This window comes from Thiopseudomonas alkaliphila, assembly GCF_001267175.1.
In the GTDB taxonomy this organism is placed as follows: domain Bacteria; phylum Pseudomonadota; class Gammaproteobacteria; order Pseudomonadales; family Pseudomonadaceae; genus Oblitimonas; species Oblitimonas alkaliphila.
The window spans coordinates 872,032-1,333,404 of sequence record NZ_CP012358.1; the positions used below are offsets into that span (position 1 = coordinate 872,032).

Here is a 461,373-nt window from a genome sequence, read left to right on the forward strand (position 1 = left end):
GAGCCTTGCCACTTGTTCAGTTTTTATCTGCCACACTGCTTAAATCCACGAAAATGTCACAAATAGATTAGACAAAATAATGATTTTTCAAACAATCGTATGATTTTATTTGACAGCCTAGCACCTTCCTCATACTCTTCTAGCCACGCTAAATTCAAGCTAACTTGTTGCTACTAATATCATTACTTACTAAAGGATTCTCATTATGTCCGCAGCAGATATTATTCAAAATCTAACCTCTAAATTTAACGCTGATGCCGCTCAGGGTTTAGATTTAATTTTTCAGTTCAATATTGAAGATGCCAGCAACTACTACCTCGTAGTAAAAGACGGTACCTGTGATGTACAAGCAGGTGATGCTGATGAGCCAAACGTAACCTTAATCATGGACAGCGAAACCTTTAAAGGCATCGCTACTGGCGAAACCGACGGCATGCAAGCCTTTATGAGCGGCAACTTGCGCGCTGAAGGCGATATGATGTTAGCAATGAAACTAAGCGAGCTGTTCCCAGTCTAGTTCAGCGGCTGCTATTAAAAACCAGTGCCCTATGCGCTGGTTTTTTTATGCCTGAGTTTTGTCGCCAACCTCTGCTAAACGCTACAATGGTGCGCTTGTTGCTTGATTGAGTCGCCTTTTAAATGGATTGTGCCTGTATGTTTGTTGAAACAGCTCTGCTTATTTACCCCAGCCCAACTCACCCGTTAGTTGCCAGCGCTGAAACCTTTGCCCGTGAACAGCAAATTAAACTGACGGGGATAGCTTTAGCGGATTTTTTAGCGGCTCCTGGCCGAGCGCTAGATCTTGCTGAGCATGTGGTGGTGCTTGCAGATGACGAAACCATGGCTGACCTTGTTAGCCTAGCAAAAACCCTTAATTTTAGTTTGGGCATTATTCCACTGGAAAACCAAGTCAGGCTGCATGAATGGTTTATGTTTCCCACTCAAACAGAAGACTGTTTACCTCTAGCTTTTCAACTGCCCAACAAATCAGTCGACGTGCTGCGCTGCAATAATGAAACGGCCTTAGGCTCAGTGATGCTCGGCGACACCCCCTTTCTTGATCAAAGCAGTAAAGCTTATCGAGCGCGCAATCAGTCGGCTTGGCGCCGTTTGGTATACACGGTGCTATTGATTATTAACAGTCTACGTAACCTATTTACTATCCACCCCTTTGGCATCACCTTAACCGTGGGCCAAAATAAGCCAGTGAAAACAGCTATTACTGGGATGATTTCCATCGAAAACAACGTCAATAATGCCGCCGCACGCATGTTGACCACCTCTATCTCGGTGCAAGATGGCAAAGTTTCCAGTATTTTAATCGCCCCTAAATCCATCATGGATTACTTGGCTTTTTTGTTAAAAGCCGTCTTTCATAAAGATAAAACCAGTGCCAAGCTGCCTAAAGCGATTAGCTATATTCGCAGCCAATACTTAAAAATTGAAAGCCAAAAACCGCTGACCTACTACCTAGATAGCCAACCACGGAGCGCCAACTGCATTGAAATGGAGCTTTATCCAGAAGCGGTTAAGCTCAATTTAAGTGATGAGTATTTTGCAGCCCAAGGTGGGCAACGGGGCGGCAAAGATACACTGAAACTAGAAAATCTGCCGCACAATGAAGAGCGCATCTCAATGATTCAACGGCGCTTGCCGCTATTTACCAATGCCGTAGAAGAAGACTTTCGAGAGCTTTTTTTACAACTACGCGACAACGCCAAAAGCCAAAGCAGCTTTATAGCCTTAATGATTCTAAGCTCACTGGTCGCCACCTTGGGTTTATTTCTTTCAAGCCCGGCGGTCATTATTGGCGCGATGGTTTTAGCCCCCTTAATGGCACCGATTATTTCTTTGGCAATGGGGGTATTGCGTAGTGAGCAACAACTGATCAAGCAATCCCTAACCACTATTGGCATTGGCGTTACCTTAGCCTTGCTGACCTCGGCCTTATTGGCACTGATTATTCCCATTTCTAAAGTCACAGGTGAAATCTCGGGGCGCTTGCATCCTAACCTGTTAGATTTAGGCGTAGCCGTTTTTTCCGGAGTGGCCGGCGCCTATGCCCACGCCCGCGAAAGCATTATGAAAAGCATGCCCGGCGTTGCAATTGCGGTCGCTTTAGTACCCCCACTGTGTGTCGTGGGTATTGGAATTGGCTGGTGGGAGTGGGAAGTAATGAGCGGTGCAGCGCTGTTGTTTCTAACTAACTTGGTCGGGATTGCCTTAGCCGCGGCAGTCACTTTTTTAGTACTCGGCTATGCCCCTTTAGTTAAAGCGCACCGTGGCTTGGTCTTGTCTTTAACCATTTTGGCGGTGATTACTGTGCCGCTCACCTTCTCTTTCCATAATATGTATCAGATCTGGCGGGTTGAGCAGGTGGTGCTTGATAAGACCTTACAAATCAACGGTAAAAACTTGCAGCTAGATAATGTGCAGGTCCAGTTTTCACGAGCTGATATTATTATCCAAGCCAATGTCAGCTCAGAGGTCAATGTTTTATATCAAGACTTAGTCGAGCTAAAACAACATCTCGAGCGTGAGCTACAGCACTCGGTCAAGCTCAAGGCAACTCCACGGATCACGCTGTAACTCAACCTATTAGCCTAGCCACTAAGCATACGTGGCTAGGCTAATGCTTTACTCATCCCAGCGTGAGGCGCAGCCTAATAAATCTTCCCCTGCCCAATGGAATGTGGCGGTAAATTCATAGTCACGCTCCACCATGGTGTCTTGACAAGGCTGGCTACGAATATCCAACCAAAACTCTTGGCCTTCATACAGCCCAGAATAAGTTACCCCTTTGGCATAGGCTAAACGCTCATCGACCTTTAGTTCGATACCATCTAGATGCTCTGGAGTGATAAAACGCATCTCATGTTCAGCCAGTTCCACAGTCCAAAATGGCTCATTGCCTTGGGCTCGAAACATCGTCACCACAGTATCCTCAGCTTCCGTGCTCTGCTTACCTGTGCCCTCTAGCGCCTTAATTGCTGCCTGTGGTACTTGGGCTGAGTCAGCTTGACTGGCCTCCTCACAGCCAATCAGCAAGCCGCTGCTTAATAGCAAAAACAGGCCGCTAACGAGCGCTTTCACTGTGCCTGTTGAACTCATCTGTTGCATCGATTGATCCTCTTTAGCTACGGCTTTAGATATTCAAGCATGCCCCATATTTAGGTTGATTACTTTTTCCTGCGCGCCTGAAAAAACTCTTTGAGCAAAGTACTGGAGGACTCTGCTAACAGACCCTGTTCAAACTGCACTTTATGATTATAGCTACTTTGCTCAAATAACTGCTGCTGACTTATGACAGCACCTGATCTTGGCTCAAGGGCAGCAAACACCACCCGTTGAATGCGGGTATGGATAATTAATCCCGCACACATGGTGCATGGCTCTAATGTCACATAGAGCGTGGCACCAGGCAAACGATAATTTTGCTTAAACTGCGCCGCCGCACGGATTGCCATAACTTCCGCATGGGCTGAGGGATCTGACTGGGCAATCGGCTGATTAAAGCCTTCACCAATAATCACGCCATTCTCCACCACCAACGCACCAACAGGCACCTCACCTAAGGCCGCTGCTTGCTTCGCAAGCGCTAAAGCGTGCTGCATAAATGCTAAGTCTTGGCTGCGATCAATATAACGCAGTGGCGTTTGCAACGCTGTTTTCGCCATTACCTAGAATCCTATTGCTGGCTCCCGCCACGGGGCAAGATATTGGGCTCAATTTCTAAACTTACGGAAAATTGTTGCTGGATATCTGCGGCAATTTGTCTTGCCAACTCCAACACCTCAACGCCTGTCGCTTGACCTTTATTAACCAACACCAAAGCTTGCTGCTGATGCACTGCGGCATCTCCTACTTGTTTACCTTTCCAGCCGGCCTGCTCAATTAACCAGCCAGCGGCAAGTTTCACTTGGCCATTAGCCAGTGGAAAACTCACCAAGCTCGGATAACGACCACGCAACTGCTCGGCGTGGGCTTGGCTAACTTCGGGGTTTTTAAAGAAACTACCGGTATTGGGTAATACTTGAGGATCGGGTAATTTACTGCGACGAATCTCACAGACCAAATCACTCACTATCAAAGGAGTTGGCTGTTCAATACCTTTCGCTGCCAGCAGCGCCTGGATATTTCCATAGTTCAGTACCAATTGCGGCTGCTTGGCTAACTTCAGGGTGACATCTAAAATCAGCCATTGATCAGGCTCGCGCTTAAATCGGCTATCGCGGTAGGCAAACTGACATTGAGCTTGAGAAAACACCTGTACTTGCTGAGTCTGTAAATTAACCGCGGTGAGTTCCAGCAAATAATCTTTCAGCTCTACGCCATAAGCGCCAATATTTTGTACGGGAGCAGCGCCTACTGTGCCAGGAATTAGACTCAAATTCTCTAAGCCTTGATAGCCCTGCTTAACTGTCCAGCGTACCAACTCATGCCAGTTTTCCCCCGCCTGCACTTTAAGGGTAATCCCTGTGTCGGTTTCCTCTAGCACCTCAATGCCTCGGGTCGCAACTTTAAGCACTAGGTAGGGTAAATCACCGGCTAAGACTAAATTGCTGCCACCGCCCAACACCCATAATGGTCGCTGCAACTGCTCGGCATAAGCAAAAACTGCCGGTAAATCACTTACTTGAGTGAGCTCTATCAAGTAATCTGCTTGGGCTGTAATCGCCAAAGTATTTAGCGCCTGTAAACTGACGTCCTGTTTTAGCTCAATGCTCACAAGCGCCCCTTTAATTCGGTCAGCAGCTTTTGACTGGCTTGCTCAAGTAAATTCAGGACCTGCTCAAATCCTTCCGCCCCTCCGTAATAGGGATCGGGTACTTCAGATAAGGGCAGCTGATAACGCTGTAAATACAAATCCAGCTCGGCTTTAGCGGCAGCTGGCTGAATTTGTTTAAGATGCTCCAGATTGCTTTGATCCATAGCTAAAATCAGATCAAAGCGATGAAAGTCCTCGGCACTGACCTGACGTGCTTGTAAGGCAGAAATATCTATACCGCGGGCTAAGGCCGCCGCTTGCGAGCGCGGATCTGGGGCTTTCCCGGTGTGCCAGTCAGCAGTACCTGCAGAGTCAACGGTGATTTGCTCCGTCAGCTGCGCTTGAGCTAGCTCGTGGCGGAACATACCTTCTGCCGTTGGCGAACGACAAATATTTCCCAAACAAACAAACAGTACTTTCATCTCAATTCTCCCACCTTTACTTAGCTAGCAGTGCCCGTACCCGTGCTAAATCTTGCTCAGTATCGACTCCTGCTGGCGGTGCCGCAAGAGCGTCGGCCACATGAATTTGCACCCCATTCCACAGTGCCCGCAGTTGCTCTAGACTTTCTACTTGTTCAAGCTCACAAGCTCCCCAACGTACAAAATCGGCTAAAAATCCGGCGCGATAGGCATAAATACCGATATGCCGTCTAAAGTGCACATTGTTTGGCAATTCTTGTGGTGCTGTGGCTAAAGCATCTCGCGCCCAAGGTAAAGGGGCACGGGAAAAAGTTAACGCCATGCCATGTTTATTTGTAGAAACCTTTACTACATTGGGATTAAACAACTGCTCATACTGTGTAATAGGCTCAGCTAAGGTGGCAATTTTAGCCGCACTATGTGTGGCTAAATTCATCGCCACTTGATCAATAATAGATGCAGGAATTAAAGGCTCATCGCCTTGTACATTCACCACAATAGCCTCTTCTGGCAGATTTAATTGCTCAGCCACTTCCGCTAAACGATCAGTCCCTGACTCATGATCTGCACGGGTCAAAACCACCTTAGCATTAAAATGCTCACAGGCCGCTGCAATTCGCTCATCATCGGTGGCAATCACGACATCTTGGGCGGCGCTTTTTTTAGCTTGCTCCCACACATGTTGCACCATAGGTTTGCCAGCAATATCTAACAGTGGTTTACCAGGTAAACGGGTAGAGGCATAGCGGGCAGGAATAACAACAATAAAAGGCTGACTCATGAATGACTATCCAAACGCTCATCGGTGGTGAGAGTGCGGGCTTCAGTTTCTAGCATCACCGGAATTTCATCACGAATTGGAAAAGCTAGCCCATCCTGCTTACACCATAATTCATTTTTTTCAGCATTATATTTAAGGCCGCTGTTACATAGGGGGCACGCTAAAATATCAAGAAGTTTTGGATCCATTGACCTGTTCCTCTTTAGGGAGTTGTAAAAGCTCAGTCAGCTTTTCTGCCCACCATGCCACAAAATTGGCGGTAGGTCGTGCGTCAACTGCTAAATACCACCAGTTATCCGCTGCAAAAGCCCTGCATTTTACCGCATCTTTCTCGGTCATGATAACGGGTAAATCATCGGCAAAGTTAAACTCTTCGCCGGTAAATACTGCATGATCGGCAAAAGCATGGGGTATTGCTTGGTAGCCAAGCGCCGTTAAGGTATTAAAAAAACGCTGGGGATTGCCAATCCCAGCCACTGCATGCACTGCCTGCCCTTGTGGGAAATGATCAAGGCTAAACCGCTCACCGGTTTTTAGGTGAATAAAGGCGGCCGGTTCAACCTGAAAAGCAAAACTGGCTGCTGAGTCGCAAGCGCCATTAAACAACACCGCATCAACACTACTCAGCCGCTCCGCTGGCTCACGCAAAGGACCGCAGGGTAAGCAATAGCCATTACCCAATTGCCGCTGCCCATCAATTAGTACCAGCTCGCAGTCACGGGCTAAACGATAATGCTGCAACCCATCATCGGATAAAATTAACTGTACGTCATAGTGTTCGGTTAAGTAGCGAGCCGCTTGCGCCCGATCTGGATCAATCACCACCGGCACTTGGCTACGCTGGCTAATTAGTAAAGGTTCATCCCCTGCAATTGCGGCGCTATCACTGGCCGAAACGGCCCACGGATAAGCCGGTGGCTTAGCCCCGTAGCCACGACTAATCACCCCAACCGATAGCTGTTGCTGTTTGCAATACTCGATTAACCATAAAATCATCGGGGTTTTGCCAGTCCCGCCAACCGTAATATTACCGACAATCACTACGGGTACCGTCGCCTGATAACTGAGCTCAGGCGATTGCTGAAAACGCTTAAACTTGCGCTTAACTACCCCGCGATAGAGCCACTCTAACGGCTTAAGTAAAGTGAGCCATGAATACGGCCGACTCCAAGCGCGATACAACCAGTTAACAAACTTCACAAATTCAACACGACCTCAAGTATTTGAGCTATTAAGTATAAAAAAATATATCAATGGTTAATCAAATGAGTATTTAGAGAGTAATCATAATAATTTACTAATTAACCTCCCTTGTACCCCAACTAATCAGTGGCTTTAAAACTCAAAAACTAGGCAGGTTACTTTCTAACTGCTACATCCCTCTGATAGCAGCTAAGTTTTTCTAATGCTAGGAAGTAACCTTAACCCTAGCTTCAGTGAACCTATTGCATATTTGGTAACGACACTAAAGAAGCTAGTCGCCTAGGCTTTACCGCTGCTTCTTTTGCCAAAGTAACTTCTATGGCACCATGGATTGCCGTATCATATACTTTCAAGGCCAGCTCATCTAAGCTTTTTAAAACTTCAGGGTGTGGATGGTTATACGAATTGTATTTCCCTCGACTAATTATCACATTCCTCACTTTTAGCTGCTTCAAAAAATCTTTGCCGCTTGATGTTTTGCTACCATGATGTCCTAACACTAACCAATCAATTGGTTGCTTAGGATGTGCCTGCAACCACAGTTGCTCCTCTTTAATACCTGCGTCCCCTAAAATTAGTAATGCTTGCTCTTGTGTTTTAACAAGCAGCACGCAAGACCGCTCATTACTATTGCTTGCTTGAGGCGCTTGCCAAACCGAAAAATATACTTGATCCCATTCCCACTGCTGTGCCTGACAAGCTTCTTCTCCTAGTTGGGGCTCACCATTAATTACTTGAGTAATAGGCAATCGTTCTTTTAATACCACTGCGCCGCCTGAGTGATCAAGATCTTGATGAGAAATCAACAATAGATCTAAACCACGTATCCCCCTAAGCTGCAGACTAGGCAGTACAATTGTTTCCCCTAAGTTGGTTCCACCCATCGCAGGCCCTGCGTCATATAGCATAGCCTTATGTTTAGTTTGCAATAAAATTGCTTGTCCTTGCCCAACATCCATAACGGTCATCTTTAGCATACCCACCGGAAGACTTGGCGGTTGGTTCACCAATACTGGCAAGACCACTAAACTCAAGCCAGACTTATAAAAAAGTCCTCTTGGTGACAGTAAAGCAATCGTAAGTAAAAGAGTAATACTTAGCAGCAACGGCCTGTGCTCAATCAATAACGGCGACCAAAGCAAGTTCCACTGGGCTAAAAAATCCAATCCTAGCAGTAAACTATCAAGACTAATTTGTGCCACTCTAAGTAATGGTTCAGCAATTACAGTAATTCCGAATACTAAAAAACCAGTTGCTAATAAAGCTATTGGTAATATCCATAAGCTGACTACTGGGATCGCCAGCAAGTTAGCTATAGGTGAAACTAGACTTTGCGGTAACCCTTGAGTAATTAACACTACAAACAAACCTAAACTCACAATCAACTGCGCTCTAATTAATCCTCTCCAAGAGCGGGTTAAACGCAGGCGATAACTAAAGCACCACGCCAATATAGCTACTGCTGAAAATGACAACCAAAACCCTGACTGGTAAATAACCAAGGGCTCCAGTCCAGTAATGACTGCTAAAGCCAGCAACAAAGGTAAGTAGACTGTTAACTGCTGGTATTGCCAACGCCATAACAGCACAGTTAAGCTCATAATACAGGCTCTTTGAACCGGCACACCAAAGCCTGCCAAGGCCGCATAAGCTAAAATAGCAATGGCTGTTAATAGGCAAGTTAAACTCAACCCCAAACGGCCGCTAAACCAATAGCCTAAACGACCTAAGGTAAATAATAAGCCATAAATCAGACCTGCGACTAAGCTAATATGTTGACCAGAAATCACCATCAAGTGAATAGTGCCAGTAGCACGTAAGGTACTCCACTGCTCGCGGTTTAACGCCGCACCATCACCCAAAATCAAAGCCAATACAGCATCTGAATAATTAGCAGATAAGTGCGACTTAAGCGCTTGCTGTATCTGCAAGCGCCAGCGATGGTAATTAGCTTGCTGGCTTAATAGCTGCCCCTGTTTAACTGTGCCAGTGGCTCCGATACCTTGGGCAAAAAGCCATTTTTCATAGTCGAATAACCCTGCATTTTTTAAGCCATAGGGTGCCTTTAAGCTTACAGCTAAACGCCAGCGCTGCCCTGGCTCTAATTCTGGCGCAGAGTACCAAGCTAAACGCAGCTTTTGAGGTAATGGCCCACGTCTTGACTGCGCCTGTAGCAACTCAAAGCGAGTCATCTGTTGCTTACCAGCGGGCACAGTACTAGGCAATCCGCTCACTACTCCCTCTAGCCAGAGCGTACGCCCATCAAATTCAGCGGACAATTGATCAGCTAGAGTCTGCTGAATGTTCAACTGTGCCCAATTTAAGCCCGCTACAGCTGTTACTAATAATAAGAAAACCAGCTTATTGCTCAGCCAATATCCGACACTACCTAGCACAACGATGCTAAACAGTAACCAATTATCCATTATTGGCCAATAAAGCGCGCTGATGATGCCAAGCACCCAAGCAAATAAAAAGTAGCCCATTTCAGTCGCCTCCTGTGACTTTTAGGACAACTAAGCGTAACCTGTTAGACTTTTACTCAGCCGATTCAGTTAGTCCCCTACTAAGTGTAGTTGCTACACGGTTTGTTACAGTAATTTGCTGGGCTGACAGAATATAGACAGTTGATTTCAGCTATGATTTAACTGTTTTTTATTTGGGCCTAGCACGCTGTGCTAGGTCGTTTAGAGAGTGTAAATGCCACGCCAATTTATTAAACGCTTGACTCCTGATCCTGAGCGCATCAAAAACAATAAGTCTTTACGTTTTCTCGGCACTTTATTGCAGGACGCAAACCTATGGCACCTTAATCGCCACTCTATTGCCCGTGCCGTAGCCGTGGGGTTATTTTGGGCCCTCATTCCAATGCCCATGCAAATGCTTGCTGCAGCACTCGTGGCTATTCCCTTACGTGCTAACCTTCCAGTTTCGATTGGTTTGGTCTGGCTAACCAACCCCATTACTATGCCGCCGATTTTTTATGGTTGCTACAAATTAGGTACTTGGCTGTTAGGCACACCGGCTATTCAGCTACCGGATAAAATCACCTTAGCTTGGACCTTTGAGGTTGCCGCCACCCACTGGCAACCGCTGTATTTAGGTTCATTTGTGGCCGCTGTCTTAGCCGCTATTATTGGCTACGTAGGTACTCTGATGTACTGGCGCTGGTGGGTCAGCCGTTCGTGGAATCGGCGTTTACGCAAGCAAAAAAGGGCTCGCGAATTACGCGAACAGCTGGCTAAACAAAGCAAACAAGAGCCATAAAAAAGCCCAAGCTATTATTTAGCCTGGGCTTAGCATCAGTCGTTATCAAACTTATGCTGCGTTACTGTTGTAATTCTTGCTGAGTAAATAAATCATCAAACAGCATGCTAGATAAATAACGCTCGCCTGAATCAGGAATAATCACTACTAAGGTTTTACCTTGCATTTCAGGCTGCTCAGCCAATTGCAATGCTGCAGCCATAGCCGCACCGCTAGAAATACCACATAAGATGCCTTCTTCTTGCATCAAACGTAGCGCCGTTTGCTTAGCGTCCTCTGCAGTGATGGTTTTCACTTGATCAACCAAGCTTAAATCAAGGTTCTTTGGAATAAATCCTGCGCCAATGCCTTGTAGTTTATGTGGTGCTGGCTCTAACTCTTCGCCCGCTAACGCTTGACTAATGATAGGTGACTCCACAGGCTCAACAGCCACACTCAAAATAGGCTTACCGCAAGTCTGTTTGATATAGCGAGAAATTCCGGTCAGGGTGCCACCTGTACCAACCCCACTTACCAACACATCAATTGCGCCATTGGTGTCCTGCCAAATTTCAGGGCCTGTTGTCGCTTCATGAATCGCGGGATTCGCTGGGTTATCAAACTGTTGCAATAATACATAATTGGCAGGGTCTTGTGCCACAATTTCGTTAGCTTTATCAATCGCCCCTTTCATTCCTTTTGCTGGCTCAGTTAACACCAGTTCAGCACCGAGCGCTTTGAGTACTTTACGCCGCTCGAGACTCATCGAAGCAGGCATAGTTAAAATTAATCGATAACCTTTAGCGGCTGCCACAAAAGCCAAACCAATTCCGGTATTACCTGAAGTTGGCTCAACTAAGGTCACACCAGGCTTTAGCAAGCCATCACGTTCAGCTTGAGCCACCATATTAGCTCCAACTCGACACTTTACCGAACCTGCAGGGTTACGTGATTCAATCTTCGCTAAAAGAGTAACGCCTTTAGGGCCTAGGCGATTAATTTGAACCAGCGGAGTGTGCCCGATTGATTGGGCATTATTAGCAAATACATGACCCATAGTGAGTGTCCTTATACAAATTAATTAAGCGCTTCAGCATATCACCCTACACTAAGAATGCAGTTATTTCTCTAACCGTTATAACTATAAACCATATAGATACTGTTTATTTAGTAGTTAGCGCGCAGCTAGTTCGCTAAAAACTTAATCGTTACCTGCGGCCCGGTTGTCAATGAGGTCAACACCACATAAGCTTTAGCAGTGACCTGACACCTATTTTTTGGCCGCCACTTCTGGTGTAGCTGCATTAATCACTGTTGATTGATTAGCACCACCTGCTAACAAGCTAAAAAACAGCCCAACTCCTACAATTAGTGCAATCATCTCCAACCTTCTTGATTAACCAATGAATGCTTTATCAATGAGTGAAGCCAAATCATCACTCAGTGTTATACTGACCACTTATTAACGGCAAGTAATTCGGTTTGTTTATGTCCCCTTTTCGCCTTTTGCTCCTAATGCTACTGAGTCTACAAATTGTCGGCTGCAGTGTTTATCCAACCGATATCAACGCACGCCTAGTTCAGGCTGAAAATGATGCCGCTGAAGCCAAAGCGATTGCTTTAGAAGCCAAACGTCTTGCCGAACTGGCTCATTCACAGCCATAAAAAAAGCCTTTAACCCAGTTAGGTTAAAGGCTTTTTGGCAAACTAAGGTTGTTTAGCCAACAAAGCTTAGCAGCACCCCCGCCGCGACCGCTGAGCCAATAACCCCTGCTACGTTGGGCCCCATGGCATGCATCAGCAAGAAGTTTTGTGGATTAGCTTCCAAGCCCACTTTATTCGCCACCCGCGCGGCCATAGGTACCGCCGAGACACCCGCCGAACCAATTAACGGGTTGACCTTGTGCTTACTGAACTTGTTCATGATTTTTGCCATGATCAAGCCGGAGGCAGTCCCCGCACTAAAGGCGACCATGCCTAGCACTAAAATACCCAAGGTTTTCATTTGCAAGAATGCATCGGCCGACAGCTTGGAACCTACGGTTAAGCCAAGAGCAATGGTTACAATATTGATCAACGCATTACGCGTGGTATCAACTAAGCGCTCAACAACTCCGCTTTCGCGCATTAAGTTACCAAAGGCAAACATCCCCACTAAAGGCGCCGCGTCTGGCAGCAATAAGCCCACTAACAAGCACAGCACAATCGGGAAAATGATTTTTTCCGCTTGGCTCACATGGCGTAATTGCGTCATCACGATGGAACGCTCTTCTTTGGTGGTCAGAGCGCGCATAATTGGTGGCTGAATTAAAGGCACTAACGCCATATAGGAGTAAGCAGCAACCGCAATTGGGCCGAGTAAATCAGGTGCTAGCCTTGAGGTAACAAAAATTGAGGTAGGGCCATCGGCTCCCCCAATAATCGCAATCGAAGCCGCTTCCTTGATGGTAAACTCTAACCCAGGAATGCCTAAAGTGGTCAGCGCTAGGGCGCCTAGCAAGGTACCAAAAATACCAAACTGGGCGGCCGCTCCTAATAATAGGGTTTTAGGGTTAGCCAGCATCGGACCAAAGTCCGTCATGGCGCCCACTCCCATAAAAATTAACAGCGGGAAGACGCTGGTCGGTAAGCCTACTTCATAAAGCATGCCCAGCAAGCCCGCAGCCCCGGCCATATCAGCCACTGGAATATTGGCTAAAATTCCACCAAAACCAATGGGGATTAGCAGTAACGGCTCAAAGCCTTTGCGAATCGCTAAAAAAATTAGCACCGCGCACACTGCAATCATTAATGCCTGGCCAGCCTGTAGCTGGTATAGCCCCGTGCTCTGCCAAAGTACTAACAGTTTTTCCATTATGAATAACCTCAGCTAATACTAAGCAAGCAGTCGCCAACGGCTACCGCATCGCCCACTTTGACATCGACACTGGCGATGGTCCCGCTACGGAAGGCGCGAATTTCAGTTTCCATTTTCATGGCTTCTAAAATGATTAACACTTCGCCTTCTTCAACCGCCTGACCTGGCTGCACCAATACTTTGAAAATATTTCCCGCCAAAGGCGCGCCTTGAGGATCACCACTACCAACCACCGGAGCAGCAGCTCCACTGGTTACCGCAGTAGCTCCACCAATGGGCTTAATGCCTTCCAAATCCCCCCCTTCAGAGACCTGAACCACATAGGACTGGCCATTGACCTCAACGGTGTAAGCTTCAGGGCCTGAGGTTTCTTGCAGGCGCTCGTTCCCCGTCGGTACCGGTTCAAAAGCGTTTGGATTGTTACGGTTTTCTAAGAACTTCAAACCAATCTGCGGGAATAGCGCATAGGTCAAGACATCATCAATTGCATCATCCGCTAAGCTAAAGTTATGGTCTTTAGCCAGCTGTTGCAGCTCTGCTGTTAACTTATCCATTTCTGGCTCAAGCAAATCAGCTGGACGGCAAGTAATGGCTTCTGCCCCCTCAAGCACACGCTGTTGCAGTTCTGCGTTGAACGGCGCTGGTGCGGCACCATACTCGCCTTTAAGTACCCCAGCAGTTTCTTTGGTAATCGACTTATAGCGCTCACCAGTCAACACGTTAATCACCGCCTGGGTACCGACAATTTGCGAGGTCGGAGTCACCAAGGGAATAAAGCCTAAATCTTCACGCACCCGTGGAATTTCAGCTAATACCTCATCAAACTTATCACTGGCACCCTGCTCTTTGAGCTGGTTTTCCATATTGGTTAACATACCGCCTGGAACTTGCGCAACTAGAATACGCGAGTCAACACCACGCAAGTTACCTTCAAACTTGGCATACTTTTTCCGCACTTCGCGGAAATACGCTGCAATTTCTTCTAAGAGGGTTAGGTTAAGCCCCGTATCATGTTCGGTGCCCTGGAACATCGCCACTACTGACTCAGTCGGCGAATGACCATAAGTCATAGAAAATGATGAAATCGAGGTATCTACGTTATCAATACCGGCTTCCACTGCTTTCATAATCGCCGCTGTTGACAATCCTGCCGTAGCATGACACTGCATATGAATTGGAATTGACAGCTGTTGCTTTAGCTGGCTGACCAAATCATAGGCCACATAAGGCGTTAAAATACCCGCCATATCTTTAATAGCAATCGAGTCAGCGCCCATATCCTCAATTTGCTTAGCCAGATCCACCCACATTTGTAGTGTATGAACCTCACTGGTGGTATAGGAAATTGTACCCTGTGCATGTTTGCCGTTAGCTTTAACCGCTTTAAGTGCTTGCTGTAAGTTGCGCGGGTCATTCATCGCATCAAATACGCGAAACACATCTACCCCATTATAGGCCGCACGCTCTACGAACTTATCCACCACATCATCTGCGTAGTGACGATAACCTAAAAGGTTTTGCCCGCGTAACAACATTTGCTGTGGTGTATTAGGCATGGCTTTTTTAAGCGCGCGAATGCGCTGCCATGGATCTTCACCCAGATAACGAATACAGGAGTCAAAGGTCGCCCCTCCCCAAGACTCAACTGACCAAAATCCAACCTGGTCAAGTTTCTCTGCAATGGGCAGCATATCCTCTAAACGAACACGGGTAGCCAGAATCGATTGATGCGCATCACGCAGCACCACATCTGTAATCCCAAGTGGTTTTTTTATAGTCATGAGTGAAGCTCCAGATTAACTGCGACGCGCGCGATGCTGTTTAATAGCCAGTTCAATCGCTTGTAACACAGCAGGTTCAAGTTGGTCAGATAGAATAATAGGTTTAGGGGTTGCCACAGGAGTGGGAGTTGCAGGAGGGGTAAAGCGCTCAAGTACTGCAGAAAGCACTTTAATACAGCCAATCAATAGTATTAAAAAAACAAACACAAAGCCCATGCCAAATAGCATGAGCTCAACACCTTCAAGCAACAGGTTATGGGGCGACATAAGCACTCCTTGGTTAGCAAAATTCTGGCTTACTTTAAGCAGTTAGCCCTATTTAATACTGCTTAACATCAATATTTGGTGCGAAACAGTAGCCTAAATAGGGTTAACTAAGCAAATATTATGTTTTCCTAGAGGAGGAAAATAGTCGCTAGCCCAAGGAAGATAAAGAACCCACCACTATCGGTCATCGCCGTAATCATGACACTCGACCCCATCGCCGGATCCTTTCCTAAACGAACTAAGGTCATAGGAATTAATACGCCCATTAAGGCAGCTAACAGCAAGTTAAGTGTCATGGCGCCTACCATAACCGCCCCTAAGGACCAGCTACCATAGAGTTGCCAAGCGACAATGCCAACCACACCTCCCCAAATCAGGCCATTAATGAGTGCTACCGTAAGCTCTTTACGTAATAAGCGTGTGGTATTGCCTGTACTAACCTGATCTAACGCCATCGCACGCACAATCATGGTAATGGTTTGGTTGCCTGAGTTTCCGCCAATTCCAGCCACAATTGGCATTAAAGCCGCTAGTGCTACTAACTTTTCGATTGATCCCTCAAATAAGCCAATCACCCGTGATGCGACAAATGCCGTCACCAAGTTAACGGCCAACCATGCCCAGCGGTTTCTGATCGAGCGCCATACCGAGGCAAAAATATCCTCCTCTTCACGCAACCCTGCCCGACTTAAAGCCTCACTTTCACTTTCCTCACGAATAAAGTCGACAATTTCATCGACAGTCAGGCGCCCAATTAAACGTCCTTCTTCAGTGACTACCGGCGCCGATACTAAGTCATAGCGCTCAAAAGCCTGGGCTGCTTCATTGCTATCCTCTTCCGGGCGAAATGACACAGGATCATCTGCCATTACCTCAGAAACCAGCTTGTCTGGATCATTTACCAGCAGCCGTTTAATCGGCAAAATACCTTGCAGCACCCCTTCTTTATCGACTACAAACAGCTTGTCGGTATGATCTGGCAGCTCCTGCAAATGACGCAGATAACGCAGCACTACCTCTAGCGCGACATTTTCTCGAATGGTGATCATCTCAAAGTCCATGATCGCACCAACCTGATCTTCTTCGTAGGACAAAGCTGCACGCACGCGATCACGTTGCTGATCATCTAAGGTCTCAAGCAACTCATGCACTACTTCTTTAGGCAGCTCAGGCGCTAAGTCAGCCAACTCATCGGCATCGAGCTCTTTGGCCGCAGCTAAAATCTCATGGTTATCCATGTCTGCCAGCAACGTTTCACGCACGGCATCGGACACTTCCAACAGAATATCGCCATCATTTTCCGTGCGTACTAGCTGCCATACCAACAACCGCTCTTCTAAGGGTAAACCTTCGAGAATATAGGCAATATCGGCTGGGTGTAACTCGCTGAGTTTTTTCTGTAACGATAAAATCGGCAGGGATTCTTCAAGAAAAGCATGTTTATGCTCAGGTGCTAACGACTCTTCTAAAAGTCGATGCTGTTTCAGTAATTCAATGACCTGGGAAAACCGTTCCTGTAAACGGTCTTGGGGTTTAATGATGACTTCTGCAGCACTGGCACTTGACATAAAGGCTCTCCCTCATTTTTAGCAATAACCCGATCATTCTACGGGGTTTAGCTTATTGCTAGTGAGTTTTATTTAGTGTAATGGTAATTTTACCTAAGTTATCCCTAAGACACGTCTGCTTGATGACAAACAAGAATTACAGGCAAAAAAAAAGCTTGCATAAAGCAAGCTTTTTTATATGGCGCACTCAGGAGGATTCGAACCTCCGACCGCTCGGTTCGTAGCCGAGTACTCTATCCAGCTGAGCTATGAGTGCGGATCGGTGTGATTTACAGTTCACTTCTGCTTGCCTCAGCACTAACGCTTGAAGCTAATATGGCGCACTCAGGAGGATTCGAACCTCCGACCGCTCGGTTCGTAGCCGAGTACTCTATCCAGCTGAGCTATGAGTGCGTATGTTGCTCATTATACTGCTAACTATTTGTTTTACAAGGACTTTTTTATTTATCCAAGCTTTTAATAGTAGCGCTATAAAATGGCGGAGAGGGAGGGATTCGAACCCTCGACACCCTTTTGAGGTGTACTCCCTTAGCAGGGGAGCGCCTTCGGCCTCTCGGCCACCTCTCCGTTCAACGGGGCGTATAATACCTAAACGCCCCGCTTTTGCAAAGCTTTTTTTTAAAAAATAGTTAAATTAATTATTTGCCTCTTCTTTTTCCTTTTGAATGCGCTGATAAATCTCTTCGCGATGGACTGCGATTTCTTTTGGTGCGTTCACACCAATGCGCACTTGGTTACCTTTAACACCCAGCACAGTGACAGTGACTTCATCACCCACCATTAACGTTTCACCTACACGACGAGTTAGGATTAACATGCTTTACTCCTTGATTTCATAATTTAAAGTTACAGTCTGCATCTGTAATATTTTTTAATGGGTACGATCCCTTGGTTTTACAAGGATCGCCAGATAAGCGGCGATCCTGGCACGCAAGACAGAAATCTGTCTTTACTCCGTTTTTTTAGTAGGTGCATCCAAATCAAAGGCGGTATGCAGCGCACGCACTGCCAGCTCTAAGTATTTTTCTTCAACTACTACGGACACTTTAATTTCAGAAGTGGAAATCATCTGAATATTAATATTTTCTTTGGCTAAAGCCTCAAACATGCAGCTTGCAACTCCGGCATGGGAACGCATGCCGACACCTACGATGGACACCTTAGCAATGTTAGTGGTTCCCGCCACTTCACGGGCACCGATAGACGCAGCGACACTATTGAGTACCTCTAACGCCTTGTCATAGTCCAAATGATTGACGGTAAAGGTAAAATCGGTGGTGTTATCTTTAGCCACATTTTGCACGATCATATCTATTTCAATATTGGCCGCACTCACCGGTCCTAAAATCTTAAACGCCACACCTGGAGTATCTGGCACGCCGCGGATAGTCAGCTTGGCTTCATCACGACTAAATGCAATACCTGAAATAACTGGCTGTTCCATGGAATCCTCATCATCTAAAGTAATTAGGGTGCCCGCCCCTTCTTGAAAACTGTGTAATACACGCAGTGGTACGTTATATTTTCCAGCAAACTCAACGGCGCGAATTTGCAAAATTTTTGAACCCAAACTGGCCATTTCGAGCATTTCCTCAAAAGTGATTTGCTCAAGGCGCTTCGCTTGCGGCACTACCCGTGGGTCGGTCGTGTAAACACCATCCACATCAGTATAAATTTGGCACTCGTCCGCTTTAAGCGCTGCTGCTAAGGCCACTGCAGTGGTGTCAGAACCGCCACGACCTAAGGTCGTAATATTTCCTTGCTCATCTACCCCCTGAAACCCAGCCACTACCACCACTTTGCCAGCTTGTAACTGTGCCCGGACCTTGCTTTCATCGATACTTAAAATTCGCGCCTTGCTAAATTCACTGTCTGTGACTAACGGAATCTGCGCGCCGGTAAAGGAGACTGCAGGCACTCCTTGCTTAATCAATGCCATCGACAATAAGGCAATTGTAACTTGCTCACCGGTTGAAACCATTACATCCATTTCACGCTTTGAGGGCTTTTCCGTAATTTGCTGAGCCAGCGCTAATAAACGGTTGGTCTCTCCACTCATTGCAGATACGACCACCACAATGTCATGCCCATCTGCACGAAACTGTTTAATTTTGGCAGCCACTTGCTCAATTCGCTCAGTTGAGCCGACAGAAGTTCCACCAAACTTTTGTACGATTAACGCCATTTAAACTGCCTCCCCTAATAAACCAAATGTCCAACTAAAATCGCCCAAGGGCTGCTTGGGCGATTTTTGCGTTATTTGCTACGTGCGGCCACAAACGGACTCACTAACGCCAATGCCTCTGCAACCTTACTGCTATCGGTACCGCCGCCTTGCGCCATATCCGGACGCCCACCACCCTTTCCACCTACTACGGCAGCGGCCTCACGCATTAAGTCACCGGCTTTAAGCGTCGCAGTCAGATCCTTAGTGACACCAGCCACCAGCACCACTTTATCCTCAACCACACTCGCCAAGAGCACCACTGCACTGCCGAGTTTATTTTTTAACTGATCAATCAGTGCTAATAAAGCTTTACCATCTAGCCCATCCAGCTGAGCTGCTAGCACTTTTACGCCGTTAATCTCAACCGCTTCACTTGCCAAGTCACTGCCTGCAGCACTGGCGGCTTTGGCTTTTAATTGCTCTAGCTGCTTTTCTAACTGGCGACTGTGCTCAACTAAGTGCTCCAGCTTTTCCAGTAAATTGTCACGATTACCTTTAACCAGTTGCGCTGCTTGCTTAACTTGCTCTTCTGCTTGGTTGAGCCAAGTTAACGCCGCCTCGCCAGTGATCGCCTCAATCCGGCGTACTCCCGCAGCAACGCCGCCCTCGCTAATAATTTTAAACAGGCCTAGATCACCAGTACGTTCTGCGTGAATTCCACCACACAGCTCAACTGAGAAATCACCACCCATGCTTAACACCCGTACACTGTCACCATACTTCTCACCAAATAAGGCCATCGCGCCCTTAGCTTTAGCGCTTTCGATATCGGTGATTTCAGTGGCCACGGCGGTATTGCGACGAATCTCATCATTTACCATCTGCTCTAAGGCCGCGATTTGTTCCGCCGTCACAGCTTCAAAATGACTAAAATCAAAACGCAAACGCTGACTATCAACCAAAGAGCCTTTCTGCTGCACATGCTCGCCTAGCACTTTGCGTAAAGCCGCATGTAATAAGTGCGTGGCTGAGTGATTAAGCGCAGTGGCTTGGCGTACGTCTGCTGCCACTTGGGCGCTTAAGGTATCACCCAGTTTGAGTGCCCCTTGAGCTAATACGCCCTGATGCAAATAGGCATCACTGGCTTTCGTCGTATCTTGCACATCAAAGCGCATATTATTGGCTAGCAAGTGTCCGCAATCACCAACCTGACCACCGGATTCAGCATAAAAAGGGGTTTGATTCAGCACCACTACTCCTTCATCGCCTTCCGCTAACTGGTCTACTGCAACCCCTTGCTTAATCAAGGCCACCACCACTGCATCGGCTTTGGTGTATTCGTAACCTAAGAATTCAGTAGCCGCATCCAACTTAATTAAGCTGTTGTAATCCAGGCCAAAGGAGCTAGCTGCACGGGCGCGCTCACGCTGAGCCTCCATCGCCGCAGTAAAACCGACCTCATCAATACTTAGTTCACGCTCGCGGGCAATATCTGCAGTTAAATCCATTGGAAATCCATAGGTGTCATAAAGCTTAAACACCACATCCCCAGGAATCACACTGCCGTCTAATGCCGCTAAGTCCTGCTCTAGAATTCGCAGGCCCTGCTCTAAAGTTTTAGCAAACTGCTCTTCTTCCAGCTTTAAAATACGCTCGATCTGCGCTTGCTGAGCCACTAACTCAGGGAAGGCCTGCCCCATTTCGGCAACCAGTGCCGCCACAATTTTATGGAAGAATGTGCCCTTAGCACCTAGCTTATTTCCATGGCGACAGGCGCGACGGATAATCCGGCGTAACACGTAACCCCGGCCATCATTGCTGGGTAGCACACCATCAGCAATTAAAAAACTGCACGAGCGAATATGGTCAGCCACTACCTTTAACGAAGGCGCCTCATCATTGGCGCACCCAATCGCTTGCGCGCACGCTGCTAACAGGTTTTGGAATAAATCAATTTCATAGTTGGAGTTCACATGCTGCAGTACTGCACTGATCCGCTCTAACCCCATCCCGGTATCTACGCTAGGCGCAGGTAAAGGATGCATAACGCCATCAGCGGTACGGTTGTACTGCATAAACACGTTATTCCAGATTTCAATATAACGGTCACCGTCTTCTTCTGGCGAACCTGGAGGGCCACCCCAAATGTGCTCGCCATGATCAAAGAAAATCTCCGTACATGGACCACAAGGCCCAGTGTCACCCATAGCCCAGAAGTTATCCGAAGCGTAACGCGCGCCGCCATTGTCACCAATGCGTACCATACGCGCCTCAGGTACGCCTATTTCTTGGGTCCAGATGTCATACGCTTCATCATCTTCGGCGTAAACGGTTACCCACAGCTTATCTTGCGGTAAATTCAACCACTTTTCAGAGGTTAAAAACTCCCAGGCGTAATGAATCGCATCACGCTTGAAATAGTCACCAAAGCTAAAGTTGCCTAGCATTTCAAAGAAGGTATGGTGACGAGCGGTATAGCCCACATTTTCTAAGTCATTATGTTTACCGCCAGCACGGACACACTTTTGGCTGGAAGTTGCGCGGGTGTAGGCGCGCTTTTCTAATCCAAGAAAACAGTCTTTAAACTGGTTCATTCCCGCGTTAGTAAAAAGTAGCGTGGGATCGTTATCAGGGATAAGAGAGCTTGAAGCTACACGGGTGTGCCCCTTTTCTTCAAAAAACTGAAGAAAAGCTTCACGAATTTCTGCGCTTTTCATAAATTCTTCCAGACTTGGTTGGCTCGGCTAATAAACCGTTTTTCTGTGACTATCGCCATTTGGCATATAATGGCGCGCATTATAGCGAATTAAGGCTATACCGTCAGCTACCGATCAATGGTTGCAGTCGGGGCCATGCACATGCTCTTCAGCGTCTGCAGGGTCCATCTCTAGCTGCAGGCTCATTAAGTTGGTCGCTAAAGGACGAATCACTAAGTTCGCGTACTCACTATCCTCTTCTTCCACTTCCACGCCCATCAGCAATTGACCGTCGCCGACGTGCTGCACCCAAATTTCTTTACCTTGCCACTTAATTGCAAAACGTCCGCACTCTACTTGGCTGAGCTCGCCGTCTGCATTTTCTAAAATTAATTCAAAACCTGATTTCATTACCAATACCTAACTAAAAAACGCCGCAGGCACTAAATCTGCGGCTAAAAACACTGATTAAATGATTACGCTTGAGCTAACAGCTGTTGCAAGGCTTTCTCTAAACGCGCAAGCCCTTCATCAATATCCGCGTACTCAATGACTAAGCTCGGAGCAAAACGCACAACATCAGGCCCTGCTTGCAAGAGCATCAGCCCTTGTTGCTCAGCGGCTTTCAGCACTTCACCTGCCTTGCCCTGCCAAGCCTCGCTTAAGACTGCACCAAGCAACAAGCCCATGCCACGCACTTGCTGAAATACGCCGTATTCTGTAGCAAGCTGATGTAAACGTTCAGTAAAATACTGACTCCGTGCTTGTACGCCAGCCATGGTGCTCTCGTTATTAACGATACTGAGCACCCGATCAGCCACAGCACAGGCTAATGGATTACCGCCAAAGGTGGTGCCATGGGTCCCTACGGCTAAATGCTGCGCCAGCTCTTCGGTGGTCAGCATCGCTGAGATCGGAAAACCGCCACCCAGCCCTTTCGCACTGGTTAAAATATCGGGTTGCACGCCGTAGTGCTGGTAAGCATAGAGCTGCCCTGTACGACCGACGCCAGTTTGCACCTCATCAAAAATCAGCAACGCATTGTGCTTATCGCATAAAGCCCGCACCCCTTCCAAATAGCTTTGGGTCGCCGGCAACACACCGCTTTCACCCTGAATCGGCTCCAAAATCACCGCACAGGTTTTATCAGAGATTTGCGCTTCTAAAGCCGCTAAATCGTTAAAGGGTACATGGGCAACACCAGCAGGTTTTGGTCCAAAACCATCCGAATACTTCGGCTGCCCAGCTACGCTGACAGTAAAGAAGGTGCGGCCATGAAAGCTATCAAGGGCCGAGATAATCTCGTATTTTTCTGCCCCATACTTATTAAAAGCTACCCGCCGCGCCAACTTTAACGCCGCCTCATTAGCTTCAGCGCCTGAGTTACTAAAAAACACTCGCTCGGCAAAGGTGGCGGCCACTAAGTGCTTAGCTAAGCGTAACGTCGGCTCATTGGTAAATACGTTAGAGATATGCCATAGCTGGTTAGCCTGTTGGGTTAACGCCTCGACTAATGCGGGATGACAGTGTCCTAAGCTATTCACTGCGATACCACCGGCAAAATCAATCAGCTCTCGACCACTTTGATCCCAGACTCGTGAGCCTTGTGCTCGAACCGGAACAAATCCCGCTGGCGCATAATTGGGAACCATTACCTGATCAAAGTCTTCCCGTTGAACAGGTGTCTCTAGAACTGACATGATTTTCTCCTAGGAACAATCACAGTGGAAGGTGCCACTGATCACCTGCGAACCACGTTCGCTAAAATGGGGATTACTCTACTGCTTTTTTCACAAAACTGCTGCAATAAAATGCGCTTAGCGCTGATCTTTATCGCTCCTGCTAATGAACTGTTCCAGTGCCTAGGCTTAGATAGCTCTCGGTCAACCCTAGATCTGCTGCAAATAGCCTAGCAGCCCTTGTAAAAGCACAGCTTTCAGCCGAGGTAATTACCTACCCCTATCCGCTGGCTATCAATAACAGGTAAAATGATCACTTTTACCGTTGTGGATGCAAAACAATCAAATGAGTACGCTTTCAGTCAAACATGCAAAACTTCAAAAACGCCTGCGCCGTCTCGCCGGTGAAGCGGTTACTGACTTCAATATGATTGAAGACGGCGACAAGATCATGGTTTGTTTGTCTGGCGGTAAAGACAGCTACACCTTGTTGGATGTATTACTGCATTTACAAAAGGTCGCACCTATTTCCTTTGAGTTAGTCGCAGTCAACATGGACCAAAAACAGCCCGGCTTTCCGGAGCATGTTTTACCGGCTTATCTTAAAGAGTTAGGCGTGCCTTACCATATTATTGAAAAAGACACCTACTCAGTGGTGAAAGAAAAAATTCCAGAGGGTAAAACCACCTGCTCGCTGTGCTCCCGTTTACGCCGTGGCACGCTCTATACCTTTGCCGATGAAATTGGCGCGACCAAAATGGCGCTTGGCCATCACCGTGATGACATTCTGGAAACCTTTTTCTTAAATATGTTCTACGGCGGCACCTTAAAAGCCATGCCACCCAAGCTACTCTCGGATGATGGTCGCAACGTGGTGATTCGCCCACTGGCTTACTGCAAAGAGACGGATATTGCCGAATACGCTGAGTTTAAAGAATTCCCGATTATTCCTTGTAATCTCTGTGGCTCCCAAGAAAACCTCCAGCGGCAAGTGGTTAAAGGCATGCTGCAAGATTGGGAACAGCGCACTCCAGGCCGTTTGGATATCATGTTCCGCTCATTGCAAAATGTTGCGCCCTCACAATTGGCTGACACCCAACTGTTTGACTTTAAGAGCCTACGGGTTGATCAGTCTGCCCCAATGCGCTACCTGGATGTAACCGAGCTCTAGCCCGCGTGCCCCAGATCCTTAGCAGAGGATTAGACAGTTATTTAATTAGCTTGCTAAGGTATTCACTGATATTTACTAGGCACAAGGTTAGGTTATGGCTGAATCCACCCAGCAAGTTTTTATTGAGCGCGGCACTGTCGCTTATCGCAAAGCTACCCTTGCGCTATTTTGTGCTGGCTTTGCCACCTTTGCCTTGCTGTATTGTGTGCAGCCTTTACTGCCGCAATTGGCCGAAGCGTTTCAAGTATCGGCAGCCACCAGTAGCCTGGCCTTATCTAGCACTACTTTGAGCTTGGCTTGTTGCTTACTGGTAGCGGGTGCCTTAAGTGAAAGCTGGGGACGTAAACCCATTATGGCTATTGGCTTACTGCTCGCCTGTGCCCTGGGTATTGCCTGCGCCCTCGTGCGTGACTGGCATAGCCTTTTAGTGTTACGCACCCTGCTTGGTATTGCTTTAAGCAGTTTACCTGCACTGGCCATGGCTTATGTGGGCGAGGAGTTTTCTCCCCGTTCACTGCCCGTAGCGATGGGACTGTATGTCGGCGGTACCGCACTCGGCGGCTTATTAGGCCGCTTACTGGCTGGTTGGCTCAGTGATCTAGGCGGCTGGAGTTTGGCGCTGGGAGGAATTTCTGCCCTAGGTGCATTGGCGTGTTTGCTCTTTATCTGGTTACTGCCGCCTGCCCAACACTTTCAGCCACAACCTTTTTCCATTGTAGGATTAAGCCGTAACTTTAAGACCCACTTGCTGAACCCGCAGTTACGCCGACTGTTTTTGCTGTCCTTTTTATTAATGGGCAGTTTTGTGGCGCTGTTTAATTACATTGGTTTTCATTTATTACAACAGCCGTTTGCCCTCTCTTCCACCGTCATTGGCCTGTTATTTTTGGTCTACTTGTTTGGTATGGTGAGTGCTAATTGGAGTGGACGCTTAGTTCAACGCTTTGGCGCTAAACCCGTACTCAATAGCAGCCTAGGATTGATGCTACTGGGCGTGCTCTTATGCCTCACGCAATGGCTGCCTAGTGTGATTCTCGGCTTAAGCTTATTTACAATTGGTTTTTTTGCCGCCCATGCAGTGGCTTCTGGTTTAGTTGGGCAAAAAGCCTGCAGCGCCAAAGCCCAAGCTTCAGCACTGTATCTGTGTACCTACTATTTAGGCTCCAGTGCACTGGGCTATAGCAGTGGCTGGATTTGGGATCATTTTAACTGGAACTGGCTCATTCTGTTTTTAGCTACCGTGCTGCTGGGGGCGCTGTATAGCACCCGCAAACTGTAACTGGTTTTAGCTTAATTTAAGCTCTGCAGAATTTGTTCAACCATCAGTGCCGGATCCGCCGCTTGAGTAATAGGTCGTCCGACCACTAGGTAATCAGCTCCTGCCTGTATTGCCTGTGCTGGCGTTAAAATCCGCTTTTGATCATTGGCCGCACTGCCGGCAGGACGAATGCCAGGGGTGACTAAGCTCAACTGCGGAAAGTTACTCTTTAGCTCAACGGCCTCTTGGGCTGAGCACACCAAACCATCTAGCTCAGCCTGGGCAGCTAATCCAGCTAAGCGCAACACTTGTTCTTGGGGCGCTAGATCAAGACCAATACCGGCTAAATCCGCCTGCTCCATACTGGTTAATACCGTCACACCAATTAATAATGGATTCATTCCGCTGCGCTTTTCCAGCTCCTCACGGCAAGCGGCCATCATTTTTAGCCCACCCGAGCAGTGCACATTCACCATCCACACACCTAACTCTGCCGCAGCTTTAACTGCCATTGCAGTGGTATTAGGGATGTCATGAAATTTTAAGTCTAAAAACACTTCAAAACCTTTGGCTTGTAAGGCCTCAACCACCGCCGGTCCGCAACGAGTAAATAACTCTTTACCTACTTTAACTCGGCACTGCGCGGGGTTTAAGCGAGCTGCCATGGCCAACGCAGCGTCATGGGTAGGGAAATCTAGCGCAACAATAATAGGTTTGGTCATAAGGTTCTCAATCATGCAAACAAGATATAGTGAGGCTATTGTACCGATTTAATCGACTGATTTGCGCAGCAACCCAGGCAATTATTTAATCTCGCAAGGGTCTGACTGCATAAGCACAACCTCAGCACAGGAGAAAACTATGCCTTGGTACCTATGGGGATTAATCATTGTCATTTTTGGCTCAGTAATTGGCAGCCTGCTCTGGCTGAAAAACTCAGCCAACAAAATGCCGATTGATCCTGACAAGCTAGAACGGATGAAAGAGCGTAACGCTGAACTTGAAGCCCAAGAACAAGCTAAAGAGCAGCAAGACTAACCGACCAGGAAATCACCATGAAGACACGTATTGAAACCGATAGCATGGGCGAAATTGATGTCCCGCAAGCAGCGTACTGGGGTGCCCAAACCCAACGTTCAAAGCAAAACTTTGTGATTGGCGAGCAACGCATGCCACTGGCAGTAATCCATGCCTTAGCGCAAATTAAAAAAGCCGCGGCTCGCGTTAACCATCGTCTGGGTGATCTCACCCCTGAATTAGCGCAGTGGATTGAGCAAGCGGCTGATGAGGTCATTGCCGGTCAGCTTGATGAGCATTTCCCGTTAGTGGTGTGGCAAACCGGCAGTGGCACCCAAAGCAATATGAACGTCAATGAAGTCATCGCTGGCCGTGCCAACGAATTAGCAGGCCAAGCACGGGGCGGCAAATCGCCCGTGCATCCAAACGATCATGTCAACCGCGCCCAAAGCTCCAATGATTGCTTTCCTACCGCGATGCATATTGCCGCGCTCAAGGCCGTGCTGAGCCAACTATTACCCGCAGTTAAACATTTGCGTAATGGGCTCGAACAGCAAGCTCATCAGCATATGAATCTGGTAAAAACTGGGCGCACTCATTTAATGGATGCCACGCCCATTAGTTTCGGTCAAGAGCTGTCGGCATTTGTGGCGCAACTAGACTTAGCCAAGCAAACCATTGAAGCCACCTTACCTCAAGTAGCACAGCTAGCCCAAGGCGGCACCGCGGTAGGCACTGGACTTAATGCACCCAAAGGCTTTGCTGAAGCCATCGCCCAAGAGCTGGCTGAAATTACCCAACTCCCACTTACTTCAGCCCCCAATAAGTTCGCCGCTCTCGCTGGACAAGAAGCGTTAGTCAGCCTCTCAGGTGCGTTAAAAACCCTAGCCACCACACTGATTAAACTGGCCAATGATTTACGCTTATTAGGCTCAGGACCACGGGCTGGTTTAGGTGAAGTGCTACTGCCTGAAAATGAGCCAGGCAGCTCAATCATGCCTGGCAAGGTCAACCCTACCCAATGTGAAGCGTTGTCCATGCTGTGCTGCCAAGTGATTGGTAATGATGTCAGTATTACCACTGCAGCCACCCACGGCCACTTACAGCTCAATGTGTTTAAGCCGGTAATTATTCACAATATTTTAGAGTCGATCCGCTTACTGGCCGATGGCTGCCAAAACTTCCAAGATCACTGCGTTGCCGATATGCAGCCTAATGCCAAAATGATGCAACAGCATTTAGAACAAGGATTAATGCTGGTAACCGCGCTTAACCGACACATCGGTTACGACAACGCAGCCAAAATTGCTAAAAAAGCCCACGCCGAACACCTTACCTTGCGCGAAGCAGCGATTGCGCTGAACTTAGTAACCGATGAGCAGTTTAGCCAGTGGGTTAATCCAGCCCTTATGCTTGCACCCAACTAATTCTCTGCTACTTAAATCCTACCAGCGCTTAGCACTTCATTAGGCGCTGGCTAGGTTTGATAAAATAATAAAATGGCGCTGAGCAATAAAAAACCACTAAATAATGCTTTCATCAGCCGCGCTGGCAACTGGTGGGCGATTTTCACCCCATAACTTACTCCAAGCAAACCGCCTACACAGAGTGACAAGCCAATGGGCCAGTGCACCTGCTGGTGCCACGCATAAGCGGACAAGGTGACTAACGTACTGGGCAAAGCTAAAGCTAACGACAATCCTTGAGCCACCACCTGGGATAAACCAAACCACAGGGTCAAAATTGGCGTAGCCACAACCGCCCCACCCACACCAAATAAGCCGCCCATAAATCCCGCAAAACCACCTAAACCAGCAAACCAACCCCAAGCACGCGCGGGCTGCTCAGCGCGTGGCACAAAAATGACTTGGGTGAGATTCCACAGCATCAGCACCAATAAAAAACCAACAAAGAAGTAGCGCATAACCTGTGCTTCTAAACCCACGGCAATCGATGCGCCTACCCACGATAAAACAAAAGAAAAACCTCCAAGCAAACTGGCGGTTTTTAAGTTAAATTTATTTTTCTGGTGATAGCGATACACACCTAGCAACACATTAGGCACGACCATCACTAAAGCTGTACCCTGCGCCAGCTGCTGATCAAAGCCGTATAAAATTCCCAATACAGGAATCGCAATTAAGCCACCGCCAATTCCAAGCAAGCCGCCCAGCACCCCTAACGCCACGCCAAGCCCGGTGTTTATGAGCCAATCTATCGCAGTCATTTTATTCTCAAGTGCTCTACAGTCTCTGAAGACTGCAACTCTAACATCATTAACTCCAATAGTTCTCTTTCAGACCATATCTTGGCTTTTGGCTGGCAACCAAATAAAACAACGAGCCTCCCTATAGTTATTTTGATACCTGCATCCTCTACAGCCTTATACCTACTTTTACCTAGACGTCATACACCCTCATGCTAAACTCTACTTCTGAGCATTTTTATTATTATCTGGTTATTGATTACAAGCTATGACTCTCTCGATTGGGCTAATTGCTGGCGTTTCTTTGGCATATATTGCCGCTCTCTTTGCCATTGCATTTTATGGCGACCGCCGCCAAACCCCGCTGCCTTCCAAATTTAGAGCCTGGGTTTATAGCATGTCGCTGGCAGTGTACTGCTCTAGCTGGACTTTTTTTGGTTCGGTAGGTCAGGCCGCAGAACAAGTCTGGTCATTTCTACCGATTTATATCGGGCCAATTTTGCTCCTGTTATTTGCCCCTTGGGTGCTAAAAAAAATGGTGATGATCAGCAAGCAAGAGAACATCACCTCGATTGCTGACTTTCTAGCCGCTCGCTACGGCAAATCCCAACGTTTAGCAGTAGTCATTACGCTGATCTGTATTGTCGGCGTCATGCCCTACCTGGCCTTACAACTTAAAGGCATTGTGCTGGGCTTTAATTTACTCACCGGTAATGCCGGCAACTCCACCGGCGTGCTGGCCCAAGATACCGCGTTAATTGTCTCCGTGGCCTTGGCTCTATTTGCCATCTTATTTGGCACCCGCAATGTGGATGTGACTGAACATCACCGTGGAATGATTTTAGCCATTGCCTTTGAGTCCTTAGTCAAACTACTCGCCTTTATTGCGGTTGGATTATATGTAGTATGGGGACTATTTGATGGCGTAGGTGATTTATGGGTACAAGCGGCTCAAGCCCCAGCCCTTGAGCAATACCGCAACGAAGCCGTGAACTGGCCGGCACTACTGGTGCAAACCTGTGTGGCAATGATGGCGATCTATACCTTGCCACGGCAGTTTCATGTCACTGTGGTGGAAAATATCCAGTCCCGTGATCTTCGCATGGCGCGCTGGTTATTTCCTGGCTACCTGATTCTTATCGCCCTGTTTGTCATTCCCATTGCGGTGGCTGGCAAGCTGTTATTGCCTAACACCATTCCCGATGCCTACGTGATTAGCCTGCCTTTAGCCGATGCTAATCCGGGACTGGCTTTACTGGCCTTTATTGGCGGTGCATCAGCAGCTACCGGCATGGCCATTGTGGCCTCGGTCACCCTGTCTATTATGATTTCTAATCACCTGCTGCTACCGCTGTTATTGCGCCGTCGCTCCAGTGAGCGCCCATTTGAGGCTTTTAGCTATTGGATGCTCACCGCACGGCGCTTAAGCATTATTTTATTGCTGCTATTGGCCTATGTCAGCTATCGCTTACTGGGCAGCTCCACCAGTTTAGCCACTATTGGTCAGGTGGCTTTTGCTGCCCTCACACAACTAGCACCGGCTATGATTGGCGCTTTGATCTGGAAATCAGCTAACCGTCAAGGTGTGTTTGCAGGCTTAGCTACCGGTTATAGCTTATGGCTCTACACTCTGGTTTTACCTTTGCTAGCCCAAAGTATGGGCTGGTCGCTCAGCGCCTTTCCCGGTCTAACCTTTTTAGCTAATCATCCATTTTCCCTGCCGATTGATCCGCTCACCCTTGGGGTATTGCTCTCACTCTCGGGTAACTTTTTAGTCTTTGTATTAGTCTCGCTAACCTCACGCACCCGAGTTTCTGAGCACTGGCAAGCCAATCGTTTTATTGGCCAACATGTAGGTTCGCGCAATACCTTATCGGTACAAATTAACGACCTACTCACTCTAGCCAGTCGTTTTGTAGGCGAAGAACGGGCGCGGCAAAGTTTTGTGCGCTTTTCTTACCGTAAAGGAAAAGAGTTTAATCCCCAAGATACTGCCAGCGGTGACTGGATTGCCCACACCGAACGTTTATTAACTGGGGTACTTGGTGCCTCCTCAACCCGTGTAGTGGTTAAGGCGGCGATTGAAGGCCGAGAAATGCATGTTGAGGATGTAGTGCGCATCGTCGGTGAAGCCTCTGAAGTCTTGCAATTTAACCGTACCTTACTGCAAGGTGCGATTGAAAACATCACCCAAGGCATCAGTGTTGTGGACCGCTCATTACGCTTAGTTGCGTGGAACAACCGCTACCTCAAACTGTTTAATTACCCTGAAGGCTTAGTTCAAGTAGGCCGGCCAATTGCTGACATTATTCGGCACAATGCCAAGGCCGGTTTGTGTGGCCCTGGGGATGTGGATGCCCACGTCACCAAGCGCTTGTACTGGATGCGCCAAGGTACCGCGCACACCTCTGAGCGGTTATTTCCCAATGGCCGAGTAATTGAGTTAATTGGTAACCCAATGCCAGGCGGCGGTTTTGTGATGAGCTTTACCGACATTACCGCTTTCCGCCAAGCCGAAAATGCTCTTAAAGAAGCCAACGAAAGCCTTGAACACCGCGTCTTAGAGCGCACCCATGAACTGTCTCAGCTGAACCTTGCATTAGAAGATGCCAAGCAATTTGCCGAGTCAGCCAATGAATCAAAATCGCGTTTTTTAGCGGCAGTTAGCCATGACCTAATGCAGCCCTTAAATGCGGCTCGTCTGTTCTCAGCGGCTTTAGCCCACCAAGAAGCGCTACCTAGCGAAGCCCAGACCCTAGTCAAGAATCTTGATAGCTCACTGCGCTCAGCCGAAGACTTGATCAGTGACCTGCTCGATATTTCACGCCTAGAAGGTGGGCGGATCAGCCATAGTATGCAAGCATTTGCGCTAAAACCTTGGCTTGAAGCCCTGGGTGAAGAATTTAAAGCCTTAGCCCAGCAACAAGGCGTAGACTTTAGACTAAAAACCCTTGATGTATCAGTGGAGAGTGACCCTCGTTTACTGCGCCGGATTGTGCAGAACTTTCTCACCAACTCGTTTCGCTATGCCAATGGTCGCGTACTACTAGGCGTTCGGGCTAACCAAGAACGCGTCAGAATTGAAGTATGGGATCAAGGTCAAGGCATTCCTGAAGACAAACTGGAGTTCATCTTTGAAGAGTTTAAGCGCCTAGATAGCCACCAAACCCGTGAAGAAAAAGGGCTCGGTCTGGGGCTAGCGATTGCCGATGGCTTAGCGCGAGTACTCAACCACCCGATTGATGTACGCTCGATTCAAGGCAAAGGTAGTGTGTTTAGTATCAGCGTGCCGCGGACCTTTGCCGCACCGCAAGCGCCAGTAGTTAAACCCACTGTAACCACCCAAAGTCAGGGGCTAAGCAATTTATCGGTACTGTGCATTGATAATGAAGAAAGTATTTTACTAGGGATGCAAAGCTTACTCACTCGCTGGGGCTGTGAAGTACGCTTGGCTAAAACCCAAGCCGACTGCCAAGCCATTTTAGCCGAAGGCTTTACGCCAGATATTGCACTAGTCGATTTTCACCTCGATCATGGCGAGACTGGGCTTAATCTGATGAGCTGGCTACGCAGCCAACTGGGCGAAGACTTTAAAGGCGTTATTATCAGCGCAGATGGTCGCGAGGAAACCTTGCACAGTGTGCAGCAACATAACCTCAGTTTCTTTACTAAGCCGGTGAAGCCTGCACCGTTACGCGCCTTACTGAACTCGATTAAATAATCGCAATAAAATAGCTTTGAAAAAACAGTGCTGGCACTAGCCAGCACTTAACTAAAGCTCCGCTTTTTTGTATACTCCCATGGGTAATAAATTTATTAACTAGGAGTAACCTATGGCCGTTAAGACCATTACTGCAACCGCCAACATGACAGCCGGCATGACTGTAGAAGTACAAGCTGGTGGACACACCATCTATATGGACCAGCCGAAAAATGCCGGCGGTGCCGACAAAGGGCCTACCCCTCCTGACTTTTTAATTGGTGCTCTGGCCGGTTGCTTAGGCACCATTGGCCGCATCGTTGCGCACCAACAAAAAATTGCCTTACGTGGTATGCAGTTTGAAATTGAAGCGGATTTTGATACTGATCGTTTAATGGGTAAAGCCACTGAAAACCGCGCTGGTTTTTCTGAAGTGCGCCTGAAAGTTGATATTGATGCTGATCTCAGCCCAGAACAAAAGCAAACCTTCCTTGAAGAAATTGAGCGTCGCTGCCCAATCGCCGACAACCTAATCAATGGCACCATGATTAAAGCCGTCGTCGCTTAATCAATTAGTCATTAAAATAAAAAATGCCGGTGCTTAATATAAGCACCGGCATTTTTACTGACTCGCGAAAAGCAAGTTATGGCATCTCGTCGACTTCTTCAGTAGGTGCTGGTGGGATCAAATCTTCTGGCACCAGTTTTAGCCAAATTAAGGCAATACAGGAAATAAAGATCGAAGAGTAAGTACCTGCAGTGACCCCGATAAACAACGCCAAAGCAAAGCCCCATAAGTTATCGCCAGCAAAGACCATTAAGGCCGACACCGCCAATAAAGTGGAGATCGAAGTAGCCAAGGTACGCAGCAAGGTTTGGGTAACAGAGATGTTAATGTTTTCTACCAAGCCAGTGTTACGCAGAATCCGGAAATTCTCCCGAATTCGGTCAAACACAACAATGGTATCGTTAAGCGAGTATCCAATAATCGCTAACACCGCTGCCAACACTGTGAGATCAAATTGTAACTGGAAGAAGGAAAACACCCCCAAGGTGACAATCACGTCGTGAAATAAGCCCACCAGTGCGCCAATGCCAAACTTCCATTGGAAGCGAAAGCCTAAGTACACCATGATCCCAGCCATCGCCAGCAACATGCCTAAACCACCTTGCTCTCGTAACTCCTCGCCCACTGCAGGCCCTACGAACTCAACGCGCTTAATGCTCAGTTGCTCACTGTCTTGCGTGAGTACCGCCGCGACTTTTTTCCCAAGGTCTGGGTCATCGCCTGGCATCCGTACCAACACATCCGTCACCGCGCCAAAGCTTTGCACTACCGCATCAGCATAACCACCTGAATGCAGCTGATCCCGAACTTTATTCAGGTCAGCTGCCTGCTCATACTGCAACTCAATCAAGGTACCGCCAGTAAAGTCCAAACCAAAGTTCAGGCCTTTCACTGCCAAACTGGCAAGGCTGGCCAAGGTGAGTAGCACTGTCAGTGCAAACGCCACATGGCGTACACCCATAAAGTTAATAATTCGTTTCATCTTGGCCTCTTAAATCCACAGTTTTTTAACCTGACGACCGCCATATACAATGTTAACCATGGCTCGTGTCACCATAATCGCCGTGAACATTGAGGTGACAATACCCAATGACATAGTCACCGCAAAGCCTTTAATTGGCCCGGTACCCATGGCAAATAGAATCGCTCCCACCAATAAAGTGGTGAGGTTGCCATCCACAATTGCTGAGTAAGCTTTATCAAAGCCTTCATGAATAGCGCGCTGAATCGGCATGCCATTTGCTATTTCCTCGCGAATACGTGAGAAAATCAGCACGTTGGCATCCACCGCCATCCCCATGGTCAGTACGATCCCGGCAATTCCCGGCAACGTTAAAGTGGCACCGAGAATCGACATCATTGCCACTAGGTTTACCATGTTTAAGCTCAGGGCAATGGTCGCCAATAGGCCAAACACCTTATAAATCAGCACAATAAAGATGGCGACAAATAAGAAGCCCCACAACGCTGCCTTCACCCCTAACTGAATATTTTCCGCTCCAAGGCTTGGGCCAATGGTGCGCTCTTCAGCAAAGTACATCGGTGCCGCTAAACCACCGGCGCGCAGCAATAGCGCCAGTTCAGAGGATTCGCCTTGGCCGTTTAATCCAGTAATACGGAACTGGCTACCTAAGGCCGACTGAATTGTGGCTAGGCTAATGATTTTCTTTTCTTCTTTAAAGCTCTGCACTTCAACTTCTTGCAGCTTACCCTCAACTTCTTGCTTAACATAAGTTGTCACTGGGCGCTGCTCAATGAAAATCACCGCCATACTGCGATTAATGCTGTTGCGGGTAGCGCGGTTCATTAAATCACCGCCGCGCCCATCTAAGCGAATATTCACTTGTGGGCGGCCATTTTCATCATAAGAAGCCTGAGCATCAGTGACTTGGTCACCGGTAATAATTACGCTGCGCTCTAAGGCAACCGCTGGACGCCCTTCTTCACGAAACTCAAACATTTCGGTCGTGGCGCGTGGTGCATCCATTTCAGCAGCTAAACGAAACTCCAAACTGGCCGTTTTACCTAAAATTCGCTTGGCTTCCGCAGTATCTTGTACGCCCGGTAATTCCACCACAATCCGGTTGGCACCCTGACGCTGAACTAAAGGTTCAGCCACACCTAGCTCGTTAACCCGATTACGCACAGTCGTTAAGTTTTGCTTAATCGAGTACTCACGAATTTCGGTCAGTTTGGCTTGGCTTAAGTGCAATTGCAGCACTGAAATACCATTACGCTCTACCACGCTCTGCTCAAGCTCTAGGTAATCTTTACGAATTAACGCGCGAGCTTTATTCAGTGAGTCGGCATCATTAAACCCAAGCTGTACACCATTTTCTAGTGCGCCTTGGGTGCGATAGCGAATACGTTCTTTACGCAGCAAGCTTTTAACTTCACTGTCGTATACTTTTAGCCGTGCATCGATGGCTTTTTCCATATCCACTTCTAAAAGAAAGTGCACACCACCGGATAAATCAAGGCCCAGTTTCATTGGGCTGGCGCCTAATGCACGCAACCAATCAGGCGTAGTTTGCGCTAGATTGAGCGCGACAACGTACTCATCACCTAAAGCACGACGCACGACTTCTTTTGCTGGAAGCTGATCATCTCGAGCAGTGAGCCGCAATAAACCACCACGCGCGCTAAGCTCGGTTGCCTTAACTGGAATATTGGCTGCTTGTAAGGCCGCTGCGGCGCGATCCAGATCAGCTTGCTCTAATACTAAGGCACTGCTGGAGCCAGTAATCTGAATAGAAGGATCATCCGGATAGAGGTTAGGCGCAGAGTAGATAAAACTGATAGTCAGTATGGCTAGAATCAGCACATACTTCCAAAGAGGGTATTTGTTGAGCATGGTTCCGCCCGTAAATGACACAGGGCGATAAACGCCCTGTGAATAAACTTAAATAGCTTTTAAGGTGCCTTTAGGTAAGGCTGCTACCACGGCACTTTTTTGAACTTTTAGCTCAACCGTGTCAGAAACAGCCAAGACTAAAAAGTCATCGCTTACTTTCACAACTTTTCCAACAATCCCGCCACCGGTCACTACTTCATCACCTTTTTGTAATCCTTGAACCAAGTTGCGATGCTCTTTTGCACGCTTGGCCTGTGGACGCCAGATCATTAAGTAAAAGATCACTAAAAAACCGGCGAGCAAAATAAATTGCATATATTCACCACCGGGAGGCGCGCCAGCTGCAGTATCAGCAAAGGCCGCAGGAATAAAAAAACTCATGGTTCAGCTCCTGTAACTCTAGATTTTAATTAATGTATTAATTTAATGGCGGCGTAGGTAAACCACGTCGCGCATAAAACTCATCGACAAAGGCGCTCAATGTACCCTGTTCAATGGCCTCTCGTAAACCCGCCATTAAACGCTGGTAATGTCGCAAATTGTGTATGGTGTTTAGCATACTACCGAGCATTTCTTTACATCTATCTAAGTGATGCAAGTAGGCTCGACTAAAGTGTTGGCAAGTATAGCAGTCGCAGCTTGGATCCAGCGGTGACTCATCATGCCGGTGTACCGCATTGCGAATTTTAATCACCCCTGTCTCAACAAACAAATGTCCATTACGGGCATTACGAGTGGGCATTACGCAGTCAAACATATCCACTCCACGGCGTACGCCTTCGACTAAATCCTCGGGCTTGCCCACTCCCATTAAATAACGAGGTTTATCAGCGGGCATTTGCTCAGGTAGATAATCCAACACTTTGATCATTTCTTCTTTCGGTTCGCCGACCGACAATCCGCCAATCGCCAGTCCATCAAAACCAATCTCACACAGCCCTTCTAACGAGCGCATACGCAAGTCTTGATACATACCGCCTTGAACAATCCCAAATAAAGCCGAAGGATTATCGCCATGGGCAATCTTCGAGCGTTTCGCCCAACGCAGCGATAATTCCATCGAGCGCTTAGCCACGTCATGCTCTGCGGGATACGGCGTGCATTCATCAAAAATCATCACCACATCCGAGCCTAGCGCACGCTGCACCTGCATCGACTCTTCTGGCCCCATAAATACTTTGCGCCCATCCACCGGTGAAGAGAAGTACACCCCCTCTTCCTTGATCTTACGCATAGCACCCAAGCTAAATACTTGGAAACCACCAGAGTCGGTTAAAATAGGGCCTTGCCACTGCATAAAGTTGTGCAGATCACCCTGCTGTTGAATCACTTCCGTGCCCGGACGCAGCCATAGGTGAAAGGTATTACCCAGGATCATATGAGCACCAATCGCCTCAATATCACGCGGCAACATGCCCTTAACGGTGCCGTATGTACCAACTGGCATAAAGGCAGGAGTTTCAACGACACCTCGGGGAAACGTCAGGCGTCCACGACGCGCCTTACCCTCGGTCGCTAATAACTCAAACTGCATAAAAGACATAAACAATTATTCCTCTGGAATACTAGGCTGCGGATGACGGGTTAAAAACATTGCGTCACCGTAACTAAAAAATCGATACTTATTCGCCACCGCCGCGTGATAGGCAGCCATGGTTTCGTGATAGCCGGCAAATGCACTGACCAACATCAACAAGGTTGATTCAGGTAAGTGAAAGTTAGTCACCAAGGCATCCACGACATTAAACGTTTTACCTGGGTAGATAAAAATATCCGTATCACCAGTAAAGGGCTGAATCTTACCAGATAACGCCGCAGTCTCTAAAGAGCGGACACTGGTAGTCCCTACTGCAATTACCCGCCCTCCACGCGCTTTACACGCCTCAACGGCTTCTACTACTTCAGGACTAACCTCAAGCCATTCACTGTGCATGTGATGCTGTTCAATGGTCTCAACTCGTACGGGCTGAAAGGTGCCCGCGCCTACGTGCAAGGTCACAAAGGCTTGCTCCACACCTTTAGCGGCTAGGGCATCTAGCATGGCTTGATCAAAGTGCAGGCCAGCGGTTGGCGCCGCCACTGCCCCTGCAGTTTGCGCATAAACGGTTTGATACCGTTCACGGTCAGCAAGCTCATCCGCTCGATCAATATAAGGCGGCAATGGCATATGGCCGATTTGCTGCAGCACCTGCAGTACCGGCTGAACAAAGGCTAACTCAAACAAGCTATCATGACGGGCGAGCATGCTGGCCTGAAATCCCGAAAACTCAAGCAAACCCCCTACTTTAGGCGCCTTACTGGCGCGGACATGCGCTAATACCCGATGCTCATCAAGCACACGCTCAACCAGCACCTCAAGTTTACCGCCGGTAGTTTTTTGGCCAAATAAACGTGCTGGAATCACCCGCGTGTTATTAAACACCATCAGATCGCCTGGCTGAATTTCAGCTAATAAGTCAGAGAACTGTTGATGCTGCAGTGCCTCACCTGCTTTTAGCATTAAAAGACGGCTGGCTCTGCGCTCCGCTAACGGATAACGGGCAATGAGCTCATCGGGTAAATCAAAATGAAACTGCTCAACGCGCATGACTTTTCTTCAATCTGCAAAACGCTAAAGCTTAGCGGAAACCGCCTAAAATAACCATGAAAAAACATTTGACCAATAGGCTGTGCATCTCTATACTTTCGCGCCATGCCTCGGTGGCGGAATTGGTAGACGCAGCGGATTCAAAATCCGCCGTTGGTAACAACGTGGGAGTTCGATTCTCCCCCGAGGCACCAAATATAGCCTGTAAGCCTTATCTCTAAAGGCCTACAAAAAAGATCTGAATACCCCCAAAAACATCCCAAAAAACTGCATCAGCCAGCAAGGCTAATCATTCCTAAAGAACTCAGCATCAAGTGCTATAGCCCTGCTAGGTAGTAACTTTTTTATTCTCTATACGTCACCCGCCACCTGTTATTCCAACTTCGCTGCATACTTAGCTCAAATCCTACTAAGCCAGCCTTTTTCGCCGAACCTTGCTGAACTTTAACTAATTTTCCACTCTCAATAGTCACTTCTTAGAATAAGCACTGTATTTGGAGTGTGCCATGCCTAATCCCAATCTGATTGTACAACGCTACTTAACTCAACCTAATCTACAGGCTGCTCTTAACCTAATTGCCCGCGCACTCTTGGCTTATATTTTTATTGTCTCGGGCTGGGGCAAGTTATTTGCTATGGAGCCTACTTTGCAATATATGGCGAGTCAGGGGGTACCCAGCTTTTTTTACCCCTTAGTGGTCTTGCTTGAGCTCGGTGGTGGACTGGCGATTTTATTCGGTTTTCAAACCCGCGGCGTAGCCTTGGTATTTGTCGTATTTAACCTAGCTTCTGCCTTTATCTTCCATGGCACGCCTGATCAGGCCACTGCCTTTATGAAAAACATCAGTATGGCTGGTGGTTTTTTAGTGCTAGCCCTACAGGGTGCGCAGCGCTTTAGCCTTGATCACGCCATAGAACACAAAAGCCGCAGCTAACCGCTGAACTTGCTAAAAGTTAGCAGTCATGACTTTTAGCAAGTAGCTTGTCCGCAGCTACGTTTGTTATTTGGCAGTACCCAACACCCACAATGAAGTAATTTCTTGTGAGCGCTCGTGGTAAAACGCATCCTGCTGATCGTGGCTACGACGGTGACTGGGCTGGGTATCCAAGCGCTTGATTACCCGTAATCCCGCTTGCTCGATCCAGTGCAATAGCTCAGTGCGCGTTCTTAGCTGTAAGTGCTCGGCAAGATCAGAAATAATAATCCAGAGTTGCCCGCCACTATTTAAACGCTGTGCACCACCCTGCAACACTTGCTTAAGCATCCGGCTTTTATGGTCATAGACTGCAAACTCTAACGCGCTAGATGCTTTACCTGGCAACCAAGGCGGATTACACACGATCAAGTCATAGCTCTGCAGCGTATCAGGAAACAAGTCAGCTTCAATAATTTGCACCTGCTGGCAATACCCCAGTTGTTGGATCGTTTCCTTTGCCGTAGCAATCGCCGCTGGATTAATATCGGTTGCCAGCACTTTAGGCACGCCTTGTTTAGCCAACATGGCCGCAATCACCCCAGTGCCGGTTCCTATATCCAGTGCCTGCTCTGCCTTAAGCTCAGCACAGGCCTGTTCAACCAAAGCTAAATATTCGCTACGCACTGGAGCAAATACACCATAGCGCGGATAAACCGAAGCCTGTAACTCTTTAACTTCAACCCCTTTAAGCCGCCACTGATAAGCCCCTAAAGCACCTTGCAATGCACGCAGCGGCAATAAATAACGATCTTCCTGCAAGCCAAATGCTGCCTGCAATGCCTCAGCAGTATCAGGTGCGCGCTTAAGCGCACAACTACCGTTAGCACTGAGCTGAATCAGCAGCTGATTTAAAATAGCGGCCCGCTGGGCTTGCTGTAAGCGATACTGATGAAACCTTTCAGCCGTAGTTAAAGCCCCTGCTTTTTTCTTTGACTTTGCTTTAAGACCGCGCTCAAAACGCCGGCCCATGGCCTGCAATAATTGCTTAGCATTTTGAAAGTCACCTTGCCATAACAAGCCATGGCCTTCACAAGCTAAACGGTAAGCAGTATCTGCGTTGACCTGATCATCGATCACCGTTAACTTGCTTGGAATTTTGGTAAAGTGCTCACTTAACCATAAGGCAGATTCGATAGATGATTGTTGCTGCCACTCAAGGTATTCTTGCGCCGACATAGGCACTCCAAATTCAGTGATACTGAGACTAATGACGCCTAACGGGCATTAGCTTTAAAATAGTGTCCCACTTTACCAAGAATTCAGCCATTCCCTTAATTCCGCCCTTTTATTGCTGGGATCTACCATGCTCAATTGTCACCTTCAGCTTAATTTGTCACCACTTCGCCGTTACGGATTGCTACTGGGAATAACCTTACTCAGCGGCTGTAACCACTTTATTGGCTCCCAAGAGCAATCACTGCCTATCACCCAAGGCGCGGTAGCGATTAAAGGGCTAGCACAACCGGTTCGAATTAAACGTAATGCCCTAGGCTCACCACTGATTCAGGCTGCCAATGCCCATGACTTATTATTTAGTCAGGGCTTTTTACATGCGGATCAGCGTTTAGAGCAAATGATGCTACAACGTGCCATGGCTTACGGTACCTTGGCTGAAATTCAAGGCCCTAAGGCCTTACCAAGCGATTATTTAATGCGCTCCCTCGACTTTAAAGGCCAAGCTCAGCAACTGTTGCAGCAACTACCTAAGGGGCTACGTACTTATCTAGAGGTTTATGCCCGCGGGGTCAATGCTCAGCTGTATCATCAGCGCCAGCAGTTAGCCGACTATGCCTTAACAGCAACAGGCAGCCCCGCTTACTGGCGAGCTGAAGACTCACTGGCCAGCTTACTGTTTCTGGGGTTTAGCTTGGCTGGTAACCTCAATGATGAGCTAACACTGACCTTACTGACGGATAATTTTAACCCAGCACAACTGGCTGCCTTAGTTAACAGCGATTCAGCCGAAAGCCTGACGCTACTGACACAACTAAAACAATACAAAAATCAATTACTTGAGCTCGAACCCGTACTAGCCGCTAGCCTGTACTTAAACCAACAGAACCGACTAGCGAGCCTGTCCAGCTCCCAGTGGGCGCAAAACCGTCGCCCACAAACAGGAAAAAGTTTATTAGTCAGTGACTGGCATGCCAATCCTCAGCTCGGAACAGCACTGTATTTAAGTCAATGGCAGTCGCCTGAGCTGGCAGTGGCTGGCTTTAGCTTGCCAGGCTTTCCTAGTGTTTTAGCCGGCAGCAATCAGCGGGTCGCCTATTCTTTTGCCAGTAGCAATGCCGATAATCAAGACCTCTTTATCGAGCGCCTAGCCTTGCGTAATGGCCGCTTAATGTACCTTGAGCAACAGCAGTGGCGGCCCGCCCAAGCAAAAATCGAGCGCTTTATAGTAAAAGGCCAAACCCAGCCCCTGACCCATACCTTTTATCGCACCCCACGCGGCCCGCTCTTGCATAACGGCTTAGTCAGCGCTGCGCAGTTAAACGGTAAATCCAGTGTTAGTCTCCAGCAGCCGCAACAGTTTACGCCGCAAGCCGTGGCAGCTTTATTTAAGTTTATGCAGCTCAATCAAGCCGAAACTGGTCTGGCACTGGCGAGCGACTTACACCTGCTAGGATTAGAAATGCTGTTCGCTGATGCCCAACAAATTAGCTGGCAAACCACCGGGAGCTACCCCAGCCGTGGCGCAGGCCGTGGTTTATTTCCAGTAGCCGGCTGGGAGATAGATAAGCAGTGGCTTGGGCTGCTAGAGCCTAGCTTATTGCCCTATGACATAAATCCAGCTTCTGGAGCGCTAGTGACTGCTAATAACCAGCCGGGGCAACAGTTTGGTTTAATTCTCAGCAATCAAGGCAATGGACGCTACCGCGCCCAACGGATTGAGCAACTGCTAACGGCCAGTCAGCCACCCGCCAAAGCAAACTTGGCACTATTTAACTCGCCACTAGATATCAGCGCCCAGCGTCTACAGCACAGCTTACAGTTACCCCATATTGCCCACCCGCTAAAGCAGGCTATAGAACAGCAAGCCCCAGCCGAGCAAGCAAAATCACGCTTTATTTTGCAGCAACTGCAAAACTTTGACGGCCTCTTAGCCTCTGACTCAATCGCTGCCGCCATTTACAGCCAATTATTGGCAACCAGCCAAGAGTTTTTACTGCAGTCAGCCCAGCGGCCACTCTCGCCTGCCGCCCTGCAAGGCTTTCAGCAACTCAGCAATAATTCTACTGCGCCTGCTCTAGCACACTTACTGCAACAAGATAACAGCCCTTTTTGGCCTCAATCTAAAGGCCAAGCACTGGCTGAGTTATTCCTCGCCACCCACCAACAGCTAAGCCAAAAACTCGGCAGCAATAGCACTCGTTGGCAACTGCATCGGTTACAAGGGCTACCTGCAGATTTACCAAGTGGCTCAATTCACACCCTCAACAGCCTACAGCTTGATGCCAATCTACCCTCAGGCATTGAGCGTCTTAGTAGCCAACGGCTACTGGTAGACTTTAGCCTGCGTGAACCACTATTAGTTGCCGAGCGCCCCATTAACAAACGGCGCCCAGAAGCATTTCGCTCTAGCTATTTACCCTTTAGCTCCAGTCATCAACACACTATGTACCGTTATGCGCCTTTACAATTACAGCCCAAGTAACTTGACCTAGATGCAAGCCGTACCTAGCTCGCGCTATACTCAGGCTCAAGCTGGCAAGGTTTTACTGGTCGGCTAAGGAATTATTTGCTGTATTTAAGCTCTATTGAGCGTTAAATACTATTGAGTTATAAGCTGAACAGGAGTAACACCAAATGAAAGGCTTAACTAAACTAATTGTTGCAGCCAGTGCCCTAGCGCTGATTGCCGGTTGCGCTAACAATAACCCGTACAACGAACCGACCGACCGTAACAAAACCGCGATGTATGGTGGTTTAGGTGCCCTAGCTGGCGCGGCAGTAGGTGCCGCAACGTCTAGCAAAAAAGACCGCGGTAAAGGCGCCTTAATTGGCGCGGCGGTAGCAGGTGCTGCAGGTGCCGGTTATGGCTACTATGCTGACAAACAAGAAGCCGAGCTTCGTCGCAGCATGCAAGGCACTGGCATTGAAGTTCAACGTGAAGGCGACAATCTGACCCTCGTAATGCCGGGTAACGTCACCTTTGCTACCAACTCAGCCAACATTACCAGCGAGTTCTACGCGCCGCTAAATGACTTAGCCCGCTCCTTCCAACAGTACGATCAAAACACTATTGAAATCGTTGGTCACACTGACAGCACAGGTTCACGCCAGCTTAACCTAAATCTGTCACAGCGTCGCGCGCAAAGCGTAGCCGATTACCTCAGCAGCCAAGGGGTTAATCGCGGCAGAATGAGTGTGCATGGTGCAGGTCCAGATCAGCCTATTGCTAGCAATAGTACCGCCCAAGGCCGCCAAGATAACCGCCGCGTAGAAATCAATTTACGCCCAATTCCTGGCGCTTATCAGTAATTTAGCTCTTCAGACAAGGCGCAGCTCACCCTGCGCCTTGCTGACTTTCCCCAATGCCTTCACTCCGCTTTTGCTCCATCACCTCAGTCGCCTTGCGCACTAGCTGCTCTTTCGCCGCCTTACCTAACTTCTTAATTGCTAATTCACGCTTAAGCGCCGTGGATTTATCAGCACAGGCTTCTAGATAGACCATGGCCACTGCCGGGCTTAACGCAAAAAATCGTGCGCCCTTGCCGGCTTGATGCTTAGCTAAGCGTGCCTGTGGATTATTACTGATACCACAATACAGCGCATTGTTTTCTGCCCTAATTAAGTACACCCACCAAGGCTGCTGAGCCGAAGCTGGCGCTGATGAGTTTGTGCTGGGGGCTGATTGTTTAATTTCCATAAAGCTCTAAACTACGACTTTGGCTGAATTCTATGACAGAATGCCTATTCTTCTTGATTTGAATGCAATAACTGATGGCTATACAGATTATTACTACCGGTGGCACCTTTGATAAGGTTTACTTTGATGCCTTATCTGAGTTTTCTATTGGCGAGCCACAAGCCGCCAACATCTTACAGCAAGCCAAGGTCAACTGCCGTTATCAGCTGACCAGCCTGCTCAAAAAAGACAGCTTAGAGCTTACCGAGGCGGATCGTGCCTTACTAAGTCAAACCATTGAACAGTCTAATGCCCAACAGATTGTGATTATCCACGGCACCGATACCATGGCCCTAAGCGCTGACTACCTTAATCAAGCCAGAACCGCTTACCCCGATAAAACCATCGTCTTGACCGGGGCGATGCAGCCTGCTCTGATGCAACACAGTGATGCCCCCTTTAATCTAGGCTTTGCCCTAGGGGCCGCACACTGCTTAGCCGCAGGTATTTATATCGCGATGAATGGACAAATTTTTGCTGCTGGCGCAGTACAGAAAAACCGCGCGGCGCAATGCTTTGAAGCTTTGGAGCACCCTACACCATGTTAGACGCATTGATTGTTGAACCCCTGCAAACAGCTGACTCGGCAGTAATTTGGCTCCATGGCCTAGGTGCTAGCCAAACCGACTTTGAGCCGGTAGCACAAATGCTGCAGCCTAAGCTGCGCAGCACGCGCTTTATTTTACCCCAAGCCCCAACCCGGCCAGTCACGGTCAATGGCGGCTATGCTATGCCGAGCTGGTACGACATTTTAGAAATGAGCGCCAATAAACGCGCGATTAATCAACAACAACTAGAGCAATCGGCCGAAGGCGTAATGCAGCTGATTGAGCAGCAACGCGATGCTGGCATTAACCCTAAACGAATTTTCTTAGCCGGTTTTTCCCAAGGTGGCGCGGTAGTCTTACACACTGCCTACTTACGCTGGTCAGGCTCCCTCGGTGGCGTACTGGCGCTGTCCACCTATGCACCTACCTTTAGCCCTGAGTTGCAGCCCATTTCCACGCAGCGCCCTGCCTTTGTTATGCACGGCTTATTCGATGGCGTCGTCCCCCCTGCCATGGGACAAGCTGCCTTTCAGCAGCTGCAAGCCTGGCAAGTTGAAAGCCGCTGGGCAGACTACCCTATGCAACATGAAGTGCACCCCCAGCAAATTAAAGATATTGAGTCTTGGCTCGAACAACACCTCAATTAAGCTACTTACTTTGGCATTAATTGATATTTCATCAACCTAGGGACTGACGTAAAATCCAGCTACCTTTCACACTATAATGAGAACGCCGTGCTCAAAGCACTTAAAAAACTATTTGGCATGCCCACCGATCCTGCCGCTAAGCAAGCGCCATCGACTGCTGCAAGCCATACCGAAACTAGCGCTGCTGCAAATAACAGCAAGCCGCGCTCGCGTCATGCTACGCAAAGCGAGCCAAACAAATCCACTCCCCCACGTAAAGCCCGTCCAGCTAAAGCTGCCCCGAAAAAAGCGGCTTGGTCACTCAGTGACTTTCAGGTTGAACCTGCAGCAGGCAAGACTCGCTTCCATGATTTCCCCTTGTCCGAGCCACTGATGCACGCCATCCATGACCTTGGCTTTCCTTACTGTACACCGATTCAAGCGGGTGTATTGGGGCACACAATCGCCGGCCGTGACGCCATTGGTCGCGCCCAAACTGGTACTGGTAAAACTGCGGCCTTTTTAATTTCAACCATTACCCAATTACAGCAAGTGCCTCCCCCCAAAGAACGCTACATGGGGGAGCCACGCGCCCTAATCATTGCGCCTACTCGCGAACTCGTAGCACAAATTGCCCAAGATGCGATTAACTTAACCCGCTACACTGAGCTCAACGTCATGAGTTTTGTCGGCGGCATGGACTTTGATAAACAACTCAAAGCACTAGAAAAAAATTACTGCGACATTTTGGTAGCAACCCCAGGACGCCTGCTAGATTTTCAACAACGTGGCGAAGTCCACTTGGATATGGTCGAAGTCTTGGTCCTTGATGAAGCAGACCGTATGTTAGATATGGGCTTTATTCCTCAAGTACGCCAAATTATTCGCCACACGCCACCCAAATCCGAGCGACAAACCCTGCTATTTTCAGCGACCTTCACCGACGACGTGATGCGCTTAGCAGAACAGTGGACGATTAACCCAGCCATTGTGGAAATTGAACCTGAACAAGTCGCTAGCGATCGCGTTGCGCAACAAGTCTATGCGGTGGCTAACAGTGACAAATACCGTCTATTGCGGAATTTGATTCAGCAAAATGACTGGTCGCGAGTCATGGTCTTTGCTAACCGTAAAGACGAAGTACGACGCATTGAAGAACGTTTACGTAAAGATGGTATTAAAGCTGCGCAAATGTCAGGCGATGTTCCACAAAACAAACGGATGCGCGTACTCGAAGACTTTAAGCAAGGCAAGCTACAAGTCTTGGTCGCCACTGATGTCGCTGGTCGCGGGATTCATATTGATGGCATCAGTCATGTGATTAACTACACTCTGCCAGAAACCCCAGATGATTACGTGCACCGGATTGGCCGCACCGGACGCGCTGGCACTGAAGGTGCCTCGATCAGTTTTGCAGGAGAAGATGATGCTTTTGCCCTGCCGCCGATTGAAGCTTTACTGGGCAAAAAAATTGACTGTGAGATTCCACCTGAGCATTTATTAAAACACTAACCCGTTAACTGGTGTTTGACATTCAATAACGCTATGTTCGACTGCGGCTCGGCATAGCGTTTTTTATTACCTATTTTTTGTCTATCAATTCTTCCCAGCCCCAAGCTTAACGCTCAAAATGGGATGACTGATTAGCTCGCACCTTACCCACACCTTAATTGAAAAAAAGCACGCTAAGCGTGGCTTAATCAGGGCTAGAAAAACAATCCACACATTCTGTGGATAACTCTGTTTATATCAGTTTAAGAAATTGCTACAACCCACTAAACATGCTGCCTCTCTACAAATTGTTGTTTTTTTCACCAGAAAATATTTCTTTAATTTTCAATAACTTACAACGAGTAGTGAGTCAACTCAATTCCACCCAAGGGCAAAAAAGGTTTTTTAGTTGTCAAGTCTTTATGTTAATAACTTAGAAAATAAACAGGTAAAAAATGCAATTTTTGACTTGCTTCTTTACCTGTTTTTGTTTAGCTAACAAATACAGCAAGCAACTTAGCAGTCACCGAATAAACGCAAGGCTGCTTCACGGTATTTTTCTGCGGTCTTAGTGATCACTTCCTGTGGAATAATCGGCGCAGGTGCTTGTTTGTTCCAGCCACTGGCTTCTAACCAATCACGCACAAACTGCTTATCAAAACTTGGCGGATTAGTGCCTTCTTGATAGCTCTCTTGCGGCCAAAAACGGCTCGAATCAGGCGTTAACACCTCATCCATCAAGGTTAAATTACCCGCTTCATCCAAACCAAATTCAAACTTGGTATCGGCAATAATAATGCCCCGACTGGCTGCATATTCAACCGCCGCCTTATACAGCTGAATAGACACATCACGCACTTGCTCGGCCAGTTGCTCACCAATAATGGCTTGGCACTGAGCAAAGGAAATGTTCTCGTCGTGATCACCTACTTCAGCCTTGGTTGAAGGAGTAAAAATGGGCTCAGGTAATTTAGCCGCCTCTTTTAAACCCGCTGGCAAAGCAATACCGCACACCGTGCCATGCTGCTGATACTCTTTCCAACCGGAACCGACTAAGTAACCACGAACAATAGCTTCAACCGCCACTGGTTTTAAGCGCTTAGCCACTACCGAGCGCCCTTCAACTAAAGGTAATTCTTCAGCGCTCACCACATCAGCTACCTGATCCCCAGTAAAATGATTAGGAATCAGGTCTTTTAGTTTTTCAAACCAGAAGTTAGAAATACTGGTTAAAATTTTGCCCTTGTCCGGGATCGGCTGTTCTAAAATCACATCGAAGGCCGAAAGACGATCACTGGCCACCATCAGCATGCGCTGCTGGTCAATCTCATACAGATCACGAACTTTTCCGGAATATAGTTTTTTTAAGCTTAAAGCGTTTGCATCAGTCATCGCTTGCTTAGCTCCACACTGGGTACAGAATAAAAATAAAACAGGCGAAACCGTGGTTTCGCCTGGATAAACAATCGGCCTAGTTTAACTTAAACTGGCTTTTAAACGCTGTAAGATCGACTTCGCTTTGACCTCTGTTGCAGGCTCTGCACCATCCATCACCCGCACTTCAACTTGACGCCCCATCGGCTGCAACTGAATTTGATACAGCTCGGGTTTTACTTTAGCGGGATCTTTCGTGAAGGTGCGCTTAAACCAGCCTCGTTTTTGCGTTTTAGGCGCAACGGCTAAATTAATCTCATACTGACTAGCGCTGCGATTAAGGTCTTCAATGGCAATATTGGCTTGCTCTAAAGCACGCCCAACACTCGACCAAGCTCGATCAAAGCTGGTATCTAAGACTAAAACTGGCAGACCATTGACCTCGCTCAAATTAACCTTATCTGGCGTATCAAACTGACGATTCGCTGCCAATAAGGAAACACTTTGCTGCTGATCTTGGTTCTGCACTAAATAGGTACGCAGTGCATCCAGCAATGTTTTCTCAAAAGAGCCATGGGTTGTTTCAACAGAGGCATTTCCCTCAAGTTGGCGCAGCTGCGGCTCTAGAAAAATCTCACTGGTGTTACGTTGCACACCTGGCTCAATCCGTACTAGCACCTGAGCTTGCATCTGCGCAGCGGCCTCGCCAAAGCGTGCAGCCAAAGGCGCTGAAGTATTCGCCAAGGTTTGCCACTCGGTAACAAACTGTCCAACCTGAGGCGACTCAGACTGAATCCTAAAGCCCTGGGCCATAAAATAACCCATCACGTTGGACCATACCTGCGCTGGAATTTGCTGAGCCACAATCCACTGCGACTGCCCACTCTGATGCAAGCTGTAGTCATCCACCATTTTTTTCTCAGTGGCGACGCCTGCCCGTGGGACAGCAAACTCTGTTTGCTCAATATTACTGACATGTGTGGGAATCGGCATCAAAGGATCTAAACGCTTGGTTTGTACCCCTTGTGGTAGCTGCATTGGCGAGCCCTGATCGGCCTGCAAATAATCACTGCCACGATCACGAAAATAACCTTTATCGCCACCAATCCAACTGCAGCCACTTAAGGCGGCAAGCGAAAGAGCAATCAGGGTAAAACTTGGCAACTGTTTCATGCTGTTAACCTTTAGTAAACGCATTACAAATTAGGCTATCAGTTTGCACTGACGCAAAGTGGCCACTAAAGGCGCACGTAAAGCTTCGCTCAGTGGCGTTAAAGGTAAACGAATACCGGTATTAATCAGCCCCATTTCATGTAAGGCCCACTTCACCGGAATGGGGTTAGCTTCAACAAACATCGCGTTATGCAGCGGCATTAAGGCATCATTTAAAGCCCGTGCTTCTTCAGCTTTACCCTCTAAAGCCAGACGGCACAGCTCTGCCATGGCTTTTGGCGCAACGTTAGCGGTAACTGAAATATTACCTTTACCACCGAGCAAAATTAGCTCCGCAGCCGTGGCATCATCGCCCGACAACACAATAAAATCAGCGTCCACTAAATCGAGTACTTGCTGGGCGCGCTCAAGGCAGCCAGTGGCTTCTTTGATTCCAATAATATTCGAAATTTTAGACAGCCGAGCTACTGTTTCCGGCAACATGTCGCACACCGTACGACCCGGTACGTTATACAGAATTTGTGGAATATCTACCGCTTCAGCAATGTGCTTGAAGTGCTGATACAGGCCTTCTTGGGTTGGCTTATTGTAATAAGGCGTCACTAATAAGCAGGCATCAGCCCCGACTTTTTTTGCATTCTGGGTCAGTGCCACCGCCTCACGGGTGCAGTTAGCACCGGTTCCGGCAATTACCGGAATACGGCCATTGACTTGCTCAACCACACGGCGAATAACTTCTACGTGCTCTTCAACATTGAGGGTTGCAGACTCACCAGAGGTACCTACAGCCACCAGTGCGTTAGTGCCTTCGGCCAAATGGAAGTCGACCAGCTTGGTCAGCGCCTGCCAATCCAAATTGCCCTGCTCGTCCATTGGTGTGACTAACGCCACCATACTGCCTGAAATCATGCAACTGCTCCTGCTAGGATAGAAAAACGAAATACCGCTAATGGTACTAATCAGCCTTATTTAGCACAAGCATTCTGCTATTAAAGCCTAAGTTTTGTGCAATTTAACTGGCTTTTTTCATTCTTTTAGATTTTATGCGTATATTAGGCTCTGACATTTAACGCGCACTGTTACTTTCGATTGTAGGAAGCCTGTATGAAAACCCCTTATTCTCCACGCAATCAGTATTTAGTGATTAGTGCCATTGGCCAAAATCCGATTGAGCTGACCAACGCGCTGTGCCGCGCCTGCTTAGAAAGCCGCTGCTCGGTTGTCAATAGTCGCCTAACCCGCCATGAACAACACAGCGCCTTAGTGGTGCAAGCAGGAGGCAGCTGGGATGCGTTAGCGCGGCTTGAAGTCAGCCTGCCTAATATTGCCAAACGGGAAAATATTCACCTAACGGTGGTGCGCACTGAGCAACAAGACAGCACCGAGCAAGCGTTACCCTACATTGTTTATGTGAACGCGCTGTATCGACCCGATATTTTGGCGGAGCTCTGTCAGTTTTTTAGCGATCAGCAAATCAATCTAGAAAATATCGCCTATGAGTCATATATCGCGCCGCAAACTCAAACCATGATGCTTAACGCAACCATTACCGTGACCTTGCCGATCACTGCGCAAATTAGTTGGATTCGTGACCAGTTTTTAGACTTTGCCGACTCGCTTAATTTGGATGCGCTGATTGAGCCTTGGCGCCCTCAGTTAATTTAATCATGCTTGAAAGGAGAATCGATATGAGCCTTGAATTGCAAAAAGCCGTACCTAATTTTATTGCCCAAGCGACCGCCGATACTCAGGTAGAACTTGCTCAACTACAAGGTAAACAGGTTGTGATTTACTTTTACCCAAAAGACAACACGCCAGGTTGTACCACCGAAGGCCAAGAGTTTCGAGATGCCTACCCTGAGTTTCAAGCGGCTAACACGGTGGTGTTTGGTGTTTCACGGGACAGCTTACGCACCCACGAAAACTTTAAAGCCAAACATGGTTTTCCATTTGAACTTATTAGCGATCCCGAAGAAACCCTTTGCCAGCAATTTGCGGTCATTAAGCTTAAAAAGCTCTATGGCAAAGAGTACCTTGGCATAGAGCGCAGCACCTTTTTAATCGATGCCAACGGCGTATTGCAACACGAGTGGCGTAAAGTCAAAGTAAAAGGCCACGTCGCTGAAGTTCTCGCCGCAGCCCAACAGCTTAATCAAGCCTCCTAATCCTTTGACTAAGCCTTAGCTAACCAGTAGCTGAATACGCCGTCCTGTTGCTGCTGGTTAACTAAGCGATGCCCTGCCAACTTAGCAAAACTCACCACATCGCGCTGTGAGCCGGCATCGGTGGCCAGTAATTGAATAACTTCACCGGAAGCCAACTGATTTAACCCCAGCTTTAATTTGAGTAGCGGTAACGGGCAAGCCAATCCCGTAGCATCCACTACCTGCACTGCATTAAATTGATTATTCATCTTGTTCTTCTGTCTATTGTTGTTCTGGTTAAAGTTGGGCATTTTTATAGCATACGCTGTTGAAGATACAAGCTTTATCGAACTAAGCAGGTGAGTTCAAGGTCTGGCTTAGCGCTTTCAGGGCAATGACTGAACCGCTACTAAACAAACCGAGTAATAACGCCAGGACTAGCTGCCAGTCTCAGCCAGTTAAGCTACACTCAATACCTCTTTGATTGACCATTAAGGACTGACTCCATGGGGCTACTTCGCGTCTCTTTACTGTCTTTATCACTGCTCTGGGCACTGCCAAGCACTGCCTACGAGCTGCCGGCTTTAGGTGATGCAAGCTCTGCGCTTATTTCACCCGAGCAAGAGCACCGCCTAGGCCGAGCTTGGTTAAGCATTCTGCGTGGACAAGTCAAACAGCTGTCAGATCCTTTAATTAAGCACTACGTTGAAACCAGCGTGGCGCGTCTAGCAGAAACCAGTCAGTTAAGAGATCGGCGCTTAGAGTTTATTTTATTAGCCAGCCCCGAACTAAATGCCTTTGCCGCTCCTGGCGGTATTATCGGAGTCAATGCCGGGTTAATTCTAAACGCCCAAACTGAAGCAGAATATATTTCAGTTATGGCCCACGAACTGGCGCACTTATCCCAACGCCATTTTGCCCGTGGTCTCGAAGCACAAAAGAAAATGCAAGTACCGATGATGGCTGCCATGTTAGCCGGTATTGTCGCCGCTGCAGCAGGCGGCGGCGCAGACTTAACCATGGCTGCAATTGCTGGCTCGCAAGCTGCTGCTTTTCAGGAGCGCCAGCGTTTCTCGCGGCAAAATGAGCAAGAAGCCGACCGCATTGGGCTAGCTAATATGGAAAAAGCTGGTTTTGATCCAAGAGCCATGCCACAAATGTTTGAGCGCCTGACTCGCCAGTATCGTTACGATAAGATGCCACCTGAGTTTTTACTGACTCACCCCATCACCGAGTCACGCATTGCCGATACTCGCAACCGCGCCGAACGCGCTGCACCACACGGCAAAGTCGATAGCCTAACCTATCAGTTATTACGGGCGCGCCTCCAGCTTACCTTTGAAGAGACCCCAGGAATTGCGCTCAAGCGTTTTCGGGCGCAATTACAAGAGCAACCCAATAATGACGTAGCGCGCTATGGCTTAGCGCTGGCGCAAATCCGCGCCCAAGCGCTCAAGGACGCGCAACAAAATCTCGACTTACTGATCAACAGCGCCCCGCAAAATAGCATTTATCAACTGGCTTATGTCGATTTAGAAATCAGCCTAAAACGCTACACAGCTGCAGAGCAGCGCTTGAAGCGCTTATTACAACAGCAGCCTGAATACTTTCCAGCCCAGCAAGTACTGGCCAACTTTTACTTACAGCAAGGCCGCGCTCAAGACGCCGAAAACCTACTGAATAAGTTGGTCCGCAAACGCCCTTATGATCCCGATATTTGGTTTCAGCTCGCTGAAGTTCAGGGACTAACCAATAATATTATTGGTTTGCACCAAGCTCGCGCTGAATACTTTGCTTTGGTTGGTGAGTATCAGCAGGCCTACGAGCAACTGATTTATGCCAAACAACGTGCGGCGAATAACTACCCCTTAGCCGCTAAAATTGATGCCAGACACCGCGCGCTACAAGAAGAAGAGCGCAGCATTAAAGAATTACTGAACTAGCCAGCGCACCTAGCAGCATCAGCTGCAAGGTTAAGGCGGCGGCTAGTAATAACGGTTTAATTCCGGCCTGCTTAAGGTCGCGCCAACGGGTTCCTAAACCTAAAGCGGCCATGGCAGTGGCAAGTAATAAATCATCCAGCCAATAGGCCCATTTAGCTTGCGCTAGCGACAATGGAAACCAGGTATTTAGCAGCATGCAGGCGATAAAGCCAAAGACAAAGACAGGCATGGGCACCTGTACTTTTTCGCTGCTAGTGACCCCAGCGCCTGCGTGACGGCGTAGCCACCACCAACCTAGCAATAAAATAAAGGGCGCCAGCAACAACACACGAATTAACTTACTCACCAAAGCAGCTTGGGCTGTGGCCTCTGGCAAAGCAGTGCCAATCGCTACTACCTGTGCCACCTCATGCACCGTTGCTCCAATAAAAATGCCAAAGGCGTGATCATCAGCAAAAAAGCCGAGCTGTAGCTGATACAACCACGGGTACAGCAGCATACTCAGGGTGCCAAAAATCACCACGCAAGCCACGGCAATCGCCACCTGATTATCTTTCGCTTTAACCATACCGCTGCAGGCCAACACCGCCGCAGCACCACACACTGCGTGACCACTGCCAATCAGCAAGGCATCAACCGTTGATAAACGCAGTAGTTTGGTCCCCAGCCAAATCGCTAACACAATGGTGCTCAGCATCATCAGCGCATCCACCACTAGCGCCCCAACGCCTACCTGCAGCACCTCGCTTAAGGATAAGCGCAAGCCAAATAAAGCCACGCCAATCCGTAATAAACGTTGCTTACTAAAGTTTAGTCCAGGGGCTAGCTGAGCATGCCAGTGATTAGGTAATGCATTACCCAGCAGCATCCCCAACATAACAGCTACCGTTAACACACCTAACCCATGCGCGGCTAACACTGGCCATTGACTCAGCAGTGATGCAGCGATGGCTAATGCCCCTGCGAATAGAATGCCGCTGAGCATTGACCCTTTTGCCCAAACTGCTGTCACTTTAACCCCCATTTCGTGCTTCTGTTATGCCATGTTGGCAGTATCTTATATCGATCCAAGCGGCATATTACCTGAGGAACTATCGAAGTGACATTTTGCTATCGATAAATAGCTAAACGGGTTAACCTAGCAACAATTAAGAATGATTCACATTTAAACCATCTGAGAGATTCAATGACCCACGTCAGACCCCCTATTCGCCTCAATTGGCAACTCATTATTTTATTGGCATCGCTCAGTGCCATTGTCGCTACCGCCATTGATATGTACTTACCGGCATTTCCTGCGGTTGGCGATAGCTTTAATATTTCTGCTGGCCAAGTACAACAAACACTGACGGTGTTTTTAATTGGCCTAGGTGTCGGTCAAGGCCTGTATGGCCCTTTACTGGATCGCTTTGGGCGTAAGCTGCCACTGCTTCTAGGCATTAGTATTTTTACCCTAAGCTCGGTATTTGCTGCGACCACCGATAGTTTTGAAGGTTTACTGCTAGCCCGTTTCTTTCAAGCCATCGGCGCTGCGGCTGGCGCGGTGACGCCCCGGGCAGTGGTAGCCGATACCTGTGATGTGCAAGACTCAGCACGAATTTTTTCGATGCTGATGCAAGTAATGATGATCGCTCCCATTACAGCCCCCTTAATTGGTGGCATGATTTTACGCTTTGGTGAGTGGCACAGTATTTTCTGGACCTTAGCCGCCGTTGGGGTAATTTGCTTAACCTTCAGCTGGCGCTTACTGCCGGAAACCTTGGCCCCGGAAAATCGTTTACCCTTAGCTTTCTCAAAGGTTTTGAAAAGTTATGGCGAGCTACTGGGCAATCCAAGATTTTTACTCTTTACCTTAGCCACTGGCGGCACCTTAGGTGCACTTTTTAGCTATATCAGTAATTCGCCTTTTGTTTTTATTAGCCACTTTAATTTCACTCCCGAGCAATTTAGTTACTTATTTGCTGCCAACGCTGGCGTGATGATTGTGATCAGCCAAATTAACCTGCGCTTACTTAAGGTCATGCAGGTGCATCGTATTTTTTACCTAGGCATTGGTTTATTTATCGCGCTTGCCATTAGCTTAACGGCCACTGCTCTTCTGAGCGAAATCTCAGCGCTAAGCTACGCCCTGCTGCTCGGCTTAGCTATGGCCATGCTGGGCTTAGTCACAGGTAACCTTACTGCTCTAACGATGGCCCAAGCCCAGCAACATGCCGGAATTGCTTCTTCTTTAATGGGTATGATGCAGTTTGTGATTGCAGGGATAGTCGGGCTGATTGTGAGCTTATTCCCCCAAACCTTAAGCACCCTGCCGATCGCCCTAACCGCCTGCGGCAGCGTGGCCTTAATGCTCAGTAAAGCAGCGCTTAGCTTTTCTTCTACCCGAGCAAATTAAAGCGATCGATCTTGGCTAAGGGCTCGAGTCAGTTGTGAGCCCTTAGCTAAGGGCTTATTTCTTATGGCTTTTTTAGCCTCAATCAGTAAAATACGGCGCGCACGGAAGCACTTAATGATTTTACCTCGAGGCTTTCGTGAACCAAATTTTCCAACTGTTAAAAGATTTAGTCACCGGCAGTGGCTTGCCACGTCCAATTAACTACCTGTATCAAGCGGCCTTGATCGGTCTTTTGACGCTTGCACTGCTGATTCAACCTAATTTTTCAAATTCGCAGTGGCTACAAACTGCGCTGCATTATGCACACTGGCTTGAGCCGTACTTTCCAGAACTGGCGGAATATTTACCACGGACAACAACAGCCCCCTCTAAGCCAACCCCAAGTATTCAACCAGGCAGTTACCCAGACTTTCCAGGGAATAAAGCGCCCCATCAACTGAGCAGTTTTGCCCAAGCCAAAAATCAAGCATGGAAAATCTACGCGGTTAACCCCTTCAATCCAGCACAACCGGTGAAAGACTTTTACTGTGGCTGCGATATCCATGGCAACCGTTTGGACTTAAAGTCCTGCGGTTACGTGCCACGCAAAAATGCCAACCGAGCGCAACGGGTTGAGTGGGAACATATCGTGCCGGCCTGGACCATCGGCCATCAACGGCAATGCTGGCAAGATGGGGGACGTAAAAACTGTGCCGCAAATGACCCAGTATTTCGCGTAGCTGAAGCGGATCTACATAACTTGGTACCGGTGGTGGGTGAGGTTAACGGTGATCGCAGTAATTTTGTCTTAACCGAGTGGCGGGAAGCCCCTAGTCAGTATGGTCGCTGTGAGTTCGTGGTGGATTTTAAACAGCGCAAAGCCATGCCACCTGAACATACCCGCGGCGCCATTGCCAGGTCTTATTTATATATGGCCGATACCTATCAGCTGCGTTTATCCAAGTCTGATCGGCGCATCTATGAAATCTGGCATAAAAAATACCCCGTTAACGCTTGGGAAAAGTGGCGAAATCAAGCCAATGCTTGTGTGCAAAAAAATGCCAACCCCTATGTTGGCCCTGTTGATTTACGCCGTTGCGAGTCCTAATCTAGGGCTTTCTTTACTTACCAACTAGGCCATTGTGATGCCGGCTCAGCCACCCAATCCACGTATTTCGTTAGCCATTAGCAGCTGCTTAACTGGCGCTAAGGTGCGCTATAACGCGGCGCATAAGTACAGTGCGCTGTGTATGGAACACTTGCAGCCATGGATTGAGTGGTTGCCTCTTTGCCCAGAAATGGCCATCGGGTTAGGCACGCCACGTCCACCGATTCAACAGCAACAACCCAGCGCCAAGGCCATTACCGCCTTAGATGTAGTCAACGTCCAGACACCCAGCATTAGCCATGGCGTAGCCATTCAGCACTATGCGCAGCAGGTGGCCCAACAGCTTCAACAGCACGCGGTGGCCGGCTATGTATTGATGCAAAAATCGCCTTCTTGCGCTCTCAGCTCTAGCACCATCTTTTATCCTCAAGGCCAACTGTCTGCGCAACCTGGATTTTTTATCCGTTGCCTACAACAACACCTGCCTTTACTGCCAATGATTGAGCAACAACAGCTAGCGCAGCCAGAATTGCGACTGCACTTTTTCTATCGGGTACAGTGTTATTACCAATGGCAGCAATTAATCCAACAACCACTGCAACCTGCAGCGCTCTATCACTTTCATAGCTGCTACAAATATCTGCTGATGGCGCGGGATCCTGCCTGTTATAAACGGCTTGGCCAACAACTGGCAATGGCCGCTAAACAACCACTGAGCGGGGAGTTTTTAGCACACTATATTCACCAGCTGCTACAAGCCTTGGCTTTACCCGCCCAACGGGGGCGTGAATATAACGCGCTGCTGCATATTAAAGGTTACTTAAAGCAACTCACAGCCAGCGAGACACAACAGCTTGATACAGCGCTGAGCGCCTTTCAGCAGCAACAGCAAACACTACCTCAGGTGCTGCTGTTGTTTCAGCAGCTATTGGCTCGCTACCCACAACCCTACCTCCAGCAACAGGTGCTGCTGTTTCCCTGGCTGCCGCTACTTAGTTAGCTACACAATAAAGCCACTAGAGCACATAAACAAAGATGCTAATAAACTGCATGATGCTGCCGGCTAAAACAAATAAGTGCCAAATGCCATGTCCATGCTGAATTTTTTCATCTAGAACAAAGAAAACCACCCCCAAACTATAGGTCACTCCGCCGGCCACTAGCCACGCTAAACCCGCCACGGGCATGGCTGCAACCAAAGGTTTTAAAGCAATCACAATTAACCAGCCCATTACTAAATAAATAATGAGCGATAGCACGCGGGTTCGCTTTCCTAACCAGAACTCTTGAATAATGCCGATCACAGCAAGGCTCCAGTTAATCCCAAACAAGGTCCAGCCCCAGGCTCCTTCTAAGGTAATCAAGGTAAAGGGGGTGTAACTACCCGCAATTAACAGATAAATCGCACAGTGATCCAGTTTTTGAAAAATCTGTTTCAGCCGCCCACTGACCGAGTGATACAGCGTTGAAGTGGTGTAGAGAGTCACTAAGCTGCCACCATAAACACTGGCACTGACTATTTCTTTCACTGCGCCCTGCCAGGCACTACTAATCACCAAACATACACAACCAATCAGCGCCAGCACCGCCCCGACACAATGACTGATGGCATTAAAGCGCTCACCGTAATACATGGTTAACCTCCGGTCTCTGTCGCCGCTTGCTGCGCTGCATAAGCGGTTGGATTTAAGCTCGGCTCAGCAATTTTATACAAGTGATTATGATCCGTATGGGCAAAAGGCTCGGCTTGTCCAGGAATAATCAAGGTCGTTTCTTGACGGTAAGACCAGCTGCCATCAGCATGGGTTTGTACTTCAATTACATAGCGCTCAGTCCGAAAGGCATGCTCTAAAAATGGATTAGAAGAAATTCCATTGGTTAACGAGCCGCGCACCGCCTCTAAACGAAACTCTCGCGCCTGCGCATGGGTTTGCCCTACCGCCATCGCGGTTTGCCCACGGGGAATGGTTAAGGTTTGAATAATACTGCCGCTAGCCGGCTCCCACAGCCAATAGCCCACCTGATCATGAAAGGTTTCGTTGTCATCGGGTTTAAAAATACGAGTGTGATAGCGCAGACCGTAATACAGTTGCGGGCCATTGGTTTGCCCATCAATTGGCTGTAACTCGATTTGCTCAATAAATGCTTGATGCTCGGCGCCTTGTGCTTTGGGATTTACATCCATCCCCAATTGGCCTTGCCAAATACCGGCCATAGCACGTAAAGGACCAAGGTTGGCTAAGGTGTCGCTGTCTGGCTGGGGTTCGGTATAGATATCTTTGGGAAATTTCTGCATACATCTCACCTGTTTTGATTCGCCTCTTCTGCAGTTACCACTCATGCAGTCACGCGTACCCTATTAGGGTATACCTATCGCCCACCACTGCTAAGCATTTTGCCAAAATAGCTGCGCTTATAACACCGGACCAATAGTGGCAATCACGTTATGCCATACCCGCCGCTTATAGCTCCAACTTAATACTTGCTCCAGCGCCACTGGCTCTGAATCTGCTATATAGGTTAACTGACGCTGTTCAATGGCTTGGGTGAGCGGTGCATCATAGAGCAAGATATTGTTCTCATAGTTCAAGTCAAAACTACGTAAATCCAAGTTAGACGAACCAATTAAACTGACCTTATCATCCACAGTTAATGTTTTGGCGTGCAATAACCCTGGCCCATGCTCGTAAATTAAACACCCTGCTTCCAGCAAGCGGTGGTAATAACTGCGACTGGCAGCAGCAACAATCCAGCTGTCATTTTGCTTGGGAAAAATTAGTTTAACCTTAACCCCGCGATGCGCTGCTGCACATAAGGCTTCAATCGTGGTGGTATCGGGCACAAAGTAGGGAGTGGATAAAATGATGCTGCGCTCGGCGCTGGCAAACAAATTAGTAAACAACTGTGGAGTGGCACCGCGCCGTTCGGTGGGGCCGCTGCCCATCACCTGCGCCGCAAAACCTGACGCGTAATGGGTAGCTTGCAAAGGAATCAACTCTAAGGGCTCTTGGGTGGCCTGCATCCAATCACTGGCAAATAACAACTGATTTTGCGCCACTATCGGCCCTTCAAAGCGGAACATAATATCCACCCACGGCCCGTATTGCTGTTTCACTAAAAATTCAGGGTCTGCCGCATTTTGGCTGCCACAATAGGTAATCTTGCAATCAATCACGGTAATTTTACGGTGGTTGCGCAGATCAATACGGCTGGCAAATAAAGTGCGCACTAAGTTGCTATAGGGCAACGCCACTACTGCTTGCACTCCTGCCTGTTGCATCTGCCACCATAAGCCTGAGCCAATCAACGCCCGTGACCCCATGCCATCAGCCAGTGCGCGGCACTTGACGCCGCGCCGCGCCGCGCGCATTAACGCTTCCGCAATTGCGGTGCCGGTATGATCATTTAGCCAGATGTAATACAACACATGCACGTGATCAGTGGCCGCATCAATATCGGCAATCATTTGCTGCAAGGTCGCAGCGCTATCACTAAATAAGTGCGCTCGGTTTCCGCCCTGGGTATGAAAACCATTAATTGAGCCGGCATAGTGAAAGGCTGGGCGATACACCCGCTCAACCAGTTGTTCTACCTGTTCTGGCTGGCCCATAAAAGCCGCAGCTTTACGCTGAATTTCGGCAAAAATTTGATCGTGACGCTTTTTTGCATGCTTACCAATATCCACCTCACCAAATAGAAAGTAAATCATACTCCCCAAGTACGGCAGCACGTTCAGCACAATAAACCAGGCCAGACGCCCCGAAGGCTGCAGATCATCACGTAATAAAATCCGCAAGGTAAACGACAGCACCAAGAGTGCATGCAGTATAAAAATAATCGACATCAACCCACCTAGTAACTGCCTTAAGCGTGAAATAATCGCAAATAGTAAAGCTCTGAGTAAAATTATCCAGTCACAATGCCCCTGCTTTTACTCGATGACTACAAAATGCCGACTAATTTAGGTACCTTGCCCTTAACCTATCGTCATTTCATTAAAAAGGAAACTAACCTATGTCCCATGACCTGTACCAAAAAGGCATCCGTAAGATTCAAGAGCTGACCAATTCACCAGATGATGACCCTACTGGCTTTATGGATATTGGTGAGGCCTTTAGTGATATTGCCCCCGATCTGAAAAATTATGTGGTCGAGTACGCCTTCGGTGGCATTTACTCGCGCCCTGGGCTAGATAATAAACAAAAGGTCTTAACCACTATTACCGCGCTTGTGGCACAAGGCAAACCACAAATTGCGATGCACATTAAAACCGGCTTAAGCGTTGGCTTAACTGGCGAAGAAATTGTGGGCTGCATTATGCACCTGATTCCTTACGTGGGTTTTCCCAGCGTAATTAATGCGCTAAGCGTCACCCAGCAAGTCTTTAACGAGCAAGGCATCAGTGTCGACACCTCTGCAGTCACTGCAGCCAAGTAAGTTTTTAACACTACACAAAAAAGCCCCAACAGCGGATCGCTATTGGGGCTTTATTTTAGCTAAGTGAAATCAGACTATTATTTTATCTTTAGCCATTACTGGCACGCTTTTGCGGCTTAGTTAGGGTCAGATTTAAAAAATGCTCTAGGGAGTCATCCAAAATCTCTAGCCACGGCTGTGGTAGCTCTGGGGCTAAGGTATTGGTTAACGTTGAGCGATAGGATTTTTCACGAAAGCCCATAATGTTGTGCTTTTTATCGTGCTGCCACTGCTTAAAAATCTCGGCCTGCTTTTCTACCGCAAATTCTGGATAATCAGTAGGTTGCGTCAGATCACGAATGTATTTAGCCTGAAAATCAATTTCTTGATCGGCATTTTGTAACTGCTCACACTCCGCCAGCCACTTTTGCTCGTCTGCTTCACGCTCAGCAAGCGCTGGTAAAGGCAACTTACCTAGCATTACATCGCGCGCATACCACGCTTGAGCGTCAAACATATTAAAGGTGAAGTATTGATCCTGCATCCCCAGATAAATTAGCTGGGGATTTGGCTGCCAGAAAATACCCTTATATAAGTTAGCAGGATACAAACAGTTATGGGTTTGTAAGCGTAACTCATCCGGTAAAAACGGGAAATGAAACATATACCCCGTACACATAATCACTGCATCAAAGCGCTGGCTGGTTCCATCTGCAAAGTAGGCAATATCATCTTCAAAGCGTGTAATGAGCGGTACTTCTTTAATTGATTCTGGCCACGCATAACCCAGTGGCTTGCTGCGATAACTAATGGTGATCGAGTTAGCGCCGTATTTATAGCACTGGGTACCAATATCTTCGGCAGAAAAACTGCCACCGACCAATAGAATATCTTGGTCTTTAAACTCTAAGGCATCACGAAAATCATGGGCATGCATTACCCGCCCAGTAAACTCTTCTAAACCTTCAAAGTACGGCATATTTGGGGTTGAAAAATGCCCAGTCGCTACCACCACATAATCAAACTCATCGGTTTCTTGCTCACCGGTTTTATGGTTCATCACGGTGACGGTAAACTTTTTTGTGTCCTCATCAAAGGTCACCCAGCGTACAGGACACTCAAAGCGGATGTACTTGCGGATCTCTTGTTGGTTAATCCGCCCCATGATGTAGTCTTTCAACACTTCCCGCGGTGGGTAGGAAGGAATTGGCTCGCCAAAGTGCTCTTCAAACGAATAGTCAGCAAACTCTAAACATTCTTTGGGACCATTTGACCACAGATAACGATACATACTGCCATGCACTGGCTCACCATTACGGTCTAACCCCGTACGCCAGGTGTAATTCCACATGCCACCAATATCGTTTTGCTTTTCATAGCAGATAATTTCTGGAAGATTTTTTACACCGGCTAAACGCGCCGCTTCAAAGGCACGTAACTGAGCTAATCCACTAGGGCCGGCACCTAAAATTGCAATTTTTTTATTAGTCAAAACTTTCTCCATCAGTTAATCAACTGATGATTATAGCATTTTTCGAAAATTGACGTTTTTACTGCAAATTAGCCGCTTCTTTACCACTTTTCGCTATTGTGTTTCACTGCAATTGACAGACCAAATACAGCTGATCAAAGTGCTGGATGCCCTGTTCAAACACAGGCTCTGCATAGTGCTCTAGAAAAAAGTTCTTTCTAATTTGTTCAACCCTAAATCCCTGACGCTGGTAAAAGCCAAGCTGATAACCAAAGCAACCGGTAGCCACTGCGAGCTGCTGTGCTCCTTGCTGGCGATAGTAATCCAGCAGCCAGCGCAATAATAAACTGCCATAACCTTGCTGCTGAGCCTCAGGCTGTACAGCAATCGCCATGATTTCATACTTACTGTCGCCCATGGGCTGAACTAAGGCTGCTCCCAGCAGTTGCTGTTCTAGCTGCAAACTAATGCCTTGGCAGGCGGGTAAATAACGCTGAATTTGCTTAGGCTCTGGGTCGGCCAGCAGCAATAACTCCAGCGGTAAATACTGGGCAGGACAAAGGCTAATCACTGGTAATGAGGACATAGCTGATGCTCGCTTGGCTAAAACCAAGCAGTGTACCTTAGCCGCACTTAGCGCTGCATGCTAAACAATTCATCACCCACCACCATCTTGTATTCACTGTGCAGGGTTTGATCATCTAGCTTTAGCTCTCGGCTCAAAATCACTGCTTGTGGTCGATAGGCATATAAATAACCATAGCTGCTGCAAGTGAGGCTCTGGCCATCTTCAAACAAGATGGTGCGGCCTTTTTTACAGCCTTTAAACGCACTGTCTTGGCTGCCATCGGTATCTACCCAGCCTTTAATTTGCTTACGCTCAACAATCTGGTAGCCGGTGAGTTCGCCTAAAGTATCCACTAACTCTGCTTGGGCCTGCAGACTGAATAAACCTAAGCCTATACCTAGCCCTACCATCCAACGCTTGTTCATTCACTACCCACCTAGTTTCTCTAAATCACCAGTTGTATGGAGGGACAAGCGCTGTATTAGTTCAAAGATACCCACTAACCATTTGATTTATAATAAAATTATTCAACCCAAAAGAAACCAACAGCAGTTAGGCACATGGGGATTTCGTATCTATTCAGCGCACAGCAGCCGAATCAGGTAGGATTTAGCTCTTTTACCACTGAGTGAACTAGGATAGTGGCCGCTGTGTTTGCGATTTTTCTCACCTGCGCTATAGCGCTGCTGCTGGATCTACTGTTAGGCGAGCCGAAAAAGTGGCACCCGCTGGTGGGTTTTGGCCGCCTTGCCCACGCCCTTGAATCGCGCCTTAATCTTGAGCGTTACTCTGCCAAGCAGCGTCTAGTACGCGGCGGTATAGCGCTACTCCTGCTCACATTACCGGTACTGGCCGGATTAATTTTTCTAAGTGCTCAGCTCAGTGGATTCTGGCTAATGGCACTCAACTCGCTGATCCTTTGGTTGGCTATTGCTTTACGCAGTTTGCGTGAGCATGGCCTTGCCGTTGCTGTGCCTTTACAAAATAATGATCTGGCCCAAGCCCAGCAGCAAGTTAGCCGTATTGTCAGTCGTCAAACCAGCGCGCTAGATCAACCGGCAGTGGCAGCCGCAGCCACCGAGTCAATCTTAGAAAATGGCGCCGATGCCGTCTTTGCTAGCTTGTTTTGGTTTATTGTCGCTGGGGCCCCCGGAGTGGTGCTGCACCGCCTGGTCAACACCCTAGATGCGATGTGGGGTTACCGTACGCCACGATTTTTATACTTTGGCCGCTGCGCAGCACGCCTTGATGATCTACTCGGTTGGCTCCCGGCTCGCCTAACGGCCCTCACCTATTGCCTGCTTGGTCAGCGACGCAGCGCCTGGCACTGCTGGCAACAACAAGCCAAACAGTGGGATAGTCCAAATGCTGGCCCCGTCATGGCCAGCGGTGCGGGAGCGCTGCAGGTTCGGCTGGGCGGTCCGGCCCCTTACTTCGGAGGCATCAAGCAGCGCCCATGGTTAGGTACCCAACAGCCAGCCAGCGCGGCCAGCATTTATGCGGCCATTACCTTGATCCGGCGCGGCACTTGGCTGTGGCTGGCAGTCCTAGCTGGCCTATGCCTGCTGAGTACACTGGGAGGGAGCTAAGATGTTGCTCAAACACGGTGGTAGCCTCAATGCTGCAGTTAAACGCTGGGGCATTGCCCGCGAACACTGGCTGGATCTTTCCACTGGAATTAATCCCCATGGCTGGCCGGTGCCGAAGATTCCTGCTGCAATCTGGCAGCGATTACCTGAAGCCGATGATGGACTCGCAGCGCTCGTTCGCCAGCAGCTGCAGCTACCGCAAGCAGCAGGCTGTGAACTCTTAGCGGGTAGTCAGGCAGCCATCATGAATTTACCTCGCCTACGGCCCCGCTGCCGAGTAGGCGTGCCGCGCATCGGCTATCAAGAACATGCCTGGCAATGGCAACAAGCCGGCCACACAATTGTGTGGCTAGATAATGCGCTGTTTAGCGCAGAGGCGGCAGAGGAGACGACCTGGCTTGAGCAGCTGGATGTCTTAATTTGGATTAATCCCAATAACCCAACCGGACAACGCGTACCCACCCAGCGTTTATTACAGTGGTTACAATGCTTACAACAACGCAATGGCTGGCTGATTGTCGACGAGGCGTTTATCGATGCCACGCCCGAACATAGCCTATGCCCACAGGCCGATGCTACGGGGCTGCTGATTTTACGCTCGCTGGGTAAATTTTATGGGCTTGCTGGCGTGCGCGCTGGTGCCATTGTCGGTGACCCAGCTATTTTAGCCGAACTGCCTTCACTGCTCGGCCCTTGGACCCTCAGCGGCCCCAGCCGCTATTTAATGGCGCGCGCCTTGTCTGATCAGCGCTGGCAACAGCAGATGCGCCAACTCCTTGCCAAAGACAGCCAACGCTTACGGCAGTTACTGCAACAACATGGCCATTCAGTACTCGGGGGGTGCGCGCTATTTCAAACCATTCACTGCCCACAACCACAGCACTTAGCCGATGCCTTGGCTGCCCAAGGGATTTTAGTGCGCCAGTTTGGTCAGCAGCAGTTAGTCCGCTTTGGCCTGCCTGCCAACAGCTCAGATTGGCAGCGCTTAGCCAAGGCGCTGGCCGACTACTCAGCAAATTAACGATTGACCCTCGCCAGTGCCCTTGTTAGCCTGCGCCAGGTTTTCAGGTGTTGCCTAAATTCGGTGTTGGGCAATGAAACTGGGAAGCTGGTGCAAGTCCAGCACTGCCCCCGCAACGGTAACTAAGCCTCGCTTTAGTAGTCCGGAGACCGACCTGTTAACACACCAAACGCTGCGGTGGGCAGTCGCGGTGGCACGACTGCGCTTAGCAGCCAGTTTGCTGCTGGCCAATCAGCCCTGCCGCCCGTCTTAACCTGCGCAGTGATGCAGCTACCTTGCTGCCCCATACTGCGGAGTTCCTATGCGCTGGCTGTCTTTACTGTTTAGCTGTTGTTTGCTGAGTCTGTTTGGCTCAAATTCGCTGCTGGTGATCGCGGCTGAGCGTTGCGTAACCGACGATGCCCAGCAAACGTTGTGTTTAACTGCTCCTGCCCAACGCATAGCTACCCTCTCTCCGGGCGCCACCGAGTTAATGTTTGCTGCGGGTGCAGGTGACTTGGTAATTGCTGGCGTTAATCACAGCGACTATCCGCCAGCCGCACAAAAACTGCCGTTGGTTGGCAATCATACGCGGATTGATCTTGAAGCCTTGCTAGCCCTACAGCCTGATTTAATTATCACCTGGGTAAGCGGTAACCCGCCGGCGCAAATCAGTCGCCTGCAAGCTCTGGGCCTACCTATTTTTAGTATTGAGCCGCGCACCTTTGAAGGGGTGTCCAGCGCCATTGAACGCCTGTCGGTATTAGCTGGGACCGAACCCGCAGGTTTTGCTGAAGCCGAGCGCTTTCGCCAAGCCATGCAGCAACTAGCAGAGCAGTATCAAGCAGCTACGCCGGTTAGTGTGTTTTATCAAGTCTGGGAAACGCCCTTAATGACCATCAATAATCAGCACCTAATTGGCAAGGTATTAAAGCTCTGTGGCGGTGAGAATCTATTTGCCGATCAGCCGCGCCTAGTGCCACGCATTAGCCCAGAAGCAGTGCTGGAGAAAAACCCACAGGTGATTATTACCGGCGCCGTTGAGCAACTGCCGGCCAACCAACTGAATCATTGGCAGCGCTACCCTAAACTACGCGCGGTTGCTGAGCATAATCTGTTATATACCCCGGCCTCGCCAATTTCTCGGCCTACGCCTCGATTAGTAGAGGCAGCGCGCGATATTTGTCAGCAATTAGATCAGGTGCGTAGCAAAACCCATGCTCCCACCCACTCAGCCACTGGACACTAACCGATGCTACGCACGCTTTTAGTACTAGGCTGCCTTGCCCTGCTTACCCTAGGTTTAGCCCTCGCCATTGGCAGCGTGACTATTAATCCAGATGCGTTATGGCTAGCGTTACAAGGGCAAGGTAATCCACTGCATCAGACCTTGCTCTGGGAGTTACGTCTGCCTCGTGCCCTCGCGGCGTTTGCCACCGGAGGCTTATTGGCCGTGGCCGGGGCGTTAATGCAAATTTTACTGCGTAACCCGTTAGCCGATCCTTATGTACTAGGCTTATCTGGTGGCGCTGCAGTTGGGGCATTATTGGCTATGCTGGCTGGACTAGGCGCGGTCTTAATTTCAGGCCTGGCTTTTACTGGTGCGATGCTAGCGATGTTATTGGTGTTTGGCCTCGCCCAAGGTAGCGGCAGTTGGACCGCCTCGCGCTTACTGCTGACCGGGGTGGTCGTGGCCGCCGGCTGGGGAGCAGTGATTACCCTGATCTTAGCCTTGACCCCCTCCTACAAATTACCCGGCATGCTGTATTGGTTAATGGGCGATATCTCTTATGCGCGCTCCCCTTGGCCGGCCTTAGCCGTACTGGCAGTGGCCAGCCTGCTGATTTTACCGCTAGCGCGCAATCTTAATGTGTTGGCACGCGGCCCCTTACAAGCCGCCGCCTTAGGCGTAGCCGTTCGCCCCTTGGAATGGAGTATTTATCTCATCGCCAGCCTACTCACTGCCACCGCCGTGACCACCGCTGGCAGCATTGGTTTTGTCGGACTGATCGTGCCGCATATGCTGCGTTTAGTGTTGGGCAATGACCAGCGCTTAATTTTACCGGCCAGCGCCCTTGCTGGCGGCAGTCTATTAGTCCTGGCCGATACCTTGGCGCGCACCGTGATTGCCCCCGAGCAATTACCGGTCGGCGTTATTACTGCTTTACTTGGCGTGCCGACTTTTTTGTATCTCTTGCATCGGAGTCGTTAATGAGTGCTTTAGCCTGCGTTGAGCTACAGCTAGATTTGCCACGCCCTGCTGGCACCGCCCTAAACCTAAACTTTGCTGCGGGTCAAAGCTGGGGCATTTTAGGTCCTAATGGCGTTGGCAAAACCACCTTGCTGCATACCTTAGCCGGTTTAAAGGCAGCCCACAGCGGCCAAATTCTGCTGCAACAGCAACCTCTTAAGCAGTTATCACGTAAGCAAATCGCACAACAATTAGGTTTGGTGTTTCAAGAGCGCCAAGACAGCTTTCCCGCCTCTGTCTTAGAAACAGCGCTGATGGGCCGGCACCCATGGTTGGCGCCTTGGCAACAAGAACAAGCACTTGATCTGCAACTGGCCCAGCAGGCATTAGCTGCCGTAGACTGTCAAGCATTAGCGCCTCGTTTACTCAGCAGTTTATCTGGCGGTGAGCGGCAACGGGTCGCAATTGCTACGTTAATGACGCAAAACCCTGCTATTTGGCTGCTCGATGAGCCAACGAATCACCTAGATTTACAGCATCAAATGCAGGTGATGCGCTTATTAACCGCACAAGCGCACTCCGGCAAAACGGTGATTATGTGTCTGCATGACCTTAACTTAGCCGCGCGTTGGTGCAGCCATGTGTTGTTGCTGTATCCCGATGGCAAAGCCCGTTGGGGCGAGAGCCAGCAGCTGTTGCAGGTCGACACCTTAACCGAACTCTATCAACAGCCTTTAACCTCAGCCTTGGTAGAAGGCCATCACGTATTTATTCCGCTGGCCTAACCACCAGGCCTGCGTGATCAAAAGGAGCAACCCATGTCTCGCAACAGCAACCCTGAACGCCATGCACAACGTATGGCGATTAAACAAAAAATTATGCAGCAACGGATTGCCCAAGCGCAAAAAGAACAAGGCATTCTCTTGGTCTTAACGGGGCCAGGCAAAGGCAAAAGTAGCTCGGGCTTTGGTATGGTCGCCAGAGCGCTGGGCCACGGCATGAAAGTAGGCATCGTACAATTTATTAAAGGGGCTTTTAGTACAGGCGAGCAGGCTTTTTTTAGTCAGTTAGCCAATGTCGATTACCATGTGATGGGCCAAGGCTATACCTGGGATACCCAAGATCGCGAACAAGATATGGCCGCCGCCAGCGCCGCGTGGGAGGTAGTAGCCAAGATGCTGCAAGACCCAAGTTACGATTTACTACTGCTTGATGAGCTAAATATCGCCCTGAAATATCAGTACCTGGATCTTGACCGCGTGCTGGATGATCTGCAAGCGCGCCCAGCTATGCAGCATGTGATTGTTACCGGTCGCAATGCACCACCCGAGCTGATCGAGTTAGCAGATACCGTGACCGATATGCGTGCCCTCAAGCATGCGTTTAAAGACCAAGGAATTAAGGCGCAAAAAGGGATTGAGCTGTAAATGACCACACTGATGGTGCAAGGCACCACCTCAGATGCGGGCAAAACCACAGTGGTCGCGGCCCTGTGCCGTTGGTTAGCTCGTCAAGGAGTTTCGGTAGCTCCGTTTAAGCCGCAAAATATGGCGCTCAATAGCGCCCCTACCTGTGATGGCGGTGAAATTGCGCGCTCGACGGCATTACAGGCGCTCGCCTGTGGAATCGAGCCGCACAGTGATATGAATCCAGTCTTGCTCAAGCCGCATACCGATTGTGGAGCTGAGGTGCTGATTCGCGGGCGACATTATGCCCAGCTGAATGCGGTGGATTATCACGCTTATAAAGCCCATGCCATGCAGTCGGTGATGGCGGCTTGGCAGGCATTAAGTGAGCGCTATCAGGTGATTATTGCCGAAGGTGCTGGCAGCCCCGCCGAAATTAATTTACGCCACCATGATATTGCCAATATGGGCTTTGCCGAAGCCGCCGACTGCCCAGTATTATTGGTCGGCGATATTGATCGGGGCGGCGTGTTGGCACAATTGGTTGGTACGTTAGCGCTACTTAGCCCCAGCGAACAAGCACGTACCCAAGGCTTACTGATTAACCGTTTTCGTGGTGATCTCGCTCTCTTACAGCCAGGCTTAGACTGGCTAAGCCAACATACTCATAAGCCGGTCATTGGCGTGCTGCCCTACTTAACCAATTTGTTATTGGATGCTGAAGACGGATTAGCCAGCAGCCAGCACTCTGCTAAGGCCACATTTAAGCTGCTGATTCCTTTAGTGCCACGCATGACGCAACACAATGAATTCGATCCCCTGCGCTTACACCCAGCGCTGGATGTATGCTTTAGCCATCACCCAGCCGAAATACCTGCTGCGGATTTAATCATTTTACCCGGCAGCCAAAACCCGATCGCTACCTTAGCTTGGCTTAAGCAGCACGGTTGGCTAACGGCCATTCAGCGGCATCTGCGCTATGGCGGCAAACTCTTGGCTTTGGGCAGCAGTTTTCCGCTCCTAGGCCAATCCCTTAGTTATGGCGCAGCAAGCCAACCACAGACCGAACAGGGCTTAGGCTTAGTTGCTTTGCATACGCAGCTTGCCCGTATCACCAGCCTAGAAAGCGTACAGGGCAATCTGTGCTTGCCCCAGCATGCAGGATTAGCCTGCAGCGGGTATCGCCTAGTGCAAGGCAGTCTGCAGGGTAGCGCATTGGACGCACCGCTGTTACAGCTGAATGGCCAAGCCGAGGGCGTTCTTAGTTTAGATCAGCAAGTAGCGGGCTGTGCAGTGCACGGTTTATTTGAACAGCCGCAGGTGGCAGAGGCTTTGTTAGACTGGGCCGGTTTAAGCCAACCGGGAGCCGCCGTGGATTATCAGCAACATCGTTTAAAGGAGTTAGATCGCTTAGCCGATCTGATTGATCAGCACTTAGATACCCAGTGGTTGTATCAAGTCTTAAAGCTTAATCCTAACCCGCAAGGACTCTTGCATGTCTGAGGTTAATCGCCCCTTTACTGCCGAGCAATTAGCTGGGGTCTATCGCGCCATCTATGAGCGCCGCGATGTGCGCTCGCAGTTTTTAGCCGATCCAATTCCTCCTTCAGTTTTAGCGCGTTTACTTAAGGCGGCGCACCACGCACCTTCGGTTGGTTTTATGCAGCCGTGGGATTTTGTGCTGATTGAAAGCCCTGCCATTCGCCAGCAAGTCTTGGCTAGCTTTAATCAAGAAAATGCTAAAGCAGCCGCTAATTATCAAGGCGAGCGTCGGCAACACTATCAAAGCTTAAAGCTGCAAGGGATTCTTGATAGCCCGATTAACCTTTGTATTACCTGCGATCGCAGCCGAGGCGGCCCCCATGTCTTAGGGCGCAACTCGGTGATGGAGATGGATCTGTTTAGCAGTTGCTTAGCGGTGCAAAATCTGTGGCTAGCGGCCCGTGCCGAGGGCATTGGCGTAGGTTGGGTTAGTATTTTAGATCCCCAGCAGCTAGCTACTATTTTACAACTGCCAGAATCGGTCTACCCTTTGGCTTACTTGTGTTTAGGCTATGTCAGTGAGTTTCTCGAGCAACCCGAGCTTGCTAGTAAAGGCTGGCGCTCGCGCCTGCCTTTAACCCAGTTAGTACATTCAGATACTTGGGGATCGGCCGTTAACAATCAGCAACTGCTAGATCAGTTAATGCTTAACCAGAGCGATGAGTAATTGCTCATCTAGAAGCTTTTTCGTCATTAAAATAGAAAATTAACTTTTAAAGCTTAATCTAGCTAAAACTTAGTGCCCCAATAAATTTAAATATATTTTTACTCATAGCCAACTATAAAACTACAAGTCTTTATATAATTAGCTTACGTAAAGAGCAGTAAATTGACTCTGCCATCAATCTAGTTCGCCTTGTTATCTCTTCATCAGTCCATAACTCACAATCAAGAAAAATTTGTCTCATTGGATAATTCTTATCCTTAAGTATCTTAAACTTTTTTTCAGGTGGCAAATTAGATAATTCTTCAGAGTTTGTTACCTTATCTAAAAGAATTAGATTGCCTATGCTAGCTACTTTTGCCTCACCACAAACCTTCAAGGTTGACTCAGAAAGTATATGTTCTATTGTCGAGCTCTCAAAATCTATTGGTAATCCACTACAGCTTGAGTTAAATAACTTAGACAGCGTATATTTAACGATCGCTTTATTTTTTGTTTTTGTAGATGTGTACTCTAGCTCTGAAAACTTTACAACAAATTCATCCATTTCAGGAAGCCTTGAGCATAAAAAAATCTTAAGATCATTAAGTACAACTTGAACTTCATCATTAGTTCTTGCTCTAGTTAATTCGATAGCAAGTCTGGAATAATTTGATGCTATAGTTCCAGAGGATCTCTGCGAAGTTATTGCATTAAAACAATAATGAAATGCTTCTATTTTTGATAGTGCACTTGTAAGATTTCTTAGAGAAATATAACCACTCCTATACGATCTAAGCAATGCTAAAGTCATCGCAGTTTGCTGTTTAACCTTAAACAAATTAAGAGCTTTCAATGACAATTTAACAGGTACCTCTTCTCTAGTCCAACTCGATTCTTCAGGATGCATCAGCGCTGCATAATATGGCGCAGTATTTGCTAGGTCTGATAACAGCTCTTCCGCAATCTCAGATGAATCAGATACATAAGTCTTAATTTCAGAGAACAGTCTCTTATCAGTGCAATAGCTAACTACCGAGCACCAGTAGTGAACTAAAAAACTATCAATAATACTCGTTTCACCAAAGTCATCAAACACTTTTACTAAGCTATTCCACAACTCCTTTGACTTATCTATAGAAGTACTTTTACTTTTTATATTTTTCAAAAAAAGATTCTTAACCAAATCTGAAGTCGCTAAGTCTCTACCTCTTGCATTTAAAGTCTCAAATATTAAGTAAGCATCATCTTCATTATCCAGCTGAATAAAAACAAGCTTTAGCGATAGAACTTTATCTCTAATTCCTTTAAGCTCTTTAACTATACTACTCTCATCAGGTAACAGTGAAATCTGTTTTGATTCATCTGAGTAGACCTCAGGTATTATTGAATATAGCTTTCCATTAATAAGCTCGAATGCAACTTCTAATTTTTTCTCTTCAACCCCTGCCTCACCTGGAACACTATACCCATCAAAACTTTGAATATGACTCTGAAGATAAGGGAATGATGTTTCAGACCTTAATATAAACTCATCTTCATTATCTATATTTGCCTTTTCAACATACTTATGCACACCTTTCGCTAAATTCTCCTCTCCTATTTTTATAAATGCATTTCTGATTGCTGATAGAATTAAAGTTATAGTTGTTAATCGTTGCTGCCCATCAACAATTCCAAAGTATGGTTTACGCTCCTGATAAACAACCATTGAACCTATAAAGTAATTCTCAGTCTTTTCAAGTATTATATCATCCCAAAAACTTTCTACTTCTTCTGCACTCCATGAATAAGGCCGTTGAAATCTTGGAATTTTGAAGTATCCCAGAGAGAATATATCTTGAATTTCCTTATCAGCAGCTTCAATCTTCATTTTCAATCTTCATTTTATAATTTATTCCCAGTGAATTATTCACTCTAAGATATACGAGCAGTGAGCCACATAAAAACAATAAAAAGTCAAAACAAATAATTCTAATCTATTTACTACAATAGTTTTCTCAATAGACCTATTCCACTTTAAAGCTTAAGGCCTATCCTTTCCCATAATACCAATATAGTCAAACTACCCATAATTAATCCTAGAAACATAAACATTAGGCTCGGCTTTATCTAGAACTTTTTCTATCTTATAAGTAAACGGGTAAGATTTAACATTATCTTTATACTGAAGTGTAATATTGGCCTTACATTTCTTCATATATTCATTTTCTTCTACAACAGACACTCTTTCAATTTTACTTTTAATTTTCAATGATTTTTTATAAATCTCTTCTAAACTCGAATACTTTCCACTGTGCAGAAGTCCTGGTGACTTGAGTATTTGTCTTAGATTCTTAGAGGACTCGGATTTAAGTATCAGCTCCTTTACATAATCAGAATTGCAATCGAAATGCTCAGCACCGCAAGCAGTTAACAATATACAAATAGTCGCAGAATATTAAACATAAAACCTCCAGTTCATAGCAAGAAAAAAACAACTAAAAAACAACTTAAAAACATTATAAAATAGAAGTATTCCTTATCTATCACAGATAAATAAAACACCTCTATTAGTCGTGTGACACCTCAGAAACCATCTCCAACAAATACAACTCATCAATATCCTTAATCTCGCTTAAGCGGATCAGCTGGGGGAAACTAAAGTTTGTCCAGGTATCCTTAAACACCGGCTCTAACTCTTCTTCATTTTGGTGAATGTTTTCTTTTTCCAGCATTTTTCTCGTGGAGAAATTAATGCTTATTTCAGAAAGCACGGTGGGTCCGCGCGTAGAGTAGACATCAAAGCCAATCAATTCAAAGTCGTTATTTTGATGACGAAAATTATAGGTCCAATTGCCATAGCGCCCATGGCTATAGGTGGCATAGAGATTACCGCGCTTTATCGCTAGCTCTAAATCAGGTGCAAAATATACGCCACCATCTTCATTTTCCGATGCAAAGACTTCGGGATTAGTTAAGGCTAGCTCATAGCCTTGGGCGCGATTAAATACAATCACTAGTCCGCGTCGGTTACGATCTAAGGTGCCACGATACTCATGCTCAATCACCCGCCGCGGATCAGTGCCCTTTACCATAAATACGTAATCTGGCCGCCCATCTTTATTTAAATCCCCTGTCAACTCTTCAACCAGCACATACCCTTGGGGAATAAAGGCTTTAGGATCAGTCGCCAACTGCGTCGCAGCCTGCACTCCCGTAGCTAGTGAGCAAGCAGCCAATGTTAAAGCTAATGCGAGTTTATGCATAACATCCTCTAAAAATTGTTACGACTGATAGTCCTTTTATTGATTAGATAACGGCACTGCAGCTAGAGCTTATTGGGTTAATTAAGGGTCGCTATTGAGCCAGATCACCGCTCTGATTTATCGCGAGACTATTTATCGCGAGCCTAAGGCTTTTTCAATTTTCTTATCTGTTTTGTATTGGCTTAAGGCATAAACCGACCAAATAGCGGCTGGAATCCAGCCAATTAACGTGATTTGCAGCAGTAAACAAATAATCCCTGCAAAGGGGCGACCAATAGTGAAAAACTGTAACCAAGGTAAAAAGATGGCAAGTAGTAAACGCATAATACTGTCCTTTAAATGGCTTAAGTAAGTGGCTAACTGATAACAGCTGAACTGTTTGAAACCCTAAAGTATTGCCCACCTGCTTGCAACTATCAGAAAGGTCTCATGCTTATAGGCTGATGGTTCCACTTAAATACTGCACCGCCCTACCAGAAATAATCACTCTATCCCCTATAACCGAACACTTAAGCACACCACCACGAGCTGAGGCCTGATAAGCCAGCAGTTCATTTTTGCCTAAGCGCTCAGCCCACAATGGCGCTAACCCAGTATGGATTGATCCCGTCACTGGGTCTTCATCGCCGCCATTAGCTGGCCAAAAGTATCTTGAGATAAAATCGTACTTTTCCGACTCAGAGCGGCAGGTAACCACCACATCCAGTGGCTTTAATTGCTTGAGCTGTGCATTGTCGCGCTCGACCGCTAACACCTCGGCCTCTGTAGGATAAATCACAAAGTAAGCTTGTGCATTGCAATGAACTTCTTGGGGCGCAATAGACAGCCCCGCGCTTAGTTGCTTAGGGATAACTTCTAATTTGCTAGGCTTGGTGTTAGGAAAATTCATCTTAATGTCGCCTGCAGCCGCCTGTTCAACCAGTAACTCTCCCACTGCCTGGGCAGAAAAAGTGAGTGCACTTAACTCAGGTTGCTGCTTAAACAAGACAAAGGCGGAAGCTAAGGTGGCATGCCCACAAAAATCAATTTCGGTTAACGGTGAAAACCAACGAATCTGGTAACACCCCACCCCCGTTGGCACCACAAACGCCGTTTCTGAAAGATTATTTTCTGCTGCAATGGATTGCATTAAATCATCAGCCAGCCACTGCTCGGTAATAATCACCGCCGCTGGATTGCCAGAAAATACTGCATCGGTAAACGCATCGACTATAGTGATGGCTAGTTGCATATCAATTGACCTGAATGTCTATGCCAAAATTAAGCGCCAGTCTGAAGCCGCTAAACGGCATAAAACCAATCGCTAAAAGTGGTTTGTTAGCTGTTAATAATTAATGTCAACGGCACATGGTCACTTATGGAAATCCATTCTTCATGAAAACCGACCTGTAAATTACAGCTTTCTGAAAAGTCAGATGAAGTAAAAATATAATCAATATGGTGAGCTTTCTCTCGGTTTCGATACAAGAAAAATGTTGGGTTTGTCTCTTCGCCCTGCTCTTCATTAAAGACACGATGATACTGACTTTCAAAACCAATCTCGCTTAGCTCATTGACTACATCAGAATGATTCCACCACCGATCTGGCTTATCCCAACGCGTACTGCTATTAAAGTCGCCAAGAATAATAGTTTTATTATGGCTAAGTTCTTGGCGATGAATTTGAAGATATTTCCAGAGTTGCCCTATATACCCAAATACTTCGTCATTTCGCCCTTTCATCCAGACAGCAAGCACCGTGAAATCTCTATTGATACTGAAAGGGAGAAACAATCGGAGTTCTTCAGTACGCCAGCTCAGTGCTTTACTTTTGCTGAACAATTTAGGGATAGAAAAACTGCCGCTCCAATCTAATCTTTCAACCCTATGACCATTTCTAGGAAAAATGCCAATACCACGATTTTTTGATTCTCCTACCCACAGATATGAACCAGCCCAGTCTCTATATTCAGGAGTCGATAACGCAGGATCTTCACATTCCTGAACCACCAAAACATCTGCTTGTAAGCTATCTGCATTTGTAAGCTTCCGTCTGAGAGCTCCATTACAGTTCCAAGTAACTATTTTCATATATATAAATATCTTGTAAATACCCCATTTATAACACAGCAATCTCGTAGAGAGCTTATGCCGCATTTAAATACTCTAACGGCGTCATGTCATTGAGTGAATCGTGCGGTCGTTCAGCGTTATATAACTCAGGTCGTATCACAGTCTAGTTTTAAATTCTATACGCATGGATATACACCAAAAATTTACGCAGCCACGCAAAACTTCTTTTATCCCCAAAATAAAGCTATTTTTGTTTCTTAGCGCATAATGAGGCAATCTAAACTCATTTCTTACCTTCATCAGTTTTCCTCACCTTGTTACCTAAGGGATGCTCATGCTCGAAATCCGTCATTTAAAAACGCTTCAAGCCTTAAAAGAAGCCGGCAGTTTGGTCGAGGCGGCTGAGCGTTTGCACCTCACCCAGTCGGCCCTTTCCCACCAATTTAAAGAATTAGAAGAACGCCTAGAAACCAGCTTATTTGTCCGTAAAACCAAACCGGTGCGCTTTACCAGTGCTGGTCTGCGTTTGCTTAAACTAGCTAACGAAGTATTGCCCTTAATGCGCGCGGCCGAGCGTGATCTGGCGCGTTTAATTGGTGGTACTGCGGGGCGTTTGCACATGGCGATTGAATGCCATAGCTGCTTTCAATGGTTAATGCCCACCATTGATCAGTTTCGTGATGCTTGGCCTGAAGTCGAGTTAGATTTAGCCTCGGGCTTTTCTTTTGCTCCCCTGCCTGCTTTAGCTCGCGGGGATCTGGATTTAGTGGTCACCTCAGATCCCATGGATATTAGCGGCTTAAGTTATATTCCGTTATTTACCTACGAGCCGTTATTAGCCGTGGCTAACCAACACCCACTGGCGCAAAAAAACTTTATTGAACCAAATGATTTAGCCGACCAAACCCTAATTACCTATCCGGTTGATCGGGATCGATTAGATATATTTACCCAGTTTTTAGATAAAGCTGACATTGAACCCCTAGCGATACGTACTTCAGAACTTACGGTAATGATGATGCAACTTGTTGCCAGTGGCCGTGGCGTGTGTTGCCTACCTAATTGGGCGCTGCATGAGTACAGCAGCAAAGGCTATGTAAAAGCGATTAAACTTGGGGCCAAAGGCTTAACCTCTACCCTGTATGCGGCCATTCGTAGCGATATGCTAGACACCCCTTTTATGCAGGATTTTTTACTCACCGCCAAAGACACCTCCTTTACCACTTTAGCGGGCGTTTGTGCAGCTAAGGATTAGCACGCAAAAAAAGAACCAGGGCAGCTTAGTTCACACACCGCGCTGCCCCAGTTCAAGGCTCAAGGACGCCAAAGTTATTTAAAGTTTTTACGGATCAGCTTACTCATCCAGCCCACTAAGCCTGCTCTGAACATCAGGACACAGACCACAAAGATCACCCCAAGAATCACGTGCACCCAATCACCTAAAGGCCCGCTACTTAGATAGGTTTGTAAGGTCACTACAATACTGGCGCCCACAAATGGCCCCAACACCGTGCCCACACCGCCTAGCAAGGTCATCAAAATCACCTCGCCGGACATATGCCAGTGCGCATCAGTTAACGATGCCAACTGGAACACCACGGTTTTAGTTGCCCCAGCTAAACCCGTTAGGGCCGCCGATAACACAAACGCCAGCAATTTATGGGCATCCACGTTATAGCCCAACGACACTGCCCGCGGTTCATTCTCACGAATGGCTTTTAACACCTGGCCATAGGGCGAATGAATGGTGCGCTGAATCAACAAGAAGCCGCCAATAAACACAGCCAGCACAAAATAGTACATATTCAGATTGTTCTTCAGATCAATCAGCCCGAACAACTGACCACGCGGAACCCCCTGCAGCCCGTTCTCACCACCGGTGAAGTTAGCTTGCATATACATAAAGAACACCAGCTGCGCCAAGGCTAAGGTGATCATGGCAAAGTAAATACCTTGCCGACGAATCGCCAACACGCCAAAGATCAAGCCCAGTCCAGCCGAGGCCGCAGTACCTGCTAAAATCCCCAGTTCGGTACTTAAGCCCGAGTACTCAGTCAAGACAAATCCGGTGATATAACCGCCAGTGGCTAAAAACGCGGCATGGCCAAAAGACAATAAACCGGCATAGCCCAACAGCAAGTTAAAGGCACAAGCAAACAGTGCAAAGCACAATAGCTTCATTAAAAACACCGGATAAATGCCAAAGGGAGCAATCAACGCCAGCAGCACAAAGGCGGCAAAAAACAGTTTATTACGCCGACTAGCAGCCCGCCGACGCTCGCGCTCGACACGAATCCGTTGCTGCTGTGCAGGCTGATTTAATACTTCAGACATACTATGCCTCCTTACCAAATAAGCCGGCTGGACGTATCAAGAGCACCAGCACCATCACTAAGAACACCACGGTATTAGCTGCTTCCGGATAAAACACCTTAGTTAAGCCTTCAATTAAGCCCATACCTAAACCGGTGATAATCGCCCCCATAATCGAGCCCATACCACCAATCACCACCACTGCAAACACCACAATCAGTAAGTTAGCGCCCATGCCAGGTGCCACAGGATAAATCGGTGCCGCTAATACCCCAGCAAAAGCCGCCAAAGCCGCGCCATAGCCGTAGGTTAAGGTGATTAATAACGGCACGTTAATACCAAAAGCTTGCATCAGTTTGGGATTTTCCGTACCTGCCCGCAGATAAGAGCCTAAGCGCGTTCGCTCGATCATGTACCAGGTCACTAAACACACCGCGATTGCCGCTACAATCACCCAAGCACGGTATTTAGGTAAGAACATAAAGCCTAAATTAAAGCCGCCTTTTAGTGCATCTGGCATCGGATAAGAACTGCCCGAAACACCAAATAACTTAACGAACAAACCTTCAATAATCAGCGCCAGACCAAAGGTCAGTAATAGCCCGTACAGATGGTCTTCGCCGGCAATTTTGCGCAGCAAGCCTCGCTCAATCGCCATGCCAATTAGCCCAACCATTAATGGGGCTAAAAACAGCGCCAGCCAGTAGTTCACACCGAGGTACTTTAAACTTAATAAGCTGGCAAAAGCGCCCAGCATATAGAGTGCGCCATGGGCAAAGTTAATAATTCGCAATAAGCCAAAAATAATGGCCAAGCCCAAACTCAACAGTGCATAAAAGGCACCATTAATTAACCCCAACAGCAGTTGCCCAAGCAATACACTGAGGGGAATGCCAAATATCATGGTCATGCTTTCACCCAATCCTTAAGGTCGCTGCCTAACTGACAGCGACCCAGTTGCGCCTTGATCAATCAAAAAAGTTGAATTACCGCTCGATTACTGTTTAACCAATTTGCACTGACTATCGGCTAACGGACGATAGGCTTGATCACCAGGAATGGTGCGCAGGATTTTATACAGATCCCACTCCGACTTAGACTCCGATGGCTTTTTCACCTGAGCTAAGTACATGTCGTGCACCATGCGTCCGTCTTCGCGTAACTGACCGTTTTTAGCAAACATATCGTTGATTGGGGTTTCAATCATTTTGGCCCGTACGGTTTGCGTATCATCGGATCCAGTGGCTTTCACCGCATTTAAATAATGCAAAGTGGACGAGTACATTCCGGCGTGGGTCATACTGGGCATACGGCCAACGCGGTCGTAATAGCGTTTCGCCCAGGCGCGGGTTTCATCGTTCATATCCCAATACCAACCGGTGGTTAGCATGAGATCTTGGGTCACTTCTAAGCCCATGGAATGCACATCATTTAAAAACACCACCATTCCCGCTAGCTTTTGTCCCGCTTGGGTTAAACCAAACTGACTGGCGGTTTGCAGGGCATTAACTAAGTCGGCGCCAGCGTTAGCTAAGGCCACCACCTCAGCACCTGAGCCTTGGGCTTGCAAGATATACGACGAGAAATCGTTACTCGGGAATGGATGACGTACTTTACCCACCACGGTGCCGCCCTCAGATTCCACTACCTTAGTGATATCTTGTTCAAGGGAATGGCCAAAAGCGTAGTCAGCGGCTAACACAAACCAGCTCTTGCCACCTTCTTCAAGGACTGCATGGGCGGTGCCGTTAGACAATGCATAGGTGTCATAAACCCAGTGAATATGGTTTGGTGAGCAGTACTCGTTGGTTAAGGATGAGGAAGCCGAGGCAGAAATCAGTGCCAACTTATCTTCTTGTTCAACGACTTTGTTGACCGCCATCACCACCGAGGTAGCCGCTAAGCCGGTAATCACATCGACATTTTTTTCATCAATCCACTGGCGCACGGTATTGGCACCTACATCGGGCTTGTTGAGGTCATCGGCGTTAAAGATCACAATTTTTTTGCCATCCACTTGACCGCCAAAATCTTCAATTGCCATTTTTACCGCTTCTAAGCCACCGGGGCCTGATAAATCGCGGTAGGTACCCGACATATCGGCTAGGTAACCAATACGGATCTCGTTATCGCTAATGGCTGCCTGGGCAGTGGTGGACAATAAACCGGCGGCAACAATACCGCTAATTGCTTTTGCTAAACCTTTCATAGAACACCTTCGTCTTTTATTGTTGTTGTCGCATTCAGTGATAATGATTTGGATCGGGCTTAAACCCCTAAGCTTTGACTTAAAAACTCCTGTTTACTGGGCAGCTCGGCTGCACTGATTTCATCGATAATTTTGCCGTGCTCCATTAAGTAATGGCGATCTGCCAAGGGGGCTGCAAATCTAAAGTTTTGCTCAACCAACACAATGGTTAGGCCTTTTTCTTTTAATTTAACCAATACCTCCCCTAGTTTTTGCACAATAACTGGCGCTAAGCCCTCGGTAATTTCATCCAGTAACAGTAAATTGGCTCCGGTGCGCAAAATGCGCGCCATAGCTAACATTTGCTGCTCTCCTCCCGACAGACGCGTACCCTGACTAAAGCGCCGCTCGTAGAGGTTCGGAAACATTTCATAGAGCTCATCCAATCCCATGCCACCACTGCGTACCGTAGGCGGTAACAATAAGTTCTCTTCAACATTCAAACTAGCAAAAATCCCCCGCTCTTCAGGACAAAAGCCAACGCCCAGTCGAGGAATTAAGTGGGCAGCAATGCCCATGGTTTCAGTGCCGTTAATCATGATCGAGCCACTGCGCTTACCGACCATATTCATAATTGCCCGTAAGGTGGTGCTGCGCCCTGCGCCATTGCGCCCTAACAGAGTGACTAATTCACCCCGGCGCACCACCATATTCACCCCATGCAAAATATGCGACTGACCGTAATAGGCATGCAGGTCTTCAATTTGTAATTGCTCACGGCGTGCAGGATGGCTCATGGGCTAACCTCCGAATTGTTTTCAGTGCCCGTGGTATCACTGCCTAGATAGGCCTCACGTACTTCTGGATTGGCTGAAACGGTGGCGTAGTCGCCTTCGGCAAGCACCGAGCCACGGGCCAACACTGTAATCTGATCACACAAACGGCTAACCACACTCAGGTTATGCTCAACCATTAATACGGTGCGCCCTACTGCGGCGCGGCGTACTAAATCTACCACCATGTCCACGTCCTCATGGCCCATGCCTTGAGTTGGCTCATCGAGTAATAGCATCACCGGATCTAATGCCATGGTGGTGGCCAGCTCTAAAGCACGCTTGCGGCCATAGGACAATTCATTGGTCACGGTATCGGCAAAGCCACCTAGATCCACTTCCTCAAGTAATTCCATGGCGCGATCATTAAGGCGATTTAGGCTGTGCTCTGACTTCCAGAAATGAAACGAATTACCCACCTTACTCTGTAAGGCGACGCGCACATTCTCCAGCACCGTCATCTCACCAAACACCGCAGAAATCTGAAACGAGCGGACCAATCCTAATTTAGCAATCTGATTCGCTTTCATGCCTGTAATGGCGCGGCCTTGGTAAATGATCTCACCACGGGTCGGCGGCAAAAAATGCGTCAATAGGTTAAAAAATGTGGTCTTACCCGCCCCATTGGGACCAATCAGTGCGTGGATGTGGCCCTGCTGAATACTGAGATCCACATTATTCACCGCGGTAAAGCCCCGAAACTCTTTGGTTAAGCCTCGGGTTTGTAAAATAATGTCTGATGACATGTGCAGCCCTCTAACCCTGATTATTGTTGTTGGTTATTAGCTTTAGGTCCTCGACCTTTACGTTAACGATAACAAGCGTTTTTAACGTTTTACAAGCACCTTAAGCACAAAGTCTTAGCCTGCATTGTTTAGCCTTTTGCAAACGGCAAAAAGCCCACGAACGTGCGTGTAATTATTTGATTTATAAGTATTAAGCCTAGTGCGAGCGAGCCCGCACTAGGCTATTAGCGCGCTTGCTTTACCACAAATTAACGGTGTAATTAACAATTACGCGGTTTTCATCGATATTGGTGGTGTGGCTACCGCGATACATCACGTTGCGCACCAACAGACTGACATCTTTTAATGGGCCGCTTTGAATGGTGTAGCCCAGATCAATATCGCGTTCCCACTCTTTCGCGTTGTTATTACCAATTTTGAAGTTATCGCCTCGTACATAACGCGCCATAAGGTTTAACCCAGGAATACCGACTTCAGCAAAGTTAAAGTCGTAACGAGCTTGCCATGAGTCTTCTTTAGCGCGTAGAAAGTGGTGATAGGTTAAGGTGTTCATGGTCCATGGATCAGTACCGCCGCCGATAAAGGGCGTTCCGGTTTTACCGCTGGCATCTTGGTAACCTAAACCAAACCAATGGCCTTTATAACCTAAGGAGAACATACCGCTGGCTAGACGGTTATCAACATCGGTCTTACCTTGATCACTGCTCTTAAAGTAACGCAAATCTGTTTTAAATTTCAGATCACTGGTTAAGTCGGTCAGGTACTGCACGTTGACATGATGCTGACGGTAATTATCTTTTAACTGAGCAAAGAAATAAGTCCCAGTTAAGCCAGGTACAAACTGATAGCTGGCTCCAGCATAATTAAAGCGATTGGACTCTACCCCACCCTTAGAGCCATCAGCAAACATCGTCATATCTTGGTTATTAGTAGAGTCGCGTAGATTGGTTTTACGAAACTGTCCGGCGGTCAAGGTGAGATTTTCAACTTCTTTAGAAACCAACTGCGCCCCTTGAAAGGTTTGCGGTAACAAACGGGTATCGTTACGAAAGGCAATCGGCAGTAAAGGCTCGTGGGTGCCGACAGTCAGCACTGTATCAGAGAGTTTGGCTTTTGCCGTTACCCCAAAGATGCCATGGCTATCGGCCGACTTACCGCTGTGACGGCTACGCACTAACGCGCCTGTGCCTCCCGTACCACCGCCTGAATCCAGTTTAATTCCCACTAACCCTAAAGCATCTAAGCCAAAACCAACTGTTCCCTCGGTAAAGCCCGACTGCAAACGAAACATAAAGCCTTGGCCCCAGTCTTCAGACTTAGACTGGGTTTTGCCTTTATGCAGAGGCCCGCCTGGCAAATTACTTTGCCGATAATCGCGATTCATATAAAAGTTACGCAGTTGCACTGAGGCCTTACTGTCCTCAACCAAGGCTGCTTGCGCCAGCATCGGCATCGCCATTACCGCGGCTAAGGTGCTGAGTAAAAATACTGGTTTTTTATTCTTTACTGCTTGCATAGATAGAGTCTCTCTTGTTGTTATTAACGACTACTTTTTTATTCACTAGTCAATGCGCTAGTTTAGGTCTTGCGTGGCATCCTACCCATTAGATAGAACTCAGGATTAGGTGGCGTACCAGCCATGGACACCAACCGATTCGATAGCCCAAAAAATGACGCTATTGCACCAATATCCCAAATATCGTCCATACTAAAGTTTTGCTCCTGCAGACTGACTAACCAGTCATCCGTGAGTACACCACACTCAATGGCTAAATGGTAGGCGAAATCCAACATCAGCCGTTGTCTTTTAGTAATAGGTGCAGTGCGAAAATTAATCGCTACCTGATCAGCAATCAGTGGATCTTTGGCATAAATTCTCAGTAAGGCGCCATGGGCTACAACGCAATATAAGCACTCATGCTGTGCACTCATGGCAACCACAATCATTTCACGCTCAGCCAAACTTAACGTCTCTGACTGACGCTCCATCAAAGCATCGTGGTACGCAAAAAACGCTCGAAACTCAGCGGGACGATGAGCCAACATTAAGAACACATTAGGAATAAATCCGGCTTTTTCTTGCACCGCCAAAATGCGCTGCTGCAAGTCATCGGGAAGCTCGGCGAGGGTTTCGGGAACAGGAAAACGGCTAATTACACTCATCAATCACCCTTTTATTTTTATTGTGCAGGGTTGAAAAGTTAAGGAGGCGTTAACGCCTCCTTAGATTGTGGCGTCTTGGTTAACGTCTTAAGTGATTCGCTTAAGGCGCTTCGATGCCGAGTTCTTCCATGCTAATTTCACGCATTCTGAACTTTTGGATCTTACCGCTGATGGTCATGGGGAACTCATCAACAAACTTGATGTAACGTGGCACCTTAAAGTGTGCAATTTTACCTTTGCAGTACTCTTTTAATTCGTCTTCAGTCACCGTATCACCTGGGTGCAACTGGACCCAAGCCACAATTTCTTCTCCGAACTTTTTGCACGGTACGCCAACCACTTGCACATCGGCCACACACTCATGGGTATATAAAAACTCTTCAATTTCGCGCGGGTAAATGTTTTCACCACCACGAATAATCATGTCTTTATTACGCCCAACGATTTTCACATAGCCCTCATCATCCATAGTGGCTAAGTCACCGGTGTGCATCCAACGCGCTTCATCAATCGCTTCTTTAGTCGCATCGGGGTTATTCCAATAACCCAACATGACGCTATAGCCGCGAGTGCATAACTCACCAATTTCGCCACGGGGTACAATTTGCCCCTCTTCGTTAACGATTTTGGTTTCAAGGTTAGGCTGAGTGCGACCTACAGTCGTAGTACGGCGCTCTAGATCATCGTCTTTCGCCGTTTGGGTGGATACGGGACTGGTTTCTGTCATACCGTAAGCAATCTGCACTTCTTTCATGTTCATTTCTGAAATCACGCGCTTCATCACTTCAATCGGGCAAATCGAACCGGCCATAATCCCCGTACGCAAGCTTGTTAGATCAAGGCTTGGACGCTCTTCACTGTCGAGCATCGCAATAAACATGGTCGGCACGCCATATAGAACCGTAGCTTTTTCTTCTGCCACCGTACGCAGCGTAGTCACTGGATCAAATGCAGCGCTTGGATAAATAATGGTACTGCCATGGGTCAGCGCCCCTAGGTTGCCCATTACCATTCCAAAGCAGTGATAGAGCGGAACTGGAATCACCATCCGGTCATGTTCAGTCAGACCTAAGCTTTCACCCACCATATACCCATTATTTAAAATATTGTAATGGCTGAGGGTCGCACCTTTAGGGAATCCAGTAGTGCCTGAGGTGTACTGAATATTAATTGGCTCATCAAACTGTAGCTTGCTGCTGACTTCTGCTAGCTGCTCATCAGTCACCGTACGCGCGCTAGATAACACGGTTTGCCAAGCAATCATGCCAGGGGCGGGATGATCACTTAAACTAATCACACCACGTAACTGTGGTAAACGCGGACTTTCTAGCTTGCCCGGCGCGGCTGGCGCTAATTCTGGCAATAGATCGCTAATCATTGCGTGGTAGTCCGATGACTTAAAGGACGCCGCACTGATTAACCAAGCACAGCCCGACTGCTTCAAGGCATATTCCAGCTCACTGGTGCGATAGGCTGGGTTGATGTTGACTAAAATAGCTCCGACTTTAGCCGTAGCAAACTGGGTAACTAACCATTGCACGCAGTTAGGCGACCAGATACCGACCCGATCACCCGGTTTAATATTTAACGCAAGTAAGGCACGGGCTGACTTATTAACTAGCTCCGACAGTTCAGTCCAGGTCATGCGCACATCTTGTTCACGTGCGACTAGGGCTTCACGCTCCGGGAATCTTGCTACCGTTTGGTCGAAGGCTTCACCAATGGTCATTGCTAGTAATGGTTTGTCCTGCGGTCCGCAGGTATAGCTCGGAAGACTCATGAAAGAATCCCTCTGTTTTATGTTTGTTATTGAGGTTGCTCTCTTAGTATTAGCTGCGCTTTAAAGTGTTGACAGCTAATCCAAGGTTGGTTTACGTTAACGTAAAGGTCATATCCATGGCAACAACATACAACGCAACCGAAGACGATGTAAACACCTACAAAGCCCTTCTACGACGTTGATATAACACACACAAAAATTTTGAAACTAGGCACTACGCCTCTAACAACAACTACAAAATCAGCTCAAGGGTACTTACACATGACATATACCAGCCTAAATTTTGCTCTTGGTGAAACCGCCGACATGCTGCGCGATCAGGTGCGTGGCTTTGTACAAACTGAAGTAGCGCCACGCGCTGAAGCCATTGATCAAGAAAACCTATTTCCAGCCGATATGTGGCGCAAATTTGGTGATATGGGGCTGCTAGGTATTACCGTACCTGAACAGTACGGCGGCGCTGAAATGGGCTACTTAGAGCACGTCATCGCGATTGAAGAAATCAGCCGCGGCTCAGCCTCAGTGGGTTTATCCTACGGAGCGCACTCGAACCTTTGCGTTAACCAAATTAACCGTAATGGTACCCACGAGCAAAAGCTCAAGTACTTACCCAAATTAATCTCCGGTGAGCACGTTGGTGCGTTGGCAATGAGTGAGCCAAACGCCGGCTCTGACGTGGTATCGATGCGTTTACGCGCTGAACGTAAAGGTGATCACTTCGTATTAAACGGTAGCAAAACCTGGATCACCAACGGCCCAGATGCTAATACCTATGTGATCTACGCGAAAACCGAACTCGACAAAGGTCCACACGGCATTACTGCGTTCATTGTTGAGCGTGACTGGAAAGGCTTTAGCCGTGGCAATAAGTTCGACAAACTCGGCATGCGTGGCTCCAATACCTGTGAGCTGTTCTTTGATGACGTTGAAGTGCCGGTTGAAAACGTACTGGGCGAAATCAATGGCGGCGTCAAAGTTCTGATGAGCGGCCTCGATTATGAGCGCGTAGTACTGGCTGGCGGCCCTATCGGCATTATGCAAGCCTGTATGGACGTGGTGGTGCCTTATATCCACGACCGTAAGCAATTTGGTCAAAGCATCGGTGAGTTCCAGTTTATCCAGGGCAAAATTGCCGATATGTACTCGCAAATGAATGCTAGCCGCGCGTACTTATATGCGGTGGCGCAAGCCTGTGACCGTGGTGAAACTACCCGTAAAGACGCAGCCGGGGTGATTCTGTATACCGCTGAAACAGCCACCAAGATGGCTCTCGAAGCGATTCAAATTCTCGGCGGTAACGGTTACATCAACGAATTCCCAACAGGTCGCCTATTACGTGACGCCAAACTCTATGAAATTGGCGCTGGCACCAGCGAAATTCGTCGCATGTTAATCGGTCGCGAGTTATTCCGCGAAACCAAATAATACGTCTCTAACTACGCCCCTTAGCCGCCACTGCTGCGGCTAAGGGTAGCTACAACAATAACAGTAGAGGACCAACCAATGGCCACCCTGCACACTAAAATTAATACCCGCTCTCCTGAATTTGCTGCCAATGCACAAGCGATGCAAGAGCAAGTCGATGATCTTCGCGCCTTGTTAAACACCGTCAGTCAAGGTGGTGGTCAAGCCGCTCAACAACGCCATGAGTCCCGCGGCAAACTATTAGTGCGCGATCGAATCAATGCCCTACTCGATCCAGGCTCGGCTTTTTTAGAGGTTTCGCCTCTCGCTGCTTACGAAGTCTATGAAGATAATATTGCTGCCGCTGGCGTAGTGGCCGGTATTGGTCGCGTAGAAGGCGTTGAGTGCATGATTATTGCCAACGATGCCACGGTAAAAGGCGGTACTTATTATCCGCTAACCGTTAAAAAACATATTCGCGCGCAAACCATTGCTCAGCAAAACCGTCTGCCATGCATTTACTTAGTGGACTCAGGCGGCGCTAACCTGCCCAACCAAGACGAAGTGTTCCCTGACCGCGAGCACTTTGGTCGAATTTTCTTTAACCAAGCCAATATGAGCGCCCAAGGTATTCCACAGATTGCCGTGGTGATGGGCTCTTGTACCGCAGGTGGTGCCTATGTTCCGGCCATGGCCGATGAAACCATTATGGTGCGCAACCAAGCGACTATTTTCTTAGCTGGCCCGCCATTAGTGAAAGCTGCAACCGGTGAAGTAGTAACCGCTGAAGAATTGGGCGGCGCTGATACTCACTGCCGTATTTCAGGCGTGGCAGACCACTATGCTGAAGATGATCACCATGCCTTAGCCTTGGCGCGGCGCTGTATTTCTAATCTTAACTGGAAAAAACTCGGTGAGATTCAAACCCGCGCCGTCCAAGCGCCGCTGTATGATGCCCAAGAGCTGTATGGCGTAATTCCAGCAGATGCTAAACAGCCTTTTGATGTGCGCGAAATCATTGCTCGTCTAGTTGATGGCAGCGAATTCGACGAGTTTAAAGCCTTATTTGGCACCACCTTGGTCTGCGGCTTTGCTCACTTACATGGTTATCCGGTAGCGATTCTTGCCAACAACGGCATCTTATTCGCTGAAGCGGCACAAAAAGGTGCACACTTTATTGAGTTAGCCTGTCAGCGCGGTATCCCCCTGATCTTCTTACAAAACATCACTGGCTTTATGGTCGGTAAAAAATACGAAGAAGGCGGAATTGCTAAACACGGCGCTAAATTAGTCACTGCGGTTGCTTGCGCCCAAGTACCTAAGTTCACCGTATTAGTGGGTGGCAGCTTTGGTGCCGGTAACTATGGTATGTGTGGTCGCGCCTACGACCCACGCTTTTTATGGATGTGGCCCAATGCACGCATTGGCGTAATGGGTGGCGAGCAAGCCGCTGGGGTATTGGCTCAGGTTAAGCGCGAGCAAACCGAGCGTGCCGGCGGTACGTTATCGGCTGAAGAAGAAGCAGCCATTAAACAACCGATTTTAGAGCAGTACGAGCGTCAAGGTCACCCTTACTACTCTAGCGCCCGCTTATGGGATGACGGTGTGATTGATCCCGCACAAACCCGTGAAGTGTTAGGCCTAGCCTTATCCGCCACCCTCAATGCACCGATTGAGCCGACCAAGTTCGGCGTCTTCCGCATGTAAGGAGCAGCAGTCATGGCTTATCAAGAAATACAATTAGAACGCGGTGAGCATGGGATTGCGACCCTATGGCTAAATCGTCCAGAAAAAAATAATGCTTTCAACGCCGGAGTCATCAGTGAACTGATTGCTGCACTGGCTGAAATCAAGCAAGACCCAAGCATTCGCTTAATGGTGTTGCGTGGCCGTGGTAAGCACTTCTCCGCAGGCGCGGATTTAGGCTGGATGAAAGCCTCCGCCCAGTTGGACTATGAGGCTAACCTTGCTGACTCCCACGAACTCGGCGAGCTGATGCATCAGCTCTATCACCTGCCCCAGCCAACCTTGGCAGTGGTGCAAGGCGCTGCCTTTGGTGGCGCGGTTGGCTTAATTGCCTGCTGTGATATGGCAATTGGCGCCGAGGATGCAGTGATTTGCCTCTCGGAAGTACGCATTGGTCTAGCGCCGGCAGTGATTAGCCCCTTTGTAGTGAAAGCCCTCGGCCAGCGTGCCGCGCGCCGCTATGCCCTAACCGCTGAGCGCTTTAGTGGCAGCCAAGCTGCAAAACTTGGCTTGCTAGCAGAAAGCTACCCAGCCGCTGAGTTAGAGCAAGCGCTAAACCAATGGCTCGATAATCTACGCCAAAATAGCCCCCAGGCGATGGCCGCCACCAAACAGCTATTGATCGAAGTCGCTGAAGGCAAAATTGATGCCGCAACCCGTGCTAAAACCGAACAAACCATTGCAGCTTTACGCGTCAGCCCTGAAGGGCAAGAAGGCTTAAATTCCTTCTTTGATAAACGCTCACCTTCTTGGCAGGAGACACGCTAATGAACCGTCACATTGATACTTTATTAATTGCCAACCGCGGTGAGATTGCTTGCCGCATCATGAAAACCGCTAATGCCCAAGGGTTAAAAACCGTGGCGGTTCACAGTGAAATTGACCGTGATGCCCGTCATGCGCGCATGGCTGATATTCGCTACAACCTAGGCGGCGCTAAACCTGCCGACAGCTACTTATTAATTGACAAAATCATTGAAGCGGCAAAAGCCACTGGCGCTCAAGCGATTCACCCAGGCTATGGCTTCTTAGCTGAGAACAGCGACTTTGCCCAAGCGATTGAAGATGCCGGCCTGATTTTTCTTGGCCCACCTGCCAGCGCGATTATCGCCATGGGCAGCAAATCTGCGGCGAAAAGCCTTATGGAAGAAGCCGGCGTGCCTTTGGTTCCAGGCTTCCATGGTGATGAGCAAGACTACGAAACCTTCCGCGCGGCTTCTGAGCGTATCGGCTACCCAGTGCTATTAAAAGCAACCGCTGGCGGTGGCGGTAAAGGCATGAAGGTGGTTGAGAAAGAATCTGAGCTCAAAGAAGCACTAGAATCCGCTCAACGTGAAGCTAAATCAGCTTTTGGCGATCCCAAAATGCTGGTCGAGAAATATGTGCTCAAGCCACGCCACGTAGAAATTCAAATTTTTGCCGATATGCACGGCAACTGCGTGTACCTCAATGAGCGTGACTGCTCGATTCAACGCCGCCACCAAAAAGTGGTAGAGGAAGCGCCAGCTCCAGGCTTAACCCCAGAACTACGCCAAGCTATGGGTGAGGCGGCAGTCAAAGCAGCACAAGCCATTGGTTACGTGGGTGCCGGTACCGTTGAGTTCCTATTGGATGCCCGTGGTGAATTCTTCTTTATGGAGATGAACACCCGCCTCCAGGTTGAGCACCCGATTACCGAACTGATCACTGGGCAAGATTTAGTTGCTTGGCAGATTCGTATCGCCCGCGGTGAAGCACTGCCGCTGACCCAAGCGCAAATTCCATTAAATGGTCATGCCATTGAAGTGCGTCTCTATGCTGAAGATCCAGACAATGATTTCTTACCTGCAACCGGTACCTTAAATCTCTACCGTGAGCCGGCCGCTGGTGAAGGTCGCCGTGTGGATAGTGGTATCGAAGAAGGTGACAGCATTTCACCCTTCTATGACCCAATGATTGGCAAGCTGATTGCTTGGGGCGAGAACCGTGAAGAAGCACGTCAACGTTTACTGTCGATGCTGGCTGAAACCCGTATTTCTGGAGTGCGTACTAACCTTGCGTTCCTCAGTCGTATTCTGGCGCACCCAGCGTTTGCCGCAGCTGAGCTGGATACCGACTTTATCCCGCGTCACGAACAAGACTTATTTATTACTCCAAGCGAGCTACCAAACGAGTTCTGGCAGTTAGCGGGTAAAGCTTGGGCACTCACGCAAGCAGACCGCGTACGTCACGATGACCCTACCTCGCCTTGGGCAACTGCTTCGGGCTGGCGCAGCGCGCAACCTCAGCGTTATGTACTTAACCTGCAAACTGGTGAACAACAGCAAAAGGTCGTGGTCACTGATGCCGAGCTAGCCAATGCCTCCATCACTGGCGATCAGCTGGTGCTTGAGCAAGCAGGTATTCGCCAGCGTTTCCCAGCACTACGCGTTAACCACACGCTCTATTTAGAGTGGCGTGGTGAACTGCACGCCATCACTGAAGTCGACTTTATTGCCCAAGCAGCTGCTGGCTCTCAGCAACAAGGTGGCCTCACGGCACCGATGAACGGCAGTATTGTGCGGGTCTTAGTTGAGCCGGGCCAAGCGGTAGAAGAAGGTGCCACCTTAGTGGTACTAGAAGCCATGAAGATGGAGCACAGTATTCGTGCCCCGCATGCTGGCACGGTACAAAATATCTTCTGTGCCGAAGGCGATATGGTCACCGATGGCATGGTACTCGTCGAGTTAGACGGAGGTGAGTAATGAGTTTCCCCTCGCATGTTCGTTTAGTTGAAGTCGGTCCACGGGATGGCCTACAAAACGAGAAGCAACCAATTAGCGTCGCCGATAAGGTGGCGCTAATTGATGCCCTAAGTGACAGTGGCTTAGCCTATATTGAAGCGGGCAGCTTTGTGTCACCCAAATGGGTGCCACAAATGGCCGGTAGCGCCGATGTGTTTGCACAAATCCAAAGCACCGACCGCGTAACCTATGCGGCACTCACACCCAATATGCAAGGGTTTGAGGCCGCAATGGCAGCAGGCGTGCGCGAAGTAGCGGTGTTTGCCGCGGCTTCCGAGTCATTTTCGCAAAAGAATATTAACTGCTCTATCAGTGACAGCCTCAAACGCTTTGAGCCGGTAATGGAAGCCGCTAAGCAACACGGCGTTCGAGTCCGCGGCTATGTTTCTTGTGTGCTCGGCTGCCCCTATGAGGGAGAGATTGCCCCAAACGAAGTGGTCTCAGTAGCCAATGCACTGTATCAAATGGGCTGCTATGAAATTTCTTTAGGTGACACCATTGGCGTAGGCACACCCCATAAAGCAGCGGCGCTGTTTAATGCGGTGGCTAAAGATATTCCGCGCTCAGCATTAGCCGGTCATTTCCATGACACCTATGGCCAAGCGCTGGCCAATATTTATGCCAGCTTGTACGAAGGTATTGCCGTATTTGATAGCTCAGTGGCTGGCTTAGGCGGCTGCCCATACGCCAAAGGTGCAAGCGGCAACGTGGCCACTGAAGATGTACTCTATATGCTCAATGGCTTAGGTATTAATACCGGTGTGGAGCTAGATAAAGTTATCGCCGCCGGCTTACAAATTAGTCAGGTGTTAGGTCGTGAAACCGGTTCGCGGGTCGCACGGGCTTGGCAACCAAAGGCACAATAATTCTTGAGGTCACAATGAACAAAGTATATGCATCTGCCGCCGAAGCCTTGGCGGGCGTAATTGAAGACGGTATGACCTTAGCCGTAGGTGGCTTTGGTTTATGTGGAATTCCCGAAGCGTTAATTGATGCGCTACGCGATACGGGTAAAAAAGAGCTCACCGCGATTAGTAACAACGCGGGCGTAGATGGTTTTGGTTTGGGTAAGTTACTGGAAACCCGTCAAATCAAAAAAATGATCTCTTCCTATGTTGGTGAAAACAAAGAGTTCGAGCGCCAGTTTTTAGCAGGCGAGCTCGAGCTCGAGTTCACTCCTCAAGGCACACTGGCAGAAAAATTGCGCGCCGGAGGTGCGGGTATTCCAGCGTTCTTTACGAAAACCGGTTACGGCACCTTAGTGGCTGAAGGTAAAGAAACTCGCGAGTTTGATGGCGAGTGGTATGTCATGGAGCGCTCATTAGTAGCGGATGTGGGCTTAGTCAAAGCCTGGAAAGCCGATAAGTCCGGCAACCTAATGTTTAATAAAACCGCCCGCAACTTTAACCCACTGGCAGCTATGGCCTCTAAGTTATGCATTGTTGAAGTGGAAGAAATTGTTGAAATTGGCGAATTAGATGCTGACCAAATCCATTTACCTGGTGTTTATGTGCAGCGCATTGTATTAAACGCCACCCCAGAAAAACGCATTGAACAACGTACGGTAAGGAGCTAATCATGGCTTGGACACGTGAACAAATGGCACAACGTGCCGCCCAAGAGTTGCAAGATGGTTTCTACGTGAATCTCGGCATTGGCTTACCTACCCTAGTAGCTAACTACATTCCAGATGGCATGAACGTTTGGCTGCAAAGTGAAAATGGTCTCCTCGGGATTGGGCCTTTCCCTACCGAAGACACCATTGATCCTGATCTTATCAATGCCGGTAAACAAACCATTACTGCACTGCCTGGTGGTAGTTTCTTTGATAGCGCCACCAGCTTTGGCATGATTCGCGGCGGTCATATTAACCTCTCGATTCTGGGCGCGATGCAGGTCTCGGAACAAGGTGACCTCGCCAACTGGATGATTCCCGGCAAAATGGTCAAAGGCATGGGCGGCGCGATGGACTTGGTCGCTGGTGTTAAGCGCGTGGTGGTGCTGATGGAGCACACCGCACGCAATGGCGATCAGAAAATTTTAAAAGTGTGCGATCTACCGTTAACCGGAGTGGCAGTGGTTGACCGGATTATCACGGACCTGGGCGTTTTAGATGTGACCCCTGAAGGGCTAAAACTAGTCGAGTTAGCCGATGGCGTTAGCTTTGAACAGCTCCAAACCGCCACTGGCTGTGAAATCCTGCGCTAAAGCCTTACCATTGCATTACGTCTTACCCCTTTTTACGCGGAACCTAGTTTCCGCGTTTTTTTGCCTAACGTATGGCTAGCCATGAGCTGAACGGATAGCCATACGCTAGGCAAGACCGCCTAAGGAAATTTGTATGAGTCAAAAACCACGTACCTTTAGCATTTCGGAGCTAGCCAGCGAATTAGATATCACCACCCGTGCCATTCGCTTTTATGAAGAGCAAGGCATGCTTAATCCTGCCCGTCGCGGACAAGAACGGGTTTACAGCCCGAAAGATCGGGTGGCCTTAAAATTGATTTTGCGTGGCAAACGGATTGGCTTTTCCCTGGCTGAATGCAAAACCCTAATTGAGCTGTATGATCCCCAAGCCGGCAATCAAAAACAGTTAAATATTATGCTCAGTATGATTAACGAGCGCCGTTTACAGCTTGAGCAACAAATTCTAGATATTAAACAAATGCAGCTTGAACTTGATACCGCTGAAGAGCGCTGCTTAACAGCCCTTGAGCAAACCAAACAAGCAGCCGCTAATTAAGGAGTGTTTCATGAGTCAGTCCCCCGTTGCAGCTAACACCGTCCGCCGTGAAGTTATGGGCGATGCCTTTGTTGATCGTGCTATGAACAACGCCACTGAGTTTACTCAACCCCTGCAAGACTTTATTAACCAACATGCCTGGGGCTCAGTCTGGGAGCGTGAAGGGCTCAGCCGTAAAGAGCGTAGTTTAATTACTATTGCTGCCTTGACTGCACTCAAAGCCTCGCAAGAACTTAAAGGTCATGTGCGTGGGGCGCTAAATAATGGCTGTACGGTTGAAGAAATTCGTGAAGCAATTTTACACTGCGCGGTGTATGCGGGTGTGCCTGCTGCTGGCGAAGCCTTTCGCGCGGCGCAAGAAGTGATTGAGCAAAATTAATCAGCGCACTGATTTAATAAAAAAAGCCCCCGCACGAGCATCGTGCGGGGGCTTTTTAATAACTAGCTTAACTTAGCTTTTTTTCGGTGCAGCAGGTGCTGCTGCTTTTGCCGCATTTTGCGTGGCTTGGTTAGCTGCTTGAGTAGCAGTGGCTAAGCTGCTTTCTGCAAAGTCAGCTACTTGCTGAGCTGCTTGCTGGGCATTTTCAAACAGCGTGTTAGCATTTTCAAAGGCTGTTTTCATCACCTGAACCACAGGCTCGCTGCCAGCAGGTGCATTCTTAGCAAGGCTTTCTACCGTTTCTTGAGCAGCTTTAACGCCCTCTGTGACTTGCTTACCGGCTAATTGCTTAATTTCAGTTTGTGCTTGGTTAATCACATCATAGGCTTGACGGTTTAATTCAGCTAAACGCTCAGCTTGGGTCGCCGGGTTAAATAAGCTGGTTTGTAACTCAACCAATGACTGCGCATCAGTAACAGCTAATAATTTACGTGCGTTAGTTAAGGTATCTTCAGTGGCTGCACGCATGGCCTTTAATTGCAGCTGGGTCAGCTGTTCTACGCTTGACAGCATCGTTTGGCTTAATTGCTGCAGTAATTCTAAGTTAGAGTTTTGTGCTTTTTTCAGTGCTTCATTATCAAAAAAGTTTTGCATGGCGCTTCTCCATCCCATTGGGGGGTTAATTTTTAAACTGCACTCATGATACCAAGCTAAAAATTAGATGCAACTATTATTTTGCACTGCACAAAAAATACTTTCATATTTCCCTACAGCCTGTAGAATGCTTGTAAACGCAGCATTGCCACTGCCTTTAACGATGAATTTCTTTATCCAACTCCAGGTAAACCAATGCAAAACTCTAATTTTATTGCAAAGCAACAAGCCTCTTTTGCTACTGCAAAAGCAGTTAACCAACACCTGAGTCAGCTATCAAATACCCAAACTCAGCATTTTTTAAGCGCCCAACAGCAGCGTCAGCAGCAATTACTTAAACCGCTTAAAGAGCACGCACTAAAAATCCCCACCCTAAATGACTGGGGCAACTATTTAGGCGATCTTAGTCAGCGCTGGGTTCTATTTCTTGATACCCTGCGCCAGCGCGGCGATAACACCCTCGCCCATGCGGCAGCTGGCTACCCAGTGCTATTAAAATTTGACTATGAAGTTATTTTAGATGGCCTAAGCTTTAACCGCCCGGTGAACTACTCACTACTCAAGATTACCCCACGCTCTGAGGATAAAATTGATCCAACCCTACCACCGGTAATCGTAATTGATCCCCGTGGCGGCCATGGCGCAGGCATTGGCGGCTTTAAAAAAGACTCTGAAATCGGCGAAAGCTTAAGAGCTGGCCACCCTACCTACTTTATTTCGTTTGGCCATAATCCAGCGCCAGGCCAAACCTTAGTCGATATCGCCAATGCTCAGGTGCAATTTATTCAGCAAGTCATGCAGCTGCACCCTGAGGCCGATAAACCAGTACTTATTGGCAACTGCCAAGCTGGCTGGGCGTTAATGGGCTTAGCCGCTACCCGCCCAGAATTACCTGGCGTGGTCATCATCAATGGTGCCCCGCTGTCCTACTGGGCGGGTGAGAATGGCAGTAATAACCCAATGCGTTACAGTGGTGGTCTCTTAGGCGGCGCTTGGATGACCCGCTTTGGCAGTGATCTTGGCAACGGCCGTTTTGATGGCGCTTGGTTAGTCAGCAACTTTGCTCACTTAAATCTGGCTAACACCTATTGGACCAAGTATTACAACCTGTTTAGTCAAATCGACACTGAGCCTCCGCGTTTTCTTGATTTTGAACGCTGGTGGGGAGCGCCTAGCCTACTCAATGGTGAAGAAATCGAAGCCATTGTTGACGAGTTATTTATTGGCAATCGCCTAGCCGGACTCAATGATGGACGCGGTAACCTCGTTGATTTACGCCAAATTAAAGCCCCCATTGTGGTCTTTAGTTCTTATGGCGATAACATCACCCCACCACAGCAGGCACTCAATTGGATTGCTGACCTCTACCCCGATGATCTGGCTTTGCGTGCTTCAGGGCAAACCATTGTTTACTTAAAACACGACACCATTGGCCACTTAGGCATTTTTGTCTCCGGCAAGGTGGCACGCCGCGAGCACCGGGAAATGATCGGGGCCATTGAATCAATTAAAGCACTACCGCCAGGTTTGTTTGAACTGATTATTGATGACGTGGAAAACCAAAAAACTCAAGAACTCAGCTATAAAGTGCACTTTGAACCGCGTTCCATTATCGATCTTCGTCCAACCGACTGCGTTAAATGCGATGACGAGCAAGAATTCATCCAGGTTGAACGCGTTTCAAGCATGACCAGTAACCTATATGACTGGACCCTGCGCCCAGTGATTCGCCAACTAATTAACGAACCCAGCGCTCAGCTGATTCGCGAACTGCATCCATTTCGCTTAGAGCAAACTTTTTTCAGCAGTTTAAATCCTCTGATGAGCTGGCTACCCGGCATGGCGCAGCTGGCCAAACAGCAGCGTCGTCCAGTTAATCCAGATAACCCATTACTGGCTTGGCAAAACTTTTACTCCACCTGGATTGAGTCTTCACTAGAGACAGTACAAGAAGTTCTTAACTCAACCCAAGAAATGGCTTTCCATGCCCTGTATGGCGCACTCGGTGCCCTTGATGATCGCAGTGCAACCCAAGCGGCGCTGCAGCAAATGAGCGAAGAGAAAGGCTTATCTTTGATGGAGCAACTCGAGCAGCAAATTGATCAAGGGGGCGCCTTAGAAGCCACCTTGCGTATTTTACTGTTATTTGCCCGTGCAGAAGGTCGGATCAATAAAGAGCGCTTAGAGTATTTGGAAAGCAGCTATCGTAAGTTACTTGCCGATAGCCCTGAGCTACCCAACCGCGAAACCATTAAGGCCGCGATGCATCAGCAAAACCTCATTGTGTTTGCTTACCCCGAAGAAAGCCTAAATGCGTTACCGAAGCTACTGGGTGATGAAAAAAATCGCCAAACAGTCCTCAATATTGCCCGCGAAGTAGAGCCTGTCTGGCAAAAAGACGATGGCGAGTTTGGTAAGCTCTGGGCCAAATTATATAAGGTGCTCAATCAGCCCAATCTATTATTTGGCCAAAATCTAGAAGCTCCAAAGCCAACTGCACCAGCTCCTGCTACTGCAGAAAAACAACCCGCAACCAAGCCTGCCTCTGCTGCAACGGCAACCCATACGGCTACTACCGGTAGTAAAACCACTGCCAGTCAACCGGCAGCTAAAGCAGCCCCGCGCACAACCCGTAGCCGTAGTACAACACGTACCGCACGCAAACCAGCGCCTAAAGCAACAACACCAACTGCTAAACCAAGCTCAACGACTACCGAGAGTGATAACTAAGCACGCTGTAAAAACTCTTACGCGCAAGAGTTAAACAAAAAGCCCCTCAACTGAGGGGCTTTTTCGTTAGTGTTTATTCAGTGGTCCAAATTACAAGGCAGCACCAGACTTATGGGATCCTAGTAAGCGCTCAGAGGCCACCAACACAAATAGCAGAATCACTACCGGCAATACCCAGCCCATGCCTTGCGCGGCGAAGGGCAACTGTTGCATTACCTCTGGTACCCACTGCCCTAAACCGGCCACCTTTAGCCCATCACAAATACCAAACACCAAGGTTAAGCCAAGACAACTGCTCATAATCAGTGACTCTGAACGCCAATAACGATTGGCTAGACTAATTAATACCAAGACAATCGCCAGTGGATACAACCCAACCAACGCTGGCTCGGAAAATTTTAATAACTGCGATAAACCTTGGTTCGCCACTCCCCAGCTAAACACAATAAAAACCAAAGCCACTGTTTTATAAGAAAAACCTGTTAAGCGACTAAAATACTCACCGCAGGCAATCAACAAACCCGTGGCAGTGGTTAAACAAGCCAAAGTAATTACAATCGCTAGCAACAAGTTACCAATAGGGCCAAAGGTGTGCTGTACATAAGCAGCTAAAATTTGTCCGCCATTATCAGTAACCTGAGCAATGCCATGACTGGTCGCCCCTAAGTAAATCAGCGCTAAATACACCAAACTCAAACCTACTGCAGCAATGATGCCGGCAATGATTGAGTAACGGGTAACTAAGTACTGATCAGTCACTCCTTGACTGCGAATCGCGGTCGCAATCACCACCCCAAAAACCAGCGCCCCCAAGGCATCCATAGTCAGATAGCCTTCTAAAAAACCTTTAACAATGGGATTGGCTTGATACGCCGTTTCAGGCGCTAATACCTGACCTGCTGGAGCAAAAATTGCGGCAGCACCTAACACCACTAACGCCAGCAATAAAATCGGGGTAATTATTTTTCCCACCTGATCTAATACCTGGCCTGGGGTTAAGACCAGATAGGTCACTAAAGCAAAATACAGCGTGGAATAAATCAGCAAGGCCCAAGGGCTATTGCCGCTAAAGGGTACTACTCCAATTTCAAATGACACCACTGCTGTACGTGGCGTGGCAAACAATGGGCCAATTGATAGATACACCGCAATTGCCAATAAGGTGCCGGCTACCTTACCCATTGGACCGGTTAGCTGCGCCATACCACCACCTACTCGTGCCAACGCCACCACCGTTAATAGCGGCAGCCCCACCCCGGTTAATAAAAAGCCAAGCGCAGCTAACCCTAGTTGATCGCCCGCGTTAATTCCGACTGCGGCAGGAACAATAATATTTCCGGCACCTAAAAACAGCGCAAAGGTCATAAAACCCAACGCCAATAACTCACCCTTGTTTAAACGTGACATGTAGAAACCGCTGTAATGTACCGTGCACTCATCCTAAGCACCGCAGTGATCATGGAGTATTAACTCATCCCAAGTTAACCAATGGATCAAGAAGGCGCTGGGTAAGCGCAAAGTAGACAGGTGGCAAAATTACTCGGGGTCTGAGTATTTGGCACCAAAAAGCCACCGGGTAGGTGGCTTTAAATTATAACAAAAGCAGGGGTTGAAACTTATGCGTTCTTCAGCTCCCAGCCCGTAACTTCTGCTAAGGCTTGGCCAATTCCCGCAAGAGATCGTACGGTTTTTACTCCGGCATCTTCAAGGGCGGCAAATTTCTCTTCAGCCGTACCTTTGCCTCCTGAAATAATGGCTCCGGCGTGGCCCATACGTTTACCTGCAGGCGCGGTGACACCTGCAATATAAGACACCACAGGCTTGGTCACATGCGCCTTAATAAAAGCCGCAGCCTCTTCTTCGGCGGTGCCACCAATTTCACCAATCATCACAATGGCTTCCGTTTGTGGATCAGCTTGAAATAAACGCAAAATATCAACAAAGCTACTGCCCGGAATAGGGTCACCGCCAATCCCCACACAGGTTGACTGACCAAAGCCGGCATCGGTGGTTTGCTTCACCGCTTCATAGGTTAAGGTACCAGAGCGTGAAACAATTCCAACCTTACCAGGCAAATGAATAGAGCCTGGTTGAATGCCTATTTTACACTGTCCTGGGGTAATCACCCCAGGACAGTTCGGACCAATTAAGCGTACACCTAACTCATCGCACTTAAGCTTAACCTCCAGCATATCCAACGTTGGAATACCTTCGGTAATACAAACAATTAGCTCTACTCCGGCAAAGGCAGCTTCTAAAATAGAGTCCTTACAAAATGCGGCCGGCACATAGATCACCGAAGCAGTAGCTCCAGTGGCTGCCACGGCTTCGGCCACCGTGTTAAACACCGGTAAACCTAAGTGCATCGTCCCGCCTTTACCTGGCGTGACGCCACCCACCATTTGCGTGCCATAAGCTATCGCTTGCTCAGAATGAAAAGTGCCTTGTGCGCCGGTAAAGCCCTGACAAATCACCTTAGTGTGTTGATCAATTAAAATGCTCATGCTTGCTCCTTAGTGGCTTTTACTGCTAATGCGGCTGCCTGGGATAAATCTTGGGCGGCAATAATATTTAAGCCGCTATCAGCTAATACCTTAAGCCCCGTCTCAGCATGATTACCTTCTAGCCGCACCACCACCGGCACCTTAACTCCCACTTCTTGCACCGCGCCAATAATCCCTTCAGCAATCATATCGCAGCGCACAATACCGCCGAAGATATTCACTAGCACTGCTTTTACTTGCTGATCCGATAAAATAATTTTAAACGCTTCACTGACTCGCTCCTTAGTCGCACCGCCGCCCACATCTAAGAAGTTTGCCGGAAAGCCACCGTGCAAACTGATCATATCCATGGTGCCCATGGCCAACCCTGCGCCATTGACCATGCAACCAATATCACCAGTGAGGGCTACGTAATTTAACTCATACTGCGCAGCATGCTGTTCCCGTGGGTCTTCTTGCGATGGATCTTGAAAGGCTCGCATTTTAGCTTGACGATACAGCGCGTTACTATCAATGCTCACTTTGGCATCTAAACACAGCAGATTGCCATCAGTTTTCAGCACCAGCGGATTAACCTCCAGTAGATCCATATCGTACTGTACAAATAAGGCCGCTAACTTAGTAAATAAATGAGTAAACTGCTTAACTTGATCACCCACTAAACCTAACTGATAGGCTAACGCTCGCCCTTGAAAAGGCTGCGCACCCAACAATGGATCAATCTCTGCTTTTAAGATTTTATCCGGCTGCTCTGCAGCAACTTTTTCAATTTCCACGCCCCCTTCAGTCGAGGCCATAAAGACAATTCGCTGCTTGGCTCGATCAATCACAGCCCCTAAATACAGTTCACGACTAAAATCACTGCACTGCTCAACCAACATTTTATTGACGGGCTGCCCTTCAGAGTCAGTTTGATAGGTCACTAAGCGTTTACCTAACCATTGACTGGCAAAACTTTCAGCATCTTGCGGGCTACTAACTAATTTCACGCCACCTGCTTTACCTCGCCCACCAGCATGCACTTGGGTTTTAATGACCCAACGCTCACCACCCAATTCATGGCAAGCCGCTGCTGCTTGTTCTGGGGTATCGACAGCAACCCCACGTGAGACCGGAATGCCAAACTCTCGAAATAGTTGCTTGGCTTGATACTCATGAAGATTCATTAACACCGTCCTATTGCTGATGGCTGAAATTGCCTTAGCTAGTTATTAGCAAAGCTTATACAAAAGCTACTAAGGTCTAATATAGATAACAAGTGTGACCGTTTATTGCTACCTGGGTTTTGCGGCATATCAAATTTATTCAGCTATTTTTTCCATAAAAAAACGGGCACCTCAGTGAGCTGCCCGTTTTTGCTGAACGCTGATGCGTCTAGCGTTTTTTACGATTAGCGACGTGGATCGCTTCGCCATTAACTGCTAAAGCCGCTTCATGTAAAGCTTCCGATAAGGTTGGGTGAGAGAACACCATTAACCCTAAATCTTCGGCACTGGTACCAAACTCCATGGCAATTGCTGCTTGCTGCACTAATTCAGCAGCACTTGGACCAATCACATGGGCACCTAGTACACGATCCGTACTGGCATCGGCAATGATTTTGACAAAACCACTGGTGTCATTGGCCGCCATCGCACGACCACTGGCCGCAAAGGGGAATACGCCCACATTAACCGCCACCCCTTCTGCTTTAAGCTGCTGCTCGGTCTTACCCACACCAGCAATTTCTGGGTGAGTATAGATAACGCTAGGGATTAAGTCATAATTCATCTGCGCTTTACGACCAGCAATACGCTCAGCGGCCATAATCCCTTCTTCCGAAGCCTTATGCGCCAACATTGGGCCACGTACCACATCACCAATGGCGTATACACCGGGCACGCTGGTAGCACAGGTTTCGTCTACATAGATAAAGCCGCGCTCATCTAAGGTAACTTCGCTGTCCTCAGCCAGTAGATTTTCTGTTACTGGGCGACGACCTACAGCGACAATCAACTTGTCAAAGGTCAGCTGCTGCTCGCCTTGGGCATCAGTAAAGTTAACGGTGACTTCACCATTAGCCACTTGACTGCCAGTTAAGCGCGCACCTAAACGAATCTCTAAACCTTGTTTGGTTAAGACTTTTTGAGCTTCTTTGGCAACTTGCTCGTCTACTGCAGGCAAGAATTTCTCTTGTGCTTCAATCACAGTGACTTTGGCTCCTAAGCGTGCCCAGACCGAGCCTAGCTCTAGTCCAATCACACCAGCGCCAATCACACCTAAGCGCTCAGGTACAGCTTGGAAATCCAAAGCGCCTGTTGAGTCAACAATCACCTCTTGATCAACCGGTGCCGGTGGAATATCAATTGGCTTAGAACCTGCGGCAATAATCACGTTATCGGCTTGATACACAGTGCTTGAGCCATCTTCTGCGGTGACTTGCACTTGCTTATTGGCCAGTAACTTACCGTGTCCGGCGATGGCAGTTACACCATTAGCTTTAAATAACGCAGCAATACCGCCGGTTAAATTTTTAACAATGGTGTCCTTGCGACCAATCATCGCGGGAACATCCATTTTTAAACCTTCAACCGCAATCCCATGCACATTAAAGCTCGACTGCGCCTCATGGTATTTCCATGAACTATCTAACAGTGCTTTCGAAGGAATGCAGCCTACGTTTAAGCAGGTGCCACCTAATGCCATCTTGCCATCACGGCCAATATATTTTTCTACGCAAGCGGTTTTTAAACCCAGTTGCGCAGCTTTAATCGCAGCCACATAACCACCAGGGCCGCCACCAATTACGATTACATCAAATTTATCTGACATGTTCTTACCTGTTAAGTGTAAGCAAAAGAACAACGCAGCTAGCAAGCTAGCTGCGTTTCAAAGTTTAGATATCCAGTAATAAACGCGCTGGATCTTCTAACAGGTCTTTCATTGTGACTAAGAATGTCACGGCTTCTTTACCATCGATTAAGCGGTGGTCATAAGACAGCGCTAAATACATCATTGGTAAAATAACCACTTCACCGTCTACCGCCATTGGGCGCTCTTGGATCTTGTGCATGCCTAAGATCGCAGTCTGCGGTGGGTTAACAATCGGCGTTGACAGTAGCGAACCAAACACACCACCGTTAGAAATGGTGAATGTACCCCCCGTCATTTCTTCGATAGTCAGCTTGCCATCACGGGCTTTTAAGCCGTACTCGCGGATGGTGCTTTCAATTTCAGCAAGGCTCATAAACTCGGCATTACGTAATACCGGAACCACTAAACCGCGATCGCTTGATACCGCAACCCCAATATCTTGGTAACCGTGGTAAACGATGTCTTTACCATCGATCGAGGCGTTAACTCCAGGCTGACGCTTGAGTGCTTCGGTTGCCGCCTTAACAAAGAACGACATAAAGCCTAAACGCGTACCATTATGGGTTTTCTCAAACAGATCTTTGTACTTATTACGCAGATCCATAATTGGCTTCATGTTCACCTCGTTAAAGGTGGTTAACATCGCCATGCTTGATTGTGCCTCAACTAAACGCTCCGCAACTTTCGCCCGCAGACGCGTCATAGGTACACGTTTTTCAACGCGATCACCTTGTGCCACCATCGCTGCTGGTACGCTAGTCGCCGCTGCTGGTGCTGCCGCTGGCTTCGCCGCTGCGGCACTCACTGCGTCTTCTTTGGTTACTCGACCATCTTTGCCCGTACCAGCAATAGAAGCTGGATCTAACGCATTTTCTGCAGCAATTTTACGTGCTGCTGGCGACAAAATGGCTTCTTGGCTAGCCGCTGGCGCTGCCGTTTCAGCCGGTGCGCTTGCTGCAGCAGCAGGAGCTGCCGCCGTAGCGTTTTCGTCTAATACACCGAGCTTTTCATTGCTTAATACGGTGTCGCCTTCGTTTTTAACAATTTCAACTAAAACGCCATCCGCTTCAGCTAAAACTTCCATCACTACTTTGTCAGTTTCAATATCAACAATCAGTTCGTCACGCTTAACAGCATCACCGGGTTGTTTGTGCCAAGTTGCTACCGTGCCATCGGCTACCGACTCTGGAAATGCGGGGGCTTTAATTTCAATCGCCATAATCAAATTCCTACTCAATTCAAATACGTAAAAGCGGCTGTCCTGTGACAGCCACTTACGTTAAATAGTTACGTTAAATGCTGCTTCTAATAGGGCTTGCTGCTCTTCAGCATGCTGTGATGGGTAACCACAAGCTGGCGAAGCAGAAGCATCACGACCGGCATAGGCCAGATCCAATCCTTGGCCATAGGCACGGGCTACATTACGCATGTGATGTTGGCTGCAATACCAAGCACCTTGGTTCATCGGCTCTTCTTGACACCACACAAACTGTTTTAAGTTCGGGTATTTATTCATTTCTTGCAGCAAATCATCCTCAGGGAATGGGTAAAGCTGCTCAATACGAATAATAGCAATGTCATTGCGCCCTTCTTCGCGGCGTTTTTCGAGTAAGTCGTAGTACACCTTACCGCTACAGATCACCACCCGCTCAACCTTATCTGCTTCTAGCTGATCAATCTCACCGATCACGGTTTGGAAAGAACCATTGGCTAAATCTTCTAAGGTTGAAGTGGCTAATTTATGACGCAGCAACGATTTTGGCGTTAAGGCAATTAACGGCTTACGCAGTGGGCGAATCACTTGACGGCGTAACATGTGATACACCTGAGCTGGCGTAGTAGGTACACACACCTGAATATTGTGCTCAGCACATAGCTGTAAGAAGCGCTCTAGACGTGCCGATGAGTGCTCAGGACCTTGACCTTCATAACCATGAGGTAACAGCATAGTGAGCCCTGATAGACGGCCCCACTTGGTTTCAGCACTGGTAATAAACTGGTCAATCACCACCTGCGCACCGTTGGCAAAGTCACCAAACTGCGCTTCCCACACCACTAAGGCATTAGGCATGGTACTGGCATAGCCGTACTCAAAAGCCAGCACTGCCTCTTCTGATAAAAACGAGTCATACAGATCAAAACGTGGCTGATCTTTAAACAGGTTTTTCAGTGGAGTATAGGTTTCACCATCTTTTTGGTTATGCAAGTTCGCATGGCGGTGTGAGAAGGTCCCACGGCCTACATCTTGTCCGGTCATACGTACCGGATGACCTTCAAACAATAAGGTGGCGTAGGCAACAGTTTCAGCAAAGCCCCAGTTTAAAGGCAGTGCTCCCTGCGCCATTTTACGACGGTCTTCTAAGATACGGGATACTTGACGCTGCACCACAAACCCTTCAGGCACTTCTTGCATCTTTAATGCTAGATCCTGCAAGGTTTTCAGGTCAAAGCTGGTATCGTGACGCGCCGTCCAGGCATGCCCTAAGTAGGGGCGCCAGTCTACAAATAGCTCTTTATTCGGCTCTTTCACTAAGCTCTTAACGACGTGTAAACCGTTATCTAATGCATCACGGTACTCGTTAATGTAGGTTTCCACCTGAGCCTCAGTTTGCACACCTTCAGCTACTAATTGCTGAGCATAGAGCTCGCGAGTAGTTGGCTGCTTAGTGATTTTTTGGTACATCAATGGCTGAGTACCGCTTGGCTCATCCGCCTCGTTGTGACCACGGCGACGATAGCAAACCAAGTCGATCACAATGTCACGCTTAAACTGCATGCGGTAATCAACTGCGAGCTGGGTCACAAATAACACCGCTTCTGGATCATCACCATTAACGTGCAGAATCGGTGCTTCAACCATTTTTGCAACATCCGTTGCATACTCGGTTGAACGGGTATCTTCTGGATTACTGGTAGTAAAGCCCACTTGGTTGTTAATCACGATACGGATCGTGCCGCCAGTTTTATAGGCGCGTGTTTGTGACATCTGGAAAGTTTCCATCACCACACCCTGACCAGCAAATGCAGAGTCACCGTGAATCGTAATCGGCACCACTTTATCGCCCAATGGATCATTGCGACGATCTTGACGAGCACGCACCGAACCTTCAACTACTGGCGAAACAATTTCTAAGTGTGATGGGTTAAACGCAAGCGCTAAGTGTACTTCACCACCTGGTGTCATTACGTTGGATGAGAAACCTTGGTGATATTTAACGTCACCCGAGCTTAAGCCTTCTACTCGCTTACCATCAAACTCATCAAACAGATCCCGTGGGTTTTTCCCGTAGGTGTTCACTAACACGTTTAAACGACCACGGTGGGCCATTCCGATCATGATTTCTTTAGCGCCGTACGAGCCAGAACGCTGAATAATCTCATCAATTAATGGGATTAAACTTTCGCCACCCTCAAGACCAAAACGTTTAGTACCTGGGTATTTAGTGCCTAAATATTTCTCTAAACCTTCAGCCGCAGTTAAACGCTCAAGTAAGTGCTCTTTAGCTTCTGGACTAAAAGTTGGACGGCTACGAACACTTTCTAAACGCTGCTGAAACCAGCGACGCTGTTCAGAATCTACAATATGGGTAAATTCTGCGCCAATGGTACCGCAGTAAGTTTTATAAAGTGCTTCTTGAATTTCACGTAAAGTGGCAGTTTCCTTGCCAATGTTTAAATCACCAGTTTGGAACGTGCTATCTAGATCGGCATCAGTTAAGCCATAGTGGCTAACCGTTAAATCGGGCTGCATTGGACGCACCCAAATATTTAACGGATCGAGCTTAGCAGCCTGATGGCCGCGCATACGATAGGCTTGAATTAAACGCAACACCTCTACTTGCTTTTTCTCATGGGCAGAACTAACTGCCGCACCAGAAACAGGCTGAGCGCGATGTTGATTTTTAGCCAATAAGATAAACTGATCACGCACTGTTGAGTGCGAGACATCTGTGCTACCACCTGTTGTGGCAGGCAGCTTATCAAAATAAGTGCGCCACTCTTCCGGCACAGAGTTTGGATCGTGCAGGTAGAGTTCGTATAGCTCTTCCACATAGGTAGCGTTCCCACCGGATAGATGTGCGCTACTCCACATGCGCTGCATTACGCTTTCTTGCATGCTAGGTCACCCTTGGATAAGGAGCCTCTACCGGTAAGGAAACTAGTGACTATAGAAGTCAATTGCAGCGACTTCGATAAAGCCACTACGAATCCCGCAGATAGTCTGAGTCTTTACCCAGAGGCTCCTGCTGGTCGTCATGTTCGTAAAAGCAGTGCTGGATAAGCACTGCTTTCATTATCCCTGCTAATACAGGTATATCAGCGTATTTAGCAGGGTTTATTTTTTTGGATCAAGTTCCGCTCTGCAACAACATGTTGCGGATATGGCCAATCGCACGCGTTGGGTTCAATCCTTTAGGGCATACGTTCACGCAGTTCATAATGTTATGGCAACGGAACACACTAAAGGGATCATCTAAACGTGCTAAACGCTCTTGGGTTTGCGTATCGCGGCTATCTGCTAAGAAACGATAGGCTTGCAGCAAGGCTGCAGGGCCTAAGAACTTATCAGGGTTCCACCAGAATGATGGACAGCTCGTTGAACAGCACGCACATAAGATGCACTCATACAGACCATCGAGCTTTTCACGTTGCTCAGGTGTCTGTAAGCGCTCAATACTAGGCGCAGGTGTGTTGTTCTGTAGGAATGGCTGCACTTTCTCATACTGCTGGTAGAAAATGCTCATATCTACTACGAGGTCACGAATAATTGGCAAACCCGGTAATGGACGAATGACTAACTCATCGCCCTTTACCACGGATGACAAAGGTGTGATACAAGCGAGGCCGTTTTTACCCGCCATGTTCATTCCATCAGAGCCACATACGCCCTCACGGCACGAACGACGATAAGCAAAGCCTTCGTCTTGTTCTTTGATTAGCGCTAAAACATCTAGCACCATCATATCTTTCCCATCAATCGTTACATCGAACGTTTGCATGGCCGGGGCTTTATCTTGCTCCGGATTATAGCGATAAACGCTAACTTTTAATGTCTTGGGCAGCGACATATCGATTACCCTTAATAAGTACGAGTTTTAGGCTCAAAGGCTGGAACGGTTTTTGGTGAGAAGTTTACTGCACGCTTACCCACACGCTTCTCTTGCGGGAAGTACATGGTATGGCATAACCAGTTCTCATCATCACGCTCTTCGTAGTCTTCACGAGCGTGGGCACCGCGCGATTCTTTACGTGCTTCTGCAGAAATTGCAGTCGCTTCAGCCACTTCAAATAAGTTTTGCAGCTCAAGAGCTTCAATACGTGCAGTGTTGAATGCGCCACTCTTATCGTTAATTTTAACGTTTTCGATGCGCTCACGCAGATCAGATAGTTCTTGAATACCTTTTTGCATGTATTCGCCGGTACGGAACACACCAAAGTAGTTCTGCATGCAGTTTTGCAACTCACGACGTAAAGGTGCAACCTCTTCACCCGTAGTGCGTTCATTGAGCTTAGCTAAACGCTCAAGTGACTGCTCAACATCTGACTGACTAGCAGAGCGTGCTTCAACGCCCTCACGTAAGGCGTTCTCTAAGTAGAGCCCCGCTGCACGACCAAACACTACTAAGTCGAGCAAGGAGTTACCGCCTAAGCGGTTCGCACCGTGAACCGATACTGAAGTCACCTCACCCACACCAAACAAGCCTTCAATAATTTGATCATTACCGTTGGCATCTTGCTGGATGGCTTGACCGTGAATATTGGTCGCAATACCGCCCATCATATAGTGACAGGTTGGTACTACCGGAATTGGCGCGTAAACAGGGTCAACGTGAGCAAAAGTTTTTGACAGCTCACAAATACCTGGCAACTTACTGTGTAAAGTAGCTTCACCTAAGTGATCCAGCTTCAGTAATACGTGGTCACCATTCGGGCCACAGCCGTTACCGGCCAAAATTTCTTTAACCATTGAGCGTGCAACAACGTCACGGCCAGCTAAGTCTTTAGCATTGGGCGCGTAGCGCTCCATGAAACGCTCACCGTGTTTGTTGATCAGGTAACCACCTTCACCACGGCACCCTTCAGTTACTAACACACCTGCGCCAGCAATACCGGTTGGGTGGAACTGCCACATTTCCATGTCTTGCATCGCATAACCAGCGCGCAGCGACATACCCACACCGTCTCCGGTGTTGATTAAGGCGTTAGTGGTTGAAGAGTAGATACGACCCGCACCACCCGTAGCTAATACCACAGCTTTAGCGCGGATAAATACGGTCTCACCGGTTTCAATGCAGATCGCAATGATACCCACTACCGCGTTATCTTGGTTTTTCACTAAATCAACTGCGTACCACTCGTTAAGGAACTCAGTTCCTGCACGCAGGTTACCTTGATAAAGCGTGTGTAACAGCGCATGTCCGGTACGGTCAGCAGCGGCACAGGTACGTGCGGCTTGACCACCGCGACCGAAGTCTTTGGACTGGCCACCGAATGGACGCTGATAAATACGGCCCTTCTCAGTACGTGAGAAAGGTAAACCCATATGCTCTAGCTCATATACTGCTTCAGGGCCTACAGAACACATATACTCGATAGCATCTTGGTCACCGATATAGTCGGAACCTTTGACAGTATCGTACATGTGCCAGCGCCAATCGTCGTTTGGATCATCCGAAGCAATTGCACAGGTGATACCACCTTGCGCCGATACGGTATGTGAGCGAGTTGGGAAAACTTTAGTTACTACTGCGGTCTTGTGACCACCTTGGGCAAGTTGCAGCGAAGCGCGCATACCTGCACCGCCGCCACCGACAATGATGGCGTCATAAGAAAGAGTACGAATACCAGCCATGAATTACATTCCCCACAGAATCTGTACGCCCCAGACGAACAGTACGAACATTAACATTCCGCACAGCACCTGAACTAAGAAGCGTACTCCTGTTGCCCATTTGCCTAGAGTCATTGGTGTTAAGTAGTCAGTAGTTACTGCCCACATGCCGATCCATGCGTGCGCGCCCAGTGATACTAAAGCGAGCAAGCTAAAAATGCGCATCGCAGAGTTAGCAAATAAACCTTGCCACTCAGCGTAGCCCATATTGGGATTAGCAATAATAAAGCCGAGCAAAAATACGGCATAGGCGGCTAGAACAACGGCTGATACTCGCTGCGCCATCCAGTCAAACAGACCAGAGCGCGAGAAGTTAGTTACATTAGTTACCATATCCAGACTCCTGCCAGAACAATTAAGATTGCAGCTACGATGAACACAATCTTGGCACCTAATTTACCGCCTTCCAGCGTATTACCGATGCCCATATCTTGAATCAAGTGACGGATACCAGCTGTCAAGTGATACAAGAGGCCAGAAAGAAGACCCCAAACGACAAACTTCGCCAGCGGCGATGCCAAACATTCTTTGACTTCAGCAAAACCTTGTTCTGAGGCTAAGGACTTTTGCAATCCGTACAGCAAAATTGCAATACCTAAAAACAAGATCACACCGGAAATACGGTGCAGAATGGATGAGTAAGCAGTGATTGGGAGTTTTATAGTCCTAAGATCTAGGTTTACAGGTCGTTGGCTATTCACGGCGTATTCACACTTAGAGAGCCCCAAACCACAGGGCATGTTGTTGGTTTAGTACGGTTTAAAACCGATTACCATTATGGATGTTTGAACCTATATACACAGCTCACGCTGATACAGGTCCGTCACGCAGTATAGGGTAAATCCACACCAAATGACAACGTGAATCCATACACCTAAAAGTTGATTGCATGCTTTTGACAATTAACGTAAATATCTATACCTGATATTATTTAAGCGACATACCTCTTTAGCAGTGTTTTATCGCTTCAAATTGACAATCGAGTCAATCACACTATTATGTTGCGGGCCCTGCGTGGGGGGCCGTGATGATACTAAAGCATAACTAGGAGGCCACATGGCTGACAAAACAGCGCAGCTAATCATCGAGGGCAATGCCCCCGTAGAACTGCCAATTATTAGCGGCACAATGGGTCCAGACGTCATTGACGTGCGTAATCTAATTGCAAGTGACCACTTCACTTACGACCCAGGATTTATGTCTACCGCTTCATGCGAGTCAAAAATCACCTACATTGATGGTGATAAAGGTATTTTGTTACACCGCGGCTATCCGATTGAGCAGCTCGCCAAACACTCAGACTACCTTGAGACCTGCTACTTATTGCTAAACGGCGAATTACCGACCGCTGAGCAAAAAGCCAAGTTTGACGACACCATCACCCGTCACACCATTGTGCACGAGCAAATCAAGTCATTCCTCAACGGCTTCCGTCGTGATGCTCACCCAATGGCTATTATGTGCGGCATCGTTGGTGCGCTCTCGGCTTTCTACCACGACTCTTTAGATATTAATGATCCAAAGCATCGCGAAATCTCTGCCCACCGCTTAATCGCCAAGTTACCGACGATTGCGGCAATGGTTTACAAGTACTCAATGGGCCAACCCATTATGTACCCACGGAATGACCTAAACTATGCAGAAAACTTCCTGCATATGATGTTTAACACCCCAGCAGAAATTAAGCCGATCAGCCCTGCCTTAGCGCGCGCAATGGATCGTATCTTTATTCTGCACGCTGACCACGAGCAAAACGCGTCCACTTCAACTGTACGCTTAGCTGGCTCTTCTGGTGCTAACCCATTTGCTTGTATTGCAGCCGGAATTGCCGCGCTGTGGGGACCTGCTCACGGCGGCGCTAACGAAGCAGTATTACGCATGCTCGACGAAATTGGCGATGTCTCTAACATCGACAAGTTCATCGCTAAAGCCAAAGACAAAAATGATCCATTTAAGCTAATGGGCTTTGGTCACCGCGTTTACAAAAACTTTGACCCTCGCGCCAAAGTTATGAAAGAAACCTGTGACGAAGTACTAGCAGAGCTGGGCATTAATGATCCACAGCTAGAGCTGGCAATGAAACTGGAAGAGTACGCACTCAACGATCCCTACTTCAAAGAGCGCAACCTCTATCCGAACGTTGACTTCTACTCTGGCATTATCCTGAAAGCTATTGGTATTCCAACCAGCATGTTTACAGTGATTTTCGCCATGTCACGCACTGTGGGCTGGATCTCCCACTGGACTGAAATGCTCTCAGGCCCTTATAAAATTGGTCGTCCTCGTCAGTTATACACTGGCTATACTCAGCGCGACTATGTGGATCTTGAAAAGCGCTAATTTAAACGCACTCCACGAAAAAACCCAGCCAAATGGCTGGGTTTTTTAATAGCACTAATTTGCTTAAGCCTTACTTTTGCGCAGCATTGCGCATGCCAACTAAGGTGTTAAAAGGCGCCTCAACCACAAACTTATTAGCTAACCACGCCGGCACACTACCACCTGGATCAGTATGCACCTCATAGGTCACCTGGGTTTGATTAGCCGATAACGGCTTAAACTTCCAATAACCATCAACCTTAGCTACCCGCACATAGCCTTTAGTTTCAGGCTGATAGCTAGGCAAGCCTTCGATTTTGCGCACTACCTCGTCGCCCTGCTTAGACTCAGTCACTTTCAATACCGAATCCCGCGGTGTAACTGGCCAAGGGGTAGAGAACTGGGTATAGGTCCAAACACTAGACCCTTCTTTTTTCAGCACCTTCAGCGAGCTGCACTCATGAATCCACTGACAGGAGTTAGCGGCATCTGCCTGCACCGCTAGCACTTTATCTAAACTGGCATTGATTACAGTGACGCCACGATAGGCTTTATATTTAGAACCCGCTTCTTGCTTTAAAAAAACCTGAACTCCATCAGCGTTTTTTTCTTCTTTCCACTCATTAGCTAACGCCGTACCAGCCACTAGCGTTAAAGCAGTCACAGCGATGACTTTCTTAAACATTGTTATTCTCCTGTTTTCAACCAATCACATTAGGTGATGAATAAATCATAGAGTTTAGTCACAAGAAAATACAAAGAGACTCAATAGTCACTCCTTAACTTTAGTCTTAAGCCGTTGCCAACTCTAAAGCACCAATCAGTTGCAGCGCTTGCGCAGCTGTTTCGCCGCACAACGCCAACTCGGCTTGATAACCTCCGCAAAAATCAGGGCGCTGACTGGTACCAAATAATTGGCACAAGTTATGTTCATCCAAATTCACACAACGCACCCCAGCTGGCTTACCTTGCGGCATACCTGGTAAGGGCTGGGTAATTGATGGGGCGATACAACACGCCCCACATCCTACTCGGCACTCCATCAGTCCGCCTTTTTATAGCGCAACATTAACGCCGAAGTGTCCATCCACCCACCGCCCAGCTGCTGGACTTCTGCATACAACTGATCCACACAGGCGGTAATTGGTAAGGACGCCCCATTACGCCGCGCCTCTTCCAGCACCATAGAGAAATCCTTGCGCATCCAGTCAACTGAAAAACCAAAATCAAACTGCCGCGCACTCATGGTTTGATGACGATTTTCCATTTGCCACGACTGCGCCGCCCCTTTACTAATCACCGCCATGGCTTTCTCAACATCTAAGCCTGCTTGCTCGGCAAAATGAATCGCTTCAGCTAAACTCTGCAACAAACCACCAATACAAATCTGATTGACCATTTTGGTCAGCTGCCCCTTGCCAATCTCGCCCATCAACTCAACTTTTTGCGCATAAGCTGCCAGCAGTGGCTGAGCCTTGGCTAAATCTGCTGCATCACCACCCACCATCACCGTTAAACAGCCTTTTTTTGCACCATCTTGCCCACCAGAAACGGGGGCATCTAAAAAGCGCGCCTGTTTTTCCGCCAGCAATTCTGCCAACTGTATAGCCGCGGCAGCAGAAGCTGTGGTGTGATCAACCACCAGTGTACCTGGCTGAATTCCAGCGAGCACACCCTGCTCAGCAGTAAACAATTCCACTAGCGAGGCGTCATCACCCAAACAAATAAATACCACTTCAGCTGCACGCACGGCTTCTGCTGGAGTTGCAGCAACCTGCCCTTGATATTCCGCCTGCCAAGCCTGCGCCTTACTTAAAGTGCGGTTATACACGGTCACTTGATGCCCTTGCCGCGCTAAATGCCCCGCCATGGGAAAACCCATAGCTCCCAAACCTAAAAAAGCCACCTGCTGCGCTACCATACTGTTTACCTCTCTTATTGTTTATTCGTCTTATTATTCTTTATACAGCGCTGAATAAATTCACTACTAACTGCTGCTGCACGCTGCAAGTGCTGTGCCTGAGTCAGACCACTGCGCTGCAAGGGTTTTAAATCATGATCGGCTGCAACTAACCAATCAATACTGACCTTGTCACCCAAGTCCATTGCCGCGATCAGCGTTTTTGCACCTAAGCGATCACGCTCACCTTGAATAACACACAATGGCTTAGTTAATCCTGGCAAATGCTCCGTTCGCAGCTTATCGGGTTTACCTATGGGATGAAAAGGATAACCATAAGCAATCGCCCCTAGCGCCTTAGACTGAGAGACCACTCTGCTCGCTACTCGTCCCCCCATCGACTTTCCTGCTAACAACCAAGGCTCAGAAAAATGCTGCATTTGCCTCGCCAGCTCATCTAGCATGTACTGCTGCAATTCTGGCATAGGATTAGGCGGTCTGCGCTGCCCTTGGTTTCTACGCGCCTGCATATAAGGAAACTCAAAGCGCAGTACACGTAAATCATGCTTTACTAGCTCGGCCACCAGCTGCTGCATAAAATCACTGTCCATCGGCGCTCCCGCTCCATGCGCTAACAATAGGTTAGCCTGTACGCTGCCAGTACTTGGCTGATTTAATAACACCAAAGACGACTGCGACATAGCCACCTCAAATAAAAAACAATTAAAAAACCTAGGCGACAAAAGGATATTTGTAACTACTCATGACGTCACCCGCTAGATAGGCTAATATAGCGCCCGCAAGTAATGGGTTTTAACCTCTGACCATAAATTAATCGTTAGGAATCGTTGCAGTCGGTCGTTTTTTGCCGGTGCCAGATGGCATTAGCTATTTAGCTGACCTACCGCAAGACTTTTTCTAGTCAGTTAGTTTAAATACAGCCCGCTAATTGTATTAGCACTGTTTTAGTTAGGGGCATAAAGGATGCTTAACCGCCCCATTACGAAACGTAACCCCAAAAACTCCATTAACCGTGGAATCTTTAGCATGAGTACAGCAATCGAACAGACTGCTTATAACTACAAGGTCGTACGCCAGTTCGCCATAATGACGGTGGTCTGGGGCATTGTAGGAATGAGCATGGGCGTTCTGATCGCCGCGCAATTAGTGTGGCCAGAACTTAACTTTGATCTTCCTTGGACAAGCTTTGGACGTTTACGTCCATTGCATACTAACGCCGTAATTTTCGCCTTTGGTGGATGTGCGCTCTTTGCTACCTCATATTATGTGGTACAACGCACTTCACAAACTCGCTTATTCAGCGACAAACTGGCGTCCTTTACGTTCTGGGGCTGGCAAGCGGTTATTGTGCTTGCAGCTATTACGCTCCCTTTAGGCTACACCACCACTAAAGAATACGCTGAATTAGAGTGGCCAATCGCTATTCTGCTAGCGATTGTTTGGGTGAGCTACGGCATTGTGTTCTTTGGCACTATCGTCAAGCGTAAAACTTCGCACATTTATGTGGGTAACTGGTTCTACGGCGCGTTCATTATTGTGACCGCAATGCTACATATCGTGAACCACATTTCGATCCCTGTTACCTTCTTTAAATCTTACTCCATGTACTCTGGCGCTACAGATGCCATGGTTCAGTGGTGGTATGGTCACAACGCTGTAGGCTTCTTCCTGACCACCGGCTTCTTAGGCATGATGTACTACTTCGTACCTAAGCAAGCTAATCGTCCGATTTATTCCTACCGCCTGTCGATCGTGCACTTCTGGGCACTGATCACCCTTTACATTTGGGCCGGTCCGCACCACTTGCACTACACCGCACTGCCAGACTGGGCACAATCCTTAGGTATGGTAATGTCCTTGATTCTACTAGCACCTTCATGGGGCGGTATGATCAACGGTATGATGACCCTCTCCGGTGCTTGGCATAAACTGCGCACGGATCCTATCTTACGTTTCTTAGTCGTTTCATTAGCTTTCTACGGTATGTCTACCTTCGAAGGCCCAATGATGGCTATCAAAACTGTAAACGCTCTGTCGCACTACACTGACTGGACCGTAGGTCACGTACACGCCGGTGCATTAGGTTGGGTAGCGATGATTTCAATCGGTTCGCTTTACCACTTAATCCCACGCGTTTTCGGTCGCACACAAATGCATAGCGTTGGCTTAATTAACCTACACTTCTGGTTAGCCACCATTGGTACCGTACTCTACATCGCCTCGATGTGGGTCAACGGTATTATGCAAGGTCTAATGTGGCGTGCCGTTAACGAAGATGGAACCCTGTCGTACTCATTCGTTCAAGCGCTTGAGTCCAGTCACTACGGTTTCATTGTTCGCATGATCGGTGGTGCCTTCTTCTTATTAGGTATGTTCTTCATGGCCTATAACACTTGGCGTACCGTGCGCTCAGCCTCACGTGAAGAAGCTGAAGCTGCTAGCCGTTTCACTGTAGAAGGAGCTCATTAATAATGTCTAAGCATGAACTTCTTGAAAAGAACATTGGTCTTCTGGCCTTTTTCATGGTGATCGCTGTCAGTATTGGTGGCCTCACCCAGATTGTTCCTTTGTTCTTCCAAGACGTAGTGAATGAGCCTGTGGAAGGTCTAAAGCCGTACACCGCACTACAACTTGAAGGCCGTGATATCTATATCCGTGAAGGTTGTGTTCAGTGCCACTCACAGATGATTCGTCCATTCCGCGCAGAAACTGAGCGTTATGGTCACTATTCTGTGGCTGGCGAAAGCGTGTATGAGCACCCATTCCTATGGGGTTCTAAGCGTACAGGTCCAGACTTAGCTCGTGTTGGTGGTCGTTACTCTGATGACTGGCACCGTGCGCACCTGTACAACCCACGTAACGTGGTACCTGAATCTAAAATGCCTGCTTACCCATGGCTTGTGGAAAACAAGTTAGATGGTAAAGACACAGTCGCCAAGATGAAAGCCATGCGCTGGTTAGGTGTTCCATACACCGATGAAGACATTGACGGCGCAGTAGCTAACGTAAAAGGCAAGACTGAGATGGAAGCCATTGTGGCTTACCTACAGGTACTTGGAACTTCAATTAAGAATAAACGGTAAGCATAAATGGAAATCGGAACTATTCGCGGCTTAGGCACGCTCATCGTCTTCATTGCGTTTGTCGGCCTTTTATACTGGGTTTTCGGTAAAAAGAAGTCGAGTTTTGAAGATGCGGCTAACTTACCCTTCGCTGACGAACAGTCCGATTCAGGTAAGCTAGACCAAGATACTTCCAGGAGCAAAAACCAATGACTTCTTTTTGGAGTGGTTATATTTCTGTATTAACCATCGGGACTTTGGTAGCCCTTATCTGGCTAATTTTTGCCACGCGTAAGGGACAAAGACCTGATGCTAACAACCATAAGCTCGGTCATGTGTATGACGGCATTGAAGAGTACGATAACCCTCTTCCACGCTGGTGGTTTATGTTGTTTGTGGCAACCTTCATCTTCGCTGCGGGTTACCTCGTACTTTACCCAGGTTTAGGTACTTGGAAAGGCGTGTTACCCGGTTACGAAGGTGGTTGGACTGCCGCCAAACAATGGGAAAAAGAAATGGCTAAGGCCGATGAGAAATACGGCCCTATCTTTGCTAAATATGCTGAGATGCCAATCACTGAAGTGGCAAAAGATGAGGAAGCGCTAAAAATGGGTGGTCGCCTATTTGCTTCTCACTGTGCGGTATGTCACGGCTCGGATGCGAAAGGTGCTTATGGTTTCCCTAACCTAACCGATAACGATTGGATCTGGGGTGGCCAACCTGAAGTGATTAAAACCACCATTCTCAAAGGCCGTAACGCAGTGATGCCTGGCTGGAAAGATGCAATTGGTGAAGATGGTGTGAAAAACGTAGCCGCTTATGTGCGCAGCTTTTCTGGCCTGAAGAACCCAGAAGGGGTTGACCTTGAAGCCGGTAAGCAAGTTTTCTCAACCACCTGTGTCGCTTGTCACGGTCCAGAAGGTAAAGGTATGCACGCTTTAGGCGCGCCTAACCTAACCGATGATATCTGGCTGTATGGCTCCAGCTTCGAGATGGTACAAAAAACCATCCGTGAGGGTCGTAACGGTCACATGCCTGCTCAAGAAGAGTTCTTAGGCAATGACAAAGTACACCTGTTAGCTGCTTACGTGTATAGCTTGTCTCAAGGTAATACTGAGAACTAAGTTACTGCGACATGCCGTCGCGCGCCGCACTCCAGTAGTCGGCGTATCATGTACAGGTAGTTACTTTTATTCTGGCCAGCGTTAAGCTGGCCAGATTGTTTTACAACACCGTGGTACTCCTGATGACTGATAAAATTCCCGTAAAAAACGTTACGCCAGAAGAGCATCAAGGCCCCGAGCTATATGCCAAGCGTAATGCTATCTACACCCGCTCCTTTACCGGTTTATTCCGCAACGTCCGCATCAGTGCTGGCGTCGTTTTATTTGTTTTATTTTTAGGCACCGTTTGGTTGCAATGGAATGGTCGCCAAGCCGTTTGGTGGAACCTTCCCGAGCGCAAATTTTATATTTTTGGCGCTACCTTCTGGCCACAAGACTTTGTGCTCTTGGCTTGGCTACTGATCATTTGTGCTTTTGGCCTATTTTTTATTACTGTGTTTGCCGGTCGTGTCTGGTGTGGCTATGCCTGCCCACAAAGCGTCTGGACCTGGATTTTTATGTGGGTGGAAAAGATCACTGAAGGTGATCGCAACCAACGCATGAAGCTCGATAAAGCGCCAATGTCGGCCAATAAATTCCTGCGCAAATTTGCCAAGCATAGCCTTTGGCTGTTAATTGGCTTAGGCACGGGCTTAACCTTTGTCGGTTACTTTACGCCGATCCGAGAACTGCCCAAAGATTTACTCACTGGACAAGCCAGTGGCTGGGCCTATTTCTGGGTTAGTTTTTTCACCTTCTTTACCTACTTATTTGCTGGCTGGTTACGCGAACAAGTATGTATTTATATGTGTCCCTACTCACGCTTCCAAAGCGTCATGTTTGACAAAGACACGCTGATTGTTTCCTATGATGAAGCCCGTGGTGAAAAACGTGGCCCGCGGAAAAAAGGGGCTGATTACCAAGCTCAAGGCTTAGGTGACTGTATCGACTGTAAGCTATGCGTACACGTCTGCCCTACAGGTATTGATATTCGAGATGGCCTGCAAATTGCCTGCATTGGTTGCGCCGCTTGTGTCGATGCCTGTGACAGCATCATGGAGAAAATGGGCTACGAGCCTGGTTTAGTCAGTTACACAACTGAACATAACCTGTCGGGCAAGAAGACTAAAGTGCTACGCCCACGTTTAATTGGGTATGCTCTCGCCCTCACCGCCATGGCGAGCTTGTTTACCTACACCGTAATCAACCGCCCACTGGTTGAGTTTAACGTAATTAAAGACCGCACCCAGTTCCGTGAAAATCGTCAGGGCCGGATCGAAAACGTTTATACTTTGGTGATTATTAACAAAGCCCAGACTGAACATTCATTTAAAATTACCGCAGAAGGCTTACCTGGCATTCAGTTAGAAGGTCGCAGTAGCGTAAAAGCTGCTGAAGGTGAACTCCTTTCAGTGCCGGTATCTATTTCGGTAGCTCCGGAAGATCTGCCTTCAAGCGCTAATGAAATTACATTCCACGTTGAAGCGGAAGACGACGCCACGATTAAGCGCAGCACTAGCAGTCGCTTTTTAGGACCAGCCGTTCTCCGTTAATTATAGAGGTAAGTATGCAACAGTCCGATCAGACAAAATCCACTTGGTACAAAGAACCTTGGGTGTGGTTTATCCTAGGATTACTCAGCACCTCCGTTGTCCTCGGACTGTCGCTGCTATTTATCTCGCTAAAAAACCCACCCAGCCTAGTAGTCGATAACTACTATGATGCGGGTAAAGGAATTAACCGCTCGCTCGAGCGTGAATCCTTAGCTACTAGTTTGAAGATTCAAGCGGAACTGACGTTAGATCAAGAGCGCGGCGAAGCCTTACTTACCCTTGAAGGGGAAAGCCAGCCGCCCTATTTAGAGCTAACCTTGATTTCCCCTACCCAGCCTGAACGTGATCGGCGCATCGTGTTGCAAGCATTACCTGATCAGCCCGGTCTGTATCGTGGCTTATTAGCAGACGATGATGTAACGGGGCGCCGTATGGTTGAAGTTTTGGGTAAAGAACAAGAAGCCACTTGGCGTCTATTTGAAGAAGAGAACGTTACCTTCTCGAGTAAAATTTTGTTAGGCGAAGAGTAACCGCGTGCGCCTACCCTTTGACTTAGTTGCATGACCACCACGCCATCCTGCTACCACTGTGGGCTGCCGATTCCAGCTCACAGTCATTTTCATTATCCCGTTCTGCAACAAGAGCGCCAATTCTGCTGCCTTGGCTGTCAAGGTGTGGCTACAGCCATTGTTGAAAATGGACTCGAAAGCTATTACCAGCATCGCAGTGAACCTTCAGCTAACCCCGAAACTTTGCCAGCCGTCATTCCTGATGAATTATTACTCCTTGATCGCGCTGATTTACAACAAAGTTTTGTGCAACACTCAGGCGACTTAAGTGAAGCCCAATTACTGATTGAAGGCATCAGCTGCGCAGCTTGTGGGTGGCTAATTGAAAAACATCTGCGCGAAGAATCGAGTGTGGCTGAAGCACGGCTCAATGTCTCAAATCACAGGCTACATATTCGCTGGAATCAACAGCAAGTCCCACTCTCGACGCTGCTGCAAAAGATTCATCAAATTGGTTATGTGGCCCATCCATGGCAAGCAGATACCGCAACTGAGCGCATGGCAGCGGAAAATAAACGCTCATTACGTAAAGTCGGTGTCGCAGGTTTACTGTGGATGCAGGTGATGATGGCCACTATGGCGACTTGGCCTGAGTTTAATATTGACCTGTCCGCAGGCTTTGACACTATTTTACGCTGGACCAGTTTAATTCTTACCACCCCTATTGTTTTTTATTGCAGTAGCGAGTTTTTCTTAGGCGCTTGGCGTGATATTAAAACCCGTCACCTCACCATGGATGTTTCGGTATCACTGGCGATTGGCGGCGCTTATCTTGCTGGTATTTGGTCCACCTTAACGGGGCAAGGCGAGCTATATTTTGATGCCTGCGGTATGTTTGCGCTATTTTTATTATCCGGCCGTTACTTAGAAAAACGGGCCCGCGAGCGCACCTCTGCCGCCACCGCACAGCTGGTTAATCTGCTGCCCACCTCGTGTTTACGACTCGATGAAAACCAACAAACCCAACGGATACTACTGAAAGAACTAGCCATTGATGACCATGTCATTATTCCTCCAGGACACCTAATTCCTGCCGATGGCATCATTATCGAAGGCCAGTCTAGTATTGATGAGTCGTTACTGACTGGCGAATATTTGCCCCTGCCTAAACAGGCTGGCGAAGCAGTCACTGCGGGCACTTTAAACGTAGAAGGCCCCCTCACCGTGGCGGTTAAAGCACTCGGTGATAACACTCGGCTGTCAGCGATTGTGCGCCTTCTAGAGCGCGCCCAAAGTGCTAAACCTAAAATTGCCGAACTGGCTGATCGCTTTGCCCAGTGGTTCTTAATTTGTGTACTTTTAATTGCGCTCAGTGTGGGTTTAATCTGGCTACAAATTGATAGTCAGCGGGCTTTTTGGGTGGTGTTGTCACTGCTGGTAGCGACCTGCCCCTGCGCCCTATCACTGGCCACGCCTACCGCCCTAACCACCGCTACTGGCACGCTACATAAGCTTGGTTTGTTATTAACCCGCGGCCATGTGCTAGAAGGGTTAAAGCATATTGATACGGTGATCTTTGATAAAACGGGCACCTTAACTGAGGGCAAACTTAAACTGGCGGAGATCCATCCTCTTGGTGAGTATTCACAGCAGCAAGTCATCGCCATAGCAGCAGCCCTTGAAAGTCAATCAGAACACCCTATTGCCCGCGCCTTTGGTCGCTCAGCGCTTAATGCAGAGCAGGTCACCAGTTTTCTAGGATTAGGCCTAGAAGGTCAGATTAATGGCCAAACCTATCGCATTGGCCGCGCTGATTTTGTCAGCGAATTAAGTCAGCAAACACCGCCATTGACCTTACACAGTGAAGGTCAATGGCTGCTATTAGGCGATGAACGTCAGGTCTTGGCATGGTTTGTATTAAATGATCAACTACGTGAAGACGCTCAACAACTAATTGATGCTTGCCATCAACAAGGTTGGAACACCTACTTACTATCGGGTGATAGCTCACCGATGGTGGCTAAAATTGCCGAACAATTAGGCATCAAGCATGCTCAAGCAGGTTTAACACCAGCACAAAAACTGGCGGTATTGGAACAGTTGCACAGTCAAGGGCAGCGTGTATTGATGCTCGGAGATGGAGTGAATGATGTGCCGGTACTTGCCGCTGCCGATATCAGTATCGCCATGGGTAGCGCCACTGACCTAGCCAAAACCAGTGCCGATGCCATTTTACTCTCCAACCGCCTTAGCACCTTAGTCGATGCCTTAGCGGTGGCGAAAAAAACCCGCCGCATAATTATTGAAAACCTCGGCTGGGCAACCCTGTACAATGGGCTGGTGATTCCTTTTGCTGCTGTGGGCTGGGTAACGCCTTTTTGGGCAGCCATCGGAATGTCTGTTAGCTCATTACTGGTTGTGTTAAATGCGCTACGTTTAACTCGCATTCAAACCACTTAGGAGACATTATGATTGCGCTCTATGTCATGGTCGCAGCCGCAGTAATTATTGTTGCAGTGGTGATTCGGCTGTTTTTTTGGGCGGTCGATAATGGCCAATACGAAGACTTAGATGGCCCCGCCCATAGCATTTTATTTGATGACGAAGACCCCAAACACACCCAAGCCAATGCCTCGCTCAATCACTCTAATGAGCAAGCGGTGAAGCATAAAACGGTAACGAAAGAGTAATTTTCATGCTGAGCCTACCGTTAATCGCTTCAGCTCTCATCATTGGTTTATTAGGTGCCGGCCACTGTATTGGCATGTGCGGTGGTTTAATGGGAGCATTAACCATGGCCATTCCTCCCGAGCACAAAGCTCAACGCTTTAAGCTGTTACTGGGTTATAACCTCGGTCGTGTGAGCAGCTACGGTATCGCTGGCGTGCTTTTTGGTCTAGGTGGCTGGGCACTACAAAATAGTCCTTTGGCTTTAGGGCTGCGTATCTTTGCCGCTTTATTACTCATTGCCATGGGCTTATATTTAGCCGGCTGGTGGTTTGGTTTAAATCGCCTTGAGCGCGCAGGACAACACCTTTGGCGCTATATTCAACCCCTAACCAAACGTTTATTACCTGTAACCAGCTTACCTAAAGCAATTCTCCTTGGCGCATTATGGGGCTGGCTGCCATGTGGCTTGGTGTATAGCACCTTAATTTGGTCAGCCAGCCAAGGTAATGCGCTACATAGTGGCTTATTAATGGTGCTATTTGGCTTAGGTACCTGGCCGGTATTAATTATTTCTGGACTTGCTGCTGAACAATTAAAGCAATTTTTACAACGCCAAGCGGTGCGTATTTTCAGTGGCTTACTGTTAATTCTATTTGGTCTTTGGACCCTGCCCGGCCCACATCAAATGTGGTTGATGGGCCATTAAAGCTGACACATATCAACAAATAATAGAACGCTAGCCCCAAGCAGCGGGCGGACTAATGACGCTTGATGCAAATCAACAAGGGCCGACCAAGGCTTGATTACTGTTGCCTGACTTCAAATAACAACAGCAGCAGAGTGTTGATCTATGCAGTCTTTATTTTCTTGGATGACGTCTAAGACTAAGCCACGCTTAGCCATTGCTAAAGCCTCTCATTCTCCCCACTCGTTGGCGCTCTACCGTGCACTGCGCAATACTCGTGATACCCAGCATCCGATTAGCTTACAAATTTATTTGCCTAGCTGCCAAACCCCGTGCTCCTGCTGTACGACTCGGCGCACAACTGCTGCTGTAGCTAGTTATGACTATCTGCAAGCACTCAAAAATGAACTGACCTTAATTGCCAGTCAGCTTAGCCAACATAATGTAATCAAACAGTTAGAAGTACATGGCTCCAGTCACTTTCTATCTCTAGCTCAACTCGGTGAGTTAATGAATTTTATCGAGCAGAAGCTGTGCCTACAGGCCGATTTTTTTAATGATTACCACATCACCTTAGATCCTGCCCGTTATGACTGGGGCGATATTTCTAAGTTGCACCAGATCGGCTTTAACCATGTCACCTTTGGTATTAATTTAAATGATCACTCTGGGTTAAACCCGCTACGCCATGTTCGACGCTTAATTGAAGCGGCACGTACTTTTCAGTTTCGTAGTATCGGCTGCCAGATTTTTTATCCCCAACACGCTAGTAAACTAGCAAACTGGCAACCCCTACTGGATGAGTTGTCTTGGTTAATGCCTGATCGTCTGCAGTTTATTGCCCACGCCTCAACTGCTAATCCTGCATTAACGGTCAGTCCTTATCTCTGCAGCGCACTTCGCACCTTTACCGCTGCCGACTATACCCACTTAGGCAATGGACAGTTCAGTTTAGGCGATGATGATTTAACCATTGCTTACGAAGAAGGCTTTTTAGCCCATGCTGAACAGGGCTATACCGCTCACCAGAAAAGTTATCAAATTGGAGTCGGGGTCGGAGCTGTTACCCGCATTCAACAGTTTGAAGGCGCTAACACTTCATCTATGGCCCATTATTTGGCTTTATCACTCACCCCACAGCTAAGTATTACTAGCACTCAGCCCCTAACTAGCGGCGAACAATACCATGCAGATTTACAGCAAGCCTGGCTTTGCCAGTATCAGCTAGCACTCACTGCATTACAGCACGCCTTTAACCCTGCACAAAGTACGGAGTTTTATCAGTTAATGCAGCATCTTACGCTGCTCAGCGAAGCACAACTGGTAAACCTAACTGACCAGCGTTGCACGCTAACGGTAACTGGGCGGCTGATTGCCCTACCGCTTTGGCAATCCATTGCCGCTTACTTACCTGTGAACACCCACTAGTCTAATCAAAGCTTAGGGAGCCACTAACTATCTGTTGCTCCCTAAAGTAATCCCCTACTCTTCATCATCTCCTCTTTTAACCCTGCTACGGAGCCGTTAAGCTAGCTGCATCTTTGTTCATTTATTAGGGTTTTATCATGCATAAAGCTGCCCTTTCGTTTTATACCCTGTGTTTAGCCGGTAGCTTAGTGCTCACTAGCCTGCCAGCTAGCGCGGCATCAATTAGCAGCCAGCGCAGTCTTTACACTCAAGCCAAAGCAGCCATGGATAAAAAAGATCCAGCGGTGTATTTGGCCAATCAGCGCCAACTAAAAAACTATCCACTAACCCCTTATTTGGCTTATGAAGAACTCAGCTTGCGCCTAGATAGCGCCAGCACGCAAGAAGTGGAGCGTTTCTTAAAGGCGCACGATGATTTACCCCAAAGTCGTTGGCTGAAACTACGCTGGCTGCGTAATTTAGCGAAAAATTACGACTGGAAAACCTTTGATCGCTACTACTCAGCAGAGCTTAACTTTACCGAGCTGGACTGCCTAAGTGGTCAGTCCCACCTCTATCAAGGCCGTAAACAACAAGCTTTTGCCTTAGCTGACCAACTTTGGCTGAGTGGCCAATCGCAGCCCAATGCTTGCGATCCGTTATTTGCAGCCTGGCAAGATGCTGGCTTACAAACCGAAGAGAAACGCTGGGAACGGTTAAAGTTAGCGGTTCAAGCACGTAACTATGGGCTGGCTAATTACTTAGTTAAGCAGCTAGCCTACAGCCACAATCAAGCCCAATTACTGATTGCGGTAAGTAAAAATCCCGAGCGCCTCAATGACCGTGCTCAATTTGCCAGTAATCACCCACTGATGGGAGAAATTGTCTTAGCTGGCCTCACTCGCTTAGCCAGACAAAGCCCTGAAACCACTATCCCCTTACTCGCCGACTACAGCCGACAATTTAGCTTCTCCCCTGAGCAGCAACTGAGTGTCGCCCGTACCGTGGCTTTGACCCTAGCCAAGCGCTTTGATGCCAAAGCCCTACCCATCATGGCCACCTATGACCCCGAGCTAAAAGATGACAGCTTAACCGAATGGCGCACCCGACTTTTACTTAGACTAGAGCGTTGGTCTGAGGCGCACCAATTAATTAAACGTTTTCCGCAACATCTGGCCGAGACCAATCGCTGGCGCTATTGGTTAGCCCGTACCGAACAGCTGGCCAATCCACGTAGCCAACAGATCACTACGCTATTTAATGCCATTCCTCAAGAGCGGGATTTTTATAGTTTTCTCGCGGCAGATTTTTTACATCAACCCTATGTACTAACTCATATTCCCGTTAAACCGAGTCAATCTACACTAAAAACGCTAGAGGCCTTACCTGGCACCCAGCGCGCGCAAGAATTTTATGCCAGAGGTGAAGTGATTGATGCCAGACGCGAGTGGTATCACGTTGGCTCACAATTGTCAGCCGAACAGCTCAAAGCACAAGCGCAACTAGCGTTTAATATGAATTGGTATTTTCCTGCCATTCGCGGACTAGGCCTCGCCAAACACTTAGACGACTTAGTGATTCGCTTCCCTACTCCCTACAAAAGCAGCTTGATTCAATACGCCAAGGCACAATCAATTAGCCCCAGCTGGGCAATGGCGATTACGCGCCAAGAAAGTGGTTTTATGGAAGATGCTCGCTCTCACGCCGGTGCTTTAGGCTTAATGCAATTAATGCCCGCTACTGCCCGTGAAACGGCGAAACGCTACCAAATCAATCTGCCATCCAATGCTCAAGTGCTCAATCCAACCACCAATATTCAGCTAGGTACCGCTTATTTAAATCAAGTGGCTAGCCAGTTTAATGGTAACCGAGTCTTAGCTTCTGCGGCCTATAACGCAGGTCCTGGACGAGTTCGCCAATGGCTACGTGGCGCTGAGCACTTACCCTATGATGTCTGGGCGGAAACCATTCCCTTTGATGAAACACGGCTGTACGTACATAACGTGCTGACCTATGCGGTCATTTACGGGAAAAAGCTCAATGTTCCTACCTCGGTGGTTGAACCCAGCGAGAAAATACTGCACCTATAATGGCTCAGCCCTGGGCCTGACTTATTTTGGTCGCGCCCAGAGCTTATATACCCAGCTAATAAGGCCTATCGCCCAAAATGGTTGCCCGATGCATTACTCGGCGATTGGGTAAATAATCCAAAACTGCATAATGCTGAGTAATGCGGTTATCCCAAAAAGCAATGTCATTCACGCGCCATTGCCAGCGAATGCTGTAGGCTGGCTGTGTACTGTGAGCAAAGAGAAAAGCTAGCAAGGCATCACTTTCTGCTGTTGAAAGCTCATTAATGCAGCGCGTAAAACCTTGGCTGACAAATAAGCCCTTCTCCCCGGTTTGTGGATGTATACGAATAACTGGATGGGACACCGGAGGATTATTCTGAGTGACCTGCTGATAATGCCTTTTTTGTTGGGGATCAATGGCAAAGCGCGCCTCAGGAAATGACAAACTAATATCATGGGTTGCGCTTAATCCTTCTAATAATCGCTGCATCGGCGCCGACAATCCTTGATAAGCCGCGCTACTGCTGGCCCATAACGTATCACCACCCACTGCTGGTAAAATTTTGGCAGACAAAATAGCTCCCATTGCTGGCTTAGCTAGAAAGGTAACATCCGTATGCCACAACGCATTATCGGTTAAGTCTGTCAGCTCAGTATCTAGCACAATAATCTCCGGCTGCTCAGCGACTTTTGGAAAAATAGGATGCACGTGTAGCATGCCAAACTGCTCAGCTAAGTGCTTTTGCTGCGCCGGCGTAATCGGCTGATCGCGAAAAAAGAGTACTTGGTACTGAAGCAGTGCTTGTTCCAGTTGTTGTTTAGTGGTCAAGGATAACGGCTGGCTGAGCTGTACCCCTTGCACTACTGCACCTAGTGCAGGGCTTAACGGTGTGATCTGTAATGGCATAATAACGCTCTACTCTTAATAGTTTTTTCCATACCAAGGCACCCAACGTTGCTGTAACCAACGCAGCACCAACTCTAAACTAATGGCAATCAGGCCAATCAAAACAATGCCTAGAATCACCACTTCGGTGACTAAAAACTGCGATGCCGACTGCACCATAAAGCCCAAACCTTCTGTTGCAGCAATCAGCTCTGCTGCGACCAAGGTTGACCAACCCACCCCCAAACCAATGCGGATACCGACTAAAATTTCTGGCAGTGCACTGGGCAAAACAATCCAGCGCGTTTGCTGCCAAGAGCTTGCTCCTAAACTAGCGGCAGCCCTGAGTCGACTAGGTGACACTGCTTTGACTGCATTGGCAGTAGCAATTAAGACTGGAGCAAAGATCGCAATAAAAATTAGCAAAACCTTAGACCCCTCACCAATCCCTGCCCAAATAACTATTAATGGCAAATAGGCTAAGGGCGGAATCGGCCGAAAAAATTCGATGATTGGATCGACTAAGCCCTTGAGCAACGGCCAACGCCCCATGGCAATACCTAAAGGAATAGCAGTGATTAATACCAACAGTAGCGCTTGAGTTATGCGCCACAGGCTCATGCCAATATGGGTCAGTAATCCAACACCCATATACCCTTGCTGCAAAATCATCCACAAGCGCTGTAAGATGCTGTGTGGACTAGGCAAAAACAGTGGATCCAGCCAACCCACGGCACTCACCCACCACCAGCAGCCCAATAAGCTAGTAATACTGATCAGGCCAAGAACAAGTGCTGTAGGTCGTTTCACCGCCTTAGCTGAGGCGTATTTTGATTTTGGTAAACTGCAGGCCAGCGCATAAGCAAAGTTCATGCTGCCTCCGATGAATAAGCGGCAAGAATCTGCCCTAAGAGTAATTCGCGCTTTGCAATAAATGCTGCCGAAGACTTCAGCTCTCGAATTGTTGCGCCTTGAACAAAAAGCTGCGAGAAATCCACACTGAGTTGCTGAGCAATCTGGCCTTGGTTCGTCAGCAGCAAAATATCTGTGGCTAAAAACAAGGCCTCTTCGACATCATGGGTAATTAATAGCATCGGGGTGCTAGTTAACTGCCAAACCTCAAGCAATAGCTGCTGCATTTGCTCCTTAGCTAACAGGTCTAAAGCAGCAAAGGGTTCATCTAGCAACAGTAACTTAGGTTCAGCAGCAAGCGCCCTTGCTAAGCTCACCCGCTGTTTTTGCCCACCAGAGAGCTGCCAAATCTGGCGCTCAGCTAAAGCCTGCAAACCCACTCGATGCAGCCAGTACTCAGCCTGCTGTTGGCACTGTATCGCCGGTAACTTAGCCAAACGCAATGGCAAAGCGATATTTTGCAATACATTCAACCAAGGCAATAACGTATCCGCTTGCGCCACCACGCCACGCTCTACACTCGGTCCAGTAATCGCAACCTGATTGAGTAATAGGTCTCCTGCTAAGGGGGACTCAAACCCCGCCAGCAAATTAAGTAACGTAGTCTTGCCACTTCCTGATGGCCCCAAAATGACCAACAGTTGCTGTGATTTAAGGCTAAAACTCAGATCCTGTAATACCCGCTGTGCCCCGTAACTGGCACTGAGCTGCTTTACTTGTAGCTCTGTCATCTTATTGCTCCTGCAGTTCAACGACAAAATCAGTGGTAATGTAAGCCGAATAATCCGCAAGCCGTTTAGTTAGCTGTCCCTGAGCGTGTAAAAAATCAGCGGTATCAGCCATTGCTTTTGGCAAGGTCTGAGTTAACAGCGCAGCCTGCTCGGCGCGTACAGGAAATTGATTACCTGCAAGTAACTGCGCTATATCGCTGCTCTTGGCACCAGAAACCCGACTGATCAACTGCAATTGCTGCGGATCATCCAGAAACTGAGCGGTATTTTCACGATAGTTGGCATAACTTTGCAGTACTGTGTCAGTAAAGTCTGTTACTGCTTGCGGGTAAGCTTGGGCAAACGCCTGGCGTACAACCCAAACATCTAACACTGGGGATTGGTTGGCGGCTAAGTCAGCCGCAGACAGCAACACTTGGCCTGTTTGTTTGGCTACGCCTAAGGCCGGATCCCAAACAAAAGCACCATCAATATCCCCGCGCTGCCAAGCTGCCACAATGGCTGGTGGATCCATATTCAGTAAACTAAGCGTGCGTGGCTCTACTCCCCATAACTCTAAAGCTTTAAGCAAACCGTAATGACTGGTAGAAACAAAGGGCACGGCAATCTTTTTGCCGACTAAATCTTCTGGCTGTTTGATGCCAGCTCGTACCACTAAGGCTTCAGCATCACCTAGCAGCTCAGCGACCAAAATTGCCTGTAACGGTACATCACGACTAATAGCCGCAGTAAAAGGACTAACGCCAAGATAGCCGATTTGAACTTGCCCAGAAGCTAAAGCTTTGACTAAATCAGCGCCGGTATTAAAGCGCTGCCAATGCAGCGTTGCTTGTGTGTTTTTTTCAAACTCTCCCTGAGCTTGAGCCAGAACACTGGGTTGCACTCCCGTTTGGTAACCAATAGTTAGCTCGGCCGCCAAAAGTGCCGTTGCAGAGAAACTTAAAGCGACGGCGATTAATCTGTAGCTTGAACGAGTAAAGCGCATAACTTATTACCTTTGGCTATATAATTTCAAATCTTCATAACCAAAGTTAAAGCAATCTAGTAAGCGCTCCAAATGATAAAATCATCTGTCGTTAGAGTTTTTTTCGTTTTACCCGTCAACTCCTGACTCACCACCTCTAGCTCTCAAATCACTCAGTAGATATTGCTGGTGGTAAAATCCGTCCTTCTTCATGTACCCAAAATAAGGTAGCGCCAGCCACAGCCGCTGGCATTGCCAGTAAGTTAAAAATGGGCACCATAATGGCCAAATAAGTAATGCCACCAAAACTTAAACTTTGTAAGCGCTTTGCCCGTAACCAATGCAGCATATCGCTCCAAGCAAGTTTGTTATTGTCCGCTGGGTAGTCAATGTACTGCACTGCCATCATCCAAATGTTAAACAGCAGCCATAGCGGTGCGGCTAAAATATTAACCCCAGGAATAAAAGATAAAATTAATAAGCCCAGAGCTCGTGGTAAAAAATACGCCAACTTACGCAGCTCCCGCGCCATGGTGCGTGGCACCATCGCCAGCAACTCAGCAGTATCAAAAGGCGGAAAATGATCTTCACCACGCTCGATTACTTCAACTTTTTCCGATAAAAAACTATTAAAAGGCGCGGCAATTAAATTGACCAAGGTGGTAAAGGTAAAAAAAATCACCAACATAATCAGTAATACAAAAATAGGCCACATCAGGTATTCAAGAAAGCTCAACCAACTAGGAATAGTCGCCATTAAGCGAGCAAGCCAGCTGTTAAAAAAATGCGCTGAGTAGTACACCATAGCAATGAAAAAGCTCAGGTTAATCAGCAGTGGAATCGCCACAAAGCGGCGCAAACCGGGTTGTTTAATGTAGCTAAAGCCCCGTTTGAAATACTCAGGGCCACTTAGTACCGGTGTACTCATGGGTTTATCCTTATGCGGTTATAGCCTGCGACAATCGGTATCAGCGCCTTTTTATCGATAGGCATTGGTGTAATCTAGAGGGCTAATTATGCCTGACTCCTGATTTTGTTAGAATAACTGCATGTACAGGCTTTAGCTGCGGTTTGTTACGGGAACCGGTTAATACTTGCTTAACCTAAACGTTTAAGTATCAAAGCAAAAAGTGGATCAGCGACACATCATTAGTTATTAGCTGCTCCCTCCCCTAACGGCTGCAGCACTAGAATTTATCTTTATTTTTGGAGTGTTTTAATGTCTACAACTCGTCATGCACGTGTCATTATTTTAGGTTCAGGCCCTGCTGGCTATAGCGCGGCGGTCTATGCAGCTAGAGCAAACCTCAAACCACTACTGATTACTGGCCTGCAAGCTGGCGGCCAACTAACCACTACCACTGAAGTAGATAACTGGCCAGGAGACTTTGAAGGACTGACAGGTCCGGCTTTAATGGAGCGCATGCAAAAACACGCCGAACGTTTTGAAACAGAAATAGTTTTTGATCATATTCATACGGCGCAGCTACAAGAAAAGCCTTTTACTTTAATTGGTGACAGTGGCAGTTACACCTGTGATGCACTGATTATTGCCACCGGTGCCAGTGCCCGCTATTTAGGGCTACCTTCAGAAGAGCAATTTATGGGTAAAGGTGTTTCAGCTTGCGCTACCTGCGATGGTTTTTTCTATCGTGGGCAACAGGTGGCAGTGGTGGGTGGCGGGAATACAGCTGTCGAAGAAGCGCTGTATTTAGCCAACATCGCCGAAAAGGTCACCTTAATCCATCGTCGCGATACCTTCCGCGCAGAAAAAATTCTGCAAGACAAACTGCAAGCCAAGGTTGCTGAAGGTAAAATTGAGTTAAAACTTAATGCTCAAGTAGAAGAAGTGCTGGGCGATAACCGTGGAGTTACCGGGGTGCGCTTACTAAATAATGATGGCAGTCATAGTGAGCTGAGCATTACTGGAATCTTTATTGCCATTGGCCACACCCCAAACACTGATATCTTCCAAGGCCAACTTGCAATGAAAGATAACTACTTGGTAGTCAAAAGCGGCCGCGAAGGTAACGCCACAGCAACCAGTATCGACGGTGTATTTGCCGCAGGCGATGTCGCAGATGATGTGTATCGTCAAGCCATCACCTCGGCCGGTGCTGGCTGTATGGCTGCGTTAGACGTAGAGCGCTACCTCGAAGGCAACTAATAACACAGAGTTTCAACCAGCGAACTAACTGCTCGCTGGTTGAAACTCTAGATTACTCGCCCTGCAGTTTGCGGTTATATTGAAAACGCCAGCGCGTATAGAGCATAGCACTCACAAATAACCCCACACTCAATAAGATCTCTATCATCCCTAGCCAAAAACGACTGGGATCTAGCGTCGCAACTACTCCTTTAATAAAGTACAGGTTAACAATAAAACACATCCAGGCATGGGCCCGTGCATTGCCCAGCAAAATTCCGGGCAAAACTATCGCCAGTGGCACTAATTCAATCAGCATAATGACCCAAGTACGGGCCCCATGCAGATTGGCATAAAACAAATTCCACACTGCCAATAAAACCACTAAACCTAGAACAAAGATAATGCTCAAGCGATGGCTTAGTTTAAGCCGTGGCTGCAGCCACTCTAGCGAAGGTAACGCTTTTTTAGCCTTAGCCATTTTATCGCTCCAACTGTCGGGCAAGATGCCCAACCCGCTCACCTAAGGTTTTACAGATGGCAATTTCATCTTGATCAAGCGCACGCTTAGAATCTGCTCCAGCTAAATGACTGGCGCCATAGGGTGTACCACCCGCTTGTGTATTGAGTAAGGCCGGTTCACTGTAGGGCACTCCGGTAATTAACATGCCATGGTGCAGCAAAGGCAACATCATACTCAGCAGCGTTGTTTCCTGCCCGCCATGTAAGCTTGAGGTCGAAGTAAACACTGCCGCGGGCTTATTCACTAAAGCCCCGGTCAGCCACAAACTACTGGTGCCGTCTAAAAAGTATTTAAGCGGCGCTGCCATATTACCGAACCGAGTCGGGCTGCCTAGCACCAAGCCTGCGCAATGCTGCAGATCTTCTAAGCTGGCATAAATATCGCCCTCTGCTGGAATACTCGGTGCCACCGCCTCACACTCTGTAGAAACAGCCGGCACTGTTCTAATTCGGGCTTCAATCCCTGCTTGTTCAATACCACGGGCAATGTATTTGGCCATTTCTGCGGTTGCCCCAAAGCGGCTGTAATACAACACTAAAACATAGGGCGTAGTCACGGCAAAATCTCCAAAAAGTTTTCAGTGGGACGACCTATCGCTGCGCGCTCACCAACCACTAAAATGGGGCGCTCAATGAGTTTAGGATGCTTTGCCATAGCTTGAATCAATTGCTGCTCCGATAACTCAAGATTGGCTAAATTAAGCTCTTGATAAATTGCTTCGCCTTTACGCATTAACTCTCGTGCACTCATGCCCAACTTACTTAATAGTTCAGTCAGCTGCAACTCGCTTAACGGCTGCTCAAGATATAGCACCACTTCTGGCGTGATCTGCCGTTCTGCAAGAAACTCAACGGCCGCCCGTGACTTACTGCAGCGTGGATTATGATACAAAATAATGTCGCTCATAGTGCCTCCTAAAGTGTGTTCTTAGCTTACGTAAAGGCTTAGTTAAATTGTTATAGCTATTCTACCGTTTAATCCGCTAAGGTGCCTCGCCCCTGAAGAAATTCGCCAATCGCTTTACACTATGCCTTTCCATCTAGCACTTATAGGATGACCTTTGGATGAAAAAGTTACTGCTCGGCTGCATAGCCTTACTATTATCGGCCTGCATGCAACCTCTTGATATGGGTAACGATCAAACGGGTGAGCCCATTTTGGTGACTGATTTAGCCGGGCGCTGGCTGGTCATTAATTACTGGGCAGAATGGTGTGCACCTTGCCGGCGAGAAATTCCTCAACTCAACCAACTGGCTGACTCCTTAGCGGCCAGTAACGTCAAAGTATTTGGGGTTAATTATGATCAACTCCAAGGTGATTTTTTAAAGCAAGCCAGTGAGCAAATGGGCATTCAGTTTAGGGTTTTTCAAGAGGACCCCGCTGCTCGTTTTCGCCTAGAAGCGACGGATCGCTTGCCAGTCACTTACCTGATTCATCCTGATGGTGAAACCATTGCTCGTTTATTGGGCGAGCAAACAGCCGAGCAAATTATCGAGGCCTTAGTTCGCATGGGCTGGAGCAGAAAACCGGAATAACGGCTATTTATGCTTTTCTCTAGCCCTACAGCGGGTGCTCGACTACAATCAGCATCTACATTCAATTTTCAAACCACTAGGTAGCATTACATGTCTTTTTCTGAGCAACTAAACCAACTGCAAGTTTTTCTAGACGCCGACGACCTGCATGATGAAGCGCTCGATTTTATGGCGTCTAATGGCTACTTAACCGCCTTGTGCATTTCTCCGGTAAAGATGCCGCAACGAGAATGGATTGATGAGCTATTTGCTGAAGAACCCGCTTATCAAGATGCCAATGAGAAAGCCCAAATTGAAGATGCGTTAGTTCAGCTAAAAAATCAGATTGCGCGTCAACTAGCCAGTGATGACGATATGGAGTTGCCATGCGAGCTGTACCTTGGCGACGACCCCGACCTCAGTGACCTGCGCAGCTGGTGCATTGGCTTTATGGAAGGCGTGTTTATGGAAGAACAAGCATGGTTTGCTAAATCAGAAGATGAAGTCAGTGAGCTCTTACTCCCAATTATGGTTGCCTCTGGTTTATTTGATGATGAACCAGAGTTTGCTGACTTCTTAAAAGATGATGAGTTGGTTGACAGTATGATTGAGCAAATCCCCGAGATTTTAACGGCGCTGTTTTTACTGTTTAATGCCCCCGACGAGAAGCCGGCCTTGCTTAAACGATAAGCAATGAATCACTAGATTCACCTCTAGATATCTAATTAAAAAGCGGTAATCACCGCTTTTTAATTGATCGAGTTTAGACTTAGCTTTTATTGCTTGGTTTCTTGTCCATCCTGCTGTTGACTGCGTAATAATGCAGCCGCTATACCTGGGGTATTTTGCTGTTTTTCATAATCTAGCATGCTTTGTAAACGTTGATTACGTGTCGCGATCGCTTGTTCTTGCATTTGCTGCTGTTGATCTAACATCAAGTAATCCCGCAGTTTTTCCACATTGGCGCGATACTCTGGATTAGTAAATAACTTAGCTAAACGTTGCATAGGAACTACGCGCTTACGCTTAATTACCTCACAAGACTCCGCATTGGGGTTGACTGCTGAGTATTCCCAACTCGGCTTATAATCACTCGGCGCTTGACAGTTCCAAGCGGAAAACCGCTTTAGCACAGCGTCATATTGATCAGGGTTAAACGATAAGGCCTGATCGATGCGTGCCGCACTATTCACTGCTAAAAAGTTCAGATAAGGCACAGGCGAGGCTTCACCCTTACCCGCTGGCGGATACTTATCAATATCAGCTTCAGTGCGTAAAATTGCCGCATAAAATAGTAACCCTGCATCCTCTAAACGCTCTAACTTAAAGGCGGTATTAGCGGCAATATAGAGTTTTTCTAACTCTAAACGCTGAGCATTTTGCAGCACATAATTCACTTGTTGCTGCTGCTCGGCTTGAGATGCATTAAAGCTCGCAAAGGGCTGAGTTTTATCCCAGGCTAGAGGCGTAACTTTACTAGCTGATACTTTCTGCTCAGGAGCATTCTGGCTGTTACTGTCCTTGGTGCCAAACCCTGCGTTACAACCAGCAACGGCTAATGCCACTGCTAGCGAAAGTCCAGCATAACGTAATTTCTTCATAGTCCTTCCCTATTGCATTCTGTTGTGTAATTCGTACAGATAAAGGCTGTTTATAAGCATAAAAGTTCAGTTAAAACTCTGTAACCAAGCGCAAATCAAAGGATTATTTATGGTTTTTCAACCACAATTAACTCTGCAGTCGTGGGCTGCACTAACTGCTTAGTTAAGGCATGATTTTGTTCAGTTAAAGTTTTTACTTCATTACGTAGTTTACGATTACTCAAACGCAAACGACTAAGCGGTAACCAAGTAAATATCGGGCTTAAAATCAAGCCCAAAATTAGAGAAAAAGTGATATACAAAGCAACTGGTAATTCTGGCGTGCTGTATTTAAAGAGATGCACACTGACTGGCGCCCGGTTCTCTAAAATAAATAAAATCACCACCGCTGCTAACAACAGTGCCACCACTAACAAAATAACTTGTTTAAACTTTTTCATCATCCGTCCTATCTGCTCATTCTGCGCTACAGGTTAGTTCACCACTGGCAGTATAGCAGCAGTGACTTTATGTTCGTCTGGCTTAGTCATTCACTCGCTCGCGTAATTCTTTGCCGGGCTTAAAGTGCGGCACGTACTTAGCCGCCAAAGGCACTCGCTCACCCGTTTTAGGGTTGCGCGCCATACGTGGGGCTCGATAATTTAATGAAAAACTACCAAACCCTCTCACTTCAATGCGCTCGCCTTGAGCTAACGTTTTTGACATCAACTCCAACAGTTCTTTAATCGCTTGATCCACATCACGCACCATTAAATGCGGATGCTGGTTAATAATCCGGTCAATTAATTCTGATTTAGTCATGACAGCCTCCATCTAGGATTGCACTAGGCCTTTGAGGTCAGCCTACTCTTGAGCACTCGGCACTGCTTGCTTAGCTTATAGCGATGCTTAGCCTCCTGAGTTAGTCATACAAAATACATTACAATTCAATTAGTTACTAGATTTAGTTAGCAGCTACAAAAACGCCCTGCATGGCAGGGCGCGGGTTATTCTAGTTAAGCTAAGGCACAGCCACTAGTAATAAGCGTTTTCACGATTAGAGTGATCGGTTACATCACGCACCCCTTTAAGCTCTGGTATACGCTCAAGCAAGGTTTTCTCAATACCTTCTTTAAGGGTAAAATCTGCCTGACCACAGCCCTGGCAACCGCCACCAAACTGTAAAATCACCACCCCATCCTCAATATCAATTAACTTTACCTGCCCGCCATGACTGGCTAAACCGGGATTAATCTCGGTTTGCAAATAGTAATTAACTCGTTCAGTTAAAGGGCTATCATCATTAATCATGGGCACCTTAGCATTGGGTGCTTTAATGGTTAGCTGACCACCCATACGATCGCTGGCATAGTCAACCACCGCATCTTCTAAAAAAGTTTCACTGACGCCATCAATCCACGCGGTAAACTCAGCAAAAGCCATGGGTTTATCTTCTGGTTTTTGCTCGCCAGGACGACAATAAGCTAAGCAGGTTTCAGCATAAGGTGTGCCCGGCTGGGTAATAAAAATACGCACACCAATACCTGGGGTATTTTGATCTTTCAGTAAGTTAGCTAAATATTCTTGAGCTGACTCAGTAATTGTAATTTCACTCATCAATAAACCCTCTTAAACAATGCAGTTAGTGTACGCACTCTGCGTGCAAGAATAAAGACCTAGTAAATTGCTCGGATTTAACTTAACTGGATCTGTGCAAAGCTGTCTACTGTTGGGTAATCGCCCAATACACCGCCCTCACGGGCTAAGCCGTAAACCTGCATTCCTGCGGCAGTTGCAGCATCTAACTCTTGTACTACATCGGATAAAAATAAAATTTGCTCAGGTGCTACTCCAACTTGCTGACTAATGGCCAGATAGGATTCCACCTCACGCTTATGCCCTACGGTAGTATCAAAGTAACCCGAAAATAATGGCGTTAGATCACCGGCCACAGAGCAACCAAAAATTAATTTTTGCGCTTGTACTGAGCCAGAAGAGTAAACATAAAGTGGGTACCCTTGAGTATGCCAAGCACGCAATTGCTGTACCGCATCGGGATACACATGGCCTTTAATTTCCCCTGATAAATACCCTTGCTGCCAGACCATGCCTTGCAATGCTTTTAACGCCGTGCTTTTAACGTCTTGCTCAATCCACTCCAGCAGTAGCTCGATCACCCTTGCTAAATCAGCTTCAGGCTCTTTGGCCTCGATTCGGACCGCTTGAATCTGTTGCGCCACTTCTACTGTTTGCTGATGACTCTGCAAAAAAACAGGTAAATGCTGTTTAGCGTAAGGAAATAACACCTCAAACACAAAGCTCACCGCACTGGTGGTGCCTTCAATATCGGTGACAATGGCTTTAATGGTCATAAAAAATCCTCAAGCCGCGGAAACTCATCGGCAATCGCATCACCGCTAAAGTTAGCCACCCAACCCTCTGGATTATTAAATAAGCGCACCGCCACAAAGTGCGGCCGCTCACCCATATCAAACCAATGCTTAACTCCAGCGGGCACTGAAATTAGATCACCACGACGACACAGCACTACATACACTAAATCTGCGATATGCAAACTAAATAAGCCTTGGCCAGCAACAAAAAACCGTACCTCATCTTCTGCATGCTGATGCTCACTTAAAAACTTTTGACGTAAGGTTTCACGCTCTGGATGCTTTTCATCCATGCTAATTACATCAACAGTTTGATAGCCTTGCTCTTGTTGCAAGCGCTGAATCGGTTCGGCATACGCGGCTAAGACAGCTGCTGGATCAGTCCCTGCCTGAATACTTGAAACGGTCTGCCACTGCTCAAAACGAACCCCCACCTTACCCAGCTCGGTTTGAATATCTTCTAAATGATTGAGCAGTTTAATTGGCTGAATAGGCTCATTCGATAAATAAATAGCTAAGCAACTCATACTAAATTCCTACTGTATAAATCATTAATTAACGCAAGCTACGCAGCTTTAACTCACAGGCAAATAAAAACTCAAACGCCTCTAAATGACGTAGCGTTTCTTGCATACTTGTACCCCACGTATATAAACCATGACCACGTATCAGGTAACCGGGGCAGATAGGATCAGTCGCCAACCAAACAGCTACTTGCTGCGCTAGCTCTGGAATCGTTTGATTATTTTCAAAAATTGGCAGGTAAAGGGTTGATTCATGGGTAGTGATCCCGTGGAAGGCTTTTTGCAACTCATAGCCCTGCAATACCAATTGCTCACCTTGCTCTAACCGAGAAAGCACCGTGGCATTCACCGAGTGGGTATGTAACACCGCCATTACTTCTGGTTTCCACTGATAAAGCTGGGTATGCAGTAAAGTTTCGGCCGAAGGTTTTTTGCCCGGCTCTAAACTTACGCCCTGCCAATTCACCGCCAGCAAATCATCGGCAGTTAATTGACCTTTATGCTTACCAGAAACCGTTAGCAGTGCTTGCTCTGAGTTAATCCGATGGGAGTAATTACTGCTAGTGGCCGGCGACCAGCCCTGCTGATACAAAAAGTGACCGGCCTCAATCAATGATTGAGCCATGGCTTCACGGGTTATTAATCGACTCACGAGTTGGTTCCTGTGGTAAAAAACGCAGCGCCAACCCAACGGCTAGCAACGCGATAATAGCGGCAATGTAATAGGTAACGGTAGGGCCTAAGCTGCTCCAACTATAGCCCGCATATAATGCACCTAAAGCCGCCCCTGCACCTGAAGCAGACACATAAAAAGCTTGGGCCTGCCCTTGAAATGCCGTGGGCATATTTTTTTGAATAAACTGCATCGCCGCGACATGAAAACTACCAAAGGTGGCAGCATGCATCAGTTGCGCAACTAATAGCCAAACCAGGTATTCAGCAGCAGTACCTAAAATTAGCCAGCGCACGGCAGCAATAACTAAACTAGCCATGAGCACCTGGGTTAGGCTAAAGCGGTTAAGTAAACGTGGCATCAACATAAAGATGCCAATTTCTGCCAACACCCCTAACGACCAAAACCATCCGGCCCAAGCTCTTGGATAGTTTAATTGCTCTAAATACAGAGTTAAGAACGTATAGTAGGGTCCGTGAGACAGCTGCATTAACCCAATTAAACCGTAAAACGCCAAGTATTTAGGCTGCTGTAACTCTCGTAAAAAGGCTTTAAATGAGCTTCTTGCTGGATGGCGTGCTTCATTGGACTGCATCTTTGGTGGCTCTGGCACCAATAAACTGCTGAGGAAAATACCCAGCATCACGCTAACCACCGTCAGCGGATAAATTCCAAGCCCTACCCCAGCAAACACATAACCAAAGACAATTACAAATAACAAAAAGCCTACCGAGCCCCACAGCCGCAGCGAGCTATAACGCGCGGTATCAGTTCCAAGGTGGCTAAAGGTAATAACTTCAAATTGCGGTAAAATCGCATGCCAAAAAAAAGCATGCCCCAGCATCACCAAGGCTAATCCATAATAATCTTGTCGAAAAAAAATCAAGCTAAAAAAGACCAAGGTACAGGCAGCCCCTACCCGTACAATTCTCAAACGCTGACCTGTTTTATCACCAAGCCAGCCCCATAGATTAGGCGCTAAACAGCGCATCAACATCGGGATAGCCACTAATTCTCCGATGCGCTCGGGACTAAACTCAAGGTAATCGAGGTACAGTGGCAGAAAAGGTGCAGTGGCGCCTAATAAAGCAAAATAAAAGAAATAAAAGCTTGATAGGCGCCAATACGGCAACTCAGGCTGGGCCATTGACTAATTATTGCTGAGTTAAAATGGGAGTACTCACCTGCACTTCGGCGTTTTGCCCGCGTTGACGCAGTAAGTGATCCATTAACGTAATTGCCATCATTGCCTCAGCAATAGGCGTCGCCCGGATCCCTACACAAGGATCATGCCGACCTTTAGTAATCATCTCGACTGGTTCACCGTCTTTGGTGATGGTGCGGCCTGGCGTAGTAATACTTGAGGTTGGCTTAAGGGCTAAATGTGCAACAATCAGTTGCCCTGAAGAAATGCCGCCTAAAATGCCACCGGCATGGTTGGTGACAAAGCCTGCAGGCGTCAGCTCATCGCGGTGCTCGGTGCCACGCTGGGCAACACTGGCAAACCCATCCCCAATTTCTACACCTTTTACCGCATTAATGCTCATCAAACTGTGTGCTAGCTCAGCATCTAAGCGATCAAATACTGGCTCACCAAGCCCAGGCTTGACCCCTTCAGCAACCACAGTAATCTTTGCTCCCACGGAGTCCTGATCACGGCGTAACTGCTCCATATAGCGCTCAAGCTCAGGCACTAATTGAGCATTGGGACTAAAAAATGGGTTTTGCTCAACAAACTCCCAGCTTTGAAAAGGAATTTCAATTGGCCCTAACTGACTCATAAATCCACGAATTTTAATCCCTTGGGTCGCTAGGTATTTTTTCGCAATCGCTCCTGCAGCCACACGCATCGCAGTTTCACGGGCACTACTGCGCCCACCACCACGATAATCACGCTCACCGTATTTATGATGATAGGTATAATCAGCATGGGCTGGACGAAATAAATCTTTAATCGCTGAGTAGTCTTTAGACTTTTGATCGGTATTGCGAATCAACAAGCCAATTGGACAACCGGTGGTTTTACCCTCAAATACTCCTGATAAAATTTCCACACTATCGGCTTCATTGCGCTGAGTGGTATAGCGACTAGTACCGGGACGACGACGGTCTAAATCCAACTGCAAATCTTCAGTAGATAAAGGCAAGCCAGGTGGGCAACCATCCACAATTGCCACCAAAGCAGGCCCATGACTTTCACCGGCGGTGGTGACTGTAAACAACCGCCCAATACTATTACCCGACATACTCGCCGCTCCCCAATAAAATAGCGCCAGTATAGGTAACCCGTAGCAAAATAACTATATAAAAGCACGGATTAAGCCCAGAACGGCTAATGCTGAATCATTTGAACAATTTAATTTACAACAGGCTTTCTTCACGCCCGTCCATCATGTTGCGCTTGAGCAACACATAGACTGCGCCAGCCCCGCCGTGCTTAGCTTGGCAGGAACAAAAGGCCAGTACCTGTGGATGCTGTCGTAGCCAGGTATTGACATGGCTTTTTAGCATGGGTTTAGAGCCATCAAGCTTAGCTGCTTTACCATGGGTAATGCGTACACAGCGTACTTCAAATTGCTTAGCTTCAGCTAAAAAATCCCACAACAGCGTACGGGCTTGCTCAACGCGCATCCCATGTAAATCAATTCCCCCTTCAAAGGGAATCAAACCCGCTTTTAAGCGCCGAATCTGAGCATCTTGCACCCCTTCGCGCTTCCAAAACAATTCTTCTTCTGGGGTAACATCTAAAATAAACTGATCCGACAAACCATCCACCACCGTTACTTCGGTGGCCGTAAGTGCCCGCTGGCGGTTTAACTGAATATTTTGCCGATCTTGTTTAGCTTTACCGGTATCGGCTTGATCCACCTTAATCCGGCGCACGCCCTGCATTTGCTCGGCAAACAGAGAAAAATCATCATCACTCATAACCACTACCTTTTATTTCAGTGACGGCTATCTGCCTAAGTTCTTCAATTACAAACGAAAACGCCCCAGACAAGCTAGGGCGTTTTTAACTCTAACGAGTGAGATTACATTTTAGCAATCATCGCATCGCCAAACTCAGAGCAGGATAATAAAGTCGCATCATCCATTAAACGCTCGAAGTCGTAAGTTACTGTTTTCTCACCGATTGCACCATTAATACCTTTGATCACTAGATCAGCAGCTTCGGTCCAACCCATGTGACGCAGCATCATTTCTGCTGACAGAATCAATGAACCTGGGTTCACCTTATCTTGGCCCGCATACTTAGGCGCTGTACCGTGCGTTGCTTCAAACATTGCAACGTTATCAGACAGGTTAGCACCTGGTGCAATACCGATACCGCCTACTTCTGCTGCCAGCGCATCAGATAGGTAATCACCGTTCAGGTTAAGGGTTGCAATCACATCATACTCTGCTGGGCGCAGCAGAATTTGTTGTAGCATCGCATCGGCAATGGCGTCTTTAACGATAACGTTTTTGCCAGTTTTTGGGTTCTTGAACTGCATCCAAGGACCGCCATCTAGCAATTCTGCACCAAACTCATCGCGCGCTACTTCGTAACCCCACTCTTTGAAGGCACCTTCGGTGAACTTCATGATGTTACCTTTGTGCACGATGGTTAATGAATCACGATCATTGTCCACTACGTATTGCAGGGCTTGACGCACTAAGCGCTTAGTTCCTTGCTCAGAAACAGGCTTAATACCAATACCACAGCCTTCAGTGAAGCGGATTTTGGTCACACCCATTTCTTCGGTTAAGAACTTGATTACTTTTTCTGCTTCAGGGGTACCTGCTTGCCACTCAACACCCGCGTAGATATCTTCTGAGTTTTCACGGAAGATCACCATATCTACATCTTGCGGACGCTTAACAGGGCTAGGCACACCGTCAAACCAGCGTACTGGACGCTGACAAACGTACAGGTCTAACTGCTGACGTAAAGCAACGTTTAATGAACGAATACCACCACCCACTGGCGTGGTTAATGGACCTTTGATTGATACAACGTAGTCACGTACTGCATCTAATGTTTCTTGTGGCAACCAAGTTTCTGAGTCGTACACCTGAGTTGCTTTCTCACCCGCGTAAACTTCCATCCAAGAAATTTTACGCTGACCGTCGTACGCTTTTTCTACTGCAGCGTCGACCACTTTAATCATTACAGGGCTAATATCTACACCAATTCCGTCACCTTCGATGTATGGAATAATTGGATTATTCGGTACATTTAAGGACATATCGGCATTTACAGTGATTTTGTCACCGGCTGGCACTTGGATCTTTTGGTATCCCATGCTGGACTCCGTCTTTACGTGGTCGTTTACTGTCACGCGTATAGCCTGACAGATGAAATCTTGATCATGCAGTGTTCAGCTTTGCGTTGGCTAAACGCTGCTCCCTTAGCGTGTTACTTCAGTCAAAGCCTGTGTTTAAAGGATACATGCTTTATCTGTAGGACAAATGTAGCGATAAATTCTAAGCACTACATTTTTTCTAGCTTTTAACAGCGACTCATTATGCCATAGAGTCCAAATAAACTCTAAGGCTTAATCGACTTAGCATTTAGTGTAAGCTCTTAGATTCGCTAAAGATTATTGCTTTTGTCGAGCAATTTTCTCCATTCTTCCATGTAATTGTGACGCTTTAACTACGCCTATGAAATTCACTCCCCATATCACCGTTGCCTGTGTGGTGCATCAAGCGAATCGCTTCTTATGTGTACGTGAAATCAGTCGCGGACAAGAGGTAATCAACCAACCGGCCGGCCACCTTGAGCAAGACGAAAGTCTAGTGCAAGCCGCCCTGCGTGAGACCTTAGAAGAAACCGGCTGGCAAGTTACCATTACCCACCTAATTGGGATCTATCTTTACCAAGCAGCTAATGGCGTCACTTATCAGCGAGTCTGTTTTGCGGCCACACCAATAAAACAAATTACCGATGCCGAATTATCAGCGGAAATTATTCAGCCTCAATGGCTAACCCGTGAAGAGTTACTGGCATTAAAGCCCTTATGGCGTAGCCCACTACTGCTAAAAAGCATTGATGATTTTCTGGCTGGCTCATTGTATTCGCTTGAGCTCTTAAAAGGCATCACACAACATACAGCACTCTGAATAAGCAGACTTGAGGATTAGCCATTTCCTTCTAAAATTAGTACAGACCTATACTAAGCTGATGCCAAACAACGTTTTGGCAAAAGCTCAGCCTTACAGAAGAGCAAGCTAAAAGGCGAGTTCTCATGAAATTAAACGTGCTTCGTATAGCCTTACTATACTTCACGCTTGGTTGGCCAGTTGCCCATGCCAGCGCGATTCAAAAGACCATGCATGCTGATGGTCGTGTCGAGTTTACCAATGCGCCCAAAAGTTCAGCACAAGCTAGCTCTGGTACCACCACAGTGTATAAATACCGCCACAATGGGGTGGTTGCCTTTAGCGATAACCGGCCGAAAAACACCCAATTTGAAGTCTTACGCTTTGACTGTTATGCCTGTAATGTGAATTCTAGCGTTAACTGGCGTACCACTGCCCTACACACCCAGCAATATGATCATCATATTCAGCGTTACGCTAAATACTATAATGTTGATCCTGCTTTGGTAAAGGCAGTCATCCATGCTGAGTCGGCTTTTAACCCCAATGCACGCTCACGGGTTGGCGCTCAGGGTTTAATGCAATTAATGCCAGCCACTGCCGCTGAGTTAGGTGTCATTGATGCCTATGATCCCGAGCAAAACATTAAAGGTGGGGGTTAAGTATTTAGCCCAAATGCTCAAGCACTTTAATAATGACACCCGCTTAGCCACGGCGGCCTATAACGCAGGGCCCGGCGCAGTCATGCGCTATAACGGAATTCCGGCTTACGCTGAGACCCAAGCCTATGTCAATCGGGTCGGAATTCTCATGGATCGCTACCGTTAACCCTGCGACTAATCCGCCTTAAGCTAAAGCGTCGGTGTTTTTTCGCTTGAGCTCTGTCAAAATAGCCCCATCTAGTTAACTAACATCTATTAGTAAAGGTTTTTTCATGCGTAAATATTCTTCATCTACTTTAAAGCTTTCTATTCTTGCCGCCTCACTGTCGATTTTGGCTGGTTGCGGCAATGACGATAACTTCGATCAGCAATACATCGCCGAACCCTTAGCCACCACCGAAGAGCAAGAAGAGCTCCGCGCCTACTTAGCCGAAGCGCAGGTTAAAGATCCTAGCATTGTTGATGCGTACTTCACCGAAGATGAAAATGGCAACCGTGTAGTTGAACTGATCCGTGAAAACCCAAATGCTACCAGTGACTCTGATCGCTTTATTAGCACCATGCTCGCTGCAGGTACCGGGGTGCTGTTAGGTAGTTTAATTGCCAACGCCATGAGCGGTATGGGCAAATCCAAAACCACCTCTGCCGCCGGTTATCAGCAAAGCCGCAGCCGCGCGCAATCCATGGCCAGCGGTGCTAATCGCGCCTCTTCAGTGTCTTCATCAAACCGTGCCACTGGCAGTAAAGCCAGTACCAACCAGCGGGCCTTTAATAAATCTAATTCTGGTCGCTCTACCTCACGCTCTGCGTTTGGGGGCTAAACCATGGGCGCCATTATTCGCAACATTGGCTCGGCACTCTCGGACTCAGATATTGAGCAAATACTTGCAGACTACTTTGAGCATGAGATTCCCTACACCATTGCGATGTGTACCGATGAGTCCTTACAAGAGTACCGCGCTGACTTAGTACGCTCACTGCAAAACACCCTAGAAGTCGACATAAACGCCGCCCAATCATTTGAGGCGCAAATGGAAGAAGTGTGCCAAGTATTTGAAACGGCCCTGACCAAGCTATTTAGCCTGCCCAATGAACAGATTAAGCAGTGGATGCTTGGTCCTACCCTCAGCAAGCATCCTTACTTTATCGACTATGCTCGCGCCACCTGGCAAGAGCGCCAGCCTGCGGTATCAGGGCGCTTTGATATGATGGTTAATGCTGAAGGTCAGCTGCAAGTCATCGAGTTTAATGGCGACACCCCTTCGATGTACGCCGACTCCCTGTACTTTACCAATGCCGTCGGTGAGCTGTTAGAGCGCGATACCTTTAATAGCCACTGGGAAGAGTCACAAGCGGTGGTAAATGAGGGCTTTCGCCAAGCCAGAACCGTTGCCGCATTAGGCGAGAATTTAGATATTGTTTCTGAAGATACCGCCACCATTGAATACATGGCCAGCCTGCTCTCAAAAGAGGGAGAGCGCAAAACCTTTATTTTAAATAAAGATCAGCTGGACTTTGAGTTGCTCGACAACAGTTTTAATATCATCGATGAGCATGGCACACGCTATAACCTAGATTTAATCTATGCGCTGATTCCTTGGGAAGAGTTACTCGAATCCGGCCATTCATCGATTTTTACTGGATGGGAATACTGGTATCAAAAAGTGCGCTTTGTCGAGCCTGCCTGGCGCTGGTTTATGTCAAATAAAGGCTTTCTGGCGTTTGTTACCGATCTTATTGAACACAATGAACTCAGTGTCAGCGACAACTTTGCCTTAGTACCGACGTACCTTGACCCTAGCCGCTTAGCAGGCAAGCGTTACATTGCTAAAGATGCGTTGGGACGTGGTGGCGATGGGATTCAGGTAATCGATGCAAATCAGCAGCTGCTTTATGATGAAACCGAATACTATGGCGGTGCGCCGGTGTATCAAGCGTATCTTGAGCACTATCCGCTAGATCAGTATTCAAATCTGATTGCCTGTATGTGGGTCAGTAGCTACAAAGAACAGAATAAGTTTCATATGAGCCCATCTACCTTGGCTTTTAGGATTATGCCTAAATCTGAGTTAGTCACCCGAACCGGCTATGAACTATTTGCCCCCCATGTGCTAAGCGAAGCTTAACATGCGCCATGGATGTTCAACTAAAGCCCACTTTGTGGGCTTTATGCTCTCTGGCGGCGTTTGGAGTTAACTGTGTCTGCTTTGTATCTGCGTCTTGCTTTACCTTCACCGTTGCGACGGCTCTTTGATTACTTACCGGGTAATGCCGTAGATCCCATGCAGTTACAACCGGGCATTAGAATCAAGGTTCCCTTTGCTAACCGCGAGCTGATTGGCATTTTGGTTGAAGTGGTTAGCCACAGCGAAGTGCCGCAAAATAAACTAAAACCGATTGTGGCTGTGCTCGATCAAACGCCGCTTATTCCCAAAAGCTTATTTAGCCTCTGCCAATGGAGCGCCAAGTATTATCACCACAGCCTCGGTGATACCTTTAACTGGGCGTTGCCGGTGTTACTGCGCCAAGGCGAAGCCGCCAGCAAAAAACCTAGTCTCTTCTGGCACGCCCTCCCCGATGCCCAGGTTACCGATCCTGCCATTGCTAAAGCGCCCAAACAGCAGTACGCCCTTGCCACCCTATTGCAGCACCCCCAAGGTCTTGCCCATACGCAACTGGGGCAATTTGGGTTAAGCAAAGACTTGCTCGATAAACTGGCCAGCAAACAGCTTGCCGTCTGCCGCGAGCAAGTATTTAACCTGGCGCAAAAGCCACGTCCAACGCTTGCCCAGCCAGAGTTAACGCTCAATGAGCAGCAACAAGCCGCTTTAGCGGCTATTTTAGATAAGTTGCAGCAGTTTCAGGTGTTTTTATTGGCCGGGGTGACCGGAAGCGGTAAAACCGAAGTTTATCTACAAGCAATTAAACATTGCTTGGCCCAAGGCCAGCAAGTGCTGGTGTTAATTCCAGAAATTAACTTAGGCCCACAAACCATTCAGCGTTTTAGCCAACGCTTTAAGGCCAAGATTGCTCTGCTTAATTCTGAAGTGAATGATCGCCAGCGTTTAGACGGTTGGATCGAAGCGAACAGCGGTGAGGCGGATATTGTCATTGGTACCCGCTCGGCGCTGTTTACTCCAATGCCCAACTTAGGCCTGATTATTATTGATGAAGAGCACGACAGCTCCTATAAGCAGCAAGAAGGCTTGCGCTATCACGCCCGTGATGTGGCGATTGTGCGGGCCATGCAAGCGAAGATTCCAATTGTTTTAGGCTCGGCGACCCCATCCCTAGAAAGCCTCTACAATGCCCAACAAGGCCGCTATACGTTACTCAAGCTAACGCAACGCGCTGGCCAAGCGGCTGAGCCTAGCTTTATTCGGTTAGATATTAAACACTTGCCACTGGATGCGGGTATTTCCCAAGCGCTGCAAAAAGAGATGCGCCAGACTTTAGCTGCAGACCAACAGGTGCTGGTGTTTTTAAACCGCCGTGGCTTTGCCCCAGTCTTGATGTGCCACGACTGCGGTTGGATTAGTCACTGCCATGCCTGCGATGCTCGCTTAACCTTACATCAACGCTATAACGAATTACGCTGCCACCACTGCGGCCATATCGAGCCACGTCCACACCATTGCCCTAAGTGCCAACATCTAGACTTACGCCCCATTGGCAGCGGCACTGAACGCACCGAAGAACGCCTAGCCATTATGTTTCCAGATACTCCGGTGTTACGCATTGATCGAGACAGCACCGCACGCAAAGGCGCTCTGCAAGGCATGCTTGAAATTATTAACCAAGGCCAACCCTGTATTTTGCTAGGCACGCAAATGCTGGCTAAAGGCCATCACTTTCCGAAAGTGACCTTGGTGGCAATTTTAAATGCCGATGGTGGATTATTTTCTGCCGATTTTCGCGCCAGTGAATACATGGCGCAACAGATTCTGCAAGTTGCAGGACGCGCCGGACGCGCGGCTGAACCGGGCCGGGTGATTATCCAAAGCCACCTTGCCGATCATCCGCTATTGGTGCAACTCACCGAGCAAGGTTACTTTGCCTTTGCTAAACAAGCCCTAGAAGAACGTCGCCACGCCCTGATGCCGCCATTTAGTCATCTGGTGTTACTGCGCGCAGAATCAGTCAAGCCAGAGCAAGGGCATTTATTTCTTGAGCAGGCCCATGCCTTGGCTGAACAGCTGCAGCTGAGCTTAGACTGTCCTGAAGTTGAACTGCTAGGCCCAGTACCTGCCCCCATGGAGCGGCGTCAAGGCCGCCATCGCGCACAGTTGCTACTGCTAAGTACCCAGCGCACCCAATTGCACTGTTTAGTGAACGCCTTAGTGCATAATTTAGAGCCTTTACCCAGTGCCCGAAGTGTACGCTGGTCTGTTGATGTTGACCCAATCGAGCTGTTTTAATTAATCCGACTTGAAGAGCAAGGGCAAAGCCACCGATAATAGCCCGTTTTTAGCATCGTGCGTCATCGACTATTTAGAGCCTATTTATGAAAAACCACATCCGTCATCTCGTTCAACACGCCCTTAATCAACTGACTGAGCAAGGAGTTTTACCGAAGGAGCTGACTCCCAATATTCAAGTAGAAAACACCCGCGATAAAGCGCACGGTGATTTTGCTTGTAATATTGCGATGATGTTGGCGAAGCCGGCGCAAATGAAGCCGCGCGATCTGGCCGAAAAAATTATTCAAGCTCTACCCCAAGATCCACAAATTAGCCAAGTGCAAATTGCCGGACCTGGCTTTTTAAACTTTTTTCAAAATAGCCAAGCCTTAGCCGAGCGCCTTGATGCCGCCTTAGCCGATGAGCACCTAGGCATTGCTAAAAAATCACCGGCGGAAACGGTGGTGATTGACCTTTCCTCACCCAACTTAGCCAAAGAAATGCACGTCGGCCACCTACGCTCAACCATTATTGGTGATGCAGTAGCCCGGGTTTTAGAGTTTTTAGGCGATCACGTCATTCGCCAAAACCACGTCGGCGACTGGGGCACTCAATTTGGAATGTTGCTGGCTTATATGCAAGAGCAAGGCGCTGATAGCCAAGCTGAGTTAGCTGACCTTGAAGAGTTTTACCGCGCAGCAAAACAACGCTTTGATGAGTCACCTGAGTTTGCCAACCGTGCCCGTCAACTTGTAGTTGCGCTGCAAGCTGGGGATGAGGATTGCCTGCGCCTATGGCAGCGCTTTAATGAGGTCTCACTCAATCACTGCCAAGCGGTTTATGATCGCTTAGACGTTAAACTGAGCATGGACGATGTAAAGGGTGAAAGCTTTTATAACCCTGATTTAGCCACTATTGTACAAGAGCTAAAAGATCAAGGCTTACTCACCGAAGATGCCGGTGCCCAGTGCGTGTTTATGGATGAGTTTAAAAACGCCGACAACGATCCCTTACCGATCATTGTGCAAAAAGCCGATGGTGGCTATCTGTATTCCACCACTGACCTTGCGGCAATGCGCTATCGCAACAATCAACTGCAGGCCGATCGAGTACTGTATTTTGTTGACCAACGCCAAGCACTGCACTTTCAAATGGTCTTTAGCCTAGCCCGCTTAGCAGGCTTTGTGCGCCCAGCGATGCAATTAGAGCACATGGGCTTTGGCACCATGAACGGGGCCGATGGCCGTCCGTTTAAAACCCGTGATGGCGGCACCGTTAAGCTGATTGATTTATTAGATGAAGCCGAACAGCGCGCCTATCAGCTAGTTAAACAAAAGAACCCTGAACTCAATGAGGATGAGCTGCAACAAGTGGCTCATTCTGTGGGAATTGGCGCAGTCAAATATGCTGACCTCAGCAAACACCGCAGCAGCGACTACAGCTTTAACTTTGAGCAAATGCTGAGCTTTGAAGGAAATACCGCGCCTTATTTACTCTACGCTTACACCCGGGTTGCCAGTGTGTTTCGTAAAGCCGGTTTAACTATGGATGCAGCCCTGCCTGGCAGCATGCAATTAGAAGCTGAGCAGGAGCTAAGTTTGGCCAGCAGTCTGGCGCGTTTTGCCGAGGTACTGCAGCAAGTTGCCGACAAAGGCACACCCCATACCTTATGCACCTACCTGTACGATTTAGCTGGACAATTCTCAAGTTTCTACGAAAATTGTCCCATCTTAACCGCCGAGCAAGAAAGTACTCAGCACAGTCGTCTACGACTAGCGGCCTTAACCGGACGTACTTTAAAACAAGGACTTGAATTACTCGGCTTAAATACTTTGGAGCGTATGTAAGCAATGGCTGCCCGTAAAAAAACTACCGCCCGCAGAGGAGCAAGCCGCTCTGCGGCCACTCCGGTGAAAAAACCTGTGTCGCCGATTATTTGGATTGCCTTAGGCGGCATGATTGTGTTTTTGATCAACTTGCTTAGCAATCTTAAGCCAGGTGATGAGTCAATTCAGCGCCCAACGGATGAAACCGCAGGCACAACTCAACCCTCTACGCCAAAAACAGACGCACCCACCCCAGACACAACTAAGCCTAAGTTTGAGTTTTATACGTTGCTGTCTGAGTCAGAAGTGATTGTGCCGGCCGAAGCCTTACCAGAAAAAGCACCTCCGGCGCCAACTAAAGCGGAAGAAGCAGCCAAGCAAGAGCAAGCCCGTGAAGAGGCACGCAAAGCCGATGCTGCAAGAGCCTTGGCGATTTTAGAGGGTAAAACTCCACCGCCACCACCGGCCAAACCTAAGCCAGAACCGACCACGCTGTACTACTTGCAAGCGGGTTCTTTCCCTACTCGCGATAAAGCCGATAGTGTGCGCGCGCAAATTCTAATGACCGGCCAAAGTGTGCGCATTGAACAAGGGGTCGTTGCCGATAAAACTTGGCACCGTGTGTTAGTTGGTCCTTACGCTAGCCAAGATCAAGTGAAAGCAGCACAAAAAACCTTATCTGCCAGTGGTTTTAATAGCTTACTGTTACAGCAGCGCAAAGGGGGCTAGCCCTCACCAAGCCCGCCTCACCGCGGGCTTTTTTATTTACCTGCCGCGCTCAACCCGCTGCCCCTAGTTGCTGGCGGCTTACTTAAGGATCTTTAGCATGGAAAAAGTGGTCATTTTGGTGGATGTGCAAAATATCTACTACACCACCCGCCAAGCCTATCAAGCCAGTTTTGATTACAACCAGTTTTGGCAACAGGTAACGGCTAATCGCCAAGTGGTTAAAGCCATTGCCTATGCCACCGAACGCGGCGATGAAAAACAGCGGCAGTTTCAAAATATTTTACGGGCCATTGGTTTTGAGGTAAAACTCAAACCCTTTGTTAAACGCGCCGATGGCAGCGCTAAAGCCGACTGGGATGTGGGCATCACCTTAGATGCGCTAGAGTACGCGCCCTTAGCTGACACTCTGGTATTGGCTTCCGGCGATGGCGATTTTGATTTACTGCTAGAAAAACTCAAACAACGCCATCAAACCCAGACGGTGGTTTATGGTGTGCCGCCGCTTACCGCATTATCTTTAGTGCGTGCTGCCGATAGTTTTATTGCAATTGATCAGTCGTTATTACTGCCCCGTTAATCCAGCTCGATAAATTCTAAGCATAAAAAATGGCAGCCCATAAGCTGCCATTTTTTACTTAGCTCGCTATTACAAGTTAGGTGTCCAGGTTAAGCCTAAGCGAATGGTAAAGGGATCTTCGCGGTAGCCATAGTTACTACCTTGATAGCTGTACTGAGCACGGGTATAACCTTTATCAAAGATATTGCCTAAACGCAGATCAAAACCCAGCTCATCATTGGCTTGCCAGCTGCCCCGTAAATCTAGCGTGCCGTAACCAGCGATAGTTTTAGTGTTCTTATCATCGTTATAACTGCTACTTGCTAGCTTCCAGGTAACGCCCATGCCAAAAGCACCGAGCTGCTTATCTAAGTCATAGCTTAAGGTGCGCTTAGCACGACGTGGTAATTGATGCCCTGATTTACGATCACGCGGGTCAATAATACTGATATTTAACAAGCCATCTAAATCATAAATTTTATGCAGCAAAGACGCTTCAAAGCCATTGATGCGGGCTTTATTAATATTTTGCATGAATTTTGAGTCACGATCATAAACAATCAAGTCTTTAACATTAAGCTGATAAAGCGACGCCTCTAAGCGCAAGTCCTCAGCTATCTGACTGCGTAACTGCAACTCATAACCTTTAGATTCTTCTGGTTTTAGCTCTTCATTTCCCATAAAGGGCCAATACAAATCATTAAAAGTAGGTGCTCTAAAACCTTCAGAGTAAGCTAAAGTTAAATCGTTACGATCACCAATAGGAAATGTGAGAGCTGCATTCCAAGTATTTTTATTCCCAAATTGTTGGTTTTTATCATGCCGCACACCTAATTCAGTACTCAACAACTCACTTTCATAGCTATGCTGGATGTAGGCCGCTTGATTCCAACGACTACTCTCTGCGTATTGAGTGGTACTGCGTAACTTATCCTTAAGATAGTCAGCCCCAAAACGCAAAGTTTGGCTATCTGTTAAAACAAGTGTGTTCGTCCAGTCAGCAGAATCACGATAAGTGTTAAAATCATCCACTGTTGAGTACAGCTTATCGTAGCTATTGCCTTTGTCCTCGCTATGACCTGCTGTAAGACGAGTATTCCACCGTTCTGTTGCTTGTACTTCAATATAAGCTGCTGTAGAGCTTACTTTAAACTTATCATACGGTTCTGCTGGAACACTTTTTTTACTAGCAATGTCATAACGACCACTAGGATTATCATACTCCGTCTTACCCCGCTGCTCTAAGAAGTTAACCCCTGCTTTAACTTGATCAGTAAAGGCATGGGCCAAGCTAAAGCTAAAGGCTTTGTTACGGTACGCATCATGATCAGCATCAGAATCAAATGACTTATGAGTACGATCAAAACCACTCATCTCATCTAAACTAGCGCTCAGGTTAAAGGTCGTTTGTTGGTCGCCGCCGGATAAGCCCAAGCTCCGCTCCCACAATCCTTTATTACCAGCTGCTACCCGCACCCGACCTTGCAGCCCTTCGCTACCGCGGCGAGTAAAGATTTGAATCACCCCACCAATCGCATCTGCGCCATACACTGCCGAGCGAGCACCACGCAGTACCTCGATGCGTTCAATTTGTTCAAGGTTAAGGTGCTGCAAACTCGCACCACCTGCTGAGGCTGAACCTACCCGCACCCCGTCCACTAACACTAAGCTTTGCTTGTTGCTGGTGCCTCGAATCATTACACTCGTTGCACTACCCCGACCACCGCTTTGCTGCACTTGCACCCCAGGCACTCGGCTTAGCAAATCTGCTACGTTAACCGGCTGTAGGCGTTCGATATCATCGCGGGTAAATACGGTGACGGCCGCTGTGGTTTCTTTACTGTCTTGGGCGGTGCGGCTAGCGGTAACCACAGTGTTGGGGAGTTTAAGCGCCTGCTCATAATCCACCGAAGATTCGGCAGCAGCGGCTAAAGGTAAGGCGGCAATGGCAAGTGCCAAGCGAGAGCGTTTCATGTAAAAGGTCCTCAAAAGTGACTTTTTGAGGAGGGCAAAAAAACACAAATAGCCAGGCCAGGCCCAGCTACTTATGACGATGTCGCCCTCCGCAACATCTATCAACGGCTACAAGGCAGGTCTCCGGGCTATAACAGGCGATGTCCTCCCTTCCCAGCTATGCATCAGCCAGTGGTTTTGAGGCGCCTTAGGGTTATTTACCGTTGCGGGGGCAGCGTGAGTTTGGGCTTCACTTCCCTTTTAAGAAGATCGCTACTAACTGATCTTCACCTTGTAAACAAAAATTCTGCGCGCACGATAAGCCGCGGCCGACTGAAGGTCAAGAATGCTGATGATTTTTCAGCCAATTTGGCCCTAATTTTGCTTAATTAATAACCCTTTATGCTAAAGGCCTAGCATCTTTAATATATGAAATCTATCATTTTTTGAATTAAAAATAGATTTTTGCTATAATAGCAACTTCATCTGAGTCTTCACTGGAGGGATCGTCATGAGCAACACTCGTGGAAATGCTAAAACGAAGTCTGAAGAAGTTGAAGTAAGTAGCGATGATTTAGCCAAGAAAATGGCAGCCTTTTTAAAGAAAGGCGGCAAAGTTGAAAAAGTACCTACCGGCAAAAGCGGCCAGCAAAATATCAGCTATTTTCGTCGTTCTACTGCAGCCAACCGCAAGCCACCAAGCAAACCCAGCAAATAGCCCACAACACTTTAAGTCAGTGTTTATCACTGCACACTAAGTATTTAAACCAAAACGCGTGCCCCCTTTTTTTAAAAGGCAGTGCACGCGTTTTTTTATTGCTGAGTATTAAATAGACTACATTACGCAGCTAATCACTAAAAAAAATAAAGCGGCCACTTCAGTAATTTCAATTTGCGCTCCTACCACATCTCCAGTAATGCCGCCCAACGCCTTTACCATCGCCGTTCGCCAGGCAAATAATACCGCTAATCCCACTAGGGTAATACCTAAGGTAGTAGGCCCTAAAAACCATGCCATCAGCAAAAACTGCAGGGCAAAAAACAGCACGCGTTTAATCGTTAGCTGAAAACTGGCCAGCGCTGCGCCTAATCCTTGGGGGCGAATATAATTGGTACTAACAAACAATAACGCCACCATTAAACGCGCAACCCAAGGCACCAAAATTAACCATTGATAGGCCTGACGCTCGAGCAAATAAATTAAGCAAACGTATTTTAGTAGCAACAATAAAAACACCCCAACCACTGCCATCGGGCCGCAGTTTGGGTCTTTCATTAATTCTAAAGTACGCTCACGTACCCCATAACCACCTACCCAAGCATCTACCGTGTCGGCAAAACCATCTAAGTGCAAGGCTCCGGTTAAGACAATCCACAGGGTCAACACTAAAGCGGCGGTAATATATCCCGGCAGTGCGGCTAACAAATAGCCAGTGATGGCCATTAAGCCGCCAATTAGCACGCCAATCACTGAGTACCAAACCAGCGAGTTAGCAATTTCTTGATCGGTTGGCATCCGCGATAACTGCACTGGAAAGCGGGTTAAAAACTGCAGCGCAATTTTAAATCTAAACATGTTCCGTTCCATCTAACGAATGCCTGTAATCAATCGTAAATAAGCTGCCATGGGGCACCTCAATTTGCAGCAAGTGGCTGAGTGGCAAGCCACGGGCTTTTAGTAATAAATAGCGCATCACGCCACCATGGCTAATCAACAACACATGTTTGCCCTTACAAGCTGCTTGTAATTGGGCTAAGGCAGCTTCTATACGCTGGATAAATGCAGTTAACGGCTCTGCATTAGGCGGCGTAAAGTGCAGTGGGTCCTGCCAAAACTGGGTCAAATCAGCTTCTGCTGTTTGTATTAACTCAGCTGCAGTTTTACCTTCCCAGTCACCAAAGTGCAGCTCTTGCCAGTTCGCATCTAGTGTTAAGGGCAGCTGCTGCTGGGAGGCTAGCTTTTCAGCAAATAAGCAACAGCGCTGTAACGGTGAGCTCACTAACTGCTCAACACCGCTCAATGCGTGTACTCCCTGCCACATTTGCTGCCAACCTTGAGTAGTCAGCGGATCATCTAAACTGCCGCGAAAGGCGCCACTTAGTTCGGTAGCACCATGTCTTAAAAGGCTGAGTTGCATACTGCACCATCGCTTGCGGGCAGCTGCTGATCAACCGCCGCTTGACTAAAAGTAGCCATCTCACCGTGGAGCAAGCAAGCAGTCCGTAATAAACCTAACGCCACAGCGGCGCCACTAGCCTCTCCCAAACGCATGCCTAGCTGCAGCAAAGGTTGAGCCTGTAATGCCTGCAAGACCAATTGATGCCCGGGCTCAGCACTCTGATGGCTAAAGAGCATCCACTCTCTAGCCGCCGGACTAATACGCACCGCGTACAGCGCGGCAACACTGCTGATAAACCCATCAACTAAAGCACTGATCCCCTGCTCAGCGCAGGCGAGATAAGCGCCAGTCATCGCAGCAATTTCAAAACCACCGACTTGGGTAAGCCAATATTCCGCCTGCTCTGCAGCGCTGCTGGGCTGCTGTGAAATCGCTCGCGCAATGGCTTGCTCAATAACCCCTTGTTTATGTTGTACGCCTGCGGCATCTAAGCCGGTGCCGGCTCCAACTAGTTGCACGGCTGGTAAATCTAAAGCCGCAACCGCTAAGGCCGCTGCACTGGTGGTATTACCAATTCCCATTTCTCCAGCAATCAATAAATCAGCCCCATTGGCTTGCGCCCGTAACACCGCTTGTCGACCAATCGTCAGTGCTTGCTGACACTGCGCTGAAGTCATCGCTGCTTGCTGTAATAAGTTGGCCGTACCCTGGGCAATTGGCTGATGCAGCACACCCGATAAAGCCGGCTCTGACTCCACCATACCGCAGTCAATCACTTCTAGCTGCGCTTGCTGCTGACGAGCTAAGACACTAATCGCCGCTCCGCCCTGTACAAAGTTAACTAACATCTGCCGCGTCACACTTTGTGGGTAGGCTGAAACACCTTCAGCCACCACCCCATGGTCGGCGGCAAAAATACTAATCCATGGCTGCTTGATTGCCGGCTTGGCCGTATTTTGTTGTTTAGCTAACGTCAGCACTATGGCTTCTAACTGACCTAGAGCACCTTGGGGTTTAGTTAACTGCTGATTATGTGCCTTAGCTGCCGCCTCAGCCGCCACTGATAGCGGTTGCGGACGATAACTGGCTAAAAATTCGTTGATAAAAAACTGCTGACTCACCACGCTGCTCCTTTTAAGACATGGGGCAGCCCTGCCACGGTAAAGATCACCCGCTGACTTAACTGAGCTAAGCGCTGATGCATCCAACCGGCTTGATCTACATAACGCCGTGATAACTCTCCTAGCGGTACTATTCCTAATCCTGTCTCGTTACTGACTAAAATTAATTGCCCCGGCAACTCGGCAATGCACTCGTACAATGCCGTTAATTGCTGCTCTAGCAACTGAGGCTCATCACTGAGTAATAAATTGGTTAACCACAGAGTTAAACAATCCACTAACAAACAGCGCTCATCCCTTGCCGCTTGCTGTAGCACTTGCGCCAGCTGAATGGGCTCTTCTATTAATAACCAGTGGGCTGGGCGCTGTTGTTGGTGCTGTAAAATTCTGGCCTGCATTTCTGCATCTTGGGCTTGAGCGGTAGCAATATAAACCACCTCAAGGTCAGTTTCTGTCGCCAGTTGCTCAGCTAAGCGACTTTTACCGGAGCGAGCGCCTCCTAAAATCAATTGACATTGGCTCATAGGTCCGCCGCAGTAAGGTACGCCCGAATACGATAATCCTGGCCGACGGGGGTGATTTCTTGAATAGCTAATGCCACCGCTTGGTCCATCTGTTCAAGTGGTAAATCAAGTAGGGGACGCGCTAAATTGCCCAGCAGTTTAGGCGCCATATAGACTACTAACTCATCAAGCAATCCTGCCTGTAAGAAAGCTCCCACTAACTTAGGCCCAGCTTCAACCAATACCTCATTGGCCTCTAATTGCCCCAACTTATCAATCAGGGCCACTAAATCTACCTGTTGCCCTAAAGTACCCAATTGCCAATAGCTCGCCTGAGCTGGACTACAAGGGATTTGCGTAGAAGCCACCACCGCATGTTCAGCGCTAAAAAATGCCGCATCTAATGGCACCCGCAAACGGCTATCCACCACAATACGTAACGGCGGTTTTAACAGTGCCGCCGCAGTAAGCTCGGACGATAAGCCCAGCTCTTGCTCACGTAACGTTAAGCGGGCTTGGTCGAGAATAACCGTATCGGCACCGGTCACCACCGCGCAGCTTCGAGCCCGTAACCGCTGAACATCGGCCCGTGCCGCGGGGCCAGTAATCCACTGACTTTCGCCGCTAGCCATCGCGGTGCGGCCATCTAAACTCATGGCCAGTTTTGCCCTGACCCAAGGCCGACCAGTCTGCATGCGCTTAATAAACCCTACATTTAACGCCGCAGCTTGCGCTTGCAAAACACCCACTTGCGTCTGAATTCCGGCGGCATTAAGCATGGCAATGCCACGCCCGGCGACCTTTGGATTAGGATCTTGCAAAGCAATGATTACTTGACTGACCCCTGCCTCGACCAAAGCTAAGGCGCAAGGTGGCGTGCGCCCGACATGGCTACACGGCTCTAAAGTGACATAAGCCGTCGCACCTTTTGCTGCAGCGCCAGCTTGGCGTAGCGCATGCACTTCGGCATGGGGCTCGCCTGCCTGTAGATGAAAACCCTCACCAATAATTTGCTGTTTTTTTACCAGAACGCAGCCCACCCGAGGATTGGGCGAGGCGCTATATAACCCCTGCGCGGCTAAATCTAATGCCCGCTGCATATAGTGTTGGTGCGTAGTCATGGCTATCACTCGGCTTTAGGCTCATTGGAAATACGTTCGATTTCAGCGCGAAACTCTTTGAGATCCTGAAAGCGGCGATAGACCGAGGCAAAGCGAATATAAGCTACCTCATCGAGATTATGCAGCTCATTCATCACCAGCTCTCCCACTTTCAGTGACGGCACTTCACGCTCGCCGGTAGCCCGTAGTTTGTGCTTAATCCGAGCAATCGCTTCTTCAAGCTTTTCCACACTCACCGGGCGTTTTTCAAGTGCACGCTGCATTCCAGCCCGCAGCTTGTCTTCATCAAAGGGTTGACGGTGGCCGTCTTGTTTAATTAAGCGTGGTAATACCAGCTCAGCGGTTTCAAAGGTGGTAAAGCGCTCTCCACATTTGACGCACTCACGGCGGCGGCGTACCTGATCACCGTTTGCAACTAAACGTGAATCAATGACTTTGGTATCATTGGCACTGCAAAATGGACAAAACATAGCACTCACTTTCGATGAAATAATCAATGCATGTTAGCTCATTCCAACAGTGAACAAAAAGTATCCGCACCGGCTTTATTTACCCCTTATGACTGAATACCTTAATGAACACACCAATTGCCTTAGAAGCCAAACTACAGCAACTAATTAGCCATGCAAGCCTCAACCTAACGCCGCTGCCACAAACCTCACTCCAGCTTTGGCTAATTAATCCTGATAACATGCAAGGCCAGTTTTCTCGTGAACAAACCCAACGGGTGCTAGAAGAACCGCCTTACTGGTGCTTTTGTTGGGCCAGCGGTCTAGCTCTTGCGCAATGGATTTTAGCTAACCCACAGCAGGTGGCTGGTAAAAGTGTGATTGATGTTGGCTGCGGCAGTGGTGTGGTGGCCTTAGCCGCCAAGCGTGCAGGAGCACAGCGCGTAGTCGCCTGTGATCTCGACCCTGTGGCGTTAGCCGCCACCCAAGCTAATGCCAAGGCCAACCAGCTTGAACTAGAGTACAGCTTTGATTTATTCAGCCAAACCGAGCGCTACGACTGCCTGTTTGCCGCTGATTTACTTTATGATCCTGATAACCTACCACTGCTTAATCAGTTTCCCCGCTTTGCGCGGCAGATTACGATTGCCGACTCACGGCAGCGCAACTTTAGCCATCCGCTGTATCAAACCAGCCAACGTTTAGTTGCAGAAACGCTGCCCGATCTAGCCGAGCCTGAAGAGTTTCGTCAGGTTACCCTGTATCAAAGCGTGGCTCGCTAAATGCTTAGATACAACCAATTAGCGCACTAAGGTTTGCGCTGGCATCCCAGCGCTTTATAATGCGCGCACTTTCATCTTTCTGTTAGGTATTGTGTTCCCATGGTTAAAAAACTTTATATCGAAACCCACGGCTGCCAAATGAATGAGTATGACAGCTCACGCATGGTTGACTTGCTGGGCGATCATCAAGCTATGGAGACCACTGATAACCCCGCAGAAGCGGATGTGATTCTGCTCAATACCTGCTCGATTCGTGAAAAAGCGCAAGAAAAAGTGTTTTCCCAATTAGGTCGCTGGCGCGAGCTAAAAGCAGAGAATCCTGATCTAGTGATTGGGGTTGGTGGCTGCGTTGCCAGCCAAGAAGGCGAAACCATTCGCAGCCGTGCGCCCTATGTCGATGTGGTATTTGGCCCACAGACCTTGCACCGTTTACCAGAAATGATTGATGCAGCGCGGGATACCGGCAAGCCGCAAGTTGATATCTCGTTTCCTGAAATTGAAAAGTTTGACCGCCTACCCGAGCCACGCGTCGATGGGCCTAGCGCTTATGTTTCGGTCATGGAAGGCTGCAGTAAATACTGCACCTTCTGTGTTGTACCCTATACCCGCGGAGAAGAAGTCAGCCGCCCCTTTAATGATGTCATGCTTGAAGTGATCCACCTCGCCGAAAATGGCGTACGTGAAATTACCCTACTGGGGCAAAACGTGAATGGTTACCGCGGCAGTACAGCCGATGGCCAACTGATGGACTTAGCTGACTTAATTCGTGCGGTGGCTGCAGTCGATGGGATTGATCGTATTCGCTACACCACATCCCACCCCTTAGAGTTTTCAGATTCGCTGATTCAAGCCCACGCTGAAGTACCTGAACTGGTTAAGTATCTGCACCTGCCAGTACAATCAGGTTCTGACCGCGTGCTCGCCAATATGAAGCGCAACCACACTGCTCTTGAATACAAATCACGGATTCGTAAACTTAAAGCAGCGGTGCCTGATATTTTAATCAGCTCTGATTTTATTGTCGGCTTCCCGGGTGAAACTGAAAAAGATTTTCAGCAAACCATGAAGCTGATTGAAGATATTGGCTTTGATTTTTCTTACTCCTTTGTTTACAGCGCACGCCCCGGTACCCCAGCAGCCGATTTGCCTGACGACACCCCAGAGCAAGAGAAAAAGCGCCGTCTCGCTTTACTGCAACATCGCATTCAGCAACAAGGTTTTGAAAATAGCCGCCGCATGGTTGGTACCGTGCAACGCATCTTAGTCACCGACTATTCGAAAAAAGACCCAGGCAAGCTGCAAGGCCGTACCGAGCACAACCGCGTGGTTAACTTCCAAAGTAACAACCCGCTCTTAATTGGCCAGTTCGTTGATGTTGAAATTCTCGAAGCTAAGCCGTTCTCCCTTGCTGGTAAGTTAGTAGATCCCGCTTAATTGCCCTCCTCACTAGCAGCTCATACCCGAGCTGCTAGTACTTTAGCCCTAAGTAATCGCTGCTATTGACCCATTGCTGACTAGTAATGCCCATGCCACAGTAAGTCCATCTGTGTTGAGCTATCTAGAGGTGCTGTGATGAATTCTACTCGTTATGCTGGCCAATGTTTTTGTGGCGCAGTGCAACTCACTGCTACCGGCGCTCCTGAAGCAATGGGCTATTGCCATTGCCAGTCCTGCCGGCACTGGTCTGCCGGACCTGTAAATGCCTTTACCCTCTGGCAGCCTACTGCAGTTGAAATTACCCAAGGCGCTGAACAGTTACTACGCTACCAAAAAACGCCACATAGCATTCGTCACTCCTGCGCTAAATGCGGTGGTCATCTATTAACTGAACACCCTGGTATGGGCTTAACTGATGTCTATGCCGCTATTTTGCCAGACCTTCAGTTTCAGCCAAGTGTGCATGTGCATTACCAAGAAAGCGTATTACCCATTAAAGACGGCCTACCCAAACTGCGTGATATGCCCGCCGAGATGGGCGGCTCAGGTGAGCTACTCGCCGAATAATCTCCCCCACCCTGGGTGGGCTTTATACAGTGAGCCCGTTTTTAGTGTTGGGCTCACTGTATTTTTTACGGGCTTAGTACTGCTGCGGATAACCGGTAACTTTGGCAATACTGCGATATAAAGGCTGTAAACGCCGATACATTTTTTTATACACCTGGTGATATAGCCGTTGATACAGCTGATGATTTTCAGCATTAGGATAAAATGTCTGCCCGGTCTGGGTCATCGCTGCGAGCGCTGCAGAAAAGCTGTTGTACCAACCGAGCCCGACCGCACAACAAATAGCGGCCCCCAAGCCCGAAGTTTCAATGGTCGCGGGGCGCTGCACCGGCAAACCAAACACATCGGCGGTAATCTGCATGGCCATATCACTTTGTGAACCACCACCTGACACTCTCACTTCAGTAATAGGTACTTTCGTTTTAGCCTCAATCTGCTCTTTTCCCTGACGCAAACCATAAGCTAAACCTTCAAGAATCGCGCGATAAATATGCCCACGCGTATGCACATCACCAAAACCGATAATTGCACCTTTCGCTTCAGCACCTGGCTCTTTCACTCCTGGTGTCCAATACGGTTGCAACATTAAACCCATCGAACCCGCAGGAATACGCTGCACTAGCTCATCAAATAATGACTCTACCGAAACTCCCAGTTGCTCAGCTCGCAGCGCCTCCTGCAAGCCAAACTCGCGTTTAAACCAACTCACCATCCAAAACCCCCGGTAAATCATCACTTCGGTAGTAAAGTGCCGAGGCAGTGCCGCTGGATAAGCGGGCAATAACCGCGTTACCTCAAGGTATCTAGCTTGGGTAGTATTGATCGTTGCTGTGGTGCCATAGGATAAACTCGCGACATGCGGCTCTACTGCATTAGAACCCAAAATCTCACAGGCTTTATCGGCTGCTGCGGCAATTACCGGAACTCCTGCGGGCAAGCCAATATGCGCTGCGGCGGCGGGCAATAACGCCCCAATCAGTTCAGCTGGCTGTACCAATTCCGGTAACTGTTCAGGTCTCAAGGGCAATGCCTGCCATTTCCAATCATTCGCTGAAGCCCAGCCCTGCTTTTTATAATCAAAAGGTAAGTAAGCCACACAACTTGCCACTGAGTCGGTAAATCGACCGGTCAGGTGGTAATGAAAATAGCCCGAGAGCAACAACACTTTATGGGTTTGTGCATGTATTTCAGGCTGCTCAATAGCCACCCAGTTCACCTCGGCTTGTGAACGAAAATAATCCACCAAAGTTGTCGCACCAGCCAGTTTAAATAACCAGCGCCATTTTCTAGATAAGCGCTTGCTGACTGTCGTACGCCGTTGATCTAACCACAGCATAACAGGACGTAACGCTTGCCCAGTTTGGTCGACATGCACTAAGCTGCCACGCTGAGTGGTGACACTCAGCCCCTTAATTTGCTCAGGGGTAATTGAGGTTTGCTGCCACAGTTGCTGGCAGGCTTGGCCTAAGGCTTGCCAATAATAATCAGCATCCTGCTCTGCCCAGCCAGGCTGCAAAGAGTAGTAAGGATCAAGTTCAATCCGACTGATACTTTGCACTTGCCCTTGCGCATCAAACAAGATCGCGCGAATACTTTGTGTGCCGCTATCAATGCTGAGCAGATAACTCATACCAACAACTCCTCAGGCAAACTATAGTAACGCTGCCAAATCTCCAAATAACGTTTAACCTGCTGCTGCCACTGCTGATCACTCCACTCTAATTCAGCTTGGCATAAGGTTTTAATTAGCGGCAATAGCGCTCGCCCTCCTTCAGCAAGCAATAAACCAATTCGTGTACGACGTAATAACAAGTCATCCAGCTGCAACACCTGCTCATAGCGACAAGCAAACACTAACTCCGCTTGATACAAAGGCAAGCCCGCCAGCTGCTCAGTTCCTAGCTGCTGAAACAGCGCCAGCAAGTCACCCACACCTTGCCCATAGTAGCCAAGTAAACGCTGGCGCTGCTGCCAACCAATTGCCGCTGGAAAATTCCAGTCAGGTATAGCTAACTGCCAACTTTGATCAATACTTTTGGATTTTAAGTGGCGCGTTAATTGCAAAGCACAGTGCTGCACAACCTCCGCTGCCAGTAACCGATACGTGGTGAGTTTACCGCCCGCCACTGACACTCTGCCCGGTTCTTGCCAGATATGGTGCTCACGACTCGCAGCCGACGGTGCTTGATCTTGGCGTTGTTTGGTTACAATCGGGCGTACTCCCGACCAGGTAGAGCGTACGTCATTAATTGTTAGCCGAGCCTCTGGAAATAGGTGATTAGCCGCTGCCAGCAGGTACAGACACTCAGCTGCCTCAATCCGCGCTTCTTGTTGTAAATCTTGCTGATGATCAAGATCGGTAGTGCCAATAATGGTGGCGCCTGCCCATGGAAATACAAATACTGAACGCTGATCCTGCGGATGCCTAAAACTAATCGCTTGGCTAACGGGTAGTCGCCAATAAGGTAATAACAAATGACTGCCGCGCAGTGGGCGTAATTGATAATTATCTGACTGCGGAAGATCAGTCCAGACACCTGCAGCTTGCGCTACTACCTGACTCGTTAATGAGTAAGCCTGCCCTGATAGCTGATCAACCACTTGCAAGCCAACAATCCTTTGCTGCTGATAAATAGGTGCTTGCACTTGCACTTGAGTTAATACTTCAGCACCGAGTGCCCGCGCTGCTTGCAAAACCCGCAGCACTAAACGCACGTCGTCGGTAATCGCATCTTGGAAGCAATTGATAGCCGTTAATTGTTGCTGCTTGAGCGCAGGTGCTAAGTAGTCTGCAGCGGTGTGAGAATATTGCCGATGCTGACGCTGCCCAGCCAAGGTATCGTAAACCTTTAAGGTTGCACTCATTATGCAAGGCCCAGGAAACTCACCTTTATAATGTGGATAGGCAAACGGCAGCGGCTCGATCAAGCCATGCATTGCCTGTAGTAAATATTGACGCTGCTGGGCGCTATCCCGAGTTAAGCGCCAGTGGCCTTGCGCTAAATAACGCAATCCGCCATGCACCATTTTTGATGAGCGGCTCGAGGTTCCCCAAGCAATGTCTTGCTGTTCAACTAGCAAACAACGCCAGCCTTGCTGAGCGGCAGCAAGCAAAATACCAGCACCAGTAATTCCGCCTCCCACCACAACTAAGTCCCACTGTTGGCTGAGCAAATCAGACAGCTGTTGCTTTCGCCACTGATGATTCCAAGGCGCTATATGCATGCTAGATCTCCGTCAATCTTGGAACAAAACTCCCGGCACCAATTGCTGTTGCGGGTCATAATACTGTGCTACCTGTCGAATCGCTTGTAAGCCAAGCTCGCCTTTTTCTTGCGCTAACCAAGGCGCATGATCACGCCCTACACCATGCTGGTGGCTAATGGTACCTTGCTGATCAACAATCACTTGGCTGGCTGCCATTTTTGCCGCCTGCCAACGCTGGTAAGTTGCGGCATAGCTATCTGCTACTGGCAGGATATAGGTGGTATAAATACTCGAGCCTTGGGCATAGACATGCGATAAATGACTAAACACGTGAGTAGGCGTATCAAGCTTGGCTAAACTGGCACTAATTGCTTGCTCCATTTGCTGCATTAAGTGGCTAGTATTGCTCCATGGAGTCGCGGTCTCTAAGGTGTCCACCAGATAACCTAGTTGCCATAAAGCCTCGCGTAAGTACGGGGACTTAAAGCGATTTTCTAACCACTTAGCACCTAATTTTTTGCTAATAAATGCGACGCCCGAACGCTTTAATAGGGCATGGGTTTGCGCCAGTGCCAGCTTATTCTTAGCTTTGCTGCCAGTAACAGCAAAGGTTAGTAAGCATTTTTGCGTCCCCATTCCGCGCCAGCCTAAATACTTATTCAGCCAATAAATTTGCTGCGGGCTAGCCGCTAAGGCAAGCTGAGTTTCGGTTTCAATCGGGTTTGAGAGACGCAACATAGAAAGCGCTACTTGCTCTTGTGCTAACTGACGCACCGCTGCTAGCGCTGTCTCCCAATCAGGTAAAAACACGCTAAAAAACTGCTCTTGCTCAGGTAGCTTAGAAACATTGACTTTAACTTGTGAAATAATCCCAAAGCGCCCCTCAGAACCCATCACCCATTCGCGCAAATCAGGGCCAGCTGCGGAGGCAGGAAAAGTAGGCAGCTCTAAAGGGCCGGCAAAGGTTTCCAAGATGCCACCAGCAAATAGTTGTTCGATTCGCCCGTAATTAAGCGATTGTTGGCCACTGGAGCGAGTCGCGACCCAGCCACCTAAAGTGGATAACTCCCAAGATTGCGGAAAATGCCCTAAGGTGTAGCCTTTGGCGCGTAACTGACTTTCAACTTCGGGGCCATTAGCACCCGGGCCAATTGTTGCCACGCAACTGAGCGGATCTAAGTCCAGCAACTGATTCATGCGCGCCAACGAAACCGTGATTATCGGGCGTTGATCAGGCAAAGGATTAATATGCCCAGCCACAGAAGTGCCGCCGCCATAAGGAATCAACACAATCTGTGCTTGTGCTGCCCAGGCCAATAACTCTCGAACTTCTGCTGGATTTTCAGGAAAGGCTACGCCATCGGGAAATAGGCCAAACTCGCCGGAGCGCATCGCTAACCAATCGGCAGCACTTTGTCCACGCGCATGGCGTACGCGTACTTCCGGATCCGTATTAACTAACCTATGATTCGGTGCTCGACTCGCTGGCACCTTAGCTAATACCTGCTCTAAGTTCGCATCTTGCAGCGGTGCTGCTTGACCGATGAGCTGCTGCAAAAAAGCAGCCCCATGCGTTGGTAAATCCAGATTTATTGCAGAACTGCCCCAGCCATTCCAGCGTCGCATTGCTACCACCTCCAAATCCCATCAGTCTGTCGATAATAACTACAGTTATTGACGGTTTGGCAGTCCATAATTCCCATAAAGTAGCCAATCGCGCCACTTTCTTCTAAAGTAAGGGAATCCAATAGTTCAAGTGACTACAATGCTCAAACACTCCTCTGTCGCAGTACTAGCGCGCTTCGTAAATTATGCGAAACAGCTCCAGATTAATCCTGAAGCTGCATTAATCGCTGCCGATATCTGCCCTAGCATCTTACAAGATAATAGTCAGCGCCTGCCGACACTCGCCTTAGAACAGGTGCTGCTAGAGTTGGCTGCACAAAGCCAAGACCCGTTATTTGGCTTGCATGCAGCACAGTCTATTCAGCCTGCCTCGTGGAGCATTTTGGGTTATATCACCATGAATTGCGCCACCCTTGGGCAAGCGATTGAGCGCATTATTCCTTACGAAGCATTGGTTGGTGATAGTGGCTATAGTGAAATTCACTCCCATCAAGATACGCTAGAGCTAATCTGGCACTGCCGGCATCAATCAGTCATTGCCAGTCGACATCTTGCGGAAAATGTCTTAGCTGCCTGGCTAAGTTACGCGCAACATTTAACCGGCACGCAGCATGCGCCACTACAGGTTAATTTTATCCATGCCGCTGCCAGTGACCTAGCTGCTTATCACGCGGTGTTTAATTGTGCACTTAACTTTAATCAACCGCGTAACAGCTTAGTCATTCCTTTGGATTACATGAACCTGCCATTGCAACAGGCGGATGCCCATTTACTGAATACGCTAGAACAGCATGCCAGTCAGTTACTAATAGCTAATGCGCTTAAGCAGAACTGTATTAGCCAACAAGTGCAAAACTATTTACAAACCCATTTAGCACAAGAGTCACTTAACAAACAACAAGTCGCCGAACACTTGCAACTGAGCGTGCGAACCTTAGATCGCCGTTTACAAAAAGCCGGCACTAGCTTTCAGCAGCTATTGGATCAAACCCGAATACAACAAGCTGAATATCTACTGCTGCATTCAGACCTAACCCTGCTAGAAATAGCCGATGCACTGGGCTTTAGCGAGTCACGCTCATTCTTCCGCCACTTCAAAAAGCACAAACAAACCACCCCGCTCGTTTTTAGACAGCAGCATTAATAGCCATTGTTTAAGCAGGAAACTCCACAACCGGGTCATCCTCTTGCCATGGCTGATATTTATGCATGACTTGCAAAAACAAAGGATGCTGCAGCCAGGCATTTAGCCAGCGCTGCAAGTTGGGATAAGGCAGCTCAGCAAATACCTGCCGATCGACATGGGCGAACTGGCGAATAAACGGCATGATACCGATATCGGCAAGACTGATTTTATCGCCTAAGAGAAAACTCTGATTTAGCAGCAACTGCTCCAACTGCTGCAAGAAAACCTCGCCTTGCAGCCGATATTCGAGCTGAGTCATTTCAGGATAGCGATCAGCGTATTTATAGCGATCTAACCAATGCTTAAACTGCCGATCATTCTGCTCAACTAATGCGTAGCCTTGAGTCAAGGTAGATTCATCAAGTAACTGCTGTGGATCCTGCTGCTGCAAAGCCCAGCGCATAATATCAAGACTTTCATCAATCACTTGCCCATCGGGCAGTTGCAAAACAGGTACTGTGCCTTTGGGACTAATTGCCAACATCTGCGCTGGCTTGTTGCGCAACACAATCTCCCGCAACTCAACCTGCAACCCTGCAAATAAAATCCCTAATCGCGCACGCATCGCATAGGGGCAACGGCGGAAGGAATAAAGAATAGGAAAATTAAAACCCATATAAAGTTACCGATTATTAATCGCCTACAAAAGCGATCTCAACGCAAGCTGTTCAACGCCTTAAGATGCAACTTAAAAAGATTAACCAATAACTGATAGCTAGGCTCTCTTTGCCTTGCCGCTAAACATGCCTGAGCCATCTTCTCGCCAGAAACAGCAGCCCATTCAAATGCATAACCATGCAAAGCCACTAGCTGATCAAAAAAGACTCTTTGCGTACGGCCGTTACCTTCACGAAAAGCATGAATAGCATTTATTCGGCCAAAGTAATAAGCAACTCTTTGAATAAGGGCTGGCTTAGCAAGATTTGCTAATAAGTTCTCAGCATGCAATTCAGAGAAGATTTCATTCGCTACTTTTTCAATTAATTGGTAGGGTAAAAAAAGCTGACCACCCTTAGAAATTTCAGTCAACCTGACCTGTCCAGCCCAAGGATAAATATCTGCAAATAACGCCTGATGAATGGCTGATAGATGCGCTAGATTAAAATCACCTGCAATAGGACTTTTTATTAACTCTGCAAGATTAATGGCAACACCTTCTTGCTCAGCCTCATTTAGCAACTTGGTATCTTGAATATTTAAGCAGTTAATTAAACAGGTGGAATTAGCTTGTAAATAGGGATCTTCTTCTTGAAGATCATAGTTCTCATAGCCTTCCATTTAGCTTTTTAGCTGAGAGTACTTAGCTAACCATTTTGCCCGCAACGAAGCAGCACTCACCTGCCCTTGAACAATCCGCAGCATTGCTTGCTGCTGCTTTGCTGTAAGGACGATACCCTCAATAGCCATAGACCCAATAGCTTGATTGACTTTAAATACTGCTTCTTGTTCTGATAGAACGCTCATCTAAACTCTCCTAAGCAAAACTACCCTTGCCTGCAGAATAGAGCAATGAGTCCGAACACTCAACTAGTTGCTGATAAATAGATTAGCTTATCAGCCTTCAATCACTGTAGAAAGTCGCTTACTGTTTAAGCAGCGCAGTTTCAAGAATTAAACGCTGTCGCCTTAGCTAAAACTAAAAATTATTATTTCAAACTATAAGTAGGCCATGCCAACTATGCCGTTACTTAGAGACACCTTTGAAGCAATAAAAACTGCAGACGAAAAAAAAGAGTCTTTCGACTCTTTTTTATAATTCAGCTTATCGCTAAATTTGGAGCGGGAAACGAGACTCGAACTCGCGACCCCAACCTTGGCAAGGTTGTGCTCTACCAACTGAGCTATTCCCGCAGAATGTGGCGTCCCCTAGGGGGTTCGAACCCCTGTTACCGCCGTGAAAGGGCGGTGTCCTAGGCCTCTAGACGAAGGGGACGCAGGTTGGAAACTTGGTTTCCTACTTCTTAAAACGACTAAGCTTTTGCTTGTTTGTCTCTGGAAGTGGCGCGTATATTAGAGTAGATTTCAGGATCCGTCAAGCACTTTTATTAAAATATTTTAAAATCACTGTTTGGCGGTTAATACGGGCATAAATAACAGCTCAACCTCGGTTGCCCAATCAAAGCTTTCGCCCTGCTCTAGCGCGGCAAAGCGACGATCTTCTAACTGTTGGAACAGCTCAATTTCAGCATCTGGCATATAGTGCAAACAATCACCGCCAAAAAACCAGAGTAAATCCCGTGGCACCAGATGAGCAATCTGCGGATAACGCTGAAAAATCTGGCAGATAATTTCTTGCCCTAAATACAAATCTGCTTGGCTTTGCTGCAACTCTGCAACCATTTCATCAAAGCGCTCAATAAACAGCTCGCTATTGCCCTCTGGCATCAGCTCGATCTCTTGCTCAGCCACCGCCTGCAACACGGTGCGCACGTGGGCTAATAAGCTGAGTTGATGCTGCAAATAACTATCGGACATGTCCTACCCTCCATAAAACTGCGGCGTAGAATAGCGCAGTTTGCTTGTTCTCGCTGAATTGATTGGCTTGACTGGTATTTCCAGTCAATAAAAAAAGCCCCCAAGTCCGAAGACTTGAGGGCTTTACCCTAAGACGACCAGCTATGCAGCTAGATAGGGTTACACACGCTCAAAAATGGTCGTGATGCCTTGGCCGAGACCAATACACATAGTCGCGATACCTAACTTACCATCATTTTGCTTCATCACGTTGAGTAAGGTTCCGGAGATACGTGCTCCCGAGCAACCAAATGGGTGACCTAAAGCGATCGCACCACCGTGCAAGTTAACCTTCTCTTCCATTACATTGAGTAATTTCAGATCTTTCAGTACTGGCAACGACTGCGCCGCAAAGGCTTCGTTGAGCTCCCAGAAATCAATGTCTTCAATGCTTAAGCCAGCACGCTTCAGCGCTTTCTTAGTTGAAGGCACTGGGCCGTAACCCATGATTGCTGGATCAACACCTGCTACCGCCATGCCACGCACCACCGCCATTGGCTCAATGCCTAGGTCTTTAGCACGTTGCCATGACATCACGATCATGCCTGAAGCACCGTCAGTGATCTGCGAAGAAGTACCTGCAGTTACTGTACCGTTCTTTGGATCAAACGCAGGGCGCAGTGCGGCTAAGCTCTCAAGCGTAGTTTCTGGACGAATAGTTTCATCGTAATCAAATACTTTTAAGAAACCGTTCTCGTCGTAGCCTTCCATTGGCAGAATTTCGTCTTTGAACTTACCTTCAACTGTCGCTTTTTGCGCTAAACGGTGTGAACGCTCACCAAAGGCATCTTGCTGCTCACGGGTAATGCCGTGCATTTTACCGAGCATTTCCGCGGTTAAGCCCATCATGCCTGAGGCTTTAGCGGCGTGCAGCGACATATGTGGGTTTGGGTCCACACCGTGCATCATGCCAACGTGGCCCATGTGCTCAACACCACCGATCACAAATACATCACCGTTACCGGTTTGAATTGCTTGAACTGCGGTGTGCAGTGCGCTCATGGACGATCCACATAAACGGCTAACGGTTTGTGCCGAGCTGGTGTGCGGGATTTGCGTCATTAACGACGCCATACGCGCAATGTTCCAGCCCTGCTCTAGGGTTTGGTTAACGCAGCCCCAGATTACATCTTCAACTTCTGCGGGGTTAATTTTTTCGTTGCGATTCAACAATTCACGAATTACGTGTGCTGATAAATCTTCAGCACGAGTGTTACGGTGCATGCCGCCTTTGGAACGACCCATTGGGGTACGGCCAAAGTCAACAATGACTGCATCTCTTGGATTTAAGCTCATTTCTATACTCTCGCTCTAATCTGTCCGCAATTAACCGAAGAACTTCTGGCCATTTTTAGCCATTTCACGAAGTTTTTCAGTTGGATGGTATAGCGGTCCTAAATCTGCATACTTGTCAGCTAAGGCCACAAATTCGGCTACACCGATGCTATCAATGTAACGTAACGCACCACCACGGAATGGAGGGAAACCAATACCGTAGATCAAGCCCATATCGGCTTCAGCTGCGGTTTCAACAATGCCATCTTCTAGGCAGCGTACGGTTTCTAAGCACAGAGGAATCATCATCCAGTTAATGATGTCTTCGTCGGTTAGCTCTAGGTTTTCGTAAACAATTGGGGCTAATACGTCTTTAATCGACTCATCCACCACCTTTTTCGGCTTGCCACGCTTATCCGTTTCGTAAGCGTAGAAACCTTTACCGTTTTTCTGACCTAAACGATCAGCTTCGTATAAGGCATCAACCGCTGAACGACGCTCGTCCTTCATACGATCTGGGAAACCTTCAGCCATTACGTCACGGCCATGGTGACCGGTATCAATTCCCACTACGTCCATCAGGTACGCAGGCCCCATAGGCCAGCCAAAACGCTCCATGATTTTATCGATGCGGACAAAATCTACACCAGCGCTGACTAACTTGGCGAAACCACCAAAGTAAGGGAAGAGTACGCGGTTAACTAAGAAGCCTGGGCAGTCATTAACCACGATTGGGTTTTTACCCATTTTCTTAGCGTAAGCTACTGTCGTTGCTACCGCTTCTTCTGAGGAGTGCTCACCACGAATCACTTCAACCAATGGCATCATGTGCACTGGGTTAAAGAAGTGCATACCGACAAAGTTTTCTGGGCGCTTCAGCGCTTTTGCCAGCAGGTTAATTGAGATTGTTGAGGTGTTAGAAGCCAGAATAGTGTTCTCGCTAACATTTTGCTCAACTTCTGCCAGCACTGCGTGCTTAACTTTCGGGTTTTCAACTACTGCTTCAACCACCAGATCCACAGTATTAAAGTCACCGTAGGATAAGGTTGGGCGAATACGATTTAATGCCTCAGCCATTTTCAGTGGAGTTAAGCGCTTACGCTCAACACGCTTAGCAAATAACTTAGCGGCTTCTTCTAGACCGGTTTCGATACCCGCTTCATTGATGTCTTTCATCAAAATTGGGGTACCTTTGAGGGCTGACTGGTAAGCAATACCGCCACCCATGATGCCAGCACCTAAAACTGCAGACATTTTTACGTCGGATGCTAGTTTGTCGTACTCTTTCGCTTTGTGCTTAAGTGCCTGATCATTAAGGAACAGACCCACTAAGCTAGCCGCTACTGAGGTTTTAGCTAATTTAGCAAAGCCTTTAGCTTCTACTTCTAATGCTTTATCACGGCCCATGTTGGCCGCTTTTTGCATGGTTTTAATCGCTTCAACTGGCGCTGGGTAGTTGGGGCCTGCTTTACCAGCCACAAAACCTTTAGCGGTTTCAAACGCCATCATTTGCTCAATGGCATTTAATTTTAGCTTTTCTAACTTCGGCTGACGCTTAGCTTTATAGTCTAGCTCGCCTGCAATAGCACGCTTAAGTAAGTCTAAAGCAGCTGGCTTTAACTGATCCTGGCTCACGACCACATCAACTAAACCAACTTTCAGCGCTTCTTCAGCACGGCCTTCTTTACCGGCTGCGATCCACTCAATGGCGTTATCAGCACCAATTAGGCGCGGCATACGCACAGTTCCACCGAAGCCTGGGTAGATACCTAACTTAACTTCTGGCAAGCCGACTTTGGCGCCATCAGCCAGTACGCGGTAATCAGCCGCCATACACATTTCTAGACCACCGCCTAAGGCAATACCATTAATGGCAACTGCGGTAGGTACAGCTAAGTCTTCAAAGGCATTAAAGATTTGGTTGGCTTCTAGAGTGAACTGAGCCAGCTCTTCTTCGCTGCGGTTAAAGTTATCGGCAAACTCGGTAATGTCAGCACCAACAATAAATACGTCTTTACCACTGCTAACTAATACACCTTTAACCGAACTATCAGCCGCGATGGCGCTAGTGGCTGCTTGTAATTCTTCTAAAGTTTGACGGTTAAACTTGTTTACGGACTCACCATTGAGGTCAAATTTTAACTCAACGATGCCATCTTCAAGTGCCTTAACCGTGATGGCTTTACCTTCGTAAATCATCAACTGATCTCCACGCTAGGGAAGCTGAACAAGAACATCGAGTCCAAAGCCCTTTGCTGCTTTAGTTCGATGCATGAGCGACAAAATAGTTTTCATACGCTCGTTTGATTTGGTGTACACACTTTCAAGAAAATAACCGCGCTTGTCAATCAAAGCGCCGAGTTTTTCTGTAATAAAACTTATAAACCTTTGTGATTACAGACTAAAGAATTAGTTTCCTTACTCCCAACCTCGCTTTTGCCGAACAGTTTTTACTCCACTTGCGGCAATGCGTGCAGTCCATTTATTTTTCCAGTAGTCTAGCCTTAAGATGTTAAAGCGCCTCTGCGTTAATCCCTTAAGGAGAGTCACCATGTGCTACACACATATTCTGGTTGCAACTGACCTTGCTGAAGACTGCCATCCCGTACTAGAGCGTGCCAATGCAATTGCCGAACGCTTTGATTGCATGTTGTCTTTTTTACATGTAGTTGAACCCATGTCCGTAGCCTTTGGCGCCGATGTACCGATGGACTTATCACTACTACAAGAGCAACAAACCGAGCAAGCACGGGAAAAGCTCGAAGCCTTTACAGCAGGTTTTCCACGGATCACCCCCGACCACTGCCATTTACGCGTAGGCCAGCCAAAACATGAAATTCATGAAATGGCCAGGGAACAAAAGGTTGATTTGATTGTAGTTGGCAGTCATGGACGCCATGGTCTAGCCCTGCTATTGGGCTCTACTACCAATGATGTGTTATCCAAGGCACCCTGTGATGTACTCGCGGTTGCCCTCAATAAGCAAGAAACAGAAGACACTGAGTAGTAAAAGCACCGCTCTCTTTTTCGCTAAAGCCAGCACAACTGCTGGCTTTTTTACGTCAAGCATTACTTATCGCTAACAGACAGTATTCAAGCATTCGTTTTAAATACCACGCTTAACTAGAATAAAGAGTCTTCGGTATGCAAAAAACGGCAAAAACATTCCTTTATAGCAGCCTATTCGTAGCGTTATTTAGCGCTTCAGTACAGGCCAAACAAGCTCCTGTCATTACGGTTGATGCAGCGCAACAAGCCGCTATGCGTTATGACGTGGAAATGGATATTTTTCATCCGGTCTACGCCAAGCAAGGCATGGTTGCTAGTGAGCAAATGCTTGCCACCGAAGTTGGCCTAGCCATTTTGCAACAAGGCGGTAATGCCATTGATGCTGCGGTTGCGGTAGGTTTTGCCTTAGCCGTAGTGCTGCCTAATGCCGGCAACATTGGTGGCGGTGGCTTTATGCTGTTGCATGATGCCAAAACTGGTAACAATACTGCGCTCGATTTTCGTGAAGTAGCCCCGGAAAAAGCCCACCGTGACATGTACCTAGATGCACAAAAAAATGTGATACAAGGTAAATCTATGTATAGCCACCAAGCCGTTGGAGTGCCAGGCACCGTAGCTGGCCTTGAGCTCGCGCTTAATAAATGGGGCAGCATGAACCTTGAGCAAGTGCTAGCGCCTGCAATTAAACTGGCTGAAGAGGGTTTTGTGGTTAGCGATACGCTGGCAAAAATTTTACAAGCCGAAGCAGATAATTTAAAAAAATGGCCCGCCTCTAAAGCAATCTTCTTTAATGGCGACGCCCCTCTAAAGTCGGGCGAGCGCTTAGTACAAAAAGATTTAGCACAATCACTTAATAAAATAGCTAAAGAAGGTAGCTCTGCTTTCTACAAAGGCGATATTGCTAAAGCCATTGTCGCCGAAATGCAAAAGCATGGTGGCATGATTCAGCTGCAAGACTTAGCCAGCTATAAAGCCATTGAGCGCGAAACTATTTCTGGTGAATACCGTGGTTATCAAGTGGTCAGCATGCCACCACCCAGCTCAGGTGGCATCCACTTGCTGCAAATTTTAAATATTCTGTCGCACTTTCCGCTGGCTGAGTTAGGGGCTAATAGCGCCGAAAGCATTCGCTTAATTGCCGAAGCCTCTAAATTGGCCTATGCCGACCGCTCAGAGTTTTTAGGTGATCCCGCTTTTGTGCAAATGCCCGTCCAAGGCCTCATCAGCAAAGGCTACGCCCAGCAATTAGCCAACAGCATTAAACCTAATCAAGTTCGTCCCGCTGCCGAGATCAAACCTGGCCAACCGCAACCCTTTGAAAGTGATCAAACCACCCATTATTCGGTGGTGGATCAGCAAGGCAACATGGTGGGCGTGACTTATACGTTAAATCTTAACTTTGGCAGTGGCATTGTCGCCGAAGGCACCGGGATTTTGCTGAACAACGAAATGGATGACTTTTCCGCCAAACCCGGCGTCGCTAACGCCTTTGGTTTAGTCGGTGGCGATGCTAACGCGATTGCGGCTGGCAAACGTCCGCTATCTTCCATGATGCCCACTTTTATCCTCAAGGATAATAAGCCGTGGATGGTAACAGGCAGCCCAGGTGGGGCGCGAATTATCACCACCGTTTTACAAACCGTCATTAACAGTATTGATTACGGTATGAACCCAGCAGAAGCGGCATCAGTACCACGTATTCACCACCAATGGCAGCCTGATGAGTTACGGGTTGAAAAAGGCCTAAGCCAAGATACGCTAAACCTGCTCAACAATTGGGGCTACGATGTGCAAACCAAAGCCTCAATGGGCCGCACCCAAACCATTCAGATTCGTGACGATGGTTTCTACGGTTATTCCGATCCACGCAACCCAGATGGCGGCACCTTAGGCTACTAAGCCACTAGCCATTAACAAAACACCCCGCTCAGTACAAACTGGCGGGGTGTTTGCTTAGCAAGCAGCTAGTTAGCGCTCAAGATGCAAGAACTGCATATGCCGCTCATAGTGATTCAGAATATCGTTAATAATTTGATCTTGGGTGTAACCCACAAGGTCGTAATCTAAACTGCCTTCACGTAAAAACACTTCAGCACGGAAATAAGCTTCTGGCTCATCGTTTTCACCTTCAGTAACAAAACTTGGTTTTTGTGACTCAACCAACCATACCTGATAGATAAAATCGACCTCTTCTTGGTGCATTACCTCAAATGTAATACCGCTTTTATCTTCCTCAATTTTAATTTGCGACTCAATTCCTTCAGTACTTAATGCTTCTTGCACACTTTCCATAGCTTCGTGCACTTTATGCATCATAAAGGTTTGTACTTTACGTCGCGTGGGGAAGTTTACAATACGGTTTAAACGTCCGCGCCAGTCCTGCATATTAGCCGCCGGCATAATATTGAGACGCCCGGCTTTCATGCGATTGCCTTCACGCACCAAACATTTCGCCATGGCGATCATATACACCAACAAGATCAACGAAAACGGTAAGCCTGCAATCACTGATACTGACTGTAACGCACCAAATTCACCGGTAAATAATAAACCCAAAGTCACCAAGCCAGTCGCTGCGGCCCAAAACAAACGCAACCACACTGGCGCATCTTCGCCGGTACCTAACGATTTACTGCTTAAATTGGCTAATACCAACGAACCTGAGTCAGCAGAGGTAATAAAAAAAGTCATCCCGATCAACATGGCAAAACCTGACCAGACAATCGGCATCGGGAAGTGCTCAAACAATTTATATAACCCCATCTGCGGGTTAGCTACGGCGACCTCGCCAAGCTCCACTGCCCCATTGTTCACCAAGTCAATAGCGGTATTACCAAAAATAGAAAACCACACAAAGACAAAGCCCAAGGGAATTAACATCACCCCAAATACAAAGTCACGCAAACGTCGACCACGGGAAATTCGTGCGATAAATAAGCCTACAAAAGGTGCCCAGGCAACCCACCATGCCCAAAAAAACACGGTCCAACTGGAACGCCACTTCGCCACTGCCTCACCTTCATAGGCATACATATCAAAGGTTTTAAGCACAATAGTTTGAAAGTAATCACCAATGTTTTGCACTAATGCATTTAGTAAAAACTTAGTGGGCCCCATAAACAGTAAGGCTAATACCAAGATTAAAGCGCCCAGCATATTGAGCTCGGATAAGCGCCGCACTCCTTTAGCCACACCGGTAGTGGCTGAAATGCCAGCAATGGCAATCACTGCAACAATAATGATCGCTTGTGTGGTTTGACTGGTAGGAATCCCAAATAAGTAATCCATACCAGCATTCACTTGCAAAACGCCGATCCCTAAACTCGTAGCAATTCCTAATAAGGTACAGACCACACCAAAGGTATCAACTGAATGCCCAAGCCAACCTCGAGTAAGCTTTTTACCAAACACTGGTATCAATGCTGAACGTAGTGCCAATGGATAGTTATAACGATAGGCAAAAAAAGCCAACACCATCCCCATCAAGGCATAGATACCCCAGCCATGTAAGCCCCAATGTAAAAAAGTTTGGGTAATAGCTAAATGTGCGGCTTCAGGCGTTCCCCCTTCCCCCATAGGTGGCGCTAGGTAATGCGCTAAGGGCTCAGAGGCACCAAAGAATAAAAAGCCAATCCCAACCCCTGCGGCAAATAACATGGAGGCCCAAGTTAAAAATGGGAAGTCTGGCGTTTCATGATCACGACCTAATTTAATATCCCCAAAGCGCGAAAACGCCACGGCTACTGAGAAAATACAATAAGCCGCTACCACCGCCATGTAATACCAACCAAACGAGTCGGAAATACCTTGCATCGCGGTACTAAGGATACTTTGGCTCGAAGTAGGAAAAGCAATCGTCCATACAATCAGCGCAATACATGTAATTGCAGAGGAGTAGAAAACCGTTTTATTGACTTGGCTAGCCGTCGCTTTTTTCCCCTGTACAACGGTTGTTTCTGACATACCTGTATACCTTTTTATGTAATTATGATTCCTATCAACCCCTTTTATGATAAGCGGCTCACCCCATTTGTTCCAATTTCGCCTTTGATTTGCCTTGGTTTAAGCAATAAAAAAGCGGCCAAAGCCGCTTTTAGTCGATCAATGATAAATCACTTAGCCTTCCATTTCCTCAAGCTCAGCCCACCGTTCAATCGCTGCATCAAGTGCCTGCTGGGTTTCCGTCAGTGCCGCTAAAGTAGGCTCGGTTGCCTCTGGTGCTTGGGTATAAAATGCCGGATCCGAAGTTTGCTCTTGCAGCTTTGTTAGCTGCTGCTCTAACTGATCAATCCGCTGCGGCATTTCATCAAGCTCACGCTGCAATTTATAGCTTAGTTTTTTCTTTGTAGCAGGTTTAACCACTGGCGTTGGCGCTGTAACTGGAGCAATAGGCTCAGTGACGGATGCCGTACTGTTTTTCTCAATCTGCTTTTCCGTCATGCCCAATTGGGTAATGCTACCGCCTTGGCGCAACCAATCATCAAAGCCGCCAATAAACTCACGCACATGCCCCGTCCCATCAAAGACTAAGGTGCTGGTTGCAACGTTGTCTAAGAACGAACGGTCGTGACTGACAATTAAGACAGTGCCTTTAAACTCAGACAATACCTCTTCCAAGAGCTCGAGAGTTTCAATATCTAAGTCGTTGGTTGGTTCATCCAGTACCAATAAATTGGCTGGCTTCGTAAACAACTTAGCCAACAATAAACGAGCACGCTCACCACCGGATAAGGCTTTTACCGGCGTGCGCGAGCGTTGCGGGCTAAATAAGAAATCACTGAGATAACTTAAAACGTGCTTGCTTTGTCCATTAATGGTTAAGGTATCGCTGCCTTCAGCAACGTTATCCATAACTGTTTTTTCAGGGTCCAACTGATGCCGCAACTGATCAAAGTAAGCCACTTCTAACTTAGTACCCACTTCGATAGTACCTTGGGTCGGTGTTAACTTACCTAGCAACAACTTAAGCAACGTGGTTTTACCGCTCCCGTTAGCACCTAATAAGCCAATACGGTCACCGCGCTGAATCACCATGGAAAAGTCTTTAACTAACTCACGACCACCCGGATGGGCAAAACTAATTTTATCCACCACCAGCACTTGCTTACCGGATTTCTCTGCAGCCGCTAAGCTCATATTCGCCGTGCCTTGACGCTCACGACGCTGGCTGCGCTCTAAACGCATTGCTTTTAGTTCACGCACTCGGCCTTCGTTACGGGTACGCCGTGCTTTAATGCCTTGGCGGATCCAGACTTCTTCTTGGGCAAGACGTTTATCAAACAGAGCATGTGCTGCTTCTTCGGCGGCTAACTGCTGTTCTTTATGCTCAAGAAAACTTTGATAATCGCCATTCCAGTCAATCAAGCCACCACGATCTAGCTCTAAGATGCGGGTGGCCATATTTTGTAAAAAGGTTCGGTCGTGGGTAATAAATAACACCGCCCCATTAAAATTTCTTAATGCTTCTTCTAACCAAGCAATGGCGCCAATATCTAAATGGTTGGTCGGCTCATCGAGCAGTAATAAATCTGGCTCTGCCACCAAGGCTTGAGCTAACAACACCCGACGCCGCCAGCCACCGGATAACTCGCTTAAAGTTTTTTCAGCAGGTAACTGCAATCGGCTTAAGGTACTATCAACTAGCTGCTGCAAGCGCCAGCCGTCTTTGGCTTCTAACTCTTGCTGTACCTGCATCAGCTGATTTAAATCTTCATCGGTGGTGATATTTTGGCTGAGCTGGTTGTAGCGAGTCAGTAGTTCACCAACCCCTTCTAAGCCTTCGGCCACTACTTCAAAAATTGTTCGCTCATCCGCTCGTGGCAACTCTTGCGGCAATTCACCAATTTTTAAACCAGGTGCCCGCCACACTTCACCGTCATCGGGTAGCTGCGTACCCCGCACAATGCTCAACATACTGGACTTTCCTGTCCCATTGCGACCAATGATACATACCCGTTCACCTTTATCGATCTGCCAAGAAACTCCTTCTAATAAAGGATTAGCACCATAGGCGAGGGAAATATTGGTTAGTTTGAGCAAAGCCATACAGATTCTCCTAAAAACAGGCAGCCATTGTACCTGTAGCCAAGCCTAAAGCGCAGTAGCAGCAGTAGAAAGAAATTTTCGTTAGTATGGTTTCTCGTTTTGACTAAGGACATTACATGCAACGCGGGATATTTTATGCCGGACTAGCCGGAGCACTGTGGGGCTTTGTGTTTGTAGTGCCCAGCTTGCTACCTGATTTTAATCCGCTGCTACTTAGCACCGGCCGCTACATTGTTTACGGGATACTATCCGCGCTAATTATCCTGCCAAAGCTAATCCCGTTAATACAACGTCTCACCCGACTGGATATTCAACAGCTAATCTGGCTCTCGCTCAGCGGTAATCTGGTGTATTACCTGTTACTGGCCTCAGCGGTACAACTTGCTGGGGTAGCCACTACCTCTTTGATTATTGGCACGCTACCGGTAACCATCACCCTAGCCGGACGCAAAGATCAAGGGGCCTTGTCACTTCGACAATTAGCTTGGCCCTTGCTGCTAATTATGCTGGGCATGCTGGCGGTCAATATCAGTGCTTTTCAGCAAGCGGCTAACCAACAGCAACCCTTACATAACACAGTACTTGGTATTTTATGCGCCTTTGGTGCGCTCTTTAGCTGGACCCGCTTTGCCGTCAACAATACTCGTTATCTCAAATTGAGCCAGTTTACTAGCAGCGAGTGGTCGAGCCTGTGGGGCATCACCACCGGCTTACTGAGTGTGTTACTGCTGCTCATCGCTGGAGGATTATTTCCAAGTCAGCTCCTGCCAGAACTGCCACAAAGTCGCTGGCTAAGCTTTTTTGCCATCAGCTTGGGGCTGGCGTTATTTAGCTCCTGGCTGGGTAATTTATTGTGGAATGCCGCCAGTCGGCGTCTACCCATTACCTTAGGCGGCCAGTTAATTATTTTTGAAACACTGTTTGCTCTGCTCTACGGTTTTGTCTATGCCGCCCGCTGGCCTAGCTTGACGGAGATCATTGCCATTGCTTTATTAATTAGCGGAGTACTCTGGACCGTAAGAAAACATCGTTGAATGGCAGCATCTTGTGGCGAAATAACGCATAATGCTGGGCAGAATGTTTTTATTAAATTGCACTTAAAATGAGATCACTCATGAATACAGATATTCGTCTTGAAGACTTTCCCCTACATTGCGTAGAAAAACTCCGCTTTCGTGACACGGACAGTCAAGGGCATGTTAATAACGCCGTATTCGTTACCTTATTAGAAGTCGGCCGCGTAGAAATGCTGTTTGATCCCAAGTATCAGCTGGTTACTGAAAATTCAGCCTTTGTCTTAGCCCATCTTTCCATGGACTATCTCGCCGAAATGACCTGGCCTGGCGAAGTGACCATCGGTACCTGTGTGGTCAACACTGGTCGCAGCTCACTGACTCTCGCCCAAGGACTCTTTCAAAACGGTAAATGTGTTGCCACCGCAAAAACCGTGATGGTGCTGATTGATACCGTAGAGCGCCGCCCAAAAGCGATTTCTGATGCCGCAATTGCTCAGTTGGCACAGCTAACCAGTATTGCTAACTAAGTTAGTTTGCCTAGGCTGTGCCCTTGCCGGTTACCCGCAAGGCACAACCTAGCCACTAGCCGCTGCTTCGCTTCATCAGTTAAAATCCTTCTCTTTTTAGGCTGCATGTTGCGCTATGTCCACTTCTGCTACTGTTCAACTCTTTGCTTTACCTTATTTACCCTCTACTGCCGAATACTTTTCACGCATTCATCAAGCGCCCCAAGCTATTTTTTTGGACTCAGGCCAACCTCAAGCTGAACGTGGCCGCTTTGATATTGTCAGCGCCTGGCCTTTGCAAGTCCTCAGCCCTCAGTCCACAGAAACTGGTGCCGCCTACTTACAACGTTGCCGACAAGCATTAGCCCGCCTTACGCCTTGTGATAGTGAGCAAGAGCTGCCCTTTACCGGCGGCTTACTGGGCTACCTAAACTACGAATTTCAACCCGACAGCTATCAGCAAGAGTCTACTGAACACAGTACAGACTACCCTGTTGCCCAACTTGGGCTCTATGACTGGGCACTTATCACCGATCATCAACAGCAACGTTGCTACCTGATGGGCCATGCCAGTGTTCCAGCCGAGCGTATGCACTCCTTGCTCACGTTATTTCAAAGCCCCCTTGCTGATACTACTGCAGCACCCACTTTCAAACTGACGCAACCCTTTCAAGCACGGCTTAGTGCCACCGACTATCAACAGCAGATAGCTCAAATTCACGAGTATATTCGTGCCGGTGACTGCTATCAGGTGAACTTCACACAGCGTTTTTCCGCGACCTATCAAGGTGATCCTTGGCCGGCATACTTGGCGTTACGCACCGCCTGCCCGACGCCTTTTTCTGGTTTTATTCGACTTAACTCCGAGCAGGCAATTTTAAGCCTATCACCCGAGCGTTTTTTGCAAGTACAGCAACAACAGGTTGAAGCACGCCCCATTAAAGGTACCCGCCCACGTGGCGCCAATGCGCTCAGTGATCAGGCCAATGCCGCAGAGTTGTTAGCTAGCACTAAAGATCAAGCAGAAAACCTGATGATCGTTGACTTATTACGTAATGATTTAGGTCGCTGCTGCCGCCCCGGAAGTATTCAGGTGCCCGAACTCTTTGCCTTAGAAAGCTATCCCAATGTGCACCATCTAGTTAGCCAAATTACCGGTCACCTACGCGACGATGTAGACGTATTTGACTTAATCCGCGCCAGTTTTCCAGGTGGCTCGATTACCGGAGCGCCAAAAATTCGAGCGATGCAAATTATTCAACAGCTAGAAAGCACGCCACGGCAGATTTACTGTGGCTCGCTGCTCTACCTCGATTGCCGTGGCCACTTTGATAGCTCCATTGCAATTCGTACCGTGCTTGCGCTACAGCAACAACTGCATTGCTGGGGCGGCGGCGGTATTGTCTTGGACTCTGAATGGCAAGCAGAATATCAAGAGTCAATCGAAAAGGTTGCGGTACTCATGCGCACCTTAGAACAGCAGTTTAGCTAAGTGGATCACCCTATTTAAGCCGCTCGGCAGCAAAGCGCTGGGTTTGCATAGCCTGTAGCCGACTTAAGGTGCGACGAAAAGGAAAGGTCAAATAGCCAGCAGTGTACAGCTCAGTTAGCGGCACCTCGGCACACAAATACAAAGGCACCTGCTGGTCGTAACATTCATCCACTAAGGCAATAAAGCGGCGCACACTGTCATCATGCGGCGAGAGTGCCGGCAACTGCCGATCGCCAGCCACCACCCGCTGGGCAGCATCTTCGGTGCCCCGAGCAATTTTACTGGGTCGCTGCTTAGCGGTTAAGGTTGGAACCTGCCCTACAAACAGTGCCTTAAAGCGCTGGCAGAGGGCAATAAACTCCAAACTTGATAGCGGTTGCTCACACAACTCAGCAAAGCTAAAACACGCTACCTCGCTAGTAAACCCTCGGCACTGTAAACGGCGATGCCCCACTACTAGCTCACCGCCCTGTACTGCTTGCCCTGCAGCTAACTGCTGAAAGCGCTGCTCAAACTCAGAGAACTCATTACTCAAAAAATAGCGCTGAATAGCGGCTGCTTGATGTAATCGGTGATCTTGTCCGCCATCTAAGGCAATTACCTGCATTGCTTGCTGAATGGCGGCAATCGCCGGCAAAAATCGCTCTCGATTAAACCCATCGTGATACAGCTGCTCGGGGGCTTGGTTGGAGGTGCAAATAATCACCAAGCCTTGGGCAAATAGCGCCTGAAACAAATTGCCTAAAATCACTGCATCAGCAATATCACTGACGAAAAACTCATCAAAGCACAGCAGTTTAATTTCTCCAGCTAAATCAACTGCAATTTGTTGCAAAGGTTCCGCTTGACCACTCAACTGAAACAGGCGCCGATGTACATCTCGCATAAAGTGATGAAAATGCTGACGTTGCTTGGGCACCTTTGATAATTGATAAAACTGATCCATCAACCAAGTCTTGCCACGCCCCACAGGACCATATAAATAAATCCCCGCCACTGGCAATTGAGCATTCAGTTTGCTTAAGGCTAAATCTAACTGAGTAATAGCTGCTTGTTGCGCCCTATCGCAAACAAAATCTAGTGTTTGTTGGGCTTGTTGATAACGCTGGGCGAGCAAGTTACTCATAGGCACTCTTAGGGAAAATAAAATTAATCTGGATACAGACTTAACTCTATCAAAGCTGGTTTTAGTTATCTAAATGAAAGGGTTATGATGCCAAGATCTGCGTTTAAGCCTGAGGATTTGATGATGCTTACTTTTACCGCTTTGCCTGCGTTTAATGATAACTATATCTGGCTAATCAAAAATGATGTCACTCGTGCTTGCGCCGTGGTGGACCCAGGTGATGCTCAACCGGTACTCAACTGGTTAGCCGACCACCCAAAATGGTCGTTAACCGATATTTTAATTACCCATCACCATGCGGATCACACCGGTGGTGTGATGCTCCTAAAGCAAGCCACCCAAGCCTTAGTGACCGGACCGGCCACTGAATCTATTCAAGGTATCGAGCGTGCCGCCACAGACAAACTGCAATTTAAGTTACTAGATGCCGCCGAAGTCACTGTCATTGCTGTACCTGGACACACCTTAGGTCACGTTGCCTATTACTCTCCTGCAACGGCTATGGCTAAACCTTGGTTATTAAGTGGTGATACCTTGTTTGCTGCTGGCTGTGGGCGCATCTTTGAAGGCACTGCCGAGCAAATGTTTAACTCGCTCAAGCGCCTAGCGGCGTTACCGGATAATACCCAAGTCTTTTGTACCCATGAATACACCCTCAGTAACTTGAAGTTTGCCGCAGCCGTTGAACCCAACAATCCTGAAATCAGCCAACGCTTACATCAAGTTACAAACTTACGCGCTGCAGAACAAATTACCCTGCCCAGCTCAATTGCCTTAGAAAAAGCCACCAATCCATTTTTACGGGCAACAATTCCTGAAGTTGCGCAAAAAATAGTACAACAAGGCTACTCGGCGACCCACCCAGTCGAAGTTTTTGCTGCGCTAAGGCAATGGAAGGATAACTTTTAAACCTCTGTCTACTCCCGGGTGCCTTGACCCTCAGAATAGTGGCTCATAGAATCGCGCCACTATTCATTTTTTTCGTTATTTTAATTATGTCTATTTTTCGCTCTTTACTGCATCCCTCACGCTCATTGATTGTATTCTCATCAGTGATTGCCAGTTTAATTTCTGGTTGTGCCAGTAAGCACAATACCAGCGATGAGTTTGCTGCTTTTCAACCAGTTACCACTCAATCTTCTGCCACTGCTGAATTAAATCGAGCAAAAAAACAGGCTGTAATGCGCAAGCAAGCTGAACAGGATGTTTGGCAAATTATTCGCCAAGGCTACCAGTTTGCAGATGATGTCCAAACCAATCCTCGCATTGAACAGCAGCGTTTATGGTTTGCCGCTCGCACCAACTCCATTGAAACCATGGCGCAACGTAGCACGCCCTATTTGCATTATATTGTCGATCACTTACAAAAACGCAAGATGCCGCTAGAGCTTGCTCTGCTGCCAATGATTGAAAGTGCTTATGACCCTACCGCTTATTCCCACTCCCATGCTTCAGGCTTGTGGCAATTTATCCCCTCCACCGGTAAATATTTCAACCTCAAACAAACCTCATGGTATGACGAGCGACGTGACCTAACAGCCTCCACCTTAGCGGCGCTGGATTATCTGGAATACCTAAGTAACATGTTTGAAGGCGATTGGCTCTTAGCTTTGGCCTCTTATAATGCGGGCGAAGGTACTGTTAGCCGAGCGATGAAACGTAATCGCGAGCTGGGGTTACCGACCGATTACTGGAACCTGTCACTGCCTAAAGAAACTCAATACTACGTGCCTAAGTTTCTCGCTGTCGCACAAATCGTATCTAGCCCACAAGCCTATAACGTTAAGCTAGCTCCTGTTGCCAATCAGCCCTACTTTGCCACCATTAAAATTGAGCACGCCTTGGATTTAGACCGAGTAGCAATGTTGGCAAATATTGATCGTACTGAACTGAGCCAACTGAATGCGGCACATATGCAGGGCGTGACTGTTGATGGCCCTAAAGTGATCCGGGTCCCTGCCACCAAAGTTAGCACCTTGCAAGAGCGCCTCGCCAAACTGCGAAGCCAAGACTTAATGCGCTGGCAGCAACACCGCGTCACCAGCGGCGAAACTCTACACAGCATTGCTCAACAGCACAAAGTTTCAAAAGAAGCACTCAAGTATCTGAACAAGCTAAACTCGGATCAGGTCACCGTTGGTCAGCAGTTAACCATTCCTTCCCAGCATCACTTTGCTTTAGCACAAAAAACTGAACAGCTCAGCCGCACCAACTTGCGCGCTAAAGCAGGAGCGACAACTGCTGCTGCCAACGTTCGTTATCAAGTCCGCCGCGGCGATACCCTGTCTAGCATCGCCCGCCGGCATGGCGTCAGCATTAATCAGCTAAAGCAATGGAACCGAATCGCTGGCAATAACATTCAAGTTGGCCAAACCCTTGCTTTACGTCAGGCTACCCGCAGCGCAGTGGCTAAAAAACCCACTTACTACCGTGTACGTAGCGGTGACTCCTTGTCACTGATCGCCAGACGACATAATGTTAGCCTTAAACAATTACAGGCTTGGAACCCGAAAAGCTCAAGTGCGATTCGCCCAGGCCAACAACTGGCTATTTATCGTTAAGCCTTGCGCTCAGTGAGCGCAACTTATCAGTGTTCTAGGAGGGAGCCATGTCTATATTGCTTCGCCGTCTCTGGCTTGGCTGCTTGTTATTACTCAGCCCAACCAGTTTCGCCACCATTGAGCACAGCCATGGCTATGCGCAATTTGCTGATCTTAAGTATCCTGCTGACTTTAGCCACTTCGACTGGGTAAATCCCAAGGCGCCTAAAGGGGGCCAAGTGCAGCTTATGGCGCTAGGCACCTTCGACACCTTAAATCCTTATACTTTAAAAGGCAGCAGTCCGATTAGTACCGGCGACTTTGCCAGTTACGGAGTAAGCGAACTTAATGCGCCACTCATGATCGGCAGCGGACTGTTTGACCCATCCGGCGATGAGCCAGCCAGTGCTTACGGCTTGGTCGCAGAAAGCCTTGAATACAGTCAAGATCGCAGCTGGGTAACTTTTTTTCTACGCCAGCACGCCACCTTCCATGATGGCCAGCCGATTACCGCAGCAGATGTGCTGTTTTCTTATCAGACTCTGCTTCACCAAGGCCATCCTCAATACCGAGCAGCACTACAAGAAGTCGACCGCGTTGAAGTGCTTAGCCCACACAAAGTGCGCTTTGTGTTTAAGCGGGCCAATAATCCATTACTGATTTTGCGGGTCGGTGAGTTACCGGTTTTACCTAAGCACTACTGGGCTAACCGAGATTTTAGTCAAACCACCTTTACCCCACCCTTAGGCAGTGGGCCTTACCAAATTACCCAGGTCTCCCCTGGTAAACGTTTAGTTTTTGAGCGCGTGAAAAACTGGTGGGGCGCTGAATTAGCGGTTAATCGCGGTAAATATAACTTTGATCGAGTTTCCGTCGACTTCTATCGCGATCGCCATGTGGCATTTGAAGCATTTAAGGCTGGGCAGTTTGATCTATTTATTGAGCATCAAGCCAAGAACTGGGCTCAAGGGTATAATTTTCCTGCGGTACGCCAAGGCAAAATAATTAAACAAGCTATCCCTCACCAAATTCCGGCACGCAGTCAAGCCATTTTCTTTAATACTCGGCGCCAAATATTCCAGCCGCTAGCGGTTCGACAAGCCTTATCACTTTTATTTGATTTTGAATGGCTGAATCGCTCTCTGTTTAATCAGGCCTATCAACGCGCCACCAGCTTTTATCCCAATAGTCCATTTAGCGCCAGCGGCTTACCTACTGAGGGCGAGCGAGTACTGCTGAATGCTGTGCGCCAACACCTACCTGCAGAACTCTTTACTCAGCCCTTTGCCCTCGCCCAAACCGAAGGCACTGGACTGCCTCGACAAACCATAGGCCAAGCCCTACAACTCCTAGCTGAAGCAGGCTGGCATAACGATGGGAATGGCTTAAAAAATGCCCAAGGCCAAACCCTAAGCGTGGAAATTTTATTAGTCAATCCACGGCTTGAGCGTATCTTGCAATCCTACATTAATAACTTACGTTTAATTGGCATCGATGCTCGTTTACGCACGGTTGATCGCGCGCAGTTTAAACAGCGCTTAGATCGCTATGACTTTGATTTAACCTTACTCACCCTGCCCCAAACCCTAAGTCCAGGACTTGAGCAATGGCTGTATTTTCATTCCAGCCAAGCAGCTGTAGTCGGCAGCAAAAATTATGCCGGCATTCAAGATCCTGCGGTTGATTACTTATTAGAAAGTCTATTAGCCGCCAAAACCCGTGAGCAGCAGATAAATGCCACCCGCGCTTTAGACCGTGTGTTACTGTGGAAGCACTACACGATTCCTAACTGGTATATCAGTGAGCACCGACTCGCTTATAAAAATCGTTTTGATTTTGTTACTACACCGCCCTACGCCTTAGGCTTAAATGCGTGGTGGCTCAAGCCCAATGAGATAAAACCATGAGTTTGCTGAAATACTGCTTAGCTGGAATTCTTAGTTTTGCTTTAGTCCAATCAGCCGTAGCTGAGGTTAAGCATGCATTAACCCTGTATGGCGAGCCGCCTAAATACTCGGCAAACTTTACTCACTTTAATTTCGTCAACCCTAAAGCGCCTAAAGGCGGGCAGTTAAAACTGGCCAGTTTTGGTGGCTTTGACAGTTTGAATCCTTATTTGGCTAAGGGTAATCCTGCGGATCGAGTGAGCTTAATTTACGATAGTTTAATGTACCAGTCGCCAGATGAGCCCTTTACCGTCTACGGCCTGATTGCCGAAGGCGTAGAGCTAGATGAGAATAATCAGTTCGTGCGCTTTATTCTCAATCCTAAGGCGCGCTTTCAAGATGGCACGCCCATTACCAGTGCCGATGTGGCTTTTACCTTTAACACTTTAATTGAAAAAGCCCACCCACTGTATCGCCATTATTACGCCGATGTCGCAGAAGTGGTCATTGAAGACCCGCTGCGAATTCGCTTTGATTTTAAGCACAATAAAAACCGCGAATTGCCGCTAATTTTAGGCCAGCTAGAAATTTTACCGAAACATTGGTGGGTGTCCCGCGACTTTAGCAAAACCAGTTTAGAGCCACCGCTTGGCAGTGGCCCTTACCGAATCAGTAAAGTAGACCCAGGACGCTCGATTGAATACCAGCGTGATGAAAACTGGTGGGCTAAAGATTTACCCGTCAGCCGTGGCCTATATAACTTTGATCAGATCCAGGTGGATTACTACCGTGATATGTCGGTTGCCTTAGAAGCTTTTAAAGCTGGACAATTTGATCTCAACCAAGAGTACTCGGCCAAAGACTGGGCCACAGGCTACGACTCTCCCGCCCTACGTAGCGGAAAAATTATTAAAGAAAGTTTTGCTAACCATAATCCGGTTGGCATGCAAGGCTTTACCTTCAACTTGCGCCGCCCTCTATTTCAAGACATTCGAGTGCGCGAAGCCATTAGTCTCCTGTTTGACTTTGAGTGGACCAATAAACAGTTGTTTTATGGCTCGTACTTACGCACTAACAGTTTTTTTGAAAACTCTGAGCTAGCAGCTGAAGGCTTACCCTCTGCGGCAGAATTAGAAATTTTAACTCCACTTAAAGAGCAATTACCTAAGTCAGTCTTTACCCAAGTATTCAAAAACCCAGTCAGTGACGGCTCTGGCATTATCCGCGATCAGCAGCGTAAAGCGTTTAAGTTACTGCAAGATGCTGGCTATCGGGTTGAAAATGATCGCATGGTAAATGCTGATGGTGAACCGCTCTCGTTTGAGTTTTTAATCACCCAAACCAATTTAGAGCGCGTCCTGCTGCCGTTTAAACGCAACTTAGAAGAACTCGGTATTGAGATGATTATTCGCCGAGCGGATATGTCGCAATACATTAATCGAATCCGCTCCCGAGACTTTGATATGACCTCAAGCATCTGGCCGCAATCAAACTCTCCTGGCAATGAACAGCGCGAATTTTGGCACTCGAGCAGCAAAGATAATCCCGGCAGTCGTAACTATATTGGCTTAGCCGATCCGGCAATTGATCAATTAGTTGAAGGTTTAATTAATGCCGACAGCCGCGAACATTTAATTACCCACACGCGCGCTTTAGATCGTGCTCTGTTGTGGGGGCATTACGTAGTGCCCAACTATTACATCAATACCTGGCGCGTCGCCTACTGGGATAAGTTCGCTCACCCAGAAGTAACGCCACTGTATGACTTTGGATTAATGACGTGGTGGAGCAAAACGTTATCGGCTGATCAAGCTACTGATTCCTCCACCGCTCCGTTAACACGAGACTAATCTATGCTGGCTTATATTTTTCGACGGCTATTGCTGATTATTCCCACTTTATTTGGCATTTTACTGCTTAACTTTATCATTATTCAGGCTGCCCCCGGTGGCCCAGTTGAGCAAATGATTGCCAAGCTCGAAGGCTTTGACGAAGCTGCAGGCGGCGCGACAGGACGAATTTCTGGCGGTGGCAGTGAAGTCAGCAGCAGTGGTTCTGCTAACTATCGTGGCGCCCAAGGCCTTGATCCCGACTTAATTGCTGAAATTGAGCGCATGTACGGCTTTGATAAGTCTGCCCCTGAGCGCTTTTGGATTATGCTAAAAAATTATGCCCAGTTTGATTTTGGCAATAGCTTCTTTCGTGATGCCAAGGTGGTCGACCTAATCAAAGAAAAGCTGCCAGTCTCCATCTCACTAGGCCTATGGAGCACCTTACTGATGTACTTGGTGTCTATTCCGCTCGGTATCAGTAAAGCAGTACGCCATGGCAGCCGTTTTGATGTGTGGACTAGCTCTGCGATCATCCTAGGCTATGCTGTGCCGGCATTTTTATTTGCTATTTTATTAGTCGTGATCTTTGCTGGCGGCAGCTATTTAAGCTGGTTTCCGCTACGTGGCCTGACTTCAAGCAACTTTGAAGAGTTAACTTTGCTTGGCAAAATTGGCGATTATTTTTGGCACTTAGCACTTCCGGTTACTGCGTTAGTGATTGGCAACTTTGCCACCTTAACCCTGCTCACTAAAAATAGTTTTTTAGATGAAATCAACAAACAATACGTCACCACGGCACGAGCCAAAGGCTTAGATCAACGACAAGTGCTGTATGGCCATGTATTTCGCAATGCCATGCTGATTATTATTGCGGGGTTTCCTGCCGCTTTCATTGGCATGTTCTTTACCGGCTCCTTACTCATTGAAGTCATTTTTTCACTGGACGGTTTAGGTCTGTTAAGTTTTGAAGCTGCCATTAATCGCGACTATCCGGTGGTTTTCGGTACCTTATTTTTATTCACCTTGCTGGGTTTACTGGTTAAATTAATCGGTGACTTAACCTATACGCTGGTTGATCCACGCATTGATTTTGCAAGTCGGGGGCAATGAAATGACGCTCTCTCCATTAAATCAACGTCGCTGGCAACACTTTAAAGCCCACAAACGCGGTTGGTATTCGCTGTGGCTGTTTTTGTTGCTATTCTTTTTTACTTTGGGCGCTGAACTGGTCGCCAACGATAAACCCTTAATCGTGAAATACGACAACCAACTGTATTTTCCAGTGGTTAAGCGCTACCCAGAAACCACTTTTGGCGGCGAATTTCCGCTCCAAGCCAACTATAAAAGTCCTTATATTCAGCAGTTAATTGAAGATAAAAATGGCTGGATGCTGTGGCCGCCTATCCCTTTTCACTACTCCAGTATTAATTACGATTTACAGGTACCAGCGCCTGCGCCTCCTTCGGCCCAAAATTGGCTAGGTACTGATGATCAAGGACGCGATGTATTAGCGAGGGTTATTTATGGCTTTCGAATTTCAGTGCTGTTCGCCCTTACCTTAACTACGATTAGTGCAGTGATCGGTATTATCGCCGGCGCTTTGCAGGGCTATTATGGCGGCTGGGTTGATTTAATCGGCCAGCGCTTTATGGAGATTTGGTCAGGCCTGCCAGTGCTCTACCTATTAATTATTATGGCGAGCTTTATTCAGCCTAATTTTTGGTGGCTACTGGGGATTATGCTGCTGTTTTCTTGGATGAGCTTGGTGGATTTAGTTCGTGCCGAGTTTTTACGTGGACGAAACCTAGAATATGTGCGCGCTGCTCGGGCGCTGGGCATGTCTGACACTAACATTATGTTTCGCCATATTCTGCCAAATGCGATGGTCTCCACCCTAACTTTTTTGCCATTTATTATTACCGGAGCAATTGGCACCTTAACCGCGCTCGACTTTTTAGGTTTTGGCTTACCACCAGGTGCACCCTCTCTAGGCGAGCTAGTTTCCCAAGCCAAATCTAACCTGCAAGCACCTTGGCTAGCGATCAGTGCCTTTAGTGTGTTGGCCTTAATGTTAAGTTTATTAGTCTTTATTGGTGAGGCAGCCCGCGATGCATTCGACCCCCGCAAGTAAGCCGCTACTCAGTATCGAACAGCTGAGTGTGAGTTTTACCCAAGGCCAACAGCTAAGTCCTGCGGTTAAACAGGTCAGCTTGCAACTGCAGCCAGGTGAAACCTTAGCCTTAGTCGGTGAAAGTGGCTCCGGCAAATCTGTCACGGCCAATGCGATTTTGCGTCTATTGCCCGCTAGCGCTCAAATGATGGGCAAAATTCTTTATCAGGGCGAAGACTTGCTGAGCCTGCCAGAAACAGCTATGCAACAAATTCGTGGCCAACAAATTGCGATGATTTTTCAAGAACCCATGAGCTCGTTAAACCCGTTGCAACGAATTGGCAAACAAATCAGCGAGATGATCTTACAGCATCAACGCCTGACAAAAGCCGAAGCTAGCGCTAAAGCTTTAGAGCTATTGCGCCTAGTTGAAATCCCCCAACCTGAGCAGCGGATTAAAGCTTATCCCCATGAGCTCTCAGGTGGTCAGCGACAACGGGTGATGATCGCCATGGCGCTGGCTAATGAACCCAAGCTACTGATTGCCGATGAGCCCACCACCGCATTGGATGTCACCGTACAAAAAACTATTTTAGAACTACTGCAACGCTTACAACAGAAAATGGGCATGGCGATTTTATTAATTAGCCATGATTTAAACTTGGTCAGACGCGTGGCTGACCGCGTGTGTGTTATGCAGCAAGGCTGTTTGGTTGAGCAAGCTGTCAGCGAACAGCTATTTACAGCACCACAACACCCTTACACCCAAGCGTTACTAGCCGCTGAACCCTCGGGCTTACCCGCTGCTACCGAAGTTGGTCCTACATTATTGAGTGTCGAGCAATTAAAGGTCTGGTTTCCACTTAAAAAAGGGTTGTTACAACGCACCTTTGATCATGTTAAAGCAGTAGATGACATTAGTTTTCAGCTAAAACGTGGGCAAAGTTTGGGCATTGTAGGTGAAAGTGGCTCGGGTAAATCTACCTTAGGCTTAGCTATTTTGCGCCTCATTCAAAGCCAAGGTTCGATTGTATTTGCACAGCAACCAATCAATACCTTAACGCAAAAACAAGTTCGCCCACTGCGCCGCAAGCTACAGGTGGTCTTTCAAGATCCTTTTGGCAGCTTGAGTCCACGAATGAGCATCGGTCAAATTATTGGCGAAGGTTTAGAGATTCATCAAATCGGTACACCCTCGGACCGAGAGCAAATGATCGTGCACGCCCTACAAGAAGTGGGGCTGGATCCAGCTACTCGGCACCGCTATCCCCATGAGTTTTCCGGCGGTCAACGCCAACGGGTAGCCATTGCCCGCGCCTTGGTGCTTAAACCTGATTTGATCTTATTAGACGAACCGACTTCAGCCTTAGATCGTAGCGTGCAACGACAAGTGATAGAATTGCTACGTGACTTACAAGTCAAATACAACCTCACATACTTATTCATCAGTCATGATTTGGCGGTGGTTAAAGCCTTGTGTCATCAATTAATGGTGATGCGTCAAGGCCAAGTAGTAGAACAAGGGACTGCGGCGACTATTTTTGCAGCGCCACAGCATCCTTATACGCAGCAATTGTTAGAAGCAGCATTTATGCTGCCAGCTGCAGCGAATTGATGTTATTCCCCATACATAAGAGGAAATCACATGGGTTTTTTAGCGGGTAAACGTATTTTAATTGTTGGTGTAGCCAGTAAGCTATCCATCGCCTCCGGAATTGCCGCGGCCATGCACCGTGAAGGCGCTGAACTCGCATTCACTTACCAAAATGAAAAGCTTAAAGGCCGAGTAGAAGGCTTTGCCGCTGACTGGGGTTCCAGCGCTGATTTATGCTTTCCGTGCGATGTGGCCAATGATGCCGATATCGAAAATGTCTTTACTGAGCTGGCCAAACAATGGGATAGCTTGGATGGTATTGTGCACTCGGTAGGTTTTGCCCCTGGCGACCAACTGGATGGTGATTTTACTGAAGTAACTACCCGTGATGGCTTTAAAATTGCCCACGATATTAGCGCCTATAGCTTTGTCGCCCTAGCCAAGGCGGGCCGTGAAATGATGAAAGGTCGTAATGGCAGCTTATTGACCCTGACCTATCTGGGCGCTGAACGCACCATGCCTAACTACAACGTTATGGGCATGGCTAAAGCTAGCCTAGAAGCAGGCGTACGTTATCTTGCCTCAAGCCTTGGCCCAGAAGGCACCCGTGTTAACGCAGTATCGGCAGGTCCGATTCGCACCTTAGCCGCTTCGGGCATTAAAGATTTCCGTAAAATGCTCGGCGCTAACGAAGCACAAACCCCACTGCGCCGCAACGTGACTATTGAAGAAGTTGGTAATGCGGGAGCTTTCTTATGCTCTGACCTAGCCTCAGGCATTAGTGGTGAAATTATGTACGTAGATGGTGGCTTTAACACTACCGCAATGGGTGCATTAGACAGTTAACTGCAAAGCGGTTATTGCAACCACAGCGACTGCCTTCGTGCAGTCGCTTTTTTGTGGGCTAGGTTTTATTCAGCTCATCAGGTAATTGGTTTTATAGCGAGGTAGCAAGAACTTTTAAAGCTAACTCTCGCCCGCAAAGCTTATAGACTTAGCAAGCGAGTTTGCTACAACTTATATTAGCCGAGCATGGATTGCGGGAGCCAGGTTACGATTACTGGAAAGAAGAACAGGATCAAGGTAGTGACCACTTCCATAACTACAAACCAAGTTGCGCCACGAAATATTTGTGCCAGTGGTGTAGTACGATCGATACCTGCAATTACATATACGTTTAATCCGACCGGTGGTGTGATCAAGCCAATCTCGCACATTTTAACCGCCAAGATACCAAACCAAATCGGGTCGAAACCTAGCGAAACAATCGTAGGAAACATAATCGGTAAGGTGATCACTAGCATCGAGAAGGCATCAAGAAACATACCCAGTGGAAAATAGATCAGCAGCAATAAGCCTACAATTAGTAACGGCGGTACATCCACTGTCACCATAAAGCTAGCAAGGCTCTGAGGTATTTGTGCAAGACTCAAAAAGTAGCTGAAGATACCCGCTCCCACCATTGTCATCAGAATCATCACTGTGGTGGTAATTGATGACCGGCAACTATCATAGATGTGCTCCTTCAGTTGCGGACGTGCCGAACGAGAAAACAGCAGCATGATAAAAGCAATAAACGCTCCGATTGCACCCGCTTCTGTCGGAGTAACAAAACCGAGATAAATGCCACCGAGAACCGCTACAAATAGCACCCCAACTTGCCAAGCTCTTCTGAGTGACAGAATGCGCTCTTTCCAGCTTGCTTTAACTGTGGGTTCTTGCTTGGTTTTCAGATTGATGCTGACGATCCAAATACCCGCCATAAACACCAGCGTTGATAGAAGCCCTGGAATAATACCGGCAACCAGCATTTGTCCAGCAGAGACCTCTGTTAAAGCTGCATAAAAAATCAACAGCACACTGGGTGGAATCAATACACCGAGTACTCCGCCTGCTGCAACTGCGCCGGCAGATAAACGCGGATCATAACCCGATTTTTTCATCTCTGGAATAGCCACAGAGCCAACTGTAGCAGCGGTTGCCACACTTGAACCCGAGGTAGCAGCAAAGCCTGCGCTGGTAAGAATACTAGCCATAGCTAGACCACCAGGCCAATGCCCTACCCACTTACGTGCGACGCCAAATAATCGTTGCCCAACCCCAGCATGATGCGCAAAAGCGCCCATCAGGATGAACAGCGGAATAACCGTCAACAAGTAAGATGCTGATTGATGGTAGGAAAACGACTTGAGCCTATTCAGCACAAAGTCGAGGTTTTCAATCATGAGAATTCCTGCAGTGCCGGCTAAACCCAGCGCCGCAAAAACAGGTGTCCCGATTGCCATCAGGGCAAAAATCAGGGCGGTGGCCAAAATGGCCGCTAGCATGTAATCCATTGTGAGTCCTTTATTTGACTATCAATCTCATTGCTGGTAGCTGGATAGCTCACTTTCCAAACCGTTATAGCTTGGCGGCTCGCCGGTGAGCGCTATATTCAATGCCTTGAGCATCATCTGTAAACAGCTGAACCAGAGCCCAGCTGCTAAGGTAATTTTTGCCCACCAGATCGGAAACTCAATATGCCCCCAACGAAACTCACGAATAGAAAACGAATGAATCGCATCCTGAGTAGATGCATACGCCAGAATCATTAGCATCAAAGCCGCCATACTCCAGGCAATGGCTTCAAAGAAGACTTGCTTGCGACGTGAGCACTTTTCCAAGAGCATGGTGACTCTGATATGAGCGTCGTCCAGTTTGGTCCAGCCCAGCCCCAAAAACACCAGCAACACCATGCTGGTTTCGGCCATTTCAAATACGCCTGATAAGGAACGTCCAGTGATCGCACGCACCGTCACATCAACCGTGGTTCCCAGCATCAGGAATAACAGACACAACAATGCCACGAGGCCAAAAAAGTTAGAAAGCTGCCGAGACAGCACATGTAGCTTGGCCATAATCAGACCCTCCGCTGTAGAGTCAGCGCGCCCGCCACTCGACAGAGCGCACTAACAAGACTGTGGCACTCTGTACCAGAGCAACCATTAAACACCTAGTGCAATCTCTTCAGGGCGAGCTAAATTGCCACTGCTGCCATGTTTATTAATCGCCGCCTCTATTAATCCCTGCATAGCCTCACCATCAATACGTGCTGGCTTTGCTACTCGGTCAATCCACTTGTTGGTCTGATTTGGCTGCACAATATCGCGTGCGGCCTGCTTTTGCTCATCAGTCCAAATATGAAACTTAGCACCCTCATCCAGTGCCCGCTTAACATACTCGCGATTCGCCGCATCCATAATAGTACGGTACTGACCGGCATAAATCTCCTCAACGATCTCATCACAAATACGCTGAAGATTCTCTGGCATTGAGTTCCAGAAATTTAAATTCATGATGGTGGCCGAAGGAGCATGAGGCCCGTCACCAATATCGGTCATATAGGGAGCAATTTCATGCAGCTTGTAAGAAACTGCAGTAATATAGTCAAAGCCATACACGCCATCTAGAACGCCACGCTCCAGTGAGGTGTAAACCTCAGGCGCTGCTACTGGCACTGCGGTCGCGCCTAGTCCCTCAATAACATCGGTTGAAACACCATAACCACGTATCCGCATTCCTTTAAGATCCTCAAGAGAGCGAATCGGCTTGCGGGTAATCAGTGGAGCATAGTTCCAGTTGGTCCAATACATAACTTTAGAGCGATGACGTCTTTCCCATTCTTCGCGCAAAGGAGCAAATTCTTGATAAACATCACGACACACCTGCTGCAATGCATCTGCTCGTTCTAAACGGTAGTACCATTCCAACCCACGGGTAACTGGAAGCTCTGACTGGTAATAGCCTGGAGAGATCAGTGACATTTCCGAAGTGTTGTCACGAACCGCCGCCAAGTGCTCGCCTACACGGTTTAGCGATGCTGACCAAAAACGGCGAATATTGACGTCTCCAGCCGCCCGTTTTTCTAACTCGGACAAAAACCAGCTATCCAGTCGTGAAGGCCCTGCAGTGTCAGATATATAGCTATCAAACTTAAAGCGTGTTGCACCCTTCGCTAAAGCACTCAGTGGCAAACTACCCAGCATACCCGCACCCGCTAAGGCACCTGTCATTTTAATAAAGTCACGTCTGTTCATAAGACTTTCCTCTCTTTCTTATTAAATTTAATTATTAGTATCCAAGGAAACATCTGTGGAAAACTTAATGTTATCCGGACGGGTTCTATTTGCTAGCCAAGGCTGACTAGCACCTATACGCATTCAAGCTAAGTACTACTCGAAGTCATTTTCTCCGCACCGATAACCAGAACCCTCTCCGACCTTTCCACCATTGATTACCTAGACATTGGCAAACAAGGTTCCTACGTAGAAGCACATGCATTTTCGTACCTAATCACAAGCACTTGATGCAACATCAGTGATACCCGATGAGATGGCTAATCAAACCAATCAGTTAGCTAGCAAACTTACAAAACTGGACACAAACGCTACTAGCTATAGATTTTTTTGCAGACGCCACCACTCCCACTTTAGTTATCTATATACTGAACAGTTGAATTACGTATATCTATACGTGCATCCACGTATAGACATTAGTAGACTAATCTTTAGTTCAGGTGTGCCATGAAGACAGCAGAAGAATATTTTTTACAACGTGACATCTGTGAGCACGATCTAGAAAAGTTGGCTTTTATCGAATCACCTTCCCCACAAGTGATTACTCAGCATCGTAAAATGTTGCGTTGTAACAAAGCGTTTGCCGAACTCTTTGGCTATGACACGACCGCTCTAGAAAATGAATTAATCCGTATGCTCTACCCCAATAACATGGATTACCAGAAAGTAGGTGAGCGCAGCCGTAAAGCTTTGGAAAAAAACAGCTACTACGAAGATGAACGCTTTATGCAGCATAGTAATCAGGAGATTTTTTGGGCCAGAGCTAAAGGTATTACCCTTATTCCCGAAGACCCTTTTGCCTTGATGGTCTGGAGCTTTGAGCGCGTCCGCCATAACGAAACTAAAGCCATTGAACTAACGCCGCGAGAGCGTGAAATTGCTGGCTATATAGTTAACGGATTAACTTGTAAGGAAACGGGGCAAGCGCTGGGAATTTCCCACCGCACAGTGGAAGTGCATCGCGGCCGACTGATGAAAAAACTGGATGCGAAAAATACTGCAGAATTGGTTTCAAAGATCGTTATGGTTGAACACAACCGCTAGCCATAATGACAGTCAGTTTTGCCGCTTAGGTGGCTAAACTGACTTCACTAAAATCTTTGCTTTATGCTATCTACTTGCCGTCTGCTTGCCCTGGAATTCCGTCCAGAAGATACAGATGAGCAGATGAGGATTTAAACCGAAAATCAATAATATCTTGGTATTCAGGTGAATAGTAAAATTCCTTGGCTCGCTCAAGCGAGCCAAACTCAAGAAAAATCACACGACGCACAACCCGCTCACCCTCAATCACTATTGGCGAATTGGTTGCCACTAAAAACCGGGCGCCAAACTGCTTAAGCACCGGCTCTACTCTAGCCATGTACTCCTTAACAAATACCTCAGAATCAGTAACTGACAACTCAGCAAAGAGATATCCTTTCGCGCTCATCACACACCTTCCTCAATAGATCAACTCTAGTAATAAAAAACAAAGCTGCATGGCTCAGCTTTTATAGTCGCAAAAAAGCTGTCGATTAAAAATCTGCTGGCAAATGGCTAGGACGCTCACAAGCAACCGTTTCCATTTTGGCCGGAACCGACATTTCAAATAGTTCTAAATCAGATGAAATCGCTGTTTCATTGTGCTTAAGACCCGGCGGTATAAATAGTGACTCACCAGTTTCCAAACGAATTGTGCTGCCATCTTCAAACTGTAGCTCAATCCAGCCGCGCAGTGCGTAGATAAAGTGCACATCGCAAATATGGTAATGCCAGCCTGTCTGCTCCATCACATCAGTAGCACAAGTAACCTGCGCTCTGGCAAGACCTTCAGTAACTTCCGTCAAACCTAATTCACGGTACTTAAAAAAGGAACGTCGACCAGAAATCAGTGGTGCACTTTCCTGAGTGGCATAGGTTAGTTTTTTAGCTAGCTCAGCAACATTTTCTGGAATTTCCAGCGGGGTTTCTAGTTGAAATCTCATTTCAAATCTCCTGACACTCATAAGCAACAACCGTATAAAACGCATTGTTTTAATTATAAAATTACAGCCGAGACACATGACTGTAAGCTCCACAAATCGCATGTTGGGCTATAAATAGTACGGGCCGTAAAAGCCTTAGTCAGATATCTACCACAAAGAATATAGCTAACCCCTTAGTGATCGTAGCGCCGAATACTTCCTTAGTAGCTCCCTCTCATCTCTAGCGCTTACTTGACTTTTTATTTCATATTAAGCAGACAAACTACGTATATCTATACGTGCAGATACGTATACACGGGTACTTTGTATTAAAAGTACTACTTCTCCTAGGCCTTATTTCTGCTAAAAATATGGATACTCCGTATAAAAAACACAACTGACATAATCATCCACAAGCTCGATTCGGACCTTAGCGGCTTCGGGCATTAAAGATTTCCGTAAAATGCTCGGTGCCAACGAAGCGCAAACCCCACTGCGCCGCAACGTGACTATTGAAGAAGTTGGCAATGCGGGAGCTTTCTTATGCTCTGACCTAGCCTCAGGCATTAGTGGTGAAATTATGTACGTTGACGGTGGCTTTAACACTACCGCAATGGGTGCATTAGACAGTTAACTGCAAAGCGGTTATTGCAACCACAGCGACTGCCTTCGTGCAGTCGCTTTTTTATGCCCTGATTTCCTTTACTCCAGCAAATGTTTTAGATTACCTCGGCTGCATTGTTAAGTGCAGCTGATTAAACAAGGAATACATGGAGTTTTATTATGTTGAAATCAATCACCACCCTCAGCTGCACCGCCCTCGCATTGGCTGCATTATCCAGCCCAGTAAGCGCTGAATTTTTTAAACTGTCGGCCCAAGAACAAAAGCTTATCGGTGACATGGAGGCTTGCATTGCCAATGGTCAGCCCACTTTTTTTGATAAGACCTTTGATAGTTTTTTAAAAAAATATGGTTTTTACCAAATGGATATCTACCCAGAAAAAGCTAAAAAACGCCTTCAAGTGATATCTGAAACAATCACCGAAAGTGAGCCTCCTGTTAACTTCTACCGCACTGAGTTTAAAGAGGGCGTTATCATGTCTCACTATAAAAATAGCGAGCATGGCAACCAAGGCGCCAGCCAAATTGAATTTATTGGAAAACAGCTAGAATTTGCAAAAAACGTCAAAATAGGCTCTTCTCGAAAAGCTGTATATGAAGCCTTCGGTAAGTCCAACTGCTTAATGTCGTCTGAAGAAAATCATTTAATGTACGACTACAAGCAAAATGACGCTGGCGACTACGTTTTCTTTGTCTTTGATAAAAACTATCGCTTAATAAGTGTCGATTACTTACCCTATTCAGGCTAGTGTCTCCAGCTTAAAAAGTTTTTTTAATTCAACCTGTTAGCTGCGAAATCAGCAGCTAACAGGCTATTTAGACTACAGTTTTCTTATACACGCTTAGAGCAAAACCACTGGTCAGCCCACCTGAACCTTCCTCCTCGTTAGCTGTTCTGAAATTTTACCGTGCTTAACATTACAGCGAAGAGGTAAAAGGAATGTCTAACGATAAAACAACAACTCAATGCCCTTTTCACCGTGGCAATGCTGATGAAATACATCAGCGAGCTGAAGATTACTCAGCGCCCGCCCTGACAACCAATCAAGGGCTAGAGATTTCAGATAATCAAAACTCGCTCCATATGTTGGGCAAAGGTCCAACGCTGTTAGAAGATTTTATCCTGCGCGAAAAAATCACCCACTTTGACCATGAGCGTATTCCCGAGCGTATCGTTCACGCCCGAGGGAGTGCAGCCCATGGTTACTTTGAGCTAACGGAATCCTTAGCTGAATACACCACCGCCAAAGTACTGACCGAAGTTGGCAAAAAAACGCCAATGTTTGCCCGTATTTCAACCGTCGCTGGTGGTGCAGGCTCTGTGGATACTCCGCGTGATATTCGTGGCTTTGCGTTAAAATTTTATACCGAGCAAGGTAACTGGGATATTGTCGGTAACAACGTTCCGGTCTTTTTTATTCAAGATGCGATTAAATTTCCTGACTTAATTCATGCGGTAAAAATGGAGCCTGATCGCGGTTTTCCTCAAGCTGCCAGTGCTCACGATACCTTTTGGGATTTTGTTTCCTTAATGCCTGAATCGATGCACACTGTAATGTGGGTTATGAGTGATCGCGCTATTCCTCGCAGTTTACGTATGATTGAAGGCTTTGGCGTGCACAGTTTTCGCTTGATTAATGCAGAAGGTAAATCCACCTTTGTTAAGTTTCACTGGAGACCCAAACTCGGCGTTCAGTCAACCTTGTGGGATGAAGCCGTAAAAATTGCCGGTGCGGATCCTGATTACCATCGCCGCGATTTATTTGAAGCAATTACCCAAGGGCATTACCCAGAATGGGAGTTTTCGGTTCAATTATTTACTGAAGAACAAGCCGCGCAGTTTCCGTTTGATCATCTAGATCCAACAAAGCTCATTCCCGAAGAATTAGTGCCGCTTAAAGTTATCGGCCGTTTTGTACTTAATAAGATGCCTGATAATTTTTTTGCCGAAACCGAGCAAGTGGCATTCTGTCCGGCCAATATCGTGCAGGGCATTGATTTTAGTAATGATCCACTACTGCAAGGCCGATTATTTTCTTACTTAGATACCCAGCTCTCGCGTTTAGGTGGCCCTAATTTTCAACAAATCCCCATTAATGCGCCTAAATGCCCGTTTGCCAATCAGCAACGCGATGGCCACATGCAAATGCAGATCCCTAAAGGCCGAGTGGCTTATGAGCCCAGCTCACTAGAGCCGCAATCACCTAAAGCAACCACAGCAGGCTTTGCTAGTTATACGCACGATGAAAACAATCAAGTTAAAGGTCGCGTGCGTCCTGAAAGTTTTGCTGATCATTATTCACAAGCGCGGCAGTTTTACTGCAGCCAAACGCCTGAAGAGCAACGGCATATTCAGTCAGCCTATGCCTTTGAGTTATCCAAAGTCGAAACGCTAGCAGTACGCGAGCGCATGATCAGTCACTTACTTAATATTGATCAAACACTAGCCAAGGCAGTAGCTGAGCAACTGAATATAAAGCCATTGCCTAAAGCCTTTAGCACCGCAACTCCCGCCACAGATCAACCTGTTTCACCTGCCCTACAAACCATTGGCAAAATGCAAAATACTCTGCAAGGTCGCACAGTGGGCATTTTGATCGCCAATAAAAGTAATGCTGAGCAAATTCACGGCATTCAGTCGGCCGCTGAACAAGCGGGTGCCATTGTCAAAATCATTGCGCTTAAAACAGGCGATATTACGCTGTCTGATGGCTCCACAATCACTGCAGATGGCAAGTTAGCAGGCATGCCCTCGGTAATCTTAGATGCAGTAGCACTGGTACTCATGCCCGATGAGGTGACTCAACTTAAAACCAATATCGCCGCCATTAGCTTTATTAACGATGCCTATTATCATTGTAAGGCAATTGCTCACTGTAAAGGCTCACAAGCCTTGCTGGATCATTGCCATATCACTAAAGATGCGGGGATTATTCCCATTGAGCACATTGCAGACTTTATCACTGCGGCTAAACAACGTTTCTATCAGCGTGAACCATAACTCCTAACACTTAACGCAAGTTAAGCCGCTAATCGCAGCTATCACCCAGCTGCGATTGGTTTTAACCTAGTCCTACTGAATTTTGCGTTGCTTTTGACTTCCAGAATTCACAATAACGGGTTAAGGTGAAAGCCAAAGAAATTGATCGGCTCACTGCAGCTACCGTTTTGCCCCCGCATGTATTGACCTGCCGCATAACCAGCTCTTGAATCAGCAATTATTCATCCATTATCCTGCTTGTTTGCGCCTAAAGCGGTTGTTTTAGCCTTTGCCAGCAAGATAGCTTCAAATTTTGCTATATTTGGCCGTTTATCGGTTTCTTTGAATGATGCTATGTATAATTCTTAGCTAGCCGCACTGGATCGCCGGCTTATGCGACCTCCGACCTGTGAGTAAATGAGTAACACCATGGCTGACTTACCAATTGATGACTTAAATATTGTGTCGAATGTGACCTTGATTACGCCAGAGCAACTCAAAGCTAAAATGCCGTTAACCGAAACGGCGCATAAAACTGTTGCTACTGCCCGCCAAGTGGTGCGAGATATTTTAGATGGTAAAGACCACCGTTTATTTATTGTGATCGGCCCTTGCTCGATTCACGATCTCAAAGCCGCCCACGAGTATGCTGACCGTTTAAAAGTGTTAGCAGAAGAAGTGTCAGATACTTTATATCTCATCATGCGGGTTTATTTTGAAAAGCCGCGTACCACAGTTGGTTGGAAAGGGTTAATTAACGACCCCTATTTGGATGACACCTTCCAAATTGAAGATGGCTTACACATTGGCCGTAAATTACTGCTTGATCTGGCCGAAAAAGGTTTACCCACAGCCACTGAAGCACTTGATCCTATTACCCCGCAATACTTGCAGGATTTAATTAGCTGGTCAGCCATTGGCGCCCGTACCACTGAATCCCAGACTCACCGTGAAATGGCCTCTGGCCTATCTTCTGCAGTGGGTTTTAAAAATGGTACCGACGGCGGCTTAACCGTGGCAATTAATGCCCTGCAGTCGGTGTCAAACTCGCACCACTTTTTAGGCATTAACCAACAAGGTAGCGTGTCACTGGTTAAAACCAAAGGTAACCCTTATGGGCACGTGGTATTACGTGGCGGTAATGGTAAACCCAACTATGACTCTGTCAGTGTGGCGCTGTGCGAGCAAGAGCTGGTCAAAGCAAAAATCACGCCCAACATTATGATTGACTGCAGCCACGCTAACTCAAACAAAGACCCTGCCCTGCAACCTTTAGTGCTGGAAAATATCACCAATCAAATTGTTGATGGTAATACCTCAATTAACAGCTTGATGGTGGAAAGCCACCTTGGCTGGGGTAATCAATCAGTGCCTGAAAACCTAGAAGACTTGCAATACGGCGTTTCCATTACCGACGCCTGCATTGACTGGGAAACCACTGAAAAATGCATTCGTGATATGCATGCCAAGCTCAAGGATGTACTACCTAAGCGTAAGCGTTAAGCTTAATCAGCTAGTTAGATTTACTCGTAACACAATCAAGCAGCCTAGAGCTGCTTGATTGCTTTAAGCACCAACAAAAAGCATAAGCAAATAGCTATATATTCTTTTATGGAATAATAAGCCTTAGCTATAGTGCCCCACATCATTCGTTAATATGTGCGGAGTCACTATGAAATCTTTACTGTCTTTTTCACTGTTGGCTGCTAGCATCGCTGTCAGCAGTGCACTACAAGCCGCGCCTTTGCTTAACGTCTCCTACGATGTCATGCGCGACTTTTATAAAGAGTACAACCCGGCTTTTCAAAAGCACTGGGTGGCTGAAGGGAATAAACCGATTCAGATTCAAATGTCTCACGGCGGTTCAACCAAACAAGCCCGCTCAGTAATTGATGGCTTACCAGCAGATGTCATCACCATGAATATGGCCACGGATATTAATGCACTGCATGAGTACGGCAATCTAATTCCTGCGGATTGGGCTAAAGCCTTGCCTAATAACAGTGCTCCCTTTACCTCGGCTACGGTATTTATCGTCCGCAAAGGTAACCCGAAAAATATTCAAGACTGGCCTGACTTAGTCAAAGAAGGCACAGAAATTATTGTGCCTAACCCTAAAACCTCAGGTAATGGTCGCTACACCTACCTCTCAGCCTGGGCATATACCTTAAACAATGGTGGCTCCGAACAAGATGCAAAAAACTTTGTCGGCAAGTTATTTAAACAAGCTCCAGTCTTAGATACTGGCGGCCGTGCAGCAACCAGCTCATTTATGCAAAACAAATTAGGCGATGTCCTAATCACCTTTGAAAACGAAGCAGAAATGATTGCCCGTGAGTTTGGCCGTGGTGGTTTTGAGGTGGTTTACCCAAGTGTAAGCGCTGAAGCTGAACCTCCCGTTGCGGTGGTCGATAAGGTGGTTGATCGCAAAGGTTCAAGACCGCAGGCCGAAGCCTATCTTAAGTACTTGTGGTCTGATGAGGCGCAAAAAATTGCTGCTGAGAACTACCTGCGTCCACGCAACCAAGAGATTCTTAAACAATACGCTGACCGCTTCCCAGAAGTTGAGTTTATGCCGGTAGAAAAAACCTTTGGCCCTTGGGATCAGATTCAAAAAGAGCACTTTAATGATGGCGGTATTTTTGATCAGGTCTACGCACAATAACCCACTTGCCTGCTTGACTCTTAGCCGCTGATTTTTTCAGCGGCTTTTTGCTTTTTAAGCAAGCTGCCACCTTAAGGCTTGCATCTGATAGAATTGACTTTATTTTTCTTAGATGTTGATGCCATGTATAACCCAGCTACTACCCGTGTCATCGTTGGTATGTCCGGCGGTGTTGATTCTTCTGTGTCGGCCCTCTTGCTCTTGCAGCAAGGCTATCAGGTGGAAGGCCTGTTTATGAAAAACTGGGAAGAAGACGACGGCACTGAATACTGCACCGCCAAAGAAGACCTCGCTGACGCCCAAGCCGTATGCGATAAACTGGGGATCAAGTTGCACACTGCTAACTTTGCCGCCGAGTACTGGGACGAGGTATTTGAACACTTTTTAGAAGAGTATCAAGCGGGCCGCACACCTAACCCAGATATTTTGTGTAACCGCGAAATTAAGTTTAAAGCCTTTCTAGACTATGCTCATCACTTAGGCGCTGATCTAATTGCCACCGGTCATTATGTTCGCCGCTTAGACATTGATGGTGAAAGCCGTCTATATAAAGGTCTTGATAACAACAAAGACCAAAGTTATTTCTTACATGCGGTTGGTGGCACAGAAATTGGCCAAAGCTTGTTTCCCGTGGGTGAACTAGAAAAACCAGCGGTTCGCGCTCTAGCCGAGCAACATGGCTTAATCACCGCAAAAAAGAAAGACTCTACTGGCATCTGCTTTATTGGCGAGCGACGCTTTACTGACTTTTTAAAACAGTATTTACCCGCTCAACCTGGTGAGATTCAAACCGTAGACGGCGAAGTCATTGGCCAGCACAGCGGTCTGATGTACCACACCATTGGTCAGCGCCAAGGCTTAGGTATTGGTGGCCTAAAAGATGCCAGCGAAGAGCCTTGGTACGTACTTGCTAAAGATCTAGCGCGTAACGTACTGATTGTCGGCCAAGGTAATGAGCATCCGTGGCTCTATTCGCGCAGTTTAACGGCCAGTGAAATCTTTTGGATTAATCCCATTGATTTAAGCCAACCATTGCAGCTGAGCGCTAAAGTTCGCTATCGCCAGCCTGATCAGCGCTGCGTCCTGAGCCGTACCGAGCAAGGCTATGTGGTGACCTTTGAGCAACCACAGCGTGCCGTAACGCCAGGCCAGTCGATTGTGTTTTATCAAGACGATCTGTGCTTAGGTGGCGGCGTCATTGAAACCACCCAACCTTGGGATGAGGAGATCCAACGACCATGAGTATTGAGCAAGAACGTTTAATTGCCTTAGCCGGTGTTTTTCAAGCTGCCGCAGCAGTCGATCGTTTAGCTCAAACTGGGCAAACGCCCAGCGGCACCTTAAGTTGCCTACTAAATAGTCTGTTAATTACCAACCCGCAAAACACCTTAGAAGTGTATGGTGGCGATGACTTAAATCTGCGCGATGGCTATAAAGCCTTAGAGGCAGCATTGCGCCGTGATCCAGGTAACTTGCCTCGCCAAACCTTGCGCTATGCGCTGAATTTAATCACCCTAGAAGCCCAGTTAGAGCGCAATGAGGAGCTGATTGATGTCATCAGCCAACGCTTGCCCTTGATTCAAACCAAGGTCGAGCAATTTGGCTTGACCCATGACAATGTGATTGCTTCCTTAGGCGCGCTCTACCAAGACACAGTCAGTACCTTTAAACAGCGTATTCAAGTACATGGTGATATGCGCTATCTGCAACAGGAGATGGTCGCCGCTAAAGTGCGTGCCCTCTTACTCGCCGGAATTCGCAGCGCCATGCTCTGGCGACAACTGGGTGGTCACCGCTGGCAGCTGGTATTTAGTCGCAAAAAAATGCTCAATCTACTGACCCAACGTCCTAGCTTCTGATGCAAGAGAGCCAACCACTACAAGGCGCTCTCTTGTTGGGAGTTTCTGCCTTACTCTTTGCTTTGATGGGGGTGGCTATCCGTTACGCCACCCAGTCTGGGATTAACAACGAAATCGTGGTGTTTTCAAGAAACCTCGTTGGCGTTATCTTTTTTTTACCGCTGCTACTACGTAAAGGCCTAGCGCCTCTTAAAACCACGCGCCTTAAATCGCACTTCTTACGTACCTTTTCGGGTCTTGCGGCGATGTATTGCTTTTTTTACGCAATCGCGCACTTACCCCTAGCTGACGCCATGCTGTTTACTTACTCAGCACCTATTTTTACCCCAATTATTGCCTACTTTTGGCTCAAAGAGCCGCTGACCCCAAGGGTATTAGTTTTTTCAGCCATTGGTTTACTCGGCGTAGCACTAGTAGCCAAGCCTTCTAATAGCTTGTTTAACAGCCTGTCCTTGATTGGTTTAGCTGCCAGCTTACTCGCTGCCATTGCCTATGTTTCAATTCGGCAAATGAGCGATACCGAGCCTGCCTATCGGATAGTGTTTTATTTTGCCTTCTTTAGTGCCTTAGTGTCCGCCGTGCCACTGACTTGGGCTTGGCAAACGCTAACCCACGCCCAACTGCTTTGGCTGGGACTCGCTGGACTACTGGCCGCCTTTGCTCAGATCACCATGTCAAGGGCCTACACTTTGGCACCGCCATCCATTATCTCGCCGGTAGCCTATAGTGCGATTATTTTTGCCGGCTTACTGGCTTGGTTTTTTTGGCAAGAAACCCCTGATCCACTCTCGATTGGTGGTGCAGTTTTAATCATTAGCGCCAGCCTAATGTCATTGTTCCTGCGTAAACGCTAAACCCTAGGGCCTGTTTGTAGTACACTGCCCGCCTGTTTTGGTCTGATTGCAAGAGAATATCCATGCTGCTTTCTTCACTTACTGCTGTATCACCTGTCGATGGCCGTTATGGCAGTCGCACCGCTGCACTTCGCCCTATTTTCAGTGAGTACGGACTGATCCGTAATCGCGTACTCGTTGAAGTACGCTGGTTACAACGTCTGGCTGCACATCAAGGCATTACTGAAGTTGCACCCTTTTCAGAACAAGCTAATGCCCTGCTTAATCAGTTAGCTGAAAACTTTGAACTCCAGCACGCCGAGCGGGTAAAAGAGTTTGAGCGCACCACTAACCACGACGTCAAGGCGGTGGAGTATCTGCTCAAAGAACAAGCGCAACAATTACCTGAGCTGGCTAAAATCAGTGAATTTATTCACTTTGCTTGCACCAGTGAAGACATTAACAACCTGTCCCACGCGCTGATGTTACGTGAAGGCCGCGATCAAGTGGTGCTGCCACTAATGCAGCAAGTAGCCGATAAGCTACGTGAGCTTGCCCATGAGTTTGCTGAAGTGCCAATGCTGTCACGCACCCATGGCCAGCCGGCCTCTCCCACTACTCTTGGTAAAGAGTTAGCCAACGTAGTGTACCGTCTAGAGCGCCAAATCGAGCAAATTAAAGCCATTCCATTACTTGGTAAAATTAATGGCGCCGTAGGTAACTACAACGCCCACTTATCTGCCTACGCTGATATTGACTGGGAAGCCAATGCCAAAGACTTTATTGAAAATGATTTAGGCCTTAGCTGGAACCCCTACACCACGCAAATCGAACCACACGATTACATCGCAGAGTTGTTTGATGCGGTAGCTCGTTTCAATACTATTTTAATTGACCTCGATCGCGACATTTGGGGCTACATTTCCATCGGTTATTTCAAGCAAAAAACCGTTGCGGGTGAAATTGGCTCATCCACCATGCCACACAAAGTTAACCCGATTGATTTTGAAAACTCTGAGGGTAACCTTGGTATCGCCAACGCTATTTTCCAGCATTTGGCCAGCAAATTACCTGTTTCACGCTGGCAGCGTGACCTCACCGACTCTACGGTACTACGTAACCTAGGCGTTGGTTTTGGCCACAGCATTATTGCCTACGAAGCCACACTAAAAGGTCTGGGTAAACTAGAGTTAAATGCGCCCCGTTTAGCTGAAGATTTAGACAACTGCTGGGAGGTCTTAGCCGAGCCGGTACAAACCGTCATGCGTCGCTACGGTATTGAAAATCCCTATGAAAAGCTCAAAGATTTAACCCGCGGTAAAGGCATTACTCCCGATGCGTTGCTGGCCTTTATTGACACCCTTGAATTGCCAGAACAGGCCAAGCAAGAGTTACGTCAATTAACCCCAAGCAATTACATTGGTAATGCCATCACGCAAGCTAAGCGCATCTAAGTTAGACACATTTTGTGTGCTTAACTCGCTCAAAGTGCCTGATAATGTCAGGCACTTTTTGTTTTAATATCGTCCTAAATTTAGCTGGCTGGAGTTTACCTTGCCCAATTCCCAGATGCCCCTTGAAGTCCTTGGCGGCCTAACCGCGGACGTTTTTTTACGCGATTACTGGCAAAAAAAGCCACTCATCATTCGCCAGGCCTTTCCCAACTTTATAACCCCGCTCGCCTCCGATGAGCTCGCCGGCTTATCCCTAGAGGAAGAACTAGAGTCACGCATTATTATTGAGCATGGCGAAACACCTTGGCAGCTCAAGCATGGGCCCTTTACCGAAACAACCTTTGCTGAACTTCCTGCCAGTCACTGGACGCTATTGGTTCAAGCGGTTGACCAGTTTATTCCTGAAGTGCAAGAAATTTTGCAGCACTTTAACTTTCTGCCCAGCTGGCGAATTGATGATGTCATGATTAGCTTTGCTACAGAAGGCGGCAGTGTGGGGCCACACTACGACAATTACGATGTATTTTTATTGCAAACCGAAGGCCATCGGCGCTGGAAAGTTGGGCAATTTTGTGATCATAGCAGCCCCTTATTAGCACACGACAGCCTACGTTTACTGGCACACTTTGAACAGTCGGAGGAATGGGTGTTAGCGCCCGGCGATATGCTGTATTTACCGCCCTGTTTAGCCCACTGGGGAATTGCCGAAGATAACTGCCAAACCTGGTCAGTGGGTTTTCGCGCACCCAGCGCTGCCGAAGTACTGACCCATTACACCGACTACCTCACACGCTTTATTCCTGATGAAGATCGCTTTAGCGATAGCAATCGCAGCCCCCTGACTGATAGCGCTGAAATTCGCGCCGAAGACTTAGCGCAAGTCAAACGTTTACTGACCGAACATCTCAGTGATGATCGTTTACTACTCAGCTGGTTTGGCCAGTTTATGACTGATCCCAAATACCCCGAGCGCGTGCAAGGCATCGAGATCGACTTAGACTCTTTGCTCGAAGCCCTCCAGCAAGGTGCGCTTTTAGTGCGCAACCCTTCAGCTCGCCTAGCCTGGAGCCAGGTCACACTCGAGGGTGAAACCGGCCTCTTGTTCTTTGTTAGTGGTAATAGCCGCTTATTGTCTGCCAAGTTAGCACAATTGCTGACTTTACTCTGCTCTGCAGATGCGCTTCACTTAGCCAATTTAGCTCCTTGGCTTGAATCCGAGGAAGCCACTACACTGATTGTTGAATTAGTTAAACAAGGCAGTCTGGAGTTTGCCGATGAATGATATCCACGTAAGAATTGCCGATTGGAATCATGACAATGCGGATTTACGCCGTATTCGTGAGAGTGTGTTTCAACAAGAACAAGGTGTACCTGCCGAACAAGAATGGGACAGCGAAGACGATACCGCGACCCACTTTTTAGCTTTTGAAGGCCAGTTTGCTGTGGGAACTGCGCGCTTATTACCAGATGCTAGTATTGGTCGCGTTGCGGTTTTGAAAGACTGGCGCGGTATGCATATTGGCGAGCTGATTATGCAAGCAGTGATTGCCGAAGCCGAGCGCCAAGGTATGCAAGAACAAATTCTCACTGCACAAACCCATGCTACTGCATTTTATGAGCGCTTAGGCTTTAAGGTCACCAGTGAAGAGTTTATTGAAGCGGGCATTCCCCATGTTGAAATGCTTCGTCGCAGTACTCCCTAAGCGCTTTCTGGGCAGCAACTATCGATACCCTTTGAGTGGGCTGCTACTGGGCAGCCTGCTCAGCAGCGCTAGCTTTGCCGCCACCGAACTGGCCCAAGTGCACTAACGCTGCGCGGATGACTTGCATCCCTCTTTGCAAAGCGTTCTTAGTGACCAAGAACGTATTGTTAGTCAGGGTAATCAATTAGAGATTAATAGTCCTACGCCACAATTCGTCAACTGGTGCAGCGACTTGATACGGAACCACAGATGCTGCTGATTAGCATTGATCGCACAGGTATGGCACACAGCGAACAAGACTCGATTAAGCTCGGCGGCAGTTTTTCGGTAGTAGATGGGCATCGGGTTATTATTGACCCTACTGACCAGCGTGAAATTACTCGCCAGAGACAGTACTCGCAACAACAAGGCATTGAGCTAGTGCGCACTCTAGAAGGCAGTGCTTATTAGCCAGCAACAACAGCACCCCACTACCAACACTTACCCAATGGGACTTTGCATCGCTATTCTGGCTACGAACAGAGTTGCTCCCAGCTGCAACTTAGAGTGCAACTGCAAGGACAGTGCACACTCATCAACTTAGACGATCAGCAAATTCAACCCGCAACTAACCATGCACCAAGGCAAACGCAACAGCTTAGCAGTCAGATCACTACAGAATTAGGTCAATGGATTGATTTAGGCAGTCTTTCTAGCATGAGCCAAGAGACTAACCGTGGCCTTACCGCACGCCAACAAGCCCATAGACAGCAGACTTCAGGCATAAAAATTAAAGTTGAGCAACTCAATTAAGTTTTTTGTAGTTTTTGTAGTGGCATAAAAAAAACACTACAAATCGTTTGACGAACGGTCGATTAAAGCGCATCATACCCCTGCTTCTGAGTAAAGAGCAGCTGCAGAGTGCACAGCAGCCTTGAGCTTAAGCTTGTGGCAGCAGGGTGATAACGAGCAACGATTGATTAGTAGATTACCTTAGTAATCGGCCCAGGTAGCGGATCTCAACAACTGTTGACGTAGCAGACCATAATCAGCGCCAACCTCTTCCACAGTCATGCCCTCTGAACCAGAACGCAACCGCGCCACCTAGCATCCACTTTCAAGTTCGGTTGTGCGTGGCAAGTTAACGCTGTACCCAATACTTTTTTTGAAGGATTGACCATGTCAACTTATCAGAACGAAATTAAGGCAATTGCCGCTCTTAAAGATAAAGCCGGTAGCGGCTGGAGTGCGATCAACCCTGAGTACGCTGCTCGTATGCGCATTCAGAACCGTTTCAAAACCGGTTTAGATATCGCCAAATACACTGCAGCCATCATGCGTAAAGATATGGCTGAGTACGATGCCGACTCTTCTGTATACACCCAGTCACTGGGCTGCTGGCACGGTTTCATTGGTCAGCAAAAACTGATCTCCATCAAGAAGCACTTACAAACCACTAACAAGCGCTACCTCTACCTCTCAGGTTGGATGGTTGCTGCTCTGCGTTCAGAGTTTGGTCCACTACCTGACCAATCCATGCACGAGAAAAACTCTGTTGCACACCTGATCGAAGAGCTCTACACCTTCTTACGTCAAGCTGATACCCGTGAACTAGATCTTCTGTTCACTGCGTTAGACAAAGCACGTAAAGCAGGCGACAAAGCTGAAGAAGCTGCGATCTTAAACCAGATCGAAAACTTCGAAACTCACGTAGTACCTATCATTGCTGACATTGATGCTGGTTTCGGTAACGAAGAAGCCACCTACTTAATGGCTAAGCAAATGATCGAAGCAGGTGCTGCAGCGATTCAGATCGAAAACCAAGTATCTGACGAGAAGCAGTGTGGTCACCAAGACGGTAAAGTAACCGTTCCACACGCTGACTTCCTAGCTAAAATCAACGCTGTACGTTACGCGTTCCTAGAATTAGGCGTTGACGACGGTGTAATCGTTGCCCGTACTGACTCCTTAGGCGCTGGCTTAACCAAGCAAATCGCAGTAACTAACGAGCCAGGCGACTTAGGCGACCAGTACAACAGCTTCCTAGATGGCGACTACATCAATGATGCTAGCGAAATCGAGAACGGCGACGTTGTAATCAAATCTAACGGTAAACTGCTGAAGCCTAAGCGCTTAGCCAGCGGCTTATTCCAGTTCCGCGAAGGCACCGGTTTTGACCGCGTTGTTCTAGACTGCGTAACTTCTCTACAAAACGGTGCAGACTTACTCTGGATCGAAACCGAGAAGCCACACGTTGGTCAGATCGCTGAAATGGTTAACGAAATCCGTAAGACTGTTCCAGACGCTAAGCTGGTGTACAACAACAGCCCATCGTTCAACTGGACACTGAACTTCCGTCAGCAAGTATTTGATGACTGGGCAGCAGAAGGTAAAGACGTATCAGCTTACGATCGTGACCGCTTAATGAGCGCTGACTACGACGGTACTGAGCTGTGCGACGAAGCCGATGCACGCATCCAGAGCTTCCAGAAAGATGCTTCACGTGAAGCAGGTATCTTCCACCACTTAATTACCCTGCCGACCTACCACACGGCAGCACTGTCCACTGACAACCTAGCTAAAGGTTACTTCGGTGAGCAAGGTATGCTGGCTTACGTTGAAGGCGTACAGCGTAAAGAAATCCGCCAAGGTATTGCGTGCGTACGTCACCAAAACATGGCTGGTTCTGACATCGGTGATACTCACAAAGAGTACTTCTCTGGTGACGCAGCGCTGAAAGCAAGCGGTGAAGACAACACCATGAATCAGTTCGATAACGTTTAATCGCTATCACTGATTAGTCAGGCTTACCACTGACACAAAAAACCCCAGCAACGTGCTGGGGTTTTTTATTGGCCTCAAAACGCTAAGCCTAAACTTTGCTGCGCTCGCTCGGCCTCCGTGCGCCGGCGACAATTTTTTCTACCGCTTTAGCCGCAGCAGCCATACCAAAAGTAGCTGTCACCATCATCACCGCACCAAACCCGCCGGCACAATCAAGCTTAACCCCTTCACCTACAAACTGCTTGCTCTGACACACTCCACCATCAGGTTTGGGGTATTTCAGCTGCTCTGTTGAAAACACACAAGGCACGGAGTAATGCCTGCCGGGCGTGCGCGAGAAATTATAATCACGGCGCAACAACCCTCGCACCTTGGCTGCCAATGGGTCATTAAAGGTTTTATTTAAATCAGTGACTTGAATCTGGGTTGGATCAATCTGTCCACCTGCCCCGCCAGTAGTGACTAATTGAATTTTTCGACGCTTGCACCAAGCAATCAATGCCGCTTTGGCAGCCACACTATCAATGGCATCAACCACAAAATCTAAATCTTCAGTGATGTACTCTGCCATGGTCTCGCGGGTTACAAAATCAGGCACCGCATGCACAATACAGGCCGGATTAATTTGCCAAATACGCTCAGCGACTACCTCAACTTTTAATTGCCCCACGGTGCTCTCTAAGGCGGGCATTTGCCGGTTAATGTTTGTCACACAGACATCATCCAAGTCAAATAACGACAACTCGCCCACGCCACTGCGCGCCAAAGCTTCTGCCACCCACGATCCTACGCCACCTATTCCAACCACTGCGACATGGGCTGCCTGCAAGCGTGCTAGACCCTGCTTACCGTATAAGCGCTCAATACCACCAAAGCGTTGCTCTATCATGCTCAATTCACCCAGTAATTTTTGGCTATTGTACCCAATTCAACTGACGCAGTAAGGGTAATGCCTGCCTAAAGCTGGCCGGTTAGCGCTTCAAGCTATGTTAAGATAGCGGCACTAATTGTTTGACTGGTCGAGATACAGCAATGAAATTTGTCCACCAACGTGAAGAGCTTAAAGAAGGTGATACCGTCGTTATTACCTGCTCCCAACCCTGCAATATTCGCTTAATGAATGATGCTAACTTTCGCAGCTTTAAAAACGGCGGTCGTCACAGCTACCATGGCGGCCTGTTTGATCGCTTTCCAGCTCGGATTAAGATCCCCAAGGACGGCGCTTGGAATATCACCTTAGATACTGCCAATCGCCGAGCGATCAGTGTCACACGCAAGATTAACTTTACCCACAGCATTAAGATTATTCGGCAAAAATAATGACTCAGCGCCTGCCTCCGCTTATTTGCCCTCTGTGCCGCACACCGCTTAAGCCTCATCTCAATAGCTTAAGGTGTGAGCAGCAGCACAACTTTGACCGCGCTAAACAGGGCTATTACCATCTACTGCCGGTCCAGCATAAAAAAAGCCGTGAGCCAGGCGACAATCAAGCGATGGTTGAAGCACGCCGCCGGTTTCTCGGGCAGCAGTTTTACCTACCGATTGCCGAGCAGCTTAGTCAGGCAGCGCAACAGATAGCCCCTAACCACTGGCTCGATATCGGTTGCGGCGAAGGTTTCTACACCCAACACTTAGGCCGGCAGCTAAGCCATAGCCAAGGCATAGGTTTGGATATCTCTAAAGAAGCAGTTAAGCACGCCAGCAGCAAGCATTCGCCAATCACTTGGCTGGTGTCTAGTATGAATAATCTTCCCGTTGCCGATCAGTCAATAGCGCTAATCACTAGCTTATTTAGCCCGCTCGACTGGCAAGAGTGTGCACGAGTACTCGCGCCCAACGGGCAAGTACTTAAAGTTAGTCCGGCTAGCCAGCATTTAATTGAGCTACGCCAACAACTCTATGCGCAAGTGCATGCATATGACGACAATAAGCATGCCCAAGAAGCGCCTAAGACATTTAACCTAAGTCGCAGCGAGTACCTCAGTTTCAGCCTTGAACTGCCCACTGCTCAAGATCGCGCAGACTTACTGGCCATGACGCCCCATGGCTGGCGAGCAGCTGAAGAAAAGCGCCAACACTTTATTAATCATCCACAAACGGTCACAGTTGCAGTACGCTTTGACTGGTTTTCACTTAGTTGAGGGACAGAGGATGCGCCAGCCAGATATCGAAATCTACCTTAAAGACTGCGACCTAGAGGCTGTTAGTCACTGGCTTAGCACAGCCTTGGCAGCTACCCCCCACTGGCTGACGAAAGGGCAAATCAGCCAAGCGCTGATCGCGCAACTGCCTGTTACTTGGTTTAAACATGCGGTAGGCAAATGGAACAGCCTATTAATTGAAAGCGCTGATAGCCCTTGGGCCACTGATTTAGACTGCGCTCAAGCCGCTTACGCCACACTTGGGGTTGAGGTTCGTTGCTCTTTAGGCGGCTGGCAAGAAAGCCAAGGCGAAGCTGATGCTGATCAGTGGCTGAAAGTGAATGCCGAGGGCGTGACCGAATTTACCTGGCGAATTTAAGAACAATTCACGACATAAAAGCTCTTGAGCTTTGATAGAAAAGAGTCAAAAAAGGCCATCATAATGATGGCCTTTAATTTGCTAAGTGAACCAGCTAAGGATTAATCAACCCAAACCCGCGCATTGCGGAACATCCGTAACCAAGCGCCATCCTCTTGCCACTCCTCAGGGTGCCAAGAGTTTTGCACCGCACGGAATACCCGCTCAGGGTGCGGCATCATAATGGTTGCACGTCCGTCACGGCTGGTTAAGCCAGTAATACCACGCGCCGAGCCGTTAGGGTTAGCAGGGAAAGCTTCCGTTACTTTGCCGTAGTTATCCACATAACGTAAGCCCACACAGCCTGATAAATCAGACTCAAGCAATGCTTCTTGGCTTGGGTATTCCACTTGCCCTTCACCATGGGCAACCACTACTGGTAAACGCGATCCGGCCATTCCTTGCAGGAAGATTGATGGCGACTCTTGCACTTCAACCATGGCTACCCGTGCTTCAAACTGCTCGGAGCGGTTACGCACAAAGCGTGGCCAGAATTCTGCCCCAGGAATCAGCTCTTGAAGGTTAGACAGCATTTGACAACCATTACATACGCCTAAGGTAAAGCTATCGGCCCGCTCAAAGAAAGCAGCAAAGTTATCGCGCGCTTTGTTATTAAACAGAATCGATTTAGACCAGCCACCGCCAGCCCCTAAAACGTCACCGTAAGAGAAGCCACCACAAGCAGCTAAGCCTTTAAAGCTCGCCAAATCAATGCGACCTGCCAGAATGTCGCTCATATGTACGTCAACAGCTGCAAAGCCTGCCTTATCAAAGGCAGCAGCCATTTCCACATGGCCATTCACACCCTGCTCACGCAACACAGCTACTTTAGGACGCACACCTTTATTGATGTATGGCGCAGCAATATTTTGGTTGATATCAAATGTTACTTTGGCCGACAAGCCAGGATCTTGCTCGTCTAATAGCGCATCAAACTCTTGCTCAGCACATTCTTCGTTGTCCCGTAAGCGCTGAATCTGGTAACTGGTTTCAGTCCAGATACGCTGTAAAATACGACGCTCACCAACAAATAAGTCATTGCCAGCAAAGCTAATGCGTACTTGGCCACCGGTTACCGGCTGCCCAATAGGCTTAACGCAATCAGCTAAACCATTTTGCTCAAACATAGCCAATACCGCTGCACGGTCAGCTTGAGCAATTTGAATCACTGCTCCTAACTCTTCGTTAAATAACGCTGCCATGGTATCGTCTGCAGAAGAGCACAACTCATCCAGCGTGAGCTGTAAACCACAATGACCGGCAAACGCCATTTCAATCGCAGCAGCGGCTAATCCACCATCTGAACGGTCATGGTAAGCCAGTAATTTGCCTTGTTGATTTAACGCTTGGATTGAGTCAAAGAATCCTTTGAGATCGGCAGCCCGATCAACGTCTGGTACGCTTTGACCTACTTGGCTATACACCTGCGCCAAAATAGAAGCCCCCATCCGATTTTGCCCGCGGCCCAAATCAATCAGTAGAAGTTCGCTAGCGCCTTTGTCTAAACGCAGCTCTGGAGTCAAGGTACGACGCACATCTTGAACCGGTGCAAAGCCTGTAATCACCAGCGATAACGGTGAAATTACTGCTTTGTCTTCGCCTTGCTCTTGCCAGTTGGTTTGCATCGACATCGAGTCTTTACCCACTGGAATGGTAATACCAAGCTCAGGGCAAAGCTCCATACCCACCGCTTTAACGGTTTCGTATAAACGTACATCTTCGCCCGGGTGCCCAGCTGCCGCCATCCAGTTCGCGGATAAACGAATATCAGACACCTTAGCGATAGCGGCTGCGGCTAAGTTAGTGACCGCTTCACCAACCGCCATACGACCAGATGCAGGCGCATCTAATACGGCCAATGGTGTACGCTCACCCATCGCCATGGCTTCACCAGTGTATACATCAAAACTGGTGGCAGTCACAGCACAATCTGCCACTGGTACTTGCCACGGTCCCACAAACTGATCACGGGCGACAAGTCCAGTCACAGAACGATCACCAATGGTGATTAAGAATTTTTTGCTAGCCACGGCTGGATGACGTAAAACACGTTCAATCGCCTCTTGCATAGGCGCTGCAGCGGCGGAGAAATCATCGCCGATCTCAGCTTCACGGGTAACCGAACGATGCATCCGTGGTGCTTTACCTAATAAGACCTCCAGCGGCATGTCCACTGGCTTATTATTAAAATGACTGTCTTCTACGGTGAGCTGGCGTTCTTCAGTGGCCTCACCTACTACGGCAAACGGGCAACGTTCACGCTCACAGATCTCAGTAAAGAGCGCCAAATCTTTGGCATCAACCGACAATACATAACGCTCTTGGGATTCGTTACACCAAATCTCAAGCGGGCTCATACCTGGCTCATCATTAGGAATATTGCGTAAGTTAAATACGCCACCGCGTCCCGCATCATTCACCAACTCAGGGAAAGCGTTAGATAAACCGCCGGCACCCACGTCGTGAATAAATTTAATCGGGTTGTTCTCCCCCATTTGCCAGCAGCGATCGATCACTTCTTGGCAGCGACGCTCCATTTCTGGGTTATCCCGTTGCACCGAAGCAAAATCTAAGTCAGCCGAGCTACTACCGGTTGCCATGGAGGAAGCAGCACCGCCACCTAAACCAATCAGCATCGCAGGACCACCCAGCACAATCAGCTTGCCACCAACGGAGATTTCGTCTTTCTGAACGTGATCTTCACGGATATTCCCCATACCACCAGCCAACATAATCGGCTTGTGGTAACCCCGCACTTCTTCACCGCGTGGGGTATTAATGCTTTGCTCAAAGGTACGGAAATAACCGGTTAACGCAGGACGACCAAACTCGTTGTTAAACGCCGCGCCACCTAAAGGACCTTCTAGCATGATATCCAGCGGCGTTACGATACGCTCTGGCTTACCGTAGGCTTTTTCCCACGGCTGCTCAAACCCTGGAATATTTAAGTTAGAAACAGTAAATCCGGTTAAACCCGCTTTCGGTTTAGCACCGCGACCGGTCGCTCCTTCGTCACGGATTTCACCACCAGAACCGGTTGATGCGCCAGGGAAAGGCGCAATCGCCGTGGGGTGGTTGTGGGTTTCCACCTTCATCAAAATATGCACGGGCTGTTCAATCGCCGCATATTCTTTAGTGGCAGGATTAGGATAGAAACGACCGGCAGTAAACCCTTCCATTACTGCCGCGTTATCTTTATACGCTGACAGCACACCTTCACTGTTCATTTGATAGGTGTTTTTAATCATTGCAAACAGGGATTTTTCTTGGGCTTCGCCATCAATATCCCAGCTGGCATTAAAGATTTTATGGCGGCAGTGCTCTGAGTTTGCTTGGGCAAACATCATGAGTTCAACATCATTAGGATTGCGGCCTAACTTAGTAAAGCTTTCGACTAAGTAATCAATTTCATCTTCAGCTAACGCAAGGCCTAAACTAATATTTGCCGCAACTAATGCCTCACGCCCTTCAGTCAATACCGGCACCGAACTCATTGGCTTCGGCTGTGCATGGTTAAATAGCGCCGAGGCTTCTTCCATCGCGCCGAGTACCAGCTCGGTCATCCGATCATGCAAGCTAGCGGCTAATTGTTGGGCGTCGGCATCGGATAACTCACCCGCCACGTAGTAGGCAATCCCGCGCTCAATTCGCTCAATCTTGGCCAAACCACAGTTTTGTGCGATATCTGTTGCCTTACTTGACCACGGAGAAATCGTGCCAAAACGTGGCACCACTAGAAATAAACGGCCTGCGGGCTCTTGCTGAGCAACGGTTGGACCGTACTGCAAAAGACGGCTAAGGGTTTGCCCTTCTTCACTGCTTAATGCCGAAGATACTTCTACAAAGTGAGCAAACTCGGCATACAAACCAGTAACAGCAGGAACTTTTTGGGTTAATTGCTCGAGCAATTTTCCGTGTCGAAACGGGGAAAGAGCGGGTGCGCCGCGCAAAATCAGCATCGTTGTGACAGCCTCTAACGAGTGAGTGCAAAATGACTGGCTATTCTAGTCAGCATCCACTGATTTAGCCATTCAAATTCAGGTATTGGTCAGAATGAAATCATGAAAAACCAGCCAAAGAGTGCAGTCAATTAAGCCACAAGACCTTGTGTTTTAATCTAAAGTACAACTTAACCGCGAATAATTACTCTTTGAATGTTCTTCTTAAGATTCAGTATACTGCGCCAATGTTACCACAAGCCTTGCGCCGCTACGCGCTCTTCTACGTAATTTTCCTAGGCTTACTGCTGTTAAGTCTGGCCAGCTGTTCACGCCCTGAGCCCACGTTACTTGAGCACGTTTTACGCTCTGGCGAATTGCATATTATTACCCGAAACAGTCCTGCCACCTATTTTCAAGACCGCAACGGTGAAACTGGCTTTGAATACGAACTGGCCAATCAGTTTGCCAAGCATCTTGGTGTGCGCTTAAAAGTTGAAACGGTAGACAACTTAGATGAGCTGTATCAACGCTTAGCCAGTGAACAGTCTGGCACCCCCATTCTCGCGGCCGCCGGATTGGTAAAAACCCAGCTCCGTAGCGATCAAGTGATGTATTCCAATGGTTATCTTGAAGTCAAACCTCAGATTATTTATCGTCAAGGCGCTGAGCGACCCAAAAATGTTGCACAGCTGATCGGTAAAAAAATCACTGTTTTACAAGGCGGCTACCATGCCGAAATTATGCGTGATCAACAGCACCAACATCCTGAGCTGACATTTAATCAATCGGATAAAGTGGAAATTGTTGATCTATTACGCTTAGTCAATGAGCGCAAAATTGATGCCACCCTAGTTAGTTCTAATGAGCTGGCCATTAACCAAGTGTATTTTTCAGAAGTACGGGTGGCCTTTACCCTAAAGCCGTTTCAGCAACAGGTGTGGGCTATGGCTAAGTCAGAAGATACTAGCCTGCTGGCTGCAGCGAACGAGTTTCTGAGCCTAGAGAGCACCAAGGAGCTGCTGCAGCAACTTGAAGAGCGTTACTACGGCCATTTAGATACGCTTGGCTATGTAGGCGCTTATACTTTTGCCCGTCATTTGAAACAGCGCTTGCCCAGTTTTGAGCGTTTCTTTAAGCAAGCAGCCAAAGAGCTAGAGCTGGATTGGCGCTTACTCGCAGCCATGGGTTATCAAGAGTCACACTGGCAGCCAGAAGCCACCTCAAAAACCGGCGTGCGCGGCCTAATGATGCTGACCTTGCCAACCGCTAAAGAAATGGGGGTCACCGACCGCCTTGACCCCAAACAGAGTATTTTTGGCGGTGCGCGCTACATCAAAAAAATCATTCAAGACTTGCCCGCAGGCATCCATGAAGACGATCGTATTTGGTTTGCCCTAGCTGCCTATAACGTAGGTATGGGGCACCTCTATGATGCGCGTGGATTAGCCCGCCAAGAAGGCCTCGACCCTGACCGCTGGTTAGATGTTAAGCAAATGCTCCCTCGTCTTGCGGAAAAAAAATGGTACAGCCAAACCCGTCATGGCTATGCCCGTGGCGGTGAGCCTGTTCATTTTGTAAATAACATCCGCCGTTATTACGACATCCTCACGTGGTCAACTCAACCTCAACCTGAAAACAGCACCCTAAATACTCAGCAACTGCATACGCCTGCAATTAAACAGTAATCTCAAGGCCCTTAGTTAACCTGGGCTCTTTGTTGGACGATTGCTCGGCTAATGGCTGATTGGCGGCTGCTTGTTTAATGAACATAGCCTGCTGCACAAATTGCAGCATACACAGTGCAATTAACTCGCCATCATGCCCTTTAGCATAAGACGCTAGCGCTGCAGCGAGCTGAGTCGGCGTATAACGCTCGCGGCGAGTTGCCAATAAGCCTTTAGCAAAGGCTGGAGTAAACTCAGGATGCCCTTGAAAACACAGAACCTGATGCCTGATATAAAACGCTGCATAGGGACAAAACTCGCTACTTAATAACAGCTCTGCTTGGCTAGGCAGTTGTTGCACCTGATCTTGATGGCTGACCAACAAGCGTACCTGTTGTAACTGGGGACTCCACCAACTAGGTCTGGCTTGCAATTGATAAGGGTGACTACCAATTCCCCAACCTTGGCTAGCGCGCGCACTGACACCACCTAACGCTAAAGCAATTAATTGGTGGCCAAAACAAATACCTAATAAGACTTTTGACTGCTGATAAGCCTGCTGTACATAGGCTCGTAGTTGTTGCACCCAAGCTTCATCAGAAAAAGAATCGGCTTTACTGCCAGTAATTAAATAGGCGTCAAATGCAGCTTCAGCCTCTGGGTACTGGCCCTGCGACACATCAAACACCTGAAAGGAAAGCGTTGTTGATGGAACCAACTGCTTAGCGGCCTTGGTTAAGAGGTGCTGAAACATATTTCCATAACTGAGATAGTCTGCTTGCAGATTGGGATGAATCGTATCTGCCTGCAAAATAGCAATGCGCATCTATTTTTCACTCATACAGGGTTCAGTAAAAACTACAAAGCCCGACTCTAGCATCTAGAATCAGGCTTTGTTAGTGCAGTAAAGCGTAGCTATCTGCTCAGGTTGGGTTTACTGCTGTTCTTCCGCTAAGAAGAACCAAGTATCCAACACCGAGTCAGGATTTAGCGAGACGCTGGCAATTCCCTGTTCCATCAACCAACGAGCTAAGTCGGGATGATCAGAAGGTCCTTGGCCGCAAATTCCGATGTACTTACCCGCCTTATTACAAGCTTGGATCGCCATCGATAATAGTTTTTTCACCGCTGGGTTACGCTCATCAAATAAGTGCGCAATGATTCCAGAGTCGCGATCTAAGCCTAACGCCAGCTGGGTCATATCGTTGGAACCAATGGAGAAACCATCGAAGAAGGCTAAAAACTCTTCCGCTAAGAGTGCGTTTGAAGGCAATTCGCACATCATAATCACTCGTAAACCATTCTCGCCGCGCTTTAAGCCATACTCGGCAAGCAAATCAATCACTTGTGAGGCTTCGCCTAGCGTACGCACGAATGGCACCATTAACTCAACGTTGGTTAAGCCCATTTCATCGCGCACACGCTTCATCGCTCGGCATTCCAGCTCAAAGCAATCACGGAAAGAGTCGCTGATATAGCGCGAAGCGCCACGAAAACCGAGCATCGGGTTTTCTTCTTCCGGCTCGTACAGTTTGCCACCAATTAAGTTGGCATACTCATTGGACTTAAAGTCTGACAGACGCACAATAACTTTCTTTGGCCAAAAAGCAGCGGCTAACGTACTGACACCTTCAACCAATTTGTCAACATAGAAATCAACGGGACTAGCATAGCCGGCGGTGCGTTTTTCAATACTGTCTTTAATGTCTGGCGCTAGCGTCTCAAAATTAAGCAAGGCTTTAGGGTGTACGCCAATCATGCGGTTAATAATAAACTCTAAACGCGCTAAGCCAACCCCCTCATTAGGCAGCTGGGCAAAATCAAATGCTCGATCAGGATTACCAACGTTCATCATAATATCGAACGGAATATCCGGCATGGCATCAACCGAATTAGTACGCACGTCAAAACCAAGCTGTCCCTCGAAGACAAAGCCGGTATCCCCCTCAGCGCAGGACACCGTCACTCCTTGGCCATCAACTAATAAGTCGGTGGCATTACCGCAACCAACCACCGCCGGAATACCTAGTTCACGGGCAATAATCGCCGCGTGACAAGTGCGCCCACCGCGGTTAGTTACAATCGCGCTGGCGCGCTTCATTACCGGCTCCCAATCAGGATCGGTCATATCAGAAACCAGCACATCACCTGGCTGAACTTTTTCCATTTCCGCAATATCACGGATCACACGTACCGGACCTGCGCCAATTCGCTGCCCAATGGCACGTCCTTCAACCAGAATTTTACCGGTTTCTTTAAGCAGGTAACGCTCCATCACATTGATATTGCTGCGACTTTTTACTGTTTCAGGACGCGCCTGAACAATATATAGCTGGCCATCATCACCATCTTTAGCCCACTCAATATCCATTGGGCAACCGTAGTGCTGCTCAATAATCATCGCCTGCTTAGCAAGGTTTTCAACTTCCGCATCAGATAAAGCAAAGCGTGCGCGCTCAGCGGCATCCACTTCAACGGTTTTCACTGACTTACCGGCGGCCGCTTCTTCGCCATAAATCATTTTGATCGCTTTACTGCCTAAATTACGGCGTAAGATAGCTGGACGGCCTGCTGTCAGGGTTGGTTTATGCACATAAAACTCATCTGGGTTTACTGCCCCCTGAACTACAGTTTCACCTAAACCATAAGCGCCGGTAATAAATACCACATCACGAAAGCCCGACTCAGTATCTAAGGTAAACATTACCCCAGCGGTGCCAGTTTCAGAGCGCACCATACGCTGCACGCCTGCTGAGAGTGCTACTTCTTTGTGATCAAAACCTTGGTGCACGCGATAGGAAATAGCGCGGTCATTAAATAGCGAGGCAAATACCTCTTTCGCTGCGCGAATTACGTTATCTACGCCACGAATATTTAAAAAAGTTTCTTGCTGCCCAGCAAAGGATGCATCGGGCAAATCTTCTGCAGTAGCTGAGGAGCGAACCGCCACCGCCATATTTTGATTGCCATTGGCCATTTTTTCAAAAGCCGCCCGAATATCCGCCTCTAACTGCGCGGGAAACTCGGCTTCCATAATCCACTGTCTTATCTGCTTACCCGCTTCAGCCAAAGCAGTGACATCATCTACATCCAGCTGATCTAGCAACTCATGGATCCGCTGATCTAATTGATTCTGCTCAATAAAGTCACGATACGCTTGTGCTGTCGTAGCAAAACCACCGGGAACAGATACACCTGCGCCAGCTAAATTACTGATCATTTCGCCAAGGGAAGCATTTTTACCCCCTACACGCTCAACGTCATGATTGCCGAGTTCTTCGAGGGGAATTACGTATTCAACCAAGGTGATGTCTCCACTTCTGTGTAAGTCAGACCAGACAAAATGGCGCAGCTACTGGTCTTGTTTAGGGAAAATAGGTCACAATACTGCCGACTACTGCCCGGCAAGCTGGGCCATAATAGCTGAGAAACGTTCCCAACTTAAGGCTAAAGCTCATGAAACGCACCGCTTTTTTTATTTCCGACGGCACAGGCATCACGGCTGAAACCCTTGGACAAAGCTTACTTGCACAGTTTGGCAATATTGAATTTCGCCGCCTGACTCGTCCCTATATCGATAGCGTCGAAAAAGCTCAGGCCATGGTACAGCAAATTAATGCGGTCGCAGAAGCAGAAAGTATGCGACCAATTGTCTTCGATACCATCGTTAATAACGAGATTCGCGACATTTTAGCCGGTGCCAATGCCTTTAAAGTGGATATTTTTTCATCCTTTTTATCCCCGTTAGAAGCCGAGCTTAATGCCAGCTCATCTTACTCAGTGGGCAAATCCCATGCGATTACCCACACCAATAACTACATGGAACGCATTGAAGCGGTTAACTTCGCCCTAGATAACGATGATGGCGCTAGAACCAGACACTACAACAGTGCTGATATCATTCTTCTTGGCGTATCACGTTGCGGTAAAACCCCTACCTGCTTATATATGGCGATGCAGTATGGAATTCGCGCAGCTAACTATCCGTTTACCGAAGAAGATATGGAGCGTTTAGTGTTGTCACCGGCGCTGCGGGATAATAAAGATAAGCTGTTTGGCCTAACCATTGATCCTGATCGCTTGGCGGCAATACGCCATGAGCGTAAACCCAATAGCCGCTATGCAAGCTATGCCCAGTGTGAGTTTGAAGTACGTGAGGTAGAAAAACTGTTTCAGCGCGAAGGGATTAACTTTATTAATACCACCCAGTTTTCGGTGGAAGAGATTTCAGCCAAAATCTTAGTCGAAAAAGGCATTGAACGGCGCTTTAAGTAATCTTTAAAGCCTAAGAGTGGTAAGTCGAACTTGGTTAAAGTCCGACTTACCCTACTCTCCAAACTTCACTGTACGAAGCTTCTATAACGGCTTATTGCCGCGGATCACCCGTAATAAAATGATAATGACAGCAATAACCAATAATATATGAATAAAGCCGCCAATCGTGTAGGAAGACACTAATCCTAAAACCCAGAGAACTAGCAATATCAACGCAATAGTATAAAGCATGATGCATATCCTTCTCTTGCTGTTAAGTCATCATTTGCCCTAAGCAAACTGTTAGTATTTTGATCTTGCACACTTATCTAGAGAAGCTGGCCACTTATTTAGTTCAGTAAAAAACCGCTCTGTACTACTTATCGTTAAATATTCAGCATAAAAAAAGCCGCTGCCAGTCAGCTGGCAACGGCTTAGGTTAAACTGCCATTACGCTAATCTTCCCATTGATCCTCAGCATAAGAAAATACCGGTAAAGACCACTGATACTTGATCGCGGCTAGACGCATACTTAAACCAAAGGCAAAAGAAACCAATAAATTGAGGTTTTCATTTACCCCATAGGCACGCATCACCAAGTACAAAATTGCCACTAAAAAGGACACACTAGCATACAGCTCGTGGCGCAAGACTTGAGGCGTGCGGTTACACATAATATCACGCAAAATCCCGCCAAAAATCCCCGTGGTGATTCCTGCCATGATCACCACTGGCGTTGGATAATCTAAGCGCAGCGCAACATCACAACCAATAATGGTAAAAGCCACCAGTCCCATGGCATCCACCAATAAAAACACCCGATTCAGCCGATGCATAAAACGAGCAATAAGCATGGTTAGCAAGCCTGCACCAATGGTGAGATAAATATAAATGGGGTGCTGGGTCCAGGTCACTGGAAAATTCCCCAGCAACATATCGCGCACTGTACCACCGCCTAAGGCGGTTAAGAACGCAATTAACGCCACACCGAATAAATCCATATTACGGCGACCCGCGGCTAAAGCTCCAGACATGGCTTCAGCAGTAATAGCAATCATAAAGATATAGCTAAGCACACAGACACTCCTGCGAGAAATGCGCCTCCCCCTCTGTCCTGTGTACCTGAGAGTTTATGCTGCTCGCCCATCACGGATAAGTCAGAGTCAGCTTGCCCCTTCGGTGGATGCTGCTTTGCCAAGCAAAGCCATCGCTCTCCAGTTGGCGATCATAAATTGTGTTGCAGTACATGGGCCTGAGCGTTTATGGGAGTTTGCGCCTTCGGCGGAGGATTAGCCTCTCTCTCCTGCAAGGCGCGCATTATACAAAAAAAATGCTCACTGCACAGCTCTAGCCTCTAGCAACTTAACTGATTGGATTAAGGGTAGTCGCTAACCACTGCTGTAAAATTCGCTGCTGTTGCGGCTCATAACTTTGCAAAGCCACTTCTAGCCCTTGCTTTTGTAAGGTTTGAACAAAAGGCGCCAACTCAAGGCCATCCACATGCCAAATACCTAAGGGTTGATCAGCTGTTACCACTACAGCACGCCCAACAATATAGTTATGCTCTAGCACCGGTTGCTCTCGCACTTGAATTTGTTCAAGCCTAACCTGCTGATGCATAACTTCAGTATCTGGCCATTGCCGACGCGCTTGCCAAAAGGGCTGCTCGAGCCAACGCTGCTCCATTTGATAAAAGTCTCGGCCTAAACGAGCAAAGCGCATAAACAAGTTCTCTACCCGGGTTTGATGAAACTGTTGTGCTAACTGCTGATTCTCTGGCCGTTGCAATAGGGTATGGATCACTGCCGGTGCTTGTAAGGCTGAAGATAATGACTGAAAAATGCCATTGCCTGACAAAGGATCCACCGCCATCGCTGCATCACCAATGCGGATCCAGCGCTCACCTACGGCAGCCTGACTTAAGGTTGAAGTACTACTGCGTGCATGTAAGTCAATTTGCTCAATACTTGGCTGATCGGCAAAAAACTGCTGTGAAACACTACAGGCTGCACGGCGCTGAGCACAATAGTCGATCAATTGCTGCTTGCTAGGTAAATTCGCACTGGCAACATCTAACGTCAGCTGCCAATAACAGCGGCCATCTGCTAGCTGCGCCATCCAGCTCCAACCATCAGCTAGGCTAGTGACTGTAGTTTTAGGCGGTGCGCTTTGTCCTTGCCAGCGATTTAATAAACTAATGGTTTCTGGTCCCCGCAGCCCTTTACCCGAAGCAGGCGCTTGGCGACCTCTGGCTTCTACTAAAAAATCTGCACTGAGCCTTTGTCCATCTTTAAGCTGGATCTGAAACCCCGCCTCATGTGCCACCACCTTAATTGCGCTTTGCTCAATGACCTTAATACCTGCCTGCCTGAGTTGGGCTATTAGTGTAGCATCAAATAACGGTCGATCGAGCAAAAATTCTTGATTCTGTGCACTACTATCACCATTCCAACTGACTTGACGCAAACAGGCTTGGTTAACACTGGCCAGTGCTAATTCCAAGCCTGCTTGTTTTAATCCATGCAACACACGCTCTGAGACACCTTCCACCGCAGCAAAACTACGGGCGCTTGTGACTACCGTGACCGTATAGCCTAAGCGCTGCAAGCCCAGTGCGCACACTGTGCCTGCTGGCCCTGCCCCTAAAACGACAATCTGTTGCATGCTAACCTCTATGCGTTGCTCTGAATTAACTTAGATTATCCTCTAAAACTGCGTCATAAATAGCAACTGGCTATACAGGTTGCGCTTGTTGTCTTTTAACTGAGCTCCGCCTTGACTAACATCTTTTTTCGGCTTGTATAACCCCATTACCGGAATAATCGATAAGTGTTGATTGACGTCCCACTGCGCATAAATATCAAACTCGCTACCTGATAAATCACCTTGTTTTTTATCGAGTGTATTAAATTTAAAAGCCAATGCGCCCAAGGTCAGATCCTCTCGTGGCTGAGCTGTTACCCCCACATGATGCACCTTGGTATTGCTATTAAATGGTCCAGCATAGTTAGCTGCTACTTCACCTTGGAACCAAGTACCAAAACCCGTACTTAAACCATAAAATAGTGGGTCAAACCCTTTGGAAAAACGACTATAACGATAGGTTGCCGTAGGCTGCCAAGGGGTATCGGCAAACGTCCAGCTAGCTTGGGTAAACCAAGCATTTTCTTTATCGCCGCTACGCTTTTTCTGCCGAGCATACTCGGCCGATAAATCAAGGTTATCAACGCCAAAGCTACTATTACCACGTAAGCTGTAGACCTTCATACCTTTCCGCTCGAGCTGAAACTCATCGGCGTACTCTTTATCGACATCCTTTCCTTTAATGTAGGTGGCGCCAATCGTCCCCATTGCCCCTACATGCTCAAGGTTAGCCACATGCAAAGCGGTTTTTGCCTGGGCCTTGTTTTCTGACTTTAAGTACATCAGATCGCCGCGCCAGCCTGTTTCACCGCCAAGGCGAATAATACCGGTGCGCGCAAAGTTATTGCGTGGTGCTAAATAATAGGCACCTCCACGATCTAAAACACCATCGGCAATTTGGTTCCCCATATTGACCGGGTCACCATGAATTAAAAATCCACTGCCAACTGAAGCAAACTGTCGTCCGGCAGAAATATCCAGCCCATTCTCGCCCAATGCTGAAATAAGCTGGCCCGATTTCCAGCGGGCCCAGCCCTCTTCGATCCGAGTGTGTCGCTCCGAACCATCGGTTAAACCAGCGGCATCGCCATTACCCCAAGTCCCCGAGCTGACCCAAGCCAAGCCTGCACTCAACTCAGAATCATCCACCAGTTTTTGCCCTGCACTAAAGCCATACTTAAGATAGCCTTCGCGCCAGCTCGTACTTTGCTCTTTAGTCTCGGGGTTGACTGCTGCATAACTACGCTGGCTGTGAAACAGCCCAAAAGCAGCCGACACATCTAGGTTTAAGTAACGTGCATCATCTTGATAAAGTTCATAGGCTTGCGCACTAGAAGTGGCAGCGATCGCTAATGTGATGGCGCAAGAAAGCACCGAGCGCTTAGTCATAAAGACACTCCTAAAAGATTATTGTTGTTGTTTAGGAAAGGTGTAGGTGCTGACTGATGTCAGCACCTACCGAGTCGCACTTAACGAATAAAGGTCTGTGCTGTCGTAATCGCCATATCACCACCTGGCAAGGTGATGCTGCCAATTTTCTCTAGCGTGTCTGGGTTATGGATACTGATGTCATTCAAGGTACCCACCAGATAAATTTTATCGGCTTTATCGTTAAAGGTAATGCAATAGTAAGTGTGATCTAGCTCTTGAGCTTTCAAAAGCTTCTCATTTTTGATGTCGTACTTAGTTAAACGGTTAAGTACCGCAAACATCGTATTATCATCTTTAGGATCACGGTAACCAGTGAAGTAAATTTCTTCGGCTACAGCAAAGTCTTTGGTTTCTGTTTTACCAGTCGCCAAGTTGACGTTGTAGAAGCCGTACTTCACATCAGCGGTTTCAGGATCTTGCTTCTCATCTTTAAACTTAGGTGCAGTATATAAAATACTGAAGTCGCGAGTTTTTTGCTGGTGTGGCCAGAAATATAAAACATCCGGTGCACCATAGTTTTCACGCTTCCAGTTACGCACTGGAATGGCCACTTCATATTTACCCGTTTGCACATCAACTTTATAGATATCAGGACCGGCTACATATAAAGAACCATCATCAGCGGCCTGCATGGTATAGAGCTGGCGCGGCATCGGGAACTGACGAATAGGCTTCGCTTTGGTTCCGCCATTAGCGTCATATACAAATAAACGCGACTGTTGCACTTCATAGTGATCGCTAAATTTCAGCACTGGGTTGTTGGCAACATACACCTCTTTGCCATCAACACTAACCGCAAACGAGAACATAGAACGCGCATCTTCGTTCGACTGCTGCGCAAACTTAGCGCGGAATTCAATCTCACAGTTATCCACGTTAAAGCCAAACACTTCACTGAACCCATTACCTAACACATAGGCGCGGGTTTTGTCTGGGCTCATTACTACGGTGCCTGGGCCAAACTTACCTGGGATCTTACAGGTTTTATAGAGCTTATCCTCTTTAGCATCAATGATATGCAAGTTATCTGGGTAGTTAGATACCGCTAAATACTCGCTACCCTTAGCTAAAGGTTTGCTTTCATTGAACGCAAAGGCACTTACGCTGCTTAAACATAGCGCGGTTAATGTTGCGCCTAACCACATTTTTTTATTATTCATAACCTTTCCTCATTGGCAGCAAACATTAAACATCTTCAGGGAAAATTGTCTGCAAGTTGCGCCAGTCAGTTGCAGAGTCAGCCGCGTCTTTGTTCCAGTTTGGGTGCGTGCTCATAATGTCGGGGAGCTGTGCTGGCCACCAGCAAGGATCCGCGCAACCGTATAGGTCAGCTTCCATTGGCTGACACAGAGAGCTAATGCCGCCAAAGGCATCGACTTCCCAACCTGGGTCAACGGTTGCTGTACAGCCAGCGACAATGCTCATCGCTAAAACTTCGTCTTGACGATTTTCAGCAACAGCTTCGGTAAGGTGTTGTGCTTTATTATTGATCGGCTTTAAGTGTTTCATAATTAATGCCCCTTGCGTGGAGTGATGTAGGTGTCAATAAAGGCAGGGTTTTTCGCCATAATGCGGCTATAAACCTCGATACCAAAATCCACCCAGTCACGCATTAGTTCGCAATAGTGATAGGTCGGGTGTGTTGGGTCGCCATAGCGAGCATAACTTTCGTGATAGCAGCCGCCTGAGCAAAGGTTACGAATCCGACAGGTTTGACAGCCAGTATTAGTACGATCTAAACGCGCTGACAAAAAGTCATTGAGCTCGACTTGTTTCACCCCTTGGTTCAAGACGTTGCCAAAAGTTGGCATTTCAGAACCAGTAAAGCGGTGACACAGGTTTAACTCGCCCTTATGATCAACAGCCAGCATTTTCAAACCAGCGCCGCAGGGCAATAGTTTTTTATGCCCTTCGTGAATGTCTGTAATCATCTGGTGCAGGTTGGAGAAGCCAATATTTTCATGACGCAAGGCCGCATCTAAATAGCGACGACCTAAAGCCTTCATATTGGCAAACACCTGCTCTACTTCTTCGCCTGATAAGTTAAAGCTGCTGATGTCTCCAGTAGTTACTGGAGCAAAGCCTACTTCAGCAAAGCCCACTTCATTAAATAAGTGGTCCCAGATGGTTTCTACATCCGTTATGCCTTTGGTTAAGGTTACACGAGCGCCCACCGGGCGACTGTTATAACGGGCCAATAGCATATCGGCTTTGCGACGCACCACATCGTAAGTACCCTGACCACCCACCGTGATCCGATTACGGTCATGCACCGTTTTAGGTCCATCAATACTGATCGATAAACCAAAGCGGTGAGCATTTAAGTAATCCACGATTTCTTCGGTAAGCAAGGTCGCGTTGGTCGTCATCACAAAGTCTACGCCTTTGCCGAGTGCGCCCAAACGCCGCTCACAGTAGTCAACCATGTGTTCGATTAACGGACGATTACTTAAGGGCTCACCACCAAAGAACACCACGGTATAACGCGGCTCATCCGGTGACTCCTTAAGCAACATCTCAACCGAAGCTTCTGCTGTTTCTGCACCCATTTTTTTGCCAGCCGAAGGCTTATCTAAGTCTTCTTTATAGCAATAAGTACAGCTCAGATTGCAGCCGGTATTGACGTTTAAAACCACAGTATTCAGTGCGGTTTTCTCAACCCGTTTATTTCGAATTTCAGGCGTTAGCGGCCTGCCATCGCTGACTACTTCTAAAGCAATTAACTCTTCTAATGTTTGTTTGACATCTTGCGAGTTAAAACGCCCAGCTAAGCGGGTTTGTAATTCTTGCTCAGAACACTCGCCCTGACGCAAGCTGGCAATCACTCCCGAAGTAATTTCATCGCTGGCAAACAATGAACTACTGGGAATATGAAACAGCATGCGCGTAGCGTCTACCTGCACTTCATGCAGGTTGTGCTCCACTAAGTTTAATCTCGCACCCATGACTTCACCCTTTTAGACTTATTATTGTGTTACGCATTATGGAATCGGAGGTAGATTCCAGCGCTGTACGGTGACCACCATATGGCTTTCAGCTTCATGGGTTTTACCGTCTTCAGTGACTTTAGCAATCACTTTTAAGTTACCCACGTTACTGGCCATCATCTTCCGCTCAGGGTTAGGTCCCGCGCCTGCTGGTGTAAAGACGCCTGTTTCAGCATCCATGGTTCCAGCAAAACGTAGATCCTCAGCTGCTACCGCTTTTTCATCCCAAGCATCAACTGACCAGGTGGCAGGCATTACGCCTAAACGATAAGGCTTACCTTCCGCGTTCACGGCCCAAGCTTCTGCATCAAAGCGACCTTCAACCTTTTCTACCGTGCCGCCATTACCACCTAAGCGCGCAATCGAGTAGTCAGGTAAGACTTTAATATTGTCAATCGCTTGATAAACTGCCAGCTCAGCACCTTTAGCTTTACCTACTTGCAAGCTATGGGAACCTAATTTGGCATCTGCAGCGACTTTAACCCGTACTTGCATTTGCTCAGCGCTGGCCTGCTCAACGGAAAGCACTTCAATGCCTTTACCAAAGTCAGGTTTACCACTTAAGCCAGCACCAACTAAAGTTAATACTGCTTCACTACCAGCTTTAACATAGCTTGGCTGTACTGCTAACAAACGTGTTTGGCCTTGTTGTGCGGCAACGAAGTCTAAACCACGCTCATCGTTTTTACGCTCAAACATTCGACCTTTCATTTCGCCATTAACAGCTGCAAACACCTGGCGCATCACTACGCCATCAATGGTGATATTAGCTCGCCATTCATAGCCGTTATATAAAATACCGGTACCTTCCCCAACAAATGGCTGACCGTCCGCATACTCACCTTTAACAGTGACTTTAAACTGATCATTGCCTGTTGGTTCGACAGTCATCGCACCACGCACTTCGCCTTTACCGGTGTAGTGGCCGCTAAAGCTCCACGAACCTTTCAAGCTTTCAGCCGCAGGCTTATCTTTCTGCCACTTATCCCAGTCTTTAGAATCAATTGGATAGCGCTCAGCTAACTCAGGCGCAGTTTTATTAATTGCAATATCAAACCAGTCACGATCACGCGACAGCGCTTGATATTCTAATGAAGCCCATTGACCTAAGTGGAAGTTAATCAGCTGCTGCCATTCTTTGGTTGGACGACGCTGTAAAGCCACTCGCGCTCCTGAGTGACAACGTGCGCACATTTCACCGAGTTCCTCCCCGCGGAATGACTCAACGGTATTTAAACGGCGCTCTAAAGCGTAACGTACACCCTCTGTTTCGCTAGGTGCCAAACCTTGAGTATCAGCTAAGTACTTAACCACACTACGGCGGTCTTCATTGCTAATCTCTAAGCCATGGGCAACTTGCATACGCACCACGGTCATCAACCAACCCTCAGGGGTTTTACGCTGATAACTGATGCGGCTAAGTTTTTCATCATCTTGCTTTTGATGGCAAACAGCACAGGTTTCTTGCAAGATTTGCTTCCCAGGACGCGCCTGCTCAGCAAAACTCGACGTTGAAGCTCCCATGACTGCTAATGCAAGCATAGTGGGCATCAGGCACTGCCGTAGTTGTGTCTTCATCAAGACCTCCACTTATTCTTATTCTCGTTTTAGAAATGGCAAACGCGTCACACGATTGCATCACTCCACACCTTTATTGGTAAGCGATTTTCATGCCAACTCAACACAAACCTTTTAAAATCAATTGCTTACCAAATCAAGCAATTGATTTTAAAGCACTAACTGAGTTTTTTACGATTTTTTTTAATCCAGCTGTAGCAAGTTAAAACACTTAATTCTTATTTGGAAACATGTTTTTGCTCAAGCTCTATTTAAATTACGCTAGATTCATAGAACAGCCCCTATGTGATGGGGTGCGTCAGGATCAACACTCGCTGTCTCACTTTGCGACACTGTCTTGAGCAAAGACTCACTCTGCATTAGCTCTACAACCTCAAACCGCTCGCAAGGCCATGGGTTAAGGCGGTTTAATTAGAATGGCACGCACTTTGCTTAATTCTAAGTATCACTAATAAAAAAGAGAGATTCTACTATGTCAGTACCTACACCCTCCGCTGCTACCCAAGCATTTATTAGCCAACCTATTGGCCTGTTCATCAATAATGAGTTTGTGTTTAGCGATAGCGGTAACACCCTAGAGCTCAATAACCCAGCAACTGGTGAGCATGTGGCCAGCGTAGCTCACGGTGGAATCAGTGATATGGAGCGCGCTGTCGCTAGCGCGCGTCAAGCATTTGATGATTCTGAATGGTCACGTATGCGTCCTCGTGAGCGCCAAAATTTGCTCTGGAAACTTGCTGATTTAATGGAGCGCGACGGCCAAGTATTAGCTGAACTGGAGTGTCTCAATAACGGTAAAAGCGCAGCAGTAGCCCGCGCGATGGACGTACAGCTGTGCATCGACTTTTTACGCTATATGGCCGGTTGGGCAACTAAATTAGGTGGCAGCACCGTTGAACCATCCTTACCTTTACTACCCGATGCCCACTTCCACGGCTTTACTCGTCGTGAGCCGATTGGCGTAGTCGGTGCTATTGTTGCTTGGAACTTTCCTCTTTTATTAGCTTGCTGGAAAATTGCCCCAGCCCTTGCTACTGGCTGTACCATTGTCATTAAACCAGCCGATGAAACGCCACTGAGCTTGCTCAAGCTAGCCGAATTAGTCAAAGAAGCCGGCTACCCAGCGGGTGTACTTAACGTAATCACTGGTCCTGGCTCTGTAGTTGGCGCAGCACTCAGCAGCCATCCACAGGTGAACAAGCTAACCTTCACTGGTTCAACCCAAGTGGGCCAAACCATCGGTAAAGCGGCCATGGATAACATGACCCGCGTTACCTTAGAATTGGGCGGTAAGTCTCCTGTACTGGTACTCGAAGATGCCAACTTAGAAGAAGCCATTGCTGGAGCAGCACAAGCAATTTTCTTTAACCACGGTCAAGTATGCAGCGCCGGTTCTCGCCTTTATGTACACCGCAAACATTATGAAACTGTGGTACAAGGCATTGCCGAAATTGCCAATAACATGAAGCTCGGTAACGCTATGGATCCATCCGTGGATATGGGTCCACTGATCTCTAAAAAGCAGCAAAATAGTGTGCAGCGCTTTATTGATCAAGGCCGCGCTGAAGGTGCACGTATTGTTTGTGGTGGCGAATCCTTTGGCCCAGGCTTCTTTGTTAAACCAACGGTTATTGCTGATGTAAAACAAGACAGCGAGTTGGTGCAAGAAGAAATTTTTGGCCCAGTACTGGTTTGTCAGCCGTTCGATACCTTAGAAGAAGCGGTGCAATTAGCCAATGACAACATTTATGGCTTAGGTGCTAGTATCTGGTCCAATGACCTTGCAGCCGTGCACCGTTTAATTCCACAAATTAAATCAGGCTCAGTATGGGTTAACTGCCACAGCGCTTTAGACCCAGTTCTGCCATTTGGTGGTTATAAACTTTCTGGTTTAGGTCGCGAAATGGGTGAGGAAGTCATCTCAGCTTACACTGAGCACAAATCTGTACTGATTAAAGTCTAACCCCTCAAGTAACAATAAACGAGCCAGCTATTGCTGGCTCGTTTGCGTTTAGCCAATTAACTTTCCAGTGTATTTTTCGCCCATAGGCCAGCAAAATGCGCGCAGGCCATACTGGATCCTACGTGCTGTTTCGGCCCATGCCCGTGGGCGCCAAATTGGGCATTGCCCACCTTCAAACGATAAAACTGGGCAGGTTCAGTACAACGCCCATCACTGGTGATGCTAATCACTTCAGGATAAGCCGCAGGATAAACCTTAGGCCCCATCGCAGGGCTAGAAGCCATCAATAACACCCCCAGCGCCTTTGCTCTTTGCAAGGCCGCATGCAAGCTAGGCTGCGGCTCCCTTAAACCAAGACTTAAGTTAATTAGCTCTACCTGCTGCTCTAACAACCAATCAATCCCTGCCACCACCTGCTCAACCGAGGTACGATGATCCTGATCAAATACCTGTGCTACCGCAAACTGCGTCCTGGGCTGATGCATGCGAATAATCTCGATGACTGCACTGCCATGGCCGGTAACATCAGGCTGCACAGGGGTTTGCTCTACTCCTTTAGCGGTCAGCATAAGACGTTGACTGGCAAATACATAAGACGCTTGCTCTAGGCTATAGCCACTATCGACGATGCCAATGCGCTTAAACATGACTCATCACCTTAGCTAAATTTTTCTGTGTCAATTGGCCATCACGCAAGAGCCAGCAAGCATCAGCTTGCTGCCAGGTATGACTGCGATGACTAATAACAATCCGTGTGCAGCGGGCAAATAAGCGATCGACTTCTTGCATGATACGCAGCTCTGTTGCTTCATCCACCGCTGAAGTGGCTTCGTCTAGAATCAGTAATATTGGTTGCTGTAATAATGCCCGCGCAATTGCAATACGCTGTTTCTGCCCACCTGACAACTGCTGCCCGCGCTCGGCAAGTGGAGTATCAATGCCTTGCGGTAGCTGATCAAGCAGTCCTTGCAACTGCACCTGCTGCAACACCGCTAAAATTTCTGCATCGGTCGCTGCAGGCGCCACATAGCGTAAGTTGTCCGCTAAGCTGCCACGAAACAATACAATGTCTTGGCTAACCACCGCGACTTTGCGCCGAAACGCGGCTAAATCAAACTGCTGAATATCCTGTCCATCCAGTAAAATAACCCCTTCTTGCGGCAAATAAAAGCGCTGCAATAAATCAATCAAGGTGCTTTTTCCAGCCCCTGAACCACCAACCAAGGAAATTTTTTGCCCCGCTTGAAATTGCGCGTTTACCTGAGACAAGGTCGGCTCAGCACGCCCTTGATGAGTAAAGCTCACGCCCTGCAATTCAATCCTGCCTGGTGACTCAATTGGCAACGGACGCGCTTGTTCACTCGTTACAGCAATTGGTGCTGCTTGTAACTCTTGCACCCTAGTCAGGCTGACACTCATTCGCTGAATGGAAACATATAACCCTAACAAGCTTTGTGCCGGTCCAATCACCATACCCAAATAGGTCGAAAAAGCGATTAAAGCTCCAAGCTGCCAAGTCCCTTGAATCACCCAATAGCCGCCAATAATAAAGGCCGTTGCCCGAGTAATGGAGGTCAAAAGATTGGGTACCGCCTGCGTAAAAAACTCAGTTAACTGTAAACGCAGCAATTGCTGCAAATAATTACCTGATAACTCACGCAAACGCCTAGCTTCACGCTCTTCTTGCACTGCGGCTTGAATAAATTTCATCGCTGGCAACGTTTCCACCATGAACGAAGAAATATCACTGGCCTTTTCACGTAGCGCTCGACTATTGCTTTCAACTTTACGTCGCATCCAACGCAGCCACAGCAACTCAAGCGGCACTAGCACTAAAACTAATAAAGCCAACTTCCAAGATAGGCTTACCAACAAAATAAGCGCGCCTAATAATCCTAATAGATTGGAAATTGCCGAAAATAACGCATCCACAGCAAAACGCTGAATCTCTGCCACATCGCCATCTAAGCGTGTAAACAAATCGCCCATTCGCCATTGACTATAAAAACTAGGCGACAGTTTTTGTAAGTGTTGATAGAGCGCATCACGCAACGAAAATAAAATCTGTCCAGATAATCGGGTATGCAGGTAACGACTTACACCTGATAGCACAGTGCCTAATATCCCTACACTAACCATCGCTAAAGCCACTGCCAACAAGGCATTAAAGTTGCCCGCTACCAGGCCATCATCAATCAGCATCTTAGTGAGCCACGGCTGCAACAAAGTAATGCCAGAGGCGATTAATGACAGCAGTAATAACCCATAAACAGCAGTTCGATGTGGTTTTACAAACTGGTACAGCCAGTGCAAGGCATCCGCTAATCGTGCCTGTTCTTGGCTACTAATCAGCTTTGCTAGCCAGCGCGTCATATGTTGTCCAACTGCTTTAATTTACGATATAAAGTGGCTCGGCTAATGCCTAGCTCACGCGCTGCCGCACTAACATTGCCTTCATGATTCATTAGAGCTTGGCGAATTAATTCGTTTTCATTACTACGAATGCAGGTACCAGCATCTTGCGGTAAGGCTTCTTGTAATTCTTCTAACAAAGTATCGGGTAAATCATCTAAATTAAAATACTGCTGTTCAGGCTCAGCTAGAGCAGCCAAAGTGCGCATCACCATTTCTAGCTGGCGAATATTTCCTGGCCAATGATAATCTGCAAATAAGCGCTGCAAATCAGCACTTAAGGTCACCTTAGTAAAACCTTCTCTGGCTAAAAACAACTCGCATAACTGAGATAAATCATTCCGCTGTCTGAGTGCTGGCAGCTGCATGCTCATGCCGTTAATTCGATAGTACAAATCTTCCCGAAACGATTTATCCGCAACATGTTGCCGCAAATCACGGTGAGTCGCACAGATTAAACCAATATTTAACGGCTGCTCTTGAGCCCCGCCTAAAGGAGTAAAATGACGCTCTTGCAGTACACGTAATAAACGCGCCTGTAGCTCAACAGGCATATCTCCGACCTCATCTAGGAATAATGTGCCACCCTGCGCCTGCTGCAGGCGACCAGCCATTCCGCCACGACGCGCACCAGTAAATGCCCCCTCTTTATAACCAAATAGCTCAGACTCGATTAAACCTTCAGGTATAGCTGCACAGTTAACCGCAACAAAAGGCTGCCCTGCACGACTACTTTGATTATGCAGATGACGGGCAATTACCTCTTTACCTGTACCGGTCTCACCTAATAATAAGATAGGTAAATCTTTGGCAAAACCACGCTGAGCTAGTCCTAGATTTTTTTCAAACTTTGGGTTGGCTGAAGTCAGATAGCTCGGCTGTTTTTTCACTTTAGCCGGCGCATAACTGGCTAAAGCATCGGTTTCTGGCATTTGCAAAATTTTATAAAACAACTTGCCACGTTTGGTTTTCAAGCTACCAGACAAACCTTTAGTAATCCGCTTCAGCGCGGGGACTCGTCCACCTAAAAATGTCTCGCAGGATTGCCCTAACAATAACTCCCTTGGCTGGCCTAAGAGCTCGCAGGCTGCATCATTCACGGCCATAATATGGCCATCTAAACTAACTGAGAGTAAACCCTGCCAGGGTGAATCCAAATAATTAGGACTGCAATGAAAAGCCAAACGTATATGCTCGCTTTGGCTACTGATAAACAAACGTCGGTCAATATAGCTAGCGGTTAAAGTCAGCATAAGTAAGCTGTCTTGAGTCTCAGGTAAAGCCCCTTTACGCGCCAAGCTCAAAACACCTGTTACTGCGCCGTCGGCATCATTGAGCAATACCGAAGAGCATGAATAACGCTCTAAACGCTCCAGAAAGTGTTCACCACAATTAATCAGCATAGGCTGCGCTTCGACTAGCGCAGTTCCTAAAGCATTAGTCCCACGGATACTTTCACTCCAACATACCCCTGGTGCTACATCACTGATTTCTTGCTGCTGCTCCGAACGCCCTTCCACACTTAAAATAGTCGCTTCGCGGTTCGCTAAAATAAATAACGCATCACTTTGAAAGCTAGCGAACTGCTCGGTAAGTCGCTCTAAAACAGGCTCTGCTGCATCTAATAATAATCCATTATTTTTTCTCAACTCAGCCAAGCTAATTTGCTGTTTTAGACACGAATCGGCACTGGCATTTACCCCATACGCCGTACTTCGTGCTCGCGCAGCTTTAATAATTTGTGGGTAACTTAAACGCGACCACATAGTGTTCATCATCGAGGCGGTATACCCCTGCCCAGCATCAATATCTTTTATTGTCATATTTTTAACCAGCTACTACTGAGTGCTTATGCCTTATCTTACCAACCTTAAAGAGAATCGGTTGCATAAATAGCTTAAACTTTAGATCAGCTTAAAGGGCAAAATGTTGAGTTATCGATAGTCAGGAAGGTGATCTAACTGCCAGAAAAGCAGATAGTGTAGAAAATGGCGTCCCCGAGAGGAATTGAACCTCCGACCTAGCGCTTAGGAGGCACTTGCTCTATCCGACTGAGCTACGGGGACAGGCTAAATATTTTAACAGTTAGAGGCAGTCTCTGCTGCTATAAATTTGCTTTTTAGCTCACTCAACCTAAGCTTTGATCAGGCTAAGGAAAGTAGGAGTAGCACAACGCAGGAGACGTATCACTCAAGCAAGGATGTGCGCTTAATCCATGAGAAAATGAAAAGTTAACCTTAAAAACTAATAAATCCTAAGCAAAAAAAATCCCCTGTCGCGATGTGCGTACAGGGGATTTTTTGTTTGGCGCTTGACGATGACCTACTCTCACATGGGGAAACCCCACACTACCATCGGCGATACATCGTTTCACTACTGAGTTCGGGAAGGGATCAGGTGGTTCCAACGCTCTATGGTCGTCAAGCAATTCTTTAGAAGGTCCGTTGTGGGCTGGGCAGGTGTGCCTCGGCTTTGTCGTGCCTTCGAATTAGGTATGTAATAGTAGTTGATTCGGTGTTTTGAGTTCAACTAAATTTTCGTTTGTTTGGTATCAACCAGACCCAAATTGTTTGGGTGTTATATGGTCAAGCCTCACGGGCAATTAGTATTGGTTAGCTCAACGCCTCACAGCGCTTACACACCCAACCTATCAACGTCGTAGTCTTCGACGGCCCTTTAGGGGATTCAAGATCCCAGTGAGATCTCATCTTGAGGCACGCTTCCCGCTTAGATGCTTTCAGCGGTTATCGTTTCCGAACATAGCTACCCGGCAATGCCACTGGCGTGACAACCGGAACACCAGAGGTTCGTCCACTCCGGTCCTCTCGTACTAGGAGCAGCCCCTCTCAAATCTCAAACGTCCACGGCAGATAGGGACCGAACTGTCTCACGACGTTCTAAACCCAGCTCGCGTACCACTTTAAATGGCGAACAGCCATACCCTTGGGACCGGCTTCAGCCCCAGGATGTGATGAGCCGACATCGAGGTGCCAAACACCGCCGTCGATATGAACTCTTGGGCGGTATCAGCCTGTTATCCCCGGAGTACCTTTTATCCGTTGAGCGATGGCCCTTCCATACAGAACCACCGGATCACTAAGACCTACTTTCGTACCTGCTCGACTTGTTGGTCTCGCAGTTAAGCGCGCTTTTGCCTTTATACTCTTAGACCGATTTCCGACCGGCCCGAGCGCACCTTCGTACTCCTCCGTTACTCTTTAGGAGGAGACCGCCCCAGTCAAACTACCCACCATACACTGTCTTCGATCCGGCTTACGGACCTGAGTTAGAACCTCAAAGTTGCCAGGGTGGTATTTCAAGGTTGGCTCCACTGCAACTGGCGTCACAGTTTCAAAGCCTCCCACCTATCCTACACAAACAACTTCAAAGTCCAGTGCAAAGCTATAGTAAAGGTTCACGGGGTCTTTCCGTCTTGCCGCGGATACACTGCATCTTCACAGCGATTTCAATTTCACTGAGTCTCGGGTGGAGACAGCGCCGCCATCGTTACGCCATTCGTGCAGGTCGGAACTTACCCGACAAGGAATTTCGCTACCTTAGGACCGTTATAGTTACGGCCGCCGTTTACCGGGGCTTCGATCAAGAGCTTCGCTTGCGCTAACCCCATCAATTAACCTTCCGGCACCGGGCAGGCGTCAGACCCTATACGTCCACTTTCGTGTTTGCAGAGTCCTGTGTTTTTAATAAACAGTCGCAGCGGCCTGGTATCTTCGACCAGCCAGAGCTTACGGAGCAAGTCCTTCACCCTAGCCGGCGCACCTTCTCCCGAAGTTACGGTGCCATTTTGCCTAGTTCCTTCACCCGAGTTCTCTCAAGCGCCTTGGTATTCTCTACCCGACCACCTGTGTCGGTTTGGGGTACGGTTCCTAACTATCTGAAGCTTAGAAGATTTTCTTGGAAGCATGGCATCAACCACTTCATCCTCATAAGAGGACTCGTCATCAGCTCTCGGCCTTAAGATCCCGGATTTGCCTAAGATCTCAGCCTACTGCCTTAAACACGGACAACCAACGCCGCGCTGGCCTAGCCTTCTCCGTCTCTCCATCGCAATAGTTAGAAGTACAGGAATATTAACCTGTTTCCCATCGATTACACTTCTCAGTCTCACCTTAGGGGCCGACTCACCCTGCGTCGATTAACGTGGCGCAGGAAACCTTGGTCTTTCGGCGTGGAAGTTTTTCACTCCCATTATCGTTACTCATGTCAGCATTCGCACTTCTGATACCTCCAGCAAGCTTCTCAACTCACCTTCACAGGCTTACAGAACGCTCCTCTACCGCACACTCAAAAGAGTGCACCCGTAGCTTCGGTGTATGGTTTGAGCCCCGTTACATCTTCCGCGCAGGCCGACTCGACTAGTGAGCTATTACGCTTTCTTTAAAGGGTGGCTGCTTCTAAGCCAACCTCCTAGCTGTCTAAGCCTTCCCACATCGTTTCCCACTTAACCATAACTTTGGGACCTTAGCTGACGGTCTGGGTTGTTTCCCTTTCCACGACGGACGTTAGCACCCGCCGTGTGTCTCCCATGCTCGCACTTGCTGGTATTCGGAGTTTGCATCGGGTTGGTAAGTCGAGATGACCCCCTAGCCGAAACAGTGCTCTACCCCCAGCAGTGATACATGAGGCGCTACCTAAATAGCTTTCGAGGAGAACCAGCTATCTCCGGACTTGATTAGCCTTTCACTCCGATCCACAGGTCATCCCCTAATTTTTCAACATTAGTGGGTTCGGTCCTCCAGTTAGTGTTACCCAACCTTCAACCTGCCCATGGATAGATCGTCCGGTTTCGGGTCTATACCCAGCGACTATTCGCCCTATTAAGACTCGCTTTCGCTACGCCTTCCCTATTCGGTTAAGCTTGCCACTGAATATAAGTCGCTGACCCATTATACAAAAGGTACGCAGTCACAGAACAAAGTCTGCTCCTACTGCTTGTACGCATACGGTTTCAGGTTCTATTTCACTCCCCTCTCCGGGGTTCTTTTCGCCTTTCCCTCACGGTACTGGTTCACTATCGGTCAGTCAGTAGTATTTAGCCTTGGAGGATGGTCCCCCCATATTCAGACAAAGTTTCTCGTGCTCCGTCCTACTCGATTTCACTTCTATAACGTTTTCGTATACAGGACTATCACCTACTATGGTCACGTTTCCCACCGTGTTTTACTAACGTTAAAGAAGCTTAAGGGCTGGTCCCCGTTCGCTCGCCACTACTAAGGGAATCTCAATTGATTTCTTTTCCTCCGGGTACTTAGATGTTTCAGTTCCCCGGGTTCGCCTCTTGCACCTATGTATTCAGTACAAGATACCTAACTTATGTTAGGTGGGTTTCCCCATTCAGAGATCTCCGGATCAAAGGTTATTTGCCACCTCCCCGAAGCTTATCGCAGGCTATCACGTCTTTCATCGCCTCTGACTGCCAAGGCATCCGCCGTATGCGCTTATTCACTTGACCATATAACCCCAAACAATCTGCTTCACAGCGATTATTCAAAGTCAGTCGTGAATGGTTTGATACTTTCGCCGAAAATTCGCTTGAACTCGCAAATTTTACCTTAGCCTAATCATTACCAGTGAAAGTAATGAATTAGTCTTTTTTACTTCTATCACATACCTAAATTTTTAAAGAACAGTTCTGATTAAAAAATCAGAAATCAATATTTCAATCAAGCAAAGAAATACTCATTTCTGATCTCTCGTCACAGTTACATGTAATGTATTGGTGGAGCCATGCGGGATCGAACCGCAGACCTCCTGCGTGCAAGGCAGGCGCTCTCCCAGCTGAGCTATGGCCCCAATACAACGTATTGAAGAACCGTTACCCCATCTGATAACTGACAGTGTTTATACACTGAATTTTATGTTAACCAAGGCATTTAAAGGCGAAGTTTAGTCAAACTAAACGAGGCTTTAAATAACGCAGGGTAAGATAAAATTGGTGGGTCTGGGCAGAGTTGAACTGCCGACCTCACCCTTATCAGGGGTGCGCTCTAACCAACTGAGCTACAGACCCAATTATCACTTGGGTGTAGACCCAATCGCATTACATATATAAATCAAGCAATTCGTGTGGATGCTCATGAAGACGCTGATGTCTTCGATTAAGGAGGTGATCCAGCCGCAGGTTCCCCTACGGCTACCTTGTTACGACTTCACCCCAGTCATGAATCACACCGTGGTAACCGTCCTCTCGAAAGTTAGACTAGCTACTTCTGGTGCAACCCACTCCCATGGTGTGACGGGCGGTGTGTACAAGGCCCGGGAACGTATTCACCGCGGCATTCTGATCCGCGATTACTAGCGATTCCGACTTCACGCAGTCGAGTTGCAGACTGCGATCCGGACTACGATCGGCTTTATGAGATTAGCTCCACCTCGCGGCTTGGCAACCCGTTGTACCGACCATTGTAGCACGTGTGTAGCCCTGGCCGTAAGGGCCATGATGACTTGACGTCATCCCCACCTTCCTCCGGTTTGTCACCGGCAGTCTCCTTAGAGTGCCCACCATAACGTGCTGGTAACTAAGGACAAGGGTTGCGCTCGTTACGGGACTTAACCCAACATCTCACGACACGAGCTGACGACAGCCATGCAGCACCTGTGTTAGCGTTCCCGAAGGCACCCATCTATCTCTAGAAAGTTCGCTACATGTCAAGGCCAGGTAAGGTTCTTCGCGTTGCTTCGAATTAAACCACATGCTCCACCGCTTGTGCGGGCCCCCGTCAATTCATTTGAGTTTTAACCTTGCGGCCGTACTCCCCAGGCGGTCAACTTAATGCGTTAGCTGCGTTACTAAGTTCTCAAGGAACCCAACAACTAGTTGACATCGTTTACGGCGTGGACTACCAGGGTATCTAATCCTGTTTGCTCCCCACGCTTTCGCACCTCAGTGTCAGTATCAGTCCAGGTAGTCGCCTTCGCCACTGATGTTCCTTCCTATATCTACGCATTTCACCGCTACACAGGAAATTCCACTACCCTCTACTGTACTCTAGCCTGCTAGTTTTGAAAGCAATTCCCAGGTTGAGCCCGGGGCTTTCACTTCCAACTTAACAAACCACCTACGCGCGCTTTACGCCCAGTAATTCCGATTAACGCTTGCACCCTTCGTATTACCGCGGCTGCTGGCACGAAGTTAGCCGGTGCTTATTCTGTTGGTAACGTCAAAACTTAGCGGGTATTAACCGTAAGCCCTTCCTCCCAACTTAAAGTGCTTTACAATCCGAAGACCTTCTTCACACACGCGGCATGGCTGGATCAGGGTTTCCCCCATTGTCCAATATTCCCCACTGCTGCCTCCCGTAGGAGTCTGGACCGTGTCTCAGTTCCAGTGTGACTGATCATCCTCTCAGACCAGTTACAGATCGTCGCCTTGGTGAGCCTTTACCTCACCAACTAGCTAATCTGACCTAGGCTCATCTAATAGCGCAAGGCTCCGAAGAGGCCCCTGCTTTCTCCCGTAGGACGTACGCGGTATTAGCTTACCTTTCGGCAAGTTATCCCCCACTACTAGGCAGATTCCTAGGCTTTACTCACCCGTCCGCCGCTCGTCAGCAGAGAAGCAAGCTTCTCTCTGTTACCGCTCGACTTGCATGTGTTAGGCCTGCCGCCAGCGTTCAATCTGAGCCATGATCAAACTCTTCAGTTATATTCTGATCGGGTTTTGAGAAAACCCTAAACTTGGCTCAGCAATCGCAAATATCTTTTATAAAAAAAGACAAAAATAACTCTATGAATTCACAGAGTAACTTGTGTTGCTGATAATCTTGGCGACTATCAGTCATTCATCACAAGCACCCACACGAATTGCTTGATTAACTATGTTAAAGAACGATTTGGGAGATCCAATAAAGCCGCCTAAGCAACTCAGCAATCTCAACCAAGGCCGCGCATTCTACGCTAAACCTGAACTGTGTCAAGCGTTATTTTAAATTCTTTTTCAACCGAAACTCAGAAGAAACCCAATCAAAACAACTCTTTACCACCTGCCGCTGAAGCGATGCCCCGTCGACAGGTGGCGTATATTACAGCAATTATTTCCCTTGTAAAGCCCTAAAATGAAAATAGTTTGAATTAGTTGCTGGCGGCAATTTTCTGCATAAAGGCGGCTTCTTCTACTAACAGTGCTTTAGCACTATCACGGCCTAGCACTCGTTCTTTATGTGCAACCAAGTTTGGCCAGCGCTCTGCATCGAGCTGCTCACCACCATAGGCAAAGTTAACCCAATGGGTCACCAGCGCCAAATCTGCCAAGGTTAATCGATTAGCTACTAAGTACTGTTTACCTTCCAACTGCTGCTCTAGATAATCCCAATGCTTAGGGAGTTTATTCAGAGCTGAGTCGATAGCTGCTTGGTTCACCTCCAAACCCATAGGTCTAGCTAAAACCCGATTAAAGAACACCGTAAAAGTTGCTAACGGCGCTATTTCATAATCGGCATACTTTTCAAACCAACTGATACGCGCTCGTTCCAAAGGTGTTTCACCACAGAGATTACTTTTAGAGGGATATTTATCCTCTAGGTAATGACAAATTACTGATGAGTCAGCAAAGCTCTGCTCGCCGTCTTTTAGGCCAGGAATACGACCTAAAGGACTAATCTTCCAATACCACTCGGGCACTTGACGAGGCAATACCTGCTCAAACTGATACTCAAAACCTTTTTCCAACATAAACAACCGCACTTTACGTACAAAGGGCGAAATAATCGCACCATATAAAGTCAGCTCCATAGCACTCGCTCCAGTTTTCATTTCTAAGTATGAGCTTCTTGCTCGTTCGCCCGCCTTTTTCTAACCATACTGTAGCGGAACTATTAAAAGTAAAACTAGCCTTATCGATAACGCTTTGCAATGAGTAAAGCTTCACAAAAAGAAGGAGAAATAACATGCCCAATGCCTCTTTATATAGGCTAACCACCTATTCTCGCTTTACCCAGCAGCCTTTTACTCGAGTAATCGCAGCAGGACTAACTGGCGCTTTGCTACTACAGCTAGCCGGCTGTGGCACCTTGCTTTACCCCGAACGTAAAGGTAAGTCAGGCGGACGAATTGATCCAGCCGTTGCAATCTTAGATGGTATAGGTTTGCTGTTTTGGGTAATCCCAGGCTTGGTGGCTTACGCCATCGATTTTGCCAATGGCACGATCTATCTTCCCTCCGGCAAATATGCCATTGCACCTGAGGAACTCAAGCCAGCAATTAAAGCCAACGGTGAAATTGATACCGTAACACTTGAACAAATTATTCACGCTCGCACCGGCCATAGCATTCCCTTTAATCACCCTAACTTAATTCAAGAGCAAGGCTCACCTGAAATGCTGGCTCTGCTCAATGTAAGCCCACAAGCCTAACTCTGCCCCCTAACTAATCCCAAGGAGCACTCAGTGCTCCTTTTTTCTGCCTAGATACATTAACCAGTATCAAAACCTTCATATCGACAAACAGATCACGCAAGAATACTTGCAAAAAGAGATAAAAAAGGACATATTTACGCAAAATATTTCTACTTTTACACTCTTAACGCAATTTATTTGCTTAGGCATCCTCAATATGGAAAATCTTGATCGCTTTGACTTACGCATTCTTGCCGAACTGCAAAAAGACTCGCGGATCTCCAACCAAGAACTCGCTGAGCGCATTGGCTTATCACCCTCCCCTTGCTCACGCCGCGTCAAACAACTAGAAGATGAAGGCTATATTACTAAACAAGTCGCTTTACTCGATCGTAAGCGCCTAGGCCTTACGCTAACAGCCTATATTTTGATTGGAATGGATCGTCATACCCCTGAACGCTTTGAAAACTTTCAAAATAATATTTTGCAGTGGTCAGAAGTCCAAGAATGCAGCTTAATTACTGGCATGGATGCAGACTATCAATTGAAGGTGGTAGTACCTGATATGGAACACTACCAGTTATTTTTGCTTAATAAACTAACGCGCATTGAAGGTGTCACCAGTGTACGCTCTAGCTTTGTGCTTAATCATGTCTCACTCAGCACAAGCTTACCTTTAGATCATTTACGTAAGTTTTAATGCCAGATAGAGTAGCCAGCTTTATCACTCACAACGCTAAACAATCAACGAGGGCACTATGGATCCAGAAATTTTCGAAGAACTCATGATGACCCTACTCGTGGGTGGACTAATTTTATTCATGGGCTTTATTGTTTGGGATCTAGCGAAAAAGTCTAAAGCAGGAAAATACGGCACTGGTATTTTATTTTTTGCTTTAGGACTAGGCGTGCTAGGTTTTCTCGTTAAAACCATCGTGATTGCAGTTAAAGGTCTCTAACCTCTATCTCTTCATTCAATAGCTAAGCAGGCCAACACAAAACAGCCTGCTTAGCCAGTTTGCACTATAAGTGAGCTTCTGCGTATTCAGCTAAATCTGAGCGCGGCACCCCTTGCAAGGTAATATGCACATTCCCCATGTAATTTTTTAACCGCTCCGTTAAATAAGTTAGCCCTGAACTAGTCGCCGACAAGTAAGGCGTATCTATCTGCGCCAAGTTACCCAAACACACCACCTTGGTGCCTTTTCCAGCACGAGTAATGATGGTTTTAACTTGATGTGGTGTTAAATTTTGGCACTCATCGATTAGCAAAAATGCCTGTTGAAAACTACGCCCACGAATATAGTTTAACGATTTAAAATGCAGTGGAATCCGCTCCAGAATATATTCCACACTACCCTTAGGACTTTCATCATCCATATGCAAAGCTTCTAGGTTATCGGTGATCGCGCCGAGCCAAGGCTCCATTTTCTCTGTTTCGGTACCAGGCAAAAAACCTATATCTTCATCTAAACCCTGCACACTGCGCGTGGCAATAATTCGCCGATAACGCTTTTCGGCCATCGTTTGCTCAATCGCTGCGGCTAACGCCAAGATGGTCTTACCCGATCCCGCCGCTCCAGTTAAATTAACCAAATCAATATCAGGCTCTAATAAGGCAAACAAGGCTAAGGCCTGATAAATATCTCGCGGTTTTAACCCCCAAGCTTGCTGCTCCATCAATGCTTGGCGCGGCAAATCTAATAAGCGCACGGTGTTAGTACCAATAATCTCTTTCACCCAACCAACAAACCCTTGCTGATCCAAAATAAACTGATTGAGGTGCAAAGCAGGAAACTCTGTCGGCAAAACCACTTCATGCCAAGTTGAGCCTAGCTGCTGCGTGGTTTCGACCTTAGTCACATTATCCCAAAATGACTGCTCTATCTCGATAAAGCCCTGCGGCAACAAACCAATATCATCGATCACCTTGCCACTTTCGTAGTCTTCAGCCGCAATGCCGCACGCTCGCGCCTTCAAGCGCATATTGATGTCTTTACTAACTAACACCACAGATAACTCAGGATGCTCAGTCTGCAGTACATCTAATAGGTTAATAATACGATTATCATTGATACTTTCTGGCAGATGGGTGCTGGAATCCTCAATAAAGCGCATAGCAATCGACAAGTAACCTTTGGCCACGCCATCTACTCGCATAATCGGCACCCCCTGCTCAACTTGCTCGGTAGTGGCCGCCCCCAGCAACTGATCAATTAAGCGAATCGCTTGCCGACACTCTACAGCCACCGCAGGCTTGCCTGACTTTAAATGATCTAGCTCCTCCAACACAGTCATGGGGATTACCACATGATGCTCCTGAAAGTTCAGCAGCGCTGTGGGATCATGAATGAGCACATTGGTGTCCAGTACATACAGTTTTAAGCCTGAAGCCATGGTTTTCTTAATCATAAGACACTCCTAGTGCAGCCAAGAACAGTTCAGCTTGATTACACCTTTTTGACATGACAACTTTAAGTCAGTTGCTTCTTATCTGTAGTGGCTTAAGCACCTACGTCCACCAACTGGCGGCCAGACGTATTACTGCGACAACAAGTCACTGAGCGAAATCAAGCTTTGATTCGACTAAAGTGCCATAATACGCTTACTTTACTTAGGGAGATTCTCTAGGAAAGCGCAGCAAAACAGCTCAAAAAAGACGGATTTTACTTGATCTGTCATTATTTTCTGTTTGATTAAAATAAGCAGCTGTCGAGTGCTTCATGAATATTTCATCTTGCCATGAAATATTTAGTAAACATCTGGGGCTTTATCTGGTATTGATAAGACTTCAACAGCTTGCTGCCTTTATCCACTAGCCGAGGAGAGCATTAAATGATCTCGGAAGAATTAGTTGATCTGTCCCGTCTGCAATTTGCAATGACGGCTATGTATCACTTTATATTCGTTCCACTTACGTTAGGTCTTGCCTTTTTACTTGCCATTATGGAGTCGGTCTATGTTATGACCGGCAAAGAAGTCTACAAAGACATGGTTAAGTTCTGGGGTAAGCTGTTTGGTATTAACTTTGCTCTAGGGGTAGCCACAGGGCTCACCATGGAGTTCCAGTTTGGTACCAACTGGGCCTACTACAGCCACTATGTAGGTGATATTTTTGGTGCACCACTGGCCATTGAAGGCCTGATGGCATTCTTCTTAGAATCCACCTTTATTGGTTTATTCTTCTTTGGCTGGGATCGTTTAAGTAAGCGCCAGCACTTAGCGGTCACTTGGCTGGTAGCACTGGGCTCTAACTTATCCGCACTGTGGATTCTGATTGCCAACGGCTGGATGCAAAACCCAGTAGGCGCAGAGTTCAACTATGAAACCATGCGCATGGAAGTCACCGACTTTGCAGCCCTGCTGTTTAACCCAGTCGCGCAGGTGAAGTTTGTACATACCGTTGCTGCAGGTTATGTCACTGGCGCAATGTTCGTTCTGGCTATTTCTAGCTGGTACCTCTTGAAAAAACGCGACATGGGTTTTGCCCGTCGCTCATTCGCCATTGCCTCAGCTTTTGGTTTGGCATCGATCCTATCAGTCATCGTATTAGGTGATGAGTCAGGCTATGAAGTAGGCGATGTGCAAAAAGTTAAACTCGCGGCGATTGAAGCGGAATGGGAAACAGAACCAGCGCCTGCTGCCTTTACCCTATTTGGTTTACCTAATATGGAAACCCATGAAACTGATTACGCGGTAAAAATCCCGTATGCCATGGGGATTATCGCTACTCGCTCGCTAGACACTGAAGTCAAAGGCATTAAAGACTTAATTGTTGAGCACGAAGAGCGTATTCGTAACGGTGCAGTAGCCTATGAGCGCTTACAAGTATTGCGTCAAGGTGATCGCAGTGCAGAAAATGTCGCCGCATTTGAAGAAGTTAAAGCCGACCTTGGTTATGGCTTGCTGCTGAAGAAATATGTGGATAACCCAGCAGAGGCAACAGAGTCGCAAATTAAACTAGCGGCACTCGATACCATTCCCCATGTTCCAAGCTTGTTCTGGGCTTTCCGAATCATGGTGGCGGCAGGCTTCTTTATGTTGCTAGTGTTTGGTCTAGCCTTCTGGGCCTCTACCCGTCGTAACCAAGAAAGTAAGCCTTGGTTATTGCGCATGGCCTTCTTCTCACTGCCACTGCCATGGATTGCTGCGCAAACAGGCTGGTATGTTGCCGAAGTGGGACGTCAACCTTGGTCAATCGGTGAAGTACTACCGACGCATTTCTCAGTCTCAAGTATCTCCAATGCCAGTGTGATGGGATCCTTCCTCACTTTGGTTGCGATCTACAGTGTGCTGATTATTATCGAAATGTACCTGATGATCCGCTTTGCTCGCTTAGGTCCAAGCAGCCTGCATACTGGGCGCTACCATTTCGAGCAAGCTGACAATCAAAAGAACGCTTAAGGAGTATCACAATGTTTGATTATGAAACACTCAAACTGATTTGGTGGGTGCTCGTCGGTGTCCTCTTAATTGGTTTTGCTTTAACCGATGGCTTTGACTTAGGCGCTGCCATTCTCATTCCTGTGGTTGGTAAAACAGATAATGAGCGCCGTGCAGTGATTAATACCATTGCCCCGCACTGGGACGGTAACCAAGTTTGGTTAATTACCGCAGCTGGTGCGCTATTTGCAGCATGGCCGGTGGTGTATGCCGCGTCGTTCTCGGGCTTTTACTGGGCGATGCTGCTGGTGCTGTTCTCGCTGTTTGTCCGCCCTGTCGGGTTTGATTACCGTAGTAAAGTGGAAAACCAACGCTGGCGTAGTAGCTGGGACTGGGGACTATGCATTGGCGGAATTATTCCATCAGTTATTTTTGGTGTGGCCTTTGGTAACTTGCTGCAAGGCGTGCCTTTCCACATGGATGACAGCATGCGAATCTTCTACACCGGTAGTTTCTGGGGCCTACTTAATCCTCTAGGGTTACTGGCTGGGATCGTGAGCTTAAGCATGCTGGTGATGCACGGTGCTACCTGGCTAACCATGCGTACCAGTGGCGCAATGCAGGATCGCTCAGTTAAAGCGGCTCGTTACACAGCGCTTGCTTACTTAGTCACCTTTATTGGTGCGGGTGTTTACCTCTGGTTAGGCATTAAAGGCTATACCGTTACCTCCGAGATCAACTTTAATGGTGCTATTGATCCACTGAGCAAAACAGTTGAGCGCACCAATGCCGGTTGGTTAGCAAACTACAGTCTGTACCCCATCACCATTGCAGCACCAGTTATTGCAATTGCCGGTGGCTTACTGGCCTTAGTTAGCGGTCGCAAAGGCGGCTTAGCCTTCCTGGGTTCTAGCTTAGCAATTACCGGTACGCTATGTACCGCAGGCTTTGCCATGTTCCCCTTCTTAATGCCATCAAGCACTGACTTTAGCTCTAGCTTGCTGATGTGGGACGCCGTATCTAGCCATAAAACTCTCGGGATTATGATGATTGCAGCGGGTATCTTCGTACCTATTATCTTGCTGTATACCCTGTGGAGCTACTACAAGATGTGGGGCAAGGTCACACCGGAACACATTGAAGAAAATCAACATAGCCTGTACTAAACCCAGCAACCCATTGCCTAGTGGTCAGCACTAGGCAATGCAAAGGAGAAAGATATGTGGTATTTCACGTGGATTCTAGGTGTACTACTGGCCTGCAGTATCGCGATTATTAATGCGATCTGGCTAGAAAGCATCCATGACTTTGATGCACCTAGCGAGCAAGACCAGTAATCACTGGCTCAATCGAAAACGCCCAGGATTAATCCTGGGCGTTTTATCATCTAACATACAAATCAGCTTTATCTCCCCATTAATAGCGCTTGCTGCTGCTCTGTTAATTCTCGTAAATAATCCCACAGTACCCGAATCCGCTTTAACTGGCGTAGCTCTTGACGGCAAGAAATCCAAAAACTATTAGTCACTACCACCTCTTGGGGTAACACCTCAATCAAGCGAGGGTCCTTCCCGGCAATAAAGCAAGGCAAAATAGCTAAATGATGGCCGGCCAGTGCCGAATAATACTGACCGAGCACACCAGTAAAACATAAAGGACTGCTCGGGCTAGATAAATAATGCTGTAAGTAATGCAGTTGATCGCTAAATACTAGATCTTCAACATAGGTAATAAATGCATGCTGGTGTAAGTCATTTACACAGCGAATCGGCCCATGTGCATTTAAATAATCTTGTGTGGCATACAGCTTTAATCGGTAATCACACAGACGACTACTCACATAAGGGCCACTGGTTGGGCGTTCAAGAGTAATGGCAAGATCAGCTTCACGCTTAGATAAACTCACAAAATGCGGCACCGCTAAGATATCAATTCCAATCATCGGATAGCGGGCCTGAAACTCGCTAAGCTTTGGAGCTAGAAAGAAGTTACCAAAGCCTTCAGTACAACCAATTCGAATTCGTCCCGATAGCTCAGTGGTTCCACCACTGACTTGCTCCTGCGCGCTGAGCATCATACTTTCGATAGCTTCGGCGTGACTCAGTAAGGTTTGCCCCTCTTCTGTTAAGACAAATCCCGCATGCTTAGATTTTTCAAACAGCAAGGTATTTAAGCTACGCTCAAGTGCCTGCACTCGCCTTGAAACCGTGGTGTAGTCTACCCCTAAGCGCTTAGCGGCTAAGGTCGCCTTACGCACCCGCGATACCTCTAAGAAAAACTTAACATCATTCCAGTTCAACTCTGACAGGCTTTTAGTGTTTTTTTGCATATCCATCCTGCTTTTTTATCTGTTCTTTTGGTAACTCTGCATACCTATACTCAAAAAGAACCTCTCTCACAAGCCATCAATAGGAGCCCTCATTTAGTTACACATTAGCCACGACTGACAACAACAAAAACGTGTTGAACACGACAAAGGAAGTGCTATGTCTAATCACTTATATGCGCATATTCGTAATAATCCAAAATTTCAACAGCTGGTTAAAACCAGAACTCGCTTCGCTCTCAGCTTAAGCCTAATCGTTTGGGCGATTTTCTACGGTTTTATTCTACTCGTTGCTTTTAAACCCGAAGTCATTGGTTTGCCCTTAGGCCGCGGCCATCTCACGTTAGGCATTGCCGCTGGATTATTTCAGTTTAGCTTTTTTTGGCTACTAATCTGGTGGTACGTCCGCCGCGCCAATGGCGAGTTTGATCGTTTAAATGAGCAAATTATTACCGAAGCTGAGCAGGAGTGCGGCCAATGAAACTCAATTCACAACTCGTGCAGCGTTTAACCCAAGGCCTACTAATCGCAGGGTTGACCCTAAGTGCCCCACTGGCCTTAGCCGCCGATAACTCAATGAATATGCCTGCTATTAGCATGTTTTTTGCCTTTGTCGTCATGACCTTAGGTATCACTTATTGGGCCGCTAAACGCACCCAGTCCACCTCGGATTTCTATACTGCGGGTGGCGGTATTACCGGCTGGCAAAATGGCTTAGCCATTGCCGGAGACTATATGTCAGCAGCCACCTTACTGGGACTCACGGCTATGCTCTACACCTCAGGAGTCGACGCCTATATTTATATGATTGCATTCTTTGTCGGTTGGCCAATTATTTTATTTCTAATGGCCGAACGCTTACGTAATCTAGGGCGCTTTACCTTTGTAGACATTACCTCTTACCGCTTAAATCAAAGCAAAATCAGAACCATGGCTGCAATCAGCTCGTTAATTGTGGTGTGCTTTTATTTAGTAGCACAAATGGTCGGTGCCGGTCAGTTGATTAAGCTACTGTTTGGCCTTGATTACAATATCGCCCTGTTTATTGTCGGTATTTTAATGATGGTCTACGTTACTTTTGGCGGTATGACTGCCACCACCTGGGTACAGATTATTAAGGCCTGCATGCTATTGGCTGGCGGCACCTTAGTCATGCTGCTATCCATGGCTTACTTTGACTTTAGCTTTGAACGTGTGATGGATGAAGCCATCAGCCTACACAGCTTAAAAGAGCGGTTGGTCTATCCTGGCAGTTTATTGGCTGATCCAGTGACCGCCATCTCACTTGGTTTAGGTCTTATGTTTGGTACCGCAGGCTTACCACACATTTTAATGCGCTTTTTCACCGTAGGTAATGCAAAAGAAGCACGTAAGTCGGTTCTTTGGGCATCAGCTTGTGTCGCTTACTTTTTTAACGTGATTGCGCTGATGGGCGTTGCTGCCATTGTGATTGTCGGTCAAAACCCTGACTTCTTTGAAGGCGGCGACATTGCTGGCAAAATTATCGGCGGTGGTAACATGGTGGCCATGCACCTAGCCCAAGCCGTTGGTGGCAATATGCTACTCGGCTTTTTATCTGCGGTCGCTTTTGCCACTATTTTGGCTGTAGTGGCAGGCTTAGCCTTAGCCGGCGCCTCAGCGATTGCCCACGACCTTTATGCCCAAGTGCTGAAAAAGGGCCAAGTCAGCGAACAGCAAGAATTAAAAATGACCCGCTTAGCTACCATTAGCCTAGGAGTGGTCGCCATTATTCTTGGCATCGCCTTTGAAAATATGAACGTGGCCTTTATGGCCGCCCTAGCTTTTGGCGTCGCTGCATCGGCTAACTTCCCAGTATTAATTTTATCTATGTACTGGAATAACTTAACCACCCGCGGCGCCATGGCCGGTGGTTATAGCGGCTTATTTAGCTCGGTGATTTTCGTCGTGCTATCTAAATCAGTGTGGGTCGATGTGTTTGGCTTTGCTGAAGCTGTTTTCCCTTACACCCAGCCAGCACTGTTCTCAATGCCGATAGCTTTTGCCATGGCGTACCTGGTATCGATCACCGATCACAGTAGCGCTGCACAACGCGAGCGTGCAGCCTTTGCTGATCAGTATGTACGCGCCCAAACCGGGGTAGGTGCCAGCGCCAACACGGCCCATTAATCTAAGGAACGCTCCATAGAGATTAATCGTCTCTATGGAGCTTCTTAAACTTGTACACCAGCGGCGGCTAAATAAGCAGCCAACTCTTTCGTTTTGTGTGAATTGATTACCTGCAATCCTGTCAGCTCTCGACGCTCGGCATAGTGCTTACGCAGCTGATCAAATGCCAGCTCGGGTTGCGCAGCCTGCAATGATAAACGGAAAGCTGCATCATCATTCCGAATGTCATATACCACACGACAAACCTGTTTAAACATCTGCCACGGATTATCCACAGCGCCCAAATTAAGCCCCGCAATCGGTTGCGGCGGATAAGTTAACTGTTGCGGCTGCAAAATCTTAAAATGCTGGCAAAACGCTTGATATACCATTTCAGTGCCACGTAACTTACCATCCAAACTGTAGCCAGCAATATGCGGGGTGGCTAAATTACATAACTGAACCAGCTCGGCATTTACCGCTGGCTCATGCTCCCATACATCAAAAGCTGTTAGTACATCCGGTCTTTGTAATAAAAACTTCGCTAATGCTTGGTTATCCACAACCCCGCCTCGGCTAGCATTAATTAACCAAGCACCTGGTTTTAATAAGGGTAAGTTATCTTGATTTAACAAATGCTGAGTAGAGAAATCGCCCTGCTCAGTAAGCGGTGTATGCAAGGTAATGACATCGCATTCGGCCAATAACTTTGTCAATGGTTCTGACTGAAAGTCTTTCTCTAATGCTGCCCGTGGCGGATCACACAGCCGCACGTTAATGCCTAATCCTTGCAGGAGATTAACTAAACGTTGCCCTACCTGCCCCACGCCAATCACCGCCACTGACAACTCTAATAACGAGCGTCCGCTACGCTCACTTAAACTCAGCAAGGCACTTAATACATAATCCACTACACCTCGTGCATTACAACCAGGTGCAGACGTCCACCGAATGCCTTGCTGCTGTAAATAAGCTGTATCTAAATGGTCAGTACCAATGGTACAGGTGCCCACAAAGCTCACGGCACTGCCTGCAAGTAACTCTGCTGAAACCTGAGTAACCGAACGCACAATCAAGGCATCGGCGTTTTGCACCAGAGCGGCCTGCATTCCCCGCCCAGGCACTTTTGTAATACGCCCATGGGCAGCAAATAACTCATCAAGTCCGGGAATATTTTCATCGGCAACAATCTGTAGCATGGAGCTTCCTCTGTAAACCAAAATATCTGATCGGCGAACATGCAATAACGCTGAATCAGAGTTTCTGCTATGGTAAGCAGCATCTTACCACTCAACCGAATTGACGTGCGTTTATGTATAGCAACCCCTTTCAGCGCCTTGGTTTAGAGCGCGATATTTTAAGTGTATCGCAACTCAATCAGCGCGCCCGCCACTTACTTGAAGATGTGTTTAATGCTGTCTGGGTCAGCGGTGAAATCTCCAATCTTGCCATGCCTGCTTCTGGGCATGTGTACTTCACCTTAAAAGATTCTAAGGCGCAAATTCGCTGCGCTTTTTTTAAACAACAAGCATTGCCCGTTCGCCACCTGCTGAAAGAAGGTGCTGCAGTGCGTGTGATGGCTAAGGTCTCTATTTACGAAGGCCGTGGCGATTACCAACTAATTGTGTCGACCCTTGAACCTGCTGGCGAAGGTGCATTACAACTAGCGTTTGAAGCGTTAAAAAAACGGCTATTTGAACAAGGCTTGTTTGCCAACGAAAATAAACAAGCCTTGCCGCGCCACGCCAAACGCATAGGCATTGTCACTTCGCCTACAGGGGCTGTCATCCGTGACATCATCAGTGTGTTTAAGCGCCGCGCCCCCCAGGTTGAGCTAATGCTGGTGCCCACTGCCGTACAAGGTAAAGAGGCCACCCAGCAAATAGTTACAGCCTTAGCCTTAGCCGATCAGCAGCAGTTCGATGCCATTATTTTAGCTCGTGGTGGTGGTTCCCTAGAAGATTTATGGTGCTTTAACGAAGAGGCGGTCGCCTTAGCGATCGCCGCCTGCCAAACGCCGATCGTCAGTGCCATTGGCCACGAAACAGATATTTCGATTAGTGACTTTGTCGCTGATGTGCGCGCTCCCACTCCCTCGGCAGCAGCTGAATTATTGGCGCCCGATACTTCGCACTTGTTGCAGCATTTGCAACAATTACAGCAACGTCTAAGCCAACAAATTCACAGCTATCTACAACGTCAACAACTACAACTTAACTTGCTGCGCGCCCGTCTACGCCACCCCAGCGAACGTATCCAACAACAACAGCAACGTATGGATGAGTTAGAGTGGCGTTTACAACGAGCATTCAATCAAAACTTAAGCGCCTATAAACAACAGCTGCGTAGCCTGCAGCAGCGCTTACATATGCAACATCCGCAGCGCCTCATCACTCAGCAAAAAACGCAACTAGATACCTTACAACAGCGTTTAACTTCAGTGATCCAACGCCAACTTAATCAAGGCCAGCAACGACTGAACTATCAAATGCAGGCCTTGCATGCCATTAGTCCCCTGAATACCTTAAAACGTGGCTACAGTATTTTGCGTGATCAACAGCAAGTGGTGAGCAGTATTGAGCAGGTGCAAAAGCACCGCCAACTGACGGCTCAAGTGACCGATGGTTACCTTGAACTAAAGGTTTTATCTACCCACAAAAATACGCCACTACTCTAGTCTAGCGGTCTCTTTACCATGAGGAATTTTTATGCGATTTGTGATTGCCCTTAGTGCCCTGCTCCTTAGCTTTAATAGCATGGCCGAAGGTTTTATAACGCGACTACTCAATAAGCCCGTACCTGGCGGTGTTGCTGTGTTACCGCTTGGTGCTAGTAACACAGCCCCTAAAGTCAGTTATCAAGGCAAACCCGTACTCACCCTGCAAGAGGATGGGCAATGGATTGCGATTATTGGCATTCCACTGACAGTTAAAGCAGGTCAACAAACAGCAGTGGTTAATGGCCAAAACACCCGTTTTAGGGTTAACCCCAAGCACTACACTGAGCAACGCATCACTTTAAAAAACCAGCAGCAAGTGAACCCTAATGCACAAAATCAACAACGCATTCAGCGGGAGCTTAAAGAGCAACTAGCCGCCTATGATCAATTTTCTGGGCGACAACCGAGTAATGTGTATTTTGATATGCCAGTTAATGCACGTCTTTCCAGCCCCTTCGGCCTACGCCGTTTTTTTAACGGTGAAGAACGCAACCCGCATTCAGGCTTAGACTTAGCAGCACCTGCAGGCACTCCCATTAAAGCGCCAGCTGCCGGCAAAGTAATTTTAACCGGTGACTATTTCTTTAATGGTAAAACCGTTTTTGTCGACCATGGTCAAGGTTTAATCAGTATGTTTTGCCACCTCTCGAGTATTGACGTCAAAGTCGGTGATGAGCTTGCACGCCAACAACCCTTGGGTAAAGTGGGTGCTACAGGACGTGCCACTGGACCGCATTTACACTGGAATGTCAGCCTGAATGCAGTACGGGTTGATCCAGCTATTTTTATTGGTAAATTCACCCCATAACTGATTTGACGACAGCAATAACTGAACTTATTGCTCTGTCACTGGTTCTGACTCAACTTTATTTATCTGATTTGTGTGGCTGATTGATAGGAGTAACTATGCAAGAGCATTTAGATATTTCACTGGGATGGCTTGAAACCTATCCCTACCTAGAAACAATTGTGTATTGCTTAGGTCTTGCACTATTGGCCTTTATCGCCAATTTTTTAGTTAAGCGCATTCTTGTCCGTGGCTTATATAAACTGCTAAAGCATGTTTCTGGCCCTAATCCTCAGGATTTTGGCATTGTACAGCGCCTCTCTAATATTGTTCCTGCTCTGATTATTAGCTCAGGGGTGCACCTTATCCCTGGCTTACCCAAAGCCGCTATTGCGGTTGTCGAAAATGTGGCGAATGGCTTTATTATCCTGACCATTGCCTTAGCCATCGGCGCGGCGCTGGAAATCGTCAACATGTTGTATAACCGCCGTAAGGATGCCCATCTAAAGCCAATTAAGGGCTACTTACAAGTAGTTAAAATTGTGGTGTATGCGATTGCCACCATTTTAATTATCGCTACTTTAATTGATCGCTCGCCGCTCATTCTGCTCTCAGGACTGGGAGCCATGGCCGCAGTCTTAATGTTAATTTTCCAAGACACGCTCTTATCGTTAGTAGCCAGTGTGCAGATTTCTAGCGGTGATATGATTCGAGTCGGTGACTGGATTGAAATGCCCCAGCAAAATGCTGATGGTGATGTGATTGATATTGCACTGCATACAGTCAAAATTCAGAATTTTGATAAAACCGTAACCACGGTACCCACTAAGCGTTTTATTAGTGATTCGTTTAAAAACTGGCGAGGTATGCAAGAAAGTGGTGGTCGCCGCATTAAGCGCAGCCTGTATCTTGACCAACAAAGCATTCACTTTTTATCTGAAGACGAGCGCACCCATTTAGAACGCTTTACCTTGCTGGAAAACTACCTAGGCGAAAAGAAACAAGAACTCACCCAGTGGAATAAGCAGCATGTAAAAACCGAAATTGACTCGCGCCGTCTAACCAATATTGGAACCTTCCGCGCCTATGTGCAGCGCTACTTAGAGAACCATCCGGGGATTCATCAGCATATGACCCTGTTGGTACGCCAACTTGATCCTACCCCTAATGGTTTGCCTTTAGAAATTTACTGTTTTACCAATACTACTGCATGGGCGGCCTATGAAAATATTCAATCGGATATTTTTGACCATCTCTACGCCATTGCTCCCGAGTTTGGCTTACGGGTATTCCAAAATCCTACGGGGTTAGATATGCGCAGCATGGCCAATGGCCTAGCTAAACACCCGAAAATTGAGCAGTTGCTCAATAGTTAAGCCCCTATAACTAAAGAAAGGTGAGTGTTTAAATCTATAGCCCGCGCTTCCTTGCACCTAGACTCAAACACCCACCTTTCACCCCAAAACGATGCCGCCTTAGCGGGGCTGCACCATCTTATTCTTGGCTTTAAAACTTCATATCCAGCCGCGTCCACCAGGTCCGCCCAGCTTCATTTACCCGTACCGGATGATCGGGGTAACCAAAGCCCGAGTTACCTTGCAAGTTAAGGTGTTCACTGTAGTTTTTATTCAGCACATTATCTAAGCCGGCACTGATCTTCCAATGCTCCGCTAATTGGTAGGCACCATTGAATGACAGCACAGCAAAGCCGGCGCTATCTCCATAATCACGCCCCACCACGTTGCCTCGGGTGGCATCGGTGCGCGTTTGTTTAGCTACTACTCGCCATAAACCACCTGCACTCCAACGCTCTTGCTCATAAGCTACGCCTAGCTTAGCTTCCAAGGGTGGAATTTGCGGCAAAGCACGACCATCGCTAGTGTTTTTACCGTAGGCATAAGCCAAACTAACGTCCCCCTTCCAGCCTGGTGCAAAGCGATGCGAGCCACCCACCTCACCGCCCCAAATACGGGCATTGACGTTACGTGACTTATCTTTTTTACCATTACTGCCGTAATCGAAAATAATATAGTCGTCTACATGTCCGAGATAACCTGCAGCCCATAATTCATAAGGTCCTTCAGCATACTGAATACCAAAATCTAGCTGAGTGGTTTTTTCAGGGTTTAACTCGCTGAACGCCTTATCACCACCGGAAAATAATTCCCAGTAATCAGGAAAACGCTGCACATGGCCTAAACCGATATAGCTGGTAGCCGGCACTGATACTAAATCATGCTCGTAGCGGGCAAAGGCACTAGGTAAAGTTTTAGTCCGCTTCTCTGTTTTAGCAGCACGAAAATCTTGCGCTTCAGAGCGATCAACACGAATACCACCAATAGTGCGTTGCTGATCATTCATGTACCAAGTTAGCTCTGAGAATACGCCATACTGATGGAAATCAGCATCTTTATTCCAACGCTGATTTTTATAAGAACTATTGAACCCCATCCCCATACGCTTCCGATGCTCGCTGCGCTGCGCATCTACTCCAGCAATAAGCTCAGTTTGCTCCCATTGCCAAGTACTTTTTACTCGCCCGCCTAAAGTACGACGATCCACATTACTCGACATCGGGTGTTTCATCATGCCCATCCCCATAGGCTTAAAGGGGCGTAATCTAAAGTTATCCATTAGGTGATCAGCATAGTTGTAATACACCTGAGCTTCGAGGGTTTGCCAGTTGTCGCTCAAATTGCTTTGCTTAAAACGTAGGCCTGCACTTTCTCGCTTAAACATGGTGCCATCCATGCCACGCCCGGCGTAACGTGACTCACCATCGCCTTTGCCCAGTGTTAACTCCAGTAAACTATCTGCAGTTGGCGTCCAACCTAGGGCTAAATCCGAGTTCCATTTATTCCACCGTGAAGGTACGCGGTCACCATTCCCGTCATTGTAATCATGGGCTTTGGATTTATTGCCGGTAAAACGTAAATAACCTGTTTGATTGCCCACGGCAGCATCTAAGTTACGGTCAAAACGGCGATGTGATCCCACTACTGCACTGGCATCTAAGCGATAATCGCCATCTAACTGCTCAGGGCCACGTTCAAATAAAATGGTTGCCGCCGAGTTACCCGGCCCCCACTGCACAGTTTGCGGGCCTTTAATAACCGTGAGCTGGTCATAGTTTTCAGGACTAATGTAAGAACTAGGAGAGTCCATTCGGCTTGGACAAGCACCAATCATCTCGCCGCCATTAGTTAACAGTTTAAGGCGTGAGCCAAACATACCGCGAAACACCGGATCACTATTCACACCACCGCTGCGAATAGCGGAAAACCCTGGAATAGTTTTTAGATAATCAGCTGCATCACTGGCGGGTACTGGCTGACGTGGTTGCTTAGGATCAGTCACTACAGTAATCGGTGAAGACTGTGCAACCCCAGTCACTACGCTAGGGGCAAAGGTTACAGTAGGACTTACTGTTTCAGCCCAAACGGATGAATTAAAGCACGCAAACACTAAGACCACGGCACTACTGGCCAACACCGGAGTTGGTGAAAACATTAAACGCATAACACGAAGCTCTCTTATTTTTAAGACAGATACTTAATTTACCTAGCGATTAACCTAGGCTTGATTGATTAAAAATTAAGCAAAGAGAACTGGCGGCGCCCGTGATAAACGAATGCCAGCATCCGGCATGGAGGGAATAAATAATGCTTGATAAGGAATCGGATTTTTTGCGCGAAAAGCGGTAGCCAACACAATACAGAGCGCTATGATCAGTAGAGGACTTAAGGTCAACAGCTCACAATAACCGCACAGCAATAGCAGTTCATCTAACCACTCTAAGCCCGTCTGTGCTGTGTTATGCCCCATTAGGGCGTGATAATCTACTTCACTGCTAAGACTACTACCGGTTCCTGGTACTACCTCGGTGCAATGTAAATCTTGCTCTAATGTTTGTACCAATTGTACGTAACTTAAGTTGGCAGACGTGACAGTACCTGCCAGGGCGCCTGAAATTACCGGGCCGACATGCATTAACACTACTGCAATTAAACCTAGCCAAAACGCTAGCCTGTGCAATCGGTTATTCATCTCACGCTATGCCTACTTGAGTTGGGCAGCATAATGTCATACCTGCTAAGAATTTCCGCTGCGACATGCTGTCACGCAAGCATCAAACACCAACAAACACAAAAAAATAAAATTAAATTGCACAAAAAAACAAAATAAAGACTTTTTATTTTATTTAAAAATAACTTGTTGCAATAAAAAACCAACCTTATTAAGTTAAGCGCTATCCGCCATGCAAATGTAGGGGTTTATGGTTTTTATCAAAAACTTAAACTTTTTGTGCTCATTTGCTTATGCGTTTTACCCAAATGCTTCTGTAAGGTCTAAGCCATGACAATGTTGAAAAACCCTAGCCAAAAATACCGCGCTTACCCAGCAATTGATTTACCTGATCGTACCTGGCCAAGCAAAACGCTAACCAAAGCACCCATCTGGTGCAGCTCAGACCTACGTGATGGCAATCAATCGCTGATTGAGCCAATGGATGCGGTAAAAAAGCTAAAGTTTTTCAAAACCTTGGTGGCCGTAGGCGTTAAAGAAATTGAGGTGTCTTTTCCCTCCGCTTCGCAAACTGATTTTGACTTTGTGCGCACCTTAATTGAAGACGGCCATATTCCAGATGACACCACCATTCAAGTATTGACCCAAGCCCGCGAAGACTTAATTGCCCGTACCTTTGAGTCCTTACGTGGAGCCAAAAAAGCCATTGTGCATATGTATAACGCGACCTCTCCAACCTTTAGACGGGTGGTGTTTAATCAAGACCAAGAGGGCGTAAAAGCTATTGCGGTAAAAGCTGCTGAATTGTTCAAAAAATATGCTGCCCAGCAGCCAGAAACCGAGTGGACTTTCCAATATTCCCCAGAAACCTTTAGCGCCACCGAGCTTCCTTTTGCCGTAGAAGTCTGTAATGCGGTATTAGAAGTATGGCAGCCAAGTGCCGATAACAAGGTCATTTTAAACTTACCGGCCACTGTTGAAGTTGCCATGCCTAACGTCTATGCCGATCAAATTGAATGGTTTGGCCGAATGATTAATCATCGCGAGCATGTGATTATTAGCCTCCATACCCACAATGATCGCGGCACGGGTGTGGCTGCCAGTGAGTTAGGCTTACTAGCTGGCGCAGACCGTGTTGAAGGCTGTTTGTTTGGCAATGGCGAGCGGACCGGTAACGTTGACTTAGTGACCCTGGCTTTGAATATGTACACCCATGGTATTGATCCAGAGTTAGATTTTTCCGATATTGATGCCGTCCGTAAAGTAGTGGAAGAGTGCAACCAAATTCCAGTACACCCACGTCACCCCTATGCCGGAGACTTAGTTCACACCGCATTTTCTGGCTCCCACCAAGATGCAATCCGTAAAGGTTTTGCCCAGCGTAAAGAGGGTGATATTTGGGAAGTGCCTTACTTACCGATTGACCCTGCCGATATTGGCCGCGACTATGAAGCAGTGATTCGAGTCAATAGCCAATCAGGCAAAGGTGGCGTGACTTATTTATTAGAACAAGAGTTCGGGATTAGCTTACCGCGGCGGATGCAAATTGAGTTTAGCCAAGTGGTTAAGCACGAAACTGATCGCCAAGGCTTAGAGATTACAGCACCACAAATCTACCAACTGTTAGAACAAGAATATTTAAATGCTGTCACTCCCTACAGCTTAAGTAGCCATCGTTTAAAAGAAGAGCAAGGGATCAGCTGCTTAGAGTTAGAGGTGAATCATCAAGGCAATAGCTTAACTTGGAAAGGCACTGGCAATGGCCCATTGGAAGCCTTAACTGCCTGCTTACCCGAGTCGGTGGAGATTATGGATTATAACGAACATGCCATCGGCGCCGGCAGTGACGCTAAAGCAGTCTCTTATATTGAACTTCGCTTAGGCGAGCAAAAAGCAGTGTTTGGCTGTGCGATTGACTCCAATATTACTACCGCCAGCATTAAAGCTTTATTTAGTGCTCTGAACCGTGCCATTGCCCAGCGTGATGCAGCCTAAGCTCTAATCGTTCCGCCTTTAAATAAAAACAGCAGCGTGTTAGCTGCTGTTTTTATTGTGACTGTATAAGTTCATTCTAGTAGTGCGGTGGCGGTGGTTCATTATCTGCTAATTCAAACGCCGGTTTCATTTCAGCCTGCCGCTGGGCCAATAACTGTACCTGACGCTGCATTTTTTCTAGTGCTATTTGCTGACTAGCAATCACATCATTTAAAGCCTGAATGGTATCGTCCTGAAATGCTTGACGGATTTCTAGTTCAGCTAGGCGTTGCTCAATACTCATTTAGCTACTCGATTCAAAAATAAAAAGCTATCAGTAAGCACCATGCGTAGTTTTTCACAGACTGAGGTAATTTGCTCAGCGTTATAAGGCACTGCGCTGCCCTGTCCCCACACCGGTGATGGCCAGGCTGCATCAGTTTTTTTACGCACAATAACGTGCACATGTAGCTGACTGACCACATTCCCTAAGCTTGCAATATTCACCTTATCGCCCTTGAAGGTGTCTTTAAGTACCTCAGCTAAGCGTGTGGCTTCCTGCCACATTAACAGCTGCTCTTGGTCACTTAGTTGAAATACTTCAGTGATATCTTCACGTTTAGGCACCAAGATAAACCACGGATAACGGCTGTCATTCATAAGTAATAAACGGCACAGCTCAAAGTCACCGACCAATAATGTATCGTTTTCTAAGCGTTGATCTAAGGCAAACATCGGGCACTCCTGATCTGAATAATAAGTCACACAGGATATATAGTTTCCACTAAGGCATTGCAATCTTTTAATCTCATTTAATGCTTTTAGCTCTCTGAACACTGGCTGAATAAAGCAGTTTATTTAGTAGTGCACCTCGCAATTCATCACAAGTTCGATTAAAGTAGCGATCGTTAATTTTTACTACATATAATTTATAACTATCTAATGCCAGCAAGCTACTTGCAGGCATAGCCGACTCTGACTAGTAGGAGCATACTATGCAAATCATGAAATGGAGCGCTATCGCGTTTGCAGTTGCTGCAGCAAGCACGCAAATGGCAGTAGCTAGCCAACAAGACAACGCACAAGGTTTTATCGAAGATAGCAAACTGCAGCTCGACAGCCGCATGTTCTACTTCAACCGTGACTTCCGTAACGGCGGCACTAATATTAGCCCTAAAGGTAAGAAAAACGGCTATGGCGAAGAGCTAGGCTTAGGCTTTAAAGCTCGTTACCAGTCAGGTTTCACTCAAGGCACTGTCGGTGTAGGTGTTGATGCTTTCGGTCTACAAAGCATTAAACTAGACAGTGGTGGTGGTCGTCACTTCGACGGTGCTGCTTTCTTTGGTGAGAAATCCAACGGTAAAGCACGCAACAACGCCAGCCAAGCCGGCGCGGCAGTTAAAGCGCGTATTTCTAGCACCACCTTAAAGTACGGTAACCAAACTGACGTAGATATGCCTGTATTCTCTATGGATGACAGCCGCCTACTACCAGAAACCACTACTGGTTTCTTAGTCACCAGCGAAGAATTTGATGGCCTACAGTTAAACGCTGGTCACTTCACTCAGTTAAGTGACTTAAACCAAGTGCGTGCTGACAGCTCACCATTAAAGAAAATTGATGTTGTCGGTGGTAACTACGCAATCAATGACGATCTAAACGTTGCTTACTACTATGCAGATGCTGACTTAGATGAAGATACATTTGGTTATAAGTCATCTAAAAAGCATTACTTAGGTGCTGATTACCACTACGATCTCTCTGCAGATCAAGCGTTAGATTTTGACTTCAACTTCTACCGCACTAAGCTTGGCAACCGCAACGAGTCGAACGACCGCAACAAGGCGTGGAGCTTGGCAGCTGCTTACACCATCGACGCACACAAATTCACCGTTGGCCACCAACGCATTAGTGGTGACACTGGCTACGAGTACGGCTACGATGGCGGTGGTTCAATCTACCTGCTGAACGACGTTCAAGTTAACAGCTTCATTGGTGAAGATGAAAACTCATGGCAAGCCCGTTACGACCTCGACATGGGTAAGTTCGGCGTTGAAGGCCTGAACTTAATGACCCGTTACGTACGTGGTAGCAACGTTAAAACTGCTGAAGGCAATCACAACGGTAAAAACTGGGAACGCAACGTTGAAGCTGGCTACACCTTCCAACAAGGTGCTGCTAAAGACTTAAATCTACGCGTTCGTCAAGCTACCTACCGTGCTAGCCACTTAGGCAATAAAGACATCGACGAAGTACGTGTAATCGTTAACTACCCTCTGAGCATTCTATAATCTCAGTCGCTAGTAGCGTAGCAACACCAAGAAACCCAGCTTCGGCTGGGTTTCTTTTTGCCTTTTTTCCGCTAAGCCATTCTATGGGGTACAATTAGCCGCGTTTATAGGCCCTGCCTTTTCCCATTCTTGTTGAAGACTTTCTACTATGCGTACGACCCAGTATTTAATTGCAACTCTGAAAGAAACACCGGCTGATGCAGTGGTCATTAGCCATCAACTGATGCTGCGCGCTGGTTTAATCCGCCGCCTAGCCTCTGGCCTTTACACTTGGCTGCCCTTAGGTCTACGGGTACTGCGTAAGGCCGAAGCCATTGTCCGTGAAGAAATGAACGCTGCAGGTGCCTTAGAGGTATTAATGCCAGCCATTCAGCCGGCTGAACTTTGGCAAGAATCAGGCCGCTGGGAAGAGTATGGCCCCGAGTTGCTACGTTTAAAAGATCGCCATCAACGTGAGTTCTGTGTGGGCCCTACGCATGAAGAGGTAATTACCGATTTAGCCCGTAATGAGCTAAGCAGCTATAAGCAATTACCGATTAATTTTTATCAGATCCAAACCAAGTTCCGCGATGAAATTCGCCCACGCTTTGGCTTAATGCGTGGCCGCGAATTTATTATGAAAGATGCCTACTCGTTCCACCTTGATCAAGCATCTCTCCAGCAAACCTATGATCGTATGCATCAAGCCTATACCAATATTTTTACCCGTCTAGGCTTACATTTCCGCCCAGTACAAGCTGATACCGGCTCAATTGGCGGCACCGGCTCCCATGAGTTTCATGTGCTGGCCGATTCAGGCGAAGATGATATCGCCTTTAGCGACACTTCAAACTACGCTGCTAACATTGAAAAGGCCGAAGCTATTCCTCGTGAAACTAAACGCCCAGCACCCAGCGAAGAATTACGCTTAGTCGATACGCCAGAGACTAAAACCATTGATGATTTAGTTCAGCAGTTTGGTCTAGCTATTGAAAAAACAGTAAAAACCTTAGTCGTTCACGCCGCCGAAGAAGGCCAATTGATTGCCTTAGTCGTCCGGGGCGACCATACCCTCAATGAAATTAAAGCCGAAAACCTGCCGCAAGTCGCCAGCCCGCTCACCTTTGCTAGCGATGCTGAAATTCACGCTGCAACCGGTGCTCACCCTGGCTCCTTAGGCCCAAAAGACTTGGCTATTCCTTGCTTAATTGATCGCTCAGTGGCCATGATCAGCGACTTTGCCGCAGGCGCTAACCAAGATGGTAAGCATTGGTTTGGCCTAAACTGGGAGCGTGACTTACCACTGGCTGAAGTGGCTGATCTGCGAAATGTGGTAGCTGGCGATCCAAGCCCAGACGGCCAAGGCTTACTAGAAATTAAACGTGGCATCGAAGTGGGACATATTTTCCAGCTCGGCACCAAATACAGCCAAGCCTTAAACTGCACCGTAATGGGCGAAAATGGTAAACCAACAGTTCTGACTATGGGCTGCTATGGCATTGGTGTATCCCGTGTAGTTGCAGCGGCTATTGAGCAAAATCACGATGCACGCGGTATTATTTGGCCAAAGGCACTGGCGCCATTCCAAATTGCACTGATTCCAATGAAATATGAAAAGCCAGAAATTCAAGCAGCAACTGATGCTCTCTATCAGCAATTAACTGCCGCCGGCTTTGAAGTATTACTGGATGATCGCGACAAAAAAACCAGTCCTGGAGTTAAGTTTGCCGATATGGAGCTCATGGGCATTCCCCACCGCTTAGTGATCAATGAAAAACTGCTCGCTGAACAACAAGTTGAGTATAAAGCGCGTACGGCCGAACAAGCTGAAGCACTTGAGCTAGCGGATATCATTGCGCAATTAAAGCAACGTATTTAAAACGCTTTAACTTCGCGAAAAACTAAAAACTGCGGTCTGATTCTGTTCAGGCCGCAGTTTTTTTTATGTTAACCTGCGCCCCTTTAAAAATTTGTGCAGCTAACGCACTCGTGTTAACTGCGAATGATTAATTGGAATCTGCTATGACTGAATCAACCCCTATGGTGCTAAACGGTTACTACACCTTAATTGCCGCCACCATTGTGCTACTGATCGGACGCAAAATTGTCCAGCGCATTCGTTTTCTGAATGAGTTTAATATTCCAGAACCAGTCGCAGGCGGGTTACTGGCCTCATTTTTGGTGCTAGTACTGCACTCATGGAATGGATTTTCCTTAGCGATTGATAAAAGCATGCAAGATGGCTTTATGCTGATGTTTTTTGCCTCAATCGGCCTCAGTGCTGACTTTTCTAGACTACGAGCAGGTGGTAAGCCGCTGGTTTTATTTACGCTGGTGGTCGGAGTCTTTATCGTCCTGCAAAATGTGGTGGGCATTAGTCTAGCTAGCCTCTTAGGGCTCAAACCCATTACTGGATTAATCACCGGCTCAGTCACCTTAGTCGGTGGCCATGGCACTGCCACTGGCTGGGGTGCCACCTTTGAAAAAGACTTTGCAGTGCAAGGCGCCATTGCCCTAGGTTTGGCCAGCGCCACCTTTGGCTTAGTCTGTGGTGGACTACTCGGTGGCCCAGTAGCTCACCGCTTAATGCGCAAAGTAAAAGCCCCTGAAGCGACCACCCTAACCAACCTGCACACCACCTTTGATCGCCCCAAACAAACCCGCCTGATTACTCCCAAATCAGCGATTGAAACCCTCGCCATGTTTGCGGTTTGTCTTTCAGCGGCTTCTTATCTGACCGATCTCATGGCCACTCATTTTCCAGACTCCAACTTTAAAATTCCGACCTTTGTCTGGGCACTAGCTAGCGGTGTGATTGTGCGCAACACCCTAGCTAAGGTGTTTCGTGTTAGCGTATTTGATCGCTGTGTCGATGTATACGGCAACGTCTCGCTGTCGCTATTTTTAGCTATGGCCTTACTCAGCTTAGAGTTATGGACTATTAAAGATTTAGCCGTTCCCTTAGTCATTATCTTAGCGGTACAAGCCCTAGTGATGGTGACCTATGCCTACTTTGTCACCTTTAAAGTAATGGGCTCAGATTACGATGCTGCGGTACTCGCTGGTGGGTTCTGTGGTTTTGGGATGGGCGCCACCCCCACCGCAGTAGCTAATATGCAAGCCATTACCCAGCGTTTTGGTCCGTCCTATAAAGCGTTTTTAATCGTGCCAATGGTCGGGGCTTTCTTTGTCGATCTATTAAATGCGGGGATTTTATCTATCATCACCTCCCTGCCTTTTCTGCAATAAGGAACTCGCCCTTGAGCACGCCAGCCTTTGTTGGTCTTTACTTAGTTAACTGCCTTTTCTTTAAGTGGATCATCAGCTGGGGTAGCGCTCAAGTTATTCAAGGCTGGCTAAGCCATGCTCTATTAGGCTGGTTTACTGCCCATTGGACGGCCGAACAATTACGTTTATATGGATTAATTATTTGGCTGTTCTCTACCTTGTTTTTTATTGTTGGCTTACTTAAACCTGAATATTGTTTTTAACCACCGCAAAACAACTCAGCCCATCAAATGATGGGCTGAGTTGTATGAACACTAGATAATTTAAGTGCTTAGCAATTTTTCCACTGCGCTTTACGCTTTTCTAAGAAAGCACTCACCCCTTCAGTAGTATCTGCAGCATCAAATAAGTCCACAAAGGCTTCACGCTCAGCCGGTAGCCAATAATCGGGGGCTTGAGTACGTGCGCCTTGAATTAGGGGTTTAATCGTACGCACTGAAACAGGGCTTTGATTGGCTACTTTTTCAGCTAACTCTAACGCTTTAGTCAGCGCCTGACCTTGAGCGACTACCTCTTCGACTAAACCAATACGCTCAGCAGTTTGTGCATTAATGCGCTCACCACATAGCATCATTCGTTTTGCCCAACCTTCGCCCACCAGCCAAGACAGCTTTTGCGTACCGCCAGCGCAAGGCAATAAACCAACAGTGGCCTCCGGCAAAGCCATTTGTGCTTGTTCTTCAGCAATTCGAATATCGCAAGCCAGAGCGCACTCTAATCCGCCCCCCATGGCATACCCATTAATTGCGGCAATGGTAACGCCACGGTAATTACTGAGTGCCTCAAATGCTTCACCAAAGCGCCGTGCCATCTTACGTGCCATAGCTTTATCGCCGCTGGCAAATAGATTAAGGTCAGCGCCAGCACTAAAGAACTTATCACCGGCTCCCGTCACTACGAGAGCATAAATTTCCGGATCATGATTTAGATGCTCTACCAGCTGCTTAACACCTAGCAACATATCGGCATTCCAGGTATTAGCCGAGGGGTTATTTAAGGTCAGTAACGCAATATGTCCGCGTTTTTCTACCACCAGCTTATCGGTTAACTCTAAGTGCTGAGCTTGATGATAGGTCTCTACTTGGTGCGACATGGATTGATCCTCTTTAAGCGAATAAAGATAAAGCTCATTGAGCTAATCACTAAATTAATTTAGCAACTCCACGGCAAGGGCGGTAGCTTCACCACCACCAATGCATAACGAAGCCACTCCATAACGTTTATTTTGTTGCTTCAGTGCCGATAACAAAGTGACAATAATTCGCGCGCCAGATGCACCTATTGGATGCCCTAAAGCACAAGCACCACCGCGTATATTCACTTTATCTGCCGCCAAATCTAGCTCACGCATAGCGATCATAGTGACCACCGCAAAGGCTTCGTTGATTTCAAACAAGTCCACTTGATCCAACGACCAGCCTGTGCGCTGCATCAGCTTGTTAATTGCTCCCACTGGCGCGGTGGTAAAAAGATGAGGTTCTGCGGCATAAGCGCTGTGCCCACGAATCGCTGCCATAGGCGTTAAACCACGCTGCTTGGCTTCACTTTCACGCATTAAAACTAACGCCGCGGCTCCATCAGAAATTGAACTGGAATTAGCCGCAGTGACGGTACCGTCCTTACTAAAGGCTGGACGCAACTGACGAATCTTGCTGACATCAGCCTTTGGCGGTTGCTCATCTTCGCTGATAGTGACTGTTTGTTTACGCTGCGCCACTTCTACCGCTACAATTTCATCACTAAACACACCCTGCTGCATCGCTTGCTGTGCGCGTTCTAATGACTGAATAGCAAAATCATCTTGTTCTTGACGAGAAAAACCATAGGCTTGGGCACTGTCTTCAGCAAAGGTGCCCATTAGGCGGCCTTTATCATACGCATCTTCCAAACCATCAAAGAACATATGATCAATCACTTTACCGTGCCCCATGCGATAGCCAGCACGTGCTTTGTCTAAAAGATATGGCGCATTCGACATGCTCTCCATTCCACCTGCGACAATCACCTTCACTGAACCCGCCAATAACGCATCATGGGCCATGATGACGGTTTGCATACCGGAACCACACATTTTATTTACCGTGGTACACACCGTATGTTTATTTAAACCTGCTCCTAGTGCGGCCTGACGTGCGGGTGCTTGACCTAAACCAGCGGGCAACACACAACCAAACATAACTTCCTCAATCGCATTCGGATCAAGTTGCGCCCGCTCGACTGCGCCCTTAATGGCTGCAGCTCCTAACTCGGGAGCTGTTTTATCTTTTAGTTCACCTTGAAAGCCACCCATAGGAGTACGGGCCATACTGACAATAACCACTGGATCATCATGCATCATGTTATTTTATTCCCATACGCAAAGCGCCATCTAACCGGATGACCTCACCATTTAGCATGGTGTTTTCAATAATGTGCTGGGCTAAAGCAGCATACTCTTTTGGCTTACCTAAACGGGGTGGAAAAGGGACATCCGCCGATAATGACGCTCGCACCTCTTCGGTCATTCCGGCCATCATCGGGGTTTCAAATATGCCAGGGGCAATAGTCATCACTCGAATACCACTGCTGGCTAATTCACGAGCAGCGGGCAACGTTAAGCTAGCAATCGCGCCCTTAGAAGCGGCGTAGGCTGCTTGCCCCAACTGGCCGTCATAGGCCGCAATCGAAGCCGTATTAATCACCACACCTCGCTCGCCTTGAGCATTGACTTCGTTTGCCGCCATCACCTCAGCGGTTAAGCGCAGCATGTTAAAACTACCTATTAGGTTTATCTCAATCACGCGGCTAAAAGCCTCTAGATCATGGGGGCCTTTACGCCCCAAAATCCGTTGTGCACCAACAATTCCCGCGCAGTTGATTAAGCCATGAATCTTGCCAAATGCTTGCTTAGCTTGAGCTAGGGCCGCTGTCACTTGCTCTGAACTACAGATATCACAACCAATACCCAGCGCGCGGGCACCTAACTGCTGAGCCTTGTCTTCTACCGCCGGCTGATTAATATCCAGTAAAACTACCTGGGCTCCGCCAGCAATTAATTGCTCGGCAGTGGCAGCGCCCAACCCTGAAGCGCCGCCAGTGATAATAAATGTATGGTCTGCTAGTTGCATAAAACTGCCCTTAATTAGCTTGCTGATGCCTGTTGTGCGGCTTGTTGTTCGTTATATTTAACCACTTCTTGGTGCCTTAAAATAAAGCGCTGCACCTTGCCACTTGGCGTTTTTGGCAATTCTTCAGGAAACTCTATTTCCCGTGGATACGCATGGGCGGCCAAGCGATTACGTACATGCACCCGTAATTCTTCAGCCAGCTCCGGCGTGCCTTTGTAGCCCTCTTGCAGCATCACAAAAGCCTTAATGATTTCTGTACGCTGTGCGTCAGGCTTACCTACTACTGCTGCTTCAACTACCGCCGGATGCTCAAGCAAGGCGCTTTCCACATCAAATGGGCCAACCCGATAGCCTGAAGTGGTAATCACATCATCCGAACGACCAACAAAACTAATACTGCCATCTTCATTGAGCTCGGTGGTATCCCCCGTTAGATAGTACTTACCTTGGAATGCTTTGGTTTCCATGTCTTTATAGCCTTGGAACCAGCACATGGGTGACTGTTCTAAATCCACCGCAAGTGTTCCCGGTACTCCGACCGGCAGCTCATTTAACTCATCATCCACCACCACCACACGATGTCCAGGCGAAGCGTAACCTGCCGCTCCCATATGTACTGGGTGATCTAAATTGTGGTGATTACACAGCACCATCCCCAATTCAGTTTGCCCATAGTGATCATTAATTTTTACGTTTAAATTATCTGCAAACCAACGGATCACTTCAGGGTTTAGCGGCTCGCCCGCACTACTGACAACCCGCAACTGACCTTGCCATTGGTGTGCTACTTTTTCACCGGCGGCAATCATCATCCGGAACACAGTAGGCGCACCAGCCAGATTATTCACTTTGTACTTTTTGGCGATGGCTAAACTGCGATCTAAATTAAAAATGCCATCAACCGATAAAATGGGTAACCCCATCGACATTGGACCGGTAATACCAAAATACAGACCATAGGCCCAACCTGGGTCGGCGACGTTCCAAAACGAGTCTTCAGGACGTAACCCGACGGCATCAATCATATAGCGCTGAAAAGCCACAATCGCCTTGAGTGGAACCTCCAATGGCTTAGCTAAGCCGGTCGTGCCTGAAGTAAACATTAATAAAAATGGATCTTTAGCGGTTAACAGTACAGGCTCAAACTCTGTACTTTGCTGCGTCACTTCGGCCCAAAAGCTTGCATCACCTTTTACCAAGCCAGTGCCCTTAGCCGCTGTAACCGTTAAAATTGGCGGACAATCCTCAACCTCGCTGAGCTTACTGCGGTTATTAGCATCACTGACTACCAATTTAGCTTGTGAGGTTTGCAAGCGGTGCTCAATGGCTTTAGGGCCAAAAGCAGTAAATAAGGGCTGATAAATTGCACCAATACGCCAGGTACCAAAGATGGTCACCAATAACTCATGACTACGAGGTAATAAACCCGCCACCACGTCACCTTGCTTAACGCCTTGGGCTTGAAGATAGTTAGCAAACTGCGCAGCTTGCTGTTTCAGCTCAGCATAGGTATGCACACTGGAGCTGCCATCGGCATTTTCCTGAAAGAGCGCAATGCGTCCTGGCAGAGCATGGCGATCACAGCACTCATAACAGGCATTCATTGCCTCAAAAGTACCACTCAATGCGTTTTGTACCGTTTGCGCAAAATCAAAATTTTTTACGGCGCTGGCGTAGTCCTGAGTCGACTGATTCATGGCTAACTCCTCACTTTTTATTATTGTTGACAATGTAAGAGATATGCCTTGATAGTCAGCCGGAGTTGCGCCAAGAGACAATAGCCAAAGCCATCATTTTATTTGGACTCTTTGGACAATCACTCCCCCTCACCCAGTAATAAATTGCGGTAATGACCAGGCTGCACGCCTGTCCACTTGCGAAAGGCCTTATAAAATGAGCTAACGTCAGCAAAGCCTAAAGCACCAGCAATCTCGACAAAGGTATAAGCCTCTTCTGCTAGAAACTGCAACGCTAATGATTTTCGCACGCTGTCTTTGAGCTGCTGATAGGTTTGCCCCTCATCTAATAAACGCCGACGTAATGTGGAAACTGACATGCAGAGTTGTTCTGCCAACTGCACCAGATCTGGCCAGTGTTTTGGCGTCTGCTGCAGCAAACGCTGACGTATTTGACTGGTCAAACTTAAAGGATCACGGTACTTAACCATGATGTTATTCGGCGCTTGCAGCAAAAAACGCTTAAGATCCTGCTCGGTTCGGCGAATTGGACTATCCAAGGCATCGGAGGCAAATAAAAGCCGAGATTGTCGACAATCAAAGCGTAAGTTCTCAGAAAACATTAAACGGTAATCATCTAAGTTATCTGGACGCGCGCTGCGAGAATCAATCGATAGAATTGGAATCCGCTGATTAGCCAACCAACAAGTTAAGCCATGCACATACATCCAAAAGGTAAAATAAGTAAAGGTGCGAGCGGGTGTGCTGGCTTCTTCACGTAAAATAATCACCGCCATATTCTGTTCACGCCGCAGTACTGCGCGCTTATCGGCAAAAATTAGCGCCAAAAACTGTAAGCCGACTTCAATGCCTGCAGCCACGGTGGGTTGCTGCGCGGCGATTTTACATAAAAATGCAAAACTACCAGGACGCATCTGCCGCTGATCCATGCCGCAAAATTCATCTTGCAGAAAACGACTCAGATGTCGCCAAAATTTAGCAAATACAGCCACCGGCACCCGTTGCTGGCTGTCTTGCTGCAGGATATCTAGTGGTAACTGGCAACTGCTCAGTAGCGGCTCTAGCACTCGCTGCTGCTTTACCGCAGTATGCAGTGCCTGCTGAATAAACTCATAACTTACGGTGCTGCTTTGTGCCTGACTCATCACTGACTCCAAAACGCGAGGCCTAAACTTTGCCCATTAATATCGACTGTTGCTCAGCCGCTTGCTCACGTAAGAAATTCCACGTAGCGCGCATGCGAGCAATATCTTTTAGCTCAATTGGCATCAGCATCCAGAAGGTTCGGGTAAAGGTCACTTCATCGGCGAGAACGCGTACTAAACGCGGGTCTTGATTGGCGGCAAAGGCTGGCAAAATCGCCAATCCCGCCCCCGCCGCCACCGCTTGCTGCTGAGCTAACACACTGGTACTGCGCAGGCTAGAAGTTAAGGGCTTCACTAACTCATCTAAAAACACTAACTCTTTACTAAATAACAAGTCGTCCACATAGGTCACAAACGCATGATTTTTTAACTGCTCACGCTGAGTGATCGGTGGGTGCTTAGCTAAATAGTCTTTGGCCGCATACAGATGTAATACATAGTCCGTTAGTCGAGTAATGATAAAAGGCCCTCGCTCGGGACGCTCCAACGTAATCACAATATCCGCTTCATTACGTGACAACTGCACAGCACGGGGAAGCGCCAGCAAATCTATTTTTAAGTGCGGATAGCGCTGACTAAATGCAGACAATTGTGCGGCTAGTAATACCGTACTATAGCCTTCAGTGGCACCAATTCTGACCTGACCGGAAAGCTGCTCGCCTAACAAGGGTAAGCCTTGGGAAATGCCAACAAAGGCACTCTCCATCGCCTCAACTTGCGGCAATAGCTCGCGCCCAGCTTCAGTTAATTTATAGCCATCGGGCTCTCGTAAAAATAAGCTCTGCCCTAAACTTTTTTCTAAGCTTTGTACCTTCCGTGACACCGTGGTGTGATCGACCCCCATGCGGCGCGCGGCAATCACTAAACGCCCAGCACGGGCGAGTTCTAAAAAATAACGCAGCTGATCCCAATCCATCTTGCCCCCAACCCTATGTGCATTTTTGCAGAGTGAATCTGCAGTCATAGGGGTTGCTGTTAATAAAATTGCACTGCTAGCATCAAACCACACCTAGTTGCTAAATCACAAAAATAATTTTATGCCGAGGTAGCGCATGAGCAATTCACAGATTCCAACGGTTAAACTATTAATTAATGGCGAGTTTATTGAGTCAAAAACTGACCAATGGCGCGATGTCGTTAACCCTGCCACCCAAGAAGTGTTAGCCAAAGTACCTTTTGCTACCGCCGATGAAATCAATGCTGCCGTGGCTAGCGCCAAACAAGCATTTAGCAGCTGGCGTAAAACCGCGATTGGTACCCGTGCTCGTATCTTTCTAAAATATCAGCAGCTGATTCGTGAAAATATGGCTGAACTGGCAGCGCTGCTAACCGCTGAACAAGGCAAAACCCTAGCCGATGCTGAAGGTGATGTTTTCCGTGGCCTAGAAGTGGTAGAGCATGCTGCTGGCATTGGTAATTTGCAGTTGGGCGAACTGGCCAATAACGTGGCTGGCGGCGTAGACACCTACACCCTACTGCAGCCTTTAGGCGTATGTGCAGGGATCACTCCATTTAACTTTCCCGCCATGATTCCGCTGTGGATGTTTCCCATGGCCATTGTTACCGGTAACACCTTTGTCCTCAAACCCTCTGAGCAAGACCCTATGGTGACTATGCGCTTAGTTGAAATGGCACTAGAAGCAGGAATTCCAAAAGGGGTATTAAACGTGATTCATGGTGGCCCTGATGCGGTAAATGGCATCTGTGACCATCCGGATATTAAAGCAGTGTCTTTTGTTGGCTCAACCCATGTTGGCACCCATGTATATAATCGTGCCTCACTCAATGGCAAACGCGTGCAGTGCATGATGGGGGCAAAAAACCATGCCATCGTGATGCCCGATGCCAATAAAGAGCAAACCTTAAACGCTATTGCTGGCGCAGCCTTTGGTGCAGCAGGTCAGCGCTGCATGGCCTTGCCAGTCATTGTTTTAGTCGGTGAGAGTAAAGAGTGGTTGCCAGAATTAGTGGCCAAAGCCAAAACCTTAAAAGTCAATGCAGGCTGCCAAGCTGGCACTGATGTGGGGCCGGTTATCTCTCCTGCCGCTTTAGCGCGAATTACCGATTTGGTTGAGAGCGGCGTTACAGAAGGCGCGACCCTTGATCTCGATGGCCGTAACCCAAGCGTCCCAGGCTTTGAGCAAGGTAACTTTATTGGTCCTACCATCTTCTCTGATGTGAGCACTAAGATGCGCATCTATAACGAAGAGATTTTCGGCCCAGTGCTATGCGTACTCAACGCTGACACCATGGATCAAGCAATCGAAATTATTAACCAAAACCCTAACGGTAATGGTACCGCTATCTTTACTCGCTCAGGCGCTGCTGCACGTCGCTTCCAAGAAGATATCGATGTCGGTCAAGTAGGGATTAACGTGCCTATCCCTGTTCCGGTGCCAATTTTCTCATTCACCGGTTCACGCGCATCCAAACTCGGTGACTTAGGCCCTTACGGCAAACAGGTGGTGCAGTTTTACACCCAGACCAAAACAGTAACGGCCCGCTGGTTTGATGAAGATGCAGAAGCCGGTGCACTCAATACCACCATTAGTCTTAAGTAATACCGCTTAACTCGCTCTGTTGTGTCTATCACTACCCAACAGAGCGACCGCTACTGAAGTTCGTTTACTGATTCAACAATAATAAATAACAGCGGAGCTCATCATGCATATTGGATTTTTAGGACTTGGCAACATGGGCGGCCCAATGGCGGCTAACCTAATTAAAGCCGGTCATCAATTATCTGTTTTCGATTTATCCCAAGCCGCGATTGATTCGGTGGTAGCGCTAGGCGCTACAGCCTTTACCTCACCTCAAGCCTTAGCCCAAGCGGCTCCTGAGGTATTGATCACAATGCTACCGGCGGCGGCCCATGTAAAGAGTGTGTACTTAGGTGACGATGGGCTATTGGCTCAACTGCCTAAAGCCACGCACCTAATTGACTGCTCAACCATTGATCCCCACAGCGCCCGTGAGGTAGCCAAAGCTGCGCAAGCGGCTGGTCACTCAATGATTGATGCACCTGTTTCCGGTGGAACTACTGGAGCTGCAGCTGGCACTCTGACTTTTATGGTCGGTGGCAGCCAAGCCGAGTTTGATTTCGTGCAGCCAATTCTAAACGCCATAGGCAAAAACATTGTGCACTGTGGTGACAGTGGTAACGGTCAGGTGGCTAAAGTCGCCAATAATATGCTGCTGGGTATTTCTATGATTGGCGTGGCAGAGGCCATGGCATTAGGAACTGCCCTAGGTATGGATGCTAAGGTTCTGGCTGGCATTATTAATACCTCTAGCGGTCGCTGCTGGAGCTCTGAAATTAACAACCCTTACCCAGACGTCTTAGAGAACGCCCCTGCCAGTCGCGGTTATAGTGGCGGCTTTGGCAGTGATCTCATGCTTAAAGACTTAGGCCTTGCCACTGAAGCCGCACGCTTAAGTAAGCAACCGGTCATGCTAGGTGCTGCAGCACAACAACTGTATCAAGCCTTCAGTTTACAAGGCCACGGTGGGCTCGATTTCTCTGCCATTATCAAGCTATATCTAAAGGAGTAAGGCTGTGAGTGATTTAAACGCATTAATTTTAGCGGAAGTACGTAATGGCGTTGGGCATTTAACTCTCAATCGTCCCCAAGCTTATAACGCACTGAATTTAGCCATGGTGCGTTTATTGCAACAGCAACTCAAGGCTTGGGCCAATGACTCGGCCGTACGCGCGGTAGTGTTACGCGCCACAGGTGAGAAAGCATTTTGCGCCGGCGGGGATATTCGCGAACTCTACGATAATCACTTATCTGACAGCCAACTGAATGAAACTTTTTTCAGTGAGGAATATGCCCTTGATTACTTTATCCACACCTATCCCAAGCCTTTTATTGCCTTGGTCGATGGCCTAGTGCTAGGTGGCGGTATGGGCTTGGTGCAAGGTGCTAAATACCGTTTAGTCACCGAAAAAGCCAAACTGGGTATGCCAGAAGTGGCGATTGGTTATTTTCCAGATGTCGGCGGTAGTTACTTCTTGTCTCGCCTACCCGATGAAACCGGTACTTATATGGGCGTCACCGGTAATAGTGTGTCAGCAGCTGATGCCTTAGCTCTAGGACTGGCTGACTGGTACCTTGCTCAAGAGCAAATCGCTGAATTTGATCGCTGCTTAGACACTATGCAATGGGGGCAATCAGCCAACGAGTCAATTCGTAGCCTGCTAGAGACCCTCGCCTCTAAACAACTCACTGGCTCGACCCTGCAACCTTTGCGCTCTTTGATTCAACAGCACTTCAGCTTTAATAGCTTGGCTGAAATTGTTGATTCACTGAGTAAAGAGCCAAATCCTGAGCACCAAGGCTGGGCCAACGCCACACTTGACACACTAAGATCTCGCTCACCGATGGCCATGGCCGGCACACTTGAATTATTACGTCGCGGTAGACAGCTCAGCTTAGCGGACTGCTTTCGCTTAGAGTTTCACCTTGATTGTCAATGGTTTGATAAAGGTGACTTTATGGAAGGGGTGCGCGCATTAATTATCGATAAAGATAAAAATCCACAGTGGAACCCAAGCTGCATCGAAGAATTACAACAAGAACAAACAGACGCTTTATTTGCCGGCTTTAGACCAAGCTCCGAGGAATAAAGCGCGTAGGAGTTAAACAATGCAAGACCTTGATCTCACAGAAGAACAACGCATGATTCGGGATATGGCACGTGATTTTGCCAAATCGGAACTGATTCCAAATGCAGAACAATGGGAAAAAGAAGGTTGGCTGGATCAGCAAGTCCTCAAGCAAATGGGAGAGCTAGGCTTTTTAGGCATGATGGTACCTGAAGAGTGGAGTGGTTCCTACATTGACTACACCTGCTACGCCCTAGCAGTTGAAGAAATCGCCCGCGGCTGCGCAGCTACGGGCGCTGTAATGAGTATTCATAACTCCGTAGGCTGCGCGCCTCTTTTGCGCTGGGGCACTGAAGAGCAAAAACAGCAATGGTTACCCAGTTTAGCCACAGGCGAAATTATCAGCTGCTTTTGTTTAACCGAACCACAAGCGGGCTCTGAAGCGAATAACTTACGCACCAAAGCCGTCGAAGAGGGTGATTATTGGGTAGTTAATGGCAGTAAGCAGTTTGTTAGTAACGCCAAACGCGCGGGACTGGCTATTGTGTTTGCCGTCACCGATCCTGATTTAGGCAAAAAAGGCTTATCGGCTTTTTTAGTGCCTACAGATACACCAGGTTTTGAAGTTGAGCGTATGGAGCACAAGATGGGCCTTAAAGCCTCAGACACCTGCGCCGTTAGCTTAATTAACTGCCGTATCCCTAAAGAGAATATGCTCGGACCACGGGGCAAAGGCTTAGCTTTGGCTTTATCAGGCTTAGAAGGTGGTCGTTTAGGCATTGCCGCACAAGCGCTGGGCATTGCCCGCGCAGCTTTTGAAGCAGCTTTAGTATATTCGCGCGATCGCGTGCAGTTTGGAAAACCGATTGCTGAGCACCAAAGCATTGCCAATATGCTGGCAGATATGCACACCCAAATTAATGCCGCCCGCCTCATGGTTTTACATGCCGCTAAATTACGTACTGCTGGCCTGCCCTGCTTAAGTGAAGCGTCACAGGCAAAATTATTTGCCTCTGAGATGGCCGAGCGCGTCTGCTCCATGGCCATTCAAGTCCATGGCGGCTATGGCTATTTAGAAGATTATGCTGTGGAGCGTCACTATCGCGATGCCCGCATCACCCAGATCTATGAAGGAACCAGCGAGGTGCAGCGCATGCTGATTGCCAGACAGCTGGCTGACTATCCTTTGTAGTAACTGCAACACCGTTACACTTTAGTATCATCCCACGAAAAAACCACCAAGCAATTGGTGGTTTTTTCGTTTCTTGCCTAAGCACTCGCCTTATCAGCAACTGACGCTGATTAATTCTCCTGCTCTTTAACTCGCATCTCTAAAATAAACTCACATGGATTTATTTAACCAATAAAAAAGGCCATCCGCATGGATGGCCTTTTCTAACGCTACGCGAGGTAGAAAGAATTACATCATTCCGCCCATACCACCCATGCCGCCCATATCAGGCATAGCTGGCATTGCGCCTTCTTCTTTAATGTCGGCAATCATAGCTTCAGTAGTGATCATTAAACCACCGATAGAAGCGGCTGCTTGCAGCGCAGAGCGAGTTACTTTAGCTGGGTCAAGGATACCCATAGCGATCATATCGCCGTACTCACCGCTGGCAGCGTTAAAGCCGAAGTTACCTTCGCCGTTTTTAACTTTATCAACTACCACGCTTGGCTCGTCACCGGCGTTAGAAACGATCTGACGTAACGGTGCTTCAACTGCACGGCGCAGTAAAGCAATTCCTACGTTCTGATCTTCGTTGTCGCCAGTTAGGCCTTCAATGGCTAACAGTGCGCGTACTAAAGCCACACCACCACCAGGCACTACACCTTCTTCAACCGCAGCGCGAGTAGCGTGTAACGCATCTTCAACGCGGGCTTTTTTCTCTTTCATTTCAACTTCAGTTGCTGCACCCACTTTGATCACTGCCACACCGCCGGCTAATTTAGCGAGACGCTCTTGCAGTTTCTCTTTGTCGTAGTCAGATGAAGTTTCATCGATTTGCTTACGAATCTGTGCCACACGGGCTTCGATATCCGCTTGTGCACCTGAGCCATCAATCACAGTGGTGTCGTCTTTGTTGATCACAACACGCTTAGCTTGACCTAAGTGCTCTAATGTTGTGGTGTCTAAGCTTAGACCCACTTCTTCAGAAACTACGGTACCGCCAGTTAAGATAGCAATGTCTTGCAGCATAGCTTTACGGCGATCACCGAAGCCAGGCGCTTTAACCGCTGCCACCTTAACAATGCCGCGCATGTTGTTCACTACTAAAGTCGCTAAGGCTTCACCTTCAACATCTTCAGCAATAATTAACAGTGGACGACCTGCTTTCGCTACAGCTTCAAGTACTGGCAGTAACTCACGGATGTTAGAGATCTTCTTATCCACTAATAACAGTAAAGGATCTTCTAACTCTGCCACCATGGTGTCAGGTTTGTTGATGAAGTAAGGCGACAGGTAGCCACGATCAAACTGCATACCTTCAACCACAGACAGTTCGTTCTCTAAACCGGAACCTTCTTCAACAGTAATAACACCTTCTTTGCCTACTTTTTCCATCGCTTCGGCAATAATGTCACCGATTGAGGAGTCAGAGTTTGCAGAGATAGTACCGACTTGAGCAATGGCTTTAGAGTCAGCGCAAGGCTTAGCTAAGCTTTTAATTTGCTCAACAATAGCAACGGTTGCTTTATCAATACCGCGCTTTAAGTCCATTGGGTTCATACCCGCTGCAACTGCTTTTAAGCCTTCGTTAACAATGGCTTGAGCCAGTACTGTAGCAGTAGTGGTACCGTCACCCGCTTCATCGTTCGCTTTAGAAGCAACGTCTTTAACCAGTTGCGCACCCATGTTTTCAAAGCGATCTTTCAGTTCGATTTCTTTCGCTACTGAAACACCATCTTTAGTGATTAACGGAGCACCAAAACTGCGCTCTAAAACCACGTTACGACCCTTAGGGCCAAGCGTTGCTTTAACGGCATCTGCCAGTACGTTAACACCTGCTAGCATTTTAATGCGGCCAGCGTCGCCAAATTTCACTTCTTTAGCAGCCATGAATCTATTTCCTCAAAAGTTTGCAAATAAACTAAACGTAGTGGTCTGTAAACTTAGGCTTCGATTACTGCGAGAATTTCGCTCTCGCTCATTACCAATAAGTCTTCACCGTCTACTTTTACGGTGTTGCTGCCTGAATAAGGGCCAAAGACTACCTTATCGCCTACTTTTACCGCTAACTCGCGAATATCGCCATTCTCCAGAACGCGACCGGTACCCACGGCTACGATTTCGCCTTGGTTGGGTTTTTCAGCCGCAGAACCTGGCAGCACGATACCACCAGCGGTTTTAGTTTCTTCTTCACTACGGCGGATTACCACACGGTCATGCAGAGGACGAAGCTTCATTGTCGATCTCTCCCAACAGATTTATTTACACACTAAATTGATGGTTATCATCAATTGGTTTAGTTAAAAATCTATCAGCACTTAGATGCTAATAGAGCGCTCGCTAAGCGAGCTGAAAACGGCGTTCTTCACTATTGTTTAGAACTTGGTCTATAAGATGGGGGCCACTTTTTTAATTTCAAGGGTTCAATTCATCTTTTTTTGTAAATGGCTCATCGGCTCGCTGAAACTCACCTTCTAGCACCGCTGGCTCTGTTTCTGCGGCTCTATGGGATTGTTGTCGTTGGCGATCATTGGCATCTTGTGCCCGCGCAAAACGTTGTTCATCAAGCTGCTGCTCGCTGCGCTGCACCACCCAGTCCATGACCAAGCCACGCATAAAGGGTAGCAAACACAGCACTCCCAAAAAATCACTGATAAAGCCAGGGATCAAGAGCAATACGCCACCGACAGCCATTAATAAGCCATTAAGCATTTCACGCTCAGGTGGCAACCCTTGCATTAACCGTTCACGGGCCCGTAATGCAGTCGCTACGCCAGCCACACGAATCAGAGTAATCCCTGCAATGGCTGATAAAATAATCAACAATATCGTCGCCAGCACGCCAATCTTGCTGCCCACTTGGATCAACACCACCAGCTCTAAAATCGGAAACAATACAAACAAAAAAGAAAACAAGCGCATTCAGTTACATCCTGCTTTAGCGTTAAGTCATAGTGGTTAATGGAGCCAAGCACAGGCTTATTCAAGCACCATCAACCATTTTTTTGTATCTGCCAATACCACAGAATCAAAATTAAGGTTGGCACGCCCAAACTGGCGCTGATCATAAAAAATTGCTGGTAGCCGAAATGCTCAACTAACACTCCTGAATAACCGCCGACTAAACGAGGTAAAAACAGCATCAGTGAACTTAGCAATGCATATTGGGTAGCCGAGAATTTAAGGTTAGTTAGGCTTGACAAGAAAGCAACAAAGGCTGAAGTAGCCAAGCCCATACTGAAGCTATCTAAACTGACAATTAACATCAGTAAATGTAAATTAGTGCCAGCGCTAACCAATGCGGCATAAAATAAATTGGTGATGGCTGAGGTAATTCCACCAATAAATAGAATCGGCATCACCCCAAAGCGAAAAATCAGCACGCCGCCCAAGCCTGCGCCGAGTAAAGTCATAATCAAGCCAAAAACTTTTGTTACGCCCGCGATCTGATCCTTACTAAAGCCTTGATCCAGATAAAATACGTTGGCCATCACCATGGTTACGGTATCTGACATCCGGTAAGTCGATACCAGCCCTATCAGCAACAGTGCTTGCCAACGGTAACGCAACACAAAATCAGTAATTGGAGTCAGCACTGGCTGCAAGCCTGTACGGCCCATTCTCGATAAGCACAACCCACTTAAGATCAGGTACAACAGTGCGCGGAGTAATGCGCGGTCTTCTTTGATCAAGCCCAGCCAACTTAGCTCACCATTAATCACTCGCATAAAATCAGTATTAAAGAGCTGGGTTGCTAGTGCCGGCAATGAAACCAGTAACACCACTAATACCAATACCGAAAGTAACTGATGCCCTAAGCCATACACCGATTGGGTGTAACCCAGCTCGGCACTTAATGCGGGTTCTTTCATCCACAGCGTGGTCAGCAATCCTGGCAGCATTAGCAAGGCAAAAATTAAATAGGTGCTCGCCCAAGCCGCATGACGATAATCTAGCCCCGTTGAACCAAACCATTCCGCCAAATACAAAGGTCCTGCAGTAGCTAGTAAAATCGCAATCCGATAACCCGCCATATAACTAGCCGCCATTGCCGCCTGACGTGATTCATCCGCAATTTCTAGTCGATAGGCATCTACCGCAATATCCTGGGTAGCGGAAGCAAAAGCCACTGCAACTGCCAACGCAATCAGTTCGGCCAAGTGAGTTTTGGGATCACTTAAGGCCATCCCGGCTAAACTAATGGCGATCACCAATTGAGAAAAGACCAACCACGATCGACGGCGTCCCAAGCGCCCAATAATCGGCAAACGCCACTGATCCAGCATCGGTGACCACACCCACTTAAAGGCGTAAGCCAAACCAATTAAGCTGGCATAACCAATGGTTTCACGCGCTACCCCCGCCTCACGTAACCACACCGACAGAGTGGAAAATACCAGCATATAAGGTAGGCCGGCGGAAAAGCCTAAAAATAATAAGGCCAGAGCCGCTGGGTTAGCATAAGCTTCTAGCGCTCCACGCCAGGCCTTACTCGACATTGATTTGCTTCATTAAACTTAGATCCATCATTGTATTGCCCTTACTCAAGGCGACCGGCGCACCACTCAACATGCGCTAAACATACGCGGTCTTGGGTTATTACTACACCTTCTTGCTGCAACCTTTGCCGCTGTATCCGCCCCGGCTCAGTTGCACTCGATAAGCTAAGCTTACCGCCTGCTGCCACTACCCGGTGCCAAGGTAAAGAGCTATCAGAGGGTAATTGACTTAAAGTAGTTCCCACCCAGCGCGCGGCACGCCCTAAGCCTGCCAACTGGGCTAACTTACCATAAGTCATCACTTTGCCAGGAGGGATAGCCTGTAAACTGGCAAATAGCATAAACTGCTTTTGCTCTGTCGTCAGTTTTTGTCGTGGCATTGAACCTCATTCGCCTCCATTACTCTTAGTCTTAAATTTATACCCTAAAACCACTCCCTTATGCTTAGTTATTACCCTTTGTCTTACCTTAAATATGGTTTGTTATTCTGCGCCACACTGCTTAGCCAGTTAAGTCATGCTGACACTGTCTGGTTAAAAAACGATGATCGCCTGACCGGTACTATTGTTGTGTTAGATCGTGGCAAGCTTTTACTTAAAACCGATTACGCTGGCACCATTACCTTAGATGTGGCCAAAATCTCAACTCTTGAAAGTGATCGTCCACTCTTGGTCAAACCATCAGTTAACGCCTCACAACAAGCTAAATCCCTTAAGCGCGGGCCAGAAGGTAGCGTACAGCTAGTTAACGGTGAACAACCCATCACCTTAGCTCTGGAAAACATCTATCAAATGATGCCACCTAAACCCTTAGTTGAAGATTTTTATCTCAAGGGCAATGTGCACCTGTCGGCTGACTATAAAAAGAAAGAAAGTGACGTAAAAGATTACAGTGTTGCGGTGAATAACGAGCTTCGTCATGGACGCTGGCGGCACCTTATGGCACTAGAATATGACCATGAAATTAAAAATGACAGTAAAAAGACTGATACGCTCGACTTACAATACGATCTTGACCGTTTTATAAGCGAGCAATGGTTCTGGAAAGGCAAGGCGAAATACGTCAACGACAAACTAGAGGATTTGCGCAAACAAGAAACCCTAGGTACCGGCCCTGGTTATCAGTTTTGGGATAATGAGCTGGGCGCCTTTTCTCTCACTACATTATTTAATCACCATCATTATAAATACGCCGATCGCACTCTGAAAAAATTTAACTCTGGCACCCTAAGCTGGAACTACAACCGTTATTTTTTAGCCAAAACCCTTGAGCTTTACAGCACTGGCGAAGTCGGTAAGCCCTTTATTAGTGAGGTGGATTACATTCTAGATCTTGAGGCAGGTGCCCGTTACAAGGTGAATAGCTGGGCTTCTCTGACCTTAAAAACCGAGTGGGATAAAATCGCTAGCAAACACGGCAACTTAAATGATCGCCGTTACCTGATCGGGGTTGGGGTTGGCTGGTAACCCCAGTCAACTTCTAGCCGTTGCTTATTTAGTGCGATAAAAAAACCCATAACTTTGCAGTTATGGGTTTTTTCTTAGACTGGCGTAATCCAGCAACAAAGCAACTTATAGCGCTGCTTCTAGCTCTGGGACCACGTCAAATAAGTCAGCCACTAAGCCGTAGTCTGCTACCTGGAAAATAGGCGCATCTTCGTCTTTGTTAATGGCGACGATAACTTTAGAGTCTTTCATACCTGCAAGGTGTTGAATCGCTCCAGAGATACCTACTGCGATGTATAGTTGTGGTGCAACGATTTTACCGGTTTGACCCACTTGCATATCGTTAGGTACAAAGCCTGCGTCAACTGCGGCACGTGAAGCACCCACAGCGGCACCGATTTTGTCAGCCAGCTTATACAGCATTTCGAAGTTTTCGCCGTTTTGTAAACCACGACCACCTGAAATAACTACTTTAGCTGAAGTGAGCTCTGGACGATCTGATTTAGCTAGCTCTTCACTTACAAAGCTAGAGATGCCTGCATCAGCAGCATTGGTCACTTCCTCAACAGCAGCAGAACCACCTTCAGCAGGCGCTGCATCAAAACCTGTTGCACGTACAGTGATCACTTTAATTGGTGCTGAAGATTGAACGGTAGCAATAGCGTTACCTGCATAGATAGGACGCTTGAACGTATCAGCGCTTTCTACTGCAATGATCTCAGAGATTTGATCAACGTCTAATAACGCAGCAACACGTGGCAGTACGTTTTTACCGGTGGTGGTTGCCGGAGCCAAGATGTGGCTGTAAGCCTTACCTAAGTCAGCAATCAGTGGCGCAACGTTTTCAGGTAACTGATGACCGAAAGCAGCGTTATCTGCTACCAGCACTTTGTTAACACCTTCAATTTTCGCAGCTGCAGCAGCTACCTCGGCACAACCTGCACCCGCTACTAAAACATCAACATCACCACCAATAGCTTTGGCTGCCGATACAGTGTTCAGGGTAGCGGCACCCAGAGCAGCGTTAGTGTGATCTGCAATAACCAAAATAGCCATTAGATTACTTTCGCCTCATTTTTTAATTTATCAACTAACTCAGCAACATCTTTCACTTTGATGCCCGCGCTACGCGCTGCTGGTGCTTCAACCTTTAAGGTTTTCACTGTTGATGCAGTAGAAACACCTAGGTCAGCTACGCTGAGGGTTTCTAACGGTTTTTTCTTCGCTTTCATAATGTTCGGCAAAGAAGCGTAACGTGGCTCATTTAGACGTAAGTCAGTGGTTACGATTGCTGGCAGATTTAGCGCAACAGTCTCTAAACCACCGTCGATCTCACGTGTAACATTCACTTTATCGCCAGCAACTTCTACTTTAGAAGCAAAAGTACCTTGCGCATAACCAGTTAATGCACCCAGCATTTGACCTGTTTGGTTGTTATCGCTATCAATCGCCTGCTTACCTAGCATGATGATTTGCGGCTGCTCTTTATCAACCACTGCTTTTAAGATTTTAGCCACTGCTAAAGAGCCTAGCTCTTCTTCAGTTTCAACTAAAATCGCGCGGTCAACACCTAAAGCTAATGCCGTGCGTAACTGCTCTTGGGCAGTACTTGGGCCAATAGAAACTGCAACAATCTCCGTAGCTACGCCCTGCTCTTTCAAGCGGACGGCTTCCTCTACGCCGATTTCACAGAATGGATTCATTGACATCTTGACGTTGGCTAGATCAACACCCGTATTGTCCGCTTTAACACGTACTTTAACGTTGTAATCTACCACTCGTTTGACAGCTACAAGAACCTTCATGGATTCCTCGTTATCTCCGGTGAGTAAAGAAATAGCCAAGCACACATGCTATTGGCCTGATATTCAGTGCAAGCTACTCCGAAATAGAGTAATACATGCAAAAATCTAAAAAATTTGAGTTATCTTGAACGTAACCGCTTACGGGGTCAACACAGAACACGCTAAAAGACCCTGTACAACGACTATTATTAATGAGTTTCTCACAAAAATTCAAACGATCGTTTATATTGGATACACTCTACAGCCTAGCTATAATGCAGAACAAGGCTTTGAAACCAGGTTTTTCTTTAGTTTACGTCAAAACTTATAGTATATTTACCTATTAGACTAAAGACTTTTACTAGATGCTGGCTACAGATTAAAATTACTTATAATTCTAAATCATTGTGACGAGGAGACGCTTGTGGAACGCGAATACATGGAATTCGACGTGGTTATTGTTGGTGCTGGCCCTGCTGGGCTTTCCGCAGCTTGCCGACTAAAACAGAAAGCCAACGAAGCTGGGCAAGAGCTTAGCGTCTGTGTGGTAGAGAAAGGCGCAGAAGTCGGTGGCCATATTTTATCAGGTGCCGTGTTTGAAACTCGCGCGTTAGATGAGCTCTTTCCTGACTGGAAAGAACTGGGCGCACCGTTAAACACTCCCGTCACCCGTGACGATATTTATCTACTGAAAAACGCTGAAAAAGCGCAAAAAGTGCCGAACATGTTTGTGCCAAAAACCATGCACAACGAAGGCAACTACATTATCTCAGCCGGTAACCTGTGCCGCTGGTTAGCGCAACAGGCTGAAAACCTTGGGGTTGAAGTATACCCAGGCTTCCCAGCTTACGAAGCCTTAATCGATGAAAATAACGTAGTACGCGGAATTCTCACCGGTGACATGGGGGTTGATCGCGACGGTAACCACAAAGCCGATTACGTACCCGGCATGGAATTACGTGCTAAATACACGTTCTTTGCTGAAGGTTGCCGTGGCCACATCGGTAAGCAGTTAATCAAGCATTATGGCTTAGATAGCGAATCTGATCCTCAGCATTACGGTATCGGAATCAAAGAAATTTGGGATATTGATCCAAGCAAACACGAGCCAGGTTTAGTGGTGCACACTGCTGGCTGGCCATTGGATGATGAAAACCCAGGTGGTTCTTTCCTCTATCACATTGAAAACAACCAAGTAGTAGTGGGTTTAATTGTTGACCTGTCTTACAGCAACCCACACTTATCGCCATTTGATGAGTTCCAACGCTACAAACATCACCCGGTGGTAAGTCAGTACTTAGAAGGCGGTAGCCGTGTTGCCTATGGTGCGCGTGCAATCACTAAAGGTGGCTTTAACTCCTTACCTAAAATGGTCTTCCCAGGTGGCGCACTCATTGGTTGTGATTTAGGTACGCTTAACTTTGCCAAAATTAAGGGTAACCACACCGCCATGAAGTCCGGCATGTTAGCTGCCGAAGCTGCAGCTGAAGCCTTACTTGGCGGCAGCGAAGGTGGTAACGAGTTAACGGGTTATGTAGAAGGCTACAAAAACAGCTGGTTATACGATGACCTGTACCGCAGCCGTAACTTTGGTGCAGCTATTCACAAGTTTGGTGCCTTTGTTGGTGGTGCCTTTAACTTTATCGATCAAAATATTTTTGGCGGTAAAATCCCTGTTACCCTGCGTGACACCAAGCCAGACTATGCTCAGCTGAAAAAAGCCTCTGAAGCGAAGAAGATTGACTATCCAAAACCAGATGGCAAGCTCAGCTTTGATAAGCTCAGCTCAGTGTTCTTGTCCAATACGAGCCATGAAGCCAACCAGCCCGTGCACTTAAAACTGGCTGACCCCAGCATTCCGTTAGACAAAAACCTACCTTTATATGATGAGCCAGCACAGCGTTACTGCCCGGCTGGCGTATATGAAGTGGTAACTAGCGATGATGGCGATAAGCGCTTCCAGATCAACGCTGAAAACTGCGTACACTGTAAAACCTGTGATATTAAAGACCCATCACAGAACATCACCTGGGTTACTCCAGAAGGTGGCGGCGGTCCTAACTATCCCAACATGTAATGGCCTAACGCCGTTACCGAAAAAGCCAACCCTAGGGTTGGCTTTTTTATTGAGCGATTAATCCGCTGAGAGTGTCAGTTCTCGCGTTGTTGCTGCTGCACAAAGGTTACAAACTCTGCTAAATACTCTTTTAAGCGCTGCCGTAATACGTCATTAATAAGGCGCCCATCCGCATCAAATTCTTGCTCTGCTAAAGAAACCAGCACTCGCTTGCCACACCAAGGGATTGCGCCTAAAAAACGTAAAACTGAAAGCCAAGCATCTTGCGCCAAGATGGTGCCAAAGCCACCAGTAGAAGCCCCAATAACGCCAAAAGGCTTGCCCGCAAATACCTGTGGCACATCCGCTGGCGGCCGCGAAGCCCAGTCAATCGCATTTTTAAATACACCCGGGATGCCGTTGTTATATTCAGGGGTTGCCAAAATAACCCCATCAGCCGTAGCAAAAGCCTGTTTTAAGCTAATCACCGCCTCAGGCAATCCCAACTCTGCTTCTAGATCAGCATTATATAAAGGAATATTTTCAATGGTTCTGAGCTCAAGGGTTGCTCCTTCCGGCATCAGTTCTAGCGCCGCTTGCAGCAAATGATGGTTATAAGACCCTTTGCGTAAACTTCCTACCACACCTACGATATGCACCATCTTCATTCTCCGTCATGGGTTAGACGGAGATTAGAGTGTGGTTTAGGGCAGAAGTTAGGATGGGGTTATTCTTTGTGGCTATTAAATATTAGAATTTGCAATATAAAAGCCCGCAATTAAGCGGGCTTTAGGATGTTTTAGCTATTTAATGCCTAGCCATGCAGACGTGGAATCACTCCCACTCTATTGTAAATGGTAGAAAAAACCCGTTAAATTACAACAAGTTACAAAGCAAAGCAGAAGCAATGCCATGAATAGTACCATTTTCAGTTTAAAAGAGAAAAATATGGTCAATCTACGTTAGGCACATTGCAGCACAGCCAACTCACTCGCCTCGGCTTATACTCGCCGCCCCTTCGTAGATAAATGGTGAAGGCAGTAGGTCACCCCTGATACAGCCTTGCCGTGCTCATGCTGCCTCAAAGGGCCTATGTTAAACCTACCAGCATATCAAACAAAGCATTATCTATACTCCTAGGTTTTGCCTCGGACTCTTATGCGAACCTGTCGGCACAAACAAAAAGGCGGTCACCGGACCGCCTTTATTCAAACTCAAAGCATCAGCCGCACGCTTGCCGCAGCATCCCGACCGCTGTCTTGAAATCCTCCTGCGTCGCTCGGCCGGTTTCCGCTTGGTAATACACAATTGTGAACATATTCATCACCGCTTCCGACAGTTGGCAAATCCGCTGTGCATCTGCCTGGTCTATGAACTCCAAGGAAGAAAGAATATCAGCTGCTTGCTGTACTGCTCGGCTCGCTTCGTTAAACTGTTGTACTGTCATGATTCACCTCATGGGGTGTTGATTGAAAGTGCCGGGCTGGGTGCCACCAGCCCGGTGCGTCATTACTGATTAAGACCAGCAGCTTCTGCGAAGGGTGATTGCTCAGTCTTAAAGTCCGGTTGTCGCTTGATAGATACAGGCCGCTCCGGGACTGGGTCTTCCCGATTCACAAAGGCCGCAACCTCCGCCTCATAATCGACCGTTTCTTCTCCTGGCGTTTCAACAAGGGCCGCAAGTGCGGCCAGGTCTTTAGCTTTCATCACTTAGTCCTTTTTGTTCACAAACGCTGCTACTTCATCTGAATACTCATCAGATACGCCGCTGATGCTGTTGCCGCTGAATTCATGACTGGTTTCGGCCTCTACTGGCTCGTCGATGCTTGCGCGAATTGATGCCGCTAGCTTGCCACCTGCTGTATCCGCTACACGCTCTTTGAAGCCTTCCGACACTTGGCCACCTATGCCTTTTGCCAGCTCGCTAGCAGTGCCAACAGCCATTTTTGCAGCATGACCGAAACCGCCGCCATCACCGCTGCCGCTTTTGCCGCTTTCTTTCATGGAATCAGAACTGCCAGCAGCTTGCTGTCCTTTCATTGTGTCTGCGCCTTGGTCTGGTTGAGTGCTGGCTGAGCCGCCACCTGAGCCACCGGAGTCACCACTTGAACCATTAAAGCCAGCTGCTTCAGCAAAGGGCGATACGTTTTCACTAGCACCGCTGCCCGCTCCGACAGTTTCAATGCTGACCATTGCGCCTGAACCACTTGAACCACTACCACTTTCAGCAGCTGCAGCACCGGCTTTTTCGAAAGCAGCTTTAATTGCTGAAGCACCGCCTGCACTTGATGTTACCACTCCCATTGCAGCCTTCCCTGCCATGGCAACACCACCCATAGCCATGCCTGCTGCTGCCATACCTGCACCCATCACCGCCCCAGCCCCAAATGAACTACCCGCCGAAGCCGCCGCGCCACCGCCAGGAATCAAGCCCGCCATGACATTCGGAATCGTATTGACAAGAATCACCAAGACAAGCGAAACAACAAAAATCACCAGCAGCTCATCCATTGAAGCTTTAGCAGCAAGACTTGTGTGATAACCGTCAATAATGGATACAGCGATACCGACTAGCAGCGTCATTGTCATTAGCTTCAATGCAATACCTGCCACGCTTCTAAAGTAGTTCAGCGCAATATCCGAAGTCCACCGCGCACCACCGAAGCCCAGGACAAACACACCGGCATAGGCAAGCACCCAGGCTGTTACAAGGGCTAGGAGCACGTTAGCAGCGACCACTGCCATGCAAGCAAGAATTGCCAGGGTAGTCAGAAATATCGACAAGTTATCAATTGGACTTGTTACGCTGTACGACTTCGCCGCTTTTCCAATAATGTCAAACGCAATATCAATGGGCGTTGACGGGTTCAGTCCACGGCCCAGCCCGGACGCTTCCGAGCCTATCGTTCTCAACGAATTGATAATATCCATAGCGAAGCTTGGTCCGTTCATCAGCAGCCACCAGAAGAATCCAGTGAACACCGTAAACCTCACAAACTCCGCAAAGAACTCGCCAATGTCGGCCTTGCGCAAGGCCATCATGCCGAACGTCCAAACCATAGAAATCACAACCAACGTCCAAAACAACCAGGTAGCATGCCCGGAAATCGTTCCCGACCAACTTGAACTTGCATTAAGAAATCTATCTGATACCTCATTCAAAACCCCGCCTCTTTCAATCGCTGCAGCTGCAGACTGAGAAAGGAATACCAGCACCGACCCAAAAACCAAACGTAATACAGTTTTCATATCAGTACTCCTTGCTCTTAGAGCGATCAACAGGCGTTTCTAACCCCTTATAAATATCGGGAATACCTTCTTTCGGCTGCTCTGGTTCAGGCTTCCCACACCCTGCTAGGGTTGAAGAAAAAACAAGGACGAATATGCACATGATTTTTTTCATATCAGTACTCCTTACTTTTCGAGCGATTCACTGGCTCTTGCAACCCTTTGTACAGATGCTCATGCGCTGCTCGCTCGATTGCCTCACGGTCTGCATCCGCCTGCATTTTTGCGCCCACGGCTGTTTGCTGGGCAAGTAAAATGCCGCGAATTTGCAGGAGCTGGTTTGCCTGCTGGCTGGCAAGCTGATTAGCGAAGCCAAGGGCTTGCATCTGTCCTTCTGCACTCTGCGCTGCACCCTGCAAACGCTGAAGCTGCCCGGCATCTTTCTGCAATGCTTCTTGCTGATTACGAACGGTTTTCAGCAAATCATCATTTGCCTTTTTTCTGCTCTCGCTCGCCAGCTGCCGATTTTCATTCATGGCGTTCCATTCTGCTTCTGTACAGCCGCCGCTGCCGTTGAAACACGGGCTGCTGCGGTAGTAAGCAACGTCCTGGAACTTGGCTAGATAGTTGTCAAGGCTGCCCAGTCGATTCTGGTAAAACGCTAAAGTGTTTTGAGCCTCGATCAGCTTGTTCATGGTCGCTTGCGCCTGGTCCCAGATATATGCAGCCGGGGCCATAGTGTTTTGCAGCATGTTTTCATACTGCTGCAGCTGCGTAGCGTATTGCTCAATCTGCTTTTGATACTGCTCAACTTGCTTCAACGTCTGTGCAACAGACTCAAAAGCAGTCACTGTTGTTTGAATAATGTTTGCAGCATCAATAGTTGGAATACCCGCATAAATTGGGGTAGTGATGCCAGTTGCGAGCGCAACGGCAAGTGCGGTTTTAGCCGCTAAAATACGAACACGATTCATACCGAGTACCTACAGTAAAGTAATTAGACTTGTTGGCTAATCTGCCCCACATCTGCTGTGGGTTGGGTCTTTACTGTGACAGTTCGCCTTTGACTGTCATGGCACCCTGACCTTAGCGACACCGTTACGCCCGGCCTTATTTATTTAGCTTCGGTGTATGTACTGCTAGTTGTTACTCGCTCTCACTCCAAGGGTTAATCACTTTCAATCCCGCTGCTTCAAACGGGCTTGTATCTCTTGTTGCAACAATAAAACCGCCTTCGTGCGCTGTTGCTGCTATTACTGCATCTGCAGCTGCAATGCCGCTACCGGACTTTTTAGCAGTTGCAAGCACCTCTGCATAAGCTCTTGTGCATGACATATCAAACGACAACACACGCCCTGCAAACAACGGCAACAGCCTTTCTTCAATCCTTGAACTAAGCAGTTTTTTACGCTTGCCATCCGGCATCAGCGCAGCACCTGCGCGAATCTCCGCAACGGTCATTGCAGACAAATACAGCGTCTCAAGTGGCTGGTCATTCAGCCAGGCCAAAACACGCTCATCAGCCTTTGCCCGGAACTGTTCAGATAGAACATTTGTATCAAGCAAAATCATTAAAAACTCACAGCCCGTGCCGGTGAGTGGTCGCGTTCAAAACCTGCTGCTTCTTCATCAGTCAGTTTTACTTCACGCCCGATTTCGCCCAACAAATTGCCCAACTTGACGCGCCCTTCAGGTTTTACTGCCTGCTCAAAAATGGCCAGCATTTCCGCCTGGAGTGATCTGCCGTGTTGTGCTGCTCGGACTCGAATCGCTCTGTGTACCTCTTCGGGAACGTCCCGAACTGTTACTGCTCGCACTCCCATAATCAAACCCTCCTAATGTAGTCTATGCTTTCAATTATATGAAACGCTTTCAAAGGTAGCAAGCGCCTTTGTATTTTTGCCAGGCGGTAGCCGATAGCCTCGCAGAGCAGGATTCACGTTGAGCGCCGAAGGTGCGAATAAGTGTAAGTGAAGAGACCACCATGCTTGCATGGTGGGCCTACTTCACACATCCTGCCCGCTGCTCAGCTGTTGTTTCCTCGCAACCCCATTATTCAATCTCTCACTACCTTTGCACTTTTACCTTTCATTTGCCGTTGCCAAGGCTATAACAGCGTTATAACGCGCTCCAATGAGCACTAGCAGCGCTGTAGTAGTGGCCCAATAGCGCTGAAATAGCGCACTTATAGCGTTCTCGAGCTGATCAGAAAAATATGAAAAGAACGAGAAAAGCAAGGTTATACGCCAAGAAAAAATCCGTCATGGCCTGTCGCCTATCTGCTGGTGATTATCTGCATGCCACCTCCCGCTCAGCCCAATTGCATTTTTCATACAGGCAGCCTATTGACACTTGAGGGGCATGGATCAGGCGCACTATTGACACTTGAGGGGCACAGCACTGCAGGCGACCTTGCGTCCCTTCTCTTGGCGTTCAACCATCGGCCTATGGCCGATTGATAAAGCCCAAACGGGCTTTATCCATAAAAGGAGTGGTCACTCGCATCCAGCGAGGGATAACTCCTTCTGGATACCCTGAAGTATCCTGAATATACTGCTAAACCCTCAAAAAATCGGGCCGCTGTGACACGCCTTCGGGCCCCTGTGACACGCTATCGGGCCCCTGTGACACGCTTTACCCTGTTCTCAACGTCTACTTCGATACCGACCTCAGCCAAACCGTTAGCATCCTCTCTTATCCGCCGCCGATAATTACGCAGGGTCATGCTATCGATTTTTTTACCACCTACAGCGCAAAGCAGTGTGTCCAGATGCCATCCACCAACTGGAACGCTTCTATGCGTAAATACATGGCGAGCAACCGCTTGGCTGATTCCATGCTGCAGTCTGGCAATAGGCCCCGGCGAGTAATACAGAGACAAGTCCCTTTCCAGCAAGATGACCAAGGCTACGCCCAGCCGCACACGCCATAAATTACGCTCACCACCGGTAAGAGGATCATGGCGAGACATGGGTGACGGAATAACGTGGTCTATCAATCCTCCAATGATGCTGCTGCCAGACCGTTCCAGCTCCGGTGTTACAATTTCTACCGTAGCAGCCCGCAGATCAGCCAGTAGTTTCTGGATACGACCATGGCTGTACTGGTGATCAGATAGTGTTCGACGCAGTTTCGCTGGGTCAACTAGCAGCTCGATACCACCATCTGATATTTCTCGACGCCGTTCAGCTACATACAACATGGACTCCACAACATCTGCGTGACGCTGGCCTAGCCTGCCAGTTACGCGGCATCTTCCAAATCCAGTCTCCATCCACTGGCCTGCTCGCTCTCGCGGGCGTTGGCTGGGCTGATAGATCATCAATCGGGCCTGCAATGCGGTACTGGTTGGAACAACCTGGTTACCAGTTGTCATTGCCGCTCCTCGCGACAGACTTTAGTTTCGCAGACGGTTGGTATCTCTGACGCTCAAGCACAGCTGGCTTGAGCACACCGCCTTCGTGGCGTCTAAGCCAGCATTCCTTAAAAGGTGCACCGTAATTTGCTTTGCTGACACCGTATCGGACGAAATACCCTCTCTGGCTATCTTCAACACCCCATGTCTCGGCTTCTGACTGGGTCATACCTGACAGATATGACTGCCAGCGGATGTTATCTACCAGAACCGACGATCCCCGACTGGCCTGTTGCTGGTCGCCAGAGCCCGAGGCGGATGCACTTTTGTTGGCATGATGTAAAAACACAATAGCGCAGCCGGTCTCAGCGGCTATCGCCTCCATGCGTCCAACGACCTGGGACATCGCTCCACTGGCGTTTTCCTCTTCGATATGGAAACGCCTAAGGGTATCGAGGATCATCAAGCGACGACCCCTTGCAGAGCGTTTTAGAGCATCAAACCAGTTCGCAGCCAAGATATTGGGGCATTTTCCAATTAACGGCTCAATCAACAAGCCATCGGCCACGATCTGCCTTTGCTCGGTTGTTAGGTATGCACCAAGAGCATGCAGGCGATGGTGGATGGCTGTGGGCGGATCTTCGGCGGGCAAGTAAATCACCAAACCAGTAGGCAGTTCGCCTATACCCAATAGATCGGGGCCACCGGCAATCTGGGCTGCCAACTGCAAGGCAAGCATGGATTTACCCGCACCTCCTGGCGATACAATCGCACCTACAGTACCAGCCACCATATTTGGCAAAACGTAATCCAGGGGTGGCGGCTGCTCAGTAAAAGCAGCCATAAGGTCAAGTGCCATATCAGCCCCTCGCATCGCCAGGGCGGGCTGCCTGGATACCTGACGACTTACGTGCATCAATCCACTCTTCGACTTCCGACAAATCCCATGCAACGTTTCTGGAAGTGAGCGCGATACGGCGTGGAAACTCTCCACGCTGCTCCAAGTTGTAGATGGTCCTCGACGAGAGCGGAATGATCTCTAGGAGCTTTTTTCTGTTGATGAGTGTTTTGCTAGTTATAGATTGCATGATCCGACCTCCTGTTGCTTACGGATGCCCTATCCTGCCTAGCAATTCATATAGAGACAGCCTTATACTTACCCAAAAAGGTTGACACTATGAAAAAAGAACAAACTATTACTATTTGTGAAGGATGCGACCCCAACATCTCAAAAGCCATCAAACGCTTTCAGGGGCGTTGGCGCCCCTACTCCATCGCTTCCCGACGCTACCACATCAGACGGTTAATAAAAGAAATCATTGATCCTGCTGTAGCCAGCTACATGAAAACTCTGCCAGCGCACTACTCAGGCTTCGTAGCTGGTGCCGGGACAGGAATAGCCTTCAGTGAGATTATCCGATTAGTCGGATTTGATTCGATGGTTCAACTGCAGCGACAGTTGCTACGCCAATTCATCAAGACAGAAGACAGGCAGGACTCAAGGGATCAACGCTTTGTTGCAACCATAGAAACACTAACCGGCCTGGTTTGGGACTGCGCATGCAAACGTCCTAAAAAATCTACTGTCAAAACAGGTGTCAATTTAAACGCGCAACGTCAGCATGGCTTTTGTGATCTATGTGGAGAACTGACCGAGTTCGCCAGCTTCATGGCAACGGCCGCTGATGATCAAATCAATGACGTAGAGCTGCAAGAACGCAAGAAACTCGAACTCAGCCATCAATACTGTGCCGAGCACAAACCTATCCTGTCTGACGGCAGTCGGAACCCTGCCTATCGGCAAGCAAAGCGATCTCTCAAGCAATTCAACCTCGAGCTTGATCGGCTTAGTCGTCAGTGCGTAAAGCGCACCACCCCGCAAGCAGCCTCAGGCGACCCTCTGGTGGATCGTTATTTCCATCAGTACATCTTGGCTCAGACCTTACAACCAGCCGACAAAGGAGAACTGCGCAACCAGGCGCGGCTAATGGTGGACCTGAAGCTATCAGATCGCAAAAAACAAATTCTGATACTTCAATGGGATGGGCTCAATCAGTCGGAGATCGCTCGACAACTGGGCATCGAACGACAGACGGTGTCAAAGGCGCTGAAGTCGTTGGCCTCGATACCCTTGCTACTCCAACTGAAAAGGTAAAACACCAAGGGAAATTTTAGCGGCTAAAATTTCCTGACTCGGATTTAGCCCAAACTCTATCAGACAGAAAACAACCAAGGCAGATGTTCGATTTACTCATATACATTGAGTCGCAGCCACTCGGTTGATACTGAAAGGGCACGACCCAATGCAAAGTAACGATGCACGAAGAAATCCTTATCGATTCTACTCAGCTTGTATACCTGGAAGCTTCTTGAGAACGACTGTATTAACGTTTTCATCGATACCGATTTTGAAAGGAAAAGAATCACGTTTAAAGAGAGAGCTGTGGATTTCAACCTCGATTCGAAGACTCCTGCTATCACTGCAATTACTTAGATGAAACACCCCCGCATACGAGCCAACGGTCGTTCTTGCAATCGCGTTCAGCTGGTCATCAGTCGACGTATTTTCCATCGAGAGAAAAACTGCGGTTAAAGCAGCCCCAAGCTTAGGCCGAAGTAAAAGATCCTCATCGACACGATGATTCGGAGCAATTTGCTTCAGTGCTGAAATAACATCAGCGTAGTTGCTTTCTATACTACTTACGCATGACTGGCTGAACGTTGCCGCAACAGCTGCAGCTAGCTCAGGTTTGCTCTTGTCTTTTGACTTATCATCAAAATAATTTTCGATTGCTCCACGCCGCAAAAAAAAACATCCAAGTTGAGCAAGCGCGTCAATTAACACTTGGAAACGGGTAGCAAGACCTGAAGCAGCTTCACCCGCTGATGCATCGAAAGTTTCTGGTTCAGTTAGCAGACGCGCAAGAGTTACACGCTGAAGGCTTTTCGATTTAGAATCACCACTTGACCAGTCTTCATACGTCTCCGCAGCCGCTGATACAGCAACATTGTGATTCTTGATGAACTCCGACAGATCGGTACGCAAGTTCCTATCTAAGTCTATGATAGACCTCTGCCCGATGCTCTCAGCAACTGATGATGCTGCAGGCTGGTTACTGAAGTCTCGAACCAGCGTATTATCATCCGCTAAAGCATCCAAATCTGCGAGTACAGCAACATGCTTACCCATCAAGCGAAACAGTTTTGCCGCCTCCACGAACTCGCCTTTACCTGTCACCGGTAAAATCTGAGCGTTGCGAGCCAACAGACGTTGATCCAATCGACTAGCGAGCTGGGTAGCAATGATTTCGTCGCTAGGCCCTTCTACCAATAGCACGCGCTCAGCAAACATCGCCATACGATGAGTAGCACTGAGTCGAGCTATCAATGCCGAAAGCTTGGTGCGCTTTAGAATATCGTCATTTGTTTTGACTTGTGCAGGAGCTCTAAACGCAGAGCTGAAGAATGCGATCGACGGCAACTCGCGCAATGACTGCAGAGACACCATAGTCGTCGAATGAGTTGCAATAACAATAAGCTTCTTGTTCGTGTCGCAAGGATCTCCAGCAACGCTCCGCATCTCCTCAAGAATGAAGGCCTGATGCTGAGGATGCAATGAGATTTCAGGCTCGTCTATCAATAGCGCACCAATTTCATCATTATGGATGGCTGCTAGCAGGGCAATTAATTGGATGATACCACTAGCCTCATGGTTTGCCGCATACGTACTGCCACCTAGCAATGAAGCAATTTCAACAGTTAATCCTGACTGCGACCAACTCAACTCAACACTTCGATCAAACAGCTGTTGTAGTCGTGCCTCAACCTTCAGGCGTAGATCTGCTCTTTGATTTAGTGCTAGCAAAACTCCCGTAATCGACTCTAGATCCCACCACTGACTTTGAAAGTAAGTTTGGCCCACAGCGGCATTCTCTGATTCTATCGAGTTTGGATGGTCGACCGCTGACCGGTATCGCTCCATCGGGCTAGTTCGCCCTGCCGAGAGAAAATGCACTTTGCGCGTCGCCCCAAGAATCCCTGATGATGCCACAGCATTTTTGATCGCACGCAATGCACGTGTTTTGCCTGTTCCGTTCGGGCCTACCAGTATCGTCAAGCCAGGTTGAACCTCAATAACACCCTGACTAGGCGCTTGTCCTACCAAATCGATATTAACCACCAAGGGCCAATTTTGATCATCTGACATATGTTATCTCTCGCTATTTTTCGATATGGAGCCCCTAAATGGGCGATTATGTTTGTACTCACTCATCTGCTCACATTGTTCCCACTCAGCCTAAAGTGCTCGAACAAAAAACGTATCGACAGACGACTGGCCGCATACAGTAGTTGTGAGTTCGGCTCTATCTCACCCGACAAGATTTACCGATTCCCTTCGTATTCAGTGGCAATCTCAACGAACACTTCCGCTAGTCCACTCATCAATCATATCTGCCCAATCCTGCAACATAGCCGCTCGCTGCTCCCGGTACTCGGCCTTGTTGTAAACAGCTCTCACGCCCTTTTGTTCATGCGCCAGACACTTCTCAATCCAGTCAGTGTTGTAACCAGCCTCATGCAACAAGGTACTGGCAGTACGACGCAGATCATGCGGTCCGAACTTGGCAAGCGATTTACCATCTTTTTGCGCTGCTTTGTAAGTCCAGTCGAGCACCCTGTTGATGGTGCTGGAAGCCGTCGGCTGCTCAGTGTTGTACCTAGATGGCAACACAAAATCAGAACCACCAGCAAAAGTTTTTAGAGCAATAAAAATATCCAGTGCCTGCCGTGAGAGAAACACTAAATGTGGCTTGCGGCGTTTCATCCTTTCCTTTGGGATCGTCCAAAGCGCTTCAGTAAAATTGACTTCATCCCAGGTTGCGTTATTCAACTCGCCCTTGCGCACCATAGTCAGCAACAGCAGCTTGGCGGCGGCGCGATTTGTTGGGCTTGTACCCACCCGCTCCAGGTAGTGGTACATCAAACCAATTTCTTCTGGCGTCAACGCTCGGTCACGCGGCTCAAAACGGGCAATACTGCTTGGTCGCACCAATTCAGCCGGGTTTTCAATCTTCTGTCCGCGCTCGATTGCCCAGCGGAAAACATGAAGCACTACTTCACGCGCATGAACTGCTGTCGCAGGTGCACCTCGCTCGACTATGCTGTCAGTCAATGCCCGCAAGTCTTCATGAGTAATTTCGCTCAGCTTTTGATTGGAGAATTTCGGCTTCAGCTCACGCTCATAAACTCCTCGACGCATATCGCGAGTCGAGTCTGCCATCTGGTATCCCCTTAGCCATTTTTCAGCCCAGGCACCAAATGTTTCCGCATCCTTGACTCGTGCCTTGTCTCGAGCTTTTTCTCTGGCCGGAGACTTTCCTTCAGCGATCATCTTTTTGGCGTCGCCTAGCTTTTCACGAGCTTCAGCCAAAGTAATGCCACCAGAGCCATAGCGACCGAAGGTGATGGTTTCCTGCCTGCCATTGATCGAGTAGTTATAACGAAACGAAACAGTTCCTGCGGGTGTAACGGCTGCATAGAGCCCATCCCGGTCATTCACTTTGTAGAGTTTGTCTTTAGGTTTTAGATTTCGCAGCTTGGTATCGGTCAGCATATGCCTTGTCCTTCTTCCGTTATCGATACCATGCTGAAAACTTGAAAGTTATTGCATATTTTATCTATATAAAACAGTAACTTATAGAAATCCAATACCATGCTCATACAAGAAAGTGCTGCATGGTACTAAAACTGCTCATGGCATCGTTCGGCGATAGTACCAGTTTTAATACCATGCTAAAACAGTGCTTACCGCTTCCCTCTATTGCCAGATAGTGCCAAACAAAATCAAAAAAAGCCCGTAAAATCACGGGCTTAGAGTCGCTTAATGCTTTTAGATGCCTGGTCATGCCAGACGTGTAATCATTCCCACTCGATAGTCGCTGGTGGTTTACTTGACACATCATAAACCACGCGGGAAATACCCTCGATTTCATTAATGATTCTGCCAGAGACTTTCTCCAATAAATCATAGGGTAAGTGCGCCCAACGGGCGGTCATAAAGTCGATGGTCTCTACTGCACGTAGCGAAACCACCCACGCATAACGGCGCGCATCGCCTACTACACCCACAGATTTAACCGGCACAAAGACCACAAAAGCTTGACTGGTTTTATCGTACCAACCGGCATTGCGTAACTCTTCAATAAAAATATGGTCTGCTTGGCGTAGCAAGTCGGCGTATTCTTTCTTAATCTCACCTAAAATCCGCACGCCTAGGCCAGGCCCTGGGAATGGGTGGCGATACACCATGCTTTCAGGGAGGCCAAGCTCTACACCCAGTTTGCGCACTTCATCTTTGAACAATTCGCGTAGTGGCTCAACCAGTTCAAACTTCATATCTTCAGGTAAACCGCCGACGTTGTGGTGCGATTTAATTACCTTAGCTTTACCGTGCTTAACCGCCGCCGATTCAATCACATCCGGATAAATCGTACCCTGCGCTAAGAAGTCGATGCCTTCAAGTTTGCTCGCTTCTTCATCAAAAACCTCAATAAAGGTGCGACCAATAATTTTGCGTTTTTCTTCAGGATCAGTAACACCTGCAAGCAGCCCTAAAAAGCGCTCTTCAGCATCTACTCGGATTACCTTTACGCCCATATTCTCGGCAAACATCTGCATCACCTGATCGCCCTCGCCTAAGCGCAGCAAACCATGATCCACAAACACACAGGTTAATTGATCGCCAATCGCACGGTGTAATAACGCCGCTACTACGGATGAATCTACCCCGCCCGATAAACCTAACAACACCTGCTTATCACCGACCTGAGAGCGGACGGTAGCAATGGCATCATCAATAATATTGCTTGGCGTCCATAACGCCTCACAACCACAAATGCGCTGCACAAAGCGAGCTAAAATTTCATTGCCTTGGGTGGTGTGAGTGACTTCTGGATGGAATTGCACGGCGTAGAATTGACGCTCTTCGTTAGCCATGGCCGCAATCGGGCAGCTAGGCGTGCTGGCTAAGGTGACAAAACCTTCTGGCAACACCGTAACCTTATCGCCATGACTCATCCACACGTCCAAGTTAGCACCGTCATCGCGAATGCCGTCTAACAACGGACTATTGGCGGTAACTGTTACTTGCGCCGAACCAAACTCACTGGCAGCAGAGCTTTCTACCTTGCCACCTAACTGCTCAGCCATGGTTTGCATACCGTAGCACACGCCCAATAGCGGTAAGCCTAGCTCAAACACATACTCAGGCGCTCGCGGGCTGCCCATTTGGTGCACTGACTCAGGGCCACCGGACAGAATAATACCGCGTGGATCAAACTCACGGATTACCTGCTCTTCGATATCAAACGGATGAATTTCGCAAAACACGCCTAAGCTGCGAATGCGACGAGCAATCAATTGAGTGTATTGGGAACCAAAGTCCAGCACGAGGATGCGATGGGCGTGGATATCTTGAGCAGTCATCGGAGTTATCTCAAAAATAAATAAAAGTCTAAAAGACAAACCGCCTAAAATTGGCGGTTTGTCGGGGTGTTACTCACACTTAACTAACGCGGTAGTTAGGTGCTTCTTTGGTAATTTGTACATCATGCACGTGAGACTCAGCCATACCCGCACCGGTGATACGTACAAACTGTGGCTTAGTACGCATATCCTCAATGGTGGCAGATCCGGTATAACCCATGGAGGCACGTAAGCCACCCATTAACTGGTGCACAATGGCTGACATCGCGCCTTTATAAGGTACGCGGCCTTCAATACCTTCTGGTACCAGTTTTTCAGCGCCGGCGTTACTGTCTTGGAAGTAACGGTCAGATGAGCCTTGAGACTGAGCCATAGCACCCAGTGAGCCCATACCACGGTAGGACTTATACGAGCGACCTTGGAACAGCTCAATTTCACCCGGTGACTCTTCAGTACCAGCAAACATCGAACCCAGCATCACTGTATCGGCACCGGCCACAATCGCTTTAGCTAAGTCGCCTGAGAAGCGAATACCGCCATCGGCAATCATTGGCACACCGGTATCTTTCAGCGCTGCTGATACGTTAGCAATCGCCGAAATTTGTGGCACGCCCACCCCTGCAACAATACGGGTAGTACAGATTGAGCCTGGACCAATCCCCACTTTTACCGCATCGGCACCAGCTTCAACTAATGCTAACGCAGCTTCAGCAGTAGCAATGTTACCGCCAATTACCTGTACCTGTGGGAAATGCTCTTTCACCCAGCGTACACGCTCAATGACTCCGCGCGAGTGACCATGGGCCGTGTCTACCACTACCACGTCCACTCCAGCTGCCACTAACGCTTCGATCCGCTCACCGGTATCAGCACCGGTACCTACCGCAGCGCCTACACGTAAACGGCCCTGCTCATCTTTAGAGGCTAACGGATAGCTTTTAGCTTTTTCGATATCACGGAAAGTCACCATGCCGCGCAGTTGAAACTGCTCGTTTACCACCAGCATTTTTTCAATGCGGTGCTCATACAGCTTAGCTTTAATCTCTTCAAGACCGGTGCCTTCTAAGACAGTCACTAACTGATCTTTAGGCGTCATGATGGCTTCAACGGTTTCGCCCGCTTTCGGGGTAAACCGTAAGTCACGACCCGTCACAATACCGACTAACTCTTTGCTATCAGACAATACTGGAAAACCAGAAAAACCTAGTTCTTCAGCTTGTGCCAAGACTTCAGTAATTTTGGTGTAAGGTGAGACGGTCACCGGATCGTGCACAATCGCCGTTTCATAGCGCTTTACTTTACGCACCTGAACGGCTTGTTGCTCAATCGTCATGTTCTTGTGAATAATACCGATACCGCCCTCTTGCGCCATGGCAATGGCTAAACGGGCTTCAGTAACAGTATCCATAGCTGCAGACAGCAGCGGAATATTCAGCTCAATGCCACGCGTCAGTCGAGTTTTCAAACTAACGTCTTTTGGCAGAACTTCGGAATAACCTGGAATTAATAAAACATCATCAAAAGTCAGTGCTTCTTGACTAATACGCAGCATAGCGAATGCTCCCCGACGGGAAAATGGAAGCGCGACATTATACCTTTTGCAGCGCTTCTTCTCAACCTTTTGAGTGACCTTTCCTAAGCCTTAAGCCCCTAGTATTTTTCATACCAGCTGCGATCACTCATCCTCTTGTTTGTCTTTAATGGGTGGTTACTTAACCACGGTTAGCGTAGGTCGCCCTTTAGCCGGTTTGACAGCGGAAGCTTCGCTAGTCTCTGGTGGCATATCATCTGCAGCACTATCAACCACAGCTAAGGTCGGCTCTGCTTCATCGCTTGCGGGCAGCGCTAATTCTTCTGGCTCAAAGAACATGCCTTGCCCATTCTCTCTGGCATAAATGGCTAAGACGGCAGCAATAGGGATATACACTTGAAATGGCACGCCACCAAAGCGCGCTTCAAAACTAACGGCCTCATTATCCATCTGCAAGTAACGCACTGCTGCAGGTGAAACATTGAGCACGATCTGTCCATCTTGGGCAAATCCTTCGGGCAAGTTTGCCCCTGGATATTCACTGATTACCAACAAGTGCGGAGTGCACTGGTTATCCACCAACCACTCATGTAACGCACGAATCAGATATGGACGACTGGAGTTCATAGGCTCTCCTAATTAAGGACGCATCAATAGCTCAGCTTCGGTTAAACTTTCCCGAAAAGCTTCACGCTCAAAATTGCGCTCCATATATTCAATTAAGGGTGCGGCAGCTTTCGGCAGCTCAATGCCTAAAGCTGGCAAACGCCACAACAATGGCAACAAACAGCAATCAACCAAGCTGTACTCTTCACTCATAAAGTAAGGCATGCTGGCAAATACTGGAGCCACCCCTATTAAGCTTTCTCGCAGCTCTTTACGGGCTTTGTTGCGCGGCGTTTCTTTGGTGTTTTTATCTAAAATAAGTTCAGCTAACTGGCACCAGTCACGCTCGATGCGATGCATCAGCATACGACTATTAGCCCGAGCTACAGGATACACAGGTAATAAAGGAGGATGAGGATAACGCTCATCGAGGTATTCCATAATCACCGTAGACTCATATAACGCAAGATCACGATCGACTAAAGTTGGAACAGTCCCATAAGGATTAACATCAGTTAGAGAAGCAGGACACTCACCCGCCACCACATCAAACATCTCCGCTGTTACTGCCTTCTCTGCCAGCACCAGACGCACACGATGTGAATACTGATCAACTGGATCCGAGTAGCAGCCCAATTTATTTGGAACGGCCATGGCTTTCCTCCTTAAAAAATAATTACGCTTATCGCATAAAAACACACGCGCCTCGAGGGGCGCGTGTGTGGTTTTTACTTATACTGCTGAACTGCTCTTAATGAACATCTTTCCAGTACTCACGCTTCAAGAAGTAAGCGAAGACAAAGAAAAATGCTAAGAATAACAGCACATAAGTACCAATACGCTGACTCTGAAGCTTCACTGGGTTAGCAGAATAAGCTAAGAACGTGACAAGGTTTTGAATTTTCTGGTCAAATTCAGCTTCAGTTAGAGTACCAGTTTTCGGCAGCACTGTAAGTTCGTTGTCAGACTCTTTAGTTAAAGGTGTGCCAGTTAAGGGGTCAAACACCTTTTTACCTTTTTCATCGACGGCTTGAACTTGAGCAGTACCCACTGTTTGTACACCTTGTAGGTGTACTAAAACGTTAGGCATACCAACGTTCGGGAATACTACGTTGTTCACCCCAAATGGACGGCTTTCGTCCACATAGAATGAGCGCATATAGTTATATACCCAATCATTACCACGCACGCGGGCAACTAAGGTTAAATCAGGTGGCGCAACACCAAACCATTTTTTGGCTTGATCTGGCGTCATACTGGCTTTCATGTGATCGCCATATTTAGCGTCACTTGGAAACACCAAGTTTTCCATCATTAACTCTTCGCTAATTCCTAAGTCATCAGCTACACGCTCATAACGCTGGAATTTAGCCCCGTGACAGCCCATGCAGTAGTTAGCAAAAGTGCGCGCACCATCTTGCAAGGCTGCTTTATCGGTTAGGTCTACCTTAATTGATTGCCATTCGTAGTTTGGCACCTCTGCAAAGCCTAATGTCGGCAATGCAGCAAATAGTAATGCAATAATTCGCTTTTTCATTAGCCAGTCACCCTTTCTGGAACCGGTTTGGTTTTTTCCATGCTGGTATAGAACGGCATGAGGATAAAGTACAGGAAGTACAGCACTGTACAAATCTGTGAGATCAAGGTGAAAGTAGGCGTTGGCTGTTGTACACCCATGTAACCTAAAATCACGAATGAAATACAGAAAATCCATAACCAAAGTTTGCTCATCCAGCCTTTGTAACGCATAGAGCGCACTGGGCTACGATCTAACCATGGCAACACAAACAGCAGCGCAATAGAGGCGCCCATGGCAACCACACCCATTAACTTGTCAGGAACTGCACGCAAAATCGCATAGAACGGGGTGAAGTACCAAACTGGGGCAATGTGCTCTGGGGTTTTAAAGGCGTTAGCTTGTTCAAAGTTCGGTTTTTCTAAGAAGAAACCACCCATTTCTGGGAAGAAGAACACAACAAAGCAGAACACAAATAAGAACACCACCACACCCACGATATCTTTAACCGTGTAGTACGGGTGGAATGGAATACCATCTAAAGGTACGCCGTTCTCGTCTTTGTGTTTTTTGATATCGATACCGTCTGGGTTGTTCGAACCCACCTCGTGCAGCGCAATAATATGCACCACCACTAGACCTAACAATACGATCGGCACTGCAATGACATGCAATGCAAAGAAGCGGTTTAGGGTAATACCTGAAATCAGGTAGTCACCACGAATCCACTCAGTTAAGTCAGCACCAATAACTGGAATCGCACCAAATAGGGAGATAATTACCTGGGCACCCCAGTAGGACATTTGTCCCCAAGGCAGCAGATAACCCATGAACGCCTCAGCCATTAAGGCTAAGTAAATTAACATCCCGAAGATCCACACCAGCTCCCGCGGCTTCTGGTAAGAGCCATACAACAATCCACGGAACATGTGCAAATACACCACCACGAAGAACGCTGAAGCGCCTGTGGAGTGCAGATAGCGCAGAATCCAACCATACTCAACATCACGCATGATGTATTCAACGGAAGCAAACGCACCTTCAGCAGAGGGCTCATAGCTCATGGTTAGCCAAATACCGGTGAGGATCTGGTTAACTAACACTAAGAGGGCTAAGGAACCAAAGAAGTAGTAAAAGTTAAAGTTCTTTGGTGCGTAGTATTTAGAGAGATGATCTTCCCACATTTTAGTTGCGGGAAAACGGGCGTCGACCCACTCCATGAACTTACTCATTACGCGGTCTCCTGATCTATACCGATGATCACAATTTCATCAGTTTCGTAAGAATGCGGAGGTACTGGCAAGTTTAAAGGTGCAGGCTGCCCCTTGAATACGCGGCCAGCGAGGTCATATTTAGAACCGTGGCATGCACAAAAATAACCGCCAACCCAGTCTGGCCCTAAATCTGCAGGAGCAACTTCAGGACGGTAGGTAGGAGCACAACCTAAGTGAGTGCATAAACCTTCAACAATTAGCAGGTTAGGCTTAATTGCACGGTTTTTTGGATCCACATAAGTCGGTTGCTCAGAGTGCTCAGAGCTTGGGTCTGATACTACGCTATCGAGCTTAGCCAGATTACTCATCACCTCATCGGTACGGTTTACAATAAAGACCGGCTTACCACGCCACTCAGCAACTACCTGCTGGCCTGGTTCCACCTTACTAATGTTAACGCGCACCGGTGCTCCCGCGGCCTTAGCCTTCGCACTGGGTTGCCAAGAACCCAGAAACGGGATAGCAGCACCAACCGCTCCAGCAGCACCTACTACCGAAGTAGCGGCCACCAGAAAGCGACGTCGGCCTGCATTCACGCCGTCTTTGCTCATCAAGTCGTCTCCCATCAACAGTTTTGCCTGTGTTACAGGCTTTCTTTTCTATTAAAAGCTAGCAGCATTATCAAAGTGCACAGATGTTAAAGAAAAGACACACTTAAGACAAGGGAATGAGGCATGCCCCCGCCACTAAAGTGCGATTCGTTGACCTAACAACGAAGCATTTTCTAAACCTAGCTTTTGCACTAATTTTATATAAAAAACGCCCAGAATCCTCTCGGAAACGGGCGTTTTGATATACGGTAGAGCGTATCAGCGCTTGGAGAACTGAGGACGCTTACGTGCTTTACGCAGACCGATTTTCTTACGCTCCACTTCACGCGCATCACGGGTAACAAAGCCCGCCTTACGTAAAGCACCACGTAGGGTTTCGTCGTATTCGATCAGCGCACGGGTAATACCGTGACGGATCGCACCCGCTTGACCACTCGCACCACCACCAGCAACAGTCACGTATACATCAAACTTCTCTAGAGTCTCAGTTAACTCTAAAGGCTGACGTACCATCATACGCGAGGTTTCACGGCCGAAGAAAACTTCTAAGCTGCGATTGTTAATAGAAATGCTGCCTGTACCTGGACGTAAGAATACGCGTGCAGTTGCAGCCTTGCGACGGCCTGTGCCGTAATTTTGATTCGCCGACATAGTCTACTATTCCCGTTAAATCTTAAGTTCTTGGGGCTGCTGTGCAGTGTGCGGATGCTCAGCACCTGCATACACTTTCAGCTTGCGATACATCGCACGACCCAGTGGATTGTTAGGCAACATACCCTTAACTGCGTTTTCAATCACGCGCTCAGGTGCCTTAGCAATTAACTTCTCGAAGCTGATTTCTTTGATACCGCCTGGGAAACCAGTGTGAGAGTAGTAGATTTTGTCTGATGTTTTCTTGCCGGTAACACGCACTTGTTCTGCGTTGATAACTACGATGTAGTCACCCGCGTCAACGTGTGGAGTGTATTCAGGCTTGTGCTTACCACGTAAACGGCTAGCGATTTCTGTAGCCAGACGACCCAGGGTCTGACCTGCAGCGTCGACAACATACCAGTCGCGCTTAACTGTTTCCGGTTTTGCTGTAAATGTTTTCATTAGCAATTGGCCTCAAGGCCGTCTCATCAATTAAAAGACGGCGAATCCTACTGAATAGTGCTTACTTTGACAAGTCAAAGGTGCCGAATAATCGACGCTATTTACGGGGGCTCGGGTCTTAGCGTGGTCATATTTGCGGCAGTTATGTATATGTTCGGCAGGTCTGCATCTCCCGCCTTCCCTTCTCAATTGATTAGGCTTTATCAAGAAAAGAGCCGCGCTATTATGCCAAACGAGTGAAAAATTGCAACTCAATACCTAAGAAAGTTGCCATTTTCCGCAGAAGTACACTTTTTTCGAGCAGAGGCGTAGTATCAAGCAGCTGCCTGCACACTAAGTCAGCGCTTGATTGCTTTGCATGTTAGGAGTACGCATGTATTTTCCCCCACTGTTTTCGGCTTGGAAACACACCTTAAGCGCGGGCTATAACGCGCAACGCTTACGCAGCGATATTATCGCTGGAATTACTGTCGGGATTATTGCCATCCCTTTGGCCATGGCTCTCTCAATTGCCATTGGCTTGCCACCACAACATGGCTTATACACCGTACTGGTTGCAGGTTTTTTAATTGCCTTACTGGGCGGCTCACGACTCAACGTATCAGGGCCAACCGCTGCCTTTGTAGTCATTTTGCTACCCATTACCCAGCAATTTGGCTTAGCAGGGCTATTAATTTGCACCCTGATGGCAGGCGCTATTTTAATCGGCATGGCACTACTGCGTGCTGGCTCGTTACTGCAATTTATTCCCTACCCGGTCACCTTGGGCTTTACCGCTGGAATCGGCATTGTACTGGCCACCTTACAAATGAAAGATGCCCTAGGCCTGAGCAATATTGGCCCGAGCAGTAATTTTTTAGAACAGGTACAGCAACTAGTTCTAGCCCTACCAAGTATCCAACTGGGAGACAGCTTAATCGCAGCGATCACCTTAACTATTTTGATTGCTTGGCCGCGCTTCTTCCCTCGTGTTCCAGGGCATTTACCTGCCTTAGTCATAGGCACTTTATTGGCCATCACTTTTAAGCATTTTGATTGGCCAGTTGCCACCTTGGGCGAGCGCTTTAGTTACTTTGTTGAGGGCGTTGAGTACCCCGGTATTCCACCTTTCTTACCCTCCTTTGCCTGGCCATGGACACTGCCTGGACCCAGTGGCGAACCGCTGGTGCTCTCTTTTGAGCTATTTAGACAACTACTGGCTCCCGCATTTGCCATTGCCATGCTAGGCGCCATTGAGTCATTGCTCTGTGCGGTCGTCGCTGATGGCATGGCAGGCACTAAGCATGACTCCAACGGCGAACTCTTTGCCCAGGGCATAGGCAACCTCGTCGCCCCCTTGTTTGGCGGCATTACCGCCACCGCTGCGATAGCCCGCAGCGCTGCTAACGTGCGAGCAGGCGCTTACTCACCAATGGCTGCGATGACTCATGCGTTAGTCGTATTACTGGCAATGCTGTTTCTAGCACCGCTCTTTAGCCTATTGCCAATGTCCGCTTTGGCAGCGCTACTATTGATGGTGGCCTGGAATATGAGCGAGCCCAAGCATGTGATCCATACCTTAAAGATAGCTCCACGTAATGATATTTTAGTGCTACTTACCTGCTTAATTTTGACTGTGCTGTTCGACATGGTCTTAGCCGTTGGCGTCGGTTTAATCCTAGCGGCTGGTTTATTTATTAAGCACATCAGTGAAACGACTGACACTCGCCCTAGTCATGCGCCACATATCAAAGCTTTACAAGATCTTCCCGATAGTATTTGCAGCTACAGTATCCGCGGCCCCTTATTTTTTGGCGCAGCAGAGAAAGCGCTCAGCGTACTACGCCAAGTCCAACCAAGCATTAAGGTCGTGATCATTGATATGAGTGCAGTTCCGGTGTTGGATATGACAGCAATTGCAGGGCTAACTAAGGTACTCGAGGATTATCGTCAGCGAGATATTGGTGTGATTTTAGTAGGGACTACCAGTCGTTTACGTTTAAAGATGCGCCGCGCCAATATTCGACTCAGCCCTAAACAATTGTCTTATGTGCGTGATTTTGAGCAAGCTCGAGCTCGGGCTGAAAGCTGGCTAACAGCTTAAGTCTAGCGCCAGCGACCACTTACCTGTGGTCGCTCCGGCGGATGACTTACAACCCTTTTACCGCAAAAATGCCCGGCGCATTACGCCAGTAACCAATGTAATCCATGCCATAACCAAAAATATAACGGTCAACACAGCTCAGTCCAGTAAAGTCAGCCTTGAGCCCGGGGCGCGCTTTACGATCGTGATCTTTATCAATTAACACCGCGGTATAGACATTGGCAGCCTCTTCCTTACGGCAAAACTCAGCGATCGCTGACAAAGTGTGTCCTTCATCTAAGATATCATCGACAATAATCACATTGCGCCCACGCAGTGAAATTTCAGGCTTAGCCTTCCAAAACAGCTCACCACCACTGATCTCATTGCGGTAACGGCTAGCATGCAAATAGGAATACTCCAGCGGAAAATTCAGCTGCGACAAGAGCTTGCCTGCAAAAATTAAACCGCCATTCATTACGCAAAAAACAATCGGGTTAGCGTCAGCTAGTTGCGCAGTAATTTCTGCTGCCACCTTGCTAATCGACGCCTCAACCTGCTGTTCGGTGTAAAGCACATCCGCCTCAGCCATTACCTGTTTAATTTGCTCAATATCAGTAGACACAACCGTACTCCAAAAAATAAAGCGGAAAAGGTACTGCTTAGATTGATGAAGCGCAAGATTAAAACTTAGAGTTAGCGCAATTTTAGTTTAATCTTAGCCCGTCCATCTGTTTTATGAGAGCTGTCAGCATGCCTGTGTACGAAATCCAACACCCTTTAGTGCGCCACAAACTCGGTCTAATGCGCCGCGCCGACATTAGCACTAAAAACTTCCGTGAGTTATCCCAAGAATTAGGCGCCCTACTCACCTACGAAGCCACCAAAGATCTCCCCCTCGAGCTGCATGAAATTGAAGGCTGGAATGGCCCCGTTGCGGTTGAGCGGATTGTTGGCAAAAAAATCACCGTCGTGCCTATTTTACGTGCAGGAATTGGCATGCTAGATGGCGTGCTCACTTTAATTCCTAGCGCCAAAGTCAGTGCCGTGGGCGTTGCCCGCAACGAGGACACCCTTGAGGCACACACTTATCTAGAAAAACTCGCTCCAGAAATTAACGAGCGAATGTCGCTGATTATTGATCCTATGCTTGCCACTGGGAACTCCATGGTTGCTACCATTGACCTGCTAAAGCGCGCCGGCTGTAAGGAGATTCGCGCCATGGTTCTTGTGGCCGCTCCCGAGGGCATTAAAACCGTCAACGATGCACATCCCGATGTAAAAATCTTTACGGCATCAATTGATCAAGGGCTCAATGAAAAGAGCTATATCATTCCCGGCCTTGGCGATGCTGGCGATAAAATTTTTGGTACTAAGCAAAAGGATAGCTAAGCCATGCAGTCCCCTGTCGTTACTGAGCCTCTCTGGAAACAAGCGCTAGCTGGCGCCCAGATGCTGTTTGTGGCCTTTGGTGCCTTGGTGCTAATGCCCTTAATTACTGGGATGGACCCTAACGTAGCACTTTTCACCGCTGGCCTTGGCACTTTACTATTTCAATTAGTCACTGGCCGCCAAGTACCGGTTTTTTTAGCCTCCAGCTTTGCTTTTATCGCCCCCATTCTGGCTGCTAAAAGTAGCTTTGGCATGCCAGCTGTCTTAGGCGGAATCGTAGCAGCTGGCGTGGTGTATATGCTGCTCAGCGCCGCTGTGCATCTAAAAGGCAGTGGTTTTATTGACCGCCTGCTACCGCCTGTAGTGATTGCTCCAGTGATTATCTGTATCGGTTTAGCCCTATCACCCACTGCGGTGAATATGGCCATGGGCAAAGCCGGCGATGCCAGCGCGCAACTGGTGCCTTATAACACCGCCATGATCATCTCGATGAGCGCCCTAGTCAGCACCGTGTTAGTGGCTGCTTTAGGTAAAGGCCTGTTTCGCTTAGTACCCATTCTGGTCGGAATCATCGTCGGTTATGGGCTATCGCTCGGCTTTGGCATTGTCGATACTGCCGCAATTAATGCAGCACCTTGGGTCGCTCTACCGCAATTTATGGCGCCCGAGTTTCACTGGGGAGCGATTCTTTATATGTTGCCGGTTGCACTAGCGCCAGCCATTGAACACATTGGCGGCGTTGTCGCAGTAGGTAACGTGACAGGGCAAAACTACATTAAACGCCCGGGTTTACACCGCACTTTACTGGGTGATGGCATAGCCACTTCTGCTGCGGGCATGCTGGGCGGGCCGCCAAATACCACCTATTCTGAAGTGACTGGTGCAGTGATGCTCACCCGTAACTTCAATCCTAAAGTGATGACCTGGGCAGCAGTTTTTGCTGTGGTGCTGGCCTTTATTGGTAAGTTTGGTGCAGCCTTGCAGAGTATTCCGGTTCCAGTGATGGGCGGCATTTTATGCCTACTTTTTGGCTCCATTGCAGTGGTTGGCCTCAATACCTTGATTCGCAATCAAGTGGACTTATCTGAAGCCCGCAGCTTAATCATTGTGTCCGTTACCTTAGTGTTTGGCATTGGCGGCATGGTGCTTGGCAATGGTGAGTTTGCGCTATCTGGCATCTCGTTATGTGCCTTAGTGGCCATGCTGCTCAATTTAGTTTTACCGGGCGGCAATGCGTGGCGTAAGTCACCACCTAGCTTAGATATTTAAGTTGCCACCTACAAAAACGCGCCGCTGAGATAATGAACTCAGCGGCGCGTTTTTTATCGCTTACATTAAACCTGCGTCAATGTTACACCTGCTTGTAGATGATGGAGCCCTCTTCACGGAAACGATTGGACTGCTCTTTAAAGCCTGCCTCAATCGCTTTTTGCTCATCGGTTAAGCCATTTTCTTTGGCGTACTCTCGCACCTCTTGGGTGATTTTCATCGAACAGAACTTAGGGCCACACATGGAGCAGAAATGCGCCACCTTTGCAGACTCTTTCGGCAGCGTCTCATCATGGAAAGAACGCGCCGTATCTGGATCCAACCCTAAGTTAAACTGATCTTCCCAACGGAACTCAAAACGCGCTTTACTCAACGCATCATCACGCACTTGCGCGCCCGGATGGCCTTTAGCCAAGTCTGCAGCATGGGCAGCAATTTTGTAGGTAATAATTCCGGTTTTTACGTCATCTTTATTGGGTAAACCAAGGTGCTCTTTAGGCGTGACGTAGCACAACATCGCGCAACCATACCAACCAATCATCGCTGCACCAATACCTGAGGTAATATGATCGTAACCCGGCGCAATATCGGTGGTTAAAGGGCCAAGCGTATAGAATGGCGCTTCGTCACAGCACTCGAGTTGCTTGTCCATGTTTTCTTTAATCATATGCATCGGCACGTGACCAGGGCCTTCAATAAAGCACTGCACATCATGCTTCCAAGCAATTTTGGTCAGTTCGCCCAGTGTTTCTAACTCAGCAAACTGCGCTGCATCGTTCGCATCAGCTACCGAGCCAGGACGCAAACCATCACCAAGCGAGAAACTCACATCATAAGCCTTCATGATTTCGCAAATTTCTTCAAAGTGCGTGTACAAGAAGTTTTCTTTGTGGTGCGCTAAGCACCATTTGGCCATAATCGAGCCGCCACGGGACACAATTCCTGTGACACGCTTAGCGGTTAGCGGCACATAGCGTAACAACACCCCAGCGTGAATCGTAAAGTAGTCAACGCCCTGCTCGGCTTGCTCAATCAGGGTGTCACGGAACAACTCCCAGGTTAAGTCTTCGGCAATACCATTCACTTTTTCCAGCGCTTGGTAAATTGGCACCGTACCTACGGGTACCGGTGAGTTGCGGATAATCCACTCACGGGTTTCGTGAATATTTTTACCGGTAGACAGATCCATAATGGTGTCTGAACCCCAGCGAATACCCCAGGTCAGTTTAGCCACTTCTTCTTCAATAGAAGAGCCCAGCGCACTGTTACCAATATTGCCGTTAATCTTCACTAAGAAGTTGCGGCCCAAAATCATTGGTTCAAGTTCAGTATGGTTGATGTTCGCCGGAATAATCGCCCGACCACGAGCAATTTCAGAACGTACAAACTCTGGGGTAATTTCTTTTGGAATGCTCGCACCAAAGCTATGTCCTGGATGCTGGCTATCTAACAAACCGGCTTCCCGCGCTTTTTCCAGCTTCATGTTTTCACGAATCGCTACGAACTCCATTTCCGGCGTAATAATGCCTTGGCGTGCATAGTGCATTTGTGTCACGTTTTTACCCGGCTTGGCGCGACGCGGATTACGAATGGCAGCAAAACGCATTTTGCTCAACTCAGCATCATTGAGCCGCTCACGACCGTACTCAGAGCTTAGACCAGGTAGAATTTCGGTATCACCTCGCTCTTCGATCCACGCGCTACGTACATCAGCTAATCCCTTACGCACGTCAATGGTGACGTTAGGATCGGTATAAGGACCTGAAGTATCGTAGACAAAAACTGGGGCGTTTTCTTCAACCCCCTCATCGGTCACGGTAGGCGTTAGGCTAATTTCGCGCATCGGCACTAAAATATCTGGACGCGAACCCTGCACATAAATTTTACGTGAGTTAGGAAAGGGCTGCACAGACTGCTCGTCAACCTGAGCGGTTTGGCTCAAATGCTGGGACAGGTTTTGACTCATCTTCACGGTTCTCCACTAGTACACTTTTTATTAGAAATGGGCGAACCTGAGGGCAAGGGCTAGCCTACCTAAATGAAGGTAAGCATGTCTTGTTCCCTACGCGGGGATTACCCCGATCAGGTTCAACGGGATCTGGCAAATACCAATCTCAGCCTCAAGGGCCCCCCGACAAGAACAAGGGCCAGTCTACGCACTCTGTACCTCAATGAGCAAGCCTGTTTTGTTCTTCACTTCTGTAGACTTAAGTCAAGCGACTGCTTAGTCACTACCAGTTAGCCTTATATTTCTTATAAATCAGCATAGACTCCAAGTGATTGATGATTGACCAAACGTGCACGCCCCTTTAGCCTTAACGCATTGATCTGTACTTTCAAGGAAGCGATTTATGTTATTGCCACGCCTGTCACTTGCGTTAGCCGTTAGCTTTACCATTAGCAGTTTCGCCTATGCCAACCCCGCGTTAAGCAAGCCCTCGGTCATGGATATTTACCAACAAGCGCTGACCAATAATCCTGATTTAGCCGCGGCCCATGCAGATTTAAAAGCTAAACAAGAGCTCACACCACAAGCCAAGGCTGGCTTACTGCCTCAGCTCTCAGCTGCTGCAGGTACTAGCCATAATCGCACCTCGGTCGATACCACCTTAGGCACTATCCGTAAAAATCGTAGTGGCCACTCCTACCAAGCCTCACTCTCTCAACCTTTATTTCGCTTAGATCGCTGGTACCAGCTAAAATCAGCCGAGTCAGCCAGTGAGCAAGCCACCTTAGAGTATTCTGCGGTTGAGCAAGGCCTAATTTTACAATCTGCTGAAGTGTATTTTGCAGTGTTACGTGCCCAAGATAACCTCGCTGCTACCCGAGCTGAAGAAGCAGCTTTTAATCGCCAATTTGAACTCGCCAATGAGCGCTTTGATGTAGGGCTGTCGGATAAAACCGACGTTCTTCAAGCACAAGCAGCCTTTGATGCGGCGCGAGCTAACCGCATAGTGGCCCAGCGCATGGTCGATGAGGCCTACCAAGCCTTAACCACCCTAACCAACCAACACTACACTGGGCTTAAAGGGGTTAAGCATAACTTACCGATTGTTGCCCCCAGCCCTAACGATGCTACTTCCTGGGTTAATACAGCCGCGGAGCAAAACTTACAACTGCAAGCCATTCACCATGCCGTTAACGCCGCTGAACAAGGGGTTAAGCAACGCAAATCAGCGTTTGCCCCTTCAGTCGATGCAGTTGCCCAATACCAACGGGGCGATAACGATGCGCTCGGCATGGTCAACAGCCTGCCTGATTTACCCGACTTAGCTGGTGTAGTTCCGCGTTATAACGGCAATGCCAGCCAGCGCAGTATTGGCATTCAGCTCACTATTCCGCTCTATACCGGTGGCATGCTCAGCTCGCAAGTGCGTGAAGGGGTCTACCGTTTAGATCAAGCCGAACAAATGCGCGAAAGTTTACGACGCCAGGTGGTGCAAGATACCCGTAACTATCACCGCGCGGTGAATACCGATGTAGACACTGTGCAAGCACGCCGCCAAGCCATTATTTCTGGCTTAAGTGCAGTGGAAGCCACACAAATTGGTTACGACGTAGGCACCCGCAATATTATTGATGTGCTAGATGCCCAGCGCCAGCTCTATGCCGCAGTGCGCAACTACAATAATGCTCGCTATGACTACATCTTAAATAATCTACGCTTACAACAAGCAGTAGGGACTTTAAGCCCTGCTGCACTGCAAGATTTAGGCCTGTATTTAAACCCTAACTATGATCCCGATGCTGACTTTCTACCGCCTAACTTAGAGGCAGAAATTGAGGCCAATTTACGCCGTCGCTAATCGATTACTGCCTAGCTACTTTTCATCGACCGCCAAGCAATAAACCTTTGCCATTTTTTGTGGCAAAGGTATGCTAGACCTGCCTGTGATTACGAGCTTAATCACAGCAAACTTTCTTTGATTAATAAAGGCTAACTGAAAAACTCTTGAACGCATCAATCAAACCTCTTCGCTTCTCGCTAGACTCTTTTGAAGCCGCGCGCTTCGCTAATCTTTGTGGCCAATACGATGAACACCTGCGCTTAATTGAACAACGCACAGGGATTGAGATTCGTAATCGTGCCGAACACTTTGAGTTAATCGGCAGCAGTGAAAAAACCCAAGCCGTTGAGCGCTTATTGCGCCGCCTGTACCGTGAAACTAAAACCTCTGAACTCACCCCAGATATGGTCCATCTGTTCCTACAAGAATCAGCCATGGACGACTTAGTGGCGAATCCAGTCAGTAACATTGCCCTAAAAACTCGTAAAGGCTTTATTAAGCCACGCGGCGCTAATCAGCAAGGGTATGTGCAATCGATTTTAGAGCATGATATTAACTTTGGCATTGGTCCTGCTGGCACCGGAAAAACCTATCTGGCGGTTGCCTGTGCGGTTGATGCCCTAGAAAAAGAGCAGATTCAGCGCATTTTATTAGTTCGTCCTGCGGTAGAGGCGGGTGAAAAGCTGGGTTTTTTACCCGGTGACTTATCGCAAAAAATCGACCCTTACCTGCGTCCTTTATATGACGCACTCTACGAAATGCTTGGTTTTGAACATGTCAATCGCCTGATTGAACGGCAAGTCATTGAAGTGGCGCCCTTAGCCTATATGCGCGGTCGTACTCTCAACAATAGCTTTATTATTTTAGATGAGAGCCAAAACACCACTGTTGAACAAATGAAAATGTTCTTAACCCGTATTGGTTTTGGTTCAACAGCAGTTATTACCGGTGACATTACCCAAGTCGACTTGCCGCGCGGTACACGCTCTGGTTTACGCCATGTCACGGAAGTCTTAAAAGATGTGCCTGGCATCGGCTTTACTCACTTTAAATCCAGTGATGTAGTGCGCCATCCGTTGGTGCAACGAATTGTGGAAGCCTACGCTAAATTTGAACAGCGCCACGAGGCACAAAATGGTCACGCTTGATTTACAAATTGCCAGCACGGCTCCGCACTTACCTAGCTATGAGCAGCTTTTAACTTGGTGCCAAACCGCACTCCAACAGCGCACTGCGGCCTCTGAGCTGACTATTCGAATTGTTGACTTAGCTGAAGGTTTAGCTCTAAATTCGCAGTGGCGCGGAAAAGACTATGCCACCAATGTCTTGTCTTTTCCGGCTGACATTCCAGAGGGTTTATTAGATATTCCTTTACTGGGAGATTTAGTGATTTGTGCACCGGTAGTGGCCCAAGAAGCCAACGAGCAGCATAAATCCCTAGAAGCCCACTGGGCACATTTAGTGCTCCATGGCTGCTTGCACTTACTGGGCTTTGATCATATTGAAGATGATGAAGCTGAAGAAATGGAAAGTTTAGAGCAACAGATGATGGCAGAACTGGGTCACCCCGACCCCTATCGTGACGACGAACTAACGGATTACACACACTCATGAGCGACGAACACTCGAGTAACGGGCATAAGTCTTGGCTAGATCGTATCGCCCAAGCTTTTGCCCAAGAACCCAAAACCCGCCAAGAACTCTTTGATTTACTGCGGGAAGCAAATCGCAACAAACTACTCGACAACGATGCCCTCGCCATTATCGAGGGAGCAATAGAAGTGGCTGACCAGCAAGTGCGAGACATTATGATTCCGCGCTCAAAAATGGTCAGCATTAAGGCAACCCAAACTCCTGAAGAGTTTTTGCCTGCCATTATGGAAGCGGCACATTCTCGTTACCCTGTAACGGGTGAAACAACCGATGAAGTACTGGGAATTTTGCTGGCCAAGGATTTGCTCCCCTTAATTCTTAACCAAGAACTCCGGGAAAACTTTGATCTCAAGATTCTTATGCGGCCGTGTAATTTTGTGCCTGAATCCAAACGCCTAAACGTATTACTCAAAGAGTTTCGGGCCAACCATAACCATATGGCCGTGGTCATTGATGAATATGGCGGCGTGGCTGGATTGGTCACCATTGAGGACGTGCTAGAGCAAATCGTAGGCGACATTGAAGATGAGCATGACGTTGAAGAAGATATGCACATTCAGCGGGTGCCAGGTGGCGACTATATTGTCAAAGCGCTCACCCACATCGATGACTTTAATGAGTTCTTTGCCAGCGGCTTTTCTGAAGATGAGTTTGATACCATCGGTGGAGTTGTGATGAGCGCCTTTGGTCACCTGCCTAAACGCAATGAAACCATTGAAATTGACGGCCTGCGCTTTCGTGTGATTAATGCCGATAGTCGCCGTTTACACCTACTACGGGTGACACGCACCAATACACCTTAATCTCAAGCTAATAAGGGCTAGCTAAGCTAGCCCTACTCTTGAATCCAGTGATAGGGATACAACACGCCATGCAGCGGATACTTCAACCAGGCTGGAGCGGCCACTTTATCAGTCTGTTGATGGGTGGACTCATTACTCTATCGCTCGCTCCTTTTAACTTCTGGCCACTGGCACTGGTTGCTGTGGCTTGGTTGTATCTTGCAGTTAATGAGCTTTCGCCCAAGCAAAGCTTTGCCCGTGGCTGGTGGTTTGGTTTTGGTGCATTCTTAAGTGGCACCAGTTGGGTGTATGTCAGCATCCACAACTTTGGTAATGCGCCGTCTTGGCTAGCAGGCTTACTCACCTTAGGTTTTGTCGGCGGACTAGGCTTGCTGCATGCCATCCAAGCGTGGGCCTGGAGCCGCTGGTTCAAACCAGCCTCCAGCAGCTTTAGCGCACCCTTTGCCTTTGCTGCGCTTTGGGTAGCCTTTGAAGCCTTTCGCGGCTGGTTTTTAACGGGCTTTCCTTGGCTCTATTTAGGCTACAGCCAAGTCGAAGGTCCATTTTCTGGTTTAGTACCCGTCGGCGGCGTGTGGCTTGCAAGCTTTGCCTTAGCCTTATGTGGCGCACTACTCGGTTACGCTTTACTCCAACGCCACCGTGCATCGGCCATCTGGCAAAGTCTGGTCAGTTTAAGCGCCCTACTCTTAGGTGCTTTAGCGCTACATAATAATTTATGGACTCAGCCTAAATCCAACAAACCGCTGTCAGTGATTGCTATTCAGGCCAATGTCGAGCAAAACCTCAAGTGGGACCCCGCTGCTCTCAATCAACAGCTGCAACTCTACCGACAAATGACCCTAGCTGCCGGTGGCGCTGATTTAGTGATCTGGCCTGAAACGGCGGTGCCCTATATGAAAGATCTGGCGTTTGATTATTTAGCCCTAATGGATGACTGGGCACGCGCTAACCACAGTAGTTTTATCACTGGCATTCCCATTCGCCAACACAATGAACACGGAGAGCTGCGCTACTACAATGGGATGACCACAGGTGGCCAAGCCCAAGGTGATTACCTTAAGCAAAAATTAGTCCCTTTTGGTGAGTACGTCCCCCTTCAAGAAACCTTGCGCGGCCTCATTGAGTTTTTTGATTTGCCCATGTCTGATTTTGCCAAAGGTCCAACTCAGCAAAGCCCAATTCAGGCTGGGGAATATCAAATTGCCCCCTACATTTGCTATGAGGTAGTGTACCCAGAATTTGCTGCCGAGTTAGCAGCGCAAAGCGATGTGTTACTGACGATCAGTAATGATACCTGGTTTGGCCGTTCACTCGGCCCGCTCCAGCACCTGCAAATGGCGCAAATGCGTGCCCTTGAAGCAGGCCGCTGGATGGTACGTGCCACCAATAATGGGGTTTCGGTGATTATTGATCCTAAAGGTAAAATCACCGAGCGCATTCCACAATTCGAGCAAGCGGTTCTCAGCGGTGAAGTGCTACCGATGCAAGGCCTGACGCCTTATCTGCAATGGCGCTCTTGGCCATTAATCATGCTCAGTAGCCTGTTTTTATTTTTAGGCTTTTGGAAGCGCCGTTCTTTATTTGAGGATCAATAGCTAGAGTTAGGTGAATCATGGGGATGAATATCACCGTACACCTCTTCAGGATCAACATCATTTAGCAGTAAAACTTCTTTTACCGCTTCAATATGCGCTAGCACCTGCTGATAGTTGTCACCGTACTCATACTGGGTCACCTCAATCGCGTTGGGCATATAGCTAAAAGCAATTTTTAAGGCGGTTAATGCCTGTTCATTCAACTTGTCACTCATGGCGTTGCTCCTGTTGATTAAGTTCTAAATACGTAAAGCGCCCAGCCTGCCCATAGCAGTAAGTGCAAGCTGACAATACCCCAAAATACCCACAGAAAAGCCGTCTTTTGGGTTTTATGACGCAGCCATTGCTGAGCTAAGTAAGCGCCTGGCCAGCCTCCTAACAACTCTAGCCAGTGCAAGTTTTTTTCAGCGATACGTGGTCGCTGCTGAACTGCACGCTGCTTATCCACAAAGTACTGAATAAAACTCACCACACTAAACAGCAAATAAATAACAACTGGATAAATAGTTGCATGACGCCAATAAAATAAAGCGAATCCCGCTATTAACAGCAGCATTGCTAATCCATAACAACGCCGTGACCAAACCGCGGTAGTGGTTTTTTGCATAACGATCCCTTTATCCTTCAATGATATACAACAGATATAAACCTAAATTGATAGTCACAATCGACAATAAGGTGCTCAGTACAATAATCCGCGCCGCTAATTGCTCATCCGCCCCTACCGCTTTAGCCATGACGTAGCTGGCAGCCGCTGCAGGACTGGCAAAATATAAAAATAAAATACCTAAGTCTTGACCACTAAAGCCTACGCCAGCCGCGCCTAAGGTTGCCAATAAAGGCAAACTAAACACTTTCAAGACACTGGCAGTCAGTGCCCCCGCTGCCGGCTTAGTGGTGCGATGCAGTGCTAAGGTGGCACCAATACAAAGTAGCGCGAGCGGCAACGAGAGTGAACCAAAGGTTTTGATTGATCCTAATAACCATGCTGGCAAAGCCAGCTGCCAATAAGCAATCGGCAGCGCCAGCAACACACTAATAATCAATGGATTTTTAATGATACTTAACATTACCTGGCGCCAGCTATGTTGACTGTGTGGGCTATACACCTCTAGCACAATCACTGCTAACACGTTATACAACAGGATCACCAAGCCAGCCAGCACGCCTCCCACTGACAAGCCATAATCCCCATATAAGCTGCCGGCTAGAGCTAAACCAACAATCCCATTATTGCCACGAAACGCCCCTTGCACCAAAACTCCACGCAACGGCCGTGGATAACGCAAACACACAAGCCAAGCTAAGGCAAAGGTCACTAAGGTGGCGAGGGTAAAATAGCCCATCAGCTTTGGCTGCCAGGCATAAGCAAAATCTGCTTGCACAATCGCTGCAAATAATAACGCCGGTAACGCCGCCTTAAATACTAGATTGGAGGCCACCGCCATAAAATGATCATCAATCCAAGCCACGCGGCGCAACAACCAACCCAACAACAGCAAGGAAAAAACCGGTGCGGTAACGCTTAGGGTGTTAAAAAATAGCGCAAGCATGGGCTGCTCTGATAAGGGCCGGAGATTTAAAATATATCAAGTAATTGTGCCAAACGCTGAATTTGATAAGTTGGCTCAATTGCATGCTGCCAAGGCACTTGGGTAGGGTTAAACCATACCGTGCGAATTCCCATTTGCTGCGCACCTAAAATATCATCCTGCGGATTATCACCAATATGCACCAACTGTGCTGGCGTAATATCGGCTACCGCTAATAGCCGCTGATAAGCTTGAGGATCAGGCTTGCCTACACCTATTTGCTCTGCATTCAAGGCATGTTGAAAATAATCACTCAGCCCTACTTGCTGAATATCCGCGTTGCCATTGGTTAAGGCCAACAAGGGATAGCGCTCAGCCAACTGTTGTAAAGTACTCAAGGTATCGTGGAAAAAAGTCACTTGCTGCCTAGCCTGTAAGTAAGCGGCAAAAGCCTGCTGACTTAACACTTCAGCCTGTTTCAGGCTATAGCCCGCCTGCTGCAAAGCTTGCTGAATCATTAACCGCCGCACGCGGCTCACTTGAAAGTGCCAATCGGGATTTTGCTCAATAATCTTTGCCCGTAATGGCACCCGCAGCTGTGCAAAATCTGCGCCTAAGCGTGGAGCATATTGCACCAGCCAGTCCACCAACACTTGCTCGGCATGGACCATAGTTGGTGCAATCGGCCAGAGGGTATCATCAAGATCAAAGCTTAAATATAAAGGCGGCTTGTGCATAACTAGTCTTCCCCTTTACGTTTTGCCCGTGGATGTGCCTGATCATAGACTTGGGCTAGATGCTGAAAATCCAAGTGGGTATAGATTTGCGTGGTACTAATATCGGCGTGGCCCAACAATTCTTGAACCGCCCGTAAATCTTGCGAGGACTCTAATAAATGGCTAGCAAAAGAATGACGTAACATGTGTGGATGCAAATGCTGACCTAGCTCCCGCGCTCCGGCTAAACGCACGCGCTCACGGACAGTGGAAGCAGCAATCCGCTTACCTCGCACCCCTAAAAATAAAGCGTCATCCTGCGCTGCTACCTGGCCACGAACTGTTAACCACTGCCTAATGGCCTCACAGGCTTGCGGCCCCACTGGTAAAAATCGCTCTTTTCGGCCCTTACCTAAAACCCGCACCTGCCCTGCGACTAAATCAATATCGGGCAAATTCAGTCCGGTTAATTCAGATAAACGCAGCCCTGAAGAGTAAAATAATTCCAACATCGCATGATCACGCCGCTGTACAAAATCATTCCCTTGGGGCGCATCTAAGAGTTGCGTTGCCCGATCAACATCGAGTAAGCGCGGTAGCTTTTTCGCTTGTTTAGGTGGCCGAATACCCTTCGCCGGATCATGTCGACAGTGCCCTTCACGCAATAAATAGCCATATAAGCTGCGCACCGCCGACAGCAAACGGGCAATGCTGCGGCTAGCTAAGTTTTGCTTATGCAACTCACCCACTAGCCAACGGATATGACTAGGCTCAACCTGCTGCCAGTCAGTTAAGTGCTGCTTGCACAGTAGCCGAGCTGCCTTAGATAAATCATTACGGTAGGCAATTAAAGTATGCACAGATAGCTGCTTAACCGTTTGCAAGTGGGCTAAATACTGCTCAATTGCTGCGGTAAAGCCAAGCATTAAACTATCTCCCAGGTGCTCAGCAAGCGTGCCAAGACATCTGCCAAATAGCGTAAAAACAGGGTATCCATCTGGCTATCATAATAATGCAAGCTTGGATGACCAATGGCTAACAAGCCTTTAGTTTCTTGGTAATACAACTCAGCAACCGCACACGAGCCTACCCGCGATAAGGGCTGCTCAGTAAAGATATAAGCCAAGTCAGCAGCGGCTAAACGACCACTGATAGGTTGCGGCACATTGAGTAAATGGCCCAAGCGCTGTCGGGCTTCGCTAGGTTGGATGACCCTGCCTGCCATCAATGGCTGTTCACTAAACAATAGTAGGCTATAAAACGGCACCTGAAACACATGCCGCAGGTGCTCGTCTAAACTACTCAAGGCTTCATCTAAACTGCCTGCCTCAAGCAGGGCCAAGGTCAGCAAGCGAGTTTTTTCAAACAGCTGACTATTATCTCGGGCAATAGCCATTAACTCATGGTTGGCCTTGGTTTGCTCTGCCAACTTAGCTCTAAGTAGCTGCAGCTGTTTTTCCACCAGCGAAATAGTACCCGGATGATGATGCGGGATCCGTAGCTGCAGCAATAACTCCGTATGTTCTTGAAAAAAATCCGGATGCAGAGCGAGGTACTCCGCCACTTGCTCTGCCGTCATACTGTGTTTCATACCCTGATTTTTCCTTCATACACCCGCTCAGCACTGGCGCAAATCACTGCTGGTGCGTTGGCATCAGGCCAACTAACAAGCAATGGCCCATGCGCGGTGCTAATGGTCGCCGGTGATCCGAGCCGAGCTTGACTCATGGCAAATAACGCCGCTGCACTTGCAGCCTCAATCTGATCGCACAGATGCAGCCGTTGTAAACACCAGCGGCTATGACTGGCGCTACTATGGCTGGTCAAGGTTAATAGGCTTACTCTCAGCGCGTGCTCACGGAATACGTCAGTCCACTGACGATGCAATTGCTCAACCGTTAACTGCTGCTCGCTAAGCCAAATGGCATGATTCTGCTGTAACAGCATAATCCGCTGCTGCTGTGCATTGGAGCTAATGTGGATAGCAGCCACCTCCACTTCAATCAAGCCATCATTGCGCAACTGCGCAGTAAATCGATCCTGGGATGTCTCTAACTGCAGCCGCTGCTTTAAAGTTAAGCGTTTATCAATTGCAAAGCGCACCACGCAGCGCAAATCAGCTACCGCTGGCAATACTTCATCACCTGCCGAATTAAATACCCGACAGCGAAAATCCACATCAGGCCGAGTCGGTACTTCCACCGTAATCAAGCGCTCAAAGCCAATTCCTGTCTTGCGCTGGCTCCACTCTTTAATTAAGCGCGGCTGCACATAGGCATGCTGACCAACAAGGTCAATCACCATGAAGTCAACTCCAAGGCTGTGCATCTTAGTAAAACGCAACAGCATGTGACTTACTCCGTGGGGATTTGCTCGTGGGCAAGTAACTCGGCAATGGTTTCTCGGCGACGGGCTAAATGCACTCGATCACCATCCACTAATACTTCAGCAGCACGGCCACGACTATTGTAATTCGAGCTCATAACAAAGCCATAAGCTCCTGCAGAACAAACCGCCAGCAAATCACCCTCGGCTAAGGCTAAGCGCCGTTCTTTACCTAAAAAGTCTCCGGTTTCGCAGACAGGACCAACCACATCGTATTCATACTCCGCAGTGTCGCGCGGCTTAACTGGCACAATATCCATCCAAGCCTCATACAATGCCGGGCGAATCAGATCATTCATTGCCGCATCAACCACCGCAAAGTTTTTATGCTCGGTGTGTTTTAGATACTCCACTTGAGTCAATAAAACACCTGCATTAGCAGCAATATAACGGCCTGGCTCAAAAATCAGCTTAAGCGCGCGACCGGCAATTTTTTGCCGAACGGCAGCCATATACTCACCTGCACAAGGTGGTTGCTCATCGCGATACTTAACTCCTAACCCACCGCCTAAGTCTAAGTGTTCAATGACAATGCCTTGCTCGGCTAAGCGATCAACCAGCACTAACACTCGATCTAAGGCATCTAAAAAAGGCGCCAGCGTCGTCAATTGTGAGCCAATATGGCAATCAACACCCACCACTTTAAGATGACTCAAGGCTGCCGCGCGGGTGTATACGGCTTCGGCTAGATTAATATCAATCCCAAACTTATTATCTTTTAAGCCGGTAGAGATATAGGGGTGAGTCCCCGCATCCACATCTGGATTCACTCGCAGTGAAACCGGAGCAATCACATTCATACTGGCAGCCACTTGCTGTAAGCGCTCAAGCTCTTCTGTAGACTCCACGTTAAAGCAGTACACGCCTACTTCTAACGCGCGGCGCATTTCCGCAGCGGTTTTACCGACGCCAGAAAACACCACCCGCTCAGGCTTTCCACCTGCAGCTAAAACCCGCTCTAACTCGCCGACTGAGACAATATCAAAGCCGGCGCCCAACTTAGCTAAAACATTCAATACCGCTAAGTTAGAGTTAGCTTTTACTGCAAAACAGACCATCGACGGCTGCCCGTCTAAGGCATCAGCATAAGAGCGATACTGCGCCTCTAAATGGGCTTTAGAATACACATAGGTCGGTGTGCCATACTGCTCAGCAATAGCTGTGAGCGCAGTGTTTTCAGCAAACAGCTGACCATTACGATAGGTAAAAACATTACTCATTGATCACTCCACACTTACAGTTCATAGCGATCTTTACGATGCTCTTGCGCCGCTTTTTCATCATCAGGGTGATATAACGCCCCTTTTTGTCCGCAGCCCACAGCGCCAGCTAAGAGTAGAGAAACCATCAACAACGGAAGCCAAGTACGCTTCATTAGACATTTCCTTTCAAAATTCAATAATGCTCCGAGTATACCGACCCAGCCTAAACTTGCCTATGCACAGAGACAAAGCCTAGGTAGGATTAGTGTAATTATTTTGTGACCTAAGCTTTCTAAGAGCTTGATTTTTTTACTGACTACGAGGCCAATCCCCGATGAGTATCAGCGAAGCGACGTTCCATGAGTTAGTCGATCAAACCCAGCGCCAAATTGAAGACTTACTTGAAGCCACCGATCTAGACTTTGACTTAGAAAATAGTGGCGGTATTTTGACTATTATCTGCGAGAACCAAAGCCAAGTAATTATTAGCCGCCAAGCGCCTCTTAAACAGTTATGGGTCGCGGCACGCAGCGGCGGCTTTCATTTTGACTATGACAACGAGCAACAGCAATGGCTCGACAGCAGCAGCGCACAACCACTGGCAGAGCGCTTACAAGCGGTGTTTAGCGAGCAAGCCGGTGAAAGCCTAGACTTTAGCAGCCTCTAAATTTATTTGTGCTGGGCAATCTTGCATATTTAAAGCGCTGTGGTAGCTTATTGCTTTCCTTTCTAGCTTATTTTTTATAGCTACAAATCGTTTAAATTCTCATTTTTATATTTTTAAACCCCGCTGATAACTTAGCGGGGTTTTTCATTCTATTGCGCTCTAAAAGGAGGCAACTCTATGTCAACTAAACCAGCGATCACTCTCACGCGTTTAGATATGCAGCGTTTAGAACGCTTATTAGACTCCCTTGATGACTTTACGCCAGCGGCTGAAGCTTTAGAGCAAGAGATTGCCCGTGCTCAGGTAATTGGTCACTTAGAAATCGCCCATGACATCGTCACCATGAACTCCAAAGTGCACTGCATTGAAGAGAACAGTCAAAAAGAATATGTGGTGACACTGGTCTATCCACAGGATGCAGGTAATCCTGGCACTGTATCCGTGCTGGCGCCAATTGGGTCAGCACTACTCGGTCTGAGCTGCGGCCAATCAATTAACTGGCCCACCAGTGCCACTAAAAGCTTGCAGCTGAAAGTGCAACAAATCGAGTATCAACCCGAAGCAGCCGGTGACTTCACGCTCTAGCCTAGAGCTAGGCTAAGCCAAGGCATGTATCACCGCGCTTGGCTTAGCCTTCATTGAGCAATAGTTAACTTATAAACTGATTCCTTGAGCTTGCAGCCACTGTTCTAATTGAGCTGCCGACAACGCCCCACTCATACGAGCAATCTCTTGCCCAGCCTGATACAAAATTAACGTTGGAATTGAACGAATGCCAAGCTCACCGGCTAACGACTGCTGCTCTTCACTGTTTAATGAGGCAAACCGACATTTGGCGAAAAAGTCTTCTGCTGCGGCCTCAAAAGTTGGAGCAAACTGACGACAAGGACCACACCAACTGGCCCACACATCAATCAGTAATGGCAAGTCTCCCTTAATTTGTTGGGCAAAGTTTTGCTGAGTGAGGGTTAACGGGCTATCTACTAGCACCTCAGCTTTACATTGCCCACAATGCGGATTATCGACTAAACGCTGTTTAGGTACACGATTTAAAGCGCCACATGCCGCGCAAGGAGTCACTAACATAACCACCTCTATCGATTAAAAACGAAGTTCTAGTCAGCATAGCCCTATTGCACAAAAATTCAATTTTCAATCAGTGATACCGTCTGCCAAGCCACTCAGTTGCTAACCGCCTGAAGACCGCTATACCTAGCACACAGTATAGGAGGTCAGCTATGGCGCTTAATTACCACACCCAGCAGGGAATTACATTATTTGAACTGATGATTACTCTGGCATTGGTTGCGATCCTAGCCAGCTTAGCGCTGCCAGCATTCGAGCCGTTGATCAAACGTAATCAAGTCCAGGTACTCACACTGCAACTAACGCGCAGCTTGGCGTATGCGCGTAGCCAAGCCATTACCCAACATGCCCCAATTAGCCTGTGTGGTTCCAGCAATGGCAGCGACTGCAGTGCTAGCTGGCAGTCGGGCTGGCGAATTTATCAGCCCAATAATCAGCAAACATTACGCTTTGTTCGCCTCGAATCAACTCAGCTACAACTGCAATGGCGCGGCTTTCGCCCGCAGATTCACTACTTGGCCGATGGCACAACACCAACTAGTAACGGCCGTTTACTGCTGTGCGCGCAAGACCAATTACAGCAATTACTGATTCTTAATCGTCAAGGCCGTTTGCGTACTGCTAACCTAAGTGAACGTCAAGAAAACCAAGCCTTTTGCCAATAGCTTACAGATTCACATTCACCATCGACTAAGACAGTGGTAGAATCCGACCCATCTTTTGCGTCTCATGGGTTTTATCTGCTGTCAGTATTCACAGCAGAGCGCTAATTTTCCGGCAAAGGCTTCAGCATTTAACCCGATGAGCGTTCATGCACTGGTATTCAATCCATCTTGTCACTAGATGCAGTGCACTTATTAATCTACTCGTGTGAAATTTAGCCCTGAATCCATGCAAATTATTGCTGCAAAACACCATCAATTAACCAACCAAAACTTCTCTCACAATGCGGTTCAGGTTGCTTTAACCATTCAACAGGCTGGCTTTGAGGCTTATTTAGTCGGCGGCTGTGTACGTGATTCGTTACTCGGCATGCGCCCTAAAGACTTCGATGTAGCGACCAACGCCACACCTGAGCAAGTCAAAGCCATTTTTAATCGTAACGCGCGAATTATTGGCCGACGCTTTAAATTAGTGCATGTTTATTTCGGCCGCGAACTCATTGAAATCGCCACCTTTCGGAGTGATCACGCCGAACAGCCTAGCCATAACACGGATCGCTCGGCGCATAACGAAAAAGGCCGCATTCTGCGAGATAACGTCTACGGTACCCGCGATGATGATGCAGTGCGCCGCGACTTTACCATTAATGCCTTGTACTTTGATCCAAACTCGCAACAGATCTATGACTACGCCCACGGCGTACGAGATATCCAACAGCGTTTAATTCAGTTAATCGGCGATCCACGCCAACGCTATTTAGAAGACCCCGTTCGGATGCTGCGTGCTATTCGCTTTGCGGCCAAACTTAACTTTGCGATTGAAGAAAAAACCGCCGCACCGATTCCTGAGTTAGCGCCGCTCTTGCGTGATATTCCCGCCGCGCGTTTATATGATGAAAGCCTGAAGTTATTTTTATCTGGCTATGCCCTGAAAACCTTTCATGCCTTACAACAATTTGGTTTATTTGGTCAGTTATTTCCGGCCACCCAGTTACTGATAGAACAAGGCTCGCAGCATGCGCAGTTATTGGTTGAAAATGCGCTACGCAATACCGATGAGCGGATTCATGCAGGTAAACCTGTCACCCCCGCCTTTTTATTTGCCGCGCTAATTTGGCCCGATGTGCTGGCCCGTAGCCAGAACCTTGAAGCCCAAGGCATGCATTCCATTGAGGCCTTACAAGAAGCGGCACACTGGGCGATGCACAATCAGGTGCAGCGAGTTGCTATCCCGAAACGCTTTACCCTGCCCGCCCGTGAAATATGGGCCTTACAGCAGCGCTTAGGCCGTCGCCAAGGTAAACGTGCAGAAGCCTTATTGGCCCATCCACGCTTTCGTGCAGCCTACGATTTTTTACTGCTGCGGGAAAGCGCAGGCGAAGCCACCGATGATTTAGGTGATTGGTGGACCCACTATCAAGTGGCTGAGCCTGAACAGCGCCAGCAGATGCAAGCAGCCCTAGGCCGAGCAAAGAATGGTGCCAATAAAGCCAAGCGGCGCTACCGCAAACGTACTAACTGAATCTACTTCGCCCGCCATGAGAGTTAAAGTTAAGCCGTGACTTCTTCTATTGTTTATCTGGGTTTAGGCAGTAACCTCAAGCAACCCGAACTGCAACTACAACACGCATTAAGCGCACTGGCGCAATTGCCTAATAGCCAGTTATTGGATTATTCATCCCTTTATTCCAGCACCCCGATTGGGGTGCCTGGCCAACCGCGTTACGTTAATGCAGTGGCAAAACTTAAAACCGACTTAGCACCTTTAGCCTTGCTTGACCAACTGCAAGCGATCGAACTCAATCAAGGGCGCATCCGTGACGGCGAACGTTGGGGACCGCGCACCCTAGATCTGGATATTTTACTGATTGATCAGCGCAGTATTTGCTCAGAAAGACTCACCGTGCCCCATTATCAAATGCATTTGCGGGCTTTTGTATTACAGCCTTTACTGGAAATTAGTACACCAGCACTGTGCCTGCCCAGCGGTCAGCAACTTGCACAACTGATTCAAGAATGTCCGCCAGACCCCGATTTACATATCATTAAGTCGCGTACTGCCCTTGAGCTGCCTATACTTTAGTATTAATCAAGAAGCGCTTGGCATGTTGACTTAAGCCACTGAGAACAAGAATATAACAGCCCTATTGCGTGCCTTGCCGGCACCTAAGAGGAATAACAATGAAGCCAAACATTACACTGACAACACTTAATAAACTGAAACAACAGGGTGAAAAAATCACTATGTTGACCAGTTACGATGCCACATTTTCCCATGTAGCAAGTAGCCATGGCGTTGAAGTCATTCTGGTTGGCGATTCGTTAGGCATGGTACTCCAAGGTCACGACAGCACCTTACCGGTTTCCATTGCTGATATGGCTTACCACACTGCTGCAGTTAAACGCGGCAATCAGGGCGCATTAATTGTTAGCGATCTACCATTTATGGCAGCCGCGACTCTTGAGCAAACCTATGCCAGTTGCGCCCAGCTGATGCAAGCAGGTGCCCACGTAGTTAAATTAGAAGGCGGCGCTTGGTTAGCAGACACCGTACAACGCCTTAATGAGCGCGGCATTCCAAGCTGTATTCACCTTGGACTCACCCCACAATCGGTCAATGTTTTTGGTGGCTATAAAGTACAAGGTCGTGGTGATGCTGCCCAAAAACTATTTGATGACTGCTGCGAATTAGCCGCAGCAGGCGCTGCTATGCTACTTCTGGAGTGTGTGCCTAGCGAACTAGCCAGCCGTATCAGCCAAGCGGTTGAAATTCCAGTGATAGGCATTGGTGCAGGACCAGGGGCTGACGGACAAGTCTTAGTGCTACACGATATGCTGGGACTCTCTTTAACCGGCCGCGTCCCTAAGTTCGTAAAAAACTTTATGCAAGACCAACCTTCCATTAGCTCTGCTATCGCTGCCTATGTTAAGGCAGTTAAAGATGGCTCTTTCCCTGCTCAGGAACACGAATTTTCCGCATGAACACCTTAACCACTGTTGCCCAAGTTCGCGAAGCAGTAAAAAACTGCCGTGAGCAGGGTTTACGTATTGCTTTAGTTCCTACAATGGGCAATCTACACTCAGGCCATATTGCCCTAGTTAAACACGCACTAGCACACGCCGATGTCGTCATTGCCAGTATCTTTGTTAATCCCATTCAGTTTGGCCCCAACGAAGACCTAGCGACCTATCCACGCACCTTACAGCAAGACCAAGAAAAGTTGGCCGCTGCAGGCTGCCACTTGCTGTTTACCCCAAGCGTTGAAGAAATGTACCCCGCTGGCTTAAACGCACAAAGTACAATCCGTGTGCCTTTAGTCTCTGAGGGCTTGTGCGGTGGTAGTCGCCCTGGGCATTTCGATGGTGTTGCCACAGTAGTGAGCAAGTTATTTAATATCGTCCAACCCGATATGGCGGTCTTTGGTGAAAAAGACTTCCAGCAGTTGGCTGTTATCCGTAAATTAGTGGCTGACTTTAACTTGCCCATTGAAATTCTTGGTGCTCCAATTGTACGCGATGCTGACGGTCTTGCACTGTCTTCACGTAATGGCTACCTCAGTGATGAAGAGCGCCAACAAGCTCCGGCTTTATTCCACTGCTTAAAGGCGCTGGTTGAGAAAATTGTGCAAAATCCGCTCGAAATGGCTTCGGCTATGGAGCACACTAAGGCCCAATTAAGCGCCACGGGCTTCACCCCGGACTATCTTGAAGTGCGTGATGCAGACACCCTGGCCCCTTGGTCTGAGGAATCGCGCGCGGGGGTTGTCTTAGTGGCTGCCACCATCGGCACTACCCGTTTAATCGATAACCTAAGCTTTACTCTTTAATTTTGTCTGCAAGCCATTTGAGGTGGCTTGCATTTAGCCTGGCACTACTTTTAAGCGTCTGTTGAGGAAAATACTATGCAAAGCATCATGTTGAAAGCTAAGCTGCATCGCGCCGTGACCACTCACGCAGTGATTGATTACGAAGGCTCTTGCGCGATTGATAGTGACTGGCTCGATATGAGCGGCATTCGCGATAACGAACAAATTCAAATTTATAACGTAGATAATGGTGAACGTTTCACTACCTATGCAATTCGTGGTGAAGCTGGGAGCAAAATCATTTCGGTCAATGGCGCAGCGGCCCATAAAGCAGCCGTAGGCGATCGCCTAATTATTTGTGCCTACGCAATCTACGATGAAAGCGAATTAGATGCGCACCAACCACGTATTTTATACATGGACGCCAACGGTGATTTAAGCCATAGCAGCCACGCTATTCCTGTACAGCTGGCTTAATCGTTGTTACTTACCCTGCCCTTAATTAAGGGCAGTTTTGGATCTGCCTTATGACCACGCTAAATCATACTGATGCCAGTTTACTGCCTGCTTGGAAAGCGTTAGAGACGCACCAGTTGGCGATGCAGGCCTACTCGATGCGCGACGCTTTCGCCGAAGACCCGCAGCGCTTTGCTAAGTATTCCTTGCAGCATGAAGGTTTACTGCTGGATTTTTCTAAAAACCTCATCACCGAGCAAACCCTTGAGCTCTTGCAAGACCTAGCCCAGCAAACTGGCGTGAAAACAGCGATTCAACAAATGTTTAGTGGCGAGGCGATTAATGGTTCAGAGCAGCGCCCTGCTTTACATACGGCGCTGCGACGCCCGATAGGCGATCGGCTAGAAGTTAACGGCCAAGACATCATTCCCGAGATTCATCAAGTATTGCAGCGTATTACTGAGCTGGTAGGTAAAATCCACAATGGCTTATGGCGAGGCTATACAGAAAAAGCCATTACCGATGTGGTTAATATTGGCATTGGCGGCTCTTTTTTAGGTCCACAGTTAGTTTCTGAAGCTTTATTACCCTATGCCCAACAAGGGGTACGCTGTCATTTTTTAGCCAATATTGATGGCAGTGAATTCCACGAACTGAGCCAGCAGCTCCAAGCCGAAACTACGCTGTTTGTTATTTCTAGCAAATCATTTAGCACTCTAGAAACCTTAAAAAACGCTGAAACTGCCCGTAGCTGGTACTTTGCTCAGGGTGGCTGCCCAGATAAGCTGGATCGTCACTTTATTGCCGTCTCAAGTAATACCCAAGCCGCTGAACAGTTTGGCATCGCCTCAGCTAACGTATTTCCTGTATGGGACTGGGTGGGCGGACGTTACTCTTTATGGTCAGCGATTGGCTTACCTATTGCGCTGTCGATTGGCATTGCCAATTTTAAAGAGCTACTGGCTGGCGCTTGGGATATGGACCAACATTTTCAAAGCGCGCCATTTAAGCAAAATATGCCAATGCTAATGGCACTTTTAGGGATTTGGTACGGTAATTTTTGGGGCGCGCAAAGCCAGGCGATTTTGCCCTATGATCATTACCTGAGAAACTTCACCCAGCATTTACAACAGCTGGATATGGAGTCTAATGGTAAACAAGTACGTCAAGATGGCGCGCAACTGAATTATCAAAGCGGTCCAGTAATTTGGGGAGGCGTAGGCTGTAATGGTCAGCACGCCTATCACCAATTACTGCACCAAGGCACACTGCTCATCCCTGCCGACTTTATTGTACCCATTGTGAGCTACAATCCTATTGGTGATCATCATCAATGGCTGTACGCCAACTGTTTATCGCAAAGTCAGGCACTAATGCAAGGCAAAACTCTAGAAGAGGCTACTGCTGAACTACAAGCTGCAGGCTATAGCACAGCAGCCGTCACGGCTATTGCTCCACACAAAGTTATTCCAGGTAACCGCCCCAGCAATACCCTAGTTCTTGAGCGGGTTAGCCCGCGTAATCTAGGTGCATTAATTGCACTCTATGAGCACAAAGTATTTGTCCAAAGTGTTATCTGGGGTACCAATGCCTTTGACCAATGGGGTGTTGAGCTTGGGAAAGTCCTAGGCCATGAAGTGTATCAGCAACTCATAGGAAGCCATGCAGCAGCCGAACTTGATCCTTCTACCCAAGGCTTAATTCAGTTTTTCCGCCAGCGACACCGCGGTTAGCATCTGCCGATCATACAAGCCGGCAGCCCATTTTTTGGAGTATGGAAGATCTGCAACTCCCTATCAGCTAAACGAATAACAATTAAAATCATTCATTTGGCTTATTAAACTTGCAGGACATTTGATATAGGATTCATCTAGAGTAATCTAGTATTTTATCTAGCTAAATCTAAGTAAATCTTACCAGCAAAGGTGTAATTATGCGTGAAGTCGTAATTGTTGCAGCAAAACGTACTGCTATTGGTGCCTTCCAAGGCAGCCTAGCCAATGTCTCAGCGCCTGACTTAGGCGCTGCAGTTATCCGTGATTTACTAGCAGAAACCAAAGTAGCCGCAGAACAGGTTGATGAAGTCATTCTCGGCCAAGTATTAACTGCAGCCAGCGGACAAAACCCAGCGCGTCAGTCAGTTATTAAAGCCGGTATGCCCGTTCAAGTGCCTGCTTTTACCTTAAACAAGGTGTGTGGTTCAGGTCTTAAAGCTCTGCACTTAGCAACCCAAGCAATTCGTTGTGGCGACGCCGAGATTATTATTGCTGGTGGCCAAGAAAATATGAGCCTATCTCCCTATGTGCTGCCAAAAGCACGGACTGGCTTACGCATGGGTCATGCACAAATGGTTGATAGCATGATCGAAGACGGCCTGTGGGATGCATTCAACAATTACCACATGGGCATTACAGCGGAAAATCTAGTAGAAAAGTACGGCCTAACCCGTGAAGAGCAAGATGCCTTTGCTGCTGCTTCCCAGCAAAAAGCAGCTGCTGCTGTAGAAGCTGGCGTATTTGCCGATGAAATCACTCCAGTTGAAATTCCACAACGTAAAGGCGATCCGATCGTCTTTGCAAAAGATGAGCAGCCACGTGCAGGCACCACCGCTGAATCATTAGCTAAGTTACGCCCTGCCTTTAAAAAAGACGGTAGCGTCACTGCAGGTAACGCCTCAACCCTAAACGACGGCGCTGCTGCGGTCATGCTAATGAGCAAAGAAAAAGCTCAAGAATTAGGCTTACCAGTACTGGCAACCATCAAAGCCTATGCCAACGCAGGTGTTGATCCAGCAATCATGGGAATTGGTCCTGTTGATGCCACCAAACGCTGCTTAGCAAAAGCCGGCTGGGCGCTCAATGACCTAGACTTAGTCGAAGCTAACGAAGCCTTCGCTGCTCAAGCCCTATCAGTCAATAAAGAACTCGGCTGGGATACCAGTAAAGTGAACGTCAATGGCGGCGCCATTGCTTTAGGACACCCAATTGGTGCCTCAGGCTGCCGCGTACTGGTTTCTTTAGTTCACGAAATGGTACGCCGAGATGCGAAAAAAGGTCTGGCTACACTGTGCATTGGTGGTGGACAAGGTGTTGCGCTGGCTATCGAACGTTAAGCAAGCCTTGTGCTAGTCCTTTCACCTACGAACTTAACTAGCACAACCATATAACCCCCAAACAGTAATCATTGTTTGGGGGTTATAGTTATTTCGACATACTTAACATCTAGTATTTAATCAACACTTAAGCTTATTACAGAAGCGCCTAACCCACACAATAAACAGTGCCAAAAGCTAATCGCCAACAGCTATTAACTCAATTTTACACTAGGCTTGCGTCACGTAACGTAAAATCTCCACCACTTGCTCGCAGGTAGTGGCCCATGCCATAGCTGCTGCATCCACCTCTTTTAATGGATGAATAATATCTTCTCCATGCAAGGTAATATAGGGCTTACCTAACGCTGCGCAATACCCTGCGTCAAAAGCAGCATTCCACTGCTTATACTTATCCCCAAAACGCACCACCACTAAGTCACTTTGCTCAATCAAGGTTTTAGTACGAATCGCATTCACCTTAGACGACTGATGGTCACGCCAAAACGCCTCGGTTTGCGCTCCTAAATGATCCCCCGCAGCATCACTTGCAGCATGATCTGTTACTGGCGCAGTAAAGATAACATCTAATCCTAACTGCTTAGCTCCTTGAGCAATTTCTTCACGCCAATCGCTATGGATCTCACCCGACAAGTAAACAGTAAAGCTCATGTTTTTTATCTCCTCATCAACTCACAAAAGAGTGCATGCTAGCCTAGAGAGCTTAGTTTGCAAAATAAACCGCGTCACAAGTATCTCTTTTTAAAAAAAGGAGGCAGAATATAAACACACTATCTTTTTAAATTAGCTGGAATCTGATTGTGGGTATATTTCGTACTATTTTAGTATTTGCAATTGCTTTTGCTATATTCATAGCTTGGAAAAAAGTCACAACTAACCGAAAGCCTAACTACTCTGTACGTAATATTCAAACAGTACGCTGCGCACACTGCGGTATGCATTTAGCAAAGTCTAGTGCATTAGCTTATCAAGCTGAATGGTTTTGCAACAGAAACCATAAAGACGCTCATTACTCACACTAATTTAAACTCTCAAGTTTGATGATGCTTAAATAGCTAAAACAATTATGCTATTTAAGCAACCTCTGCAGCCAAATATGAGTTTTGCGATTCTGGTAACCTCCGTCACGACAACCTTGTATACATGCCCACTAGCATGATTATTTATAAGTACTCAAAAAAATCTGTACAATTCTTTTTCATTCTTCAAGAGACTAAGCTTCCTTCACTAACAGTCTTACCACTGAACGAAACTTGACATCGACTAATCACTCTATAGTGGACGTACTTAATACGTAATCTCTTATTTAAAGCTCAAGGAATTACTATGTTTAAAAAAATTATGATTATAGCTGGTATCGGTTTGATCGCAGGTTGCGCCTCTAACACCAAAGATCAACAACCGCTGAGCCTTGAACAAACCTATCAAGTGGAGTGGATTGGCGAGCAACCGTTGATTGATCGCAGCATGCTCACTATTCATTTTGGTAATGACCAACGAGCTAATGGTTTAGCGGGCTGTAATAACTGGTCCAGCAATTTTGAGGTTGATGGTGATAAGATTCGCTTCAATGCGCCCCTTACTACCCGTAAAATGTGTGCGCCGGCCCTCATGGAACAAGAACAAAAGTTCCTTAAAGCCTTAGAAGATGTACGCACCTGGCGTTTCAACCAACAACAGCAGCTTGAGTTATGGCCAAGTAGCGGTCAGCCCATCAAGCTGTGGCTACAGAATTAATTTATTAGTGCGCTAATAAATCTATTTGGAGTTTCTATGAAGCTTTCTTTAAGTCAGGGACTGATTGATTTCCTGCACCTGTCTCCTACTCCTTTTCATGCCACAGAAACTATGGCCAGCAACTTGGAAGCGGCCGGTTTTCAAGCGCTCGATGAAAAGCAACCATGGGATTTAGTGCCGGGCGGTCAGTATTACATTACTCGTAATAACTCATCGATCATTGCACTTAAGCTAGGCTTAAATGCCTTGGAAGACAGTGGTTTTCGAGTGGTCGGCGCTCATACCGACAGTCCCTGCTTAAAGGTTAAGCCCAATGCTGATCTAACCCAACATGGCTACTGGCAGTTGGGTGTGGAGGTATATGGCGGTGCTTTACTCTCGCCTTGGTTTGACCGTGATTTATCGCTGGCTGGACGAGTCACTTTTTCAGTGCATGGCAAGCTACACAGCAAGCTGATTAACTTTCAAACCCCGATTGCCGTGATCCCCAGTTTAGCCATTCACCTTAACCGTGAAGCCAACCGCGGCTGGGAGCTGAATCCACAAAAAGAGCTACCCCCGATTGTGGCCCAGCTCAACAGTGGCGAACAGGCTGATTTACATGCCATGTTGAGCCTGCAAATTGAACGTGAGCACGGTATCGAACATGCTGATATTTTAGACTTTGAGTTGTATTTTTACGATACACAACCAGCCGCTATGATTGGCTTTGAAGAAGACTTTATTGCTGGTGCACGACTTGATAATTTATTGTCTTGTTATGCCGGATTACATGCTCTGCTAGAAAGTGATGACAGCCAAACTTCAATTTTAGTTTGTACTGACCACGAAGAAGTTGGTTCTAGCTCTGCTTGCGGTGCTGATGGCCCGTTTTTAGAGCAGGTAATTCAGCGCTTATTACCTAACGCTGAACAACGCTTTATTGCCATTCAGCAATCGCTATTAATTTCTGCCGATAATGCCCACGGTATTCATCCTAACTATCCAGAAAAACACGATGCCAATCATGGGCCTCTGCTTAATCATGGCCCGGTGATTAAAATTAACGCCAACCAGCGTTACGCCACCAATAGCCATACCGCTGGTTTTTTTCGACTGCTCTGCCAGCAGGAAATGATTCCAGTACAAAGCTTTGTCACCCGTAGTGATATGAGCTGCGGCTCTACCATTGGCCCGATTACGGCCAGTAAACTAGGCATTAACACCCTAGATATTGGTGTGCCAACCTTTGCCATGCACTCAATCCGTGAGTTAGCAGGCACTGATGACTTAGCACATCTGGTCAAGGCTCTAACCGCTTTTTACAACAGTGAAAGTTGCGAGTAACCACTGCCAATGATCGTTTGGATTGATGCTGATGCCTGCCCTCGCCTAGCGCGGGATCAGGTAATTAAGTTTGCCTTAAAACGCAAGTTTACCGTGATCTTGGTAGCAGGGCAGCCCCAGGCTCGACCAAATTTTGCTTGCGTTCAGCTGGTGGTAGTACCCAGCGGCCCTGACGCTGCCGATGACTATATTGTCGAGCAGGCGCAACCAGGTGATTTAGTCATTTGCAGTGATATTCCGTTGGCCGATCGATTAATCAAAAAGCAGGTGGCGGCTCTTGATCCACGGGGCAATGAGTTCGATGAACGTAATATGGGCGATCGCCTAGCGCTACGTAATTTATTTACTGACCTGCGCGAGCAAGGGCAAATGACCAGCGGTCAGCGCCCTTACAATGAAAAAGATAAACAAGCATTTGCTAACGGCCTAGATCGTCTCTTAACGCGCTTGATGAACTAACACTCATCAAGCACTTGCACCGCTTTGGTTACCTTGATTGACTGCGTGTTGATATCGCAAGCATAGGCTAAGACTTCAACGCCTGCCTGCTTGGCCTCTTGCAGGGCAGTGGCATAAGCAGGGTCAATCTCACTGGCTACCCGCACTGCGGTTATTTCAGTCAGATTGACGCAATAAATTAAGACCGCACGCTGGCCTTGCTCAGCTAAGCTTTTCAACTCACGTAAATGCTTAGCTCCACGCGCGGTCACCGCATCAGGAAACGCAGCAATGGGCGTATCAGTAAAACCCAAGGTAACGCTTTTAACTTCTACAAACACTGCTTGTTGACCAAAGCTTAAGCAAAAATCTGCCCGGCTATTTTCTTCGCCGTAGCGCACTTCGCGCTGTAACTGATCAAAGCCTTGTAACTCAGTAATGATGCCAGCCTGTAGCGCTTCTTCAATCAAGCGATTGGCACGCCCCGTATTAATGCAAGCAATGCGTCCCTGTGGCGTTTGTGCTAACTCCCAGGTGCCTTTCAGCTTACGTTTAGGGTCATCGGTACGACTAAACCAAACCTTCCCCCCCTCTTGCATGCAGTTTTTCATCGAACCCGTATTAGGGCAATGGATTGTCAGTGTACTGCCATCAGCACATTCAACATCCGCAAAAAACCGTTTGTAGCGCTTTATTAAGCGTCCTTCTTCTAGTACTGGATCAAATTGCATGGTGCGCCTTCCAACTGGCTAAACCGCGCTCAATACGTTGCACCGCCTCTTGAAGCTGCTCCATACTTTGCGCATAGGCAAAGCGCACATGCTGATTCGCACGGTAACTGCCAAAATCAATGCCTGGGGTGAAGGCCACTTTTTCAGTTTCTAAAAAGTGGTAGCAAAAGGCTTGGGCATCTTCAGTAAACTCCGACACATCGGCGTATAAATAAAATGCCCCTTCAGGTTCAACCTCAATTTTAAAGCCCAGCTTACGTAACGCAGGCAACAGAAAATCTCGACGCTGAGCAAACTCAGATCGACGTTGCTCAAAAATTTCGATACTTTGTGGCTCAAAACAAGTAAGAGCGGCGTACTGGGACAAAGTCGGCGCACTGATATAAATATTCTGCGCCAGCTTTTCTAACTCAGGTACAGCCTGCTCAGGGGCAACCAACCAGCCTAGGCGCCAGCCCGTCATGCCAAAATACTTAGAAAAACTGTTTAACACAAAAGCGTCATTATCCACTTCCAAGACACTGCTAGCATCCATGCCATACGTCAGTCCATGATAAATTTCATCAACCACTAAATGCCCGCCTTTAGCAGTCACCGCGACAGACAATGCAGCAAGCTCGGCTTTACTAAGCACAGTTCCGGTCGGATTCGCCGGCGATGCTACCAGCACCCCAACGGTGTTTTCGTTCCAGTACTGTTCAACCAGCTCTGGTGTTAACTGATAATTATGCTCAGGACCGACTGGGACTAACTGCGCACCGGCTTCCACTAAGCGTAAAAAATGGCGATTACACGGATACCCCGGATCAGCTAGCAACCAGTGCTTGCCGGCTTCCACCAATAACGAGCTGGCCATCAATAATGCCCCTGAACCGCCAGGGGTGATCAAAATTCGCCGGGGATCAATCGTCAACTGATAACGGCTTTGGTAAAACTCAGCCAAGGCTTGGCGTAACTCAGGAATCCCTAACGCCGCGGTATAGCGCGTGCGACCATCGATTAAAGCTTGTTGTGCGGCGGCAATAATAGGTTCTGCTGTATCAAAGTCAGGTTCACCGACTTCTAAATGGATAACATCTTCCCCGGCAGCCTCCAGCTCTTTGGCACGCTGCAATAATTGCATGACATGAAAAGGTTCAATTTCTTGGCTGCGGGCGCTATACATAACAGGCTATCCAACTCAATAAAAATAAAAGGCTTAAGATAAATTAATCATTAGGCCTTATCTTATAACCAAAGCGCTTATAACCAAAGCACTCAGGCCCGAATCCATTACCATAGCTGTCGTGGTACTCGATACAACCACAGCAAAGCACAGCTCTCTAGTACCAATAAACCACTAGGAATTGCCTCTAAACCCACTAACCATGCTGGAACTGCCAACCATGCTGGCACCAGTGATAGCCACAATGCCTGCCGGCGCACTTGAATAAAATGCTGCCAGCGCGCGGCTACCAGCTTCTGCTGGCCAGTAGCAATCACCGCATGTTTAAAGCGATTAAACATCTTTAGATGTAAAAACACGCTGGACAGCCCTAAAAAAAAGGCTGCCATTGACCAACCGCTGGCTACCTCAAGCGGCTGCAGATAACGCATGACTAAGGCTAAAGGTAAACAACCCAGCAGCACACTCAACCACCACTGACTGGCAGTAATAATGACTGACTTATTAATCACCTGCTCAGTCGTCGGCATGCTGCTCATCTTGATGTAACTGACCAAGCATGTGTCCGAGCTTATTGGCTTTAGTGGCTAAGTACTTTTCATTAAAAGGATTAAGTCCCGCTTGGTGTGGCACCCTAGAGTCAATCCGTACTCCAAAGCCCTCAACGGCTTTTAGTTTGCGCGGGTTATTAGTCATTAACTTCAAAGAATGCACCCCAAGGTGCTCCAACATGGGTTGGCAAATACTGTAATCGCGCTGATCAGCAGCAAAGCCTAACCGCTCGTTAGCCTCCACAGTGTCTGCGCCCTGATCTTGCAAGTCATAGGCGCGAATCTTATTAAGCAAACCAATGCCACGCCCTTCTTGCCGAAGATACAATAAAATCCCCCGTCCTTCTTGGGCAATCGCCTGCAAGGCAGCGGCTAATTGTGGACCACAGTCGCAGCGCAGACTAAATAAGGCATCACCCGTCAAACACTCTGAGTGCAAACGCCCTAATACTGGGCGGCCATCGGCCACATCGCCTAGCGTCAACGCCACATGCTCTTTTCCCGTTTCCTCATCAAGAAAACCATGCATGGTAAATTCCGCATAAGCGGTTGGCAGTTTGCAAGATGAAACGTAAACAACTGACACCAGAGTGACTCCTCAAAGGCTGTAATCAGGGATCGCGATATGCAACACAGGCAGGCATTTTACACCCCTAATCGGCTTTAGCTAGCGTAAAATCAAAGCCTGTTACAATATAACAATTTAATTGATCGACCAAGCGTTTTAACCAGGACTTATTGATCAAATAATGCATCTAATGCTTGCTCCAATCGAGTGACTGCAATGACCTGCAAACCCTTCGGCATTTCACGGGGCGCATTGCCTTTAGGCACTATGGCGCGCTTAAAACCATGTTTAGCTGCCTCTTTTAAACGCTCTTGACCGCTGGGCACTGGGCGAATCTCACCTGATAAGCCAATCTCACCAAAGACCAACAAATCATGGGGTAACGGCCGGTTGCGTAAACTCGACATCACAGCGGCCATTAATGCGAGATCTGAGGCTGTTTCCAGCACCTTAACGCCACCCACCACATTTAAAAATACGTCTTGATCATGGGTTGGAATCCCACCGTGTCGATGCAGTACGGCTAACAACATAGATAAGCGGTTATGATCCAAGCCGACACTCACCCGCCGTGGATTACCTAGGTGACTACTATCCACTAAAGCCTGCACCTCAACTAGCATCGGCCTTGAGCCTTCCCAAGTTGCCATGACTACGCTACCAGAGACTTCTTCTTGGGCGCGCGTAAGGAAAATAGCCGAAGGATTAGAGACTTCTTTTAATCCTTTATCAGTCATGCCAAACACGCCAAGCTCATTCACTGCGCCAAAGCGATTTTTAACCGCCCGCAACATACGCAAGCGTCCATCAGACTCACCCTCAAAGTACAGCACCGTATCCACCATATGCTCTAGCACTCGCGGGCCTGCAAGCGAGCCTTCTTTAGTGACATGACCAACTAAAAAAATCGCAGTATTATTTTGCTTGGCATAACGTACCAATAAAGCTGCACTTTCTCGCACCTGAGAAACCCCACCTGGGGCCGATTGCAGGTTTTCGGTAAAAATTGTTTGAATCGAGTCAATCACCATCACCCGTGGCTGCTCGCGGCGCGCCACCTCGATGATGCTCTCAATACACGTTTCGGTCATCACTTTCAACCTATCTAAAGGTAAGTCTAAACGCCGACCGCGCATGGCCACTTGCTGCTGCGATTCTTCCCCAGTGACATACAATGCTGAAACCTGTTGCGCCATTTTACAAAGGGTTTGCAATAGGATTGTTGATTTACCAATGCCAGGGTCACCGCCAATAAGAACCACTGAACCATCAACTAGGCCACCGCCAAGCACGCGATCTAGCTCACTGGAACAGGTACTAAAACGTGGGATTTCCTCAATACTGACCTCAGCTAAGGTCTTCAGTTGTGCCTGCTGCCCAGCCCACCCCCCACTACGGCCAGTGGCTGTGGCGCGACTACTCTCGATGACCGTTTCAATTAAGGTATTCCACTGACCGCATTCACCACACTGACCTGCCCACTTAGGAAAGGTTGCCCCACACTCAGTACAACCATAGATGCGTTTTGCTTTAGCCATTACTAACCTCCCATTACTTCAGTACTGATCCTACCTCTTCGCTCGCTAGTAAGCCTAGGCGAAATTATACTTGACATCACACTAAATGATAATCATTCTTACTTACATAAATAACCGGAGGATCGCTATGACATTTTTTATTGATGCTTGGCTAGATCGCAGCAACCCTTACTTGCGTATTATTGATAAACAGTCGGGGAATGTCTGCGTGGAACTTGATGAACAACAACTGCAACTGCTACAACAACGCGGGGAAGTTGACTTTCATGCTCTAGAAACCAATGAATCAAGCCAACTGAAAGAACTGTTACATGGACTCTTTTTGTTTTGTTTTGCTCAGCAGCACTGCTCATGACTAGGCAGCCCTACCTAAATCTGCCAGCACCTATCACTCACTAGGTGCTGGCGGCAGCACTTAGCTCAATACTTCAAGCAGCTCAACATCAAAAATCAACGTGCTGTGAGCGGGGATACTGCCAATCGACTGACCACCATAGGCCAACTCGCTGGGCACATATAAACGCCACTTACTACCCGTATTCATCAGTTGTAAGGCTTCAGTCCAACCAGCGATAACGCCACGTACTGGAAACTCTGCAGGCTGACCACGATCGTAAGAGCTATCAAAGGTCGTGCCATCAATCAGCGTTCCGTGGTAATGGGTGCGTACGGTACTGTCAGCAGTTGGCTGCTCGCCTTCACCTTGGGTTAACACCTCATACTGCAAACCAGACGCTAGCGTAACTACGCCTTCTTTATTAGCATTTTGCGCTAAAAACTCACGACCAGCAGCGGCAGCTTGCTCGGCTGCTGCATTAGCTTTAGCTTGCAAAATCTCATTAATCGCCTCAAAGCTTGCACGCATTACTTCATCGCTCACAGGGCTAGCTACGCCTTGAAACGCATCGCTTAAGCCTTTGAGCACGGCATCTAGCTGCATATCTGGAATAGGATTTTGACGCAGCTGATCACCCATCTGACGCCCTACGCCATAACTCACACGTGCGCCGTCAGTAATTAAACTTACTTCTGTCATGAATTTAACCTTTTTTGTTTATGAAATAATTTCCTCGGCTATTCTAGCATTAAGCCTTAATTTCAAGTTGAGTATTACTTGGGGTAAATTAACGCAAAATATAACCCACTATCCACAGCACTGTTGAACCAAGGATCCTGCATGAATTACTGGCAATTTATTTTAATGTTAATGGCGCTAGTCTCTGGCGCGCTGATGCCGCTACAAGCAGGAATTAATGGTTTATTAGCCAAGCAAGTTCATGGCGTGCTGCCGGCAGCCACTATTTCTTTTATTGTGGGCACCTGCGCTTTAATCATTATCGTGTTGTTGCAAAAACAGGTTCCAAGCATCACAACGCTCAAAAGTTTGCACTGGTGGCACTGGGCTGGGGGACTAATGGGCGCCTTTTTTGTTACCACGGCCGCCTTAGCTGGCCCCAAATTAGGGGCACTGTTGTTTATGACTTTAGTACTAGCCGGTCAGTTAATGAGCGCGATGACCCTCGATCATTTTGCTTTAGTCGGTTACAAGGAAGCCGCACTGTCCCTGAGTAAAATCGCAGGGTTACTGCTGATTGTGGCTGGAATCTGGCTGATTCAACGCGCTTAAAGCAACTTAAACGATCGTTTTATTTTCTATATTTTAGCTGACAATCACTGCAGAACGAGGCATATTTACCCACTTATCTTGAATAACTGGAAATGTAATGGCATCAATTCTTGTTTTGCACGGCCCTAATTTAAACTTACTTGGCACCCGTGAGCCTGAGATTTACGGAGCCACTACCCTCTCTGATATTAATCAGGCGCTGGTAGTGCAAGCTAAGAAAGCAGGACACACCCTAGAGTGCCTGCAAAGTAACGCCGAATATCAATTGATTGAGCGCATTCATCAAGCACGGAGCGACCAAACTGACTTTATAGTCATTAACCCTGCTGCCTTTACTCACACCAGCGTAGCAATACGTGACGCATTGCTTGCAGTGAGCATCCCATTTATTGAAGTACATTTGTCGAACGTTTATAAACGTGAACCATTTCGTAGTCACTCCTACTTTTCTGATATTGCAGTAGGCGTGATTTGTGGCTTAGGTGCTATGGGCTATAACCATGCCCTGACCTCAGCCATTCATTACTTAGAACAACATTCCTGACCCTTGGAGTCACTGCTTATGGATATTCGTAAGGTTAAAAAACTCATCGAATTATTAGAAGAATCCGGTATTGATGAGCTCGAGATACATGAAGGTGAAGAGTCCGTACGGATCAGCCGTCATAGCAATTTAGCCGCACAACAACCCATTACTTACGCTGCAGCGCCTGCACCGGTAGCTGCGCCAGTTGCTGCCCCCACAGCTGCCCCCCTTGCAGAAGCGGCAGCGCCTGCAGCGCCACAGTTAAATGGCACAGTAGCTCGCTCACCCATGGTAGGTACCTTCTACCGTGCCGCTTCACCTACTTCAGCTAATTTTGTTGAGGTTGGTCAAACAGTGAAAAAAGGCGATGTTTTATGCATCGTTGAAGCCATGAAAATGATGAACCACATTGAAGCAGAAGCCAGCGGTGTGATTGAGTCAATCTTGGTGGAGAATGGTCAAGCGGTTGAGTACGATCAGCCTCTGTTCACTATCGTTTAAGCAACTCGGAGTCCACAATGCTGGAAAAAGTCCTTATTGCCAACCGTGGTGAAATTGCGCTGCGTATTTTGCGCGCCTGTAAAGAGCTAGGCATCAAAACGGTAGCTGTCTACTCAACCGCAGACCGCGAGTTGATGCACCTTTCCCTAGCCGATGAAACCGTGTGTATTGGCCCTGCGCCTGGCGCCCAATCCTACTTACAGATTCCGGCAATCATTGCGGCGGCTGAAGTCACTGGGGCGACAGCCATTCATCCTGGCTACGGCTTCTTAGCAGAAAACCCCGATTTTGCAGAGCAAGTTGAAAATTCCGGGTTTGCCTTTGTAGGTCCTAGTGCTCAGGTTATTCGCACCATGGGCGACAAGGTCGCAGCCAAAGAAGCCATGCAAAAAGCTGGCGTTCCGGTGGTGCCTGGTTCGGATGGCCCTCTACCTGATGATCCACAAGCTGCCATTGCGATTGCCCGTGAAGTGGGTTATCCCGTGATCATTAAAGCTGCCGGTGGTGGTGGTGGTCGCGGAATGCGCGTTGTTTACAAAGAGGAAGAACTGGTCCGTGCAGCTGAGCTAACCCGCAACGAAGCCGCGGCGGCTTTTGGTAACCCCGTGGTGTACCTAGAAAAATACCTCGGCAATCCACGCCACGTAGAAATTCAAGTACTGGCTGATGGTCAAGGCAATGCCATTCACTTAGGTGACCGTGACTGCTCACTACAACGCCGTCACCAAAAGGTTATCGAAGAAGCGCCTGCACCTTTCATTGACGAAAAAGCCCGTCAAGAAGTATACAAACGCTGCGTAGATGCCTGTATTGATATTGGCTATCGCGGTGCCGGTACATTCGAGTTCCTCTATGAAGATGGTCGTTTTTACTTCATAGAAATGAACACTCGGGTACAGGTAGAACACCCTATCACTGAAATGATCACTGGCGTTGATATTGTCAAAGAGATGCTCAATATTGCCGCAGGCAATAAGCTCTCGATTAAGCAAGAAGACGTAAAATTCAGTGGCCATGCCCTTGAGTGTCGAATTAACGCAGAAGATCCCGATAACTTTATGCCAAGCCCTGGCAAGGTTAAGTTATTCCACGCTCCTGGCGGTAATGGTGTGCGAGTTGACTCACACCTTTACAGTGGTTATAGCGTACCGCCGCACTACGACTCATTGATTGGTAAAATCATTACCTGGGGTGCTGATCGTGATGAAGCGATGGCGCGGATGCGTAATGCCTTAGATGAAATTATCATTGATGGCATTAAGAGTAACGTGCCTTTGCACAAAGACTTACTAAATGATCCAGGCTTTCGTAAGGGTGGTGTAAATATTCACCATCTAGAAGAAATGCTTGGTATTCATAAAAAGTAACCTCTCCGCGCGCCATAAAAAAGGTCAGCACTGCTGACCTTTTTTGTTGGTAATCCGCGCGCTTAACGTCCCCGCAAAAAGAGCTTATCTAGCTCATCCATGGTCATCTGAGTCCACGTCGGACGCCCATGATTACATTGCCCGCTACGCTCAGTGCGCTCCATATCGCGTAGTAAGGCATTCATCTCTGGCAAGGTTAAGCGCCGATTAGCCCGCACAGCACCATGACAAGCCATAGTCCCTAGCAGCTCATTTAAGTGCGCTTGAATTCGATCACTCGTGCCAAATTCTAATAGGTCGGCCAATACATCCCGCAATAAATCTTGGGCATCGGCCTGCTTAAGCAAGGCTGGAATTTGGCGAATCGCTAGGGACTCTGCACCTAGACGCTGCACTTCAAAACCTAGCTTGGCAAACCACAGATGATGTTCTTCTGCACAATCCACCTCACGTTCACTCAGTGCCACCACCTCTGGCACTAATAGCGGCTGTGCACGTAAGCCTTCGCTTGCCATTGCCTGCTTCAGGCGCTCATACATAATCCGCTCATGGGCAGCGTGCATATCTACCACCACCATACCGTGGGCATTTTCCGCCAAGATAAACACCCCTTTTAGCTGCGCAATGGCATAGCCTAGCGGTGGTATATCAGCGCTAGCATCATCTTCTTGCACCTCACCTTCAAAGGGAGCAACAAAGGCTTGGTAAGCTTTTGCAAAGGCTTCAGGCGATTGCCCTCTAGCCGGCTCACGACTCTGCCAACTGCTTTGGGGATTAAAACTAGGCTGCAAATTGCTCTGGTTAGCCAGCCCCATTTCAGTTTGTGCGCCGTAGGTCTTGGCTAAGGGCTCCACCTCAACCGCTGGCGGCTCACTTGCGGAGCTGGCCTCTTGGGGCTGCTCTGGCAACTGATCAGCCGGACGCACATCACCTAAACTCCGGTATAAGGTGCTATACAGAAAATCATGTACGCTACGATTTTCGCGAAAACGCACTTCATGCTTGGTTGGATGCACGTTCACATCAACGGTGGTCGGATCAAGCTCAAGGAACAACACAAAAGCCGGATGTCGGTTACCGTACATAACATCGCGATAGGCTTGGCGTACTGCGTGCCCAACTAAGCGATCTTTAACAATCCGCTGATTGACATAAAAATGCTGCAAATCTGCTTGGCTACGTGAAAATGTTGGCAAGCCCACCCAGCCCCACAAACGCAAGCCATTACGCTCTTGATTAATCGGTAACGCTTGCTCTAAAAACTCGCTACCACACACCAGGGCAACGCGTCTGGCCTGCTCGGCCTCAGTCGCGGCCGGTTGCAACTGAAATACGGTTTTACCGTTATGCCGCAAACTAAAGCCCACATCAAAACGGGCTAGCGCCATGCGCTTCACCACATCTTGTAAGTGATCAAACTCAGTTTTTTCAGTGCGCAAAAACTTACGCCGAGCCGGAGTATTAAAAAAAAGATCGCAGACCTCTACCGTAGTCCCCACTGGGTGCGCAGCAGGCTGCACCCGAGGCTGCATATCCCGCCCTTCCACTTCCACTTGCCACGCTTGTTCTGCCTCAGCAGTCCGCGAGGTTAAGGTTAGGCGTGACACCGAACTAATCGAGGCTAACGCTTCCCCCCGAAAGCCTAAACTGACCACACCTTCAAGATCAGCTAGCTCTGCAATTTTACTAGTAGCATGGCGCTCAAGGGCTAACGGCAACTGATCCTCTGTAATGCCACTGCCATTATCGCGAATTCGCAGTAACTTAACCCCGCCCTGCTCAACTTCAATTTCAATTCGCGTAGCGCCCGCATCTAAGCAGTTTTCAAGCAACTCTTTGGCCACCGATGAAGGGCGCTCGACCACCTCACCGGCAGCAATTTGGTTGGCTAAACGTGGACTTAATCGCTGAATTTGAGTACTCATTTAGCGCCTAATGTTGTCGCTGGAATTTTTAATACCTGCCCCACTTTTAACGCATCGCTAGACAGCTTGTTTAAACGACGCAGCTCATTAATTGAGACTTGATAACGCAATGCAATCAAGGATACGCTCTCCCCTGGTTTAACCACATGATCGCGCTGGCCAATTTTTACTTTACCTGAATCACGTAACCAGGCCATATAGGTACCTGGCGGTGGATGCAATTGGAAGTACTGACGCACTCCAGTATGAATGGCCCGAGCTAGCGCCTGCTGATGCGCACGCGTAGCTAGTTTTTGCGACTCATTGGGGTTAGAGATAAAACCTGTTTCGACTAACACTGACGGAATATCTGGTGACTTCAATACCATAAAGCCCGCTTGCTCCACCCGCTTTTTATGTAACGGCGTAATTTGTCCCATACTGTTTAGGATTTTTTGCCCCACATCCAAACTGGCTGACATCGAAGCGGTCATGGATAAATCTAACAACACTCCAGCTAGCACCTTATCCTTATCATTCAAGCTAACGTTACCGGTACCACCAATTAAGTCCGACTGGTTTTCACTGTCAGCTAACCAACGGGCAGTTTCCGAAGTAGCCCCACGATCGGATAACGCATACACCGAGGCACCAAAAGCAGAAGCGCGGGGCGCAGCGTCCGCATGAATTGAGACAAATAGATCTGCACCTTTTTTCCGAGCAATTTCTGTTCGCTTACGCAGAGGAATAAAGTAGTCACCGGTGCGCACTAACTCAGCACGAAAACCTTTTTCACTGTTAATCTGCCGCTGCAGTTCTTGGGCAATACTTAATACTACGGTTTTTTCACGCAAGCCTTTAGGACCAATCGCCCCGGGGTCTTCACCTCCATGGCCCGCATCAATCGCCACCACAATATCGCGCTTACCCTGAATACTTTGTCCTTGGCGTGGAATAATCGGCGCCACCGTACCACTGCTTTTAGGTGGCGCACTGACTACCGGATTATGCACCACCGGTGGCTGAGTCGCTGGCGTGTGTTTTTGCCCTGGAATCCGATCAAATAAATCCAATACTAAGCGATGCCCATACTGCTGATTGGGCGCTAAGGTGAAGCTTTTTGGGTCTACCTTGGCACTTACATCCAAAACCACACGAAGCTCACCGCTTGGTTTATAAGCCGCGCGCATACCTTTAATTGGGCTCTTCAACAGGTTCACCTGACTGAGCGGGTACTGTAATTTAGCGCCGGTGACATCAATCACCACACGCTCAGGATTACTCAAAGTAAAGACCTCATGACGCACCGGGCCAGTCATATCGAATACTAGCCGTGTGTTATCGGGGGCACGCCATAACCGCACACTATTAATTTGTGTATTAGCGTAAGCCTGTAATGAGCTGCCAAGTAACAGCATTAAACCTAAAACAACTAACCATACAGCCTGTAACCTTTGGCGCATCATCACTTACTGCACTCCTCTTGCGCGTATTTTGCTAACTGCTCACACCAACGCTGGGCTCGTGCGCTATGCGCCTGACCAACTATCTGGCGCCCTGCCCCAGCATGACTAATTTCGATATCTAGATCAGGCACAGGCAATACACCCTGACCACGTTCTGGCCACTCAATTAAACATAACTCATCATTGGCAAAGTAGTCGCGAATCCCTAAAAACTCTAACTCATCAGGATCGGCTAAACGGTACAGATCAAAATGCCAAACCGCACCACCTTCTAACTGATAGGGCTCAACCAAGGTGAAGGTCGGGCTTTTCACTGCGCCCTGATGACCTAAGCCCTGAATAATACCTCGCGATAAAGTGGTTTTACCGGCTCCTAAGTCGCCGCGTAAAAAAATCACACCGTGGCCAGCACAGCAGGCAGCAAGCTGCTTGCCAAACCTCACCATAGCTTCATCATTGGCCATATATACGCTGAGTTCTGTCACAGGTGGCGCCTCATTAACGCTAAATGATGGTTAAAGAATCCCTGATCAGCCTGCCAGACAGGGATAAAAACTCAAGGGTAGGAGAATAAACAACTAAAGCCCCTAGGAGTTCCGTCACGCGCGGTGCACCCACTAGTCGCTAGCGATTTATTCGTGAACACTTGCTGTAAATAACGTACAGTATGCCCGAAATCAACTGACGCAAAAACACGGTCTATCATAACGCTTTTTTTGAGCTTTTGCCGCTTCATGAGCCTATCCCCTGAGCAATTAACTGCACTAGCCTTACAGATTAAACACTGGGCGCTTGACCTTGGCTTTCAGCAAGTGGGCATCACTGATACTGACTTAAGCCATACTGAGGAACAGTATCAACAATGGATTGATGCAGGTTACGCTGGCGAGATGGAGTATATGTGGAGTCACGGCACTAAGCGCCTGCGCCCTGCTGAACTGGTACCTGGCACCTTGCGCGTAATTTCAGTGCGTATGGATTACTTACCCGCTGACACCCAGCTTACCGAGCAATTGAGAAATCCTGAAGCAGCCTACATTTCGCGCTATGCCCTAGGCCGGGATTATCATAAGGTGCTGCGCAAACGCCTACAGCAACTTGCCAGCAAAATTAGCGAAGCCATCGGTCCTTTTGGTTATCGCGCCTTTGTCGATAGCGCCCCGGTCATGGAACGACAACTAGCAGAAAAAGCTGGGTTAGGTTGGACCGGAAAAAACACCTTAATTTTAAACCGCCAAGCCGGCAGCTTCTTTTTCCTCGGCGAATTATTGATTGATCTTCCTTTACCGATTGATGCCCCTAACGAGAAAAACCACTGTGGCAAGTGTTCATCTTGCTTAGACCAGTGCCCAACCAATGCCTTTGTCGCACCGGGCGTATTGGATGCGCGCCGGTGCATTTCCTATCTAACCATTGAGCTAAAAGGCAGCATTCCTGAAGAGTTACGTCCTCTGCTTGGTAACCGCGTGTACGGCTGCGATGACTGTCAACTGGTCTGTCCATGGAACCGTTTTGCCAAGGTGTCTACTGAGCCTGATTTTACTCCCCGCCACCAGTTAGCTACAGCGGACTTAGTCACTCTTTTCTTATGGGACGAAGCCACTTTTTTGCGTAAAACCGAAGGCTCTCCCATTCGGCGCATTGGTTTTGAGCGCTGGCTACGCAATCTTGCAGTGGGTCTAGGTAATGCGCCGAGCACCATTCCAGTCCTAGAAGCGCTAAAACAACGCCTCCACTATCCCTCAGAATTGGTGCAAGAACACGTCAACTGGGCGCTGCAGCAGCATAAGCAACGTTAGTAACGAATAAAGTGCTCTCGGTAATAACGCAGCTCAGCAATTGACTCACGAATATCTGCTAAAGCTAAGTGGGTATCACCTTTTTTAAAGCCGGCTTGTAATTCAGGCGCCCAACGTGCCACCAACTCTTTTAAAGTCGAGACATCTAGGTTGCGGTAATGAAAGTAGGCTTCTAACTCTGGCATGTATTTATGTAAAAACCGACGATCCTGACCAATACTATTGCCACAAATCGGCGAAGCTTTAGCCGGCACCCACTGTGCTAAAAACGCTAAGGTTGCTGCTTCTGCTTCAGCTAGGGTAATTTTACTTTCACGCACTCGCTGAGTTAAACCACTGCCGCCATGTTGCCGAGTATTCCATTCATCCATCTGCGCGAGCACCTCATCTGGCTGATGAATTGCTAGTACGGGGCCTTCAGCCAACACATTTAATTGCGCATCGGTCACAATGGTGGCCATTTCAATAATCACGTCAGTTGCTGGATTTAGCCCGGTCATTTCCAGGTCAATCCAAATTAAGTTTTGGCTGTCCATTTTCTTTTCCACTCGGTTAGATCAATAAATTGCTGTTTAGTGTACTGCATTATGGTAGGTAGTTGAGCTTGCTTAGCGTAGTATGCTCAGCATACTTCTTAAATGATTGGGTTAATCCTAGGATGGCAAAACGTCAATTAAATCGCCGCCAAAGCTGGCGCATTGAAAAGATTCAAGAAGAGCGCACCGCGCGCGCGCTCAAACGTGAAGAACGCTTAACCGCAGAGCTTGAGGGCGGTGACCTTGGTCCCGAACAACGAGGATTAGTGATTGCGCACTTTGGCGTACAAGTGGCCATTGAGGCCTGCGAAGGCGAGCTGAAGGGTCAAACCTTTCGCTGCTATCTACGGGCTAACCTGCCCGCTTTAGTGACCGGGGATCAGGTTATTTGGCGTCCGGGCAATCAAGGCATTGGCGTGATTGTGGCGCAGCTTCCACGCCACAGCGAGTTATCACGTCCCGATAGCCGAGGTTTTCTCAAAGCCGTGGCAGCAAACGTTGATCAAATTATTATCGTTTTTGCTCCCTTACCTGAACCCCACGCTAATTTAATTGATCGTTATTTAATTGCCGCTAAGCATGCCAATATCGAACCTTTACTGCTATTAAACAAATCAGACTTACTGGCTACCCATAATGATGAAGGCCACGCGCAAAGCCTGATTGATACCTACCGACAACTGGGCTACAACATTTTAGCGGTTTCCACCTATGACTCAGCGGGCATGGAGCAACTGACTGAGCAACTCAAAGATCGGATCAGTGTATTTGTCGGCCAGTCGGGAGTCGGTAAATCCTCTTTAGTTAACAAGTTGTTACCTGATCTCAACACCCGTGTTGGCGCCCTCTCGGAGGTCACCGGTAAAGGTACCCATACCACTACAACGGCGCATCTATTTCACTTTCCCCTCGGTGGCGACCTGATTGACTCGCCAGGAATTCGTGATTTTGGCTTAACCCACGTCACCCAACAAGATGTAGAAGCAGGCTTTTTAGAGTTTGCCGATTACCTTGGCCGTTGCCGTTTTAGAAATTGTAGCCACGAGCATGAACCTGATTGCGCATTATTAGCTGCAGTAGCTCAAGGGGCCATTCACCCCGCACGTCTCGCTAGCTTTAAACATATCTTGAACAGTATTAGCGATGACTGAGCAGCAGCATTAATCCTAGAGTTAACGTAAGATACCGCGCTTAAAGTACTTAACCTTAACAACGCGTTTTATCTCAGATAAAACGCCCGCATAACGGACAGACACATGACTTTGCAACAACGTTTTTTTATTTTGCTGCAATATTTATTACCCCACCATACCCTTTCGCGCCTTGCTGGTTGCATTGCTGAATGCGAAAAGCCTTGGTTCAAACACCGCTTCATTAACTGGTTCATCAAAAAATATAACGTAGACATGAGCCAAGCGTTGAATGAAGATCCCAATAGTTATCAACATTTCAATGATTTTTTCACTCGTGCGCTAAAACCCGATGCACGCCCACTCGACACCACGGAAGGAGCCATTCTCTGCCCTGCCGATGGCGCTATTAGCCAACTGGGCAGCATTGAATATGGTCGCATTTTCCAAGCCAAAGGCCATAGTTTTGGCCTACAAGAGTTACTAGGTGGCGATAAAGACTTAGCCGCTGAGTTTATGGGCGGTGAGTTTGCCACCGTATACTTATCTCCACGTGACTATCACCGCGTGCATATGCCATTAACCGGCACCTTACGGCAGATGATTTATGTGCCAGGGCGACTATTTTCAGTGAACCAAACTACCGCTGAACATGTGCCCGAGCTGTTTGCCCGCAATGAGCGCGCTGTCTGTATCTTTGATACTGAGCGTGGGCCAATGGCCGTGGTGCTAGTCGGTGCGATGATTGTTGCCAGTATTGAAACGGTGTGGGCTGGTTTAGTTACTCCACCCAAACGCACGCTAAAAACCTTTGATTACCAAGCGGCGAGTTTTCAGCCTATCACTCTAGAAAAAGGGGCTGAGATGGGCCGTTTTAAACTCGGCTCAACGGCCATTGTGCTATTTGGCCCAGAGCAGATTAAGTGGAGTACCGAGCTAAATGAAGGTACCGCAGTTGAAATGGGACAATTACTGGCGACTTCTCTTAAAAATAGCTAAGTGACTCTCTTGATATCCCCGCCATGAACTACCCTGCCTAAGCCGCTTCGCGGTTAGACAGGGTTTCGCGGGGCCGCAGCCCCGCTTCTAGTAGCAGGTCAATGTGTTTGACTGCTACGGGCGTGCCCATAGCGCCCTTACCTGCTTCGTTCTGAGGATATTGGCTGCACCGTTCACGTCACTGTTGAGCAGCACACCACTTCCAGTCTTGTACAAGCCTCGCTTGACGCGGCGACCACTGAACAGTGGCACAACCTTGTCCTCTTTAAAGGCTGTAGTGGTCAAATAATTCCAGACACTTTGTTAAGAATTTCTTCCGCTGCTAGCGGAGTCAAGCCACGATTAAATGTATGTGGTCGTTGCTGATTATAATATTTCATCAGGTAACCACTGATATCTTTTTGAGCAGCCATAAAACTGTTATACCCAAACATTGGTACCCACTCTGTTTTTAAGCTACGAAATAGTCGCTCCACCGGTGCATTATCCCAGCAGTTACCTCGGCGACTCATACTTTGAACCATGCGATATTGCCATAGACGCTGACGAAACTGATAGCTAGCGTACTGTGAGCCTTGATCTGAGTGAAATAACACACCTTGCGGACGACCGCGCTGCTCCCATGCATGCTCTAACGATTTTACGATTAAGCTGGCATCAGCTGTTTCAGACATAGACCAACCAACTACCCGTCGAGCATAAAGATCCAAAACAACTGCTAGGTAACTCCAGCGCTGACCTGTCCAGATGTAAGTAATATCCCCGCACCAAACTTGATTAGGTCGTGTTACAGCAAACTTCCTGTCTAAACGGTTCGGTATATCAAGTCGTTCAAGCGTGGCTTGTTTGTACACGTGCGAGCCTGGCTGCTTACATGATAGACCGAGTTCGTTCATCATCTTACGCACCTTAAAACGACCTATAGTGACACCTTGTTTACTCAGCATACATTGCAAAGTGCGACTGCCCGCTGAGTAGCGACTCTTGTTAAATAATTGACTTACCAGCGCTCTTAGCTTGATGTGCTCGACATCTACTCGTCGCGATCTTTTTCGATACTCATAGTAACAAGAGCGATTAACCTCAAAGGTCGCACACACGATTTCAACAGGGGCATACTCTCTTAACTTCTCAATTAGCGTGTATGTTTCCAATCGTCCGACATTAAGAGAGCTGTAGCCTTTTTTAATATGGATTTCTCCATCTCAAGCCGTCTGCAGCGCTCTTCAAGCTCTTGAATGCGCTGTTGTTCTTGGGTTATTGCTTTACCTTTTGGAGTGATACCTTGACGCTCTTCTGAGAGCTGTTTAACCCATCGGTGCAAGGCCGACTTACTCACACCTAATGATGTGCAGGCTTGGGCAAGACTGTAGCCTTGATCAAGCACCAAGCTAGCGGCTTCTTGTTTGAATTCTGGAGTAAAAGTACGTTGTTTGTTTATCATAGAGCACCTCTTTATGGCGAACATTATCGCCTAAGTAGATGTCTGGTTTCATTAGACCACTACAGGCCTGATAATCAGGTATCGAGTCCAGGCCCAAACAACTTGCTTTGGAGGTGTAGCTTTCCTCACGGATCACCAGCTCTCTTAGGTCTCATCCTCATTGTGTTTTAATATCAAGGCTCATTTAGTTTTAGCCTATCGACGCAAGGCCATCACCAAAGAGACCATGGAAGACCTCGAACAACACGTCCGACGAGTATGTGAGTTGTCAGATGTGAGTGTCCTGGAGTTCTCTGGGGAGCCTGACCACACCCATATCTTGTTGGAACTGCACCCGAATATCATGCTCTCCAAACGGGTGAATTCTATCAAGACAGTGAGTAGCCGTATGATCCGCAAGGATCATTGGGAACACATCAAGAAAATGCTATGGAAAGATCACTTCTGGTCACGCAGTTACTGCCTACTTTCAGTTGGTGACGGTGCGAGCGCCGAAGTAATTAAGCAGTACATCCAAAATCAGGCAAAGCCGTCCTAGCAGACGGCTCGCTATCCACCTCCAAACGTCCAAAGCTGCGCAATGGCTGCTTGGAAGTGGAATTCCGCGAAAAGAGGTTAAAGACTTGGCTTTTTCGAATACCATGCTTACTTGATCGTTGCTACTAAATGCCGAGTACTGTGTTCAGTAATCAACACCTAAAATTGCTTGAAAATATTTTTAGCCATTGGCGCGTGAGATCTGAGTCAACTTTCCTCCATGGCTTCTTTAGCGCACTTAGTATTAGTAAATAAAGGCGCATTAAGCCGCCGACTTAAACACATGCACCCTAAGTTGGTTAAGCCTGCACACATGATAACGGAGCGGCTATTGCAGTGACTCGACAATATACTGAGCATATGCAAGTTTTTAACTTGAAGTGCATAGCTACACTTTATTTATCTAAGCATGTAAAACGGTACATTACCTAGCTTTCATTACTCAGCATTTTAATCGGCAGCTATATAAAATTAGCCGCTACCTATTGTGTTTTTAAAAAACGCCCCCATCTATCAGGTTAATTAGGGCAATCCCGCCCAGCCAAAATGTGGAGATATCCCTTGACCACAATCGTTTCAGTCCGTCGTAACGGAAAAGTCGTCATGGGCGGCGACGGCCAAGTATCGCTTGGTAATACCGTAATGAAAGGTAACGCAAAAAAAGTACGCCGCTTATACCGTGGCGAAGTCATTGCTGGCTTTGCCGGTGCCACCGCCGATGCCTTTACTTTATTTGAGCGTTTTGAAGGCCAACTTGAAAAACACCAAGGCCATTTAGTCAGAGCTGCTGTTGAGTTAGCTAAAGATTGGCGAACCGATCGCTCTCTCAGTCGGCTAGAGGCCATGTTAGCTGTAGCCAACAAAGATGCTTCACTCATTATTACTGGCAACGGCGATGTAGTGGAGCCTGAGCATGGGCTGATTGCCATGGGTTCAGGCGGTGCTTATGCCCAGTCAGCGGCCTTAGCCCTGTTAGAAAATACCGAACTTTCAGCCCGCGAGATCGCCGAAAAATCCTTGACCATCGCCGGCTCTATTTGTGTGTTTACCAACCAGAATTTAACCATCGAAGAGCTAGATAGCGCTGTTTAACGCTGCTCTGGAGACTGTTTTTTATGTCCATGACTCCCCGCGAAATTGTTCACGAGCTGAACCGCCATATCATTGGCCAAGATGAGGCCAAGCGCGCGGTGGCAATTGCGCTGCGTAACCGCTGGCGCCGGATGCAGTTACCTGCTGAACTACGCCCTGAAGTTACACCCAAAAACATTTTAATGATCGGCCCAACCGGGGTTGGTAAAACTGAGATTGCCCGCCGCTTAGCTCGCTTAGCCAACGCGCCCTTTATTAAAGTGGAAGCCACTAAATTTACCGAAGTGGGTTATGTTGGCCGTGATGTCGAATCAATTATTCGTGATCTAGCCGATGCCGCAGTAAAAATGCTGCGTGAGCAAGAAATGCAAAAAATGCAGCACCGCGCTGAAGATGCGGCCGAAGATCGTATTTTAGATGCACTGCTCACACCTGCTCGCGGCAGCTCGCCAAGCGAAGAAGAAATGGCTGCTGCACGTACCGATTCCAGCACGCGCCAACTGTTCCGTAAGCGCTTACGCGAAGGTCAGCTGGACGACAAAGAAATCGAGATTGAAGTGGCAGATAGCCCTGTTGGCGTAGAAATCATGACGCCACCTGGTATGGAAGAAATGACCAGCCAACTGCAAAATTTGTTTGCAGGCATGAACAAGGGCAAAACTAAAACGCGCAAACTAAAAATCGCCGATGCCTACAAAATGGTGCGCGATGAAGAAGCGGCACGTCTGGTCAATGAAGATAAAATCAAAGCCAGCGCCCTTGAAGCAGTTGAGCAACATGGCATCGTGTTTATCGATGAAATCGACAAGATTGCTAAACGCGGTAACACCAGTGGTGCCGATGTCTCCCGTGAAGGAGTGCAACGCGACTTACTGCCATTAATCGAAGGCTGTACGGTCAATACCAAACTCGGCATGGTGAAAACTGACCATATTCTGTTTATTGCCTCAGGCGCCTTCCACCTCAGCAAGCCCAGCGATCTGGTGCCAGAGTTACAAGGACGCTTACCCATTCGGGTTGAGCTTAAAGCCCTCACCCCTGAAGACTTTAAGCGGATTTTAACCGAGCCCCACGCTTCGCTCACCGAGCAATACGTTGAGCTGCTAAAAACGGAAGGATTAAAGATCGAGTTCACCAGCGATGGTATTGAGCGCTTGGCAGAAATTGCTTGGCAGGTAAACGAAAAAACCGAAAATATCGGTGCTCGCCGTTTACATACTTTGCTAGAGCGACTACTTGAAGAAGTCTCTTTCTCTGCATCAGATCTAGCGGCCCAACATCAGGCTGAGCCACTGCAAATTGATGCCGCGTATGTGGCTAAGCATCTGGGTGAGCTGGCCGAAGACGAAGACTTATCGCGCTACATCTTGTAGTTTTAGTCTTATCGTTCTGGGTCCCACAAGAGCCTGCTGCGGTCACGTAGTGGGCTCTTGTCACTTAAGTACAAAGGTAACCTTATGACTCCTACCGCTGTCAAACTAGACTTAACCGCTAATACGCTCAATCTTAGCTATGCTTCAGGCGAGCAGTTTATCCTACCCGCTGAGTTTTTACGGGTGCACTCTCCATCTGCCGAGGTGCAAAACCATGGCAACCCGATTTTGCAGTTTGGTAAGCAGCAGGTAAAGCTGCAACATGCTGAGGCGGCCGGCACCTATGCACTGAAACTAAGCTTTGATGACGGCCATGACTCAGGGCTCTTTACTTGGCAGTACCTCTATCAATTAGGCAGCCAACAACAGACGCTTTGGCAAACCTATTTAGCCGAATTAAATCGTGCCGGCAAATCACGCGACCCCAATGAATCGGTCGTTAAGTTGTTTGGCTAAAGCCAACCATTATCTCCGCTCATTCTCAGGTTCTATCGACTAACCTGACAAAGCCTGCTCACGCTCAAGACAAATCGGCACAAGGGTATTAGAATGGAGCGGAATCTGATTTAGGTGAACGACCATGAATGATCCACAACAGCCCAACAAACCAGAAGCCATTACGCATTTTGGCTATCAAGATGTTCCCGAAAGCCAAAAAGCCAAGAAAGTTGCCGAAGTCTTTCATTCGGTAGCCGCACGCTACGATCTAATGAATGACGTCTTGTCGGGCGGGATGCACCGTTTATGGAAACGCTTCACCATTGAGTTATCAGGTGTGCGTCCAGGTAATAGGGTCTTAGATATTGCCGGTGGGACCGGTGACCTTACCCGTAAATTCTCCAGCCTAGTCGGAAGTACTGGTGAAGTGGTACTGGCCGATATTAACGACTCGATGCTAAAAGTGGGTCGCGACCGTTTACTCGATAAAGGCGTCTCAAGTAATGTGCGTTTTGTTCAAGCCGATGCGGAACAACTGCCCTTTCCTGACAACCACTTTGATGTGGTGACCATTGCCTTTGGCCTACGTAACGTCACCCATAAAGAGGCAGCGATTCGCTCAATGCTGCGAGTACTCAAACCTGGCGGTCGCTTGCTGATTCTGGAGTTTTCCAAACCGAAAAACCCCTTACTTTCGAAACTATACGATACCTACTCCTTCAATTTTATGCCGCTAGCTGGCAAGTTAATTACTAACGATGCCGACAGCTACCGCTATCTGGCCGAATCAATCCGCATGCACCCTGACCAAGAAACCCTTAAAGGCATGATGCAAGACGCCGGCTTTGAGCGCATTACCTACCATAATATGACCGGTGGCATTGTTGCTTTACACCGTGGAATTAAACCCTAATGTTCAGTCAAGCACTCCTAGCTAGCCTTGAGTTAAGTATCAATCAGCTGCTGCACTTAGATCCAGTGGCGCAGCAGCAGCTCGCGCAGCTGGCAGGACAAGTGCTTGAAGTAGAAATCAGTACGCCCTTACAGCTACGCTGCTACCTCGTGTTGCATAGCGATGGGCTGCAATTAGCCAATCAGTGGTTAGGCGCCGTTGACTGTCTCCTACGCGCGCCCTTAGCTCAGCTGGCCTTACTGGCAACCGCCAGGGATAAAACGCCGTTACTGCACCACCCTAAACTAGATCTGAGCGGTAATACCGGACTATTGATGCAACTAGCAGAAATTTTGCAGCAATTAGACTTAGACTGGGAATACCTGCTGCAACAATTACTCGGCCCAGTGCCCAGCGCCTTACTCAGCTCCTCAATTAAACGCCAATGGCGCTGGTTACAGCACAGCCAGCACAGCCTTGAGCAAAGCGCCATTGACTATGCCACCGAAGAAGCACGTTTCTTGGTCGGCACGGCCGAAGCGGAAGTACGCTTCAATGAAATTGATCAACTAACGCAATCCTTAGATCGCCTGAGCGCACGCGTTGCCCAACTGACCGCCAAGGACCCCTCAGCATGAGACTGCTTGCCATTCGCCGCTTGTTTCGCATCCTGCAAGTGATTATTCGTTATCGCTTAGATGATTTGCTGTATGACCTACCCTTGCCTTGGTACGCTGCTAGCACACGTTATTTACTGCCTTGGCGTTGGCTGCCGCGTAAACAACATAACTTAACCCGGGGCGCAGCTTTACGCTTGGCGCTAGAAGATCTTGGGCCCATTTTTATTAAGTTTGGACAAATTCTCTCAACCCGCCGCGACCTACTACCAGCCGACATTATTGATGAGCTAAGTCGCTTACAAGACCAAGTACCGCCCTTTGATTCAAGCACCGCTACCCGCCTGATTGAACAACAACTTGGCATGCCAGTCAGCAGTGCATTTAAAGAGTTTAATCCCCAGCCATTAGCCTCAGCCTCAATTGCCCAAGTACATACCGCACAGCTACACAGTGGTGAGCAGGTGGTGGTTAAAGTCATTCGTCCGGGACTGGCGAAGGTTATAGCCCAAGATATTGCGTGGCTGCACTTACTGGCTCGGATTGCCGAAAAAGCTTCTCCAGAGGCTCGCCGCCTGCATCCCTGTGAAGTGGTAGAAGATTACGAGAAAACCATTTACGACGAGCTAGACTTATTACGTGAAGCCGCTAATACCAGTCAACTGCGCCGTAACTTTACTGGCTCAGATTTACTCTATGTGCCACAGGTTTACTGGGAGTACTGCCGCCCACAAGTTTTAGTGATGGAACGCATCTATGGCATACCCGTTACTGATATGGCGGCTTTACAGGCCCAAGGCACTGACTTTAAACGACTGGCGGAACGCGGAGTAGAAATCTTTTTCACCCAAGTCTTTCGCGACAGTTTCTTCCATGCCGATATGCACCCTGGCAATATTTTTGTTAGCACCAATAATCCATCTGAGCCGCAATACATTGCTATCGACTGCGGCATTATTGGTACACTCACCCCAGAAGATCAAGACTATTTGGCGCGTAATTTATTGGCGTTTTTTAAGCGGGATTATCACCGCGTCGCTCAGCTCCACATAGACTCCGGCTGGGTACCTGCAGATACCCGAGTCAATGAACTAGAAGCTGCAATTCGCACGGTGTGCGAGCCTATTTTTGAGCGGCCACTAAAAGATATTTCCTTTGGTCAGTTGCTAATGCGGCTCTTTCAAACCGCGCGCCGTTTTAATATGGAAGTTCAACCACAATTAGTATTACTACAAAAAACCTTACTCAATATTGAAGGTTTAGGTCGACAACTCTATCCAGACTTAGATTTATGGGCGACCGCAAAACCCTACTTAGAGCGCTGGATGCGTAAACGCATTAGCCCTAAACGGGTGCTCAATGATGTCCGTCAACAGGTTGAACAAATTCCTCACTTAGCCCGTATGGCGCGTACCAGTTTAGAGCGCATCAATCAGGCCAACCAACCACCACCGCTGCAACAAAAAATGCTGCGCAACATCAATATTGTGCTGGGTGTTGGTTTAATCGTAGGCAGCCTGCTGTCGGGCTTAAGTTTGCAATGGGCTGCTTGGCCACTATGGCTGATGCTACTCAGTGGCGTCTGGCTGATTGTGCGGGCCTAACTTTTTTAATCGCTAAATACCAACAGGAAAAATCCATGAGCCAATGGCTTGATGCAATTAAGTGGACTGACGATGGCTTAGTACCCGCCATCGCCCAAGATTACCAAAGCGGTCGAATTCTAATGATGGCTTGGATGAACAAAGAATCATTGGCACTAACCGTACAAGAGCAACGCGCCATTTACTGGTCGCGCTCGCGTGGTAAGTTATGGCGTAAAGGTGAAGAGTCAGGACACGTTCAAAAACTGCACGAGCTGCGCTTAGACTGTGATGCCGATGTGATCATTTTAATGGTCGAGCAGCTCGGTGGCATTGCCTGTCATACCGGACGCCACAGCTGCTTTTATCGGGTTCTGGATCAACAGCAACAATGGCAAGTTGTCGAACCCGTAATTAAAGCACCAGAACATATTTACTCTAATCAACCTTCAGTGGGTGAAAGCAATGACAACTGATACCCTAAGCCGCGTAGCTCAAGTCATCGAAGCACGCAAAACCGCAGATCCAACCGAATCCTATGTGGCCAGTTTGTTTCATAAAGGCCTTAATAAAATTTTAGAAAAAGTCGGCGAAGAGTCAGTTGAAACCATTCTTGCGGCCAAAGACTGCGCTAATGGCGCAAGTAAAGATGAGCTAATTTATGAAACTGCAGATCTTTGGTTTCACAGCTTAGTGATGCTGGCTGCTCTAGGTGAAAAGCCTGAGTCTGTTCTACAAGAGTTGGAGCGGCGTTTTGGCTTATCTGGTTTAGAAGAAAAAGCAGCGCGCGGTAACAATTAATTTCATTTCATCGGGTCGTAACATACATGACCGATGATAGATCTTTTATACTAGTCAGCAATCTATCTTGTTCTGGCAATCGATTTTACTGGAGTACTTCCTATGTTAGGTGGCATCAGCATTTGGCAACTCTTGATCGTTTTGGCGATCGTGATTTTACTATTTGGCACTAAGCGCTTAAAAAGCGTAGGTTCTGACCTAGGCTCAGCAATCAAAGGTTTTCGCAAAGCCGTCGGTGAAGATGAAAAAACCGCGGTAGATAACCAAAGCACCATGCATAACACCACCATTGATGGCACGGCGAAAAAAGTAGAAGAGCCTGCAACCAAGGAATAATACGGCATGTTTGATGTTGGCTTTTCTGAATTATTGCTGATTGGCTTAGTTGCGCTACTGGTATTAGGCCCTGAACGCCTGCCAGGCGCAGCGCGTACCGCAGGTTTATGGATTGGCCGTTTAAAATCTGGTTTTCAAGCCATTAAAGCCGACGTCGAGCGTGAAATTGGCGCCGATGAAATTCGCCGTGAATTGCATAATGAAAGCATTCTAAAAAAAGAGCGCGAACAATTACAGCAGGCAGCTAAAGACGCCACTGACTTACTCAATGATCCCTTAGGCTTAAAATCCGCCGTGCCGAGCGTTGAGCCTGAACAATTTGAGCCCCAGGCCCAAATACCTGCCGAGCCCCTGCCTGATTCTTCAACGGTGCCACCTGCAGTCACCACGGCCGAGCCAGCAATTGAGCCTAAACGTCCTACGAGTACCGCTGATTCATGAGTCAAGCTAACGATCAAGCCATGCCATTAGTGGCTCATCTGACGGAATTACGTTCCCGCTTATTACGCTGTGTGATTGCGGTATTATTAATTTTTGCCTGCTTATTCTATTTTGCGCAGGATATTTACGCTCTCGTTTCAGCACCACTGCGCGCGTACTTACCAGCCGGCGCCAGCATGATTGCCACCGGTGTCGCTTCTCCTTTTTTAACGCCATTTAAGCTGACCATGGTGGTCTCGCTGTTTTTAGCGATGCCGATCATTTTGCAACAAATATGGGGTTTTATCGCCCCAGGCTTATATCAGCACGAAAAACGTATTGCAGTACCTTTATTAAGCGCCAGCATTGCTCTGTTTTATGCCGGTATGGCCTTTGCCTACTTTGTCGTATTTCCGATTATGTTTGGCTTTTTTGCCAGCATGACCCCAACTGGGGTGCAAATGATGACCGACATTGGCCAATATTTAGACTTTGTCTTGACACTATTTTTTGCCTTTGGCGTAGCTTTTCAAATTCCTATTGCCACTATCTTGTTATTATGGATTGGCATTGTTGATCTGGAAAAACTCCGTAAAAGTCGCCCCTACGTCATTCTCGGCTGCTTTGTGGTCGGGATGTTACTGACCCCGCCTGATGTATTTTCCCAAACCCTACTCGCCATTCCGATGTGGTTGTTATTTGAAATGGGTATCGTATTTGGCAGCATTTTAGTCATTAAGCCTCGCTCAGCCAAACAAGCAACAGAAAACTCTGAACCAAGCACTACTGAGTCTAGTTCTTCCAGCAGTGATGACAGCGCTTCAGCGGCTAAAAAAGAACCTGTACAACGCCTATGAATCTTATTTTGCTGGAGCCCAGTGATTTTATTGGTCCACACCAGGTGCGCTTAACTGATCGCCGCTGGCAGCACATTCAGCAAGTGCATCAAGCTAAACTAGGGGAGTCTTTGCGAGTAGGCTTGATTAACGGACTGATGGGGCTGGGCACTGTGACTGCACTAGATACCACCGGCGTAACACTCCAGATCGCCCTCAGCGAACCGCCACCAACAGCCTTGCCGCTCACTTTAGTCTTGGCATTACCCCGACCAAAAATGCTCAAACGCACCTTACAAACCATTGCTAGCATGGGGGTTAAGCGGCTGATTTTAGTTAACAGCTATCGGGTTGAAAAAAGTTTTTGGCAGAGTCCTTTTTTGCAAGCAGCAGCCATTCGGGAACAATTACTCTTAGGTTTAGAGCAAGCCAGAGATACTGTGCTACCTGAAGTTATCCTAGAAAAACGCTTTAAACCCTTTGTCGAAGATCGCTTACCGGCACTTACAGCCGATAGCTTGGCGCTAGTGGCCCACCCTGGCGCGTATCCTGCTTGTCCTAGGCAGCTAGAGCAGCAGGTCACCTTGGCGATTGGTCCAGAAGGTGGCTGGATTCCCTACGAAGTGGAATTACTCACCCAAGCAGGTTTTAGCCCGGTGCAATTGGGTGAGCGTATTTTGCGGGTTGAAACCGCAGTGCCGGTGTTATTGGCCCGCTTATTTTAAGTGTGTCTCGCGACTAAGCTCCGCTTTATCTTGAGCGCTTACTGGCTGCGACAGCTCTTGTAAAATACCGCAACGTGCAGCAGCTTGTGCCGTTTGGCACTGTCCCCGGATATGCTGTAACTTCTCGGCTAAGCCCTGTAGTTCTTGTATTCGCTGTTGGACATGATGAATATGCTCATCCACTACCTGATTCACCGCATCACAACTCGCCGCTGGCGTATCTTTTACCTCAAGTAATTGGCGAATTTCCTCTAAGGATAAATCCAATAAACGGCACTGGCGAATAAAGTTTAAACGCTCAACATGCTGCGCTTGGTACACCCTAAAGTTTGCCGTATCCCGCTGCGGTTCAGGCAACAATCCTTGCTTTTCATAATAACGAATAGTTTCAATGTGGGTATCGGTTTGCTGAGCTAGCAGGCCAATGCGCATCGACTTCATCAGTTAACTCCTTGCTTTAACCCTGGCGATTAATCTTTACTTGACTCTGTAGCTACTACAGGGTTTTTAATGCAGGCTATCAAAGTTTAACCCGAAGGAGAATCCCATGAGCCAACCTCAAGCATGCTGCACGCCAGTGCTAGCTGCCCCAGCGGCTAACCGCCAAGGTGCACCTGATCCACAACATGTGAAAAGCATCTTGTTGATTGAAGCCATGGATTGCCCAACAGAAGAGCGCTTAATTCGTGAGCAACTTGAAAATCATCCACAGGTGAGTGCACTCTATTTCAATCTGCTCGAACGCCAATTACAAATCCACCACCAAGCCGAGGCGCTTCCAGCAATTATTCAAATTATTCAGCGCTTGGGGATGCAAGCCAAGCCCTTAACCGAGCACGCAGCCGCAAGCAGTACCGCCACTCCCAGTCCAACGCCGACTAAAACATTAATTGCTGCAGGCGGCTTAGCTTTATTTGCCGAGTTGCTGGAATGGTTTGCAGTTGATGCCAATTGGCTAGTTTTTGCCAGCGCCCTAGCCAGTATTTTATTGATTGGCTTGCCAATTGTGAAAAAAGGCTGGATTGCCCTATTAAACCGTCATTTAAATATCAATGCCTTGATGTCGATTGCCGTTACTGGTGCCTTGTTAATCGGCCACTGGCCAGAAGCGGCAATGGTCACCTTTTTATTTGCTCTGGCCGAAATGATCGAAGCTCGCTCCTTAGGTCGTGCCCGCGATGCAGTAAAAAGCTTATTAGTCATGACTCCAGAGTTAGCCGTTAGCCAACAGGCCGATGGTCAGTGGCAAGCCACCCCGGTGGCGCAAATTGCCGTAGGTAGCTTAGTTCGCCTTAAACCGGGCGAGCGCGTCGCCCTAGACGGGATAATTACCCAAGGGCAATCGGCCTTTGACCAGTCGGCAATCACCGGTGAAAGCCTGCCAGTGGAGAAAAAACCACACGACACCATCTTTGCCGGCAGCTTAAATACGAGTCAAGAAGTGATTTATCAAACCAGCGCTGGCAGTGATGATTCTCTGTTGGCGAAAATTATGCATCGTGTGCAAGAAGCGCAAAGCAGCCAAGCACCCATGCAGCGCTTTGTGGATAAGTTCTCCCAAGTTTACACCCCAAGTGTGGTGCTCATTGCTCTGTTGGTAGCGATTTTACCGCCGCTATTAGGTGCTGGTCTGTGGCTCGATTGGGTCTACAATGCCTTGGTCTTACTGGTGATTGCCTGCCCTTGTGCACTGGTTATTTCTACCCCTGTGGCGGTAGTTAGTGCCCTAACCCGTGCGGCGCGTTTAGGTATTTTAATCAAAGGAGGTGTCTATTTAGAACAAGCCAAAGACTTAACTCATATCGCCTTTGATAAAACCGGCACCCTAACCCAAGGACAGCCGAGCTTAGTCGGCGCTGAGTATTTTGCTGACACAGCCCATAGTCAAGCACTCGCTTTAGCACTCACCGAACGCTCTGACCACCCCGTATCCCAAGCTATTTTTACTGGGCTCAGTTCACAGTCAGCCACAGTCGAAAAACCAACGGTGGATAACTTTACCGCCCTGTTAGGTTTAGGCACCCAAGCCCGCATTGAGCAACAAACGTTGTATCTAGGTAATGTGCGCTTAATACAGCAACTAAAACTACTCACTCCAGAGCTTGAACAACAGGTCTTAAGCTATGAGCAGCAAGGCTGCAGCTTAAGTTTGCTGGCTACTGAGCAGCAAGTACTGGCGTTATTTGCCGTACGTGATCAGCTACGCGCAGAAACCACTGCCAGTATCAAAGCACTCAAACAACTAGGCATTCATAGCCTTATGCTAAGTGGTGATAATCAACTCACCGCACAAGTGATTGCTGAGCAGGCCGGTATCGAACAAGCCTTAGCCCCTTTACTGCCCGAAGATAAGTTAACTGAAATTGAACGCTTACAGGCACAAGGTTATCAGGTAGCCATGGTGGGCGATGGGATTAATGATGCACCAGCCTTAGCCAAAGCCAATATGGGCATCGCTATGGCGGCTGCAGGTACCGATACCGCCATTGAAACCGCAGATATTGCCCTGCTGGATGATGATTTACAGAAAATTCCCCAGCTGATTAAGCTCTCACAGGCTACTTCTGCCATTTTATGGCAAAACATTAGCCTAGCATTAGGTTTAAAGCTAATTTTTTTGCTGTTGGCGTTAACCGGGCATGCCACCATGTGGATGGCGGTATTTGCTGATATGGGTGCCAGCTTATTGGTCACCTTTAATAGCTTACGTTTGTTACGCCACAATAACTAACAAGGATGAGCTATTAGCTAGCTAATAGCTCATCCTTGTTGCTTTAGTTGGCTAGAGCAGCTGGAGTAGCCACTGGACTATCAGCGCTGCCACTATGAGTTGCGTTGTCTGACTCAAGCGCCTCGGCTTGCTCCTTTTCGTCTTCTTTTTCTTCGTCCTCGCGCTCAGCTTCAGCAATCGCTTGCAAGCGCGCAATCACCTTGCCATGGACAGAGTCAAGGGGATACTCGCCCTGCTCATCGGCCACTCCCACCGTTTGCGTGGTCAGTAATGTCAGCGCTTGATCCACTGTTTCTACCGCATAAATTGCAAACTTCTGCTCAGCTACTGCCTGAATTACTTCAGGCGCTAAAATTAAATTCACTTGATTACAGGCAGGAATAATCACCCCTTGAGTACCGGTTAGACCACGCGCTTGACAGAGCTTAAAAAAGCCCTCAATTTTTTCATTTAAACCGCCCACCGCCTGCACCTGGCCTAACTGATTAATTGATCCCGTAATAGCTAAATCTTGACGCAAAGGAACACGAGCCAAACCTGAGATTAACGCACAAGTTTCACCAAGTGAGGCACTGTCACCATCGATATAGCCATAGGATTGCTCCATGGCGACACTGGCAGAAATATCTAATGGATACTTTTGTGCATAACGATTACCTAAAAAACCATTTAAAATCAGCACGCCTTTGGAGTGGATCGATTGTCCTAAATTCACTTCTCGCTCAATATCAACCACTCCACCGCTACCGGTATAAACTGCAGCAGAAATCCGCGCCGGAATGCCAAACTCAAAGTCGCCGACATCCATCACGGTTAATCCATTACATTGCCCAATCGCCGTCCCCTCTGTTTCGATCAAGATCACGCCATCGAGCATATCCTGCAAAATATGCTCGGCTACCTTGCCGTTACGTTGCTGCTTAGCACCAATTGCTTGCTCAATATGCTGCGCGCTGATTTCGCTAACTCCCTGTTGCGCACGCCAGTAATCAGCTTCACTGACCACCTGAAATACTTCGCTAATAGCTGCCGATAAACGCTGCTGATGCTCAGCCAAACGCACACTGTGTAAAGCCAAGCGCTGCATACCACAGGCAGTTAAAGGCGCTAATTGCTCTTCAGCCACCCGTTTATTTAATAAGTTAATAAAAGCCAACAGGTGTTGATCGAGTAAAGGCACATCTTGCTCAAAGTCCGCCAACACACGAAATAACTCGGCAAACTCTTCATCGTAGTCTTGCAAGTTGTAATACCACTCTGCAGTGCCAATTAAAATCACCTTAACCTGAAGCCCAAACTGCTGTGCATCCAAAGTAATAGCGGCAAATCGACCGGTATCCAGTAAAGGTGACTCAATTTTTAACTGCTCAGTGGTTAGTGCTCGTTTTAGCGCTTCCCAGACAAAAGGCTCCATCAACACTTTGTCTGCTTGCAATAATAAATAACCACCATTCGCCCGATGCAAAGCACCGGCTTTGATTTGCTGATAGTCGGTGGTTAACCCTGCAGGTTCTTGAATATATTCTGTGCGTCCAAACAGGTTTTCATAGCTAGGATTAGCCTCATAAATCACCGGCGCTCCTTGAGTGCTGGCATGGCTCACTAACAGATTCGGTGCGTAGTGCCGCGCCAACCACTGACGCCGTAACGAGTCACTGGTTTCCTCAACAACTAATTGCTCAACAGCGTGGCGCAACAAATGCTGCTGGATGCCCTGAACATACTGAAGAACCGCAGGATAATTGGCATAGGTCTGCAGTAATGGCTCAAGTAATGGTATCAATGCAGTCTGTATCGTCTGCTCATTTAAACCACGTAGCTGATTATTCGATTCGCGCTTCCACTGTGGCAAGTTGGCTAACTGATCATTCAATTGCTCTTCTAACTGGCTAATGGTTTGCTGGTACTGGCTACGCACTTCATCATCTAGCTGAGCAAACTCATTATCTTCCAGTACTTTGCCGTCGCGCATCGGGGCAAAACCTAGATTGCCTGGCTCACGAAACAGCGCAATACTAACCTTCAGTGCCTGTTTCTCTAACTCATCAACAATGGCGTCATAGCGCTGATTAAAGTTACGCTCAATCGCAGTTTTTTGCTGTTGCCATAGGGGTGTTTCAAAGACGGCTGGGAAAGTGGCTACTAACTGATCGAGTAACTGCGCAAAATCATCTGCTAGCTGTTTACCAACACCTGCGGGCAATTGCACCGCAATCGGCGCCCGAGCATCATCAAAGTTAGGTAAATACAGGCTATCGCAAGGCGCTGCTTGATGACGTGCCTGTGCTTGCAAATAGCGTTTGGTGTAAGAAAAGCGTCCTGTACCTAGCTCGCCCTTAACAAACACGTTGTAACCTCTTTGCCGCATCCCTACGCCAAAGGCTAAGGCATCAATTGCCCGTTGCTGGCCTAGCACCCCTGACTGATTCATGCCAAGGCTATGCGCCTGAGCAAACAGCTCGGGCGAAAACTGGCGTGTTAATTGTTCAGCAGGTAGCCGGAGCGCGGCAACAGAATCAGGCATACAAAGAATTTCCTAGCAAAATTTTAATCAATAAAACCGCGCATTTTGGACGTGCGCCCGCTAGGTTGCAAGGTTAGTCGGTAGCCTAATTTAGTCACTGGGTTCAGTATAACGCTGATAATTCACTAGTTGCAGCTGGTAACCTGCGGTAATTTCAGCAGTTTCCAAAGCGGCTACCTGTAATTGCCCCTCCACCCAAAAGGGCTCCCATAACTCATCTAATGGCAGCCCTTGCTCTGCATCAACATAGATAATTTGATTGCTCGGTGGCGGTGGCACATGAATGCAGGCCCCAAGATAAGGCACGAGTAAAAAATCAATCACCCGACTGTTGGCATCAATCGTCAGCGGCACCACATAGCCTGCCAGCCTCACCTGCTGCTGATCAAAGGTGGTCACCACTGGCGCATTGGGCTCTTGCTGAGCAAATGCAGAACCCGTTGCTCGATCCATTTCCGCCTTAAAGATCGATGCTAAATCGCTGTAGTCATGGATCGGTAACGGTGGTTTTAACTCATAATCCTCCGGCACCAAATCATCCCAACTTAAGGTTTGCACTGTGCTAGCTGCTCCTAGGTTGGCCGCGCTGCAAGCTAAAACCAGTAGCAGCCACAAACAGCTAGAGCTAGTTTTTTTAACTTGCTCAAGTAGCCGACTGAACCTTAGTGGCTCGACCTTAAACATGCATCACCAAACCATCATTTAACGATAACCGATAAGCTCGCCCTGCTGGTAATAACGCCATCAGCAGGGCCGCTAGCATAATTCCCGCTAATAACAGCCATTCGCGTAGCGACAAACCAGACAATGGCAAATAAATTCCGTAATGAGTTTGAATCGGCTGTTGCAACACTAAAATCCCAATGATTAATAACGCAACGCCAAGTATTACTCCAGCGCCGGCTAACAGCAGCGCCTCTAGCATCAAGAGACTAGCAATATGCCACGGCCGCGCGCCCACTGAACGTAACACCGCCATCTCTCTTCGGCGTTCATTTAAACTGGCCAAAATTGCCGTTAACATACCAATTAAGCCGGTCAGGACCACCAGTAAGCTAATAATAAACAGCGCCTGCTCAGCACTACTCATCAACCCCCAAAGCTCCTGCAAGGCAACTCCTGGAATAATCGCTTGCAAGGGTTCATCGGGCCACTGATTAATAGCTCGCTGCACACTAAAGCTGGCCACCTTACTGTTTAGTCCAAGTAACGCTGCAGTAATTGAGCGTGGCGTTAAATCCATTTGCTGTACTTGCTCTGCGGTTAAGCGCGCTGCTCCACGAGCTGGCATGCCATGCTGCCAATCCAAGTGAATCGCTTCCATTCCAGCAAGGGAAATATGCAAAGTACGATCCACCGGTGTCCCGGTGCGCTGCAAAATGCCGGTAACGGTAAAGGGTTTATCATCGTGCTGAACTAAACTGACTCGAGAAATGCCATGGGCTAATACCACTGAATCGCCCAATTGGTAACCTAACCGCTCGGCTACCTCAGCCCCAAGCACCAGCTGAAAGGGTTGTTGATCGCTAAAGAAGTCGCCGGCTTGTAAAGCTAAATGTTGTTTGCGCCCATATTGATAATGAGTGAAATAGTCTTCACTGGTGCCCAACACTCGATAGCCCTTGTGCGAATCCCCCAAAGATAATGGAATTGCCCACTTAACCTGTGGATGCTGTTGCCACTGGGTAAAGCTTGACCAGCGAATATTGTTAGTGGCATTGCCCAAACGAAACACAGAGTACAGTAATAAATTAATCGAGCCTGAACGTGCGCCGACGACTAAATCTGTGCCACTGATGGTATTAGCAAAACTCACCCGAGTCTCAGTACGAACGCGTTCCACCGCCAGTAGCAAACAAACCGACACAGCAATCGCAAATACCGTTAACCCTGCAGTAAAACGGCGACTTTTTAAACTGCGCCATGCTAAATGCAATAAATTCATCACACGACCTCTGCCTGTTGCTGAATCCAAGGCACTTGATTGAGCTCTAATAAATCCAGTTGCCGATCAAACTGCAGAGCTAAGCTTTGATCATGGCTTACAAACAGCACACTGGTTTGACTGGCCTGGCTTTCATTAAATAGCAATTCTAAAAATCGGCCACGGGTATCGGCATCGAGGGCTGAAGTGGGCTCATCTGCAATTAATAACTCCGGTGCACCAATTAAACCTCGCGCGACCGCCACCCGCTGCTGCTGACCAATCGATAAACTACTGGCTGGCTGCTCATATAAGGCTTTAGCCAATCCCAACTGGTTTAACAAGTGCTCGGCAGCAGCCAACACATTGCCAAAACGTTGTCGCGCTTTTTGTTGGCGTGTTTTAGAAAACTGGCAGCCCAACAGAACATTTTGCAGCACTGTTAAAAAGGGTAATAAGTTAAACTGCTGAAAAATAAAACCACAGTGATCCGCCCGAAACTGATCACGCTGTGCTGCAGACAACTGAGTTAAATCTTGCCCTAATAGCTTAATCTGCCCGCAGCTGGGCAAGTTAACTCCGCCTAACAGACCAAGCAAAGTACTCTTACCACTGCCCGATGGGCCCTTTAAAAACACTCGCTCACTGGCTGCTATCGTCAGCTGCGGAATCTTCAATAAAGGCGCTTGCTTCGGCCAAGCAAACGCTAAGTCTTGTACTTCAATCATTGCTTCTCTCTTCATCTCAGTGCTTACCTTAAGGCATTAGCTGTAACTGGCTCTGTTTTGCCGTTAGGGTTGCTGCCTGTTGCTCAGTACTGGTTAATAACTGTACCTGCACCTGCTGCATACTGGGAAAGTGAGCAAACAAAGGGGCGAAGGATAACTGCGTGAGCTGTTTAGGCGCGGCACAACTTAATTGTGCTTGCCAGCTAATCTCTGCGTGGTCGTGGTCGTGGTCGTGCAGAGTGTGTGCGCTTAGTTGCGCTCCCTGCAACTCTACCTGTTGCAAAGTACACTGTGCCCCTGCAGGTAAGGTAACGAGATTGTCTAGCTGCTGTAAGGTCTGTTTGAGTTGCTGAACCTGTTGCTGCTCAGCCGTGGTTTTTGCCAAGTACTCAAAGCCCAAAACATCCATCGCCGGCGTTTGCCAAGCAAGATGCAACTGTTCTTGTTCCAGCACAATATTTAACTGGCTCACACCATGTTGATGAGCGGCTAAAGCGCTTTGCGGCTGAGCAGCAGTTAGACTGCTATAAGCACTAAAGCAAACAACCAATGAGTAAAAAGACACTGCACCCAAACGCGGCAAACTGAACACGCTGTTATCCCCCTATAAATCACTCAGTAAATGACACTCAATTACATTCAGCTATATAGTTACACTATAACAAAACATTTTCAAACAACTTCAGCCTTTTTTTAAATTGTCTAGGCAACTTTATACCTTGGTTAATTTCTTAGATTCTGTAGCCAGTGCAATGACTTTCAACGGGTTACGCGCTATGTTGCTAAAAAAAATGTTTCTGCTATGCATTTTTTTCTACCGTTATTACTCAACCGCTGCTAAAGTCGAAACGTATTGAATTGCGGTCATCCTCTTGGCCTTCGAGGTTCTTAAAAATGTCTTTATCGCTTGAATCCTTCCTCTCTCACATTAAACAACGTGATCCTGATCAACCCGAATTTCATCAAGCTGTAGAAGAGGTCTTACGTACGTTATGGCCTTTTCTTGAAGACAACCCCAAATACATGCAAGCCGGCATTTTAGAACGCATTGTTGAGCCTGAACGAGTGATTATGTTCCGTGTACCTTGGGTTGATGATGCGGGCAAAGTCCACGTTAACCGCGGCTTTCGGATTCAGATGAATAGCGCGATTGGGCCTTATAAAGGCGGGATTCGTTTTCACCCCTCGGTCAACTTAGGGGTATTAAAATTCTTAGCCTTTGAGCAGGTGTTTAAAAACTCACTCACTTCTCTACCGATGGGCGGTGGTAAAGGTGGCTCAGATTTTGACCCTAAAGGCAAAACTGATAACGAAGTGATGCGCTTTTGCCAATCTTTCATGACCGAACTGCATCGCCATATTGGTCATAATTTAGACGTGCCTGCCGGTGATATCGGTGTGGGAGCGCGGGAAATCGGTTACTTCTTTGGTCAATACAAGCGCTTAGCTAATGAGTTCACTTCAGTGCTGACCGGTAAAGGCATGACCTACGGCGGCAGCCTCATTCGCCCTGAAGCCACCGGTTATGGCTGCGTGTACTTTGCCGAAGAAATGCTTAAACGCATTCGTCGCCGTTTTCAAGATCAGCGGGTCGCTATTTCCGGCTCAGGTAATGTCGCCCAGTACGCTGCACAAAAAGTGATTGAGTTAGGTGGTAAAGTGATTTCACTGTCTGACTCTGGTGGTACTATTCATTTTCCTGAGGGCATGGATGGCGAGCACTGGAAATACCTGATGGATCTTAAAACCGTGCGTCGCGGACGGATTCAAGAAATGGCCGAACACTTCAATGTGCCTTTCTTAGCCGATCAGCGTCCGTGGAGCCTCGCGTGTGATATTGCCCTGCCTTGCGCCACGCAAAACGAGCTGAATGCAGAAGATGCTCGTACGCTGATTGATAATGGCTGCGTCTGTGTGGCTGAAGGCGCCAACATGCCTTCCACCCTAGAGGCAATTGATCTGTTTTTAGCCGAAAACATTCTGTACGCACCAGGCAAAGCTTCCAACGCGGGTGGGGTTGCGGTGAGTGGTTTAGAGATGAGTCAAAACGCCATGCGTTTACTCTGGACCGATGGTGAGGTAGATGCCAAGCTGCACAGCATTATGCAAAGCATTCACCAAGCCTGCGTGCTTTATGGTGAGGAAGATGGCCGGATTAACTATGTGAAAGGCGCCAATATTGCCGGCTTTGTCAAAGTTGCCGATGCGATGCTAGCCCAAGGCATTGTCTAACGGCTGCTTAGTCCAAGCTGCGCCTATAACCACAAAAGCTCAGCCATCACTGGCTGAGCTTTTTTATGCTTACGGATTAAAGCCTTTAAATGAGGGTAAAAATCTCTTCTTCAGCTAAGCGGGCTTTAGTCAATTTGGCGTTAAAATCACTGTCGGCGTGATAGCCCAAAGCCACCGCTGCCACTGCAGTTAAATCTTTGGCATTAAGATCAAACTCTTGATCCAACACTGCTTGATCAATACCTTCTAATGGCACCGCATCTAAACCTAAAACAGCAGCGCTGTACAACAAAGTGCCTAAGTTTAAATAAACCTGCTTTTCTAGCCAGTGCGGCACATCTTTTTTGTCGTATTTATGAAAATTTAAATACAGCAGACGCGTATTATGGGAGGCGGCTTTAGCTTCTGGTGCGGCATCGAAACGACCGGCGGCGGCCTCTGCTGCTAATACCTTTTGTAAGTGCGCATCATCAATCTGAGTGCGTGCGCAAAACAGCACTACATGCGAAGCATTTAAAATTTTAGCTTCGTTATAGCTATAATTGCCCTGCGCGCCCTTTGCTAAGCGTGCTTTTCCTTCTGCAGTACTTGCCACAATAAAATGCCACGGCTGAATATTAGTGCTTGAGGCACTGTAACGTAAGGAAGCCATTAACTCTTTAACCAAAGGCTCAGGGATCACTTTATTGGGATCAAAGGCTTTGGTGGCATAACGACGGGTTAAGTAATCGGTTACTTGCATCATTTACACTCCTTACACATTCAATAGGTAATACTGAGCTCTTTGCCATTAAATAGTTTTAGCTAGCGTGGCTTGCTCACAAATTTGGGTTAAGGCTGCAGCCCAGTCTGCCTGACTGTTTAAGCAGGGCAATAAGACTAATTCTTCCCCTCCGGCCTCAACAAACTGCTCACGCCCACGCAACCCCAACTCTTCTAAGGTTTCAATACAATCGGCGACAAATGCTGGCGACATGACCAATAACTTTTTAACCCCTTGCTGTGCTAACTCGGCAAAGCGCTCTTCAGTGTATGGCTCCACCCATTTAGCACGTCCTAAGCGGGACTGAAATGAAACAGACCACTGCTCAGGCGACAAACCGGCTGCCTCAGCAAAGGCTTGAGCAGTTCGATAGCACTGCGCGCGATAGCATTGTTCCAGCACAGCGTCACTAGCGGTTTGACAGCAATTAGGATTGCTTAAACAATGCCCACTGTGATCAAGCTTAGTCAAATGCCGCTCTGGTAAACCATGGAAGCTAAGCAGCAAATGATCAAACGGCTGCTCCAGCGCAGATTTCACACTATTAGCCAGTGCCTGGATATACAGTGGATGCTGATAAAACGCAGGCACAATGTGAGTAGTTAATGGCTGCTTCAGTTTGGCTACACTGTCCTCAAAAGCTTTAATTGCAGTGGTGGTAGTGCTATCAGCAAACTGTGGATAAAGTGGCGCCAAGGTAATTTCGTTCACCCCTTGTTGCTGTAACTGCCGTACTTGTTGCTCAATCGATAACTCAGAGGCACCATAACGCATCGCCAAAGCCACAGGGCCATGCTTCCACAGTGGGCGCACGGCTTCAGTGAGTTGCTGGCTAATCACTACTAGCGGCGAGCCTTCATCCCACCAAATTTCTTGATAAGCCGCTGCCGACTGTTTGGGGCGTGCAATTAAAATTAAGGACACCAGCAAACGACGTACCGCCCACGGCAGATCAATCACGTAGGGATCCATTAAAAACTGATTTAAGTAACGACGTACATCAGTCACCGAAGTTGATTCGGGCGAACCTAAGTTAACGAGCAATAAAGCGTGCTGAGACATTGACCTGTAATCCTAAAAATAATTGACCCATTCACCAAGCGCGAGTCAGTCTGAAATACGTCTAAATAACTGCTGTGCAGGCGCAACCAAATACACCGAGCGCAATAACATAAACAATAAAAAAGCTAGCCACAGCCCATGATTTTCAAAGCGCTGCAATAACCAAGCGACCGGCAAGCAGGTTAAAACTGCCAACAACATCGCATTACGCATTGCTCGGGCTTGGGTGGCGCCAATAAACAAGCCATCTAATACATAACTCCAAACGGCCACCAACGGTAACACGGCTAAATAGATTAGATAAGGCTGAGCCGCAGCTTGTACCGCCGTTTGATCGGTTTGTAAGGCAATAAAGTAATGCCCAAACAGGCTAAATAACACGGCAAAGATCAAACTCGCTGCCAACGAATACAACAGCACTAATAACAGAGCACGGCGCAAGGCAATGCGATCTTTCGCACCCAATGCATGCCCTGTTAAGGCTTCTAGTGCATGGGCTAATCCATCCAGCGCGTAGGAGCAAATCATTAAGCCATTGAGTAATAACGCATTGGCTGCCACTGTCGCGTCGCCCAAGCGGGTTCCTTGCACAGTGACCATAAAAAACACGCCTTGCAAGGCTAAGCTACGAATTAAAATATCGCGATTTACACTGAGTAGCGCCTGCCAACTCTGCCAAACTTTTAGCCGTGGAAGAATCTGTTGCCACTTGATCTTTCCTGCAACGCGCGCGGCTAGAAATAAGCCTAAGCCCACACCGCTCCACTCAGCGATAACCGAAGCCCTTGCCGCGCCAGCAACTTGCCAGTGCAAGCCAAACACAAACCAAACATCCAAGACGATATTGAGCAGGTTACAGATCACCAGCATCCAAAACGCTGCCCGTGCGTTCTGTGCGCCTAAAAACCAGCCAGCCAACGCATGGGTCGCTAATGCTGCAGGTAATCCCCATAAACGGATAAAGAAATACTGCTGCGCGACCTGATGCAATTCTTCCGAAGGCTGCATCAAGGTGAGTGCTAGGGCAAAAATAGGCTCGGCTAAAGCAATCAACAGCACGGCCAGTAATCCTGCCAATAGCAAGCCTTGAATCAGTACCTGCTGTAATCCGCACTGATCTTTACGCCCTGCAGCTTGGGCAGCAAAGCCAGTGCTGCCCATGCGCAAGAAACCAAACACCCACACCAACAAAGTATAAATAGTGCCACCAACGGCCACCGCGCCCAATTGATAAGCATGGGGCAAGCGTCCAACCACCGCACTATCTACCAGCGCTACTAAAGGCACTGATAGATTGCTAAGAATCATCGGTATCGCCAGCGCCCAAATCTTTTGCTTGGTGTCGGCATGTTGCCATGCATCCTGCAGCCAAGCGCGCCATCGCTTAATCATTGGCAGCGCAACCGATTAATACAGCGCCTGATAGAGTTTGCGGCGGTACTGCACTACTAACGGATGATCAGCTCCCAATAGATCAAACACTTGCAGTAAGGTTTTATGAGCCACTCCTTCACTAAAGCTGCGATTACGTACAAAAAGCTGCAGTAGTGCGGCCAATGCTGGCTCATATTGCTGACGGGCAAGCTGCTGAATACTGAGCTGATAAACCGCCTCATCATCCGCTGGATTCTGCGCTAGGCGTGCTTTCAAATCAGCCGTTTCTGGCAGGTCCGCCGCCTGTTTTAAAAAAGTAATTTGCGCTTTAGCGGCGGCCAATGCCTGCTTATGCTCATCACCTGGTACTGCATTCAACACCTGTTCTGCTTCGGTTAAAGCATTACGCTCGGCTAAGCAGCGAGCATATAAAATCAGTGCCTCAGCATTACTGTTATCGGTACTTAGCAGCTGTTGCAATAAGGTTTCAGCCGCACCAAATTCAGCGGCCTCAAACAGTGCTTGCGCTTGCAACCAAGGATCATCGTCCTGTGGCGCTGGCTCAGTAACATATTTTGCTAGCAACTCACGAATCGCTGACTCTGGCTGAGCTCCTTGAAAACCATCGACTGGCTTACCATCTTTGAAAAGCACTACTGTAGGCAGACTACGAATCCCAAAGCGGGCTACGATTTCTTGCTCTAGGTCACAATTCACTTTGGCCAGCAATAACTCGCCTTGATAATCGGTAGTGATTTTTTCTAACACCGGCATTAGTGCCTTACAAGGCGCACACCACTCAGCCCAAAAGTCGACCAGCACTGGCTTATGAAAAGAATTTTCAAGCACCAACTGATCAAAACTATCTGCACCTGATACATCAAAACTAAAACTTGTTGCCATCTTTATCTCCTACTGACGCTGGCTGCGCTGCCCAGCCACCGCACGATATACGCTGAACCCCTGAGCCTCAGCCAATACCTGGCAAGGTCCAAGATGCTGATTAATTAACGGGGGATACTTTAAAAAACTATTCGCCACAATCCGTAGCTCACCTTGGGCGCGTAAATGACCCTTACCCTGTGTCAGCATTTGCTCGCTGGCCGCATAATCCGTGTGTACCCCTTGATGAAACGGCGGATTGCTAATGATCGCAGCTAAGTGCTGCGGCGCCTCATTAATTCCCGTGCCCGCAATTACCTCGGCCTGCACTTGGTTAGCCTGCAAGGTTAGCTGGGTACTAAAAAGAGCAAACGCATCAACATCCAACAAGCTCACCTGACTGTTGGGATACTGCTTAGCTAAATAACAGCCAATCACGCCCGCGCCACAACCAAAATCCAAATAGTGGCCTTGGGATAAACCTTCTAGATGCGCCAGCAGCAACTCAGTTCCACGATCTAAACGGCCATGACTAAATACCCCTGGCACCGTTTTAATGGTCAACTGCTGCTGCCCGACAGTTACTTCAAAACTGTTGGCTAGTGCGGCAAGGTCAGGCACCGCAACAGGTGCTTTACGCGAGGTTAAACGCCATAGCTGACAATGCCGCGCGCTATCGAGTTTGCTCACTTCGCCATATTGCGCTAGTTGTTTAGCCGCACGCTCAATTCCAGCACGCTTCTCACCGACTAAGAAAATCTCCGCGGCTGGGTATTTAGCGCAAATTTCTTGCAGCAAATACTCGGTTAACTCGCGGGATTTTGGCAAATACAGCACCACAGCATCATATGATTGATCAGGCGCTGTCACTGAAAAGTAAGCACGGGACTGAAGTGCAGCTAATGCTTGGTAGTCCGCATAATTCCAACACCATAACTCACTGCTAGGTAATTGCTGCAACAACCCATCAGCCGGAGCACCTGCTAATAATAATTGACCACTAAAGTAATGGCCTTGGCGTAATAAAACTTGGCTTCTTGGATCCATTATTGGCTTCTTGATTAGTTACACTCACAGAGTTAAACGCATGGATAAATCCACCGCAGTTACATCTTTGGTTAATGTGCCAAGGGAAATATAATCCACCCCCGTTTCGGCCACTGCCCGCAAGCTTTGCTCGTTAATTCCGCCCGAAGCTTCTAACTTGGCGCGCCCAGCGGTCAAACTCACTGCTGTACGCATATCGTCTAGACTTAACTCATCCAGCATCACAATATCCGCCCCTGCAGCTAAGGCTTGCTGCAACTCGTCTAGGTTTTCAACCTCTACTTCAACTGGTTTACCTGGCGCTATCTGTTGAGCCGTCGCCACCGCTTGGGCAATTCCACCACACGCCATGATGTGGTTTTCTTTGATTAGGAAGGCATCATATAAACCTATCCGATGGTTGTAGCAGCCACCGCAGGTCACCGCATATTTTTGCGCTAAACGTAAGCCTGGCAGAGTTTTACGCGTATCCAATAGCTTAACGCCCGTACCTTCAACCAACTGAGCAAAATAAGCCGCCCGCGTCGCCACTGCCGATAAGGTTTGTAAAAAGTTTAACGCAGCTCGCTCACCACTTAATAACGCCCGTGCATTACCGGCCAGTTCAAATAAGGTTTGATTCGGCTGCACCGCTTCACCATCGGCAACTAGCCAGGTCACACGAACAGTGGGATCAATTTGTGCAAACACTTCATTCACCCAAGCCACACCACTGATCACCGCTGCATCGCGGGTAATTACTCGTGCGGTGGCTTGTTTATCGGTCTGAATTAATTGAGCGGTAATGTCACCGCTGCCTATATCTTCAATTAATGCAGTGCGAACATTATGGGTTATTTCTTGTTTAAGCTCAGTTAATACGATATTTGCCATAGTGTTTACACCTTTAAAATAAGTCCTGCTGCTCTATTATGGGATCGCTAAAGAAATCGCTGATCGCTTGTTGTTTATATTCTAAGCGCGCTTTTTCGATACGCTCTTTGCGCGCCTGACACAATCGCAGCACGTCTCGCTTTTGCTGATCCGAAAAGCGCAGCCAATACAATCGCTCATCCCGTGAACGCAGGCAGCCACGACAGTAGCCTTTATTGTTTGCTGCACAAACCCCAATACAGGGGCTAGGAATCTCAAAAATTTCAATCTGCTGCATTGCCATCAGACCGCCTAAAAAAGACTGCCGCGATTATACGCCAGCTGCAAAAAAATCGGGACGCAGAATAGCTGCTCATTTTTTGAGCACTGTTACATCGACAATTTCGCTCTAAGAAAATTACCTTTGTCGCTTGACAAGCGTTAAGCCACAGCTGACCTAGGTTACACAAAAGTCAAGTAAAGACCGCGCTTTTTAGGCGTTGATAGCCTGACTAATATCCCTTATATTGCGTGCCATTCAGCAGTAAGACACATCATCTTGTGTTTCCCTCTTCTGGTAAACACAAGTCCGTGTTAACACCTACAGCCAGCATTTTATCGAAGTAGATACCCTAATTACGCATTGAGGCAGCCCGTCATGAATTCCATTTTGGTTACTAAGCGAGACGGTCGCAAAGAAGCGATCGATCTAGACAAAATCCACCGCGTACTCGACTGGGCCGCTTTAGGTCTAGACCATGTCTCTGTATCGCAGGTGGAACTTAAGTCACATATCCAATTTTATGACGGGATTCGCACCAAGGATATTCATGAAACCATCATCAAGGCAGCCGCCGACTTAATCAGTGAAGAATCACCTGACTACCAATATATGGCTGCGCGCCTTGCAATTTTCCACTTGCGCAAAATCGCCTACGGCCGCTTTACGCCGCCACATTTATTTGATCATGTAACTAAACTCACCGCTGATGGTAAATACGATAAACACATATTAGAAGATTACTCTAAGGCCGAGTTTGATCAATTAAACGCTTATATTAAGCATGACCGCGACATGAACTTTTCTTATGCCGCGGTTAAACAATTAGAAGGTAAATACTTAGTTCAAGATCGCGTTTCTAAGCGTGTTTTTGAAAGTCCGCAAATGCTTTATATCTTAATTGGGATGTGCTTATTCGCGGACTACCCAGAGGCTACGCGCCTGGATTACATCCAGCGCTTTTATGATGCGATCTCCACCTTCAAAATCTCACTGCCAACCCCGATTATGGCTGGCGTGCGTACCCCTAGCCGTCAATTCAGCTCATGCGTATTGATTGAATGCGGCGACTCACTGGACAGTATTAACGCCACGACTTCAGCGATTGTGAAATATGTATCACAACGTGCCGGGATTGGAATTAACGCGGGCCGCATCCGTGCGCTTGGTAGCCCAATTCGCGGTGGTGAAGCAGAGCACACCGGGATGATTCCATTTTTTAAATTATTCCAAGCTGCAGTTAAATCCTGCTCCCAAGGCGGTGTGCGCGGCGGTGCTGCCACCTTGTTCTATCCGATGTGGCACTTAGAGGTTGAGTCGCTATTGGTTCTGAAAAACAACCGCGGCGTCGAAGAAAACCGCGTGCGCCACATGGATTATGGTGTGCAAATTAACAAAACCATGTATCAGCGCTTAATCAAAGGGCAGCACATTACGCTGTTCTCGCCGCATGATGTGCCTGGCCTATACGATGCGTTCTTTGCTGACCAAGACGAGTTTGAGCGCCTATACGAGCAATACGAGGCCGATGAGTCGATCCGTAAGCGCTCCATTGCCGCCACTGAGCTATTTAGCTTAATGATGCAAGAGCGCGCCAGCACGGGTCGAATTTATATTCAGAACGTAGACCACTGCAACACCCATAGCCCATTTGATCCAGCGGTTGCGCCAATTCGTCAGTCGAATTTATGCCTCGAAATCGCACTGCCAACCAGTCCGTTAGATAACATTAACGATGACGATAAAGAAATTGCGCTCTGCACCTTGTCAGCGTTTAACTTGGGCGCGATTGATTCGCTTGATGAATTAGAAGAGCTTGCCGATCTTGCGGTACGTGCGCTTGACAGCCTGCTGAGCTATCAAGACTACCCAATTGAGGCCGCGCGCAATGCCACTATGAAGCGCCGTACCTTAGGCGTAGGCGTGATTAACTTTGCCTACTACTTGGCTAAGCATGGACTGAAATACTCCGACGGTTCGGCCAATGCTTTAACCCACCGTACCTTTGAGGCCATTCAGTACTACTTATTAAAAGCATCTAATCAGCTGGCTAAAGAGTTCGGCACTTGCACCGCGTTTAACGAAACCACTTACAGCAAGGGCATTCTGCCGATTGATACCTACAAGAAAGACTTGGACGCAATCTGTGCTGAGCCTCTGCACCTTGATTGGGAAGGACTGCGTAAAGAGATCGTTGAGCATGGCCTGCGTAACTCCACTTTAACCGCGCTGATGCCGTCTGAGACCTCGAGCCAAATCAGTAACGCCACCAACGGCATTGAGCCACCGCGTGGATTGGTAACAATCAAGCAATCAAAAGACGGCATCCTAAAGCAAGTGGTGCCTGAGTATGAAACCCTGAAAAACAGCTACGAAACCCTCTGGGCTATGCCTAATAACACCGGCTATCTGCAATTGGTGGGGATCATGCAAAAGTTTGTCGACCAAGCCATTTCAGCGAACACCAACTACGACCCTAAGCGCTTTGATGGTGGTCGCGTGCCCATGAATCAGCTGCTTAAAGACTTACTACTCGCCTACAAGTACGGCCTCAAAACGCTTTACTACCAAAACACCCGAGATGGTGCCGAAGATAACCAAAGCGATTTAGACGATAACTGCGCAGGCGGTGCGTGCAAGATTTAAGGAGTCTGGGCAGGCAAATAACCTGCCCTCATAAACTATGCCCTACAGTACTTTTTGCCAAAAAGACTCTAATCCCTTAGAGCAACCGATGTTTTTCGGTGACAACGTCAACGTGGCGCGTTATGACCAGCAGCGCTACCCAATTTTTGAGGCGCTGATTGAAAAGCAGCTGTCGTTTTTCTGGCGCCCAGAAGAAGTTGACGTGTCTCAAGACCGCTCGGACTATCGCAACCTACCCGAGCACGAAAAGCACATTTTTATCAGTAACCTAAAATACCAAACGCTGCTGGACTCAATTCAAGGTCGCAGCCCAAACGTAGCGTTCTTGCCGCTGGTGTCTATTCCTGAGCTAGAGACCTGGATTGAAACCTGGTCCTTCAGTGAAACGATTCATTCACGCAGCTATACCCACATTATCCGCAATATTGTCAATGATCCGGCGGAGATTTTTGACAACATCGTTAATAATGAAAATATCATTGAGCGCGCTGGCGATATTTCTAAATACTATGATGACTTAATTCAAAGTAGTCTGAACTATATTCGTGGCGACCGCTCAGGGCTGCGCGAAATTAAAAAGAAACTGTACCTGTGCATGATGAGCGTAAATATCTTAGAAGCGATTCGCTTTTATGTTTCCTTTGCTTGCTCATTCGCCTTTGCCGAACGCCGCCTGATGGAAGGCAATGCCAAGATTATTCGTTTAATTGCCCGTGACGAAGCTCTGCATTTAACCGGAACGCAACATATCCTTAATATTATGCAGTCAGGGCAAGACGATCCGGAATTTGCCGAGATCGCCAAAGAATGCGAAGCAGAATGCATTGAGATGTTTCGTCATGCCGCTGAGCAAGAAAAGAATTGGGCTAAATACTTATTCAAAGACGGCTCAATGATTGGCTTGAACTACGATATTTTGAGTCAGTACGTTGAATACATCACCAACCTGCGCATGAACGCGGTCGGCCTTAAACCAATTTTTGATGGCAAGTCGCAAAACCCCATCCCTTGGATTAATGCCTGGCTTGTGTCAGACAACGTACAGGTAGCACCGCAAGAGGTTGAAGTGTCATCCTATCTTGTGGGGCAGATTGACTCTGAAGTATCGGTCGAAGATCTCGGCGATTTTGAGTTATAAGCGCTAGCCAAGCGTTGAGCATAGATCCTAACTTATGCAGTATGCGTTAAGCGCATACTGCTCAGACGCACAGGATAAGCATGCAAATTATTACCCAAGACATGATCTTAGAGTTAGATCAAACTGAAGAAAGCCTCCTTGAAGCCCTTGAGCGCACCGGCCACCAAGTAGAATATCAATGCCGTAGTGGCTACTGCGGTGCCTGCCGGGTCGAACTAATGGCCGGCAGTGTGGCCTATGAAAAACCTCCTTTAGCCTTTGTTAAAGCGGATGAGATTTTACCTTGCTGTTGCCGTGTGTTAGAACCTTTAAAAATTAACGTTAACTTACGAAGTAAGAAAGCCGGCTAATCCCCTTTGCTCTCCTACTTCTTAGGAGTGCCCTATGAACCCTGCTGCACAAGCTGTGTTATCTTTTTGGCTAGATCCTGCTCACCAGCCATTTTGGTTTGCCAAATCAGAAACCTTCGATCAAACCATCGCCCAACACTTTTCCGCCACGTTAAAGCAAGCCGCTAGCGGTGAGCTGGCTCATTGGCGCAATACCGCTGAAGGTCGCGTGGCAGAAATTATTGTACTGGATCAGTTTTCCCGTAACTTACATCGCAACAGTCCACAAGCCTTTAGCCAAGACGCGATGGCTCTTGCCTTAGCCCAAGAGTTACTCATTCAGCCAGAGTTTAACTCTCTACCGCAAGTGCTAAGACGCTTTGCGCTCATGCCTTTTATGCATTCAGAGTCAGCACTGATTCACCAACAAGCAGTGCAACTATTTACCGAACTAGGTGATCCGCACACGCTCGATTTCGAGCTTCGTCATAAAGAAATCATTGATCGATTTGGCCGCTACCCACATCGCAATGAAACCTTAGGTCGCTTATCCACCGATGAGGAACTCGCCTTCTTAACCGAAGAGGGATCATCCTTTTAAAGTAATCCTGTTAGTTAATGTAGTGGGCGGCGCGCAAAAGCTGCTAACATCTGCCGTTTTGCGCTGAGCATTTTAGCCTTCTTATGTTTAACATTATTTTATTTGAGCCTGAAATTCCGCCCAACACTGGCAATATTATTCGTCTAGCCGCTAACAGTGGCTGCCAACTGCACTTGATTGAACCCTTGGGCTTTAACTTTGACGACAAACAATTAAGACGTGCAGGCATGGATTACAGTGAAGTGGCAGCAGTACAAATTCACCCTAACTTAGCGGCTTGTCTAGCGAGCTTAGGCGAAACCCGGGTGTTTGCCTTTAGCACTAAGGCTAACCATTCTTATGCTGAGGTCAGCTATCGTGCAGGTGATAGTTTTATCTTTGGCCCTGAAACCCGTGGACTCCCCCAAGAGGTGCGCGATAGCCTGCCGCCCGAGCAATTAGTGCGTCTACCCATGCTGGCTAATTCGCGCAGTTTAAATCTCTCAAACAGTGTAGCCATTGCCGTCTATGAGGCTTGGCGCCAGCTAGACTTCGCCCAGTAACGACTAAACGCTAGAGCCTACTACTCAGCAACGAGTAGCAGGCTCACTGCGAATTAATCAAACACCAAAACTAACTTACCATTCACCTGATTACCGGCTAATTCGGCAAATGCCTGTTTCGCATCACAGATTGAATACTGCCGACTCAGCTGTGGATTTAACTGCTGCTGAGCAAATAAAGGCCAGACTTGCTGCTCTAACTCTGCCAACAGTTTAGCTTTAAATGCATCATCCCGGGTTCTTAAGGTTGAGCCAATTAATTGAATGCGCTTACCCAATAACTGCGCCAAATCCAATTCAACCCGACGTCCCCCCATTAAACCAATATTGACCCAGCGCCCATCAAGCGCTAACCACTTCAGATTTTGCTGAGCATAGCTGGCGCCTACTGGATCTAAAATCACATCAAAGGGTGCAAACTCAGCTAAGCCCTCGACGCCATCATGGCGCACCACGCCGTCTACCGCGCCTAAATCTTTACAGTAAGCTAAACGTTCCGCCGAGCCTACACTCACATAGACCTGTAAGCCAAAGGCACGGCACAGCTGAATGGCTGCTGAGCCTACACCACTGGCACCAGCATGCAAGAGCACCTTCTCTCCCGCGCGGGCTTGCCCCAGTTGAAACACATTTAACCAAGCCGTGCTGTATACCTCTGGCACTGCTGCGGCCTCAATTAAACTCAGCCCTTGTGGCACCGGCAATACCAGTCGCTCATCTACTGCAACATACTCCGCCATGCCGCCACCAGTTAAGAGCGCACACACTTCATCACCCAGCTGCCAGCGGCTGCTATCACCGGCATCCACAATAACTCCAGCACACTCTAAGCCCAGCACTTCGCTAGCCCCGGGCGGTGGTGGATATAAGCCGGCGACCTGGAGCAAATCGGCACGATTTAAGCCGGCAGCCGCTACTTTGATTAATACCTGCCCTGTTTGCAGTACTGGTTTTTCACAGTTAACAAGACAAGGATGGCCATCAGTTGCTTGCAATGCTTTCATTCTAACTCCATATTGTCTGTATTCTTTTTAATGATCGGTATGATGTTGTACCTGAGATTTATCGACAAAGGAACTGTACGCAGTTCAGGTAACCTAACAATGCTACATTTGGCAAAGAAAAATATAAGTATGAAATATACGCTTGCACGAACGTCACTCGCCTTGCTGTTAAGCCTTAGCCTGCTGCCCAGCGCCTATGCCTTAAATAACAGTAAAAGCTGGGATTATTTAGCACCCGATCGCACTCAGCGTATTGCTAGTTTAAATATTACTGAACTGCTCAAACGCCATCACTACAGTAAAGACGTCGGCAATCAAGATCGCTCCAGCAAGATGTATGAAGGCTATCTAAAAATGCTGGATCCAGCGCGCATGTACTTTACCCAAGAAGACCTGAGCGAGTTTAAGCCTTGGAAAAAGAACTTTGCCAATAAACTTCGCGAGGGAGATTTAGAGCCTGGCTATTTTATGTATAAACGCCAGCTAACTCGCTTAGATCAATACTTAACTTTTGCTTTAGCTAAATTAGCCAAAGGGGTTGATAGTATCGACTTCACGCTAGATGAGTCCTTAGAAACGGATCGGGAAAAAGCGCCTTGGGCAAAAAATGAAGCCGAGCTTCAAGAGCTATGGCGTAAGCGCTTAAAAGATGAAGTGCTCCGCTTAAAACTCGCTTCAAAAGAGCCAAAAGCAATTGAAGAGCTGTTAACTAAACGCTTTAAAAACCAACAAAAACGCCTACAGCAAACCCGTAGCGAAGATGTGTTTCAAGCCTATGTTAACTCTTTCTCACAGACCTACGACCCCCATACCAACTACCTCTCACCCGATAATGCAGAAAACTTCGACATCAATATGAGCCTCTCGTTAGAAGGCATTGGAGCCGTACTGCAAGGTGATAACGAGCACGTTAAAATTGTCCGCCTAGTACCCTCAGGACCAGCCGATAAGAGCAAGCAGTTAGCACCTGCAGACAAGATTGTTGGCGTTGCCCAAGGCAATAAAGAAATGGTTGACGTGATCGGCTGGCGCCTAGATGAGGTGGTGAAGTTAATTCGTGGCAAAAAAGGCTCAACCGTACGTTTAGAGGTGATTCCTGCCAGTAATGCGCCAAACGATCTTTCCTCAAAAACGGTGACCATTGTCCGTGAGTCAGTCAAACTTGAAGAGCAAGCAGCACAAAAATCGATTTTAAATCTGGAACACGAAGGCAAACCCTTCAAGCTTGGGATTATTGAAATTCCAGCCTTTTACATTGACTTTAAAGCCTACCGCGCCGGTGACCCTAATTACAAAAGCACCACCCGTGATGTACGTAAGTTACTGGCAGAGCTGCAACAAGAACAAGTGGATGGCTTAGTGATTGATCTACGCAATAATGGCGGTGGCTCTTTACAAGAAGCCACTGAACTTAGCAGCCTTTTCATTCCACAAGGTCCTTCAGTGCTAGTGCGCAATAACGATGGTCGCGTTGATGTGCTTGAGGATGATAATAAAGGCGTGTTTTATCAAGGCCCTATGGCGGTCTTAGTTAACCGTTTATCTGCTTCAGCTTCAGAAATTTTCGCTGGGGCTATCCAAGACTACCATCGCGGACTGATTATTGGCGGCCAAACCTTTGGTAAGGGCACGGTGCAAACCATTCAGCCGCTCAATCATGGTGAGTTGAAATTTACCATCGCTAAGTTTTACCGTGTCTCGGGACAAAGTACTCAACACCAAGGAGTACTGCCCGATATTAGCTACCCAGCCGAGTACAACACCAAAGAAATTGGTGAAAGTGCGCTGCCTGAAGCCATGCCTTGGGACAGTATTAAACCTGCAATTAACCCGGGCCCAGATCCGTTTAAACCATACCTTAAGACATTAGAAAAGCGCCATGCTCAGCGCACCAAGCATAATCCTGACTTTGTCTTTAGTCATGAACGCTTAGCCCTCAGCAAAGCGCTAATGAAAGACACGGTAGTCAGCTTAAATGAGGAAAAACGCCGCGCTGAACAAGACAAAATTGATCAGCAACAACTGGCTATGGAAAATAAGCGCCGCTTAGCCAAGGGCGAAAAAGCCATGCAACTGAAAGAGCTGAAAAAAGAAGATGAAGACTTAGCGGCAGAACTTGAAAAAGAAAAGGAAAATAAGCAAAAGCCGGAAAAAGATGCGTTCTTAGTCGAGACAGGACATATCTTGCTCGACTGGCTAAGCCTGCATCAACAACAAGTCGCCAAACACTCGGCGAAGTAATAGCTAGCAAAAACCCGCCGTTTGATGGCAAGCGGCGGGTTTTTTATTACACGTAATTAAGCGTCAATTAATTGCTGCATCAGCTGCTGATAAAACAAACAAGCATCCTGATCGGCTGCAATGTCGCCTTGGCCTGTCGCATAAATATCCGCTAGTTTTTGGGCAGCCAAATAATGCCCAGCTTTAGCTGCTATTTTCCACCAATACACCGCAGTATTAAGGTCTGGAGCATTCTGCACAGTCCCTTGGGCAGCATTCTGTGCAACTTGATAAGCGGCCTTAGCATCGCCAGCCTCAGCTGCTATCTTTAGCAATCGCAAGCCTTCTTCCTTAGCTCCTAAGCCCTGCCCTTTAAACAGTAATAAGTGCCCATAAAAAGCAGTCGCTGCAGGGTGACCTAGCTGACTTTGTCGAGCAAACTGCATTTGCATCCACTGCCATAATTTAGGCTGTTTTACTGCCCATGTGTATTTAAATAAATGTCGTGCTACAAAATAGCCAACACTCGCCTTAACTTTTAGCCACATCGTAGAATTCGCCTCATGCTTTAGAAAATGCTGCATAGACCTGCTGCAACTGCGTCTGATGCCAAGCAGCTTGCTCAACAGAGTCAACGAAGGTTAACTCGGCATCGAGTTGCTGTAGGAAACTAAACCAACCCTGCTTAGGCAAGTAAGGTGGACGCTGACTAACCACCAACGCGCTGCGCAGTGGCTGTTGCTGTAACCAGTCGCGCTGCGTTAAATGCTCTAACAAGTAAGTCAATCGCTGCATAGCAGGCACTGGCAATGCCAGCTCAGTGATTAGCTGGCGATAGGTGAGGGTACGCTTTTGCTGCGCTGCCTGCGCCAATAATGCAAGCAATTCAGACATTTGCTGCACGAAAAGATTATTCGATAGTGACATTAGCTAAGCGCCGCAAATTACGCAGCACCACTTCACTGGCTTGACGCTCACCGGCTTCAATCATTTGCCAATAACTAGGACTAATACCTAATGCTTGAGCGAGTAACTCTGGCGTCAGCCCGGTTTTGTGGCGCAACTGAGCAAGGGTTAATGATTCTTGTGGCGCTGTTGCTTGACTAGGTGCTGGTGTAGCCATGGCAGCTGGCGCAACCGTGCTCTGACGCTGCCCTGCCGCTTTTAATAGCGCTTGATATTCGTCCCAAGGCAAAACCGCGTACTGTGGCTGCCCCTCTTGCATAATCACTTGAATATTATTCATCATTACCTCCCACTATTCAGGCTGAGTGCCTAACTAACCATCGGTGTAGATGGGCACACAACACTGACTAGATGCTAACTATTCAGCTGCCGGTGCTTGCTCTTTGGCAGCGGCTGATTTTTGTGAGGGAATATCTAATAACTCCACTTCAAAAATCAAAGTAGAGTTTGCTGGAATCGCCGGGGTTGGACTGCTAGCACCGTAGGCTAAATCGGCAGGAATAAAGAACTGATAACGCTCACCCACCTTCATTAACTGCAAGCCTTCAGTCCAACCTGGAATAACTTGGCGCAAAAAGAAAGTCGCTGGCGTGCCGCGCTCTACAGAGCTATCAAATACACTGCCATCAAGTAATTTGCCCGTGTAATGTACCGTTACACTGTCAGTTGCTTTCGGGCTCGCACCGCTGTCTTTAGCGGTTAGCACTTCATACTGCAAGCCACTGTCGGTGGTTTTAACCGAATCTTTTTTTGCATTTTCAGCTAAGAATTCTTGGCCTTTTTTCGCTGCTGCATCATTGAGAGCATTTTGCTTTTCTGCAGCGCGGTCCAAGGCAAATTGTAGCGCCTCATCTAATTGTTCTTGCGATAAACGGGACTCTTTACCAGCTAAGGCATCATCAATCCCCAAAGCAATAGCTTCTACACTCAAGCCATCAATCGGTGTAGCTAATAGGTTGCTACCAATTTGTAAGCCTAAGCCATAAGAAGCCTGCTGGGCTTTGCTATCTAATTTAGTGCTGGTGCTGGTCGTTGCTGACTGTTTCTGATCACAACCGACTAAAGCCACTGCACACAAACCAACGGCCACCGCTAGGCGAGAAAACTTCATAAATATTCCTTAACTCCAATTTAGGCATTAACTAAAAATCACAGGATAGAAAGCGATCTTAGCAGGAAAGTTCACTGAGGTTTACTGAAGCAAACGAATAGTTTAGGCGATGGCAGGCTAATGCGCAGGAAATTTACTGACTTAAAAACAAAAAAATCTGCACAAGGCAGATAGATTAAGTGTACTTAATTGATATTGAAATTGGTGGGTGATGACGGGATCGAACCGCCGACCCTCTGCTTGTAAGGCAGATGCTCTCCCGGCTGAGCTAATCACCCAATTTCAATTTATTCAACACTAGCAGTATTGAATTAAAATGGCGCAGTGGACGGGACTCGAACCCGCGACCCCCGGCGTGACAGGCCGGTATTCTAACCAGCTGAACTACCACTGCGCTGCTGGTACTCAAGAGTGGTGGGTGATGACGGGATCGAACCGCCGACCCTCTGCTTGTAAGGCAGATGCTCTCCCGGCTGAGCTAATCACCCTTGTCTCTCGAAGTGGTGCGTATACTAGTCTGCTAAATCCTTTTTGGCAAGCCCTAAATTCATTTTAATTGGTTTTTTATGTTTTTTACTCACTTAAAAGCATTTTTTCGCTTTTAGTTGGTGATTCGAGCCGAGGTTATAGATAATAGCTACTGGTTATTTTGGAGTTATCTTATGTGGTTTCGTAACTTGCTGGTGTATCGCTTCACCCAATCAGTTAACTTTGATCTGGAGCAGTGGGAGCAGGCCCTGGCAAAAAAACCCGCCCTCGCCTGTGGCAGCCAAGTGCTGACTACTTACGGTTTTACTGCCCCTTTCGGCAAAGCTGCAGATGCCCCACTGATTTATGCTAGCCAGCATTTTTTCTTGCTAGCAGCACAAAAAGAAGAGCGCTTACTACCCGCTAGCGTAGTTAAAGATGCAGTTAATGAAAAAGTGGAAGAAATTGAAAATGCTCAAGGCCGCAAGGTCTATAAAAAAGAACGCGATCAAATCAAAGATGAGGTCACCCTCAACTTCCTTCCGCGCGCCTTTATTCGTCGAAGCCGCACTTTAGCGGCGATTGATACCCAAGCCGGCTTAATTTATGTAGATGCTAGTAGTGCTAAAAAAGCCGAAGAGCTATTGTCCACTTTGCGTGAAGCTATAGGCAGCCTACCCATTCAACCCCTTGAGGCACAGCAAGCCACTACTGCTAGCTTTACTCAGTGGCTACAGAACATGCAGATTGGGCATGGTTTTAGCCTAAAAGACGAGTGTGAGCTGCGTGATACCGCAGAAGACGGTGGCGTTATTCGCATTAAACGCGAAGACCTGGGCAGTGAAGAAATTCAGAATCTACTGGCCGCCGGTAAAATTGTGACTCAGCTAGCACTCAACTGGGAAGAGAAACTGAGTTTTGTGCTAGACGACAAACTGGCAATTAAACGCTTAAAATTTGAAGACCTATTGCAAGAGCAGGCTGAACAAGATGGCGGCGATGAAGCCGCTGGACAGTTTGATGCTAGCTTTAACTTAATGATGCTGACCTTAGCAGAGTTTTTACCCCAGCTAATGCAAAGCTTAGGCGGTGAAGCGATTCATCAGCGCATCTAATCAGTGCCTATAAGCAATCAAAAAACCGAGCACAAGGCTCGGTTTTTTGATCAGCGTTTAATTTAACTATTAAACGTCGTAAGGATGGCGCAGCACGATCGTTTCGTTACGATCAGGGCCAGTTGAAACAATATCAATCGGTGTACCGATCAACTCTTCAACACGCTTGATATAAGCACGAGCGTTTTCTGGCAGCTCTTCCATGCAGGTAGCACCAATAGTCGACTCGCTCCATCCTGGCAACTCCTCATATACCGGAGTTAAGCCTTCGTAACTGTCAGCATCGGTAGGCGCTTCAATTTCATTACCTTGAGCATCTTTATAAGCCACGCAAATCTTAACAGTCTCTAGACCATCCAGTACGTCTAGCTTAGTTAAGCAAATACCAGAAATACTGTTGATCTCAGCTGTACGACGTAAAATAACCGCATCAAACCAACCGCAACGACGCGCACGTCCTGTAGTAGAACCAAACTCGTGGCCTTTAGTGGCTAAACGATGGCCGGTTTCACAAAATAGCTCGGTAGGGAAAGGACCAGAACCTACTCGGGTGGTATAAGCCTTGGTAATTCCTAGAATGTAATCTAAGTACAGCGGGCCAAAACCTGAACCTGTAGCGGTACCACCAGCCGTAGTACTCGAACTGGTTACATAAGGATAAGTACCATGGTCAATATCTAGCAATGAACCTTGAGCACCTTCAAACATGATGCGTGCACCTTGCTTGCGCAATTGATGCAAGCGCGCCGCAATATCAGCCATCATCGGCTTAAGGATATCGGCATAGGCTAAGGCTTCATCCAAAGTGGTTTGATAGTCAACCGGCTCAACCTTATAGTAATTTTCTAGCGTAAAGTTGTGCAGATCCATCACTTCTTTAAGCTTTAGCGCAAAGCGCTCAGGATTAAAGAGGTCACCAATCCGTAAGCCACGACGCGCTACTTTATCTTCGTAGGCTGGGCCAATACCGCGTCCGGTCGTTCCTATCTTACCCTCAACCCGCGCAGCTTCACGTGCCTGGTCAAGTGCCACGTGGTACGGCAAAATTAAGGTGCACGATGGGCTAATCCGTAACCGCTCACGAACCGGCACGCCCTTCTCTTCTAGTTTAGTGATTTCACGCATTAGTGCATCTGGCGCAACCACTACACCATTACCAATCATGCACTCTACGTTATCTCGCAAAATACCTGATGGAATTAAGTGCAGAACCGTTTTTTCGCCATCAATGACGAGCGTATGACCTGCGTTGTGGCCACCCTGAAAGCGTACAACGGCTTCGGCTTGATCGGTGAGTAAATCAACGATTTTACCTTTACCTTCATCACCCCATTGAGTGCCTAAAATAACAACATTCTTGCCCATTAATTTGCCTCTTTGCGCAAATAAACTGTCGTCGAAACGACACAGTCAGTCTGTCTCGACAGACCTCATTAATTAATCGGTTGAACCGTCCAGTCGCTGCCTTGCTTTACTAGCTGCTGCTTGCAATGTGCAGCTGCAGCATCGGCAACCGTCTGTCCAGATAAGGCTTGCACTACACGCACGCCCTCTCGGCGCAAGCGTAAAATGGTTTGCCAAAGCGCCGGATCAGCTTCCAATGGTGCCCAAACGCCTTCTAGCGCACTTGGTTGCACACCATTACCTAGGCTCACCAAGGTTTTTAAGTCGGTTGAAAATCCAGTGGCCGGGCGGGCACGTCCAAACACCGCGCCAATATCATCGTAGCGTCCACCTTGGGCGATTGATTGCCCAACGCTCGGTACAAAGGCGGCAAATACCACGCCGGTATGATAGTGATAACCCCGTAACTCACTGAGATCAAAATACAGTGGTAACTCAGGAAAACGTTCGGTTAAAGCATCAGCCACCGCAATTAACTCGCGTAACGCTTGCTGCACTTCCGCAGAAGCCGATTGCAGGATAGTTTGCGCAGCATTCAAAACTTCACGGCCACCGCAGAGCTGACCTAAGGCATTAAACATTGCCGCTAATTCAGGCGCTAAGTCAGCGGTTAAGGCCCGCACTTCACTTACGGCTTTACGCTGCAAGGCATCAAATAATTGCTCTTCAGTTATCGCTGAGAGCTGTGCAGCCTGCACTAATCCACGATAAATACCGACATGCCCTAAATCCATATGGACATCGGCCACTTTGACCGAGTCTAAGGTTTCTAGCATCAGGCTAATCACTTCAATATCCGCCGCTACGCTAGCATCGCCATAGAGCTCGGCACCAATTTGAATGGGGCTACGTGAAGTAGTCATGGCCCGTGGTTTAGCATGCACTACACTGCCAGCGTAGCAAAAGCGGGCAGGTCCTGCTTGACGCAGACTATGCGCATCAAGACGCGCTACCTGTGGAGTAATATCGGCGCGAAAACCCATTTGTCGGCCAGAGTGAGGATCTGTCACTTTAAAGGTACGCAGCGCAAGATCTTGACCTGCACCAGTTAATAAGGACTCCAGAAACTCAATATGCGGAGTCACAATAAACTCATACCCCCAAGCCCGAAACAGGTCTAAGACTTGACGCCTTGCTGTTTCTACTAAGCTTGCTTCTGTAGGCAGTACCTCTTCAATGCCATCTGGCAAGAGCCAACGCTCAACGGTTGCCATTCCACCTTCCTCTCTTGTTTGACTAACAATTTAGCCTATCGAATTCAGGATTTTTCACGCTGCATTTAATCAACAATTTCTGCTCTGGCTAACTTAAGTTAACTCGTCACACGCAAAAAAGCCGGGGTTTTCCCCGGCTGCTGCATCATAGCATGTTTTTTCTAGGTTTTTAGTGCTGTTCGATGACTGTCAAAAAATATTCAACGCCAACTCAGCCCATAACCTTGTAGCGCTTAGTGCTTAGCCTTATCTAAATACTGAAAAAACTCGCTATCAGGACTTAACACCAAGATATCGCTCTTGTCGCCAAAGCTCTCGCGATAGGCTTGCAAGCTACGAATGAAGCCATAAAACTCAGGATCTTGATTAAACGACTGGGCATAAATCGAAGTCGCTTTTGCATCACCAGCACCGCGCACCTCTTCGGCTTCACGATACGCTTCAGCCAAGATAACGCGGCGTTGACGGTCTGCGTCAGCGCGGATACCTTCAGCCAATTCACGACCTTTCGCACGGTGCTCACGGGCCTCACGCTCGCGCTCAGTGCTCATCCGCTCGAATACACTCAGGTTAACTTCTTTCGGCAAGTCAATTGCTTTGACTCGCACATCAATGACTTCAATGCCGAGCTCTTTACGCGCCATGCGATCTAAGGATGCAGTGATATCTGCCATCAATTCATCCCGCTGTCCTGAAACCACCTCATGCAGCGTACGTTTACCAAACTGGTCACGCAAACCGGCTTCTAATCGGCGTGATAAACGCTCATCAGCTACCTGTTTCGAACCTGAAGTACCGGTATAGAACCGCTCTGCATCTGCCACTCGCCATTTAGCAAAGGCATCCACCATGACCGCTTTTTTCTCTAAGGTTAAAAAGCGTTGAGTCGTAGAATCCAGTGTCAGTAAACGCCCATCAAACTTACGGACTTGGTTCATAATCGGAATTTTTACATGCAAACCCGGTTTCAGATCCGGCTCTACAACCCGTCCAAATTGCAGTAATACACCGCGCTCAGTTTGCGAGATGATATAAAAACTATTCATCCCAACGATCAGTAAAATAGCGGCTACTACTAAGCCCGCAATGCTCTTATTGCTCATTAGCGACGCTCCCTAACGCGTGTATTAATCGTAGAAGATGGCACCTCAACTGGAGCTCTTACATTGGAGCTAGAGGTACGCGGCGCTGACTCACTTGAATAACTATCACGTGGTGCGGCTTTTTGTTCCTGTAACATCTTATCCAGCGGTAAGTACAGCAAGCTGTTTTTACCCTGATCACCTGACATCAGTACTTTACTGGTGTTACCTAACACGTCTTGCATGGTTTCAATATACAAACGCTGACGGGTAACTTCAGGTGCTTTACGGTACTCAGCAACCAACTGATTAAAACGCTGCGCCTCACCTTCTGCACGGGCAATCACTTCATCGCGGTAACCATTGGCATCTTCTAGGATACGCTGCGCTTGACCACGGGCTTCTGGCACCACGCCATTGGCATAGGTTTCCGCTTGGTTTTTCTCCCGCTGTTCATCTTCTCGGGCACGAATCACATCGTCAAAGGCTTCCTGCACTTCACGCGGTGCCTGAGCATTCTGCACGTTAACCTGGGTAACCGTAATACCCGTCTGATATTGATCTAAGAAACGCTGTAAGCGCACCTTAGTTTCCTCTGCCAGCACCTCACGCCCTTCAGTTAGCACTTGATCCATCGCGGTAGAACCCACCACATGGCGCAATGCACTATCGGTAGCGTGCTGTAAACTAATCTCTGGCTGATCCACCCGCAATACGAAATCTTCTAGATTAGAAATCTTGTACTGTACGGTCAGTGGCACTTCAATAATGTTTTCGTCCTCCGTTAGCATCTGCCCTTGCTTACTGTAGGCACGCTCACGGGTTACGTTAGTTTGGTACTTACGATCAATCGGTGGGAAATAAATATGCAAGCCCGCACCGACAGTTTCATGGTATTTACCAAGACGCAAAATCACTGCTTGTTCTTGCTCATCGACCGAGTACACCGCTTGAGTTAACCAAAAGCCGACCAGTAATAAACCACCTAGCAGAAATACCGTTTTGCTGCTGCCGGGGCCTTTACGACCACCGCCACCACCGTTGCCGGTTTTTTTCTTACCAAAAATACTGGTGACATTATCTTGCAGCTTACGGAAAGCCTCATCTAAGTCTGGCGGTCCTTGACGATCCTTGTTTTTATCTTTATCAGATCTTGGTTTACCCCAAGGATCTTGGTCGTTTTTGTTCGAGTTACCACCCGGCTCATTCCAGGCCATAGCCTTCTCCACCTAACAAAAGTAATTTCAGTGCAGGGTTAACCCACACCCAGAAAATTTTCTAAATGATACAGAGACTTATCTCGCTACACACCCGTTTTCAGTGACTCTTTGTATATTCTTGTAAAAAAGTCTCGGCCGCTAGCCCTTCATGGCTTAATAAGCGATTCAGCTCCACTCGTGCAATTCGTATATCAACTACGCTTTGGCCCTGCTCGTCATAATGCTCCTGCACAATGGCTTGCAGATCAAACAGCTTAGCGCGCAAACGACTTAACTGTTGGGGCAAGACTAAGGTTGTAACCACCAAGTCATCGACCAACAACTCTTGCATAGCCTGAATCAGTAGCTCTATTCCCTGCCCACTTTGCGCCGACAACCATACCCGCTCAGGCTTCCCCTCGGCATTGCGCTGGATATGGGGTTCGATCTGCGTCAAGGTGTCAATTTTGTTATACACCTCCAGCAGAGTTACCTGATCAGCGTCAATCTCATGCAGCACCTCTAGCACCTGTTCGATTTGTTCTTGCCGCTCTTCAGCACCAGCGTCAATTACATGCAACAATAAGTCAGCGGCAGCCGACTCTTCAAGGGTGGCACGAAATGATTCGACTAGCTTGTGCGGTAAATGGCGAATAAAACCGACGGTGTCAGCTAAAGTAATCGCTCCTACATCAGCCAACTCAACACGCCTTACCGTAGGATCAAGGGTGGCAAATAACTGATCGGCAGCATAGACCCCAGACTCGGTCAGACGATTGAATAACGTTGACTTACCGGCGTTGGTATAGCCCACCAAGGATACAGCGGGCATTTCTGCTCGTTTACGCGCCCGCCGAGCCAAATCACGCTGATTACGCACCTTTTCTAAACGGGCTTTAATTTGTCGAACCCGTATCCGTAACAGACGACGATCCGTTTCCAGCTGGGTTTCCCCAGGACCACGCAACCCAATTCCCCCTTGCTGCCGACTCAGATCTGTACGGCTACGCACTAAACGGGTGCTGATATGCTCTAGCTGAGCCAATTCAACTTGCAACTTACCCTCATGGGTGTAAGCGCGCTGGGCAAAAATATCTAAAATTAAGCCAATGCGATCGATGACGCGGCAGCCCAGTGCCTGCTCTAGGTTACGCTCTTGGCTGGGCGTTAGGGCATGGTTAAAAATGACTAAGTCAGCCTCATACAGCTGCACTAACTGCGCGATCTCATCAACCTTACCCGCACCAATTAAAAAGCGCGCGGTAAATTGCGGGCGATGCACAGTAACAAAATGTGCTATGTGCGCGCCCGCTGATCTCACTAAGTCTTGAAACTCATCTGGATCTTCACGCGCTGCTGGATCGTAATTATCTAAATGAACTAATAATGCGGCTTCACGAACAGCAGCGTCAGCGTTACTCAATGAGACACCTCGGTAAAATTATTCAGCAACTTGCTCTTCATCAGCAGATGGCAAGCGAACTGGGCGGCTCGGTACCACCGTAGAAATAGCATGCTTGTAAACCATTTGGCTCACAGTATTTTTTAACAAAATAACAAACTGATCAAAGGATTCAATTTGGCCCTGTAGCTTAATTCCGTTTACCAAGTAAATAGAAACAGGTACACGCTCTTTACGCAGCGTATTTAAGTAAGGGTCTTGTAAGGTGTGCCCTTTTGACATGAGGCGTTACTCCTAAGGATGATTTATATAAGTGGCAAATAAACTATTGTATCCAAGCCTGCAGCTTACATGGTGGAAGCTTGGATGATTTTCAAGGCTGCAGATAAATTGTCTTTAGCTAAACTGTCTAACCAGTTCACTTCAGGCCAGCTTCTAAGCCAAGTAAATTGACGCTTTGCTAACTGCCGAGTGGCAATTATGCCGCGCTCTACCATTTCAGAATAATCATACTCGCCCTCTAAATACTTCCAAACCTGTCGATACCCCACAGATCGCATAGAAGGTAGCTCTAAATGTAAATCTGAACGCTGCCTGAGCGCTTCGACCTCTTCAATAAAGCCTTGTTCCAACATCAACTGAAAGCGTAAGGCAATTCGTTGATGTAACACAGCTCGTTCTTGAGGCGCTAATGCAATACAGGACACAGTATACGGTAATTGGCGCTGGCTGTGTGCTTGTTGCTGATGATGCTCGGTTAAGGTTTTTCCGCTGACTCGCCATACCTCTAGAGCCCGCATAATACGCTGTTTATCGTTCGCATCAATTCTTGCGGCCGCTGCCGGATCAATGCTTAACAATTGCTGATATAACTTAGCGAGCCCATCCTGCTCAATTTCTTGCTCTAATTGCTGACGCGTTGGCTCATCGGCTGGGGGCATATTGGCTAAGCCCTCTTGTAAAGCCTTAAAGTAAAGCATGGTCCCACCCACCAAGACCGGCAAGCGCCCCTGCTCGGTTGCTTGCTGCATCAAAGGCAGCGCATCCTGACAAAACTGAGCCGCCGAGTAACTTTCTAGCGGATCAAGAATATCAACCAGCTGATGGGGGTAACGTGCCAACAGCTTAGGCTCAGGCTTAGCTGTACCAATATCCATGCCTCGATAAATCAGTGCCGAATCGACACTAATCAATTCAACTGGCAAATACTCGGCCAAAGCAATCGCCAAGTCAGTTTTACCAGAGGCCGTGGGGCCGGCAATAAATACTGCCGGCGGTAAGGAGTGCGGCATGCTTAACTCTACTCGGCCAGCAAGCGGCTAACCGCTTGATCTTTAAACACACGCTGCAGCGCATCACTTAGCACTTCACTGAGCAGTTTTTCATTGGCAGCTGCACTAGGTGCGGTAGCAAATCCTTGACTCATGCTAGCAGCATAGCGTCCGCTGTAACGACGCCCACGGTTTTCTACGTCCACTTGGAAGGTTGCACTCACATTCGCCTTACTGCCAACGCCACTGCTAGCAGGAACCTTATAGGACAACTCTTTAAGGGTCAGCAATAACTGCGCGCCTTGATGTACTTGCACGCCTGGATTAAAGCCTTGGGCGCGTAACGCAACATCCGTTTCAGCTTGTAAACGAGGTAATAGTCGCTGGCCATCAACACGAATCAAGCTGGTATTTGGATACGCACCACCGCGTGAGCCAACCACATCAGTTGAGCGTCCATCCACCACCCGCACCTGTACCGCTTGGCCTTGGGCTACTCGTGCAAAATCAGCCTGAATCCGTGGCGCTGGAGTAATCTGCTGCGGACTTAGACCACAGCCCACTAACGCAAACGACAGCATTACCGCCAAAATTACTTGTTTTTTCATCGCGTACTCCATCCGATTAGTGACAGTCTTAGACGCACGTCAAACCGCGCGGCCAATCAGGCCAATCAATTAAAAATAACCTGTGCAAAGTATACCTAACTCCCGTGGCCACTGACAAAAAAGCACAAGCCGACCCTAGGTTTTATGCTAAGAAAGCGGCATTTACTACTTTCGACTAAACTTTTTTCCCAGACAATGATCGTTTTTTATATTTTCATCGCTATAATTGCTTCTATATTTTTAAAATATGACTTACCAGCCAAAATAGCGTGATGAGCCTCCACCAATGCTATTTTTCTAATGTAAGCCCTTGAAAACACACTGAATGATTGGGTGTTTTTAGTAGAATATCCTTACCTTAAGTTTCAACCTCATGACGAGTTACTAGGTATCTACACTATAGGTCCGCTATTCCATAAGATTGCGGGATACAGTTTCACAACTTCAAAAGAGTGTGGCAAACCATGAAAAGTTTGGCAGCAAGTTGTTCCACCAGCCCTCCAAGGCGTTGTTACTGAACAACCTAACAACCCCCTTTTTTTGTACAGTTATCTAACTGCTTTTCGGAGACAGGCTAATGGCGCAACACAATCAAACCTCTCTAGATGTACTTCTTATCGGTGCCGGCATTATGAGCTCAACCCTCGCCGTGCTATTAAAAGAATTGGATCCCAGCTTACGCTTAGAAATCGTTGAGCAGATGCAAGATGGCGCTTTAGAAAGCTCTAATCCATGGAACAACGCAGGTACCGGACATGCTGCACTGTGCGAACTTAACTACACACCACAAGCAGCTGATGGCAGCATTAACATTAGTAAAGCATTAGATATTAACGCCAAATTTGAAGAGTCTAAGCAGTTCTGGGCACACCTAGTGGAAACCGGCACCTTCGGTAATCCACAAACCTTTATCACGCCTGTACCGCACCTTAGCTTTGTTAACAACCCCAAAGATATCGACTTTCTACAAAAGCGCGCCGAGCTATTAAAACAGCATCACGCCTTTGAGCATATGGAGTTCACCACCGATCACTCCCAATTGCGCCAATGGATTCCATTAATGATGGAAGGTCGTAACGCTGATGAAACCTTAGCTGCGACTCGCGTAAAAGGCGGCTCAGATGTCAACTTTGGTGGGCTAACCAAGCAACTCTTAGCCTACTTAACCCAGCAACCTGAAGCGGCCCTTAGCTGTAATGAGCGCGTGATTAAAATTGAGCGTCAAGGCGAGCAATGGAAAGTCACCACTAAAAATTTGCAGTCAGGCACTAAGCGCACCCTATTAGCTAAGTTCGTCTTTTTAGGTGCGGGCGGTGGCGCACTGCCCTTGCTGCAAATGTCTGGCATCCCTGAAAGTAAAGGCTACGGCGGTTTCCCAGTGAGTGGCCAATGGCTACGCTGCGACAACCCTGAAGTTGTCGAAAAACATCGCGCTAAAGTCTATAGCCAAGCTTCGGTGGGTGCCCCCCCCATGTCGGTCCCTCACTTAGATACCCGAGTAGTGGATGGTAATACTTCATTACTATTTGGCCCCTATGCTGGCTTCACCACTAAGTTCTTAAAATTTGGCTCCTTTACTGACCTGCCACTTTCCATCCGTCTAGGCAATATTGGGCCGATGCTCTCTGTCGCCAAAGACAATATGGATCTGACTCGCTATCTAATCAGCGAAGTTATGCAGTCGATGGATCAGCGTTTAGAATCGTTGAAAAAATTCTATCCAACCCTCAATAAAGCCGACTGGCGTTTAGAAGTGGCAGGCCAACGCGTCCAAATCATTAAGAAAGACCCTAAAAAAGGTGGCGTATTACAGTTTGGTACCGAGCTGGTTGCCTCACAAGATGGCTCCTTAGCCGCACTGCTAGGTGCTTCACCTGGTGCCTCAGTGACGGTTTCGATCATGCTTGAGCTGCTCGAACGCTGCTTCCCAGAGCAACTACAAAGCGCAGAGTGGCAAGCGAAGCTTGCGACGATCTTCCCCGCGCGCTTAGAAGCACTAAAAACCGATGCCGATCTTTATCGCAGCACCCAAGCACGCTCTAATCAGCTGCTCGGCCTAGACGCATAATCACGCGTTACAGCTGCTTAGTAACATAAAAAAGCCCAAATTCATTACTGAATTTGGGCTTTTTATTAACTAGCAATCGCTGCTAAATAAGCGATCACTAGAGTTTAGGCGATTACAGACGTAAACCACCATCTACTTCCAGCACACGACCGGTGAAGTAGTTGTTTTCAAAGATATAAGCGACTGAGTGAGCGATATCCTCCGGCTTACCCATACGACGTAATGGAATACCTGAAGTCATCTTATCTAGCGCTTCCGGTTTCATACCTAAGGTCATTTCGGTTTCGATAAAGCCTGGTGCTACCGCACCCACACGAATTCCATAACGTGCTAATTCTTTAGCCCACACTACAGTGTCAGCCGCTACTGCTGCTTTAGCCGCAGAGTAGTTAGCTTGACCCATGTTACCTGCACGTGAAATTGAAGAAATATTAACGATGGTGCCTTCCGCTTTAATTTCGATCATTTTCGCTGCTACTTCACGGGTACATAAGAATACGCCAGTTAAGTTAACATCGATCACCGCCTGCCAGTTAGCGAGTGACATCTTAGTCATTTCGCCATCACGCACACGAATAGTTAAACCATCACGCAAGATACCAGCGTTGTTCACTAAACCATTTAACGTGCCAAAATCCGCTACCACCTGATTAACCATTTTGGTTACATCTTCTTCGTTAGCGACGTTACAGATATAAGCGCGCGCCTGGCTACCTGCAGCTTCACAGGCTGCTACAGACTCGTCTAAACGCTCTTGGTTTAAGTCAACTAATGCTAACTTGGCGCCCTTACCTGCAAGGTAAGCACCCATCGCGCGGCCAAGGCCTTGACCACCACCAGTAACAATAATGACCTTATCTTTAAGTTCCATTGCGATTCCTTAAGTTAATGTTGTGAATAATAGCGTCAGTAGGCAATTACCTTTGATACTGCACATGCCTTGACTACTGAATGTATATGGCGCTGTATTTTGCTTAGCACAAGCCTTATGCCCGCAGCAGCCGGAAAAATTATCAAGTATCATAGCACTGTTTATTTGACTCAGTTAATCATTAATACCTAAGAATTACTGTTTTCACTATATAAAGCTAGGATAAGTACTATGCCTAATCTGTTGCGGATTGCCCAAGCGCAAATCAAATGTCGAGTCGGTGATATTGAAGCTAATGTGGAAAAAATCCTGCACTACGCTGAACAAGCCGCGCAACAACAGGCGGATCTAGTGCTATTTCCCGAACTTACCCTGTGCGGTTATCCGGCCCAAGACTTACTACTGCGACCGAGTATGCAGCTTCGTATCGAAGCGGCCTTAAACAGACTACTGGCACAGTTACCCAAAGCTCTCTACTGCGTGATTGGTTTACCTTGGCTAGAAAACACACAGCGCTTCAATAGTGCTGTGGTGATTTATCAAGGTCAGATTGTGCATTGGTACCATAAGCAACAGCTACCAGGCGCTCCCGTGTTTGCTGAGCCTAATTACTTTAGTGCCGGCAATAGCAGTAGCACCTTTAAAGTTAAAGGCGTTGATTGCGCACTGCTTATCTGTGAAGACCTGTGGCACCCTGCGCCCGTGAAACAAGCCAAAGCTGCGGGAACTGAAATTATTTTAACCCTCAATGCCTCGCCCTTTGAGCTAGACAAACAATCTCAGCGCGAGCAACTCTTAAGCTTATTGGCCACCCAGCATCAGCTCTCGATTTACTACACCAATCTAGTCGGCGGGCAGGATGACTTTATCTTTGACGGCCAAAGCATTGCGCTAAACCCTCAAGGACAGCTCACACTACGGGCACCGGCTTTCACTGAAGGCTTATATCTTTCTGAATTTAACCACCAGGCGCTACCCTCACAAACAATCACGCCCTTATTACCCATGCTCGCCAGTGCCTATCAAGCCTTGGTTTTAGCCTTGCAAGATTACGTGCAACATAATGGCTTTAAAGGCGTTTTGCTTGGACTATCAGGGGGCATTGATTCCGCCATGGTCTTGGCTATTGCCGCCGATGCCTTAGGTGCTGATAAGGTAGAGGCAGTAATGATGCCCTACCACTACACCGCACAAATTAGTCAGGATGACGCAGCTGAACAAGCCAAGCTTATGGGTGTAGCCTATCGCTCCCTAGCCATCGCGCCGATGGTGGAAAGCTTTCTAGCGACCTTAGAGCCCGTCTTTGCAGGTTTACCTAAAGACACTACCGAAGAAAACCTGCAAGCAAGGTGTCGTGGCACTCTATTAATGGCGCTATCCAATAAAAGTGGCTATCTAGTCCTGACTACCAGTAATAAAAGTGAAACTGCGGTAGGTTACTCCACGCTCTATGGCGATATGGCCGGCGGTTTTGCGCTGTTAAAGGATGTGCCTAAAACCCTAGTCTATGAACTGGCACGTTATCGCAACAGCTTAGGGTATGTTATTCCTGAGCGAGTGATTGAGCGCGCACCCTCAGCAGAATTATCGCCAGATCAAAAAGATGAAGATTCACTGCCGCCCTATCCGCTGCTCGATGAAATCTTGCGCCTTTATGTTGAAGAAGATCAGTCGGCACAAGCCATTATTCAACAAGGTTTTGCCGAAGAAGTCGTGCTACGTATTTTGCGCCTAGTCGATCTTAATGAATATAAGCGCCAGCAAGCCGCCGTAGGACCACGCATCACTAAACGTAGCTTTGGTGCAGATCGTCATTACCCGATCACGAATGCTTGGCCGCGGGGCAATTAACTGTTACCCAGTACGTGAGGAGCACAGCATGCAGCAATCAACCCTTACTCTACTTAATTGGCTCAAACAGGCTAAACATACCTTAGTGTTTAGCGGAGCTGGCATGTCAACCGAAAGTGGCCTGCCAGACTTTCGCTCAGCCGAGCGTGGGCTGTGGAAGAAGTTTAATCCATCTGAGTTAGCCCATGTGCGCGCTCTTGAGCATAACCGCGACGAATTTACCGCCTTTTATCAGGCCCGCTTAGCTGACATTAATCAGTATCAGCCCCATAGCGGACATTACATTTTGGCCCGCTGGGAACAACACGGCTTGCTGCAAGGAATTATCACCCAAAACGTTGATGGCTTTCATGATGATGCAGGCAGCCAACAAGTACTGGAATTACACGGCAGCTTCCGTGACTTACATTGCCACTCCTGTGGCGCAGCGATGGCGCGACACACCTATTTAACCGGCTCAGCTTATTGCCCTTGTGGCGGTACTGTTCGCCCAGGAATTGTGTTATTTGGCGAGATGTTACCGCAAGACACTTTTCAAAGGGCCGAGCAACTGACCCGAGCATGCGATTTATTTATTGTCTTGGGCTCATCGCTAAGCGTTTCACCGGCCAATGGCTTTCCACATCTGGCTAAACAAATGGGGGCAAAGTTAGTGATCATTAACTACGAACCAACGGACATGGACTATTTAGCTGATTTAGTCATTAATCAGCAGTCAATTAAAGGCTTATTAGAAGCCCTGAATCAGCAGTTAACAGCAGCATAAAATAAAGGGAGCTAAAACTAGCTCCCTTTATTACTCAGATGTACTATTAATAACGTGCGTCTTTAGGCTTTTTACCACTTGGCCAGTCATTGACCTTGGCTGGGAAGTCGGGACGCTGCATCTGGGTAAAGTAGCCAGCCACATCCACTGCATCCTGATCACTCAGTACATTACCTTGGCCCCAGGGTTTAGTTTTACTCACTCCCATCGGCATATTGTACTTAACAAACTGCGCCGCTTTATATAAACGAGCCAAACCTGCCCCAATATTAAAGGACTCTTCACCCCATAAGGGTGGAAACATTACGTTACCAGCACCATCCATCATGCCTTCGCCATTTACTCCATGACAGGTTGCGCACTGCTTAGCATAGATGGCTTGGCCTCGCACTGGATCAGGCGTCAAGCTCATATCAATCGGTCCCGAGTTAACCAGCTCCACTGCTTTACCACCATGGGGAACATCTTGGGCCAACCACTGCATATAGGCGACAATTGCCTGCATTTCTTTGCTGTCGATAGCCAATGGCTTACCATTCATCGAGCGCATAAAGCAGCCATTGACCCGCTCTTCAAGGGTCATCACTCGCTCTGCCCGTGGGTTAAACTGCGGGAATGAATTCACTGTATTTAGATAAGGTGCGCCAAAGTGCATCTTACCCTGAGCCACATGACAGCTATTGCAGTTCATATTAGCGCCGACATTTTCTGGTAATAAACGCTTAGTTTCATTCAATAAGCGCTTACCCAGCATAATTTGCTCAGCATTATCATGGCGCAGAATATCAGCGTCTTTGGGCACAATATAGGTTGGCAACGGCTTACCGTCTTTATCTACCGCAGACAGGCTAATCGGTAACTTCGAGCTACCAACTTCGGCTACAGCCAATGGAGCGCCTAAGATTAAAGCTAAGGCTGCGGATGCAGCAATCCACTTACTCATGTTGGTCTCCTGCAGATTCAGCGGAACGATCATTGTCAGCCACATAGCCTTCAGCTAAGTAACCCTCAGGTACATAGTGGGCAGGCTTATTAACTACCAGTTTGCGCATACGAGCTACGTCTTTAACATCAATAGCGCTGGCTTGGTTAGTCCAACCTTGACGAATGAAGGTCAGTACATCTGCCACCTCAGTATCAGTTAAATGCTCAAAGCCAGGCATAGCAAAGGTCATCACATCATGTCGCGTGGCTGGCATATAGCCACCCTCTAGCGTCACCTGAATCAGTGAACTCGGATCTTCAGCAAATACAATTGAGTTACCGGCTAGAGCAGGGAAAATACGTGGTGCCCCTTTACCATCTAAGCGGTGACACGCCGCGCAGTGCTCTACATAGACCAACGCGCCCTTAGCTGAATAATCACCATCTAACAAGGCACCAGTAGTGGTATCCGCTTGCTGCTGCCGCTCAACCGCATAGCCTTTTTTCGCTGGTAACTGCTTAATGTACTTCGCAATACTACGCACATCAGCATCTGTCATATGTTGCAAGCTATGGGAGACCACATCCGCCATACTGCCAAAAGCCGCCGTTTTTTCAGTTCGACCTGAGCGTAAAAAGTCATACAACTCATCTTCCGTCCAGGTAGCAAGTCCGGTGCCCTCACCGCGCAAGCTCTTGGCATACCAGCCTTCAAGTACTGCACCGCCTAAGAAATAATCACCATCTTTGGCATGTAAGGACTTCTCCTGAAAGGCGATGCCGCGTGGGGTGTGACAAGCACCACAGTGCGCCAGTCCTTCCACCAAATAAGCGCCCCGTTGTACTTCAGGCGTTGCCGCAGGGTCAGCCACGAATTCACGCGGCTGAGCAAACATCACCTGCCATAACGCTAGCGGCCAGCGCATATTAAATGGCCAAGGAATACTTGAGGCATGATTGTCTTGACGTACGGCTTCAACGCTACTCATAAAGTAGGCATACATCGCTTTAATTTCATCATCACTGACAATCTGATAAGAAGGCGATGGCATCGCAGGATACATCGACACATTATCTGGACGAATACCCCGACGTACTGCACGCTCAAAATCAGCATAGGAGTAATTACCAATTCCCGTTTCAGGGTCTGGGGTAATATTGGTGGAATAAATCGCGCCCAGTGGTGTGTGCATAGCTAAACCACCGGCAAATGGCTTGCCTCCTGGCGCGGTATGGCAGGCCACACAGTCTCCGGCAATGGCCGCGTATTCACCCTTTTTGATCAACTCTGGATCATGGATATTTACTTCAGCCTCTTGTTTGGGTGCATACCAATGGGGCACTGAATAGGCGAAGCCCAGTACTGCAGCAAAGCCTACTACACCCACGACGCCCATGCGTTTTACGAGTCCCATACCGCCTCCTAGCAACGGTTTGATATTCAATTTTCTACAGCTGCTTATACAACTTTAGAATAACTGTCTGATACTCGTAATATATATATTTAGATAGCGAAGCTAATGGCTATTTTCTAGCAAAAACCCTTACCAATGATCTGCATCAAGCAAAGTCTAACTGACTTCTAAGTCAGCTAAACTTTCTTCACTGCTAGCCTACTGCAGGCAACTTACCCAGCACAATTCCCAGCTGAATCAGAATAATCACTAGCCCTAAACTAAAGACCACAACTAAGGCCAGCGAACCACCAGCAACTCGATACAATTTGGTATTTTGCGTATGTTTACGCAGCTGCCAGACCATCATTGCCGGCAACAACAAGGACAAGACTGATAAAGCAATGGCTGCAAAACCCAAGGCAAAAATAAACCCTTTGGGATAAAACAAGGCAAAGCATAAGGGCGGAATAAAGGTAAGCAAACCAGTTTGCAAGCGTCCACTGGCTGTTGGCTGGCGCTGAAAAACATCCGCTAAGAAATCAAACAATCCAAGTGCTACACCCAAAAATGAAGTAGCCAAAGCCAGCGCTGCAAAAGAGCGTACTGCCACTTCAACTTTAGGTACTTCCACCACATCTTTAACTGCTGTTAGTAACCCATTCAGTCCACTTTCTTCAGCCATAATGCCGACAAACTCAGTAGAGGGAATCGCCCCTAAGGTCGCCAACTGCCACAGAATATAAATCACTAACGGTATCGCACTACCAATAATAAATACCCAACGTAGCTTCTGAGTGTCGCCGCCTAAATAGCTAACGATACTGGGGACACTGCCATGGAAGCCAAAGGAGGTAAACACCACAGGAATCGCCGATAGGATTAATGCCTGCTCAACCGGCATAGTAAGTAAGTTGACTTGCTCAACATGGGGTAGCAAGAGCATTAACATGGCTAATAAAAACAAGATCTTTACCGCAAATAGCCAACGATTCACAAGATCGACCGAACGAGTGCCTAAAGAAACGATCGCCCCTCCGGTCAGGGTAAACAGTAAAATCGCTTCAGTGCTGGTCAGCTGCCAGCCTAGCCAGTTCGCCAGCGATACCTGAACTAATTCGCCACCCCCACTAATATAAGCAGCCACCAAAGCATACATCAAAAATGGCATCGCTAAGGTCGCCAACCAATAACCCACTGGTCCCAAATAATGAGCAGCTAATGAAGCTAAACCAAGGCATGGCGCGTGCTGCTGATAGGCTTCAACCAGTAATAGCGCGGTATAGCACATCACCGCCCATAACCCACCGAGCATTAATAAAGCTGGGAAAAACCCCACACCTGCAGTGGCTAACGGCATAGCCAACATACCGGCACCTAAAGCGGTGCCTGCAACAATAAACGTACTGCCTAGGGCGCTACTTTTCATAGAAAACTCTGCGCCAAGGCGCAACCTCTGTAGTCAGTCGCCGAACAACCAACCTTTTTACGATAAAAAAAATGCCGCACCCAGTAACCTCGGTGCGGCATGACTTACGCTAACTTAGTGATGCTCTGGACGCATGTGCGGGAATAAAATCACATCACGAATCGACGGCGAGTCGGTGAGCAACATTACTAAACGGTCAATCCCAATACCTTCACCGGCTGTCGGTGGCATACCGTACTCTAATGCTCGTACAAAGTCGGCATCGTAGTGCATCGCCTCATCATCACCGGCATCTTTATCGGCCACTTGCGCCATAAAACGCTCGGCCTGATCTTCTGCATCGTTTAACTCAGAATAAGCATTGGCGATTTCACGGCCACCAATAAACAGCTCAAAACGGTCGGTTACATTTGGATCATCATCCGAACGCCGTGCTAAAGGCGAAACTTCAAACGGATAACGAGTAATGAAGGTCGGTTGCTCAAGCTTATGCTCAACGGTTTCTTCGAAAATCATGGTTTGTAACTTACCCAGACCTTCAAAACCTAACACATCAGCCCCATGCTTTTTCGCCAAGGCACGCGCTTTATCGAGATCCTGCAAGTCCTCGGCAGTAATCTCTGGGTTATATTTGAGAATCGAGTCAAACAATGATAAGCGCACAAACGGCTCACCAAAGTGGAATACCTTACCTTGGTAAGGCACATCCGTCGTGCCTAAAACTTCTAACGCTAGCTCACGGAATAACTCTTCGGTTAAGTCCATATTATCTTCGTAGTCAGCGTAAGCTTGGTAGAACTCCAACATCGTAAATTCTGGATTATGGCGCGTAGAAACCCCTTCATTACGGAAGTTACGGTTAATTTCAAAGACCTTTTCAAATCCACCAACTACTAACCGCTTTAAATACAATTCAGGAGCAATGCGCAGATACATTTCTAAATCCAGCGCATTGTGATGGGTTTCAAAAGGCTTAGCTGACGCACCACCTGGAATGGTTTGCAGCATCGGCGTTTCAACTTCTAAAAAACCACGCTGAGTTAAGAAGTTACGAATATAGCTGATCACTTTAGAACGCGTGACGAAGGTATCGCGCACTTCATCATTGACGATTAAGTCAACGTAGCGCTGACGATAGCGCTGCTCAGTGTCGGTTAAGCCATGGTGCTTATCAGGCAGCGGACGTAATGATTTAGTCAGCAACTGCACTGCTGTCATATGTACGTACAGGTCACCCTTACCCGAACGGGCCAAAGTTCCCTCCGCTGCAATAATATCGCCTAAATCCCAGGTTTTAATTTCAGCAAGTTTTTCTTTATCTAAGCCTTTGCGGTCCACATACACCTGTAAACGGCCGCTGCTGTCTTGTATAACCATAAATGCACCACGGTTTAACATGATGCGGCCCGCTACTTTCACTGGAATTGCTTGGGCTTCGAGGTCTTCTTTACTGACATCTGCGTATTGCTTCTGTAAATCAGCGCAGTAATGTTCACGACGAAAATCATTGGGAAAGGCATTACCCTTGGCCCGCGCTGCTGCAAGTTTTTCTTTACGTAGCGCAATTAACTGATTTTCTTCCTCTTGCAATTCACTTGTATTTAGCGGTTGTTCGCTCATGATGAGTGCATCCAATAATTTAGTCAGTGCAGCTAAGCTGCTAAAAAATATTTGTTAAATCCCACACCCGGTGGTTATAACCCTTGCTTTAAGCTGGCTTCTAAGAAGTCATTAATATCGCCATCCAACACTGCATCACAGTTACTGTTTTCAATGTTGGTGCGTAAGTCTTTGATTCGTGACTGATCCAGTACGTATGAGCGGATTTGATGCCCCCAACCAATATCTGATTTGGCATCTTCTAAGGCTTGAGAAGCTGCCGAGCGCTTCTGCATTTCTTGCTCATACAGTTTAGCCCGCAGCATTTTCATTGCGGTGTCGCGGTTGGCATGTTGCGAGCGCTCATTCTGACAGGCGACTACAGTATTGGTTGGCACGTGGGTGATACGCACCGCCGAGTCAGTAGTGTTAACGTGTTGACCACCAGCACCAGATGAACGATAGGTATCAACCCGTAAATCTGCCGGATTAATATCAATTTCAATATTGTCATCAATTTCTGGCGAGACAAACACTGCAGTAAACGAAGTATGACGGCGATTACCCGAGTCAAACGGGCTTTTACGGACTAAGCGATGCACGCCACTTTCAGTGCGTAACCAGCCATAGGCGTACTCACCTTTAATATGTAAGCTGGCGCCTTTGACCCCAGCCACGTCACCGTCAGATAATTCCATAATGGTTGCTTCAAAACCATTATGGTCAGCCCAGCGCAAATACATGCGCAGCAACATGCTGGCCCAGTCTTGCGCCTCGGTACCACCTGAGCCGGCTTGAATATCAAGGTAAGCGTTATTTTCATCCATCTCGCCGCTAAACATCCGACGAAACTCAAGCTTTTCTAGCTCTTCACCTAAACGTGCCACTTCTGCTTCGATTTCTGCAACCGCGTCGGCGTCATCCTCTTCAACCGCCATCTCTAGCAGTTCGCTGGCATCCACTAAGCCATCACCTAACTCTTCTAGGGTGTCAACGATTTTAGCCAGTGTTGAACGTTCGCGGCCTAAGTTTTGAGCGTACTCAGGATCATTCCAAACATTAGGATCTTCGAGCTCACGCTCGACTTCAACTAAGCGATCTTTTTTATTCGCGTAGTCAAAGATACCCCCGAATCGTTTCAGTACGTTCGGAATAGTCTTTAATACGGGTTACCAGCGGATTGATTTCCATAACAGCACACTCAAACTCTGTAGTTTTACATAAAGCGGGGATTATACCTGAAGCGCCCTTTGCCTGCAGGCCTGTTGCTGAATAATCTGCAGGCAAAGGTTAGCTGAAACTGATTAGGGCAAAGGCCAGCAACCCGCGGTAGCTGGTTTTTTCTCACCTTTAGCATTAATTGACAAGGTACCACACAGCTCATCATCAAATAATGGCGTAGCTTGCATGGTATAACCGCCATCATTAGCCAATTTAGCCAAACTCACCTGATACTTATTACTAACACTGCGAGCCGGCATCTTAAGTTCGGCCAACTTACTATTTTCAAGTATATACTGCTGATACTGAAAATAATGTTGCTCTTGCTTGATCGCCAAATCCATCAAGTACGCTTTGCCTTCTGCCCGATAGCCCTTATGCACACTTAATTTATGACTGGAGTAAACAATCGAGGCTAGCAGCCCAACGATTGCCACGGTAATGATCAGTTCGAACAAGGTAAAACCTCGTATGCGCTGCCTATCCATAGGCACCTCCTTTATCGAATGACTCGCCAAGACTGGCGTCCACTGAGTCGCGGTTCAAGCCCCAACGCAAAACACTGAGACAAGCTGCAAAGGGATAAATGTTGCTGATTCTTGCGTTTCACACTTAACTCTGGTGCTTCCTCCAAGGTAATGAGATGCCCTTGAATAGGCTCCTCTGGCGCCAAAAAAACGGCTTTATTAAAGACCTGCTGCTCGCTCACCTCCAGTCCGTATAACCAATGCTGAGCACTGGTTAAACACTGCTCGGTATCCAACGCTCTGGCGACTAGAAATAACTTTTTATCTAGCACTAGCAACGGCTCAACTACGAAGTGTCTCTCTAATAAAGCCAAGCGCCAGCCGGCATAACGCTGCCAATCTAACTCACCATTAATTAACTGGTTCATCTGATTGAGCACATTGAACTCAAACTGTTCCACGGCAATGTGCTGCTGTAGTAACTGCTCGGAGGTAACCACTGCTGTGCCAGCATGCTCGCTCAACCAACCATCACGCACACCGAGCACATAGGAGCGATTCTGCTGACGATGCTCTGCAGTAAAGACCACCAGTAACTGTGGCTCGTGATGACTGCTAGCTAATGGCAAAGCCAAGGGGGCTAGCACGATCGATTGTTGCGGCTCTCCTTGAAAAATAAGTCTGGCACTCGTTGCGGCACCCGCTAATACCTGCGCTAAATTAACTCGCCATAATCGCCCACTGGCCCCACCCACATAAGCCATGGTGGCAATTTCTGCGCTGTGCCACGCAAACAAACCCAAAGCTGAAAGCGGCTCTGATTCTTCGCTAAGCACTGTTCGAGCATTTAACTCTCCAGTCGCTAAGCTGTAAAACAACAACTCACCCGCCACTCCCCACAACACATACCACTGGTTCGGCGCTAACTCGGCTATCTGCATCGAGGGTGAATAACCAAGCGATGGACTAGTAGCAACTGTCTCTACCACCTGACTCCAACGGAGTTGTGGTAATTGATGACTACCTAATTGCAATACCAGTAGTCCCTCAATACTGCCAGTCATCGCGATTACTAGTGCAGCCGTTGCACTTTGGCGACTCGAAGACTGTGGCAAGGCTTGCATCTTAGTCTGCACCAAGACTGGTGGTAGTAGATTATTAAGTTGTTCTGGCTGCCAAGCAAACAGCACAGCACCTGTTTGCAGATTTAACCCCAGCAACGAACCATTACGCTGTGTGACATATAACTGCTGATCTTGACCTACTTGAACTAATAACAACTCTTGAAGACTGGATTCTGCCTCTAACTGCAACAGGTGATTACGCAATAAAACAGTCGGGTTATGTTGAGTAATAAAACGAACTAAAGGTGGGCTTGCTCGCTGACTGAGATGCTGAATGACCGACAAATGGGCAGGATCGCAGGCAACCTCTGCTACTACCTCAGCAGGCTGTAAAATATAAAGCGCTAACAACCAAAGTGCTTTTTGGCTAAATAGTCTCCACATGTGTTAACTCCCTTAAGCGCTGATTACTCCGCCAGCCAAAAATCCGCCAGCACGGTTTGTAACTGCACGTGCTGCCCTGCTTCCGTTTGACTTAATACATTGACAATAAAATACTGCGCACCGGCAGGTAATGCTGTAGGGGAGTAATGCGCTACTGTCGCCTTCAATAGCACAGGACTCACCCAACCAATCAACCAGCGCACCTGCAACTGTTCATCACCTGCTAATCGCTGACTTTGGGCGTCATAGCGCTGAAACAGCGATAGCTCCGCCTGATAAAACTCCTGTAGCTGCTCTTGGGTAAGCAAAGGTTTGATACAGCCCGCACTCCCACACTCATTAAGCAACAGCCAAGGATGCTGCTGCGCCTGACTTAATGCATACACCTGCTGCTCTGCTTGTTTTAAACCATATTCAGCTGCCTGCTCTAAGCTATGTTGCTGAGTAATCACCCCAGTAATACGAGTCTCTAAAATAACGCCATCCACCACACTAATCACTAACAAGCTCATTAGCATTAACAACACCAAGCTCACTAATAATGCAGCTCCCTGCTGCTGATCTGCACGCATTAACCTTTTCATAAGCCTTGCTGCCGCGTCGTGAAATGAGCCCGCGCCTCTTGATACAGATGCCCTGCAAAATGTTGCTGCAAGCGAGACTGTAAACCGCCACGCCAGCCATCTAAGTCCTTTGAAGAAACCTGCTCAAATTTTTGCTCACTGATTATTAGCCACTGCACATCCAATCCAACCAATTGCTCTTGCTGTGCACTGTGTCGATGCAGCGGTTGCAAACGCACATCAGCTATACCCGAGAGCAACTCCACAGCAGCTGGCACTTTCGCCACTAGATTTTTACAGTAAAGCGCTCCTAAATAGGGCTGCTGTGGATTTAAGCGAAACTCAAACAACAACACCGCAGTCCCTTCTATTGGCTGCCCTGTACAATCTAACTGTGCGTTAGTGGCTGCTTCATAACGCACACAAAAGCGATTTAATTGCGTATCTACCACTAAAACCTGCGCCGCCTTAAACGAGCACTCTGCATAAGTCGTCAATGTCGGAAATACCTGTGACCGCTCCTGATCAAAGTGCTGGCGAAAACCTGCCTTAGCTACATATTCCAGTAATAAACTGTGCAGTAATCGGCTATTAACTTGCGTGCTCAATACTGACTCCTGTAGCAAATAGTGCTTCTTAACTGCTAAATACAAGGTACTGACGGTAAGTATCAAGGCACTGCTTAACACCAAGCCGATCAATAACTCAATCAGACTTAACCCTTGCATATACCGCCTGACCGACTTATTCATAGCTCAATACGCGCGCGATAAAAACACAGTTGCTGCCCGCTATCCAGCGGAGATACTACCGAGCACAAGCTATTAGTCGCAGTCCAAGCCAACTGAATCTCTAAAGCATCACCGGTAGCGCTGCACCGACCTGGCTCGGCGCTCTGACAAATATAGGCATACTCAGCAAACACTTGCTCAGCACTAGGTAATTGCCTAAACATGCGTTCTTGCCAACAGCTCAGCTGCACCTCAATTGAGCCTATGTCAGCTGCACAGGTCGCTATGGGCAAATTTCCACCCAAGGTTTTCGTTGGTAACAACAGATCATTAGCAGTAGCGCCCTCATTCGCTTGCTTTAGTAGCTGATACTGATAAATTCCGCGCAAATCCAAAGCCAACAAGTGCGCAGCTTGCGCATATTTGGCCTGCCCAGCGTAAGTACTTGCCTTAACCTGCAGTTCTAGCACACTGAGCATTCCCAAAGAGAACACGCTTAATGCCACTAACACTTCGATTAGGCTAAAACCTGCTACTGACTTTCTCATCACCTAGCCCTCGTCTTACCGACCGCGACCTGTTCTATGCTCAAGACTAGGTGCTTAGCCTAAAAATGCGCTCCTGCTAGGATAGTTAAAAACAAAAAAGCCGCGTTCAGTAATGAACACGGCTTCTAGCAACAACCCATTAATTATGCGCTTAACTCAATACTAAGTTATCCCGATGCACCAACTCAGCCTCAGCGACATAACCTAGTACCTTCTCGATTTCTTCCGAGCAGTGACCAAGAATTTTTTCTGCCTCAGCTACGCTATAATTAGCCAAACCACGGGCGATTTCTTTACCGTCCTGATCCACGCAGACCACCATTTCCCCGCGGCGAAACTTACCCTCGACCGCAGTAACACCAACTGGCAATAAGCTTTTATGATCGTCAACCAAGGCTTTAACTGCACCGGCATCTAAAGTTAGGGTGCCACGGGTTTGTAAGTGCCCGGCTAACCATTGTTTACGTGCACCATGGCGGCATTGCTCCGGTGACAACAAAGTACCTAAGCGCTCACCACTATGTAAGCGATCCAATACCCTTTCAATACGACCACCAACAATCACCGAGTAAGCGCCCGAACGCGCTGCTAAACGTGCAGCACGCAACTTAGTTTGCATCCCGCCGCGTCCTAAGGCTCCGCCAGTGCCACCAGCCACTGCATCTAACTCTGGATCATCAGCCCTAGCCTCATAAATCAGCTGCGCCTCTGGATTATTCCGTGGATCAGCATCAAACATACCCTGCTGATCCGTTAAGATAACCAGCAAGTCAGCCTCCACTAAGTTAGCCACCAACGCAGCTAAGGTATCGTTATCACCAAAACGGATCTCGTCGGTAGCCACCGTATCATTTTCATTGATCACTGGAATGACGCCCAACTCAAGTAAAGTTCGCAGGGTGCTACGCGCATTCAAGTAACGCTTACGATCCGACAGATCATCATGGGTTAAAAGAATTTGCGCGGTACGCTCATTGTGCTCAGCAAAGCTGGTTTGCCAGGCTTTTACTAAACTCATTTGCCCAACTGCAGCGGCTGCTTGTAACTCGTGAATCGCGCTGGGGCGCTCCAACCAGCCCAAGCGGCTCATACCTGCAGCCACTGCACCAGAAGAAACTAGAACCAAATCAATTCCTGCTCGGCGCAACGCGACCATTTGCCTGACCCAGATCGCCATTGCTTCACGATCAAGCCCTCGACCATCAGCAGTTAACAGCGCACTGCCAATCTTTACCACCCAACGTTGGGCACTGGTTACCTTCTCACGCATAGTTCACACCTTAGAGCGAGGCACCCCAGTGCCACTCGCCAATAATCATCTGATTTTAACGAACGTAAATAATCTCTGGACCGTCTTCAGGATCTTCCTCATCCTCAAAGTCTTCTTCCTCGTCTAGTAGCTCGTCCACCGGTTTTACTCCGGCACGGCGTAAGGCTCGGCGATCATCTAACGACTGCAAGTAAGCCCGTGCTTCATCTTCAATTAGCTGGTCTAAGGCGGCTAACTGTTCAGCAAACTCAGGTTCTTCTTGTATTCGCGCCGCACGCTGATCTAAGAAACGCATAATTTCTTTACACAGCGCCTCAGTCCCTTCACGCTCAATGGCCGAGATCACAAAAACCGGCCCTTCCCACGCTAATTGCTCAATCACATGTTGCACACGCTCGTTGCGCTCATCATCAAACAGCTGATCAGCTTTATTGAGCACCAGCCAACGCTCACGTTGCATCAATGCTGGGCTAAATTGCTCAACTTCATTCAGAATAATCTGTGCTGCTTCTGCTGGATCACTTTCATCAAGCGGTGCAAGATCAACAATATGTAGCAGTAAGCGAGTACGAGTTAGGTGCTTTAAGAAGCGTATACCTAATCCTGTACCCTCTGCCGCGCCTTCAATTAAGCCGGGAATATCGGCGATCACAAAGTTTTGAAAGCGCCCAACGCCGACCACACCAAGATTTGGAGTTAACGTTGTAAACGGATAATCCGCTACTTTCGGCTTTGCCGCTGAAACTGCGCGAATAAAGGTACTTTTTCCGGCATTCGGTAAACCCAACAACCCAACATCGGCCAGCACTTTCAACTCTAACTTAAGGTCACGCGACTCACCTGGTTTACCCGGCGTAGTCTGCCGCGGTGCACGGTTCGTACTGGACTTAAAACGGGTATTACCCAGTCCATGCCAACCACCCTGGGCCACCATAATCCGCTGCCCATGCTCAACTAAATCACCAATAATTTCTTGGGTATTAGCATCAATAATGGTGGTACCTACTGGCACTTTTAATATTAGGTCTTCACCCTTAGCCCCAGTTTTTTCACTGCCCATTCCATTTTGACCGCGCTGCGCATCAAAGCGACGGGTGTAACGGTAGTCGAGCAAGGTATTGAGGTTTTCATCGGCTTCCATCAAAACCGACCCGCCATCACCGCCATCGCCACCGTTAGGGCCACCAAACTCAATAAATTTTTCACGGCGAAAACTCATGCAGCCATTGCCGCCGTCGCCTGCTTTTACAAAGATGGATACTTCATCAACGAATTTCATGCTTTGTTCCTCCCGCTTTGCCTACGGGCATAATAATAGTCTCGCAGGATACAACAAGCACGGTCATCCGTCTTTACTGCCTGCACAAACAAAAAAGCCCCGTCATAAGACAGGGCTTTTCTGAAAAAGATACTTATGCGTTTTCGATACTAACGTAACGACGACCAAAAGCACCCTTTACTTGGAACTTAACCACGCCTTCTTCTTTAGCGAAGAGAGTATGGTCTTTGCCCATACCAACACCGTTACCTGGGTGGAATTCGGTGCCACGCTGACGCACAATGATGTTGCCAGCTTTAACTGTTTGGCCGCCGAAGATCTTGACGCCAAGGCGTTTCGATTCCGAATCGCGACCGTTGCGGGTAGAACCGCCAGCTTTTTTCGTTGCCATGAGTTCAGTACTCCAGTTGGGGGTTCAAGCTTACGCTTGGATACCAGTGATTTTAACTTCAGTGTACCACTGACGGTGGCCCTGACGCTTCATGCTGTGCTTACGACGGCGGAACTTGATGATACGCACTTTATCGTGACGACCTTGCTCAACCACTTCAGCAGTCACTTTAGCACCCTCAACAACAGGCGCACCGATAGTAACATCATCACCATTACCCACTAAAAGTACGCGGTCGAAAGTTACTGCTTCGCCGGTAGCTACTTCTAGCTTTTCAATTTTAAGGTATTCACCTTCAGCGACTTTATATTGTTTGCCGCCGGTTACAATTACTGCGTACATTCGCATTCTCCGTTATACCTGCTCACCCAACGCTTTATAGAAATAAGTAATGGTTGGCATGGCTGCATTAGCTGGATTAGGGCCTCTGCAATTGCGTAAGTCAGGGTTGTTACCCAAATAAAATGGTTTAGGGGTGCGAATTGTACGCAACTATTTGCCGCTAAGCAAGTAGTTACGCGCATTACCTTGACAGTCTTCGACGGCAGACCTAGCATGCATACAAACTCACTTAAAAGCCTAACAACTATGCAACCACAAGCCTTTTATCAAGTCGTAGCGGATGAATTTACTGCCGTCGATCAACTAATCAAACAACAACTTAATTCTGATGTTCCGCTGGTTGAAAAAATAGGCGATTACATTATCTCAGCTGGCGGCAAACGCTTACGCCCTTTATTAGTACTGCTAGCTGGCAATGCCGTCAATAAACAAGATGATGAATTGCTGCTACTGGCAGCCATTATTGAGTTTCTTCACACCTCAACACTGCTGCATGATGATGTTGTGGACAAGTCTGATTTACGCCGTAACCGTGCGACTGCTAATGCTAAATGGGGCAATGCGCCCAGCGTGCTAGTCGGCGATTTTCTCTATGCCCGCTCGTTTGAAATGATGGTTAAATTGGCCTCGTTACCAGTGATGCAGATAATTTCCCATGCTACCCGTGTGATTGCTGAAGGCGAAGTATTGCAGCTAACCAAGGTGCGTGATGCTAGCACTACCGAAGAAACCTATATGCAAGTAATTCGCGGTAAAACAGCCATGCTATTTGAAGCCTCAACCCATAGCGCCGCAGTGTTAGCCAACGCCCCCGCCGAACACTGCGAGGCTTTGCGCCTGTTCGGTGATGCTCTAGGTATTGCTTTCCAGTTGGTTGACGATCTATTGGATTACCAAGGCGATGCTGAAACTCTAGGCAAAAATGTTGGCGATGATTTAGCCGAAGGCAAACCGACTCTGCCTTTAATTGTGACGATGCGCGAAGGCACAACCGAACAAGCAGCTCTAGTACGCAGTGCGATTCAAAAAGGTGGCCTTGAAAACCTAGAGGCGATCAGCCAAGCGGTTAATGACTCCGGCGCACTTGCCTACACCGCACAACGCGCACGCCATTACGCCGATCAAGCGATCGCTTATCTATCCCCATTACCTGAGTCAAAATATAAAGCAGCACTCACTGAACTTGCACAGTTCGCCGTTGCCAGAACTCACTAATTCAACCGAAGCAATCAACGACTCTAGCTCACTGAACCTAGGGTCGTTATTTTTTAACTATTATAAGATAAGGGTTCTTCAACAGCCATTTTAACGCTAAAATAACCCGCTTATAGCTTGCGTCATCATTTCTAAGAAATAGGAACTTCAGAATGAGTTTTATCAAAGAATTCAAAGCCTTTGCCGTAAAAGGTAACGTTGTCGATATGGCAGTTGGTATCATTATTGGTGCTGCATTCGGTAAAATTGTCTCCTCCTTTGTTGGCGATGTGATCATGCCACCTATTGGCTTATTGCTAGGCGGTGTTGATTTCTCAGATCTAGCCATCGTGCTCAAAGAAGCCCAAGGCGATACCCCGGCGGTATTACTGGCTTACGGTCAATTTTTACAGACAGTGATTGATTTTCTAATTATCGCATTTGCCGTATTTATGGGAATTAAGGCCATTAACCGCCTAAAGCGTGAAGAAGAAGTGGTAGAAGAAGCGCCCGCAGATCCAACGCCTAGCAATGAAGAGTTATTACTTGGCGAAATTCGCGACCTGCTAAAACAGCAAAATACCAAGCAATAGTTAGCCCACTATCCAGTGTTAAAGTAGGCTGGAACTATTGCAACTTAAAATGCCCGATATTGATATCGGGCATTTTTTATTCAGTCTTAATTAAATAAGGCTTAACAATGTCTAATAGCTTACTCATTAGCCTGCGTATTTTTTCAACGCCCTCACTCTTGATTGATTCTGTCTCCTTCTCTCTCATCTAATAAGACAGCCTAAATTGATTAGTTACAGATACTCAATTTGTTGTTAGCCACTACTTATTAACTTTTAAATGTCAGCCAACTAGAGGCTAGGAAAATATTTTTCTACATTGATACTTCTTAGTATTTATCCAGCACAAATCACACAGACACAAAAAAGCCGAGCTTTAAGCTCGGCTTTTTATTGATCGGCAAACCGTGATTAAGCGTTACCTGTCACTGTTAGCTGTGCTTGCTGGGTAAAGTCCAGCATACGCTGCAGTGGCTTCACCGCCTTAGGAATCAGCGCAGGATCCACCTGGATCTCGTTAGAACCCGTTTGTAGACTCTCTAGCAGCGCCTCTAACGTATTCATCGCCATCCAAGGGCAAAGTGCACAACTACGGCAAGATGCACCCTCGCCCGCTGTAGGCGCTTCGATAAAGCTCTTGTTAGGACTTAACTGCTGCATTTTATAGAAAATGCCTTTATCAGTAGCCACAATAAACTGAGTTTCAGGGCGCTCTTGGCTAGCTTTAATCAATTGCGAAGTAGAACCTACCACATCAGCCAGTTCCAGCACTGCAGTAGGCGACTCGGGGTGAGCCAATACTAACGCCTCAGGATATAACTGCTTCATATCCGCTAGCTGCTTAGATTTAAACTCTTCATGGACAATACAAGCCCCATCCCACAGCAACATATCAGCGCCAGTTTCCCGCTGAATATAACGGCCTAAGTGCTGATCTGGACCCCAGATAATTTTCTCACCATTATCCATTAGGCTTTCAACAATCTCTAAAGCACAACTTGAGGTTACCACCCAATCGGCGCGCGCTTTAACTGCAGCCGAAGTATTGGCATAAACCACTACTGTGCGTTCAGGATGCTGATCACAAAAATCTGAAAAAGCTTTTACCGGACAACCTAAATCCAACGAACAGGTTGCCTCTAAAGTTGGCATCAGTACTCGTTTTTCTGGACTTAAAATTTTTGCTGTTTCGCCCATAAACCGCACACCAGCAACCACCAAAGTGTCGGCTGCATGCTGCGTGCCAAAGCGTGCCATTTCTAGAGAGTCTGCCACGCAGCCCCCCGTCTCTTCGGCTAACGCCTGCAACACAGGATCACAATAATAGTGTGCCACTAGAACAGCGTTTTGAGCGTTTAACTCATGGACGATTTTCTCACGTAACTCTTGCTCTCGCTCAGCCGTTAGCGGCTTAATTTGCTTTGCGGCAAGATGTGCCTGCACAAGAATACGTTCAGAAATATGACTCATGTTCGCCAGCCCTCAAGCGTTTTTAAACGCATCAAAAAAATACGCGCACAATGTAGCTGCTGTATTTAGGAATGTCGACATTAATAGTGATTTGGAAAAGTGGTGGGTCGTGTAGGGGTCGAACCTACGACCAATTGGTTAAAAGCCAACTGCTCTACCACTGAGCTAACGACCCGAGGGGCAGGCATAATACTCTTTTTTTGAATTGATGCAAAGAATATTTTTATCTGCCCTTAAAACTACTCATCCTACCCAATACAAGCGAGCACGATAAAATAGAGTTTAGTAGTTACGCAGCTCTCGCTCGGCCAGCTTCGCCGCAGAGCTATCGGCATACTTAGAAACCACTCGTTGCCACAGCAATTTAGCTTCTTCACGGTTACCCATTTGCCGCTGCACATCACCTAACTTATATAAAGAATCAGGCGTCTTACTGTGCTCTGGCCAATCAAGCGTAACCTTTTCAAATGAGCTAGCGGCTTGCTCCAGATTACCTTGGCTTAAGTTAACCTCACCCAACCAGTACTGCGCATTTGCAGCATACTGACTGCGTGGATACTTTCTTAAAAAGGCAGAAAATGCTTGCTGTGCTTTAGCAAAGTCGCGCTGCTTTACTAAATCATAAGCCGCATCATAAAATAACTTTTCTTTGGCTGGATCTGCAGGCTCAGATGATGCGGAGTCAGCAGCTGCCTCACGCACAGGTGCTGCAGTTTCCATAGAATTAAAGCGTTGATCTAACTCTTGATAGCGCTCTAAGCCTTGCTGCTTGAGCTGCTTAATCTCATACGCTTGCTCTTCAACTAGACCACGTAGCGTACTAATTTCTTGCTGCATTTGTTGCAGCTGCATAAACAGCTGACCTTGTGCAGAGAGCGGTGCTTGCGCACCGCCCTGAGCTGAAGCTCCGTTAGCATCTCGGTAGCCTTGGTTACTGTTATAAGATCCCGATTGAGATCCCTCATAGACAGGTACTGCGGCGTGCACCAAGCCTGAGCTCAGTGCAATCACCATAGAAAGGTATCGAAGCTTCATCATAGTCATTACTTACGTAATTCTACGCGACGGTTTTGTGCCCAAGAGCTTTCGTTGCTACCAACCGCTACTGGACGCTCTTCACCGTAAGAAACGAGTTCTAACTGTGCAGGAGAAACGCCCTGTAATACTAAGTAACGCTGAACAGCTTTAGCACGACGCTCGCCGAGTGCCATGTTGTATTCACGAGTACCACGCTCATCGGTGTGGCCTTCTAATACTACACGCGCACCACTTTGTTGCAGGTCACGGCCGTGTACGTCAAGCGCGCGCATTGCTTCTGGTTTTAGGTCAGAGCTGTCGAACTCGAAGTAGAACGTAGTGATCGCACGTAATGCTGCTTCTTCAGCATTCATGCTGCCATCAACGGAACCCGCATCAGCGCCGTAGCCAGCGTTTGGATCGTAACCGTCCGTGCCCTGACCTTGACCGCTTGCGTCACCGCCTTTGGAAGAACAACCAACCGCTACCGCTAAAGCTAATGATAGCGCAGCAAATTTACCTAATTTTAGCATTTCCATTTTAAAGCTCCTGAGTGAACTTTTATGTTTACATTATGATTGTGTACATCATTTTATTTGAGGTAAGGAGACCATGATGGTTCGCGAACCTCTCCTTGCGCAGTTGGTAGAGATACTCGCACGCGTCCATTAATGGATGCAAGCATTAGTACTCCACGTCCTTGCTGGCGGGTTGCATAGATTACCATGCCACCATTCGGTGCAACAGTAGGCGACTCATCTAAACTCGTTTCAGACAAAATACGTAAATCACCACGAGTCAAGTCTTGTGCCGCCACCTTGAATACTTTATACCCTTCTTGACGATGAATCATGACCAAGGTCTTCTCATCCGCAGAAAGTTTAGGGTTAGCATTGTAATTTCCTACGAAAGTCACACGCTCTACCGCACCTGAACCCAAGTTCATTTTGTAAATCTGTGGTCGTCCTGCACGATCTGAAGTGAAGTAAATCGTTTGATTATCCTTACCCCAAAATGGTTCAGTATCAATGGCTGGGTGATTAGTTGCCCGTGTTAACTGGCGACTGGACATATTCATCACATAAATTTCGGGGTTACCGTCTTTTGATAATACAAAAGCAAGGCGGCTACCATCTGGTGACCAGGCCGGCGCGCCATTTAACCCTTCAAAATCAGTCACCTGTTCCCGGCGACCAGAATCAATATGCTGGACAAAAATACGTGGGCGTTTCTGCTCAAAAGAAACATAGGCAATACGGCTACCGTCTGGCGAAAATCTTGGTGACAGAATAGGCTCCCGTGATTGCAGCAAGGTTACAGCGCGCGCGCCATCGTAGTCAGAACGCTGCAGCGTGTAACGGGTATTGGTCTCAGAGAAGCGCTCTGCAGTTACATACAGTAAGCGAGTAGAGAAAGCTCCTTTTTGCCCGGTCAACTTTTCATAAGCACTATCCGAAATATGGTGCGCCATATCACGCAACTGCTCAATACTGCCACCCACGGTGCCTTGCGCCATCTGCTCTTGGCTGCTCACATTGAGCAAAGAGAACTGGGCCTGGTAACGCGAGCCATTCACTGCCACATTCCCCACCAGTACATACTGCGCACCAATAGCCTGCCAGTCACGAAACACAACTTCACCTGCAGTAGCTGGGCGACTAATCATATTCTGCGGAGCAATGGGTTCAAATAAGCCCGAGTTACGTAAGTCATTGGCGATAATACTCGCTAAATCCTCTGGCAAGCTGCTCGCACTACCACCAAAAGGCACCACAGCAATTGGTACTGCGCGATCATTACCACTGGAAATAACCAATGGATCAGCCGCATAGAGCACACTGCTGAGCAGCAGCAAAGTAGCTGAGATCAGATATTTTAAGGTTTTCACAATCCTAAATCCTCCGGTTTAAATACGGCACGACGTTTTCTATATAACTGATTAAAGGTAGCACGATCCAGTTTCTGCACTTCGGCTACGCGGCCCACCTTTCTGACCGCAGCCACTGCTGAGGCATCAAATGATGAGTCACCACTCGAACGCGTCACGGAAGCATTGGTGATGGTGCCATCAGGCATCATCTCAATGGTTACCTCAACTGACATTCCTTTACGCGCCGAAGGCGGACGAATCCACTGCTGACTGACTAACCGTACAATCAGATCATCAATTCCGCCTGCTACTTGGCTACCCGTAGTTGCTGCTTTAGTTTGTTGATAGCCCACCTCATCAGCTAGCAATTCAGCTAAAGCTGCAGCTTTTTTATCTTCTAAAGCTTTGGCTGCAGCTGCCTTTTTCTTTGCTTCTTCCGCTGCCTTCTTTTTCGCTGCTTCAGCATCGGCTTTCTTCTTTGCCTCTTCGGCGGCTTTTTTCTTGGCCGCTTCAGCCTCAGCTTTCTTCTTGGCTTCTTCTGCCGCCTTTTTCTTCGCAGCCTCAGCATCGGCTTTCTTTTTAGCCTCTTCTGCGGCTTTTTTCTTCGCTGCTTCAGCCTCAGCTTTTTTCGCCGCTTCTTCAGCCGCTTTTAATTTAGCGGCTTCAGCTTGTTTTAGCTGCTCTTGTTTTAACTTAGCCTCGGCTTTTTTTGCTTCTTCTGCTTTTTTCTGCTCAGCTGCTTTTTGCTCAGCTGCCTGTTTTGCTGCTTGCTGCTTAGCTTGCTCGGCTTTTTGTGCTGCTTCTGCCGCGGCTTTAGCCTCGGCTTGCTTTTGTCTTTCCGCCTCTTCAGCCTTTTTCTTTGCCGCCACTACCGCTTGCTGCTCAGCTTTACGCTGCTCCAGCTGCTCTGTTTCGTACTGCGGTGCTTGTGTTTTTTGCGTTTCACCCGCAATTTTCTGATTGGTTTGGGTAGTGGCTTGGCTTTGTGAATGCAACTGATACAACGTTGCTTTGATAATCGGTTGACTAGGCGGCAACTCCGGAGTTTTCGCAAAGCTGACAAACAAAAAAGCAAATAACAACGCATGCATCGTCACTGCTAGCAGCACCGGCCAAAATAATTTTTCTGACGGAGAACGCAACTCGTGCATTAGGGTGCCTCAGTAATTAGCCCAACATCTGTCACACCGGCTTGTTGTAAGCCACCCATCGCTGCCATCACGCTACCATAATCCACTGCTTTATCCGCGCGAACAAACACCTGCACCTTCTTACCTTGGGCGCTATTAGCAGCAATAATCGCCTGCGCAGCGGTGATCATCTGCTCCAGCGAAACGGCCTCATCTTGTACTGTATCGACATCTACTTCAGCACCGGTATTCCAGTAATAGGTTTTATCTGCTTTGATCGAGATAGTAAGCACTAGCGCATCGTTATCTTGGGGTAACACCTCACTGCTCACTTGCGGCAAATCAACTTTTACCCCTTGATTGAGCATTGGCGCAGTCACCATGAAAATAACCAACAGCACCAGCATCACGTCGATGTAAGGCACTACGTTCATTTCAGCAACGGGCTTACGTCTATTTCTAATTCTAGCCATTAAACTTACTCATCAACTGAAGAGTGTACTTTGCGATGCAAAATAGCCTGGAACTCATCGGCAAAAGTGTAATAACGAGCAATCAAGGTCTCAGCTTGCGCAGAGAATCGGTTATAAGCGACGACTGCTGGAATCGCGGCAAATAAACCAATCGCGGTAGCAATCAAGGCTTCGGCAATTCCAGGAGCAACAGTGGCTAAGGTGGCCTGCTGTACCTGCGCTAAACCACGGAACGAGTTCATAATTCCCCATACCGTACCAAACAAACCCACATAAGGACTGGTCGAGCCAACCGTTGCCAAAAACGGCAAACCACGCTCAAGCTTTTCTTCCTCACGGGAAATAGCCACTCGCATGGCTCGAGCGACACCTTCCATTACTGCATCAGGGTCTGTACCCGATTGCTGACGTAGACGCGAAAACTCTTTAAAACCGGCACGGAAAATTTGCTCAGCTCCTGAGTCAACATCAGGCTCGGCACTGGTTTGGCGATAGAGTTTCGCCAAATCAATTCCTGACCAAAAACGATCTTCAAAGGCAGTAAAGCTACTGCGCATAGCGCGCAATAAGTTAACCCGTTGAAAAATAAGCACCCAAGACACAATAGAGGCCAGCACCAAAATCAACATTACCAGCTGTACTAACAAGCTAGCATTGCTGATTAAGCTCCACATCGACATATGATCTACAGTATTTACACTAGCGTTCACGCTCTTTCTCCTGCACTTGAACGTCTATCGTACGCTTCAAAAGCATCGACTAAGGTTTTCGGGATAGCCCGCGGTTTAAAAGTATCAGCCTGCACACAAGCAACGATAAACTCACCTGCGCACAATAGCTGTTGGGTTGTCTGGCAAATAACTTGCTGCTTAAACACTAAGCTTGCGCGCTTGATCGCACTTACTGTAGCAGTGATTAAGAGTAAATCATCTAAACGTGCTGGCGCATGATAACGAGCGTTAGCGCTATGCACGACAAACAAACAGTTTTCTTTCGCTAATTGCGACTGCTTAAAGCCTAGGTCACGTAAAAACTCAGTCCGTGCCCGCTCCATAAACTTCAAGTAATTAACGTAGAAAACCACTCCGCCCGCATCTGTATCTTCGTAATAAACACGACTTTGCAGAGCAAAGGTGCCGGGCGCTGTTTGAAGTTGCATACTGTAAGAGTTCTCCTAGTGCTTGCCAATATGGTAGAGCAAATATATTTACGCTAAATCATCAACTGGGGTATCGGACAACTTGGAGGGCAGATTAATTCCAAAATGTTGATAAGCATGACGCGTTACCATCCGCCCACGCGGTGTACGCATAATATAGCCCTGCTGAATTAAGTAGGGTTCTAGCACATCTTCAATGGTGTGTCGCTCTTCACTAATCGCAGCGGCCAAGTTATCTAACCCGACCGGGCCACCATCAAAGCGTTCAATAATAGCTAACATTAAACGGCGGTCCTGATGATCAAAGCCCAACCGATCTACATCCAAAAGACTCAAAGCCTGATCAGCAGCAGCTTGGGTAATGCTACCAGTGCCACGCACTTCGGCAAAGTCACGCACTCGGCGCAATAAACGGTTAGCAATACGCGGCGTACCCCGTGCTCGGCGGGCAATTTCCAAGGCGCCCTCAGACTCAATCGGCAAGCCTAAAATACCGGCTGCACGAGTAACAATCTGTGTTAGATCAGCATGATTATAAAACTCTAAGCGCTGCACAATCCCAAATCTATCTCGCAGCGGATTGGTCAACATTCCCGCTCGAGTGGTTGCGCCGACCAAAGTAAAAGGCGGCAAATCAAGCTTAATCGAGCGTGCAGCAGGCCCTTCGCCAATCATAATATCCAGCTGAAAGTCTTCCATAGCGGGATACAGCACTTCTTCCACTACCGGTGGCAAACGATGAATCTCATCAATAAACAGCACGTCGCCTTCTTCTAAATTTGTTAGCAAAGCGGCCAAGTCTCCGGCACGCTCTAGCACCGGCCCTGACGTACTGGTTAAGGAAACGCCCATTTCTTGAGCAATAATATTGGCTAAGGTAGTTTTACCTAAACCGGGCGGACCAAAGATTAATGTATGATCAAGCGCTTCTTGCCGCTGCCGCGCAGCCTGGATAAATAACTCCATTTGCTCACGCACCACCGGCTGCCCGATATAATCAGCTAAGGAGTGAGGGCGAATCGCGCGATCAATCTGCTCCTCACGCTCTTTAGGAGTCGCTGCGATTAAACGATCAGCTTCTATCATGCATCACCTATGTATTACGCCATGCCTTTTAAGGCTAATCGAATTAATTGCTCACTGCTGAGCTCTGAATCTTTAATTGCAGCAACGGCTTTACTGGCTTCTTGCTCTTTAAAACCTAAGCTCACCAGCGCACTGATCGCATCTTGTTTTGCATCGGGCGCAAAGTCGATCGCAACATCACTCACCAGCGCGCCCATACGGGAACTAGTCTGCCAGGCCTTAAAGCGATCTTTGAGTTCGACCAATAAACGCTCAGCCGTTTTTTTACCCACCCCAGGCACCTTCATTAAGCGCTTAATATCTTCGGCTTGCACACAGGCAATCATCTCGTCCACTTCTAGACTCGACATTAACGCCAAGGCCAGTTTAGGCCCAACCCCATTGAGGCGAATGAGTTCACGAAAAAAATCTCGGGACTGCAGATCAATAAAACCATACAGCAACTGCGCATCTTCTCGTACCACTAGGTGCGTATGCAGGGTGGTATTGTCACCTAGCGCTGGCAACTGATACAGGGTGGTCATCGGCACTTCTAGCTCATAACCCACCCCATTAACGTCTAATAAAATATGCGGCGGCTGTTTTTCCGCCAGTACTCCACGTAATCGACCCAGCATCTGGACTCCTGACTAATAACGTAAACGGCCAGCCCGGCGCTTAGCGCTGGCTAACCCATGGGGGGTTAAAGTTTGACGGTGATGGGCATGACACAGGGCCACAGCCAAAGCATCAGAAGCATCAATTTGCGGCTTTTTGGTTAACTTAAGCAAATGCATCACCATCATCAACACCTGCTCTTTGGCCGCTCGGCCACTGCCAGCTACGGCGGATTTAACTTGGGTGGCACTGTACTCACTGACCGGCAACCCTGACTGCGCAGCGGCCACAATCGCCACGCCACGCGCTTGCCCAAGCTTGAGCGCAGAGTCGGGATTTTTTGCCATAAACACTTGCTCAATCCCCACCAACTCGGGCTGATACAACTCAATCACTTGGCTAATACCAAGATAAACCGCTTTCAGTCGTTCAGACAGTTCGCCACTGCCGGTTCGAATACAACCTGAAGCAATGTACTCGCAGGTTTTACCCGTATCACGAATTACCCCATAACCGGTAATGCGTGAACCTGGATCGATCCCTAAAATTAATGTCATTGCTTTACTCAAAAACAAAACCTCCAGTCTATGCCAAGATAGCGCTGGAGGTTAGGTATTTACTGCTGATGACCCTTTAGTAAAGACTTATAACTGCGCCATCACTTCATCGGGAATTTCAGCATTGGAATACACGTTTTGCACATCATCTAAGTCTTCTAGGGCGTCAATTAAGCGCATAATTTGCTGCGCGCCCTCTAAGTCTAACTCAGCCTGAGTGCTTGGAATCATAGTAACTTCAGCTTCTTCAGCCACATAACCTGCGGCCTTTAGCGCTTCATTAACCGCAATAAAGTCTGCAAAAGCAGTGAGTACATCAACCGAACCATCATCATTGATCAGCACATCATCAGCGCCAGCCTCAAGTGCGGCGTCCATAATGGCTTCTTCATCAATGCCGGGAGCAAAGCAGATCTGGCCCTTACGCTCAAATAAGTAAGCCACTGATCCATCAGTACCTAAATTGCCACCATTTTTGTTAAACGCATGGCGCACTTCAGCTGCGGTGCGGTTACGGTTATCGGTCATCGCCTCAAGCATAATTGCGACGCCATTAGGACCGTAACCCTCGTAAATTAACTCTTCAACGTTTTCCCCATCATTGGCACCTACCCCACGGGCAATCGCACGATCGATGGTGTCACGCGACATATTGGCACCTAAGGCTTTATCTACGGCTAAACGTAATCGCGGGTTATCGTCAGGTACTCCGCCACCTTGCTTAGCCGCAACTGTGAGTTCGCGGATAAGTTTGGTAAAAATCTTACCGCGCTTAGCATCTTGGCGTTCCTTGCGATGCTTAATATTCGCCCATTTGGAATGACCTGCCATATAAAATCCTGTGTTATTGATCTGCGATTACAAAACATAGCCCAGTGCCACCCGCCATCAGGCAGCACTGGGTATTACCTCTTACTCTACTTTAGCTTGCTCACGTAAACGAATATGCAATTCACGCAAGGCTTTGCTATCTACTTCACCAGGCGCCTGAGTCATTACACAAGCCGCGCTTTGGGTTTTCGGGAAAGCAATCACTTCACGGATTGAGTTAGCGCCTGTCATCAGCATAACTAAACGATCCAAACCGAAAGCTAAGCCACCGTGCGGTGGGGCACCGTATTTAAGTGCATCCAGCAAGAAGCCGAACTTCTCGCGCTGCTCTTCTTCACTGATACCCAAAATCTCAAATACTGTCTGCTGCATTTTACGGTCATGGATACGAATTGAACCACCACCCAACTCAGTGCCATTGAGCACCATGTCATAAGCACGAGATAATGCAGTTTGCGGAGCAGCTTTTAGCTCCTCTGGGCTGCATTTAGGAGAAGTGAATGGGTGGTGAATCGCGGTCAGCGAACCATCGTCACTCTCTTCAAACATCGGGAAGTCAACCACCCACATCGGCGCCCACTGACAGGTAAGCAGCTCAAGATCATGGCCTAGACGAATCCGTAAAGCACCCAGCGCGTCGTTAACTACGCTAGCCTTATCCGCACCAAAGAACACGATATCCCCATCAACAGCACCCACTCGATCAAGAATGGTATTGAGGTTAGCTTCCGGAATAAATTTCACAATCGGTGATTGCAAGCCTTCAACGCCCAATGCTCGCTCATTAACCTTAATGTAAGCCAAGCCTTTTGCACCATAGTTGCCGACAAATTTGGTGTAGTCATCAATTTGCTTGCGCGGCATGCTGCCAGCACCAGGCACGCGCAGCGCAGCTACTCGTCCTTTAACATCATTTGCTGGACCACTGAACACTTTAAAGTCAACATCGGTTAGCTGATCAGCAACATCAACCAGTTCTAACGGAATTCGTAAATCTGGCTTATCCGAACCAAAGCGGCGCATTGCTTCTGAGTAAGGCATATGAGGGAACTCGCCAAACTCTACATTCAATACTTCTTTGAATAAATTACGCACCATGGTCTCAGTAATCGCCATGATGTCATCTTCATCCATAAAGCTGGTTTCCATATCAATCTGGGTAAACTCAGGCTGACGGTCGGCACGCAAGTCTTCATCGCGGAAACATTTGGCAATTTGATAGTAGCGATCAAAACCTGCCACCATTAACAACTGCTTAAATAGCTGCGGTGACTGCGGTAGGGCAAAGAAACTTCCGGCATGGGTGCGGCTAGGCACTAGATAGTCACGGGCACCTTCAGGGGTGGCACGGGTCAAAATTGGGGTTTCAACATCTAAAAAGCCATTATCATCTAAGTAGCGACGAATACTGCTGGTGATCCGTGAGCGCAACTTCAATTTCTCGGCCATTTCTGGACGACGCAAATCAATAAAACGGTAGCGCAAGCGAGTTTCCTCACCTACCTCTGAGTGCTCATCCAATGGAAAAGGCGGGGTATCTGCTTGATTGAGTACTTCTAACGCACTGGCATCTACTTCAATTTCACCGCTGGCCATGTTCGGGTTAACCGCACCCTCTGGACGCAAACGCACAGTACCTGTGACCTTAACCACATATTCACTACGTACGCGGTCAGCTTTGTTGAATACGTCTTCGTGTTCAGGCGCAAACACCACTTGGGCAATTCCTTCACGGTCACGAATATCTAAGAAAATGACACCACCGTGGTCACGGCGACGATGTACCCAACCGCATAAGGTAACTTCCTGACCATCCAAACTTGCATTTAACTGGCCGCAATAGTGACTGCGCATCATGATGTTGTGTATCCCGATTCAATTCGATAAATGTAAATAGCTGTTCAAGCAGCCATTAAGAAATGCGGCTAATTATATCCATTAGCCATTGCTACGACTAGCGCTGTTAAGTAAACCTTGCCCAGCAAGCCACAATCGCCTTTGGGTTTAGCATTAATCCTGAAAAGTGATTTATTGATCTAAACCAGCGTCTATTGACTGCAAGCAACAGCTAACCTAGTAATGAAATGCACTTATCCTACCTTGAATACGTAGTTTTTGCTTAGTTTCGCTGCGTCATTACTAAAGTGCTAAGCAACTGCTATTTGAGTAGCAGGCGTGTTTGCTGTTAAATACGGGCAGGCTGATTGATTCAGGTGGCACAGCCTTCTAAATCGCGATAAATAAGCTTCACCTAGCTCACTTTTTAATCTTTAACTCACGTAACTTAAATTATTATTTTAAAGAGTCTTCCTATGCTTAAACTCCTTCACTTAATTACAGGTGCACTGGCCTTAGTTTTGGCGCTTTGTGGCGTACAGTTCCTGTCTAACCATAGCCATACCGCACTGTTACTGGCGACCTTTGGCCTTATCCACTTAATCCTTGCTCCCATTGTGCCGAACTGGGCACGGGGTAAACGTCGCTCGGGGCAATTGCTCACCTCGGCCCTTATGGTGGCTGCTACTGCACTCTTAGCCTTTGCAATGTTTACCAAGCCCGATGCTACTTCTGCCCAAGCTCTAGCCTCCACTAGCTTTAGCTTATTGCTCTTAGCTACGGTGCTGCACTTAATGTTAAACCTGCGCAAAGTAGTGCGTAAAGCCAGCCCTCTATCACAAGACTTAACGGATCGTGAAACCGGTACGGTTAAATGGTTTAACACCTCTAAAGGTTTTGGGTTTATCTCCCGCGATCAAGGAGATGACATTTTTGTCCATTTCCGAGCAATTCGTGGTGAAGGACACCGCGTTTTAGTTGAAGGTCAGCGTGTCGAATATACCGTGATGGAACGCGAAAAAGGTCTACAAGCCGAAGACGTGATCGCCGCACTACCTGAGGATGGGCGCTAATTGCTCGCCTAATTTCTACTTCAAAGCAGCGTGCGACAGAATGTCGCACGCTGCTTTGAAGCCCTGCTAAAATTCAATAAAACAACAATAAAAACAATTGCTTAGAGCATCCCTTAAGCCCTACTTACGCACTTTAGCAGTACTCCACTGCAGCCTGTCTAGTAATTTTTTTTGCGCATTATTTTCATTTTAGGATAGTTTACTTGCGCTAAATCTGGCGAATAACAAAGAAAAACAATGTAAAAACGCGCCAGTCACAAAAGTTTGCGCTAAAGTATTCTGCTTTTGCACGGTATTTACCCAAGTCAGTGAGTAAAGATTCTATTTGCTGTAAATTTTTAATTAATGCTTAAGGTTCAACCATGTCACAACAATCAACGCAGCACCTGCCCTCCTACCTTGATGAAAATAATCCGGGTCCTTGGGGCATTTTTTTAGAACAAGTTGATCGCGTAACGCCTTACTTGGGCGAGCTTTCCAAGTGGGTTGACACCCTCAAGCGTCCTGAGCGCATTTTAATGGTGGATATTCCCGTCCGTCGCGATGATGGTAGCGTGGTTCATATTGAAGGCTACCGGGTCCAGCACAACTTAATTTTAGGTCCAGGTAAAGGTGGCGTGCGCTACCACCAAGACGTCACCCTCTCTGAGGTGATGGCGCTTTCTGCCTGGATGTCAGTCAAAAACGCGGTGGTTGGCTTACCCTATGGCGGCGCTAAAGGCGGTTTGCGTTTTGATCCCCGCAACTTCTCACAAACTGAGATTGAGCGAATTACTCGCCGCTACATTAGCGAAATCAGCCCAATTATTGGCACTGATAAAGATATCCCAGGTCCTGACGTCAACACCAATGCCAAAACCATGGCATGGATGATGGATACCTATGCCATGAAAAACGGTGCCACCGCACCAGGCATCGTCACCGGCAAGCCTATCTCTTTAGGTGGTAGTTTAGGCCGAGTTGAAGCAACCGGTCGCGGTGTATTTATTACCGGTATGGCAGCCGCCAAAGATGCCGGTATTGCTATTGAAGACGCCCGTATCAGCATCCAAGGCTTTGGTAACGTCGGCGGTACTGCTGGTCGTTTGTTTGCTGAAGTAGGGGCTAAAGTGGTCGCGGTACAAGACCACACTGGCAACATTCACAATAGCCAAGGTATCGATACCGCAGCGCTCACTGACTACGTGCAAAAGCATGGCGGTGTTGGTGGTTTCCCAGGCGCAGAAGCTATTAGTGCAGACGCCTTCTGGGCGGTAGAAAATGAAATTCTGATTCCTGCCGCTTTAGAAGGTCAGATTCATAAAGGCAACGCGCCAAGCATCAACAGTAAAATTATTGTAGAAGGTGCTAACGGCCCAACCACCCCTGAAGCTGACGATATTTTAAGCCAAAAAGGCATCATTATCGTACCTGACGTCCTAGCTAATGCTGGCGGTGTGACAGTGAGTTACTTTGAGTGGGTACAAAACTCATCGAGCTTCTACTGGACCGTTGAAGAGGTCAATGCGCGCCTAGAGAAAATCATGAGCACCGCTTATGAAACCGTCTCGAACACAGCCAAACAGCACCAAGTCACGCTACGTACTGCGGCCTTCATTACCGCCTGTACCCGTATTTTAGAGGCCCGTGAATTACGCGGCTTATTCCCTTAAGCCAAGCTGTATAACTTAGCAGCCCCGTCAGCAGTGCACTGTTGTCGGGGCTTTTTAATCGAGTCTGTATGTACGAATCTAAATTTCAGCCTTTACTGCCACGCTGGCATTTTGTGCAGCGATTACTACAGCACCTGCTCATCGCCCTGTTGATTATTGCCCTGACTCTATTACTGGGCACCTTAGGTCATTATTATTTTGAGGACATGAGCTGGCATGATGCGTTTTTTAACGCCGCCTATGTATTTAGTGGTTTAAGTTACCTCACGCCACCCAACAGCTTAAGTGGCAAGCTATTTTTAGTCGTTTACTCAATCTATGTACAGCTGATTATTTTGGCTCTACTGGGGGTTTTAAGTGCCCCTGTGATTCATCGGGTACTGCATCGCCTACACCTTGACAGCGACTAAGCGAGCAGCAGACACTCACAAATAATTATAGTTCGCCTAGATTTCAGGCTATACTCACACGTTTTTCTATTCGCCGATTTTATTTAGGGGTCCCGCCGCTATTATGGATAAGACCTATCAGCCGCACGCTATTGAAAGCCACTGGTACCAAATTTGGGAGCAAAACAATTATTTTGCTCCCCAAGGTTCAGGTAAGCCTTACACCATTATGATTCCGCCGCCGAACGTAACAGGCAGCTTACACATGGGTCATGGGTTTAATAACGCGATCATGGATGCGCTTATTCGTTTCCGTCGTATGCAGGGCCGCAATACCCTCTGGCAACCTGGCACCGACCACGCCGGAATTGCCACACAAATGGTGGTTGAGCGCCAACTGGCAGCGCAGGGCCAAGATCGCCATGACTTAGGCCGTGAAGCCTTCCTTGACAAAGTATGGGAGTGGAAAGAGCAGTCAGGTGGCACTATCACTCGACAAATTCGCCGCTTAGGTAGCTCTGTCGACTGGTCCCGTGAGCGCTTTACTATGGATGACGGCTTATCAACTGCGGTTAAAGAGGCCTTTGTTCGTCTGCATGAAGATGGTCTGATCTACCGCGGTAAGCGTTTAGTCAACTGGGACCCTAAATTCCATACGGCAATTTCTGACCTAGAAGTAGAAAATCATGACGAAAAAGGACACCTATGGAATTTGCGCTACCCCTTAGCCGATGGTGAAAAAACCGCTGAAGGGAAAGATTACTTAGTGGTTGCTACCACTCGTCCCGAAACCTTATTAGGCGACAGTGCAGTAGCCGTTCACCCAGAAGATGAACGCTATAAAGCATTAATTGGTAAGTATGTTGAACTGCCTTTAGTTGGCCGACGCATTCCAATTGTTGGCGATGATTACTGTGACCCTGAGTTTGGTACCGGTTGCGTTAAAATCACGCCAGCCCACGACTTCAATGACTATGAAGTGGGCAAGCGTCATCAGTTACCGCTGATCAACGTACTAGATAAAAATGCGGCTATTTTAGCCACAGCGCAGATTTTCAATACTGACGGCAGCGTCAATGAACAGCTAGATAATCAACTGCCTGCAGAATTTGCAGGGCTAGATCGCTTTGAAGCACGCAAGAAAATCGTGGCCGCAATGGATGCTGCTGGGCTACTGCAAAGTATTGACGAACATGCACTTAAAACGCCCCGTGGTGACCGCTCCGGTGATGTGATTGAGCCTTGGTTAACCGACCAGTGGTATGTCTCAACCAAACCTTTAGCCGAGCCTGCAATTGCTGCGGTTGAAGACGGTCGTGTGCAGTTTGTCCCAAAACAGTACGAAAATATGTATTTCAGCTGGATGCGTGACATTCAAGACTGGTGCATCAGCCGTCAGCTGTGGTGGGGCCACCGAATTCCGGCGTGGTATGACGAGGCAGGCAATGTCTACGTTGGCCGAGATGAAGCAGAAGTACGAGCCAAACATAACCTAGGCGATATTACCTTACGCCAAGACGAAGACGTGCTGGATACTTGGTTCAGCTCAGGCTTATGGACATTCTCCACCCTTGGTTGGCCTGAACCAACAGAATTTTTGAAAACTTTCCACCCGACCGATGTGTTGGTGACTGGATTTGACATCATCTTCTTCTGGGTTGCACGCATGATGATGCTCACCATGCATCTGATTAAAAACGAAGATGGCAGCCCACAAATTCCGTTCAAAACGGTCTATGTACATGGTTTAGTACGGGATGGCCAAGGCCATAAAATGTCCAAATCCAAAGGTAACGTATTGGATCCGCTGGACATTATTGACGGCATTGATCTTGAAACCCTGGTTGAAAAACGCACCAGCGGGATGATGCAGCCCAAACTAGCCCAGCAAATTGAAAAACAAACCCGTGCCGAGTTTGCTGACGGCATTGCCAGTTACGGCACTGATGCCCTGCGCTTTACCTTCTGCTCGCTTGCCTCCACTGGCCGTGACGTGAAGTTTGATATGGGCCGGGTCGAAGGCTACCGTAACTTCTGCAACAAAATCTGGAATGCTGCCCGCTATGTGATGATGCAGTGCGAGGATCAAGATTGTGGCGTGCAAGGTGAAGCCGTCGAGCTAACCACTGCCGATCGCTGGATTCTCTCTGAGCTGCAAAAAACCAGCACCGAGGTAACGCGCCAGCTTGAGCAGTTCCGCTTTGACCTTGCAACCCAAGCGGTATACGAATTTGTTTGGAACCAGTACTGTGACTGGTACTTAGAGCTATCCAAACCAGTACTCTGGGACAAAACTGCGCCATTAGAGCGTACCCGTGGCACCCGCCGCACACTGGTACAAGTGCTAGAAAGTATTTTGCGTTTAGCGCACCCCTTTATGCCTTTTATCACTGAAGAGATCTGGCAGCGTATTGCGCCGATGGCTGGTAAACAAGGCGCCACCATTATGCTGCAACCATTTCCTGAGGCTGAACCTGCCTTAATTGATGAAGCAGCTAGCGCCAGTATTGAGTGGCTTAAAGCCGTGATGCTGGGTCTGCGCAATATTCGCGCTGAAATGAATATTGGTCCAGGCAAGCCGCTACCAGTACTGCTAGCTAAAGCATCAGCTGCTGATTTAGCACACTTAGAGCAAAACCGTACCACACTGATTAAGTTAGCTAAGCTCGACAGTATTACCCTCCTTGTGGATGAGCAAGAAGCCCCGATGGCAGCCACCGCACTGGTGGGTGATCTGCAAGTATTGGTGCCAATGGCAGGCTTAATTGACACCCAAGCTGAACTGGCCCGCTTAGATAAAGAAATTCAGCGGCTTGAAGGCGAAATTAAACGCGTCTCAGGCAAACTGTCTAACCAAGGATTCGTCGCTAAGGCACCAGCCGAAGTGATTGAAAAAGAGCGAGCTAAGCAAACAGAGTTTGAGCATGCGTTAGCGCAGCTAGCCGAGCAACGTCAACGGATTGCTAGCCTGTAACGGTAGCACCTGGAATAAGGATCAGGCCACGGCCTGTTAGGAGATTACACGTGATTACATTTTCTAAAAAAGCGTTACTGTCACTCAGCGCGTTAACCTTAGCCATGAGCGCCTCATTTAGCAGTGTCGCCGCTGATGTTAAATCAGTAGCCACCACCGCTATTGTAGAGCACCCAGCACTTGACTCAGTGCGTGACGGTGTACTGGATGCCCTTAAAGAAGCCGGTTACAGCGAAGGTAAAAATCTTAAGTGGCAATACCAAAGCGCCCAAGGCAATACTGGTACTGCAGCACAAATTGCTCGTAAATTTATCGGCGATAAGCCAGATGCTATCGTGGCGATTGGTACCCCTTCAGCGCAAGCTGCAGTTGCTGGCACTAAGAATATTCCAATTGTATTTTCTGCCGTGACTGATCCCGTACAAGGTCAGCTGACCCCCAGTTGGGAAGCCTCAGGTACTAACGTCACTGGCGCCTCAGACGTATTAGAGCTGGATAAGCAAGTTGATCTAATTTTACAAGTTGTACCTCACGCGAAAAAAGTGGGCATTGTGTATAACCCAGGTGAGGCCAACTCAGTGGTGGTTGTGGATAAACTCCGTGACTTACTGCCCAAGCGCGATATGCAACTGGTAGAAGCTGCAGCACCCCGCTCAGTGGATGTGAGCTCAGCCGCCCGCAGTTTAGTTGGCAAGGTTGATGTGATCTACAGCAGCACCGACAATAACGTCGTGTCTGCCTATGAAGCGCTAGCTAAAGTTGGTAACGACACCAAAACGCCAATTATCGCCTCAGATACTGATAGCGTGAAGCGTGGTGCCATTGCAGCCCTAGGCGTTGACTACCGCGAACTCGGCCAACAAACTGGTCGCATCGTGGTACGCATTCTTAATGGCGAAAAACCAGGTGATATTAAGCCTGAAACCAGCGAGAATTTACTGCTCTTACTCAACCCAGCGGCAGCTAAGAAGCAAGGTGTAACCCTATCCCAAGAGTTACTCGATAGCGCCAGCGAAATCGTACAGTAAGCGTTACTCAACCGCGCCAGTTAGCCCCGGCTAATTGGCGCATTCTTTTATCACCCTGGTCCACACGTTCATGTCTTTGTTTTCAATGTTTGGCGCGCTAGAAATCGGCCTGATTTTTAGCTTGGTCGCACTAGGTGTCTTTATTTCTTTCCGTTTACTACGGTTTCCTGATTTAACCGTTGACGGTAGTTTTCCCTTAGGTGGCGCAGTAGGGGCCGTGGCTATTGCCAGTGGCATGGATCCTTTTTTAGCCACACTGTTAGCGGCTTTAGCAGGTGCAGGAGCCGGTGTGATTACCGCACTGCTTAACGTGCACCTTAAAATTATGGACTTGCTGGCCAGTATTTTAATGATGATTGCGCTGTACTCAATTAACTTGCGCATCATGGGTCGCCCTAACGTTCCACTGATTATGGAACCAACGGTCTTTAGTATTTTACAGCCCGAGTGGCTGGCCGATTACATCGCCCGTCCATTAATTCTGATTGTGATTGTGGTACTGGCCAAACTCGGCCTAGATGCCTACTTTTCCACCAAGCAAGGCTTAGCCATTCGTGCTACCGGTGCTAACCCGCGGATGGCCCGCGCCCAGGGAGTCAATACCGGCGCTATGGTAATTCTAGGGATGGCGGTATCGAATGCTTTAGTTGCTCTGGCCGGCGCGTTGTTTGCGCAAACTCAAGGTGGGGCTGATATCTCGATGGGGATTGGTACTATTGTGATTGGTCTGGCCGCAGTAATTGTCGGTGAAAGCATTTTGCCCTCGCGCCGCTTGTTCTATACCACACTGGCTGTGGTGCTAGGTGCTATTGTGTATCGCTTCTTTATCGCGCTAGCACTCAACAGCGACTTTATTGGCTTACAAGCCCAAGACCTAAACCTAGTCACCGCGCTATTAGTGACGGTAGCTTTAGTGATTCCGCTATTAAAGCAGCGTTTATCGAGACCCAAAGGCTAATCCCATGTTAAGTGCACAGAATCTAAAAGTGACCTTTAACCCAGGCACCCCGATTGAAACCAAAGCCTTGCAAGGATTATCCCTTGATATCCCGACTGGGCAATTTGTCACGGTCATCGGTACCAATGGTGCAGGGAAATCCACTTTCTTAAATGCCGTCTCCGGTGATTTAAGTGTCGATACCGGCACCATCTTGATTGATGATAAAGACGTCACTAAGCAATCGGTCTGGACCCGAGCCAAACAAGTGGCGCGGGTCTTCCAAGACCCTATGGCCGGTACCTGCGAAGACCTAACCATCGAAGAAAATATGGCCCTTGCCCAACAACGTGGTAAATGCCGTGGACTTAGCTGGGCGGTTAAGCGCTCTATGCGCGAAGGCTTTCGTGAGCATCTGGCTAAATTAGGTCTGGGATTAGAAAATCGCTTAACCGACCGCATCGGCCTGCTCTCAGGTGGCCAGCGTCAAGCTGTCAGCCTATTAATGGCCGCACTGCAACCTTCACGTATTTTGTTACTCGATGAGCATACGGCGGCCCTTGATCCACGCACCGCAGAGTTTGTTCTGGAGCTAACCCAACGCATTGTCGAAGAAAAACAGCTAACCACCATGATGGTGACTCACAGTATGCGCCAAGCCTTAGATGTGGGAGATCGCACGGTGATGTTGCACCAAGGTCAGGTGGTGTTAGATGTATCAGGTGAAGAGCGCAAAGGCTTAGATGTGCCTGATCTGCTGCAGATGTTTGAAAAGGTGCGCGGTGAAAAAGTCTCTGACGACGCTTTACTGCTTAGTTAAGCAGCGCTTTACCTCTTCTCAACAACAGCGCTTTTTTAGCGCTGTTGTCGTTTTAGCCCTGCCATGAGATAGCCTTCAATGAATCCTCAACTCTTGATCGTATTAGCCTTACTGGCTTTGGCCATTGTGTTGTTTATCCGCAATAAGCCTGCAATGGATGTGGTCGCGCTGTTAATGCTGGTGGCCTTACCTCTGACCGGCATATTGAGCCTTGAGGAAGCCTTGGCCGGCTTTAGCGATCCTAGCGTGATTGTCATTGCTGCACTCTTTGTTATTGGTGCCGGTTTAGTGCGCACCGGGGTTGCCTATCAGCTAGGTGAATGGCTGATGCGCCATGCAGGAGAGAGCGAAACCCGATTAATTATTTTATTAATGCTCGCCGTGGCGGCATTGGGCTCGATTATGAGTTCAACTGGGGTCGTGGCTATCTTTATCCCTATTGTGTTAAGCATCGCGGCCAAACTTAAGATTTCCACCAGTCGTTTAATGATGCCGCTAAGCTTTGCCGGCTTGATCAGCGGCATGCTGACCTTAGTAGCAACGCCACCGAACATGGTAGTCCACAGTGAGTTAGTCCGTAGTGGCTTAACAGGTTTTAGTTTTTTTGCTTTTGCTCCCATTGGCTTAACCGTATTACTGGTCGGCATTGGTTATATGTTAGTAGTGCGCGGCTGGTTAACTCCACGCTCGGCAACCATCGATAACAGCGAATCACGGCATGGCTTGGCCGATTTAATTAAAGAGTATCGCCTACCTGAACGTGAACGACGACTTAAAGTCCTTCCCCACTCACCACTTACAGGGCAGCTACTCAATGAGTTACAGCTGCGTAAACAATACGGGATTAATGTGATTGGCGTTGAGCGTCAACAACGCTTTCGTAGCGTTCTCCTTGGCGCTACTGGCAGCACAGAAATCCGCGCCGATGATATTCTCTTAGTTGACCTGGCCAGTCCCACCATTGGCTTACAGGGTATTTATTACGAGCTGGGATTAGAGCCTCAAGCCAGGGTCAAAAGTTATTTTGTTACTCACCAGCGTGAACTAGGGTTAGCAGAGGTCATGCTACCGCCTGGCACTTCCTTGGCAGGCAAAACGATTCAGCAATTGGCGTTTCGCAGCACGAAAAAACTTAATGTGATTGGTCTGCGACGTAACCAACAAGCACTCAGCGGCTTACTGGTAGATGAACAATTAAAAGCGGGGGATATTTTATTGGTGGCAGGTAAATGGGTTGATATCCGCCGCTTGCAAAACCAGCAGCGTGATCTATTAGTCCTCACGTTACCGGCGGAAGTCGATGATGTGGCACCGGCTATCAGTCAGGCCCCTTATGCTCTGCTGAGTTTAGCAGTGATGATTGGCTTAATGGTCAGCGGTCTTGTACCCAATGTGCTCGCCGCGCTAATAGGCTGCTTGCTAATGGGCTTATTTCGTTGCATTGATTTAGCCAGCGCCTATAAAAGCATTCATTGGCCAAGTTTGGTATTGATTGTTGGCATGTTGCCCTTTGCCGCGGCCCTACAAAAAACCGGCGGAGTTGATTTAGCCGTGCACGCTTTGCTCAGTATTATGGGCGAAGCGGCGCCGCGGGTGATTTTAGCCAGTTTGTTTTTAGCCACCGCGGTCATTGGCTTGTTTATTTCTAATACCGCCACCGCGGTACTCATGGCGCCAATTGCCATTGCTAGCGCCCAAGCCTTAGGTGCATCACCCTACCCCTTTGCCATGACAGTAGCGGTGGCCGCTTCCGCAGCCTTTATGACGCCGATTTCCTCACCCGTGAATACCTTAGTCCTAGGGCCAGGTAATTATCGGTTTGCGGACTTTGTCCGCGTTGGAGTCCCTTTTACCTTACTGGTGATGCTGGTCAGCGTGATTTTAATTCCTTGGCTGTTTCCACTCTAAGCCTGTGCTAGGGGGGACTTAAGAAACATTCGCCGCTGCACAGTTGGCTGAAAACTCCAGGCAATAAAACGACTAATTTTTTGCCCTTGGCTCATATTAAGCACTTTAATTTCCACTACACCGGATAGTTTTTCTAACTCGCGTTTGGCTTGGCGCACATTATCTTGCTTGGATAATAAGCTAGTAAACCAAGCTACTTGTTGCCCATAACGCTGGCTTTCTCGCACCATGCGCCGAATAAAAGCCACTTCACCACCAGGACACCACAACTCATTACTTTGTCCACCAAAGTTAAGGGTGGGTAATTGCCGCTCTGGCGCTTGCTTGCCTAAGTTCTTCCACTTCCGCCGACTGCCACTGGCCGCCTCTGCCGCTGAGCTATGAAAGGGTGGATTACACAGCGTCAACGCAAAACGCTCATCCGCTTGAATCACCCCAGTAAATAACTGTTTGGGATCCGTTTGTAAGCGTAGCTCAATGGCTGCCTGCAGCTGATTTTGCTGCACAATGTACTGCGCCGAAGCCAAGGCTTGACGATCAATATCCGCCCCCACCATGCGCCAGCCATAATCCAAGTGCCCAAGTAAGGGATAAATACAATTTGCTCCGGTCCCAATATCCAGCACTTTACAGCCTTGTTGAGCCGTGAGTGCAATGCCATCTTCGACCATTAAATCAGCCAAGTTATGCACATAATCACCGCGCCCAGGCACCGGTGGGCACAGATAATTAGGCGGAATATCCCAATAGGTTAATCCGTATAACTGCTTAAGTAACGCGCGATTGAACACCCGCACGGCTTGTGGATCAGCAAAATTAATGCTGGGTTTGCCATAGGGGTTAGTCAACATAAACTGGGCTAATGCCGGCTCGGCCTGAATCAGCTGTGGAAAATTATAACGCCCTTGTTGCCGATTACGCGGATGTAGCTGACTCATAATGCCTTGCTTTCCTTAGCCACTAATCTAGCTGTCCACTAAACACATCATCGAGCTCTGGCTCGCCCGGAATACTGTGCTCTTCATTGGCCCACGCGCCAAAATCGATCAGCTTGCAACGCTCGCTACAAAAAGGGCGATAGATGTTTTCAGCAGTCCAAGCGACGCTTTCACCACAATGAGGACACTCTACTTGGGTCACCTTAGTCATACGGTTTCTCCACTACTTAACGCTAAATACTGTTGATG

At 47.8% G+C, this 461,373-nt stretch carries 440 protein-coding genes, 13 tRNA genes, 3 rRNA genes, 1 pseudogene and 5 riboswitches (1 of these 462 only partly in view); of the genes and pseudogenes, 194 read left to right on the top strand and 263 right to left on the bottom strand.

The features are described 5' to 3' along the window. Positions 1-202 precede the first annotated feature (202 nt). Complete coding sequence (locus AKN87_RS04205; protein WP_053099795.1) at positions 203-517, top strand: SCP2 sterol-binding domain-containing protein; 315 nt, start codon at positions 203-205, stop codon at positions 515-517. Between the two features lie 137 nt (positions 518-654). Next, complete coding sequence (locus AKN87_RS04210) at positions 655-2,589, top strand: DUF389 domain-containing protein (RefSeq protein WP_053102579.1); 1,935 nt, start codon at positions 655-657, stop codon at positions 2,587-2,589. A 48-nt stretch (positions 2,590-2,637) separates the two neighbouring features. Here the strand turns inward: AKN87_RS04210 and AKN87_RS04215 are convergent, their stop codons facing one another. The 8 genes from AKN87_RS04215 to AKN87_RS04250 all read right to left on the bottom strand — a co-directional run bounded on the left by AKN87_RS04215 (position 2,638) and on the right by AKN87_RS04250 (position 9,660). After that, positions 2,638-3,120, bottom strand: coding sequence for a COG3650 family protein (locus tag AKN87_RS04215; protein WP_053102580.1), 483 nt, complete (start codon positions 3,118-3,120; stop codon positions 2,638-2,640). A 59-nt stretch (positions 3,121-3,179) separates the two neighbouring features. Further along, positions 3,180-3,677, bottom strand: a complete 498-nt coding sequence (tadA, locus tag AKN87_RS04220) for a tRNA adenosine(34) deaminase TadA (RefSeq protein WP_064496069.1) — start codon at positions 3,675-3,677, stop codon at positions 3,180-3,182. Between the two features lie 11 nt (positions 3,678-3,688). Continuing rightward, on the bottom strand, positions 3,689-4,729 hold the full coding sequence (gene murB / locus AKN87_RS04225; protein WP_053099798.1) for a UDP-N-acetylmuramate dehydrogenase: 1,041 nt from the start codon (positions 4,727-4,729) through the stop codon (positions 3,689-3,691). After that, positions 4,726-5,190, bottom strand: a complete 465-nt coding sequence (locus AKN87_RS04230) for a low molecular weight protein-tyrosine-phosphatase (protein WP_053102581.1) — start codon at positions 5,188-5,190, stop codon at positions 4,726-4,728. Before AKN87_RS04230 ends, murB begins: the two co-directional genes overlap by 4 nt. Positions 5,191-5,206: 16 nt before the next feature. Continuing rightward, entirely contained in the window at positions 5,207-5,971 is a 765-nt protein-coding gene (gene kdsB / locus AKN87_RS04235) for a 3-deoxy-manno-octulosonate cytidylyltransferase (RefSeq protein WP_053102582.1), read from the bottom strand. Continuing rightward, complete coding sequence (locus AKN87_RS04240) at positions 5,968-6,159, bottom strand: Trm112 family protein (protein ID WP_053099801.1); 192 nt, start codon at positions 6,157-6,159, stop codon at positions 5,968-5,970. Before AKN87_RS04240 ends, kdsB begins: the two co-directional genes overlap by 4 nt. Then, entirely contained in the window at positions 6,140-7,171 is a 1,032-nt protein-coding gene (lpxK, locus tag AKN87_RS04245) for a tetraacyldisaccharide 4'-kinase (RefSeq protein WP_053102583.1), read from the bottom strand. Before lpxK ends, AKN87_RS04240 begins: the two co-directional genes overlap by 20 nt. Before the next feature lie 242 nt (positions 7,172-7,413). After that, the gene (locus AKN87_RS04250) at positions 7,414-9,660 is read right to left on the bottom strand and encodes a DNA internalization-related competence protein ComEC/Rec2 (RefSeq protein ID WP_053102584.1); all 2,247 of its coding nucleotides are present in this window, start codon (positions 9,658-9,660) and stop codon (positions 7,414-7,416) included. A gap of 214 nt (positions 9,661-9,874) precedes the next feature. Between AKN87_RS04250 and AKN87_RS04255 the strand changes: the two genes are divergently transcribed. Further along, the gene (locus tag AKN87_RS04255; protein WP_053099804.1) at positions 9,875-10,441 is read left to right on the top strand and encodes a DUF2062 domain-containing protein; all 567 of its coding nucleotides are present in this window, start codon (positions 9,875-9,877) and stop codon (positions 10,439-10,441) included. Positions 10,442-10,502: 61 nt separating this feature from the next. On the opposite strand, the gene cysK is transcribed toward AKN87_RS04255, so the two are convergent. Further along, complete coding sequence (cysK, locus tag AKN87_RS04260) at positions 10,503-11,477, bottom strand: cysteine synthase A (protein WP_053102585.1); 975 nt, start codon at positions 11,475-11,477, stop codon at positions 10,503-10,505. Between the two features lie 431 nt (positions 11,478-11,908). Between cysK and AKN87_RS12295 the strand changes: the two genes are divergently transcribed. After that, on the top strand, positions 11,909-12,085 hold the full coding sequence (locus tag AKN87_RS12295) for a hypothetical protein (RefSeq protein ID WP_158487661.1): 177 nt from the start codon (positions 11,909-11,911) through the stop codon (positions 12,083-12,085). A 52-nt stretch (positions 12,086-12,137) separates the two neighbouring features. On the opposite strand, the gene AKN87_RS04265 is transcribed toward AKN87_RS12295, so the two are convergent. The 12 genes from AKN87_RS04265 to AKN87_RS04320 all read right to left on the bottom strand — a co-directional run bounded on the left by AKN87_RS04265 (position 12,138) and on the right by AKN87_RS04320 (position 23,456). Next, positions 12,138-13,274, bottom strand: coding sequence for a sodium ion-translocating decarboxylase subunit beta (locus tag AKN87_RS04265; RefSeq protein WP_053099806.1), 1,137 nt, complete (start codon positions 13,272-13,274; stop codon positions 12,138-12,140). Between the two features lie 11 nt (positions 13,275-13,285). Next, positions 13,286-15,058, bottom strand: coding sequence for a sodium-extruding oxaloacetate decarboxylase subunit alpha (gene oadA, locus AKN87_RS04270; protein ID WP_053102586.1), 1,773 nt, complete (start codon positions 15,056-15,058; stop codon positions 13,286-13,288). A gap of 15 nt (positions 15,059-15,073) precedes the next feature. Beyond that, entirely contained in the window at positions 15,074-15,325 is a 252-nt protein-coding gene (locus AKN87_RS04275) for an OadG family protein (RefSeq protein ID WP_053102587.1), read from the bottom strand. Between the two features lie 128 nt (positions 15,326-15,453). Further along, on the bottom strand, positions 15,454-16,893 hold the full coding sequence (gene mgtE / locus AKN87_RS04280; RefSeq protein ID WP_053099809.1) for a magnesium transporter: 1,440 nt from the start codon (positions 16,891-16,893) through the stop codon (positions 15,454-15,456). A gap of 179 nt (positions 16,894-17,072) precedes the next feature. After that, positions 17,073-17,149, bottom strand: a tRNA-Arg gene (locus AKN87_RS04285). A gap of 60 nt (positions 17,150-17,209) precedes the next feature. After that, positions 17,210-17,286 (bottom strand) — tRNA-Arg (locus tag AKN87_RS04290). An 83-nt stretch (positions 17,287-17,369) separates the two neighbouring features. After that, positions 17,370-17,460 (bottom strand) — tRNA-Ser (locus AKN87_RS04295). A 67-nt stretch (positions 17,461-17,527) separates the two neighbouring features. Then, positions 17,528-17,710, bottom strand: coding sequence for a carbon storage regulator CsrA (gene csrA / locus AKN87_RS04300; protein WP_053099810.1), 183 nt, complete (start codon positions 17,708-17,710; stop codon positions 17,528-17,530). A gap of 132 nt (positions 17,711-17,842) precedes the next feature. Continuing rightward, on the bottom strand, positions 17,843-19,078 hold the full coding sequence (locus AKN87_RS04305; RefSeq protein ID WP_053102588.1) for an aspartate kinase: 1,236 nt from the start codon (positions 19,076-19,078) through the stop codon (positions 17,843-17,845). A gap of 71 nt (positions 19,079-19,149) precedes the next feature. After that, a complete protein-coding gene (gene alaS, locus AKN87_RS04310) occupies positions 19,150-21,777 on the bottom strand; it encodes an alanine--tRNA ligase (RefSeq protein WP_053102589.1) in 2,628 nt (875 codons plus the stop codon). A 114-nt stretch (positions 21,778-21,891) separates the two neighbouring features. Beyond that, on the bottom strand, positions 21,892-22,167 hold the full coding sequence (locus AKN87_RS04315) for a hypothetical protein (protein ID WP_053102590.1): 276 nt from the start codon (positions 22,165-22,167) through the stop codon (positions 21,892-21,894). Between the two features lie 65 nt (positions 22,168-22,232). Beyond that, positions 22,233-23,456, bottom strand: coding sequence for an aspartate aminotransferase family protein (locus AKN87_RS04320; RefSeq protein WP_053102591.1), 1,224 nt, complete (start codon positions 23,454-23,456; stop codon positions 22,233-22,235). Between the two features lie 325 nt (positions 23,457-23,781). On the opposite strand from AKN87_RS04320, the gene ttcA reads away from it, so the two are divergent. Further along, the gene (gene ttcA / locus AKN87_RS04330) at positions 23,782-24,606 is read left to right on the top strand and encodes a tRNA 2-thiocytidine(32) synthetase TtcA (protein WP_053101880.1); all 825 of its coding nucleotides are present in this window, start codon (positions 23,782-23,784) and stop codon (positions 24,604-24,606) included. A 94-nt stretch (positions 24,607-24,700) separates the two neighbouring features. Next, on the top strand, positions 24,701-25,885 hold the full coding sequence (locus tag AKN87_RS04335; protein ID WP_053099816.1) for an MFS transporter: 1,185 nt from the start codon (positions 24,701-24,703) through the stop codon (positions 25,883-25,885). 11 nt (positions 25,886-25,896) lie between these two features. On the opposite strand, the gene pyrF is transcribed toward AKN87_RS04335, so the two are convergent. Next, positions 25,897-26,586 (bottom strand): orotidine-5'-phosphate decarboxylase, encoded by a 690-nt coding sequence (pyrF, locus tag AKN87_RS04340; RefSeq protein ID WP_053099817.1) that lies wholly within the window; start codon positions 26,584-26,586, stop codon positions 25,897-25,899. A 139-nt stretch (positions 26,587-26,725) separates the two neighbouring features. Here pyrF and AKN87_RS12095 point away from each other — a divergent pair, with 139 nt between their 5' ends. Beyond that, complete coding sequence (locus AKN87_RS12095) at positions 26,726-26,902, top strand: DUF2897 family protein (RefSeq protein ID WP_064496070.1); 177 nt, start codon at positions 26,726-26,728, stop codon at positions 26,900-26,902. Positions 26,903-26,919: 17 nt separating this feature from the next. After that, positions 26,920-28,308 (top strand): class II fumarate hydratase, encoded by a 1,389-nt coding sequence (locus tag AKN87_RS04345; protein ID WP_053102593.1) that lies wholly within the window; start codon positions 26,920-26,922, stop codon positions 28,306-28,308. A 50-nt stretch (positions 28,309-28,358) separates the two neighbouring features. On the opposite strand, the gene AKN87_RS04350 is transcribed toward AKN87_RS04345, so the two are convergent. Then, on the bottom strand, positions 28,359-29,108 hold the full coding sequence (locus AKN87_RS04350; RefSeq protein ID WP_053102594.1) for a sulfite exporter TauE/SafE family protein: 750 nt from the start codon (positions 29,106-29,108) through the stop codon (positions 28,359-28,361). 247 nt (positions 29,109-29,355) lie between these two features. On the opposite strand from AKN87_RS04350, the gene AKN87_RS04355 reads away from it, so the two are divergent. Then, complete coding sequence (locus AKN87_RS04355) at positions 29,356-32,808, top strand: hybrid sensor histidine kinase/response regulator (RefSeq protein WP_053102595.1); 3,453 nt, start codon at positions 29,356-29,358, stop codon at positions 32,806-32,808. Between the two features lie 112 nt (positions 32,809-32,920). Further along, the gene (locus AKN87_RS04360; protein ID WP_053102596.1) at positions 32,921-33,355 is read left to right on the top strand and encodes an OsmC family protein; all 435 of its coding nucleotides are present in this window, start codon (positions 32,921-32,923) and stop codon (positions 33,353-33,355) included. 76 nt (positions 33,356-33,431) lie between these two features. Here AKN87_RS04360 and secF read toward each other — a convergent pair whose 3' ends face one another. The 5 genes from secF to queA are packed head-to-tail and all read right to left on the bottom strand — an operon-like array spanning position 33,432 to position 38,796. Continuing rightward, on the bottom strand, positions 33,432-34,337 hold the full coding sequence (gene secF, locus AKN87_RS04365) for a protein translocase subunit SecF (protein WP_053099822.1): 906 nt from the start codon (positions 34,335-34,337) through the stop codon (positions 33,432-33,434). 9 nt (positions 34,338-34,346) lie between these two features. Then, on the bottom strand, positions 34,347-36,209 hold the full coding sequence (gene secD, locus AKN87_RS04370) for a protein translocase subunit SecD (protein ID WP_053099823.1): 1,863 nt from the start codon (positions 36,207-36,209) through the stop codon (positions 34,347-34,349). Between the two features lie 48 nt (positions 36,210-36,257). Next, complete coding sequence (gene yajC, locus AKN87_RS04375; protein ID WP_053099824.1) at positions 36,258-36,590, bottom strand: preprotein translocase subunit YajC; 333 nt, start codon at positions 36,588-36,590, stop codon at positions 36,258-36,260. A gap of 37 nt (positions 36,591-36,627) precedes the next feature. Beyond that, entirely contained in the window at positions 36,628-37,743 is a 1,116-nt protein-coding gene (gene tgt, locus AKN87_RS04380) for a tRNA guanosine(34) transglycosylase Tgt (protein WP_096334893.1), read from the bottom strand. Positions 37,744-37,758: 15 nt separating this feature from the next. Further along, positions 37,759-38,796: a tRNA preQ1(34) S-adenosylmethionine ribosyltransferase-isomerase QueA gene (gene queA / locus AKN87_RS04385; RefSeq protein WP_053102597.1), complete on the bottom strand. Its 1,038-nt coding sequence runs from the start codon at positions 38,794-38,796 to the stop codon at positions 37,759-37,761. Between the two features lie 107 nt (positions 38,797-38,903). Here queA and AKN87_RS04390 point away from each other — a divergent pair. Both AKN87_RS04390 and AKN87_RS04395 read left to right on the top strand, forming a co-directional pair. Beyond that, positions 38,904-38,990, top strand: a tRNA-Leu gene (locus AKN87_RS04390). A 312-nt stretch (positions 38,991-39,302) separates the two neighbouring features. Further along, positions 39,303-39,731, top strand: coding sequence for a DoxX family protein (locus AKN87_RS04395; RefSeq protein ID WP_053102598.1), 429 nt, complete (start codon positions 39,303-39,305; stop codon positions 39,729-39,731). A gap of 66 nt (positions 39,732-39,797) precedes the next feature. Here AKN87_RS04395 and AKN87_RS04400 read toward each other — a convergent pair whose 3' ends face one another. Next, a complete protein-coding gene (locus AKN87_RS04400) occupies positions 39,798-40,949 on the bottom strand; it encodes a methyltransferase (RefSeq protein WP_053102599.1) in 1,152 nt (383 codons plus the stop codon). Positions 40,950-41,076: 127 nt separating this feature from the next. Between AKN87_RS04400 and AKN87_RS04405 the strand changes: the two genes are divergently transcribed. Further along, the gene (locus AKN87_RS04405) at positions 41,077-43,431 is read left to right on the top strand and encodes a penicillin acylase family protein (RefSeq protein ID WP_053102600.1); all 2,355 of its coding nucleotides are present in this window, start codon (positions 41,077-41,079) and stop codon (positions 43,429-43,431) included. A 152-nt stretch (positions 43,432-43,583) separates the two neighbouring features. Further along, positions 43,584-44,258: an OmpA family protein gene (locus AKN87_RS04410; RefSeq protein WP_053102601.1), complete on the top strand. Its 675-nt coding sequence runs from the start codon at positions 43,584-43,586 to the stop codon at positions 44,256-44,258. A gap of 25 nt (positions 44,259-44,283) precedes the next feature. On the opposite strand, the gene AKN87_RS04415 is transcribed toward AKN87_RS04410, so the two are convergent. Further along, entirely contained in the window at positions 44,284-44,646 is a 363-nt protein-coding gene (locus tag AKN87_RS04415; protein ID WP_053102602.1) for a GIY-YIG nuclease family protein, read from the bottom strand. Positions 44,647-44,720: 74 nt separating this feature from the next. Here AKN87_RS04415 and AKN87_RS04420 point away from each other — a divergent pair, with 74 nt between their 5' ends. The 3 genes from AKN87_RS04420 (at position 44,721) to rhlB (ending at position 47,371) form a co-directional block, all read left to right on the top strand. Next, entirely contained in the window at positions 44,721-45,233 is a 513-nt protein-coding gene (locus tag AKN87_RS04420; RefSeq protein WP_053102603.1) for an asparaginase domain-containing protein, read from the top strand. Next, positions 45,227-45,880, top strand: a complete 654-nt coding sequence (locus AKN87_RS04425; protein ID WP_053102604.1) for an alpha/beta hydrolase — start codon at positions 45,227-45,229, stop codon at positions 45,878-45,880. Before AKN87_RS04420 ends, AKN87_RS04425 begins: the two co-directional genes overlap by 7 nt. 87 nt (positions 45,881-45,967) lie before the next feature. Further along, on the top strand, positions 45,968-47,371 hold the full coding sequence (rhlB, locus tag AKN87_RS04430) for an ATP-dependent RNA helicase RhlB (RefSeq protein WP_053102605.1): 1,404 nt from the start codon (positions 45,968-45,970) through the stop codon (positions 47,369-47,371). A 495-nt stretch (positions 47,372-47,866) separates the two neighbouring features. Here rhlB and AKN87_RS04435 read toward each other — a convergent pair whose 3' ends face one another. From AKN87_RS04435 to dapA, 3 genes are all read right to left on the bottom strand, one after another. Continuing rightward, complete coding sequence (locus tag AKN87_RS04435) at positions 47,867-48,742, bottom strand: phosphoribosylaminoimidazolesuccinocarboxamide synthase (RefSeq protein WP_053099835.1); 876 nt, start codon at positions 48,740-48,742, stop codon at positions 47,867-47,869. Between the two features lie 84 nt (positions 48,743-48,826). Next, positions 48,827-49,897, bottom strand: coding sequence for an outer membrane protein assembly factor BamC (gene bamC, locus AKN87_RS04440; protein WP_053102606.1), 1,071 nt, complete (start codon positions 49,895-49,897; stop codon positions 48,827-48,829). Positions 49,898-49,927: 30 nt separating this feature from the next. After that, positions 49,928-50,806, bottom strand: a complete 879-nt coding sequence (gene dapA, locus AKN87_RS04445) for a 4-hydroxy-tetrahydrodipicolinate synthase (RefSeq protein ID WP_053102607.1) — start codon at positions 50,804-50,806, stop codon at positions 49,928-49,930. A gap of 195 nt (positions 50,807-51,001) precedes the next feature. Between dapA and AKN87_RS04450 the strand changes: the two genes are divergently transcribed. Then, positions 51,002-51,562, top strand: a complete 561-nt coding sequence (locus AKN87_RS04450) for a glycine cleavage system protein R (protein ID WP_053099838.1) — start codon at positions 51,002-51,004, stop codon at positions 51,560-51,562. Positions 51,563-51,585: 23 nt separating this feature from the next. Continuing rightward, complete coding sequence (locus tag AKN87_RS04455; RefSeq protein WP_053099839.1) at positions 51,586-52,062, top strand: peroxiredoxin; 477 nt, start codon at positions 51,586-51,588, stop codon at positions 52,060-52,062. 8 nt (positions 52,063-52,070) lie between these two features. On the opposite strand, the gene AKN87_RS04460 is transcribed toward AKN87_RS04455, so the two are convergent. Then, positions 52,071-52,310, bottom strand: coding sequence for a sulfurtransferase TusA family protein (locus AKN87_RS04460; protein ID WP_053099840.1), 240 nt, complete (start codon positions 52,308-52,310; stop codon positions 52,071-52,073). 237 nt (positions 52,311-52,547) lie between these two features. Between AKN87_RS04460 and AKN87_RS04465 the strand changes: the two genes are divergently transcribed. After that, positions 52,548-53,984, top strand: coding sequence for a M48 family metalloprotease (locus tag AKN87_RS04465; protein WP_053102608.1), 1,437 nt, complete (start codon positions 52,548-52,550; stop codon positions 53,982-53,984). Here AKN87_RS04465 and AKN87_RS04470 read toward each other — a convergent pair. After that, positions 53,965-55,008 (bottom strand): YeiH family protein, encoded by a 1,044-nt coding sequence (locus AKN87_RS04470; RefSeq protein WP_053102609.1) that lies wholly within the window; start codon positions 55,006-55,008, stop codon positions 53,965-53,967. The two genes, AKN87_RS04465 and AKN87_RS04470, sit on opposite strands and share 20 nt — an antisense overlap. Positions 55,009-55,170: 162 nt before the next feature. Here AKN87_RS04470 and AKN87_RS04475 point away from each other — a divergent pair, with 162 nt between their 5' ends. The 3 genes from AKN87_RS04475 (at position 55,171) to AKN87_RS04485 (ending at position 58,466) form a co-directional block, all read left to right on the top strand. Then, positions 55,171-56,379 carry a multidrug effflux MFS transporter gene (locus AKN87_RS04475; protein ID WP_053102610.1) on the top strand — a complete coding sequence of 403 codons (1,209 nt, stop codon included), beginning with the start codon at positions 55,171-55,173 and terminating at the stop codon, positions 56,377-56,379. 385 nt (positions 56,380-56,764) lie between these two features. Continuing rightward, a complete protein-coding gene (locus AKN87_RS04480) occupies positions 56,765-57,466 on the top strand; it encodes an endonuclease (protein WP_080995576.1) in 702 nt (233 codons plus the stop codon). A gap of 37 nt (positions 57,467-57,503) precedes the next feature. After that, a complete protein-coding gene (locus AKN87_RS04485) occupies positions 57,504-58,466 on the top strand; it encodes a DUF523 and DUF1722 domain-containing protein (RefSeq protein WP_053102612.1) in 963 nt (320 codons plus the stop codon). Positions 58,467-58,482: 16 nt separating this feature from the next. Here AKN87_RS04485 and trhA read toward each other — a convergent pair whose 3' ends face one another. From trhA to cls, 3 genes are all read right to left on the bottom strand, one after another. Beyond that, positions 58,483-59,100 carry a PAQR family membrane homeostasis protein TrhA gene (trhA, locus tag AKN87_RS04490; protein ID WP_053099846.1) on the bottom strand — a complete coding sequence of 206 codons (618 nt, stop codon included), beginning with the start codon at positions 59,098-59,100 and terminating at the stop codon, positions 58,483-58,485. Between the two features lie 2 nt (positions 59,101-59,102). Further along, positions 59,103-59,762: an FABP family protein gene (locus AKN87_RS04495; protein WP_053102613.1), complete on the bottom strand. Its 660-nt coding sequence runs from the start codon at positions 59,760-59,762 to the stop codon at positions 59,103-59,105. A gap of 117 nt (positions 59,763-59,879) precedes the next feature. Next, positions 59,880-61,310: a cardiolipin synthase gene (cls, locus tag AKN87_RS04500; RefSeq protein ID WP_053102614.1), complete on the bottom strand. Its 1,431-nt coding sequence runs from the start codon at positions 61,308-61,310 to the stop codon at positions 59,880-59,882. A 170-nt stretch (positions 61,311-61,480) separates the two neighbouring features. Between cls and AKN87_RS04505 the strand changes: the two genes are divergently transcribed. Continuing rightward, positions 61,481-61,903, top strand: a complete 423-nt coding sequence (locus tag AKN87_RS04505) for a carboxymuconolactone decarboxylase family protein (protein WP_053102615.1) — start codon at positions 61,481-61,483, stop codon at positions 61,901-61,903. 88 nt (positions 61,904-61,991) lie between these two features. On the opposite strand, the gene AKN87_RS04510 is transcribed toward AKN87_RS04505, so the two are convergent. The 3 genes from AKN87_RS04510 to AKN87_RS04520 form a co-directional block, all read right to left on the bottom strand. Beyond that, positions 61,992-63,374, bottom strand: a complete 1,383-nt coding sequence (locus tag AKN87_RS04510; RefSeq protein ID WP_231692617.1) for an NAD(P)-binding domain-containing protein — start codon at positions 63,372-63,374, stop codon at positions 61,992-61,994. Positions 63,375-63,477: 103 nt separating this feature from the next. Then, complete coding sequence (locus tag AKN87_RS04515; protein WP_053102617.1) at positions 63,478-63,939, bottom strand: GNAT family N-acetyltransferase; 462 nt, start codon at positions 63,937-63,939, stop codon at positions 63,478-63,480. A gap of 47 nt (positions 63,940-63,986) precedes the next feature. Continuing rightward, positions 63,987-64,346 (bottom strand): hypothetical protein, encoded by a 360-nt coding sequence (locus AKN87_RS04520; protein ID WP_053102618.1) that lies wholly within the window; start codon positions 64,344-64,346, stop codon positions 63,987-63,989. Positions 64,347-64,562: 216 nt separating this feature from the next. Between AKN87_RS04520 and cbiB the strand changes: the two genes are divergently transcribed. The 8 genes from cbiB (at position 64,563) to bluB (ending at position 72,316) form a co-directional block, all read left to right on the top strand. Continuing rightward, positions 64,563-65,510, top strand: coding sequence for an adenosylcobinamide-phosphate synthase CbiB (gene cbiB / locus AKN87_RS04525; protein WP_053102619.1), 948 nt, complete (start codon positions 64,563-64,565; stop codon positions 65,508-65,510). A 1-nt stretch (position 65,511) separates the two neighbouring features. Then, positions 65,512-66,531, top strand: coding sequence for a threonine-phosphate decarboxylase CobD (gene cobD / locus AKN87_RS04530; RefSeq protein WP_053102620.1), 1,020 nt, complete (start codon positions 65,512-65,514; stop codon positions 66,529-66,531). A 28-nt stretch (positions 66,532-66,559) separates the two neighbouring features. Further along, positions 66,560-66,703, top strand: a riboswitch (cobalamin riboswitch). 129 nt (positions 66,704-66,832) lie between these two features. After that, a complete protein-coding gene (locus AKN87_RS04535) occupies positions 66,833-67,759 on the top strand; it encodes a cobalamin-binding protein (protein ID WP_080995503.1) in 927 nt (308 codons plus the stop codon). Positions 67,760-67,762: 3 nt separating this feature from the next. Then, positions 67,763-68,722 carry a FecCD family ABC transporter permease gene (locus AKN87_RS04540; protein ID WP_053102621.1) on the top strand — a complete coding sequence of 320 codons (960 nt, stop codon included), beginning with the start codon at positions 67,763-67,765 and terminating at the stop codon, positions 68,720-68,722. After that, on the top strand, positions 68,722-69,486 hold the full coding sequence (locus AKN87_RS04545; RefSeq protein WP_053102622.1) for an ABC transporter ATP-binding protein: 765 nt from the start codon (positions 68,722-68,724) through the stop codon (positions 69,484-69,486). The genes AKN87_RS04540 and AKN87_RS04545 overlap by 1 nt, the downstream gene beginning before the upstream one ends. A gap of 33 nt (positions 69,487-69,519) precedes the next feature. Beyond that, positions 69,520-70,128 (top strand): cob(I)yrinic acid a,c-diamide adenosyltransferase, encoded by a 609-nt coding sequence (gene cobO, locus AKN87_RS04550; protein ID WP_053102623.1) that lies wholly within the window; start codon positions 69,520-69,522, stop codon positions 70,126-70,128. Next, complete coding sequence (locus tag AKN87_RS04555) at positions 70,129-71,610, top strand: cobyric acid synthase (RefSeq protein WP_053102624.1); 1,482 nt, start codon at positions 70,129-70,131, stop codon at positions 71,608-71,610. Continuing rightward, positions 71,603-72,316 (top strand): 5,6-dimethylbenzimidazole synthase, encoded by a 714-nt coding sequence (bluB, locus tag AKN87_RS04560; RefSeq protein ID WP_053102625.1) that lies wholly within the window; start codon positions 71,603-71,605, stop codon positions 72,314-72,316. The genes AKN87_RS04555 and bluB overlap by 8 nt, the downstream gene beginning before the upstream one ends. Positions 72,317-72,446: 130 nt before the next feature. Here the strand turns inward: bluB and AKN87_RS04565 are convergent, their stop codons facing one another. The 5 genes from AKN87_RS04565 to AKN87_RS04590 all read right to left on the bottom strand — a co-directional run bounded on the left by AKN87_RS04565 (position 72,447) and on the right by AKN87_RS04590 (position 77,610). Then, positions 72,447-74,165 carry a DUF262 domain-containing protein gene (locus AKN87_RS04565; protein ID WP_053102626.1) on the bottom strand — a complete coding sequence of 573 codons (1,719 nt, stop codon included), beginning with the start codon at positions 74,163-74,165 and terminating at the stop codon, positions 72,447-72,449. A 679-nt stretch (positions 74,166-74,844) separates the two neighbouring features. Then, entirely contained in the window at positions 74,845-75,540 is a 696-nt protein-coding gene (locus AKN87_RS04575) for a hypothetical protein (protein ID WP_053102628.1), read from the bottom strand. A gap of 132 nt (positions 75,541-75,672) precedes the next feature. Further along, positions 75,673-75,864 carry a YqaE/Pmp3 family membrane protein gene (locus AKN87_RS04580; RefSeq protein ID WP_053102629.1) on the bottom strand — a complete coding sequence of 64 codons (192 nt, stop codon included), beginning with the start codon at positions 75,862-75,864 and terminating at the stop codon, positions 75,673-75,675. 109 nt (positions 75,865-75,973) lie between these two features. Beyond that, on the bottom strand, positions 75,974-76,771 hold the full coding sequence (locus AKN87_RS04585; protein ID WP_053102630.1) for a PhzF family phenazine biosynthesis protein: 798 nt from the start codon (positions 76,769-76,771) through the stop codon (positions 75,974-75,976). A gap of 86 nt (positions 76,772-76,857) precedes the next feature. Further along, positions 76,858-77,610, bottom strand: a complete 753-nt coding sequence (locus AKN87_RS04590) for an endonuclease/exonuclease/phosphatase family protein (RefSeq protein WP_053103625.1) — start codon at positions 77,608-77,610, stop codon at positions 76,858-76,860. Between the two features lie 316 nt (positions 77,611-77,926). Here AKN87_RS04590 and metR point away from each other — a divergent pair, with 316 nt between their 5' ends. After that, positions 77,927-78,847: a transcriptional regulator MetR gene (gene metR, locus AKN87_RS04595; protein WP_053102631.1), complete on the top strand. Its 921-nt coding sequence runs from the start codon at positions 77,927-77,929 to the stop codon at positions 78,845-78,847. 74 nt (positions 78,848-78,921) lie between these two features. Here metR and AKN87_RS04600 read toward each other — a convergent pair whose 3' ends face one another. The 8 genes from AKN87_RS04600 to AKN87_RS04635 all read right to left on the bottom strand — a co-directional run bounded on the left by AKN87_RS04600 (position 78,922) and on the right by AKN87_RS04635 (position 87,615). After that, positions 78,922-79,926 carry a branched-chain amino acid ABC transporter permease gene (locus AKN87_RS04600; RefSeq protein ID WP_053102632.1) on the bottom strand — a complete coding sequence of 335 codons (1,005 nt, stop codon included), beginning with the start codon at positions 79,924-79,926 and terminating at the stop codon, positions 78,922-78,924. Between the two features lies 1 nt (position 79,927). Then, complete coding sequence (locus tag AKN87_RS04605; RefSeq protein ID WP_053099864.1) at positions 79,928-80,815, bottom strand: branched-chain amino acid ABC transporter permease; 888 nt, start codon at positions 80,813-80,815, stop codon at positions 79,928-79,930. Between the two features lie 87 nt (positions 80,816-80,902). Continuing rightward, positions 80,903-82,114, bottom strand: a complete 1,212-nt coding sequence (locus AKN87_RS04610; protein WP_053099865.1) for an ABC transporter substrate-binding protein — start codon at positions 82,112-82,114, stop codon at positions 80,903-80,905. Between the two features lie 59 nt (positions 82,115-82,173). Next, complete coding sequence (locus AKN87_RS04615) at positions 82,174-82,890, bottom strand: ABC transporter ATP-binding protein (RefSeq protein ID WP_053099866.1); 717 nt, start codon at positions 82,888-82,890, stop codon at positions 82,174-82,176. Next, positions 82,887-83,672: an ABC transporter ATP-binding protein gene (locus tag AKN87_RS04620; RefSeq protein ID WP_053099867.1), complete on the bottom strand. Its 786-nt coding sequence runs from the start codon at positions 83,670-83,672 to the stop codon at positions 82,887-82,889. Before AKN87_RS04620 ends, AKN87_RS04615 begins: the two co-directional genes overlap by 4 nt. A gap of 238 nt (positions 83,673-83,910) precedes the next feature. Beyond that, positions 83,911-85,188, bottom strand: coding sequence for an OprD family porin (locus AKN87_RS04625; protein ID WP_064502515.1), 1,278 nt, complete (start codon positions 85,186-85,188; stop codon positions 83,911-83,913). Positions 85,189-85,250: 62 nt separating this feature from the next. Beyond that, positions 85,251-85,835, bottom strand: a complete 585-nt coding sequence (locus AKN87_RS04630) for a peroxidase-related enzyme (protein WP_053099868.1) — start codon at positions 85,833-85,835, stop codon at positions 85,251-85,253. Positions 85,836-85,935: 100 nt separating this feature from the next. Next, a complete protein-coding gene (locus AKN87_RS04635; protein WP_053102633.1) occupies positions 85,936-87,615 on the bottom strand; it encodes an AMP-binding protein in 1,680 nt (559 codons plus the stop codon). Positions 87,616-87,876: 261 nt separating this feature from the next. Here AKN87_RS04635 and AKN87_RS04640 point away from each other — a divergent pair, with 261 nt between their 5' ends. From AKN87_RS04640 to AKN87_RS04680, 9 genes are all read left to right on the top strand, one after another. Beyond that, entirely contained in the window at positions 87,877-89,040 is a 1,164-nt protein-coding gene (locus AKN87_RS04640) for an isovaleryl-CoA dehydrogenase (RefSeq protein WP_053102634.1), read from the top strand. Between the two features lie 78 nt (positions 89,041-89,118). Next, positions 89,119-90,726, top strand: a complete 1,608-nt coding sequence (locus AKN87_RS04645; RefSeq protein WP_053099873.1) for a carboxyl transferase domain-containing protein — start codon at positions 89,119-89,121, stop codon at positions 90,724-90,726. Between the two features lie 12 nt (positions 90,727-90,738). Then, complete coding sequence (locus AKN87_RS04650) at positions 90,739-91,533, top strand: gamma-carboxygeranoyl-CoA hydratase (protein ID WP_053102635.1); 795 nt, start codon at positions 90,739-90,741, stop codon at positions 91,531-91,533. Beyond that, positions 91,533-93,488 (top strand): acetyl/propionyl/methylcrotonyl-CoA carboxylase subunit alpha, encoded by a 1,956-nt coding sequence (locus AKN87_RS04655; protein WP_053102636.1) that lies wholly within the window; start codon positions 91,533-91,535, stop codon positions 93,486-93,488. The genes AKN87_RS04650 and AKN87_RS04655 overlap by 1 nt, the downstream gene beginning before the upstream one ends. Continuing rightward, complete coding sequence (locus AKN87_RS04660; protein ID WP_053099878.1) at positions 93,488-94,393, top strand: hydroxymethylglutaryl-CoA lyase; 906 nt, start codon at positions 93,488-93,490, stop codon at positions 94,391-94,393. Before AKN87_RS04655 ends, AKN87_RS04660 begins: the two co-directional genes overlap by 1 nt. Before the next feature lie 14 nt (positions 94,394-94,407). After that, on the top strand, positions 94,408-95,103 hold the full coding sequence (locus AKN87_RS04665) for a CoA transferase subunit A (protein ID WP_053102637.1): 696 nt from the start codon (positions 94,408-94,410) through the stop codon (positions 95,101-95,103). Between the two features lie 2 nt (positions 95,104-95,105). Then, positions 95,106-95,735: a CoA transferase subunit B gene (locus tag AKN87_RS04670; RefSeq protein WP_053102638.1), complete on the top strand. Its 630-nt coding sequence runs from the start codon at positions 95,106-95,108 to the stop codon at positions 95,733-95,735. 133 nt (positions 95,736-95,868) lie between these two features. Continuing rightward, a complete protein-coding gene (locus AKN87_RS04675; protein WP_053102639.1) occupies positions 95,869-96,270 on the top strand; it encodes a MerR family transcriptional regulator in 402 nt (133 codons plus the stop codon). Between the two features lie 10 nt (positions 96,271-96,280). After that, positions 96,281-96,649: a carboxymuconolactone decarboxylase family protein gene (locus AKN87_RS04680; protein WP_053102640.1), complete on the top strand. Its 369-nt coding sequence runs from the start codon at positions 96,281-96,283 to the stop codon at positions 96,647-96,649. Positions 96,650-96,721: 72 nt separating this feature from the next. Here the strand turns inward: AKN87_RS04680 and phaP are convergent, their stop codons facing one another. Further along, on the bottom strand, positions 96,722-97,303 hold the full coding sequence (gene phaP / locus AKN87_RS04685; protein ID WP_053102641.1) for a TIGR01841 family phasin: 582 nt from the start codon (positions 97,301-97,303) through the stop codon (positions 96,722-96,724). 195 nt (positions 97,304-97,498) lie between these two features. On the opposite strand from phaP, the gene AKN87_RS04690 reads away from it, so the two are divergent. Beyond that, positions 97,499-100,033, top strand: coding sequence for a DUF3141 domain-containing protein (locus tag AKN87_RS04690; protein WP_080995504.1), 2,535 nt, complete (start codon positions 97,499-97,501; stop codon positions 100,031-100,033). A gap of 90 nt (positions 100,034-100,123) precedes the next feature. On the opposite strand, the gene brnQ is transcribed toward AKN87_RS04690, so the two are convergent. The 10 genes from brnQ to sdhC all read right to left on the bottom strand — a co-directional run bounded on the left by brnQ (position 100,124) and on the right by sdhC (position 113,022). Further along, on the bottom strand, positions 100,124-101,440 hold the full coding sequence (gene brnQ / locus AKN87_RS04695; RefSeq protein ID WP_053102642.1) for a branched-chain amino acid transport system II carrier protein: 1,317 nt from the start codon (positions 101,438-101,440) through the stop codon (positions 100,124-100,126). Between the two features lie 209 nt (positions 101,441-101,649). Beyond that, positions 101,650-102,537 (bottom strand): succinate--CoA ligase subunit alpha, encoded by an 888-nt coding sequence (sucD, locus tag AKN87_RS04700; protein ID WP_053099893.1) that lies wholly within the window; start codon positions 102,535-102,537, stop codon positions 101,650-101,652. Continuing rightward, on the bottom strand, positions 102,534-103,703 hold the full coding sequence (sucC, locus tag AKN87_RS04705; RefSeq protein ID WP_053102643.1) for an ADP-forming succinate--CoA ligase subunit beta: 1,170 nt from the start codon (positions 103,701-103,703) through the stop codon (positions 102,534-102,536). The genes sucD and sucC overlap by 4 nt, the downstream gene beginning before the upstream one ends. 208 nt (positions 103,704-103,911) lie before the next feature. Continuing rightward, entirely contained in the window at positions 103,912-105,348 is a 1,437-nt protein-coding gene (gene lpdA / locus AKN87_RS04710) for a dihydrolipoyl dehydrogenase (RefSeq protein ID WP_053099897.1), read from the bottom strand. Between the two features lie 64 nt (positions 105,349-105,412). Next, positions 105,413-106,609 carry a 2-oxoglutarate dehydrogenase complex dihydrolipoyllysine-residue succinyltransferase gene (gene odhB, locus AKN87_RS04715; RefSeq protein ID WP_053102644.1) on the bottom strand — a complete coding sequence of 399 codons (1,197 nt, stop codon included), beginning with the start codon at positions 106,607-106,609 and terminating at the stop codon, positions 105,413-105,415. A 60-nt stretch (positions 106,610-106,669) separates the two neighbouring features. Beyond that, on the bottom strand, positions 106,670-109,507 hold the full coding sequence (locus tag AKN87_RS04720; protein ID WP_053099902.1) for a 2-oxoglutarate dehydrogenase E1 component: 2,838 nt from the start codon (positions 109,505-109,507) through the stop codon (positions 106,670-106,672). A 232-nt stretch (positions 109,508-109,739) separates the two neighbouring features. Continuing rightward, complete coding sequence (locus tag AKN87_RS04725) at positions 109,740-110,459, bottom strand: succinate dehydrogenase iron-sulfur subunit (RefSeq protein ID WP_053102645.1); 720 nt, start codon at positions 110,457-110,459, stop codon at positions 109,740-109,742. A gap of 11 nt (positions 110,460-110,470) precedes the next feature. Beyond that, positions 110,471-112,243, bottom strand: a complete 1,773-nt coding sequence (gene sdhA, locus AKN87_RS04730) for a succinate dehydrogenase flavoprotein subunit (RefSeq protein ID WP_053102646.1) — start codon at positions 112,241-112,243, stop codon at positions 110,471-110,473. Positions 112,244-112,246: 3 nt separating this feature from the next. Next, positions 112,247-112,615: a succinate dehydrogenase, hydrophobic membrane anchor protein gene (sdhD, locus tag AKN87_RS04735; RefSeq protein WP_053099908.1), complete on the bottom strand. Its 369-nt coding sequence runs from the start codon at positions 112,613-112,615 to the stop codon at positions 112,247-112,249. Further along, on the bottom strand, positions 112,609-113,022 hold the full coding sequence (gene sdhC, locus AKN87_RS04740) for a succinate dehydrogenase, cytochrome b556 subunit (RefSeq protein ID WP_173568171.1): 414 nt from the start codon (positions 113,020-113,022) through the stop codon (positions 112,609-112,611). The genes sdhD and sdhC overlap by 7 nt, the downstream gene beginning before the upstream one ends. A gap of 316 nt (positions 113,023-113,338) precedes the next feature. Here sdhC and gltA point away from each other — a divergent pair, with 316 nt between their 5' ends. Further along, complete coding sequence (gene gltA, locus AKN87_RS04745) at positions 113,339-114,622, top strand: citrate synthase (RefSeq protein ID WP_053102647.1); 1,284 nt, start codon at positions 113,339-113,341, stop codon at positions 114,620-114,622. 70 nt (positions 114,623-114,692) lie between these two features. Here gltA and AKN87_RS04750 read toward each other — a convergent pair whose 3' ends face one another. The 4 genes from AKN87_RS04750 to AKN87_RS04765 form a co-directional block, all read right to left on the bottom strand. Next, the gene (locus AKN87_RS04750; protein WP_408033278.1) at positions 114,693-115,292 is read right to left on the bottom strand and encodes an START domain-containing protein; all 600 of its coding nucleotides are present in this window, start codon (positions 115,290-115,292) and stop codon (positions 114,693-114,695) included. 100 nt (positions 115,293-115,392) lie between these two features. Beyond that, entirely contained in the window at positions 115,393-115,644 is a 252-nt protein-coding gene (locus AKN87_RS04755) for a YkgJ family cysteine cluster protein (protein ID WP_053099914.1), read from the bottom strand. Then, positions 115,644-116,522 carry an NAD(P)-dependent oxidoreductase gene (locus AKN87_RS04760; protein ID WP_053102649.1) on the bottom strand — a complete coding sequence of 293 codons (879 nt, stop codon included), beginning with the start codon at positions 116,520-116,522 and terminating at the stop codon, positions 115,644-115,646. The genes AKN87_RS04755 and AKN87_RS04760 overlap by 1 nt, the downstream gene beginning before the upstream one ends. Before the next feature lie 14 nt (positions 116,523-116,536). Beyond that, positions 116,537-117,202, bottom strand: a complete 666-nt coding sequence (locus AKN87_RS04765) for an alpha/beta fold hydrolase (RefSeq protein WP_053102650.1) — start codon at positions 117,200-117,202, stop codon at positions 116,537-116,539. Between the two features lie 346 nt (positions 117,203-117,548). Here AKN87_RS04765 and ccoN point away from each other — a divergent pair, with 346 nt between their 5' ends. The 11 genes from ccoN (at position 117,549) to AKN87_RS04820 (ending at position 129,601) form a co-directional block, all read left to right on the top strand. Next, positions 117,549-118,991, top strand: coding sequence for a cytochrome-c oxidase, cbb3-type subunit I (ccoN, locus tag AKN87_RS04770; protein ID WP_053101886.1), 1,443 nt, complete (start codon positions 117,549-117,551; stop codon positions 118,989-118,991). A 2-nt stretch (positions 118,992-118,993) separates the two neighbouring features. Beyond that, positions 118,994-119,605, top strand: coding sequence for a cytochrome-c oxidase, cbb3-type subunit II (gene ccoO / locus AKN87_RS04775; RefSeq protein WP_053099921.1), 612 nt, complete (start codon positions 118,994-118,996; stop codon positions 119,603-119,605). Between the two features lie 6 nt (positions 119,606-119,611). After that, positions 119,612-119,797, top strand: coding sequence for a CcoQ/FixQ family Cbb3-type cytochrome c oxidase assembly chaperone (locus tag AKN87_RS04780; RefSeq protein ID WP_053099923.1), 186 nt, complete (start codon positions 119,612-119,614; stop codon positions 119,795-119,797). Beyond that, positions 119,794-120,708, top strand: a complete 915-nt coding sequence (ccoP, locus tag AKN87_RS04785) for a cytochrome-c oxidase, cbb3-type subunit III (RefSeq protein WP_053102651.1) — start codon at positions 119,794-119,796, stop codon at positions 120,706-120,708. The genes AKN87_RS04780 and ccoP overlap by 4 nt, the downstream gene beginning before the upstream one ends. Positions 120,709-120,830: 122 nt before the next feature. Then, positions 120,831-122,240 carry a cytochrome c oxidase accessory protein CcoG gene (ccoG, locus tag AKN87_RS04790; RefSeq protein WP_053102652.1) on the top strand — a complete coding sequence of 470 codons (1,410 nt, stop codon included), beginning with the start codon at positions 120,831-120,833 and terminating at the stop codon, positions 122,238-122,240. Positions 122,241-122,254: 14 nt separating this feature from the next. After that, complete coding sequence (locus tag AKN87_RS04795; RefSeq protein WP_053102653.1) at positions 122,255-122,770, top strand: FixH family protein; 516 nt, start codon at positions 122,255-122,257, stop codon at positions 122,768-122,770. 30 nt (positions 122,771-122,800) lie between these two features. Continuing rightward, a complete protein-coding gene (locus AKN87_RS04800) occupies positions 122,801-125,209 on the top strand; it encodes a heavy metal translocating P-type ATPase (RefSeq protein WP_053102654.1) in 2,409 nt (802 codons plus the stop codon). A gap of 8 nt (positions 125,210-125,217) precedes the next feature. Next, a complete protein-coding gene (gene ccoS / locus AKN87_RS04805; protein WP_053102655.1) occupies positions 125,218-125,439 on the top strand; it encodes a cbb3-type cytochrome oxidase assembly protein CcoS in 222 nt (73 codons plus the stop codon). A gap of 5 nt (positions 125,440-125,444) precedes the next feature. Beyond that, entirely contained in the window at positions 125,445-126,125 is a 681-nt protein-coding gene (locus AKN87_RS04810; RefSeq protein WP_053099934.1) for a sulfite exporter TauE/SafE family protein, read from the top strand. 144 nt (positions 126,126-126,269) lie between these two features. Next, positions 126,270-127,532: an oxygen-independent coproporphyrinogen III oxidase gene (locus tag AKN87_RS04815; protein ID WP_053102656.1), complete on the top strand. Its 1,263-nt coding sequence runs from the start codon at positions 126,270-126,272 to the stop codon at positions 127,530-127,532. 137 nt (positions 127,533-127,669) lie between these two features. Beyond that, positions 127,670-129,601 carry a transglycosylase SLT domain-containing protein gene (locus AKN87_RS04820; RefSeq protein ID WP_053102657.1) on the top strand — a complete coding sequence of 644 codons (1,932 nt, stop codon included), beginning with the start codon at positions 127,670-127,672 and terminating at the stop codon, positions 129,599-129,601. A 55-nt stretch (positions 129,602-129,656) separates the two neighbouring features. On the opposite strand, the gene tauD is transcribed toward AKN87_RS04820, so the two are convergent. From tauD to cysZ, 5 genes are all read right to left on the bottom strand, one after another. Next, entirely contained in the window at positions 129,657-130,490 is an 834-nt protein-coding gene (gene tauD / locus AKN87_RS04825) for a taurine dioxygenase (protein ID WP_053102658.1), read from the bottom strand. A 15-nt stretch (positions 130,491-130,505) separates the two neighbouring features. Continuing rightward, the gene (locus tag AKN87_RS04830) at positions 130,506-131,342 is read right to left on the bottom strand and encodes an ABC transporter permease subunit (RefSeq protein ID WP_053102659.1); all 837 of its coding nucleotides are present in this window, start codon (positions 131,340-131,342) and stop codon (positions 130,506-130,508) included. After that, positions 131,339-132,112 (bottom strand): taurine ABC transporter ATP-binding protein, encoded by a 774-nt coding sequence (locus tag AKN87_RS04835; protein ID WP_053102660.1) that lies wholly within the window; start codon positions 132,110-132,112, stop codon positions 131,339-131,341. Before AKN87_RS04835 ends, AKN87_RS04830 begins: the two co-directional genes overlap by 4 nt. A 1-nt stretch (position 132,113) precedes the next feature. After that, a complete protein-coding gene (tauA, locus tag AKN87_RS04840) occupies positions 132,114-133,097 on the bottom strand; it encodes a taurine ABC transporter substrate-binding protein (RefSeq protein ID WP_053102661.1) in 984 nt (327 codons plus the stop codon). Positions 133,098-133,245: 148 nt separating this feature from the next. Further along, entirely contained in the window at positions 133,246-134,004 is a 759-nt protein-coding gene (gene cysZ / locus AKN87_RS04845) for a sulfate transporter CysZ (RefSeq protein ID WP_053102662.1), read from the bottom strand. A gap of 291 nt (positions 134,005-134,295) precedes the next feature. Here cysZ and trxB point away from each other — a divergent pair, with 291 nt between their 5' ends. After that, positions 134,296-135,243, top strand: a complete 948-nt coding sequence (trxB, locus tag AKN87_RS04850; protein ID WP_053099941.1) for a thioredoxin-disulfide reductase — start codon at positions 134,296-134,298, stop codon at positions 135,241-135,243. Positions 135,244-135,295: 52 nt separating this feature from the next. On the opposite strand, the gene AKN87_RS04855 is transcribed toward trxB, so the two are convergent. Genes AKN87_RS04855 through arsC form a run of 3 tightly spaced genes read right to left on the bottom strand, consistent with a single transcriptional unit; the run spans position 135,296 to position 136,651 of the window. Then, complete coding sequence (locus tag AKN87_RS04855; RefSeq protein WP_053102663.1) at positions 135,296-135,703, bottom strand: DUF2069 domain-containing protein; 408 nt, start codon at positions 135,701-135,703, stop codon at positions 135,296-135,298. Between the two features lies 1 nt (position 135,704). Next, entirely contained in the window at positions 135,705-136,301 is a 597-nt protein-coding gene (wrbA, locus tag AKN87_RS04860; protein ID WP_053102664.1) for an NAD(P)H:quinone oxidoreductase, read from the bottom strand. Beyond that, positions 136,298-136,651 carry an arsenate reductase (glutaredoxin) gene (gene arsC, locus AKN87_RS04865; RefSeq protein ID WP_053102665.1) on the bottom strand — a complete coding sequence of 118 codons (354 nt, stop codon included), beginning with the start codon at positions 136,649-136,651 and terminating at the stop codon, positions 136,298-136,300. The genes wrbA and arsC overlap by 4 nt, the downstream gene beginning before the upstream one ends. A gap of 158 nt (positions 136,652-136,809) precedes the next feature. Between arsC and AKN87_RS04870 the strand changes: the two genes are divergently transcribed. Further along, positions 136,810-137,280, top strand: a complete 471-nt coding sequence (locus AKN87_RS04870; RefSeq protein WP_053102666.1) for a TlpA family protein disulfide reductase — start codon at positions 136,810-136,812, stop codon at positions 137,278-137,280. 90 nt (positions 137,281-137,370) lie between these two features. Next, complete coding sequence (locus tag AKN87_RS04875) at positions 137,371-137,949, top strand: YecA/YgfB family protein (protein WP_053102667.1); 579 nt, start codon at positions 137,371-137,373, stop codon at positions 137,947-137,949. Between the two features lie 86 nt (positions 137,950-138,035). Here AKN87_RS04875 and AKN87_RS04880 read toward each other — a convergent pair whose 3' ends face one another. The 11 genes from AKN87_RS04880 to icd form a co-directional block, all read right to left on the bottom strand. Continuing rightward, on the bottom strand, positions 138,036-138,860 hold the full coding sequence (locus AKN87_RS04880; protein WP_053102668.1) for a hypothetical protein: 825 nt from the start codon (positions 138,858-138,860) through the stop codon (positions 138,036-138,038). Between the two features lie 107 nt (positions 138,861-138,967). Continuing rightward, positions 138,968-139,300, bottom strand: a complete 333-nt coding sequence (locus AKN87_RS04885; RefSeq protein WP_053099981.1) for a LapA family protein — start codon at positions 139,298-139,300, stop codon at positions 138,968-138,970. A gap of 82 nt (positions 139,301-139,382) precedes the next feature. Next, a complete protein-coding gene (locus tag AKN87_RS04890) occupies positions 139,383-139,661 on the bottom strand; it encodes an integration host factor subunit beta (RefSeq protein ID WP_053099985.1) in 279 nt (92 codons plus the stop codon). 213 nt (positions 139,662-139,874) lie between these two features. Next, positions 139,875-140,456 carry a Fe-S biogenesis protein NfuA gene (gene nfuA, locus AKN87_RS04895; RefSeq protein WP_053099987.1) on the bottom strand — a complete coding sequence of 194 codons (582 nt, stop codon included), beginning with the start codon at positions 140,454-140,456 and terminating at the stop codon, positions 139,875-139,877. A 77-nt stretch (positions 140,457-140,533) separates the two neighbouring features. Next, positions 140,534-141,211 (bottom strand): acireductone synthase, encoded by a 678-nt coding sequence (gene mtnC / locus AKN87_RS04900; RefSeq protein WP_053102669.1) that lies wholly within the window; start codon positions 141,209-141,211, stop codon positions 140,534-140,536. Continuing rightward, positions 141,208-141,759, bottom strand: coding sequence for a 1,2-dihydroxy-3-keto-5-methylthiopentene dioxygenase (locus AKN87_RS04905; RefSeq protein WP_053102670.1), 552 nt, complete (start codon positions 141,757-141,759; stop codon positions 141,208-141,210). Before AKN87_RS04905 ends, mtnC begins: the two co-directional genes overlap by 4 nt. A 28-nt stretch (positions 141,760-141,787) precedes the next feature. Further along, on the bottom strand, positions 141,788-142,381 hold the full coding sequence (locus AKN87_RS04910) for a methylthioribulose 1-phosphate dehydratase (RefSeq protein WP_053102671.1): 594 nt from the start codon (positions 142,379-142,381) through the stop codon (positions 141,788-141,790). A gap of 4 nt (positions 142,382-142,385) precedes the next feature. After that, positions 142,386-143,576 carry an MFS transporter gene (locus tag AKN87_RS04915; protein WP_053102672.1) on the bottom strand — a complete coding sequence of 397 codons (1,191 nt, stop codon included), beginning with the start codon at positions 143,574-143,576 and terminating at the stop codon, positions 142,386-142,388. Positions 143,577-143,583: 7 nt separating this feature from the next. After that, positions 143,584-144,675: a chorismate synthase gene (gene aroC / locus AKN87_RS04920; RefSeq protein WP_053102673.1), complete on the bottom strand. Its 1,092-nt coding sequence runs from the start codon at positions 144,673-144,675 to the stop codon at positions 143,584-143,586. 115 nt (positions 144,676-144,790) lie between these two features. Beyond that, complete coding sequence (locus AKN87_RS04925; RefSeq protein ID WP_053100002.1) at positions 144,791-145,357, bottom strand: Smr/MutS family protein; 567 nt, start codon at positions 145,355-145,357, stop codon at positions 144,791-144,793. Positions 145,358-145,461: 104 nt separating this feature from the next. After that, entirely contained in the window at positions 145,462-146,715 is a 1,254-nt protein-coding gene (gene icd / locus AKN87_RS04930) for an NADP-dependent isocitrate dehydrogenase (RefSeq protein WP_053100003.1), read from the bottom strand. Between the two features lie 361 nt (positions 146,716-147,076). On the opposite strand from icd, the gene AKN87_RS04935 reads away from it, so the two are divergent. From AKN87_RS04935 to AKN87_RS04970, 9 genes are all read left to right on the top strand, one after another. Then, complete coding sequence (locus AKN87_RS04935) at positions 147,077-147,535, top strand: NUDIX hydrolase (RefSeq protein WP_053100004.1); 459 nt, start codon at positions 147,077-147,079, stop codon at positions 147,533-147,535. 125 nt (positions 147,536-147,660) lie between these two features. Beyond that, positions 147,661-148,176 carry a lytic transglycosylase domain-containing protein gene (locus tag AKN87_RS12485; protein WP_269414722.1) on the top strand — a complete coding sequence of 172 codons (516 nt, stop codon included), beginning with the start codon at positions 147,661-147,663 and terminating at the stop codon, positions 148,174-148,176. After that, positions 148,136-148,342 (top strand): lytic transglycosylase domain-containing protein, encoded by a 207-nt coding sequence (locus AKN87_RS12490; protein WP_269414724.1) that lies wholly within the window; start codon positions 148,136-148,138, stop codon positions 148,340-148,342. The genes AKN87_RS12485 and AKN87_RS12490 overlap by 41 nt, the downstream gene beginning before the upstream one ends. A gap of 106 nt (positions 148,343-148,448) precedes the next feature. Continuing rightward, complete coding sequence (locus AKN87_RS04945; protein ID WP_053102674.1) at positions 148,449-148,997, top strand: hypothetical protein; 549 nt, start codon at positions 148,449-148,451, stop codon at positions 148,995-148,997. A 3-nt stretch (positions 148,998-149,000) separates the two neighbouring features. Continuing rightward, complete coding sequence (locus AKN87_RS04950; protein ID WP_053100008.1) at positions 149,001-150,302, top strand: glutathionylspermidine synthase family protein; 1,302 nt, start codon at positions 149,001-149,003, stop codon at positions 150,300-150,302. A gap of 72 nt (positions 150,303-150,374) precedes the next feature. Further along, positions 150,375-152,594 (top strand): primosomal protein N', encoded by a 2,220-nt coding sequence (locus AKN87_RS04955; protein WP_053102675.1) that lies wholly within the window; start codon positions 150,375-150,377, stop codon positions 152,592-152,594. An 86-nt stretch (positions 152,595-152,680) separates the two neighbouring features. Continuing rightward, a complete protein-coding gene (gene argS, locus AKN87_RS04960; RefSeq protein ID WP_053100011.1) occupies positions 152,681-154,423 on the top strand; it encodes an arginine--tRNA ligase in 1,743 nt (580 codons plus the stop codon). Positions 154,424-154,426: 3 nt separating this feature from the next. Next, on the top strand, positions 154,427-155,131 hold the full coding sequence (locus AKN87_RS04965) for an SPOR domain-containing protein (protein WP_053100012.1): 705 nt from the start codon (positions 154,427-154,429) through the stop codon (positions 155,129-155,131). 97 nt (positions 155,132-155,228) lie between these two features. Beyond that, on the top strand, positions 155,229-155,708 hold the full coding sequence (locus AKN87_RS04970; protein ID WP_053100013.1) for a LabA-like NYN domain-containing protein: 480 nt from the start codon (positions 155,229-155,231) through the stop codon (positions 155,706-155,708). Between the two features lie 69 nt (positions 155,709-155,777). On the opposite strand, the gene AKN87_RS04975 is transcribed toward AKN87_RS04970, so the two are convergent. Beyond that, complete coding sequence (locus AKN87_RS04975) at positions 155,778-157,661, bottom strand: TonB-dependent receptor domain-containing protein (protein WP_053102676.1); 1,884 nt, start codon at positions 157,659-157,661, stop codon at positions 155,778-155,780. A 97-nt stretch (positions 157,662-157,758) separates the two neighbouring features. Then, positions 157,759-157,950: riboswitch (cobalamin riboswitch) on the bottom strand. Positions 157,951-158,151: 201 nt separating this feature from the next. On the opposite strand from AKN87_RS04975, the gene AKN87_RS04980 reads away from it, so the two are divergent. After that, complete coding sequence (locus tag AKN87_RS04980) at positions 158,152-158,358, top strand: hypothetical protein (protein WP_053100015.1); 207 nt, start codon at positions 158,152-158,154, stop codon at positions 158,356-158,358. Positions 158,359-158,475: 117 nt separating this feature from the next. Here AKN87_RS04980 and AKN87_RS04985 read toward each other — a convergent pair whose 3' ends face one another. From AKN87_RS04985 to nrdR, 6 genes are read right to left on the bottom strand one after another with little or no spacing between them, the layout of a single operon-like run. Further along, entirely contained in the window at positions 158,476-159,216 is a 741-nt protein-coding gene (locus AKN87_RS04985; protein ID WP_053102677.1) for an adenosylcobinamide-GDP ribazoletransferase, read from the bottom strand. Then, positions 159,209-159,778 carry a histidine phosphatase family protein gene (locus AKN87_RS04990; protein WP_053102678.1) on the bottom strand — a complete coding sequence of 190 codons (570 nt, stop codon included), beginning with the start codon at positions 159,776-159,778 and terminating at the stop codon, positions 159,209-159,211. The genes AKN87_RS04985 and AKN87_RS04990 overlap by 8 nt, the downstream gene beginning before the upstream one ends. Beyond that, entirely contained in the window at positions 159,760-160,863 is a 1,104-nt protein-coding gene (gene cobT, locus AKN87_RS04995; RefSeq protein ID WP_053103627.1) for a nicotinate-nucleotide--dimethylbenzimidazole phosphoribosyltransferase, read from the bottom strand. The genes AKN87_RS04990 and cobT overlap by 19 nt, the downstream gene beginning before the upstream one ends. 14 nt (positions 160,864-160,877) lie before the next feature. After that, a complete protein-coding gene (cobU, locus tag AKN87_RS05000) occupies positions 160,878-161,405 on the bottom strand; it encodes a bifunctional adenosylcobinamide kinase/adenosylcobinamide-phosphate guanylyltransferase (RefSeq protein ID WP_053100019.1) in 528 nt (175 codons plus the stop codon). After that, positions 161,402-162,505 carry a bifunctional diaminohydroxyphosphoribosylaminopyrimidine deaminase/5-amino-6-(5-phosphoribosylamino)uracil reductase RibD gene (gene ribD, locus AKN87_RS05005; protein WP_053100020.1) on the bottom strand — a complete coding sequence of 368 codons (1,104 nt, stop codon included), beginning with the start codon at positions 162,503-162,505 and terminating at the stop codon, positions 161,402-161,404. Before ribD ends, cobU begins: the two co-directional genes overlap by 4 nt. A gap of 5 nt (positions 162,506-162,510) precedes the next feature. Beyond that, positions 162,511-162,975: a transcriptional regulator NrdR gene (gene nrdR, locus AKN87_RS05010; protein ID WP_053102679.1), complete on the bottom strand. Its 465-nt coding sequence runs from the start codon at positions 162,973-162,975 to the stop codon at positions 162,511-162,513. A gap of 104 nt (positions 162,976-163,079) precedes the next feature. On the opposite strand from nrdR, the gene AKN87_RS05015 reads away from it, so the two are divergent. The 3 genes from AKN87_RS05015 (at position 163,080) to AKN87_RS05025 (ending at position 165,740) form a co-directional block, all read left to right on the top strand. Further along, positions 163,080-163,736, top strand: coding sequence for a class I SAM-dependent methyltransferase (locus tag AKN87_RS05015; RefSeq protein ID WP_053100022.1), 657 nt, complete (start codon positions 163,080-163,082; stop codon positions 163,734-163,736). Positions 163,737-163,835: 99 nt separating this feature from the next. After that, the gene (gene miaB, locus AKN87_RS05020; RefSeq protein ID WP_053100023.1) at positions 163,836-165,170 is read left to right on the top strand and encodes a tRNA (N6-isopentenyl adenosine(37)-C2)-methylthiotransferase MiaB; all 1,335 of its coding nucleotides are present in this window, start codon (positions 163,836-163,838) and stop codon (positions 165,168-165,170) included. 138 nt (positions 165,171-165,308) lie between these two features. After that, positions 165,309-165,740, top strand: a complete 432-nt coding sequence (locus AKN87_RS05025; protein WP_053100024.1) for a GFA family protein — start codon at positions 165,309-165,311, stop codon at positions 165,738-165,740. A 73-nt stretch (positions 165,741-165,813) separates the two neighbouring features. On the opposite strand, the gene AKN87_RS05030 is transcribed toward AKN87_RS05025, so the two are convergent. The 3 genes from AKN87_RS05030 to AKN87_RS05040 are packed head-to-tail and all read right to left on the bottom strand — an operon-like array spanning position 165,814 to position 170,573. Continuing rightward, positions 165,814-167,370: an FGGY-family carbohydrate kinase gene (locus AKN87_RS05030; RefSeq protein WP_053100025.1), complete on the bottom strand. Its 1,557-nt coding sequence runs from the start codon at positions 167,368-167,370 to the stop codon at positions 165,814-165,816. Next, positions 167,367-168,965 (bottom strand): glycerol-3-phosphate dehydrogenase/oxidase, encoded by a 1,599-nt coding sequence (locus AKN87_RS05035; protein ID WP_053100026.1) that lies wholly within the window; start codon positions 168,963-168,965, stop codon positions 167,367-167,369. The genes AKN87_RS05030 and AKN87_RS05035 overlap by 4 nt, the downstream gene beginning before the upstream one ends. Positions 168,966-168,977: 12 nt before the next feature. Then, entirely contained in the window at positions 168,978-170,573 is a 1,596-nt protein-coding gene (locus tag AKN87_RS05040; protein ID WP_053102680.1) for an FAD-binding oxidoreductase, read from the bottom strand. 139 nt (positions 170,574-170,712) lie between these two features. On the opposite strand from AKN87_RS05040, the gene AKN87_RS05045 reads away from it, so the two are divergent. After that, positions 170,713-171,717 (top strand): AraC family transcriptional regulator, encoded by a 1,005-nt coding sequence (locus tag AKN87_RS05045; RefSeq protein ID WP_053100030.1) that lies wholly within the window; start codon positions 170,713-170,715, stop codon positions 171,715-171,717. Positions 171,718-171,727: 10 nt separating this feature from the next. Here AKN87_RS05045 and AKN87_RS05050 read toward each other — a convergent pair whose 3' ends face one another. The 8 genes from AKN87_RS05050 to fadB all read right to left on the bottom strand — a co-directional run bounded on the left by AKN87_RS05050 (position 171,728) and on the right by fadB (position 177,747). After that, positions 171,728-172,375 carry a glutathione S-transferase gene (locus tag AKN87_RS05050; RefSeq protein WP_053100031.1) on the bottom strand — a complete coding sequence of 216 codons (648 nt, stop codon included), beginning with the start codon at positions 172,373-172,375 and terminating at the stop codon, positions 171,728-171,730. 38 nt (positions 172,376-172,413) lie between these two features. Further along, positions 172,414-173,037, bottom strand: a complete 624-nt coding sequence (locus tag AKN87_RS05055) for a Fic/DOC family protein (protein ID WP_053100032.1) — start codon at positions 173,035-173,037, stop codon at positions 172,414-172,416. Further along, on the bottom strand, positions 173,038-173,223 hold the full coding sequence (locus AKN87_RS05060; protein WP_053100033.1) for an antitoxin VbhA family protein: 186 nt from the start codon (positions 173,221-173,223) through the stop codon (positions 173,038-173,040). 311 nt (positions 173,224-173,534) lie between these two features. Beyond that, positions 173,535-173,610 (bottom strand) — tRNA-Gly (locus AKN87_RS05065). Positions 173,611-173,616: 6 nt separating this feature from the next. Further along, positions 173,617-173,692, bottom strand: a tRNA-Glu gene (locus AKN87_RS05070). A gap of 128 nt (positions 173,693-173,820) precedes the next feature. Next, the gene (locus tag AKN87_RS05075; RefSeq protein ID WP_053100034.1) at positions 173,821-174,234 is read right to left on the bottom strand and encodes a PA2817 family protein; all 414 of its coding nucleotides are present in this window, start codon (positions 174,232-174,234) and stop codon (positions 173,821-173,823) included. Positions 174,235-174,393: 159 nt separating this feature from the next. Continuing rightward, entirely contained in the window at positions 174,394-175,569 is a 1,176-nt protein-coding gene (gene fadA / locus AKN87_RS05080; RefSeq protein WP_053100035.1) for an acetyl-CoA C-acyltransferase FadA, read from the bottom strand. Positions 175,570-175,599: 30 nt separating this feature from the next. Continuing rightward, positions 175,600-177,747: a fatty acid oxidation complex subunit alpha FadB gene (gene fadB / locus AKN87_RS05085; RefSeq protein ID WP_053102681.1), complete on the bottom strand. Its 2,148-nt coding sequence runs from the start codon at positions 177,745-177,747 to the stop codon at positions 175,600-175,602. A gap of 352 nt (positions 177,748-178,099) precedes the next feature. On the opposite strand from fadB, the gene AKN87_RS05090 reads away from it, so the two are divergent. Together AKN87_RS05090 and ggt are read left to right on the top strand one after the other, a co-directional pair. After that, positions 178,100-178,555 carry a universal stress protein gene (locus AKN87_RS05090; RefSeq protein WP_053100038.1) on the top strand — a complete coding sequence of 152 codons (456 nt, stop codon included), beginning with the start codon at positions 178,100-178,102 and terminating at the stop codon, positions 178,553-178,555. Between the two features lie 137 nt (positions 178,556-178,692). After that, on the top strand, positions 178,693-180,456 hold the full coding sequence (gene ggt, locus AKN87_RS05095) for a gamma-glutamyltransferase (RefSeq protein ID WP_053100039.1): 1,764 nt from the start codon (positions 178,693-178,695) through the stop codon (positions 180,454-180,456). Between the two features lie 69 nt (positions 180,457-180,525). Here ggt and betT read toward each other — a convergent pair whose 3' ends face one another. Further along, positions 180,526-182,520: a choline BCCT transporter BetT gene (gene betT / locus AKN87_RS05100; RefSeq protein WP_053102682.1), complete on the bottom strand. Its 1,995-nt coding sequence runs from the start codon at positions 182,518-182,520 to the stop codon at positions 180,526-180,528. Positions 182,521-182,673: 153 nt separating this feature from the next. After that, positions 182,674-184,602 carry an ATP-binding cassette domain-containing protein gene (locus tag AKN87_RS05105; protein ID WP_053102683.1) on the bottom strand — a complete coding sequence of 643 codons (1,929 nt, stop codon included), beginning with the start codon at positions 184,600-184,602 and terminating at the stop codon, positions 182,674-182,676. A gap of 116 nt (positions 184,603-184,718) precedes the next feature. Here AKN87_RS05105 and AKN87_RS05110 point away from each other — a divergent pair, with 116 nt between their 5' ends. From AKN87_RS05110 to pabB, 3 genes are all read left to right on the top strand, one after another. Beyond that, positions 184,719-185,636 (top strand): DMT family transporter, encoded by a 918-nt coding sequence (locus AKN87_RS05110; protein WP_053102684.1) that lies wholly within the window; start codon positions 184,719-184,721, stop codon positions 185,634-185,636. A gap of 80 nt (positions 185,637-185,716) precedes the next feature. Further along, entirely contained in the window at positions 185,717-186,145 is a 429-nt protein-coding gene (locus AKN87_RS05115; protein WP_053102685.1) for an acyl-CoA thioesterase, read from the top strand. A gap of 115 nt (positions 186,146-186,260) precedes the next feature. Beyond that, entirely contained in the window at positions 186,261-187,616 is a 1,356-nt protein-coding gene (gene pabB / locus AKN87_RS05120) for an aminodeoxychorismate synthase component I (RefSeq protein ID WP_053102686.1), read from the top strand. Positions 187,617-187,626: 10 nt separating this feature from the next. On the opposite strand, the gene zapE is transcribed toward pabB, so the two are convergent. Continuing rightward, positions 187,627-188,742 carry a cell division protein ZapE gene (gene zapE / locus AKN87_RS05125; RefSeq protein WP_096335115.1) on the bottom strand — a complete coding sequence of 372 codons (1,116 nt, stop codon included), beginning with the start codon at positions 188,740-188,742 and terminating at the stop codon, positions 187,627-187,629. Between the two features lie 123 nt (positions 188,743-188,865). Between zapE and gloB the strand changes: the two genes are divergently transcribed. The 8 genes from gloB (at position 188,866) to fabI (AKN87_RS05165) (ending at position 199,550) form a co-directional block, all read left to right on the top strand. Beyond that, a complete protein-coding gene (gene gloB / locus AKN87_RS05130) occupies positions 188,866-189,651 on the top strand; it encodes a hydroxyacylglutathione hydrolase (protein WP_053100046.1) in 786 nt (261 codons plus the stop codon). 86 nt (positions 189,652-189,737) lie between these two features. Continuing rightward, the gene (locus AKN87_RS05135; protein ID WP_064496115.1) at positions 189,738-191,303 is read left to right on the top strand and encodes a LysM peptidoglycan-binding domain-containing protein; all 1,566 of its coding nucleotides are present in this window, start codon (positions 189,738-189,740) and stop codon (positions 191,301-191,303) included. Positions 191,304-191,359: 56 nt separating this feature from the next. After that, positions 191,360-193,189: an extracellular solute-binding protein gene (locus tag AKN87_RS05140; RefSeq protein ID WP_053103628.1), complete on the top strand. Its 1,830-nt coding sequence runs from the start codon at positions 191,360-191,362 to the stop codon at positions 193,187-193,189. Further along, on the top strand, positions 193,186-195,018 hold the full coding sequence (locus AKN87_RS05145; RefSeq protein ID WP_053102688.1) for an extracellular solute-binding protein: 1,833 nt from the start codon (positions 193,186-193,188) through the stop codon (positions 195,016-195,018). Before AKN87_RS05140 ends, AKN87_RS05145 begins: the two co-directional genes overlap by 4 nt. 3 nt (positions 195,019-195,021) lie before the next feature. Beyond that, positions 195,022-196,110 (top strand): microcin C ABC transporter permease YejB, encoded by a 1,089-nt coding sequence (locus AKN87_RS05150; RefSeq protein WP_053102689.1) that lies wholly within the window; start codon positions 195,022-195,024, stop codon positions 196,108-196,110. Between the two features lies 1 nt (position 196,111). Further along, positions 196,112-197,131, top strand: a complete 1,020-nt coding sequence (locus AKN87_RS05155) for an ABC transporter permease (protein WP_053102690.1) — start codon at positions 196,112-196,114, stop codon at positions 197,129-197,131. Beyond that, entirely contained in the window at positions 197,109-198,725 is a 1,617-nt protein-coding gene (locus AKN87_RS05160) for an ABC transporter ATP-binding protein (RefSeq protein WP_053102691.1), read from the top strand. Before AKN87_RS05155 ends, AKN87_RS05160 begins: the two co-directional genes overlap by 23 nt. Positions 198,726-198,755: 30 nt before the next feature. Continuing rightward, a complete protein-coding gene (fabI, locus tag AKN87_RS05165; protein ID WP_053102692.1) occupies positions 198,756-199,550 on the top strand; it encodes an enoyl-ACP reductase FabI in 795 nt (264 codons plus the stop codon). A gap of 176 nt (positions 199,551-199,726) precedes the next feature. Here the strand turns inward: fabI (AKN87_RS05165) and AKN87_RS05170 are convergent, their stop codons facing one another. From AKN87_RS05170 to dctP, 3 genes are all read right to left on the bottom strand, one after another. Further along, a complete protein-coding gene (locus AKN87_RS05170; RefSeq protein WP_053102693.1) occupies positions 199,727-201,040 on the bottom strand; it encodes a TRAP transporter large permease in 1,314 nt (437 codons plus the stop codon). Between the two features lie 27 nt (positions 201,041-201,067). Continuing rightward, positions 201,068-201,601 carry a TRAP transporter small permease gene (locus AKN87_RS05175; protein ID WP_053102694.1) on the bottom strand — a complete coding sequence of 178 codons (534 nt, stop codon included), beginning with the start codon at positions 201,599-201,601 and terminating at the stop codon, positions 201,068-201,070. An 87-nt stretch (positions 201,602-201,688) separates the two neighbouring features. Next, complete coding sequence (gene dctP, locus AKN87_RS05180; protein WP_053102695.1) at positions 201,689-202,780, bottom strand: TRAP transporter substrate-binding protein DctP; 1,092 nt, start codon at positions 202,778-202,780, stop codon at positions 201,689-201,691. A 486-nt stretch (positions 202,781-203,266) separates the two neighbouring features. Between dctP and AKN87_RS05185 the strand changes: the two genes are divergently transcribed. Beyond that, complete coding sequence (locus AKN87_RS05185; RefSeq protein WP_053102696.1) at positions 203,267-203,863, top strand: LuxR family transcriptional regulator; 597 nt, start codon at positions 203,267-203,269, stop codon at positions 203,861-203,863. Positions 203,864-203,933: 70 nt separating this feature from the next. On the opposite strand, the gene AKN87_RS05190 is transcribed toward AKN87_RS05185, so the two are convergent. Together AKN87_RS05190 and AKN87_RS05195 are read right to left on the bottom strand one after the other, a co-directional pair. Continuing rightward, a complete protein-coding gene (locus tag AKN87_RS05190) occupies positions 203,934-204,251 on the bottom strand; it encodes a DUF1330 domain-containing protein (protein ID WP_053102697.1) in 318 nt (105 codons plus the stop codon). Positions 204,252-204,336: 85 nt separating this feature from the next. Continuing rightward, positions 204,337-204,786, bottom strand: coding sequence for a cupin domain-containing protein (locus AKN87_RS05195; protein ID WP_053102698.1), 450 nt, complete (start codon positions 204,784-204,786; stop codon positions 204,337-204,339). A gap of 388 nt (positions 204,787-205,174) precedes the next feature. Between AKN87_RS05195 and fabI (AKN87_RS12100) the strand changes: the two are divergent. The 14 genes and pseudogenes from fabI (AKN87_RS12100) to AKN87_RS05260 form a co-directional block, all read left to right on the top strand. After that, a pseudogene (gene fabI / locus AKN87_RS12100) lies at positions 205,175-205,399 on the top strand (enoyl-ACP reductase FabI); the annotation flags it as partial. A gap of 149 nt (positions 205,400-205,548) precedes the next feature. Next, complete coding sequence (locus AKN87_RS05200) at positions 205,549-206,136, top strand: hypothetical protein (RefSeq protein ID WP_053102699.1); 588 nt, start codon at positions 205,549-205,551, stop codon at positions 206,134-206,136. 191 nt (positions 206,137-206,327) lie between these two features. Beyond that, positions 206,328-208,388 carry a catalase gene (locus tag AKN87_RS05205; protein ID WP_053102700.1) on the top strand — a complete coding sequence of 687 codons (2,061 nt, stop codon included), beginning with the start codon at positions 206,328-206,330 and terminating at the stop codon, positions 208,386-208,388. Positions 208,389-208,796: 408 nt separating this feature from the next. Beyond that, positions 208,797-209,870 (top strand): 3-deoxy-7-phosphoheptulonate synthase, encoded by a 1,074-nt coding sequence (locus tag AKN87_RS05210; protein ID WP_053100056.1) that lies wholly within the window; start codon positions 208,797-208,799, stop codon positions 209,868-209,870. 169 nt (positions 209,871-210,039) lie between these two features. Beyond that, positions 210,040-211,032, top strand: coding sequence for a sulfate ABC transporter substrate-binding protein (locus AKN87_RS05215; RefSeq protein WP_053102701.1), 993 nt, complete (start codon positions 210,040-210,042; stop codon positions 211,030-211,032). A gap of 123 nt (positions 211,033-211,155) precedes the next feature. After that, positions 211,156-212,274 carry a tRNA 2-thiouridine(34) synthase MnmA gene (mnmA, locus tag AKN87_RS05220; RefSeq protein WP_053103629.1) on the top strand — a complete coding sequence of 373 codons (1,119 nt, stop codon included), beginning with the start codon at positions 211,156-211,158 and terminating at the stop codon, positions 212,272-212,274. Continuing rightward, a complete protein-coding gene (gene hflD, locus AKN87_RS05225; protein ID WP_053102702.1) occupies positions 212,271-212,891 on the top strand; it encodes a high frequency lysogenization protein HflD in 621 nt (206 codons plus the stop codon). Before mnmA ends, hflD begins: the two co-directional genes overlap by 4 nt. After that, complete coding sequence (locus AKN87_RS05230; protein ID WP_053100060.1) at positions 212,891-213,745, top strand: DMT family transporter; 855 nt, start codon at positions 212,891-212,893, stop codon at positions 213,743-213,745. The genes hflD and AKN87_RS05230 overlap by 1 nt, the downstream gene beginning before the upstream one ends. A 62-nt stretch (positions 213,746-213,807) precedes the next feature. After that, entirely contained in the window at positions 213,808-215,178 is a 1,371-nt protein-coding gene (purB, locus tag AKN87_RS05235; RefSeq protein WP_053102703.1) for an adenylosuccinate lyase, read from the top strand. Positions 215,179-215,293: 115 nt separating this feature from the next. After that, the gene (locus tag AKN87_RS05240; RefSeq protein WP_053100063.1) at positions 215,294-216,460 is read left to right on the top strand and encodes a ribosomal protein uL16 3-hydroxylase; all 1,167 of its coding nucleotides are present in this window, start codon (positions 215,294-215,296) and stop codon (positions 216,458-216,460) included. Next, on the top strand, positions 216,453-216,881 hold the full coding sequence (locus AKN87_RS05245) for a GNAT family N-acetyltransferase (protein ID WP_053100064.1): 429 nt from the start codon (positions 216,453-216,455) through the stop codon (positions 216,879-216,881). The genes AKN87_RS05240 and AKN87_RS05245 overlap by 8 nt, the downstream gene beginning before the upstream one ends. Positions 216,882-217,130: 249 nt before the next feature. Next, positions 217,131-217,331 carry a hypothetical protein gene (locus tag AKN87_RS05250; RefSeq protein ID WP_053102704.1) on the top strand — a complete coding sequence of 67 codons (201 nt, stop codon included), beginning with the start codon at positions 217,131-217,133 and terminating at the stop codon, positions 217,329-217,331. 96 nt (positions 217,332-217,427) lie between these two features. Continuing rightward, positions 217,428-217,673: a hypothetical protein gene (locus AKN87_RS05255; protein WP_053102705.1), complete on the top strand. Its 246-nt coding sequence runs from the start codon at positions 217,428-217,430 to the stop codon at positions 217,671-217,673. A gap of 366 nt (positions 217,674-218,039) precedes the next feature. After that, positions 218,040-219,644 (top strand): isocitrate lyase, encoded by a 1,605-nt coding sequence (locus AKN87_RS05260; protein ID WP_053102706.1) that lies wholly within the window; start codon positions 218,040-218,042, stop codon positions 219,642-219,644. An 88-nt stretch (positions 219,645-219,732) separates the two neighbouring features. Here the strand turns inward: AKN87_RS05260 and tcdA are convergent, their stop codons facing one another. Continuing rightward, on the bottom strand, positions 219,733-220,539 hold the full coding sequence (tcdA, locus tag AKN87_RS05265; protein WP_053102707.1) for a tRNA cyclic N6-threonylcarbamoyladenosine(37) synthase TcdA: 807 nt from the start codon (positions 220,537-220,539) through the stop codon (positions 219,733-219,735). Positions 220,540-220,676: 137 nt separating this feature from the next. Between tcdA and AKN87_RS05270 the strand changes: the two genes are divergently transcribed. Genes AKN87_RS05270 through AKN87_RS05280 form a run of 3 tightly spaced genes read left to right on the top strand, consistent with a single transcriptional unit; the run spans position 220,677 to position 222,164 of the window. Continuing rightward, positions 220,677-220,964 (top strand): DUF1883 domain-containing protein, encoded by a 288-nt coding sequence (locus AKN87_RS05270; protein ID WP_053100069.1) that lies wholly within the window; start codon positions 220,677-220,679, stop codon positions 220,962-220,964. Next, complete coding sequence (locus tag AKN87_RS05275; RefSeq protein ID WP_053102708.1) at positions 220,964-221,785, top strand: putative RNA methyltransferase; 822 nt, start codon at positions 220,964-220,966, stop codon at positions 221,783-221,785. The genes AKN87_RS05270 and AKN87_RS05275 overlap by 1 nt, the downstream gene beginning before the upstream one ends. 10 nt (positions 221,786-221,795) lie before the next feature. Beyond that, complete coding sequence (locus tag AKN87_RS05280) at positions 221,796-222,164, top strand: hypothetical protein (protein WP_053102709.1); 369 nt, start codon at positions 221,796-221,798, stop codon at positions 222,162-222,164. 101 nt (positions 222,165-222,265) lie between these two features. On the opposite strand, the gene purL is transcribed toward AKN87_RS05280, so the two are convergent. Further along, positions 222,266-226,162, bottom strand: coding sequence for a phosphoribosylformylglycinamidine synthase (gene purL / locus AKN87_RS05285; RefSeq protein ID WP_053102710.1), 3,897 nt, complete (start codon positions 226,160-226,162; stop codon positions 222,266-222,268). 227 nt (positions 226,163-226,389) lie between these two features. Here purL and mltF point away from each other — a divergent pair, with 227 nt between their 5' ends. Next, positions 226,390-227,829, top strand: a complete 1,440-nt coding sequence (gene mltF, locus AKN87_RS05290) for a membrane-bound lytic murein transglycosylase MltF (protein ID WP_053102711.1) — start codon at positions 226,390-226,392, stop codon at positions 227,827-227,829. Here mltF and AKN87_RS05295 read toward each other — a convergent pair. Together AKN87_RS05295 and ppsA are read right to left on the bottom strand one after the other, a co-directional pair. Next, complete coding sequence (locus tag AKN87_RS05295; RefSeq protein WP_053102712.1) at positions 227,819-228,634, bottom strand: glutamine amidotransferase-related protein; 816 nt, start codon at positions 228,632-228,634, stop codon at positions 227,819-227,821. The genes mltF and AKN87_RS05295 overlap by 11 nt on opposite strands. A gap of 108 nt (positions 228,635-228,742) precedes the next feature. Then, complete coding sequence (ppsA, locus tag AKN87_RS05300) at positions 228,743-231,112, bottom strand: phosphoenolpyruvate synthase (protein ID WP_053102713.1); 2,370 nt, start codon at positions 231,110-231,112, stop codon at positions 228,743-228,745. Positions 231,113-231,264: 152 nt separating this feature from the next. Between ppsA and ppsR the strand changes: the two genes are divergently transcribed. Beyond that, the gene (gene ppsR / locus AKN87_RS05305; protein WP_053102714.1) at positions 231,265-232,083 is read left to right on the top strand and encodes a posphoenolpyruvate synthetase regulatory kinase/phosphorylase PpsR; all 819 of its coding nucleotides are present in this window, start codon (positions 231,265-231,267) and stop codon (positions 232,081-232,083) included. An 81-nt stretch (positions 232,084-232,164) separates the two neighbouring features. Here ppsR and AKN87_RS12225 read toward each other — a convergent pair whose 3' ends face one another. The 8 genes from AKN87_RS12225 to peaA all read right to left on the bottom strand — a co-directional run bounded on the left by AKN87_RS12225 (position 232,165) and on the right by peaA (position 240,701). After that, complete coding sequence (locus AKN87_RS12225; RefSeq protein WP_148561491.1) at positions 232,165-232,314, bottom strand: lmo0937 family membrane protein; 150 nt, start codon at positions 232,312-232,314, stop codon at positions 232,165-232,167. 203 nt (positions 232,315-232,517) lie between these two features. Further along, positions 232,518-233,120 (bottom strand): trimeric intracellular cation channel family protein, encoded by a 603-nt coding sequence (locus AKN87_RS05310; RefSeq protein ID WP_199532726.1) that lies wholly within the window; start codon positions 233,118-233,120, stop codon positions 232,518-232,520. Positions 233,121-233,161: 41 nt separating this feature from the next. Then, positions 233,162-233,290, bottom strand: a riboswitch (glycine riboswitch). A gap of 2 nt (positions 233,291-233,292) precedes the next feature. Then, positions 233,293-233,378: riboswitch (glycine riboswitch) on the bottom strand. A gap of 46 nt (positions 233,379-233,424) precedes the next feature. After that, positions 233,425-234,726 (bottom strand): flavin-dependent monooxygenase QhpG, encoded by a 1,302-nt coding sequence (qhpG, locus tag AKN87_RS05315; protein WP_053102715.1) that lies wholly within the window; start codon positions 234,724-234,726, stop codon positions 233,425-233,427. Positions 234,727-234,768: 42 nt separating this feature from the next. Continuing rightward, a complete protein-coding gene (locus AKN87_RS05320; protein ID WP_053100080.1) occupies positions 234,769-236,094 on the bottom strand; it encodes an alginate export family protein in 1,326 nt (441 codons plus the stop codon). Between the two features lie 80 nt (positions 236,095-236,174). Next, a complete protein-coding gene (gene peaD / locus AKN87_RS05325) occupies positions 236,175-237,296 on the bottom strand; it encodes a quinohemoprotein amine dehydrogenase subunit beta (RefSeq protein ID WP_053100082.1) in 1,122 nt (373 codons plus the stop codon). 25 nt (positions 237,297-237,321) lie between these two features. After that, positions 237,322-237,645: a quinohemoprotein amine dehydrogenase subunit gamma gene (gene qhpC, locus AKN87_RS05330; protein WP_053100083.1), complete on the bottom strand. Its 324-nt coding sequence runs from the start codon at positions 237,643-237,645 to the stop codon at positions 237,322-237,324. A 2-nt stretch (positions 237,646-237,647) separates the two neighbouring features. Beyond that, positions 237,648-239,081 (bottom strand): quinohemoprotein amine dehydrogenase maturation protein, encoded by a 1,434-nt coding sequence (gene peaB / locus AKN87_RS05335; protein ID WP_053100084.1) that lies wholly within the window; start codon positions 239,079-239,081, stop codon positions 237,648-237,650. 36 nt (positions 239,082-239,117) lie between these two features. After that, positions 239,118-240,701 carry a quinohemoprotein amine dehydrogenase subunit alpha gene (peaA, locus tag AKN87_RS05340; RefSeq protein WP_053102716.1) on the bottom strand — a complete coding sequence of 528 codons (1,584 nt, stop codon included), beginning with the start codon at positions 240,699-240,701 and terminating at the stop codon, positions 239,118-239,120. Positions 240,702-241,173: 472 nt separating this feature from the next. On the opposite strand from peaA, the gene AKN87_RS05345 reads away from it, so the two are divergent. Then, entirely contained in the window at positions 241,174-242,664 is a 1,491-nt protein-coding gene (locus tag AKN87_RS05345; RefSeq protein WP_053102717.1) for an aldehyde dehydrogenase family protein, read from the top strand. Between the two features lie 56 nt (positions 242,665-242,720). Here AKN87_RS05345 and qhpE read toward each other — a convergent pair whose 3' ends face one another. The 10 genes from qhpE to AKN87_RS05395 all read right to left on the bottom strand — a co-directional run bounded on the left by qhpE (position 242,721) and on the right by AKN87_RS05395 (position 253,827). Further along, a complete protein-coding gene (gene qhpE / locus AKN87_RS05350; RefSeq protein WP_080995508.1) occupies positions 242,721-243,311 on the bottom strand; it encodes a subtilisin-like serine protease QhpE in 591 nt (196 codons plus the stop codon). Next, on the bottom strand, positions 243,304-245,037 hold the full coding sequence (locus AKN87_RS05355; protein WP_053102718.1) for an ABC transporter ATP-binding protein: 1,734 nt from the start codon (positions 245,035-245,037) through the stop codon (positions 243,304-243,306). Before AKN87_RS05355 ends, qhpE begins: the two co-directional genes overlap by 8 nt. Next, a complete protein-coding gene (locus tag AKN87_RS05360) occupies positions 245,034-246,899 on the bottom strand; it encodes a sigma-54-dependent Fis family transcriptional regulator (RefSeq protein WP_096334854.1) in 1,866 nt (621 codons plus the stop codon). Before AKN87_RS05360 ends, AKN87_RS05355 begins: the two co-directional genes overlap by 4 nt. A 166-nt stretch (positions 246,900-247,065) precedes the next feature. Then, positions 247,066-247,142, bottom strand: a tRNA-Arg gene (locus tag AKN87_RS05365). A 243-nt stretch (positions 247,143-247,385) separates the two neighbouring features. Further along, positions 247,386-247,501: ribosomal RNA gene (rrf, locus tag AKN87_RS05370) — 5S ribosomal RNA — on the bottom strand. Between the two features lie 156 nt (positions 247,502-247,657). Next, positions 247,658-250,549 (bottom strand): 23S ribosomal RNA (locus tag AKN87_RS05375). A 265-nt stretch (positions 250,550-250,814) separates the two neighbouring features. Further along, a tRNA-Ala gene (locus AKN87_RS05380) sits at positions 250,815-250,890 on the bottom strand. Positions 250,891-251,030: 140 nt separating this feature from the next. After that, a tRNA-Ile gene (locus AKN87_RS05385) sits at positions 251,031-251,107 on the bottom strand. An 89-nt stretch (positions 251,108-251,196) separates the two neighbouring features. After that, positions 251,197-252,742: ribosomal RNA gene (locus tag AKN87_RS05390) — 16S ribosomal RNA — on the bottom strand. Together the 16S, 23S and 5S rRNA genes with 3 tRNA genes alongside form the textbook arrangement of a ribosomal RNA operon. 425 nt (positions 252,743-253,167) lie before the next feature. Continuing rightward, complete coding sequence (locus tag AKN87_RS05395) at positions 253,168-253,827, bottom strand: glutathione S-transferase family protein (RefSeq protein WP_053102719.1); 660 nt, start codon at positions 253,825-253,827, stop codon at positions 253,168-253,170. Positions 253,828-253,982: 155 nt separating this feature from the next. On the opposite strand from AKN87_RS05395, the gene AKN87_RS05400 reads away from it, so the two are divergent. From AKN87_RS05400 to AKN87_RS05410, 3 genes are all read left to right on the top strand, one after another. Next, positions 253,983-254,447, top strand: a complete 465-nt coding sequence (locus AKN87_RS05400) for a hypothetical protein (protein WP_053102720.1) — start codon at positions 253,983-253,985, stop codon at positions 254,445-254,447. Positions 254,448-254,646: 199 nt separating this feature from the next. After that, a complete protein-coding gene (locus AKN87_RS05405) occupies positions 254,647-255,129 on the top strand; it encodes an Lrp/AsnC family transcriptional regulator (RefSeq protein ID WP_053100094.1) in 483 nt (160 codons plus the stop codon). Between the two features lie 58 nt (positions 255,130-255,187). After that, positions 255,188-255,388 carry a DUF2788 domain-containing protein gene (locus tag AKN87_RS05410; protein WP_053100095.1) on the top strand — a complete coding sequence of 67 codons (201 nt, stop codon included), beginning with the start codon at positions 255,188-255,190 and terminating at the stop codon, positions 255,386-255,388. A 64-nt stretch (positions 255,389-255,452) separates the two neighbouring features. On the opposite strand, the gene AKN87_RS05415 is transcribed toward AKN87_RS05410, so the two are convergent. Next, positions 255,453-256,841 carry a PhoH family protein gene (locus AKN87_RS05415; protein WP_053102721.1) on the bottom strand — a complete coding sequence of 463 codons (1,389 nt, stop codon included), beginning with the start codon at positions 256,839-256,841 and terminating at the stop codon, positions 255,453-255,455. A gap of 423 nt (positions 256,842-257,264) precedes the next feature. Here AKN87_RS05415 and AKN87_RS05420 point away from each other — a divergent pair, with 423 nt between their 5' ends. The 3 genes from AKN87_RS05420 to cydX are packed head-to-tail and all read left to right on the top strand — an operon-like array spanning position 257,265 to position 260,149. Then, positions 257,265-258,833 (top strand): cytochrome ubiquinol oxidase subunit I, encoded by a 1,569-nt coding sequence (locus AKN87_RS05420; RefSeq protein WP_053102723.1) that lies wholly within the window; start codon positions 257,265-257,267, stop codon positions 258,831-258,833. 11 nt (positions 258,834-258,844) lie between these two features. Then, entirely contained in the window at positions 258,845-259,978 is a 1,134-nt protein-coding gene (cydB, locus tag AKN87_RS05425; RefSeq protein ID WP_053100099.1) for a cytochrome d ubiquinol oxidase subunit II, read from the top strand. 54 nt (positions 259,979-260,032) lie between these two features. After that, positions 260,033-260,149 (top strand): cytochrome bd-I oxidase subunit CydX, encoded by a 117-nt coding sequence (gene cydX, locus AKN87_RS12105; RefSeq protein ID WP_064496086.1) that lies wholly within the window; start codon positions 260,033-260,035, stop codon positions 260,147-260,149. A gap of 68 nt (positions 260,150-260,217) precedes the next feature. On the opposite strand, the gene AKN87_RS05430 is transcribed toward cydX, so the two are convergent. Continuing rightward, positions 260,218-261,141 carry a LysR family transcriptional regulator gene (locus AKN87_RS05430; RefSeq protein WP_053102724.1) on the bottom strand — a complete coding sequence of 308 codons (924 nt, stop codon included), beginning with the start codon at positions 261,139-261,141 and terminating at the stop codon, positions 260,218-260,220. 157 nt (positions 261,142-261,298) lie between these two features. Here AKN87_RS05430 and AKN87_RS05435 point away from each other — a divergent pair, with 157 nt between their 5' ends. Both AKN87_RS05435 and AKN87_RS05440 read left to right on the top strand, forming a co-directional pair. After that, the gene (locus tag AKN87_RS05435) at positions 261,299-261,619 is read left to right on the top strand and encodes a DUF485 domain-containing protein (RefSeq protein ID WP_053102725.1); all 321 of its coding nucleotides are present in this window, start codon (positions 261,299-261,301) and stop codon (positions 261,617-261,619) included. Continuing rightward, entirely contained in the window at positions 261,616-263,286 is a 1,671-nt protein-coding gene (locus AKN87_RS05440) for a cation acetate symporter (RefSeq protein ID WP_053102726.1), read from the top strand. The genes AKN87_RS05435 and AKN87_RS05440 overlap by 4 nt, the downstream gene beginning before the upstream one ends. Before the next feature lie 44 nt (positions 263,287-263,330). On the opposite strand, the gene pdxB is transcribed toward AKN87_RS05440, so the two are convergent. Beyond that, positions 263,331-264,464: a 4-phosphoerythronate dehydrogenase PdxB gene (gene pdxB, locus AKN87_RS05445; RefSeq protein WP_053102727.1), complete on the bottom strand. Its 1,134-nt coding sequence runs from the start codon at positions 264,462-264,464 to the stop codon at positions 263,331-263,333. A gap of 113 nt (positions 264,465-264,577) precedes the next feature. Between pdxB and xseA the strand changes: the two genes are divergently transcribed. The 3 genes from xseA (at position 264,578) to AKN87_RS05460 (ending at position 268,147) form a co-directional block, all read left to right on the top strand. Then, positions 264,578-265,942, top strand: coding sequence for an exodeoxyribonuclease VII large subunit (gene xseA, locus AKN87_RS05450; RefSeq protein WP_053102728.1), 1,365 nt, complete (start codon positions 264,578-264,580; stop codon positions 265,940-265,942). Between the two features lie 31 nt (positions 265,943-265,973). Beyond that, positions 265,974-266,792, top strand: a complete 819-nt coding sequence (locus tag AKN87_RS05455) for a peptidoglycan DD-metalloendopeptidase family protein (protein ID WP_053102729.1) — start codon at positions 265,974-265,976, stop codon at positions 266,790-266,792. Positions 266,793-266,890: 98 nt separating this feature from the next. Then, positions 266,891-268,147 carry a mechanosensitive ion channel family protein gene (locus AKN87_RS05460; protein ID WP_053102730.1) on the top strand — a complete coding sequence of 419 codons (1,257 nt, stop codon included), beginning with the start codon at positions 266,891-266,893 and terminating at the stop codon, positions 268,145-268,147. A gap of 130 nt (positions 268,148-268,277) precedes the next feature. Here AKN87_RS05460 and AKN87_RS05465 read toward each other — a convergent pair whose 3' ends face one another. After that, positions 268,278-270,281: a TonB-dependent copper receptor gene (locus AKN87_RS05465; protein ID WP_408033279.1), complete on the bottom strand. Its 2,004-nt coding sequence runs from the start codon at positions 270,279-270,281 to the stop codon at positions 268,278-268,280. A gap of 84 nt (positions 270,282-270,365) precedes the next feature. After that, complete coding sequence (locus tag AKN87_RS05470) at positions 270,366-270,818, bottom strand: DUF2946 family protein (protein WP_053102732.1); 453 nt, start codon at positions 270,816-270,818, stop codon at positions 270,366-270,368. 309 nt (positions 270,819-271,127) lie between these two features. Between AKN87_RS05470 and leuA the strand changes: the two genes are divergently transcribed. Next, a complete protein-coding gene (leuA, locus tag AKN87_RS05475; RefSeq protein WP_053102733.1) occupies positions 271,128-272,792 on the top strand; it encodes a 2-isopropylmalate synthase in 1,665 nt (554 codons plus the stop codon). A gap of 76 nt (positions 272,793-272,868) precedes the next feature. Here the strand turns inward: leuA and AKN87_RS05480 are convergent, their stop codons facing one another. Then, positions 272,869-273,075, bottom strand: a complete 207-nt coding sequence (locus AKN87_RS05480; RefSeq protein WP_053100111.1) for a SlyX family protein — start codon at positions 273,073-273,075, stop codon at positions 272,869-272,871. Next, positions 273,072-273,506 (bottom strand): HIT family protein, encoded by a 435-nt coding sequence (locus AKN87_RS05485; protein ID WP_053100112.1) that lies wholly within the window; start codon positions 273,504-273,506, stop codon positions 273,072-273,074. The genes AKN87_RS05480 and AKN87_RS05485 overlap by 4 nt, the downstream gene beginning before the upstream one ends. Before the next feature lie 260 nt (positions 273,507-273,766). Here AKN87_RS05485 and AKN87_RS05490 point away from each other — a divergent pair, with 260 nt between their 5' ends. From AKN87_RS05490 to AKN87_RS05505, 4 genes are all read left to right on the top strand, one after another. Then, a complete protein-coding gene (locus AKN87_RS05490; RefSeq protein WP_053102734.1) occupies positions 273,767-275,062 on the top strand; it encodes an OprD family outer membrane porin in 1,296 nt (431 codons plus the stop codon). A 148-nt stretch (positions 275,063-275,210) separates the two neighbouring features. Beyond that, the gene (locus AKN87_RS05495) at positions 275,211-276,920 is read left to right on the top strand and encodes a proline--tRNA ligase (protein WP_053102735.1); all 1,710 of its coding nucleotides are present in this window, start codon (positions 275,211-275,213) and stop codon (positions 276,918-276,920) included. A gap of 143 nt (positions 276,921-277,063) precedes the next feature. Continuing rightward, positions 277,064-278,290 carry a sodium/glutamate symporter gene (gltS, locus tag AKN87_RS05500; RefSeq protein WP_231692618.1) on the top strand — a complete coding sequence of 409 codons (1,227 nt, stop codon included), beginning with the start codon at positions 277,064-277,066 and terminating at the stop codon, positions 278,288-278,290. Between the two features lie 11 nt (positions 278,291-278,301). Then, positions 278,302-278,532 (top strand): hypothetical protein, encoded by a 231-nt coding sequence (locus AKN87_RS05505; RefSeq protein WP_053102736.1) that lies wholly within the window; start codon positions 278,302-278,304, stop codon positions 278,530-278,532. 68 nt (positions 278,533-278,600) lie between these two features. Here the strand turns inward: AKN87_RS05505 and AKN87_RS05510 are convergent, their stop codons facing one another. From AKN87_RS05510 to AKN87_RS05535, 6 genes are all read right to left on the bottom strand, one after another. Further along, positions 278,601-279,422 carry an enoyl-CoA hydratase gene (locus AKN87_RS05510; RefSeq protein WP_053102737.1) on the bottom strand — a complete coding sequence of 274 codons (822 nt, stop codon included), beginning with the start codon at positions 279,420-279,422 and terminating at the stop codon, positions 278,601-278,603. Between the two features lie 54 nt (positions 279,423-279,476). Then, positions 279,477-280,664, bottom strand: a complete 1,188-nt coding sequence (locus AKN87_RS05515) for an acetyl-CoA C-acyltransferase (RefSeq protein ID WP_053103632.1) — start codon at positions 280,662-280,664, stop codon at positions 279,477-279,479. 4 nt (positions 280,665-280,668) lie between these two features. Continuing rightward, entirely contained in the window at positions 280,669-281,436 is a 768-nt protein-coding gene (locus AKN87_RS05520) for a 3-hydroxyacyl-CoA dehydrogenase (protein ID WP_053102738.1), read from the bottom strand. A 14-nt stretch (positions 281,437-281,450) separates the two neighbouring features. Then, complete coding sequence (locus tag AKN87_RS05525) at positions 281,451-283,133, bottom strand: AMP-binding protein (protein ID WP_053102739.1); 1,683 nt, start codon at positions 283,131-283,133, stop codon at positions 281,451-281,453. A gap of 119 nt (positions 283,134-283,252) precedes the next feature. Continuing rightward, positions 283,253-284,278, bottom strand: a complete 1,026-nt coding sequence (locus AKN87_RS05530; protein ID WP_053102740.1) for an AraC family transcriptional regulator — start codon at positions 284,276-284,278, stop codon at positions 283,253-283,255. 22 nt (positions 284,279-284,300) lie between these two features. Continuing rightward, positions 284,301-285,194, bottom strand: a complete 894-nt coding sequence (locus AKN87_RS05535; RefSeq protein ID WP_053100127.1) for a LysR family transcriptional regulator — start codon at positions 285,192-285,194, stop codon at positions 284,301-284,303. A 136-nt stretch (positions 285,195-285,330) separates the two neighbouring features. Between AKN87_RS05535 and AKN87_RS05540 the strand changes: the two genes are divergently transcribed. From AKN87_RS05540 to AKN87_RS05555, 4 genes are all read left to right on the top strand, one after another. After that, a complete protein-coding gene (locus tag AKN87_RS05540; protein WP_053102741.1) occupies positions 285,331-286,839 on the top strand; it encodes a CoA-acylating methylmalonate-semialdehyde dehydrogenase in 1,509 nt (502 codons plus the stop codon). Between the two features lie 103 nt (positions 286,840-286,942). After that, complete coding sequence (mmsB, locus tag AKN87_RS05545) at positions 286,943-287,830, top strand: 3-hydroxyisobutyrate dehydrogenase (protein WP_053102742.1); 888 nt, start codon at positions 286,943-286,945, stop codon at positions 287,828-287,830. Positions 287,831-287,834: 4 nt separating this feature from the next. Continuing rightward, complete coding sequence (locus AKN87_RS05550; protein WP_053102743.1) at positions 287,835-288,908, top strand: enoyl-CoA hydratase/isomerase family protein; 1,074 nt, start codon at positions 287,835-287,837, stop codon at positions 288,906-288,908. Between the two features lie 19 nt (positions 288,909-288,927). Next, the gene (locus AKN87_RS05555; RefSeq protein WP_053102744.1) at positions 288,928-290,079 is read left to right on the top strand and encodes an acyl-CoA dehydrogenase family protein; all 1,152 of its coding nucleotides are present in this window, start codon (positions 288,928-288,930) and stop codon (positions 290,077-290,079) included. 228 nt (positions 290,080-290,307) lie between these two features. On the opposite strand, the gene groL is transcribed toward AKN87_RS05555, so the two are convergent. The 5 genes from groL to AKN87_RS05580 all read right to left on the bottom strand — a co-directional run bounded on the left by groL (position 290,308) and on the right by AKN87_RS05580 (position 294,937). Next, positions 290,308-291,948, bottom strand: a complete 1,641-nt coding sequence (groL, locus tag AKN87_RS05560; RefSeq protein WP_053100136.1) for a chaperonin GroEL — start codon at positions 291,946-291,948, stop codon at positions 290,308-290,310. 53 nt (positions 291,949-292,001) lie between these two features. Continuing rightward, entirely contained in the window at positions 292,002-292,295 is a 294-nt protein-coding gene (locus AKN87_RS05565) for a co-chaperone GroES (RefSeq protein ID WP_053100138.1), read from the bottom strand. A 178-nt stretch (positions 292,296-292,473) separates the two neighbouring features. After that, complete coding sequence (locus tag AKN87_RS05570; protein WP_053102745.1) at positions 292,474-292,980, bottom strand: FxsA family protein; 507 nt, start codon at positions 292,978-292,980, stop codon at positions 292,474-292,476. Between the two features lie 71 nt (positions 292,981-293,051). Then, complete coding sequence (locus AKN87_RS05575; RefSeq protein WP_053102746.1) at positions 293,052-294,557, bottom strand: AmpG family muropeptide MFS transporter; 1,506 nt, start codon at positions 294,555-294,557, stop codon at positions 293,052-293,054. A 41-nt stretch (positions 294,558-294,598) separates the two neighbouring features. Then, entirely contained in the window at positions 294,599-294,937 is a 339-nt protein-coding gene (locus tag AKN87_RS05580; protein WP_053102747.1) for an MGMT family protein, read from the bottom strand. Positions 294,938-295,015: 78 nt separating this feature from the next. Here AKN87_RS05580 and AKN87_RS05585 point away from each other — a divergent pair, with 78 nt between their 5' ends. Further along, positions 295,016-296,023, top strand: a complete 1,008-nt coding sequence (locus AKN87_RS05585; RefSeq protein WP_231692570.1) for a DUF481 domain-containing protein — start codon at positions 295,016-295,018, stop codon at positions 296,021-296,023. 105 nt (positions 296,024-296,128) lie between these two features. On the opposite strand, the gene AKN87_RS05590 is transcribed toward AKN87_RS05585, so the two are convergent. Beyond that, the gene (locus AKN87_RS05590) at positions 296,129-297,058 is read right to left on the bottom strand and encodes an electron transfer flavoprotein subunit alpha/FixB family protein (RefSeq protein ID WP_053100149.1); all 930 of its coding nucleotides are present in this window, start codon (positions 297,056-297,058) and stop codon (positions 296,129-296,131) included. Then, positions 297,058-297,807, bottom strand: a complete 750-nt coding sequence (locus AKN87_RS05595) for an electron transfer flavoprotein subunit beta/FixA family protein (protein WP_053100152.1) — start codon at positions 297,805-297,807, stop codon at positions 297,058-297,060. The genes AKN87_RS05590 and AKN87_RS05595 overlap by 1 nt, the downstream gene beginning before the upstream one ends. A 403-nt stretch (positions 297,808-298,210) precedes the next feature. Here AKN87_RS05595 and AKN87_RS05600 point away from each other — a divergent pair, with 403 nt between their 5' ends. Next, positions 298,211-299,863 (top strand): electron transfer flavoprotein-ubiquinone oxidoreductase, encoded by a 1,653-nt coding sequence (locus tag AKN87_RS05600; protein ID WP_053100154.1) that lies wholly within the window; start codon positions 298,211-298,213, stop codon positions 299,861-299,863. A 74-nt stretch (positions 299,864-299,937) separates the two neighbouring features. Here AKN87_RS05600 and AKN87_RS05605 read toward each other — a convergent pair whose 3' ends face one another. The 11 genes from AKN87_RS05605 to AKN87_RS05650 form a co-directional block, all read right to left on the bottom strand. Continuing rightward, positions 299,938-300,504, bottom strand: a complete 567-nt coding sequence (locus AKN87_RS05605; protein WP_053102748.1) for an NADPH-dependent FMN reductase — start codon at positions 300,502-300,504, stop codon at positions 299,938-299,940. A 560-nt stretch (positions 300,505-301,064) separates the two neighbouring features. Continuing rightward, positions 301,065-301,289 carry a type I toxin-antitoxin system ptaRNA1 family toxin gene (locus AKN87_RS05610; protein ID WP_053102749.1) on the bottom strand — a complete coding sequence of 75 codons (225 nt, stop codon included), beginning with the start codon at positions 301,287-301,289 and terminating at the stop codon, positions 301,065-301,067. Between the two features lie 62 nt (positions 301,290-301,351). After that, a complete protein-coding gene (locus AKN87_RS05615; RefSeq protein WP_053102750.1) occupies positions 301,352-301,549 on the bottom strand; it encodes a hypothetical protein in 198 nt (65 codons plus the stop codon). 3 nt (positions 301,550-301,552) lie between these two features. Continuing rightward, positions 301,553-303,091, bottom strand: coding sequence for a P-type conjugative transfer protein TrbL (gene trbL, locus AKN87_RS05620; protein ID WP_053102751.1), 1,539 nt, complete (start codon positions 303,089-303,091; stop codon positions 301,553-301,555). Position 303,092: 1 nt separating this feature from the next. Next, positions 303,093-303,245, bottom strand: coding sequence for a hypothetical protein (locus AKN87_RS12300; protein ID WP_158487776.1), 153 nt, complete (start codon positions 303,243-303,245; stop codon positions 303,093-303,095). A 1-nt stretch (position 303,246) separates the two neighbouring features. Continuing rightward, a complete protein-coding gene (gene trbJ / locus AKN87_RS05625; RefSeq protein WP_053102752.1) occupies positions 303,247-304,044 on the bottom strand; it encodes a P-type conjugative transfer protein TrbJ in 798 nt (265 codons plus the stop codon). Positions 304,045-304,216: 172 nt separating this feature from the next. Next, positions 304,217-304,642 carry a type II toxin-antitoxin system VapC family toxin gene (locus AKN87_RS05630; RefSeq protein ID WP_053102753.1) on the bottom strand — a complete coding sequence of 142 codons (426 nt, stop codon included), beginning with the start codon at positions 304,640-304,642 and terminating at the stop codon, positions 304,217-304,219. Then, the gene (locus AKN87_RS12495) at positions 304,642-304,893 is read right to left on the bottom strand and encodes a FitA-like ribbon-helix-helix domain-containing protein (RefSeq protein WP_053102754.1); all 252 of its coding nucleotides are present in this window, start codon (positions 304,891-304,893) and stop codon (positions 304,642-304,644) included. The genes AKN87_RS05630 and AKN87_RS12495 overlap by 1 nt, the downstream gene beginning before the upstream one ends. Before the next feature lie 788 nt (positions 304,894-305,681). Further along, positions 305,682-306,446, bottom strand: a complete 765-nt coding sequence (locus tag AKN87_RS05640; protein WP_053102755.1) for a hypothetical protein — start codon at positions 306,444-306,446, stop codon at positions 305,682-305,684. After that, entirely contained in the window at positions 306,433-307,284 is an 852-nt protein-coding gene (locus AKN87_RS05645; protein ID WP_053102756.1) for a helicase RepA family protein, read from the bottom strand. The genes AKN87_RS05640 and AKN87_RS05645 overlap by 14 nt, the downstream gene beginning before the upstream one ends. Before the next feature lies 1 nt (position 307,285). Beyond that, complete coding sequence (locus AKN87_RS05650) at positions 307,286-307,513, bottom strand: helix-turn-helix transcriptional regulator (RefSeq protein WP_053102757.1); 228 nt, start codon at positions 307,511-307,513, stop codon at positions 307,286-307,288. A gap of 89 nt (positions 307,514-307,602) precedes the next feature. On the opposite strand from AKN87_RS05650, the gene AKN87_RS05655 reads away from it, so the two are divergent. Further along, positions 307,603-308,580 carry a LuxR family transcriptional regulator gene (locus AKN87_RS05655; RefSeq protein WP_053102758.1) on the top strand — a complete coding sequence of 326 codons (978 nt, stop codon included), beginning with the start codon at positions 307,603-307,605 and terminating at the stop codon, positions 308,578-308,580. Positions 308,581-308,766: 186 nt separating this feature from the next. Here the strand turns inward: AKN87_RS05655 and AKN87_RS05660 are convergent, their stop codons facing one another. The 11 genes from AKN87_RS05660 to rplM all read right to left on the bottom strand — a co-directional run bounded on the left by AKN87_RS05660 (position 308,767) and on the right by rplM (position 320,483). Then, entirely contained in the window at positions 308,767-310,632 is a 1,866-nt protein-coding gene (locus tag AKN87_RS05660; RefSeq protein ID WP_053102759.1) for an ATP-dependent nuclease, read from the bottom strand. A gap of 207 nt (positions 310,633-310,839) precedes the next feature. Next, a complete protein-coding gene (locus tag AKN87_RS05665) occupies positions 310,840-312,039 on the bottom strand; it encodes a tyrosine-type recombinase/integrase (RefSeq protein ID WP_053102760.1) in 1,200 nt (399 codons plus the stop codon). 305 nt (positions 312,040-312,344) lie between these two features. Beyond that, positions 312,345-313,910: a glutamine-hydrolyzing GMP synthase gene (guaA, locus tag AKN87_RS05670; protein WP_053102761.1), complete on the bottom strand. Its 1,566-nt coding sequence runs from the start codon at positions 313,908-313,910 to the stop codon at positions 312,345-312,347. Between the two features lie 79 nt (positions 313,911-313,989). Further along, positions 313,990-315,462, bottom strand: a complete 1,473-nt coding sequence (gene guaB / locus AKN87_RS05675; RefSeq protein WP_053100166.1) for an IMP dehydrogenase — start codon at positions 315,460-315,462, stop codon at positions 313,990-313,992. 156 nt (positions 315,463-315,618) lie between these two features. Next, on the bottom strand, positions 315,619-316,068 hold the full coding sequence (locus AKN87_RS05680) for a ClpXP protease specificity-enhancing factor (protein ID WP_053102762.1): 450 nt from the start codon (positions 316,066-316,068) through the stop codon (positions 315,619-315,621). Positions 316,069-316,080: 12 nt separating this feature from the next. Further along, complete coding sequence (locus tag AKN87_RS05685; protein WP_053100173.1) at positions 316,081-316,701, bottom strand: glutathione S-transferase N-terminal domain-containing protein; 621 nt, start codon at positions 316,699-316,701, stop codon at positions 316,081-316,083. Between the two features lie 97 nt (positions 316,702-316,798). Beyond that, on the bottom strand, positions 316,799-317,584 hold the full coding sequence (locus tag AKN87_RS05690; protein ID WP_053100175.1) for a cytochrome c1: 786 nt from the start codon (positions 317,582-317,584) through the stop codon (positions 316,799-316,801). Then, positions 317,584-318,795 (bottom strand): cytochrome b, encoded by a 1,212-nt coding sequence (locus AKN87_RS05695; protein WP_053100178.1) that lies wholly within the window; start codon positions 318,793-318,795, stop codon positions 317,584-317,586. Before AKN87_RS05695 ends, AKN87_RS05690 begins: the two co-directional genes overlap by 1 nt. Beyond that, positions 318,795-319,388, bottom strand: coding sequence for a ubiquinol-cytochrome c reductase iron-sulfur subunit (petA, locus tag AKN87_RS05700; RefSeq protein WP_053100180.1), 594 nt, complete (start codon positions 319,386-319,388; stop codon positions 318,795-318,797). The genes AKN87_RS05695 and petA overlap by 1 nt, the downstream gene beginning before the upstream one ends. 258 nt (positions 319,389-319,646) lie before the next feature. Continuing rightward, positions 319,647-320,039 (bottom strand): 30S ribosomal protein S9, encoded by a 393-nt coding sequence (gene rpsI / locus AKN87_RS05705; protein ID WP_053100182.1) that lies wholly within the window; start codon positions 320,037-320,039, stop codon positions 319,647-319,649. 15 nt (positions 320,040-320,054) lie between these two features. Further along, positions 320,055-320,483: a 50S ribosomal protein L13 gene (gene rplM, locus AKN87_RS05710; protein WP_053100185.1), complete on the bottom strand. Its 429-nt coding sequence runs from the start codon at positions 320,481-320,483 to the stop codon at positions 320,055-320,057. Between the two features lie 373 nt (positions 320,484-320,856). Between rplM and dauA the strand changes: the two genes are divergently transcribed. Further along, on the top strand, positions 320,857-322,566 hold the full coding sequence (gene dauA, locus AKN87_RS05715) for a C4-dicarboxylic acid transporter DauA (protein WP_053102763.1): 1,710 nt from the start codon (positions 320,857-320,859) through the stop codon (positions 322,564-322,566). A gap of 46 nt (positions 322,567-322,612) precedes the next feature. Here the strand turns inward: dauA and AKN87_RS05720 are convergent, their stop codons facing one another. Then, positions 322,613-323,170, bottom strand: coding sequence for a hypoxanthine-guanine phosphoribosyltransferase (locus AKN87_RS05720; protein WP_053102764.1), 558 nt, complete (start codon positions 323,168-323,170; stop codon positions 322,613-322,615). A 128-nt stretch (positions 323,171-323,298) separates the two neighbouring features. On the opposite strand from AKN87_RS05720, the gene upp reads away from it, so the two are divergent. After that, on the top strand, positions 323,299-323,937 hold the full coding sequence (gene upp, locus AKN87_RS05725) for a uracil phosphoribosyltransferase (protein WP_053102765.1): 639 nt from the start codon (positions 323,299-323,301) through the stop codon (positions 323,935-323,937). A gap of 3 nt (positions 323,938-323,940) precedes the next feature. Beyond that, positions 323,941-325,206, top strand: a complete 1,266-nt coding sequence (locus tag AKN87_RS05730; protein ID WP_053102766.1) for a uracil-xanthine permease family protein — start codon at positions 323,941-323,943, stop codon at positions 325,204-325,206. 82 nt (positions 325,207-325,288) lie between these two features. On the opposite strand, the gene thiC is transcribed toward AKN87_RS05730, so the two are convergent. Next, on the bottom strand, positions 325,289-327,172 hold the full coding sequence (gene thiC / locus AKN87_RS05735) for a phosphomethylpyrimidine synthase ThiC (RefSeq protein ID WP_053102767.1): 1,884 nt from the start codon (positions 327,170-327,172) through the stop codon (positions 325,289-325,291). A gap of 76 nt (positions 327,173-327,248) precedes the next feature. Next, a riboswitch (TPP riboswitch) is annotated at positions 327,249-327,350 on the bottom strand. 207 nt (positions 327,351-327,557) lie between these two features. Here thiC and AKN87_RS05740 point away from each other — a divergent pair. The 5 genes from AKN87_RS05740 to lnt all read left to right on the top strand — a co-directional run bounded on the left by AKN87_RS05740 (position 327,558) and on the right by lnt (position 333,045). Further along, the gene (locus AKN87_RS05740; protein ID WP_053102768.1) at positions 327,558-329,012 is read left to right on the top strand and encodes a TolC family outer membrane protein; all 1,455 of its coding nucleotides are present in this window, start codon (positions 327,558-327,560) and stop codon (positions 329,010-329,012) included. A 146-nt stretch (positions 329,013-329,158) separates the two neighbouring features. Next, positions 329,159-330,142 (top strand): PhoH family protein, encoded by a 984-nt coding sequence (locus tag AKN87_RS05745; protein WP_053102769.1) that lies wholly within the window; start codon positions 329,159-329,161, stop codon positions 330,140-330,142. After that, on the top strand, positions 330,129-330,608 hold the full coding sequence (ybeY, locus tag AKN87_RS05750; protein ID WP_053102770.1) for an rRNA maturation RNase YbeY: 480 nt from the start codon (positions 330,129-330,131) through the stop codon (positions 330,606-330,608). The genes AKN87_RS05745 and ybeY overlap by 14 nt, the downstream gene beginning before the upstream one ends. Beyond that, positions 330,605-331,450 carry an HlyC/CorC family transporter gene (locus AKN87_RS05755; RefSeq protein ID WP_053102771.1) on the top strand — a complete coding sequence of 282 codons (846 nt, stop codon included), beginning with the start codon at positions 330,605-330,607 and terminating at the stop codon, positions 331,448-331,450. Before ybeY ends, AKN87_RS05755 begins: the two co-directional genes overlap by 4 nt. 68 nt (positions 331,451-331,518) lie before the next feature. Further along, positions 331,519-333,045, top strand: a complete 1,527-nt coding sequence (gene lnt / locus AKN87_RS05760) for an apolipoprotein N-acyltransferase (RefSeq protein WP_053102772.1) — start codon at positions 331,519-331,521, stop codon at positions 333,043-333,045. Here the strand turns inward: lnt and AKN87_RS05765 are convergent. From AKN87_RS05765 to lptM, 9 genes are read right to left on the bottom strand one after another with little or no spacing between them, the layout of a single operon-like run. After that, the gene (locus AKN87_RS05765; protein WP_053100205.1) at positions 333,039-333,260 is read right to left on the bottom strand and encodes a hypothetical protein; all 222 of its coding nucleotides are present in this window, start codon (positions 333,258-333,260) and stop codon (positions 333,039-333,041) included. The two genes, lnt and AKN87_RS05765, sit on opposite strands and share 7 nt — an antisense overlap. Before the next feature lie 17 nt (positions 333,261-333,277). Further along, on the bottom strand, positions 333,278-333,652 hold the full coding sequence (locus AKN87_RS05770) for a DUF1294 domain-containing protein (protein ID WP_053102773.1): 375 nt from the start codon (positions 333,650-333,652) through the stop codon (positions 333,278-333,280). 10 nt (positions 333,653-333,662) lie between these two features. Further along, positions 333,663-334,598 (bottom strand): AEC family transporter, encoded by a 936-nt coding sequence (locus tag AKN87_RS05775; protein WP_053102774.1) that lies wholly within the window; start codon positions 334,596-334,598, stop codon positions 333,663-333,665. Between the two features lie 26 nt (positions 334,599-334,624). Then, positions 334,625-335,314: an HAD family hydrolase gene (locus AKN87_RS05780; RefSeq protein WP_053102775.1), complete on the bottom strand. Its 690-nt coding sequence runs from the start codon at positions 335,312-335,314 to the stop codon at positions 334,625-334,627. Between the two features lie 2 nt (positions 335,315-335,316). Continuing rightward, complete coding sequence (xerC, locus tag AKN87_RS05785) at positions 335,317-336,219, bottom strand: tyrosine recombinase XerC (RefSeq protein WP_053102776.1); 903 nt, start codon at positions 336,217-336,219, stop codon at positions 335,317-335,319. Then, positions 336,219-336,884: a DUF484 family protein gene (locus AKN87_RS05790; RefSeq protein ID WP_053102777.1), complete on the bottom strand. Its 666-nt coding sequence runs from the start codon at positions 336,882-336,884 to the stop codon at positions 336,219-336,221. The genes xerC and AKN87_RS05790 overlap by 1 nt, the downstream gene beginning before the upstream one ends. Further along, positions 336,881-337,642 carry a diaminopimelate epimerase gene (locus AKN87_RS05795; RefSeq protein ID WP_080995510.1) on the bottom strand — a complete coding sequence of 254 codons (762 nt, stop codon included), beginning with the start codon at positions 337,640-337,642 and terminating at the stop codon, positions 336,881-336,883. Before AKN87_RS05795 ends, AKN87_RS05790 begins: the two co-directional genes overlap by 4 nt. A gap of 5 nt (positions 337,643-337,647) precedes the next feature. Then, the gene (gene lysA, locus AKN87_RS05800) at positions 337,648-338,898 is read right to left on the bottom strand and encodes a diaminopimelate decarboxylase (protein WP_053102779.1); all 1,251 of its coding nucleotides are present in this window, start codon (positions 338,896-338,898) and stop codon (positions 337,648-337,650) included. Between the two features lie 14 nt (positions 338,899-338,912). Next, positions 338,913-339,053: an LPS translocon maturation chaperone LptM gene (lptM, locus tag AKN87_RS05805; protein WP_053100216.1), complete on the bottom strand. Its 141-nt coding sequence runs from the start codon at positions 339,051-339,053 to the stop codon at positions 338,913-338,915. A gap of 161 nt (positions 339,054-339,214) precedes the next feature. On the opposite strand from lptM, the gene cyaY reads away from it, so the two are divergent. Next, the gene (gene cyaY, locus AKN87_RS05810; RefSeq protein WP_053100219.1) at positions 339,215-339,547 is read left to right on the top strand and encodes an iron donor protein CyaY; all 333 of its coding nucleotides are present in this window, start codon (positions 339,215-339,217) and stop codon (positions 339,545-339,547) included. Between the two features lie 177 nt (positions 339,548-339,724). Next, entirely contained in the window at positions 339,725-340,132 is a 408-nt protein-coding gene (gene rnk / locus AKN87_RS05815; RefSeq protein WP_053100221.1) for a nucleoside diphosphate kinase regulator, read from the top strand. A 69-nt stretch (positions 340,133-340,201) separates the two neighbouring features. On the opposite strand, the gene trxC is transcribed toward rnk, so the two are convergent. Continuing rightward, positions 340,202-340,633, bottom strand: coding sequence for a thioredoxin TrxC (trxC, locus tag AKN87_RS05820; RefSeq protein WP_053102780.1), 432 nt, complete (start codon positions 340,631-340,633; stop codon positions 340,202-340,204). A 152-nt stretch (positions 340,634-340,785) separates the two neighbouring features. On the opposite strand from trxC, the gene AKN87_RS05825 reads away from it, so the two are divergent. The 8 genes from AKN87_RS05825 (at position 340,786) to AKN87_RS05860 (ending at position 348,669) form a co-directional block, all read left to right on the top strand. Further along, positions 340,786-341,298, top strand: a complete 513-nt coding sequence (locus tag AKN87_RS05825; protein WP_053100224.1) for a GspH/FimT family pseudopilin — start codon at positions 340,786-340,788, stop codon at positions 341,296-341,298. Between the two features lie 226 nt (positions 341,299-341,524). Next, positions 341,525-342,817 (top strand): polynucleotide adenylyltransferase PcnB, encoded by a 1,293-nt coding sequence (pcnB, locus tag AKN87_RS05830; RefSeq protein ID WP_080995511.1) that lies wholly within the window; start codon positions 341,525-341,527, stop codon positions 342,815-342,817. 36 nt (positions 342,818-342,853) lie between these two features. After that, positions 342,854-343,378 (top strand): 2-amino-4-hydroxy-6-hydroxymethyldihydropteridine diphosphokinase, encoded by a 525-nt coding sequence (gene folK / locus AKN87_RS05835; RefSeq protein WP_080995512.1) that lies wholly within the window; start codon positions 342,854-342,856, stop codon positions 343,376-343,378. 98 nt (positions 343,379-343,476) lie between these two features. Next, a complete protein-coding gene (panB, locus tag AKN87_RS05840) occupies positions 343,477-344,277 on the top strand; it encodes a 3-methyl-2-oxobutanoate hydroxymethyltransferase (protein WP_053102782.1) in 801 nt (266 codons plus the stop codon). Next, a complete protein-coding gene (gene panC / locus AKN87_RS05845; RefSeq protein ID WP_053102783.1) occupies positions 344,274-345,122 on the top strand; it encodes a pantoate--beta-alanine ligase in 849 nt (282 codons plus the stop codon). Before panB ends, panC begins: the two co-directional genes overlap by 4 nt. Before the next feature lie 75 nt (positions 345,123-345,197). Continuing rightward, positions 345,198-345,578, top strand: a complete 381-nt coding sequence (gene panD, locus AKN87_RS05850; protein WP_053100230.1) for an aspartate 1-decarboxylase — start codon at positions 345,198-345,200, stop codon at positions 345,576-345,578. 50 nt (positions 345,579-345,628) lie between these two features. Continuing rightward, positions 345,629-347,290 (top strand): glucose-6-phosphate isomerase, encoded by a 1,662-nt coding sequence (gene pgi, locus AKN87_RS05855; RefSeq protein WP_053102784.1) that lies wholly within the window; start codon positions 345,629-345,631, stop codon positions 347,288-347,290. 200 nt (positions 347,291-347,490) lie between these two features. Beyond that, positions 347,491-348,669: an acetyl-CoA C-acetyltransferase gene (locus tag AKN87_RS05860; protein ID WP_053102785.1), complete on the top strand. Its 1,179-nt coding sequence runs from the start codon at positions 347,491-347,493 to the stop codon at positions 348,667-348,669. A 210-nt stretch (positions 348,670-348,879) separates the two neighbouring features. Here the strand turns inward: AKN87_RS05860 and AKN87_RS05865 are convergent, their stop codons facing one another. Beyond that, positions 348,880-349,320 (bottom strand): YtoQ family protein, encoded by a 441-nt coding sequence (locus tag AKN87_RS05865; protein ID WP_053100240.1) that lies wholly within the window; start codon positions 349,318-349,320, stop codon positions 348,880-348,882. A gap of 149 nt (positions 349,321-349,469) precedes the next feature. Here AKN87_RS05865 and AKN87_RS12580 point away from each other — a divergent pair, with 149 nt between their 5' ends. The 4 genes from AKN87_RS12580 to AKN87_RS05880 all read left to right on the top strand — a co-directional run bounded on the left by AKN87_RS12580 (position 349,470) and on the right by AKN87_RS05880 (position 352,191). Then, positions 349,470-349,691: a PP0621 family protein gene (locus tag AKN87_RS12580; RefSeq protein WP_350353760.1), complete on the top strand. Its 222-nt coding sequence runs from the start codon at positions 349,470-349,472 to the stop codon at positions 349,689-349,691. 304 nt (positions 349,692-349,995) lie between these two features. After that, positions 349,996-350,406, top strand: a complete 411-nt coding sequence (locus AKN87_RS05870) for an META domain-containing protein (RefSeq protein WP_053100243.1) — start codon at positions 349,996-349,998, stop codon at positions 350,404-350,406. Between the two features lie 36 nt (positions 350,407-350,442). After that, positions 350,443-351,732 carry a M18 family aminopeptidase gene (locus tag AKN87_RS05875; RefSeq protein WP_053100245.1) on the top strand — a complete coding sequence of 430 codons (1,290 nt, stop codon included), beginning with the start codon at positions 350,443-350,445 and terminating at the stop codon, positions 351,730-351,732. 9 nt (positions 351,733-351,741) lie between these two features. Further along, a complete protein-coding gene (locus tag AKN87_RS05880) occupies positions 351,742-352,191 on the top strand; it encodes a YaiI/YqxD family protein (protein WP_053100247.1) in 450 nt (149 codons plus the stop codon). Here AKN87_RS05880 and sfsA read toward each other — a convergent pair. The 5 genes from sfsA to radA form a co-directional block, all read right to left on the bottom strand. Beyond that, entirely contained in the window at positions 352,188-352,901 is a 714-nt protein-coding gene (gene sfsA / locus AKN87_RS05885; protein ID WP_053102786.1) for a DNA/RNA nuclease SfsA, read from the bottom strand. The two genes, AKN87_RS05880 and sfsA, sit on opposite strands and share 4 nt — an antisense overlap. After that, on the bottom strand, positions 352,891-354,066 hold the full coding sequence (locus AKN87_RS05890; RefSeq protein WP_053102787.1) for a pyridoxal phosphate-dependent aminotransferase: 1,176 nt from the start codon (positions 354,064-354,066) through the stop codon (positions 352,891-352,893). The genes sfsA and AKN87_RS05890 overlap by 11 nt, the downstream gene beginning before the upstream one ends. 107 nt (positions 354,067-354,173) lie before the next feature. Next, complete coding sequence (locus tag AKN87_RS05895; RefSeq protein ID WP_053102788.1) at positions 354,174-354,596, bottom strand: class II aldolase/adducin head domain-containing protein; 423 nt, start codon at positions 354,594-354,596, stop codon at positions 354,174-354,176. Beyond that, entirely contained in the window at positions 354,583-355,203 is a 621-nt protein-coding gene (gene ribA / locus AKN87_RS05900; protein ID WP_053100256.1) for a GTP cyclohydrolase II, read from the bottom strand. The genes AKN87_RS05895 and ribA overlap by 14 nt, the downstream gene beginning before the upstream one ends. A 149-nt stretch (positions 355,204-355,352) precedes the next feature. Then, entirely contained in the window at positions 355,353-356,723 is a 1,371-nt protein-coding gene (radA, locus tag AKN87_RS05905) for a DNA repair protein RadA (RefSeq protein WP_053102789.1), read from the bottom strand. A 127-nt stretch (positions 356,724-356,850) separates the two neighbouring features. Between radA and AKN87_RS05910 the strand changes: the two genes are divergently transcribed. Beyond that, entirely contained in the window at positions 356,851-357,078 is a 228-nt protein-coding gene (locus AKN87_RS05910) for a hypothetical protein (protein ID WP_053100258.1), read from the top strand. Between the two features lie 60 nt (positions 357,079-357,138). On the opposite strand, the gene AKN87_RS05915 is transcribed toward AKN87_RS05910, so the two are convergent. Further along, positions 357,139-357,759 (bottom strand): FKBP-type peptidyl-prolyl cis-trans isomerase, encoded by a 621-nt coding sequence (locus AKN87_RS05915; protein WP_053102790.1) that lies wholly within the window; start codon positions 357,757-357,759, stop codon positions 357,139-357,141. A gap of 141 nt (positions 357,760-357,900) precedes the next feature. Here AKN87_RS05915 and AKN87_RS05920 point away from each other — a divergent pair, with 141 nt between their 5' ends. The 4 genes from AKN87_RS05920 to accC all read left to right on the top strand — a co-directional run bounded on the left by AKN87_RS05920 (position 357,901) and on the right by accC (position 360,744). Continuing rightward, positions 357,901-358,350, top strand: a complete 450-nt coding sequence (locus AKN87_RS05920; protein ID WP_053102791.1) for a DMT family transporter — start codon at positions 357,901-357,903, stop codon at positions 358,348-358,350. A 97-nt stretch (positions 358,351-358,447) separates the two neighbouring features. Beyond that, entirely contained in the window at positions 358,448-358,894 is a 447-nt protein-coding gene (gene aroQ / locus AKN87_RS05925) for a type II 3-dehydroquinate dehydratase (RefSeq protein ID WP_053100262.1), read from the top strand. An 18-nt stretch (positions 358,895-358,912) separates the two neighbouring features. Further along, the gene (gene accB, locus AKN87_RS05930; RefSeq protein WP_053102792.1) at positions 358,913-359,377 is read left to right on the top strand and encodes an acetyl-CoA carboxylase biotin carboxyl carrier protein; all 465 of its coding nucleotides are present in this window, start codon (positions 358,913-358,915) and stop codon (positions 359,375-359,377) included. Positions 359,378-359,394: 17 nt separating this feature from the next. Continuing rightward, a complete protein-coding gene (accC, locus tag AKN87_RS05935) occupies positions 359,395-360,744 on the top strand; it encodes an acetyl-CoA carboxylase biotin carboxylase subunit (protein ID WP_053102793.1) in 1,350 nt (449 codons plus the stop codon). Positions 360,745-360,806: 62 nt separating this feature from the next. Here the strand turns inward: accC and mutL are convergent, their stop codons facing one another. The 3 genes from mutL to tsaE are packed head-to-tail and all read right to left on the bottom strand — an operon-like array spanning position 360,807 to position 364,599. Further along, positions 360,807-362,669, bottom strand: coding sequence for a DNA mismatch repair endonuclease MutL (mutL, locus tag AKN87_RS05940; protein ID WP_053102794.1), 1,863 nt, complete (start codon positions 362,667-362,669; stop codon positions 360,807-360,809). After that, the gene (locus AKN87_RS05945) at positions 362,666-364,066 is read right to left on the bottom strand and encodes an N-acetylmuramoyl-L-alanine amidase (protein WP_373332758.1); all 1,401 of its coding nucleotides are present in this window, start codon (positions 364,064-364,066) and stop codon (positions 362,666-362,668) included. Before AKN87_RS05945 ends, mutL begins: the two co-directional genes overlap by 4 nt. 47 nt (positions 364,067-364,113) lie before the next feature. Beyond that, positions 364,114-364,599 (bottom strand): tRNA (adenosine(37)-N6)-threonylcarbamoyltransferase complex ATPase subunit type 1 TsaE, encoded by a 486-nt coding sequence (gene tsaE, locus AKN87_RS05950; protein WP_053102795.1) that lies wholly within the window; start codon positions 364,597-364,599, stop codon positions 364,114-364,116. 249 nt (positions 364,600-364,848) lie between these two features. On the opposite strand from tsaE, the gene queG reads away from it, so the two are divergent. After that, positions 364,849-365,913 carry a tRNA epoxyqueuosine(34) reductase QueG gene (queG, locus tag AKN87_RS05955; RefSeq protein WP_053102796.1) on the top strand — a complete coding sequence of 355 codons (1,065 nt, stop codon included), beginning with the start codon at positions 364,849-364,851 and terminating at the stop codon, positions 365,911-365,913. Here the strand turns inward: queG and orn are convergent. Then, positions 365,910-366,449: an oligoribonuclease gene (orn, locus tag AKN87_RS05960; protein ID WP_053102797.1), complete on the bottom strand. Its 540-nt coding sequence runs from the start codon at positions 366,447-366,449 to the stop codon at positions 365,910-365,912. The two genes, queG and orn, sit on opposite strands and share 4 nt — an antisense overlap. 122 nt (positions 366,450-366,571) lie before the next feature. Here orn and rsgA point away from each other — a divergent pair, with 122 nt between their 5' ends. Both rsgA and asd read left to right on the top strand, forming a co-directional pair. Beyond that, positions 366,572-367,600 (top strand): small ribosomal subunit biogenesis GTPase RsgA, encoded by a 1,029-nt coding sequence (rsgA, locus tag AKN87_RS05965; RefSeq protein ID WP_053100270.1) that lies wholly within the window; start codon positions 366,572-366,574, stop codon positions 367,598-367,600. 111 nt (positions 367,601-367,711) lie between these two features. Continuing rightward, positions 367,712-368,578, top strand: coding sequence for an archaetidylserine decarboxylase (asd, locus tag AKN87_RS05970; RefSeq protein ID WP_053101897.1), 867 nt, complete (start codon positions 367,712-367,714; stop codon positions 368,576-368,578). A 281-nt stretch (positions 368,579-368,859) separates the two neighbouring features. On the opposite strand, the gene AKN87_RS05975 is transcribed toward asd, so the two are convergent. Further along, positions 368,860-370,022 (bottom strand): IS3 family transposase gene (locus AKN87_RS05975; protein ID WP_096334862.1). Its coding sequence is split into 2 segments (ribosomal slippage): positions 368,860-369,767 and positions 369,767-370,022, totalling 1,164 coding nucleotides; the frame shifts between segments, so codons are not numbered across the junction. Positions 370,023-370,182: 160 nt separating this feature from the next. Here AKN87_RS05975 and tnpA point away from each other — a divergent pair. From tnpA to AKN87_RS06045, 13 genes are all read left to right on the top strand, one after another. Next, entirely contained in the window at positions 370,183-370,560 is a 378-nt protein-coding gene (gene tnpA, locus AKN87_RS12585) for an IS200/IS605 family transposase (RefSeq protein WP_080995513.1), read from the top strand. Positions 370,561-371,120: 560 nt separating this feature from the next. Next, positions 371,121-371,651 carry an ATP-dependent protease subunit HslV gene (hslV, locus tag AKN87_RS05990; RefSeq protein WP_053102799.1) on the top strand — a complete coding sequence of 177 codons (531 nt, stop codon included), beginning with the start codon at positions 371,121-371,123 and terminating at the stop codon, positions 371,649-371,651. Positions 371,652-371,674: 23 nt separating this feature from the next. Next, positions 371,675-373,024: an ATP-dependent protease ATPase subunit HslU gene (gene hslU / locus AKN87_RS05995; RefSeq protein WP_053102800.1), complete on the top strand. Its 1,350-nt coding sequence runs from the start codon at positions 371,675-371,677 to the stop codon at positions 373,022-373,024. An 84-nt stretch (positions 373,025-373,108) separates the two neighbouring features. Further along, positions 373,109-373,480 (top strand): gamma-butyrobetaine hydroxylase-like domain-containing protein, encoded by a 372-nt coding sequence (locus AKN87_RS06000; protein ID WP_053102801.1) that lies wholly within the window; start codon positions 373,109-373,111, stop codon positions 373,478-373,480. Between the two features lie 124 nt (positions 373,481-373,604). Beyond that, complete coding sequence (ubiE, locus tag AKN87_RS06005) at positions 373,605-374,375, top strand: bifunctional demethylmenaquinone methyltransferase/2-methoxy-6-polyprenyl-1,4-benzoquinol methylase UbiE (protein ID WP_053100275.1); 771 nt, start codon at positions 373,605-373,607, stop codon at positions 374,373-374,375. Further along, positions 374,375-374,992: a ubiquinone biosynthesis accessory factor UbiJ gene (locus tag AKN87_RS06010; RefSeq protein WP_053102802.1), complete on the top strand. Its 618-nt coding sequence runs from the start codon at positions 374,375-374,377 to the stop codon at positions 374,990-374,992. The genes ubiE and AKN87_RS06010 overlap by 1 nt, the downstream gene beginning before the upstream one ends. Continuing rightward, positions 374,989-376,575, top strand: coding sequence for a ubiquinone biosynthesis regulatory protein kinase UbiB (gene ubiB, locus AKN87_RS06015; protein WP_053100278.1), 1,587 nt, complete (start codon positions 374,989-374,991; stop codon positions 376,573-376,575). The genes AKN87_RS06010 and ubiB overlap by 4 nt, the downstream gene beginning before the upstream one ends. Further along, entirely contained in the window at positions 376,530-377,030 is a 501-nt protein-coding gene (hisI, locus tag AKN87_RS06020) for a phosphoribosyl-AMP cyclohydrolase (RefSeq protein ID WP_269413507.1), read from the top strand. The genes ubiB and hisI overlap by 46 nt, the downstream gene beginning before the upstream one ends. Continuing rightward, positions 377,020-377,355 carry a phosphoribosyl-ATP diphosphatase gene (locus AKN87_RS06025; protein ID WP_053100280.1) on the top strand — a complete coding sequence of 112 codons (336 nt, stop codon included), beginning with the start codon at positions 377,020-377,022 and terminating at the stop codon, positions 377,353-377,355. The genes hisI and AKN87_RS06025 overlap by 11 nt, the downstream gene beginning before the upstream one ends. A 102-nt stretch (positions 377,356-377,457) precedes the next feature. Continuing rightward, a complete protein-coding gene (gene tatA, locus AKN87_RS06030; protein ID WP_053102803.1) occupies positions 377,458-377,691 on the top strand; it encodes a twin-arginine translocase TatA/TatE family subunit in 234 nt (77 codons plus the stop codon). Positions 377,692-377,697: 6 nt separating this feature from the next. Beyond that, positions 377,698-378,132, top strand: a complete 435-nt coding sequence (gene tatB, locus AKN87_RS06035) for a Sec-independent protein translocase protein TatB (protein ID WP_053100282.1) — start codon at positions 377,698-377,700, stop codon at positions 378,130-378,132. Then, positions 378,129-378,968, top strand: a complete 840-nt coding sequence (gene tatC, locus AKN87_RS06040; protein WP_080995514.1) for a twin-arginine translocase subunit TatC — start codon at positions 378,129-378,131, stop codon at positions 378,966-378,968. The genes tatB and tatC overlap by 4 nt, the downstream gene beginning before the upstream one ends. Continuing rightward, the gene (locus AKN87_RS06045) at positions 378,965-379,672 is read left to right on the top strand and encodes a 16S rRNA (uracil(1498)-N(3))-methyltransferase (RefSeq protein ID WP_053100283.1); all 708 of its coding nucleotides are present in this window, start codon (positions 378,965-378,967) and stop codon (positions 379,670-379,672) included. The genes tatC and AKN87_RS06045 overlap by 4 nt, the downstream gene beginning before the upstream one ends. Here AKN87_RS06045 and cadR read toward each other — a convergent pair. Then, positions 379,664-380,113, bottom strand: a complete 450-nt coding sequence (cadR, locus tag AKN87_RS06050) for a Cd(II)/Pb(II)-responsive transcriptional regulator (RefSeq protein WP_173568162.1) — start codon at positions 380,111-380,113, stop codon at positions 379,664-379,666. The genes AKN87_RS06045 and cadR overlap by 9 nt on opposite strands. A gap of 106 nt (positions 380,114-380,219) precedes the next feature. Between cadR and AKN87_RS06055 the strand changes: the two genes are divergently transcribed. Continuing rightward, positions 380,220-382,403, top strand: coding sequence for a heavy metal translocating P-type ATPase (locus AKN87_RS06055; RefSeq protein WP_080995515.1), 2,184 nt, complete (start codon positions 380,220-380,222; stop codon positions 382,401-382,403). 43 nt (positions 382,404-382,446) lie between these two features. Here AKN87_RS06055 and AKN87_RS06060 read toward each other — a convergent pair whose 3' ends face one another. From AKN87_RS06060 to AKN87_RS06080, 5 genes are all read right to left on the bottom strand, one after another. After that, positions 382,447-384,927, bottom strand: a complete 2,481-nt coding sequence (locus AKN87_RS06060) for a Lon protease family protein (RefSeq protein ID WP_053102804.1) — start codon at positions 384,925-384,927, stop codon at positions 382,447-382,449. Between the two features lie 90 nt (positions 384,928-385,017). Beyond that, positions 385,018-385,485 carry a DUF3299 domain-containing protein gene (locus AKN87_RS06065; RefSeq protein WP_231692527.1) on the bottom strand — a complete coding sequence of 156 codons (468 nt, stop codon included), beginning with the start codon at positions 385,483-385,485 and terminating at the stop codon, positions 385,018-385,020. A 118-nt stretch (positions 385,486-385,603) separates the two neighbouring features. After that, a complete protein-coding gene (locus tag AKN87_RS06070) occupies positions 385,604-386,872 on the bottom strand; it encodes an ABC transporter permease (RefSeq protein ID WP_053102805.1) in 1,269 nt (422 codons plus the stop codon). Then, positions 386,872-387,579, bottom strand: coding sequence for an ABC transporter ATP-binding protein (locus AKN87_RS06075; RefSeq protein ID WP_231692594.1), 708 nt, complete (start codon positions 387,577-387,579; stop codon positions 386,872-386,874). Before AKN87_RS06075 ends, AKN87_RS06070 begins: the two co-directional genes overlap by 1 nt. A 28-nt stretch (positions 387,580-387,607) precedes the next feature. Next, complete coding sequence (locus tag AKN87_RS06080) at positions 387,608-388,171, bottom strand: ZrgA family zinc uptake protein (protein ID WP_053102807.1); 564 nt, start codon at positions 388,169-388,171, stop codon at positions 387,608-387,610. Positions 388,172-388,473: 302 nt separating this feature from the next. Here AKN87_RS06080 and gdhA point away from each other — a divergent pair, with 302 nt between their 5' ends. Next, on the top strand, positions 388,474-389,811 hold the full coding sequence (gdhA, locus tag AKN87_RS06085; RefSeq protein WP_053102808.1) for an NADP-specific glutamate dehydrogenase: 1,338 nt from the start codon (positions 388,474-388,476) through the stop codon (positions 389,809-389,811). Positions 389,812-389,896: 85 nt separating this feature from the next. Here the strand turns inward: gdhA and nfsB are convergent, their stop codons facing one another. Genes nfsB through AKN87_RS06120 form a run of 7 tightly spaced genes read right to left on the bottom strand, consistent with a single transcriptional unit; the run spans position 389,897 to position 396,095 of the window. After that, positions 389,897-390,556: an oxygen-insensitive NAD(P)H nitroreductase gene (nfsB, locus tag AKN87_RS06090; RefSeq protein ID WP_408033264.1), complete on the bottom strand. Its 660-nt coding sequence runs from the start codon at positions 390,554-390,556 to the stop codon at positions 389,897-389,899. A 45-nt stretch (positions 390,557-390,601) separates the two neighbouring features. After that, on the bottom strand, positions 390,602-391,636 hold the full coding sequence (gene hemH / locus AKN87_RS06095) for a ferrochelatase (protein WP_053102809.1): 1,035 nt from the start codon (positions 391,634-391,636) through the stop codon (positions 390,602-390,604). Positions 391,637-391,681: 45 nt separating this feature from the next. After that, a complete protein-coding gene (locus AKN87_RS06100) occupies positions 391,682-393,028 on the bottom strand; it encodes an MATE family efflux transporter (protein WP_053102810.1) in 1,347 nt (448 codons plus the stop codon). A gap of 15 nt (positions 393,029-393,043) precedes the next feature. Next, positions 393,044-393,913, bottom strand: coding sequence for a thioredoxin (gene trxA, locus AKN87_RS06105; RefSeq protein ID WP_053102811.1), 870 nt, complete (start codon positions 393,911-393,913; stop codon positions 393,044-393,046). Positions 393,914-393,922: 9 nt separating this feature from the next. After that, entirely contained in the window at positions 393,923-394,939 is a 1,017-nt protein-coding gene (locus AKN87_RS06110; RefSeq protein ID WP_053102812.1) for a class I SAM-dependent methyltransferase, read from the bottom strand. Between the two features lie 24 nt (positions 394,940-394,963). Beyond that, positions 394,964-395,812 (bottom strand): carboxylating nicotinate-nucleotide diphosphorylase, encoded by an 849-nt coding sequence (gene nadC, locus AKN87_RS06115; protein WP_053100293.1) that lies wholly within the window; start codon positions 395,810-395,812, stop codon positions 394,964-394,966. 13 nt (positions 395,813-395,825) lie between these two features. Continuing rightward, positions 395,826-396,095, bottom strand: coding sequence for a DUF1289 domain-containing protein (locus tag AKN87_RS06120; protein WP_231692595.1), 270 nt, complete (start codon positions 396,093-396,095; stop codon positions 395,826-395,828). A gap of 354 nt (positions 396,096-396,449) precedes the next feature. Here AKN87_RS06120 and nrdA point away from each other — a divergent pair, with 354 nt between their 5' ends. The 5 genes from nrdA to AKN87_RS06145 all read left to right on the top strand — a co-directional run bounded on the left by nrdA (position 396,450) and on the right by AKN87_RS06145 (position 401,327). After that, positions 396,450-398,717 (top strand): class 1a ribonucleoside-diphosphate reductase subunit alpha, encoded by a 2,268-nt coding sequence (gene nrdA / locus AKN87_RS06125; protein WP_053102813.1) that lies wholly within the window; start codon positions 396,450-396,452, stop codon positions 398,715-398,717. A 37-nt stretch (positions 398,718-398,754) separates the two neighbouring features. Continuing rightward, positions 398,755-399,855: a class Ia ribonucleoside-diphosphate reductase subunit beta gene (gene nrdB, locus AKN87_RS06130; protein ID WP_053100295.1), complete on the top strand. Its 1,101-nt coding sequence runs from the start codon at positions 398,755-398,757 to the stop codon at positions 399,853-399,855. Positions 399,856-399,935: 80 nt separating this feature from the next. Continuing rightward, entirely contained in the window at positions 399,936-400,205 is a 270-nt protein-coding gene (gene yfaE / locus AKN87_RS06135) for a class I ribonucleotide reductase maintenance protein YfaE (protein ID WP_053100296.1), read from the top strand. A gap of 34 nt (positions 400,206-400,239) precedes the next feature. Beyond that, on the top strand, positions 400,240-400,785 hold the full coding sequence (locus AKN87_RS06140) for a DUF924 family protein (protein WP_053100300.1): 546 nt from the start codon (positions 400,240-400,242) through the stop codon (positions 400,783-400,785). Positions 400,786-400,868: 83 nt separating this feature from the next. Further along, a complete protein-coding gene (locus AKN87_RS06145) occupies positions 400,869-401,327 on the top strand; it encodes a tRNA (cytidine(34)-2'-O)-methyltransferase (RefSeq protein ID WP_053100301.1) in 459 nt (152 codons plus the stop codon). A gap of 53 nt (positions 401,328-401,380) precedes the next feature. Here AKN87_RS06145 and AKN87_RS06150 read toward each other — a convergent pair whose 3' ends face one another. Beyond that, a complete protein-coding gene (locus tag AKN87_RS06150) occupies positions 401,381-402,331 on the bottom strand; it encodes an NAD(P)H-quinone oxidoreductase (RefSeq protein WP_053102814.1) in 951 nt (316 codons plus the stop codon). Positions 402,332-402,460: 129 nt separating this feature from the next. Between AKN87_RS06150 and AKN87_RS06155 the strand changes: the two genes are divergently transcribed. Further along, a complete protein-coding gene (locus AKN87_RS06155) occupies positions 402,461-404,572 on the top strand; it encodes a carboxy terminal-processing peptidase (protein WP_053102815.1) in 2,112 nt (703 codons plus the stop codon). A gap of 56 nt (positions 404,573-404,628) precedes the next feature. On the opposite strand, the gene AKN87_RS06160 is transcribed toward AKN87_RS06155, so the two are convergent. From AKN87_RS06160 to AKN87_RS06190, 7 genes are all read right to left on the bottom strand, one after another. Beyond that, positions 404,629-405,099 carry a hypothetical protein gene (locus AKN87_RS06160; RefSeq protein ID WP_053102816.1) on the bottom strand — a complete coding sequence of 157 codons (471 nt, stop codon included), beginning with the start codon at positions 405,097-405,099 and terminating at the stop codon, positions 404,629-404,631. Positions 405,100-405,112: 13 nt separating this feature from the next. Further along, the gene (locus tag AKN87_RS06165) at positions 405,113-405,445 is read right to left on the bottom strand and encodes a hypothetical protein (protein WP_053104799.1); all 333 of its coding nucleotides are present in this window, start codon (positions 405,443-405,445) and stop codon (positions 405,113-405,115) included. 16 nt (positions 405,446-405,461) lie between these two features. Further along, positions 405,462-405,797 (bottom strand): helix-turn-helix domain-containing protein, encoded by a 336-nt coding sequence (locus AKN87_RS06170; protein WP_053102818.1) that lies wholly within the window; start codon positions 405,795-405,797, stop codon positions 405,462-405,464. Positions 405,798-405,875: 78 nt separating this feature from the next. Continuing rightward, complete coding sequence (locus tag AKN87_RS06175) at positions 405,876-406,628, bottom strand: FKBP-type peptidyl-prolyl cis-trans isomerase (RefSeq protein ID WP_053102819.1); 753 nt, start codon at positions 406,626-406,628, stop codon at positions 405,876-405,878. A gap of 202 nt (positions 406,629-406,830) precedes the next feature. Continuing rightward, positions 406,831-406,906 (bottom strand) — tRNA-Val (locus AKN87_RS06180). 39 nt (positions 406,907-406,945) lie between these two features. Continuing rightward, positions 406,946-407,022, bottom strand: a tRNA-Asp gene (locus AKN87_RS06185). A gap of 18 nt (positions 407,023-407,040) precedes the next feature. Then, positions 407,041-407,116 (bottom strand) — tRNA-Val (locus AKN87_RS06190). 174 nt (positions 407,117-407,290) lie between these two features. Here AKN87_RS06190 and rdgC point away from each other — a divergent pair. Next, on the top strand, positions 407,291-408,211 hold the full coding sequence (rdgC, locus tag AKN87_RS06195; RefSeq protein ID WP_053102820.1) for a recombination-associated protein RdgC: 921 nt from the start codon (positions 407,291-407,293) through the stop codon (positions 408,209-408,211). A 69-nt stretch (positions 408,212-408,280) separates the two neighbouring features. Here rdgC and AKN87_RS06200 read toward each other — a convergent pair whose 3' ends face one another. From AKN87_RS06200 to AKN87_RS06235, 8 genes are all read right to left on the bottom strand, one after another. Further along, positions 408,281-409,576 (bottom strand): adenylosuccinate synthase, encoded by a 1,296-nt coding sequence (locus tag AKN87_RS06200; RefSeq protein WP_053100329.1) that lies wholly within the window; start codon positions 409,574-409,576, stop codon positions 408,281-408,283. A 68-nt stretch (positions 409,577-409,644) separates the two neighbouring features. Next, complete coding sequence (locus AKN87_RS06205) at positions 409,645-410,829, bottom strand: ATP phosphoribosyltransferase regulatory subunit (protein ID WP_053102821.1); 1,185 nt, start codon at positions 410,827-410,829, stop codon at positions 409,645-409,647. A 233-nt stretch (positions 410,830-411,062) separates the two neighbouring features. Then, complete coding sequence (hflC, locus tag AKN87_RS06210; protein ID WP_053100332.1) at positions 411,063-411,932, bottom strand: protease modulator HflC; 870 nt, start codon at positions 411,930-411,932, stop codon at positions 411,063-411,065. Next, the gene (hflK, locus tag AKN87_RS06215; protein ID WP_053102822.1) at positions 411,932-413,128 is read right to left on the bottom strand and encodes an FtsH protease activity modulator HflK; all 1,197 of its coding nucleotides are present in this window, start codon (positions 413,126-413,128) and stop codon (positions 411,932-411,934) included. Before hflK ends, hflC begins: the two co-directional genes overlap by 1 nt. Before the next feature lie 100 nt (positions 413,129-413,228). Beyond that, positions 413,229-414,533 (bottom strand): ribosome rescue GTPase HflX, encoded by a 1,305-nt coding sequence (gene hflX, locus AKN87_RS06220; protein WP_053102823.1) that lies wholly within the window; start codon positions 414,531-414,533, stop codon positions 413,229-413,231. A gap of 18 nt (positions 414,534-414,551) precedes the next feature. Further along, positions 414,552-414,794: an RNA chaperone Hfq gene (gene hfq / locus AKN87_RS06225; RefSeq protein ID WP_053100337.1), complete on the bottom strand. Its 243-nt coding sequence runs from the start codon at positions 414,792-414,794 to the stop codon at positions 414,552-414,554. Positions 414,795-414,859: 65 nt separating this feature from the next. After that, the gene (gene miaA, locus AKN87_RS06230; RefSeq protein ID WP_053102824.1) at positions 414,860-415,804 is read right to left on the bottom strand and encodes a tRNA (adenosine(37)-N6)-dimethylallyltransferase MiaA; all 945 of its coding nucleotides are present in this window, start codon (positions 415,802-415,804) and stop codon (positions 414,860-414,862) included. A gap of 8 nt (positions 415,805-415,812) precedes the next feature. Continuing rightward, entirely contained in the window at positions 415,813-416,391 is a 579-nt protein-coding gene (locus AKN87_RS06235) for a YajG family lipoprotein (RefSeq protein WP_064496085.1), read from the bottom strand. Positions 416,392-416,968: 577 nt separating this feature from the next. Here AKN87_RS06235 and mqo point away from each other — a divergent pair. Continuing rightward, on the top strand, positions 416,969-418,459 hold the full coding sequence (mqo, locus tag AKN87_RS06240; protein WP_053102826.1) for a malate dehydrogenase (quinone): 1,491 nt from the start codon (positions 416,969-416,971) through the stop codon (positions 418,457-418,459). Positions 418,460-418,571: 112 nt separating this feature from the next. Here the strand turns inward: mqo and AKN87_RS06245 are convergent, their stop codons facing one another. After that, complete coding sequence (locus AKN87_RS06245) at positions 418,572-419,330, bottom strand: SDR family oxidoreductase (RefSeq protein WP_053100342.1); 759 nt, start codon at positions 419,328-419,330, stop codon at positions 418,572-418,574. 231 nt (positions 419,331-419,561) lie between these two features. Between AKN87_RS06245 and AKN87_RS06250 the strand changes: the two genes are divergently transcribed. Both AKN87_RS06250 and AKN87_RS06255 read left to right on the top strand, forming a co-directional pair. Beyond that, complete coding sequence (locus tag AKN87_RS06250; RefSeq protein WP_053102827.1) at positions 419,562-421,181, top strand: NAD+ synthase; 1,620 nt, start codon at positions 419,562-419,564, stop codon at positions 421,179-421,181. 28 nt (positions 421,182-421,209) lie between these two features. Next, entirely contained in the window at positions 421,210-421,947 is a 738-nt protein-coding gene (locus AKN87_RS06255) for an SIR2 family NAD-dependent protein deacylase (protein ID WP_053102828.1), read from the top strand. 46 nt (positions 421,948-421,993) lie between these two features. On the opposite strand, the gene AKN87_RS06260 is transcribed toward AKN87_RS06255, so the two are convergent. From AKN87_RS06260 to rplU, 14 genes are all read right to left on the bottom strand, one after another. Then, entirely contained in the window at positions 421,994-422,890 is an 897-nt protein-coding gene (locus AKN87_RS06260) for a c-type cytochrome (protein WP_053102829.1), read from the bottom strand. After that, positions 422,883-424,286 (bottom strand): cytochrome c, encoded by a 1,404-nt coding sequence (locus AKN87_RS06265; RefSeq protein ID WP_080995517.1) that lies wholly within the window; start codon positions 424,284-424,286, stop codon positions 422,883-422,885. The genes AKN87_RS06260 and AKN87_RS06265 overlap by 8 nt, the downstream gene beginning before the upstream one ends. 193 nt (positions 424,287-424,479) lie before the next feature. Continuing rightward, the gene (gene tyrP, locus AKN87_RS06270; RefSeq protein ID WP_053102830.1) at positions 424,480-425,694 is read right to left on the bottom strand and encodes a tyrosine transporter TyrP; all 1,215 of its coding nucleotides are present in this window, start codon (positions 425,692-425,694) and stop codon (positions 424,480-424,482) included. 114 nt (positions 425,695-425,808) lie between these two features. Continuing rightward, positions 425,809-427,314, bottom strand: coding sequence for a lysine--tRNA ligase (lysS, locus tag AKN87_RS06275; protein WP_053102831.1), 1,506 nt, complete (start codon positions 427,312-427,314; stop codon positions 425,809-425,811). A gap of 74 nt (positions 427,315-427,388) precedes the next feature. Continuing rightward, a protein-coding gene (gene prfB, locus AKN87_RS06280) for a peptide chain release factor 2 (protein ID WP_096335116.1) occupies positions 427,389-428,484 on the bottom strand; the annotation gives its coding sequence in 2 pieces (ribosomal slippage) (positions 427,389-428,411 and positions 428,413-428,484; 1,095 coding nt in all). Between the two features lie 113 nt (positions 428,485-428,597). Then, a complete protein-coding gene (locus AKN87_RS06285) occupies positions 428,598-429,002 on the bottom strand; it encodes a type IV pilin protein (RefSeq protein ID WP_053102833.1) in 405 nt (134 codons plus the stop codon). Positions 429,003-429,013: 11 nt separating this feature from the next. Continuing rightward, complete coding sequence (locus tag AKN87_RS06290) at positions 429,014-430,489, bottom strand: pilus assembly protein (protein ID WP_053102834.1); 1,476 nt, start codon at positions 430,487-430,489, stop codon at positions 429,014-429,016. A gap of 23 nt (positions 430,490-430,512) precedes the next feature. Beyond that, positions 430,513-431,061: a PilX N-terminal domain-containing pilus assembly protein gene (locus AKN87_RS06295; protein ID WP_053109632.1), complete on the bottom strand. Its 549-nt coding sequence runs from the start codon at positions 431,059-431,061 to the stop codon at positions 430,513-430,515. A gap of 8 nt (positions 431,062-431,069) precedes the next feature. After that, positions 431,070-431,780, bottom strand: a complete 711-nt coding sequence (locus AKN87_RS06300) for a PilW family protein (RefSeq protein ID WP_053102836.1) — start codon at positions 431,778-431,780, stop codon at positions 431,070-431,072. Positions 431,781-431,800: 20 nt separating this feature from the next. Continuing rightward, a complete protein-coding gene (gene pilV / locus AKN87_RS06305) occupies positions 431,801-432,331 on the bottom strand; it encodes a type IV pilus modification protein PilV (protein WP_053102837.1) in 531 nt (176 codons plus the stop codon). A gap of 151 nt (positions 432,332-432,482) precedes the next feature. Beyond that, entirely contained in the window at positions 432,483-433,601 is a 1,119-nt protein-coding gene (gene proB, locus AKN87_RS06310; RefSeq protein ID WP_053102838.1) for a glutamate 5-kinase, read from the bottom strand. A gap of 55 nt (positions 433,602-433,656) precedes the next feature. Further along, entirely contained in the window at positions 433,657-434,880 is a 1,224-nt protein-coding gene (cgtA, locus tag AKN87_RS06315) for an Obg family GTPase CgtA (RefSeq protein ID WP_053100369.1), read from the bottom strand. 133 nt (positions 434,881-435,013) lie between these two features. Beyond that, the gene (rpmA, locus tag AKN87_RS06320) at positions 435,014-435,271 is read right to left on the bottom strand and encodes a 50S ribosomal protein L27 (protein ID WP_053100371.1); all 258 of its coding nucleotides are present in this window, start codon (positions 435,269-435,271) and stop codon (positions 435,014-435,016) included. 30 nt (positions 435,272-435,301) lie between these two features. Next, positions 435,302-435,613, bottom strand: a complete 312-nt coding sequence (gene rplU, locus AKN87_RS06325; protein ID WP_053100372.1) for a 50S ribosomal protein L21 — start codon at positions 435,611-435,613, stop codon at positions 435,302-435,304. 246 nt (positions 435,614-435,859) lie between these two features. Between rplU and AKN87_RS06330 the strand changes: the two genes are divergently transcribed. Continuing rightward, complete coding sequence (locus tag AKN87_RS06330) at positions 435,860-436,828, top strand: polyprenyl synthetase family protein (protein WP_053102839.1); 969 nt, start codon at positions 435,860-435,862, stop codon at positions 436,826-436,828. Between the two features lie 152 nt (positions 436,829-436,980). Beyond that, positions 436,981-437,400, top strand: coding sequence for a large-conductance mechanosensitive channel protein MscL (mscL, locus tag AKN87_RS06335; protein WP_053100376.1), 420 nt, complete (start codon positions 436,981-436,983; stop codon positions 437,398-437,400). Between the two features lie 390 nt (positions 437,401-437,790). Here mscL and nadA read toward each other — a convergent pair whose 3' ends face one another. The 14 genes from nadA to aspS all read right to left on the bottom strand — a co-directional run bounded on the left by nadA (position 437,791) and on the right by aspS (position 449,426). Beyond that, positions 437,791-438,849: a quinolinate synthase NadA gene (nadA, locus tag AKN87_RS06340; RefSeq protein ID WP_053102840.1), complete on the bottom strand. Its 1,059-nt coding sequence runs from the start codon at positions 438,847-438,849 to the stop codon at positions 437,791-437,793. Between the two features lie 100 nt (positions 438,850-438,949). Continuing rightward, a tRNA-Lys gene (locus tag AKN87_RS06345) sits at positions 438,950-439,024 on the bottom strand. Positions 439,025-439,131: 107 nt separating this feature from the next. Further along, a complete protein-coding gene (ybgF, locus tag AKN87_RS06350) occupies positions 439,132-439,887 on the bottom strand; it encodes a tol-pal system protein YbgF (protein WP_053103636.1) in 756 nt (251 codons plus the stop codon). Positions 439,888-439,892: 5 nt separating this feature from the next. Beyond that, positions 439,893-440,405: a peptidoglycan-associated lipoprotein Pal gene (gene pal, locus AKN87_RS06355; protein WP_053102841.1), complete on the bottom strand. Its 513-nt coding sequence runs from the start codon at positions 440,403-440,405 to the stop codon at positions 439,893-439,895. Positions 440,406-440,458: 53 nt separating this feature from the next. Beyond that, entirely contained in the window at positions 440,459-441,721 is a 1,263-nt protein-coding gene (gene tolB / locus AKN87_RS06360; protein WP_373332759.1) for a Tol-Pal system beta propeller repeat protein TolB, read from the bottom strand. 29 nt (positions 441,722-441,750) lie between these two features. Then, positions 441,751-442,887 carry a cell envelope integrity protein TolA gene (gene tolA / locus AKN87_RS06365; RefSeq protein ID WP_053102842.1) on the bottom strand — a complete coding sequence of 379 codons (1,137 nt, stop codon included), beginning with the start codon at positions 442,885-442,887 and terminating at the stop codon, positions 441,751-441,753. Further along, on the bottom strand, positions 442,887-443,339 hold the full coding sequence (gene tolR / locus AKN87_RS06370) for a protein TolR (protein ID WP_053102843.1): 453 nt from the start codon (positions 443,337-443,339) through the stop codon (positions 442,887-442,889). The genes tolA and tolR overlap by 1 nt, the downstream gene beginning before the upstream one ends. Before the next feature lie 5 nt (positions 443,340-443,344). Beyond that, the gene (tolQ, locus tag AKN87_RS06375) at positions 443,345-444,019 is read right to left on the bottom strand and encodes a protein TolQ (RefSeq protein ID WP_053101905.1); all 675 of its coding nucleotides are present in this window, start codon (positions 444,017-444,019) and stop codon (positions 443,345-443,347) included. A 26-nt stretch (positions 444,020-444,045) separates the two neighbouring features. Then, complete coding sequence (gene ybgC, locus AKN87_RS06380) at positions 444,046-444,498, bottom strand: tol-pal system-associated acyl-CoA thioesterase (protein ID WP_053102844.1); 453 nt, start codon at positions 444,496-444,498, stop codon at positions 444,046-444,048. A 48-nt stretch (positions 444,499-444,546) separates the two neighbouring features. Then, positions 444,547-445,584 carry a Holliday junction branch migration DNA helicase RuvB gene (gene ruvB, locus AKN87_RS06385; protein WP_053102845.1) on the bottom strand — a complete coding sequence of 346 codons (1,038 nt, stop codon included), beginning with the start codon at positions 445,582-445,584 and terminating at the stop codon, positions 444,547-444,549. Positions 445,585-445,598: 14 nt separating this feature from the next. Then, positions 445,599-446,201 (bottom strand): Holliday junction branch migration protein RuvA, encoded by a 603-nt coding sequence (ruvA, locus tag AKN87_RS06390; protein ID WP_053100391.1) that lies wholly within the window; start codon positions 446,199-446,201, stop codon positions 445,599-445,601. 12 nt (positions 446,202-446,213) lie between these two features. Beyond that, entirely contained in the window at positions 446,214-446,738 is a 525-nt protein-coding gene (gene ruvC / locus AKN87_RS06395) for a crossover junction endodeoxyribonuclease RuvC (RefSeq protein WP_053100393.1), read from the bottom strand. 87 nt (positions 446,739-446,825) lie between these two features. Next, the gene (locus AKN87_RS06400; RefSeq protein ID WP_053102846.1) at positions 446,826-447,569 is read right to left on the bottom strand and encodes a YebC/PmpR family DNA-binding transcriptional regulator; all 744 of its coding nucleotides are present in this window, start codon (positions 447,567-447,569) and stop codon (positions 446,826-446,828) included. Between the two features lie 81 nt (positions 447,570-447,650). Then, positions 447,651-449,426, bottom strand: coding sequence for an aspartate--tRNA ligase (aspS, locus tag AKN87_RS06405; protein WP_053102847.1), 1,776 nt, complete (start codon positions 449,424-449,426; stop codon positions 447,651-447,653). A 455-nt stretch (positions 449,427-449,881) separates the two neighbouring features. On the opposite strand from aspS, the gene AKN87_RS12500 reads away from it, so the two are divergent. The 8 genes from AKN87_RS12500 to AKN87_RS06445 all read left to right on the top strand — a co-directional run bounded on the left by AKN87_RS12500 (position 449,882) and on the right by AKN87_RS06445 (position 460,186). Then, complete coding sequence (locus AKN87_RS12500; RefSeq protein ID WP_053102848.1) at positions 449,882-450,478, top strand: cold-shock protein; 597 nt, start codon at positions 449,882-449,884, stop codon at positions 450,476-450,478. Between the two features lie 362 nt (positions 450,479-450,840). Next, positions 450,841-452,130: a Glu/Leu/Phe/Val family dehydrogenase gene (locus tag AKN87_RS06415; protein WP_053102849.1), complete on the top strand. Its 1,290-nt coding sequence runs from the start codon at positions 450,841-450,843 to the stop codon at positions 452,128-452,130. A 68-nt stretch (positions 452,131-452,198) separates the two neighbouring features. Continuing rightward, entirely contained in the window at positions 452,199-452,540 is a 342-nt protein-coding gene (locus AKN87_RS06420) for a hypothetical protein (RefSeq protein ID WP_053102850.1), read from the top strand. Between the two features lie 103 nt (positions 452,541-452,643). Continuing rightward, positions 452,644-455,493, top strand: coding sequence for a valine--tRNA ligase (locus AKN87_RS06425; protein WP_053102851.1), 2,850 nt, complete (start codon positions 452,644-452,646; stop codon positions 455,491-455,493). Between the two features lie 104 nt (positions 455,494-455,597). Next, a complete protein-coding gene (locus tag AKN87_RS06430) occupies positions 455,598-456,521 on the top strand; it encodes an ABC transporter substrate binding protein (protein WP_053103637.1) in 924 nt (307 codons plus the stop codon). A 70-nt stretch (positions 456,522-456,591) separates the two neighbouring features. Continuing rightward, complete coding sequence (locus tag AKN87_RS06435) at positions 456,592-457,479, top strand: ABC transporter permease (RefSeq protein ID WP_053100410.1); 888 nt, start codon at positions 456,592-456,594, stop codon at positions 457,477-457,479. Positions 457,480-457,483: 4 nt separating this feature from the next. Continuing rightward, positions 457,484-458,278, top strand: coding sequence for an ABC transporter ATP-binding protein (locus tag AKN87_RS06440; RefSeq protein WP_053100414.1), 795 nt, complete (start codon positions 457,484-457,486; stop codon positions 458,276-458,278). Between the two features lie 78 nt (positions 458,279-458,356). Continuing rightward, positions 458,357-460,186, top strand: a complete 1,830-nt coding sequence (locus AKN87_RS06445) for an SLC13 family permease (RefSeq protein ID WP_053102852.1) — start codon at positions 458,357-458,359, stop codon at positions 460,184-460,186. Here the strand turns inward: AKN87_RS06445 and rlmF are convergent. The 3 genes in view from rlmF to coaE are tightly spaced (at most 22 nt apart) and all read right to left on the bottom strand, a layout consistent with a single transcriptional unit that may run on beyond the window. Beyond that, complete coding sequence (gene rlmF / locus AKN87_RS06450; protein ID WP_053102853.1) at positions 460,183-461,124, bottom strand: 23S rRNA (adenine(1618)-N(6))-methyltransferase RlmF; 942 nt, start codon at positions 461,122-461,124, stop codon at positions 460,183-460,185. The two genes, AKN87_RS06445 and rlmF, sit on opposite strands and share 4 nt — an antisense overlap. 22 nt (positions 461,125-461,146) lie before the next feature. Further along, positions 461,147-461,335, bottom strand: a complete 189-nt coding sequence (gene yacG, locus AKN87_RS06455) for a DNA gyrase inhibitor YacG (protein WP_053102854.1) — start codon at positions 461,333-461,335, stop codon at positions 461,147-461,149. Then, positions 461,332-461,373: the 3' end of a dephospho-CoA kinase gene (gene coaE / locus AKN87_RS06460; RefSeq protein ID WP_053102855.1), read on the bottom strand. The gene runs 573 nt beyond the window's last position; 42 of the gene's 615 nt are visible here — the last part of the coding sequence; its start codon lies beyond the right edge, outside the window; it ends in the stop codon at positions 461,332-461,334. Before coaE ends, yacG begins: the two co-directional genes overlap by 4 nt.

Bases quoted from the DNA above. Each gene is read 5' to 3' on its own strand.
- AKN87_RS05860 (WP_053102785.1), top strand. From the start codon at position 347,491: ATGCGTGAAGTCGTAATTGTTGCAGCAAAACGTACTGCTATTGGTGCC.
- AKN87_RS04965 (WP_053100012.1), top strand. From the start codon at position 154,427: ATGGCTGCCCGTAAAAAAACTACCGCCCGCAGAGGAGCAAGCCGCTCT.
- AKN87_RS04755 (WP_053099914.1), bottom strand. From the start codon at position 115,644: ATGGAGTGCCGAGTAGGATGTGGGGCGTGTTGTATCGCCCCATCAATT.
- AKN87_RS05660 (WP_053102759.1), bottom strand. From the start codon at position 310,632: ATGTCAGATGATCAAAATTGGCCCTTGGTGGTTAATATCGATTTGGTA.
- AKN87_RS05690 (WP_053100175.1), bottom strand. From the start codon at position 317,584: ATGAAAAAGCGAATTATTGCATTACTATTTGCTGCATTGCCGACATTA.
- AKN87_RS05915 (WP_053102790.1), bottom strand. From the start codon at position 357,759: ATGACAGAAGTAAGTTTAATTACTGACGGCGCACGTGTGAGTTATGGC.
- icd (WP_053100003.1), bottom strand. From the start codon at position 146,715: ATGGGATACCAAAAGATCCAAGTGCCAGCCGGTGACAAAATCACTGTA.
- AKN87_RS05250 (WP_053102704.1), top strand. From the start codon at position 217,131: ATGCTGCTGATTAGCATTGATCGCACAGGTATGGCACACAGCGAACAA.
- AKN87_RS05040 (WP_053102680.1), bottom strand. From the start codon at position 170,573: ATGCGACGCTGGAATGGCTGGGGCAGTTCTGCAATAAATCTGGATTTA.
- AKN87_RS04505 (WP_053102615.1), top strand. From the start codon at position 61,481: ATGTCCCATGACCTGTACCAAAAAGGCATCCGTAAGATTCAAGAGCTG.
- AKN87_RS05245 (WP_053100064.1), top strand. From the start codon at position 216,453: ATGAATGATATCCACGTAAGAATTGCCGATTGGAATCATGACAATGCG.
- metR (WP_053102631.1), top strand. From the start codon at position 77,927: ATGCTCGAAATCCGTCATTTAAAAACGCTTCAAGCCTTAAAAGAAGCC.
- AKN87_RS04360 (WP_053102596.1), top strand. From the start codon at position 32,921: ATGGCCGTTAAGACCATTACTGCAACCGCCAACATGACAGCCGGCATG.
- tatB (WP_053100282.1), top strand. From the start codon at position 377,698: ATGTTTGATGTTGGCTTTTCTGAATTATTGCTGATTGGCTTAGTTGCG.
- AKN87_RS06290 (WP_053102834.1), bottom strand. From the start codon at position 430,489: ATGTGGAGACTATTTAGCCAAAAAGCACTTTGGTTGTTAGCGCTTTAT.
- rdgC (WP_053102820.1), top strand. From the start codon at position 407,291: ATGTGGTTTCGTAACTTGCTGGTGTATCGCTTCACCCAATCAGTTAAC.
- AKN87_RS04935 (WP_053100004.1), top strand. From the start codon at position 147,077: ATGAAATTCACTCCCCATATCACCGTTGCCTGTGTGGTGCATCAAGCG.
- purL (WP_053102710.1), bottom strand. From the start codon at position 226,162: ATGCTGATTTTGCGCGGCGCACCCGCTCTTTCCCCGTTTCGACACGGA.
- AKN87_RS05055 (WP_053100032.1), bottom strand. From the start codon at position 173,037: ATGGAAGGCTATGAGAACTATGATCTTCAAGAAGAAGATCCCTATTTA.
- tolQ (WP_053101905.1), bottom strand. From the start codon at position 444,019: ATGTCGATGTGGAGCTTAATCAGCAATGCTAGCTTGTTAGTACAGCTG.
- AKN87_RS05790 (WP_053102777.1), bottom strand. From the start codon at position 336,884: ATGAAACACAGTATGACGGCAGAGCAAGTGGCGGAGTACCTCGCTCTG.
- AKN87_RS05615 (WP_053102750.1), bottom strand. From the start codon at position 301,549: ATGAAAGCTAAAGACCTGGCCGCACTTGCGGCCCTTGTTGAAACGCCA.
- tyrP (WP_053102830.1), bottom strand. From the start codon at position 425,694: ATGAAAAGTAGCGCCCTAGGCAGTACGTTTATTGTTGCAGGCACCGCT.
- AKN87_RS04315 (WP_053102590.1), bottom strand. From the start codon at position 22,167: ATGAAATCAGGTTTTGAATTAATTTTAGAAAATGCAGACGGCGAGCTC.
- AKN87_RS06160 (WP_053102816.1), bottom strand. From the start codon at position 405,099: ATGTGGCTAAAAGTTAAGGCGAGTGTTGGCTATTTTGTAGCACGACAT.
- tadA (WP_064496069.1), bottom strand. From the start codon at position 3,677: ATGGCGAAAACAGCGTTGCAAACGCCACTGCGTTATATTGATCGCAGC.
- ccoN (WP_053101886.1), top strand. From the start codon at position 117,549: ATGAGTACAGCAATCGAACAGACTGCTTATAACTACAAGGTCGTACGC.
- AKN87_RS04475 (WP_053102610.1), top strand. From the start codon at position 55,171: ATGACCCACGTCAGACCCCCTATTCGCCTCAATTGGCAACTCATTATT.
- hfq (WP_053100337.1), bottom strand. From the start codon at position 414,794: ATGTCAAAAGGGCACACCTTACAAGACCCTTACTTAAATACGCTGCGT.
- thiC (WP_053102767.1), bottom strand. From the start codon at position 327,172: ATGAGTCAAAACCTGTCCCAGCATTTGAGCCAAACCGCTCAGGTTGAC.
- AKN87_RS04420 (WP_053102603.1), top strand. From the start codon at position 44,721: ATGGCTATACAGATTATTACTACCGGTGGCACCTTTGATAAGGTTTAC.
- ccoS (WP_053102655.1), top strand. From the start codon at position 125,218: ATGATTGCGCTCTATGTCATGGTCGCAGCCGCAGTAATTATTGTTGCA.
- ppsR (WP_053102714.1), top strand. From the start codon at position 231,265: ATGAAACGCACCGCTTTTTTTATTTCCGACGGCACAGGCATCACGGCT.
- AKN87_RS06425 (WP_053102851.1), top strand. From the start codon at position 452,644: ATGGATAAGACCTATCAGCCGCACGCTATTGAAAGCCACTGGTACCAA.
- AKN87_RS04795 (WP_053102653.1), top strand. From the start codon at position 122,255: ATGCAACAGTCCGATCAGACAAAATCCACTTGGTACAAAGAACCTTGG.
- AKN87_RS04450 (WP_053099838.1), top strand. From the start codon at position 51,002: ATGAAAACCCCTTATTCTCCACGCAATCAGTATTTAGTGATTAGTGCC.
- AKN87_RS05610 (WP_053102749.1), bottom strand. From the start codon at position 301,289: ATGACAGTACAACAGTTTAACGAAGCGAGCCGAGCAGTACAGCAAGCA.
- mgtE (WP_053099809.1), bottom strand. From the start codon at position 16,893: ATGTCAAGTGCCAGTGCTGCAGAAGTCATCATTAAACCCCAAGACCGT.
- AKN87_RS06435 (WP_053100410.1), top strand. From the start codon at position 456,592: ATGTCTTTGTTTTCAATGTTTGGCGCGCTAGAAATCGGCCTGATTTTT.
- AKN87_RS05495 (WP_053102735.1), top strand. From the start codon at position 275,211: ATGCGTACGACCCAGTATTTAATTGCAACTCTGAAAGAAACACCGGCT.
- AKN87_RS04680 (WP_053102640.1), top strand. From the start codon at position 96,281: ATGAGTCAGTCCCCCGTTGCAGCTAACACCGTCCGCCGTGAAGTTATG.
- AKN87_RS05795 (WP_080995510.1), bottom strand. From the start codon at position 337,642: ATGCTGTTGCGTTTTACTAAGATGCACAGCCTTGGAGTTGACTTCATG.
- hslU (WP_053102800.1), top strand. From the start codon at position 371,675: ATGTCCATGACTCCCCGCGAAATTGTTCACGAGCTGAACCGCCATATC.
- pal (WP_053102841.1), bottom strand. From the start codon at position 440,405: ATGGAAATGCTAAAATTAGGTAAATTTGCTGCGCTATCATTAGCTTTA.
- ccoG (WP_053102652.1), top strand. From the start codon at position 120,831: ATGACTGATAAAATTCCCGTAAAAAACGTTACGCCAGAAGAGCATCAA.
- AKN87_RS04555 (WP_053102624.1), top strand. From the start codon at position 70,129: ATGACCACACTGATGGTGCAAGGCACCACCTCAGATGCGGGCAAAACC.
- AKN87_RS05355 (WP_053102718.1), bottom strand. From the start codon at position 245,037: ATGACGCGCTGGCTAGCAAAGCTGATTAGTAGCCAAGAACAGGCACGA.
- AKN87_RS04815 (WP_053102656.1), top strand. From the start codon at position 126,270: ATGCAGTCTTTATTTTCTTGGATGACGTCTAAGACTAAGCCACGCTTA.
- AKN87_RS05470 (WP_053102732.1), bottom strand. From the start codon at position 270,818: ATGAATAACCGATTGCACAGGCTAGCGTTTTGGCTAGGTTTAATTGCA.
- AKN87_RS05870 (WP_053100243.1), top strand. From the start codon at position 349,996: ATGTTTAAAAAAATTATGATTATAGCTGGTATCGGTTTGATCGCAGGT.
- gltA (WP_053102647.1), top strand. From the start codon at position 113,339: ATGGCTGACAAAACAGCGCAGCTAATCATCGAGGGCAATGCCCCCGTA.
- AKN87_RS04320 (WP_053102591.1), bottom strand. From the start codon at position 23,456: ATGTCAGTTCTAGAGACACCTGTTCAACGGGAAGACTTTGATCAGGTA.
- hisI (WP_269413507.1), top strand. From the start codon at position 376,530: ATGGCTGATGCTACTCAGTGGCGTCTGGCTGATTGTGCGGGCCTAACT.
- AKN87_RS04950 (WP_053100008.1), top strand. From the start codon at position 149,001: ATGGGCGCCATTATTCGCAACATTGGCTCGGCACTCTCGGACTCAGAT.
- fabI (WP_053102692.1), top strand. From the start codon at position 198,756: ATGGGTTTTTTAGCGGGTAAACGTATTTTAATTGTTGGTGTAGCCAGT.
- AKN87_RS04535 (WP_080995503.1), top strand. From the start codon at position 66,833: ATGCGCTGGCTGTCTTTACTGTTTAGCTGTTGTTTGCTGAGTCTGTTT.
- bluB (WP_053102625.1), top strand. From the start codon at position 71,603: ATGTCTGAGGTTAATCGCCCCTTTACTGCCGAGCAATTAGCTGGGGTC.
- AKN87_RS04780 (WP_053099923.1), top strand. From the start codon at position 119,612: ATGGAAATCGGAACTATTCGCGGCTTAGGCACGCTCATCGTCTTCATT.
- AKN87_RS04455 (WP_053099839.1), top strand. From the start codon at position 51,586: ATGAGCCTTGAATTGCAAAAAGCCGTACCTAATTTTATTGCCCAAGCG.
- dapA (WP_053102607.1), bottom strand. From the start codon at position 50,806: ATGATTTCAGGCAGTATGGTGGCGTTAGTCACACCAATGGACGAGCAG.
- AKN87_RS04945 (WP_053102674.1), top strand. From the start codon at position 148,449: ATGCGTAAATATTCTTCATCTACTTTAAAGCTTTCTATTCTTGCCGCC.
- AKN87_RS04610 (WP_053099865.1), bottom strand. From the start codon at position 82,114: ATGAAAGGTTTAGCAAAAGCAATTAGCGGTATTGTTGCCGCCGGTTTA.
- AKN87_RS05075 (WP_053100034.1), bottom strand. From the start codon at position 174,234: ATGTCCGATAGTTATTTGCAGCATCAACTCAGCTTATTAGCCCACGTG.
- cls (WP_053102614.1), bottom strand. From the start codon at position 61,310: ATGTCGATTATTTTTATACTGCATGCACTCTTGGTGCTGTCGTTTACC.
- AKN87_RS05535 (WP_053100127.1), bottom strand. From the start codon at position 285,194: ATGGATTGGGATCAGCTGCGTTATTTTTTAGAACTCGCCCGTGCTGGG.
- AKN87_RS06150 (WP_053102814.1), bottom strand. From the start codon at position 402,331: ATGAAAGCATTGCAAGCAACTGATGGCCATCCTTGTCTTGTTAACTGT.
- AKN87_RS04485 (WP_053102612.1), top strand. From the start codon at position 57,504: ATGCCGGCTCAGCCACCCAATCCACGTATTTCGTTAGCCATTAGCAGC.
- peaB (WP_053100084.1), bottom strand. From the start codon at position 239,081: ATGGGTGCGAGATTAAACTTAGTGGAGCACAACCTGCATGAAGTGCAG.
- AKN87_RS06295 (WP_053109632.1), bottom strand. From the start codon at position 431,061: ATGCGTGCAGATCAGCAGCAGGGAGCTGCATTATTAGTGAGCTTGGTG.
- AKN87_RS05155 (WP_053102690.1), top strand. From the start codon at position 196,112: ATGACGCTCTCTCCATTAAATCAACGTCGCTGGCAACACTTTAAAGCC.
- AKN87_RS04765 (WP_053102650.1), bottom strand. From the start codon at position 117,202: ATGTCGCAGTCGTCTTTGGTGTTATTAAATCAGCCAAGTACTGGCAGC.
- AKN87_RS05105 (WP_053102683.1), bottom strand. From the start codon at position 184,602: ATGGCTTTGCTCAAACTAACCAATATTTCCCTCGCCTATGGTGCTAAT.
- AKN87_RS05035 (WP_053100026.1), bottom strand. From the start codon at position 168,965: ATGCATATAGCGCCTTGGAATCATCAGTGGCGAAAGCAACAGCTGTCT.
- pgi (WP_053102784.1), top strand. From the start codon at position 345,629: ATGACCACGCTAAATCATACTGATGCCAGTTTACTGCCTGCTTGGAAA.
- odhB (WP_053102644.1), bottom strand. From the start codon at position 106,609: ATGGCGATTGAAATTAAAGCCCCCGCATTTCCAGAGTCGGTAGCCGAT.
- secD (WP_053099823.1), bottom strand. From the start codon at position 36,209: ATGCTCAACAAATACCCTCTTTGGAAGTATGTGCTGATTCTAGCCATA.
- AKN87_RS04435 (WP_053099835.1), bottom strand. From the start codon at position 48,742: ATGACTGATGCAAACGCTTTAAGCTTAAAAAAACTATATTCCGGAAAA.
- queA (WP_053102597.1), bottom strand. From the start codon at position 38,796: ATGCGCGTTGAGCAGTTTCATTTTGATTTACCCGATGAGCTCATTGCC.
- upp (WP_053102765.1), top strand. From the start codon at position 323,299: ATGCCTGTGTACGAAATCCAACACCCTTTAGTGCGCCACAAACTCGGT.
- accB (WP_053102792.1), top strand. From the start codon at position 358,913: ATGGATATTCGTAAGGTTAAAAAACTCATCGAATTATTAGAAGAATCC.
- guaA (WP_053102761.1), bottom strand. From the start codon at position 313,910: ATGACTGCTCAAGATATCCACGCCCATCGCATCCTCGTGCTGGACTTT.
- AKN87_RS04345 (WP_053102593.1), top strand. From the start codon at position 26,920: ATGAAGACACGTATTGAAACCGATAGCATGGGCGAAATTGATGTCCCG.
- AKN87_RS05740 (WP_053102768.1), top strand. From the start codon at position 327,558: ATGTTATTGCCACGCCTGTCACTTGCGTTAGCCGTTAGCTTTACCATT.
- AKN87_RS05490 (WP_053102734.1), top strand. From the start codon at position 273,767: ATGCAAATCATGAAATGGAGCGCTATCGCGTTTGCAGTTGCTGCAGCA.
- AKN87_RS04215 (WP_053102580.1), bottom strand. From the start codon at position 3,120: ATGCAACAGATGAGTTCAACAGGCACAGTGAAAGCGCTCGTTAGCGGC.
- AKN87_RS04265 (WP_053099806.1), bottom strand. From the start codon at position 13,274: ATGGAAAAACTGTTAGTACTTTGGCAGAGCACGGGGCTATACCAGCTA.
- AKN87_RS05875 (WP_053100245.1), top strand. From the start codon at position 350,443: ATGAAGCTTTCTTTAAGTCAGGGACTGATTGATTTCCTGCACCTGTCT.
- AKN87_RS04600 (WP_053102632.1), bottom strand. From the start codon at position 79,926: ATGTCTGAAGTATTAAATCAGCCTGCACAGCAGCAACGGATTCGTGTC.
- AKN87_RS05230 (WP_053100060.1), top strand. From the start codon at position 212,891: ATGCAAGAGAGCCAACCACTACAAGGCGCTCTCTTGTTGGGAGTTTCT.
- AKN87_RS05415 (WP_053102721.1), bottom strand. From the start codon at position 256,841: ATGATTAAGAAAACCATGGCTTCAGGCTTAAAACTGTATGTACTGGAC.
- AKN87_RS04670 (WP_053102638.1), top strand. From the start codon at position 95,106: ATGGCTTGGACACGTGAACAAATGGCACAACGTGCCGCCCAAGAGTTG.
- queG (WP_053102796.1), top strand. From the start codon at position 364,849: ATGAGCCTATCCCCTGAGCAATTAACTGCACTAGCCTTACAGATTAAA.
- AKN87_RS04565 (WP_053102626.1), bottom strand. From the start codon at position 74,165: ATGAAGATTGAAGCTGCTGATAAGGAAATTCAAGATATATTCTCTCTG.
- AKN87_RS04355 (WP_053102595.1), top strand. From the start codon at position 29,356: ATGACTCTCTCGATTGGGCTAATTGCTGGCGTTTCTTTGGCATATATT.
- AKN87_RS05050 (WP_053100031.1), bottom strand. From the start codon at position 172,375: ATGGGTTTTAATTTTCCTATTCTTTATTCCTTCCGCCGTTGCCCCTAT.
- AKN87_RS06070 (WP_053102805.1), bottom strand. From the start codon at position 386,872: ATGAATTTATTGCATTTAGCATGGCGCAGTTTAAAAAGTCGCCGTTTT.
- lysA (WP_053102779.1), bottom strand. From the start codon at position 338,898: ATGAGTAATGTTTTTACCTATCGTAATGGTCAGCTGTTTGCTGAAAAC.
- AKN87_RS04620 (WP_053099867.1), bottom strand. From the start codon at position 83,672: ATGTCATCAGACATTATTTTACAAACCCGAGGCTTAACCAAAGAGTTT.
- qhpG (WP_053102715.1), bottom strand. From the start codon at position 234,726: ATGCAACAGATTGTCGTTTTAGGGGCAGGGCCAGCAGGCACAGTGTGC.
- AKN87_RS05395 (WP_053102719.1), bottom strand. From the start codon at position 253,827: ATGGAGCTGACTTTATATGGTGCGATTATTTCGCCCTTTGTACGTAAA.
- AKN87_RS05275 (WP_053102708.1), top strand. From the start codon at position 220,964: ATGACTCAGCGCCTGCCTCCGCTTATTTGCCCTCTGTGCCGCACACCG.
- AKN87_RS04885 (WP_053099981.1), bottom strand. From the start codon at position 139,300: ATGAAAAAGTTTAAACAAGTTATTTTGTTAGTGGTGGCACTGTTGTTA.
- AKN87_RS05345 (WP_053102717.1), top strand. From the start codon at position 241,174: ATGTCAGTACCTACACCCTCCGCTGCTACCCAAGCATTTATTAGCCAA.
- AKN87_RS12300 (WP_158487776.1), bottom strand. From the start codon at position 303,245: ATGAAAAAAATCATGTGCATATTCGTCCTTGTTTTTTCTTCAACCCTA.
- AKN87_RS04520 (WP_053102618.1), bottom strand. From the start codon at position 64,346: ATGAACAAGCGTTGGATGGTAGGGCTAGGTATAGGCTTAGGTTTATTC.
- AKN87_RS04465 (WP_053102608.1), top strand. From the start codon at position 52,548: ATGGGGCTACTTCGCGTCTCTTTACTGTCTTTATCACTGCTCTGGGCA.
- AKN87_RS05890 (WP_053102787.1), bottom strand. From the start codon at position 354,066: ATGTATAGCGCCCGCAGCCAAGAAATTGAACCTTTTCATGTCATGCAA.
- proB (WP_053102838.1), bottom strand. From the start codon at position 433,601: ATGCGTGAGAAGGTAACCAGTGCCCAACGTTGGGTGGTAAAGATTGGC.
- AKN87_RS06000 (WP_053102801.1), top strand. From the start codon at position 373,109: ATGACTCCTACCGCTGTCAAACTAGACTTAACCGCTAATACGCTCAAT.
- AKN87_RS06010 (WP_053102802.1), top strand. From the start codon at position 374,375: ATGTTCAGTCAAGCACTCCTAGCTAGCCTTGAGTTAAGTATCAATCAG.
- AKN87_RS04590 (WP_053103625.1), bottom strand. From the start codon at position 77,610: ATGAAAATAGTTACTTGGAACTGTAATGGAGCTCTCAGACGGAAGCTT.
- cgtA (WP_053100369.1), bottom strand. From the start codon at position 434,880: ATGAAATTCGTTGATGAAGTATCCATCTTTGTAAAAGCAGGCGACGGC.
- peaD (WP_053100082.1), bottom strand. From the start codon at position 237,296: ATGAATAATAAAAAAATGTGGTTAGGCGCAACATTAACCGCGCTATGT.
- sdhA (WP_053102646.1), bottom strand. From the start codon at position 112,243: ATGGCTGGTATTCGTACTCTTTCTTATGACGCCATCATTGTCGGTGGC.
- AKN87_RS05510 (WP_053102737.1), bottom strand. From the start codon at position 279,422: ATGTCGCACCAAGTAGAGACCTATCATCAAGCTCAGCACTTAGAGTTA.
- AKN87_RS06235 (WP_064496085.1), bottom strand. From the start codon at position 416,391: ATGAAAAAACAAGTAATTTTGGCGGTAATGCTGTCGTTTGCGTTAGTG.
- AKN87_RS04460 (WP_053099840.1), bottom strand. From the start codon at position 52,310: ATGAATAATCAATTTAATGCAGTGCAGGTAGTGGATGCTACGGGATTG.
- arsC (WP_053102665.1), bottom strand. From the start codon at position 136,651: ATGAGCGACATTATTTTGTATCATAATCCACGCTGCAGTAAGTCACGG.
- trxC (WP_053102780.1), bottom strand. From the start codon at position 340,633: ATGTTAGTGACTCCTTGCGCGGCATGTGGCGCTTTAAATCGTGTACCT.
- nadA (WP_053102840.1), bottom strand. From the start codon at position 438,849: ATGAGTCATATTTCTGAACGTATTCTTGTGCAGGCACATCTTGCCGCA.
- tolR (WP_053102843.1), bottom strand. From the start codon at position 443,339: ATGGCTAGAATTAGAAATAGACGTAAGCCCGTTGCTGAAATGAACGTA.
- AKN87_RS05430 (WP_053102724.1), bottom strand. From the start codon at position 261,141: ATGCAAAAAAACACTAAAAGCCTGTCAGAGTTGAACTGGAATGATGTT.
- hflK (WP_053102822.1), bottom strand. From the start codon at position 413,128: ATGGCCTGGAATGAGCCGGGTGGTAACTCGAACAAAAACGACCAAGAT.
- AKN87_RS05295 (WP_053102712.1), bottom strand. From the start codon at position 228,634: ATGCGCATTGCTATTTTGCAGGCAGATACGATTCATCCCAATCTGCAA.
- AKN87_RS05945 (WP_373332758.1), bottom strand. From the start codon at position 364,066: ATGCTGTTACTTGGCAGCTCATTACAGGCTTACGCTAATACACAAATT.
- AKN87_RS06445 (WP_053102852.1), top strand. From the start codon at position 458,357: ATGAATCCTCAACTCTTGATCGTATTAGCCTTACTGGCTTTGGCCATT.
- AKN87_RS05755 (WP_053102771.1), top strand. From the start codon at position 330,605: ATGAGCGACGAACACTCGAGTAACGGGCATAAGTCTTGGCTAGATCGT.
- nrdR (WP_053102679.1), bottom strand. From the start codon at position 162,975: ATGTTTTGTCCATTTTGCAGTGCCAATGATACCAAAGTCATTGATTCA.
- AKN87_RS04230 (WP_053102581.1), bottom strand. From the start codon at position 5,190: ATGAAAGTACTGTTTGTTTGTTTGGGAAATATTTGTCGTTCGCCAACG.
- AKN87_RS04655 (WP_053102636.1), top strand. From the start codon at position 91,533: ATGAACCGTCACATTGATACTTTATTAATTGCCAACCGCGGTGAGATT.
- AKN87_RS06430 (WP_053103637.1), top strand. From the start codon at position 455,598: ATGAGCGCCTCATTTAGCAGTGTCGCCGCTGATGTTAAATCAGTAGCC.
- AKN87_RS06145 (WP_053100301.1), top strand. From the start codon at position 400,869: ATGTTTAACATTATTTTATTTGAGCCTGAAATTCCGCCCAACACTGGC.
- AKN87_RS06075 (WP_231692594.1), bottom strand. From the start codon at position 387,579: ATGATTGAAGTACAAGACTTAGCGTTTGCTTGGCCGAAGCAAGCGCCT.
- AKN87_RS05310 (WP_199532726.1), bottom strand. From the start codon at position 233,120: ATGATTGCTATTACTGCTGAAGCCATGTCTGGAGCTTTAGCCGCGGGT.
- AKN87_RS05515 (WP_053103632.1), bottom strand. From the start codon at position 280,664: ATGCATGATGATCCAGTGGTTATTGTCAGTATGGCCCGTACTCCTATG.
- AKN87_RS04395 (WP_053102598.1), top strand. From the start codon at position 39,303: ATGCCTAATCCCAATCTGATTGTACAACGCTACTTAACTCAACCTAAT.
- sucD (WP_053099893.1), bottom strand. From the start codon at position 102,537: ATGAGCATTTTAATTGATCAACACACTAAGGTGATTTGTCAGGGCTTT.
- hemH (WP_053102809.1), bottom strand. From the start codon at position 391,636: ATGTCTCAGCACGCTTTATTGCTCGTTAACTTAGGTTCGCCCGAATCA.
- yacG (WP_053102854.1), bottom strand. From the start codon at position 461,335: ATGACTAAGGTGACCCAAGTAGAGTGTCCTCATTGTGGTGAAAGCGTC.
- AKN87_RS05730 (WP_053102766.1), top strand. From the start codon at position 323,941: ATGCAGTCCCCTGTCGTTACTGAGCCTCTCTGGAAACAAGCGCTAGCT.
- AKN87_RS04675 (WP_053102639.1), top strand. From the start codon at position 95,869: ATGAGTCAAAAACCACGTACCTTTAGCATTTCGGAGCTAGCCAGCGAA.
- AKN87_RS05540 (WP_053102741.1), top strand. From the start codon at position 285,331: ATGAGCAATTCACAGATTCCAACGGTTAAACTATTAATTAATGGCGAG.
- AKN87_RS05420 (WP_053102723.1), top strand. From the start codon at position 257,265: ATGATCTCGGAAGAATTAGTTGATCTGTCCCGTCTGCAATTTGCAATG.
- leuA (WP_053102733.1), top strand. From the start codon at position 271,128: ATGACAATGTTGAAAAACCCTAGCCAAAAATACCGCGCTTACCCAGCA.
- ubiE (WP_053100275.1), top strand. From the start codon at position 373,605: ATGAATGATCCACAACAGCCCAACAAACCAGAAGCCATTACGCATTTT.
- AKN87_RS04910 (WP_053102671.1), bottom strand. From the start codon at position 142,381: ATGGCTCAATCATTGATTGAGGCCGGTCACTTTTTGTATCAGCAGGGC.
- AKN87_RS05205 (WP_053102700.1), top strand. From the start codon at position 206,328: ATGTCTAACGATAAAACAACAACTCAATGCCCTTTTCACCGTGGCAAT.
- AKN87_RS04635 (WP_053102633.1), bottom strand. From the start codon at position 87,615: ATGAGTCTTCCGAGCTATACCTGCGGACCGCAGGACAAACCATTACTA.
- dctP (WP_053102695.1), bottom strand. From the start codon at position 202,780: ATGAACAGACGTGACTTTATTAAAATGACAGGTGCCTTAGCGGGTGCG.
- AKN87_RS05665 (WP_053102760.1), bottom strand. From the start codon at position 312,039: ATGCTGACCGATACCAAGCTGCGAAATCTAAAACCTAAAGACAAACTC.
- pdxB (WP_053102727.1), bottom strand. From the start codon at position 264,464: ATGCTACAGATTGTTGCCGATGAAAATATTCCCGGACTTGATGAGTTA.
- AKN87_RS06260 (WP_053102829.1), bottom strand. From the start codon at position 422,890: ATGAGTAAGTGGATTGCTGCATCCGCAGCCTTAGCTTTAATCTTAGGC.
- orn (WP_053102797.1), bottom strand. From the start codon at position 366,449: ATGGACAGCCAAAACTTAATTTGGATTGACCTGGAAATGACCGGGCTA.
- cobD (WP_053102620.1), top strand. From the start codon at position 65,512: ATGTTGCTCAAACACGGTGGTAGCCTCAATGCTGCAGTTAAACGCTGG.
- AKN87_RS05770 (WP_053102773.1), bottom strand. From the start codon at position 333,652: ATGCAAAAAACCACTACCGCGGTTTGGTCACGGCGTTGTTATGGATTA.
- AKN87_RS04870 (WP_053102666.1), top strand. From the start codon at position 136,810: ATGAAAAAGTTACTGCTCGGCTGCATAGCCTTACTATTATCGGCCTGC.
- AKN87_RS04650 (WP_053102635.1), top strand. From the start codon at position 90,739: ATGGCTTATCAAGAAATACAATTAGAACGCGGTGAGCATGGGATTGCG.
- AKN87_RS06415 (WP_053102849.1), top strand. From the start codon at position 450,841: ATGTCACAACAATCAACGCAGCACCTGCCCTCCTACCTTGATGAAAAT.
- AKN87_RS05640 (WP_053102755.1), bottom strand. From the start codon at position 306,446: ATGACAACTGGTAACCAGGTTGTTCCAACCAGTACCGCATTGCAGGCC.
- cobU (WP_053100019.1), bottom strand. From the start codon at position 161,405: ATGAGCCAATGTCAATTGATTTTAGGAGGCGCTCGCTCCGGTAAAAGT.
- AKN87_RS05400 (WP_053102720.1), top strand. From the start codon at position 253,983: ATGCCCAATGCCTCTTTATATAGGCTAACCACCTATTCTCGCTTTACC.
- AKN87_RS12500 (WP_053102848.1), top strand. From the start codon at position 449,882: ATGCTTAAACTCCTTCACTTAATTACAGGTGCACTGGCCTTAGTTTTG.
- ccoO (WP_053099921.1), top strand. From the start codon at position 118,994: ATGTCTAAGCATGAACTTCTTGAAAAGAACATTGGTCTTCTGGCCTTT.
- AKN87_RS12485 (WP_269414722.1), top strand. From the start codon at position 147,661: ATGAAATTAAACGTGCTTCGTATAGCCTTACTATACTTCACGCTTGGT.
- ruvC (WP_053100393.1), bottom strand. From the start codon at position 446,738: ATGACATTAATTTTAGGGATCGATCCAGGTTCACGCATTACCGGTTAT.
- AKN87_RS05145 (WP_053102688.1), top strand. From the start codon at position 193,186: ATGAGTTTGCTGAAATACTGCTTAGCTGGAATTCTTAGTTTTGCTTTA.
- AKN87_RS05210 (WP_053100056.1), top strand. From the start codon at position 208,797: ATGGCTGACTTACCAATTGATGACTTAAATATTGTGTCGAATGTGACC.
- AKN87_RS04640 (WP_053102634.1), top strand. From the start codon at position 87,877: ATGACATATACCAGCCTAAATTTTGCTCTTGGTGAAACCGCCGACATG.
- AKN87_RS05575 (WP_053102746.1), bottom strand. From the start codon at position 294,557: ATGTCGAGTAAGGCCTGGCGTGGAGCGCTAGAAGCTTATGCTAACCCA.
- AKN87_RS04925 (WP_053100002.1), bottom strand. From the start codon at position 145,357: ATGAGTGATGATGATTTTTCTCTGTTTGCCGAGCAAATGCAGGGCGTG.
- mtnC (WP_053102669.1), bottom strand. From the start codon at position 141,211: ATGACCATTAAAGCCATTGTCACCGATATTGAAGGCACCACCAGTGCG.
- AKN87_RS05570 (WP_053102745.1), bottom strand. From the start codon at position 292,980: ATGCGCTTGTTTTCTTTTTTGTTTGTATTGTTTCCGATTTTAGAGCTG.
- AKN87_RS04905 (WP_053102670.1), bottom strand. From the start codon at position 141,759: ATGAGTTGCTTAGCTATTTATTTATCGAATGAGCCTATTCAGCCAATT.
- AKN87_RS12490 (WP_269414724.1), top strand. From the start codon at position 148,136: ATGCCTATGATCCCGAGCAAAACATTAAAGGTGGGGGTTAAGTATTTA.
- AKN87_RS05680 (WP_053102762.1), bottom strand. From the start codon at position 316,068: ATGAACTCCAGTCGTCCATATCTGATTCGTGCGTTACATGAGTGGTTG.
- ribD (WP_053100020.1), bottom strand. From the start codon at position 162,505: ATGACTACGCACCAACACTATATGCAGCGGGCATTAGATTTAGCCGCG.
- sdhD (WP_053099908.1), bottom strand. From the start codon at position 112,615: ATGGTAACTAATGTAACTAACTTCTCGCGCTCTGGTCTGTTTGACTGG.
- panC (WP_053102783.1), top strand. From the start codon at position 344,274: ATGAACACCTTAACCACTGTTGCCCAAGTTCGCGAAGCAGTAAAAAAC.
- panB (WP_053102782.1), top strand. From the start codon at position 343,477: ATGAAGCCAAACATTACACTGACAACACTTAATAAACTGAAACAACAG.
- AKN87_RS05910 (WP_053100258.1), top strand. From the start codon at position 356,851: ATGACATTTTTTATTGATGCTTGGCTAGATCGCAGCAACCCTTACTTG.
- AKN87_RS05215 (WP_053102701.1), top strand. From the start codon at position 210,040: ATGAAATCTTTACTGTCTTTTTCACTGTTGGCTGCTAGCATCGCTGTC.
- cysK (WP_053102585.1), bottom strand. From the start codon at position 11,477: ATGGGTCATGTATTTGCTAATAATGCCCAATCAATCGGGCACACTCCG.
- AKN87_RS05565 (WP_053100138.1), bottom strand. From the start codon at position 292,295: ATGAAGCTTCGTCCTCTGCATGACCGTGTGGTAATCCGCCGTAGTGAA.
- tolA (WP_053102842.1), bottom strand. From the start codon at position 442,887: ATGCACGAGTTGCGTTCTCCGTCAGAAAAATTATTTTGGCCGGTGCTG.
- tatA (WP_053102803.1), top strand. From the start codon at position 377,458: ATGTTAGGTGGCATCAGCATTTGGCAACTCTTGATCGTTTTGGCGATC.
- aroQ (WP_053100262.1), top strand. From the start codon at position 358,448: ATGGCATCAATTCTTGTTTTGCACGGCCCTAATTTAAACTTACTTGGC.
- AKN87_RS04575 (WP_053102628.1), bottom strand. From the start codon at position 75,540: ATGCATAAACTCGCATTAGCTTTAACATTGGCTGCTTGCTCACTAGCT.
- AKN87_RS06170 (WP_053102818.1), bottom strand. From the start codon at position 405,797: ATGAATAATATTCAAGTGATTATGCAAGAGGGGCAGCCACAGTACGCG.
- AKN87_RS04855 (WP_053102663.1), bottom strand. From the start codon at position 135,703: ATGGCTAAGGCTAAAAAAGCGTTACCTTCGCTAGAGTGGCTGCAGCCA.
- pilV (WP_053102837.1), bottom strand. From the start codon at position 432,331: ATGAGAAAGTCAGTAGCAGGTTTTAGCCTAATCGAAGTGTTAGTGGCA.
- gdhA (WP_053102808.1), top strand. From the start codon at position 388,474: ATGTCTTTATCGCTTGAATCCTTCCTCTCTCACATTAAACAACGTGAT.
- AKN87_RS05195 (WP_053102698.1), bottom strand. From the start codon at position 204,786: ATGAGATTTCAACTAGAAACCCCGCTGGAAATTCCAGAAAATGTTGCT.
- AKN87_RS05015 (WP_053100022.1), top strand. From the start codon at position 163,080: ATGAACACACCAATTGCCTTAGAAGCCAAACTACAGCAACTAATTAGC.
- AKN87_RS05090 (WP_053100038.1), top strand. From the start codon at position 178,100: ATGTGCTACACACATATTCTGGTTGCAACTGACCTTGCTGAAGACTGC.
- rplU (WP_053100372.1), bottom strand. From the start codon at position 435,613: ATGTACGCAGTAATTGTAACCGGCGGCAAACAATATAAAGTCGCTGAA.
- AKN87_RS05880 (WP_053100247.1), top strand. From the start codon at position 351,742: ATGATCGTTTGGATTGATGCTGATGCCTGCCCTCGCCTAGCGCGGGAT.
- AKN87_RS05435 (WP_053102725.1), top strand. From the start codon at position 261,299: ATGTCTAATCACTTATATGCGCATATTCGTAATAATCCAAAATTTCAA.
- AKN87_RS05405 (WP_053100094.1), top strand. From the start codon at position 254,647: ATGGAAAATCTTGATCGCTTTGACTTACGCATTCTTGCCGAACTGCAA.
- accC (WP_053102793.1), top strand. From the start codon at position 359,395: ATGCTGGAAAAAGTCCTTATTGCCAACCGTGGTGAAATTGCGCTGCGT.
- kdsB (WP_053102582.1), bottom strand. From the start codon at position 5,971: ATGAGTCAGCCTTTTATTGTTGTTATTCCTGCCCGCTATGCCTCTACC.
- AKN87_RS06300 (WP_053102836.1), bottom strand. From the start codon at position 431,780: ATGCAAGGGTTAAGTCTGATTGAGTTATTGATCGGCTTGGTGTTAAGC.
- aroC (WP_053102673.1), bottom strand. From the start codon at position 144,675: ATGTCGGGTAATAGTATTGGGCGGTTGTTTACAGTCACCACCGCCGGT.
- AKN87_RS05920 (WP_053102791.1), top strand. From the start codon at position 357,901: ATGAATTACTGGCAATTTATTTTAATGTTAATGGCGCTAGTCTCTGGC.
- AKN87_RS05030 (WP_053100025.1), bottom strand. From the start codon at position 167,370: ATGAGTTATCTGCTCAGCATTGATAGCGGCACACAAAGTATTCGCGCG.
- AKN87_RS04645 (WP_053099873.1), top strand. From the start codon at position 89,119: ATGGCCACCCTGCACACTAAAATTAATACCCGCTCTCCTGAATTTGCT.
- AKN87_RS04665 (WP_053102637.1), top strand. From the start codon at position 94,408: ATGAACAAAGTATATGCATCTGCCGCCGAAGCCTTGGCGGGCGTAATT.
- AKN87_RS06440 (WP_053100414.1), top strand. From the start codon at position 457,484: ATGTTAAGTGCACAGAATCTAAAAGTGACCTTTAACCCAGGCACCCCG.
- AKN87_RS05455 (WP_053102729.1), top strand. From the start codon at position 265,974: ATGCGATTTGTGATTGCCCTTAGTGCCCTGCTCCTTAGCTTTAATAGC.
- AKN87_RS12295 (WP_158487661.1), top strand. From the start codon at position 11,909: ATGTCCCCTTTTCGCCTTTTGCTCCTAATGCTACTGAGTCTACAAATT.
- sucC (WP_053102643.1), bottom strand. From the start codon at position 103,703: ATGAATCTTCATGAGTATCAAGCCAAGCAACTATTTCGAGAGTTTGGC.
- AKN87_RS04470 (WP_053102609.1), bottom strand. From the start codon at position 55,008: ATGGGGGTTAAAGTGACAGCAGTTTGGGCAAAAGGGTCAATGCTCAGC.
- AKN87_RS04515 (WP_053102617.1), bottom strand. From the start codon at position 63,939: ATGTCCTCATTACCAGTGATTAGCCTTTGTCCTGCCCAGTATTTACCG.
- AKN87_RS06055 (WP_080995515.1), top strand. From the start codon at position 380,220: ATGAGCCAACCTCAAGCATGCTGCACGCCAGTGCTAGCTGCCCCAGCG.
- gltS (WP_231692618.1), top strand. From the start codon at position 277,064: ATGACTGAATCAACCCCTATGGTGCTAAACGGTTACTACACCTTAATT.
- AKN87_RS05480 (WP_053100111.1), bottom strand. From the start codon at position 273,075: ATGAGTATTGAGCAACGCCTAGCTGAACTAGAAATCCGTCAAGCATTT.
- phaP (WP_053102641.1), bottom strand. From the start codon at position 97,303: ATGCAAAACTTTTTTGATAATGAAGCACTGAAAAAAGCACAAAACTCT.
- ubiB (WP_053100278.1), top strand. From the start codon at position 374,989: ATGAGACTGCTTGCCATTCGCCGCTTGTTTCGCATCCTGCAAGTGATT.
- AKN87_RS05175 (WP_053102694.1), bottom strand. From the start codon at position 201,601: ATGGCCAAGCTACATGTGCTGTCTCGGCAGCTTTCTAACTTTTTTGGC.
- AKN87_RS04820 (WP_053102657.1), top strand. From the start codon at position 127,670: ATGCATAAAGCTGCCCTTTCGTTTTATACCCTGTGTTTAGCCGGTAGC.
- mltF (WP_053102711.1), top strand. From the start codon at position 226,390: ATGTTACCACAAGCCTTGCGCCGCTACGCGCTCTTCTACGTAATTTTC.
- AKN87_RS06060 (WP_053102804.1), bottom strand. From the start codon at position 384,927: ATGCCTGATTCTGTTGCCGCGCTCCGGCTACCTGCTGAACAATTAACA.
- AKN87_RS06200 (WP_053100329.1), bottom strand. From the start codon at position 409,576: ATGGGCAAGAATGTTGTTATTTTAGGCACTCAATGGGGTGATGAAGGT.
- trxA (WP_053102811.1), bottom strand. From the start codon at position 393,913: ATGGCAACAAGTTTTAGTTTTGATGTATCAGGTGCAGATAGTTTTGAT.
- cyaY (WP_053100219.1), top strand. From the start codon at position 339,215: ATGAGTATCAGCGAAGCGACGTTCCATGAGTTAGTCGATCAAACCCAG.
- qhpC (WP_053100083.1), bottom strand. From the start codon at position 237,645: ATGAAACACTTAAAGCCGATCAATAATAAAGCACAACACCTTACCGAA.
- AKN87_RS12095 (WP_064496070.1), top strand. From the start codon at position 26,726: ATGCCTTGGTACCTATGGGGATTAATCATTGTCATTTTTGGCTCAGTA.
- AKN87_RS05280 (WP_053102709.1), top strand. From the start codon at position 221,796: ATGCGCCAGCCAGATATCGAAATCTACCTTAAAGACTGCGACCTAGAG.
- AKN87_RS05865 (WP_053100240.1), bottom strand. From the start codon at position 349,320: ATGAGCTTTACTGTTTACTTGTCGGGTGAGATCCATAGCGATTGGCGT.
- ybgC (WP_053102844.1), bottom strand. From the start codon at position 444,498: ATGCAACTTCAAACAGCGCCCGGCACCTTTGCTCTGCAAAGTCGTGTT.
- AKN87_RS04660 (WP_053099878.1), top strand. From the start codon at position 93,488: ATGAGTTTCCCCTCGCATGTTCGTTTAGTTGAAGTCGGTCCACGGGAT.
- tauD (WP_053102658.1), bottom strand. From the start codon at position 130,490: ATGCCATTACAGATCACACCGTTAAGCCCTGCACTAGGTGCAGTAGTG.
- AKN87_RS05150 (WP_053102689.1), top strand. From the start codon at position 195,022: ATGCTGGCTTATATTTTTCGACGGCTATTGCTGATTATTCCCACTTTA.
- mmsB (WP_053102742.1), top strand. From the start codon at position 286,943: ATGCATATTGGATTTTTAGGACTTGGCAACATGGGCGGCCCAATGGCG.
- AKN87_RS05025 (WP_053100024.1), top strand. From the start codon at position 165,309: ATGAATTCTACTCGTTATGCTGGCCAATGTTTTTGTGGCGCAGTGCAA.
- oadA (WP_053102586.1), bottom strand. From the start codon at position 15,058: ATGACTATAAAAAAACCACTTGGGATTACAGATGTGGTGCTGCGTGAT.
- AKN87_RS04350 (WP_053102594.1), bottom strand. From the start codon at position 29,108: ATGACTGCGATAGATTGGCTCATAAACACCGGGCTTGGCGTGGCGTTA.
- AKN87_RS05240 (WP_053100063.1), top strand. From the start codon at position 215,294: ATGCCCCTTGAAGTCCTTGGCGGCCTAACCGCGGACGTTTTTTTACGC.
- AKN87_RS06285 (WP_053102833.1), bottom strand. From the start codon at position 429,002: ATGGATAGGCAGCGCATACGAGGTTTTACCTTGTTCGAACTGATCATT.
- lptM (WP_053100216.1), bottom strand. From the start codon at position 339,053: ATGAAGCGTACTTGGCTTCCGTTGTTGATGGTTTCTCTACTCTTAGCT.
- AKN87_RS05465 (WP_408033279.1), bottom strand. From the start codon at position 270,281: ATGTTTTCACCAACTCCGGTGTTGGCCAGTAGTGCCGTGGTCTTAGTG.
- AKN87_RS12495 (WP_053102754.1), bottom strand. From the start codon at position 304,893: ATGGGAGTGCGAGCAGTAACAGTTCGGGACGTTCCCGAAGAGGTACAC.
- AKN87_RS04585 (WP_053102630.1), bottom strand. From the start codon at position 76,771: ATGCAACTAGCCATCACTATAGTCGATGCGTTTACCGATGCAGTATTT.
- AKN87_RS06110 (WP_053102812.1), bottom strand. From the start codon at position 394,939: ATGGATCCAAGAAGCCAAGTTTTATTACGCCAAGGCCATTACTTTAGT.
- alaS (WP_053102589.1), bottom strand. From the start codon at position 21,777: ATGAAAAGCGCAGAAATTCGTGAAGCTTTTCTTCAGTTTTTTGAAGAA.
- AKN87_RS04880 (WP_053102668.1), bottom strand. From the start codon at position 138,860: ATGAAGAAATTACGTTATGCTGGACTTTCGCTAGCAGTGGCATTAGCC.
- AKN87_RS04630 (WP_053099868.1), bottom strand. From the start codon at position 85,835: ATGAGTGTAATTAGCCGTTTTCCTGTTCCCGAAACCCTCGCCGAGCTT.
- AKN87_RS05525 (WP_053102739.1), bottom strand. From the start codon at position 283,133: ATGAATCAGTCGACTCAGGACTACGCCAGCGCCGTAAAAAATTTTGAT.
- AKN87_RS04800 (WP_053102654.1), top strand. From the start codon at position 122,801: ATGACCACCACGCCATCCTGCTACCACTGTGGGCTGCCGATTCCAGCT.
- AKN87_RS06120 (WP_231692595.1), bottom strand. From the start codon at position 396,095: ATGGCAATGCAGCAGATTGAAATTTTTGAGATTCCTAGCCCCTGTATT.
- radA (WP_053102789.1), bottom strand. From the start codon at position 356,723: ATGGCTAAAGCAAAACGCATCTATGGTTGTACTGAGTGTGGGGCAACC.
- AKN87_RS04625 (WP_064502515.1), bottom strand. From the start codon at position 85,188: ATGCAAGCAGTAAAGAATAAAAAACCAGTATTTTTACTCAGCACCTTA.
- lpdA (WP_053099897.1), bottom strand. From the start codon at position 105,348: ATGTCAGATAAATTTGATGTAATCGTAATTGGTGGCGGCCCTGGTGGT.
- AKN87_RS06255 (WP_053102828.1), top strand. From the start codon at position 421,210: ATGCAGCAATCAACCCTTACTCTACTTAATTGGCTCAAACAGGCTAAA.
- AKN87_RS06245 (WP_053100342.1), bottom strand. From the start codon at position 419,330: ATGGAACTTAAAGATAAGGTCATTATTGTTACTGGTGGTGGTCAAGGC.
- AKN87_RS05170 (WP_053102693.1), bottom strand. From the start codon at position 201,040: ATGGATTACATGCTAGCGGCCATTTTGGCCACCGCCCTGATTTTTGCC.
- AKN87_RS06045 (WP_053100283.1), top strand. From the start codon at position 378,965: ATGAATCTTATTTTGCTGGAGCCCAGTGATTTTATTGGTCCACACCAG.
- gloB (WP_053100046.1), top strand. From the start codon at position 188,866: ATGCTTACTTTTACCGCTTTGCCTGCGTTTAATGATAACTATATCTGG.
- AKN87_RS04875 (WP_053102667.1), top strand. From the start codon at position 137,371: ATGTCTTTTTCTGAGCAACTAAACCAACTGCAAGTTTTTCTAGACGCC.
- fadA (WP_053100035.1), bottom strand. From the start codon at position 175,569: ATGAGCTTAAATCCAAGAGATGCAGTCATTGTTGACTTTGGCCGTACC.
- AKN87_RS05530 (WP_053102740.1), bottom strand. From the start codon at position 284,278: ATGAGTCAGGCACAAAGCAGCACCGTAAGTTATGAGTTTATTCAGCAG.
- sdhC (WP_173568171.1), bottom strand. From the start codon at position 113,022: ATGCCCTGTGGTTTGGGGCTCTCTAAGTGTGAATACGCCGTGAATAGC.
- AKN87_RS04275 (WP_053102587.1), bottom strand. From the start codon at position 15,325: ATGTCGCCCCATAACCTGTTGCTTGAAGGTGTTGAGCTCATGCTATTT.
- AKN87_RS05320 (WP_053100080.1), bottom strand. From the start codon at position 236,094: ATGACTAAGCGCTCGGTGCTTTCTTGCGCCATCACATTAGCGATCGCT.
- tauA (WP_053102661.1), bottom strand. From the start codon at position 133,097: ATGCGCTTTACTCGTTCAAGCTACAGATTAATCGCCGTCGCTTTAAGT.
- mqo (WP_053102826.1), top strand. From the start codon at position 416,969: ATGGCGCAACACAATCAAACCTCTCTAGATGTACTTCTTATCGGTGCC.
- tatC (WP_080995514.1), top strand. From the start codon at position 378,129: ATGAGTCAAGCTAACGATCAAGCCATGCCATTAGTGGCTCATCTGACG.
- aspS (WP_053102847.1), bottom strand. From the start codon at position 449,426: ATGATGCGCAGTCACTATTGCGGCCAGTTAAATGCAAGTTTGGATGGT.
- AKN87_RS05520 (WP_053102738.1), bottom strand. From the start codon at position 281,436: ATGCAACTAGCAGACCATACATTTATTATCACTGGCGGCGCTTCAGGG.
- AKN87_RS05685 (WP_053100173.1), bottom strand. From the start codon at position 316,701: ATGGCCGTTCCAAATAAATTGGGCTGCTACTCGGATCCAGTTGATCAG.
- AKN87_RS04690 (WP_080995504.1), top strand. From the start codon at position 97,499: ATGCAAAACTCTAATTTTATTGCAAAGCAACAAGCCTCTTTTGCTACT.
- AKN87_RS04255 (WP_053099804.1), top strand. From the start codon at position 9,875: ATGCCACGCCAATTTATTAAACGCTTGACTCCTGATCCTGAGCGCATC.
- AKN87_RS04605 (WP_053099864.1), bottom strand. From the start codon at position 80,815: ATGACCATGATATTTGGCATTCCCCTCAGTGTATTGCTTGGGCAACTG.
- AKN87_RS05780 (WP_053102775.1), bottom strand. From the start codon at position 335,314: ATGCACAAGCCGCCTTTATATTTAAGCTTTGATCTTGATGATACCCTC.
- AKN87_RS05645 (WP_053102756.1), bottom strand. From the start codon at position 307,284: ATGGCACTTGACCTTATGGCTGCTTTTACTGAGCAGCCGCCACCCCTG.
- nrdB (WP_053100295.1), top strand. From the start codon at position 398,755: ATGCCCTACAGTACTTTTTGCCAAAAAGACTCTAATCCCTTAGAGCAA.
- AKN87_RS05555 (WP_053102744.1), top strand. From the start codon at position 288,928: ATGCAAGACCTTGATCTCACAGAAGAACAACGCATGATTCGGGATATG.
- tgt (WP_096334893.1), bottom strand. From the start codon at position 37,743: ATGCAGTTTGAGTTATTAGCGACCGAGGGTAAGGCGCGTCGTGGACGC.
- nfuA (WP_053099987.1), bottom strand. From the start codon at position 140,456: ATGAGTGAAATTACAATTACTGAGTCAGCTCAAGAATATTTAGCTAAC.
- rpmA (WP_053100371.1), bottom strand. From the start codon at position 435,271: ATGGCAACGAAAAAAGCTGGCGGTTCTACCCGCAACGGTCGCGATTCG.
- rlmF (WP_053102853.1), bottom strand. From the start codon at position 461,124: ATGAGTCAGCTACATCCGCGTAATCGGCAACAAGGGCGTTATAATTTT.
- AKN87_RS05190 (WP_053102697.1), bottom strand. From the start codon at position 204,251: ATGAGCGCGAAAGGATATCTCTTTGCTGAGTTGTCAGTTACTGATTCT.
- pcnB (WP_080995511.1), top strand. From the start codon at position 341,525: ATGCAAATTATTGCTGCAAAACACCATCAATTAACCAACCAAAACTTC.
- AKN87_RS05695 (WP_053100178.1), bottom strand. From the start codon at position 318,795: ATGAGTAAGTTCATGGAGTGGGTCGACGCCCGTTTTCCCGCAACTAAA.
- cydB (WP_053100099.1), top strand. From the start codon at position 258,845: ATGTTTGATTATGAAACACTCAAACTGATTTGGTGGGTGCTCGTCGGT.
- AKN87_RS12225 (WP_148561491.1), bottom strand. From the start codon at position 232,314: ATGCTTTATACTATTGCGTTGATATTGCTAGTTCTCTGGGTTTTAGGA.
- ybeY (WP_053102770.1), top strand. From the start codon at position 330,129: ATGGTCACGCTTGATTTACAAATTGCCAGCACGGCTCCGCACTTACCT.
- AKN87_RS05595 (WP_053100152.1), bottom strand. From the start codon at position 297,807: ATGAAGGTTCTTGTAGCTGTCAAACGAGTGGTAGATTACAACGTTAAA.
- AKN87_RS04975 (WP_053102676.1), bottom strand. From the start codon at position 157,661: ATGAAACGCTCTCGCTTGGCACTTGCCATTGCCGCCTTACCTTTAGCC.
- AKN87_RS05260 (WP_053102706.1), top strand. From the start codon at position 218,040: ATGTCAACTTATCAGAACGAAATTAAGGCAATTGCCGCTCTTAAAGAT.
- ybgF (WP_053103636.1), bottom strand. From the start codon at position 439,887: ATGATGAAGCTTCGATACCTTTCTATGGTGATTGCACTGAGCTCAGGC.
- qhpE (WP_080995508.1), bottom strand. From the start codon at position 243,311: ATGTTTAAGCGCATTGGCATCGTCGATAGTGGCTATAGCCTAGAGCAA.
- secF (WP_053099822.1), bottom strand. From the start codon at position 34,337: ATGAAACGAATTATTAACTTTATGGGTGTACGCCATGTGGCGTTTGCA.
- ccoP (WP_053102651.1), top strand. From the start codon at position 119,794: ATGACTTCTTTTTGGAGTGGTTATATTTCTGTATTAACCATCGGGACT.
- hflD (WP_053102702.1), top strand. From the start codon at position 212,271: ATGAGTATTGAGCAAGAACGTTTAATTGCCTTAGCCGGTGTTTTTCAA.
- AKN87_RS05110 (WP_053102684.1), top strand. From the start codon at position 184,719: ATGCAACGCGGGATATTTTATGCCGGACTAGCCGGAGCACTGTGGGGC.
- AKN87_RS06165 (WP_053104799.1), bottom strand. From the start codon at position 405,445: ATGTCTGAATTGCTTGCATTATTGGCGCAGGCAGCGCAGCAAAAGCGT.
- panD (WP_053100230.1), top strand. From the start codon at position 345,198: ATGCAAAGCATCATGTTGAAAGCTAAGCTGCATCGCGCCGTGACCACT.
- brnQ (WP_053102642.1), bottom strand. From the start codon at position 101,440: ATGTCACGTTTAAACAAGGGTGAGTTATTGGCGTTGGGTTTTATGACC.
- AKN87_RS04615 (WP_053099866.1), bottom strand. From the start codon at position 82,890: ATGAGCCATCCTGCACGCCGTGAGCAATTACAAATTGAAGACCTGCAT.
- AKN87_RS05360 (WP_096334854.1), bottom strand. From the start codon at position 246,899: ATGACAATAAAAGATATTGATGCTGGGCAGGGGTATACCGCCTCGATG.
- csrA (WP_053099810.1), bottom strand. From the start codon at position 17,710: ATGTTAATCCTAACTCGTCGTGTAGGTGAAACGTTAATGGTGGGTGAT.
- AKN87_RS05270 (WP_053100069.1), top strand. From the start codon at position 220,677: ATGAAATTTGTCCACCAACGTGAAGAGCTTAAAGAAGGTGATACCGTC.
- AKN87_RS04250 (WP_053102584.1), bottom strand. From the start codon at position 9,660: ATGGGCTACTTTTTATTTGCTTGGGTGCTTGGCATCATCAGCGCGCTT.
- AKN87_RS04830 (WP_053102659.1), bottom strand. From the start codon at position 131,342: ATGAACTTTGCTTATGCGCTGGCCTGCAGTTTACCAAAATCAAAATAC.
- AKN87_RS04720 (WP_053099902.1), bottom strand. From the start codon at position 109,507: ATGCAAGAAAGCGTAATGCAGCGCATGTGGAGTAGCGCACATCTATCC.
- AKN87_RS04410 (WP_053102601.1), top strand. From the start codon at position 43,584: ATGAAAGGCTTAACTAAACTAATTGTTGCAGCCAGTGCCCTAGCGCTG.
- ruvB (WP_053102845.1), bottom strand. From the start codon at position 445,584: ATGATAGAAGCTGATCGTTTAATCGCAGCGACTCCTAAAGAGCGTGAG.
- lysS (WP_053102831.1), bottom strand. From the start codon at position 427,314: ATGAGCGAACAACCGCTAAATACAAGTGAATTGCAAGAGGAAGAAAAT.
- trxB (WP_053099941.1), top strand. From the start codon at position 134,296: ATGTCTACAACTCGTCATGCACGTGTCATTATTTTAGGTTCAGGCCCT.
- AKN87_RS04760 (WP_053102649.1), bottom strand. From the start codon at position 116,522: ATGGTAGCGCAGCAGGTGGCTTTTTTAGGTTTGGGAGCTATGGGTTTT.
- AKN87_RS05440 (WP_053102726.1), top strand. From the start codon at position 261,616: ATGAAACTCAATTCACAACTCGTGCAGCGTTTAACCCAAGGCCTACTA.
- xerC (WP_053102776.1), bottom strand. From the start codon at position 336,219: ATGCTTGGCTTTACCGCAGCAATTGAGCAGTATTTAGCCCACTTGCAA.
- cysZ (WP_053102662.1), bottom strand. From the start codon at position 134,004: ATGAGTACACCGGTACTAAGTGGCCCTGAGTATTTCAAACGGGGCTTT.
- AKN87_RS05135 (WP_064496115.1), top strand. From the start codon at position 189,738: ATGTCTATTTTTCGCTCTTTACTGCATCCCTCACGCTCATTGATTGTA.
- AKN87_RS06420 (WP_053102850.1), top strand. From the start codon at position 452,199: ATGTACGAATCTAAATTTCAGCCTTTACTGCCACGCTGGCATTTTGTG.
- ttcA (WP_053101880.1), top strand. From the start codon at position 23,782: ATGAGTACGCTTTCAGTCAAACATGCAAAACTTCAAAAACGCCTGCGC.
- purB (WP_053102703.1), top strand. From the start codon at position 213,808: ATGCTGCTTTCTTCACTTACTGCTGTATCACCTGTCGATGGCCGTTAT.
- AKN87_RS05825 (WP_053100224.1), top strand. From the start codon at position 340,786: ATGGCGCTTAATTACCACACCCAGCAGGGAATTACATTATTTGAACTG.
- AKN87_RS04240 (WP_053099801.1), bottom strand. From the start codon at position 6,159: ATGGATCCAAAACTTCTTGATATTTTAGCGTGCCCCCTATGTAACAGC.
- rnk (WP_053100221.1), top strand. From the start codon at position 339,725: ATGTCAACTAAACCAGCGATCACTCTCACGCGTTTAGATATGCAGCGT.
- AKN87_RS04890 (WP_053099985.1), bottom strand. From the start codon at position 139,661: ATGACTAAATCAGAATTAATTGACCGGATTATTAACCAGCATCCGCAT.
- petA (WP_053100180.1), bottom strand. From the start codon at position 319,388: ATGAGCAAAGACGGCGTGAATGCAGGCCGACGTCGCTTTCTGGTGGCC.
- rsgA (WP_053100270.1), top strand. From the start codon at position 366,572: ATGGCAAAACGTCAATTAAATCGCCGCCAAAGCTGGCGCATTGAAAAG.
- sfsA (WP_053102786.1), bottom strand. From the start codon at position 352,901: ATGCAATTTGATCCAGTACTAGAAGAAGGACGCTTAATAAAGCGCTAC.
- AKN87_RS04545 (WP_053102622.1), top strand. From the start codon at position 68,722: ATGAGTGCTTTAGCCTGCGTTGAGCTACAGCTAGATTTGCCACGCCCT.
- miaB (WP_053100023.1), top strand. From the start codon at position 163,836: ATGGTTAAAAAACTTTATATCGAAACCCACGGCTGCCAAATGAATGAG.
- AKN87_RS04210 (WP_053102579.1), top strand. From the start codon at position 655: ATGTTTGTTGAAACAGCTCTGCTTATTTACCCCAGCCCAACTCACCCG.
- AKN87_RS05485 (WP_053100112.1), bottom strand. From the start codon at position 273,506: ATGTTTGCCTTAGATCAACGCTTAGAAAACGATACATTATTGGTCGGT.
- zapE (WP_096335115.1), bottom strand. From the start codon at position 188,742: ATGAGTAACTTGCTCGCCCAGCGTTATCAACAAGCCCAACAAACACTA.
- AKN87_RS04305 (WP_053102588.1), bottom strand. From the start codon at position 19,078: ATGGCGTTAATCGTACAAAAGTTTGGTGGAACTTCTGTCGGCTCAACT.
- AKN87_RS04335 (WP_053099816.1), top strand. From the start codon at position 24,701: ATGGCTGAATCCACCCAGCAAGTTTTTATTGAGCGCGGCACTGTCGCT.
- AKN87_RS05590 (WP_053100149.1), bottom strand. From the start codon at position 297,058: ATGGCTATTTTGGTTATTGCAGATCACACTAACGCTGCTCTGGGTGCC.
- AKN87_RS05650 (WP_053102757.1), bottom strand. From the start codon at position 307,513: ATGCAATCTATAACTAGCAAAACACTCATCAACAGAAAAAAGCTCCTA.
- AKN87_RS06205 (WP_053102821.1), bottom strand. From the start codon at position 410,829: ATGGCAACCGTTGAGCGTTGGCTCTTGCCAGATGGCATTGAAGAGGTA.
- AKN87_RS05765 (WP_053100205.1), bottom strand. From the start codon at position 333,260: ATGAGTGACAAGTTGAATGAACAGGCATTAACCGCCTTAAAAATTGCT.
- AKN87_RS04810 (WP_053099934.1), top strand. From the start codon at position 125,445: ATGCTGAGCCTACCGTTAATCGCTTCAGCTCTCATCATTGGTTTATTA.
- AKN87_RS05580 (WP_053102747.1), bottom strand. From the start codon at position 294,937: ATGCCACGACAAAAACTGACGACAGAGCAAAAGCAGTTTATGCTATTT.
- AKN87_RS04725 (WP_053102645.1), bottom strand. From the start codon at position 110,459: ATGTCGCTGCCCAAGACATTAAAAGTTAGCGTTTATCGCTATAATCCG.
- AKN87_RS04990 (WP_053102678.1), bottom strand. From the start codon at position 159,778: ATGCAACTCAGCCTTTTAAGACATGGTGCTACCGAACTAAGTGGCGCC.
- AKN87_RS06025 (WP_053100280.1), top strand. From the start codon at position 377,020: ATGACAACTGATACCCTAAGCCGCGTAGCTCAAGTCATCGAAGCACGC.
- cydX (WP_064496086.1), top strand. From the start codon at position 260,033: ATGTGGTATTTCACGTGGATTCTAGGTGTACTACTGGCCTGCAGTATC.
- yfaE (WP_053100296.1), top strand. From the start codon at position 399,936: ATGCAAATTATTACCCAAGACATGATCTTAGAGTTAGATCAAACTGAA.
- trhA (WP_053099846.1), bottom strand. From the start codon at position 59,100: ATGTATTACGGTGAGCGCTTTAATGCCATCAGTCATTGTGTCGGGGCG.
- cobO (WP_053102623.1), top strand. From the start codon at position 69,520: ATGTCTCGCAACAGCAACCCTGAACGCCATGCACAACGTATGGCGATT.
- AKN87_RS05045 (WP_053100030.1), top strand. From the start codon at position 170,713: ATGCTCAAACACTCCTCTGTCGCAGTACTAGCGCGCTTCGTAAATTAT.
- nrdA (WP_053102813.1), top strand. From the start codon at position 396,450: ATGAATTCCATTTTGGTTACTAAGCGAGACGGTCGCAAAGAAGCGATC.
- pabB (WP_053102686.1), top strand. From the start codon at position 186,261: ATGTCCACTTCTGCTACTGTTCAACTCTTTGCTTTACCTTATTTACCC.
- hflC (WP_053100332.1), bottom strand. From the start codon at position 411,932: ATGAGCAATAAGAGCATTGCGGGCTTAGTAGTAGCCGCTATTTTACTG.
- AKN87_RS05185 (WP_053102696.1), top strand. From the start codon at position 203,267: ATGAAGACAGCAGAAGAATATTTTTTACAACGTGACATCTGTGAGCAC.
- AKN87_RS05200 (WP_053102699.1), top strand. From the start codon at position 205,549: ATGTTGAAATCAATCACCACCCTCAGCTGCACCGCCCTCGCATTGGCT.
- xseA (WP_053102728.1), top strand. From the start codon at position 264,578: ATGTATAGCAACCCCTTTCAGCGCCTTGGTTTAGAGCGCGATATTTTA.
- nadC (WP_053100293.1), bottom strand. From the start codon at position 395,812: ATGGCAAATATCGTATTAACTGAGCTTAAACAAGAAATAACCCATAAT.
- AKN87_RS06140 (WP_053100300.1), top strand. From the start codon at position 400,240: ATGAACCCTGCTGCACAAGCTGTGTTATCTTTTTGGCTAGATCCTGCT.
- groL (WP_053100136.1), bottom strand. From the start codon at position 291,948: ATGGCTGCTAAAGAAGTGAAATTTGGCGACGCTGGCCGCATTAAAATG.
- pyrF (WP_053099817.1), bottom strand. From the start codon at position 26,586: ATGACCAAACCTATTATTGTTGCGCTAGATTTCCCTACCCATGACGCT.
- AKN87_RS05115 (WP_053102685.1), top strand. From the start codon at position 185,717: ATGAATACAGATATTCGTCTTGAAGACTTTCCCCTACATTGCGTAGAA.
- AKN87_RS04415 (WP_053102602.1), bottom strand. From the start codon at position 44,646: ATGGAAATTAAACAATCAGCCCCCAGCACAAACTCATCAGCGCCAGCT.
- mnmA (WP_053103629.1), top strand. From the start codon at position 211,156: ATGTATAACCCAGCTACTACCCGTGTCATCGTTGGTATGTCCGGCGGT.
- bamC (WP_053102606.1), bottom strand. From the start codon at position 49,897: ATGAAACAGTTGCCAAGTTTTACCCTGATTGCTCTTTCGCTTGCCGCC.
- AKN87_RS06250 (WP_053102827.1), top strand. From the start codon at position 419,562: ATGCCTAATCTGTTGCGGATTGCCCAAGCGCAAATCAAATGTCGAGTC.
- AKN87_RS05410 (WP_053100095.1), top strand. From the start codon at position 255,188: ATGGATCCAGAAATTTTCGAAGAACTCATGATGACCCTACTCGTGGGT.
- rpsI (WP_053100182.1), bottom strand. From the start codon at position 320,039: ATGTCGGCGAATCAAAATTACGGCACAGGCCGTCGCAAGGCTGCAACT.
- AKN87_RS05605 (WP_053102748.1), bottom strand. From the start codon at position 300,504: ATGGTGCATATCGTAGGTGTGGTAGGAAGTTTACGCAAAGGGTCTTAT.
- AKN87_RS05895 (WP_053102788.1), bottom strand. From the start codon at position 354,596: ATGCCGACGACTGAGCAGGTGATTAATAAGTCAGTCATTATTACTGCC.
- trbL (WP_053102751.1), bottom strand. From the start codon at position 303,091: ATGAAAACTGTATTACGTTTGGTTTTTGGGTCGGTGCTGGTATTCCTT.
- cadR (WP_173568162.1), bottom strand. From the start codon at position 380,113: ATGAAGTCGATGCGCATTGGCCTGCTAGCTCAGCAAACCGATACCCAC.
- AKN87_RS06400 (WP_053102846.1), bottom strand. From the start codon at position 447,569: ATGGCAGGTCATTCCAAATGGGCGAATATTAAGCATCGCAAGGAACGC.
- AKN87_RS06265 (WP_080995517.1), bottom strand. From the start codon at position 424,286: ATGGGACTCGTAAAACGCATGGGCGTCGTGGGTGTAGTAGGCTTTGCT.
- mutL (WP_053102794.1), bottom strand. From the start codon at position 362,669: ATGAGTACTCAAATTCAGCGATTAAGTCCACGTTTAGCCAACCAAATT.
- AKN87_RS04835 (WP_053102660.1), bottom strand. From the start codon at position 132,112: ATGACAGAGCTACAAGTAAAGCAGCTCAGTGCCAGTTACGGGGCACAG.
- AKN87_RS05655 (WP_053102758.1), top strand. From the start codon at position 307,603: ATGAAAAAAGAACAAACTATTACTATTTGTGAAGGATGCGACCCCAAC.
- AKN87_RS06155 (WP_053102815.1), top strand. From the start codon at position 402,461: ATGAAATATACGCTTGCACGAACGTCACTCGCCTTGCTGTTAAGCCTT.
- AKN87_RS04580 (WP_053102629.1), bottom strand. From the start codon at position 75,864: ATGCGTTTACTACTTGCCATCTTTTTACCTTGGTTACAGTTTTTCACT.
- argS (WP_053100011.1), top strand. From the start codon at position 152,681: ATGAAAAACCACATCCGTCATCTCGTTCAACACGCCCTTAATCAACTG.
- ruvA (WP_053100391.1), bottom strand. From the start codon at position 446,201: ATGCTGGGTCGATTACGTGGAGTACTGGCGGAAAAACAGCCGCCGCAT.
- dauA (WP_053102763.1), top strand. From the start codon at position 320,857: ATGTATTTTCCCCCACTGTTTTCGGCTTGGAAACACACCTTAAGCGCG.
- rplM (WP_053100185.1), bottom strand. From the start codon at position 320,483: ATGAAAACATTTACAGCAAAACCGGAAACAGTTAAGCGCGACTGGTAT.
- yajC (WP_053099824.1), bottom strand. From the start codon at position 36,590: ATGAGTTTTTTTATTCCTGCGGCCTTTGCTGATACTGCAGCTGGCGCG.
- nfsB (WP_408033264.1), bottom strand. From the start codon at position 390,556: ATGATGCAAGTAACCGATTACTTAACCCGTCGTTATGCCACCAAAGCC.
- ggt (WP_053100039.1), top strand. From the start codon at position 178,693: ATGCAAAAAACGGCAAAAACATTCCTTTATAGCAGCCTATTCGTAGCG.
- peaA (WP_053102716.1), bottom strand. From the start codon at position 240,701: ATGAAGACACAACTACGGCAGTGCCTGATGCCCACTATGCTTGCATTA.
- AKN87_RS04425 (WP_053102604.1), top strand. From the start codon at position 45,227: ATGTTAGACGCATTGATTGTTGAACCCCTGCAAACAGCTGACTCGGCA.
- miaA (WP_053102824.1), bottom strand. From the start codon at position 415,804: ATGCCGCACTCCTTACCGCCGGCAGTATTTATTGCCGGCCCCACGGCC.
- AKN87_RS06175 (WP_053102819.1), bottom strand. From the start codon at position 406,628: ATGAAGTTTTCTCGCCTAGCGGTGGCCGTTGGTTTGTGTGCAGTGGCT.
- mscL (WP_053100376.1), top strand. From the start codon at position 436,981: ATGAGTTTTATCAAAGAATTCAAAGCCTTTGCCGTAAAAGGTAACGTT.
- guaB (WP_053100166.1), bottom strand. From the start codon at position 315,462: ATGCTGCGTATTAGTCAAGAAGCACTGACTTTTGATGATGTTTTATTA.
- fadB (WP_053102681.1), bottom strand. From the start codon at position 177,747: ATGATTTACGAAGGTAAAGCCATCACGGTTAAGGCACTTGAAGATGGC.
- AKN87_RS04405 (WP_053102600.1), top strand. From the start codon at position 41,077: ATGCTCAATTGTCACCTTCAGCTTAATTTGTCACCACTTCGCCGTTAC.
- trbJ (WP_053102752.1), bottom strand. From the start codon at position 304,044: ATGAATCGTGTTCGTATTTTAGCGGCTAAAACCGCACTTGCCGTTGCG.
- AKN87_RS04400 (WP_053102599.1), bottom strand. From the start codon at position 40,949: ATGTCGGCGCAAGAATACCTTGAGTGGCAGCAACAATCATCTATCGAA.
- lnt (WP_053102772.1), top strand. From the start codon at position 331,519: ATGCAGCGGATACTTCAACCAGGCTGGAGCGGCCACTTTATCAGTCTG.
- AKN87_RS05630 (WP_053102753.1), bottom strand. From the start codon at position 304,642: ATGATTTTGCTTGATACAAATGTTCTATCTGAACAGTTCCGGGCAAAG.
- AKN87_RS06330 (WP_053102839.1), top strand. From the start codon at position 435,860: ATGCAACCACAAGCCTTTTATCAAGTCGTAGCGGATGAATTTACTGCC.
- AKN87_RS06100 (WP_053102810.1), bottom strand. From the start codon at position 393,028: ATGATTAAGCGATGGCGCGCTTGGCTGCAGGATGCATGGCAACATGCC.
- AKN87_RS04980 (WP_053100015.1), top strand. From the start codon at position 158,152: ATGAGCAACACTCGTGGAAATGCTAAAACGAAGTCTGAAGAAGTTGAA.
- AKN87_RS04985 (WP_053102677.1), bottom strand. From the start codon at position 159,216: ATGTTTAGATTTAAAATTGCGCTGCAGTTTTTAACCCGCTTTCCAGTG.
- AKN87_RS05160 (WP_053102691.1), top strand. From the start codon at position 197,109: ATGCATTCGACCCCCGCAAGTAAGCCGCTACTCAGTATCGAACAGCTG.
- AKN87_RS04495 (WP_053102613.1), bottom strand. From the start codon at position 59,762: ATGCAGAAATTTCCCAAAGATATCTATACCGAACCCCAGCCAGACAGC.
- AKN87_RS04540 (WP_053102621.1), top strand. From the start codon at position 67,763: ATGCTACGCACGCTTTTAGTACTAGGCTGCCTTGCCCTGCTTACCCTA.
- AKN87_RS05460 (WP_053102730.1), top strand. From the start codon at position 266,891: ATGCAAGAGCATTTAGATATTTCACTGGGATGGCTTGAAACCTATCCC.
- AKN87_RS04915 (WP_053102672.1), bottom strand. From the start codon at position 143,576: ATGGCCCAGCCTGAGTTGCCGTATTGGCGCCTATCAAGCTTTTATTTC.
- AKN87_RS05775 (WP_053102774.1), bottom strand. From the start codon at position 334,598: ATGCTTGCGCTATTTTTTAACACCCTAAGCGTTACCGCACCGGTTTTT.
- AKN87_RS04970 (WP_053100013.1), top strand. From the start codon at position 155,229: ATGGAAAAAGTGGTCATTTTGGTGGATGTGCAAAATATCTACTACACC.
- AKN87_RS05060 (WP_053100033.1), bottom strand. From the start codon at position 173,223: ATGAGCGTTCTATCAGAACAAGAAGCAGTATTTAAAGTCAATCAAGCT.
- betT (WP_053102682.1), bottom strand. From the start codon at position 182,520: ATGTCAGAAACAACCGTTGTACAGGGGAAAAAAGCGACGGCTAGCCAA.